The sequence below is a fragment of the Streptomyces sp. FIT100 genome, from assembly GCF_024584805.1.
Lineage (GTDB): Bacteria > Actinomycetota > Actinomycetes > Streptomycetales > Streptomycetaceae > Streptomyces.
On the sequence record NZ_CP075715.1, the window covers coordinates 1 to 461,373 of the forward strand.

Annotated in this window: 358 protein-coding genes, 19 pseudogenes and 1 riboswitch (1 of these 378 only partly in view); of the genes and pseudogenes, 192 read left to right on the forward strand and 185 right to left on the reverse strand. The window is 72.0% G+C overall.

Translation table 11 applies throughout. The features are described from left to right. Positions 1–225 precede the first annotated feature (225 nt). From KK483_RS00005 to KK483_RS00015, 3 genes are all read left to right on the forward strand, one after another. Positions 226–810 (forward strand): DinB family protein, encoded by a 585-nt coding sequence (locus KK483_RS00005; protein ID WP_262002630.1) that lies wholly within the window; start codon positions 226–228, stop codon positions 808–810. Between the two features lie 47 nt (positions 811–857). Next, a protein-coding gene (locus KK483_RS00010) for an IS5 family transposase (protein ID WP_399015905.1) occupies positions 858–1,678 on the forward strand; the annotation gives its coding sequence in 2 pieces (ribosomal slippage) (positions 858–1,205 and positions 1,208–1,678; 819 coding nt in all). Between the two features lie 2,082 nt (positions 1,679–3,760). Beyond that, positions 3,761–5,011, forward strand: coding sequence for an alpha-L-fucosidase (locus KK483_RS00015; RefSeq protein ID WP_262002632.1), 1,251 nt, complete (start codon positions 3,761–3,763; stop codon positions 5,009–5,011). Between the two features lie 95 nt (positions 5,012–5,106). Here the strand turns inward: KK483_RS00015 and KK483_RS00020 are convergent, their stop codons facing one another. The 9 genes from KK483_RS00020 to KK483_RS00060 form a co-directional block, all read right to left on the reverse strand. Beyond that, complete coding sequence (locus KK483_RS00020) at positions 5,107–5,817, reverse strand: GntR family transcriptional regulator (protein WP_262002634.1); 711 nt, start codon at positions 5,815–5,817, stop codon at positions 5,107–5,109. A gap of 126 nt (positions 5,818–5,943) precedes the next feature. Next, a complete protein-coding gene (locus tag KK483_RS00025) occupies positions 5,944–6,945 on the reverse strand; it encodes a proline racemase family protein (protein ID WP_262002636.1) in 1,002 nt (333 codons plus the stop codon). Positions 6,946–7,002: 57 nt separating this feature from the next. Next, positions 7,003–7,905 (reverse strand): dihydrodipicolinate synthase family protein, encoded by a 903-nt coding sequence (locus KK483_RS00030; protein ID WP_262002638.1) that lies wholly within the window; start codon positions 7,903–7,905, stop codon positions 7,003–7,005. Between the two features lie 191 nt (positions 7,906–8,096). After that, the gene (locus KK483_RS00035; RefSeq protein WP_262002640.1) at positions 8,097–9,674 is read right to left on the reverse strand and encodes an NAD(P)/FAD-dependent oxidoreductase; all 1,578 of its coding nucleotides are present in this window, start codon (positions 9,672–9,674) and stop codon (positions 8,097–8,099) included. Then, positions 9,655–9,969 carry a (2Fe-2S)-binding protein gene (locus KK483_RS00040; RefSeq protein ID WP_262002642.1) on the reverse strand — a complete coding sequence of 105 codons (315 nt, stop codon included), beginning with the start codon at positions 9,967–9,969 and terminating at the stop codon, positions 9,655–9,657. Before KK483_RS00040 ends, KK483_RS00035 begins: the two co-directional genes overlap by 20 nt. Then, positions 9,966–11,141, reverse strand: coding sequence for an FAD-binding oxidoreductase (locus KK483_RS00045; protein ID WP_262002644.1), 1,176 nt, complete (start codon positions 11,139–11,141; stop codon positions 9,966–9,968). Before KK483_RS00045 ends, KK483_RS00040 begins: the two co-directional genes overlap by 4 nt. An 83-nt stretch (positions 11,142–11,224) precedes the next feature. After that, a complete protein-coding gene (locus KK483_RS00050; protein ID WP_399012894.1) occupies positions 11,225–13,741 on the reverse strand; it encodes a collagenase in 2,517 nt (838 codons plus the stop codon). 272 nt (positions 13,742–14,013) lie between these two features. Further along, positions 14,014–14,391 (reverse strand): GntR family transcriptional regulator, encoded by a 378-nt coding sequence (locus KK483_RS00055; RefSeq protein WP_262002648.1) that lies wholly within the window; start codon positions 14,389–14,391, stop codon positions 14,014–14,016. 4 nt (positions 14,392–14,395) lie between these two features. Beyond that, positions 14,396–15,229, reverse strand: a complete 834-nt coding sequence (locus KK483_RS00060; RefSeq protein ID WP_262002650.1) for a hypothetical protein — start codon at positions 15,227–15,229, stop codon at positions 14,396–14,398. Positions 15,230–15,769: 540 nt separating this feature from the next. On the opposite strand from KK483_RS00060, the gene KK483_RS00065 reads away from it, so the two are divergent. From KK483_RS00065 to KK483_RS00075, 3 genes are all read left to right on the forward strand, one after another. Continuing rightward, the gene (locus tag KK483_RS00065; protein WP_262002651.1) at positions 15,770–16,243 is read left to right on the forward strand and encodes a carboxymuconolactone decarboxylase family protein; all 474 of its coding nucleotides are present in this window, start codon (positions 15,770–15,772) and stop codon (positions 16,241–16,243) included. A gap of 280 nt (positions 16,244–16,523) precedes the next feature. Continuing rightward, complete coding sequence (locus tag KK483_RS00070) at positions 16,524–17,447, forward strand: RNA polymerase sigma-70 factor (protein WP_262002653.1); 924 nt, start codon at positions 16,524–16,526, stop codon at positions 17,445–17,447. 525 nt (positions 17,448–17,972) lie between these two features. After that, positions 17,973–18,608, forward strand: coding sequence for a hypothetical protein (locus tag KK483_RS00075; RefSeq protein WP_262002655.1), 636 nt, complete (start codon positions 17,973–17,975; stop codon positions 18,606–18,608). Positions 18,609–18,632: 24 nt separating this feature from the next. Here the strand turns inward: KK483_RS00075 and KK483_RS00080 are convergent, their stop codons facing one another. Further along, a complete protein-coding gene (locus KK483_RS00080; protein ID WP_262002657.1) occupies positions 18,633–19,121 on the reverse strand; it encodes a hypothetical protein in 489 nt (162 codons plus the stop codon). A gap of 448 nt (positions 19,122–19,569) precedes the next feature. Here KK483_RS00080 and KK483_RS00085 point away from each other — a divergent pair, with 448 nt between their 5' ends. The 6 genes from KK483_RS00085 (at position 19,570) to KK483_RS00110 (ending at position 27,194) form a co-directional block, all read left to right on the forward strand. Beyond that, positions 19,570–21,990 (forward strand): SpoIIE family protein phosphatase, encoded by a 2,421-nt coding sequence (locus KK483_RS00085; RefSeq protein WP_262002659.1) that lies wholly within the window; start codon positions 19,570–19,572, stop codon positions 21,988–21,990. 372 nt (positions 21,991–22,362) lie between these two features. After that, positions 22,363–22,821, forward strand: a complete 459-nt coding sequence (locus KK483_RS00090) for a transglycosylase SLT domain-containing protein (protein WP_262002661.1) — start codon at positions 22,363–22,365, stop codon at positions 22,819–22,821. A gap of 217 nt (positions 22,822–23,038) precedes the next feature. Continuing rightward, entirely contained in the window at positions 23,039–24,517 is a 1,479-nt protein-coding gene (locus tag KK483_RS00095; protein WP_262002663.1) for a glutamate-cysteine ligase family protein, read from the forward strand. 205 nt (positions 24,518–24,722) lie between these two features. Continuing rightward, positions 24,723–25,565, forward strand: a complete 843-nt coding sequence (locus KK483_RS00100; protein WP_262002665.1) for an ABC transporter substrate-binding protein — start codon at positions 24,723–24,725, stop codon at positions 25,563–25,565. Beyond that, a complete protein-coding gene (locus KK483_RS00105; protein WP_399012900.1) occupies positions 25,532–26,362 on the forward strand; it encodes an amino acid ABC transporter permease in 831 nt (276 codons plus the stop codon). The genes KK483_RS00100 and KK483_RS00105 overlap by 34 nt, the downstream gene beginning before the upstream one ends. A gap of 7 nt (positions 26,363–26,369) precedes the next feature. Next, a complete protein-coding gene (locus KK483_RS00110; protein ID WP_262002669.1) occupies positions 26,370–27,194 on the forward strand; it encodes an amino acid ABC transporter ATP-binding protein in 825 nt (274 codons plus the stop codon). Between the two features lie 71 nt (positions 27,195–27,265). Here KK483_RS00110 and KK483_RS00115 read toward each other — a convergent pair whose 3' ends face one another. Beyond that, entirely contained in the window at positions 27,266–27,997 is a 732-nt protein-coding gene (locus KK483_RS00115; protein ID WP_262002671.1) for an SRPBCC domain-containing protein, read from the reverse strand. Positions 27,998–28,011: 14 nt separating this feature from the next. Further along, complete coding sequence (locus tag KK483_RS00120) at positions 28,012–28,689, reverse strand: helix-turn-helix domain-containing protein (protein ID WP_262002672.1); 678 nt, start codon at positions 28,687–28,689, stop codon at positions 28,012–28,014. 233 nt (positions 28,690–28,922) lie between these two features. On the opposite strand from KK483_RS00120, the gene KK483_RS00125 reads away from it, so the two are divergent. From KK483_RS00125 to KK483_RS00135, 3 genes are all read left to right on the forward strand, one after another. After that, positions 28,923–30,332, forward strand: coding sequence for a cytochrome P450 (locus tag KK483_RS00125; RefSeq protein ID WP_262002673.1), 1,410 nt, complete (start codon positions 28,923–28,925; stop codon positions 30,330–30,332). Further along, positions 30,329–30,802 carry a nitroreductase family deazaflavin-dependent oxidoreductase gene (locus KK483_RS00130; protein WP_262002675.1) on the forward strand — a complete coding sequence of 158 codons (474 nt, stop codon included), beginning with the start codon at positions 30,329–30,331 and terminating at the stop codon, positions 30,800–30,802. The genes KK483_RS00125 and KK483_RS00130 overlap by 4 nt, the downstream gene beginning before the upstream one ends. A 226-nt stretch (positions 30,803–31,028) precedes the next feature. Further along, entirely contained in the window at positions 31,029–32,507 is a 1,479-nt protein-coding gene (locus tag KK483_RS00135) for a PP2C family protein-serine/threonine phosphatase (protein ID WP_262002677.1), read from the forward strand. Between the two features lie 290 nt (positions 32,508–32,797). Here KK483_RS00135 and KK483_RS00140 read toward each other — a convergent pair whose 3' ends face one another. Beyond that, on the reverse strand, positions 32,798–34,291 hold the full coding sequence (locus KK483_RS00140) for a hypothetical protein (protein WP_262002678.1): 1,494 nt from the start codon (positions 34,289–34,291) through the stop codon (positions 32,798–32,800). A 236-nt stretch (positions 34,292–34,527) separates the two neighbouring features. Here KK483_RS00140 and KK483_RS00145 point away from each other — a divergent pair, with 236 nt between their 5' ends. The 4 genes from KK483_RS00145 to KK483_RS00160 all read left to right on the forward strand — a co-directional run bounded on the left by KK483_RS00145 (position 34,528) and on the right by KK483_RS00160 (position 40,495). Beyond that, positions 34,528–35,649 (forward strand): aminoglycoside phosphotransferase family protein, encoded by a 1,122-nt coding sequence (locus KK483_RS00145; protein ID WP_262002679.1) that lies wholly within the window; start codon positions 34,528–34,530, stop codon positions 35,647–35,649. 63 nt (positions 35,650–35,712) lie between these two features. Then, a complete protein-coding gene (locus KK483_RS00150; RefSeq protein WP_399015908.1) occupies positions 35,713–35,991 on the forward strand; it encodes an AMP-binding enzyme in 279 nt (92 codons plus the stop codon). Positions 35,992–36,262: 271 nt separating this feature from the next. Next, positions 36,263–38,170 carry an N-acetylmuramoyl-L-alanine amidase gene (locus tag KK483_RS00155; RefSeq protein ID WP_262002682.1) on the forward strand — a complete coding sequence of 636 codons (1,908 nt, stop codon included), beginning with the start codon at positions 36,263–36,265 and terminating at the stop codon, positions 38,168–38,170. A gap of 138 nt (positions 38,171–38,308) precedes the next feature. Then, complete coding sequence (locus KK483_RS00160; RefSeq protein ID WP_262002683.1) at positions 38,309–40,495, forward strand: terpene synthase family protein; 2,187 nt, start codon at positions 38,309–38,311, stop codon at positions 40,493–40,495. A gap of 95 nt (positions 40,496–40,590) precedes the next feature. On the opposite strand, the gene KK483_RS00165 is transcribed toward KK483_RS00160, so the two are convergent. Continuing rightward, entirely contained in the window at positions 40,591–41,091 is a 501-nt protein-coding gene (locus KK483_RS00165) for a hypothetical protein (protein ID WP_262002684.1), read from the reverse strand. A gap of 271 nt (positions 41,092–41,362) precedes the next feature. On the opposite strand from KK483_RS00165, the gene KK483_RS00170 reads away from it, so the two are divergent. Next, positions 41,363–41,956, forward strand: a complete 594-nt coding sequence (locus KK483_RS00170; protein WP_262002685.1) for a DinB family protein — start codon at positions 41,363–41,365, stop codon at positions 41,954–41,956. 131 nt (positions 41,957–42,087) lie between these two features. Here KK483_RS00170 and KK483_RS00175 read toward each other — a convergent pair whose 3' ends face one another. From KK483_RS00175 to KK483_RS00195, 5 genes are all read right to left on the reverse strand, one after another. Then, entirely contained in the window at positions 42,088–42,330 is a 243-nt protein-coding gene (locus KK483_RS00175; protein ID WP_262002686.1) for a DUF397 domain-containing protein, read from the reverse strand. Between the two features lie 91 nt (positions 42,331–42,421). Further along, a complete protein-coding gene (locus KK483_RS00180) occupies positions 42,422–43,591 on the reverse strand; it encodes a thiolase domain-containing protein (protein WP_262002687.1) in 1,170 nt (389 codons plus the stop codon). Next, the gene (locus KK483_RS00185) at positions 43,581–44,633 is read right to left on the reverse strand and encodes a thiolase domain-containing protein (protein ID WP_262002688.1); all 1,053 of its coding nucleotides are present in this window, start codon (positions 44,631–44,633) and stop codon (positions 43,581–43,583) included. Before KK483_RS00185 ends, KK483_RS00180 begins: the two co-directional genes overlap by 11 nt. A 2-nt stretch (positions 44,634–44,635) precedes the next feature. Continuing rightward, complete coding sequence (locus tag KK483_RS00190; RefSeq protein WP_262002689.1) at positions 44,636–45,604, reverse strand: Zn-ribbon domain-containing OB-fold protein; 969 nt, start codon at positions 45,602–45,604, stop codon at positions 44,636–44,638. 36 nt (positions 45,605–45,640) lie between these two features. Beyond that, positions 45,641–46,441, reverse strand: coding sequence for a crotonase/enoyl-CoA hydratase family protein (locus KK483_RS00195; protein ID WP_262002691.1), 801 nt, complete (start codon positions 46,439–46,441; stop codon positions 45,641–45,643). Positions 46,442–46,628: 187 nt separating this feature from the next. Between KK483_RS00195 and KK483_RS00200 the strand changes: the two genes are divergently transcribed. The 3 genes from KK483_RS00200 to KK483_RS00210 all read left to right on the forward strand — a co-directional run bounded on the left by KK483_RS00200 (position 46,629) and on the right by KK483_RS00210 (position 53,792). Continuing rightward, on the forward strand, positions 46,629–48,254 hold the full coding sequence (locus tag KK483_RS00200) for an acyl-CoA synthetase (RefSeq protein WP_262009278.1): 1,626 nt from the start codon (positions 46,629–46,631) through the stop codon (positions 48,252–48,254). Between the two features lie 145 nt (positions 48,255–48,399). Continuing rightward, the gene (locus KK483_RS00205; RefSeq protein WP_262002692.1) at positions 48,400–49,635 is read left to right on the forward strand and encodes a histidinol-phosphate transaminase; all 1,236 of its coding nucleotides are present in this window, start codon (positions 48,400–48,402) and stop codon (positions 49,633–49,635) included. A 434-nt stretch (positions 49,636–50,069) separates the two neighbouring features. Further along, positions 50,070–53,792, forward strand: a complete 3,723-nt coding sequence (locus KK483_RS00210) for a S8 family peptidase (RefSeq protein WP_262002694.1) — start codon at positions 50,070–50,072, stop codon at positions 53,790–53,792. 94 nt (positions 53,793–53,886) lie between these two features. Here the strand turns inward: KK483_RS00210 and KK483_RS00215 are convergent. From KK483_RS00215 to KK483_RS00240, 6 genes and pseudogenes are all read right to left on the reverse strand, one after another. Further along, a pseudogene (locus tag KK483_RS00215) lies at positions 53,887–54,375 on the reverse strand (aldehyde dehydrogenase family protein); the annotation flags it as partial. A 27-nt stretch (positions 54,376–54,402) separates the two neighbouring features. Beyond that, positions 54,403–55,152 (reverse strand): cupin domain-containing protein, encoded by a 750-nt coding sequence (locus KK483_RS00220; protein WP_262002695.1) that lies wholly within the window; start codon positions 55,150–55,152, stop codon positions 54,403–54,405. Between the two features lie 193 nt (positions 55,153–55,345). Next, complete coding sequence (locus KK483_RS00225; RefSeq protein WP_262002696.1) at positions 55,346–56,260, reverse strand: LysR family transcriptional regulator; 915 nt, start codon at positions 56,258–56,260, stop codon at positions 55,346–55,348. Next, complete coding sequence (locus KK483_RS00230; RefSeq protein ID WP_262002697.1) at positions 56,257–57,450, reverse strand: glycine C-acetyltransferase; 1,194 nt, start codon at positions 57,448–57,450, stop codon at positions 56,257–56,259. The genes KK483_RS00225 and KK483_RS00230 overlap by 4 nt, the downstream gene beginning before the upstream one ends. Positions 57,451–57,646: 196 nt before the next feature. Continuing rightward, positions 57,647–58,675, reverse strand: a complete 1,029-nt coding sequence (tdh, locus tag KK483_RS00235; RefSeq protein ID WP_262002699.1) for an L-threonine 3-dehydrogenase — start codon at positions 58,673–58,675, stop codon at positions 57,647–57,649. Positions 58,676–58,862: 187 nt separating this feature from the next. After that, positions 58,863–59,720, reverse strand: coding sequence for an alpha/beta fold hydrolase (locus KK483_RS00240; protein WP_262002701.1), 858 nt, complete (start codon positions 59,718–59,720; stop codon positions 58,863–58,865). Between the two features lie 204 nt (positions 59,721–59,924). Here KK483_RS00240 and paaK point away from each other — a divergent pair, with 204 nt between their 5' ends. Both paaK and KK483_RS00250 read left to right on the forward strand, forming a co-directional pair. Then, positions 59,925–61,238 carry a phenylacetate--CoA ligase PaaK gene (gene paaK, locus KK483_RS00245; protein WP_262002703.1) on the forward strand — a complete coding sequence of 438 codons (1,314 nt, stop codon included), beginning with the start codon at positions 59,925–59,927 and terminating at the stop codon, positions 61,236–61,238. Between the two features lie 301 nt (positions 61,239–61,539). Beyond that, complete coding sequence (locus KK483_RS00250) at positions 61,540–63,342, forward strand: VanW family protein (protein WP_262002704.1); 1,803 nt, start codon at positions 61,540–61,542, stop codon at positions 63,340–63,342. Between the two features lie 64 nt (positions 63,343–63,406). On the opposite strand, the gene KK483_RS00255 is transcribed toward KK483_RS00250, so the two are convergent. After that, positions 63,407–64,903, reverse strand: coding sequence for a fatty acyl-CoA synthetase (locus KK483_RS00255; RefSeq protein ID WP_262002706.1), 1,497 nt, complete (start codon positions 64,901–64,903; stop codon positions 63,407–63,409). Positions 64,904–65,007: 104 nt separating this feature from the next. Here KK483_RS00255 and KK483_RS00260 point away from each other — a divergent pair. Continuing rightward, positions 65,008–65,190 (forward strand): annotated as a pseudogene (locus KK483_RS00260) (hypothetical protein); the annotation flags it as partial. On the opposite strand, the gene KK483_RS00265 reads toward KK483_RS00260, so the two are convergent. The 3 genes from KK483_RS00265 to KK483_RS00275 all read right to left on the reverse strand — a co-directional run bounded on the left by KK483_RS00265 (position 65,180) and on the right by KK483_RS00275 (position 69,059). After that, positions 65,180–66,280 carry a calcium:proton antiporter gene (locus KK483_RS00265; protein WP_262002707.1) on the reverse strand — a complete coding sequence of 367 codons (1,101 nt, stop codon included), beginning with the start codon at positions 66,278–66,280 and terminating at the stop codon, positions 65,180–65,182. The pseudogene KK483_RS00260 and the gene KK483_RS00265 sit on opposite strands and share 11 nt — an antisense overlap. A gap of 107 nt (positions 66,281–66,387) precedes the next feature. Beyond that, positions 66,388–67,938 carry an acyl-CoA synthetase gene (locus KK483_RS00270; RefSeq protein WP_262002709.1) on the reverse strand — a complete coding sequence of 517 codons (1,551 nt, stop codon included), beginning with the start codon at positions 67,936–67,938 and terminating at the stop codon, positions 66,388–66,390. Beyond that, complete coding sequence (locus KK483_RS00275) at positions 67,935–69,059, reverse strand: nitronate monooxygenase family protein (protein WP_262002711.1); 1,125 nt, start codon at positions 69,057–69,059, stop codon at positions 67,935–67,937. The genes KK483_RS00270 and KK483_RS00275 overlap by 4 nt, the downstream gene beginning before the upstream one ends. Before the next feature lie 149 nt (positions 69,060–69,208). On the opposite strand from KK483_RS00275, the gene KK483_RS00280 reads away from it, so the two are divergent. Then, a complete protein-coding gene (locus tag KK483_RS00280) occupies positions 69,209–70,999 on the forward strand; it encodes a serine hydrolase (RefSeq protein WP_262002713.1) in 1,791 nt (596 codons plus the stop codon). A gap of 185 nt (positions 71,000–71,184) precedes the next feature. Here KK483_RS00280 and KK483_RS00285 read toward each other — a convergent pair whose 3' ends face one another. From KK483_RS00285 to KK483_RS00335, 11 genes are all read right to left on the reverse strand, one after another. Beyond that, positions 71,185–72,750 carry an NAD(P)/FAD-dependent oxidoreductase gene (locus tag KK483_RS00285; protein WP_262002715.1) on the reverse strand — a complete coding sequence of 522 codons (1,566 nt, stop codon included), beginning with the start codon at positions 72,748–72,750 and terminating at the stop codon, positions 71,185–71,187. A gap of 54 nt (positions 72,751–72,804) precedes the next feature. Continuing rightward, positions 72,805–74,148: a DUF2252 domain-containing protein gene (locus KK483_RS00290; protein WP_262002717.1), complete on the reverse strand. Its 1,344-nt coding sequence runs from the start codon at positions 74,146–74,148 to the stop codon at positions 72,805–72,807. A 326-nt stretch (positions 74,149–74,474) separates the two neighbouring features. Further along, the gene (locus tag KK483_RS00295) at positions 74,475–76,811 is read right to left on the reverse strand and encodes a serine/threonine-protein kinase (RefSeq protein ID WP_262002719.1); all 2,337 of its coding nucleotides are present in this window, start codon (positions 76,809–76,811) and stop codon (positions 74,475–74,477) included. After that, positions 76,793–77,692 carry an oxygenase MpaB family protein gene (locus KK483_RS00300; protein ID WP_262002721.1) on the reverse strand — a complete coding sequence of 300 codons (900 nt, stop codon included), beginning with the start codon at positions 77,690–77,692 and terminating at the stop codon, positions 76,793–76,795. Before KK483_RS00300 ends, KK483_RS00295 begins: the two co-directional genes overlap by 19 nt. A 9-nt stretch (positions 77,693–77,701) precedes the next feature. Next, positions 77,702–78,892, reverse strand: a complete 1,191-nt coding sequence (locus KK483_RS00305; protein ID WP_262002723.1) for an acyl-CoA dehydrogenase family protein — start codon at positions 78,890–78,892, stop codon at positions 77,702–77,704. A gap of 165 nt (positions 78,893–79,057) precedes the next feature. Continuing rightward, positions 79,058–81,664 carry a hypothetical protein gene (locus KK483_RS00310; RefSeq protein WP_262002725.1) on the reverse strand — a complete coding sequence of 869 codons (2,607 nt, stop codon included), beginning with the start codon at positions 81,662–81,664 and terminating at the stop codon, positions 79,058–79,060. Between the two features lie 52 nt (positions 81,665–81,716). Beyond that, positions 81,717–83,837, reverse strand: coding sequence for a hypothetical protein (locus KK483_RS00315; RefSeq protein WP_262002726.1), 2,121 nt, complete (start codon positions 83,835–83,837; stop codon positions 81,717–81,719). Positions 83,838–84,440: 603 nt separating this feature from the next. After that, a complete protein-coding gene (locus KK483_RS00320; protein WP_262002728.1) occupies positions 84,441–84,890 on the reverse strand; it encodes a universal stress protein in 450 nt (149 codons plus the stop codon). Between the two features lie 110 nt (positions 84,891–85,000). Then, positions 85,001–86,860 carry a GMC family oxidoreductase gene (locus tag KK483_RS00325; RefSeq protein ID WP_262002730.1) on the reverse strand — a complete coding sequence of 620 codons (1,860 nt, stop codon included), beginning with the start codon at positions 86,858–86,860 and terminating at the stop codon, positions 85,001–85,003. Next, on the reverse strand, positions 86,857–88,305 hold the full coding sequence (locus KK483_RS00330; RefSeq protein WP_262002732.1) for a hypothetical protein: 1,449 nt from the start codon (positions 88,303–88,305) through the stop codon (positions 86,857–86,859). Before KK483_RS00330 ends, KK483_RS00325 begins: the two co-directional genes overlap by 4 nt. Beyond that, on the reverse strand, positions 88,286–88,999 hold the full coding sequence (locus tag KK483_RS00335; protein ID WP_262002734.1) for a FadR/GntR family transcriptional regulator: 714 nt from the start codon (positions 88,997–88,999) through the stop codon (positions 88,286–88,288). The genes KK483_RS00330 and KK483_RS00335 overlap by 20 nt, the downstream gene beginning before the upstream one ends. 92 nt (positions 89,000–89,091) lie before the next feature. Here KK483_RS00335 and KK483_RS00340 point away from each other — a divergent pair. The 8 genes and pseudogenes from KK483_RS00340 to KK483_RS00375 all read left to right on the forward strand — a co-directional run. Further along, positions 89,092–89,328, forward strand: a pseudogene (locus KK483_RS00340) (hypothetical protein); the annotation flags it as partial. Between the two features lie 264 nt (positions 89,329–89,592). Further along, entirely contained in the window at positions 89,593–89,727 is a 135-nt protein-coding gene (locus tag KK483_RS00345; protein WP_262002735.1) for a hypothetical protein, read from the forward strand. Positions 89,728–89,785: 58 nt separating this feature from the next. Continuing rightward, the gene (locus tag KK483_RS00350) at positions 89,786–90,883 is read left to right on the forward strand and encodes a chemotaxis protein (RefSeq protein ID WP_262002737.1); all 1,098 of its coding nucleotides are present in this window, start codon (positions 89,786–89,788) and stop codon (positions 90,881–90,883) included. 243 nt (positions 90,884–91,126) lie between these two features. Continuing rightward, positions 91,127–92,119: a dihydroxyacetone kinase subunit DhaK gene (gene dhaK, locus KK483_RS00355; RefSeq protein WP_262002739.1), complete on the forward strand. Its 993-nt coding sequence runs from the start codon at positions 91,127–91,129 to the stop codon at positions 92,117–92,119. A 28-nt stretch (positions 92,120–92,147) separates the two neighbouring features. Next, positions 92,148–92,744, forward strand: coding sequence for a dihydroxyacetone kinase subunit DhaL (gene dhaL / locus KK483_RS00360; RefSeq protein ID WP_262002740.1), 597 nt, complete (start codon positions 92,148–92,150; stop codon positions 92,742–92,744). Next, a complete protein-coding gene (gene dhaM / locus KK483_RS00365) occupies positions 92,741–93,151 on the forward strand; it encodes a dihydroxyacetone kinase phosphoryl donor subunit DhaM (RefSeq protein WP_262002741.1) in 411 nt (136 codons plus the stop codon). Before dhaL ends, dhaM begins: the two co-directional genes overlap by 4 nt. A 146-nt stretch (positions 93,152–93,297) precedes the next feature. Further along, positions 93,298–95,319 (forward strand): FAD-dependent oxidoreductase, encoded by a 2,022-nt coding sequence (locus tag KK483_RS00370; RefSeq protein ID WP_262002743.1) that lies wholly within the window; start codon positions 93,298–93,300, stop codon positions 95,317–95,319. 119 nt (positions 95,320–95,438) lie between these two features. Continuing rightward, the gene (locus tag KK483_RS00375; RefSeq protein WP_262002745.1) at positions 95,439–95,984 is read left to right on the forward strand and encodes a PadR family transcriptional regulator; all 546 of its coding nucleotides are present in this window, start codon (positions 95,439–95,441) and stop codon (positions 95,982–95,984) included. A gap of 205 nt (positions 95,985–96,189) precedes the next feature. On the opposite strand, the gene KK483_RS00380 is transcribed toward KK483_RS00375, so the two are convergent. Further along, a complete protein-coding gene (locus KK483_RS00380; RefSeq protein WP_262002746.1) occupies positions 96,190–96,693 on the reverse strand; it encodes a GNAT family N-acetyltransferase in 504 nt (167 codons plus the stop codon). Between the two features lie 90 nt (positions 96,694–96,783). Here KK483_RS00380 and KK483_RS00385 point away from each other — a divergent pair, with 90 nt between their 5' ends. After that, complete coding sequence (locus KK483_RS00385; protein WP_262002748.1) at positions 96,784–98,244, forward strand: NAD(P)/FAD-dependent oxidoreductase; 1,461 nt, start codon at positions 96,784–96,786, stop codon at positions 98,242–98,244. Between the two features lie 34 nt (positions 98,245–98,278). Here the strand turns inward: KK483_RS00385 and KK483_RS00390 are convergent, their stop codons facing one another. Then, a complete protein-coding gene (locus KK483_RS00390) occupies positions 98,279–99,175 on the reverse strand; it encodes an ABC transporter substrate-binding protein (RefSeq protein ID WP_262002750.1) in 897 nt (298 codons plus the stop codon). 107 nt (positions 99,176–99,282) lie between these two features. Then, positions 99,283–100,701 (reverse strand): annotated as a pseudogene (locus KK483_RS00395) (NADP-dependent succinic semialdehyde dehydrogenase); the annotation flags it as partial. A 263-nt stretch (positions 100,702–100,964) separates the two neighbouring features. On the opposite strand from KK483_RS00395, the gene KK483_RS00400 reads away from it, so the two are divergent. The 7 genes from KK483_RS00400 to KK483_RS00430 all read left to right on the forward strand — a co-directional run bounded on the left by KK483_RS00400 (position 100,965) and on the right by KK483_RS00430 (position 105,908). Next, a complete protein-coding gene (locus tag KK483_RS00400) occupies positions 100,965–101,729 on the forward strand; it encodes a hypothetical protein (protein WP_262002752.1) in 765 nt (254 codons plus the stop codon). Positions 101,730–101,797: 68 nt separating this feature from the next. Beyond that, entirely contained in the window at positions 101,798–102,277 is a 480-nt protein-coding gene (locus KK483_RS00405) for an NUDIX domain-containing protein (RefSeq protein ID WP_262002754.1), read from the forward strand. Positions 102,278–102,309: 32 nt separating this feature from the next. After that, positions 102,310–103,005, forward strand: coding sequence for a glycoside hydrolase family 75 protein (locus tag KK483_RS00410; RefSeq protein ID WP_262002756.1), 696 nt, complete (start codon positions 102,310–102,312; stop codon positions 103,003–103,005). A 15-nt stretch (positions 103,006–103,020) separates the two neighbouring features. After that, positions 103,021–104,070, forward strand: a complete 1,050-nt coding sequence (locus KK483_RS00415; protein ID WP_262002758.1) for a PHP domain-containing protein — start codon at positions 103,021–103,023, stop codon at positions 104,068–104,070. A gap of 131 nt (positions 104,071–104,201) precedes the next feature. Next, positions 104,202–104,582: a hypothetical protein gene (locus KK483_RS00420; RefSeq protein ID WP_262002760.1), complete on the forward strand. Its 381-nt coding sequence runs from the start codon at positions 104,202–104,204 to the stop codon at positions 104,580–104,582. 334 nt (positions 104,583–104,916) lie between these two features. Continuing rightward, on the forward strand, positions 104,917–105,384 hold the full coding sequence (locus KK483_RS35250; protein ID WP_313877749.1) for a helix-turn-helix transcriptional regulator: 468 nt from the start codon (positions 104,917–104,919) through the stop codon (positions 105,382–105,384). Continuing rightward, positions 105,381–105,908 carry an SRPBCC family protein gene (locus KK483_RS00430; protein ID WP_262002762.1) on the forward strand — a complete coding sequence of 176 codons (528 nt, stop codon included), beginning with the start codon at positions 105,381–105,383 and terminating at the stop codon, positions 105,906–105,908. The genes KK483_RS35250 and KK483_RS00430 overlap by 4 nt, the downstream gene beginning before the upstream one ends. 70 nt (positions 105,909–105,978) lie before the next feature. Here KK483_RS00430 and KK483_RS00435 read toward each other — a convergent pair whose 3' ends face one another. From KK483_RS00435 to KK483_RS00445, 3 genes are all read right to left on the reverse strand, one after another. Next, entirely contained in the window at positions 105,979–107,184 is a 1,206-nt protein-coding gene (locus tag KK483_RS00435; protein ID WP_262009279.1) for a cytochrome P450, read from the reverse strand. Between the two features lie 69 nt (positions 107,185–107,253). Beyond that, a complete protein-coding gene (locus KK483_RS00440; RefSeq protein WP_262002763.1) occupies positions 107,254–107,823 on the reverse strand; it encodes a GNAT family N-acetyltransferase in 570 nt (189 codons plus the stop codon). A gap of 65 nt (positions 107,824–107,888) precedes the next feature. Next, positions 107,889–108,581: an O-methyltransferase gene (locus tag KK483_RS00445; RefSeq protein ID WP_262002764.1), complete on the reverse strand. Its 693-nt coding sequence runs from the start codon at positions 108,579–108,581 to the stop codon at positions 107,889–107,891. 231 nt (positions 108,582–108,812) lie between these two features. Between KK483_RS00445 and KK483_RS00450 the strand changes: the two genes are divergently transcribed. Continuing rightward, complete coding sequence (locus KK483_RS00450) at positions 108,813–109,016, forward strand: hypothetical protein (RefSeq protein WP_262002766.1); 204 nt, start codon at positions 108,813–108,815, stop codon at positions 109,014–109,016. A 121-nt stretch (positions 109,017–109,137) separates the two neighbouring features. Further along, the gene (locus tag KK483_RS00455) at positions 109,138–110,706 is read left to right on the forward strand and encodes a hypothetical protein (RefSeq protein ID WP_262002768.1); all 1,569 of its coding nucleotides are present in this window, start codon (positions 109,138–109,140) and stop codon (positions 110,704–110,706) included. Positions 110,707–110,745: 39 nt separating this feature from the next. Here the strand turns inward: KK483_RS00455 and KK483_RS00460 are convergent. The 4 genes from KK483_RS00460 to KK483_RS00475 all read right to left on the reverse strand — a co-directional run bounded on the left by KK483_RS00460 (position 110,746) and on the right by KK483_RS00475 (position 115,906). Further along, positions 110,746–111,619, reverse strand: a protein-coding gene (locus KK483_RS00460) for an IS5 family transposase (RefSeq protein ID WP_262002770.1) whose coding sequence is annotated in 2 segments (ribosomal slippage) — positions 110,746–111,229 and positions 111,228–111,619 — 876 coding nt in all. Because the reading frame shifts where the segments join, the coding sequence is not laid out codon by codon here. A gap of 375 nt (positions 111,620–111,994) precedes the next feature. Then, positions 111,995–113,995 carry a translation factor GTPase family protein gene (locus tag KK483_RS00465; protein ID WP_262002772.1) on the reverse strand — a complete coding sequence of 667 codons (2,001 nt, stop codon included), beginning with the start codon at positions 113,993–113,995 and terminating at the stop codon, positions 111,995–111,997. A 138-nt stretch (positions 113,996–114,133) separates the two neighbouring features. After that, positions 114,134–115,018 (reverse strand): class II fructose-bisphosphate aldolase, encoded by an 885-nt coding sequence (locus KK483_RS00470; RefSeq protein WP_262002774.1) that lies wholly within the window; start codon positions 115,016–115,018, stop codon positions 114,134–114,136. 3 nt (positions 115,019–115,021) lie between these two features. Then, positions 115,022–115,906 (reverse strand): SIS domain-containing protein, encoded by an 885-nt coding sequence (locus KK483_RS00475; RefSeq protein ID WP_262002776.1) that lies wholly within the window; start codon positions 115,904–115,906, stop codon positions 115,022–115,024. A 162-nt stretch (positions 115,907–116,068) separates the two neighbouring features. Here KK483_RS00475 and KK483_RS00480 point away from each other — a divergent pair, with 162 nt between their 5' ends. Together KK483_RS00480 and KK483_RS00485 are read left to right on the forward strand one after the other, a co-directional pair. Further along, a complete protein-coding gene (locus tag KK483_RS00480) occupies positions 116,069–116,848 on the forward strand; it encodes a DeoR/GlpR family DNA-binding transcription regulator (RefSeq protein WP_262002778.1) in 780 nt (259 codons plus the stop codon). 48 nt (positions 116,849–116,896) lie between these two features. Further along, positions 116,897–117,259 carry a DUF952 domain-containing protein gene (locus KK483_RS00485; RefSeq protein WP_262002780.1) on the forward strand — a complete coding sequence of 121 codons (363 nt, stop codon included), beginning with the start codon at positions 116,897–116,899 and terminating at the stop codon, positions 117,257–117,259. Here KK483_RS00485 and KK483_RS00490 read toward each other — a convergent pair. The 3 genes from KK483_RS00490 to KK483_RS00500 form a co-directional block, all read right to left on the reverse strand. Continuing rightward, positions 117,243–117,371 (reverse strand): hypothetical protein, encoded by a 129-nt coding sequence (locus KK483_RS00490; protein WP_262002781.1) that lies wholly within the window; start codon positions 117,369–117,371, stop codon positions 117,243–117,245. The two genes, KK483_RS00485 and KK483_RS00490, sit on opposite strands and share 17 nt — an antisense overlap. Before the next feature lie 17 nt (positions 117,372–117,388). Further along, positions 117,389–118,372 (reverse strand): MASE1 domain-containing protein, encoded by a 984-nt coding sequence (locus KK483_RS00495; protein ID WP_262009280.1) that lies wholly within the window; start codon positions 118,370–118,372, stop codon positions 117,389–117,391. A gap of 87 nt (positions 118,373–118,459) precedes the next feature. After that, positions 118,460–119,302, reverse strand: coding sequence for a PP2C family protein-serine/threonine phosphatase (locus KK483_RS00500; protein ID WP_262002782.1), 843 nt, complete (start codon positions 119,300–119,302; stop codon positions 118,460–118,462). 292 nt (positions 119,303–119,594) lie between these two features. Here KK483_RS00500 and KK483_RS00505 point away from each other — a divergent pair, with 292 nt between their 5' ends. Further along, positions 119,595–120,458 (forward strand): NAD(P)-dependent oxidoreductase, encoded by an 864-nt coding sequence (locus tag KK483_RS00505; RefSeq protein WP_262009281.1) that lies wholly within the window; start codon positions 119,595–119,597, stop codon positions 120,456–120,458. Between the two features lie 55 nt (positions 120,459–120,513). Here KK483_RS00505 and KK483_RS00510 read toward each other — a convergent pair whose 3' ends face one another. Next, positions 120,514–121,389, reverse strand: a complete 876-nt coding sequence (locus KK483_RS00510) for a YihY/virulence factor BrkB family protein (RefSeq protein WP_262002783.1) — start codon at positions 121,387–121,389, stop codon at positions 120,514–120,516. Positions 121,390–121,561: 172 nt separating this feature from the next. On the opposite strand from KK483_RS00510, the gene KK483_RS00515 reads away from it, so the two are divergent. Beyond that, positions 121,562–124,345, forward strand: coding sequence for a SpoIIE family protein phosphatase/ATP-binding protein (locus KK483_RS00515; protein WP_399012926.1), 2,784 nt, complete (start codon positions 121,562–121,564; stop codon positions 124,343–124,345). Between the two features lie 24 nt (positions 124,346–124,369). Here KK483_RS00515 and KK483_RS00520 read toward each other — a convergent pair whose 3' ends face one another. The 17 genes from KK483_RS00520 to KK483_RS00595 form a co-directional block, all read right to left on the reverse strand. Then, positions 124,370–124,633, reverse strand: coding sequence for a DUF6296 family protein (locus KK483_RS00520; protein ID WP_262002786.1), 264 nt, complete (start codon positions 124,631–124,633; stop codon positions 124,370–124,372). A gap of 730 nt (positions 124,634–125,363) precedes the next feature. Further along, positions 125,364–126,434, reverse strand: coding sequence for a hydrogenase expression/formation protein HypE (gene hypE, locus KK483_RS00525; RefSeq protein WP_313877763.1), 1,071 nt, complete (start codon positions 126,432–126,434; stop codon positions 125,364–125,366). Continuing rightward, entirely contained in the window at positions 126,427–127,551 is a 1,125-nt protein-coding gene (hypD, locus tag KK483_RS00530) for a hydrogenase formation protein HypD (protein WP_262002787.1), read from the reverse strand. The genes hypE and hypD overlap by 8 nt, the downstream gene beginning before the upstream one ends. Continuing rightward, the gene (locus tag KK483_RS00535; protein WP_262002788.1) at positions 127,548–127,841 is read right to left on the reverse strand and encodes a HypC/HybG/HupF family hydrogenase formation chaperone; all 294 of its coding nucleotides are present in this window, start codon (positions 127,839–127,841) and stop codon (positions 127,548–127,550) included. The genes hypD and KK483_RS00535 overlap by 4 nt, the downstream gene beginning before the upstream one ends. After that, the gene (gene hypF, locus KK483_RS00540) at positions 127,804–130,257 is read right to left on the reverse strand and encodes a carbamoyltransferase HypF (RefSeq protein WP_399015913.1); all 2,454 of its coding nucleotides are present in this window, start codon (positions 130,255–130,257) and stop codon (positions 127,804–127,806) included. The genes KK483_RS00535 and hypF overlap by 38 nt, the downstream gene beginning before the upstream one ends. Before the next feature lie 107 nt (positions 130,258–130,364). Beyond that, positions 130,365–131,060, reverse strand: coding sequence for a hydrogenase nickel incorporation protein HypB (gene hypB, locus KK483_RS00545; protein ID WP_262002790.1), 696 nt, complete (start codon positions 131,058–131,060; stop codon positions 130,365–130,367). Between the two features lie 2 nt (positions 131,061–131,062). Beyond that, on the reverse strand, positions 131,063–131,455 hold the full coding sequence (locus KK483_RS00550; RefSeq protein ID WP_262002791.1) for a hydrogenase maturation nickel metallochaperone HypA: 393 nt from the start codon (positions 131,453–131,455) through the stop codon (positions 131,063–131,065). A 152-nt stretch (positions 131,456–131,607) separates the two neighbouring features. Further along, complete coding sequence (locus KK483_RS35410; protein WP_399012932.1) at positions 131,608–131,721, reverse strand: DUF6893 family small protein; 114 nt, start codon at positions 131,719–131,721, stop codon at positions 131,608–131,610. A 53-nt stretch (positions 131,722–131,774) separates the two neighbouring features. Beyond that, the gene (locus tag KK483_RS00555; protein ID WP_262002793.1) at positions 131,775–132,290 is read right to left on the reverse strand and encodes a hydrogenase maturation protease; all 516 of its coding nucleotides are present in this window, start codon (positions 132,288–132,290) and stop codon (positions 131,775–131,777) included. Further along, positions 132,287–133,699 carry a hypothetical protein gene (locus tag KK483_RS00560; protein WP_262002794.1) on the reverse strand — a complete coding sequence of 471 codons (1,413 nt, stop codon included), beginning with the start codon at positions 133,697–133,699 and terminating at the stop codon, positions 132,287–132,289. Before KK483_RS00560 ends, KK483_RS00555 begins: the two co-directional genes overlap by 4 nt. Continuing rightward, complete coding sequence (locus KK483_RS00565) at positions 133,696–134,337, reverse strand: DUF6084 family protein (RefSeq protein ID WP_262002795.1); 642 nt, start codon at positions 134,335–134,337, stop codon at positions 133,696–133,698. The genes KK483_RS00560 and KK483_RS00565 overlap by 4 nt, the downstream gene beginning before the upstream one ends. Then, on the reverse strand, positions 134,334–135,086 hold the full coding sequence (locus KK483_RS00570) for a DUF5947 family protein (RefSeq protein ID WP_262002796.1): 753 nt from the start codon (positions 135,084–135,086) through the stop codon (positions 134,334–134,336). The genes KK483_RS00565 and KK483_RS00570 overlap by 4 nt, the downstream gene beginning before the upstream one ends. Next, positions 135,083–135,739 carry a hypothetical protein gene (locus KK483_RS00575; protein ID WP_262002797.1) on the reverse strand — a complete coding sequence of 219 codons (657 nt, stop codon included), beginning with the start codon at positions 135,737–135,739 and terminating at the stop codon, positions 135,083–135,085. Before KK483_RS00575 ends, KK483_RS00570 begins: the two co-directional genes overlap by 4 nt. Beyond that, positions 135,736–137,520, reverse strand: coding sequence for a nickel-dependent hydrogenase large subunit (locus tag KK483_RS00580; RefSeq protein WP_262002798.1), 1,785 nt, complete (start codon positions 137,518–137,520; stop codon positions 135,736–135,738). The genes KK483_RS00575 and KK483_RS00580 overlap by 4 nt, the downstream gene beginning before the upstream one ends. A gap of 98 nt (positions 137,521–137,618) precedes the next feature. Next, a complete protein-coding gene (locus KK483_RS00585; protein WP_262002799.1) occupies positions 137,619–138,692 on the reverse strand; it encodes a hydrogenase expression protein HypE in 1,074 nt (357 codons plus the stop codon). A 60-nt stretch (positions 138,693–138,752) separates the two neighbouring features. Then, positions 138,753–140,696: a hydrogenase maturation protein gene (locus KK483_RS00590; RefSeq protein ID WP_262002800.1), complete on the reverse strand. Its 1,944-nt coding sequence runs from the start codon at positions 140,694–140,696 to the stop codon at positions 138,753–138,755. A gap of 213 nt (positions 140,697–140,909) precedes the next feature. Then, the gene (locus KK483_RS00595) at positions 140,910–141,200 is read right to left on the reverse strand and encodes a hypothetical protein (protein ID WP_242332118.1); all 291 of its coding nucleotides are present in this window, start codon (positions 141,198–141,200) and stop codon (positions 140,910–140,912) included. A 250-nt stretch (positions 141,201–141,450) separates the two neighbouring features. Here KK483_RS00595 and KK483_RS00600 point away from each other — a divergent pair, with 250 nt between their 5' ends. The 4 genes from KK483_RS00600 to KK483_RS00615 all read left to right on the forward strand — a co-directional run bounded on the left by KK483_RS00600 (position 141,451) and on the right by KK483_RS00615 (position 146,462). Then, a complete protein-coding gene (locus KK483_RS00600; protein ID WP_262002803.1) occupies positions 141,451–143,100 on the forward strand; it encodes a serine/threonine-protein kinase in 1,650 nt (549 codons plus the stop codon). Further along, positions 143,097–143,759 carry a hypothetical protein gene (locus tag KK483_RS00605; RefSeq protein WP_262002804.1) on the forward strand — a complete coding sequence of 221 codons (663 nt, stop codon included), beginning with the start codon at positions 143,097–143,099 and terminating at the stop codon, positions 143,757–143,759. Before KK483_RS00600 ends, KK483_RS00605 begins: the two co-directional genes overlap by 4 nt. A gap of 104 nt (positions 143,760–143,863) precedes the next feature. After that, a complete protein-coding gene (locus KK483_RS00610) occupies positions 143,864–145,360 on the forward strand; it encodes a pyridoxal-dependent decarboxylase (protein ID WP_262002805.1) in 1,497 nt (498 codons plus the stop codon). A 145-nt stretch (positions 145,361–145,505) separates the two neighbouring features. Further along, complete coding sequence (locus KK483_RS00615; RefSeq protein ID WP_262002806.1) at positions 145,506–146,462, forward strand: aldo/keto reductase family oxidoreductase; 957 nt, start codon at positions 145,506–145,508, stop codon at positions 146,460–146,462. Between the two features lie 78 nt (positions 146,463–146,540). Here KK483_RS00615 and KK483_RS00620 read toward each other — a convergent pair whose 3' ends face one another. From KK483_RS00620 to KK483_RS00630, 3 genes are all read right to left on the reverse strand, one after another. Beyond that, positions 146,541–148,610, reverse strand: a complete 2,070-nt coding sequence (locus KK483_RS00620) for an ABC transporter permease (protein WP_262002807.1) — start codon at positions 148,608–148,610, stop codon at positions 146,541–146,543. Positions 148,611–148,638: 28 nt separating this feature from the next. Next, positions 148,639–149,478 (reverse strand): molybdate ABC transporter substrate-binding protein, encoded by an 840-nt coding sequence (gene modA, locus KK483_RS00625; RefSeq protein ID WP_262002808.1) that lies wholly within the window; start codon positions 149,476–149,478, stop codon positions 148,639–148,641. A gap of 90 nt (positions 149,479–149,568) precedes the next feature. Beyond that, a complete protein-coding gene (locus KK483_RS00630) occupies positions 149,569–149,964 on the reverse strand; it encodes a molybdopterin-binding protein (RefSeq protein ID WP_262002809.1) in 396 nt (131 codons plus the stop codon). Between the two features lie 206 nt (positions 149,965–150,170). Between KK483_RS00630 and KK483_RS00635 the strand changes: the two genes are divergently transcribed. The 6 genes and pseudogenes from KK483_RS00635 (at position 150,171) to KK483_RS00660 (ending at position 157,811) form a co-directional block, all read left to right on the forward strand. Next, positions 150,171–150,590, forward strand: a complete 420-nt coding sequence (locus tag KK483_RS00635) for a molybdopterin-binding protein (RefSeq protein ID WP_262002811.1) — start codon at positions 150,171–150,173, stop codon at positions 150,588–150,590. 111 nt (positions 150,591–150,701) lie between these two features. Then, positions 150,702–151,053: pseudogene (locus KK483_RS00640) on the forward strand (protein phosphatase). A gap of 796 nt (positions 151,054–151,849) precedes the next feature. Next, positions 151,850–153,121, forward strand: a complete 1,272-nt coding sequence (locus tag KK483_RS00645; protein WP_262002813.1) for a Tm-1-like ATP-binding domain-containing protein — start codon at positions 151,850–151,852, stop codon at positions 153,119–153,121. 247 nt (positions 153,122–153,368) lie between these two features. Then, positions 153,369–156,071, forward strand: a complete 2,703-nt coding sequence (locus tag KK483_RS00650) for a SpoIIE family protein phosphatase/ATP-binding protein (RefSeq protein WP_262002815.1) — start codon at positions 153,369–153,371, stop codon at positions 156,069–156,071. Between the two features lie 304 nt (positions 156,072–156,375). After that, the gene (locus KK483_RS00655) at positions 156,376–157,365 is read left to right on the forward strand and encodes a glycosyltransferase family 2 protein (protein ID WP_262002817.1); all 990 of its coding nucleotides are present in this window, start codon (positions 156,376–156,378) and stop codon (positions 157,363–157,365) included. Beyond that, a complete protein-coding gene (locus KK483_RS00660) occupies positions 157,362–157,811 on the forward strand; it encodes a GtrA family protein (protein ID WP_262002819.1) in 450 nt (149 codons plus the stop codon). Before KK483_RS00655 ends, KK483_RS00660 begins: the two co-directional genes overlap by 4 nt. Here the strand turns inward: KK483_RS00660 and KK483_RS00665 are convergent. Further along, complete coding sequence (locus tag KK483_RS00665) at positions 157,786–159,288, reverse strand: DUF6056 family protein (protein ID WP_262002821.1); 1,503 nt, start codon at positions 159,286–159,288, stop codon at positions 157,786–157,788. The two genes, KK483_RS00660 and KK483_RS00665, sit on opposite strands and share 26 nt — an antisense overlap. 168 nt (positions 159,289–159,456) lie before the next feature. After that, positions 159,457–161,499 carry a SpoIIE family protein phosphatase gene (locus KK483_RS00670; RefSeq protein WP_262002823.1) on the reverse strand — a complete coding sequence of 681 codons (2,043 nt, stop codon included), beginning with the start codon at positions 161,497–161,499 and terminating at the stop codon, positions 159,457–159,459. A 339-nt stretch (positions 161,500–161,838) separates the two neighbouring features. Here KK483_RS00670 and KK483_RS00675 point away from each other — a divergent pair. The 8 genes and pseudogenes from KK483_RS00675 to KK483_RS00710 all read left to right on the forward strand — a co-directional run bounded on the left by KK483_RS00675 (position 161,839) and on the right by KK483_RS00710 (position 171,451). Then, positions 161,839–164,027: pseudogene (locus tag KK483_RS00675) on the forward strand (hypothetical protein). A gap of 64 nt (positions 164,028–164,091) precedes the next feature. Then, on the forward strand, positions 164,092–165,660 hold the full coding sequence (gene pelF / locus KK483_RS00680) for a GT4 family glycosyltransferase PelF (protein WP_262009284.1): 1,569 nt from the start codon (positions 164,092–164,094) through the stop codon (positions 165,658–165,660). Continuing rightward, complete coding sequence (locus KK483_RS00685) at positions 165,657–167,036, forward strand: hypothetical protein (protein WP_262002826.1); 1,380 nt, start codon at positions 165,657–165,659, stop codon at positions 167,034–167,036. Before pelF ends, KK483_RS00685 begins: the two co-directional genes overlap by 4 nt. Positions 167,037–167,146: 110 nt before the next feature. Next, complete coding sequence (locus KK483_RS00690; protein ID WP_262002828.1) at positions 167,147–168,148, forward strand: SDR family NAD(P)-dependent oxidoreductase; 1,002 nt, start codon at positions 167,147–167,149, stop codon at positions 168,146–168,148. Positions 168,149–168,312: 164 nt separating this feature from the next. Then, positions 168,313–169,026 carry a sugar phosphate nucleotidyltransferase gene (locus KK483_RS00695; protein ID WP_262002830.1) on the forward strand — a complete coding sequence of 238 codons (714 nt, stop codon included), beginning with the start codon at positions 168,313–168,315 and terminating at the stop codon, positions 169,024–169,026. A 7-nt stretch (positions 169,027–169,033) separates the two neighbouring features. Next, on the forward strand, positions 169,034–169,957 hold the full coding sequence (locus KK483_RS00700; protein ID WP_262002831.1) for an NAD(P)-dependent oxidoreductase: 924 nt from the start codon (positions 169,034–169,036) through the stop codon (positions 169,955–169,957). Further along, the gene (locus KK483_RS00705) at positions 169,954–170,622 is read left to right on the forward strand and encodes a spherulation-specific family 4 protein (protein ID WP_262002832.1); all 669 of its coding nucleotides are present in this window, start codon (positions 169,954–169,956) and stop codon (positions 170,620–170,622) included. The genes KK483_RS00700 and KK483_RS00705 overlap by 4 nt, the downstream gene beginning before the upstream one ends. 31 nt (positions 170,623–170,653) lie before the next feature. Next, positions 170,654–171,451 carry an endo alpha-1,4 polygalactosaminidase gene (locus KK483_RS00710; protein WP_399012946.1) on the forward strand — a complete coding sequence of 266 codons (798 nt, stop codon included), beginning with the start codon at positions 170,654–170,656 and terminating at the stop codon, positions 171,449–171,451. Between the two features lie 9 nt (positions 171,452–171,460). On the opposite strand, the gene polX is transcribed toward KK483_RS00710, so the two are convergent. Next, complete coding sequence (polX, locus tag KK483_RS00715) at positions 171,461–173,182, reverse strand: DNA polymerase/3'-5' exonuclease PolX (RefSeq protein WP_262002834.1); 1,722 nt, start codon at positions 173,180–173,182, stop codon at positions 171,461–171,463. A 124-nt stretch (positions 173,183–173,306) separates the two neighbouring features. Between polX and KK483_RS00720 the strand changes: the two genes are divergently transcribed. Both KK483_RS00720 and KK483_RS00725 read left to right on the forward strand, forming a co-directional pair. Then, on the forward strand, positions 173,307–174,035 hold the full coding sequence (locus KK483_RS00720) for a class E sortase (protein ID WP_262002835.1): 729 nt from the start codon (positions 173,307–173,309) through the stop codon (positions 174,033–174,035). 176 nt (positions 174,036–174,211) lie between these two features. Then, positions 174,212–174,775 carry a hypothetical protein gene (locus KK483_RS00725; protein WP_262002837.1) on the forward strand — a complete coding sequence of 188 codons (564 nt, stop codon included), beginning with the start codon at positions 174,212–174,214 and terminating at the stop codon, positions 174,773–174,775. 84 nt (positions 174,776–174,859) lie between these two features. Here KK483_RS00725 and KK483_RS00730 read toward each other — a convergent pair whose 3' ends face one another. Continuing rightward, positions 174,860–177,139 carry a cation-translocating P-type ATPase gene (locus tag KK483_RS00730; protein ID WP_262002838.1) on the reverse strand — a complete coding sequence of 760 codons (2,280 nt, stop codon included), beginning with the start codon at positions 177,137–177,139 and terminating at the stop codon, positions 174,860–174,862. A gap of 155 nt (positions 177,140–177,294) precedes the next feature. Beyond that, a complete protein-coding gene (locus tag KK483_RS00735; RefSeq protein WP_262002839.1) occupies positions 177,295–178,935 on the reverse strand; it encodes an FAD-dependent monooxygenase in 1,641 nt (546 codons plus the stop codon). Between the two features lie 262 nt (positions 178,936–179,197). Here KK483_RS00735 and KK483_RS00740 point away from each other — a divergent pair, with 262 nt between their 5' ends. From KK483_RS00740 to KK483_RS00770, 7 genes are all read left to right on the forward strand, one after another. Beyond that, positions 179,198–180,319 (forward strand): SchA/CurD-like domain-containing protein, encoded by a 1,122-nt coding sequence (locus tag KK483_RS00740; protein WP_262002842.1) that lies wholly within the window; start codon positions 179,198–179,200, stop codon positions 180,317–180,319. Positions 180,320–180,469: 150 nt separating this feature from the next. Continuing rightward, the gene (locus KK483_RS00745) at positions 180,470–180,910 is read left to right on the forward strand and encodes a cupin domain-containing protein (protein WP_262002844.1); all 441 of its coding nucleotides are present in this window, start codon (positions 180,470–180,472) and stop codon (positions 180,908–180,910) included. Beyond that, a complete protein-coding gene (locus KK483_RS00750) occupies positions 180,907–182,175 on the forward strand; it encodes a beta-ketoacyl synthase (protein ID WP_262002846.1) in 1,269 nt (422 codons plus the stop codon). Before KK483_RS00745 ends, KK483_RS00750 begins: the two co-directional genes overlap by 4 nt. Beyond that, complete coding sequence (locus tag KK483_RS00755) at positions 182,172–183,422, forward strand: ketosynthase chain-length factor (protein ID WP_262002847.1); 1,251 nt, start codon at positions 182,172–182,174, stop codon at positions 183,420–183,422. Before KK483_RS00750 ends, KK483_RS00755 begins: the two co-directional genes overlap by 4 nt. A 27-nt stretch (positions 183,423–183,449) precedes the next feature. Next, the gene (locus KK483_RS00760; RefSeq protein WP_262002849.1) at positions 183,450–183,716 is read left to right on the forward strand and encodes an acyl carrier protein; all 267 of its coding nucleotides are present in this window, start codon (positions 183,450–183,452) and stop codon (positions 183,714–183,716) included. Between the two features lies 1 nt (position 183,717). Then, complete coding sequence (locus tag KK483_RS00765; protein ID WP_262002851.1) at positions 183,718–184,197, forward strand: SRPBCC family protein; 480 nt, start codon at positions 183,718–183,720, stop codon at positions 184,195–184,197. 28 nt (positions 184,198–184,225) lie between these two features. Then, positions 184,226–184,555: a TcmI family type II polyketide cyclase gene (locus tag KK483_RS00770; RefSeq protein ID WP_242332187.1), complete on the forward strand. Its 330-nt coding sequence runs from the start codon at positions 184,226–184,228 to the stop codon at positions 184,553–184,555. Positions 184,556–184,665: 110 nt separating this feature from the next. Here KK483_RS00770 and KK483_RS00775 read toward each other — a convergent pair whose 3' ends face one another. The 3 genes from KK483_RS00775 to KK483_RS00785 form a co-directional block, all read right to left on the reverse strand. Further along, positions 184,666–185,712 (reverse strand): methyltransferase, encoded by a 1,047-nt coding sequence (locus KK483_RS00775; protein ID WP_262002852.1) that lies wholly within the window; start codon positions 185,710–185,712, stop codon positions 184,666–184,668. Between the two features lie 44 nt (positions 185,713–185,756). Next, on the reverse strand, positions 185,757–186,845 hold the full coding sequence (locus tag KK483_RS00780; protein ID WP_262002854.1) for a nitrous oxide reductase family maturation protein NosD: 1,089 nt from the start codon (positions 186,843–186,845) through the stop codon (positions 185,757–185,759). A gap of 143 nt (positions 186,846–186,988) precedes the next feature. Beyond that, on the reverse strand, positions 186,989–187,393 hold the full coding sequence (locus KK483_RS00785) for a hypothetical protein (RefSeq protein ID WP_262002856.1): 405 nt from the start codon (positions 187,391–187,393) through the stop codon (positions 186,989–186,991). 194 nt (positions 187,394–187,587) lie between these two features. On the opposite strand from KK483_RS00785, the gene KK483_RS00790 reads away from it, so the two are divergent. From KK483_RS00790 to KK483_RS00800, 3 genes are all read left to right on the forward strand, one after another. After that, complete coding sequence (locus tag KK483_RS00790) at positions 187,588–189,717, forward strand: SpoIIE family protein phosphatase (protein ID WP_262002858.1); 2,130 nt, start codon at positions 187,588–187,590, stop codon at positions 189,715–189,717. A gap of 30 nt (positions 189,718–189,747) precedes the next feature. Then, complete coding sequence (locus tag KK483_RS00795; protein WP_262002860.1) at positions 189,748–192,174, forward strand: SpoIIE family protein phosphatase; 2,427 nt, start codon at positions 189,748–189,750, stop codon at positions 192,172–192,174. A 214-nt stretch (positions 192,175–192,388) separates the two neighbouring features. Continuing rightward, positions 192,389–194,845 carry a SpoIIE family protein phosphatase gene (locus KK483_RS00800; RefSeq protein WP_262009286.1) on the forward strand — a complete coding sequence of 819 codons (2,457 nt, stop codon included), beginning with the start codon at positions 192,389–192,391 and terminating at the stop codon, positions 194,843–194,845. Between the two features lie 467 nt (positions 194,846–195,312). Here KK483_RS00800 and KK483_RS00805 read toward each other — a convergent pair whose 3' ends face one another. Continuing rightward, a complete protein-coding gene (locus KK483_RS00805; protein ID WP_262002862.1) occupies positions 195,313–196,287 on the reverse strand; it encodes a LysR family transcriptional regulator in 975 nt (324 codons plus the stop codon). Positions 196,288–196,359: 72 nt separating this feature from the next. On the opposite strand from KK483_RS00805, the gene KK483_RS00810 reads away from it, so the two are divergent. The 4 genes from KK483_RS00810 (at position 196,360) to KK483_RS00825 (ending at position 200,677) form a co-directional block, all read left to right on the forward strand. Continuing rightward, on the forward strand, positions 196,360–197,862 hold the full coding sequence (locus KK483_RS00810) for an aminotransferase class I/II-fold pyridoxal phosphate-dependent enzyme (RefSeq protein WP_262002863.1): 1,503 nt from the start codon (positions 196,360–196,362) through the stop codon (positions 197,860–197,862). Between the two features lie 127 nt (positions 197,863–197,989). Then, on the forward strand, positions 197,990–198,940 hold the full coding sequence (locus tag KK483_RS00815) for an ABC transporter substrate-binding protein (RefSeq protein ID WP_262002865.1): 951 nt from the start codon (positions 197,990–197,992) through the stop codon (positions 198,938–198,940). A 49-nt stretch (positions 198,941–198,989) separates the two neighbouring features. Next, on the forward strand, positions 198,990–199,913 hold the full coding sequence (locus KK483_RS00820) for an amino acid ABC transporter permease (protein ID WP_262002866.1): 924 nt from the start codon (positions 198,990–198,992) through the stop codon (positions 199,911–199,913). Beyond that, the gene (locus KK483_RS00825) at positions 199,910–200,677 is read left to right on the forward strand and encodes an amino acid ABC transporter ATP-binding protein (RefSeq protein ID WP_313877800.1); all 768 of its coding nucleotides are present in this window, start codon (positions 199,910–199,912) and stop codon (positions 200,675–200,677) included. The genes KK483_RS00820 and KK483_RS00825 overlap by 4 nt, the downstream gene beginning before the upstream one ends. A 106-nt stretch (positions 200,678–200,783) precedes the next feature. Here KK483_RS00825 and KK483_RS00830 read toward each other — a convergent pair whose 3' ends face one another. After that, positions 200,784–201,641 (reverse strand): (2Fe-2S)-binding protein, encoded by an 858-nt coding sequence (locus tag KK483_RS00830; protein ID WP_262002868.1) that lies wholly within the window; start codon positions 201,639–201,641, stop codon positions 200,784–200,786. Between the two features lie 196 nt (positions 201,642–201,837). On the opposite strand from KK483_RS00830, the gene KK483_RS00835 reads away from it, so the two are divergent. The 4 genes from KK483_RS00835 to KK483_RS00850 are packed head-to-tail and all read left to right on the forward strand — an operon-like array spanning position 201,838 to position 207,937. Further along, positions 201,838–203,037 carry an acetyl-CoA carboxylase biotin carboxylase subunit family protein gene (locus tag KK483_RS00835; protein WP_262002870.1) on the forward strand — a complete coding sequence of 400 codons (1,200 nt, stop codon included), beginning with the start codon at positions 201,838–201,840 and terminating at the stop codon, positions 203,035–203,037. Beyond that, positions 203,034–204,794 carry an IucA/IucC family protein gene (locus KK483_RS00840; protein WP_262002872.1) on the forward strand — a complete coding sequence of 587 codons (1,761 nt, stop codon included), beginning with the start codon at positions 203,034–203,036 and terminating at the stop codon, positions 204,792–204,794. Before KK483_RS00835 ends, KK483_RS00840 begins: the two co-directional genes overlap by 4 nt. A gap of 6 nt (positions 204,795–204,800) precedes the next feature. Further along, on the forward strand, positions 204,801–206,654 hold the full coding sequence (locus KK483_RS00845) for an IucA/IucC family siderophore biosynthesis protein (RefSeq protein WP_262002874.1): 1,854 nt from the start codon (positions 204,801–204,803) through the stop codon (positions 206,652–206,654). Next, a complete protein-coding gene (locus KK483_RS00850) occupies positions 206,651–207,937 on the forward strand; it encodes a type III PLP-dependent enzyme (RefSeq protein WP_399012960.1) in 1,287 nt (428 codons plus the stop codon). The genes KK483_RS00845 and KK483_RS00850 overlap by 4 nt, the downstream gene beginning before the upstream one ends. A 94-nt stretch (positions 207,938–208,031) precedes the next feature. Here KK483_RS00850 and KK483_RS00855 read toward each other — a convergent pair whose 3' ends face one another. Then, positions 208,032–208,331 carry a hypothetical protein gene (locus KK483_RS00855; RefSeq protein WP_262002876.1) on the reverse strand — a complete coding sequence of 100 codons (300 nt, stop codon included), beginning with the start codon at positions 208,329–208,331 and terminating at the stop codon, positions 208,032–208,034. Between the two features lie 221 nt (positions 208,332–208,552). Here KK483_RS00855 and KK483_RS00860 point away from each other — a divergent pair, with 221 nt between their 5' ends. The 23 genes from KK483_RS00860 (at position 208,553) to KK483_RS00970 (ending at position 241,882) form a co-directional block, all read left to right on the forward strand. Then, entirely contained in the window at positions 208,553–209,344 is a 792-nt protein-coding gene (locus tag KK483_RS00860) for a VOC family protein (protein WP_262002877.1), read from the forward strand. A 174-nt stretch (positions 209,345–209,518) separates the two neighbouring features. Beyond that, the gene (locus tag KK483_RS00865) at positions 209,519–210,493 is read left to right on the forward strand and encodes a cyclopropane-fatty-acyl-phospholipid synthase family protein (RefSeq protein ID WP_262002879.1); all 975 of its coding nucleotides are present in this window, start codon (positions 209,519–209,521) and stop codon (positions 210,491–210,493) included. An 856-nt stretch (positions 210,494–211,349) separates the two neighbouring features. Then, positions 211,350–213,200 carry a phage tail sheath C-terminal domain-containing protein gene (locus tag KK483_RS00870; protein WP_262002881.1) on the forward strand — a complete coding sequence of 617 codons (1,851 nt, stop codon included), beginning with the start codon at positions 211,350–211,352 and terminating at the stop codon, positions 213,198–213,200. A gap of 30 nt (positions 213,201–213,230) precedes the next feature. After that, positions 213,231–213,755 (forward strand): phage tail protein, encoded by a 525-nt coding sequence (locus KK483_RS00875; protein ID WP_030352235.1) that lies wholly within the window; start codon positions 213,231–213,233, stop codon positions 213,753–213,755. A gap of 50 nt (positions 213,756–213,805) precedes the next feature. Then, a complete protein-coding gene (locus tag KK483_RS00880; protein ID WP_262009289.1) occupies positions 213,806–214,555 on the forward strand; it encodes a hypothetical protein in 750 nt (249 codons plus the stop codon). Then, the gene (locus KK483_RS00885; RefSeq protein ID WP_262002883.1) at positions 214,548–215,273 is read left to right on the forward strand and encodes a hypothetical protein; all 726 of its coding nucleotides are present in this window, start codon (positions 214,548–214,550) and stop codon (positions 215,271–215,273) included. The genes KK483_RS00880 and KK483_RS00885 overlap by 8 nt, the downstream gene beginning before the upstream one ends. Before the next feature lie 12 nt (positions 215,274–215,285). Next, positions 215,286–216,131: a DUF4255 domain-containing protein gene (locus KK483_RS00890; protein WP_262002885.1), complete on the forward strand. Its 846-nt coding sequence runs from the start codon at positions 215,286–215,288 to the stop codon at positions 216,129–216,131. Between the two features lie 35 nt (positions 216,132–216,166). Continuing rightward, positions 216,167–218,293 (forward strand): ATP-binding protein, encoded by a 2,127-nt coding sequence (locus tag KK483_RS00895; protein ID WP_262002886.1) that lies wholly within the window; start codon positions 216,167–216,169, stop codon positions 218,291–218,293. Beyond that, complete coding sequence (locus tag KK483_RS00900; RefSeq protein WP_262002888.1) at positions 218,284–218,589, forward strand: hypothetical protein; 306 nt, start codon at positions 218,284–218,286, stop codon at positions 218,587–218,589. The genes KK483_RS00895 and KK483_RS00900 overlap by 10 nt, the downstream gene beginning before the upstream one ends. Further along, positions 218,586–224,894 (forward strand): DUF4157 domain-containing protein, encoded by a 6,309-nt coding sequence (locus KK483_RS00905; protein ID WP_262002890.1) that lies wholly within the window; start codon positions 218,586–218,588, stop codon positions 224,892–224,894. Before KK483_RS00900 ends, KK483_RS00905 begins: the two co-directional genes overlap by 4 nt. Before the next feature lie 51 nt (positions 224,895–224,945). Then, positions 224,946–225,338, forward strand: coding sequence for a hypothetical protein (locus KK483_RS00910; RefSeq protein ID WP_262002892.1), 393 nt, complete (start codon positions 224,946–224,948; stop codon positions 225,336–225,338). A gap of 60 nt (positions 225,339–225,398) precedes the next feature. Further along, complete coding sequence (locus KK483_RS00915; RefSeq protein WP_262002894.1) at positions 225,399–226,064, forward strand: hypothetical protein; 666 nt, start codon at positions 225,399–225,401, stop codon at positions 226,062–226,064. Positions 226,065–226,069: 5 nt separating this feature from the next. Then, on the forward strand, positions 226,070–226,420 hold the full coding sequence (locus KK483_RS00920) for a hypothetical protein (protein WP_262009290.1): 351 nt from the start codon (positions 226,070–226,072) through the stop codon (positions 226,418–226,420). Next, positions 226,413–227,552 carry a hypothetical protein gene (locus tag KK483_RS00925; RefSeq protein WP_262002896.1) on the forward strand — a complete coding sequence of 380 codons (1,140 nt, stop codon included), beginning with the start codon at positions 226,413–226,415 and terminating at the stop codon, positions 227,550–227,552. Before KK483_RS00920 ends, KK483_RS00925 begins: the two co-directional genes overlap by 8 nt. A 34-nt stretch (positions 227,553–227,586) precedes the next feature. Next, on the forward strand, positions 227,587–228,111 hold the full coding sequence (locus KK483_RS00930; protein ID WP_262002897.1) for a phage baseplate assembly protein V: 525 nt from the start codon (positions 227,587–227,589) through the stop codon (positions 228,109–228,111). A gap of 18 nt (positions 228,112–228,129) precedes the next feature. Continuing rightward, entirely contained in the window at positions 228,130–228,468 is a 339-nt protein-coding gene (locus KK483_RS00935; RefSeq protein WP_313877821.1) for a hypothetical protein, read from the forward strand. Further along, the gene (locus tag KK483_RS00940) at positions 228,465–228,848 is read left to right on the forward strand and encodes a GPW/gp25 family protein (protein WP_262002901.1); all 384 of its coding nucleotides are present in this window, start codon (positions 228,465–228,467) and stop codon (positions 228,846–228,848) included. Before KK483_RS00935 ends, KK483_RS00940 begins: the two co-directional genes overlap by 4 nt. Further along, positions 228,845–232,012 carry a putative baseplate assembly protein gene (locus KK483_RS00945; protein ID WP_262002903.1) on the forward strand — a complete coding sequence of 1,056 codons (3,168 nt, stop codon included), beginning with the start codon at positions 228,845–228,847 and terminating at the stop codon, positions 232,010–232,012. Before KK483_RS00940 ends, KK483_RS00945 begins: the two co-directional genes overlap by 4 nt. After that, on the forward strand, positions 232,009–235,749 hold the full coding sequence (locus KK483_RS00950) for a putative baseplate assembly protein (protein ID WP_262002905.1): 3,741 nt from the start codon (positions 232,009–232,011) through the stop codon (positions 235,747–235,749). The genes KK483_RS00945 and KK483_RS00950 overlap by 4 nt, the downstream gene beginning before the upstream one ends. Positions 235,750–235,840: 91 nt before the next feature. Next, positions 235,841–238,021, forward strand: a complete 2,181-nt coding sequence (locus tag KK483_RS00955) for a hypothetical protein (RefSeq protein WP_262002906.1) — start codon at positions 235,841–235,843, stop codon at positions 238,019–238,021. Between the two features lie 101 nt (positions 238,022–238,122). Beyond that, positions 238,123–239,712, forward strand: a complete 1,590-nt coding sequence (locus tag KK483_RS00960) for a DUF6519 domain-containing protein (protein ID WP_262002908.1) — start codon at positions 238,123–238,125, stop codon at positions 239,710–239,712. Positions 239,713–239,739: 27 nt separating this feature from the next. Beyond that, positions 239,740–240,630 (forward strand): peptidoglycan-binding protein, encoded by an 891-nt coding sequence (locus KK483_RS00965; protein WP_262002910.1) that lies wholly within the window; start codon positions 239,740–239,742, stop codon positions 240,628–240,630. A 214-nt stretch (positions 240,631–240,844) separates the two neighbouring features. Beyond that, positions 240,845–241,882, forward strand: a complete 1,038-nt coding sequence (locus tag KK483_RS00970) for a zinc-dependent alcohol dehydrogenase family protein (RefSeq protein WP_262002912.1) — start codon at positions 240,845–240,847, stop codon at positions 241,880–241,882. On the opposite strand, the gene KK483_RS00975 is transcribed toward KK483_RS00970, so the two are convergent. Beyond that, positions 241,851–242,528: an alpha/beta hydrolase gene (locus KK483_RS00975; RefSeq protein ID WP_262002914.1), complete on the reverse strand. Its 678-nt coding sequence runs from the start codon at positions 242,526–242,528 to the stop codon at positions 241,851–241,853. The two genes, KK483_RS00970 and KK483_RS00975, sit on opposite strands and share 32 nt — an antisense overlap. 109 nt (positions 242,529–242,637) lie before the next feature. After that, positions 242,638–244,386, reverse strand: a complete 1,749-nt coding sequence (locus tag KK483_RS00980; protein WP_262002915.1) for an ABC transporter ATP-binding protein — start codon at positions 244,384–244,386, stop codon at positions 242,638–242,640. A gap of 128 nt (positions 244,387–244,514) precedes the next feature. Here KK483_RS00980 and KK483_RS00985 point away from each other — a divergent pair, with 128 nt between their 5' ends. Beyond that, positions 244,515–245,048: a MarR family winged helix-turn-helix transcriptional regulator gene (locus KK483_RS00985; protein ID WP_262002917.1), complete on the forward strand. Its 534-nt coding sequence runs from the start codon at positions 244,515–244,517 to the stop codon at positions 245,046–245,048. A 36-nt stretch (positions 245,049–245,084) separates the two neighbouring features. On the opposite strand, the gene KK483_RS00990 is transcribed toward KK483_RS00985, so the two are convergent. From KK483_RS00990 to KK483_RS01040, 11 genes are read right to left on the reverse strand one after another with little or no spacing between them, the layout of a single operon-like run. Next, complete coding sequence (locus KK483_RS00990; protein ID WP_262002919.1) at positions 245,085–246,098, reverse strand: aromatic ring-hydroxylating dioxygenase subunit alpha; 1,014 nt, start codon at positions 246,096–246,098, stop codon at positions 245,085–245,087. A 1-nt stretch (position 246,099) separates the two neighbouring features. Beyond that, entirely contained in the window at positions 246,100–246,327 is a 228-nt protein-coding gene (locus KK483_RS00995) for a recombinase-like helix-turn-helix domain-containing protein (protein ID WP_262009291.1), read from the reverse strand. A 29-nt stretch (positions 246,328–246,356) separates the two neighbouring features. Then, the gene (locus KK483_RS01000; RefSeq protein WP_262002921.1) at positions 246,357–247,295 is read right to left on the reverse strand and encodes a PDR/VanB family oxidoreductase; all 939 of its coding nucleotides are present in this window, start codon (positions 247,293–247,295) and stop codon (positions 246,357–246,359) included. Positions 247,296–247,308: 13 nt separating this feature from the next. After that, positions 247,309–249,045 (reverse strand): thiamine pyrophosphate-binding protein, encoded by a 1,737-nt coding sequence (locus KK483_RS01005; protein WP_262002923.1) that lies wholly within the window; start codon positions 249,043–249,045, stop codon positions 247,309–247,311. 12 nt (positions 249,046–249,057) lie between these two features. After that, positions 249,058–249,840, reverse strand: a complete 783-nt coding sequence (locus KK483_RS01010; RefSeq protein WP_262002924.1) for an SDR family oxidoreductase — start codon at positions 249,838–249,840, stop codon at positions 249,058–249,060. Between the two features lie 13 nt (positions 249,841–249,853). Then, positions 249,854–250,594, reverse strand: coding sequence for an SDR family oxidoreductase (locus tag KK483_RS01015; protein WP_262002926.1), 741 nt, complete (start codon positions 250,592–250,594; stop codon positions 249,854–249,856). Continuing rightward, entirely contained in the window at positions 250,587–251,108 is a 522-nt protein-coding gene (locus tag KK483_RS01020; RefSeq protein WP_262002927.1) for a cupin domain-containing protein, read from the reverse strand. The genes KK483_RS01015 and KK483_RS01020 overlap by 8 nt, the downstream gene beginning before the upstream one ends. Beyond that, positions 251,099–251,902 (reverse strand): alpha/beta fold hydrolase, encoded by an 804-nt coding sequence (locus tag KK483_RS01025; protein WP_262002928.1) that lies wholly within the window; start codon positions 251,900–251,902, stop codon positions 251,099–251,101. Before KK483_RS01025 ends, KK483_RS01020 begins: the two co-directional genes overlap by 10 nt. After that, positions 251,899–252,696 (reverse strand): aspartate dehydrogenase domain-containing protein, encoded by a 798-nt coding sequence (locus KK483_RS01030; protein WP_262002930.1) that lies wholly within the window; start codon positions 252,694–252,696, stop codon positions 251,899–251,901. The genes KK483_RS01025 and KK483_RS01030 overlap by 4 nt, the downstream gene beginning before the upstream one ends. Continuing rightward, positions 252,693–253,631: a VOC family protein gene (locus KK483_RS01035; RefSeq protein ID WP_262002931.1), complete on the reverse strand. Its 939-nt coding sequence runs from the start codon at positions 253,629–253,631 to the stop codon at positions 252,693–252,695. The genes KK483_RS01030 and KK483_RS01035 overlap by 4 nt, the downstream gene beginning before the upstream one ends. Before the next feature lie 32 nt (positions 253,632–253,663). Beyond that, positions 253,664–255,148: an aldehyde dehydrogenase family protein gene (locus tag KK483_RS01040; RefSeq protein ID WP_262002933.1), complete on the reverse strand. Its 1,485-nt coding sequence runs from the start codon at positions 255,146–255,148 to the stop codon at positions 253,664–253,666. 275 nt (positions 255,149–255,423) lie between these two features. Here KK483_RS01040 and KK483_RS01045 point away from each other — a divergent pair, with 275 nt between their 5' ends. Then, positions 255,424–256,830 (forward strand): MFS transporter, encoded by a 1,407-nt coding sequence (locus KK483_RS01045; protein WP_262002934.1) that lies wholly within the window; start codon positions 255,424–255,426, stop codon positions 256,828–256,830. A 113-nt stretch (positions 256,831–256,943) separates the two neighbouring features. Here KK483_RS01045 and KK483_RS01050 read toward each other — a convergent pair whose 3' ends face one another. Beyond that, positions 256,944–257,726: an SDR family oxidoreductase gene (locus tag KK483_RS01050; RefSeq protein ID WP_262002935.1), complete on the reverse strand. Its 783-nt coding sequence runs from the start codon at positions 257,724–257,726 to the stop codon at positions 256,944–256,946. A gap of 111 nt (positions 257,727–257,837) precedes the next feature. Between KK483_RS01050 and KK483_RS01055 the strand changes: the two genes are divergently transcribed. After that, positions 257,838–258,881 carry a LacI family DNA-binding transcriptional regulator gene (locus tag KK483_RS01055; protein ID WP_262002936.1) on the forward strand — a complete coding sequence of 348 codons (1,044 nt, stop codon included), beginning with the start codon at positions 257,838–257,840 and terminating at the stop codon, positions 258,879–258,881. Between the two features lie 140 nt (positions 258,882–259,021). Here the strand turns inward: KK483_RS01055 and cutA are convergent, their stop codons facing one another. From cutA to KK483_RS01080, 5 genes are all read right to left on the reverse strand, one after another. Beyond that, complete coding sequence (cutA, locus tag KK483_RS01060) at positions 259,022–259,348, reverse strand: divalent-cation tolerance protein CutA (RefSeq protein ID WP_262002937.1); 327 nt, start codon at positions 259,346–259,348, stop codon at positions 259,022–259,024. A 119-nt stretch (positions 259,349–259,467) separates the two neighbouring features. Continuing rightward, positions 259,468–261,678, reverse strand: coding sequence for a glycosyl hydrolase family 65 protein (locus tag KK483_RS01065; RefSeq protein WP_262002938.1), 2,211 nt, complete (start codon positions 261,676–261,678; stop codon positions 259,468–259,470). Then, the gene (locus KK483_RS01070) at positions 261,679–262,539 is read right to left on the reverse strand and encodes a carbohydrate ABC transporter permease (RefSeq protein WP_262002939.1); all 861 of its coding nucleotides are present in this window, start codon (positions 262,537–262,539) and stop codon (positions 261,679–261,681) included. Continuing rightward, entirely contained in the window at positions 262,536–263,489 is a 954-nt protein-coding gene (locus tag KK483_RS01075; protein WP_262002940.1) for a carbohydrate ABC transporter permease, read from the reverse strand. Before KK483_RS01075 ends, KK483_RS01070 begins: the two co-directional genes overlap by 4 nt. Before the next feature lie 20 nt (positions 263,490–263,509). Beyond that, positions 263,510–264,925 carry an ABC transporter substrate-binding protein gene (locus KK483_RS01080; RefSeq protein WP_262002941.1) on the reverse strand — a complete coding sequence of 472 codons (1,416 nt, stop codon included), beginning with the start codon at positions 264,923–264,925 and terminating at the stop codon, positions 263,510–263,512. Positions 264,926–265,329: 404 nt separating this feature from the next. Between KK483_RS01080 and KK483_RS01085 the strand changes: the two genes are divergently transcribed. The 6 genes from KK483_RS01085 (at position 265,330) to KK483_RS01110 (ending at position 272,440) form a co-directional block, all read left to right on the forward strand. Then, the gene (locus KK483_RS01085; RefSeq protein ID WP_262002943.1) at positions 265,330–266,454 is read left to right on the forward strand and encodes a ricin-type beta-trefoil lectin domain protein; all 1,125 of its coding nucleotides are present in this window, start codon (positions 265,330–265,332) and stop codon (positions 266,452–266,454) included. Between the two features lie 383 nt (positions 266,455–266,837). After that, positions 266,838–268,745 (forward strand): molecular chaperone DnaK, encoded by a 1,908-nt coding sequence (dnaK, locus tag KK483_RS01090; protein WP_262002944.1) that lies wholly within the window; start codon positions 266,838–266,840, stop codon positions 268,743–268,745. Further along, entirely contained in the window at positions 268,742–269,359 is a 618-nt protein-coding gene (grpE, locus tag KK483_RS01095) for a nucleotide exchange factor GrpE (protein WP_262002946.1), read from the forward strand. Before dnaK ends, grpE begins: the two co-directional genes overlap by 4 nt. Positions 269,360–269,529: 170 nt before the next feature. Beyond that, entirely contained in the window at positions 269,530–269,877 is a 348-nt protein-coding gene (locus KK483_RS01100) for a DUF190 domain-containing protein (RefSeq protein ID WP_262002947.1), read from the forward strand. Beyond that, positions 269,874–270,269, forward strand: coding sequence for a fluoride efflux transporter CrcB (gene crcB / locus KK483_RS01105; RefSeq protein WP_262002948.1), 396 nt, complete (start codon positions 269,874–269,876; stop codon positions 270,267–270,269). Before KK483_RS01100 ends, crcB begins: the two co-directional genes overlap by 4 nt. Before the next feature lie 374 nt (positions 270,270–270,643). Further along, positions 270,644–272,440: a glycoside hydrolase family 18 chitinase gene (locus KK483_RS01110; RefSeq protein ID WP_262002949.1), complete on the forward strand. Its 1,797-nt coding sequence runs from the start codon at positions 270,644–270,646 to the stop codon at positions 272,438–272,440. 84 nt (positions 272,441–272,524) lie between these two features. Here the strand turns inward: KK483_RS01110 and KK483_RS01115 are convergent, their stop codons facing one another. After that, positions 272,525–274,087 carry an amidohydrolase gene (locus KK483_RS01115; RefSeq protein ID WP_262002950.1) on the reverse strand — a complete coding sequence of 521 codons (1,563 nt, stop codon included), beginning with the start codon at positions 274,085–274,087 and terminating at the stop codon, positions 272,525–272,527. Between the two features lie 79 nt (positions 274,088–274,166). Here KK483_RS01115 and KK483_RS01120 point away from each other — a divergent pair, with 79 nt between their 5' ends. From KK483_RS01120 to KK483_RS01135, 4 genes are all read left to right on the forward strand, one after another. Continuing rightward, the gene (locus KK483_RS01120; protein ID WP_262002952.1) at positions 274,167–274,745 is read left to right on the forward strand and encodes a hypothetical protein; all 579 of its coding nucleotides are present in this window, start codon (positions 274,167–274,169) and stop codon (positions 274,743–274,745) included. 304 nt (positions 274,746–275,049) lie between these two features. Beyond that, entirely contained in the window at positions 275,050–276,816 is a 1,767-nt protein-coding gene (locus tag KK483_RS01125; RefSeq protein WP_262002953.1) for an ABC transporter ATP-binding protein, read from the forward strand. Next, positions 276,813–278,852 carry an ABC transporter ATP-binding protein gene (locus tag KK483_RS01130; RefSeq protein WP_262002954.1) on the forward strand — a complete coding sequence of 680 codons (2,040 nt, stop codon included), beginning with the start codon at positions 276,813–276,815 and terminating at the stop codon, positions 278,850–278,852. The genes KK483_RS01125 and KK483_RS01130 overlap by 4 nt, the downstream gene beginning before the upstream one ends. Before the next feature lie 176 nt (positions 278,853–279,028). Continuing rightward, positions 279,029–280,105, forward strand: a complete 1,077-nt coding sequence (locus KK483_RS01135) for an iron-siderophore ABC transporter substrate-binding protein (RefSeq protein ID WP_262002956.1) — start codon at positions 279,029–279,031, stop codon at positions 280,103–280,105. 111 nt (positions 280,106–280,216) lie between these two features. On the opposite strand, the gene KK483_RS01140 is transcribed toward KK483_RS01135, so the two are convergent. Next, entirely contained in the window at positions 280,217–280,426 is a 210-nt protein-coding gene (locus KK483_RS01140) for an MbtH family protein (protein WP_262002957.1), read from the reverse strand. Positions 280,427–280,465: 39 nt separating this feature from the next. After that, positions 280,466–300,166, reverse strand: coding sequence for a non-ribosomal peptide synthetase (locus KK483_RS01145; RefSeq protein ID WP_262002958.1), 19,701 nt, complete (start codon positions 300,164–300,166; stop codon positions 280,466–280,468). Between the two features lie 174 nt (positions 300,167–300,340). Between KK483_RS01145 and KK483_RS01150 the strand changes: the two genes are divergently transcribed. The 3 genes from KK483_RS01150 (at position 300,341) to KK483_RS01160 (ending at position 303,509) form a co-directional block, all read left to right on the forward strand. Next, positions 300,341–301,390 carry an iron ABC transporter permease gene (locus tag KK483_RS01150; protein ID WP_262002960.1) on the forward strand — a complete coding sequence of 350 codons (1,050 nt, stop codon included), beginning with the start codon at positions 300,341–300,343 and terminating at the stop codon, positions 301,388–301,390. A 45-nt stretch (positions 301,391–301,435) separates the two neighbouring features. Continuing rightward, entirely contained in the window at positions 301,436–302,581 is a 1,146-nt protein-coding gene (locus KK483_RS01155; RefSeq protein WP_262002962.1) for an iron chelate uptake ABC transporter family permease subunit, read from the forward strand. A gap of 64 nt (positions 302,582–302,645) precedes the next feature. Next, positions 302,646–303,509: an ABC transporter ATP-binding protein gene (locus KK483_RS01160; protein ID WP_262009292.1), complete on the forward strand. Its 864-nt coding sequence runs from the start codon at positions 302,646–302,648 to the stop codon at positions 303,507–303,509. Positions 303,510–303,567: 58 nt separating this feature from the next. On the opposite strand, the gene KK483_RS01165 is transcribed toward KK483_RS01160, so the two are convergent. Beyond that, complete coding sequence (locus KK483_RS01165) at positions 303,568–304,515, reverse strand: methionyl-tRNA formyltransferase (RefSeq protein WP_262002963.1); 948 nt, start codon at positions 304,513–304,515, stop codon at positions 303,568–303,570. 46 nt (positions 304,516–304,561) lie between these two features. On the opposite strand from KK483_RS01165, the gene KK483_RS01170 reads away from it, so the two are divergent. Continuing rightward, positions 304,562–305,911 carry a lysine N(6)-hydroxylase/L-ornithine N(5)-oxygenase family protein gene (locus KK483_RS01170; RefSeq protein WP_262002965.1) on the forward strand — a complete coding sequence of 450 codons (1,350 nt, stop codon included), beginning with the start codon at positions 304,562–304,564 and terminating at the stop codon, positions 305,909–305,911. A gap of 31 nt (positions 305,912–305,942) precedes the next feature. Here KK483_RS01170 and KK483_RS01175 read toward each other — a convergent pair whose 3' ends face one another. The 3 genes from KK483_RS01175 to KK483_RS01185 form a co-directional block, all read right to left on the reverse strand. Further along, positions 305,943–306,620: a class I SAM-dependent methyltransferase gene (locus KK483_RS01175; RefSeq protein WP_262002966.1), complete on the reverse strand. Its 678-nt coding sequence runs from the start codon at positions 306,618–306,620 to the stop codon at positions 305,943–305,945. A 167-nt stretch (positions 306,621–306,787) separates the two neighbouring features. Then, complete coding sequence (locus KK483_RS01180) at positions 306,788–308,443, reverse strand: glycoside hydrolase family 13 protein (RefSeq protein WP_262002967.1); 1,656 nt, start codon at positions 308,441–308,443, stop codon at positions 306,788–306,790. A gap of 62 nt (positions 308,444–308,505) precedes the next feature. Continuing rightward, complete coding sequence (locus KK483_RS01185) at positions 308,506–309,708, reverse strand: ROK family transcriptional regulator (RefSeq protein WP_262002968.1); 1,203 nt, start codon at positions 309,706–309,708, stop codon at positions 308,506–308,508. A gap of 344 nt (positions 309,709–310,052) precedes the next feature. Between KK483_RS01185 and KK483_RS01190 the strand changes: the two genes are divergently transcribed. Further along, complete coding sequence (locus tag KK483_RS01190) at positions 310,053–311,627, forward strand: alkaline phosphatase (RefSeq protein WP_262002969.1); 1,575 nt, start codon at positions 310,053–310,055, stop codon at positions 311,625–311,627. A 53-nt stretch (positions 311,628–311,680) separates the two neighbouring features. Here the strand turns inward: KK483_RS01190 and KK483_RS01195 are convergent, their stop codons facing one another. Further along, entirely contained in the window at positions 311,681–311,923 is a 243-nt protein-coding gene (locus tag KK483_RS01195; RefSeq protein ID WP_262002971.1) for a hypothetical protein, read from the reverse strand. A gap of 214 nt (positions 311,924–312,137) precedes the next feature. Then, positions 312,138–314,333: an endo-beta-N-acetylglucosaminidase gene (locus KK483_RS01200; protein WP_262002972.1), complete on the reverse strand. Its 2,196-nt coding sequence runs from the start codon at positions 314,331–314,333 to the stop codon at positions 312,138–312,140. A 159-nt stretch (positions 314,334–314,492) separates the two neighbouring features. Between KK483_RS01200 and KK483_RS01205 the strand changes: the two genes are divergently transcribed. The 9 genes from KK483_RS01205 (at position 314,493) to helR (ending at position 329,652) form a co-directional block, all read left to right on the forward strand. Further along, a complete protein-coding gene (locus KK483_RS01205; RefSeq protein WP_262002974.1) occupies positions 314,493–315,548 on the forward strand; it encodes a LacI family DNA-binding transcriptional regulator in 1,056 nt (351 codons plus the stop codon). A gap of 168 nt (positions 315,549–315,716) precedes the next feature. After that, entirely contained in the window at positions 315,717–318,866 is a 3,150-nt protein-coding gene (locus KK483_RS01210; RefSeq protein WP_262002975.1) for an alpha-mannosidase, read from the forward strand. Between the two features lie 38 nt (positions 318,867–318,904). After that, positions 318,905–320,206: a sugar ABC transporter substrate-binding protein gene (locus KK483_RS01215; RefSeq protein ID WP_262002976.1), complete on the forward strand. Its 1,302-nt coding sequence runs from the start codon at positions 318,905–318,907 to the stop codon at positions 320,204–320,206. Beyond that, the gene (locus KK483_RS01220) at positions 320,203–321,222 is read left to right on the forward strand and encodes a carbohydrate ABC transporter permease (protein WP_262002977.1); all 1,020 of its coding nucleotides are present in this window, start codon (positions 320,203–320,205) and stop codon (positions 321,220–321,222) included. The genes KK483_RS01215 and KK483_RS01220 overlap by 4 nt, the downstream gene beginning before the upstream one ends. Next, a complete protein-coding gene (locus KK483_RS01225) occupies positions 321,219–322,070 on the forward strand; it encodes a carbohydrate ABC transporter permease (protein ID WP_262002978.1) in 852 nt (283 codons plus the stop codon). The genes KK483_RS01220 and KK483_RS01225 overlap by 4 nt, the downstream gene beginning before the upstream one ends. Before the next feature lie 32 nt (positions 322,071–322,102). Continuing rightward, the gene (locus tag KK483_RS01230; RefSeq protein ID WP_399012994.1) at positions 322,103–324,319 is read left to right on the forward strand and encodes a glycoside hydrolase family 3 N-terminal domain-containing protein; all 2,217 of its coding nucleotides are present in this window, start codon (positions 322,103–322,105) and stop codon (positions 324,317–324,319) included. A 72-nt stretch (positions 324,320–324,391) separates the two neighbouring features. Beyond that, positions 324,392–325,837, forward strand: a complete 1,446-nt coding sequence (locus tag KK483_RS01235; RefSeq protein ID WP_262002980.1) for a glyceraldehyde-3-phosphate dehydrogenase — start codon at positions 324,392–324,394, stop codon at positions 325,835–325,837. Positions 325,838–326,146: 309 nt separating this feature from the next. Beyond that, on the forward strand, positions 326,147–327,376 hold the full coding sequence (locus tag KK483_RS01240) for a glycosyltransferase (RefSeq protein WP_262009293.1): 1,230 nt from the start codon (positions 326,147–326,149) through the stop codon (positions 327,374–327,376). Positions 327,377–327,483: 107 nt separating this feature from the next. After that, the gene (helR, locus tag KK483_RS01245; RefSeq protein WP_262002981.1) at positions 327,484–329,652 is read left to right on the forward strand and encodes an RNA polymerase recycling motor ATPase HelR; all 2,169 of its coding nucleotides are present in this window, start codon (positions 327,484–327,486) and stop codon (positions 329,650–329,652) included. Positions 329,653–329,713: 61 nt separating this feature from the next. On the opposite strand, the gene KK483_RS01250 is transcribed toward helR, so the two are convergent. Further along, complete coding sequence (locus KK483_RS01250; RefSeq protein ID WP_399015920.1) at positions 329,714–330,202, reverse strand: SMI1/KNR4 family protein; 489 nt, start codon at positions 330,200–330,202, stop codon at positions 329,714–329,716. A gap of 214 nt (positions 330,203–330,416) precedes the next feature. Between KK483_RS01250 and KK483_RS01255 the strand changes: the two genes are divergently transcribed. Beyond that, positions 330,417–332,978 carry an alkaline phosphatase D family protein gene (locus KK483_RS01255; RefSeq protein ID WP_262002983.1) on the forward strand — a complete coding sequence of 854 codons (2,562 nt, stop codon included), beginning with the start codon at positions 330,417–330,419 and terminating at the stop codon, positions 332,976–332,978. A 131-nt stretch (positions 332,979–333,109) separates the two neighbouring features. Here the strand turns inward: KK483_RS01255 and KK483_RS01260 are convergent, their stop codons facing one another. The 3 genes from KK483_RS01260 to KK483_RS01270 all read right to left on the reverse strand — a co-directional run bounded on the left by KK483_RS01260 (position 333,110) and on the right by KK483_RS01270 (position 335,396). Beyond that, positions 333,110–333,616: a hypothetical protein gene (locus tag KK483_RS01260; RefSeq protein ID WP_262002985.1), complete on the reverse strand. Its 507-nt coding sequence runs from the start codon at positions 333,614–333,616 to the stop codon at positions 333,110–333,112. Positions 333,617–333,658: 42 nt separating this feature from the next. Next, on the reverse strand, positions 333,659–334,780 hold the full coding sequence (locus KK483_RS01265) for a glutamate--cysteine ligase (RefSeq protein WP_262002986.1): 1,122 nt from the start codon (positions 334,778–334,780) through the stop codon (positions 333,659–333,661). A gap of 136 nt (positions 334,781–334,916) precedes the next feature. Continuing rightward, positions 334,917–335,396 (reverse strand): DUF6328 family protein, encoded by a 480-nt coding sequence (locus KK483_RS01270; protein ID WP_262009295.1) that lies wholly within the window; start codon positions 335,394–335,396, stop codon positions 334,917–334,919. 266 nt (positions 335,397–335,662) lie between these two features. On the opposite strand from KK483_RS01270, the gene KK483_RS01275 reads away from it, so the two are divergent. Next, positions 335,663–336,031, forward strand: a complete 369-nt coding sequence (locus tag KK483_RS01275; protein WP_262002987.1) for a low affinity iron permease family protein — start codon at positions 335,663–335,665, stop codon at positions 336,029–336,031. Positions 336,032–336,077: 46 nt separating this feature from the next. Here KK483_RS01275 and KK483_RS01280 read toward each other — a convergent pair whose 3' ends face one another. From KK483_RS01280 to KK483_RS01290, 3 genes are all read right to left on the reverse strand, one after another. Further along, the gene (locus KK483_RS01280) at positions 336,078–336,401 is read right to left on the reverse strand and encodes a WhiB family transcriptional regulator (RefSeq protein WP_262002988.1); all 324 of its coding nucleotides are present in this window, start codon (positions 336,399–336,401) and stop codon (positions 336,078–336,080) included. Positions 336,402–336,644: 243 nt separating this feature from the next. Continuing rightward, positions 336,645–337,157, reverse strand: coding sequence for a hypothetical protein (locus KK483_RS01285; protein ID WP_262002989.1), 513 nt, complete (start codon positions 337,155–337,157; stop codon positions 336,645–336,647). Positions 337,158–337,183: 26 nt separating this feature from the next. Then, positions 337,184–337,762, reverse strand: a complete 579-nt coding sequence (locus tag KK483_RS01290) for a hypothetical protein (protein ID WP_262002990.1) — start codon at positions 337,760–337,762, stop codon at positions 337,184–337,186. 295 nt (positions 337,763–338,057) lie between these two features. On the opposite strand from KK483_RS01290, the gene KK483_RS01295 reads away from it, so the two are divergent. After that, a complete protein-coding gene (locus KK483_RS01295; RefSeq protein ID WP_262002992.1) occupies positions 338,058–339,386 on the forward strand; it encodes a PP2C family protein-serine/threonine phosphatase in 1,329 nt (442 codons plus the stop codon). A gap of 66 nt (positions 339,387–339,452) precedes the next feature. Here KK483_RS01295 and KK483_RS01300 read toward each other — a convergent pair whose 3' ends face one another. Then, complete coding sequence (locus KK483_RS01300; RefSeq protein ID WP_262002993.1) at positions 339,453–339,794, reverse strand: helix-turn-helix domain-containing protein; 342 nt, start codon at positions 339,792–339,794, stop codon at positions 339,453–339,455. A gap of 127 nt (positions 339,795–339,921) precedes the next feature. Between KK483_RS01300 and KK483_RS01305 the strand changes: the two genes are divergently transcribed. After that, on the forward strand, positions 339,922–340,866 hold the full coding sequence (locus KK483_RS01305) for an ANTAR domain-containing protein (RefSeq protein ID WP_262002995.1): 945 nt from the start codon (positions 339,922–339,924) through the stop codon (positions 340,864–340,866). 58 nt (positions 340,867–340,924) lie between these two features. Here the strand turns inward: KK483_RS01305 and KK483_RS01310 are convergent, their stop codons facing one another. Both KK483_RS01310 and KK483_RS35255 read right to left on the reverse strand, forming a co-directional pair. Further along, positions 340,925–341,308, reverse strand: a complete 384-nt coding sequence (locus tag KK483_RS01310) for a hypothetical protein (protein ID WP_262002997.1) — start codon at positions 341,306–341,308, stop codon at positions 340,925–340,927. 96 nt (positions 341,309–341,404) lie between these two features. Next, positions 341,405–341,452: pseudogene (locus KK483_RS35255) on the reverse strand (hypothetical protein); the annotation flags it as partial. Between the two features lie 210 nt (positions 341,453–341,662). On the opposite strand from KK483_RS35255, the pseudogene KK483_RS01315 reads away from it, so the two are divergent. From KK483_RS01315 to KK483_RS01330, 4 genes and pseudogenes are all read left to right on the forward strand, one after another. Next, positions 341,663–341,908 (forward strand): annotated as a pseudogene (locus tag KK483_RS01315) (glycosyl hydrolase family 95 catalytic domain-containing protein); the annotation flags it as partial. A gap of 233 nt (positions 341,909–342,141) precedes the next feature. Continuing rightward, entirely contained in the window at positions 342,142–343,308 is a 1,167-nt protein-coding gene (locus KK483_RS01320) for an SGNH/GDSL hydrolase family protein (RefSeq protein WP_262009296.1), read from the forward strand. A gap of 226 nt (positions 343,309–343,534) precedes the next feature. Beyond that, complete coding sequence (locus tag KK483_RS01325) at positions 343,535–344,758, forward strand: alginate lyase family protein (protein WP_262002998.1); 1,224 nt, start codon at positions 343,535–343,537, stop codon at positions 344,756–344,758. A 90-nt stretch (positions 344,759–344,848) separates the two neighbouring features. Further along, positions 344,849–345,034, forward strand: coding sequence for an RICIN domain-containing protein (locus tag KK483_RS01330; RefSeq protein ID WP_262003000.1), 186 nt, complete (start codon positions 344,849–344,851; stop codon positions 345,032–345,034). Between the two features lie 138 nt (positions 345,035–345,172). Here KK483_RS01330 and KK483_RS01335 read toward each other — a convergent pair whose 3' ends face one another. Then, the gene (locus KK483_RS01335; RefSeq protein ID WP_262009297.1) at positions 345,173–347,752 is read right to left on the reverse strand and encodes a polysaccharide lyase family 8 super-sandwich domain-containing protein; all 2,580 of its coding nucleotides are present in this window, start codon (positions 347,750–347,752) and stop codon (positions 345,173–345,175) included. A gap of 284 nt (positions 347,753–348,036) precedes the next feature. Here KK483_RS01335 and KK483_RS01340 point away from each other — a divergent pair, with 284 nt between their 5' ends. After that, positions 348,037–349,575 (forward strand): amino acid permease, encoded by a 1,539-nt coding sequence (locus tag KK483_RS01340; protein ID WP_262003001.1) that lies wholly within the window; start codon positions 348,037–348,039, stop codon positions 349,573–349,575. 177 nt (positions 349,576–349,752) lie between these two features. Here KK483_RS01340 and KK483_RS01345 read toward each other — a convergent pair. After that, a pseudogene (locus KK483_RS01345) lies at positions 349,753–350,112 on the reverse strand (CinA family protein); the annotation flags it as partial. A 219-nt stretch (positions 350,113–350,331) separates the two neighbouring features. Here KK483_RS01345 and KK483_RS01350 point away from each other — a divergent pair. After that, on the forward strand, positions 350,332–350,487 hold the full coding sequence (locus tag KK483_RS01350) for a DUF6131 family protein (RefSeq protein ID WP_262003003.1): 156 nt from the start codon (positions 350,332–350,334) through the stop codon (positions 350,485–350,487). A 318-nt stretch (positions 350,488–350,805) separates the two neighbouring features. After that, complete coding sequence (locus KK483_RS01355) at positions 350,806–351,795, forward strand: Gfo/Idh/MocA family protein (protein WP_262003005.1); 990 nt, start codon at positions 350,806–350,808, stop codon at positions 351,793–351,795. 115 nt (positions 351,796–351,910) lie between these two features. Here the strand turns inward: KK483_RS01355 and KK483_RS01360 are convergent, their stop codons facing one another. The 4 genes from KK483_RS01360 to KK483_RS01375 form a co-directional block, all read right to left on the reverse strand. Beyond that, complete coding sequence (locus KK483_RS01360; protein WP_399013003.1) at positions 351,911–353,365, reverse strand: GH1 family beta-glucosidase; 1,455 nt, start codon at positions 353,363–353,365, stop codon at positions 351,911–351,913. Between the two features lie 64 nt (positions 353,366–353,429). Beyond that, entirely contained in the window at positions 353,430–354,344 is a 915-nt protein-coding gene (locus KK483_RS01365) for a carbohydrate ABC transporter permease (RefSeq protein WP_262003006.1), read from the reverse strand. Between the two features lie 16 nt (positions 354,345–354,360). Continuing rightward, positions 354,361–355,386: a carbohydrate ABC transporter permease gene (locus KK483_RS01370; RefSeq protein WP_399013007.1), complete on the reverse strand. Its 1,026-nt coding sequence runs from the start codon at positions 355,384–355,386 to the stop codon at positions 354,361–354,363. A 142-nt stretch (positions 355,387–355,528) separates the two neighbouring features. Continuing rightward, the gene (locus KK483_RS01375) at positions 355,529–356,842 is read right to left on the reverse strand and encodes an ABC transporter substrate-binding protein (protein ID WP_262003009.1); all 1,314 of its coding nucleotides are present in this window, start codon (positions 356,840–356,842) and stop codon (positions 355,529–355,531) included. A 280-nt stretch (positions 356,843–357,122) separates the two neighbouring features. On the opposite strand from KK483_RS01375, the gene KK483_RS01380 reads away from it, so the two are divergent. Further along, positions 357,123–358,139, forward strand: coding sequence for a LacI family DNA-binding transcriptional regulator (locus tag KK483_RS01380; RefSeq protein ID WP_262003010.1), 1,017 nt, complete (start codon positions 357,123–357,125; stop codon positions 358,137–358,139). Positions 358,140–358,416: 277 nt separating this feature from the next. Here the strand turns inward: KK483_RS01380 and KK483_RS01385 are convergent, their stop codons facing one another. Then, a complete protein-coding gene (locus tag KK483_RS01385) occupies positions 358,417–359,448 on the reverse strand; it encodes a transcriptional regulator TrmB (RefSeq protein WP_399013010.1) in 1,032 nt (343 codons plus the stop codon). Positions 359,449–359,532: 84 nt separating this feature from the next. Beyond that, the gene (locus tag KK483_RS01390; protein ID WP_262003011.1) at positions 359,533–360,348 is read right to left on the reverse strand and encodes a siderophore-interacting protein; all 816 of its coding nucleotides are present in this window, start codon (positions 360,346–360,348) and stop codon (positions 359,533–359,535) included. Between the two features lie 116 nt (positions 360,349–360,464). Between KK483_RS01390 and KK483_RS01395 the strand changes: the two genes are divergently transcribed. Continuing rightward, positions 360,465–361,253: an AraC family transcriptional regulator gene (locus KK483_RS01395; protein WP_262003012.1), complete on the forward strand. Its 789-nt coding sequence runs from the start codon at positions 360,465–360,467 to the stop codon at positions 361,251–361,253. Between the two features lie 419 nt (positions 361,254–361,672). Then, positions 361,673–362,137 (forward strand): DUF5959 family protein, encoded by a 465-nt coding sequence (locus KK483_RS01400; protein WP_262003014.1) that lies wholly within the window; start codon positions 361,673–361,675, stop codon positions 362,135–362,137. Positions 362,138–362,242: 105 nt separating this feature from the next. Here the strand turns inward: KK483_RS01400 and KK483_RS01405 are convergent, their stop codons facing one another. Further along, on the reverse strand, positions 362,243–366,187 hold the full coding sequence (locus KK483_RS01405; RefSeq protein ID WP_262003015.1) for a S8 family serine peptidase: 3,945 nt from the start codon (positions 366,185–366,187) through the stop codon (positions 362,243–362,245). Between the two features lie 254 nt (positions 366,188–366,441). Between KK483_RS01405 and KK483_RS01410 the strand changes: the two genes are divergently transcribed. From KK483_RS01410 to KK483_RS01420, 3 genes are all read left to right on the forward strand, one after another. Further along, positions 366,442–367,449 carry an FkbM family methyltransferase gene (locus KK483_RS01410; RefSeq protein WP_262003017.1) on the forward strand — a complete coding sequence of 336 codons (1,008 nt, stop codon included), beginning with the start codon at positions 366,442–366,444 and terminating at the stop codon, positions 367,447–367,449. Between the two features lie 448 nt (positions 367,450–367,897). Beyond that, positions 367,898–368,515 carry a TOPRIM nucleotidyl transferase/hydrolase domain-containing protein gene (locus KK483_RS01415; protein WP_262003019.1) on the forward strand — a complete coding sequence of 206 codons (618 nt, stop codon included), beginning with the start codon at positions 367,898–367,900 and terminating at the stop codon, positions 368,513–368,515. 186 nt (positions 368,516–368,701) lie between these two features. Next, on the forward strand, positions 368,702–369,136 hold the full coding sequence (locus KK483_RS01420) for a VOC family protein (protein ID WP_262003020.1): 435 nt from the start codon (positions 368,702–368,704) through the stop codon (positions 369,134–369,136). A gap of 293 nt (positions 369,137–369,429) precedes the next feature. Here KK483_RS01420 and KK483_RS01425 read toward each other — a convergent pair. Next, positions 369,430–369,666, reverse strand: a pseudogene (locus KK483_RS01425) (MMPL family transporter); the annotation flags it as partial. A gap of 157 nt (positions 369,667–369,823) precedes the next feature. Here KK483_RS01425 and KK483_RS01430 point away from each other — a divergent pair. After that, complete coding sequence (locus KK483_RS01430; protein ID WP_262003022.1) at positions 369,824–370,606, forward strand: DUF899 domain-containing protein; 783 nt, start codon at positions 369,824–369,826, stop codon at positions 370,604–370,606. A 60-nt stretch (positions 370,607–370,666) separates the two neighbouring features. Here the strand turns inward: KK483_RS01430 and KK483_RS01435 are convergent, their stop codons facing one another. From KK483_RS01435 to KK483_RS01455, 5 genes and pseudogenes are all read right to left on the reverse strand, one after another. Beyond that, complete coding sequence (locus tag KK483_RS01435; protein ID WP_262003023.1) at positions 370,667–371,650, reverse strand: ABC transporter ATP-binding protein; 984 nt, start codon at positions 371,648–371,650, stop codon at positions 370,667–370,669. Further along, a complete protein-coding gene (locus KK483_RS01440; protein ID WP_399013016.1) occupies positions 371,647–372,711 on the reverse strand; it encodes an iron ABC transporter permease in 1,065 nt (354 codons plus the stop codon). Before KK483_RS01440 ends, KK483_RS01435 begins: the two co-directional genes overlap by 4 nt. 140 nt (positions 372,712–372,851) lie before the next feature. Next, positions 372,852–373,847, reverse strand: coding sequence for an ABC transporter substrate-binding protein (locus KK483_RS01445; protein WP_262003026.1), 996 nt, complete (start codon positions 373,845–373,847; stop codon positions 372,852–372,854). 131 nt (positions 373,848–373,978) lie between these two features. Continuing rightward, positions 373,979–374,368 (reverse strand): (2Fe-2S) ferredoxin domain-containing protein, encoded by a 390-nt coding sequence (locus KK483_RS01450; protein WP_262003027.1) that lies wholly within the window; start codon positions 374,366–374,368, stop codon positions 373,979–373,981. Between the two features lie 39 nt (positions 374,369–374,407). Further along, a riboswitch (cobalamin riboswitch) is annotated at positions 374,408–374,598 on the reverse strand. 138 nt (positions 374,599–374,736) lie between these two features. Continuing rightward, positions 374,737–375,067 (reverse strand): annotated as a pseudogene (locus KK483_RS01455) (short-chain fatty acyl-CoA regulator family protein); the annotation flags it as partial. On the opposite strand from KK483_RS01455, the pseudogene KK483_RS01460 reads away from it, so the two are divergent. Next, positions 375,065–375,308, forward strand: a pseudogene (locus KK483_RS01460) (3-hydroxyacyl-CoA dehydrogenase family protein); the annotation flags it as partial. The pseudogenes KK483_RS01455 and KK483_RS01460 sit on opposite strands and share 3 nt — an antisense overlap. Before the next feature lie 99 nt (positions 375,309–375,407). Here KK483_RS01460 and KK483_RS01465 read toward each other — a convergent pair. From KK483_RS01465 to KK483_RS01475, 3 genes are read right to left on the reverse strand one after another with little or no spacing between them, the layout of a single operon-like run. After that, positions 375,408–377,474 carry an iron ABC transporter permease gene (locus KK483_RS01465; RefSeq protein ID WP_262003029.1) on the reverse strand — a complete coding sequence of 689 codons (2,067 nt, stop codon included), beginning with the start codon at positions 377,472–377,474 and terminating at the stop codon, positions 375,408–375,410. A 5-nt stretch (positions 377,475–377,479) separates the two neighbouring features. Beyond that, a complete protein-coding gene (locus tag KK483_RS01470; protein WP_262003030.1) occupies positions 377,480–378,457 on the reverse strand; it encodes an iron-siderophore ABC transporter substrate-binding protein in 978 nt (325 codons plus the stop codon). Further along, positions 378,454–379,314: an ABC transporter ATP-binding protein gene (locus KK483_RS01475; protein ID WP_262003032.1), complete on the reverse strand. Its 861-nt coding sequence runs from the start codon at positions 379,312–379,314 to the stop codon at positions 378,454–378,456. Before KK483_RS01475 ends, KK483_RS01470 begins: the two co-directional genes overlap by 4 nt. A 280-nt stretch (positions 379,315–379,594) precedes the next feature. Between KK483_RS01475 and KK483_RS01480 the strand changes: the two genes are divergently transcribed. The 3 genes from KK483_RS01480 to KK483_RS01490 all read left to right on the forward strand — a co-directional run bounded on the left by KK483_RS01480 (position 379,595) and on the right by KK483_RS01490 (position 382,032). Continuing rightward, on the forward strand, positions 379,595–380,068 hold the full coding sequence (locus KK483_RS01480) for a carboxymuconolactone decarboxylase family protein (RefSeq protein ID WP_262003033.1): 474 nt from the start codon (positions 379,595–379,597) through the stop codon (positions 380,066–380,068). Positions 380,069–380,442: 374 nt separating this feature from the next. Beyond that, positions 380,443–380,943: a cupin domain-containing protein gene (locus KK483_RS01485; RefSeq protein ID WP_262003034.1), complete on the forward strand. Its 501-nt coding sequence runs from the start codon at positions 380,443–380,445 to the stop codon at positions 380,941–380,943. A gap of 192 nt (positions 380,944–381,135) precedes the next feature. Next, positions 381,136–382,032 (forward strand): RNA polymerase sigma-70 factor, encoded by an 897-nt coding sequence (locus tag KK483_RS01490; protein ID WP_262009300.1) that lies wholly within the window; start codon positions 381,136–381,138, stop codon positions 382,030–382,032. Between the two features lie 106 nt (positions 382,033–382,138). Here KK483_RS01490 and KK483_RS01495 read toward each other — a convergent pair whose 3' ends face one another. Then, on the reverse strand, positions 382,139–383,251 hold the full coding sequence (locus tag KK483_RS01495; RefSeq protein WP_262003036.1) for an ABC transporter substrate-binding protein: 1,113 nt from the start codon (positions 383,249–383,251) through the stop codon (positions 382,139–382,141). Positions 383,252–383,573: 322 nt separating this feature from the next. Between KK483_RS01495 and KK483_RS01500 the strand changes: the two are divergent. After that, a pseudogene (locus KK483_RS01500) lies at positions 383,574–384,433 on the forward strand (phosphotransferase). Positions 384,434–384,469: 36 nt separating this feature from the next. On the opposite strand, the gene KK483_RS01505 reads toward KK483_RS01500, so the two are convergent. Both KK483_RS01505 and KK483_RS01510 read right to left on the reverse strand, forming a co-directional pair. Further along, positions 384,470–385,366, reverse strand: coding sequence for an RNA polymerase sigma-70 factor (locus tag KK483_RS01505; RefSeq protein WP_262003037.1), 897 nt, complete (start codon positions 385,364–385,366; stop codon positions 384,470–384,472). A 205-nt stretch (positions 385,367–385,571) separates the two neighbouring features. After that, positions 385,572–386,789, reverse strand: a complete 1,218-nt coding sequence (locus tag KK483_RS01510) for an NAD(P)/FAD-dependent oxidoreductase (protein WP_262009301.1) — start codon at positions 386,787–386,789, stop codon at positions 385,572–385,574. Positions 386,790–387,175: 386 nt separating this feature from the next. Here KK483_RS01510 and KK483_RS01515 point away from each other — a divergent pair, with 386 nt between their 5' ends. From KK483_RS01515 to KK483_RS01545, 7 genes and pseudogenes are all read left to right on the forward strand, one after another. After that, entirely contained in the window at positions 387,176–387,622 is a 447-nt protein-coding gene (locus tag KK483_RS01515) for an OsmC family protein (protein WP_262003039.1), read from the forward strand. Positions 387,623–387,704: 82 nt separating this feature from the next. Next, positions 387,705–388,949 carry an NAD(P)/FAD-dependent oxidoreductase gene (locus KK483_RS01520; protein WP_262003041.1) on the forward strand — a complete coding sequence of 415 codons (1,245 nt, stop codon included), beginning with the start codon at positions 387,705–387,707 and terminating at the stop codon, positions 388,947–388,949. A 161-nt stretch (positions 388,950–389,110) separates the two neighbouring features. Further along, positions 389,111–390,811 carry an L-aspartate oxidase gene (locus KK483_RS01525; protein ID WP_262009302.1) on the forward strand — a complete coding sequence of 567 codons (1,701 nt, stop codon included), beginning with the start codon at positions 389,111–389,113 and terminating at the stop codon, positions 390,809–390,811. A 154-nt stretch (positions 390,812–390,965) separates the two neighbouring features. Further along, a complete protein-coding gene (locus KK483_RS01530) occupies positions 390,966–391,712 on the forward strand; it encodes an SDR family oxidoreductase (RefSeq protein WP_262003042.1) in 747 nt (248 codons plus the stop codon). A gap of 149 nt (positions 391,713–391,861) precedes the next feature. Continuing rightward, positions 391,862–392,461 carry a YceI family protein gene (locus tag KK483_RS01535; protein ID WP_262003044.1) on the forward strand — a complete coding sequence of 200 codons (600 nt, stop codon included), beginning with the start codon at positions 391,862–391,864 and terminating at the stop codon, positions 392,459–392,461. 96 nt (positions 392,462–392,557) lie between these two features. Beyond that, complete coding sequence (locus KK483_RS01540) at positions 392,558–392,797, forward strand: hypothetical protein (protein ID WP_262003045.1); 240 nt, start codon at positions 392,558–392,560, stop codon at positions 392,795–392,797. A 223-nt stretch (positions 392,798–393,020) separates the two neighbouring features. Then, a pseudogene (locus KK483_RS01545) lies at positions 393,021–393,161 on the forward strand (TetR family transcriptional regulator); the annotation flags it as partial. Positions 393,162–393,226: 65 nt separating this feature from the next. On the opposite strand, the gene KK483_RS01550 reads toward KK483_RS01545, so the two are convergent. Further along, the gene (locus KK483_RS01550; protein ID WP_399013025.1) at positions 393,227–394,813 is read right to left on the reverse strand and encodes an IS1182 family transposase; all 1,587 of its coding nucleotides are present in this window, start codon (positions 394,811–394,813) and stop codon (positions 393,227–393,229) included. 73 nt (positions 394,814–394,886) lie between these two features. Between KK483_RS01550 and KK483_RS01555 the strand changes: the two genes are divergently transcribed. From KK483_RS01555 to KK483_RS01570, 4 genes are all read left to right on the forward strand, one after another. After that, positions 394,887–395,153, forward strand: a complete 267-nt coding sequence (locus KK483_RS01555) for a hypothetical protein (RefSeq protein ID WP_262003046.1) — start codon at positions 394,887–394,889, stop codon at positions 395,151–395,153. Positions 395,154–395,377: 224 nt separating this feature from the next. Then, entirely contained in the window at positions 395,378–396,196 is an 819-nt protein-coding gene (locus tag KK483_RS01560; RefSeq protein ID WP_262003048.1) for a sigma factor, read from the forward strand. A 387-nt stretch (positions 396,197–396,583) separates the two neighbouring features. After that, positions 396,584–396,769 carry a hypothetical protein gene (locus tag KK483_RS01565; RefSeq protein ID WP_262003049.1) on the forward strand — a complete coding sequence of 62 codons (186 nt, stop codon included), beginning with the start codon at positions 396,584–396,586 and terminating at the stop codon, positions 396,767–396,769. A 269-nt stretch (positions 396,770–397,038) separates the two neighbouring features. After that, positions 397,039–397,647 (forward strand): hypothetical protein, encoded by a 609-nt coding sequence (locus tag KK483_RS01570; RefSeq protein WP_262003051.1) that lies wholly within the window; start codon positions 397,039–397,041, stop codon positions 397,645–397,647. A gap of 539 nt (positions 397,648–398,186) precedes the next feature. Here the strand turns inward: KK483_RS01570 and KK483_RS01575 are convergent. Both KK483_RS01575 and KK483_RS01580 read right to left on the reverse strand, forming a co-directional pair. Then, positions 398,187–398,549, reverse strand: coding sequence for an SsgA family sporulation/cell division regulator (locus tag KK483_RS01575; RefSeq protein WP_262003052.1), 363 nt, complete (start codon positions 398,547–398,549; stop codon positions 398,187–398,189). Between the two features lie 332 nt (positions 398,550–398,881). Further along, a complete protein-coding gene (locus tag KK483_RS01580) occupies positions 398,882–399,751 on the reverse strand; it encodes an EamA family transporter (protein ID WP_262003054.1) in 870 nt (289 codons plus the stop codon). A gap of 145 nt (positions 399,752–399,896) precedes the next feature. On the opposite strand from KK483_RS01580, the gene KK483_RS01585 reads away from it, so the two are divergent. Then, on the forward strand, positions 399,897–400,127 hold the full coding sequence (locus KK483_RS01585; protein ID WP_262003056.1) for a DUF6480 family protein: 231 nt from the start codon (positions 399,897–399,899) through the stop codon (positions 400,125–400,127). Here the strand turns inward: KK483_RS01585 and KK483_RS01590 are convergent, their stop codons facing one another. The 3 genes from KK483_RS01590 to KK483_RS01600 all read right to left on the reverse strand — a co-directional run bounded on the left by KK483_RS01590 (position 400,128) and on the right by KK483_RS01600 (position 403,330). Continuing rightward, positions 400,128–401,057 carry a carbohydrate ABC transporter permease gene (locus tag KK483_RS01590; RefSeq protein ID WP_262003058.1) on the reverse strand — a complete coding sequence of 310 codons (930 nt, stop codon included), beginning with the start codon at positions 401,055–401,057 and terminating at the stop codon, positions 400,128–400,130. It abuts the gene before it with no gap. Between the two features lie 6 nt (positions 401,058–401,063). Further along, positions 401,064–401,933: a carbohydrate ABC transporter permease gene (locus KK483_RS01595; RefSeq protein WP_262003061.1), complete on the reverse strand. Its 870-nt coding sequence runs from the start codon at positions 401,931–401,933 to the stop codon at positions 401,064–401,066. Between the two features lie 68 nt (positions 401,934–402,001). Next, a complete protein-coding gene (locus KK483_RS01600) occupies positions 402,002–403,330 on the reverse strand; it encodes an ABC transporter substrate-binding protein (RefSeq protein WP_262003063.1) in 1,329 nt (442 codons plus the stop codon). Between the two features lie 201 nt (positions 403,331–403,531). On the opposite strand from KK483_RS01600, the gene KK483_RS01605 reads away from it, so the two are divergent. Next, positions 403,532–404,293, forward strand: a complete 762-nt coding sequence (locus KK483_RS01605; RefSeq protein ID WP_262003065.1) for a FadR/GntR family transcriptional regulator — start codon at positions 403,532–403,534, stop codon at positions 404,291–404,293. A 17-nt stretch (positions 404,294–404,310) separates the two neighbouring features. Here the strand turns inward: KK483_RS01605 and KK483_RS01610 are convergent, their stop codons facing one another. The 4 genes from KK483_RS01610 to KK483_RS01625 all read right to left on the reverse strand — a co-directional run bounded on the left by KK483_RS01610 (position 404,311) and on the right by KK483_RS01625 (position 407,518). Continuing rightward, positions 404,311–404,766: an IPT/TIG domain-containing protein gene (locus KK483_RS01610; RefSeq protein ID WP_262003067.1), complete on the reverse strand. Its 456-nt coding sequence runs from the start codon at positions 404,764–404,766 to the stop codon at positions 404,311–404,313. A gap of 128 nt (positions 404,767–404,894) precedes the next feature. Next, positions 404,895–405,035 (reverse strand): IPT/TIG domain-containing protein, encoded by a 141-nt coding sequence (locus tag KK483_RS01615; RefSeq protein WP_262003069.1) that lies wholly within the window; start codon positions 405,033–405,035, stop codon positions 404,895–404,897. Between the two features lie 191 nt (positions 405,036–405,226). Then, complete coding sequence (locus tag KK483_RS01620) at positions 405,227–406,423, reverse strand: mandelate racemase/muconate lactonizing enzyme family protein (RefSeq protein WP_262003070.1); 1,197 nt, start codon at positions 406,421–406,423, stop codon at positions 405,227–405,229. A gap of 186 nt (positions 406,424–406,609) precedes the next feature. Next, positions 406,610–407,518 carry a fumarylacetoacetate hydrolase family protein gene (locus KK483_RS01625; RefSeq protein WP_262003072.1) on the reverse strand — a complete coding sequence of 303 codons (909 nt, stop codon included), beginning with the start codon at positions 407,516–407,518 and terminating at the stop codon, positions 406,610–406,612. Between the two features lie 325 nt (positions 407,519–407,843). Between KK483_RS01625 and KK483_RS01630 the strand changes: the two genes are divergently transcribed. Next, on the forward strand, positions 407,844–409,904 hold the full coding sequence (locus KK483_RS01630; RefSeq protein ID WP_262003074.1) for a right-handed parallel beta-helix repeat-containing protein: 2,061 nt from the start codon (positions 407,844–407,846) through the stop codon (positions 409,902–409,904). Between the two features lie 127 nt (positions 409,905–410,031). Then, positions 410,032–411,129 carry a chitinase gene (locus tag KK483_RS01635; protein ID WP_262003076.1) on the forward strand — a complete coding sequence of 366 codons (1,098 nt, stop codon included), beginning with the start codon at positions 410,032–410,034 and terminating at the stop codon, positions 411,127–411,129. An 85-nt stretch (positions 411,130–411,214) separates the two neighbouring features. Here KK483_RS01635 and KK483_RS01640 read toward each other — a convergent pair whose 3' ends face one another. Continuing rightward, positions 411,215–411,799 carry a hypothetical protein gene (locus KK483_RS01640; protein ID WP_262003078.1) on the reverse strand — a complete coding sequence of 195 codons (585 nt, stop codon included), beginning with the start codon at positions 411,797–411,799 and terminating at the stop codon, positions 411,215–411,217. 669 nt (positions 411,800–412,468) lie between these two features. Here KK483_RS01640 and KK483_RS01645 point away from each other — a divergent pair. Genes KK483_RS01645 through KK483_RS01655 form a run of 3 tightly spaced genes read left to right on the forward strand, consistent with a single transcriptional unit; the run spans position 412,469 to position 416,256 of the window. Then, positions 412,469–413,038 carry a 2Fe-2S iron-sulfur cluster-binding protein gene (locus KK483_RS01645; RefSeq protein WP_262003080.1) on the forward strand — a complete coding sequence of 190 codons (570 nt, stop codon included), beginning with the start codon at positions 412,469–412,471 and terminating at the stop codon, positions 413,036–413,038. Then, positions 413,035–414,018, forward strand: coding sequence for a xanthine dehydrogenase family protein subunit M (locus tag KK483_RS01650; protein WP_262003082.1), 984 nt, complete (start codon positions 413,035–413,037; stop codon positions 414,016–414,018). Before KK483_RS01645 ends, KK483_RS01650 begins: the two co-directional genes overlap by 4 nt. 9 nt (positions 414,019–414,027) lie before the next feature. Next, positions 414,028–416,256, forward strand: coding sequence for a xanthine dehydrogenase family protein molybdopterin-binding subunit (locus KK483_RS01655; protein ID WP_262003084.1), 2,229 nt, complete (start codon positions 414,028–414,030; stop codon positions 416,254–416,256). Here the strand turns inward: KK483_RS01655 and KK483_RS01660 are convergent. From KK483_RS01660 to KK483_RS01680, 6 genes and pseudogenes are all read right to left on the reverse strand, one after another. Next, complete coding sequence (locus KK483_RS01660; protein WP_313877891.1) at positions 416,253–416,645, reverse strand: alpha/beta fold hydrolase; 393 nt, start codon at positions 416,643–416,645, stop codon at positions 416,253–416,255. The two genes, KK483_RS01655 and KK483_RS01660, sit on opposite strands and share 4 nt — an antisense overlap. Continuing rightward, positions 416,642–417,148: a 3-oxoacyl-ACP synthase gene (locus KK483_RS01665; protein WP_262009304.1), complete on the reverse strand. Its 507-nt coding sequence runs from the start codon at positions 417,146–417,148 to the stop codon at positions 416,642–416,644. The genes KK483_RS01660 and KK483_RS01665 overlap by 4 nt, the downstream gene beginning before the upstream one ends. After that, a pseudogene (locus KK483_RS01670) lies at positions 417,134–417,742 on the reverse strand (beta-ketoacyl synthase N-terminal-like domain-containing protein); the annotation flags it as partial. The pseudogene KK483_RS01670 and the gene KK483_RS01665, both read right to left, overlap by 15 nt. 3 nt (positions 417,743–417,745) lie before the next feature. Next, complete coding sequence (locus KK483_RS35415) at positions 417,746–417,853, reverse strand: beta-ketoacyl synthase N-terminal-like domain-containing protein (protein WP_399013035.1); 108 nt, start codon at positions 417,851–417,853, stop codon at positions 417,746–417,748. Then, the gene (locus KK483_RS01675) at positions 417,850–418,089 is read right to left on the reverse strand and encodes an acyl carrier protein (protein ID WP_262003086.1); all 240 of its coding nucleotides are present in this window, start codon (positions 418,087–418,089) and stop codon (positions 417,850–417,852) included. The genes KK483_RS35415 and KK483_RS01675 overlap by 4 nt, the downstream gene beginning before the upstream one ends. 132 nt (positions 418,090–418,221) lie before the next feature. Beyond that, positions 418,222–419,472: a cytochrome P450 gene (locus tag KK483_RS01680; RefSeq protein ID WP_262003087.1), complete on the reverse strand. Its 1,251-nt coding sequence runs from the start codon at positions 419,470–419,472 to the stop codon at positions 418,222–418,224. Between the two features lie 279 nt (positions 419,473–419,751). On the opposite strand from KK483_RS01680, the gene KK483_RS01685 reads away from it, so the two are divergent. The 6 genes and pseudogenes from KK483_RS01685 to KK483_RS01715 all read left to right on the forward strand — a co-directional run. After that, positions 419,752–420,687: an aldo/keto reductase gene (locus KK483_RS01685; protein WP_262003089.1), complete on the forward strand. Its 936-nt coding sequence runs from the start codon at positions 419,752–419,754 to the stop codon at positions 420,685–420,687. Further along, entirely contained in the window at positions 420,684–421,223 is a 540-nt protein-coding gene (locus KK483_RS01690; protein ID WP_262003091.1) for a nuclear transport factor 2 family protein, read from the forward strand. Before KK483_RS01685 ends, KK483_RS01690 begins: the two co-directional genes overlap by 4 nt. A 47-nt stretch (positions 421,224–421,270) precedes the next feature. Next, on the forward strand, positions 421,271–422,407 hold the full coding sequence (locus tag KK483_RS01695; RefSeq protein WP_262003093.1) for a type III polyketide synthase: 1,137 nt from the start codon (positions 421,271–421,273) through the stop codon (positions 422,405–422,407). A gap of 81 nt (positions 422,408–422,488) precedes the next feature. Next, a complete protein-coding gene (locus KK483_RS01700) occupies positions 422,489–423,181 on the forward strand; it encodes a hypothetical protein (protein ID WP_262003095.1) in 693 nt (230 codons plus the stop codon). Between the two features lie 201 nt (positions 423,182–423,382). Further along, positions 423,383–423,898, forward strand: a complete 516-nt coding sequence (locus KK483_RS01705; RefSeq protein ID WP_262003096.1) for a cupin domain-containing protein — start codon at positions 423,383–423,385, stop codon at positions 423,896–423,898. A 1,590-nt stretch (positions 423,899–425,488) separates the two neighbouring features. After that, a pseudogene (locus KK483_RS01715) lies at positions 425,489–425,764 on the forward strand (transposase); the annotation flags it as partial. 129 nt (positions 425,765–425,893) lie between these two features. On the opposite strand, the gene KK483_RS01720 reads toward KK483_RS01715, so the two are convergent. The 6 genes and pseudogenes from KK483_RS01720 to kdpF all read right to left on the reverse strand — a co-directional run bounded on the left by KK483_RS01720 (position 425,894) and on the right by kdpF (position 433,968). Further along, positions 425,894–428,044: a SpoIIE family protein phosphatase gene (locus tag KK483_RS01720; RefSeq protein ID WP_262003100.1), complete on the reverse strand. Its 2,151-nt coding sequence runs from the start codon at positions 428,042–428,044 to the stop codon at positions 425,894–425,896. A gap of 245 nt (positions 428,045–428,289) precedes the next feature. Then, entirely contained in the window at positions 428,290–430,260 is a 1,971-nt protein-coding gene (locus KK483_RS01725) for a SpoIIE family protein phosphatase (RefSeq protein WP_262003101.1), read from the reverse strand. A 535-nt stretch (positions 430,261–430,795) separates the two neighbouring features. Then, the gene (locus tag KK483_RS01730; protein WP_262003103.1) at positions 430,796–431,647 is read right to left on the reverse strand and encodes an endonuclease/exonuclease/phosphatase family protein; all 852 of its coding nucleotides are present in this window, start codon (positions 431,645–431,647) and stop codon (positions 430,796–430,798) included. 429 nt (positions 431,648–432,076) lie between these two features. Continuing rightward, positions 432,077–433,096, reverse strand: a complete 1,020-nt coding sequence (locus KK483_RS01735) for a nitronate monooxygenase family protein (protein WP_262003104.1) — start codon at positions 433,094–433,096, stop codon at positions 432,077–432,079. 540 nt (positions 433,097–433,636) lie between these two features. Beyond that, a pseudogene (locus KK483_RS01740) lies at positions 433,637–433,882 on the reverse strand (hypothetical protein); the annotation flags it as partial. Next, positions 433,879–433,968 (reverse strand): K(+)-transporting ATPase subunit F, encoded by a 90-nt coding sequence (kdpF, locus tag KK483_RS01745; RefSeq protein WP_242332431.1) that lies wholly within the window; start codon positions 433,966–433,968, stop codon positions 433,879–433,881. The pseudogene KK483_RS01740 and the gene kdpF, both read right to left, overlap by 4 nt. Before the next feature lie 130 nt (positions 433,969–434,098). On the opposite strand from kdpF, the pseudogene KK483_RS01750 reads away from it, so the two are divergent. After that, positions 434,099–434,260 (forward strand): annotated as a pseudogene (locus tag KK483_RS01750) (GNAT family N-acetyltransferase); the annotation flags it as partial. Between the two features lie 159 nt (positions 434,261–434,419). Here KK483_RS01750 and KK483_RS01755 read toward each other — a convergent pair. Beyond that, the gene (locus tag KK483_RS01755) at positions 434,420–436,261 is read right to left on the reverse strand and encodes an APC family permease (RefSeq protein WP_262003105.1); all 1,842 of its coding nucleotides are present in this window, start codon (positions 436,259–436,261) and stop codon (positions 434,420–434,422) included. Positions 436,262–436,427: 166 nt separating this feature from the next. On the opposite strand from KK483_RS01755, the gene KK483_RS01760 reads away from it, so the two are divergent. Together KK483_RS01760 and KK483_RS01765 are read left to right on the forward strand one after the other, a co-directional pair. Then, positions 436,428–437,027 carry a hypothetical protein gene (locus KK483_RS01760; protein WP_313877909.1) on the forward strand — a complete coding sequence of 200 codons (600 nt, stop codon included), beginning with the start codon at positions 436,428–436,430 and terminating at the stop codon, positions 437,025–437,027. A 124-nt stretch (positions 437,028–437,151) separates the two neighbouring features. After that, positions 437,152–438,144: an IS481 family transposase gene (locus KK483_RS01765; RefSeq protein WP_262003106.1), complete on the forward strand. Its 993-nt coding sequence runs from the start codon at positions 437,152–437,154 to the stop codon at positions 438,142–438,144. Between the two features lie 133 nt (positions 438,145–438,277). Here the strand turns inward: KK483_RS01765 and KK483_RS01770 are convergent, their stop codons facing one another. Then, the gene (locus KK483_RS01770; protein ID WP_262003108.1) at positions 438,278–438,919 is read right to left on the reverse strand and encodes a TetR/AcrR family transcriptional regulator; all 642 of its coding nucleotides are present in this window, start codon (positions 438,917–438,919) and stop codon (positions 438,278–438,280) included. A gap of 106 nt (positions 438,920–439,025) precedes the next feature. On the opposite strand from KK483_RS01770, the gene KK483_RS01775 reads away from it, so the two are divergent. Together KK483_RS01775 and KK483_RS01780 are read left to right on the forward strand one after the other, a co-directional pair. After that, the gene (locus KK483_RS01775) at positions 439,026–439,514 is read left to right on the forward strand and encodes a VOC family protein (protein WP_262003110.1); all 489 of its coding nucleotides are present in this window, start codon (positions 439,026–439,028) and stop codon (positions 439,512–439,514) included. A gap of 498 nt (positions 439,515–440,012) precedes the next feature. Beyond that, on the forward strand, positions 440,013–441,962 hold the full coding sequence (locus KK483_RS01780; RefSeq protein WP_262003112.1) for an amino acid transporter: 1,950 nt from the start codon (positions 440,013–440,015) through the stop codon (positions 441,960–441,962). 61 nt (positions 441,963–442,023) lie between these two features. Here the strand turns inward: KK483_RS01780 and lysA are convergent, their stop codons facing one another. The 5 genes from lysA to KK483_RS01805 all read right to left on the reverse strand — a co-directional run bounded on the left by lysA (position 442,024) and on the right by KK483_RS01805 (position 449,535). After that, complete coding sequence (gene lysA, locus KK483_RS01785) at positions 442,024–443,412, reverse strand: diaminopimelate decarboxylase (RefSeq protein WP_262003114.1); 1,389 nt, start codon at positions 443,410–443,412, stop codon at positions 442,024–442,026. Between the two features lie 9 nt (positions 443,413–443,421). Beyond that, positions 443,422–443,874, reverse strand: coding sequence for an SAV_915 family protein (locus KK483_RS01790; protein WP_262003116.1), 453 nt, complete (start codon positions 443,872–443,874; stop codon positions 443,422–443,424). A gap of 419 nt (positions 443,875–444,293) precedes the next feature. Then, positions 444,294–445,994, reverse strand: coding sequence for a ThuA domain-containing protein (locus KK483_RS01795; protein ID WP_262003118.1), 1,701 nt, complete (start codon positions 445,992–445,994; stop codon positions 444,294–444,296). Continuing rightward, positions 445,991–448,840: a PQQ-dependent sugar dehydrogenase gene (locus KK483_RS01800; RefSeq protein WP_399013044.1), complete on the reverse strand. Its 2,850-nt coding sequence runs from the start codon at positions 448,838–448,840 to the stop codon at positions 445,991–445,993. Before KK483_RS01800 ends, KK483_RS01795 begins: the two co-directional genes overlap by 4 nt. A 422-nt stretch (positions 448,841–449,262) precedes the next feature. Then, the gene (locus KK483_RS01805; RefSeq protein ID WP_262003121.1) at positions 449,263–449,535 is read right to left on the reverse strand and encodes a DUF5133 domain-containing protein; all 273 of its coding nucleotides are present in this window, start codon (positions 449,533–449,535) and stop codon (positions 449,263–449,265) included. A gap of 289 nt (positions 449,536–449,824) precedes the next feature. Between KK483_RS01805 and KK483_RS01810 the strand changes: the two genes are divergently transcribed. Then, complete coding sequence (locus KK483_RS01810) at positions 449,825–450,481, forward strand: pyridoxamine 5'-phosphate oxidase family protein (RefSeq protein ID WP_262003122.1); 657 nt, start codon at positions 449,825–449,827, stop codon at positions 450,479–450,481. Here the strand turns inward: KK483_RS01810 and KK483_RS01815 are convergent. From KK483_RS01815 to KK483_RS01860, 9 genes and pseudogenes are all read right to left on the reverse strand, one after another. Continuing rightward, on the reverse strand, positions 450,391–451,395 hold the full coding sequence (locus tag KK483_RS01815; protein WP_262003123.1) for a YihY/virulence factor BrkB family protein: 1,005 nt from the start codon (positions 451,393–451,395) through the stop codon (positions 450,391–450,393). The genes KK483_RS01810 and KK483_RS01815 overlap by 91 nt on opposite strands. A gap of 192 nt (positions 451,396–451,587) precedes the next feature. Next, a complete protein-coding gene (locus tag KK483_RS01820; RefSeq protein WP_242332444.1) occupies positions 451,588–451,758 on the reverse strand; it encodes a hydrophobic protein in 171 nt (56 codons plus the stop codon). 184 nt (positions 451,759–451,942) lie between these two features. Then, entirely contained in the window at positions 451,943–452,113 is a 171-nt protein-coding gene (locus KK483_RS01825; protein ID WP_262003125.1) for a CsbD family protein, read from the reverse strand. A 122-nt stretch (positions 452,114–452,235) separates the two neighbouring features. Next, positions 452,236–452,574, reverse strand: a complete 339-nt coding sequence (locus tag KK483_RS01830; protein ID WP_399015930.1) for a glyoxalase superfamily protein — start codon at positions 452,572–452,574, stop codon at positions 452,236–452,238. A 36-nt stretch (positions 452,575–452,610) separates the two neighbouring features. Continuing rightward, positions 452,611–453,396 (reverse strand): annotated as a pseudogene (cobF, locus tag KK483_RS01835) (precorrin-6A synthase (deacetylating)); the annotation flags it as partial. Positions 453,397–453,537: 141 nt separating this feature from the next. Continuing rightward, a complete protein-coding gene (locus KK483_RS01845; protein WP_262003127.1) occupies positions 453,538–454,374 on the reverse strand; it encodes a carbohydrate ABC transporter permease in 837 nt (278 codons plus the stop codon). Beyond that, positions 454,371–455,360 carry a carbohydrate ABC transporter permease gene (locus KK483_RS01850; protein WP_262003129.1) on the reverse strand — a complete coding sequence of 330 codons (990 nt, stop codon included), beginning with the start codon at positions 455,358–455,360 and terminating at the stop codon, positions 454,371–454,373. The genes KK483_RS01845 and KK483_RS01850 overlap by 4 nt, the downstream gene beginning before the upstream one ends. A gap of 1 nt (position 455,361) precedes the next feature. After that, complete coding sequence (locus KK483_RS01855) at positions 455,362–456,669, reverse strand: sugar ABC transporter substrate-binding protein (protein WP_262003131.1); 1,308 nt, start codon at positions 456,667–456,669, stop codon at positions 455,362–455,364. Beyond that, positions 456,666–457,904 (reverse strand): aminotransferase class V-fold PLP-dependent enzyme, encoded by a 1,239-nt coding sequence (locus KK483_RS01860; RefSeq protein ID WP_262003133.1) that lies wholly within the window; start codon positions 457,902–457,904, stop codon positions 456,666–456,668. Before KK483_RS01860 ends, KK483_RS01855 begins: the two co-directional genes overlap by 4 nt. Before the next feature lie 204 nt (positions 457,905–458,108). On the opposite strand from KK483_RS01860, the gene KK483_RS01865 reads away from it, so the two are divergent. Next, positions 458,109–458,843, forward strand: a complete 735-nt coding sequence (locus tag KK483_RS01865; RefSeq protein ID WP_262003135.1) for a FadR/GntR family transcriptional regulator — start codon at positions 458,109–458,111, stop codon at positions 458,841–458,843. 514 nt (positions 458,844–459,357) lie between these two features. On the opposite strand, the gene KK483_RS01870 is transcribed toward KK483_RS01865, so the two are convergent. Beyond that, on the reverse strand, positions 459,358–459,681 hold the full coding sequence (locus KK483_RS01870; RefSeq protein ID WP_262003137.1) for a multidrug efflux SMR transporter: 324 nt from the start codon (positions 459,679–459,681) through the stop codon (positions 459,358–459,360). Continuing rightward, positions 459,678–460,028 (reverse strand): multidrug efflux SMR transporter, encoded by a 351-nt coding sequence (locus KK483_RS01875; protein ID WP_262003139.1) that lies wholly within the window; start codon positions 460,026–460,028, stop codon positions 459,678–459,680. Before KK483_RS01875 ends, KK483_RS01870 begins: the two co-directional genes overlap by 4 nt. 561 nt (positions 460,029–460,589) lie before the next feature. Here KK483_RS01875 and KK483_RS01880 point away from each other — a divergent pair. Beyond that, positions 460,590–461,373 carry the 5' portion of a polyprenyl synthetase family protein gene (locus tag KK483_RS01880; protein ID WP_262003141.1) on the forward strand. The gene runs 302 nt beyond the window's last position, so only the first 784 of its 1,086 coding nucleotides appear in the window; it begins with the start codon at positions 460,590–460,592; the stop codon falls past the right edge of the window.

A 461,373-nucleotide genomic window follows, 5' to 3' on the forward strand; every position in this document is an offset into this window, starting at 1 on the left:
GGTGACCGTCACCGCCTCGTCGTCAACCCCGGCACGCCACCTCCCGCCCGGCATCACACCCAAGATCCGCCCGTGGCTTAGAGGTTGTCTCATGTGGCAAGCTTCGTCGGCTTCTTGTAGTAGCTCAGGGCAGCCGTGGCCGTGGCCAGGCTTCGGCTTGCCGGTCGCTGCGGTCTACGTACGGGATCTTGAGGCCACGAGCAGCCCGTGGCAGGCTCATGCCGCATGATCGATGAATTCGCGAAGGACAACCTGCACGAGAGACTGCGGCGAGACCGCAAGGCGCTGCTCTGGAAACTCGACGGCTTGTCGGAGTACGACGCCCGCCGACCTTTGACAGCGACCGGGACCACCCTCCTCGGCCTGGTCAAACACGTGGCCAGCGTCGAGGCCAGGTACTTCGGTGAAGTCTTCGACCGGCCGTCCCCGGAACCGCTGCCCCGGTGGCAGGACCACGACGGCAGCGATCTGTGGGCGACTGAGGACGAGACTCGCGATCAGATCATCGAGTCCTACCGACGCACGTGGGAACACTCAGACGCGACGATCGACGAGCTTGCCCTCGACGCCCCCGGCCACGTGCCGTGGTGGCCGGAGCCACATCGCAACACGAACCTCTTCGCCATCCTGGTCCACGTCCTCGGCGAGACAAACCGGCATGCCGGGCACGCCGACATCCTGCGCGAAGGCGTCGACGGCCGAACCGGGATGCGCCCCGAACACGAGATGCAGATCGATGAAGAAGCCCGCACCGCCTACTGCGCGAAGATCGAGCAGGTCGCCAGGTCGGCCGCATCAGGCAAGGCATAGAAGAGCCGTACCACGTGGCTTGATGTTCGAGCGGCATGATGCCAGCCGTGAGTGCTGTTCTGTCGAAGCGTCTGGTTCCTGATGAACTCTGGGAGCTGGCCGCCCCGTTGCTGCCGTCGTTCGCTGCTCGTCCGCAAGGTGGTGGGACCGCTCCGTGTGACGAGCGGGCCGTGTTCACGGCAGTGGTGTACGTGCTGACCAGCGGCTGTGCCTGGCGGCATCTGCCGCCGACGTTCGGCACGTCGCCTGCCACCGCGCATCGCCGCTTCACGGTATGGACCGAGGCCGGCCTGTGGCGTCGGCTGCACCGGGCGGTGCTGGACGAACTCGGGGCCCTGGGCGAGGTGGACTGGACCTTGGCGATCGTCGACGCGGCCTCCGTTCGCGTGAAAAGGAGGGCTCGCTGACCGGGCCGAATCCGGTCGATCGCGGCAAGCAGGGCAGCAAGCTGCACGTGCTGTCCGATGCCCAGGGCATCCCGCTCGCCGTCGCCGTGTCCGGCGCGAACATGCACGACAGCCTCGCCCTCAAGCCGCTCATCCGCGGCATACCCTCCGTCCGGTCCCGCCGGGGGCCGCGGCGGCGCCGACCGGTCAAACTCCGCGCGGACAAGGCGTACTTCTCCGCCGAACACCTGGCCTGGCTGCGTGAGCGCGGGCTTGTCGCGCGCATCGCGCCGCGGCCCGGCATCGAGTCCGGCGAACGCCTCGGTCGGCACCGCTGGAAGATCGAACGGTCGATCGCTTGGCCCTTCGGCTACCGCCGCCTCACCGTCCGATACGAACGAAAGGGCTCGCACTTCCTCGCCTTCCCCGGCCTGGCTGCCGCCCTGACCTGCTACAAGAAGCTGGCGAAACTTACCACGTGAGACACCCTCTTAGTCCCCGGCATCGGATACGAGGCAACCGACCGATCGCCCCCTCAACAACATCGATCCACACGAAACGGCCGGGAATACCCCGCCCGGGAACGACCCGACCACAGAGGCCAGTCCGCAATCCTTCTCACCACCGGACCGGAACGAACTACCGGCCCACGCACACCCGTCCCACATCGTCCGTCATGCATCTTCGTCCCACACAGCGAAAACACCGAACGCCAATGCACACCCGCAAGAACGTCCGACCGATCACCGTCGAACGAAACAAAGACGCCACCACACCCGACCACGGAGACGAAAAATCGCCCCTTCAATTCAAGTCCCCACGAAGCCAGGCCAGTAGAATCGAGCCCCAACAGACGGAACAGCCGACAGCGAGGAGGCCACGTCATGTCAGATTCCGAACTCGCCGCACAAGTCGCCGAAAAACTCGAACACACCACCAAGCAAATCGACGAACTCCGCAAACTCAAAACGACACTCGAAGAACTCCAACACCAACTCGGAACCCGCTCCCGCCAGACGGCTGCCGCGCCCCGACCCGCGGGTGCCGCCCCACCAGGCAAACCGGTGACCGTACCAGCGGCGCGGCGCGCGGAGTCCGCCGCTCCTCCAGCCGGTGCGGTGTACATGCCCCCGGCCACGACGGCGGGCGGTGGGCGGACGAGGCCGACGGCCACACCCGGCCAAGGCACATCAGGGCAGAAGCGCTCCACCCGCGCCAGCCGCGTACTCGCCCTACTCAACAAACAACCCCACACCGTCAAACAAATCACACAACTCCTAGCCCAAACACACCCACACGACACAACCACCGAAACCGTCATCCGCAACACACTGGAAAACTCCCTCGTCACCAAAGGCCTCGCACACCGAACCAAACAAGGAAGAAGCGTCTACTACACACGCCCCACACCCGACTAACATCACCGCAAACAAGGAAAAACCAAACACCGGTAGCCTGGCCGCTGTTGGCCAGTTGGTGAGTTGATCCTGAGTAGCCGTCCGCAGAGCGCGACTTCACAGCTCCGGCAGGGCGTACCCACGTGGGACGGACTTCCCTGGCACGAGCCTGAGGACCCGCGCGGGGCCTGTGAGCTCCGTAGCGGGGTGTCCGGGCCAGGCCGGAGGACGCCAGGCAGATGCCATAAGACCAGCCACCTTCAGAAACGGATCGTTTCCGGTCAGTCTGCGGTCACGGGTCGCGGGAGAGACCTGAGCCAGTGGCATGTCAGTGAGCCCACAGACTTCTGGAGCCGACGAGCCCCGGGCGCTCGGCGAGCCGACGGTCGATCCGCTGCGCGGCCCGTTCTCCGTCGGCCTGACGTGCCGACCGCTCGCCCAGCGCGATGAGCCGAGGCGGCCGGCCAGGCCCATCGAGCCATGCGGTCTGCGGACGCGGCCGGTTCCGCGAGCATCCTCACGCCACGTCACGGCATCTGGCTCGCCCGGTCACAGGAGGCACAAGCCTTCCTAGGGAATACTGACCGAATTCTGACCGTATGCCTCAACGGTATTGACCGTGGGTGTGGCCGATTCCTACTGTCCGGACAACAGCCATAAGACCGACTGGCGAACTCCCGGTGGGCTCAACCGCATTGCCTCACCGTGCCGAGACAGATGGAAAGCAAGGCGCACATGACCAGGATTCACCGTTTGCCGCTGCTACGTGAGGCCCGTGGCCCGATTGCCACCGGGGCCGGCCCATCGGCACGTCCCAAGTCCCCGGTCCCGGTCCCGGTCCCGGACAGAGACAAACCCACAGACTGGTAAGCGCACGAGGGCCGGGCCATGGGGAGCCCGAGGCCCGCCGTCGGTACTGAACGGCACCCCGTCTATCCGGCGTGCGTGCGCACACGAACGCACACCCCGGTAACCCGTCAGCGGCCATCCGTCCCGCCGCGTCTGCGCGCGTAGCGCCATCACGGCCGGTGGCATCGCACCACGCCGCTTCTCACACGTCATCGGCTGGGGCTTCCGGCTGCGCCACCGGACCCCGTCCTTCCCCGGAACCACGTGAGTACTTCCCCCGTGCCCTCTTTGCGGCCCGGAACCAAGGAGCGCATACGCATGACCACGCAGTCATGGTTCGCCGAGGCCAAACTCGGCATCTTCGTACACTGGGGGATCTCCTCGGTCCGGGGAATGGCCCTGCCCCGGTCCTCCCTGCCCGGCCAGATCTCGTACGAGGAGTACATGGAACAGCTCCACGGGTTCACCGCCGCGCGCTACAGCCCCGACGCCTGGGCGGAGCTTTTCGCCCGCGCCGGAGCGAAGTACGCGGTGATGACCGCGAAGGACCACGACGGGATGGCCCTGTGGGACACCGCGTCCACGGATCTGTCGGTCGTCAGGGTCACCCCGGCCCGCAAGGATCTGGTCCGCCCGTTCGCCCGGGCACTGCGCCGGCGCGGGCTACGCGTCGGGCTGTACTTCTCGCACCACGGCTGGAGTCACGGCCCGTACACGGCGACCCGCCGCTCGCAGCCGCACAGGGAGGCGGCTGAGAGCGAGTCGGGCGCGGCGCGGGACCACGACGAGGACCGTCGGACGCGGGAGCGGCTCGTGCGCGCGGCCAATCGTGCGCAGGTCCGCGAGTTGGTCGAGAACTACCGGCCGGACCTGCTGTGGTTCGACGGTGCGCGGGAGCACGGCCGGGATCAGTGGCGGGCGGATGACTGGGCGGGCATCATCCCCGCCCTCGGTCCGGAGACGGTCGTCATCGGGCGTACATGCGGCCACGGGGACCACGACACACCGGAACTGGGTACGGCGATCGTCCCGTCCGACGGGTCCTGGGAACTGTGCTACCCGCTTGGCGGCGGCAACAGCCACCAGCCCGCCGGCGCTCACCACCCGTCCGTCCGCGAGCTCATAAGCGTCTTCGCGGACACCATCGCCGGCGGCGGCAACCTCCTGCTCAAGACCAGCCCGCAAGAGGACGGTACGATTCCCCCCGCGGACACGGTCCGCCTCACGGGCCTGGGGCAGTGGATCCGCCGGAACCGCGAGGCCGTCTACACCACCACCGGTCTGCCCTACGGGTATTTCGACGGCCCGTCAACCCTGGCAAAGGACCGCCGTACGCTGTTCCTCATCTGCGCCCGTACGCCCCACGGCCTCATCGAACTGCGAGGGCTGCACAACACACTCCGGCGCGTCTCCGTTCTGAGCACCGGACTGGAACTCCCCTATCACGTGACCGAGGGTCTGCCCGACTGGAACATCCCGCGTGTCATCCGCATCAAGCCCCCCATCGCTCCCAGTGTCCTGGCCCTCGAACTCCACGGCGAACTCGAGCTCCACCGGAACCATCGATAGTCACCCTCGTTCCACCAGGCGTTTCACCCGGCGCCCTCGACCGCAGCCCCCGACCATCGCCGGGACCACCTACCCAGGGCCGCCGCTCTGCCGCGTCAGCGGCTGCCGAGTGTGCGCTTCGGGCGCGGCTCCACCGGTTCGTCCCTGGCTTGTGCCCACAGGGACCGGACATGGCCGAGGTGGCGGGCCATGCATGCTTCGGCGGCCGGCGCGTCCCCCGCCAGCATCAGGTCGAGCAGTTCGTGGTGCTCCTGTGCGGAGGCGACGAGCATGCCGAGTTCGTCGAGCCTGGTGAGGCCGTACAGCCGGGAGCGCTTGCGCAGCTCTCCGACGGTCTCGACCAGACGGTCGTTGCCGGCCAGGGCCAGCAGGCCGAGGTGGAAGCGGCGGTCCGCGTCCAGGTAGCCGATCAGATGGTGGTTGGTGGCATGCTCCACGATCTCATCGGCTACCGGTCGCAGCGCCTCCAACTGGGTCTCCGTGGCGATCCGGGTGACCTGTCCGATCGTCGGCACCTCGATCAGCGCCCGGAGTTCGGTGTACTGGTCGAGGTCGCGCTCGCTGACCTCGGTGACCCGGAAGCCCTTGTTGCGGACGGGTTCGACCAGGCCCTCGCGGGCGAGGTCGAGCATCGCTTCACGGACGGGTGTGGCCGAGATTCCGAAGTCGGCCGCGAGGCCGGGTGCAGAGTAGACGCGGCCGGGGCGGAGTTCGCCGGCGACGAGCGCGGCGCGCAGGGCGTGGGCGACCTGGTCGCGCAGTCGCTCCTGAGCGGTGATCAGGGTGATCTGCTTCAGGTCCCCCATGGCGCTGCCTCCGTGAATCCAGTGGAGGCCAAGCGTACAATGTCACGTCGCGCTGCCCTGAGTTCGGCCAGGTACGTCGACGAAACCTTCGAAGGCTCGGGCCCGGCGGCGAGGTCGGCGGGGGTGTCACAGGAGGAAGCCCCCGGGGAACGGGTCGGCCGGGTCCAGGAAGTACTGTGCGGTTCCGGTGATCCAGGCGCGGCCGGTGACGGTGGGGACGACGGCGGGGAGTGTGCCGACAGTGGTCTCCCCGACGATGCGGCCGGTGAACTGCGTACCGATGAAGGACTCGTTGACGAAGTCGCGGCCGACGGGGAGTTCACCGCGGGCGTGGAGCTGGGCCATCCGGGCGCTGGTGCCGGTGCCGCACGGGGAGCGGTCGAACCAGCCGGGGTGGATGGCCATGGCGTGCCGGGACCGCGTGGCGTCCGAGCCTGGGGCGGTCAGATAGACGTGCTTGACGCCGCCGATGGCGGGGTTCTCTGGGTGAACGGGCCGGGCGGTGGCGTTGATCGCGTCCATGAGGGCCAGTCCGGCGGCGAGCAGGTCGTCCTTGCGGTCACGGTCGAAGGGGAGGCCGAGGGTGTCCAGGGGGACGAACGCGTAGAAGTTGCCGCCGTACGCCAGGTCGTAGGTGACCGTGCCGTGTCCCGGTACGTCGGCCTTGCGGTCGAGGCCGACGCAGAAGGACGGCACGTTGGTGAGGGTGACGGACGTGGCCGCGCCGTCCTCGACCCGCACGTCCACGGCGACGAGTCCGGCGGGGGTGTCGAGGCGGATGGTGGTGACGGGTTCGGTGACGGGCACCATGCCGGTCTCGACGAGGACGGTGGCGACGCCGATGGTGCCGTGGCCGCACATGGGCAGCAGTCCGGACACCTCGATGTAGAGCACCCCGTAGTCGGCGTCGGGGCGGGTGGGCGGCTGCAGGATCGCGCCGCTCATGGCGGAGTGGCCGCGCGGCTCGTACGTCAGCAGGGTGCGGAGGTGGTCCAGGTGCTCGATGAAGTGGAGTCGGCGTTCGGCCATGGTGGCGCCCGGGACGACGCCGACGCCGCCGGTGATGACGCGGGTCGGCATGCCCTCGGTGTGCGAGTCGACGGCGTGGTAGACGTGGCGGGTGCGCATGAGGTCTCCTTCTCGGTGTTCCTCGGTCGCTTCCGGCTGGTGGAGGCCCTCGGCGAATCAGTGGAGGCCCTCGGCGAATGCCTTCTCGGTGGCGGCGCGTACGGCCGACTTCTGTTCGCCGGTCAGCGGTGAGCGCGGCGGTCGGGTGGGGCCGCCGGGACGGCCCGCGAGGTCCATGGAGACCTTGATGGCCTGGACGAACTCGGTCTTCGAGTCCCAGCGCAGCAATGGGTGCAGGGATTTGTAGAGCGGCAGCGCGGTGTCCAGGTCGCCGGCGACGGCTGCGTGGTAGAGCGTGGCGCAGGAGGCGGGCAGTGCGTTGGGGTATCCGGCGATCCAGCCGACCGCGCCGGCGAGGGCGAGTTCGAGCAGGACGTCGTCGGCGCCGACCAGCAGGTCGAGACCCGGGGCGAGTTCGGCGATCTCGTAGGCCCGGCGGACGTCGCCGCTGAACTCCTTGACGGCGACGATGCTCCCCTCGCCGTGCAGGCGGGCGAGCAGGGCCGGGGTGAGGTCGGTCCTGGTGTCGTGCGGGTTGTTGTACGCGACGACGGGCAGGCCGCTGCGTGCGACCTCGGCGTAGTGGGCGGCGACCGCTTCCTCACCTGCGCGGTAGGCGTTGGGCGGCAGGAGGAGCACGGATCCGGCTCCGGCCTCGGCGGCCTGGTCGGCCCAGCGGCGGGCTTCGGCGCTGCCGTAGGCGGCGACTCCGGGCATCACGCGCATCCCGTCGCCCGCCGCCTCGACCGCGGTGTGGACGACGCGGGCGCGTTCGTCGTCGGTGAGCGTCTGGTACTCGCCCAGGGAGCCGTTCGGGACGACACCGTCGCAGCCGTTCGCGATCAGCCAGGCGACGTGCTCGGCGTAGGCGTCGTAGTCGATGGAGAGGTCGTCGTGCAGCGGCAGGGCGGTGGCGACCATGATGCCGTGCCAGGGGCGCGTACGGGGTGCCGGTGCCATAGCAACTCCTTATGTGAGATACGAGATGTGAGATGCAAGATGTAAAACGTGCGACTTCGCCGGTCCCGCGGTACCGGCGCCAGGACTCGGTCCCTCACGTGCGGAGGGACTCTGACGCAGCGTCGGACGAGTGGTGGACGAGTGGATGTGCTGGGCGGGGGTGACGGGTGGGGCGGCCCCGCCCGCCGTGGTCAGGAGCGGTCCGAGTCGTTCGTCGTCGGTACGGTCTCGCCGGGCAGACGGGCGAGGTGGTTCAGCGGTACGGGGCAGGACAGCGGGCGGCGGTCCGGTGCCGGCTCCTCGCCGGCCAGGGCGGCCACGGCGGGCCCGCACATCCGTCCCTGGCACCAGCCCATTCCCGCGCGGGTGAGCAGTTTGACGGTGCGGGCGTCGTGCGCGCCGAGTTCGCCGACGGCCTCCCTGACGGCTCTTGCCGGCACCTCCTCGCAGCGGCACACGTGGGTGGCGTCGTCGAGCCAGTCGGCCCAGCCGGGACCGGGGCGGTGCACGGCCGCCATCACCTCGGCGAAGGCCCGCAGCCGGTCGCGCCGCGCTCTGAGTGCCGTCACACGCCGCGCCCGCCGCGACGTTCGCGGGACGCCGGACCCGGACCCGGACCCGCTCTCGGTCTCGGTCTCGGGCCCGGCGCCGCGCAGGGCGCGTGCGATGGACAGGGCGGCCAGTTCCCCTTCGGCCAGGGCCAGTTCCGCCCCGCCGATGCCTCCGGTCTCCCCCGCCGACCAGACGCCGGGGACGGAGGTGCGCTGTTCGTCGTCGAGGTCCAGTACGGCGGTGCCGTCGGCCGTGCGGCGGGTGGCGCAGCCGATGCCGGTGGCGAGTTCCAGTTGCGGGAGCAGTCCGTGGCCGACGGCGAGCGCGTCGCACGGGATGCGGCGCCCGCTGCCGGGTACGGGCCGCCAGTTCCGGTCGAGCCGCGCCACCGTCACGGCCTCGATCCGGTCCGTGCCGTGCGCGGCGGTGACGGCGTGCCGGGTCAGCAGCCGTACCCCGTGCCGGAGCAGCGCGCCGGCGTGCAGAGCAGCCTCGACGGCCTTCCCGGGATTGCGCAGGAGGACGGGGAGCCGTCGGGCGTAGGCCGGGTACGCGGCGGCCTCCACGACCGCGGGCACCGTGGCCCCGGCGGCTGCCAGGGAGCCCGCGACGGCGAGCAGCAGCGGGCCGCTGCCCGCGACGACGGTGCGGCGGCCGGGCAGGACGAGGCCGGACTTGAGCATCGCCTGCGCTCCTCCCGCGCCGACGACTCCGGGCAGGGTCCAGCCGGGGAAGGGGAGTTGGCGCTCGTGGGCTCCGGTGGCGAGCAGCACCGTACGGGCCAGGACGGTGGCGGCGTACTCGTCGTCGCTGTGGCCCGCGACCGCGTGGAGCCGCCAGACCGGCGCCCGGCCGCAGCGCTCCGCCCCCGGCTCCGCAGCGGACTCCCCTTCCTCCGGGGCCTGTTCGGGAAGGACGGTCCAGACGTGGTGCGCGGGCAGGTGGTGGATCCGCCCCGCCGCCGCGTGGGCACGCAGGGCGTGTTCCAGCCGGGCGAACGCCCGCCAGTGGTGGTGCAGGGCTTCGGGCCGGCTCGCGCGGAGGCCGGGTGCGGGATGGCGGTAGAACTGTCCGCCGGGCCGCTGCCCCGCGTCGAGGAGCGTCACCCGCAGTCCGAGTCCGGCGGCGGTGACGGCGGCCGCGAGTCCGGCGGGCCCGGCTCCGACGACGGCCAGTTCGCAGGGCGGCGTGGTGGGTTCAGACGGCGAGTTCGTCATGACCGCTGCCCTTCTGTGTGGTGACGGCGTCGCCCGGGCGGGCCGGGACGATGCAGGCGCGCCGGTTGGGGCGGCCGTTGACCGTGGCGAGGCAGTCGTAGCAGGTGCCGACGGCGCAGAAGGCACCACGGGGCGCGCCGCCGTCGCGGGTCGTGCGCCAGGAGAGGATCCCCGCCGCCCAGAGCGCCGCGGCGATGCTCTGCCCGGGCAGCGCGGTGAGGGGGCGTCCGTCGAAGGTGATCTCGTACGGGGGGCCCGGCTCGGCCCTCACCAGGGAGGCCGGTGTTCTGGTCACTGCGCTGCTCCTGCCTGGTCGAAACGGTGGGGCCGAAACGGCCGCGGGTCCAGGGGTGGTTGCCCGCCGCTGAGTGCGGCGGCGATCAGCAGTCCGGTGGCCGGGGCGAGGCCGATGCCCGCGCCTTCGTGGCCGCATGCGTGGAACAGTCCGGGCACGCGCGGGTCGGCGCCGATCGCGGGGAGGTGGTCGGGGAGATAGGGGCGAAAGCCGTGGTAGGTGCGGATGGCGCGTACGCCCGCGAGTACCGGGAAGAGCCTGGTGGCCTGGGCGGCGAGGCGGCGCAGGGCCTCGGCGGACAGGGTCCGGTCGTAGCCGACGCGTTCGCGGGTCGCGCCGATCAGCACGGGCCCCGCGGGGGTGCCTTCGACGACGGCGGAGGACTGGAGGGCGGCGGAGTCGCTGGCGACGTCGGAGATGTAGTCGGCGGCGTAGACCTTGTGGCGGACGACTCGCGGCAGGGGCTCGGTGACGAGGACGAAGCCGCGGCGCGGGAGGACGGGCAGCCGGGTGCCTGCCAGTCGGGCGACGTCGCCGCCCCAGGTGCCGGCGGCGTTGACGACGGCGGGTGCGTGGAGTTCGCCGTGCGGTGTGCGTACGCCGCGGACGGTGCCGTCGGACCGGGTGAGGACGGCGGTGACCTCTTCCCCGAGGCGGACGCGGGCGCCGGATTCGCGTGCCGTTCGCAGGAGTTGGGCGGCGGCGCGGGCGGGCTGGACCTGGGCGTCCTGGGGGTAGTGGAAGCCGCCGGCGAGTCCGTGCGCGAGGTGGGGTTCCAGGTCGTGGAGCCGGTCGGCGGGGACGGCGTGGGCCTCGACACCGGCCTTGCGCTGGCCCTCGGCGAAGTCGCGCAGTGCGGTGAGGGCGGTCTCGTCGGGCGCGACGACGAGACCGCCCTTGGGCTCGTACTCGGTCTGCGCCGGCAGGACGTCGGCGAGCTCGCGCCAGAGCCGGGTCGACAGCAGCGCGAGGTCGAGCTCGGGCCCCGCCTCCTTGTCGGAGACGAGGAGATTGCCTTCCCCGGTGCCGGTGGTGCCGCCCGCGACGGAGCCGCGGTCGAGGACCGTCACGGCGAGTCCGGCGCGGCTCGCGTAGTACGCGCAGGCCGCTCCGACGACGCCGGCGCCGATGATGACGGCGTCCTGGGGACCACGAGGGTTTCCGGCGGGCACGGCAGTAATATGTCACATTGCCATGGCGCCGGGGAAGGGAATCGCGCACCCGGGCGGTGACGCGTACGCGGGACGCGTACGGATCAGCTGCGCAGCGGCCCTTCGCAGCGGTAAGTCGACGTTCCCGCACGGCCGTTGGTCCAGATCTCCACCGGGCCGAAGGAGCAGTTCATGTCGGCGAGGTTGGTGGAGGCCGCTCCCGCCCGGTCGAGGATGAAGTAGTCGACCGTCTCGGACATGTCCTTGAAGACGAGGTCCGGGTCGGCGGAGTCGGCGAGATCGGCGGTGATCCTGCCGGTGCAGGTGAAGCGCCGCTTGCCGGGGTCGCCGTTGTCCGTGCAGAGCGGGTCGGCCTGAGTGGCGCCGGCGAAGGAGGCGCGGACGGCCTCCGGCGTCGCGTCCGTGAGCCGGTCGTCGGGTGTGTACGTGGTGTTGGGTACGAACAGGTCGTCGACGTCCGCGATCTGTGCGTCCAGGAAGCTGTCGTAGACCCGCTGGAGCGCCTGGTCGGCGCCGAGCCGGGCGCGCCAGGCGTCGAAGGCCGCGGGGTCGTCGGCCCGCAGATGGCCGTACATCTCCCGCAGCAGGGAGGGCCGTTCGGTCCACAGGAACTCGAAGAACGTGCCCGCGTAGTCGTAGAAGCGGAAGCCGTCGCCTTCGTACGTGGCGTGCAGCAGCTGGTCGACGGTCATCCGCGGGCCGCCGCCGGCGGTGTCGTCGATGACGCCCTGGACCAGGGACTTGCGGACGGCGATTCCGTTGTCGCGGGTGGCGCCGTCGAAGAACTCCGCCGTGCCCTCGTCCATCGCGGTGGTGCGGTCGCCGCTGTACCAGGGGCCCTCGCCGAAGTATCCGGGCACGGCCCAGCGGCCGTTGAGGTAGTGGACGTACTCGTGCCGGAAGAGTTCTTCGAGGGTGAGGGAGGAGTCCTGCGGGACGCGGCGCTGGTAGGTGTAGAACGTCGCGCCGCGCTCGATGTAGATGCCGCCGTTCTCGGTGCCCATGCCGGTGAGGACGGGATGGTAGACCTCGTAATCGGAGCGCGAGCCGTACAGCACGATGTTCAGCGAGGTGTTGGTGTCGCCGGCGAGCGGCTGCTCGGTGCCGAGGACCCGGTGGAACTGCGCCTTGACCTGCTTGCTCGCGTAGTAGAGCTGGTCGACGGTGGCACGGTCGAGGCCGGTGCGGACCTTGATGGCCCCGCTGTCGTAGGTGTACGTGTGCGGGAAGATCTCCCGCTCGATGTCGTCCTTGCAGACGGCATACGGTTTGCAGGCCTCGTAGAAGTTCAGCCAGCCGACGAGCGAGGCCCAGGGCCGGCTGCCGTGGCCGAAGTTGGTGCGGGCGACCGGTAGCAGGGCGCCGAGAGCGGAGACGACCTGTGCCCTCAGGGCGTCGATCTGGCCGAAGCGGCCGTACTCGCCGAGGGCGTCGCGAACGACCCATTCGTTCGGTGTGCCCTTGAGGTGGGTGTGAGCGGCGAAGGCCTTGAAGGCGTCACGGTAGGACGCGTTCTGGGTGACGACGTTGTGGAACGCGGTGTCCCGGTTGCCCGGATAGACGCCGAGGTAGTTGACGGAGAGCGCGGCCAGGGCCGCTCCGCCCCAGGACGGGTCGTCGTACTGGCCCGTGTGGTACCTGTCCATCGTGGCCAGGACCTTCCTGATCAGCCCGAGCTGGCTGTGCCGCAGGCCGGGGGCGCTGCCGGTGTAGAGGGCCTCGCGGAGGGTCTCGGCGTTGGTCCGCGTCACCTGGAAGGTGCGGGCCGCGGTGCCGAAGTCGTGGACGGCCCGCCGGAGCACCTCGGTGGTCGGGACGTCGGTGATGTCGATCTCGGGGCGGGAGAAGTCGTGGTACGCGACGGCGTGGAGGTACGTGAACATCTCCAGCAGGTGCGTGCCGTTGCGGCCGTCGTGCGCGGCGGCCAGTGAGGATATTCGCCGGCCCACGGCCTGGACGTGCGCGTCCGACATGACCGGCACGAGGCGGGTGTCCCAGGTCCAGACGAGGTCGCCGAGGCAGCCCTCGGCGGTGACCGCCGGGTCGGCGAGGAAGTCGGCGAGCTCCTCGGGGCCGAGGCGGGTGATGCCGTCGAGGGTGCAGGGGACACCGACGGCGTCGGCGGTGGTGTGCGGCGCGGTGGCACGGGTGGCGCCGCCGGTTCCGGGGGTGTCCTGGCGGCCGGGGGTTCGGCCTTCGGCCAGCTCCCCCGGCGCGAGGGCGGGTCCGGAGGCCGACTTGGGCGCCCTGGCGAGTCGGTCGACCTCGTCGAAGGGGTTGCGGGCGTGGGCGACACCGGCCGTGGCCGGGGCGTACCGGCCCGCGAAGGCGGCGGGGGTGGCGGGGGTGGCAGTGGCGCGTTCCGTGGCTGCCGCGGGCGCGATGTGGCCGAGCGGAGCGAGGAGGGTGGTGGCGAGCGCCACGGCGAGCAGGGGGGTGCGCGCGGATCTGAGCAGCACGGATCGAGGCTGGGACACCGATGACTCCTGTGTGGGAGGTGACTGTGGGGGTGTGACAGCGGTGCGGTGTTCGCGAAGCCCTTTGGTGTGCAAGGGGATTGGCCGTGCGGTGCGAAGGGTGCGCGATGTGACCCGTAACATAGTAATGTGAAATTGCACTGACAAGCCCTCAGTAACCCTCTGCCTCTGAGGAGTTGAGATGTCCGGCACCCCGTTCAGCGCCCCGCCCGCTCCGTCCCGGAGCTGGTGGGCTCCATGCGGAAGCACCGGGCGATCCCACATCCGCAAGGGGACGGACCGGCCGCCGAACGCCTTCAGTTCCGTGCGAAGTTACGGCCTGGGCGGCCGAGCGGTACGCCCAGCCGGAGGCCGGATCACGGCAGGACACCTACCGGTAGGCGCGGGGCGGCCGGTCATGACGAGGGTGATGTTGCGGTGCTATTGGTCAGCGCCGCCTGGACGATGCGGATGGCCTCGTCGGTGTCGATGCCGACGCCGGCGATGACGGCGGCGTACTCGGCGGCGGCGCGGCGTGCCCGTTCGCGTCCCTCCTCGCCCGCTGCGGACACGAACGAGCCGGCCGCTCCGCGGGCCTCGACCAGCCCCGCCACCTCCAGCTCCCGGTAGGCCCGGCCGACGGTGTTGACGGCCAGGCCGAGGTCCGCGGCCAGGCGGCGGATGGTCGGCAGCCGGGTGCCCGCGGCCAGTGTGTGGTCCTGGATCTGCCGGGCGAGCTGCGCGCGGAGCTGCTCGAACGGCGGGACGGGCGAGGTCGAGTCGATGACGATCACCGGCTCACCGGACGCTCGTCGCGTGCCTCGCCGCGGCGCTGCTCCGCGCGGTCGACATGGTGATCAGGGCGAGGGTGATGACGCTCAGGACGATGAAGACGAGCCAGGCAACGTTCCACCAGCCGAGCGCGGTATCGAACACCGACACGATCGGCAGCGACCACACCACGGTGGGCGTGGCGACTTCGCGGGCGTCCTCGACCCGCATGATGATGTCGGCCGTCAGCGAGTCCTCGTCGTCGGCCACGACCGGGTGCGTCAGGATATGGCGCAGCTGGACGACCACGCCGGCCGCGACCCCGCACAGTGCGATGAGCAGAATGACCGCCGCGTACCGTGCAGTGGAGTCCCGCGTGGCCAGGGCGCCGATCGCCAGCGCCAGCGCGCCCGCGAACGTGGCAGCCGCGAACGCGGCTCGCGGCCAGCCGAGCACGGTGCGCCAGCCGAGCCGGACCAGGTGCGCCGCCCGGCGCGGCAACGCCGCGCCGGCCCGCCGGTCGACCCGCCGCACCCACCGGTCCAGCAGCGCCTGGGCCAGCACCAACCCCACCACCACCGCCGTCAGGAGCAGCAGCGACCAGTTCCGGTACGCCCCGGACCCGTCACCCGCGGCGCCCGCCGACCGTTCGCCGACGTAGATGAGCGCGATCGCGATGATGAACGCGGCGAGCAGGATCTGAGAGGCCAGACGGGCGCGCCACCGCACCGCGAGACGCCTGGCCAGCAGCGGGGTCGGAGGGACGTCGGTCAGTCCGTGCCCGGCCAGCCACACGCGGGCCCCCTCAAGGTTTACCGGACGCGCCGACTGGTCGGCGTCCGGAGTCGTTTCGTTCGGCACGACGCCCCCTTGTCTCAATGCTTGTCTCACCATAGTGAGACAAGCATTGAGACAAGTCAATCCGCGCGCAGAGCGGTGGCATCGGCGGTGTTCCCCATCCTGTCGGCCGGGTTCACCTCAATACCGGTGCACTGGGCACCGGCATGCTGCCGCGGGCCCAGGACACGGCCGCGCCGCGCACGGCGGCGGCGTTCGTACGGTCGGAGCCCAGGTATGTGGGCACCGCGTGCACCACGTCGACCGGTGCCGGTCCGCGGCATGGGCGGCCCGGCCGTGGCTGCCTCGAAGCGCAGCACGTCAGGCGCGTGCCCGAGGCGGTCTCTCTCCCCCCCGGTGCCCGGATCGGAACGTCATGCTGTGTCAGCAGGGTCGCTATCGGTCAAGGCGACGGGCTGACACGGGCTCTGACCAGGCAGGGCTAGCAGGTCGGATGCCCTGTGCCGACGGCTGGGCGACGCAGGTCACATTGGTCCATGTCACAGGGGGCCGGGCTACCTCGTCCCAGGGGTGTAGCCACCGACCACCGCAGAGGAGCACACGATGGACGCGCGACTGAACTACTTCGCCAGCCCGACGGCCGGCAAGGCCTTCAAGCACTTCATCTCAGCGGGCAGGACGCTCAAGGACTCGGCTCTGCCGGCCGCGACGCAGGAGCTGGTGGCGCTTCGCGTGAGTCAGATCAACGGCTGCGCCGTCTGCATCGACATGCACACCAAGGACGCCGCCGCGGCCGGCGAGACCTCGGTGCGGCTCAACCTGGTCGCCGCCTGGCGCGAGGCCACGGTCTTCACCGAGGCCGAGCGCGCCGCGCTGGAACTGGCGGAGCAGGGGACCCGTGTCGCGGACGCGGCCGGTGGGGTCAGCGACGCCGTGTGGGCGGACGCCGCCAAGCACCACGACGAGGAACAGCTCACCGCCCTGGTGATGCTGGTCTCCTTCATGAACACGGTGAACCGGCTGAACGTCATCACCCAGCAGCCGGCCGGCGCCTACGAGCCCGGGCAGTTCCACTGAACGGCATCGGGACAGGGGCCAGGGCCAGGGCCCGGGGCCAGGGCAAGCGCCCGGCTCCGGCTCCGGCTCCGGCTCCGGCTCCGGCTCCGGCTCCGGGCTCCGGGCTCCGGGCTCCGGGCTCCGGGCTCCGGGCTCCGGGCTCCGGGCTCCGGGCTCCGGGCTCCGGGCCACCGTGCCGGGGGACATTGCTCCGGCCTGCCGGTGATCCGGATGATCACCGGCACTTGTCTGCGCCGGCGCGTACGGCCCGGTGGGACGACGACACGGAGAGGGAATCGGCGTGAGCAAGGTCGAGGAGTTCGAGGAGCTGCGGCCGCTGCTGTTCTCGATCGCCTACCGGATTCTGGGCAGTGTGACCGAGGCCGAGGACGCGGTGCAGGAGACGTGGCTGCGTTTCGACGGCTCGTCGGTACGGCCTGCGTCGACCAAGGCCTACCTGTCGGCCGCGGTGACGCGGATCGCGATCGACGTGCTGCGCTCCGCGCGAGTGCGGCGTGAGGAGTACGTGGGCCCCTGGTTCCCCGAGCCGCTGCTCAGCGATCCGTACCAGGATCCGGCACGGTCGGTGGAGCTGGCCGACTCGGTGTCGATGGCGGCGCTGCTGCTGCTGGAGCGGCTCAGCCCGCTGGAGCGGGCGGTGTTCGTCCTGCGGGAGGTGTTCGGCTTCGGGTTCGACGAGGTCGCCGCGGCGGTGGGGCGTTCGGAACCGGCCTGTCGGCAACTGCTGGTACGGGCACGGCAACACATGGAGGCCGGGCGTCCGCGGTTCGCTGCGGACCGGCAGGTACGGCAGGAGCTGGCGACGCGGTTCTTCGACGCGCTCAAGGACGGCGATGTGGGCGCACTGCAGGAGCTGCTGGCCGCCGATGTGCAGCTGGTCGGGGACGGCGGCGGGAAGGCCCCGCAGCTGGCCCAGGTGCTCGTGGGCGCGCAGAACGTGGCCCGGCTGCTGGGCACGGTCTTTCCGTGGCTGATCCGGATCGACGTGACGTTCGAGGCGCACGAGATCAACGGCCAGCCCGGCGCGGTCTTCCGGGACCGGGACGGCAAGGTGCTCCACATCCTGGCTCTCGATGTGCTCGACGGGCAGATTCAGACCATCCGTTCGGTGATCAACCCCGACAAGCTCGGCCATCTCGGACCGGTCGCCGACGCCTGGGCCGTCGACCGCGAGGTGAAGCGGGCGCGCCGGCAGAGGAACTGACCGGGGTCCACGGGCGGCCGCTCTCTGCGAGGCCGGCCGGACGGCGGCACGGCGGCACGGCGGCACGGCCGGTCATGGCATCCACCGCTGACACCCGACCGCTGCGCACGAAGCCGCGAACGGGCAAGACCCGCTGCCGTCGACCGCACGCGCCAAGCCCCCGGCCGCGCACGGCCGGACAACCGGGGGCGGCTGGTACTGCGCTGTTCCTCCCCACTCGGCCGAGAGATCATCCGGCGCATGGAAGAGCCCGCCGAAAGCCTCCGTTCCGACACCGGGTCGAACTCCACCGGCGGCGCACGAGGGAGCGCGGCCGTGCCGAGCGACCTCCACACCACCCTGGACCAGGCGATGCACGAGTCCCCGGACCGCCCGCCGCCATGGACGCCACGCCCAGGGCGGCCGAGCAAGCGGACTGAACGCGGGGAATCCGGATGGGGGCTCCGGGGCAGGGCCGTTGCCCCGGGTGCCGACGCTTCGCCCCGCTGTCACGCCCACGTCGCCCGGCGCTGAGACGCTGCCCGCATGGACGCCACCGAACACACCCGGCACCTGCTGTACCCCGTCCCCGCGCATCGAACCGCCCGCATCGAAGTCGTGAGCGCCGTGGACGGTGCGGCCCAAGTGGCCCTGGAAACACCGCCGGAGCTGACGAACGTCATCGGCTCACTGCACTCCAGTGGTCTGATCACGCTCGTCGACGCGGCAGGGCTAGGGCGTGTTTCGAAAGTGGCGCCGTCCGCCCGCAGGGCGGGGCCCACGGCGTCTGGTGCGTGCGATCGCAAGGCGAAGGGTCGTTCTCGTACTGGACGTACTTGGACGACTCCGACAACGCAGCGAGCGTGCGTGCCAGGCGTCGTGGGCCAGGCGGGACTTTCGAAACACGCCCTAGCCGCGATCATCGCGGCCGCGGAACACCCGGAGCAGTGCGACGGGTTGGTGCCACTCGGGGCGGCTGCCTCGCTCCGGTTCACCGCACCGGCACGGGGGCGGCTCCTCGCCTCGTGCCGGCTGAGTCGGACCGCCCGCGCGGCGCTGCGCCCCGTGCTGACGGGTGAGGTGCACCGCGCCAACTTTTCCACCCGCACCGAGACCACGGACGCCGACGACACCCTCGTGTGTTGGGGCGACTTCGACTGGAGCGTGCGCCGGTCGACGTAGCCGGGATCGGGTTCTCAGCGGTTCTCAGCCCGCCTGGTCCCCGTCCGACGGGCGCAGATTCTGCTGAAGGTCAGCCGCACCTGTGATGATCGTGGTGTAGAGCCCGGAACAGGTCGCGAACAACTGGGAAGTGGCCGCATCGAGAGTGGTCTCGGGCACGGTGGCGCACAGCTTGCCGAAGTACTCGTCGTAGTCCTTGTCGATGGCGGTGGCACCGTCCGACGCCGCCTGGAACCGCTCCTTGTCCGCGCGGGCCGCCACCTCCTCGCGCAACTGCTCCGTGACGGCATGCACGGCCGCCGCATGCGTCTCACAGGCACTGCCCACGCCGGCCCGGCAGCCCTCGGGCTTCGCGGCGACGGCGTCGCTGATCCGGTCGTGCCACTTCTCTTCCAACTCCAGCGAGTCACCGGCCTGCCCGTCGTCGGCACCACCACAGCCGGCCGCCGCCACGGCCCCCGCGCACACCAGCAGCAGCGTCACGAACGGCCGCCGCCGCGCACGAGCCCTCATCCGCTCCCCCTGACATATCCGTCCCCGCCCCCGCCCGGACCGGGCAGAGCGCCGAGAGCATAGCCCAACCACACGACCCCCGACGGAACTTGAACCCTCACACAGGTTGCCGCACCCGACGGACGCTCGGCCTCCCCCCTTGCGACATCGTGAGACACAGAGGTGGCATCCATCTCGTGGGCCCGGCCCACGACGGCATGACGCTCTCGTCACCGAGGCCGGGCGAACCGCCGAACCGCTGCCGTAGCGGCTCGGCGCGCCCTTCGGAGGCGACCGACCGTGACGGGTGTGCGGGACTCTGCCGCCTGCGATTCACCCAGCTCAGGGACCCCGCAAGCACTCCACTGGTGCTCCCCTCCCCACGGGATCATCCTGGTCAGTAGAGCCTGGCCGTGCAGGAATCCGCGAGGAACGCAGACACGAACCGGCGAGGGCGAGATGAGCGGCGATGGAGCGACTTCCCACCCCTCCTGGTGAGCGGCCGGAGGAGGCGGACGCCGTGGTCGAGGCGGCGTACACGGCCACGGCAACCGTCAGTGCGCAGGGGGTGGTGACGGGGTGGAGCGAGGGGGCACGGCGGCTGCTCGGGTACGAGTCGTCGCAGGTCGTCGGGGGGCCCGCCGGTCGGCTGCTCGCCGATGAGGGCGGCGCGGGCGAGTGGGAAGAGGCGGCGGGGCGGGGGCGCTGGAGCGGGTGGGTGGGTCTGAGGCATCAGGACGGTCGGCGGGTTCGGCTGGGGGTGCTCGCGCATCGGGTGGCGGCGGGCGGTCAGGGCGTGGAGTGGCTTGTGGTGAGTGCCGCGGGGGGCGGGCCCGGGGTGCCTGGTGGTGAGGGCTGGGGGGATCAGGCGTTCGCCCAGGCTCCGTGCCCCTTCGCGGTCTTCGACGGCGGTCTGCGGCTGGTGCGGGCCAACGCCGGGATGGAGCGGGCGCTGTCGTTCGCGGAGGGCGAGATGCGGGGGCTGCGGCTGCCGGAGATCGCGCCGGCCGCCGCGAGCGAGGAGGCCGAGGGCAAGATGCGGCTGGTGTTCGAGACCGGGGAGCCGCAGCCGGTGGAGGGCTCCTTTCCGGTCGCGGGCAGCGAGCCGCAGGGCGGCGGTTGGTCGGCCTCGTTGGCGCCGTTGACGGGTCCGGGCGGGCGGGTGCGCGCCGTGTGTCTGGCCGTGCATCACCGGGCTGACGAGCACCTTGTGCGGCAGCGGATGCTGCTGTTGAACGACGCGGGTGCCCGTATCGGCACCTCGCTGGACATCGTGCACACGGCGCAGGAGCTGGCCGATATCGCCGTGCCCCGGCTTGCCGACCATGTCGTGGTCGATCTGTGCGACCTTCCCCAGCACGCCGAGGAGCCGGCCGCAGGTCCGTCGGGGCGGCCGCTCGCCATGCACCGGACCGCGGTGCGCTCGGTTCTGGACGAGGGCTCCGGGGCGCTGCTGACGGTGGGGGAAACGGTGGCCTATCCGGAGCCTTCGCCGGTGGCCGAGTGTCTGGAGCAGGAGCGCGGCGCCCGGTACGCGGCGGCGGACTCCGCGTTCGCCCGGTGGGTGGCGGGGGATCCGGGTGCCGCCTGGATCCGCGAGACGGGTACGCACGCGGTGATGGTGGTGCCGATGCGTACCCGCGGGATCACGCTGGGCGTGGCGCTGTTCGGGCGCAGTCGGCGTGCGGAGCCCTTCGAGGTGGACGACCTGTGGCTGGCCGAGGAGCTGACGGCCAGGGCGGCTGCCGGGATCCACAACGCGCGCCGGTACACCCGCGAGCGTACGACCACGATGACGCTGCAGCGCAGTCTGCTTCCGCACTCGCTGCCGGACCAGGCGGCCCTGGAGGTCGCCTCGCGTTATCTGCCGGCGGGGAGCAGGGCGGGGGTGGGGGGCGACTGGTTCGATGTGATCCCGTTGTCCGGTGCGCGGGTGGCTCTCGTCGTGGGTGACGTCGTGGGGCACGGGATCCGCGCGTCCGCCACGATGGGGCAGCTGCGGACCGCGGTACGCACCCTCGCCGACGTCGATCTGCCGCCCGACGAGCTCCTCACGCACCTCGACGACCTGGTCATCCGGCTTTCGGCGGACGAGACAGGGGCGGAGAGCGCCGGGATCGGCACCACGTGTCTGTACGCGGTCTACGATCCGGTCTCGCGGCGCTGCACCCTTGCCCGGGCGGGTCATCCGCCGCCCGCCGTGGTCACGCCGGATGCCGCCGTCTATCTCCTCGACGTGCCGCCGGGTCCGCCGCTGGGTCTGGGCGGTCTGCCGTTCGAGACGATCGAGACGGAGCTGCCCGAGGACAGCCTGATCGTGCTCTACACGGACGGTCTGCTGGAGGCCCGGGAGGGTGACATCGACGAGGCCCTGGACAGGATGTTCACGGCGCTCGCACATCCCGCCTCGGCGCTGGACACGATCTGCGACCGGGTCCTGGCGGCTCTGCTGACCCATCGGCCCGATGACGACATCGCCCTGCTCATCGCCCGTACCCGGGTGCTGGACACCGACCGGGTCGCCGCGTGGGATCTGGCATCGGATCCCGCGATCGTCTCCGAGGCCCGCCGGCACGCGACCGGGCAGCTGGCGGCGTGGGGGCTGACCGACGCGGCCTTCATCACCGAGCTCATCGTCAGTGAGCTGGTCACCAACGCGATCCGCTACGGACGGCCGCCCATCCAGATGCGGATGATCCACGAGAACACCACGCTGATCTGCGAGGTCTCCGACTCCAGCAGCACCACGCCGCACATGCGGCGGGCCCGGACCTTCGACGAGGGTGGGCGTGGTCTGCTCCTCGTCGCCCAGCTCGCCGAGCGGTGGGGCACTCGGCACGCTCCGACGGGGAAGACGATCTGGGCCGAGCAGTCCCTGACCGGGGCCTGAGGTCCGGCTCTGCCGCGTCGGGTCCTGCGACCCGTGACGTTGCCGCCGTACGGTGAACTCCCGTTGCCGCGAGGCCGGTTGAGGTCCCTCGGAGGTGGGCTGCGCCGCCATGAGGCGGCGGGTACCAAGTCCCGCTATCTCCGTACACAGCTAAGCATTTCGGACATTTAAAACAAACTTTGCCACATCGCTTAATTCATGGAAAAACGATTCGGGCCAATTCGCCACACCTGTGTCAGCAATCACAGAAACCACATCTTGTCGCCGCCCGTCTTCATACGGATGCTGAAATCCCAGGCGGAATCACCCATTCCTCGATGAACCGCCTCGCACACGATCACGCACCGTAAAATCATGTGAAAGGGCGGCATCATGCGGCTTTCCGTACTCCCCAGACGAGCGGCGTCCAAGGCCGTCCGCTACCTCGCCGGCTCGACGGCCGCGGCCGCCGTCGTGCTCGCCACCAGCGCCGTCGTCGCCCCGACCCCGGCCGCCGCGTCCCCCGTGAGCTCCCAGCGTCTCGACGTCTGGATCAATCACGCGCTGCTCATCATGAAGGCCGAGGGCATTCCGGGATCGCACGAGGGAATCCGCCGTAATCTGATGCGGGAATCCAGCGGCGACCCCTTTGCCATCAATCTCTGGGATTCCAATGCAAAGGCGGGAATACCCTCCAAAGGTCTCATGCAGGTGATTGATCCTACATTTCGGACATACCACGTTGATGGCACGTCCTGGGACATCTACGATCCGATCGCCAACATCGCCGCCGCCTGCAACTACGCGGCCCAGCGCTACGGCTCCATCGACAACGTCAACGGCCCCTACTGATCGCGGCCCCGCCCATCGCGGCCCTTCCTGACCGCGCCGCCTGCCGACGCCGTCGCCTGACGCCGTTGCCTGACCGCGCCGCCTCCTGATCCCGGCCCCGGGCCCGCCCCGGGGCCCGGTCATGCGGACCACCGGCCCCTTCACTGGTAGGGCCGGGCATCCAGTGGGACGCTGGAGAGGTGGGTGGGGGCCGGGCCGAGGAGTCTCGGGAGGGCCGATGGGGCGTGACGTCCCGGCGCTGGTGTTCACCCGTGAGGACCGCCGCCGATACCGGAACAAGATGCAGCAGTGCCTCGACGCGTTCGCGCAGATGCTGCGCGACGAGCGGTTCGAGTCGGGGCGGCCCCAGGTGGGGCTGGAGATCGAGCTGAACCTGGTCGACGGCGCCGCGGAACCGACCATGCGGAACACCGACGTCCTTGAGGCGATCGCGGATCCCGCCTGGTCGAGCGAGCTCGGCAGGTTCAACCTGGAGATCAACGTCCCGCCGCGGCAGCTCACGGCCGGCGGCCCCGACTCCTGGGAGAAGGAGATCAGGGACGCGCTCAACCACGCGGAGATGCGGGCCGCCGCGGTGGGGGCGCACCTGGTCATGGTCGGGATCCTGCCGACCCTGCGGCAGCGGGATGTGGGCGAGGCGGCCCTTTCGGAGAACCCGCGGTACCACCTCCTCAACGAGCAGGTGTTCGCCGCCAGGGGCGAGGACGTGCGGATCTCGGTGGACGGCGTCGACCGGCTGCGTACGTACGCGGACACGATCACGCCCGAGGCGGCGTGCACGAGTACGCAGTTCCATCTGCAGGTCTCGCCGGACGAGTTCGCTCCGTACTGGAACGCGGCGCAGGCGATCGCCGGGGTGCAGGTGGCGCTGGCGGCGAACTCGCCGTTCCTGTTCGGAAAGGAGCTGTGGTGCGAGACCCGTATCCCCCTGTTCGAGCAGGCCACCGACACACGCCCGCAGGAGATCAAGGTGCAGGGGGTGCGGCCGCGGGTGTGGTTCGGGGAGCGGTGGATCACCAGTGTGTTCGACCTCTTCGAGGAGAACGTGCGCTACTTCCCCGCGCTGCTGCCGCTGTGCGACGAGGAGGAGCCGATGGAGACGCTGGACGGCGGCGACATCCCCGAACTGGGTGAACTGACGCTGCACAACGGCACGATCTACCGGTGGAACCGGCCCGTCTACGCCGTCTCCCACGACCGGCCGCATCTGCGCGTGGAGAACCGGGTGCTGCCCGCCGGCCCGACGGTGGCGGACGTGCTGGCGAACGGCGCGTTCTACTACGGGCTGACGCGGGCCCTGGTCGAGGAGGAGCGGCCGGTGTGGTCGCGGATGTCGTTCTCGGCCGCCGAGGAGAATCTGCACACGGCGGCGCGGCATGGGATCGACGCGCGCCTGTACTGGCCGGGGATGGGCGAGGTGCCGGTGGCGGAGCTGGTGCTGCGGCGGCTACTGCCGCTGGCGCACCGTGGTCTGGAGCTCTCCGGCATGGACGCGGCCTGGCGTGAGCCGCTGCTGGGGATCATCGAGCAGCGGTGCGTCACCGGCCGCAACGGAGCGGTGTGGCAGTCGGAGATGTTCCACCGCATCGCCGACACCAGCCATGTCGGCCACCATGAGGCGCTGCGGCTGATGACGCGGCAGTACATCGACTTCATGCATCTCAACGCCCCCGCGCACACCTGGCCCGTGGACTGACCGGGCCGGGCGTTCGCGGCGTGGGCGAGCCCGTCGGCCGGGGAACGTCCCCGGGGCGTGCCCCTCCACATCTCGGTCCTGCGGGTGCCGGGAACGCCCGAACCGGACAACCTGGAAGTGCCCCGCCCTCCCCCGTGCGGTGGCATACGATCATGGCCCGGCGGTCGCCCCACGCCCCGCCGTCCCGTGCCCATGGAGGTCGACCATGTCCAGGACTGCCGCCGGCCGTCGCGCCCGTCGCACGCGAACGTTCGTCACGGCCGGTGCCACCGTGGCCGGGCTGCTGCTCGCCGCCGGGTGTTCGTCGGGCGGGGACGGGCCGGGAGAGGCCGCGGGCGGGGTGCCCGTGGTGGAGAAGGGGAAGCTCACCACCTGCACGCATCTGCCGTATCCGCCGTTCCAGTTCGAGCAGGGCGGCGAGGTCGTCGGGTTCGACGTGGCGCTGGTCGATCTGGTGGCGAAGAACCTCAAGGTCGAGCAGAAGATCCTCGACACGCCTTTCGAGAACTTCAAGACCGGTGCGTTCCTGAACTCCGGTGAGTGCGACCTGGCCGCCGCCGGCATGACGATCACCGACGAGCGCAAGAAGAACGTCGACTTCTCCGTCCCCTACTTCGACGCCACGCAGGCGCTGCTCGCGACGGAGAAGAGCGGCGTGACCACGCTCGCCGATGTGAAGGCGAAGAACGCGAAGCTCGGCGCGCAGGCGGAGACGACCGGCGAGAGCTACGCCACGTCGCAGGGGTTCGACCCGGTGGCGTTCGAGAGCTCGGACGCCGTGCTGAACGGGCTGCGCACCGGGCAGGTCGACGCCGTGGTGATCGACTATCCGGTGGTCCAGGGCTGGCTGAAGGACAAGGCCAACGCGGACGCGTTCGCCCTCGGCGAGAACATCGAGACGGGTGAGCAGTACGGGTTCTCGGTGAAGAAGGGGAACACGAAGCTGCTGGCCGCGATCGACAAGGCGATCAAGGACGCGAAGGCCGACGGCACGTACGACAAGCTGTACGAGCAGTGGATCGGACCGCTGCCCCAGGGACAGTCGTGACCTCTCGGCTGACCAGGCGGCAGCGCCGCCGCGTCTCGCAGGGTGTGCAGTACGCCGTTTTCGTCGCGGCGGTGGTCGCGGTCGCCGTGCTCGCGGACTGGGGCCGGTTGCAGAACCAGTTCGCCCAGAAGGACCTCGCCAGTCAGCTCTTCCCCGACATCATCACGATCGCCCTGCGCAACACGGTGATCTACACCCTCTCCGGGTTCCTCTTCGGTCTGGTCCTCGGGATGGTCGTCGCCCTGATGCGGCTGTCGTCGGTCGCGCCGTACCGGTGGGTCGCGAGCGTCTACATCGAGCTCTTCCGTGGTCTGCCCGCCCTGCTGATCTTCATTTTCGTGGGTGTGGCGGTGCCGCTGGCGTTCCCGGGGGTGGAGATTCCCGGCGGGGTGTACGGGAAGGTCGCCCTCGGTCTCGGGCTGGTCGCCGCCGCGTACATGGCGGAGACGATCAGGGCCGGTATCCAGGCCGTGCCGAAGGGGCAGATGGAGGCGGCGCGCTCGCTGGGGTTCTCCCATGCACGCGCGATGGTGTCGGTGATCATTCCGCAGGCCTTCCGGATCGTGATCCCGCCGCTGACGAACGAGCTGGTGCTGCTGTTCAAGGACTCGTCGCTGGTGCTGTTCCTCGGGGTGACGCTGGACGAGCGGGAGCTGACCAAGTTCGGCCGGGACCTGGCGAGTCAGACCGCGAACTCGACGCCGATCCTGGTCGCCGGGTTGTGCTACCTGCTGGTGACGATTCCGCTGAGTTTCCTCGTACGCAGGCTGGAAGCCCGTACCGCGAAGGCCAAGTGAGGACCGGATGGCGCAGAACGAGATCGAACTCCGCGGGCTGCACAAGTCGTTCGGCGACAACGAGGTGCTGCGGGGCATCGACCTGGACGTCGCGCGCGGCGAGGTGGTGTGTGTCATCGGGCCCTCGGGTTCCGGCAAGTCGACGCTGCTGCGCTGTGTGAACCTGCTGGAGGAGCCCACGGCCGGTCGGGTGTTCGTCGGGGGTACGGAGGTCACCGATCCCGATGTCGACATCGACGCGGTGCGGCGCCGGATCGGCATGGTCTTCCAGCAGTTCAACCTGTTCCCGCATGTGACGGTGGCCGAGAACCTCGTGCTGCCGCAGCGGCGGGTCCTGAAGCGGGACAAGGCGCGGGCGGCCGCGGTGGCGCGGGAGAACCTGGCGCGGGTCGGGCTCGTGGACAAGGCCGAGGCGTATCCCGTGCAGTTGTCGGGCGGGCAGCAGCAGCGGGTGGCGATCGCGCGGGCGCTGGCGATGGGCCCGGAGGTGATGCTGTTCGACGAGCCGACGTCGGCGCTCGACCCGGAGCTCGTCGGGGAGGTCCTGGCGGTCATGCGGGTGCTCGCGGCGGAGGGCATGACGATGATGGTCGTCACGCATGAGATGAGCTTCGCCCGTGAGGTCGCCGACCGCGTGGTGTTCATGGACGGCGGGGTGGTCGTCGAACAGGGGCCTGCCGAGCAGGTGGTGGGCGATCCGCAGCACGAGCGGACGCGGAACTTCCTGACGCGGATCCTCGACCCGGCGGCCGCGGAGGAGCCGGGTGCCGGCGAGGGCGGGAGCGCGGGCGACGGGGGCGCGGGCGGCGGGGGCGGTCCGGTCAAGGAGTGAGCGGGGCGGGGCCGCGGTGGTTCGGCGTCGGCCGAGTGCCGCGGCCCCGCCCGGGACCCTCGCCGCGCCGGTCACTCGGTGAAGAAGGACTCCAGCCGGGTGCGCCAGGCCCGCTCGGTGCTCTCCGCGTCGGCGCCGGGGGCGAAGTCGTGGACGCTGACGCCGACCGGGGCGCCGAAGTGGTTGCGGCCGAAGATGCGGTGCATCGCGCTCTCGGTCCGCAGGCCGATGAAGTACGGGGTGCGGTAGTCGACGACCGCTTCGACGAGTCCGGTGCCGGGCAGGTCGATCCGTACGGTCGTGCCCTCCGCGGCGCCGTCGGGCAGGCCGAGCCCGCGGCTCACGGTCTCCAGCGCGTCGGGGGCGGTGGAGGCGGCGGGGGCGTCCAGGGAGGCGTACACGACGGGGCGGCCGGCGAAGTGGGTGAGGTACTGCCGCAGGGTGTGCAGGTAGAAGTCGGTGTGCTTGTTGGCACCGTCGTACTGGTTGTCCCAGTCCTCGACGAGGATGCCGCTGTGCACGTAGCGGACCCGGCAGCCACCGCCCTGGCGGGGCTCGATGACGTGGTCGAGCTGGTTGAACGTCTGCTGGGCGATGTCCTCGACGTCCTCGGTGCGGGCGGTGAGGCGGTGCGGCGGGTCCCAGGCGGTGACGGTGCCGCCGTAGGGGGCCGCGCCGCCCTCCTTGGGCTCGTACTCCATCGGCCAGAGCCACCCGCCGGTGCCGGTGGTGATCGCGGCCCAGACCTGCTCGGGGTCGGCGTCGACGTCGAACTCGCGGACGATCTCGAATTCCTTGGACATGGTGGGGTGGCTCCTTATGCGTGCTCAGGCGCGGGGGCGGGGGCTGGCGTGGGGGTGGGGGCCGGCGTGGAGGTCGATGCGGGTGTTGTGTCGGGCGCTGCCGGGATCCGGGGTCTGACGGTGGGGTGGAGCGCGACGACGACGCGGTGCTCGCGGCCGCCTTCGGCGTGCTCGTCGTGGTACTTGGCGATGAGGGCGCTGACGCCGCGCGTCAGTTCCTCGACGAAGGCGGCCCGGTCGGCGGCGGAGGCGAAGCGCACTTCCCCGTCGAGCGCGTAGGTCGCCAGCCGCTTGCGGGCCCTGGCCGCGCCGGTGATGAGAGTGCCGACGTCCCGCACGAGGCGGGCGGCGACGGCGAGCAGCCAGCGGGCGGAGAGCTGGTCGCGGAAGCGGTCGGGGTCGGGCTGCACGGCGGCGAGGGCGAGGGGTGAGATCACGTACGAGGCGGCGGTGGCCCGCATGAGCCGCTCGGTGACGTTTCCCTTGCGGCGCTCACCGGCCAGCTCGACCAGGCCGTGCCGCTCCAGTGCCTTGAGGTGGTAGTTCACCTTCTGGCGGGGCAGCCCGACACGGCCGGCGAGCATGGCCGCCGACGCGGGCCCTGCCGCCAGCTCGGCGAGCAGTCTGGCCCGCATCGGGTCCAGTGACACCGCTGCGGCCGACGGGTCCTCGATCACGGTCACGTCCAGCATGGCCCCACCTTCTCACCGAAAACGTTTCTTGTCCAGAATCATCTTCCTGTCGGTGCGTGATCTCGCGGGCGCGAGTGCTGTGAGTGAGCGCCAGCACCAGGGCCAGGGCGAAGGGCGGCGCCGGGTACCGGGGCGGGTGTCGCGTCGGGCAGAGTGGGCGTGGACATGCCGTGCGCACGGTGTGCGACGAACGCCGGCCGCACGGGCGGCGGTTCACTTCGGGAGGCATCGGGATGACCGCAGGAGCCACTGTTCCCGGACGGGACGCCACCGGGTCGGCGCGGGCGGCGGTGCCGGGCGTCGTGGCCGGGCCGCGGCGGTTGCCGGGGCTGGGGCATCTGCCCGCGTTCGCGCGCGACCCGCTCGCCTTCTTCGAGCGGTTGCGGGACCGCGGCGATGTCGTGGAGTGGCGGCTCGGGCCGCAGCGCGCGCTGTTCGTGTCGCGTCCCGAGCACATCGGCGAGCTGCTGACCGGTATCGAGACCACCTTCCGCCATCCCGAGCTCGGGTGGGCGTTCGAGCTCGTCCTCGGGGACGGTGTGGTGACGTCGGAGGGCCCTGCGTGGCGGCGCAAGCGGGCGCTGGTGCAGCCCGCGGTGCGGCCGCGCCAGGTGCGGTCGTACGCGCGCACGATGGCGGAGTGCGCCGCCGCGCTGGCGCAGGCGTGGCGGCCCGGGCAGGAGATCGACGTGCGCCGCGAGATGCTGGCGCTCACCCAACGGATCGCGGTGCGGACGCTGTTCGGATCCGACACGGCCGGGCGTGAGGACGTCATCGGTTCCGCCATGGATGTGGCGCAGCAGGCGATCGGGGACGAGTTCCGGGGCCTCACGCTGTTCCTTCCGCCCTGGGTGCCCACGCCCGGCCGCCGCAGGCTGCGCAGGGCCGTCGAGGTGATCGACGCGGAGGTGGGGCGGGTGACCGGGGAGCGGCGGCGAGCGGGCGGGGAGCGGGACGATCTGCTCAGCCGGCTGCTGGCGGCGCGGGACGAGGAGGGGCTGCCACTGTCGGACCGGGAGGTCCGCGACGAGGCGGTGACGCTCTACATCGGGGGCCATGAGACGACGGGGACGACGCTCACCTGGGCCTGGTACCTGCTGTCGCGCAGTCCCGGGGCCCGTGCGCGGCTCGGTGAGGAGCTGGCGGAGGTGCTCGGGGGCCGTACGCCGGACTTCGACGATCTGCGCCGCCTTCCCTACACCGAGCAGGTGGTGAAGGAGACGCTGCGGCTGTTCCCTCCGGTGTGGCTGATGACGGGCATCGCGAAGGAGGGCTCCACGGTGGGCGGCCTGCCGGTCCCTGAGGGGACGGTGGTGTGGTCCAGCCAGTGGAGCGCGCACCGGGATCCGCGCTGGTTCCCGGAGCCGTTGGCGTTCCGGCCGGAGCGGTGGGAGGCGGGCGCGGAGCCGGTCGCGCCGGACCACGCCTGGTTCCCGTTCGGCGGCGGGGCGCGGGCCTGTCTGGGGGCGCGGTTCGCGATGGTGGAGGCGGTGCTGGTGCTGGCGACACTGGCGCAGCGCTTCCATGTCGACGCGGGAGCGGGCGAGGTGCCGCCGAGGACGGGGCTGACGCTCCAGCCGGGCGCTCCGGTGCGGGCGACTCTGCGGCCCGCCGGTGCCGGTGGAGTTACCGTGGCTCCATGAGCGAACGTGATGCGGGACAGACGGCAGGGCAGGGTCCGGATTCCGTGGAGATCAGCCCTTCGGGCTGGGTGGCCCAGCAGGCCCGGCTGTACGAGGAGTCGGGCGGTACGAAGGGGGCGACGATGCACGGCGCCCCGTGTCTGCTGCTGGACTACCAGGGCCGGCGATCGGGCACCTGGCGCCGTACCGTCCTCATCTACGGCCGGGACGGCGACGACTACCTGATCGTGGGGTCGAACGGCGGCGCCGCCCGGCATCCGCTGTGGTACCTCAATCTGCAGGACGAGCCGGACGTCTGGCTGCGCGTCGGCGAGGAGCGATTCCCCGCGCGTGCCGAGACGTTGTCGCCGCAGGAGAAGGCGCGGGTGTGGCCGCATCTGGTCGGGGTGTTCGGTCCGTACGCCGACTACCAGGCGCGCACGGAGCGGGATATTCCGGTGGTGCGGCTGACCCGGACCGCGAAGGACTGACGGCCGTCCCCGTCACGGAAGTTGACCGTGGGACCGGTGACGCACGGGATGCGGAATCGTTGGGGTTCTGCGGGACCGGTTCACCCGTAAAGCCTTTGACATATGCCAGAAGCACCACCGTATCGAGTGTTGCCAAATCCCTTACGCGTCCTCCCTCGCTGTGCAACAGTCGTAACCGGTCCTTATCCCAGACTTGGCCGTGACGCGCCTGCCATCGGAGTACGACATGCCGTCCCATCTCTTCGCGGACCGTCCCGCCCCTCAGCCGCCCCGGCGCGGCACGGTGGACGAGCTCATCTCGCAGACCCGCCGCCTGCGCGGCGACGTGGACGCGGTGCGGCGGGACGCGGTCGTGGGCGAGGACGACCCGCACACACGTTGGCAGCGCGCGCTGTGCGATCTGGCGGTGCATCACCTCGACGACCTGGGTGCGCACTTGGGCCAGTTGAAGGAGGGCCTGCCCGCCCTGCCGGACGCCCCCGAGGGCGCGGAGCACCTGGCCGAGGACCAGGAGCAGGAGCAGGACCATGACGAGGGTCCGTACGGGTACGAGGACGCGGCGCCGCAGGCCGGTTCGCTGCTCAGCCGGGTCGGCAGCGCGGAGTGGAATCTGCTGACCGACGCGGTCAGTTGGTCGGACGAGCTCTTCCAGATCTTCGGCCGGCAGCCGGGGAGCGGCCCCATGTCGCTCGACGAGCTGCCGTCCATGGTGTTCGCCGAGGACCAGGGCCTGCTCCAGGAGCTGGTGACGGACTGTCTGATCGACGGGAAGCCGATCGACAGCGAGTTCCGTATCGTCCGTACGGACGGCCGGGTCCGTACGCTCCATATGATGGGTGAGCCGGTGCTCGACTCCGAGGGCTGCACCGCCTCGATGTGGGCGGTTTTACGGGACGTCAGCGAGCTGCGCCGGACGCAGCGCGCGGTCCGCGAGTCCCGTGACACGCTCGCCCGCCGGCAGCACATCGACCGCACGGAGCGCCGGATCGCGGTGGAGCTCCAGGAGTCGGTGCTGCCGCCGTGGCGCGGTTCGCTCTCGCTCCCGCAGGACGGGCCCACGGCGCTCGATCTGGCGGGCCACTATCTTCCCTCGTCGAGCAGCGCGCTGATCGGCGGCGACTGGTTCGATGCGCTGGAACTGCCCGACGGGGGCTCGCTGTTGAGCGTCGGTGACCTCACCGGGCATGGGGTGACCGCCACTTCGACGATGGCGATGCTGCTCGGCGCGCTGCGTGGGATGGCCGTGGCCGGGATCCGGCCGGGCGAGCTCATGGGCCATCTCAACCAGCTGCTGGACTCCTCGGCGCAGCCCGCCCTCGGCAGTGCGGTGTGCTGCCGCTACGACGCCGCGACGCGCACGCTCGCCTGGGCGCAGGCGGGACACCCCGCCCCGCTGCTGTTCCGCGACGGGACGGGGCGCGCGCTGACTCCGCCGGAGGGTGTGCTGCTCGGGGCGACACCCGGAGCGGTGTACGAGCAGGCCGAGGTGCGGCTGCTTCCCGGCGATCTGCTGGTGCTGCACACGGACGGGCTGACCCGGGGCGCCGATGTGCGCGACGGGTCGGGAGTGGACCGTCTGCTCGCCCTCGCCCCCCGCTTCGCCGTCTCCCGCTGTGCACAGGAGTGCGTGCGGACGATCGTCGAGGAGTTCGGCGAGAGCGAGCGCGAGGACGACGCCTGCGTGATGGTCGCCAGGATCGGCTAGGGCGTGTTGCGAAAGTAGCGTCGTCCGCCCGTAGGGCGGGTGCGGCGGCGTCTGGTGCGTGCGATCGCAAGGCGGAGGAAGGAGAGCGCAGCGGGCTGCGCCGACGACCGACAACGCCGCGAGCGTGCGTGCCAGACGCCGCCGCGCAGACGGGACTTTCGCAACACGCCCTAGCGATCGGACTGCCGTACGCGCGACGAGGCACGGCGGTCACGGTCGTGCGCCGGTGCGCAGCGTGGCGTACAGTCGCCGCTGGGCAGGGGGTAGTCGGCCCGGGGTAGGGGCGGCCCTCAGATCTCCATGCCTCTGGCCCGCTTGGACGGGCTGTTGGGCAGGGCAAGCTGGATCTCCTCGCGCAGGTCCTGGATCTTCGCGTACCCGCCGTACTCTCCGGTGAGCCGGTACATCTGCCGCAGCCGGTCCCAGGTGCGATGGGACGAGGTCTCCCCCATCGACACCAGAGCCAGCCGGGCGTACCGGTCGGCCTGCTCCGGGTCGTCGGCGATGAAGCAGGCCGATGCGAGCGAGATGTAGTCGAAGATCTTGGACCGCTGGCGGCCTCCCTCGCGCAGCTCCAGGGCCTGCTTGGCGTGGCGCTGGGCGGTGGTCGCGGCGTCGGGCTCGTGCTCGGCCAGGGTGCGGAAGGCGAGGGCCTGCATCCCGTGCAGATCGGCCTCGTCGAACATCTGCATCCAACTCGGCGGCGGCACATCGCCCTTGTCGGAGACGAAGAGCTCCTCGGCCTCGCCGAGCGTGCGGCGCATGGCCTGGCCCTTGCCCATGGACGCCTGTGCCCATGCCTCGATGGTGCGCAGCATCGCGTGCGTACGCGGCAGGGTCTGCTCGCCCGAGCCGGACTTGGCGAGCTTCATCAGATCGAGGGCGTCGTCCGGGCGGCCCAGGTGAACCATCTGGCGGGCGGCCCGGGAGAGCGCTTCGCCGGCGCGGGGGCGGTCGCCGCCCTCACGGGCCGCGTGCGCGGCGATGACGAAGTACTTCTGGGCGGTGGGTTCGAGGCCGACGTCGTGGGACATCCAGCCGGCGAGCACGGCGAGGTTGGCGGCGACGCCCCACAGGCGCCGCTGGAGGTGGTCGGGGTGGCGGTAGGCGAGCATGCCGCCCACTTCGTTGAGCTGGCCCACGACGGCCTTGCGCTGGAGGCCGCCGCCGCGGGCGGCGTCCCAGGCGCGGAACACTTCGACGGAGCGCTCCAGCGCCTCGATCTCCTGCGACCCGATGGGGGCGGCCTCGTAGCGGTCGTACCCAGCGGGGTCGGCGTGCAGGGGATCGTCGAAGCGGGGGGCGTCGTCGTGGAGTGCGGGGTCGGTGTGGAGCCAGTCGTGCATGGCGCTGCTGAGTGCGGAGCCGGCGGCGAGCGCGGCGCCCGCGCCCACCAGGCCGCGTCGGTTGAGCATGAGGTCCATTCCCGTGAATTCGGTGAGGACCGCCGCCGTACGTTCGGGCGCCCATGGCAGGCCGTCAGGGTTCTGCGTGGTGCTGACGTCCTGCCGTTTCCCGGTGCGTTTCTGCCGTACGAAACCCAGGTCCTCGATGGTCACGACACGGCCGAGGCGCTCGGTGAACAGAGCTGCCAGCACCTTGGGCACCGGTTCGCGCGGGGTCTCCCCCATGTCGATCCAGCGCCGCACCCGCGAGGTGTCGGTCGCCAGCTGCGGGTGGCCCATGGCCGCCGCCTGCCGGTTCACGAGCCTCGCGAGTTCGCCCTTGGACCAGCCGGCGAGGCCGAACAGGTCGGAAAGGCGGGTGTTGGGTTCTCCGGTCACGTCAAGCCCCCAGGTTCCTCGGCTGAGTTGACAGTAACCCCCTGTCAGATGCTGAGCGACTATTCGCCAGGGTTCGCCAGGGTCCGCCAGATGGTGTGCCACCCGCGGGCCGGTGTCAGGTAGGAACGCGCCACCCCGCCCCGGCGGCCCGGTCGCACTCCCCAGGGTGCCGAAGGCTTCCGGGGCGGGGGGCGGCGCACGCGACTTGTCGGCACACGAAGGGATCTGTCTCGCCCATGTACACAGCATCGTCCTCCGTGTCCGCCCCGCCCCGGCCGCAGCGTTCCGTACCGGTCGGCGGCAGGCCGTTCCTCGACCCCTCCCCGGTCGGAAGGACGGCACGGCGCTGGCCGCCGGCCGCCGGCCAACCGCTCAGCGGGAGAATCGACCTGTCCGGCCCCCAGGGCGCGCAGCTGCGCATGGCGATCGCGTCGGTGCACAGGATCTGCCCAGAGTTCAATCCGGTGCAGGTGCTGCGCAGGAGCGGACGCTCGGTCCTGCTCGTCGGCAGCACCGGGCGCGCGACGGCGGTCGCCAAGTGTTTACTGGACCAGTCACCGGTGTGGGCCGAGCGGTTCCGGCACGAGATAAGTGCTTACCGTGCGTTCGTCCGGCACCGCCCGCCGGTGCGGGCGCCGCGGCTCATCGCCGCGGATCCGGAGAACTGCACGCTGGTGATCGAGCGGATGGCGGGCCGTCCGGCCGCCCTGGCGAGGCACCCCTCGGAGGCCCCGCCGCGTGCGGACGTACGGGCGGCGCTGGGGGCGATCGCCCGGCTGAACTCGTGGCGGCCGCCTGCCGGGATGTTCGACGCCCCGCTGGACTACGCCTCGCGGATCGCGCGCTATCACGAGCTCGGGCTCTTCACCGACCGTGATCTGGGCGATCTCCAGAAGCTGCTCCACGGCCTCGCGCAGGCGAGCGGTCGGCAGGGTGTGGGCCAGTTCTGCCACGGGGACGCCCTGCTGTCGAACATCCTGCTGGCGCCGACGGGTCCGGTGCTCGTCGACTGGGAGCACGCGGGCTGGTATCTGCCCGGGTACGACCTGGCGACGCTCTGGGCCGTCCTGGGCGACGCCCCGCTGGCCCGCAGGCACATCAGCCAGCTGGCCCAGCAGTCGGGCCCGGCTGCCCGGGACGCGTTCCTGGTCAACCTGATGCTGGTGCTGACCCGGGAGATCCGGACGTACGAGACGGCGGTGCAGCGGACGATGCGGGAGGCGGCTCCGGCCGGAACCGTAGCGCCGGGGCCCGGTGCCGTCTCCTCCGGGGAGGAGCAGCGGCTGCTGTTGCGGCGGCTGCACGACGACTGCGCGCTGGCACGGCGGGCCGTGCGCGCTGCGGTCGGCACTCGCTGACCGTCAACGGCGGCGAACAGCCGCTATGAGGGGGAAGAGCGCTGCGCGTCCAGTGCCGACACACTGGGCGCGCAGCGCTCTGTCGCGTTCCCCGCGGTGGGCATGGCCGCCGTCATCGGCGTTCCCCACGACAGCCACGGCGAGGAGGTCGTGGCGTACGTGGTGCGGGCGCCGGGTGCGCAGCTGTCCGCGGCCGAGCTCGTCGCGTGGTGCAGGGAGTCGATGGCGAGCTACACGTACCCGCGCCTGGTCGAGTTCGTCGATGTGCTGCCCACCAACGCCACGGGCAAGATCCTCAAGCGGGAGCTCCGGGATGCGCATCTGGCGCGGGCCGGGTCCTGACGCGGGTTTCCTGACGGCGGGTTTCGTGACGCGGGGTTCCTGACGCGGGGTTCCTACGGGGAGCAGTCCCGGTCATTGGTCGACGCCACTGACGCGCCGCAGGCCGCGGCCCTTCACCGGTGACGGGAAATCGCCCGTCGTTGCGCCTCATTGACGGATCGTCCGGGAGCCGCTACCCCTGGACGGGTCCCTCGCGCACCATCCGTCACTGGAGGCTGCATTGCAGGCATCCGCCCTCGTCCGACCGAGAAGAGCGCGCAGCCGGGGGGCGGTGGTCGCGGCGCTGCTCCTGACGCTGGGCTCGGCCGCTCCGTCCGCCACCGCGGAGCGGCCCGGGCCCGATGCGCTGCAGCGGGACTTCGCCGCCGCGGCCGCCGAGTACTCCGTGCCGGAGAGCGTGCTGCTGGCCGTCTCGTACCTCCAGTCCCGCTGGGACGGGCACGGTGGCGCGCCGAGCGTCACCGGCGGGTACGGGCCGATGCATCTGACCGACGCCCGGGCGGCCCTCGCGGACGCGCCGCATCACTCGCACGAGGGTGAGGATCCGCGCGGGGACACCGCCCGGCCGGTGCCGGCTCCGCGCGTGGCCGCGGACCTGCCGGACCTGTCGGCGCTCCCGGCCCGGCTGCGGACGCTGGAGCGGGCCGCGGCGCTCACCGGGCTCCCGGCGGAGCGGCTGCGCACCAGCCCCGGGGCGAACATCCGGGGCGGCGCCGCGCTGCTCGCCGACGCGCAGCGCGAGCTGGGGCAGCAGCCGAGCGCGGATCCGGCGGACTGGTACGGGGCGGTGGCGCGCTTCTCCGGCGCCGACGACACGGCCACGGCGAGGACATACGCCGACGACGTGTACGACGTCATCCGGTCCGGTCCCAGCCGGGTCACCGACAGCGGCCAGCGGGTCGCGCTGGCCGCCGACGCCGGCGTCCGGCCGGACACGGCTACCGCCGCCGGGCTCGGGCTGCGCACGGTGGACGCCGGTCTGACGGAGTGTCCGCGGTCGGTGGCGTGCGAGTGGATCCCCGCGCCGTACGAGGAGTTCGGCGAGGGGGACTACGGCAACCACGACAAGGCGCAGCGGCCCGGGTCGCAGTCGGTCGACTACATCGTCATCCACGACACCGAGGCGAGCTGGGACACCACCCTCCAGCTGGTCCAGAACCCGGAGTACGTGTCCTGGCAGTACTCGCTGCGCTCCTCCGACGGGCATGTGGCCCAGCATCTGCGGCTCGCGGACGTCGGCTGGCACGCCGGCAACTGGTTCGTCAACGCCAAGTCGATCGGCCTGGAGCACGAGGGCTTCCTCGTCAACCCGGACGCCTGGTACACGGAGGCGATGTACCGGACGTCGGCGCGCCTCGTGCGCTACCTCGCCCAGCGGTACGACATCCCGCTCGACCGCCAGCACATCATCGGCCACGACAACGTGCCGGGCACGGTGCCGTCGACGATCCCCGGGATGCACACCGATCCGGGCCCGTACTGGGACTGGGCGCACTACTTCACGCTGCTCGGCAGGCCGTTCGTGCCGACCGCGGGCCCGGGCGCGGCCGTGGTGACGGTCCGTCCGGACTACGAGAGCCATCGGCCGACGTACACGAGCTGCGCGAAGCCCGGGGACGCGTGCGCCCCGCACGGTTCGGGCGCGGTGCGGCTGCACACGGCGCCGGACGCGTCGGCCCCGCTCGTGAAGGACGCCGGCCTGCGGCCGGACGGCGCGGGCTCCACGGACGGCGTGAACGACACGGGGGCGCGCGCTTCGACGGGCCAGCAGTACGCGGTCGCGGAGCGGCGCGGTGACTGGACGGCGATCTGGTACCTGGGGCAGAAGGCGTGGTTCCACAACCCGCGTTCGGAGCCGACGGCGGTGGGTGCGCGGGCCGCGGTCCTCACGCCGCGGGAGGGCCTCGCCGAGGTGCCGGTGTACGGGCGGGCGTACCCGGAGCCGTCGGCGTATCCGGCGGGCGTCCCGGTGCAGGCCGTGACTCCGCTGCCGTACAGGCTGCTCGCCGGGCAGCGGTACGTAGCCGGTGAGCGGACGCCGGGCGAGTACTACTACGCGACGACGTTCGACACGAGCGGGCACACGGTGGTGCGCGGCCAGGAGGTGTACTACGAGATCCAGTTCGGGCACCGGGTCGCGTTCGTGAAGGCGGCGGATGTGCGCGTGCTGCATCCCTAGCGAGGCGTGTGCGCTGCGGGTTCATCCGCACGGGTGATCACGGCGGTCGCGTGGGCCGGACGGGCGACGGGTAGGGCTGGCCCGTACGCGACCGGTCCGCGCGGCTCGCGCGGACGCACACCGAAAGGCCGGGCACGCATGGCACAGCCCTTCGAACTGCCGGATTTCTACGTACCGTATCCGGCACGGCTCAACCCGCATGTCGATGTGGCGCGGGAGCACACCAGCGAGTGGGCGCGCCGCATGGGCATGCTGGAGGGGTCGGGGATCTGGGAGCAGGAGGACCTCGACGCGCACGACTACGCCCTGCTGTGTGCGTACACCCATCCCGACTGCTCGGCCGAGGCGCTCTCGCTCGTCACGGACTGGTACGTGTGGGTGTTCTTCTTCGACGACCACTTCCTGGAGGTCTTCAAGCGCAGCGGGGACCGGGAGGGCGGCAAGGCGTATCTCGACCGGCTGCCCGCGTTCATGCCGCCGGATGGCGCGCGGGGCACGCCGGAGCCGGTGAACCAGGTCGAGGCGGGGCTGGCGGATCTGTGGGCGCGGACCGTGCCGAGCATGTCGGCGGCGTGGCGGGCCAGGTTCGCGGAGGCGACGGAGCATCTGCTGAACGAGTCGCTGTGGGAGCTCGACAACATCAACGAGGGCCGGATCGCCAACCCGGTCGAGTACATCGAGATGCGCCGCAAGGTGGGCGGGGCGCCGTGGTCGGCGGGTCTTGTCGAGTACGCGGCGGGCGCGGAGGTGCCGGCGCAGGTGGCGGGGGCGCGTCCGCTGCGGGTGCTGCGGGACGCGTTCGCGGACGCGGTCCATCTGCGCAACGACCTGTTCTCGTACGAGCGTGAGGTCCGTGACGAGGGTGAGAACAGCAACGGCGTGCTCGTCCTTGAGACCTTCCTGGGGTGCACGACGCAGGAGGCGGCCGAAGCCGTCAACGATCTGCTGACGTCGCGGCTCCAGCAGTTCGAGAACACGGCGCTGACGGAAGTGCCGGCGCTGTGCGCGTCGCAGGGGCTGGACCCGGCGGAGGGCGCGGCGATCGCCGCGTATGCGAAGGGGCTCCAGGACTGGCAGTCCGGCGGTCATGAATGGCACTTGCGGTCGAGCCGCTATATGAACAAGGGGGTGCGGACCGGGCCGTCGCTCGTCGGCGGGGTGCTCGGCACGTCGGCGCTCGATGTGAGGACGCTGTTCGGGCGTCCGGCGGCGGCGCGGCGACGGAGCCTCACCCACGTGCCGCACCGGCGGACCGGCCCGTCGCTGCTGCCGGACTTCGACTGCCCGTTCCCGCTGACGGTCGGTCCCCACGCGGACGAGGCCCGGCGGCGGTCGGTGGAGTGGGCGGGCCGGATGGGTCTGCTGGAGGACATCTGGGACGAGGAGATGCTCGTCGGTTTCGACTTCGCGCTGTGCTCGGCGGGGCTCGATCCGGACGCCTCGCCGGAGGAGCTGGAGCTCAGCGCCGAGTGGCTGACCTGGGGGACGTACGGGGACGACTACTACCCACTGGTGTTCGGGCGGCCGCGTGATCTCGGCGCGGCGAAGGTGTGCACGGAGCGGTTGAAGGACCGGATGCCCGTCGACGACCCGGCCGCGGGGGCCGCGGGTGCGGTGAGCCCGATGGAGTGGGCGCTCGCGGACCTGTGGGCGCGGACGGCCGGGCCGATGGGCGGCAAAGCGCGGGCCGAGCTGCGCGGCGCGCTCGACGCGATGCTCGACAGCTGGCTGTGGGAGCTGCACAACCAGGCACAGCACCGGGTGCCCGATCCGGTCGACTACATCGAGATGCGGCGTGACACGTTCGGCTCGGGTCTGACGATGATGTTGTGCCGGCTGCGGCACGAGGCGGAGCTGCCGCCGGAGATCCACCGGAGCGGGACGGTGCGGAGCCTGGAGAACTCCCTGGCGGACTACGCGGCCTTCCTGAACGACCTGTTCTCGTACCAGAAGGAGATCGAGGTCGAGGGCGAGGTGCACAACGTCGTCCTGGTGGTGCAGTCGTTCTTCGGCTGCGACTACCCGGCCGCCGTGGCGATCACGGATGATCTGATGCGCTCGCGGCTGCGTCAGTACGAGCATGTGAAGCGGCACGAACTGCCGGTGCTGTGCGAGGACTTCGGGCTGGACGCGAAGGGCAGGGCCGCGCTCGACGCGTATGTGCGGGAGCTGGAGGACTGGGTCGCGGGGATCCTGCACTGGCACCGCAGTGTGCGCCGCTACGGGGAGGGGGACGTGCGGCGCGGCGCCGGTTCGCCGCTGCGGACCGGGGGGCCGACGGCGATCGGCAGGGCGGCGGCGGGGGTGGTGGCGTTGCTGCGGTAGCCCGCGGGTCCGGGTATCCGTGCGGCCTGCCGTTTCGGGTACGGCAGGCCGGCCGGTCGTCCGGTGGATCGGGCGGGCCAGGCGGGCGGGGCGGGTCAGCCCTGCTGGAAGAGCTCCGCGGGCAGCGGCTTGAGCAGCGCGTACAGATCGTCGGTGATGGGGCGGTCCCAGCTGGCGATCGTGACGAGGACGTTGTCGCTGCGGTCGAACTGGACGCAGGAGATCCGGCTCTCGGAGAGCTTGATCCGGCGCACGATCAGCAGGTTGTCGCCCTGCATCACCGGCACGTCCTCGGTGCCGGTGACGGTGACCTCCTCGTCGTTCTCCAGCGCGGCGAGCAGCTGGGCGACCTCGAAGGGGATCTGCCCCTCGGTGAGCTCCCGGGCGGGTGAGCCCTCGGGCAGATTGCCGATGATCATCGCGGGGCCGCGGCCGCCGAACAGGTCGTAGCGGAGGAAGACGCCCTGGCAGCTCCCGTCGGGTGCGGGCAGCAGCCCGGCGCCGAGGTTTCCGGGCCAATCCCCCGGGTCCATGGCCAGGACGTCGAAGTCCGGGCCGGCGGGGGTGGCGGCGCTGCGGCGGCGGAGGAAGGACATGCGGCAATGGTACGTGCACGGGGGCTCGGGACGGGGACCTGGGTGGCCGGGGCCGGCGCCGCGGCCGCCCGCGCGGAGGACGGGGAAGGACCTGCTCCGTGGTGGGGCCCGTCGCGCTCATGGGCCGGTGTGCCGTCCCGGCCGCACGGGACGAGGACCGTCGCAATGCGACGGCTCTCGTACCACCGGCGATGTCCGCCGCCCGTGCTTCCCCGACGGCGGGTATCGCTGCCGGCACGGGCTGTCAGTGGCGAGTGGGAGACTGCCCGGCATGATCGAGTCGAGTGCGAAGGCGGACCTGCTCCGCTATCTGCAAGTCGCCCGTGAGGCCCTGTTGTGGAAGCTCGACGGGCTGCCCGAGTACGACGTCCGCCGTCCGCTGACGCCGACCGGCACGAACCTGCTGGGGCTGGTCAAACACCTCGCCGGTGTGGAGGCGGGGTACTTCGGCGACACGTTCGGCAGGCCGTTCTTCGACGCGCCTCCGCCCTGGTACCTGGAGGACGCCGAGCCCAACGCGGACATGTGGGCCGCTGCCGACGAGTCGCGCGAGGCGATCGTCGGGCTGTACCGACGGGTGTGGGCGCACTCGGACGCCGCGGTCGCCGCGCTGGCGCTCGACGCGGTCGGGCACGTCCCGTGGTGGCCGGAGGAGCGACGCGAGGTGACCTTGCATCACGTCCTGGTGCGTGTGCTCGCCGACACCCACCGGCACGCCGGCCATGCCGACATCGTCCGCGAGCTCATCGACGGGGCCGTGGGAATGTGGGAGGGGAACGCGAGCATGCCGCCGGGCGATCGGACGTCGTGGGGGAGCCACCGGCGCCGGCTGGAGCGCGTGGCGCGGGAAGCGGATCACCGCTGATGCCGTCCGCCGGGCCCGCGGCCGGGCCCGCGACCGCGCGCAGCTCGGCCCGTGGGCCCGCCCACGGGCCGGTTGGTGTCGCGGTCCCGGCCGCGTTCGCAGACCGTCGCCGTCCGGGGGGTCGCGGCGGGTCAGGTGAGGTCGAACTCTCCCTCGCGTGCGTTGAGGACGAAGGCGCGCCACTCGCCCGGTGTGAAGATCAGTGAGGGGCTCTCGGGGCGCCCGGCGTTGCGCATCGCGATGAAGCCCTCGACGAAGGCGATCTGGACGTCGCCCGCGCCCTGGGTGCCCGACCGCCAGTCCGCCTGGCTGAGGTCGAGGTCCGGCTTGCTCCAGCCCGAAAGCGGCTGCTGCCTGGTGATGCTCTCGGCCACGTCCGTACTCCTCCCGGTTCGTCGTCCGCGCTCAGACTAGCGATCGTCGCCGGTCACGGACAGGCCGCGGGGCGTGGCGGAACGTGGTGGCTCAGTTCGCCGGGGGCTCGGCGCCGACGAGCCACATGGAGAAGAACTGCGAGCCGCCTCCGTAGGCGTGGCCGAGCGCCCTGCGGGCGCCGTCCACCTGGTGTTCGCCCGCCTGGCCGCGCACCTGGAGCGCGGCCTCGGCGAACCGGATCATGCCGGAGGCGCCGATGGGGTTGGTGGAGAGCACGCCTCCGGACGGGTTGACGGGCAGGTCGCCGTCGAGTTCGGTGGCGCCGGACTCGGTGAGCTTCCAGCCCTCGCCCTCCGCGGCGAACCCGAGGTTCTCCAGCCACATCGGCTCGTACCAGGAGAACGGGACGTACATCTCGACGGCGTCGATCTCGCGGCGCGGGTCGGCGATGCCCGCCTGGTGGTAGACGTCGGCCGCGCAGTCCTTGCCGGCCTGTGGGGAGACGAAGTCCTTGCCGGCGAAGAGGGTGGGTTCGCTGCGCATCGCGCCTCCGTGCATCCAGGCGGGCGGTCGCGGTGAACGGGCGGCGCCCGCCCGGTCGGTGAGGACCATCGCGCAGGCGCCGTCGGAGGACGGGCAGGTCTCCGAGTAGCGGATCGGGTCCCACAGCATCGGCGATGCCTGGACCTTCTCCAGGGTGATGCCGTGCTCGTGCAGATGGGCGTACGGGTTCTTGAGGGCGTTGCGGCGGTCCTTGTAGGCGACGAGGGAGCCGACGGTGTCGGGCGCACCGCTGCGGCGCATGTACGCGCGCACGTGCGGGGCGAAGAAGCCGCCCGCGCCGGCGAGCAGCGGCTGCTGGAACGGGATGGGCAGCGACAGGCCCCACATGGCGTTCGACTCGGACTGCTTCTCGAAGGCGAGGGTGAGGACGGTGCCGTGGACGCGGGCGGCGACGAGACCCGCGGCGACGAGTGCGGTGGAGCCGCCGACGGAGCCCGCGGTGTGGACGCGCAGCATCGGTTTGCCGACGGCGCCGAGGGCGTCGGCGAGGTACAGCTCCGGCATCATCACGCCCTCGAAGAAGTCGGGGGCCTTGCCGATGACGACGGCGTCGATGTCCGCCCAGGTCAGCTCGGCGTCGTCGAGGGCGCTGCGGGCGGCCTCGCGGACGAGTCCGGCGATGGAGACGTCGTGGCGGGCGGCCACGTGCTTGGTCTGGCCGATGCCGACGACGGCCACGGGCTCCTTAGCGGACATGCGGCTCTCCTTCGAGGACGGCGACCAGGTTCTGCTGGAGGCAGGGGCCCGAGGTGGCGTGCGCGAGGGCGCGGTCGGACGCGCCGCGGTGGATGCGGGCGGCGGCCTCGCCGAGCCGGATGAGGCCGGCGGCCATGACGGGGTTGGCGGCGAGCGCGCCGCCGGACGGGTTGACGGTGACGGTGTCGTCGAGCTTCAGGGCCCTGCGGAGCACGACCTCCTGTGAGGTGAAGGGGGCGTGCAGTTCGGCGGTGTCGACGGGCCGTTCGAAGGCTCCGGCGCGTTCGGCGGCGAGACGGGTGGAGGGCGAGTCGGTGAGGTCGCGCACGCCGAGGCTGTGCGGTTCGATGCGGTGGTCCATGCCGCGGATCCAGGCGGGGCGTTCGCACAGTTCGCGGGCGGTGTCGCCGGCGGCGAGGATCACCGCGGCGGCGCCGTCGGAGACGGGCGGGCAGTCTCCGGTGCGCAGCGGCCGTACGACGTAGTCGCCCTGCGGGCGCGGGCCGCGCAGCTGGGCGTGCGGGTTGGCGGACGCGGCGGTGCGGCTGCGGGTGGCGATCCCGGCGAGTGCGCGTTCGCTGGTGTGCTCGGCGTCGATGAGCGCCTGGGCCTGGAGCGCGGCGACGGCGACGGCGTCGGGCCAGAGCGGGGCGACGTAGTAGGGGTCGAGCTGGCGGGTGAGCACATCGCGCACGGAGCCGGGCGAGGACTTGCCGTACGAGTAGACCAGCGCGGTGTCCGCGTCGCCGGTGAGGAGCTTCACCCACGCCTCGTACAGGGCCCAGGCGCCGTCCATCTCGACGTGCGACTCGGAGATCGGCGGCCAGGCGCCGACGCCGTCGAGGGCCATCGTGAAGGAGAAGGCGCGGCCTGCGAGGTAGTCGGAGGAGCCGGAGCAGGTGAAGCCGATGTCCCCGGTGCGCAGCCCGGTCTGTCCGAGGACGTCGTGCAGGACGGGCATGAGCATCTCGACCTCGGAGAGCTCTTCGCTGCTGCGCCGGTGGCCGGTCTGGGAGAAGGCGACGATCGCGACGTCTCGCATGGCTACAGCAGCTCCTTGTAGGTGTCGTAGTCGGCGTCGGGTTCGCCGGTGGGCCGGTAGTGGTCGGGGTGGCGGCCCCCTTCGGCCCAGACGGGTTCGACGCGCAGCCCCATGCGCACCTGGTCGTACGGGATGCCGGCGATACGGCCGTGCAGGGCGAGGCCGGCGCCGTCGAGGGCGATGTGCGCGTAGACGTAGGGCACTTCGATATCGAGGGTCGCCGGATGACGAGACTTGATGTTGACGATGCAGTACGTGGTGACGGTGCCGCGGGGGCCGACCTCGACCTGCTCGGCGGTGGCGACGCCGCAGGTGGGGCAGGCGCCGCGGGGCGGGACGTACACCTTGCGGCAGGACGGGCAGCGTTCGCCGGTGGTGCGCTGCTCGGCGAGGGCGGCGAGATGGCGGGCCTGGGCGCGGCCGGGGGTGTAGGTGTAGTCGAGGCGTGCGGGGGCGACGATGCCGGTGACGGGGTCCTCGAACGTGCCGCTGTGCTCGCGGGCCCGGCCGGACTCGTCGCCTTCGTACGCCTCGAAGCAGGCGATGTCGGTGATGGCTCCGGTGCGCTCGGCCGCCCAGCGGACACGGACCCGCATTCCGGTGCGTACGGCGTCGGGGCCGGGGGCGTCGAGGGCGTGGAGGAGGGCGCTGTCGGCGCCGTCGAGCCTCACCATGGCCCAGGCGAAGGGGGTCGCGAGCGGCTGGCCGGGGCGGGGCTCGTGGTTCCACGCCCAGGTGGTGACGGTGCCGGTGGCGGCGACCTCCACGAGGTCGCGCAGTTCGTCGGCGGTGTCGGGGTCGTACTCGACGGGCGGGACGAGGACGCGGCCGGCGGCGGTCCTGACGCCGAGGACGGTGCGCTCGCGCAGGCCGGTGAGGAAGGCGGACTGGACGGGGCCGAGCGACCGGGTGAAGGGGAACTCGAGGACGAGGGGTGCGCGGAGCACCTCCGGTGCAGGGGTGGGGGACATGGGGGCTCCTTGGGGTGGGGTGCGGGGCGGGGAGGATCACGCCCGGCGGTAGACGGGGGCGCGCTTCTCCGCGAACGCGCGGGCGCCCTCCTTCGCGTCGGCGGTGTCGAAGACGGGCCAGCCGCGCTTGAGTTCGGCCGCCAGTCCCTCGGTCTCCGTCATCTCCGCGGTCTCGTAGACGGACGCCTTGACCGCCTCCACCGCCAGCGGGCCGCAGGCGTTGATCTGCTCGGCGATGGCGAGCGCCTTCTCCAGGGCGGTGCCGTCGGGGACGACATGGCCGACGAGGCCGATGCGTTCGGCTTCGGCGGCGGTGTAGGGGCGGCCGGTGAGCAGCATTTCGAGGGCGTGGGTGCGCGGGATCTGGCGCTGGAGGCGCACGGTCGAGCCGCCGATGGGGAAGAGTCCGCGCTTGACCTCGAAGAGCCCGAAGGTGGCGCCCGCGCCCGCGACCCGGATGTCGGTGCCCTGGAGGATCTCGGTGCCGCCTGCCACGCAGTGGCCTTCGACGGCGGCGAGCACGGGTTTGCGCGGGCGGTGGTGGCGCAGCATCGCCTTCCAGTGCAGATCGGGGTCGGCCTTGAGCCGGTCGCGGTACTGCTCGCCCTCCATTCCCCTGCCCGCCAGGGCCTTGAGGTCCATCCCGGCGCAGAACGAGCCGCCCGCTCCGGTGAGGACGACGGAGCGGATGCCGTCGTCCGCGTCGGCCTCCAGCCAGCCGTCGTGGAGTCCGACGAGCATCGGCAGCGACAGCGCGTTCTTCGCCTCCGGCCTGTTGAGGGTGAGCACCAGCGTGGCGCCTTCGCGCTGCACGGTGAGGTGTTCCGTACCAGCCATGACCGTCCTCCCGCCTCCCGTCCGCGTACCTGGAACAGGTTGCAGTAGGCCCGGGCCCAGTTCAATAGTTTTCTGACACACAGTCAGATTTCTTGTGCGGGACCCCTTCCCAGTTGTACGCGGCGGCGCTCTAATGACCGCTCCGAGGCGTTGTGCCGTGCGTGCCGGACCGGGGTCAGGAGGAATGGTGGAGTACAACCTTGCCGACCTGTTCGAGTCGGTCGTGGACGTGGTCCCGGACCGCGAGGCACTGGCGTACGCGGACCATCCCGGTACGGGGGCGGAGCGCCGGCTCACGTACGCGGAGCTGGACGCCGCCGCGAACCGGATCGCGCACCATCTCGTCGCCGCCGGGCTGGAACCGGGCGAGCACCTCGGGCTGCACCTGTACAACGGTGTCGAGTACCTGCAGACGGTCCTCGCCTGTGTGAAGGCGCGGCTCGTGCCCGTCAACGTCAACTACCGCTATGTGGCGGACGAGCTGGTCTACCTCTACCGCGACGCGGACCTCGCCGCCCTCGTCTTCGACGCCGAGTTCACGGAGCGGGTCGCGGCCGCGCTGCCGCGGACGGAGAAGCTGCGGCATCTCGTCCGGGTGGGGACGCCGCCCGAGGGGGCGCCGGCGCTCGACGGCTGCACGGCGTTCGCGGACGCGGAGGCGGCCGGCTCGCCGGAGCGCGGTTTCGCGCCGCGCTCCGCGGACGACCAGTTCATCATCTACACGGGCGGCACGACCGGTATGCCCAAGGGTGTGATGTGGCGGCAGGAGGACCTCTTCTTCGCGGCGCTCGGCGGGGGCGCGCCGACCGGGGAGGCGGTGAAGCGGCCCGAGGAGCTCGCCGAGCGGGTGGCGGCGGGCGGTGACGGCATCACGTTCTTCCCCACTCCCCCGCTGATGCACGGCACGTCGACGCTGACGGCGTTCATCGGCTTCAACTTCGGCCAGCGGGTGGTGCTGCACCGCAAGTACGTGCCGGAGGAGGTGCTGCGGACCATCGAACGGGAGCGGGTGACGTCGGTCTCGCTGGTCGGCGATGCGATGCTGCGGCCGCTGATCGACGCGCTGAACGGGCCGCTGAAGGGCACGGACCTGTCGTCGCTGTTCAGTGTGTCCTCGTCCGGCGCGATCATGTCCGAGACCGTGCGCAACCAGTTCAGGGCGCTCGCGCCGAACGTGATGCTGCTCGACAACTTCGGTTCGTCGGAGTCCGGTTTCAACGGTACGGCGACGGACGACTCGGGCCAGGACAGGGGCTTCAGGCTGCGCGTCAACGCCCGTACGCAGGTGGTCGACCCGGTCAGCTGCGAGCCGGTCGGCGTCGGCGAGCCGGGGCGCATCGCCCAGCATGGCCATGTGCCGCTCGGCTACTACAACGATCCGCGCAAGACGGCCGAGACCTTCTTCACGAAGGGCGAGGAGCGGTGGGTGCTGCTCGGCGACATGGCGACGGTCGACGAGGAGGGCATCGTCACCGTGCTCGGGCGCGGCTCGCAGTGCATCAACACGGGCGGCGAGAAAGTCTACCCGGAGGAGGTCGAGCAGGCGCTCAAGGCCCATCCGGACGTGTATGACGCGCTGGTGGCGGGCGTGCCCGACGAGACATGGGGCAACCATGTGGCCGCGGTCGTACAGCTGCGGGAGGGGGCGGCGCCGCTGGACCTGGAGCGTGTGCAGGCGCACTGCCGCACCCGGCTCGCCGGCTACAAGATCCCGCGCCAGCTCGTGATCGCACCGGCGATCCAGCGCTCGCCGAGCGGCAAGGCGGACTACCGGTGGGCGCGGGCGGTGGCGACGGAGGCGGACGCTCGGTAGAGCGTTCCCCCGAGGGCGACGGGGTCGGGCGCCGGCGGCTGGGTCCTGCGTCACAACGGCCTCATATGTCACATGGGTTGAGCAGGACGGTGCGGACCTACGTATTCCCCGGCGGGCAGCAGCCAGCCACCTCCGGAGGATCCCCATGGCCGAAGCCGGCAGCAATGTCACCGAGCTCTTCCGCGCGTCCACGGCGCACAGTCCCTCGTACGCCTCGCTGAGCCGGGTGGCAGGGGACGCACGGTCCATCGTCGACTTCTGCATCCCGTGCAATCCGTACTTCCCGACGCCCGAGATGTTCGAGGCGCTGGGCGAACGGTTGCGGGAGATCCTCACCTACTACCCGAGCAGCGCGGACACGATCACGGCCGAGCTGTGCGCGGTCCTCGGGCTCAATCCGGGGACCGTCGCGATGGGCAACGGCTCGACCGAGCTCATCACCTGGATCGACCACCTGCTGGTGCGGGGATCGCTGGCCGTTCCAGTACCGACGTTCGGGCGGTGGACCGACCAACCGATGGAGACGGGCAAGCGGGTCGACATGTTCCCGCTGCCGGAGTCCCACGGCTTCGCTCTCGACCCCGCCTCCTTCGTGGAGTTCGTCCGCGCACGGGGGTCGCGGACGGCGGTCATCTGCAACCCGAACAACCCGGACGGCGGCCTGCTGCCGCGCCACGGGGTGCTCGCGCTCCTGGACCAGCTGCAGGACCTGGACCTGGTCGTCGTGGACGAGTCCTTCCTGGAGTTCGCCGACGCGGAGGCCGACTCCAGCGTCGTCGCGGACGCCGTCCTGCGCCCGAACACGATCGTGCTGCGCAGCCTCGGCAAGAACTTCGGGCTGCACGGCGTGCGCTTCGGCTATCTCGTGGCCAATCCGGGGCTCGCGGGGAAGGTGCGGGCGGCGCTGCCGAAGTGGAACCTCAACTCCTTCGCGGAGACGGTGGTGTTCATGCTCAAGGAGCACCGGCTGGAGTACGCGCACAGCCTGCGCCTTGTGCAGCGCGACCGGCAGGAGATGCTCTGGCACCTGGGCCGGCTGCCGGGGCTGACGGTCTACCCCTCGCAGGGGAACTTCGTGTACGTGCGGCTGCCGGAGGGGGTCGACGGGGCGGCGCTGCGCGACCGGCTCCTGGAGGAGCACGGGGTGCTGGTCCGCGAGTGCGGGAACAAGATCGGCAGCTCCAGCCGGTATCTGCGGCTGGTGGTGCGGCCGCAGGTGGATGTGCAGCGGCTGGTGGCGGGGCTGGAGCGGACGCTGTACGCGGCGGCGCCGGGCATCGCCCCCGTCCCGGTGCCGCAGGGGCCCGGCCCCATGCCGGCCCATGTGCTGCCGTACGCCTCGGGGACGGCGGCGGTGGACCGGCTGGTGCGGAGAGCGTAGGGACGGCCCGCCGTCTCGTGGCGAGTTGCGTCGGCGCCACCCGCCCCCAGGTGCGCGTGGTTCGCGCGCGGTGCGCCGGTGGGAACGGGCGCCCGGCCCGCGCCTGGAAGCGCGCTCGGCCCGGGTGGGGAACCGCCCGCGCGGGCGGCACCCCCGCGCCGATCACCCGAGCGAACTCGCGGCGCGGACTCCGAGGGGCCGGGACCGTACCGCCGCTCGGCGGCCGCCCGCGCAACCGCACAGACGCGCCCGGCACGGGCGCCCGCGCGGGCAGCCGGCCGGGCCTCCGGGTGTTCGCGTGGCGGTCTTGTGCCACGGCGGGTATCCGCCTGCCTGATCCCTGGTGCGGCGTCAACTCCTGGCTGTGAATGGGGCATCGGCAGCGCCGGCGGCGGCGCCCCGTTCACCGCGCACTGGAGGAGTTGGTACAGCGGATGAGATCCAGATCGAGAACCGCGGCCGTCGTGGCAGCCACCACGGTGGCGCTGCTGGCCACCGGGCTGCCCGCGGCGGCCGCGCCGGACCCCGGGCCCGCGGCCGCGCGTCCTGCGGCGCCGACGGGCGCCGTGCCCGCGCAGCACACCGTCACGCTGGTCAGCGGCGACCGGGTCGCCTTGACCGGCAGCGGGGACGACCTCCAGGTGAGCGGGGTCACCCCGGGCAGGGGCCGCGAGCACATCGCGTTCACCCGGGCCCGGGCGGGCGGCCACGAGTACGTCATCCCGGTCGACGCCACCCAGGCCCTGGCCGACGGCCGGGTGGACCGGCAGCTGTTCGACGTCACGGTGCTCGCCTCGCAGGGGTACGACGACGCCGCGCGCGCCGACATCCCGCTGATCACCACGGCGCAGGCCGGATCCGCGCTGCGCGGCTCGGCGCAGCGGGAGACGTACCCGGCGCTCGGCCTGACGGCCCGTTCGGTGCGCAAGTCCGAGGCGGCGGCTGCCTGGCAGGGCTTCCTCGCCCGCAAGGCGACCCGCGGTGCCGAGCCCGGCAGGCTGTGGCTGGACGCCAGGGTCGAGGCGAGCCTGGACCGCTCCGTCGCCCTGACCGGCGCACCGGCGGCCTGGCGCGACGGCCTCGACGGCAAGGGGGTGAAGGTCGCGGTGCTCGACACCGGCTACGACCCGGCCCACCCCGATCTGAAGGGCAAGGTCACCGCCGAGAAGAACTTCACCTGGGACGAGAGCACCACCGACCTCAACGGCCACGGCACGCACGTCGCCTCCACCGTCGCCGGCAGCGGCGCCGCGTCCAAGGGCCGGTACAAGGGTGTGGCACCCGGTGCGGAGCTGCTGATCGGCAAGGTACTCGACGCGGGCGGCTCCGGCACGTTCAGCGGGATCCTGGAAGGCATGGAGTGGGCGTCGGCCCAGGGCGCCGACATCGTCTCCATGAGCCTCGGCTCCAGCCTGCCGAGCGACGGCAGCGATCCGCTCTCGCAGGCGGTGGAGACCCTGTCCGCCGACGGCGGCCCGCTGTTCGTCGTCGCCGCCGGCAACGACGGCGCGCCGCGCACCATCGGCTCACCCGCCGCCGCGCCGAGCGCGCTGACGGTCGGCTCTGTCACCAAGGACGGCGCGATGTCGTCGTTCTCCTCGCGCGGCCCGGCGCTGGCCGACGGCGGGGTCAAGCCCGAGATCACCGCGCCCGGCAGTGCCATCACCGCCGCCCGTGCCGCGGGCACCCTCGACTCCGCCGCGGACAGCGCGTTCTACGCGACCATCAGCGGCACCTCCATGGCGACCCCGCACGTGTCGGGTGCGGCGGCGATCCTCAAGCAGCGGCACCCCGACTGGGACGCGCGGCAGCTCAAGGCGGCGCTGGTCGCCTCCGCCGACCCGGTCGACGGCGCCGGCGTGTACGACCAGGGCGCGGGCAGCGTGGACGTGCCCGGTGCGCTGGCCGCCCGTGTCACCGCCTCGCCCGCCGCGGTCTCCGCGAAGCTGGCATGGCCGTACACCGGTACGCCGACCCGTACCGTCACCTACCGCAACGGCGGCGCCGAGGACGTGCGGCTGAGCCTCTCGCTCGACGGCAGGGCCCCGGTCTCGCTCGCCGCGCGGCAGCTGACCGTCCCCGCGGGCGGCACCGCAGAGGCGACCGTGCGGATCGACACGGACCGGGCGTCCGCCGGTGCGCACAGCGCCTGGATCACCGCGCGCGGCAGCGACGGCCGCACGGTGCGCACCCCCGTCGGCGTCGACGCGGAGGGTCCGAGCGCCACGCTCACCCTCGAACCGGCCGCCCGGCGGCCCGGTGTCGAGGCGGCGTACACCAACCTGGTGGTGCAGAACGAGAAGACCGGTGAGGCGCAGCTCGTCGGCCTCACCACCGGCCCCGCGGAACTGCGGCTTCCGCTCGGCGACTACCGGGTCTTCGGCGGCGTGTGGGAGTACGTCGCCCACGGCGAGGCGAGCGTGCCCGAGACGTCCGTCGCCCTCGCCCGGCGGGTCTCCCTCACCGGCGACCGCACCCTGACGACCGACCTGTCGGGCGCGAAGCCGGTCACGATGGGCGTGGACGACCCGGACATGCGGCTCAACGAGCGCGGTTCGGCGACCGGCATCGTCTCCTCGACCGGTGCGGGTGAGCCGACCGGGCTTGCCGCGCCGCTCTACAACGGCGCGTACCGGTCGTACGCGGTCGGCAGCGGCCGGATCCCCGGGCTGACGTACTTCTCCGCGGGCTCCTGGGAGCAGCCCTACGTGCTCGCCACGACCGTCGGCGGCGAGGGCGGCCCGGTGGACGTGCCGGTGCGGCTGGTGTCCTGGCAGCGGCTGGAGTGGGACCTGGAGAAGCAGGTCGTCGACGCGGGCAGCGGCGAGGACCTGTCCGGTCTGGAGCTGAAGGACCGGATCGTGCTCTTCCAGACGGGCTGGCCCGTTCCCTGGGACGAGCAGGACCGGCGCTACGCGGCGATCAAGGCGCAGCAGCCGGCGGCGATCCTGATGTCGGGGTACGCGTCGTTCGACGTGGCCGACCCGCCGCTGGGCATCGACGCCCACGGGGTGGCACTGCTGCGCGAGCGGCTCGCCAAGGGCGGGGTGACGCTGCGCATCAAGGGCCAACGCAACGGCGAGCGCACGTACTTCACCTTCCACACGCACGAGGACGGGCTGCCGGCCGGTGCGCACTGGCAGGACCGGCGGCGCGAGCTGGCGCGGGTGGAGCACAGCTTCCGCACGACCGGCTACCCGAACGACCCGAAGGGCGTCTACGGCTGGGTGACGCACCGGGGCCTGCGACTGGCCCAGCAGTCGACGCTGTTCAAGGCGCCGCACCGGATGACGGCGTACTACACGCCGGACGTGCCGTGGACGACGGCCACGTTCGAGTACCTCATCGACGCCGACGGGCCGCTCGGGGTGCAGTACTCGAACCCGACGGTCCACCGCAAGGGCCGCACGGTGAGCGACAACTGGCTCACGGGCCCGTTCAATCCGTCCCTCTCGGTGACCGGTCCCGACGGGCGGGCGCAGGCGACCCGCGACGGGGACAAGCTGCGCCTCGCGCTGCCGATGTTCTCGGACGCGGCGGGGCACCGGTCCGATCCGGCCCGTGACCTGGAGTCGGGGGAGACGGTGCTGCGGGACGGCTCGGGCACGGTGCTGGACCGCAACGACCAGCCCGGCCAGGGCGTCTTCGATGTGCCGGGGCGCGGTCAGTGGTACGAGCTGACGTCGTCGGCGCACCGGGACAACGCGGAGTGGTCGCTGGGCACGAAGGTCACGGACGTCTGGCGGTTCCGCTCGGAGCACACGTCGAGGGAGCGACCGCTGGCGCTGCTGGACACGCGGTACGACATGGCCGGTCTGGACGGTGACAACTCGGTGCCGGAGGACCGGGCGTTCACCTTCGGACTCGGTTTCGGCCGGCAGAGCGGCGCCGGGGGCCGCGCGGACGTGGACCGGGTCTCGGTCCAGTACTCCACGGACGACGGCGCCAGCTGGCTGCCGGCGGATGTCCGCGGGCGGCACGGAGCCCGGCAGGTGACGGTGCCGGCGCTGAAGTCCGGCTGGGTCTCGCTCCGCGTGACGGGCGAGGAGCACGGCGGTGCTTCGCTGACCGAGACGGTCACCCGGGCCTACCGGGTCGGCTGCCCCGAGTACTGGTGCGCGTTCGCACCGGGCTGGCCGCACTGGCCGGCCGGCTGACCGCGCTCCTGATGGGTGACGCTGCGGGTCTGGTGCACGGGCCCGCAGCGTCCGGCGGTCACGGCGTGCCCGCCCCCGGGTGGGGCGCGGACGGTCAGGTCCAGGGGTTACCGGGCGGCCGGGCCGTGATGGTCTTGGGTCGCTGGTACTCGTGCAGGGCCAGGGTGCTCAGATCGGTGCCGGTGCCGGACGCTCCCCTGCCCCCGTGCGGGAGCTCCGCGCTCTGTACGAGATGGCAGTTGAGCCACACCTCCCCCGCGTCGATGCCGTCCGCCAGGCCGAGCCCGGCGCCCAGGTCACGGGTCCAGACGCTGGCCGCCAGGGCTTGCCGCACGCTGTTGGCGAGGGCGAGCGCCGCGTGCGAGTCGTCCGCCTGCTGGACGGTGAGCAGCGGGCCGAAGACCTCCTCGACCACGGCGGGATCGTCCTCGAGGAGGTCGGCGAGCAGCCGGGCCGGGCGCCAGTGGCCCTCGTTCTCGCCGGGACTGGGGGCGATGCCGGCGGTGAAGCTCCGCTTGGCGGCGGACGCGGCGAGGAGCCGGTCGTAACGGGCCAGCTGGGCGACGTTGTTGAGCGGGCCGCAGCAGGTTCTGCGCGCAGTGCGGGCAGGTCACCGTGGGGCCTCCAGAGTGCTCGCGGCCTTGCGCAGCCGGGCCGCCAGCCGCTCCCGCAGGCTCGTGGTGCCCGTGCCGCGCAGGCGCTGTGCAGTTTCGACGGAGTGCAGCGCCGTGGCGAGGGCGCGGTAGTCGGGGGCGTGCCGGGTGAGGGTGCCGAGGCGTGCGTCCCCGGCGGCCGCGGGCCCGCCGGCCGCGCGGCGCTCGGCCTCCCGGGCGGTGATCGCGTAGTCGTCGTGGTCGATGCCGTAGCCGGTGTTGGCGGCCAGGATCGTCAGCGGAGCCGTACCGCGGTTGGCGAAGGAGTGCGGCATCATCTCCGGGATGCGGATCATCGTCCCGGGGGTGAGGGGGATGTCGGCGACCTCGCCGCGGGCGGCGTCGTACAGTCCGCAGGCGGCGTGGCCGAGGCTGAGGACGAAGTGCTCGCCGCCGTGGGCGTGCGGGGTGAAGGCGCTGCGCGGGGCGACGAGGCCGAACTTGACGGTCGCGTTGGAGGGCCGCTCGGGCGAGGTGGCGGCGTCGCCGACGAGGTAGTGCGCGAACTGGCCGTCGTCGATGAAGCGGAGGAGGTCCCGGTCCGGGCCGAGCTCCCGGGCGCCGCCGCGGTCGGCGAGGAGGATGCCGCCGTCAGGGAGCGTACGGTACAGCTCGACGCCGTCCGGCAGGGTGGCCGCCAGCCGGCGCAGCCGCCGGAGCTCCCCCGCGGCCGCTGCGGGTATGCCGTCGCGCGGATTGCCGGACATCGAGCCCCTCCCCCAGTGCCCCACGTGCCCCCGGCGCACACAGTGCCCCTTGTGCACGTCTCGTCCATGGGAGGGCGCTGATCGGCAACACGGTGAGGATGCTGCGCGAACTACCGGCCAACACACGTCGGTTGGCCGGAGGCCGTCCCCGGCAGACCCCGGGCCGGAACCGGCAGCCCGGGGCCCGGGGAGGTCAGTTGGTCGACAGGCCCGCGGCCGCCTGGGCCAGCGCCTCCAGCACCGGACGGAGCAGGGGGTGCGCCTCGGCACCGCGGCGGACCGCCGCGAAGACGCGGCGGGTCGCGGCCGGTCCGGCGACGGGGAGGACGACGGCGTCCTTGAGCTCCATGCCGCGCAGGGCCGAGCGGGGCACGAGGGCGACGCCCGCGCCCGCCCCGGCGAGGGCGACGACGGCGCGGAAGTCGTCGGACGAGTGTGCGAGACGCGGTTCGAAGCCCGCCAGTTCGCAGGCCAGGAGCATGACGTCGTGGCAGGGGTTGCCCGGGTACTGGCCGATCCAGTCGTCGTCGGCGAGCTGGGCGAGCTCCACTCGGGCGGCGCCCGCCAGCGGGTGCCCGCTGTGGAGGACCGCGTCGAAGGGCTCGGCGTAGAGGGGGACGCGCGCGAGTCGGCGGTCGTCCTCGCGCGGGGCGCCCCGGTACTCGACCGCGAGGGCCAGATCGGCATCGCCGTCGAGGACCATCGGCAGGCTCTCGTCGCCCTCGGCGTCCCGCACGCGTACCCGGATGCCGGGGTGCTCGCCGGCGAGCCGGCCGATCGCGGGGGCGAGGACCTCGGCGATGCCGGTCGCGAAGGCGGTGACCGTGACCTCACCGGCCGCGCCGCCCGCGTACGCGGCGAGTTCGGCCTCGGCGCGCTCCAGCTGGGAGAGGACCGCGTTGGCGTGGGCCAGCAGGATCTCGCCTGCGGCGGTGAGGCGTACGCCGCGGCCGCTGCGGATCAGCAGGGTGTGGCCGGTCTCCTGCTCCAGCGCGGCGAGCTGCTGGGAGACGGCCGACGGGGTCAGATACAGCGCTGCGGCCGCGGCGGTCACCGTACGGTGGTCCGCCGCGGCGCGCAGTATGCGGAGCCTGCGGGGGTCGATCACCCGGCCATTGTCGCCCGCGCGTCGACGAAGGCGGCGACCGCCCGCTCCACGTCCTCGGTGGAGTGTGCGGCGGAGAGCTGGACGCGGATCCGGGCCTGGCCCATGGGGACGACGGGGTACGAGAAGCCGATCACGTACACCCCGCGCTCCAGGAGCAGCTCGGCCATGCGGCCGGCCTCCGCGGCGTCCCCGATCATGACGGGGGCGATCGCGTGGTCGCCGGGCAGGATCTCGAAGCCGGCCTCGGTCATCTTCGTGCGGAAGAGCGCCGTGTTGGCGGCGAGCTTCTCGCGCAGGTCGCCGGCGGACTCCAGCAGGTCGAGGACCTTGAGCGAGGCGGCGGCGATGACGGGGGCCAGGGAGTTCGAGAAGAGGTACGGGCGGGAGCGCTGGCGCAGCAGCTCGACGATCTCGGAGCGGGCGGCGACGTAACCGCCGGAGGCGCCGCCGAGGGCCTTGCCGAGGGTGCCGGTGATGATGTCGACACGGTCCATGACGCCGTGCAGCTCGGGGGTGCCGCGGCCGCCGGGGCCGACGAAGCCGACGGCGTGCGAGTCGTCGACCATGACCATGGCGTCGTAGCGGTCGGCGAGGTCGCAGATCTCCTGGAGCGGGGCGACGTAGCCGTCCATCGAGAACACGCCGTCGGTGACGATCAGGCGGCGGCGGGCGCCGGACGCCTCCTTGAGCTTCGCCTCCAGGTCGGCCATGTCGCGGTTGGCGTAGCGGAAGCGGGCGGCCTTGGAGAGGCGGATGCCGTCGATGATGGAGGCGTGGTTGAGGGCGTCGGAGATGACCGCGTCCTCGGCGCCGAGCAGGGTCTCGAAGACACCGCCGTTGGCGTCGAAGCAGGAGGAGTAGAGGATCGTGTCCTCCTGGCCGAGGAAGGCCGACAGGCGCCGCTCCAGCTCCTTGTGGACCTCCTGGGTGCCGCAGATGAAGCGGACGGACGCCATGCCGTAGCCCCAGCGGTCGAGGGCCTCCTTGCCGGCGGCGATGACCTCGGGGTGGTCGGCGAGGCCGAGGTAGTTGTTGGCGCAGAAGTTCAGGACCCCGCCGGGGGCACCGCCCGCGGTGACGGCGACGGAGGCGGACTGGGGGGTGCCGATCACGCGCTCGGGCTTGTGGAGCCCGGCGGCGCGGATCTCGTCGAGGGTGGCGCGGAGGTCGTCGCGTACGGACGCGTACATGAAGGGTGCTCCTAGGGGGCTGGCTGCGGGCGAGTGGTGGGCGTTGCGCCGGGCGCCTCGGCGAGTGAGCCGAAGGGGCGCGTCGCTGTCGAAAGAGAGAACGCGCGGAGGTCCCGAGGAACGAGGGACCGAGCACGATCGACCGTCGACAGGGACTGAAGCGCCGCGGAGGCGAACCGAGCCGCAGAATGCAGCATCACTCATCCCAGCGGAGGATGATCTTGCCGCTGCGGGCGGTGGCGGCCTCGTCGAAGGCGGCGTCGAAGTCCTGGTAGCCGTAGCTGCCGGTGATGACGGGGCTGAGGTCGAGCCCGCCCTCCAGGAGGACGGTCATCGCGTACCAGGTCTCGAACATCTCGCGGCCGTAGATGCCCTTGATGGTGATCATCGAGGTGACGATCTTCGACCAGTCGACGGCGAACTCCTGCGCGGGCAGTCCGAGCATCGCGATCCGGCCGCCGTGCGTCATGTTGCCGATCATGTCGCGGACGGCCTCGGGGCGGCCGGACATCTCCAGGCCGATGTCGAAGCCCTCCTTGAGGCCGAGGGTGCGCTGTGCCGCGGCGATGTCGGTCTCGGCGACGTTGACGGCGAGGGTGGCGCCGGCCTTGCGGGCCAGTTCCAGGCGCGGCTCGCTCACGTCGGTGATGACGACGTTGCGGGCGCCGGCGTGGCGGGCGACGGCCGCCGCCATGATGCCGATCGGGCCGGCGCCGGTGATGAGGACGTCCTCGCCGACGAGCGGGAAGGAGAGCGCGGTGTGCACGGCGTTGCCGAACGGGTCGAAGATCGCGGCAACGTCGAGGTCGACGGGGGTGCGGTGCACCCACACGTTGGACGCGGGCAGGACGACGTACTCGGCGAACGCGCCGTCTCGGCCGACGCCGAGGCCGACCGTGCTGCGGCACAGGTGGCGCCGGCCGGCCAGGCAGTTGCGGCACCTGCCGCAGACGAGGTGCCCCTCGCCGCTGACGAGGTCGCCGACGGCGATGTCCTGGACGTCACTACCGACGGCGGCGACCTCGCCGACGAACTCGTGGCCGATGACGAGCGGCGTCTCGATCGACTGCTGGGCCCAGCCGTCCCAGGAGCGGATGTGAAGGTCGGTGCCGCAGATGCCGGTGCGGAGGACCTTGATCAGCACCTCACCGGGGCCGTGGTCCGGCTCGGGGACGTCCATGAGCCACAGCCCGGGCTCGGCGTGCTGCTTGACAAGTGCCTTCATGACTACGGCTCCAGGCGTGGCGGGAAAGGGCGGGACGGGCGGCTGACCAGGCACGACGACTTCCGGCGCGCCTGTCGGACGACGACGCCCACCAATCTGCCGACCCGTGGGCGTTCAGTCCATCGAGGATTTCTTAAGCGGGCCGACAGCGCAGCTTCACACGCGGGACGCGGCCGGGTCCGCACCGTCATGACGCGGCGGACGTCCGGTCGAGGAAGGCGGCGACGGTGCGGCGGAAGTCCTCCGGGTCGTCGAGCCACGGATAGTGCGCGGCACCGGCCTGGACGGCGACCCTGCCGTGCGTGAACCGCGCGGCGATCTCGGCGGCGCGGCCGGGGGTGGGGCCGCCGTCGTACTCGCCGGCGAGCACGAGCACCGGCACATCCACGGCCGCCAGGGACGTGGCCGTGGCAGCCGGGTCGAAGGCGCCGTCGGCGTAGTAGGCGCTCCTGGCCCGGGGGTTGGTCTGGTGGGCGTCGTCCGCCGCGTGGTCCATGGCGGCGGCGTCCCAGCGGCCGTACAGGAACGGCACGATGTCCGGCCAGAGGTCGTCGAGCGCGGCGCCGGCGAAGTAGGCGTCCCAGGCGGCGCGGCCCGCCTCGTACCAGGGCTCGCCCTCGCGCAGGGCGATGGCGTCGCGCCAGTCCTGTTCGCCGGCCTCGACGCCGAGGGCGCGGGCGCCGGGGGTGATCAGAGCCAGGGAGCGCACCCGGCCGGGGTGGGCGGCGGCGTGGAGCAGGGCGAGGTTGCCGGCGGCCGAGTGGGCGAGGATGTCGGCGCGGTCGAGTCCGAGGTGCTCGCGGAGCGCCTCGACATCGTCGACGAGCCGGTCGCAGCGGTACGTCGCCGTGTCCTCGGGGGCCGCGGAGTCGCCGGTGCCGCGCAGGTCGAGCCGTACGAGGGTCCGGTGGGCGGTGAGCCCGCCGAGGTCGCCCAGGTAGGCCGAGGCCCGCATAGGGCCGCCCGGGAGGCAGATCAGCGGCTCGCCCTCCCCCTCGACGTGGCAGGCGAGCGTAGTGCCGTCGTACGCGCTGAAGGTCGGCATACCGCGATCCTCGCCGGGCCTGCGCGATCACGCCAATGGGTGACGCGGATCCGCGGCCGGATGGGGCCACTGGGGCGCCCCGGCCGGGTGCGGCGGGGTCTGCCGGAGGTCTTGACGCCCGGGGCGGGCGGCTGGATTACTGATCCGGACAGCTCGACCGAATGATCGGTCGCCCGATTTGCGAGTGACACGGGAGTCATCCGAATGACGGACCGGACGGAAGTGACGGCTCTGCTGGACGCGGGCGAGCGGCTGAGCCGCGAGGAGCTCAGGACCCTGCAGCTGGAGCGGCTGCGGGCGAGCCTGCGCCACGCGTACGAGAACGTCGGCTTCTACCGCGAGTCGTTCGACAAGGCGGGGGTGCACCCCGAGGACTGCCGCTCCCTCGGCGATCTCGCGCGTTTCCCGTTCACGGCCAAGAGCGATCTGCGGGACCGCTACCCCTTCGGGATGTTCGCCGTGGAGCAGTCGCGGGTGCGGCGCATCCACGCCTCCAGCGGGACGACCGGCCGGCCCACGGTGGTCGGCTACACGGACGGGGACCTCGACACCTGGGCGGACGTGGTGGCCCGCTCGATCCGCGCGGCCGGCGGCCGGCCCGGGCACAAGGTGCACGTGGCGTACGGGTACGGGCTGTTCACCGGCGGTCTCGGGGCGCACTACGGGGCCGAGCGGCTCGGCTGCACCGTCATCCCGGCGTCGGGCGGGATGACCGCCCGGCAGGTGCAGCTGATCACGGACTTCCGGCCCGAGATCATCATGGTGACGCCGTCGTACATGCTGACGCTCCTCGACGAGTTCGAGCGGCAGGGCGTGGATCCGCGCTCGACCTCGCTGGAGGTGGGGATATTCGGCGCGGAGCCGTGGACCGAGGAGATGCGGCGGGAGATCGAGGAGCGGTTCGCGATCGACGCGGTCGACATCTACGGACTGTCCGAGGTGATGGGCCCGGGCGTGGCGCAGGAGTGTGTGGAGACCAAGGACGGGCTGCACATCTGGGAGGACCACTTCTATCCGGAGGTCGTGGATCCGTTCACCGGCGAGGTGCTGCCGGACGGCGAGGAGGGGGAGCTGGTCTTCACCTCGCTGACCAAGGAGGCCATGCCGGTGATCCGCTACCGGACGAGGGACCTGACCCGGCTGCTGCCGGGGACGGCGCGGGTCTTCCGGCGGATGGAGAAGGTCACCGGGCGCAGCGACGACATGATCATCCTGCGCGGGGTGAACCTCTTCCCGACGCAGATCGAGGAGATCGTGCTCCGCACACCGGGGGTCGCCCCGCACTTCCAGCTGCGGCTGACCCGCGAAGGGCGGATGGACGCGCTGACGGTGCGGGCCGAGGCGCGTGAAGGGGCGACGCCGGAGCGGCGTGAGGCCGCGGCACGGGAGATCGCAGCGGCGGTGAAGGACGGCATCGGGGTCTCGGTGGCGGTGGAGGTGGTCGCCCCCGAGACGCTGGAGCGGTCGGTCGGCAAGATCAAGCGGATCGTGGACCTGCGGCGGACCGCCGCCGGGTGACGCGACGAGGAGCGCACGGCACGGCATGGCCCGCGCCCTGCACCGGCACCGGCACCGGCACCGGCACCGGCACCGGCACGACGCAGCGGGGCGCAGAGGGGCAGGGGACACCACCACCGGGGAGCTGTTCGAGGGCCGGGCGGGCAACCGTCCGGTCCTCGTTCGTCCGCCGTGAAGGCCGTCACATTTTGACCTCCTTTTGCCCGTTTTGATGGATTCTGGTGAGCGGTTTGTGTTCACCGGGCTGTTCCGGCGGCCCGCTGTGGGCGTCGTTACGGGCCACCGACGCCTAGGGAGACTCATGGCACGCGCACTCAGTGCAGCCGTCAACTGGCGGATCGCTCTGCCCGTCGCCGGGGGCGCGGTCGTGTTGGGCCTGGGCGGTCTCTACGCGGCCGGGCTCGCGGCCGCGGACGTCCCCGGGGGCACGCATGTCCGCGGGGTCGACATCGGCGGGATGAGCCGGGCGGAGGCACAGCGCGTCCTGGACCGCAAGCTCGGGCCGGATTTCACGGCGCCGCTCACCGTCAGGATCGGTGACCGCACGGAGAAGGCCGATCCCGCCGCGCTCGGACTCTCGCTCGACACGGCCGCGACCGCCGACCGCGCCGCGGACCCGGCGTCCGATCCGATCGCCGTGATCGGCAAGCTCTTCACCTCGGAGCGCCGGGACGTCGAGCCGGCGATACGCGTGGACGAGCAGAAGAGCCGGGCCGCGATCGAGCGCATCGGTACGGCCGCCGACCGGAAGGTCCGCGACGGGGCGATAGCGTTCGAGAACGGCACCGCGACGGCCGTCGCCCCGGTCACCGGCATGTCCCTGGTCGAGGACCGGGCGCTGGACAGCCTGCGCACCGCGTATCTGCGCGCGAGCGCCACGGAGGCACGGGCCGTGGTCATGCCCGTGAAGCAGACGCCGCCGCGCATAGGCACCGCCGAGACCGACCGGGCCATGAAGAACTTCGCCCAGCCCGCGATGTCGGGCCCGGTCACGCTCACCCTCGCCGGTGAGCGGATATTCATCGGCCCCGCCACCATAGGCCGCCACCTCACCATGAAGGCCGGCAGCGGCGACCGGCTCGAGCCGGCCCTGGACGCCAAGGGCCTGCTCGCCGAGCCGGAGGTCGCCGCCCAGGTGAACGCGGCCGCCCAGGGCCCCCGGGACGCGAAGCTCGGCCTCGGCGCCGACAACCGGGTGACCGTGGTGCAGGAGAGCCGCGAGGGACACGAGGTCACCGACAAGGCGCTCGGCGACGCCGTCATGCCCCTGCTGACCCGCACCGGCGCCGCCCGTACCGGCGAACTGGCGGCCAGGACGATCGAGCCGAAGCTCAGCGCCGCGTCGGCACGGGAGCTCGGCATCAAGGAGAAGATCTCGTCGTTCACCGTCGAGTTCCCAGCCGCGCCCTACCGGACGACCAACATAGGCCGCGCCGTCCAGCTGATCGACGGCTCGCTCGTCCTGCCCGGCAAGGAGTGGAGCTTCAACCGGACGGTCGGCGAGCGGACCGAGGAGAACGGCTTCGTCGACGGCATCATGATCAACGACGGCCAGTACGTGAAGTCGCCGGGCGGCGGCGTCTCGGCCGTCGCCACCACGATGTACAACGCCCTCTTCTTCGCCGGGGTCAAGCCGCTGGAACACGGCGCGCACTCGTTCTACATCGAGCGCTACCCCGAGGGCCGCGAGGCCACGGTCGCCTGGGGCACCCTCGACCTGCGGTGGCTCAACGACTCCGGGCACGCCATCTACGTCAAGGCCCAGTCCACCGACACCTCGCTGACCATCACCTTCCTCGGCACGAAGAAGTACGACGAGATACGCGCGACCAAGGGGCCGCGCACCGGTATCACGCAGCCCGGCAAGCGCACGGGCAGCGGCCCCACCTGCGAGGTCCAGACCCCGCTCGAGGGCTTCGACGTCGCCGTCGGCCGCGTCTTCCTCCAGGACGGGCGGGAGGTCAAGCGGGAGAACTACAAGACCCACTACACCCCGCGCGACGAGGTCACGTGCACCCCGGAGGAGCCGGCCGGCAAGCAGGCGGCGGACGGAGCGCGGACTCCGCCCGCGGCGGACGCGACGGACGGCGCCCCGGCCGCCTGATCGGCCCCGGCCGCCTGATCCGCACCGGCAGCACCGGCAGCACCGACCAGTGCCCGACGGTCCGTCAGAATCCGGCGCGCAGTTCCCTCTTGAGGATCTTGCCGCTCGCGTTGCGCGGCAGCTGGTCCACGAGGACGATCCGCTTCGGCACCTTGAACCCGGGGAGGTGCTCGCGTGCGTGGGCGAGGAGTTCGTCCTCCGTCACGCCGTCGCGGGGAACGACGACGGCGGTCACGGCCTCGATCCAGCGCTCGTCCGGGAGGCCGATCACGGCGGCCTCGGCGACCGACGGATGGGTGTAGAGGACGTCCTCGACCTGGCGTGAAGCGACCAGCACTCCCCCGGAGTTGATGACGTCCTTCACCCGGTCGACGATCGTGTAGTAGCCCTCGCCGTCGCGTACGGCGAGGTCACCGGAGCGGAACCAGCCGCCGCGGAACGCCGCCCGGGTCTCCTCCGGCTTGTTCCAGTACCCCTTGCAGAGCTGCGGCGAGCGGTAGACGATCTCGCCCGGCGTACCGTCGGGCACGTCCTCGCCGTCCTCGTCGACGACCTTCGCCTCGACGAAGCGCACGGGCCTCCCGCAGGAGTCCATCCGGCCCTCGTGCTCCTTGGGCCCGAGCACGGTGGCGAGCGGTCCGATCTCGCTCTGGCCGAAGCAGTTGTAGAACGCGAGTCCGGGCAGGCGTTCCCGCAGCCGTTCCAGCACGGGCACGGGCATGATCGAGGCTCCGTAGTACGCCTTGCGCAGTCCGCCGAGGTCGCGCGTGGCGAACCCGGGGTGCTCGGAGAGGGCGATCCAGACGGTCGGCGGCGCGAACAGGCTGTCGGCGCGGCCCGCCTCCACCAGGTCGAAGATCTGCGCGGCGTCCGGCGCGTCGAGAAGGGTGCTCTCCGCGCCGACGGCGAGGTACGGCAGCAGGAACACGTGCATCTGCGCGGAGTGGTAGAGGGGCAGCGAGTGGACGGGCTTGTCGTGCTCGTCCAGGTCGAGCGCGGTGATGGCGCTGATGTACTCGTGCACCAGCGCCCGGTGCGTCATCATCGCGCCCTTCGGCAGGGCCGTCGTCCCCGAGGTGTAGAGGAGCTGGGCGAGGTTGTGGGCGTCCCGGTCGGGGTCGAAGTCCTGCGGTTCGGCCAGCGCCGCGAGCAGCGAGTCACCGGTGTCGCGCAGGGCCCGGACGACGTGCCCCTCCGGGACGCGGTCCGCGAGAGCGGGGTCGGCGAGGACGAGTGAACTGCCGGACTGGTCCAGGATGTACGTGAGATCGTCGCCGGTCAGGTTGTGGTTCACGGGCACGTGGACGAACCCGGCGCGGGCGCAGGCCAGGAAGGCGATGAGGTAGGCGTCGGAGTTGCGGCCGTAGACGGCGACGCGGTCGCACTCGCCCAGGCCGTGGTCGCTCAGCACGGCGGCCGCGGTGGTGACGGCGGCGTCCAGCTCTGCGTAGGTCCAGGACCGGTCGCCGTAGCGGACGGCGGTGCGGTCGGGCACGCGCTGGGCGCTGCGTCGCAGGACGCCGTCGACGGTGCTGCTGCGGAGTCGTTCCAAGGCTGCCATGGCTGGATCCTGTGCGGCGCGGGAGCGGCGGTCAAGCGTGTCGCCGACGCGGATACCGAGCGGATACCGAACGGAACGTTGACACACGCCGCCCGCGCTGCGTGCAGCGCATCCCGGTGCACGGCGGCACCGGGTCGCTCGGCGTCCGGAACAAGACCGTGCCGGTGTGGAACGCGGAGAGCAGCGGGTACGGCGGGCGCTGCCCGGTGGCCCGCACCCTGCTGACGTACTCCCAGTCGTCGAACCCGCGGTCGCCGCAGTTGCGCGTGGTCCGCGTCAGGGGCTGAACGACAGGAACACGAAGGCGGCGAAGATCAGCAGATGGACGCCGCCCTGGAGGAGGGTGGCCCGGCCGGGTACGACGGTGAGGGCGCTGACCACGGCGGTGAGTGCGAGCAGCACCATGTGGGTGGCGTCCTCGCCGAGGATCAGGCTCCCGGGCAGCCAGACCGAGGCGAGGGCGATCGCCGGGATCGTCAGGCCGATGCTGGCGATGGCGGAGCCGTAGGCGAGGTTGAGGCTGGTCTGCATGCGGTCCCGGCGCGCGGCCCGGACGGCGGCGAGGGTCTCGGGCATCAGGACCATGAGGGCGATGACGACGCCGACGACGGAGTTCGGCAGTCCGGCCGACTCGACGCCGCCCTCGATGGCGGGCGAGACGAGTTTGGCGTCGCCGACGACGGCGACGAGTGCCACGAAGAGCAGCGCGACGCTCCACCAGGTCTGCCGGACCCCGGGCGGCGGGGCGTGGCTGTCGGGGCCGGAGTCCTGGCCGTCCCGGACGACGGGCAGGAAGTAGTCGCGGTGCCGCACGGTCTGCACGGCGACGAAGAGCCCGTACAGGCAGAGCGAGGCGGCGGCGGCGAAGGCGAGCTGGGCGCCGGTGAACTGCGGCCCCGGGCGGCCCGTGGTGAAGGTGGGCAGCACCAGCGTCATGGTGGCGAGGGTGCACACGGTCGCGAGCGCGCCGCCCGAGCCCTCGGCGTTGAAGACGGCGATCCGGTTGCGCAGGGCGGCAACCAGCAGGGAGAGCCCGACGATGCCGTTGCATGTGATCATGACGGCGGCGAAGACGGTGTCCCTGGCATAGGTGGACGCCTTGTCGCCGCCGCCCGCCATCAGGGTGACGATGAGGCCGACCTCGATGACGGTGACGGCCACGGCGAGCACGAGGGAGCCGAAGGGCTCGCCGACCCGGTGGGCGACGACCTCGGCGTGGTGCACGGCGGCCAGCACGGCGCCGACGAGGCACAGCCCGACGACGGTCACGGCGGAGACCGGCAGCACGCGCCCCCAGCCGAGGACGAGCGCGACGGCGGCGACGACCGGCACCCAGGTGGTCCACTGCGCTGCCTGCGATGCCGTGCCGCTCCTCATGCGGGCCAGGCTGCCAGTACCCCGCGCGTGCCGCGCGGGGTACTGGTCCGATGGGGTCGGGTGTACGCCGGGCCCCGCCGGGCGTCACAGGGGCGCTCCGCCGGGCGTCACAGGGGGCGGGCGTGGCCCTGCCAGTACGGGTCGCGGAGCCGGCGTTTGTAGAGCTTGCCGTTGGGGTCGCGGGGCATGGCGTCGATGAAGTCGACGCTCTTGGGGCGCTTGTACCCTGCGAGGCGCCGCTCGCAGTGGGCGAGGATCGCGGCGGCGAGGTCCGGGCCGGGGACATGGCCGTCGGCGGGCTCGACGACGGCCTTGACCTCCTCGCCCCAGTCGTCGTGCGGGATGCCGAAGGCGGCGGCGTCGGCGACGGCGGGGTGGGCGAGGAGAGCGGCCTCGATCTCGGCGGGGTAGATGTTGACACCGCCGGAGATGATCATGTCGATCTTGCGGTCGCGGAGGAAGAGGTAGCCGTCCTCGTCGAGGACGCCGAGATCACCGACGGTGAAGAAGTCGCCGATGCGGTTCTTGCGCGTCTTGGCCTCGTCCTTGTGGTAGCTGAAGCCGCCGGTCGACATCTTCATGTAGACGGTGCCGAGTTCGCCGGGCGGCAGCCGGTTGCCGTCGTCGTCGAAGACGGCGAGCTCGCTGATGGGCCAGGCCCGCCCCACGGTGCCGGGCTTCTTCAGCCAGTCCTCGGCGGTGGCGAAGGCGCCGCCGCCCTCGCTCGCCGCGTAGTACTCCTCGACGCTGTTCCCCCACCACTCGATCATCGCCCGTTTGACGTGGTCGGGGCAGGGTGCGGCGCCGTGGATGGCGTGCCGCATCGACGAGACGTCGTACCGCGCCCGTACGTCCTGCGGGAGGGCGAGGAGCCGGTGGAACTGCGTCGGGACCATGTGGGTGTGCGTGCAGGCGTAGGCGTCGATGAGGCGCAGCATCTCCTCGGGCGCCCATTTGTCCATCAGCACCAGCCGGTGGCCGATGTGCAGGGACGCGCCCGCGAACTGGAGGACGGCGGTGTGGTAGAGCGGCGAGCAGACGAGGTGGACGTTGTCGTCGAAGGGCCTGATGCCGAAGATGGCGAGGAAGCCGCCGAGATACGTCTCCTCGGGGAGCTTTCCGGGCAGCGGGCGCCGGATGCCGCGCGGCCTGCCGGTCGTGCCGGAGGTGTAGTTCATGACCCAGCCGAGGGTGCGGTCGGCCGGCGCCGACTCCGGCTGCCCGTCGAGGAGTTCGGCGTACGGGCGGAAGCCGTCGACCGCGCCGACGGCGTAGCGGTGGCTCGCGGGCAGGTGCGCCTCGTCGGCCGCGGCGCTCGCCGCGGCGGCGAAGCGCTGGTGGGCGATGAGGGCCTTGGCGCCGGAGTCGGCGACGATCCAGGCGATCTCGGGGCCGACGAGGTGGTGGTTGACGGGCACGAGGTAGAAGCCGGCCTGGGAGGCGGCGAGGTACGCGGTGAAGAACTCGACGCCGTTGGGGAGGACGACGGCGAAGGCGTCGCCGCGCTCCAGTCCCGCGGCGCGCAGCCCGTGCACCAGCCGGTTGGCCTCGGCGTGCAGCCGGCCGGCCGTCCACTCCTCGCCGTCGGGTGCGATCAGGACCGTACGCTCGGGGTCGGCGGTCGCCTGCGCCCAGAAGCCTCCCGGCTGCTCGCTCATGAGGCGCTCCTCCCGGCGATGCGGTTGATGCGGTCGACGGTGCGCTCGAATCCGCGGGTCAGGTCGTCGAAGACCTGCTGGACGCTGTGCTCGGAGTTCATACGGCCGACGATCTGGCCGACGGGGGTGCCGAGCAGCGGTTCGACCTCGTACTTCTGGATACGGGAGACGGCCTCGGCGACGAGGAGGCCCTGGAGCGGCATGGGCAGGGCTCCGGGGCCGTTCGGGTCGTCCCAGGCGTCGGTCCACTCGGTGCGCAGCTGGCGGGCGGGTTTGCCCGAGAGGGCGCGGGAGCGGACGGTGTCACCGGAGCCGGCGGCGAGGAGCTTGTCCGTGAGGGCGCGGGAGTGGAGGTCGGCCTCGGTGGTGGTGAGCCAGATCGAGCCGAGCCAGACGCCCTGGGCGCCGAGGGCGAGTCCGGCGGCGATCTGCTCCCCGCTGCCGATGCCTCCGGCTGCCAGGACGGGCAGCGGCGAGACGGCGTCGACGGCGTCCGGGGTGAGGACCATGGAGGCGATCTCGCCGGTGTGGCCGCCCGCCTCGTAGCCCTGGGCGACGACGATGTCGATGCCGGCCTCGGCGTGGCGGCGGGCGTGCTTGGCACTTCCGGCGAGGGCGGCGACCAGGACGCCGTGGTCGTGGGCGCGGGCGACGACGTCCGGGGGTGGGGAGCCGAGCGCGTTGGCGAGCAGCTTGATCGGGTAGTCGAAGGCGACGTCGAGCTGGCTGCGGGCGACCTGCTCCATCCAGCCGGTGATCCGCCAGCCGGACGCCTCGCCCTCCGGGAGCGCCGGCACGCCGTGCTTGGCGAGGGTCTCCTCGACGAAGCGGCGGTGCCCTTCGGGGATCATCGCCTCGACCTGGGCCTCCGTCAGCGTCTGGCCTCCCGGGGCCTCGGCCTTCTTGGCGGGCATCACGACGTCGAGGCCGTACGGCTTTCCGCCGGTGTGCTCCTGCATCCAGTCGAGGTCGCGGGCGAGGTCGCCGGGCGCGGTGTAGCGGACCGCGCCGAGGACGCCGAAGCCGCCGGCCCGGGTGATGGCGGCGGCGACCGCGGGGAACGGCGTGAAGCCGAAGATGGCGTGCTCGATCCCCAGTTTCCTGCTCAGTTCCGTCTCCATGGGCGGCAGGATGCCGCAGCACGGCGGCCGAGGGAAGAGATTTTCTGATGCAGTGTCAGATTCTTGCCGGTCTTGACGCCCCCTCACCTTGGTAAGAAAGTTTCACGTGTTGCGTGATTCCCGAAGGATTCTTTCAGGGAGGGTGAGGTATGACGGAGGTCTCGGCGGGCAGAGCGATCAGCCGTCGCCGACTGGGCGGCGGGGTGCTGGCACTGGGAGGTGCACTGGTGGTCGGAGCGTTCCCGGGCGGGGCCGCCGCGGCGGCCGTACCGGCGGCCCGGCACGGCCGCACGACGCTGCGGCGCGGCTCCCCGGAGCGGGCCGGACTGATCGCGGCGCACCTGGACACGCTCGTCACCGACGCCGAGAAGTACCTCGCCCCCTCTCCCAAGCACCCCTGGTACGCCGGCGCGGTGCTCCTCGCGGGCCGGGGCGGGACGGTCGCGCTGCACCGGCCGATCGGGATGGCCGTGCGGTACGCGGCCTACGACGCGACGACCGACACGGGAGTGGAGTTCCCGCCCGAGGAGCAGATCCCGATGGCCGAGGACACGGTCTTCGACCTCGCCTCCGTCTCCAAGCTGTTCACCTCGATCCTGGCCGTGCAGCAGATCGAGCGGGGCGCGCTGGAGCTGGAGGAGCGGGTCGCCGCGTACCTTCCGGAGTTCGGCGCCGCGGGCAAGCAGGACGTCACCGTACGGCAGTTGCTCACGCACACCTCCGGTTTCCGGGCGTGGATCCCGCTGTTCAAGGAGCCCACACGGGAGGGGCAGCTGCGGCTGCTGTGGAACGAGGCGCCGGCGAATCCGCCCGGCACCCGGTACCTCTACTCCGACCTCAACCTGATCTCCCTCCAGCTGGTCCTGGAGAAGATCACCGGCCACCCCCTGGACGCGCTGCTCCACGACGAGATCACGGCTCCGCTGGGTATGGACCGCACCCGGTTCAACCCGCCGGCCGCCTGGAAGCCGAAGATCGCCGCCACCGAGGACGCACGGCTGCCGTGGTCGGGGCTGGAGCGCGGGCTGGTCTGGGGCGAGGTGCACGACGAGAACGCGTACGGCTTCGGCGGCGTCGCGGGGCACGCCGGGGTGTTCTCGTGCGCGTGGGACCTGGCGGTGCTCGCGCGGACCCTGCTCAACGGCGGGGCGTACGGGCGCGCGAGGATCCTGTCCGAGGAGTCGGTCGAGCTGATGTTCACGGACTTCAACACCGCGTTCCCCGGCGACGAGCACGGGCTCGGCTTCGAGCTGTACCAGCACTGGTACATGGGTGCGATGGCCACGCCGCGGACGGCCGGGCACACCGGGTTCACGGGCACGAGCCTCGTACTCGACCCGACGACGGACTCGTTCCTCGTGGTACTCGGCAACTCCGTCCACCCGGTGCGCAGTTGGCGCTCGGGGAGCGCACCGCGGGTCGCCGCGGCGAACAACATGGCGCGCGCCACCGCGGTACGGCCCGCGCAGGGGCGCACGGCCTGGTTCTCCGGGATGGCGGGCGCGACGACGGCGACGCTGGCGCTGCCGGAGGTGAGGCCGGTGACGGCGGACGCCCGGCTGCTCTGCGGTCTGTGGTGGGACACGGAGCCGGGGGCCGACAAGGTCTTCCTGGAGGCGTCGTCCGACGACGGCACCAGCTGGCAGCCGGTGCCGTTCACGACGGTGCGGGCCGGCCGGAGCCCCGAGCCCCACCCGGAGGGGTACGCCACCGGCTGGTCCGGTCGCAGCTGGCACCGTCTGGAGGCGCCACTGGCCGCGTGGCGCAGCGGTCCGGTGCGGCTGCGGTGGCGGTACGCGACGGACCAGCTGTACGTGGGGCGGGGGGTGTACGTGGACGGGCTGCGGGTGGAGGACGGCGAGCGGGTGCTCTTCGACGAGCGGCGGGCGCCGGACGCGGACCTGATCGAGGCGCTGGGGTGGACGGTGTCGTCCGACTGAGCCGGGGCGGCCGGTCGTCCGCCGACTGAGCCCCACTGCCCGCCGTCGGGCGGTGGGGCGTGCCCCGTGGCCCGACGGCGGGAGCCGACCGGCCGCGGGCTGGGGCGCGCCCTGCCGGGGGGCGCCCGGCCGTGGGGGGCGCCCGGCCGCGGGGGGCGCCCGGCCGCGGGGAAGGGCTCCCGGCCCTACCGCCCCAGTGCCGCCATCGCCGCGTTGTGGCCCGGGATGCCGCTCACCCCGCCGCCGCGGACGGCGCCCGCGCCGCACAGGAGGACGTTGGGGTGGGCGGTTTCGACGCCCCACCGGCCCGTGGCGGCGTCCGCCGCGTACGGGAAGGCCAGGTCCCGGTGGAAGATGTGGCCGCCGGGGAGCCTGAGGTCCCGCTCCAGGTCCAGCGGCGTCTTCGCCTCGATGCAGGGCTGTCCGGCCTCGTCGACGGCGAGGCAGTCGGCGATCGGCTCGTCGAGGTGGGCGTCGAGCTCGGCGAGTGTGGCCTTGAGCAGGGCGTCGCGGGTGGCGTCGGGCGCGTCGGCGAACAGTCGCGCGGGGGTGTGGAGGCCGAAGAGGGTCAGGGTCTGGTAGCCCTGCGCGGCGAGTTCGGGCCCGAGGATCGAGGGATCGGTCAGGGAGTGGCAGTAGATCTCCGACGGGGGCGCCTCGGGGAGGCGGCCGGACGCGGCCTGCGCGTAGGCCGCGGCCAACTGCCCGTAGCCCTCGGCGATGTGGAAGGTGCCGGAGAAAGCCTGGCGGGGGTCGACCGCCCGGTCGCGCAGCCGCGGCAGCCGGCGCAGCAGCATGTTGACCTTGAGCTGGGCGCCCTCCGCGGGGACCGGGGGCGGCGCGTCGCCGAGGAGGGCGGCGAGCGCCTGCGGGGAGGCGTTGACGAGGACCTTGCGGGCGGCGACGGTGCCTTCGCCGTCGTCCGTGCGGAAGCGGACCTCGGCCGTGTCGCCGTCCGTCTCGATCCGGATCGCCTCGTGGCCGGTGGCGATCTCCGCGCCGGCGCCGCGTGCGGCCCCGGCGAGCGCGTCGGTCAGCGCGCCCATGCCGCCGACCGGCACGTCCCAGTCGCCGGTGCCGTTGCCGATGACGTGGTAGAGGAAGCAGCGGTTCTGCACCAGTGAGGGGTCGTGGGCGTCGGCGAAGGTGCCGATGAGCGCGTCGGTCAGGACGACCCCGCGGACCAGGTCGTGCGCGAAGGTCTCCTCGATGGCGGCCCCGATCGGCTCCTCGAAGAGCATCCGCCACGCGTCCTCGTCCCCGATGCGCTCGCGCAGTTCGTCCCGTGCGGGCAGCGGCTCGGTCAGCGTCGGGAAGACCCGCTCGGCGACCCGTCCGGTCATGGCGTAGAACGCCTGCCACGCCTCGTACTCGCGGTCGGATCCGGTCAGCGCCCGGAAGGAGTCCCGTGTGCCGTCGCCGCCGACCAGCAGCCCGGTGGGGCGGCCCTCGTGCACCACCGGGGTGTACGAGGACACGGTCCGCTTGCGCACGGAGAAGTCGAGCCCGAGATCGCGCACGATCTGCCGGGGCAGCAGGGACACCAGGTACGAGTAGCGGGAGAGGCGGGCGTCGACACCGGCGAACGGGCGGGTGGAGACGGCCGCTCCCCCGGTGTGCCCGAGGCACTCCAGGACGAGGACGGATCGCCCGGCGCGGGCGAGATAGGCGGCGGCGACCAGTCCGTTGTGGCCACCGCCCACTATGACGGCGTCGTACACGGCTCGGGAGAACGCTTCGGCTGCGGGCATGCCTCTTCGTAACACGTGATCCCCGCCCGGGCCAGAGGCAGGCTGGGCCGCAGGTCAGACTCCCGTTGTGGCCTTGATCGCACCGGAGTCGACCGCCGCGCGCAGGGCGGCGTGGTCCGCGGCCGTCCGGTCGGCGTAGGCGAGGGCGAAGTCGGCCATGGCCCGGTCGAACCGGTCGGAGCCGCCGAGGTAGGCGGCGATCGCGACCCGCTCCCCCGTCCGGGCGTGGGCGCGCGCGAGCGCCCGGCCGCACAGTCCGGCGTAGTCGCGCAGCACGGCCGGGGACATGTCGGAGATCTCCGCCGTCCCCTTCATGTCGCGCAGCTGCCGCCAGTAGAAATGGCGGCCCTGGGGCCCGGTGACCCAGCCGAGGAAGATGTCGCTGGCGGCCTGGAGCAGCCGCTGGCCCGCCACGACGCGCTGGCCCTGGTGGCGGTAGGCCGACCGCGGCAGATGGGGTTCGAGCACGGAGTGCTGGGCCTCCTTGATCTGGAGGAAGAGCGGGTCGTCGGTGTCCCTGCCGGTCAGCAGCGCCACGTAGCAGCGGGTGCCGACGCTTCCCACGCCGACGACCTTGCGGGCCGCCTCGGTGAACCGGAACCGGTCGAGCAGGACCCGCCGGTCCTCGGGCAGCGTGCTGCGGTAGGCGCCGAGGATCTTGTGCACCTCCGCGGCTTCCGGGAGGTCGAGCGCTTCCAGCAGCGGCGGGTCATGGACGATGCGGCGCTCCCCCTCGCCGGTCAGCTCGGTGAGTTTGGCCACGGCCTGCAGATTGGTGCGGCGGCGGGCCCTGGCCACCTGGGCCTCGAAGCGCTCGCGGCGCATTCTCCGCACTAGCGGGGCGATGTCGTCGGTGGTGATGCGCTCGTACCAGACGTCGAGTTCGCCGAGTCCGGCGAGGCGGGCCATCGTCGTCCGGTACGACTCGGCCGCCGCCTGGGCGGCGCGGCGGGCCTTCTCGTCCGGCTGCCCGTTGTCCCGGGCGGCCACGGCGACGCTGGCGGCGAGCCGTTGCACATCCCATTCGAACGGTCCCGGCAGGGTCTCGTCGAAGTCGTTGAGGTCGAACAGGAGCGTGCGCTCCGGGGAGGCGAAGACGCCGAAGTTCAGCAGATGGGCGTCGCCGCAGAGCTGGACGGTGAGGCCGGTGGCGGGCCGCGGGGCCAGGTCGGCGGCCATGACGGCGGGTGCGCCGCGCAGATACGCGAACGGCGACGCGGCCATGCGGCCGTAGCGGATGGGCACCAGCTCCGGCACCCGGGTCCTGGCCTGCTCCTCGAGGATGTCGAGCGGATCCGGCCGGTCCGCGCCGGGGATCCAGCTCCCGAGCGAGGAGCGGGGCACCTGTTTGCGTACGGAGCGGCCGCGCCGCACCTGTTCGGACAGGTCCGGTGTCATGGTGACAGTGTGCGGGCAGGCCGCGGCGCGCGACAGTCGAGCCGGGGCGGGGGTGCGGCGCCCGGGTGCGGCGCCGGTGCCGGGGTGCGGCGCCGGGGTGCGGCGCCGGGGTGCGGTGCCGGGGTGCGGCGCCGGGGTGCGGCGCCGGACCGTGGAGCGCCCGGGCGTGCGGCGCCAGGGGCCGGGACTCCGAGGGCATGCGGCGCCAGAGGCCAGGACTCCCGGGCGTGCGGCGCCAGAGGCCGGGACTCCGAGGGCATGCGGCGCCAGAGGCCAGGACTCCCGGGCGTGCGGCGCCAGAGGCCGGGACTCCCGGGAGTGCGGGATCAGCCGCCGTGGCCGCCGCGCTGCCGGCGCAGGGCCGCTACACGCCGGTAGAGCTCCACCGCCTCGCCTCCCCTGCCGAGCTGCTCCAGGCAGTGCGCCTCGTCGTTGCGGCTGGCGAGGGCGTCGGGGTGGTCGGCACCGAGCACCCGCTCGCGGGCCTCGGCCACCTGCCGGTAGACGGTGAGGGCGTCGCCCCAGCGGCCGAGCCAGCCGAGGCCGACGGCGACCTCGCGGCGGCTGACGAGGGTGTCGGGGTGGTCGGGCCCCAGCACCCGCTCCCGGACCGCGCAGACGTCCCGGGCCTCGGCAAGCGCCTCGTCCCAGCGGGCGAGCCGCCCGAGGTTGACGCCGAGGCCGTGGCGGGCGCGCAGCGTCTCGGGGTCGGCCGGACCGTGTGCGCGGGTGCGGTCGCCGACGAGCGCGCGGTAGAGCTCCAGGGCCTCGGCGCTGCGGCCGAGGCGACCGAGGCTGATGCCCACCTCGTAGCGGGCGGAGAGCGTGTCGGGGTGGTCGGGTCCGAGGACCTGGGCGCGGGCCGCCGCGATGTCGCGGTACAGCTGCAGCGCCTCCTGCCAGCGGCCCAGCCGGCCGAGGGCGTAGGCCACTTCGTAGCGGGTGACGAGGGTGTCCGGGTGCTCCGGCCCGAGCACCCGGGCGCGGGCGGCGGCGACCTCGGACGCCATCCGGTAGGAGTCCTCCAGGCGGCCGAGGCGGCTCAGGTTGAAGGCGAGGTTGTGCCGGCACCGCAGGGTGTCCGGGTGGTCGGGCCCCATGGTCCGCTCACGAGAGGCGAGGACCTCCGCGTACACCTGGTGGGCCTCGAAGTGGCGGCCCAGACCGCCCAGTACGTACGCCGTCTCCTGGCGCGCGGCCAGGGTCTCGGGGTGGTCGGGGCCCAGGGTGCGCTCGCGGCCCTCGGCGACGCGGCCGAACTCGCGCAGGGCGTCCGCAGTGCGTCCGGTCCTGCTGAGGGTGAAGCCGACCTCGTAGCGGCTGGCGAGGGTGTCGGGGTGGTCGGGCCCGAGCGCGTGATCGCGCTCGGCGGCGACCGCGCGGTGCACCTCGCCCGCCTCCTCCCAGCGGCCGAGCCGGCCGAGGCTGAGGCCCGCGTTGTGGCGGCTGGTGAGGACGGCGAGCAGCTCGGGCGGCGGGGCGGGGCGTTCGGGGCGGGGCAGCTGCACGGGGACCGGTGCACGCAGACCGACGCCGGTGGTCCACTCGCCGGTGAGGCCCGCCGTGTGGTCCGGCGGGGTGGGGCGGAGCAGGCCGGCGCCGGCGGCCTTGTGGCCGGTGGTCATGCCCCGCGTCCACGACGGCAGGCGGCGCTCGGACGGGTCATCGGGCCAGGACGCGCGCTCGGACCCCGACACGTGCCCGGACCCCGACACGTGTCCGGACTCCGGCCGGGGCTCCCGCTGGGGCTCCCGCTGGGCCGGGACGACCGCCGGGCGCTCGGTTCCGTCCGGGGACAGCCCGACGGACGTGGACCGCCCGGCGGCGGTGAACCGGCGGCGCAGGTCCCTGGCGTCGGCGGGCCGGCCTTCCGGCATCTTGGCGAGCAGGTCGAGAACGATCCGGTCGATGAAGCCGGGCAGTTCGGCGCGGTGCTTGCGCAGCGGCTCGGGCGGCGTGTCGCGGTGTCCGACGAGGACGGCCCAGGTGTCGTCCAGGTCGAACGGCGGGGCTCCGGTGGCGATCTCGTACAGCACGCAGCCCAGTGAGTAGAGGTCGCTGCGGTGGTCGACGCTGCCGCCGCTGATCTGCTCGGGCGACATGTAGTGCGGGGTGCCCATGGCGATGCCGGTGCCGGTGAGCCGTGAGGTGAAGCCGATGTCGTGGCCGAGGCGGGCGATGCCGAAGTCGCATATCTTCACCGTGCCGTCGGTGAGCCGCATGATGTTGGCCGGCTTCAGGTCCCGGTGGACGATGCCCTGTTCATGGGTGTAGGCGAGGGCGTCGGTGACCTGCTCGGCGATGTCGACGATGTCGGGCACGGCGAGCGGGTGCTGCTTGTTGTCCTCCAGGAGCTGGCTGAGATTGCGGCCCTCCAGCAGCTCCATGACCAGATAGAGCACGCCCTCGTGCTCGCCGAAGTCATGGACGACGGTGACCCCGCGGTGCTGGAGCGCGGCGGCGACCCGGGCCTCCCGGCGGAAGCGCTCGCGCAGGACCCCGGCGAAGGGCCGGTCGTGCTGCGGGCCCAGGGGTTTGAGGCACTTGACCGCGACACGCCGTCCCAGCGACTCGTCGCGGGCCCGCCACACCTCGCCCATTCCGCCGCGCCCGATCACATCGAGCAGCCGGTACCGGCCCTGGATCAGCCTGGTGTCCGCCATCTCGTGCTGTCGCCCCCGTCGGTCTGCTGCGCCCTCCCCGGCCCGCCGTCCAGTATGGCCGCCTGACTGCGGAGTTTGTACGGTGCGGGTCGGCTGCCCGGTCCGAGTCGCGCCATCGCCTTCAGAATGTGACCCGGCGGGAGCTGCCAGCGCAGCCGGGCGGGGATGCAGCGCAACGCCCTGCCGGTGACGCCGAGTTGGCGGGTGACCCGGTCGGGTGGGGGCGCGGGGCGGCCGTACAGCTCGTGGGCGTACGCGGGCAGCGCGTTGTACGCGAGCGCCGCCACGCGCCGCCAGAGCAGTTCGCGCGCCGGTACGAGCAGGGGGTGGATCGGCGGCCGGCGCAGGAAGTCGTCGACGGTGCGCGCGTCGTCCCCGGCGGCGAGCGCGGGCCGTACGGCGCTGAAGTAGGCGGCCAGTTCGGCGGTGGTGGCGGGCACGCGGGCCGGGTCGAGGCCGACGAGCCGCGCGCTCTCGCGGTGTTCGGCGACGTACCGGTCGGCCTGGGCGTCGCTGAGGGGGAAGCCGGAGCGGCGTGCGACGCTCAGGTACGAGTCGGTCTCGGCGCAGTGCACCCACAGGAGCAGCTCGGGGTCGTCGACGCCGAGCATCCGGTGGATCCTGCGGACGCGGGCGCCGGCGTGCTCGGCGGCGGCGCTGGTGCCGTAGGTGATGGTGCCGACGAAGTCCGCGGTGCGCATGAGGCGGCCCCAGGCGTCCTTGCGGAAGTCCGAGTTGATCATGACACCGCGGACGGCCCGCGGGTGCAGCGCCTGGAGATAGAGCGCGCGGACGCCGGCGACCCACATCACGGGGTCGCCGTGCATCTGCCAGGTGACCGATTCGGGACCGAAGAGCCCGGGGTCGCGGTCGGCGCTCATGGCTCGACGTTAACGCCGTACGCGCGGCATGCCGAGTCCGATCCAGGAGATGATCTCGCGCTGGATCTCGTTGTTGCCGCCCCCGAAGGTGAAGATCACGGCGGAGCGGTAGCCGCGCTCCAGTTCACCGTGGAGGACGGCGCCCGCCGAGCCCTCCTTGAGCGCGCCCGCGGCACCGACGATCTCCATCAGCCAGGCGTAGGCGTCGCGGCGCGCCTCGGAGCCGTACACCTTGACGGCGGAGGCGTCCTGCGGGGTGAGGGTGCCGGCCTCGACGGCGCCCACCATCTGCCAGTTGAGCAGCTTCATCGCGTCGAGCCTGGCGTGCGTGCGGGCGAGCCGGCCGCGGACCCAGCCGAGGTCGATGACGCGGCGCCCGTCGGCGAGCTTGGTGCCGGCAGCCCAGCGCTGGACGTCGTGGAGGGCGCGGATGGCCATGGTGCCGTGGGCGGCCAGGGTCACGCGCTCGTGGTTGAGCTGGTTGGTGATCAGCCGCCAGCCCTTGTTCTCCTCGCCGACGCGGCGGGCGGCGGGGACGCGGATGTTCTCGTAGTAGCTGGCGGTGGTGTCGTGGGAGGCGAGGGTGTTGATGACGGTGCACGAGTAGCCCGGGTCGGAGGTCGGGACGAGCAGCATGGTGATGCCCTTGTGCGGCGGGGCGTCCGGGTCGGTGCGGACGGCGAGCCACACCCAGTCGGCGGTGTCGCCGTTGGTGGTCCAGATCTTCTGCCCGTTGACCGTGTAGTGGCCGGTGGCCTCGTCGCCTTCGCGCACGGCGCGGGTCTTCAGCGCGGCGAGGTCGGTCCCGGCGTCGGGCTCGCTGTAGCCGATGGCGAAGTCGATCTCGCCGGAGAGGATCCGCGGCAGGAAGTGCGCCTTCTGCTCGTCGGTGCCGTACTGCATGATCGTCGGGCCCACGGTGTTCAGCGCCATCAGCGGCAGCGGTACGCCCGCCTGGGCCGCCTCGTCGAAGAAGATGAACTGCTCCATCGGGGTCAGCCCCCGGCCGCCGTACTCCTCGGGCCAGCCGACACCGAGCCAGCCGTCGGCCCCGAGACGGCGGATGGTCTCGCGGTAGAACCGCTTCTGGGCGGCGGGGTCTGCGTAGCGGGCGTACGCGTTGTCGGGGACGAGCCCGTCGAAGTACGCACGCAGCTCGGCGCGCAACTGCTGCTGCTCAGGCGTGTATTCGAGGTGCACGGCCCCTCCAGGCGTGGTCGTCGCTGCGGCGGCACAGACTAGAACGCGTTGCAGTAATCCGGAAGAGCCGTGCGCCGGGGATGCCGGTTCACCGTGCCGGTCGGTGCTCCCGCGTGGGACGAGGTCGCGGCCCGCCATCCGCCATGCCGAAGCGAAACGGGGAGGCTAACGCTTCTGCGGTAGTAGGTGTGACACCTCTATGCAGGTGAACTCGTCGCCGTCGTAGGTCGTCGTTTCCGTCTTGGGTTCTGAAGTGCGCGTCAGCGTTACGCCACCGAATATGATCACCTCCGCCTCTGAGGGCACCCGGCTGAGTCCGTAGATTTCAGCGTACAACCCGGTGGCCTCACCGTTACCGGGGAACGTGATCGTATCCAGGACAGGGGTTTTGAAAAGATACCCGGAATGCTCATAGGCGAACCTCTGAGCTATGTCGTACTTTCGAGAAGTGCTTGTAATCTTTGGTGTGGCATATTTCTTGCTGACGACCGTTGGAGAGAACGACACCTTCGGTTTATACGTTCCTCGATAGACTTGCGTACCGGCTGCGATGGCGGGAAATTTGATGCCCCCGAGCGCGGTGGCAGCGTCCGAGCACATTTTGAGCTGCTCGTCCAAGGGCCTCCAGTCGTATGCTTTGATTGCGGCGACCAGCTGTTTTCTGGACTGCTTCGCCTGCTTCTTCGCCGCCTCTGTCGCCCCGTCCTTGTTGGCCTCTCTGGCATCGTCCAGCGCCTTCTCCCAGGTTGCGCCGAGTTGCTTGGGATCGGTGATGACGACCGGCAGATCGTTATGCTTGCTGGTTGGGGTCGCTCTGTTCAGATCTTTCTCTGCCGTCGCGATCGCGGTGTCTCGGATCGCTTTGGCTCTGCCCTTGGGTGCCACTTTGTCGGCTGCGTTCAACAACGTGAAACTACCCGATGAGTACACATAGACTCCGCATACAGTGGCCAGTGTCTCCCAGGGTTCGGTGGAAACGATGTCTTTGCCGGCCACACCAAGGGAATTCAGCCACTCCTTCATCCAATAGTATCGAGTAAGCCCGTTGGAGCCTTTGAAGCTGCCATTGAAAAATGCGCCTGCTTCTTTGATGGGAAGTTTACTTCTCACAGTCCCGTCGTCCGGGTGGCTTCCTGGAGTTGTCACGAGAGGCAGGTATTTCGCCATGGCGAGCACCAGTGACGCCTCATCGACGGTGAGCGCACTGAGAGGCGGTGACGGCAGGGGCTTCCTGTCCGCTGCGGCCTTGTCCCGACTTTCGGCCCACGTTGTCAACAGATCGGCCAGATCCTGTTTGGGGTGCGGAGTCGGGGATTTCGTGCCGAGCTTTTCGCTGAGCCCCTGGTAGGCTTCCTTGGCTCCCTTTTTCAGCAGCACGGTCAACTCGTCCAGTTGACTGTTGTCCCTACCGCTCGAAAGGAGCCTCTCCTTGCGTTTGCGGAGAACCAAGCTCTCGCAGCTCCAGGTGCCGGCATCCTTCGGATCGAGCATGGCGATATGGACAGCCTTGAGGATCTCGTACACGGAGTGGTCGCGAACCGGGAGCATCCAGGCCAGCAGCGCTTTGACGAAGTCTATGGCTGGGGTGTCGGGGACGTTGATCCAAGCGAAGGTGCAGAACATCCGTGCGGCCGTCCCGGAGAGGCCGGCAACAAGTGGATATCCCCTGCGGAGGCAATTGTTGACGTACCAGGGGCCTTTCGCCAGGCCCACACTCTTGAAGCCCTCGACCCAGGGAAGTGGATATTCAGGGCCGTACGCCGCCGCGTTGTCGAGATCCCAGGCCCGCACATTGTGAGGGGTGATCTTGGCGGGTTTGATGATCGTGTAATACTTGAGGAAGGTCTTCCCGTTTGGACCGTAGGAGTAGGCGTTCTGCACCTGGATCGCCTGCTCTCTTTGCAGCACATCACGCATCTCCAGATCGGTCAACTCGATGCCACGCTGGACTTCTTTGTAGCTAAGGCCATCGATCTCGGGTATCACAAGAACACTGTTCTGGAATTCCCTTTCCCCCTCGCTGAGCCCAATACCCGGTCCCAGCCTCAGGTAGTCGGACGGAAAGGTGTCGCTCCGGGCTCCATGGCCACCAAGCTGGCGACAGATCTGTGAACTCGCATATTCCAAATAATGAGATCCGTATTTTGCAAGGCTCCCCACCGCATATATGTCCTTTTCGAACCCGACCGAGAACACGTTACGCAGCTTGCCGAGCTTGGCGTTATTTTCCAGATAATTCGTGTAGGGCGCCAGATGCCGGTGGTTGAGTTTCAGTGTTCCCGCAAGTCGCCCGCATTCGGCCCTATCCCCCGTGAAGTAGATGCGCTGGATGGTACTCTTCAGGGAAATTTCCTCACCCCCAACGCTCGGGCGGAAATAGGCAGCGTTGAAGAGCGCGGTCATCATTTCCCTGAGAGTGGCCCTACTGTCCTTGCCTATGAGGTACGCGATTCCCTTCGAAGCATTTATCTGGCCCGCACTGTTGGCATTCTTCGGATCGGACAGGAAGAAGGCCTGGGCAGCTTTCTCCTCTCGCTCGGTACTCGACAGGTTTTTCTGTGTGTTCTCCAGGTCCCAAGTAAGAACCTCGTGCAGGCGCCGGATGGTTCGCCTCGCCGCTTCCTTCACGCTTTCCTGTTCGGCGAGTTCGGCTCCGAGGTTCATTTCCCAGGTCTTCGCCCGGATTTGCCACGGAGAGTCCGCGTTCTTCTTCTGCCAGGCCGAGTAGTAGGCCTCGTAATCAAAGGGAGGTTCGGGTGTGGGCGTGCTCATTGGAAACTCCAGACCATGCGACGGCGATTGGTGAGAGCAGAGCCTCGCGGGTTCAGGTCCGCGTAGACGGGTTCAGCGCCGCGTACGCGACGGTAGTTGTGGTGTCGCCGAGTTTGGCAATGAGATTGAGGGCGTGCCCTTGGTCGGTGTCGTACGTGAAGCCCGCTTGGGTGATGGCGAGTTCGGGGAGCAAGGGCAGTGCCGATGGCAGGGAAGGGATCAGGTCGGCGACGGTGAGGCCGCCGGCGTCGGTGCACCGGGCAGATATGCGGGTGTGTCGGGGGTCGGCGCCGGAGTCGAGCGTGAAGTAGAGGGGGGAACGCGATGGGTCCGCACGCGAGATGATGAGGTCCCCGTCCAGCGACCATCCATGGGCCTCTTTCATGAAGCGCATGGCGTAGGAGCTTTTCTGGTCGAGGATCGTGAGGTTTCCGGTGCAGTCGAGTTCCAGGGTGGTGCCGTCTGCGCTTCGTCCGGCGGTGAACTGGATGTGGTCGGGAAGGGCATCGAGGAGGTGCGTCAGGAAATGTGGCGGGCCCTGTGGCCTGAGCCACTCGCGAGCGGGATCAGCCTCAAGGACGCCCCGTATGGTCCAGTTCCCGTCCTCGTAGGCGGCAGCCACGGTGATGGTGTCCTTGCCGACCCTGGCGTCGGCTTCCAGGGCGACGGCCGTGCTCTGCGTCGAGTCGGCCTTGGACAGGGACAGGCTGATGCCGGTGAGGGTGAAGGCGGGGTCGGTGCGTATGGTGAGGTTCGCGGCCAGGTCCACATCAAGGCTGTAGGTCTTCCGACTCAGTGAGTAGGTGGCCTTCAGGTCGGCCAGGCAAACGGCGGAGTCCGAGGTGTGTGCCGCGAAGTCCTTGATGTCTTTCAACTCAGTGGCGTCGAAGTCCTTGAGGACCTCGGGGTCGAGAATCTCCAGGGTGAGGTCGCCCGGGGGAAACTGGGCGGTGGCGGCGAAGCAGGGTGGGGTCCGGTCGTCCGTCGGGGCTTTGCCGAGATGGCCGAGAGCCTCGGCTCCCGCGGAGTACTGCCATGTGCCGTCTGAGGCACGGCCCGCGAGGAACCACAGATCGAGGGTGTCCAGGGTCAGGCCGGGGATGAAAGAGACACTTGCATCCGGTACGCAGGAAATGCCCGCAGCCAACGCGGTGACCTTGCCGGCGGTGAGGTCGTAAACCACGGACATGCCCGTCAGGGACACCTTGGCGGGCAGGAGCTTCTCGGGGAGGGCGATACCCGACGCGAGGTTGAGACTTGTGTCCAGCTTCATGAAGGGCTGGTCGTGGATGTCCTTCACACCGTCGAGTTGAGGGGCCTCGCCGGTGCCGGGGTCAGTGGTGTCTGCGGTCAGAGCGATGACCTTTCGCTTGCCGTCGTCGGTGTAGTCGAAGGCGAAGTCCACGTCCGTGCCGTGGGGAGTGATGGTGCCGCCGAGCTCCCACGACGGTGTGCCGCCCTCGCCGCCGGCGCTCCGCTGGAAGAAGCAGGAGACCTCGCACTCGCGCTGGAAGAGGTTCAGGGTTCCGTCCACCCCGAGGTGGGTGGTGGCGAATCCGTCGCTCCAGGACACCGTCACCGCCCTGGGCTGCAGCCCATTGACCACATCCGGTATCGACGGCGGGGATACGCCCGTTGATACCGACCAGGCGGCCGCATCGGCCATACCGACGTTCGACGGAAGAGGCCCGAACGTGACAGCGGCGCGGGTGGGCTGCCCGGCGGAAGGGGGTAGGGGGAACCGCGTCTCCACGGTCCCTGTGGCGACGGCCGGTAGCGACCCGACGGCCGCGGCAGTGAACTCGTACCGTGCGATGTTGGCCTTGTCCACCAGGTCACAGTCCACGACCAGCCGCCGGACCTGGAACTCCGGACGCGCTGCGAGACTCCCCGCGACCGTCTCCGCGTACGGCACCGCCACACCGGGCATGCCCGGCTGGCCCTGCGCCGGGGTGAACACCAGCGAAATCCCACGAACACCTGCCTGCTCCACGGTGAACGTCACCGTCAGAGGACAGGCTTGTAACGCACCGGGAAGCGTGACAACGCCCGTGATCGTGTAGGGGGATGTGTCAAGATGCGCCACCGGCGTTTCGAGTTTGATGGTGGAACCATTGAGGATGTCCGCCACGTTGTCCTCTCCCTGCGCGACACCCAGCTGCTGAAGCGGCACGCAACCCGGATTCGACCGCACGAAGGACACAAGTTCACTGAACGGCATGAGCGAAGCAGAAGGCATCTGAACCTCACTGACAGAGACGAAGATGGTCCGGAACTGAAAAGGACGTCAGCCGTGCCAAGCCATGCCGAATCCCGGGGCGCTTGCCCGGAGCCTGCGCCGGCAGCAATGGATGACCGGTTCATCGATGAGCTTGCAGGCCCCAGCCCGGCCCGAAGGGCTACAGGCCCATGCCTGCGCCGGGGGCTCTCACCCAGGTAGGGCAGCGTGTCTCGCGATCTGGTTCGCGTGGTTGGACCGATGGGCTGCGCAATTGACGGGCCGTGGCCTACAAAGATCCCTGCGGGTGGCAATGCGGAGGCGGGTGCGGACTTCATGTGAAGTGGCGCGGCACCTCAGATGCTTCACCGATCGCGGCGCGTGCAGCCGATCACCCGGGGCGACGGGATATCGATGCACTCATCCCAGAAGGCATCGAAATCGAAGATTAGGCAAGAAGAGTGACAGAACTCACAAAACGTGTCAACTCACACCATCGTGGTCGAGGGCATGGGCCTGCGACGGCGTACGAACGGACCTGTAGGGCGGACGGCCCTGCTACGAGACCTCGACCTCAGGCCTGACGATCACCACCGCGCAGGTGGCGTGGAGCGCGCACTGCTGGCTCACCGAGCCGAGCAGCGTCCGGGCGAAGCCGCCGCGGCCGCGGCTGCCCACGACCAGGAGCTCCGCTCCCTCGGACGCGTCGAGGAGCACCTCGACGGGGTTGCCGCGGAGGAGATGCGTGCGGACCTGGGACGAGCCCGACTCGCCCAGCACCTTGCGGATCTCGTCGGTGAGGCCCTCCCTGGCGACCTCCGCGTCGAAGGTGGGGTCCACGACGGGTGCCGACCACCCGTGGGCCCCGGGCAGCTCGTACGCGCCGACGGCGTCCACCGTCGCGCCGATCAGTTGTGCGTGGTCGACCGCCCAGCGCAGCGCCGCGTGCGACGAGGGTGAACCGTCGACGCCCACCACGACGCGCGGAGCCGCATCCTGCTTGTCCATCCTGCTCGCCTTTCTCGCGCTTCCCCTTCCACCTTCCCGCCATCCGGGCCGGTCGGCGCGCGCGGAGTCCGCCATGCGGGGCAGCCCCACCGCCCCGCGCCGGGCGGGCGTCAGCGCTCCAGGTGGGCCTCGGCCACCGCCAGGGCCGTGGCCATGATGCTCAGCTGCGGGTTGACCTCGGGGCAGCCGGGCAGCACCGAGGCGTCCGCGATCAGCACGCCCTGCACGCCGCGGAGCCGGCCGGTGGCGTCGGCGGGGAAGCGTCCCGGGTCGGCGCCGGCCGCGACCGTGCCGGTGGGGTGGTAGGCGGAGAGGTGCAGCTGCCGCGGGCCCACGCGGGCGAGGACGGCGTCGAGCTCCGCGAGGGTGCGGGCGCGCGGGGCGGTGGGGATGCCGGTGAGCACCTCGTGCGCACCGGCGGCGAACAGCAGTTCGCCCATGGCGCGCACGGCACGCATCAGCCTGCCCGTGTCGCGGCGGTCCAGGTCGTAGCGGATCAGGGTGCGGTCGCGGCCGAGGACGCGGCCCGAGGGGCGGTCGGCGATCATCGCGCCGAGGGTGGCGAGCCGGTCGGCGCCCTCCAGTTCCCGCCGCAGTTCGCTGCCCAGGCCGGGCAGGACGAAGGAGCCCATGCCGGGTGGGGTCGCGGTGGCCTCGATGAGGACGCCGCCGTCGTGGTGCTCCTCGACTCCCACGCTCTGCAGCACGCCTTCCCAGGCGGTGACCGGCTCGGCGAAGCGTCCCGCGACGCTCGTGGCCGGGTGGACGCTCAGGTTCCGGCCGAGTCGCGGGTGTCCGCCGAGACCGGAGCGGCGCAGCAGGGGCGGTGACTGGAGGGCGCCCGCGGCGACGACGACGAGCGGTGCGAGGATTTCGAACTCGCCGCCGCCGTCCTCACGGCGTACGCGCACTCCGGCCGCGCGGGGGCCGCCGGGGCGGTCCGGGTCCACGAGGACGCGCCGCACCTGCGCCCCGGTGACGATCCGGGTTCCGGCGGCGCAGGCGTCGGGCAGCACGGACAGCTGCACGCTCTGCTTCGCGCCGGTCGGGCAGCCGACGACGCACTGGCAGGAGCCCTTGCAGCCGGGGGCGTTGCGGCGCAGTGGCGCTGCGCGCCAGCCGAGGCGTTCGGCTCCCGCGAGGGCGATGCGGCCGTTGCTGCCGATGACGTCCAGCGGCTGGGTGGCGACGCGCAGCGTGCGTTCCACCTCGTCGAGGTACGGTCCGAGGCGCTCGGCGAGTGCGAAGCCGAAGTCCTTCGCCCAGCCTTCCCTGACATGGTCCGGAGTGCGGTAGCAGGTGCCGGAGTTGACGACGGTCGTGCCGCCGACGGCACGGCCCGCCGGGAGCAGCAGGGGCGGGTTGCCGAGGGCGACGGTGGCCCCGCCGTCCCGGTACAGCTCCGCGAACCGGTCGAGCGGAGTGCGCCGGCCGAAGGACCGGGTGGAGTGGTGCTGTCCTTCCTCCAGGACGACGACGTCGAGTCCGGCGCGGGCCAGGGTCCGCGCGGCCATGGCGCCGCCCGCGCCGGAGCCTATGACCACGGCGTCCGCGGTGGACCGGGCGGGCCAGGCGCCGGCGGGCGTGCAGTCCAGCGGAGGGTCCTCGCGTGCCGGTGCGGCGGTGCGTACGCCCTGGTGGAGCATGCGTTCCGTACCGGCGGCCAGGAGGACGGGCACCTTGACCACGTCGAGCAGCGGGAGGAGTGCGGGGCGCGCCGCGAGGCCGGCGACCAGCGTCTCCCGTTCGGCCGCGCTCAGGGCGGCGAGTCCCCGGCCGGTCCTGGCCAGGGCGTAGGCGTCCAGGCCGCGCGCGGCGGCGCGTACGCCGGCGCGGGCGGGCAGCGGCATCGAGTCGAGGACCGTCTCCAGCCGCCCCGGTACGCGAGCGGGCCAGTCGGCTGCGGAACCGCCGCTGGAGTCGTCGTTGATGAGGGCGGCCACGAAGCCGGTGAGGCTGCGGGAACTCATCGGGTGCCCACCTCCGCGTGCGCCGTGCCGTCGAGGGTCCATGCGGACTCGGTGCGCCAGCCGCCGAACCACCACCGCTCGACCAGCACGTGCGCGTCGGCTCGTTCGCTGTTGCGGCACACGGCGCGGGCTCCGTCCGGGTCGGTGTAGTCGAGGGCGAGCGTGCGGTCGTCGGGCTGGGTGACCTCGACGCGGATCCGGCGCAGGCCGGCGCGCCCGGTCACGGTCCAGGTGGGCAGCCCGATGGCGGCGCGGAAACGCCCGATCCCGGCCCAGCCCACAGCGGTGCGCTCCGGCCGGCGCGGCCAGGTGCGGCCGGCCCGGCGCAGCCGCAGGAAGACCAGCGGCGGCAGCCGGCGCAGGCCCGGGCGCATGGAGACCGCGGCGACGATCTCCAGGACGTCTCCGCCGCCCAGGTCCGCGTGCAGCCAGGCCCAGCGGCGCGCGTTGCCGTGACCGTGGATCCGGGCGGAGGCACCGGGGGCGTCCCCGAGCGTCAGATGTGCGGCGTCGTACGAGAAGGTCCCGTCGTACGCGGCGGTCGCGGCGGGGAGGATCTGGGCGGCGGGCAGCAGCGGCCTGCGCCAGGACCAGCGGGGGAAGGTGAACAGCGGGGCGCCCGTGGCCCGTTCGGTGAGGTCCCAGCGCAGGGTGCCGGCGGCTCCGGTGAGCCGGCCGGGCCCGGCCGAGATCCCGTCCGCGGCGAATCCCCCCTCTCCGCCTGCCCACGTGGCGGGGCCGAAGCGGGCGTGGCGTACGGGTGCGTCCTTCGGGAAGACCGCGGCCCAGCCGTGCGCGTAGGGCTCGGATCCGTCGGCGGGCGCGGTGAGTTCGTGGTGGAGCCACAGCCCGGTGCCGGTCGCCGGGTCGGTGAGGGTGGTGTACCAGACCTCGATACGGCCCGGCTCGCCCTTCCAACGGGCCGCCGCCAGCGGCTCCGGGGCCTCGCGGCGCGGGAAGCGGAAGCTCGCCAGGAAGGGCAGCAGGCCGGTGGCCAGGGGGAAGCGGAGGGTTCCCGTCCCGACGCGGGCGCCGTCCTCGTGGAGGGTGTACGGCAGCACGGTCATCGACGCGACGGGCCTGCGCGGGGTGACGGACTTCCAGCCGTCGAGGGTGAGACGACGCCCGTCGGCGGTGAACGTGACGCGGTAGCGGATGCGCCGTCTGGCGAGCGGGGAGATCTCCAACTCGCCCTCGGCGTGCGGGTCGTCGGCCCAGCCGGCGATCCGGATCCGTCCGGTGGCGCGCGCCTCGGTCGTCCCGAGCGGGCGCAGGGCGCGGTCGGCCGAGACGCGCAGGTCGAGACGGACCCGGCGGGTGCGCTCCTCGCCGTCGAGCCGGACCGAACCGAGCATCGTCTCGCCGAAGGCCGTGCCCCTCGTGAACCGCGCTTCCCTCCCGCCCTTCGTGCCGCGCGCGCTCCTTTCACCGTGATCCGTACTCATGCGAGCCCTTCCCCAGTCCGTCCAGCATGATCCGCTCCGTGGCCGTCAGATACTCCTCGGCGGCCTGCCGCGCGCCGGACCCGTCGCCGGCCGCCACCGCGGCGACGACCGGCGCCAGCCGTGCGTACGCCGCCTCCGCGTCGGTGAACGGCCCGACGAGCGCCGCCCGCACCGGCAGATAGGCGTTGAAGAGGGTGTTGGTCAGCAGGACGTAGACGCGGTTGCCGGTCGCTCGGGCGAGCGCCCGGTGCACCTCGATGTCGGCGAGCTGCACGGCGTCCCCGCCCTCGGCGTCCCGCACGGCTTCCAGCAGGGCGCGCAGCTCCGCCCGTTGCGGCCCGCCGGCGCGGGCGGCGGCGCGCTCGGCGATCAATGCGCCGACGCTGCGCCGCACTTCGAAGATCTCACCGACCCAGTCCGGGCTGTGGCGCACGAGCATGGGCAGCAGGTCCGCCCCGCCGAGCCGGGCGTAGTCGCGCACCCGGGTGCCGACGCCGTGCCGGGTCTCCAGCAGCCCGGCCTGCACGAGGCGGCCGAAGGCGTGCTTGAGCGTGGTGCGGGTGACGCCGTAGCCGTCGGCGAGCAGACGCTCCGGCGGCAGAAGGCTGCCCGAGGGGTGCCGCCCGGTGAGGATGTCCTCCCGCAGCCGGTTCTCCAGGACGTCGACGATGGTTTCGCGCGGCAGTGCTTCCACGCCATCCCTCCCCAGTGGCTCAGTGGATGAGCCACTCAACCAACGCATGCCGGTGAAGTCAATGGCCCGCACGCGATGCCGGCGCGACGGTGGTGCCGCGTCCGCTGCTGGGCCGGGTCAAGGCGCTGAGCACCTCGCTGGCCTGGGCCGGTATCCCGCTGGGCGGGCTGATCGCCGGAGTGGCGGTGGCCTCCTTCGGGCTCACGCCGGTCCTGCTGGCGGGCGCGGCGGCGTACTTCCTCGCCACGAACCTCGGCGGGCTGCGGCCGGAGTGGCGGCAGATGGACCGCCGGCGGCGCCTAGAGCGCCTGACCTCGGCCACCCGATAGGTGCGCGATACATCCGGACGCGTGTGCCGGGAATCCGGCATATGGTTCAAAGGTGCCGGTCTCGTGACCTGCAGGCCTTAGGGAGTGTCTTCAAAGTGGCGTCGTCCGCCCGGAGGGCGGGCCCGGCGGCGTCTGGTGCGTGCGATCGCAAGGCGGAGGAGGGAGTCCATGCGGAGCATAGGCGACCGACGACAACGCAGCGAGCGTGGGTGCCAGACGCCGCCGGGCAGACGGGACTTTGAAGACACGACCTAGGAGCCGCTGATGCCCGACCTCATCGTCATCGGCCACGACGACAGCCTCTTGGCCGCGCATCACGCCTTCGACGCCGTTCAGGCCCCCGGCCGACCCGGCGGTCGCCGTCCGCGCGTCCCCCTCCCCGGCACCGGCGCCCGATAGGGCCTGCTCCACCCGGCACTCGGCACTCAGCATCCCCGCACGGTCGGAAAGGGTTCCGATGTACCCCTCTCTCACCTCCGATGTCCTTGCCCAGTTGCGCCGGCAGCGCCGCTATCCGGCGGTGTCGGTGCTGATGCCCACGCACCGACGCGATCCGGACAAGGCGCAGGATCCCGTCCGGCTGCGCAATCTGATGACCGAGGCGAAGGAGCGGCTCGAAGCCGATCCGGCCGTCACGCGGGACACCCGGATCGACGTCACCCAGCAGCTCGATCTGGCGCTGGGCGAGATCGACCTGGTGCACGCCGAGGACGGGCTGGTCATCTTCGCCGCGCCGGGAGAGCACGAGGTGTGGATGGTGGGCCGGAGCGTGCCCGAGCGCGTCGTGCTCTCGGACACGTACCTGACCCGGAACCTCGTGTCGGCGCAGGCCGTCGAGCGGCCCGTCTGGGTGCTGGCCGTGTCGGCCGACCGCGTCAGCCTGTGGAGCGGCGCGGCGGACCGCGCCACCGAGTCGGAGACCGGAGGCTTCCCGCTGACCCGGACCAACGAGAACTTCGACGCCGAGCGCCGGGAGCAGATCGGCGATGTGCCCAGCACCTTCACCGACGAGGCGACCCGCCAGTTCCTGAAGGGGGCGGACGCGGCGATGGGCGCCGTGCTGAAGTCCGACCCCCGGCCGCTGTACGTCGCCGGGGAGGCGGCCGCCCTGTCGCTCCTCGACGACGTCGGGACCGTGTCCAGGGGCGCCACCGGGCGGCTGACGCACGGCGGGCTGGCGTCGGGACCCGGCGACGCCGTGTGGCAGGCGGTCAGGCCGGTCCTCCAGGAGCGTGCGAAGCAGGAGGTCTCCGGGGTGCTCGACGACCTGGACCGGGCCCGCGGCCGGCGGGCGTTCGCCGCCGGTCTCGACGAGATCCACCAGAACGTGGAGTCGGGCCGGGTGGCGCTGCTCGCCGTGGAGGAGAACTACCGGGAGACGGTGCGCGAGTCCGGCGGACACCTCGTGCCGGCGGAGCCCGGGGACCTGGACGCCGTGACCGACATCGTCGACGAGATCGTCGAGCGGTCGCTGGACACGGGTGCCCAGGTGCGGTTCGTGCCCGACGGCACGCTCGCCGAGGTGGGCGGTATCGCGAGCGCCCTGCGCTACTGAGCTCTCTGCGCCACCGCGCGCCCCGGGCCACCGCGTTCCCCTGGCCGACGAGTTCGGCTCGGCCACCGGGCGCGCCGCGGGGCCGAGCCGGAGCAACGGAGCAACCGTCCCGGCCGAGCGGCCCCTTGGCCGCCCAGGGCCGCCGGCGTCCGGCTCCCGAAGTGGTCCGGAGTGATCCGTAGTGACCCCTTCTTGGCGAATGCCGTGCAGAGTGTGGGTAGCTAGTCTCGTCAGGAGGTAGTCATGAGGATGCTCATCAATGTCCCCGAGACGGTCGTCGCGGACGGCCTGCGGGGGCTGGCCGCCGCCCACCCCGAGCTGAGGGTCGACGTCGAGAACCGGGTCGTCGTACGGGGCGACGCGCCCGTGGCCGGCAAGGTGGCGCTGGTGTCCGGCGGCGGGTCCGGGCACGAGCCGCTGCACGGGGGGTTCGTGGGGCCGGGAATGCTCTCGGCCGCCTGCCCCGGGGAGGTCTTCACCTCCCCCGTTCCCGACCAGATGGCGCGGGCCGCGGCCGCCGTGGACAGCGGCGCCGGGGTGCTCTTCGTCGTCAAGAACTACACCGGTGACGTCCTCAACTTCGACATGGCCGCCGAGCTGGCCGAGGACGAGGGCGTCCAGGTCGGCAAGGTGCTGGTGAACGACGACGTGGCGGTCGTGGACAGCCTGTACACGGCGGGTCGGCGCGGCACCGGGGCGACGCTGTTCGTCGAGAAGATCGCGGGTGCGGCGGCCGAGGAGGGCGCGCCGCTGGAGCGGGTCGAGGCCATCGGGCGTGAGGTGAACGCACGGTCGCGGAGCTTCGGCGTCGCCCTCAGCGCGGTGACGACGCCCGCCAAGGGCAGCCCGACCTTCGATCTGCCCTCCGGGGAGCTGGAGCTGGGCATCGGCATCCACGGTGAGCCGGGCCGGGAGCGGCGGGCCATGATGACGTCGCGGGAGATCGCGGACTTCGCCGTGGACGCGGTGCTGGAGGACCTCAAGCCGTCGACCCCCGTCCTGGTGCTCGTCAACGGGATGGGCGCGACGCCGCTGCTGGAGCTGTACGGCTTCAACGCGGAGGTGCACCGGGTGCTCGGCGAGCGGGGCGTTCCGGTGGCCCGCACACTCGTCGGCAACTACGTCACCTCGCTCGACATGGCCGGCTGTTCGGTGTCGGTGTGCGCGATGGACGAGGAGCTGCTGCGGCTGTGGGACGCGCCGGTGCAGACGCCCGCGCTGCGCTGGGGGCGCTGATTCCATGGGGCAGGGTGAAGGAGGTCCTGTGCTGGACACCGGGTTCTTCCGCAGGTGGATGTCGGCCACCGCCGCGGCCGTGGACCGCGAGGCGGGCCGGCTGACCGAGCTCGACTCGGCGATCGGCGACGCGGATCACGGCACCAACATGCAGCGCGGCTTCGCCGCGGTGACGGCCGTGCTGGAGAAGGAGGCGCCGGAAACGCCGGGGGCCGTACTGGCCCTGTCCGGGCGGCACTTGATCTCGACGGTCGGAGGGGCTTCCGGGCCGCTGTACGGGACGCTGCTGCGGCGCACGGGCAAGGCGCTGGGCGACGCGCCGGAGGTGTCGCGGGAGCAGCTCGCGGACGCGCTGCGGGCGGGGGTCGCGGCGGTGGCGCAGCTGGGCGGGGCTCGGCCCGGGGACAAGACGATGCTCGATGCCCTGGAGCCGGCCGCGGCGGCGCTGGGCGAGTCGTTCGCGGCCGCCCGGGAGGCCGCCGATGAGGGCGCGGCCGCGACCGTGCCGATGCTGGCGCGCAAGGGCCGGGCGAGCTATCTGGGCGAGCGCAGCATCGGGCACCAGGACCCGGGGGCGACGTCGTCGGCGCTGCTGATCGCGGCCCTTGAGGAGGCGGGACGATGAGTACGGGCGAGCCGGTCGGCATCGTCCTGGTCTCGCACAGCGCGCAGGTCGCGGCGTCCGTCGTGGAGCTCGCCCGGGGGCTGGCGGGCGGTGCCGAGGGCGTCCCCGTGGCGCCCGCGGGCGGCACCGATGACGGCCGGCTGGGCACCAGCCCGGAGCTGGTCGCGCGGGCGGCGTACGACGTCGACCGGGGCGCCGGTGTGGCCGTACTGGCCGATCTCGGCAGTGCGGTGCTGACGGTGAAGGCGCTGCTGGCCGAGGGCGACGAGCTGCCGGACGGGACCCGGCTCGTGGACGCGCCGTTCGTCGAGGGCGCGGTCGCCGCGGTGGTCACGGCGGCGGCGGGCGCCGATCTGGACGCGGTGGAGGCGGCGGCCAAGGAGGCGTACACGTATCACAAGGTGTGACCTGTCTGTCCGTGGCCCGGGAGCGGGGTCGCGGGCCTCGGCGGCGTAGCGCATCTCACGTCGGAGTCGTTGTGCAACTTGTTGCACAACGGTTCCGCGGGGGTCTACAAAAGGGGTCGACACACAGTGCGCGAGGAGGCGCCCCGATGACCCCGACCCCGTATCCGCATCTGCTGAGCCCGCTCGACCTCGGGTTCACCACACTCCCCAACCGGGTGCTGATGGGCTCCATGCACATCGGCCTGGAGGAGGCGGAGAACGGCTTCGAGCGGATGGCCGCCTTCTACGCGGCCCGTGCGCGCGGCGGCGTCGGCCTGATCGTGACCGGCGGCATCGCCCCGAACGAGGCCGGACGTCCCTACGACGGCGGCGCCAAGCTCACCACCGAGGCGGAGGCGGCGCAGCACCGGGCGGTGACCGACGCGGTGCACGCCGAGGGCGGCCGGATCGCCCTGCAGATCCTGCACTTCGGCCGTTACGCGTACCATCCGCAGCTCGTCGCGCCCAGCGCGCTCCAGGCCCCGATCAGTCCGTTCCAGCCCCACGCCCTGACCGACTCCGAGGTCGAGCAGACGGTCGACGACTATGTGCGCACGGCGGAGCTGGCGAAGTCCGCCGGGTACGACGGCGTCGAGATCATGGGCTCCGAGGGCTATCTCATCAACGAGTTCATCGCGAGGGCCACCAACCGGCGGGGTGACCGCTGGGGCGGCTCGTACGCGAACCGGACCCGCTTCCCTCGTGAGATCGTGCGCCGCACCCGTGAGCGCGTCGGCGAGGACTTCATCATCATCTACCGGCTCTCGATGCTGGACCTGGTGCCGGGCGGCTCGTCGCTCGACGAGGTCGTGGCGCTCGCCAAGGAGATCGAGACGGCCGGTGCGACGATCATCAACACCGGCATCGGCTGGCACGAGGCCCGTATCCCGACCATCGCGACCTCCGTGCCGCGAGGCGCCTACACCTGGGTCACGCAGAAGCTGATGGGTTCGGTGTCGGTGCCGCTCGTCACCAGCAACCGCATCAACACGCCCGAGGTGGCCGAGCGGCTGCTCGCAGAGGGGCGCGCCGACATGGTGTCGATGGCACGGCCGTTCCTGGCCGACCCCGATTTCGTGGCCAAGGCGCGCGAGGGGCGCGCCGAGACCATCAACCCCTGCATCGGCTGCAACCAGGCGTGCCTCGACCACACCTTCAGCGGGAAGATCACCTCCTGCCTGGTCAATCCGCGCGCCTGCCACGAGACCGAGCTGGTCCTGTCCCCCACCCGGCTGCGCAAGCGCCTCGCCGTCGTCGGGGCCGGTCCCGCGGGTCTCGCCTTCGCGGTGTCCGCGGCCGAACGCGGGCACGAGGTGACCCTCTTCGACGCCGCGGACGAGATCGGCGGACAGCTCAACGTCGCCAAGCGGGTGCCGGGCAAGGAGGAGTTCGAGGAGACGCTGCGGTACTTCCGTACGCAGCTGGAGTTGCGCGGCGTGGACGTGAAGCTCGGCACCTGGGTCACCCCGGCACAGCTCGGCGGATACGACGAGATCGTCGTCGCCACCGGAGTCATCCCCCGCACCCCGGGCATCGAGGGTGTCGGCCACCCGAGCGTCGTCAGCTACCTCGACGTGCTGCGCGACGGCGCCGAGGTCGGCGAGCGCGTCGCCGTCGTCGGCGCGGGCGGGATCGGCTTCGACGTGGCGGAGTTCCTCACCGACGGCGGCGAGCGGGCGAGCCTGGACCCGGAGACCTACTTCCGGCAGTGGGGCGTGGACACCGGCTACGCGGAGCCCGGCGGGCTGCGCACCCCGCAGCGCCCGAGGCCGCCGCGCACGGTGCACCTGCTCCAGCGCAAGACGACGAAGGTCGGCGCGGGCCTCGGCAGGACGACGGGCTGGATCCACCGCACGGAGCTCAAGCACCGGGGCGTCACGATGGTCGCGGGCGCCACGTACGACCGGATCGACGACGACGGTCTGCACATCACCGTCGACGGCGAGCGCTCGACGCTCGCCGTGGACACGGTCGTGCTGTGCACGGGGCAGGAGCCGCGGCGGGAGCTGTACGAGGAGCTGAAGGCGGCGGGTCACACCGTCCATCTCATCGGCGGCGCGGACGTGGCGGCCGAGCTGGACGCCAAGCGCGCCATCGACCAGGGCACCCGGCTGGCGGCGGCGGTCTAGGGAGTGTCCGGCGCATCCCGACCGGCGCGCGACGCCCGGTGCGACGCCCGGCACGCGGGCCCGGCAGGATCCGAACCGCCGCGGCCCCGGGGCCGCGGCGGCGTCCCTAGGATGCGGACATGTCCCTGCCGCACGCGATCCTGACCGCCCTGCTCGAGAAGCCGTCGTCCGGTCTGGAGCTGACCCGCCGCTTCGACCGGTCGATCGGCTACTTCTGGTCCGCCACGCACCAGCAGATCTACCGCGAGCTGGGCAGGCTGGAGGAGGCGGGGTTCATCCGCGCGCTGCCGTCGCCGGGGCCCACGCGCGGACAGAAGAAGGAGTACGAGGTGCTGCCGGCCGGGCGGACGGAGCTGACCGCGTGGGTGGGCAGTGCCGAGGAACCGAAGCCGATCAGGGACGCGCTGCTGCTGCGGCTGCGGGCGGCCGCGGTGGTGGGGACGGAGGGCCTTGAGGCGGAGCTGCGGCGCCATCTCGCCCTGCACGAGGGGCAGCTGGCCGAGTACGAGGCGATCGAGAAGCGGCACTTCCCGCCGGAGCGGGACACGGCGGAGGACCGCCTGCGCCATGTCGTCCTGCGCGGCGGGATCGATCTGGAGCGGTTCTGGATCGAGTGGCTCACCCATGCGCTGGCGGAGCTGGCCCGCCCGCCGGCCGGCCCCTAGGGAGTGTCTTCACAGTGGCGTCGTCCGCCCGGAGGGCGGGGCCTGGCGGTGTCTGGTGCGTGCGATCGCGAGGCGGAGGAGGGAGTCCATGCGGTGGGGGCACCTCCCGTGCCCGATGGGCTACGGGGGACATAGACGACCGACGACAACGCAGCGAGGGTGCGTGCCAGGCGTCGCCGGGCAGACGGGACTTTGAAGACACGACCTAGCGGGCGTCGACGGACGGTCGGGGAAGGGTCCGTACGAACCGCAGGCCCGGGCGGCCGTCCACCAGGAGCTCGCCGTCGCGGGTGAACCCCGAACGGGCCAGGACCGAGCGTGAACCGGCGTTGTCGAGCGTCGTGACGGCCCGCAGCGCGGTCAGGCCGTATTCCTCCGCGGCCAGTGCGCACACCTGGCCGACGGCTGCCGTGGCCAGGCCCCGGCCTGCGGCGTGCTCGGCTATGCGGTACCCGAGCTCGGCGGCGCCGTCCGCCACGTCGACCAGGTTGACGCGTCCGAGCACCTCACCGTCGCCGCCGACCAGCAGGTGGAAGTGGCAGAGCCCGGTGGCCTGTTCGGCGAGGAGCGCACCGTGCCGTTCGTCGAAACGGGCGAAGTAGTCGTCACCGCGGTCGGGCACGGACGCGGCGAAGTAGGCCCGGTTCTCCCGCTCGAAGGCGAGCAGTGCGGGTGCGTGATCGGCGCGCAGGCGCTGGAGTACGGGCATGAGGGGAACCTTACGCAGCCCCGGGGGTGGGGATACTGATCGTTCCTGGATCTCATTCCCGGATCGACTCGCTGACCACGAGGGGCGGACATGGTGAACCATGAGCAGGACACGGGCAGTTGGCGACGGAGCCACGGGACGAACGGGGCGAACGGGCGCCATGCCGTCGTCATCGGGGGAAGTCTCGCGGGGCTGTTGGCGGCGCACGTGCTGGCCGGGCACGCGGACAGGGTGACCGTCGTGGAGCGCGACCGCCTCCCCGATGGCCCGCAGCCACGTGCGGGCGTCCCGCAGGGCCGGCACGCGCATGTGCTCCTTGAGGGCGGCCAGCTGGCCCTGGACTCCCTGTTGCCGGGGTTCATGGCGGAGCTGCGGGCGGCTGGCGCGCCCCGGGTGGGCATGCCGGCGGACATGGTGTCGTGGAGCGACGGCACCTGGTTCCGGCGCACCGCGCCGACCACGCACATCTACACCGGCTCCCGCGCCCAGATCGAGCATCTGGTGCGCGAGCGGGTGCTGGCCAACCCCGTGATCACGGTGGTGGGACCGGCGGAGGCCGTCGGGCTGGTGGGTGACGCCTCCCGGGTCCGGGGCGTACTGCTGCGCGAGCGCGGCGGGGACGCGGGGAACGGCGGAGCGGGCCGTGAACCGCGTACGCTCCTCGCCGATGTGGTCGTGGACGCGTCGGGGCGCGGCTCGCGTGCCCCGCAGTGGCTCGGCGCGATCGGCGCGGAGGCCCCGGAGGAGGAGACCATCGACACCGGTCTCGCCTACGCCTCGCGCATCTACCGCAACAGGAGCGCGAACCTGGGCACGGAATCCCTCGCGTACTGGGTCTATCCCAACGCCTCGCAGGTGCACGGCGGCGGGGTGCTGCCCCTGGAGGACGGCACCCATCTGGCCATCTTCTCCGGTCTGCGGGGCTGCGAACCGCCCACGGACGAGGAAGGGTTCACCGCCTTCGCCGCCCGCTTCCCGCACCCCTTCGTGCACGAGTGGCTGCTGGAGGCGGAGCCGCAGACGCCGCCGTTCGGCTTTCGCTCCACGGCGAACGTCCGCCGCCGCTACGACCGTTCGGGCCGCCGCCCGGCCGGATTCCTCGCCACCGGCGACGCGCTGTGCACGTTCAACCCGGTCTACGGCCAGGGCATGGCGGTGGCGGCGCAGTGCGCGGTGGCGCTGCGCGACACGCTGGACGATCCGCGCCGTACACCGACGACACGCCGGGTCCAGCAGGCGCTCTTCGCGGCGTCGCGGCAGGCGTGGGACATCTCGGCGGGCGCGGACCGGAGCATGCCGGGGGCGGTGGGCAGCGGGCTCGCCACGCGGGCCGTGGAGCGCCCCGTCGGCTGGTATCTGAAGCGGGTACAGCAGCGGTACCCCGGTGACCCGGACGTCGTGGGTCCCGCCTTCCGCTCCGTGCTGACGCTCAGCGCGCCCGTCACCACGCTGTTCTCGCCGAGGGTGGCCCGCGCGGTGCTGTTCGGACCGGTCGGCGCCACGCCCGCCGGGCCCCCGATGAGGCGGGACGCGGCGGGCGGCGGCGTATAGCCGCGCGGGGCGCGGGCGGGCAGGGCGGCGCGGGTCAGGCAGGGTCCTGCCGCGCCGCCTCCAGCGCGTCGGCCACCTGGTGGAAGAACCGGGCGTGGGCACCCGCGCTGCACGGCGCCTCCGGGTTCCACGGCACGATGCGGGCGCCCCAAGCGGCGGACCGCCAGGCCGCGTTGGAGCGCAGGGCGTCGAGGGGGTGCGCGTTGGCGCGTACGTCCACGAGCAGCACCTGCGGGGCGATGTCGCCGATGTCGGACCAGTCCGCAGCGAACCAGTTGGTGCTGGGCCCGCCCTGCGGGTCGACGAGGTCGAGGCCGAAGCCGGCGAGCTCCCGCAGATCCGGCCAGGAGTACGGCTTCGCGAGGTAGGCGCCGTCCGCCGACGCCGGCGACAGCGCGAGCACCGTGGGCCGCGACTCGGGAGAGCCCACGGCCGCCTGGTCGCGCAGCCGGGCCTCGGCGCGGGCGAGCGGGCCCTCCATGGCGACCTCCCCCGCCGCCCCGAGAGCGCGGGCGAGGTCCGCGAACCGGGCGCGTACGGCGGCGAGTGACTGCCCCTGCCCGACGTCGAGCACCACCAGCGGGACCCGCTCCTCGACGTGCTTGGCCGCCTCGGGATCGAGGCCGTAGACCTGTCCTCCGCCGTAGGTGACGGCGACGACGAGATCGGGGGCGCCGCGGAGCAGCGCCTCGGCGTCGAGCGCGGTGCCGGAGCCGAGGTACACGATGCCGTCGAGCGGCAGTCCGCCGGCCTTGACGGGGTCCGGTCCCGCGCCGTCGTGGTTCGAGCCGAAGACCGCCGTCGGGCGTATGCCGTGGTCCCAGAGGGTCGCGCCGGCCTGTATGTAGGTGACGGCCCTGGCGGGCCGCCGCTGCGCGGTCGCCAGGTGCCCGCGGTCGTCGAGGAACTCCCAGTCCGTCTGCCGCTCCATGATCAGTGCGCTCCTGCCCGTCGCCTGCCGGTGCATGCGAGGGGTTTCCTGCCCACGGACGGGTCGGCTCGAACGGCAGGCCGGGGGGCGGGTGCAGCCGGCGGGTGTCAGCCGGCGGGCGCCGACTCGGGCTCCGTGCCCCGCCAGACGGTGGTGGTGTTGCAGAACTCCTTGATGCCGTGGCCGGACAGCTCGCGTCCGTACCCGGAGCGCTTCACGCCGCCGAACGGCATCGCCGGGTGGGACGCCGTCATCCCGTTGACGAACACCCCGCCCGCCTCCAGATCGCGGACGAAGCGGGCCACTTCGCTCTCGTCGCGGGTCCAGACGTTCGAACTCAGCCCGAAGGGCGAGTCGTTGGCGACCTGCACCGCCTCGTCGAGGTCCGCCACCCGGTAGACGGTCGCCACCGGCCCGAAGGTCTCCTCGCGGTGGATCCGCATCTCGGGCGTGATCCCGGTGAGGACGGTCGGGAGGTAGAACCAGCCCTGCGGGTGGTCCCCCGGCCGGCCCCCTCCGCACAGCGCATGCGCACCGAGGCGTACGGCGTCGTCGACGAGCTCCTCCAGATCCTCGCGACCCCGCTCGCTGGCGAGGGGGCCGACCTCGGTGGACTCGTCGAGCGGGTCGCCCACGGTGAGCGCCTCCATCCGCGCGGAGAACCGCTCGGTGAAGCTGTCGTAGACGTCCTCGTGGACGATGAAGCGCTTGGCCGCGATGCAGGACTGGCCGTTGTTCTGGACGCGCGCGGTGACCGCGGTCCGCGCGGCCTTGTCGACGTCGGCCGAGGGCATCACCACGTAGGGGTCGCTGCCGCCGAGCTCCAGAACGGTCTTCTTCACCTCGTCGCCGGCGACGGACGCCACGGACCGTCCGGCGGGCTCGCTGCCGGTGAGGGTCGCGGCGGCGACACGCGGATCGCGCAGGACGCCCTCGACCGCGCCGGCACCGATGAGCAGGGTCTGGAAGCAGCCTTCGGGATAGCCCGCGCGGTGGAAGAGGTCGCCCAGGTAGAGGGCGGTCTGCGGGACGTTCGACGCGTGCTTGAGCAGCCCGGTGTTGCCCGCCATGAGCGCGGGCGCGGCGAACCGGACGACCTGCCAGAGGGGGAAGTTCCACGGCATGACGGCCAGGACGACGCCGAGCGGCCGGTAGTGGACGTGCGCCCGGGCGGCGCCCGAGTCCTTGGCCTCGGCGTCCGCGACGGGCTCGTCGGCGAGGAGTTCCTCGGCGCGGTCGGCGTACCAGCGCATCGCCTTGACGCACTTCGCGGCCTCGGCCCGCGCGGCCGTGACCGGCTTGCCCATCTCGGTGGTCATCGTCCGCGCGATGTCCTCCTGGTCCTTCTCCAGGAGCAGGGCGGCCTTCTTGAGCAGCAGCGCTCGCTCGCCGAAACCGGTGGTGCGGTACTGCCGGAACGCCTCGTGGGCGGCGGCCAGGCGGCTCTCGATCGCCTCGGGCCCGAGTGGTTCGAAGGTCTTGAGCGTCTCGCCGGTAGCGGGGTTCACCGTGGCGATGGGCATGGCTGTGTCCTCCTTGGACTCCCACCTACGACCCTGCCGCGCCGCCCGCGCCGATGCAACGCGGCGACACCGCGGCCACCGCTCCCGGCCACCGCTCCCTGCCGCAGCCCGCGGATCCCGGCCGCGGCCCCGGCCCCGGCCCTGCCCGGCCTGCGGCCCTTGGTCCGAACGGGCGCGGGCCCGGACGCCGACGTACGCTCGTCAGGTACCGACCGCACGCCACGGAACGCCGGGGACCGCCGGGCAGCACCAGGGAGGCGAGCGGCGTGAGCGGACATCGCTTCACCGCACACACGCCGGTGTCCGCGTGTGCGGCGGCCCTGGTCGTCGCGGTGCTGGTCATGGCGGGCGGCTCGCCGGCGTACGCGGGCGACGACATCGACTCCCTCAGCGCCCAGCAGATCTCCGAGCGGGCCAAGGAGGCCCTGCGCGGCGCCACCTCGGTGCACTTCGTCACCGAGGGCAGTCTGAACCCCGCGGGCACGACCAGCGAACTCGATCTCCGGCTGGACCGCGACGGCAACTGCGCCGGCACGGTCAGCACCGGCGCGAAGGGCTCCGTCGAGATCGTCAAGCGCGGTACGACGGTGTGGATGAAGCCGGACGAGACCTTCTGGAAGAGCCAGGTGCCGGGCACCGGGGAGCGCGCCGCGGAGCTCTTCAAGGACCGCTATCTGCGCGGGTCCACGGACGACCCCGTGCTCAGCAGCATGGCCGAGGTGTGTGATCTGGAGCGGCTGGTGAAGTCGGTCACCGGCTCCCCCGACCTGCGGCTCCCGCTCACCAAGGGCGAGAAGACCGAGGTCGACGGCGTCGAGGTGATCCCGGTGATCGCGAAGCAGGCGGGCAAGACGGTGACGATGTACGTGGCCGCCGAGGGCACGCCCTATCCGGTGCGCCTGGACGCGGTCCAGGCCGGTGAGGGCGAGGCGAGCATCGCCCTGTCGGACTACGGCGAGCCCGTTCCCTCCGCCACTCCCCCGGCGGACAGGTCGATCGACATTTCCACGCTGATGGAGCGGGGGAACTGAAGCAAACCCCCTCCAACCGCCGTGCGCCCCGATGGCGGTGGCCCGCACCGGACAGCAGACTCGGCCGCATGTCGGGCAAGCGAAGCGCCGGTCTTCTGCTGTTCCGGTCCGCGGGGCCGGGCGTCGAGGTGCTGATCGGGCACATGGGCGGCCCCTTCTGGGCTGCCCGCGACGTGGGCGCGTGGTCGATCCCCAAGGGTGAGCACGACCCCGACGAGGAGCCGGAGGCCGCCGCACACCGGGAGTTCGAGGAGGAGCTCGGACTGCCCGCGCCCGCGGGGGACCGCGTACCGCTGGGCGAGAGCCGCCAGCCGGGCGGGAAGCTCGTGACCGTCTGGGCGGTCGAGGGCGACCTCGATCCGGACCGGGTGGCGCCGGGCACCTTCCGCATGGAGTGGCCCCCGCGCTCAGGTGTGCTGCGCGACTTCCCCGAGATCGACCGCGTGGGCTGGTTCTCCCTGGAGCGCGCGGCCGAGCTGCTCGTCCCCGGCCAGCGGATCTTTCTGGACCGCCTCGCCCATCACATACAGATACGCGGCGGCCGCTGACAGCGGCCGTCCAGACCGAAGGAAGAACGCCCGTGCCCTCTCGTACCAAGGCCGTCGCCGCCGCAGGCGCGACGCTGCTCACCGCCGCCGTACTGCCCGCGGCCCTGCTCCCCGCCCCCGCCGCCACCGCCGGTTCCGCCTCCGAGGGCTCGGTGAGCGCGCGAGCGCTGCTGGACGCGCTGGGCAGCTGCGATCGAATATCGGACGGCCGGTACCGAATAGACGAGGACGAGGACGAGGACGTCCCGGTGTGCGGTATGCGCGATGTCGTGTACTGGAAGGCGGACATGGACATCGACTGCGACGGCTGGCCCACGGACGAGTGCAACAGCGACACGGACCCCTACTTCCAGGACGAGACCGCCTACGTGGACGCCGACGGGGACCCGCTCAGCTCCGAGTACGTGCCGTTCATCGTCGTCCCGGGGGCCGGCGGCCGCTGGGACTACAACGACTCCGGCATCCGCGGCGGCAGCGTCGCGGCCGTCGTCTACGGCGACAGGGTGGTGTACGCGGTCGTCGGGGACGTCGGGCCGAGCAACATCATCGGCGAGGCGTCGTGGGCCACGGCCGACGCGCTCGGCATAGACCCCGACCCGCAGATCGGCGGCGTCAACTCCGGTGTGACGTACATCGTGTTCCGTGACTCCCAGGTCTCCCCGATCCACTCCCACCGGGCCGCCGTCACGCTGGGCAACCGGCTGGCGCGGGAGTTCGTCGGCGACTGACCGGGGCACCCCGCCATGGATCCCGTGGAGGCACTGGACCGGATCGCCTTTCTGCTGGAGCGGTCCGGGGCGCCGACGTACCGCGTACGGGCCTTCCGTACGGCGTCGGCGGCCGTCGACGCGCTCGGTGCGCGCGAGACCGCCGAGCGGGCCGCGGCGGCCGGATCACTGGAGGCCGTTCGGGGACTGGGGCCCAAGACGGCGCAGGTGGTGCGGGAGGCCCTGGCCGGTGAGGTGCCCGCGTATCTGCGCCGGCTGGAGGAGGAGGCCGGCGCAGGCCCCGGCGAGGGGGACGCCGGGGCGCGGCTGCGGGCGGCGCTGCGCGGCGACTGCCATCTGCATTCGGACTGGTCGGACGGGGGCAGCCCGATCGAGGCGATGGGCAGGGCGGCCGCGGCGCTCGGCCATGAGTGGGCCGTGCTGACCGACCATTCGCCGCGGCTGCGGGTGGCGCGCGGGCTGTCGGCCGAGCGGCTGCGGGAGCAGCTCGACGTGGTGGCCGGACTCAACCGGACGTGGGCGCCGTTCCGGCTGCTGACCGGGATCGAGTGCGACATCCTGCCGGACGGCTCGCTCGACCAGGAGGACGGGTTGCTGGACCGGCTCGACCTGGTGGTCGCGTCGGCCCACTCCCAACTGCGCATGGCGGCGCGGCCGATGACGCGACGGCTGATCGCCGCGGCCGCGAACCCGCTCGTCGATGTACTGGGGCACTGCACCGGACGGCTGCTGACGGGGCGTGACGGGGGCCGGGGCAGGCCGGAGTCCGAGTTCGACGCCGAGAAGGTCTTCACGGCGTGTGCGGAGCACGGGACGGCCGTGGAGATCAACAGCCGTCCGGACCGGCTCGATCCGCCCCGGCGGCTGCTGCGGCTGGCGGTGCGGGTGGGGACACTGTTCGCCATCGACTCGGACGCGCACGCCCCCGGGCAGCTGGACTGGCAGCTCGCCGGCTGTGCGCGGGCCGAGGAGTGCGGGGTGCCCGAGGCACGGATCGTCAACACCTGGGGCGCGCAGGAGCTGCTGCGCTGGACGCGGACCCGGGCACTGCCGGGGGCGCCCTGACGGCGTTCCGGTGGCGGCCGCCACCCGAAGGACGCGCTGTCCGTGCCGCGGGGTGCGCGAGGTGGGACCGTGGAGGTGGAGGCACCGGTGAGGCCGGGGGCGGCCTCGCACACGAGAGGACAGGGATCACCGTGACCGCGACGGACAAGCACGGCGAGGAAGTATCGGTGCAGCTCAGCGGCGCACCTCAGGACGCGGACGCCGTCTTCGGCGCACTGCTCGCGGCGTACCCCTGCGACCGGGACGCCGAGGAGCACCCGCACGAGCTGGGCGCGGGCGGGCACCCGACGATCTGGATGGCCACCTACGACGTGTCGCCCGCCGACACGGCCGGGCCGGTGGCGCGGACGGCGCTCGGCGCGCCTGTGGCGGCGGAGCTGTCCGGCTCCTACCCGGCGGTGGACCGGCTGGCCAAGGCGCTCACCTCGGGCTTCTCGGTCGAGGTGGAGCACGAGGTGTCGGGCGACGGCGAGAAGCAGCTGCGGGTGAGGCTGGAGTCGCCGGCGGGCTAGGCCGTGTCTGACAAATCCCGCCTGGCGCGCGACGCCCGGCACGCTCCCCCAGAGCTCGCGCCTGGGAGGTGCCCCCACCCCCGTAGCCCTTCGGGCACGGGAGGTGCCCCCACGCTGCGTTGTCGGAGTCATCCGAGTACGCCCAGTACGAGGATGATCCTCCGCCTTGCGATTGCACGCACCGGACGCCGCGCACCCCGCCCTGCGGGCGGACGGCGCCATTTGTCAGACACGACCTAGCCGACGCGTCGGCGGTCGGCGGTCGGCGCCCCGGTAGGCCGCGCCGGATTACATGCCTTGACAGGCATATAACCAGTGGCGCATATTCTCTTTCATGACAGACGCCATCTGGTCGGCCCTGGTGGACCCCCACCGGCGGGCGGTGCTCGACCTGCTGCGCGACCGCGACCGAGCGGTCAGCGAGCTGGTCGAGGTGCTCGGGCAGTCCCAGCCGAATGTCTCGAAGCATCTGCGGGTGCTGCGGGAGGCCGGGCTCGTGCGGGTCACGAAACAGGGGCAGCAGCGCATCTACGCGATCGAGCCCGGCCCGATCGCGGAGCTGGATGCCTGGCTGGCCCCGTACCGGCGTCTGTGGAACGAGCGCCTCGACCTGCTCGGCCGCTACCTCGACTCGGCCGCCGCCGACGACACCGGAGCCGGTGCCACGTCGTCGGGCCGTACATCAGGCCGTACGTCCGGCAGTACGTCAGGCAGCACGTCGGGCCGTACCAGCGAACCCAGAGAGCACTCGGACCGCACAGAGCACACAGAGCGGACAGAGCGCGCAGAGGAGCCATCATGAACCGCGGTACCTTCATCACCTTCCAGGGCCGCCCGGCCGTCCAGTTCCAGCGCACGTACCCGCATCCGGTCGAGCGGGTCTGGGCCGCCGTCTCCGAGCCGGAGGGTCTCGCCCACTGGTTCCCGTCGACGGTCCGGCTGGAGCCGCGTGAGGGCGGGAAGATCGAGTTCTCCGACGACCCCCACCTGTACACCTCGACGGGAAAGGTGCTCGCCTTCGAGCCGCCGCACCGGTTCGCCTTCTCCTGGGAGGGCGACGAGATCCACCTGGAGCTGACGGCGGAGGGGGACGCCGGCTGCCGGCTGACGCTCACCAACGTCCTGGCGGCGGAGAACACCGCGGCCCGCAACGCCGCGGGCTGGAGCGTCTGCCTCGCCGAGCTCGACAAGCATCTGGCCGGCGCCCCGGCCGAGGGTCCGCACAGCGGGTCGGCCGAGCCGTGGCAGCCGCACTACGAGGCGTACGTCGCCGAGGGAATGCCCTCGGGGGCCGAGATCCCGGGCGCGCCGCAGCAGGACGCCTGAGCACGTCGCGGCAGGCCGTGCGGCCGGACGGCACGAGCGCACGGCGGGCGCCGGGCGCCGACGGGTGCCGTTACGTCACGGGCCGTACCGGCAACTCCTGCACGCTGTTGCCCACGAAGCCCGCGTGACGCGGCAGTTCCGTGTCCGGCACGGCCAGGTCCAGCTCGGGGAAGCGGGTGAACAGCCGCTCCAGCGCGACGGTCGCCTCCAGCCGCGCCAGCGGGGCGCCCAGGCAGTAGTGGGGGCCGTGGCCGAGCGAGAGATGGCGGGCCCCGGAGGCGCGGGTGAGGTCGAAGCGGTCGGCGTCCGGCCCGTGCGCCGCCCTGTCCCGCCCGGCGGCCGAGTAGCCGGCGAGGACGGGAGTGCCCTTCGGGACGAGCGTGCCGTCGAGGGTGAGGTCCTTCGTCGGGTAGCGGAACGGGAAGTAGCTGACCGGGCTGTCCCAGCGCAGGGTCTCCTCGACGACGTCCGCCCAGCTCGCCCTGGCCTGCCGCACCAGGGCGAGCTGGTCGCGGTGGGTGCACAGGGCGCGTACGGCGTTGGTGATGAGGTTCAGCGTCGTCTCGTGCCCGGCGATGACCATCAGCAGCAGCGTGCCGATCAGTTCGGGCCCGCTGAGCCGGTCGCCGTCCTCCTCGCGCGCGGCGACGAGGGCGCTGGTGAGGTCGGGGCCGGGGTCCGCCGTCCGCGTGGCGACGACCACGGCGAGGACGTCGACGAGCTCCTTGTTGGCGGCCATCGCCTCCTCGGGTCCGATGTCGGTGGCGACGACCTGGTTCGACAGATGGTGCAGCCGGTCCTGGTAGCGGGGGTCCACGCCGAGCAGTTCGCAGATGACGCCCATCGGCAGCGGCATGGCGAAGTGCCGGCGCAGATCGACGGTCCCGTCGCCCGCGGCGGCAGCCGCGCCCAGACCGTCGAGGAGCTGCTCGGTCACCGCCTCGACGCGGGGGCGCAGTTCCGCCACCCGGCGCGCCGTGAACGCCCTGCTCACCAGCGCCCGCAGCCGCCGGTGGTCGGCGCCGTCGGCCGTGGTCATGCCCCGCACGGTCGCGAAGGTCTTCAGCGGCCAGCCGTCGGGTATCCGGCCCTCGCGGAGCGCGGTGAAGTGCTCGGCACCCTTGGCGACGTCCGGGTGGGCGAGGAACTCCTTGAGGGCGTCGTGCCCGAGCACGGCCATCCCCGCCACCTCGCCGGGGAGGACGACCGGGGCCACGGCGCCCCGCGTGAGCAGCCGTGCGTTGTCCGCGTGGGGGCAGCCGCCGGCCGGGTCCATCCGGTGCGGCACGGCGGGCGAGTCGTCGTCCAACGAAGGCTCCTGTCGGCGGGTCAGGGGGCACAGATCCTACGGTCGGAGGTCCAGCATGCAGAAGACCTTGTCGTAGCGGTGTTCGCCCACGGCGACGAAGCCGGGGAGACGGCCGTATTCGGTGAAGCCCAGCGACCGGTAGAGGCACAGCGCATGGGTGTTGTCGCCGCGGGCGTCCAGGGTGAGGACCTCGACACCCGCCTCCCGGGCGTCAGCGATCAGGGCCGCGGTCAGGGCCCGACCGATGCCGCGACCATGGGCATCCGCGGCTACCGCGAGCTTCTCCAGATCGGCGTGCGGCCGATGGGTCGGCCGGGCGTAGCGGAGCCAGTACCCCAGCCCGACAAGCCGACGGTCGAGGTAGGCAGCGCGCAGGGCCGCATCCCCGTCCCGCGCCGCAGCGACGACGTGGCCGAGCAGTTCCGCCACCTCATCCCGCGACGGTGGTTCGACCCAGCCCAGCGCAGCGCCACCACGGACCAGGTCCGCCAGGATCCGGTGGGCCGACTCCGCGAACCGGACCTCCAGCTCCGGCTCGCAAGTCAGCTCCACAGCGTCGAGGATGGCGGGCTCAGTGGTCACACCGCTGGTCGTGGCCGGATTCATGACCCGCAGCCTAGGGCGTGTTTCAGAAGTGGATCTTGATGTGTCAAGATCCACCGAAACGCACCCTAGTCGGGCAGGCGCGAAGCGAGGATCATCCCGGTGGCGTACTGGAGCAGAGCGCAGGCGACTCGGGAGTCCTCAAGCAGTTGCTCGGGGTTGCGCCCGTCCAAGGGTGGGCGGGTCGCGCCCTTGCCCCAGTACGGGTTCATGTCATCGATCAGGAGCTGCCCGCCGGGCTTCAGTGCGGTGATGGCACCATCGAGCAGGGAGGCTTTCAGCTGACCGGGGACGTCCAGGAAGATCAGGTCGTAGCTCCCCAGGGTCGGGAGGGCCTCCTTGGCGTCGCTGACCATCAGAGTCACCCAGTCAGGCCAGCTCGCGCCTGACGCGAGGGCAGACTTCTTCGGGTCGACCTCGACGCTGACGACTTCGGCGTCGGTGCGGCTGTGCAGGCCGTGCACGATCCATGCGAGGCCAACGCCAACTCCAGTGCCGAGTTCGAGAATGCGTCCGCCGATGGGGGTCGCCGCCGCTAGGACGGACATGAGCGCGCCCACCTCGGGGCAGCATGATTTCGCAAATCCGATTCGCTGGGCCCGGGCGTAGGCGGCGTCGACCGTGGGCGGCACCTGCAGGGCGGTTCGCGCACCCAGGCGCCGTTTCATGCTCTCGACCTCAGCCGTCGACATCTCGCGGCCGAACGTTAGGGTGACCAGGCACCGTGTGCCTGATTCCTCCGCGGTGCCCGTTCGCTCCATGACATGGCTCCTCGGTCTGGATGCCCGCCGCGCGGAATGCACCGTCCGTCAGGCTGCGCACCTCTGCTACACGAACGCCCGTTCAGGTGACTTTCCGGCACGCCGCGAGGAACTCGCGCAGCCGTTCGGGCATGAATGATGTTCGCACGGCTGACGTTGTCTCGCGATTCGAACCGTATCCAGAAACTGGGGTTGGCTTTTCAGTCCGACTCCGGAGAAGGGCGCCAAGCCATGGCAGCTTCCAGTAATCCCGGGAACCGCGAACCCGAATCCCGCGTGATCCTCGAATTCGACCGCGAGGTGACCGATGAGGAGGTCAAGGAGATGCAGGCCAAGCACAACGCGACCTCTGCCTTCGTGGAGGCTGGCGGCCATCACCACCACCACGACGACGACGAGCCCGACGTCGTGGACATGGGAGAGGTCGACCAGTAGCACCCTATGCTCGCACCGCACCGTTCCTCGGTGCGGTCGAGCGGCGTTGGGCGAGCTACCGCGGGGCGACACACGAACGACGCTCAGGTGCGCCGGGGCGGTAGAGGCAGAAAGGCGAGAGATGGACTTGAATGCATTCGACACCGCGCTGTCGCGCAAGCCGTTCGGCGACAGCGCCTATGTGCGTGAACAGATGCACCTCACGTTCAAACGTCGGCTCGAGAGCCTCGGTATCTCGGTTCAGGCTGCTCGCCATCTGCTGACGGCACTTCAGCAGGCAACGCCACAGACCGAATACCGCACTCTTGGGGATCCGCTTCTGCGCAGGGCTGTCCAACATCTACTGACTCCCGAGGTCGTCGGGCCACGGCGGAACTTGCTGTCCCCGCAGCTGTCAGCCCAGGTGATCGAAGCCGTCGCGCAGCACGTGGAGACCGGCGCTGCCAACGGACCGCTGCAGGGCGATTCCGCCGACGCGCAATGGCTCGGCGATCCGTCCAGCACTCCCTGGATCTGGTCCCCTGGGCAGGACCGTGGCTTTGTCGGGGAGACGTTCACGCGCTTCATCGAGCAACAGTTCGGGGGCGGGCTGGCGCAACCGAGCGAGAGTGATCTCGCGGTGCTACGCCAGGGCTTCCAACTCCTGGACGAACTCCTGCCGCTGACCTCTCGCGGAGCCCTGAGCCACACTCACCTGATCGGGCTCACCCCCGGTACAGACACGTGGGCGGGCAAGGCGTCGTCGTCTCAGTTCACCGTAGTCGGCATCGTCTTCCTGAACCGCAAGCTCCTCCAGAACCCCTGGTGGGTGGCCGAGCACCTGCTCCACGAGGCACTCCATCAGAAGCTGTACGACTTCCGCCACGCCCATTCATTGCTGGCCCGCGATCTCGACGACTCCCCTAACGCTCCCGTCGATGTCAGTCGCGTCGTGTCGCTGTGGAACGTCCCGGGCCTCGACGGGAACAACCGGTGGGACGTCCACCGCGCCATGGCGGCTTTCCACGTCTACGTCCACCTGGCTCTGTTGTGCTCCCTCGCGGAACAATACGCTTCACGGCTGCGGGACATCTACGGTCCGCTGGACGCCCCAAAGCCCATGACCGAGAGCCGCAAGGCCTTCGAACGGGCCCACTACCTGGCCGAGAGTCTGCGGGCCGAGTGCTGGGACGAACTCGGCCTCGCGGGCCGACGCATGGTCGACTGGCTCAACGCTGTCCTGGATGCCATGGACCAGGCACCTCCCCCGGCGGGCTCGTTCCTCCACCTCATCCTCGACCGCTACCTCAAGGAAGCACGCCGACTTCGTGGGGCAACGGTCACCGACGATCTGGCGACCACACTGGCAGCTCTCGGGCGGTCCGAAGCCGAGACCTTCCGCGAGGTCCTGTCCGCCATCGGTGCCAAGGACCACCTCGACACCTTCACGACCGAACCGGCGCCACGGCCCGCCCATGACCACCAGACGGCCTTCGCGCAACAGCGCCACCACATCGCCGACACTCTCCTGCGGCTCGCGCCGAACGGCTACAGCCTGGCCTCCCTGTGCCGGCCCCCCGGACCGTCCGCAGACGAGATGGTGCGCGCCATGGTGGAGGCCTCCAGCCGAGAGCTGGCAACAACCTCGGCGGCAATCCCCACAGACCGTGACCGCCCCCATCACATCCCGAGCCCTTGGCATGGCCACTGAACCCCCGGCATCACCTAGGGTGCGTTTCGACCGTGCTGGTCACAGCCACTCGTTGATGGCTGCGACCAGCACGGTCGCTTCGTAGCGGACGGCGAGCTTGTCGTATCTCGTGGCGACCGCGCGGTGGCGCTTGAGGCGATTGATTCCGCACTCCACCGCGTGGCGCTGCTTGTAGTCGTCCTTGTCGAACTTCGGTGGCCGGCCGCCCTGGGAACCGCGTTTCTTGCGGTTGGCGATCTGGTCGCGCTTCTCCGGGATTGCGCAGCGGATACCGCGTCTGTGCAGGTAGGCGCGGTTCGCGCGGGAGCCGTACGCCTTGTCGGCACGGACCTTGTCCGGGCGGGTGCGAGGGCGACCCGGTTCAAGCCGGGGCACCCGGATCCGGCCCAGGACCACCTGGAACTGCGGGGAGTCGCCGCGCTGTCCGGCCGTGATGACCAGCGACATCAGCTTCTGGGCCTGCTCGACCGCCAGGTGGAGCTTGGTGGTCAGCCCGCCCCGGGAACGTCCGAGCCCGTGATCGTCGGGCTCGGTGAACACACCACCTGGCGACTCGATCTGCAGATCCCCTTTTGCGGGCACCGGCCGCATGCTGGTGGGCGCGGGCGATGGTCGAGTCCACCGAGACGTCCCAGGTGATCAGCCCCTCGGCGTCGGCCCGGGCCTGCAACTGCTCGAAGATACGGTGCCAGGTGCCGTCCCGCTGCCAACGCCGGAACAGGCCGTACACAGTCGCCCATGGGCCGTATCGCTCGGGTACGTCCCGCCAGGGAGCGCCAGCGCGGATACGCCCGCGTATGCCGTCTATCAACTGCCGCTTTGTGTGCACCGGTGGCCGTCCAGGCTTCTTGCCCACCGGGAGCAAGGGCTCCAGCTTCGCCCACTGTGCATTGGTCAGATCGTGCCGCCCCACGAAGTGGATCTTGACACATCAAGATCCACTTCTGAAACACGCCCTAGAGGGTGTCCGGCCCGGGGCCCGGCCGAGAGTCCGAGCCCCGACCTCGGCGGCGGCCGCACCGTGCAGCCGGCCGTTGCCGACCCGCGCTCCTCGGTCGTGTCTTCACAGTGGCGTCGTCTGCCCGGGGACGCCTGGCACGCTCCCCCAGAGCTCGCGCCTGGGAGGTGCCCCCACGCCGCGTTGTCGTCGGTCGCCGATGTCCCCCGTAGCCCTTCGGGCACGGGAGGTGCCCCCACCCCATGAACTCCCTCCCCGCCTCGCGATCGCACGCACCAGACGCCGCCGGGCCCGCCCTCCGGGCGGACGACGCTGCTGTGAAGACACTCCCTAGCCGCGGACCCGTCGTACGACGTGCAGGAGGTACTCCTTGCGGTCGAGCGGGTTGTGGTCGGTGCGCGGCCGGGACGGCACGGTGCCGTCGGCGACCGGTGCGTACCGCTCGAAGGCGCACTCCAGGACGCCCTCGCCGCGCGTCAGGCCGGGCAGTTGCTGTTCGAGCCCGTGGATCCGCACGGCCGGGATCTCGCCCTCCAGCGCGTACGCCGTGCCGCGGGCCTCGGTGGTCAGCGGGACGGCCCGGTGGCGCGCCAGGGCGGAGAGGACCGCCGCCAGCGTGTCGGCCGGTGCCTCCAGCCGGAAGCGGTGCAGGGGCTCGTGCACGCGGGTGCCGGCCTCGCGCAGTGCGTCTGTCAGGACCAGCGGTGCCAGGCCGCGGAAGTCGCCGCCGGTGCTGGACATGCTCTTGTCGAAGACGGCGTGGGCGTGGCTCTGCCGGGGGCAGTACCCGCAGTGCGTCAGGGTGACGGTGCAGTCGGGGATCTGCCAGCCGTGGAGGCCCTGCCGGAGTGTCTCGCGCACCGATTCCTCGGTCGCCTTGAAGAAGGCGTACGGCATCGAGCCCAGCTCGACCCCGAGCCGGAACGTCGCCCCGGCGCCGGGCGGCGCGGGTTCGACGCGCAGTCCGATCGTCGCGAGGAAGGGGTTGGTCGCCTTGTGCTCCTTGAACTCGACGGCCTCGCCGGTGCCTGCCGGGCGTTCGATGCAGACGGTGGTCGTCTCCCGGAAGGTGACGTCGACGGCGAAGTCGTTCGCGAGCGTCGCCTGGATGACCTCCTTCTGCACCTCGCCGTAGAGCGAGACGGATACTTCCCTGCGGATGTCGTCCTGTCGCAGGCCGATCAGCGGATCCTGCTCGGCGAGCTGGGTGAGGGCGGTGTGCAGGGCCGCCCTGTCGCCGGGGCGGCGGGGCACGACGACCGTCTCCAGCGTGGGCGGGGCGAAGTGGTGCCGCTGCGGGTCCGTCGTGCGCTCCGCGCCGACCGGATCGCCGATGCGGATGCCGCCGAGGCCCCAGACCCTGGCGATCTGCCCCGCGGCGACGGCGTCGTGCCGGGCGTGCGGGCCGCGGTCGAAGACGCTGATCGCGGTCACCTTGGCCTCGTCGTCGTCGGGGAGGCGCAGCCGGTCCCGGGTCCGTACGGTGCCCGAGTACATCCGTACATACGCGATCTTCTCCCCCGCGGGGCCGCGCTCCACCTTGAACACCGTGCCGGAGACGGGCCCGCCGGGGTCGCCGCCGGCCGCGGGCAGCAGCTCCCTGATCCCGGCCGTCAGCGCGTCGGCGCCGGCGCCGGTCGTCGCGGAGCCGAAGAAGACGGGGTGCACCAGCGCCCGACGGGTCTGCGCGGCGAGTTCGCCGCGCAGTCTCCGGTACGAGAGGGCCTCGTGGTCGTCCAGGCACGTGGCGAGGAAGGCATCGTCCTGCGCGGAGAGCACATCGGCGAGCCGGGTGGTGAACGCGCTGTCGGCGGCGGTGAAGGAGGTGAACCGGGCCCCGGGGGTGCCGAGTCCGGCGGCCGAGCCCATCGCGACGGCCGAGGAGGCCAGCCGCTCGGCGATGCCGCGCAGCACGTGTGCGTGGCCGGCCCCGGCCCGGTCGATCTTGTTGACGAAGAGCAGCGTCGGAATGCCCAGCCGCCGCAGGGTCCGCATCAGGACCCGGGTCTGCGCCTGCACCCCCTCGACGGCCGACACGACCAGGACCGCCCCGTCGAGGACGTTCAGCACCCGCTCCACCTCGGCGATGAAGTCCGGATGACCGGGTGTGTCGATCAGATTGACCGTCAGGTCGCCGATGGCGAACGACACGACGGCGGATCTGATGGTGATGCCGCGCTGCCGCTCCAGCGCCAGCGAATCGGTCTGTGTGTTCCCGTCGTCGACGCTGCCGATCTCGTCGATGGCACCGGCGGCGTACAGCAGCCGCTCGGTCAGGCTCGTCTTACCGGCGTCTACATGCGCCAGGATTCCCAGGTTGAGTGTGCGCACTGCGTGTCATGTCCTTTGAACAGTCGGAGATTCCCTTCGCGTTGGACATGAACGCAGTGCGCATTACCCGCTCCTCGGTCTATGGGCTGTCGGCGGCAGTGCAGCAGAGTGCCGGCCGGAGCGGCAAACGGTTTTCCGTCACTCCGCCACCGGCTGGAGCTCGCGGGCGCTCCTCCCCCGCAGCAGGGCGATGAGTCCGGTCGCGGTCTCCGCCATCGCCCACCTGCCGACCGAGAGGTACTTGCGGGAGTCGACCGCCTCGGCGTCGGCGGCCAGGAACTCCCTGATCGCGGCGGTCATCGCGACGTTCAGCGCCGTCCCGATGTTGATCTTTGCCATGCCGCCGGCGACGGCCGCCGAGAGCTCGTCGTCGGGGACGCCGGACGAGCCGTGCAGCACCAGCGGCACGTCGAGGGCGTCCACCAGCCGGGCGAGCAGCTCGTGGTCGAGTGCGGCCGTGCGGGTGGTCATCGCGTGGCTGCTGCCGATCGCGACGGCGAGGGCGTCCACACCGGCCGCCTCGACGAAGGCCCGTGCCTCGTCGGGGTCGGTGCGGGCGCCCGGCGCGTGGGCGTCGAGCGGCGCGGCGCCGTGCTTGCCGCCGACCTCGCCCAGTTCGGCCTCGATCCAGAGGCCGTTGGCGTGCGCCCAGTCCGCTGCGGCCCGGGTGGCGGTGAGGTTCTCCGCGTACGGCAGGTGCGAGGCGTCGTACATCACGGAGCTGAAGCCCGCGTCGGCCGCCTGCCGCAGCAGATCCCCGCTCGTGACGTGGTCGAGGTGGAGCGCGACGGGTACGGCGGCGGCCCGGGCCGCCTCGATGGCGGCCCGGGCGAGCGGGCGGACCCGCCCGTAGCGGTACTTCACCGCGTTCTCGCTGATCTGCAGGATGACCGGGGAGCCCGCGGTCTCCGCCCCGGCGACGACGGCTTCGGCGTGCTCCAGCGTGATGATGTTGAACGCTGCGACGGCGCGGTGCTCCGCGGCGGCCGCGGCGACCAGCGTTCCGGTCTCGGCGAGCGGCATCGGTCAGGCTCCGGTGAGGATGACGGAACGGGTGAGGTGGCGCGGGCGGTCCGGGTCGAGGCCGCGCGCCTCGGCGACGGCGACCGCGAGGCGCTGGGCGCGTACCAGCTCGGCGAGCGGGTCGAGCCCGCCCGCCACCCACATCCCGCCGGTGGAGTGCACCTCGTCGGCGAGACCGGCCGGGGCGTCGCCGAGCATCCAGGTGGCGGTGCCACGGCTGGTCACGCTGATGGGACCGTGCCGGTACTCCATCGCCGGGTACGACTCCGCCCAGGACGACGACGTCTCCCGCACCTTGAGCGCGGCCTCGGAGGCGAGGCCGACGGTCCAGCCGCGGCCGAGGAAGGTGAACTGCTTGCACTCGGTGAGCCATTCGGGCAGCGGCTCGGACAGCGCGTCGTGCGCGTCGTCCACGACGGCGTCGCTGTGCAGCCCGGTGTGGGCGCGCAGCAGGGTGAGGGCCGAGGTGGCGAACCGGGTCTGGACGACGGAGCGCTCGTCGGCGAAGTCGAGCACGAGGACGTCGTCGGCGGCGGTCATGACGGGGGTGGCCGGGTCGGCCGTGACGGCGGTGGTACGGGTCTTCCCGCGGAGCCTGCCGAGGAGTTCGAGCACCTCGGTGGTGGTGCCGGAGCGGGTGAGCGCGACGACCCGGTCGTAGGCGCGGCCGTCGGGGAACTCGGAGGCGGCGAACGCGTCCGACTCGCCGTGGCCCGCGCCCTCGCGGAGCGCGGCCGCGGCCTGGCTCATGTAGAGGGAGGTCCCGCAGCCGACGAAGGCCACCCGCTCGCCCTTGGCCGGGAGCAGCTCCGCCCGGCTCGCGGCCAGGTCCGCGGCCCGGTTCCAGCAGTCCGGCTGGCTCGCCAGCTCCTCAGCGACATGGCTCATGTCCGTGGTCCACCCTTCGCGTGCGATGCCTGTCGCCCTGCGCGACAGTCATGCGTGTTTATGCAAAGTAGCGCGAGTTTTCAAACATCTTCAAGCAAGCACAGGGGAATGACGTGCGCTAGGGTCACGACGGAAAGTCCGAGGAAAGGAAAGGAACCGCCGATGTCTCGCGACGCCCGCTGGAAGGCACTCCTGGAGCTGCTGGTCGAGCAGGGCCGGCTGGACGTCGAGGAGGCGGCGACGGCGCTGGAGGTGTCGGCGGCGACGATCCGGCGCGACTTCGACCAGCTCGCCGAGCAGCAGATGCTCGTACGCACCCGCGGGGGCGCGGTGGTGCACGGAGTGTCCTACGAACTCCCGCTGCGCTACAAGACCTCGCGGCGCGCGGCGGAGAAGCAGCGCATCAGCGCGGCCGTCGCCGGGCTGATCTCGCCGGGCGAGGCGGTCGGCTTCACCGGCGGCACCACGACGACGGAGGTCGCCAGGGCACTGGCGGCCCGCGCCGATCTGGCCAGCGGCTCACCGGCGCTCACAATCGTCACCAACGCGCTCAACATCGCCAACGAGCTGGCGATCCGGCCCCAGTTCAAGATCGTCGTGACGGGCGGGGTGGCGCGACCGCAGTCGTACGAGCTGATCGGCCCGCTCGCGGACGGCGTGCTCAGCCAGATCACGATGGATGTCGCGGTACTCGGCGTGGACGCCTTCGACGTGGTCCACGGCGCCGCGGCGCACGACGAGGACGAGGCCGCGATCAACCGGCTGCTGTGCGAGCGGGCCCAACGGGTCGTGGTGGCGGCGGACTCGACGAAGCTGGCCGCCCGTGCCTTCGCCCGTATCTGCGGCACGGAGCAGGTGGACACGCTGGTGACGGACGCGGCCGTGCCCGACGAGACGGCCGCCGCGTTCGAGGAGGCGGGAGTGGCCGTCATCCGGGCCTGAGCGCCTTCGGCCACGGCGCGCACCGGGTGCAGCGGCTATAACTGGACGGTGATCATCCATGTGGCGCCGCTCGACGACTGGCTCGCCGTCCCCGAACGCCCGTACGCACCCCGTTCCTTGTCCGCCGAGGGCTTCGTCCACTGCTCCCCCGACGAGGAGACGGCGCTCGCCGTCGCCAGCGCCTACTACCGTGACACGCCCGGCCCGTTGATGGCCCTGCTGATCGACGAGAGCAGGCTCCGGGCGACGGTCCGGTCCGAGCCCGCGGACTCCTCGCCGCCGCCGGGCGTCGCCCCGGGCACGCTCTTCCCGCATGTGTACGGGCCGATCGACCGGGCAGCGGTCGCGGGGCTGCTGGAAATCCAGCGGGACGCGCAGGGGCGCGCCGTGGGCTTCACGCCCTGGGCCTGAAGTCCACGTGCCTGAAGTCCACGTGCCGGATGGACTCGTACTGGATGCACTCGTGCTGGATGGACTCGTGCTGGACGGACACATGCTCGTAGGCCATGGGCTCGTACGCCACGGCCCCCGAGCCCCGCGCTACCGCTTGCCTTCCCGCGGGGGCCACCGGGCGCCTGCGCCCGGGGAGAGCTGATCGACCACGTCCGCCAGCTCGACGCATGCCTGTTCGAGCTTTCGGCGGATCGTGGTCTGCTCGGTCACGATCGCCGACAGCAGCAGGCCGGTCAGCGCGGCGGAGGCGTTGAGCGCCTGGAGGGTGCCCATCACCGCGAGGAGGCTGTGCCCGGCGAACGGCCCCACCCCGTCGGTGGCCGCCCAGATCGCCATGACGGACTCGATCAGCACGCACGGCGCGGCGCCGGCCAGCTGGAAGCGCAGCGCCGCCCAGATCAGCAGCGGGAAGACGAGGAAGAACATGGGGACATCGGCCCTGGTGGTGAGGAGCGCGACGACGAACGTGCCGCCGAGGAGCAGCACCGCCTCGATCCAGCGGCCGGGGCGGACTCTCGTGGGCCGGCGGGCGTTGCGGGCGACCAGCAGCAGGGGCGTGATGACGAGGACACCCATGGCATCACCCACCCACCACGCCGACCAGACCGGCCAGAAGTCGCTCCGGGAGATCTGACCCGCGAGGGTCAGCACCCCGGTGCCGACGGTCGCGCTGACCATCATCCCGGCGATCGCACCGAGAAAGACGAGCGCCAGCCCGTCCTTCAGCCGGTCGAGCTCGTTGCGGAACCCCACCCTGCGCAGCATCAGATACGCGAGGACCGGGGCGAGGCAGTTCCCGGCGAGAACGCCGAAGGCGGAGGGTCCGAGCGGGCCGACGGCCAGGATGGTGAGCACGATGCCGAGGGCGATTCCCGGCCAGATCCGCAGGCCGAACCAGAGCAGCGCGGCCAGGGCGATCCCCGTGGGCGGCCACAGCGGTGTGACCACAGCACCCTCGACGGGCACTTGGAGCGTCAGTCCCGCACGTCCCGCCACGAAGTAGAGGAGGGCGACGGTGACCATGAGGACGACGACTGCCCCGATGCGCCGGATCTCCCTGGTGCGGACCACAACACTCATCACACAACGCCGCCCGGCCCGGCGCCTCCCGAGACGACCGCGGCGGCAGGCCCGGCCACAGCGACCGGGGCGCCCGGTTCAGGCGGCCCTCTCCGGGGCGGCCACGTCGTGGCGGAGCACGAGAACGGCCGCGTCGTCCGTGTGGTCCGTGTACGCGGCCGCCGTCATCACCTGGGCGGCCAGCTCATCGGCGCAGGCCCCGCTCCGGGCGCCCGAGCGCACCAGCCGGGTCACCCGGTCGAGCCCCGCGTCGATCGGCACCGTGGGCCCTTCGACCACCCCGTCGGTGACCAGGACGAACGCCCCCTCCTGGGTCAGCCGGCGCCTGATCACCGGGTACCCCTCGCCCGGCTGGATGCCCAGCGGCAGTCCCCCGGGGTCCTGGGCGGCGCCGCAGCGGCCGTCGGCCGTGGCCCAGATGGCGGGTACGTGCCCGGCCCGTGCGCTCTCCAGTACCCAGGTGATCGGGTCGAAGCGGACGAAGGTGCAGGTGGCGAAGAGCTCCCGGCCAACGGAGACGAGCAGGTCGTTGGCCCTGCTGAGCACTTCGCCCGGATCGGTGGAGGCCGTGGCGACGGCGCGCAGCCCGATCCGGATCTGCCCCATGAAGGCGGCGGCCTCGACATCGTGCCCCTGCACGTCCCCGATGGAGAAGCCGAGCGAGCCGTCGGGCATGACGAAGCCGTCGTACCAGTCGCCGCCGATGTCGAGGCCGTTGCGGGCGGGTGCGTAGCGGGCGGCCGTGCGCAGTCCGGGAAGGGCGGGAAGGGCGGTGGGCAGCGTGTCGCGCTGGAGCGCCTCGGCCAACTCCACCCGGGCCCGCTGCAGCTCGGCGCTCTCCCGCGCCTGCGCGGTGAGCCGCCCTAGCGTGGTCAGGAGGTCGTCGGCGGTCACCGACCTCGGGGGACGACGCCGCGCCATGGACCGCTCCGATGAACCGTTCGATCTACGTCCGATCGCGCCTCTGCGCACCCTGCGGAACTCGTCGCTCATCCTACTTCCGGGCACTCGGGGCCGCCTGACGAAGCGGTGCGGGCCCCTTCGCCTACGATCACCACACCGTGGTCACACATCGTGATCCCGGGACAGCGGACGCCAGGAGGCGGCTCAGGTGACCACGCCCACGGCCGGCAGCGCCGACAGCACGGACCTTGCGGACAGCGATGCCGCGGACGGCACGGACAGCACGGACAGCACGCGGGAGCGCCCCACGGTGGCGCTGCTCGGCACCGGGATCATGGGCGCGGGAATGGCCCGCAGCATGCTCCGCGCAGGGCTGCCCGTCCGGGCCTGGAACCGGACCCGTGCGAAGGCGGAGGCCCTCGCCGCCGACGGGGCGTACGTGGCCGCCACGTCCGCGGACGCGGTCACCGGCGCCGGCGTCGTGGTGACCATGCTCAACGACGGACCGCGGGTGCTGGCGGCGATGCGCGACGCGGCCGGCGGCCTCGCCCCGGGGACGGTGTGGGCCCAGGCGGCCACCGTGGGCGACGCCGCCACGGCCGAACTGGCGGCGTTCGCCGGGGAGCACGGCCTCACCTTCGTCGACGCGCCGGTCCTCGGCTCCCGGCAGCCCGCCGAGAGCGGTGAACTGCTCGTCCTCGCCGCGGGTCCGGCCGCCGTCCGCGACGTACTCGGCCCCGTCTTCGACGCGATCGGCCGCCGTACCACGTGGGTCGGCGAGGACGGTTCGACGGCGGCGGCCAGCCGGCTGAAGCTGGTCCTCAACAGCTGGGTCACCGCCCTGACCCACGCCACCGCCGAGTCGCTCGCCCTCGCCCGCGGCCTCGGCGTCGACCCCCGCCGCTTCCTGGACGCGATCGCGGGCGGCGTCCTGGACAACGGCTATCTGCGTGCCAAGGCCGCGCTCATCCTCGGCGACGACTACTCCCCCGACTTCTCCGTCGCCAACGCCCTGAAGGACTCGCGGCTCATCACCGAGGCCGCCGAGCGCGCCGGGGTCCGGCTGGACGTCGCCCGGGCCGGCGTCGCCCGCTTCGAGCGCGCGGAGCGGGCCGGGCACGGCGGCAAGGACATGGCCGCCACGTATCTGGCCTCGTTCGACGCGCCGTCCTGACCCGCACGGCGGGGAACTCCGGCCCGTGGGCCCCTCGTTCCCGTGGGCCCCTCGTTCACCCACCAGGCCGGCGCAGGGGGTCCTCCGCCACGAGCCTGCGCCCCACGCGCCGCTCGTGCAGCAGCCGCCCCACGAGCGCGCCGCCGTAGACGACGAAGCCCACCCCCACCAGCCAGGACTGGAGCACCAGCACCGTCCCGAAGGGGCCGTACGTCACCGCGTTCGCCGCGATCAGCGGTGAGAAGACGAACTGGGAGAAGATCCGCAGCCCGAGCAGCCCCAGCGCGGTCGCCACCGCCCCGGGTGCCAGTGCTCGCCAGCGGATCCGGCCGCAGAGCAGCAGCCACTGCGACCACCAGAAGAAGAGGAAGGTGCCGAGCAGGTCCCCTGCGGCGACGAGCACCGTGCCCAGAACAGTGGGCTCCGCCTGGGTGGGGATGGTGACGAAGGCCAGGAGCGCCGTGATCAGCACGGCGAGCCAGACGACGTGCCGCCACATGGTGTGCCAGCGGGCCGTGGGCAGGTCCCACACCCTTTCGTAGCCGGTCTGCACGGCCGAGCCGAAGGTCACCCCGAACGCCGCCAGCGCGGCGAGACCGAACGCGGTGGTCTTCTGGAGCGCCTGCCCTGGCCGGCCGAAGAGCTCCTCGATCTCCTCCTGCGACACCTGCGACACACCGAGGCCCTGGACGAGCCACTTGGCGAAGCCCTGGCCGCTCGGCAGGTCCGCGGCCGCGACGACGACGAGGAGGGGCACCAGGGTGAGGAAGCCCAGCGCGGCGAAGCCCATGGCACGGTGCATCAGCTCCATCTCGCGGCCGCGGTTCCAGGCCAGCCCGACGACCGACGTCAGCACCAGCCGGTGGAGCCGCGCCAACCAGCGGCCGCGGTGCGCCGAGGCGCCGGCAGGCTCACCGAATCTGAAGGGCATGTGCCGTGGCTACCCGTATGCGTCCCGGGAGCAGTCCCGAGTGCCGCCGAACGGGTGTCCACCGCCGCCCTCGACGACGGCGGCCCGGTCCGCCCGGGGGCCGCCGCCGGCCCCCCGATCCGGGTGGCGTGCGCGGTCGCCCGAGGGGGCGGCGCAGTGTTAGAACTGGGACATGATCGGACGTTCCCGCCGGTCCCGGCTGACGGCGGTCAGACCGCCCGGCCGTCGGCGGTCACGCGATCAGCGCGAGCGGCCGGCGAACCAGCGGCGGGGTCACCGTTCCTTCCTCGGGATGCACACGCTCGCCACCCAGGTCTTCCTGCTCCAGGCGATCGTGGTGATCCTCCTGGTGATCGCCGCCTCGGTGGCCCTGGTCCTGCAGGCGCGCTCCGACAGCGTGGAGGACGCGGAGAGCCGTTCGCTCTCCACCGCGGAAACGTTCGCGCACGCCCCCGGCACAGCGGCCGCGCTCAGGACCCCGGATCCGGCCGCGCTCCTGCAGCCCGCCGCGGACGAGGCGCAGAAGGGCGCGGGCGTCGACTTCATCTCCGTACTGAGCCTCGACGGGATCCGCTACACGGACCCGGAGCGCCATCTCGTCGGCAAGCGCGTCGACGGCGACATCTCGCGGGCGGTCGCGGGCGAGGCGTACACGGAGATGTTCTCGGGCCGGCCCCGGGACGCGGTCCGCGCCGTGGCGCCGGTCACCGACGCCGGCGGGAAGGTGGTCGGGCTGGTCAGCGCCGGGATACAGGTCACGAACGTGGGAGAGCTGCTGGACCAGCAGCTGCCGGTCCTGCTGTGGTCCGCGGCCGGTGCGCTGGCGCTCGCCACCGGTGGCGCGGCGCTGATCAGCCGGCGGCTCCAGCGGCAGACCCACGGTCTGGCGCCGGCGGAGATGACCCGGATGTACGAGCACCACGACGCGGTGCTGCACGCGGTCCGCGAGGGCGTGCTGATCGTCAGCGGTGACGGGCGCCTGGTGCTCGCCAACGACGAGGCGCGCCGCCTCCTCGACCTGCCGCCCGACGCGGACCGCAAGCCCGTGTCACAGCTGAACCTCGGCCCGGGCATGACCCAGCTGCTGGTCTCCGGCGAGGAGGTCACCGACCGGGTGTTCCTCTCGGGCGACCGGCTGCTGGCGGTCAACACCCGGCCCACGGCGCCGTACGGAGGCGTCCCCGGTGTGGTCGCCAGCCTGCGTGACACCACCGAGCTGCGGGCGCTGACCGGCCGTGCGGAGATCGCCCGTGAGCGGCTGACGCTGCTGTACGAGGCGGGGATGCGGATCGGTACGACGCTGGACGTGCGGCGTACGGCGGAGGAGCTGGCGGAGGTCGCCGTCCCTCGCTTCGCCGAGTTCACGACGGTGGAACTGCTCGACCATGTGCTGCACGGGGAGGAGCCGACCGGCTCGGCGACCGAGATGCGGCGCAGCGCACTGCGCGGCGTGCGCCCCGACCCGCCGCTCCAGCCGGTCGGTGACATGATCCGGTTCGTCATCCCCGCGACCCCGATGGCCATGGCGCTCGACAGCGGCCAGGCGGTGCTCGCCCGGGACCTGACCGAGCTGGAGGGCTGGCGGAGCCAGGACCCGGAGGGGGCGCGCAGGGCGCTCGTGTACGGCATCCGTTCGCTGATCACGGTGCCGCTGCAGGCCCGGGGCGTCGTGCTCGGCATGGCCAATTTCTGGCGGACCTCGGACCAGCCGCCGTTCGACGAGGACGACGCGTCGTTCGCCGAGGAGCTGGCGGCCCGGTCGGCGGTGGCGATCGACAACGCGCGCCGGTTCACGCGGGAGCACGCGATGGCCGTGACCCTCCAGCGCAGCCTGCTCCCCCGCGATCTGCCCCAGCAGGACGCGCTGGACGTGGCCTGGCGCTATCTCCCGGCGCAGGCGGGGGTCGGCGGCGACTGGTTCGACGTCATTCCGCTGCCGGGGCTCCGGGTCGCGCTCGTCGTCGGCGACGTGGTCGGACACGGCATGCATGCGGCGGCGACGATGGGCCGGCTGCGCACCGCCGTGCTCAACTTCTCCTCCCTCGACCTGCCGCCGGCCGATCTGCTCGCCCACCTCGACGACCTGGTGATCCGCATCGACGCGGACCAGAGGGCCGAGGACGTCGGCCGCGCCCCGGTGACCGGTGCCACGTGCCTGTACGCGGTGTACGACTCGGTCAGCGGACGCTGTACGTTCGCGCACGCCGGGCACGTCCCGCCGGCCGTGATCGATCCGGAGAGCGGAGTGAGGTTTCCGGAGCTGCCGGTGTCCCCGCCGCTGGGTGTCGGCGGGCATCCGTTCGAGGAGACCGAGCTGGACCTCGCGGAGGGCAGCCGGCTGGTGCTGTTCACCGACGGACTGGTGGAGGACCGGCGCCGGGACATCGACGAGGGGCTCGAACGGCTGCGCTCGGCGATCTCGCCACCCGGACTGACGCCCGAGCAGACCTGCGTAGCCGTGACGGACGCCCTGCTGCCCGCCACGTCCACCGACGACATCGCGCTGCTGGTGGCCCGCACCCGGCTGCTGCCGCAGGAGCAGGTGGCCGTCTGGGACGTGCCGCTCGATCCGACGCAGGTCTCCCGGGTACGCGCCGACGCCGCCCGCAAGGTGTCGGACTGGGGCCTCGACGGCTGCTCGTTCACCACCGAGCTGGTGCTGAGCGAGCTGCTGACCAACGCGCTCCGGTACGGGACCGAGCCCGTCCAGGCCCGTCTGCTGTACGGGCGCACGCTCGTCTGCGAGGTGTCCGACGGCAGCAACACCTCCCCGCATCTGCGCCGGGCCGCCACGACCGACGAGGGCGGCCGCGGGCTGTTCCTGGTCGCCCAGTTCGCCCAGCGCTGGGGGACGCGCTATGTCAGCGGCGGGAAGATCATCTGGGCGGAGCTGACGCCGGTCCGTGAGCTCCCCGACGAGCCGGTGATGGCGTTCGACGACGAGGTGGCCTGGTGAGCCGTGGCGGGTCGGCCCGGGGCGTCACGCCACGGGCCGCGCCTCGACCCCGGCGGCGGGCTGCTGGTGGCCGCCGCTGGCGAGCATCCGCACCTCGCCGCGGTCGCTGATCTCCGCCTGCACGATGCCGGTGTCGTCGGCGTACACCGGATGGCCGCCGGGGCCCTTCCGCTCGGTGCGCCGTACGACGACGACGTCCTCGCCCGAGTCGTCCGCCGCGGCTCCGTTGGTGTCGCCGGCGCGCCCGAAGATCAGTTCGTATGCCGCGTCCGTGTCGCCCTGGCCCATCACACCGTCCTCCTATGTAGGAATATGACCCGAATGCTCATTATCAGGGAGTTCTCCGTGAGTGCGAGCGTGGTGTGACGATCGCGGGACCCAGCGCGACCGCGTATGTGGGCTCGGGAGTGCTCGTCGCCGACCAGGGTCCGGCCCGGCAGACCGGCACCGCGACAACCCTGCGGGGGCAACGGGCCGGTCGAAGTAAGCCCCCCTCGCGCTCGCCCGCGCGCCGCACCAGATCCGCGTGGGCGGCGCAAAGCCCGCCCATGAGGCCCCCGCCCGGCACCGCGGCCGTCGCGCTCCAGGACGCGTTCGTCCTGGCGGTCGGTCGCGACCTGGCCGCGGGAACGGGTGGCTGCCATCCGGTGCCGGAGCTGTACACCCGCGTGGCGCTCACGCTCAAGACGGTCGCAGGGCTGAGCACGGAGGAGATGGCCGCGCCTTCGTCGTCGCGGAGACCACGAAGGCCCAGCCCCTCGCGGACGCCGAGCAGAAGATCGCCGAGGCCGGGATCCCGTACCGGGTGCCCGGTGCCGACGCGCTCCCGGAGCGGCCCGGCCGCCGTTCGCCGCCATGCGTGCCCACGCACACCGGACGGCGACGCGGACGGCGGACGGGCCGCGGACGGGTGCGCGATCGAGCTGAGCGCGGACGAGGTCGAGCGGGTCGGACCGGAGCGGCGCCGGGCGGAGCCCGGCCCGCAGGGCCGTGCCGTCGCCGGCCGGTCCGCACGGTTTCAGCAGATGCGGGGCAGCTGCTCCCCCAGCGGCATGTCGACGACGCGCGTCCCGCCGAGTCCGGTGCGGGCCACCACCATGCCGGGATGGGCGTCGACCGTCTCGCCGATCACCGCCGCCTCGCGGCCGAGGGGGTGCGCGCGCATGGCGGCGAGGACCGCGTCGGCGTGCTCGCGCGGGACGAAGGCCACCAGCTTGCCCTCGTTGGCCACGTACATGGGGTCGAGGCCCAGCACGGCGCAGGCGTTGGCGACGGCCGGCGGGACCGGGACGGCGCGCTCCTGGAGGACGACACCCGTGCCGGAGGCCGCGGCGATCTCGTTCAGGGACGCGGCCAGCCCCCCGCGGGTCGGATCGCGCAGCACGTGCAGGTCGCGGGTGACGGCGAGCATCGCTTCCACGAGGCCACCGAGGGCGGCGCAGTCGCTCTCGATCTCGACGCCGAACTCCAGCCCCTCGCGCACGCTCATGATCGCCACGCCGTGGACGCCGACCGGCCCGCTGACGATGACGACGTCGCCGGGGACGACGCGCTGCGGGCGCAGGTCGACGCCGGGCGGGATCAGGCCGATGCCCGAGGTGTTGACGTAGATCCCGTCGCCGTGGCCTGCCTCCACGACCTTGGTGTCCCCGGTGGCGACCTCGACGCCCGCGGCACGGGCGGCCGCGCCGAGCGCTTCGGCGACCCGGCGGACGACGGCGGTCTCGACGCCCTCTTCGAGGATGAACGCGCAGGAGAGGTACGCGGGCCTGGCGCCACTCATCGCGAGGTCGTTGACGGTGCCGTTGACGGCGAGGTCGCCGATGCTGCCGCCGGGGAAGAACAAGGGCCGCACGACGAACGAGTCGGTCGAGAACGCCAGGTGCGCACCGCCCAGTTCGAGCGCGGCCGAGTCGCCGAGCCCTGCCAGCAGGGGGCCGCCGAAGGCGGGTGCGAAGATCTGCTCCACCAGCTCGGCGGACATGGCGCCGCCCCCGCCGTGGCCCATCACCACCCGCGGCTGGTCGCGCAGGGGTGCCGGGCAGGTCCACGCCGTGAGGTCCGGTCGTACGTCGGTGGTCTCAGCCAACGGGGGTGCCCTCCCGGGTCGCGGTGGTCAGGTCGAGCCGCCGGTAGAGGTAGTAGGCGGCGCACGCGCCCTCGCTGGAGACCATCGTGGCTCCGAGCGGGGTGCGCGGGGTGCAGACGGTGCCGAACGCCTCGCACTGATGGGGCTTCAGCAGCCCTTGCAGGACCTCGCCGCTGCGGCAGGCGGCCGGTTCGCGGGTGTCGATGCCCGTCACCGAGAAGCGGTGCTCCGCGTCGTAGTCGCGGTACCGGGCGGAGAGCCGCCAGCCGCTGGCGGGGATCACACCGATGCCGCGCCAGGCCCGGTCGGTGGTCTCGAAGACGTCGTCGAGCATGGCCCGTGCGGCGGGGTTCCCCTCGGGTGTCACGGCACGCGGGTAGGCGTTCTCCACGGTGTGCTCGCCGCGCTCCAGTTGGGCCACCGTGCGGCGTACGCCTTCGAGGATGTCGAGCGGCTCGAAGCCGGTGACCACGAGGGGGACCCGGTACCGCTCGGCGAGCTGCGGGTACTCCCCCGTGCCCATCACGCTGCACACATGGCCGGCGGCGAGGAACGCCTGCATGCGGCAGCTCGGCGACTGCATGATCGCCTCGATCGCCGGGGGCACCCGGACGTGGGAGACCAGCAGGCTGAAGTTGCGGATGCCGAGCTTGCGGGCCTGGTACACGGTCATGGCGTTGGGCGGCGCGGTGGTCTCGAAGCCGATGCCGAAGAAGACGACCTCTCGGTCCGGGTTCTGCCGAGCGATCCGCAGCGCGTCGAGCGGCGAGTACACGACCCGCACGTCGCCGCCCTCGCCGCGCACCTGGAAGAGGTCCCGGCCGGTGCCGGGCACACGGAGCATGTCGCCGAAGGAGCAGAAGATCACCTCGGGGCGGGAGGCGATCGCCAGCGCCTTGTCGATGACCTCCAGCGGGGTCACACAGACCGGGCAGCCGGGTCCGTGGATCAACTCGATCTCGTCCGGGAGGAGTTGGTCGATGCCGTGCCGGATGATGGTGTGGGTCTGGCCGCCGCAGACCTCCATCAGCGCCCAGGGCCGGGTCACGGTGGCGCGGATCTCGGCCAGGAGCCGCCCCGCGAGAGCGGGGTCCTGGAACTCGTCGATGTACTTCACGGCCGCGCCTCCAGCTCCTGGGCCTGCCACTCCTGCGCTTCGAGGGGGTCGGCGAACTCCTCCTGGAGCAGGCCGAGGTTCTCGAACAGCTCCAGCGTCCGCCGCGCGGACTCCTCGTCGAGCCGCTGGAGGGCGAAGCCGACGTGGACGATGGCGTACTCGCCGACCTGGAGGTCCGGCAGGTACTCCAGGCACACCTCCTTCACCACCCCGCCGAAGTCGACGGTGGCCATCCGGGTGCCGTCCCGCTCCTCAACCGCCAGCACTTTGCCGGGTACCGCCAGGCACATGCGTCTCTCCTCGCTGTTGTGCTGCCACGACGAGCTGGCCGAGCGCCAGCCCCCCGTCGTTCGGAGGGATCCGGTGGTGGCGCAGCACGGTGAAGCCGTCCTCCCGCAGGCCCAGCGCACAGGCCGACGAGAGCAGGGTGTTGGCGAACACGCCGCCGGTCAGGAGCACCACGTCCAGGCCGTGGCGCTCGCGGGCCGTCCCGCAGACCGTACGGACGAGCCGGGCGACGGCGCTGTGGAAGCGCGCCGCGATCAGGGCGGCCGGGGTGCCGGCGCGTACGTCGTCGGCGGCCGCGGCGAGGAGGGGTGCGGGATCGGCGCTCAGCGGTGCATCGCCGTCCTGCCCGTGCGGGCGCAGGGCGAAGGTGTAGCGGTCGTCGTCCGCACCGGCGGCGTGGAGGGCGGCGCCTTCGAGTTCGATCGCGGCCTGTGCCTCGTATCCGGCGCGGTGGCAGACGCCCGCGAGGGAGGAGATCGCATCGAACAGCCGGCCCATGCTGGAGGTGGGAAGGCAGTTGAGGTTCCGCTCCAACTGGCGTTCCAGCAGGTCGAGTTCGCCGGGCAGGCAGGCTTCCGTGCAGGGCAGTCCGGGGGTTCGGGCGATGCCCGCCGCCCGCAGATGCGCGATGGCCATCCGGTACGGGCGCTCCACGGCCGCGTCACCGCCCGGCAGCGGCACGTACGCGAGGTGCGCGTGGCGGGTGTAGCCGGCGTAGTCGGCGAGCAGGAACTCCCCGCCCCAGACCGCCCCGTCGTCGCCGTAGCCGGTGCCGTCGAAGGCGACGCCGATCACCGGACGGCCGCCGTCCAGGCCGTGTTCGGCCATCGCGGCGGCGATGTGCGCGTGATGGTGCTGGACGCGGACGAGCGGCCGGCCCCCGGCATGGCGCTCGGCCCAGCGGCCGGAGCGGTAGCCGGGGTGGCGGTCGGCGGCGACCAGCCCGGGGTGTACGCCGGTGACGGCCTCCAGCTGCTCCTCGGCGCAGGCGAAGGCGTGCTGTGTGGCGAGGTCGTCCATGTCGCCGATGTGGGCCGACAGCCACGCCTTGCGGCCGTCGCCGAGGCAGAAGGTGTTCTTGAGGTCGCCGCCGACGGCGAGCGCGGGGGCCACGGGCACCGGCAGGGCGACGGGAAGCGGGGCGTGGCCGCGCGAGCGGCGCAGCGTCAGCGGTTCCCCGTCGCACACGCGGACGACCGAGTCGTCACACGGCACATGGATGGGCCGGTCGTGGGTCAGCCAGGCGTCGGCGAGATGGGCCAGCCGGTCCAGGGCCTCCGTGTCGTCGGTGACGATCGGCTCCCCGGCGTGGTTGCCGCTCGTCATGACGAGCAGCCGGGGCGCGGTGCCGTTCTCGCTGTCGAGGCCGAGCAGCAGGTGGTGGAGCGGGGTGTACGGCAGCATGACGCCGAGGTCGGGGCTGCCGGGGGCGACCGTGTCGGCGAGCGGGGCGGCGCCGGGCGCGGGCAGGGGCTCGATCCGGCGGCGCATCAGGACGATGGGCCGGACCGGACCGGTGAGCAACTCCCTTTCCACGGGGCCGATATGGACGAGGTGCTCGATGTCGGCGATGTCCCGGGCCATCAGCGCGAACGGCTTGTGGCCGCGGTTCTTGCGCCGCCGCAGCAGCGCCACCGCGGCGGGGTCGGTGGCGTCGCAGGCGAGGTGGTAGCCGCCGAGCCCCTTGACCGCGAGGATCGCGCCGCCGGCCAGCAGTTCGCGCGCCTCGGCGATCGGGTCCGCGGCGACCGGCCCGCCGAGGCTCCGGTCGTTCGGGTCGGGCGCGAGGGTCACCCGCGGCCGCAGCCCGGGGGCGGCCGGGGCCACGATCAGCTGCGGCCGGGGCCCGCAGGCGGGACAGGCGACCGGCTGCGCGTGGAAGCGGCGGTCGGCCGGATCGGCGTACTCCCGGGCGCAGTCGGCGCACATCGGGAAGTCGGCCATCGTCGTGTGGTCGCGGTCGTAGGGCAGGCCGGTGACGATGGTGAAGCGCGGCCCGCAGTGCGTACAGGTGATGAAGGGGTGGCGGTGGCGCCGGTCCGCGGGGTCGGCGAGCTCCGCCAGGCAGTCGGCGCAGGTGGCCGTGTCGGGTGCGACGAGCGTGCGCACCGGCCCGCCGGTGAGCGAGGCGAGGATGGTGAATCCGCTGCCGCCGCGCGCGGGGAGCCCCTCGTCGTGGACCGACTCGACGACCGCCAGCGGCGGGGCGTCGTCGCCGATCCGCGCGCAGAAGCGGGCGACGGCGAGCGGCGCGCCCTCGACCTCGGCGATCACGCCGTCACCGGTGTTGGTCACATAGCCGGTCAGTCCGAGTCCGGTGGCGAGGGCGTGGACGAACGGCCGGAAGCCGACGCCCTGGACGACTCCGCGGACGGTGACCCGGCGGCGCTGCACGGACGGCTCGACGGGCGGTGTCACGGCGGGCACGGCGCCAGGCGCGGCGGAGGCCGGGCCCGACGCTGCGGCGGAGGCCGGGCCCGACGGTGCGGCGCCCGGGGTGAGCGCCACGTCGTGCTGCCGGGAAGTCACGACCGGGCCCGTGCCATGACGGGCGCGTGGACCGGCGTACCGCCGGCCGCCGCCAGCGCCCGGTCCAGCAGCGCACCCGCCCCCTGCCCGGTGCGTACGGAGGTGAGCACCACGTCCACGCCGGGGTTGACCTGCTGGACATGGGCGCGGAAGGCCGTCTCGTCGAAGCCGACGGCCCCGGCGATGTCGGTCTTGGTGACGACGACCAGATGCGCGAGTCCGAAGGCCGTGGGGTACTTGAGCGGCTTGTCCTCGCCTTCGGTCACCGAGGCCAGCACGACCCGCAGCGACTCGCCGAGGTCGTAGGAGGCGGGGCAGACCAGATTGCCCACGTTCTCCACGAACAGCAGCCGGGTGTCCGCGGGCAGCCAGCCGTCCAGGTGCCCGGCGAGCATCCCGGCCTCCAGATGGCACAGCCCGTCGGTGAGGATCTGCTTGACGGGGAGGCCGGAGCGGGCGAGGCGGCGGGCGTCGTTCTCGGTCGCCAGGTCGGCGGTGAGCGCCGCCGCGGCAACGCCCCGCTCCCGTGCGCGCAGCAGCTCGGCTTCGAGCAGCGCGGTCTTGCCGCTGCCGGGGCTGGACAGCAGATTGACCACGGTGGTGCCGCGGGCGGCCAGTTCGGCGCGGAGCGTGTCCGCGGCTGCATCGTTCCTGGCGAGCACCGCCTGCTGGAGGTCGACGACTCGGCACATGGTCAGCTCCCCTCGGAGATGGGTTCACGGGCGGGGGTGTGCGCGGGTCCTGTGTCCCACTCGACGGCGGCGATCCGCAGCTCGCGGCCCGTGAGCAGTTCGGCGGCGGGACCGCCGCACCGGGGGCAGGACAGCTGCGGGGGCATGCCGACCGCCCAGTCGTCCGCGCAGGCCGCGCAGCGGGCGGTGCCCGGGACGGACTCGGTGATCAGTTCCGCGCCTTCGAGCAGCGTGCCGGCGCAGGCCAGTCGGAAGCCGAAGGCGAGGGCGTCGGGGACCACTCCGGCGAGTTCGCCGATCCGGAGCCGCACGGTCCTGACCGCGGTGGCTCCGCCGGAGCGCGCCGCTTCCCCGACCTGGTCGACGACGGCCAGCGCGATGGACATCTCGTGCATCGGTCTCCGTACTGCGCGGCGGGCGGCCCCTCCGGCCCATGGACGGTCCCCCGGCGCCCATTACAGGGCCCGGCGGGCGGGCCCTGCCGACCGGCGCGCCGACACCGGACGGTGCTGTGCACCATTCGGTGCAGCGGTCGCCGCCAGGTGTGTCACATCGTGCGGATGCGCAGGTACCGCATGATGTCCGGCAGGAGGTTCTTGAGGACGGCCGCGACGGCGACGGCCGCGGCGGCTCCGCCGATGATGCCGCTGGTCTTCTTCATGGTCTGCTCCTCGACTCGGAGTGGGGGTTCGGGACCGGGTTCGGGCCCCGGTGTCATCGCGCCGCTTCGTACTGGACCAGGTCCGCCACCATGCGTACGGCGGCGGGCACGGCGGCGGCCACCTGCGGGCTGAGCCCGATGCCCTCGTCGACGCAGGCGGGTTCGCAGCCCACGACGAACGTGCGGCGGGGCGGGGCGGTGCCGGTGCCCGCGCAGAGCGTGCCCAGCAGGGCGAGCACGGCGTCGGGGGACATCCGGTGGCCGTCGAGCGGGACGCCCGCGGCGGCGTCGCCGCCCGGTGCGTCGGGCTCGATCAGGTACAGCGTTCCCGGCTCGCCGCCGCGCGCGCTCGCGTCGACGAGGACGAGCGTGTCGTATCCGTCGAGCAGTCGGTAGGCGAGGTGGACGCCGCGGATGCCGATGTCCGCGACCTCGACGTGGCCCGGCAGCGGCCGCTCCGTGAGCCGCCGTACGGTCTCGACGCCGAAGCCGTCGTCGCCGAGGAAGATGTTGCCGACGCCTGCGACGAGGGTGCGGGGGGCGGGGCCGTCCTGCGCGGGGGCGTTCACGCGTCCTCCAGGGGTGCGACCTCGTCGGGCCGGAAGTACAGGTAGCGGCCCTGCTCGCGGCGGATGTCGGCGCCGGGGTCGCCCTCGACGGTGACCGCGATGTGCACACCGCCGTCCACGTCGTGCAGGACGGCCTCGACGTGGGCGCTGCTGCCGTGCAGGAAGAGGTCCTGGGCGTCGCTGTGGCGCCGGCCGGGGCGCAGTACGACGCGGCTGCCCGCGCGCACCTCCCGGCCGTCGACCAGGACGTGGTCGCGGGCGGGGTCGACGCTCGTGTCGGCGCCGGGGTCCCACCAGGGGGTCTCGGGCCTGAGGGCGGCGGCCGGTCCGGCCGGGGCCGCGGGTGCGGGTGCGGTGGCCTCGCGCAGACCGCGTACCGCTCCGTGCAGCCGCTCCAGGACCTCGGGGGGCATCGAGTCGGCCAGGTCGATCACGGCGGCGGCCCTGGCGTCGGTGCCCCGTGCCTCGCGCTTCTCCTCGTCGGTGAGGGCCGCGGTGCGCAGGGCGAGGATCTCGTCGATCTCGGTCGCGTCGTACAGGGCGCCGGGGCTCTCGGGCGCGATGGCCGGGTGGTCCTCCAGGATGATCGGGGAGGACAGGACGAGGTCCGCCGTGCCGGGTTCGCCCGCGAGGACGGGCCAGGTGTGCAGGTTGCGGCAGGCGGCGACCGTGCCTCTGGCCCACTCCGGCGGGTCGGTCATCGAAAGGAACCCGCCGGAGTCCAGGCACAGCAGCAGATGGGTGGCGACCAGGGAGTGCGGCAGGGCCGCGTCACGGTCGCCGGCGGGCTCGGGCAGCCAGGTGCTGGTGTTCTCCACGACGGCGGTGAGCCGCATCGCCCGGTAGGGGCCGTCGAGTTCGGCGGTGGAGAGCCGTACGACGCCGCCGATCTCCTCGCGGCGGCGCACGAGCCGTCCGACGGTCCGCCCCGCCCCGTCGAGGACGGGTTCAATCTCCTCGTGGGCGGGCCGGGTGAACGGGACGGCCGTGCCGTCGCCGGCCACCGCGGCCACGGGGACGGCCAGGGCGACGCGTTCCTCCACGCCCTCGTCCCAGGGGACGAGGACGCGGTCGTCGAGGTGCAGTTCGCGTACGGTCTCGAACGTGCCGTCCGCACCGGTCTGCTGGACGGTGCGCCGCTGGGCGTGCAGGAAGCGCACCTCGACCGCGAGGGTGGCGCCGGGCTTCGGTTCCATCAGGCATTCGGTGTGCTGGAACTCGTGCTCGTCGCAGGCGGCGCTCCAGGCGGGCGGCACGAGGACGCCGAACTGCCAGCGCAGCCGGTTCTTGGCCGCCGACGCCCGGTACGGGTAGAGCACGTAGCCCTCGAAGAGGACGGCGTCGGCCACGTGGCGCGCCGTGGCGAGCCGGGCCTCCGTCGCCGCGGTGAACGTGGCGGTGGTGGTCATGGCGCAGTCCTTTCGCCCGCCGTGTCGAGGAGTTCCTCCACGGTCGCCTCCCAGGACGGCAGCGCCCGCCGCGACCGGTAGGCGAGCAGGGTGTCCAGGGTGGCGGCGGGCAGCCGGATCCAGCCGCAGCCGGGGAAGTGCTGGTCGACCATCTCCTGCCAGACCTTCACCGGCATCCGGAACGCCGCTTCGCGGTCCCAGGGCACCGGTTCGACACGGAACCCGGCGGCGCCGGTGAACGCGGTGCCGGAGAAGAGCAGGAGCAGCGGCACCTCGCCGGCGAAGAGGGCGTGGAAGTAGCGGGTCGCGGCGACGTCCATGTCGTAGGTGCAGGGCACGACCAGGTCGGTCTCGGTCTCTCCGGTGAACCCGGGGACCATGAGCGGGACTTGGGCGAACTGCACGGGGTGGAGGGTGCTGCCCCAGCGGGAGCGCTCGCCGAAGAGGTCGGTGAGGCCGTCGGCCTCCGCCGGGTCGTAGCCGCGCCGGGCGGGCTCGATACGGATCTGGCACCGCAGGGCGAGCGCGTGGACGGGCGTCTCGTCGGAAGCGGTGATGCGCAGCCGGAAGACGAGTGTCGGTCCCGCGGCGTAGGCGTCGGCGCGCACGCCGGTGCAGCGGAAGGTGAATTCGGTCATGGCCGGCTCCCCTGCGGCGGCCCGGCCTGCAGGCGTACGTCGTCGAAGAAGGCGTCCAGGGCGGCGCGGGCCTCGGCGCCGCCGTCGAAGCCCTGCCAGGTCTGCCGCATCCGCCCGACCAGGGCGTAGCAGATGTCGACGGGCACCAGATGGCACTCGGTGCCGCGGTCGCCTTCGGTGTCGGTGCGCCGGCCGTCTGCACGTCGGCCGTCTGCACGTCGGCCGTCTGCACGTCGGCCGTCTGCACGTCGGCCGTCGCCGCGGCGCAGCAACAGGGCCTCCACGTCGGGTTCGAGCTCTTCGGCGAGCCGCGTCGCGGCGAGGACGTTCTCCCAGTCGGACGGCTCCAGTTCGCTCTCGGTGGCCCCTGCCGGGCTCGGGTAGAGGGCGACGGGCCGGCCGAGTGCGGTGTTGCGGAAGAGGAAGGCGACGCCGACGGGGATCCGCAGGAGTTCCCAGGTGTGGTGGTCGATGCGGTGGTCGGGGTCGGACAGGTAACGGCCCGGGACGGCCCGGAAGCGGCCCCCGGACGCGCCCGGGCGGTCGAGGAGCGCCGCGCAGGGAGGGCATGCGCAGGCCAGGGCCCGCTTCTCGATGTCGACGAGGTGCCGGTGGCGTTCGTCGGGGAGGCGTACGCCGCACAGTTCGCAATGTTCCTCGGCGGCCGGGCGAGGGGTGGTGAAGCGGCGCAGTCCGCGCGGGCCCGGGGCGGGCCGCAGGTGCCCCGGGCCGGTCAGGGCGGCGCTCACGGCGCCGCCGTGGCGGGCAACCGGCCGCCGGCGGCGGAGGCGGCGGGCGGGCCGGTGCCGATCTGGAGCAGCGCGGGTTCGCGCGAGGCGGCGGCCTCCAGCTCGACGGCGGTCACTTCGGGTGCGAAGCAGGCCAGCGCCTCGACCGCGGCCTGACGGGCGACCTCCTGGGTGCTGGGGCAGCCGCAGCCCGTCGCGCCCGTGACCCTGAGCCGCAGCACCCCGGTGGTCTCGTCGAAGCCGGCCGACTCGACGGAGTGCCGCACGCCGTGCAGGGCGCGGGCGATGCGGGTGGGCACGTCCTCGGGGTGCAGATCGTGCAGGACGAGCAGTCCCGCGACGAGTTCGTCACCGAGCAGGCCCGACAGCGGCTCCTGCGGCGCGGAGGCGCCGGGCTGCCGGCCGAGCAGTTCGACGGTTCTGGCCAGTCCCGCGCCGTAGAAGTCCATGAGGACCCGCACCAGTTCCTCGGCCGTCGTGCACGCCTGCTCGTCGCCGCTCGCGGCCAGCCGGTCGAGGATCTCCTCGACCCGCCGGCCCGCCTGCTCCGCGGTGACGGTCCCGGAACCGGAACCGGAACCGGAACCGGCACCGGTCCGGGTAGTGGTGGTGGTGGTGCCGGTCCCGGTCCCGGTGCCGCCGTGGCCGCTCATCCGGCGAGTCCGCTCAGTCCGGTCGGCACGTGCAGCGACTTCACTGTCCTGCCGCCGCCGACGTACATGTGGACGCCGCACGGCAGACAGGGGTCGAAGCTGCGCACGGCGCGCATGATGTCGATGCCCTTGAAGTTCTCCGGCGGGTTCTCCTCGAAGATCGGTGTGTTCTGCACGGCGTCCTCGTAGGGGCCGGGGGTGCCGTAGCTGTCCCGGACGCTGGCATTCCACGGAGTCGGCGGGTACGGGTGGTAGTTGGCGATCTTGCCGTCCCTGATGACCATGTGGTGGGAGAGCACTCCTCGCACTGCCTCGGTGAAGCCGACGCCGATGGACTCGTCGGGCACGTCGAACTTCTCCCACGTCTGGGTGCGTCCGGCGCGCACCTCCTCCAGGCCCTTCTCGGCGCAGTGCAGCGCGACGGCCGCCGCGTACGCCTGGAAGTAGGTGCGGGCGCGGTTGCGCTCCAGCGCGTTGCTCCACTGCGGGATCTTCCACTCGAAGGTGGTCTCCGGCTTGGTCAGCGTGCGCGGGAGGTTGATGACGACGCTGTGGCCCGTGGCCTTCACGTAGCCGATGTCGACGAGCCCGGACAGGGCCGTGGACCAGAGCCGGGCGATGGGGCCGCCGCCGGTGTCGAGCGCCAGGTGCTCCTTGCCGTCGAACCAGCGCGGGGACATCACCCAGCTGTACTTGTCGTCGAAGTCCCGCTTCTGGGGGGCGGGGATGGTGTGCTGGTTCCACGGGTGGCGCGGGTCGACGGGGTTGCCGAGCGGGTCGTGGGTGACGAACTGCTCCTGGCCCTCCCAGTCCTCGTAGTACGAGCTGCCGAGCAGGATGCGGATACCGAGATTGATCTTGGTGAGGTCGTTGGTGACCAGTTTGCCGTCGACGACGATGCCGGGGGTGACGAACATCCGCCGGCCCCAGTCGGTCATGTTGGCGTAGGTGAAGTCGCAGTGGTCGGGGTCGTTCAGCGCTCCCCAGCAGCCGAGCATCACCCGTCGGCGGCCGACCTCCTCGTACCCCGGCAGGGCCTCGTAGAAGAAGTCGAAGAGGTCGTCGTGGAGCGGGACGACGCGCTTCATGAACTCGACGTAGCGCATGAGGCGGGTCAGGTAGTCCGTGAACAGCTGGACGGACGCGACCGTGCCGACGCCGCCCGGGTAGAGCGTGGAGGGGTGCACATGGCGGCCCTCCATCAGGCAGAACATCTCCCGGGTGTAGCGGCTGACCTGGAGGGCCTCGCGGTAGAACTCGCCTTCGAGCGGGTTGAGGGAGCTCATGATGTCGGCGATCGTGCGGTAGCCGTGCTCGGCGGCGTGCGGCGCCTCGGTGCGCTGAGCCTGCTCCCAGACGCCCGGGTTGGTCTCGCGGACCATCTTCTCGCAGTAGTCGACCCCGACCAGGTTCTCCTGGAAGATGTTGTGGTCGAACATGTACTCGGCGGACTCGCCGAGGTTGATGATCCACTCGCCGAGGTGCGGCGGTTTCACGCCGTACGCCATGTTCTGCGTGTAGACCGAGCAGGTGGCGTGGTTGTCCCCGCAGATGCCGCAGATGCGGCTGGTGATGAAGTGGGCGTCGCGCGGGTCCTTGCCGCGCATGAAGACGCTGTAGCCGCGGAAGACCGACGAGGTGCTGTAGCACTCCGCGACCCGCTTCTGCTTGAAGTCGATCTTCGTGTGGATGCCGAGGCTGCCCACGATCCGGGTGATCGGATCCCAGGACATCTCGACCAGGCCGGTACCGTCGCCGGCCGTCTTCGTCTTCGGTGCCATCGTGTGTGCGGTGCCCTTCTTCTCTTCACGTCGTCAAGCTGCGGGCGGGGCGAGGCCCCGGTGTCGGTGCGGGTGGTGTCGTGGTCGATGGGGGTGCGTCACCACGGGGGGCGGTAGCCGGTGGTGATCTTCTTGCCGGTGTGCCGCCACTTCGGCTCCTTGTCCACGGTCCTGGCCGTGATCGAGCGGAGCCTGCGGACGACGGCCCCGTACGCGCCGCTGGACGTGGTGGAGATCCGGGCGCCGGGCGGTTCGTCCATGAACGGCATGAACTTGTCGGGGAACCCCGGCATGGTGCAGGCGATGCAGATGCCGCCGACGTTCGGGCAGCCGCCGATGCCGTTCATCCAGCCGCGCTTGGGCACGTTGCACTTGACGACCGGTCCCCAGCAGCCGATCTTCACCAGGCACTTGGGCGAGTCGTAGGTCTCGGCGAACTGGCCCTGCTCGTAGTAGCCGGCCCGGTCGCAGCCCTCGTGCACGGTCGCGCCGAACAGCCAGGTCGGGCGCAGCTTGTCGTCGAGCGGGATCATCGGGGCCGACCCGGCCGCCTGGTACAGCAGATAGGTCAGGGTCTCGGCGAAGTTGTCGGGCTGGATCGGGCAGCCGGGCACGCAGACGATCGGGATCCCGGCCTTCGACTTCCAGTCCCAGCCCAGATAGTCGGGCACGCCCATGGCGCCGGTCGGGTTGCCCGCCATCGCGTGGATGCCGCCGTACGTGGCGCAGGTGCCGATCGCGACGACGGCGAGGGCCTTGGGCGCGAGCCGGTCGATCCACTCGCTGGTGGTGATGGGCTGGCCGGTCTCCGGGTCGTCGCCGAAGCCGCACCAGTAACCCTCGCGCTTGATCGACTCGTTGGGGACGGAGCCCTCGACGACGAGCACGAACGGGTCGATCTCGCCGCGCTCCCCCTTGAAGAACCACTCGATGAAGGTGTCGGCACCGCCGACCGGGCCGCACTCGAAGTCGATCAGCGGCCAGTGGACCTGGATCTTCGGCAGGCCGGGGAGCCCGGCGAGCGCGATCTCCTCGATGCTGGGCTGCATGGCGGCGGTCAGCGCGACCGAGTCGCCGTCGCAGCTGAGCCCCGCGTTGATCCAGAGGATATGGATCGGCCGCTGGTCCGTACCGGCCGCGGCGTCGGCCGCGGCCGGCGATGCTGCATCCATGGGGACGCCTCCAAGGGGGAGGTAACACGACAAAGACCCTTTTCCGGGCCTTCTCTCTTGCTAACAGGCGGTCGGCCCCGCTGCCACCGCGCGAGCCGCGGACGGAGCATCGGACGCGGTATGCGAAGGCGCGGCGGACGACGTACCGGGCGGCGCGCCGGGCGGAGGACCCGGCAGAGGACCGGGCGGTGCGCCCGGCGGCGGTTCCTTGCGGACGAAGGCGCGGCGCAGGGCGTGGTAGGGGGCGGTCGGGTCCGAGAAGGTGCGCCGCATCCGGGCGAGTTCCCGCTCCCGGTGGGCGGCGAGCGGTTCGACCGCCTCGCGGCGGTCGCTCTCCGCCTTCTTCGCGGCGATGCGCGAGCGGGTCGCCGCCGCGGTCGCGAGCCGTGCCGCCAGTGCGGTGACCTCCGCGGTGAACCGACCGGGGGCGCAGTCGATGACCCGGTCCGCCAGTCCGGTCCGCAGCGCGGCGGTCGCGGTCATCGGCAGCGCCTCGCGGGTGAGGCGTTCGGCCGTCGGCAGGCCCACGCGGCGGGGCAGGGAGTACGTCCAGTACTCCGAGCCGTACAGGCCCATGCGCCGGTAGTGCGGGTTGAGCACGACGCCCGACCGGCACCAGACCTCGTCGGCGGCGAGGGCGAGCATCACCCCGCCGGCCGCCGCGTTGCCACCGAGCGCGGCGACGGTGAGCCGGTCGGTGGTGGTGAGGACGGCCTCCACCAGGTCGTTCATGGCGTCGAGGTTGGCCGAGGACTCCGCTCCGGGGTCGGCCGCCGCCTCGATCACCTTGAGGTGGATGCCGTTGGAGAAGAGATCCCTGTCCCCGCCGACGACCAGGACCGAGGTGGGCCGGGTGCAGGCCGCCCGGTAGGCGTCCAGCAGCCGCCGGCAGTGGTCCGTGCTCATGGCACCGCCGGGGAACGAGAACGACAGGAATCCGGCGTCCCCTTTCTCCCGGTAGCGGATGTCGCTCCAGGTGACGTACTGCGCGGTGGGGTGCTGCGCGGTCCCGTGCTCCTCTTCCGCGAGGAGCTGCGCGGGGAGCGGCGCGGGGAGCTCGGGCAGGGCGGGCAGCCGGCCGGCCAGGGCGAGGGTGGCGGGGAGGGCGAAGGCGGCGGGCGCGCCCGGGCGCCGCCGCGGCCGCAGTTCGGGGATCCACACCGCGCCGTCGGCCGTCGCGCGGCAGACCGCGCCCGCCCTGGTGGCCAGCAGGTCTCCGGGGCGCCCACGCAGCCCGTACTCCGGGTGGCCGCCGTGCAGGTACCACTCGCCGCCGAGCAGCTCGTCGAGCACGCCCGGCTGCGAGTCGGCGGCGCGCAGGATGCGCACGACCCGCTCGGTGGAGTCGTCCTCCCAGGAGATGCGCCGGAACTCCTGGCGGAAGTACGGCCGGATGCGGATCGCGCCGGACCCGCCGGACGCGCCGGGCGTGCCGGACGCGCCGGGCGTGCCGGTCTGCGGCTGCGGCTGCGGCTGCGGCTGCGGCTGCGGCTGCGGCTGCGGCTGCGGCTGCGGCTGCGGCTGCGGGGCGTACGTACCGGACGCGAAGCGCTCGACGGCCAGCAGGACCGCGGTCGTCGCGGCGTCGGAGACCTCGTTGCGATAGAGGTCGCTCTTGCCGACGGGTGGCACGACGTCAGGTACGGGAAAGGTCACCGCGGCCCACACGTCCCCGGCGTCCATCTCCTCGTCGGCCTGGAGGACCGTGACGCCCCAGGTGGCGGCGTTCTCGTGGACCGCCCAGTCGAGCGAGGACGGTCCGCGGTCGCCGGGCGGCCCGGGGTGGACGATGAGACAGGTGTGCGCGGACCACACATCCCGTGGGATCGCGGTCTTCAGCATGGGCGCGAGCACCAGGTCCGGCCGGTGGCGGCGGACGGCGTCGCGGACGGCGTCACCGTCCGGGGTCTGCTCCACGGCGACGCGGTGTCCGCGGTCCCGCAGTTCGGCGTGGACGCGCTGGGTGAGGCTGTTGTAGGCGCTGGCGACGAGCAGGAGGTGCATGGCGGCCTTCCACCGGATCCGGCGGCTCACGGCCGGTGACGGGTCCGGCCGCCTGTGATCGTTGGCCGCGGCGGGCCCCGCCGGCCCCGCACACGGCCGTGGTGTCACCCGAAAGCGACCGCGGCGGCGACCGATCGGCGGCAGCCCCGCCGGCCTGCGGCGCTGTGCCGCGGATGGCGCTCAGCAGGCCCTCGGGAAGGGCTGAGCCGGCCCTCAGAAGGCGGTGTACCGCTCGGGCATGGGCTGTTCCACGCCGTCCAGTTCCAGCGTGCAGCCGGGTTTCATCCGTACCAGGTGGGGCTGGTGCACCCGCACCAGGAAGCTGCGCACGGGGTCGTCCGGCAGTTCACCGCTGAGCACGGTCGTGCCCTTGCCGTGCTCACGCCGGTACGCGACCACTTTGCCGTCGACCAGGAGTTCGATGCCGCCGGTCCTGCCGGGGCCGACGTTCACGGTGATCGAGTGCGGCCCGTGGTCGATGTGGAAGTGGTGGTTACGCGACATGGCACACACACCTCCGCAGTGCAGCCGCTCCGCTTGCAGCCGGCCCTCCGGTCGGCACTTCAGACTAAGTCCGCCCCGCGCCCGCGCGCAGGTCGCGAGGGCCGTCCGGGGAGGGTGGAGGAGCATGCCCACGACGTGGACCTGAGGGTGCCGGGCCGGGAACCGGATGCGGCGGAGATGTGTCTGTCCTGGGGACAGCATCCCGGGCCCGCGCCGGACGGCCGGGCCCGGCTGCCGACGGGGGGGCGGGATGAACGCGTGGTCGGTTCCGGGATACACGGAGACCAGGGAACTCGGTTCGGGCGGCAGCGGACGTGTCGTCCTCGCCGTCCATGACGCGACGGGCACTGCGGTGGCCGTCAAGTATCTGGCCGAGCGGCTGCGCGGGGACGGGGCCTTCGTGCGGGAGTTCAGGTCCGAGGCGCGGCTGCTCGGCGGGCTGGACACGCCCCACGTGGTGCGGCTGTACGAGTACGTCGAGGCGCCGGATGGCGCCGCGATCGTGATGGAGCTGGTCGACGGCGTCGCCCTGCGCGCGCTGCTCGTGAGGGAGGGGCGGACGGGGCCCGAGAGCGCGCTCGTGGTCCTGAAGGGTTCGCTGCTGGGGCTGGCGGCAGCGCACCGGGCCGGAGTGGTGCACCGGGACTACAAGCCGGAGAACGTGCTGGTGGCGGCTGACGGTTCGTCCAAGCTGGCCGATTTCGGCATCGCGGCGCGCAGCGGCACGATGCCCGGCGTCGCGGGCACACCCGCGTACATGGCGCCGGAGCAGTGGAGCGGGGAGCCGGCGTCGCCCGCGGCCGACGTGTACGCCGCGACGGCGACGTTCTTCGAATGCCTGACGGGCCGGAAGCCGTTCTCCGGACAGAACATCGCCGAACTGGCGCTCCAGCACACCACCGTGCCCGTATCGGTGGAGGACGTTCCGGAGGGGGTGCGTCCGCTGGTCCTGGGCGGCCTCGCCAAGTCCCCCGGGGAACGGCCCGCGAACGCCGAGGCGTTCGTGGCGGAGCTGGAGCGGGTCGCCCTGGCGGCGTACGGCCCGGACTGGGAGGAGCGCGGGCAGCGCAGGCTGGCCGCACTGGCGGCGCTGCTGCCGCTGCTGTTCCCCTCGGCGGGTGGTGCGCCACCGGCGGGGATCGCGGCACGGGCGAGCACCTCACTGGGGCGCGGCCACCGGCTCGGCGGTCTGCGGCCGGACGGGCAGGGGCTGTTCGCGGGGGCCCTCGCACTCGTCCTGGGGCTCGTCCTGGTGCTGGCGGCGCGCTCGGGCGACGAGGCTACGGGCCGGGCGGCGGCCGAGGCGGTGGCGACGACCAGCGCCGTACCGGGTGCGGACGCGGCGGCACCACCGGGCGCGGAGAGCGCCTCGCCCACAGCCTCGGCATCCCCCTCCCCCTCGGCGTCCACGAGTCCGCCGGAGCCGACAGCCACAACGACGCCCACGCCGACGCCGACGCCCGCGACAACCGGTCCCTCCGCGCCGGGCACGCCGTCGCCTCCGCCGTCCGCGACCCTCTCCGCTTCCCCGTCGAGCGTCTCCGAACCGTCCGTGACACCGGAGCCGCCCGCCCCGGTCTCCGTCGTGTCCGTCTCCGTCGGCTCGCTGCGGCAGACGGGCACGTCGACCGCCGCCGCGACCGTCGACGTCGTCACCGACGGGACCGGCCCGGTGACGATCGTCCTCGACTGGGCCACGGGTGACGCCAAGGGCGGCCCCAGGACGGCGGACGGCACCGACGCCTTCGAGCGCCGCGGCGCCACGCGGTACACGCTCGCGGTCGACCACACGTTCCAGGGCCGTGGCTGCTACTGGAGCGTGCGGGCCGACACCTCACCGGCCGCCGCCAACGGCAGTTCCCGGCAGGAGATCCTCACCAGGCGGTGCACAGTCTCATGAGCGGACGGATCGAGGACGACGACGCCTACAGCGCAACAGCGCTGGCCAGCCACTGGGTCGAACGGCCGGCCCCGCCCGAGGGCCACCCTGCCGCCCCCGACCGCGTGGAGGGCGCGGTCCTCCGCTTCGGCCCGGGCGTCACGGCCGCCGTCCGCACCCGCCAGGGACACGGGCACGGCGCCGCGGCCGCCGTCCCGCACCGCACGCTCCCCGGCCCTACTCCCGCGCCGCCGCGGGCCCCCGCGCGCCGGGCCGCCTCGCGCCTCGGGGGCCCCCGCCGCTACACCCTCGCCGCCGTCGTCCTGCTGGCCGTGCTCGGCATTCTCGCCTGGGACCGGTACGGGCCGGGCGTCGGCGTCCGGAGCGTGTCCGTACGCACCGACCCCGCGGGGCCGGGCTGCGACGGCACCGCGGAGATCACCGCGCTCGTGGCCACGGACGGGCGGCCGGGCACGCTGACGTACCACTGGGTGCGCAACGACGGCACCGCGTCGGAGGAGTTCACCGAGCGGCTGGCGCGCGGGCAGCGGCAGGCGCGGCTGAGGCTGCTGTGGACGTTCCGCGGCGAGGGCGCGTACGAGGCGAGGGCCGAGCTCCGGATCACCGCACCGACCCGCCACCGCGCGGCGGCCGGGTTCACGTACACCTGCCCCCGCTGATGTCCCGGGCCCGGGCCCGCCTCCGCGCTCCGTGGCCCGAACACAGCGGATCGTGGCCCTTCCAGGACTGGCCGGAGGATCACGGCTCGCCGAAGCTGGCCACCATGAGCGAGAGCACAGCACGCATACGCGACGCACTGCGGGGACCGGGACCGCTCGACGTGGGCACGGAGGAGGGCGCCCGGCTGCTCGCCGAGGCCGCCGGGCTCGTGGTGCGGCACGCCGAGGAGGTGTCCGGCGGACCGGTGGCTCCCGACGAGCCGGGGACCGCGCGGATCCGCAAGTGGCTGGACGGCTACGACTTCCACGGGCCGCGCCCGGCCGGTGAGGTGCTGCCCGATGTGGTGGCGGCGCTGCGCCGGTGGGGGGTGCACACGACGCATCCGCGTTACATGGGCCTCTTCAACCCCACGCCCACCTGGTGGGGGGTGGCGGGCGAGTTGATCGCCGCCGGGGTCAACCCGCAGCTCGCCGCCCAGAGTCACGCTCCGGCGGCCGTGGAGATGGAACGGCACGTGCTGCGCTACCTCGCGGCCCGGCTGGGGCTTCCGGAACGGTCGGCGGGCAGTTTCACGATCGGCGGCTCGGAGGCCAATCTGACGGCTGTCGTCGTCGCCCTGACACGCCGTCACCCCGGCTACGCCGACGCGGGGCTCGCCGGGCTGCCGCGGCAGCCGGTGCTGTACGCGTCGGAGGAGAGCCATCACGCCTGGTTGAAGATCGCCCATCTCACCGGACTCGGGCGGGACGCGGTGCGGCTCGTACCGGCCGATGCGGCCTACCGGTTCGACGTGGTCCGGCTGCGCGGGCTGCTCGACGCCGACCTCGCCGCGGGCCGCGAGCCGTTCCTGCTGATCGGTACGGCGGGCACGACGGGCGGCGGCGTGCTCGATCCGCTCCCCGAACTCGCCGATGTCGCGGACGAGTTCGGAATGCACTTCCATGTCGACGCGGCATGGGCGGGTGCCGTGGCCCTGTCCGACCGGCTGCGGCCGCTGCTCGCCGGGGTCGAACGGGCCGACAGCGTCACGGTGGACGCGCACAAGTGGCTCTCGGCGCCGATGGGTGCCGGGATGTTCCTCACCGCGCATCCCGAGGCCCTCGCGGAGAGCTTCCGGGTGAGCACCTCGTACATGCCGCCGGACAGCGAGACGACAGCGGACCCCTATGTGGCGAGTGTGCAGTGGTCGCGCCGCTTCGCCGGTCTGAAGGTGTTCCTCGCGCTGGCGGCCGTCGGACGTCAGGGCTACGCGGAACAGCTGGAGCGGGACACCGCGCTCGGTGAGCTGCTCGCCGGCCGGCTGGCCGAGGAGGGCTGGCTCCGGATCAACGACACCCCGCTGCCGGTGGTGTGCGTGGTCGATCCGGACACCGACGCGGCGGGCCCGGAGCGCAGTTGGGCATGGCACTCGGCGGTCGCGGACCGCGTCGTACGACGCGGCGAGGCGTGGCTCAGTCCGGTACGCCTCGCCGGGCGCCCCGCCATCCGGATCTGTCTCACCAGCCACCGGACTCGCGCCGAGGACGTCGAGGCCGTGGTGTCGGCGCTCGGAGCGGCGCGGGTGGCGACCGGGAGCGCCCGGGCCGCGTCCGACGCATAGCCCGGTCGCCCAGGGGGACACCGCACGCCGGGCGGCACATGTCGGGCGGAACGTGTCGGGCGGGACGTGTCGGACACGGCCCGGGGCCCGGAGGGGCCGGGACCCTGGGCGCGGGCGGCACGTTCGCTGCTCGTAGGGTGGCGCCGTGACGACGAACACGAATGCGAGCATCGGGCGCCTGATCTACGGGTGCATGGGACTGGGCGGGTCCTGGGCACCCGAACCCTACGGGGCGGCGGACATCGCCGCGGCCGAGGCGGCGGTCGTCGCGGCGCTGGAGATCGGCGTCACCACCTTCGACCACGCAGACATCTACCGCCACGGGAAGGCCGAGGCGGTGTTCGGCGAGATCCTCGCCCGCACGCCGGGGCTCCGCGAGCGCGTCGTCCTGCAGACCAAGTGCGGTATCCGCCTTGCCGAGGGCGACCGCCCCGGCATCTACGACCTGCGCGGAAGCAGCATTCTGCGCCGCGTGGAGGAGAGCCTGACCCGGCTGCGCACCGATGTCATCGACGTGCTCCTGCTGCACCGGCCGGATCCCCTGGCCGACCCCGACGACGTGGCGGAGGCGCTGACGTCCCTGCACCGGCAGGGCCTGGTGCGGCGGTTCGGCGTGTCGAACATGGCGGGCGAGCAGATAGCACCACTGCTGGCCCGTCTCGACGTGCCGCTGGTGGCCAACCAGCTGGAGATGAGTCTCGACCGCCGCGACTGGCTCGAAGCGGGTGTCCTCGTGAACACTCCCGCCGCGGCCGGAGTCGGCCACCCGATGGGGACCGTCGAGTACTGCCGCGCGAACGGCATCGAGCTCCAGGCGTGGGGCGCGCTGGCGCAGGGCCGCTTCACGGGGCGCGAGGAGACCCCGCAGGAGCGGGCCACCGCAGAGCTGCTCGCCACACTGGCCGAGAAGAAGGGCACCACCCCGGAATCGGTCCTGCTGTGGTGGCTGCGGCGCCACCCCGCCGGCATCGTCCCGGTCATCGGCAGCTCCGGCCCGGAGCGCATCCGTGCCTGCGGCGACGCGGCCATGCGGGAGCCGGAGCTGAGCCACGAGGAGTGGTACGACCTCTGGCTGGCCGCGCGCGGAGCGCCGCTGCCGTAGCCGGCGCGACCGGCGTGACCGGCGTGACCGGAAGCGGAGGCGGAGGCGGAGCCATGGCCGTGGTCGCCGCTGCCGGTGTCAGACGGCCACGAGGGTGGTCTCCGTCGCCTTGACGCTGGTCCATACGGGAGTCCCGTCCGCGAGGCCGAGTTCGGCGGCGGCCTGCGGGGTGATCTCGGCGACCAGATCCGGGGCGTCGTCCGAGGTGATCAGGATCCGCAGTCTGCTGCCGCTCGCGGTGATCTCGCGCACCGTGCCGGACCAGACGTTGCGCGGGCTGCCGCTCGGCCGGTCCCGGTGGACGGAGACCGCCTCGGGAGCGATGATCGCGAGCCCTTCGGTGCCCGTGGGAAGCGGGTCCGCGACGACGAGCGTGCCGCCGCCCGGGAGCCGGAGGCCGTCGGCGGTGGCGGTCCCGGGCCAGGCGTTGCGGCCGAGCATGCGCGCGACCCACGGGGAGCGGGGGTGCCGGGTGACCTCGGCGGGCGGCGCGTCCTGGAGGGCGCGGCCGTCGTCCAGTACGAGGACCCGGTCGGCGAGCGAAACGGCCTCCACCGGGTCGTGGGTGACGATCAGACAGACCCCGCCGAACCCCGCGAGATGGCTCCGCAGGGTGTGCCGGACATGGGCACGGGTGGTCTGGTCGAGGGCGGCGAGCGGCTCGTCGAGCAGCAGCAGCCGGGGGCGAGCGGCGAGGGCACGGGCGAGGGCGACGCGGCCCGCCTGCCCGCCCGACAGCTGCGCCGGCCTGCGGTGGGCGAGATGGCCGACCCCCAGCCGGTCCAGCCACTCCTGGGCGGCGCGGCGCGCCTCGGCACGGGGGGTGCCGTGGGCCCGGAGTCCGTACGCGGTGTTGGCGAGGGCCGTGAGGTGCGGGAAGAGCGCGCCGTCCTGGGGGACCCATGCCACACCCCTGCGGTGCGGCGGGAGCCCGGTGACGTCCGCGTCTCCGAGCCTGAGGACGGCCCGGGAACGCGGTGTGAGCCCCAGGAGGGCGCGCAGCAGGGTCGTCTTGCCCGCGCCGTTGGGACCGACGACGGCGATGGTGGTGCCCGGTCCGGCGGTGAGCGTGAGCCGGTTGAAGCCGGTGACCTCGGCGTGCAGCGGCCAGGACTCGCGCGGGCGAACGCCCGCGGAGGCGGACGGGGGGACAAGGCCCCCGGCGGCCGGAGCGGGCTCCTCCGCCACCGGCGCCGGTGCCCGGGGCCGCTCGCCGGGCGCGCCGGTGAAGCGGCCGCGCAGGGCGATCAGCACGCCCATGGCGATCGCCAGCAGCAGGAGCGAGACGGATGTCGCGGCCTCCGGCTGCTCCTGGAGCAGGAGATAGACCTGGAGCGGCAGCGTCTGGGTGGTACCGGGGAGGTTGCCCGCGAAGGTGATGGTGGCGCCGAACTCGCCCAGTGCGCGGGCCCAGGTGAGCGCCGCCCCGGCGATCAGGCCGGGCGCCACCATCGGCAGGGTGACGGTACGGAACACGCGCAGCGGCGAGGCGCCCAGGGACGCGGCGGTCTCCTCGTACCGCGGACGCAGCCCGGCGAGCGCGCCTTCGAGGCTGATGACGAGGAACGGCATCGCGACGAAGGTCGCCGCGAGGACGGCGCCCGAGGTGTGGAACGGCAGGGTGAGCCCGAACCAGCTCTCCAGCCACGGCCCGAGCAGTCCCCGCCGGCCGAAGGCGAGCAGCAGGGCGACTCCCCCGACCGTGGGCGGCAGCACCATCGGCAGCAGCACGAGGGAGCGGACGAGCGCCTTGCCGGGGAAGTCCACCCGGGCCAGCAGCCAGGCCAGAGGGACGCCGAGGAGGAGGGAGAGGCCGAGCGACCAGAAGGACACGAGGAGCGAGAGCCGCAGCGCCTCGACGGCGGCGGGGCCGGTGAGGTGGGCGCCGAGCTCGCCCCAGTCGGTGCGGGCGATGATCCCGACGAGCGGCAGCAGCAGGAACGCGACGGCGAGCAGCGCGGGGACGGCCAGGGCCGGCGGGGTGCGGGGACCCGGGGAGCCGGGACCCCGGTTCGCGCCCGGGCCCGGCGTGGTGCCGGGACCGGGGGTGGCATCGGCCCCGGGGGTGGCTGCGGGACCCGGGGTGGCGCCGGGACCAGGAGGGCGCGTGCCCGCCGCCTCGTGGATGCGATTGCCTGCTCGCTTCATCGGACGTCCCGTCCCCGGGTCGGTCTCGTCACGGCTTCTGGAAGCCCGCGTCCTGGAGGATCCTCTGCGCCTCGGGACCGCTCAGCCAGGCCACGAACGCCGCGGCCGCCTCCGCGTTCCCCGACTGCTTCAGCGTGGCCGCCGGGTACTGGGCGACGGCGTTCTGCGCGTCGGGGATCTCGACCGCGTCGACCTTGTCCGCGGCGCTCGCGGCGTCCGTCCGGTAGACGAGGCCGGCATCGGCCTCGCCGAGCTCGACCTTGCTGAGCACCGCGCGGACGCTGGGCTCCTGGGAGACCGGCCGCACGGTGAGGTGCTGCGCGTCGAGGATCTGCTTGCTGTAGCGGCCGACGGGCACTTCGGGCGCCGCGAGGACGACCTTGAGGCCGCTGTCCGCGAGGTCCTTCAGCTCGTCGACGTGCTTCGGGTTTCCCTCACCCGTGGCGATGACGAGCCGGTTCCTTGCGATGACCGCCGGCGTGCCGGTGTCGTCCTTCAGCCCGTCCATCGTCCTGGTGTCGGCGGTGACCAGCGCGTCGGCGGGGGCGCCCTGCCTGACCTGGGCGGCCAGTTCCTGCGACCCGGCGAAGGAGAAGGTGATCCTGGTGCCGGGGTGGGACTTCTCGTACGCCGCACCCGCTGTCCTGAAGACATCGGTCAGGGACGCGGCGGCGAGCACCGTGAGGCGGGCGGCAGGGGCTCCGGAGCCCTTCACCGCCTCGTCACCGGTGGCGTCGCCGCTGCCGCAGGCGGCGGCGAGCGGGACGAGCAGTGCGGCCGTGAGGACGGCGGCGGCTCGGCGGCGGGTGGCGCGGAGGCGGGTGACGCGGAGGGCTGTGGCACTGCGGGCTGTGGCGCTGCGGGACATCGGAGGTGAGCTCCTTGTGACTGCGGCCGGCGGATGCCGACCGAGCGGATGGTGAGAGCTGCGCCGGTGACGGACGACGCCGCGCGAGGGTCAGCTGCGGTCGATGTGCACGTTGGTCGACTTCACACGGGCGGTCGCCCGCATGCCGACCTCCAGCCCGAGCTCCTCCACGGCCTCCCGGGTCAGCAACGACACGAGCCGGTGCGGACCGGCCTGGATCTCGACCTGGGCGGCGACGTCGCCGAGCTTGACCGCCGTGACGATGCCGGGGAAGGCGTTGCGGGCCGATGTGTACGAGGTCTCCTCCTCGCCGGTGCCGGTCTGGGCCACCTCGATGGAGAAGGCGGCCAGATCGCGGCCGTCGACCAGACGGCGGCCGGTCTCGTCGCGATGGGTGGCGACCCGGCCGGCGTCCGCCCAGCGGCGGGCGGTGTCCGGGCTGACGCCCAGCAGGCGTGCCGCCTGTCCGATGGTGTAGGACTGCATACGCCACACGCTAGAGCGATCAGGTCCGCATATGCAATGCCTCAGGATGTTTCTCCATGGCAGCTGCGAGGTGGCGGGAGGAAGGTACGAAGCGGACGCCGCACGTACGCGGTGCGTACCGGCACGGATACGGAGGGTGTGCCTACAGTGCTGGGGCAACCACCGGCAAGGAACCGGCGTTCCGTTCGACGATCAAGGCGCAGCCCATGAGTCTCAGCATCCGCAACCAGCTCCGCGGCACGGTCACCTCCGTCACCTCCGGCGAGGCCATGGCCACGGTGCGGGTCCGTCTCGAAGGGGGCGAGGACATCACCGCGGCCGTCACCGCGGACTCCGTCAGGGAGCTGGGCATCGCCGAGGGCTCCGCCGTCCGTGCCCTGGTCAAGTCGACCGAGGTGGCGGTGGCGACCGGGCCGGTCGAGGGCGTGAGCATCCGCAACCAGATCCCCGGCAAGATCATGGCCATCGCCATGGGCGTGGCCATGGCGAGCCTCAGACTCGAGGTGGAGGGCGGCGAACTGACGGCCGCGATCACCAAGGAGGCCGTCGACGAGCTGGGGCTCTTCGTCGGCTCGTCCGTGATCGCCCTGATCAAGTCCACGGAGGTCGCGCTCGCGACCGACTGACCGGCGGCCTGTCCCGAGCCCGGCCCGGGTGTCCGGGACCGCTGGGCGTCCGGGGCCGTCCGGAGCCCGGCCCGGGAAGCCGGGGCGCGGAACCCGGCGCCCGGCTTCGCCGTGTACCTGCTGGGGCACGAGCCGCCCGCCGTCGCCTGGGACTCCCTCCCCCGTAGCCTCCGGCACGGGAGGTGCCCCCCATGCTGCGCCGACCCTACTTCCGGCTCCCGTCCGGCCGCGCGGCGGCGCGGCCGCGGACACGGTGCTGCGCGAGGCGTGGGAGAGGGCCGCGACGGAGCGCGTCGAGATCGCCTGCGGCGGGGGGTACGGGCGCACGGGCACCGCCCTGGCGTGTCCGGCGGTGCTGGACGGGCTGCGGGGCGCCGAGGCGGTCGCGTACGTCCGCGAGTACTATGCGCGGCGCGCGGTCGAGACACCGTGGCAGCGGAGGTACGCGGCGCACTTCGGGTGACCGGCCCGGGGTCCGCGCCCCGGCTTTCCGGGCGCCGGGCCCGCCGGGAGCGGCCGACGCAGACCTCGGCCGCGCACCAGCCGCCCCGAGGGCAGCCGTACGACTCCGGGGCCCTGTTCCTGCCTTGTGGCGGTCACCGCGCCGGCCTGACCCGTTTCCGGAACCCGGCAGATCCCGCCCGGCGTCGCGACGCCCGCAGACCCTCCCCCGCAGCCCTTCGGCACCCGAGGCGCCCCCATGCCGCATTGGCGCAATCGTCCGAGTACGTCCGCCCGAGGGGCAGCCGCACGACTCCGGGGCCCTGTTCCTGCCATGTGGCGGTCACCGCGCCGGCCCAGGCCGCTCCCGGAACCCCCGGCAGATCCCGCCCGGCGCCACGACGCCCGCAGACCCTCCCCCGCAGCCCTTCGGCACCCGAGGCGCCCCCATGCCGCATTGGCGCAGTCGTCCGAGTACGTCGGCCCCGAGGGCGGCCTAGGCTGGCGCGGTAACCGCCACATGGCAGGAATCGGCACCGCCCGGCGTCGCGACGCCCGCAGACCCTCCCCCGCAGCCCTGCGGCACCCGAGGCGCCCCCATGCCGCATTGGCGCAGTCGTCCGAGTACGTCCGCCACGAGGGCGATCCTCCGCCTTGCGACGGCACGCACCCGAGCCGCGCACCCGACGCCGCGCACCCGACGCCGCGCACCCGGCGCCGGGCGCCCGGCCCTGTCGGCGGACGGCGCCAGGCACCGGACACGGCCCGGCCCTGGGCGCTCTTGTCCCCGGGGGCGGACTGCCCCGACAGTGGCGTGCATGGCGATCGTTGTGCTGCTGGGAACACTGGACACCAAGGGCGAGGAGTACGGCTGGCTGCGGGAGCGGCTGCTGCGGCGCGGAGTCGACGTCCTCGTGGTCGACACCGGAGTGATCGGCGAGCCTCGCATCTCCGCGGATGTCCCGCGCGCCGACGTGGCCCGCGCTGCGGGCGTCGAGCTCGCGCGGTTACGTGCCGAGGGCGACCGCGGCGCCGCCGTGACCGCGATGGCGCACGGCGCCGCCGAGACCCTGCTGCGGCTCCTCGGGGAGGGGCGGCTGCACGGGGTGCTGGCCATCGGCGGCAGCGGCGGGACGTCCATCGCGACCCGGGCGATGCGGGCCCTGCCGCTCGGCGTGCCCAAGCTGATGGTGTCGTCCATGGCTTCGGGCGACGTCGCGCCGTACGTCGGGTCCGCCGACATCACGATGATGTACAGCGTCGTCGACATCGCGGGGATCAACTCCGTCTCGGCTCCGATCCTGGCCAACGCCGCCGACGCCGCGGCCGGCATGGCGCAGGGCTACGCCGCAGCGGCCCGTGCGCTGCGCCCGGCCGACCTCGGGGCGGGCGGCAGACCGCTGGTCGCGGCGAGCATGGCGGGGGTGACGACGCCGGGGGTCGACGCCGCCCGGGAGCGGCTGACCGAGCTCGGCTACGAGGTGCTGGTGTTCCACACCAGTGGCGCCGGCGGCCGCACGCTCGAATCGCTGGCCGGGCAGGGGCTCTTCGCGGGCGTGCTCGACCTGACCCTGAGCGAGCTCGCCGACGACCTGGTCGGCGGCATCCTCTCCGCGGGCCCGGACCGGCTCACGGCCGCCGCGCGCCACGGGGTGCCGCAGGTGGTGAGCCTGGGCGCGCTGGACATGGTGAAGTTCGGACCCCTGGCCACCGTGCCGCCGCAGCATCTGCGGGACCGCCATGTGCGAGTCCACAATCCGTCGATCACCGTCATCCGCACGACGGAGCCGGAGTGCGCCGAGCTCGGCCGGCGCGTGGCCGCCAAGCTCCGCGAGGCCACCGGCCCGGCGGCGGTGTGCATCCCGCTGCGCGGTCTGTCGACGCTCGGCGCCCCGGACGGCCCCTACCACGATCCGGCCGCCGACGAGGCGTTGTTCGCCGCGCTGCGGGACGGGCTGCGGGGCAGTGGTGTCGAGGTGCGGGAGGTCGGGACGCACATCAACGACCCCTCGTTCGGCCGCGCTGCCGCGGATCTCCTCCACGGACTGATCGGCGCGGCCGGGGGCGCACCCGCGGCCGCCTGCGCATGACCCCGTGGATCCCGGCGTCGGCAGGGGCGCGGGCCGTGCCCCACCGGCGTCCTACGGCCTCGTCCGGTGTCCGGCGCGGAGCGGGAGGGAGGGTCGGCGCCCCGCCCGGTCCCGGTGCCGTACGGCCCGCTCCGACCCCCTTCCGTCGCGTACCTCCTCACCGGGGACTTTCGTCCCGTATGGCCCCACCGGGCACAGCGGTGCTAGAAAGAACACCGTGATCAGGCGCTTCGACCGATTGCGGGGCGTGTCCTTTCGGCGACTGATCGGCAAGCGCCCCAGGAGCGTCGCCGGGCAGGTTTTCGTCCTCCAGGCGGCGGTTGTGGTCCTGCTCGTGCTCGGGGCGATCTTCGCCCTGGTACTGCAGACCCGGCACGACACCGACCGTGCGGCCCGCAACCGCTCGATCGCCGTCGCGGAAACGTTCGCGCACTCCCCTGGGCTGCTGGCCACGCTGCGGCTGCCCGATCCCAGCCGGGTGCTCCAGCCCATCACGGAAGAGACCCGCAAGAGCGCGGGCGTGGACTTCATCGTGGTGATGGACACCAAGGGGATCCGCTACACGCATCCGCAGCCGGACCGGATCGGGAAACGCTTCGTCGGGACGATAGAGCCCTCCCTCGCGGGCAAGGTGCACGTGGAGAGCGTCCAGGGCCCGCTCGGCCACGAGGTCCAGGCGGTGGTCCCCGTGACCGCGCGGGACGGCAAGGTGGTCGCTCTCGTCTCCGCGGGCCTCACCGTGCAGAATGTGACCGGCACCGTGAACCGGCAGCTGCCGGTGATCCTCGGCGCCGGCGCGGCGGGACTGGCGCTCGCCACGGCCGGCACCGCGCTGGTCACCAGACGGCTGAAACGGCAGACGCACGGTCTCGGCCCGGCCGAGATGACCCGTATGTACGAACACCACGACGCCGTTCTGCACGCCGTGCGGGAAGGGGTCGTCATCGTCAGCGGCGACGGCCGGCTGATGCTGGCGAACGACGAGGCCAGACGCCTGCTGATGCTGGGGCCCAACGGGGAGGGGCGGCCCGTTTCGGAGCTGCCGGGCCTGTCGCCCACCACCGCCGCGCTGCTGTCGTCGGGCCGCGAGGCGACCGACGAGATCCACATCGCCGGAGAGCGGCTGCTTGTGGTGAACCAGCGGCCCACCGACGGCCCCGGCGGCACCATGGGCACGGTCGCGACCGTGCGCGACTCCACGGAGCTCCAGGCGCTGACCGGACGGGCGGAGGTGGCCCGCACCCGGCTCCAGCTGCTCTACGACGCCGGGGTCGGCATCGGCACCACGCTCGACGTCGCGCGCACGGCCCAGGAGCTCGCCGACGTCGCCGTCCCGCGCTTCGCGGACTTCGCGACCGTGGATCTCGCCGACCCGGTCCTGAACGGCGACGAGCCGAACGGCTCCGGCTCCGACATGCGCCGCACGGCCGTCAGCGGCATCCGTGACGACCACCCGCTGTACGAGCGCGGCAGGCTGATCGACTTCCTGCCGTCGACCCCGCAGGCCCGCGGGCTGGGCACCGGGCGGGCGGAGCTGGTCAGGGACCTCTCCGCCGCGCCGGGGTGGCAGGCGCAGGACCCGCGGCGGACGCGGGCGATCGTCGAGTACGGAATCCACTCGCTGATCACCGTCCCGTTGCAGGCCAGGGGCGTCGTCCTGGGCCTGGCGAACTTCTGGCGCTCGGAGAAGCCCGGGCCCTTCGAGGAGGAGGACGTCTCCCTCGCCGAGGAGCTGGTCGCGCGCGCCGCCGTATCCGTCGACAACGCCCGCCGCTACACCCGTGAGCACGCCCTTGCCGTGACGCTCCAGCGGAGCCTGCTGCCGCGCGCCCTGCCCGAGCAGAGCGCGGTCGAGGTGGCGCACCGCTATCTGCCCGCGCAGTCGGGGGTGGGCGGCGACTGGTTCGACGTGATCCCGCTGCCCGGCAGCAGGGTGGCGCTGGTGGTCGGCGATGTCGTCGGGCACGGGCTGCACGCGGCCGCGACGATGGGCCGGCTGCGCACCGCGGTGCACAACTTCTCCACCCTCGACCTGCCGCCCGACGAGCTGCTCGGCCATCTCGACGACCTGGTGGGGCGCATCGACCAGGACGAGCCGGGCGGTGACGGCGGCCCCTCGATGACGGGCGCCACCTGTCTGTACGCGGTCTACGACCCCGTCTCGCGCAGATGTGCGATGGCCAGGGCGGGGCATCCACTGCCCGCGCTGGTCCATCCGGACGGCACGGTCGAGTTCCCGGAGCTGCCGGCCGGGCCGCCGCTGGGGCTCGGCGGCATGCCGTTCGAGACGGCGGAGCTCGAGCTCGCCGAGGGCAGCCGGCTGGTCTTCTACACGGACGGCCTGATCGAGGACCGCCACCGGGACATCGACGTGGGGATCGAGCTGCTGCGCGAGACGCTCGCCCACGCCGACCGGACTCCTGAGGAGACCTGCGAGGACGTGATGAGCGCCCTCCTGCCCGCCCGTCCGAAGGACGACGTGGCCCTGCTCATCGCCCGCAGCCGGGCTCTCGGCGCCGACCGGGTGGCGGACTGGGACGTGCCGCCCGATCCCAGCGCGGTCGCCGGCATGCGCGCGAAGGCGGTCGAGACGCTGGAGGGCTGGGGCCTGTCCGAACAGTCCTTCGCCATCGAACTGATCCTCAGCGAACTCCTCACCAACGCCATCCGCTACGGAACGGCGCCGATCCGGGTGCGGCTGCTCCACGACCAGACGGTGACCTGCGAGGTGGCCGACGGCAGCAGCACCTCACCGCATCTGCGGTACGCGGCGACGACGGACGAGGGCGGCCGCGGGCTGTTCCTGGTGGCGCAGATGGCCGAGCGCTGGGGCACGCGGTACACGCCGGACGGGAAGATCATCTGGGCCGAACTGCCGCCGCAGGGCGCGGAGCCGCACCCGGACGCCGCGGCGGCGATGTTCGGTTTCACGGACGAAGACCTGCTCTGACGCCGCCCGCCGGCGCGGGTGGACACCAGGTCCGGGGCCGGACCCGTCGGCCCCAGGTCACCGCTGCGGCTCGGGCGGTACGCGGCACACCTCGTCGGCGCCCGGGCGCCCGCGGCGACCACGTCGTCCGCCGCTCCCGACGCGCCGCACGCCACCGCACGCCCGCGGACCTCGTCACCGGCCTCGAAGGCCGCGGCCCCGCACGGGCCGAAGGCGAGGCCGACGAGGCCGACGAGGGCGTGCGACACACTCGTGCGGAGTAGGTTTCACGGCCGATCACGGCTTCGCGCGGTCCACTGGAGACATGCCAGAGGTCGGGATCTCCGTCGTCGTACCGTGCTTCAACGAGAGCGAGGTGCTCGGCTCCTTCCACACCGCGCTGACGGCGGCGCTGGAGCCGACCGGCGAGCACTTCGAGATCTGCTACGTCGACGACGGCAGCGGTGACGGGACCGTCGAGCGGCTGCGGGAGCTGGCCGCGTGCGCTCCCGAGGTGCGCTACACCTCCTTCAGCCGGAACTTCGGCAAGGAGGCGGCCATGCTCGCCGGGATGCGGATGTCCCGGGGCGCCGCGGTCGTCCTCATGGACGCCGACCTCCAGCATCCGCCCGAACTCCTGCCCCGGATGCTGGAGCTGCACCGGCACGGCTACGACCAGGTCGTGGCCCGGCGCGACCGCACCGGCGAAGGCACCCTGCGCACCGCCGCCAGCAGGGCGTACTACCGGCTGGTGCGCCACTTCATGGACGTCGAGATCGCCGACGGGGCGGGTGACTTCCGGCTGCTGTCGCGCAGGGCGGTGAACGCCGTGCTGTCCCTCCCGGAGAACAACCGCTTCTCCAAGGGGCTGTTCTCCTGGGTCGGCTTCGACACGGTCGGCTTCACCTACCGCGGCGTCCCGCGCGCCGCCGGGCGCTCCAAATGGGGCGGCCGGCGGCTGATCGAGTACGGCATCGACGGGCTGCTCTCCTTCAACAGCCGTCCGCTGCGGCTCGCCGTCCACGCCGGGCTCTGGCTCTTCCTGTCCGCCCTGGGCTATGCGCTGTGGATCGTCGCCAACGTCGCGCTCAACGGTGTCGAGACGCCCGGCTACGCGACCCTCATCACGGCCGTCGTCGCGCTCAGCGGGATCCAGCTCGCCACGCTCGGCGTCATCGGGGAGTACGTGGGACGGATCTACCACGAGGCGAAGCGGCGACCGCACTACGTGGTGCGCGAGACGGACGAGCGGGGCCCGCACCTCGCCCCCGGCCGCCCGCCGGCGGCCGCGGCGCGCGCCCGCCCCGAGCGATGAGGCCGCCGCGGCCCTTCAGGCCGCGCCCGGCCGGGCCGAGCGTCTCGGGCCTGCGGCAGTTCGCCCTCTTCGCCGCGATCGGGGTCGTCAACACGGGCGTGTACTACGCCGTGTACACCGTGCTGAACATCTGGCTGCCCTATCTCGCCGCCCACGCGGGCGGGTACGCGGTCGGCGTCACCGGTTCGTTCCTGCTCAACTCGGCCATCACGCTCCGGACGAGGCCGACCTGGCGCGGCTTCGTCCGCTATCCCCTGTCGGGCGTGGTCAGCCTCGTGTGCAGCGGGGTGCTGCTCCATCTCGCCGTCACCCGGCTGCGGATGGACGAGCACCTCGCCGCGATCGCGGCCGGAGCGCTCGTCACACCGCTGTCGTTCCTGCTCGCCCGATGGGCCATCATCTCCGGGGTGCGGGACCCCGTCACGGAAGGCGCGTCGAGTAGGTGACCCGCTCCAGCCGGTAGTAGGTGGCGACGCACTGGGCGGGCCACGCGTCGCGGCCCTCGCGGCGGAAGGGCTCCACCATGCCGCCCACCGACAGGGGCGTGTACGGCAGGACGCCGGCGCCCTCCGCCGCACGGGCGCGCAGCCACGCGTCCTGCCGGTCCCACCGCTCGGCGCGTACGCGCATGTCCTGGCCCAACTGGTGGAGCGGGCCCGCGAGTCCGACGGCGGTGCCCGCGTACACCGCCACGGCGGCGGCCGCCGCCCATCCCGTCCACGGCCGGGGCGCACGGGTGCGCAGCGCCCGGCCCAGCAGGACACCGGCGGCCACCAGCACCAGGACGTACAGCAGGAGGTAGTCGTTCCATGTGCGGGCGGCGGACACCACGCGCGGGCCGAAGACCGGGTAGGTGACCACGGTGCAGAGATAGCCGGAGACGAGGAAGGTGAGCGCGCCGAGCGAGGTCCCCAGCGCCGGGCCGCCGGGCCGCAGGACCGGGGGCGCCTCCGGCCTGCGGCGCACGAGCACCCCAAGGAGCACTCCGGCGGCGACGGCACCCGCGTACTGCCAGGTCGTGAACACGGTCTCCAGGATCGTCAGATACCCGCGAGCCGCCGCGGTCAGCGTGTCGGGGGAGGTCATCGATGCCGCCTCCGCCCCGAACCGTTCGCGGCGGCGGCGGGAGCCCGGGGACGTCACCAGCAGGACCGTGCCGATGGCGACGCCCGCCATGGCGACCAGGGTCCAGCGGCGGACGTGGACGCGCACCCGCTCGGCGAACAGCCGGTGGCCGAGCAGGAGGAGGCCGGCGAGCACCACCAGGGCGACCACCGAGGTCTCCTCGGAGAGCGTGCCCAGGAACACCCCGGCGACCAGGACGACGGCCAGGGCGGCGATGCGCCCCCGGCGGCCGCGGGCGCACAGGGCGGGGAGTACGGCCGCGCAGGCGAGCACGGGAGCGAGGGTGTGCGAGACGGAGGCCGCGGGCCAGTAGAAGGTCTTGTAGGTGTTGGGGGTGGCGAGGAGGAAGACCGCGGTGACCATGGCGGCCACGAGCAGCGGCACCCCGGGCGGCACGGCGCGGCCCGACCCCCGCACGAGGAGCGCGGCGAGGGCCCACAGCACGCCGAGCGTGAGCACCACGCTGACCAGCCCGAACCATTGGTGCCCGGCGACGGGGAACTGGGCGTAGAGCCCGACGAGCAGGCCGTTGCCGATCCGGCCGTTGTCGGTGACGTAGAACTTCCCGACCAGCCCCGCGATGCCGTGGTCGCGCACCACGGGCAGGAAGCACCACTCGTCCGCACTGGGCCGGACGTGGCGGCCGAACCACGCGGCGGCCGCCAGGAGGCCGAGGGGCAGCAGGGACAGCAAGGTCAGCAGGCACAGCGCCAGGGTCCGGGCCCGCCGGTGCCTGCCCGGCCGGTCCGGACCCGTCGGGTCTCGCTGGACGGTGACACCCGACGCGCGGACGGCCATGTGCGCAACTGCCTTTCGTGGACTCCCTTGTCGCCGGCTGCCCGGCGGGCTCTCCCCACTCGAGGACAGCCCGGCCCAGCGCGCAACCGGCGGTGATCGATTGGAGCAACGCGGGCGGAGCGCGCGGGACACGGTGGCCTCGGGGGCGTGAATCCGCGGGCGGGGGCTTCAGGGCAGCGCCTGCTCCGTCCAGATCGTCTTGCCGCCCGATGTGCGGCGGGTGCCCCAGCGGCGCGTGTAGTGGGCGACCAGGTCCAGTCCGCGGCCGCCCTCGTCGTCGTAGTCGGCGTGCCGCAGATGCGGGGCGGCGCCGCTGGTGTCGGAGACCTCGCAGGTGAGCACCGTGTCGCGGATCAGCCGTAGCCCGATCGGCCCGTCCGAGTAGCGCACCGCGTTGGTCACCAGCTCGCTGGCGATGAGCCGGGTGCTGAAACCGAGCGCGCCGAGGTCCCACTCCGTGAGCCTGCCGCCGACGAGGCGGCGGGCCGCGGCGGCGCTCTCCGGCTCGTTCGGCAGGGTCCAGGAGCCGAGTTGCTCGGGGCCGAGCACGCGGGTGCGGGCGAGCAGGAGCAGTGCGTCGTCGGCGGGTGCCTCGGGCAGCAGCGCGGAGACGAGGGCGTCGCACTTGTCCTGGAGCGGGCCCGCAGGCCCGCCCAGCGCCTCCCGGTAGAGCGGCAGCCGGCTGTCCGCGGTGCCCCGGAGAAGTCCCGCGTTCTGCAGGGCGAGGATGCTGCCTTCCGGGAGATCGAGCTCGCTCGCGGTGTACGCGGAGATGCCGCGGCCGAGGCTCGGGCCGTCCGGGCAGTCGGCGGCCTCGACACGGCCGTCGGGCAGGACGACCACGGGCGGCGGGTGGCCCGCCCGGGCGAGGACGCAGCGGCGGGTGGCGGGGTCGTAGACGACGTACAGGCAGGCCGCCGTCATGGGCGGCTCGTCGGGGTCCTCCCCCGGCGGGTACTCCTGGGCGAGCCGGCCGGTCACGTCGTGGAGGCGTTCGAGGAGTTCGTCGGGCCGGAGCTCCATGGCGGCGAAGGCGCTGACGGCCGTGCGCAGCCGGCCCATCGTGGTCACCGCCTGCATGCCGCGCCCGGACACGTCGCCCGCCACGAGGGCGATCCGCGCGCCGGACAGCGGGAGGACGTCGTACCAGACGCCGCTGGAGGCCACCGGCAGGTACGAGTACGCCGTCTCCACCGCGGCGTGCGCGGGCAGCCGGGCGGGTACCAGGGTGCGCTGGGTGAGCCGGGCCAGGGTGTGCTCGCGGGTGTAGCGGCGGGCGTTGTCGACGCAGACCGCGGCGCGGGCCGCCAGGTCGCGGGCGAGTTCGAGGTCCTCGTCCTCGAAGGGTCTGGAGCCCTTCGTGCGGTAGAAGGCCGCCATGCCGAGCACCACGCCGCGGGCGGCGAGGGGGACGGCGATGAGCGAGTGCGCGCCGGCCTCCCGCAGCACCTCGGCCCAGGCCGGGTCCCGGGCGGTCCACGCCTCCTCCTGGCCCAGGCTGCGCACGAGCCGGGGCCGCAGGTCGGCCACGGCCCGCGCGTACGGGGTGCCGAACCGCATGACGCGCACGTCCCCGCTCACGTAGGCGTCGCGCACCGCGCGCTCGGCGCTCGCACGGAAGCCCGCCCTGCGCACCGTGACCTGGTCGAGCAGCGGACCGGGGGCGGGTGCCTCGCCGTGCAGGACGGAGTCCAGGACGTCGACGGCCGCGATGCCGGCCAGCTCGGGCGTGGCGGCGTCGGCGAGTTCCTGCGCCGTGCGGAAGACGTCCAGGGTGGTGCCGATGGTCTCGCCGGCCCGGTAGAGCAGTTCCAGGCGCCGCTCGGCGCAGTCCCGTTCGGTGACGTCGACCGCCGTGACGCCGAGGCCCAGGGGGCTGCCTTCGGCGTCCTGGATGCGGAAGGCGGAGAGCGACAGGACCCGCTCCTCGTCCCCCGTCCGGGCGACCCGTCCCCGGTGCCGGTGGTCGACGACCGGCACCCCGGTCTCCAGCACGCCGCGGAGCATGCGCTCCGCCTCCTCGTCGAGGAGGCCCAGCTCCCGCGCCGTCCGCCCCACGCGGCCGGCCGCCTCGCCCGCGTCGATCCCGCGTACGCCCGGCCCTTCGGCGTTGAACTCCACGATCCGCAGATCGCTGTCGAGCACGTGCAGGCCGATCGGCGGCTCGCTGAAGAGGGCCTTGAGCAGTGCCACGGAGAAGTCGGGATCCATGCCGTACGCGCCTCCTTAGTCGTACGGCGCCATGTGCTGCCCCTCGGCCTCCATTGACCCGCAGTCCGCTGAGTGCCGCATCCCGGCCGGGGGTGCCCGGCCCTGGCCGAAAAGCGCTCACCGACGCGTAAGCGTTTACCCTCCGCGCCCGCTTGATCCCGCACTGTAAGGGCGGCCTCCGCCTCACCCCGACACCTGCACTTTTCCGTCAATTTTCACCACAGGCGCACAGAACGCACACGCAGCCTCCACCATGTGACACGTCAGGGCACGACGGCCCCGCTCCCCGAACGCGCGGGCGCCGTCGTGCCGGGGGGACACGGGGAGGGACCTCACCGCATGGAGCGGAGCCGCACGAAGCGGACATTACGCATGGCCGCGCTCGCCGCAGGCGCGCTCGCGCTCTCGGTCGGCGGGCTGCCGGCGGCACCGGTGGCGGCGGACGAGCTGCCCCCGCGGATCGATCTGCGGGTGCTCGTCGTGTCGGACGGCGGACCGGCGGCGGAGGCCGTCGCCGCCGAGCTCGACAGCGCGGGCACGCCGTACACGGTCGTCGAACTCGCCCGTGCGGACCGCCCGTTGATCGACGCGGACTTCCTCGCCGACACGGTCGACGGCCGCCCGCGCGCCAGGTTCCAGGCCGTGGTGCTGCCGGACGACGACCCGTTCCCGGCCGGCTCCGCGGAGATGGCCGCGCTCGTGTCGTACGAGCGGACGTACGCGATCCCGCAGGTCGACGCGTACACGTACGCCAGGCCCGAGACAGGGCTGGAGTACCCCGTCGACGGGGGCTACGCGGGGCCGGTCGACGGCATGCGCGCCGCGGTGACCGCCGCGGGCGCGGCAGGACCGTTCGGCTATCTCGACGGCCCGTTCTCCTTCGAGGACAACGACCCGTCCGTCGCGGAGAGCTGGGGCTTCCTCTCCCGGCCGCGCGCGGGGGCCCCGTTCACGACCTATGTGGACGCGCCGATACCCGGCACGGCGGAGCGGGGCGCGCTCGTCGGCGAGTACCGGCACGACGGACGCAGGGAGCTCGTGGTCACCTTCGTGGCCAACCGGCACCAGCGGCAGTTCAGGGTGCTCGCCCGCGGCATCGTCGACTGGATGACCCAGGGCGTGCGGCTCGGCTCCGCGCGCAACTACTTCAGCGTGCACGTCGACGATGTCCTCGCCGCCGACGACCGCTGGGACACGGAGCTCGACTGCACGCCCGGCGACGTGGACTGCCGGCCGGGCCAGGGCACGCCGGATCCGATCCGGATGACGCCCGACGACGTCGACCGCGCCGTCCGGTGGTCACGCACGCGCGGTTTCACGCTCGATCTGGCGTTCAACGGCGGCGGCAGCGTGGAGCACCGCGAGGAGCACGGCGGCGCCGACCCGCTGGCGGACCGGCTGACCGCGGAGCGGGACACGTTCCGGTGGATCAACCACACCTACGACCACCCGTATCTGGGCTGCGAGCAGGACGTCGCCACCGTCCCGTGGAAGTGCGCGACGAACCCCGACGGCAGCACGCGCTATGTGGGCCGGGCCGAGATATCCCGGCAGATCGCGGACAACCAGGAGTGGGCGCTGCGCGCGGGGCTGCCGCTGGAGAGCGGTGAGCTGGTGACCGGGGAGCACTCCGGGCTCAAGCTCCTGCCCCAGCAGCCCGAGGACAACCCCCACCTCGCGCCGGCGCTCGCGGACAACGGCGTCGCCTGGCTGGGTTCCGACAACTCCCGGGAGCCGGTGCAGCGGCGGGTCGGCCCCGCGCTCACCGTCTCCCGCCACCCGATGAACGTGTTCTACAACGCGGGCCGGGCCGCCGAGCAGGTCGACGAGTACAACTGGATCTACACCAGCAGGGCGCAGGGCGGCAGCGGCATCTGCGAGGGCTCGGCGACCACCAGCTGCCTCGACGCGCCGCTCCCCACCGCGACGGGCTTCGCGGACCATATCGTGCCGCTGGAGGCGCGGATCGCGCTGGGCCACGTCCTCGCGAACGACCCGCGTCCGCACTTCATCCACCAGTCGAACCTGGCCGAGGACCGGATCGCCTATCCGGTACTGGACAGGATCCTCGACGAGTACGCGGCGCTGTACGCCGACAGCGCCCCGCTGGTGAACCTGCGGATGCGCGACATCGGCGCCGAACTGCGCGAACGCGCCGCCTGGGACGGCGCGGTGAAGTCCGGCCAGGTCACCGGCCACCGGATCGGGGACACGGTCACCGTCACGGCCCCGGACGGAGTCGCGGTGAGCGCGACCATGCCCACGGGCACCGCGCAGAGGCTGCCCGACGGGTCCACGGCCGCCTTCGGGCAGCCGTACGCGGGCACGGTCTCCGGCCGGGTGGCCCCGGCGGCGGGCCAGGACGGCGTGGTGCTCGCGCTGCCGCGGGCACCCGGCGCCGACCGCTGACCGCCGCCCCTCCGACTGCGGACCGCGGACCGACCCGCGGACCGCGAACCTACCCTCCGACTGCGGACCGCCGACCGACCCGCGGACCGCGGAGCGCCGACCGACCCGCTGAGCGCTGACCCGAGACGCGAGCACGCCCTCGCACCACTTCACCTCCTGCCGTGGAGTCCGTGAATGCACGCCATGCACACCATGCACGCCCGTCCCCCTGCGCCCCCCGCGTCCCGCCGGGGCGCCGCGCGGGTCACCCTCCTCACCGAAGGCACCTATCCGCACAGTCACGGCGGTGTGAGCGTCTGGTGCGACCAGCTCGTACGCGGCATGCCCGACGTCGACTTCGACGTCATCGCCGTTACGGGCACCGGCCGCGAGCCCGTGGTCTGGGAGCTGCCGCCGCATGTGAGCGAGCCCGTCACGGTCCCTATGTGGGGCCCGGCTCCCGCCGGTTCGCGCCCGCGCGGCCGCCGGGAGCGGCAGCTGACGGCCGCGTACGAACGCTTCCTCACCGCGCTGCTCGACCCGTCCGCCGAGGACGGCTTCGGTCCGGCGCTGTACGAGCTGGCGCGCGCCGCCCGCGACGGGCTGCTCGGCCCAGTCCTGCGCGGCGACCGCGCGCTGCGGGTGCTGACGGGGGTGTGGAACCGGCCGGGCCTGACCGTACGGGAGGCCCGGCCGACGCTGCACGACGCCGTCACCGCCACCGGGCTGCTGGAGCACGCGCTGCGGCCGCTGGGCGCACGCCCGCCCGAGCAGGGGGTGGCGCACGCCGTCAGCGGGGGCATCGCCGTGCTCCCCGGGCTCGCCGCGCTCGAACTCCACGGCGTGCCGCTGCTCCTGACCGAGCACGGGGTCTATCTGCGCGAGCGCTGTCTGGGGTACCGGACGGCGCCGTACCGCTGGCCGGTCAAGGCCGTGCTGCTCGGCTTCTTCCGGCTGCTCGCGCAGGAGTCCTACCGGCGGGCGGCGCTGATCACGCCCGGCAACCGCTACAACCGGCTGTGGGAGGAGCAGGGCGGAGCCGACCCCCGGCTGATACGCACCGTCTACAACGGCGTCGATCCGGCGGCGTTCCCGCCCGCCGGCCCGGAGCCCGGCAGCCCGACGCTGAGCTGGGCGGGACGGGTCGACCCGATCAAGGACCTGGAGACCCTGATCCGCGCCTTCGACGGGGTCAGGGGCGCGCTCCCGCAGGCGACGCTGCGGCTGTTCGGCGGTACGCCGCGCGGCGGGGAGGCGTACCGCGAGCGCTGCGAGGCGCTCGCCGCCTCGCTCGGGCACAGGGACGCGGTCTCCTTCGAGGGCCGGGTCGAGGACATCAGGGACGCGTACGCGGCGGGGAACGTGGTGATGCTGTCCAGCATCAGCGAGGGCTTCCCCTTCACGCTGATCGAGGCGATGTCGTGCGGCCGGGCGACGGTCTCCACCGATGTGGGCGGGGTGCGGGAGGCGGTCGGCGGGACCGGGCTCGTCGTGCCGCCGCGCGATCCGGCCGCGATGGCGGCGGCCGCGCTGGAGCTGCTCGCCGATCCGGTGCGCCGGGCGGCGATGGGCGAGGCGGCCCGGTTGCGGGTGATCGAGCAGTTCACGCTCCGGCAGACCGTGGAGACCTTCCGGTCCATCTACCTCGAACTGTCCGTGCGGGGCGCCTGCCGGCTCGCCGACCCCTGGGGCCCGTCCGCCGAGTCCGGACCGACCTGCGACGGCAGCCCGTTCCCCGGCGCCGGTGCGGCGCTGCGGAGCGTGGCGGGATGAGCGGCCCCATGGCGCTCGAACCGGACGGCGGCGGGGGCGACACGCTCTCGCTGCGGCTGGCCCGCGCCGACACCACGCTCGCCCTGCGGTCGCCGGTGGCCGGCGACGACCCGGTGGACCTGCTGGCGGCCGAACTGTCCGACCGGATAGGGCCCGCCGTCCATCCGTACGAGGTCGCCGCCCTGCTCGAGTCGGAGGGGCTGACCGGCGAGCGGATCACGGAGCGCTACGGCCACCCCGACCTCTTCTCGCTTGCCGCCGATCTCCACGGCCGGGTGCCCCGCAGCTTCCCCGAGCCCCCGCCCGCGGCCGACCCCTGGGCGCCCGACCATGTCCGCTGCGCGCTGCGCGGGGCGCTCTTCGCGCTGCCCGGTCTCGCGTATCTGCTGACCGGGCGGCTGTGGCACACCGAGCGGGGGGTGTACGCACTGGTCGCGGCGGGGCTGCTGTCCTGGGCCTGGGGGCAGGCGCTCAGCCATCGCGCCGCGCTGCGGCTGACCGCTGGGCGCAGGGAGGCGGGCGGCACGCTGCTCGTCGGCGCGCCGTTGGGGGCGCTCGCCGCGTCCCTCGCGGGCTTCGCCGTCGCGGGACCGGGCCCCGCGGCGCTCTTCGCCGCCGGGCAGTCGCTGTATCTCGCGGCGGCCGGGGTGCTGCTGGTGTGCGGCAGGGAGCGCCTGCTGCTCGCGGCGCTCGCCCCGCTGACGGCGGGTGCGGCTGCACTGCCGTGGTGGGATCCGGGTCCGCTGTCGCGCATCGCACTTCCGGCGCTGACGGTCGTGCTGTCCGTCGCCGCCGCGGGGCACGTGATCCGGGAGCTGCTCGGTGCGGACGCCGCGTCCGGTGCCGGGCGCCCGGGGCTCGCCACCTCGCTCCCGTACGGGCTGTTCGGGCTCTCCGCCGCTGTGCTGGTCGCGCTCGTGGGGCAGCGGCAGCCGCTCGCCGTGGTCGCGCTGACGCTGAGCATGGGGCCGGCGGAATGGCTGCTCTACCGCTACCGGGGGCTGTCGGTGGCGGCGCTTCGGGCGACCGTGGACGAGAGGGCCTTCCGGCTGCGGTCCGCGGCGGTGCTGGCGGTCTGCCTGGGCGGCTATCTCCTCCCGCTGGTCCCCGCGGCCCTGCTGACGCGGGCGGCCCCCGGCCCGCTGCTCGCCGTGGCGGCGCTGCTGTGGTGCGCGCTGCTGCTCCAGGCGTTCGGGATCGCCTGGCTGCCTGCCGCGGTCACGCTCGCGACCGCGGCCGCGGCGGGCACGGCGGCCGTCGCGCTCGGCGGCGGCCCGCCGGGCTCCACATCGCTGCTGCTGTGCTGCGGCATCGCGGCCGTGGTGCTCATGGCCGGCGTCCTGTTGCTGCTCGGCAGGCCGGCCGCGCACGCCTGACCTCGCGGTTCCCCGTGGACAGGCTCCCCATGGACCGGCTTCCCGCGGACCGACTCCCCGTGGACCGACTCCTCCGTATGCCAACTCCTGCGACCTGAAAGGAACACGCGTTGACATCCGCACCGCTCGCCGCCGTGACCGGAGCCGAGGGCTTCATCGGCTCGCACCTCACCGAGGCGCTGGTCGCCTCGGGCCACCGGGTCCGCGCCATGGCCCAGTACAACTCCTTCTCCTCCTACGGCTGGCTGGAGACCCTGCCGGCCGAGGTGCTCGACCACGTCGAGATCGTGCTGGGCGACGTCCGCGACCCGGGCTCGGTGCGCGCCCTGGCCGAGGGCGCCGACACGGTCTACCACCTGGCCGCGCTGATCGCGATCCCGTACTCGTACCAGGCGCCGCACAGTTACGTGGAGACGAACGTCACCGGCACCCTCAATGTGCTGGAGGCGGTCCGGGCACTGGACGTCCCGCGGCTCGTGCACACCTCCACGAGTGAGACGTACGGGACCGCGCGGACGGTGCCCATCACCGAGGACCACCCCATCCACACCCAGTCCCCGTACGCGGCCTCGAAGGCCGGCGCGGACCGGCTGGCCGACAGCTACCACGCGAGCTTCGAGACACCGGTGGTGACGCTGCGTCCGTTCAACACCTACGGCCCCCGGCAGTCGATGCGGGCGGTGATCCCGACCGTCATCGGCCAGGTCGCCTCCGGGGCCGGCACCATCACCCTCGGCGATCTGCGGCCCACCCGCGACTTCACCTTCGTCGAGGACACCGCGAGGGCCTTCCTCGCGGTCGGCACCGCTCCGGCCGACGCCGTCGTGGGCCGGACCTTCAACGCCGGTACGGGAGGCGAGATCTCGGTGGGCGAGCTCGTCCGGCTCATCGCCAAGGTCATGGACGCCGACCTCGACGTCCGGGAGGACGCTCAGCGCGTCCGGCCGGCCGGCTCGGAGGTGATGCGGCTGGTCGCGGACGCGAGCCGGCTGCGCGCGGCGACCGGCTGGGCACCCCGGACGGATCTGGAGCAGGGCCTCGCCAGGACCGCGGAGTTCTTCCGCGACCCCGCCCATCTCGCCCGCTACAAGACCGGCATCTACAACGTCTGACCGGCTCCGTCCCAACCGCCGCCCGACGACCACCGACCGAACCATCGACCACCGCACCACCGCACGCTGCATCACCGACCGCCGCACCACCGACCACCGCACCACCGCACGCTGAATCACCGACCGCCGCACCATCGACCGCCGCACCCACAGGGGGGATCCTCATGCACGCAGTGATACTCGCCGGAGGCAAGGGCATCCGGCTGCGTCCGTACACCACCGCGCTGCCGAAGCCGCTCGTCCCGATCGGCGACCGGCACGCCATCCTGGAGATCGTCCTGCGCCAGCTCGCCGCCTGCGGCTTCACCGGCTGCACGATCGCCGTCGGGCATCTCGGCCAGATCATCCGCGCCTACGTCGGCAGCGGTTCACGCTGGGGGCTGAGCATCGACTACGCGACCGAGGAGAACCCGCTCGGCACCATGGGCCCGCTGCTGACCATGCGGGACCGGCTGCCGGAGACCTTCCTGGTGATGAACGGCGACATCCTCACCGACCTCGACTACGCCGATGTGCTGCGGCGCCACCGCACCACCGGCGCCGGGCTGACGATCGCCACCTACGCCCGCAAGGTGCACATCGACTTCGGGGTGCTGACCACGGACGCCGGAAAGGTCGTGGACTTCACGGAGAAGCCCAGCATGGACTACCGGGTGTCGATGGGCGTGTACGGGCTCTCCCGCACCACCCTGGACGGCTACACTCCCGGGCTGCCGCTCGGCTTCGACGAGCTCGTCCTCGATCTGCTGAAGGCCGGGGACGCACCGCACGCCTACGAGTTCGACGGTTACTGGCTGGACATCGGCCGCCCCGACGACTACGACCGGGCCAACGCCGAGTTCACCACCCAGAAGTCACTGCTGCTCAAGGGAGCCTGACCACGACATGCGCATCCTCGTCCTGGGCTTCAACGGATACCTGGGCGGCCACATCGCCGGACAGCTGCGCGCCCTCGGGGGCGTGCGGCTGTTCGGCGCGGGCCGCGCCCCGACCGCCGATCTGCACATCGACCTCGCCACGGCCACGACGGAGCAGCTGGCCGACGCGCTCGCCGACTTCTCACCCGACGCGGTCGTCAACTGCGCGGGGGCACTGGGCAGCGATCCGGTGTCGGACGCCGAGGTCAACGCGCGCGGGCCCGCCGTGCTGTGCGGGGCGCTGCGGCTGGCCGCGCCGGCCGCCCGGCTGGTGCACCTGGGTTCGGCCGCCGAGTACGGAGCGGCCGGCCACGGCGTGCGGGTCACCGAGTCGTCCTCCACCCGGCCGGCCGGCACGTACGGCGCGACCAAGCTCGCGGGCACGGTCGCGGTCGCCTCGTCGGGGCTCGACGCGGTCGTGCTGCGGGTCGGCAACCCGGTCGGGCCGGGCGCACCGCCCATGAGCCTGCCGGGCCGCACCGCGCTGCGGCTCCTCCGGGCCGGCACGGACCCGGACGCGGTCCTCCGCCTCGGCGAGCTGTCCGCGTACCGGGACTTCGTCGACGTACGGGACGTGGCCCGGGCGGCCGTGCTGGCCACGACCGTGCCCGGGCCGCTGCCCCGCATCCTCAACATCGGCGGCGGTCACGCCGTCCCGATCAGGGAGCTGGTGCGGACGCTGGCGGACGTGGCGGGGTTCCGGGGGCGGATCGACGAGACCGCCGACGCCGAGGCCGGATCGGTCCGCTCCGCCGGGGTCGGCTGGCAGTGCTCCGACATCACCGCGGCCCGCGAGGCGCTCGGCTGGGAGCCCCGGTTCACCCTGGCGGACTCGCTCGCCGCGCTGTGGGCGTCGGAGACGTCCCGGCCGCGTCTGGAAGCGATGCCATGACGCTGCTCGTTCCGCTCTATGTCCATCCCGCCCAGGACCCGGGAGCCTGGCGGCTGCTCACGCGGGCCGCGGCAGCGCACCGGCTCTACGGAGTGGTGCTGAACGCGGCGGACGGCCCCGGCGCCGCGCCCGACCCGGCGTTCGCCGCCGCCTCCCGCGCCCTGCGGGCGGCGGGCACCCGCGTCCTCGGCTACGTCGACCTGGACTACGGCGTGCGCCCGGACTCCGCCGTCCTCGACGACGTCGACCGCCACCGCGACTGGTACGGCGCCGACGGCTGCTTCTTCGACCAGGTGCCGGCCGACGCGTCGGCGCTGCCCGTGTGCCGCCGGCTGGTGCGTGCGGCGCGGCAGCGGGGCGCGGCGACGGTCGTCCTCAACCCCGGGGTGCATCCGGCGCCCGGCTACGCCCGGATCGCGGATCTGCTCGTGACGTTCGAGGGACCGTGGACGGCGTACCTGTCGTCCTTCACCCTCCCGCGCTGGACCGCCCGCCATCCACCGCAGCGGTTCTGCCATCTCGTGTACGGGGTGCCGGCCGCGCTGGCCCAGGTCGCCGAGCGGGCGGCCGAGGAGCGCGGCGCGGCGGTGTCGTGCGCGGTCGCGGACACGCTGCCCAATCCCTGGGCGGCCCCGCCGCCCGCCCTGCTCGGGGAGGCGCCGTGAGCCACCCCACCGCCCTGCTCGGGGAGGCGCCGTGACCCGCCGGATCCGGGGGCCGCTGGCCGTGGCCCTTGTTGTCCTACTGGTGCTGTCCGCGGGCTGTAGCTCCGGCGGCCCCGCCCCTGAGGAGGCGCGCTGGCAGCCCCGCCCCGGCACGCCCTGGCAGTGGCAGCTCGACGGCCGCGCCGACCCGGCGGCCGCCGACGTGCCCGTCTACGACATCGACGGCTTCGAGAACTCCGCGGCCGATGTCGCCCGGCTGCACCGGGACGGCCGCAGGGTCATCTGCTACATCAACGCCGGTGCCTGGGAGGACTTCCGCCCCGATCAGGCGCGCTTCCCGGCCTCCGTGCGCGGCGGACCGAACGGCTGGGACGGCGAGCGCTGGCTGGACATCCGGCGGACGGAGGTCCTGCGGCCGCTGCTGGAGCGGCGTTTCGACATGTGCCGGGACAAGGGCTTCGACGCGGTCGAGCCGGACCTCATGGACGGCTACCTGCACGACACGGGCTTCCCGCTGACCGCAGCCCACCAGCTCGCCTACAACCGCATGATCGCCCGTATCGCCCATGAACGCGGCCTGTCCGTGGGCCTCAAGAACGATCTGCCGCAGATCCCGGAGCTCGCGGGGGACTTCGACTTCGCGGTCAACGAGGAGTGCGCCCAGTACGGCGAATGCGCCCGGCTCACGCCCTTCGTCGAGGCGGGGAAGGCCGTCTTCCATGTCGAGTACGCCCTGACCGTACGGGAGTTCTGCGCCGAGGCCCGCCGTCTCGGGCTGTCCTCGATGCGCAAGAAGCCGGCGCTGGACCGCTGGCGCCAGCCCTGCTGATGGATGCGGTCAGGTCCTCGGGCGCAGGAAGGCACGCAGCTTCGTCAGCGTCCAGGTGTTGATGATGTCGTCCTTCGTCAGCCAGCCGCGCTGCGCCGTGGCCACTCCGTAGCGCATGTACGGCAGATGGGTGGTCGAGTGGGAGTCGGAGTTCACCGCGAACTTCACCCCGTAGCGCTTCGCCCGCAGGATGTCCTCGTCGCACAGGTCCAGCCGCTCGGGGTGGGCGTTGATCTCCAGGGCGGTGCCGGTGCGGGCGCAGGCTTCGAAGACGGCGTCGAAGTCGGCGTCGATGCCGGGGCGTTTGCCGATTCGGCGGGTGGTGGGATGGCCGATGACGGCGACGTGCGGGTTCTCGCAGGCGCGGATGAGGCGGCGGGTGAGCGCCCGGCGGCTCTGGTTGAAGTGGGAGTGGACCGAGGCGACGCAGATGTCGAACCCGGCGAGGAAGTCGGCGGGCCAGTCGACGTCGCCCTCCGGCCCGATGTTGAGCTCGGTGCCGTGCAGCAGCCGCATTCCGCGGTGCTTTCGGTCGAGTGCGCGGACCCGCTCGCGCTGGGCGAGCATCTTCTCCTTGGTCATGCGCTGCATGGCGAGGTCCGGGGCGTGGTCGGTGATCGCGTAGTAGGCGTATCCGAGGGCGGCGGCCGCGGCGATCATGTCCTCCAGCGGGGCGAGGCCGTCGGTGAGGTCGGTGTGGGTGTGCAGGTCTCCGCGGATGTCCTTCTCGGTGACCAGGTCGGGGAGTTCGCCGCGCAGCCCGGCCGCGATCTCGCCGCGGTCCTCGCGCAGGGTCGGCGGGATCCAGGGCAGTCCGAGCCGCTCGTAGATCTCCTCCTCGGTCGCCGAGGTGATCTTCTTGCCGCTCTCGACGTCGAAGAGGCCGTACTCGGACAGCTTGAGCTTGTGGCGCACGGCGATCTCGCGGGTGCGGATGTTGTGCGCCTTGGAGCCGGTGAAGTACTGGAGCCCCGCGCCCCAGGAGTCGGGCGGCAGGACCCGCAGATCGACCTGGAGGCCCCGGGTGGTGCGGATCGAGGTCTTCTTGTCGCCGTGGGCGATCGTCTCGGCGGTGTACGGGAGTCCGGCGAGCGCCTCCATGAAGGGCGCCGACTTCTCGGCGGCGACCAGGATGTCGACGTCCCCGATGGTCTCGCGCATCCGCCGCAGCGACCCGGCGTAGGTGCATCCCTCGCAGCCCTTGATCCGGGACAGTTCGGCGACGATCTGCTCGGCGGAGTCCATGGCGGCGTTGAGGAGGATGCGGTTGCCGGCCTTCTCCATGAGGGAGATGCCGTGGAGGAGGTTCTCCTCCGTCTTCTCGCCGAAGCCCTTCAGGTCGCGCAGCCGCTCGTGGTGGATGGCGTCGAGGAGCTGGTCGACGGAGACGATGCCCAGCTCCTCGTGGAGCAGCATGGCCTTCTTCGGTCCGAGCATCGGGATCGTCATCAGCTCGCGGACTCCGGCCGGGACGGAGCGTCGGCGCTCCTCCACGACGGAGATCTGCCCGGTCGTCAGATACTCGGTGATCTTGTCGGCGATGGACTTGCCGACGTTGGGGATCTCCTGGAGGCCCTTGGCGTCGAGCTTGGCCACATCGGCGTGGTAGCCGCCGATGGCGCGGGCCGCCTTCTCGTAGGACCGGGCGCGGAAGGCGTCGCCGCCGGTGATCGCGATGAGGTCGGCGTACTCCTGGAGGAGCGCCTCGATCTCTTCGTTGGCCCTGGCCATGTGTCCAGCGTCACACGGTGCCGGGCCGGATGCTCACCTGCCGTGGCATGCTGGTGGCCGGGGCGGCGGCCGCCGTTGCACGGCGCCCGGCACGCCCCCGGCACACCCCCCCTCCCGGAGATCCATGGCCCGTTCCCGAGCTGTTCCCGCCGCGCTGGCCTGCGCCGTCGCCATGGTGCTCGCCGGCTGCTCGGCGGCGGTCGGCCCCGGAACGCAGGACAAGCCTCCGGGCTCCCCGGCCGCCGCGTCCGTCCCCGCGTCCGCCGGGTCCGTCCCCGTGTCCGTGCGGGCACCGTCGGGGACGCCGACCCCCGCCCCGAGCACACCGGACGCACGGACCGAGGCCGCCTCGCTGTCCATCCCGGCCATCGGCCTCGACGGGCTGCGCGTCGTCCCGTACGAGGGCACGACCGACGACTGGCCGGGCACCCGGATCCAGAACCGCGGCGACGGAGCCAGTCCGTACGGCGACCGGGGCGGTGCCGGCCCGGGCGAAATCGGCAACTACCTCGTCACGGCGCACCGGCTCACCGCCGGCGGGCCGCTGCGCGAGCTCCCGTCGCTCGACGCCGGCGACAAGGTGCTGGTCGCGCTGGGCGGCACGGTGTACGAGTACACGATCACCGAGAGCAGGAAGACCTCCTTCCGCTCCGAGCGCTCGCTCGCCGAGCAGCGGGCGGCGGTCCCCGGCTTCCCCGGCAAGCGGCCCACGCAGGCGATGATCACGCTCTCCACGTGTGCGACCCCGGAGGACAACGCGGCGGGCAACTTCTGGCGCGACGACCGCCACAATCCGGAGCACCGCATCGACAAGGTCGGCGCCCTGACGGCGGTCCGCCCCGGCGGCGGCTAGGGCCTGTTGTTCGGATCAGGCCGGATCAGCAGTGGACACGGGGTTCATCGAGGCTGCGGCCGGCTTCCCCGAATGGCGTAGCCGTCGACCACGGGTGACGCTGGGAGCAGAGTCGTCCACTTCGAGGAAGACGTATCCCGGAGATTGCCCCCGAAGCAACTTCCCTGGAGGAGACCGTGCTCGTACCGATACGGCACCTCGCCCTGGCAGTCACCCTCTGCTGCGCCCTCGTCGTCGGCCCAACGGCCTACGCCGACAGCCGCAGCGCTCCCCAGGACACCCGTACCGCCTCCCAGCCGAGTCCCAGCCCCAGTCCCACCGAAGAGGAACGACGCCTGGCCAAGACCCGCTTCGTGGTGGACGCGGGGCTTGCCGCGGGTGCCACGCATGAGTGGATCGTGAAACCCTTCAAGGCGGGCAAGTTCGCGAAAGGCCATCACGGTCGCACGATGGCCCTCGTGAAGGCCGGTCTCGCGGGCGCGTTCGCGTACAACCGGCTCAAGGCGGCGGTCGCCGACGCCGAGGCCGACCCCGCCCTCTCCAAGGCGCTCGCGCCGCTCACCGCGAGTATCGAGGACCTGAAGGACCTGCCCCACGAATTCCACAAGAGTGACTCCCCCGACGCGACGGTGAACAGGTACCAGGACGTCGTCGACAAGGTGAAGGCCGCGGGAGCGAGCGCGGGTGCCCAGGTACAGGATCAGGTGCCCTCGCCCCAGCAGCTGTTGAGCTCCCCGTAGACCCGCGTATCCCGACCCCGACCCGGACCCGGACCCGACCGGCCCGATCCGGGTCGGCTCGGGCCGGATCGGATCCGGGTCGGGTCAGGCCGCGGCCCGGAAGCCGCGCAGCCGCAGGCTGTTGGCCACCACGAAGACCGAACTGAAGGCCATCGCCGCGCCCGCGATCATGGGGTTGAGCAGACCGGCGGCGGCCAGCGGCAGTGCGGCGACGTTGTAGGCGAAGGCCCAGAACAGATTGGACCTGATCGTGCCGAGGGTCCTGCGGGAGAGCCGGATCGCGTCGGCCGCGACCCGCAGGTCGCCGCGGACCAGGGTCACGTCGCCCGCCTCGATCGCCGCGTCGGTGCCGGTGCCCATGGCCAGCCCCAGGTCGGCCTGGGCGAGGGCCGCGGCGTCGTTCACGCCGTCCCCGACCATCGCGACCCGGCGGCCCTGTGCCTGAAGGCGCTTGACGACGGCGACCTTGTCCTCGGGCATGACCTCGGCGATCACCTCGTCGATACCGGCCTCCGCGGCGACCGCCCGGGCGACCGTCTCGTTGTCGCCCGTCAGCAGGATCGGGGAGAGTCCGAGGGCACGCAGCCTCCGGATCGCCTCGGGGCTGGTGTCCTTGACCGCGTCGGCCACGACGAGGACCGCCCGCGCCGCGCCGTCCCAGGCGACGGTGATCGCGGTCCGCCCGGCCTCCTCGGCCGCGGCCCTGGCCCGCTCCAGCTCCTCTGGCAGCTCCGCCCCCGACTCGTCCACCAGCCTGACGCGGCCGACGACGACCTCGTGTCCGTCGACGACGCCCCTGACCCCGAGCCCGGCCAGGCCGGTGAACTCCTCCGGGACGGGCAGCGGCCCGACGCGCTCTGCGGCACCGGCGGCGACGGCCCGCGCGACGGGGTGCTCGGACATGTGCTCCAGGGCTCCGGCCAGCCGCAGGACCTCGCGCTCATCGGCCGACGCCGCGGTGTGCACCTCCAGCAGGGTCATCCTCCCGGTGGTCACGGTGCCGGTCTTGTCGAGCACCACGGTGTCGACCGTCCGGGTGGTCTCCAGCGCTTCAGGGCCCTTGATGAGGATGCCGAGCCGGGCACCGCGGCCGGTACCGACCATGAGCGCCATGGGGGTGGCAAGACCGAGGGCGCAGGGGCAGGCGATGATCAGTACGGCGACGGCGGCCGTGAACGCGGCCGGGAGGGGTGATCCGCCCGCGAGCCAGACGCCGAGCGTGCCGAGCGCGAGCGCGATGACGGCGGGGACGAAGACCGCGGAGATCCGGTCGGCCAGCCGCTGGGCGGCGGCCTTTCCGTTCTGGGCGTCCTCGACCAGCTTCGCCATCCTGGCCAGCTGGGTGCCGGCGCCGACGCGGGTGGCCTCGACGACGAGTCGGCCGCCCGCGTTGAGCGTCGCACCGGTGACCGTGTCGCCTACCGCGACCTCGACGGGCACGGACTCGCCGGTCAGCATGGACGCGTCCACCGCCGATGCGCCCTCGACGACGACGCCGTCGGTGGCGATCTTCTCCCCCGGACGGACCAGGAAGAGGTCGCCCGCCTTGAGCTCGGCCACGGGCACCGGGTGCTCCCTGCCGTCGCGCAGCAGGGTCACGTCCTTCGCGCCGAGTTCGAGCAGGGCCCGCAGCGCGGCGCCCGCCCTGCGCTTGGACCGGGCCTCGAAGTACCGGCCGGCGAGGATGAAGGCGGTGACTCCGGCGGCGGTCTCCAGGTAGATGTTCTCGCCGCCGTCGCCGCGGGCGACGGTCAGCTCGAAGGCATGGGTCATGCCCGGCATCCCGGCGTGGCCGAAGAACAGCGCCCACAGCGACCACAGGAACGCGGCCGAGACCCCGAGGGAGATCAGCGTGTCCATCGTGGCGGCGCCGTGTCTGGCGTTGACCAGCGCGGCCCGGTGGAAGGGCCAGGCCGCGTAGGTGGCGACGGGGGCGGCCAGGGTGAGCGAGAGCCACTGCCAGTACGTGAACTGGAGGGCCGGGGCCATGGCCATCGCGACGACCGGCACGGCGAGGGCCACGGCGGTGATCAGGCGGTGGCGCAGGTCGCGCAGCCCGTCCCCGTCCCCCTCCCCGCCGCCGTCGGACACCGGGGCGCCGCCGGCCTGCGGAACGGAGGCGGGGGCGGGGACAGGGGCGGGCTCGGTGGCGGTGTACCCCGTCGCCTCGACGGTGGCGATCAGCTCCCGGACGGCTATGCCCTCCCGGTAGCTGACCCGGGCCTTCTCCGTCGCGTAGTTGACGGTGGCCTCGACCCCGTCGATGCGGTTGAGCTTCCGCTCGATCCGGGCTGCGCAGGAGGCGCAGGTCATGCCGCCGATGGCGAGCTCGACCTCGCGCGCTTCGGGGACCGTGGTGGTCATCGCCGCTCCTCGGGCTGGGGGCTCGGTGCCTTCACACCACCCATGTATACCCCTAGGGGGTATCACGAAGCAAACATCGGCCACCGCCGCGCAGCACACCGCCCCGCCGGTTCCTCCTCTGCGGGGAGCACCGGCGGGGCGGGCGGGCCGGGAGGTCAGTAGCGCTGGAGCAGCGCCTCCATGGCCGCGGTGAGCGTCGCCTCGGGGTCGCCTGCCCGCCCGGGCGAGCGCCAGGCCACGAACCCGTCCGGACGGACCACCACCGCGCCCTCGTCCGTCGTGCCGTGCAGCTCGGCCCAGTCGGCACCCGCTTCGGGGACCAGGTCGGTGTCGCCCCCGTCGCCGATCCGGTAGGCGGCGAGCCTGATCGAGAGCCGCTCGGCGACGACCGGCGCCGCCGTGTGCCATGCCTTGCCGCCGGCCCCGGTCAGCAGCACGAACGACCGCTCGTACAGGTCCAGGGTGGACAGCCGGCGCGCCTCGTCGGGCCGGTGCAGCCACATGTGCGGGGCCCGGCTGCCGGGCTCGCCGCGCAGGTCCATCCGATCGGGTACGACGGGCATGTCCGGGTCCGCGTCCAGCACGGCACCGCGCGGGTAGCGGTAGCCCATGGCGACGGTGAGCATTCCGCCCTGGCGCCCGCCGAGGACGCCGGGGGCCGGGGCGTAGCCGGGGTGGCTGTGCTCCGCCGAGCGGGCCGAGGCGCGTGCGCTGGTGGCCGCCGCCACGGGGAGCCGTTCCAGTTCGTACGTCTTGAGCAGCCCGGGACCGGCGGAGCCGTCCAGGACCAGGGCCAGCTTCCAGGCGAGGTTGTGCGCGTCCTGGATCCCGGTGTTGGATCCGAACGCCCCGGTCGGGGACATCTCATGGGCGGAGTCGCCCGCGAGGAAGACCCGGCCTGCGCCGTACCGCTCCGCGACCCGTTCGGCGGCGTGCCAGGGCGCCTTGCCGGTGATCTCGACGTCGATGTCGGGGGCGCCGGTGGCCCTGCGGATGTGGGCGATGCAGCGCTCGTCGGTGAAGTCCTCCAGCGTCTCCCCGCGGTCGGGGTGCCAGGGGGCGTGGAAGACCCAGCTCTCGACGTTGTCCACGGGCAGCAGGGCGCCGTCCGCCTCGGGGTCGGTCAGATAGCAGACGATGAAGCGCCGGCCGCCGACGACGTCCGCGAGGCGGCGCGAGCGGAAGGTGATGCTGACGTTGTGGAAGAGCTCGCCGGGGCCCGTCTGGCCGATGCCGAGCTTCTCGCGCACCGGGCTGCGGGGCCCGTCGGCGGCGACCAGGTAGTCCGCGCGGACCGTGCTGAGCCGGCCGGTCGCCCGGTCCTCGATCACGGCGGTGACGCCCTCCGGGTCCTGCTCGAAGGACTTGAGCTCGGTGGAGTAGCGCAGATCGCCGCCGAGACTCCTGGCGCAGTCCAGCAGCACCGGCTCCAGGTCGTTCTGGCTGCACACGCACCAGGCGGTCGGGCTGAAGCGGGAGAGCCCGCCCCCCGGGTCGATCTCCTTGAACAGCCACTCGCCCTGGTCGCCGACGAGCGTGGGCGTCTGCAGGATGCCGTGGTTGCCTGCGAGCACGGACGAGGCGTCGTGGATGAGCTGTTCGGCGCCGGCGCCCCGGAACAGCTCCATGGTCCGCACGTTGTTGCCGCGTCCGCGCGGATGTCTCGAGGTGCTCGCGTGACGCTCGACGAGCATGTGCCCGACACCGAGCCGGCCCAGGAACAGCGACGTGGAAAGACCCACCAGGGATCCGCCCACGATGAGGACCGGTACGCGGTCGTCTGCGTGTTCTTCCATCAGTAGCTCCAGATCCAGCCGCCGGTAGGGGGAATGGAGTTTCCATGCCCTGGCGGGAGGGCCTCGATCGCCCCCTTCACCCGCTTGGTTCACACATCTCGCGCCACCCGTGGTACCGGCACAGGATCGAAGCCGGACCCCGCCATCGCGGCAGCGGTGAACGGCAGTCCGCACCTGTCGGATCTCTCATCCGGAATACCGGAGACCGGCTCCGTGCCACAGGAGTGGCACGGCTTCACTGTCTCGAAGGAGATGCGTGGAAATGACTACGCTGTCCGAACGTATATCTCAGTCGGCCTTCGACGGCTCCAGGCTGCGGGTCGTACTCCTGCTGGACCTTCACGACGGCGCCCAGCAGCGCTTTCTCCAGGCGTACGAGCACATGCGCAACCAGGTGGCGTCGGTTCCCGGCCACATCAGCGACCAGCTGTGCCAGTCGATCGAGAACCCCTCGCAGTGGCTGATCACCAGCGAGTGGGAGAGCGCTCCGCCGTTCCTCGACTGGGTGAACAGCGAGGAGCACGTGGAGACGGTCCGGCCGCTGCACAACTGCGTACGGGACACCCGCTCGCTGCGTTTCAGTGTTCTGCGCGAGACGGGCAAGCTGCACACCTCTGCCGAGGCGGCACAGATCGGCGGCGGCCTTCAGCCCTTCCCCCGGGTGGGCGACGGCGTGGTGCGCCATGCCCTCACCTTCACCGTCAAGCCGGGCAGCGAGGCCGTCGTCGCGGAGATCCTCGCCGGCTACGACTCGCCCGAATCCAAGGTCGACGAGCACACCCGGCTGCGCCGCACCTCCCTCTTCATGCACGGCAACCGGGTCGTGCGGGCCGTGGAGGTGCAGGGCGACCTGCTCGCGGCGCTGCGCCATGTCGCCCGGCAGCCCGAGGTCCGGGCCGTCGAGGAGGCCATCAACCCTTATCTGGAGCAGGACCGGGACCTCAACGACCCGGACTCCGCACGGGTGTTCTTCACCCGGGCGGCGCTCCCGGCGGTGCACCACCTGGCCACCGCCGGCGAGGGGCATCCGGACGTCAAGCGGCACGCGCTGCTCTACCCGGCCAAGCCGGGCTGCGGCATGGCGCTCGCCCGGCTGCTCGCCCAGCAGGACGAGTCGGCGGCCGACGACCCGTCGGCCTGCGTCGACAGCAGCACGATCTTCCAGCGGGACGACATCGTCGTGCGCCTGGTCGATGTGCGCGGATCGATCGACTGCGACCCGCTGCTCGCGCTCGGCGCGCACGGCCCCCGCAAGGCGGCCATGCTCGCGCGGCTGCTCGACGACGACGCGGTCGGCGGCGGTTCGTCGGCGTCTGAGGAGGACATGGCGCTCTTCCTCAAGAAGGCCGACATGCGCCTGATCACCGACCGCCGGGCCCGCTGAACCGCGACCTCCGGGCTCTTCAACCGTCCGTCAGGTCCCGAGCGGTGCGGTGTGCACCACCGCCGCACCGCCGGGCCCGCACCGCACCCGCACAGCCGGCCCGCACCGCCCGCCGGCACCACGCCACAAGGCCATGTGGAGGAACCAGTCATGACCACACCTCATCGCATCGTCGACCTCAGCGAGACCCAGCCCAACCGCAGGCGCGGAGGCGATCTGCGCGCCATGCTCACGCCCACCTCCGTGGGCGCCACGAGCGGCTTCATGGGCCTGGCGATCGTGGAGCCCGGCGACCGCATCGGTGAGCACTACCACCCGTACTCCGAGGAGTTCGTGTACGTCGTCAGCGGCGCGCTCGAAGTGGACCTGGACGACGAGACGTTCGCGATCCGGCCGGACCAGGGCCTGCTGATCCCGCCGTACGTACGGCACCGGTTCCGCAACGTGGGCAGCACGGAGGCCCGGATGGTCTTCCACCTCGGCCCGCTGGCACCGCGCCCGGAGCTCGGCCACGTCGACACCGAGGAGACCCCCGCCGAGGAGGCCGCCGGCGAACGCCGGCCGCCCGAACGGACAGGGACGCGTTCATGACCCGGCGGGTAGCGGTCACCGGAGTCGGCATAGTGGCGCCGGGGGGTGTGGGCATACCGGCGTTCTGGGACCTCCTGTCCAGCGGCCGCACGGCCACACGCGGCATCACCCTCTTCGATCCGACGGGGTTCCGCTCGCGCATCGCCGCCGAGTGCGACTTCGATCCGGCCGCCCACGGCCTCGGCTCCGAGGAGATCCAGCGCGCCGACCGGTACGTGCAGTTCGCCATGGTCGCCGCACGGGAGGCGCTGCGGGACGCGGGGCTCGACCCGGAGCAGGAGGACCCCTGGCGGATCGGGGTGTCCCTGGGCACCGCGGTCGGCGGCACCACCCGGCTGGAGCACGACTACGTCAAGGTCAGCAGTTCGGGCCGGCGCTGGGACGTGGATCCCAGCGAGGCGGAGCCGCATCTGCACCGGGCCTTCTCGCCCAGCGCCCTCGCCTCCGAGGTCGCCGAGCAGACCGGTGCCCACGGCCCGGTGCAGACCGTCTCGACGGGCTGCACCTCGGGTCTTGACGCCATCGGGTACGCCTTCCACGCGATAGAGGAGGGCCGGGTCGACGTCTGCATCGCCGGTGCGTCGGACTCCCCGATATCACCGATCACGGTGGCCTGCTTCGACGCGATCAAGGCGACGTCGCCGAACAACGACGACCCCGCCCACGCCTCCCGCCCCTTCGACGCGAACCGGGACGGGTTCGTGATGGGCGAGGGCGGAGCCGTCCTCGTGCTGGAGGAGCTGGAACACGCCCGCGCCCGCGGGGCCACCGTGTACTGCGAGATCGGCGGCTACGCGACCTTCGGGAACGCGTACCACATGACCGGTCTCACCCGTGAGGGCCTGGAGATGGCCCGCGCGATCAACAGCGCGCTCGACCATGCCGGCGTCGACGGGTCGGACATCGACTACGTCAACGCGCACGGCTCGGGCACCCAGCAGAACGACCGCCACGAGACCGCGGCGGTGAAGGAGTCGCTCGGTTCGCACGCGTACGAGGTGCCGATGAGTTCCATCAAGTCCATGGTGGGTCACTCGCTCGGCGCCATCGGGGCGATCGAGGTCGTCGCCTGTGTGCTGGCACTCGCCCACCAGGTGGTGCCGCCCACGGCGAACTACGAGACCCCCGACCCCGAGTGCGACCTCGACTACGTGCCACGCACGGCGCGCGCCCTCAAGCTGCGCAACGTGCTCTCGGTCGGCAGCGGATTCGGCGGATTCCAGTCCGCCGTGGTCCTGACCCGGCCAGGAGGGAGGACACCATGAGTCCTCGGCAGGACCGGCGTCCGGTCGTCACCGGAATCGGCGTCGTCGCCCCCAACGGGATCGGCACCGATGCCTTCTGGAAGTCCACGCGCGAGGGCGCGAGCGTCCTCGGCCACATCACCCGAGAAGGCTGCGACCACATGCCGGTCCGTGTCGCCGGCGAGGTCCGGGGCTTCGACCCCCAGGCCCTGGTCGAGGAGCGTTACCTCGTCCAGACCGACCGGTTCACGCACTTCGCGATGGCCGCGGCCGACATGGCGCTGGTCGACGCGGGGATAGCACCCGGCGAATTCGGCGATTCACCGTTCGCGGTGGGAGTGGTCACGGCGGCGGGTTCGGGCGGTGGCGAGTTCGGCCAGCGCGAGCTGCAGCGGCTGTGGGGGCAGGGCTCGCGCTATGTGGGCCCGTATCAGTCCATCGCCTGGTTCTACGCGGCGAGCACCGGCCAGATCTCGATCCGCGGCGGGTTCAAGGGCCCGTGCGGTGTCGTGGCCAGTGACGAGGCGGGCGGTCTGGACGCGCTGGCGCACGCCGGCCGGGTCATCGGCCGGGGCACCGACGCCGTCGTCATCGGCGCAGCCGAGGCGCCGCTCGCGCCGTACTCGCTCGTCTGCCAGCTCGGCTACCGGGAACTCAGCACCATCGACGAACCGGAGCGCGCCTACCGGCCGTTCACCTCGGACGCCTGCGGATTCGTCCCCGCGGAGGGCGGCGCGATGCTGGTCGTCGAGGACGAGGCCGCGGCCCTGCGCCGCGGTGTCCCGGTGCGGGCCTACGTGGCCGGGCACGCCGCGACGTTCACCGGGGCCTCCCGGTGGGAGCAGTCCCGCGAGGGGCTGGCCCATGCGATCCGCGGTGCTCTGGCCGAGGCCGGCTGCGCCCCCGAGGAGGTCGACGTCGTCTTCGCGGACGCGCTCGGCATCCCGGAGGCGGACCGGGCCGAGGCGCTGGCCATCGCCGACGCCCTGGGTCCGCACTGCAAGCGGGTGCCGGTGACGGCCCCCAAGACCGGCACCGGCCGGGCGTACTGCGGAGCGCCGCTCCTCGACACGGCCGCCGCGGTGCTCGCCCTGCAGGACGGTCTCGTGCCGCCCACGCCCCATGTGTCCGACGTCTGCCACGACCTTGAGGTCGTGACCGGCCGGGCCCGCCCCGCCGAGCTGCGTACGGCCCTGGTGCTGAGCCGGGGACTGATGGGCTCGAACGCGGCGCTCGTGCTGCGGCACGGCGCCGACGCCCCCTGTTGAGAACGTGCGAGAAGGAGGAACTCCCTCATGACCACGCAAATCACCAAACTGACCGTCGAAGAGCTGGCAGCCCTGATGAAGAAGGGCGCCGGTATCACCGTCGACCCGCAGGAGATGGGCAGCCGGCCCGAGGCCCGGTTCGACGAGTACGGCCTCGACTCGCTCGGCCTGCTGGGCATCGTGGGCGAACTGGAGAACCGGTACGGCCGGGCGCTGCCCGCCGACGCCGACCGCTGCAAGACCCCGCGCGAATTCCTCGACCTCGTCAACAACTCCCTCATGGCAGGAGCCTGAAGTGTCCGGGCACACCGAAAACAAGATCACCATCGACGCCCCTCTCGACCTCGTCTGGGACATGACCAACGACATCGAGAACTGGCCGCAGCTGTTCAGCGAGTACGCCTCCGTGGAGATCCTGGAGCGCGAGAACAGCAGGACGACGTTCCGCCTCACCATGCACCCCGACGAGAACGGCACGGTGTGGAGCTGGGTGTCGGAGCGCACCACCGACCGCAAGGCGCTCACCGTGCGCGCCCGCCGCGTCGAGACCGGTCCCTTCCAGCACATGGACATCCGCTGGGAGTACAAGCAGACCCCGCAGGGTGTCCTCATGCACTGGACGCAGGACTTCGCGATGAAGCCGGACGCCCCGGTCGACGACGACTGGATGACCGACAACATCAACAGGAACTCCAAGGTCCAGATGCAGCTGATCAGGGACAAGATCGAGCAGCGCGCCCGCGAGCGCGCGTCCGTCTCGGTCGCCACCGACTGACCCGCACCGAGCGAAGGGATTCCCCCCGATGCACCACCAGGCTCTGATCGTCGCCCGCATGGCACCGGGCTCGGCCCCGGACATCGCGAAGGTGTTCGAGGACTCGGACCGGGGTGAACTGCCGGGTCTCGTCGGGGTGACCCGGCGCACCCTGTTCCAGTTCGGCGATGTGTACATGCATCTGATCGAGGCGGACCGGCCGCCGGGACCCGCCGTCGCCAAGGTGGCGGACCACCCGGCGTTCCGGGACGTCAGCGACAAGCTCTCCGCGTACGTGAGCGCGTACGACCCGGCGACGTGGCGGAGCCCGAAGGACGCCATGGCCCTCGAGTTCTACCGCTGGGAGAGCGGCGCTTAGGGTCCCCGCAACGAGTCGCCGGCCCCGCGCGGGAAACGCGGAGCCGGCGAGGGGAAGAACGCCCCCGCCGCAAGGCGGGGGTTCAGGGGGTTTCGGGGGTTTCAGGGGTTTCAGGCGGGGGTGATGCTCTCGAACGCGTGGAGGTACGCGTTCACGGGACGGACGTCGCCGACGATGAGACCGGCGTCCGCCATCCTGCTGATCATGCTCTCCTTGGTGTGCTTGGCGCCTCCGACGTTGAGGAGCAGCAGCAGGTCCATGGCGGTGGTGAACTTCATCGAAGGGGTGTCGTCGACGAGGTTCTCGATGACCACCACCCTGGCCCCCGGACGGGCCGCGCCGATGACGTTCCGCAGGGTCCTGCGGGTGCTCTCGTCGTCCCACTCCAGGATGTTCTTGATGATGTAGAGGTCGACGTCGACGGGGATGGCCTCCCGGCAGTCGCCGGGGAGGACGGTGGTGCGCTCGGCGAGCGGGCCGCCGCCGCGCAGCCTGGGGTCGGCGTTCGCCACCACGCGCGGCAGGTCCAGCAGGGTTCCGCGCAGATGGGGGTGCTTCTCCAGCAGGCTTGCCAGGACGTGCCCCTGGCCGCCGCCGATGTCCGCGACCGTCGATACGCCGGTGAGGTCGAGGAGTTCCGCGACGTCCCGGGCCGACTGCATGCTGGAGGTGGTCATGGCCTGGTTGAAGACGTGCGCCGACTCGTGGGCGTCCTCGTGCAGGTGGTCGAAGAACCCCTTTCCGTACAGCCGGTCGAAGACGCTGCTGCCGGAGCGCACCGCCTCGTCGAGGAGCGGCCAGGCGTCCCAGGTCCAGGGCTCGGTGCACCACAGGGAGATGTACTTCAGGCTGTGCGGGTCGTTCTCGCGCAGCATGCGGGACATGTCGGTGTGGGCGAACCGCCCGTCGGCGGTCTCTTCGAAGATCTCGTAGCAGGACAGGGCGCGCAGCAGCCGCCGCAGCGCCCGCGGGTCGGTCCGCACCGAGGCCGCCAGTTCCTCCGCGGTGGCGGGGGAGTCCCCCAGCGCGTCGGCGACCCCGAGTCTTGCGGCGGCGCGCACGGCGGCGGCGCAGGCCGCGCCGAAGACGAGCTCGCGCAGCCGCATGGAGGACGGGGTGCCGGCCTCCTGCGCAGTGGTGGTGTTCACGGTCGTCATACCGTCTCGTTTCTCATGAAGGGGCGACGGGCGCGAACGGCCTGTCAGCAGATGCCCGCAGGCTCGGACTTGCGGCAGAAGTTGCCGCCGAACGAGTTGCCCTGGCCGGTGTCCCGGTTGGCGATGTCGGGCGTGGAGTTGCCCACCAGCACGTTGTCCCGGATGGTGTTGTCGCTGCTCGGGGAGCCCACGATGCTCTTGAAGAGCACGACCCCGCCGGAGAACGGGGACGCGGGCTTCGACGCCCTGTGCCCCCAGATCACGTTGCGGTCGACGGTCGTCTTCTCGACGCCGGTGAGGACGACGCCCGCACCCTGGATCGCCGGCAGCCGCTTCGTCTTCGGGCAGAACTTGTTGTTCTGACCGACCTCGTTGAACCGTACGAGCAGAGCGCCGGCGCGCGGACGGCCCTCGTCGCCGACGAGGAAGACGCCGGCGCAGTTGCCGCTGATCCGGTTGCCCTCCACGACGACGTCGCGCAACCGCCGGATGGTGAGGCCGATCCGGTTCCCCGCCAGGTGGTTGCCGGAGACAAGGGTGCGCCTGGCGTCCAGGGCACCGGCCTCCGTGTCGGTGGTGTTCGACAGGAAGATGCCGGACTCCGCGTTGGCCCGGGCGACATTGCCCTGGAACACGCCCCGCACGGAGCGCTCCACGGCGATGCCCCAGTTGCCGTTCATCTCGACCGTCACGCCCGAGACGCGCAGCAGGTCGGTGCGTGAGGCCCAGATGCCGTTCTTCTTGAACGACGTCACCTTCAGCGAACGGATCCGTACGTCCCGCAGGGGCCGCGCGTCCTTGCCGAGCACGCAGATGCCGTTGCCGGCCCTGGCGCATGCGTCCTTGCTGACGCCGGCGGCCGGGGTGATGACGGTCCTGTCACCCGCCCCGCGCAGGGTCAGACCGGAGGTCGTGATCGTCACGCTCTCGCGGTACGTGCCCCGTGCGATGTCGATGACGTCACCGGGTCTCGCGGCGTTGATCGCGGCCTGGATCGACTGTCCGGGGAGTACGCGGTGCACGGCCGCGGCATGGGAAGGGGCGGCGGCCACGGAAGAAGGGGCGACCGCTCCGATACCGGAGGCCACCAGGAGACCGACGCAACCGAGGTAGTTGATCTGTCGTTTCGTCATGAACTGAAGGTATGACCGATGCTGACGAATCGCCACAAACCAGGCGCAAAGGGGAACCGCGTGTCGTGGACGACCCGCGGCTCCCCTCCCCCGACGGCTCCCCGAGCCCGGTCACGGCGCGGTCCGGTCACAGCGGGGTCCGGTCACGGCGTGCCGGTGATCCAGCGCTGGACGGTCGCGTTCGTCGTGTCGTCGAGCAGGCAGAGCGCGTCGATGGCGGCGAGATCACCCGGCAGCGGCGCGATGCCGGCGGTGGTCAGGGCGGCGTGCAGTTCCAGGCGCCGCCGGTCCGACGCGCTCAGCGCGACCGACAGGCGCGCGTCCGGGTCCGGGGCGGGCAGCAGGAAGTCACCCGAGGGGAAGTCGTCCGTACGGAGGTCCCCGGCGCCGAAGTCGTCACCGCGGAGATCTTCCGCACGGAAGCCGTCCGCGTGGAAGCCTTCCGTGCAGAAGCCGTCCGCGTGGAAGTCGTCCGCCTGGATGACGCCCGTGTCACCGACCCGGCCGAAGGTGTCGGCTCCGGGAAAACGGTAGGGATCAACAGCCATGAGGTCCTCCTCGGTGGTGTCTGTGACAGCCAGGAGTCCTGCGTGGAGGCGTCCGGTTGCGGGCAGCGCCCACCGCCACCCGGACGGCCCCAATGGCTTCTCCTCGGATAGGGTTATTTCATAGGAAACGCTCTCAATATCTACGGTGGAGAACAGGCGCAGCGCCCCATGCCCCCGGGGTTAGGTCGTTTGCATTGGACATACACGAGTCGACGAGCGGTGTGCCCGCTCCGCCCGTGTCGGCGGTCGGGTACGCGGGTGTGCTCAGTGAGCTGCTCCCCATCGCACTGTGGCGGGCCGACGCCGAGGGGCGCATCGTCGAGTGGTCGCTCGCCGCCCAGGACCTGCTCGGCTATCTGCCGGAGCAGGTCGTCGGGCGCTGCGCGACCCCGCTGCTCGTCCCCGAGGCCAACTGGGAGCTCGCCGACGATCTGGAGCGGCGGGTCCAGGCGGGCGAGGCGGTGATGGGGACCCTGCCGGCCCGCCACCGCGACGGGCACCTCGTGCCGATGGAGATGTGGATCTGCCCCACCGCCGACCCGCACGGCGAGACGGGGATCCTGGTCATCGCCGTGGAGACCTCCGCCGTGCTGCGCATGAGGGACTCCCTGGCGGCGCTGGAGGGACTGTTCCGGCAGTCCCCCATCGGCCTCGCGATCCTCGGCCGCGATCTGCGCTATGCGCGGGTCAACGACGCCCTGGCGCGGATGAACGGTGTCTCCGCCGCCCGGCATCTGGGCAGGCGCCCCACCGAGCTCGTGCCGGGTGTCAACGCCGTCGCCCTGGAGCGGGTGATGCAGAAGGTGCTGGACGACGGCCGCGCGGTGGTCGACGTGCGCGGCACCGGCCGTACCCCGGCGGATCCGGACCGTGACCGGGTCTGGTCCTGCTCCTACGCCCCGCTGCTCGACGGGGGCGGCGGCAGCCTGGGGTTGATCGCCTCGCTGATCGACATCACCGACGGCCAGCAGGCGCAGCTCCAGGCCGAGCGGGCGCGGCAGCGGTTCGCCCTGCTGGCCGAGGCCGGTACCCGTATCGGGACGACACTGGACCTGCGGCAGACCGCCGAAGAGGTGGTGGAGGTGCTGGTTCCCCGGCTGGCCGACATGGCCGACGTCCTGATGCTGGAGGACGTGCTCGGCCCCGACGGGGCCGCGGTCTCCGCCCATGGGGTGGTGCGGCGCATGGCTGCGCGGTTTCCCGATCCGTCCGCCCCCACGGCCGGTCTGGCGGTGGGCATGACCGCGCAGATCCCGGTCGGCTCGGTGTACGAGCACGTCGTCGTCGAGGGCAGGCCCATGAACCTCACCCTGGCCGACGTCCCGGCGCTCATCACCGCCCCGGGCGCCGAGCGGCTGCGTACGTACCTCAGCACCGAGGTGGGCTCGGCACGGCTGGTGCCGCTGGTAGCCCGCGGCAGGGCGCTCGGCGCCGTCGTCGTCTCGCGCATCCGCGGCCGGGAGCCCTTCGACGAGCAGGACTGCGTCCTCATCGACGAGCTGGTGGGCCGGGCGGCGCTGAACATCGACAACGCGCGGATGTACACCGGCCAGCGCGAGGCGGCGCTCGCCCTCCAGCGCAGCCTCACCCTCAAACCGCTGCCCGACGTGGCCGGGCTTGAGCTCATGGGGCGCTACCTGCCGGCCAGCGCCCATGAGGTCGGCGGCGACTGGTTCGACGTCATCCCCCTCCCCGGCGGCAGGACCGGGCTGGTCATCGGCGACGTCATGGGCCACGGCATCCGTGCCGCGGCCACCATGGGGCAACTGCGCACGGCGGTGCGCACGCTCGCCGGGCAGGACCTTCCGCCGGACCGGATGCTGAGCGCCCTGGACGCCGCCGTCGCGGACCTGGGCGAGAACGAGATGGCCACCTGCGTCTACGCCGTGCACGATCCGGCCGCCGGCCGCTGTCTGATCGCCAGGGCCGGCCATCCGCCCCCGGCGCTCGTCGGCGCCGACGGGACGGTCACGTTCGTCGACGGCCCCGCGGGCACGCCCCTCGGCGCGGGCGGCCGGCACTTCCGCGTGGAGCAGACCCCGCTGCCCCCGGAGAGTCTGCTGGTGCTGTACACGGACGGACTCATCGAGACCCGCGAGCGGGACATCGACCAGGGAATGGGCCTGCTCGCCCGGGCGCTGCGCCACCCCGGCAGGTCCCTGGAGGAGGTCTGCGACCGCGTCATCGGCCGGCTGCTGCCCTCGTCGGCCGAGGACGACGTGGCCGTGCTCATCGCCAGGGCGCTGCCCCGCCGCCGGCCGGCGGGCCGGGGCTCCGGCCGGCGCCCCCCGCACAGTCCCACCCGGAACGCGCGGCCACTGTGACAGCGAACGGCGGAGGAGAGGGAGACACCGGTGAGTACGTTCGGTGAGGCCCCGCACGACCCGTTCGCGGCGGAGCGGGCGGCCGCGGCGGTGCTGGACGACCGCGGGCGGATCGTCGGCTGGAGTCGGCGGGCCGAGGCGCTGCTCGGCCACCGGCCGGACGAGGTGCTCGGCACCCCCGCCGCCGGGCTGCTGGCCGGCCCTCTCGAACGGGACGCCGTCGCACATGCGCTGGCGGTCTGCGCACGCGCCGGCGGCTGGTTCGGGAACCTGACCGCGCGCCACCGCGACGGGCACCGGGTCGACCTGGGGTGCCGGGCGCGGCCCCTGGTGCGCGGCGCGGCACGGCGCGAGTGGTTTCTCGTCGCCGCGCCCGCCGACGAGATCGCCCAGTGGGAGACGGACCGCTCGCTCCTGGACGGGCTGTTCCGGCGCTCCCCGGTCGGGCTTTCCGTCTTCGCGCCCGACCTGACGATCCTGCGCGTGAACCGGGCGATAGCCCGGTTCAGCCAGATCCCCGCCGAGGAGCACCGCGGGCTGCGCATCGGGGACTTCGTCGTGAGCAAGGACGCCGACGCGGCGGACCAGCAGCTGCGGGAGGTGCTGGAGTCGGGCCGCTCCTCGACCCTCGCCGAGCAGCCCTGCGGTCTGCGCCGGGACCCCGCCCATGAGCTGGTCGTGTCGGTGTCGTCGTTCCGGATCCAGGACGCGGCGGGGCGGGTGCTCGGGGTGGCGCAGACGACCGAGGACGTGACCGACCGCTACCGGGCCCGCCGCCGGCTCGCCCTGCTCAACGAAGCCAGCACGCGTATCGGGACGACCCTCGACGTGTCGACGACGGCACGCGAGTTGAGCGAGGTGGCGGTCCCCGGCCTGGCCGACGCCGTCTCCGTCGACCTGCTGGAGCCGGTGGCGCGCGGCGAGGAGCCCACCAGGGAGACGCTCGGCATCGTGCGGCGGGCAGCTGTCCTGAGCACCGTGCCGGACACACTCGAGCTGATGTATCCGGTGGGCCTGACGATCGAGGTGCCGCCGGAGAGTCTGCACGCCCGGTGCCTGGCCGAGCGGCGCCCGGTCCTCGACGTACGCAAGGACGGGCTGAGCGGCTGGCTCGCCCGGGACCCGGAGCGGGCCGAGCGCATCTTCGCCCTGGGCGTGCCCTCGCTGATGGTGGTGCCGCTGATAGCCCGCGGGCTCGTCCTGGGCCTGCTCAGTCTCTACCGGTGGCGGCGGCGCGAGCCGTTCGAGGAGGACGACCTCACGCTCGCCGAGGAGTTCGCGTCCCGTGCCGCGATCTGCATCGACAACGCGCGCCGCTACACGCAGCAGCAGGAAGCGGCGCTCACGCTCCAGCACAGCCTGCTGCCGCGCGAGATGCCCAGGCATCCCGCGGTCGAGGTGGCGCACCGCTACCTGCCGGCGGACGTGACGACCGGTGTCGGCGGCGACTGGTTCGACGTGATCCCGCTCTCCGGGCTGCGGGTCGCCCTCGTCGTCGGCGACGTGGTCGGCCACGGCATCCACGCGGCGGCCACGATGGGCCGGCTGCGGACCGCCGTGCATACGCTGGCCAATCTCGATCTCACCCCCGACGAGGTCCTCTCGCATCTCGACGATCTCGTGGACCGGCTCACGGCCGAGCAGGAGCCGGCCGGCGGGGACCACGCCCAGGTGACCGGCGCGACCTGTCTGTACGCCGTCTACGACCCGGTCTCGCAGCACTGCGCGCTGGCCCGCGCAGGGCATCCGCCGCCCGCGGTGGTCTCCCCGGACGGACAGGTGCAGCTCCTCGACGTACCGCCGGGTCCCCCGCTGGGTCTGGGCGGGCTCCCGTTCGAGGCCGCCGAGACGAAGCTGGCCGAGGGCAGCCTGCTGGCCCTGTACACCGACGGCCTGCTCCAGGCCGGGTACGAGGACGTCGACGAGAGCCTCGCCCACCTGTGCCAGGCGCTGACGGGCCCCGCCCGTTCGGCCGAGGAGACCTGCGCGGCGGTGGAGGGCGCGCTGCTGCACGGCCGGCCGGCCGACGACGTGGCGCTGCTCGTCGCCCGTACCCGTGTCCTCGCCGCCGACAAGGTGGCGGCCTGGGAGCTGCCCGCGGACGCCACCGCGGCGGGCCGGGCCCGGGCGCTGACGGCGGCCCAGCTGGCGCGGTGGGGGCTGGAGGAGATCGCGTTCACCACCGAGCTGGTCGTGAGCGAGCTGGTCACCAACGCCTACCGGTACGGCGGAGGGCCGATCGCCCTGCGGCTCATCCGCGACAGCCACCTCATCTGCGAGGTCTCCGACAGCGGCAGCACCGCGCCGCATCTGCGCCGGGCGCTCACCACCGACGAGGGCGGCCGCGGCCTGTTCCTGGTGGCCCAGCTCACCGAGCGCTGGGGCACCCGGTACACCCGCGGCGGCAAGACCATATGGACCGAACAAGCGCTGTCCCCCACACCGCCGGGACCGTGACGGCCCGTGCCGGGCACCGGTCCGGGCCGTACGGAACCCTGTGCGCGGCCATGGCCGGAGCCGGCGGCCCCGCAGTAGGGTCTGCACGCGTTCTGCACATTCCCCGCAGGGGTCGTCACCGCCCCTTCCCGACTCGCCCCCACCGCACGGGGCGCGACAGCATGGAGGCAGGGAAGTGGACGACGACAGTCCGCGCAGGGAGGCGATACGCACGGTGACCAGGGACAGCTTTGCGTTCTGCGGGGCTGAGCTGGCCGCTGTCTACGTACTCGCCAGGGACGGCGAGGAACTGCATCTGACCGAGATCACCGGCGACCGCAGCGTGCTGTACGGGCTGCCCGCGATCCTCGCGGTGGCAAGCCACTCCCCCGCCGCCGAGGCATTCCGCTCCGGCACCCCCCTATGGCTCAACCCCGAGGAGCTCGCGGCGTACGTCGAGAGCGATCCCCACCACTTCACCGGGCAGATAAAGCGGGGCGCCGGCCGTTCCCCGGCCAAGATCTCGGTGGGCGCACTGCCCTTGCAGCACGGCGCCAAGGAGCGGGGCTGCCTGATCGTCGCCGGCGAGGTCCCGGACGGCTTCAACGCCGACCGGCGGGCCCTGCTGGAGCTGTACGCGGACCAGGTGGCCGCGGGCCTGGAGTCGGTCGCCGCACGCGTCGCGGGGCGGACGACGACCACGACGGCCCGGCCGCCGCTCGGGCGGACGCTGATGCCGCACCAGGGCGGCGCGTTCATCCTCGAACTGGGCACCGGCAGCATGGAGGCGCACGCCCATGTGCTGGGGCTGCTCGGCATCCCGCCCGAGCAGTTCGACGGGCGGGTGGAGACGCTGCTGGCCTGTGCCGCACCCGACGACATCCCCGCCCTGATGGCCGTCGTGGAGCCCAACCGGGAGTCCGCCACCACGCAGCAGATGGCGTTCCGGATCCGCCGGCCCAACGGCGAGCTGCGCTGGCTGGGCCTGCGGTGCCGGGTCGAGACGGACTCCGGCGGCACCCCCGCGCGGGTCCTCGGCGTGGTCGCGGACGCCGCGTATCTGCGCCCCAGCGCCGACGAAGTCTCCGCGGTGCAGCGGCTGTCGGCGAAGCTGGCGGGTGCGAGCACCATCCGGGACGTCAGCCAGGTGGTGGCCGCTTCGCTGCGCGAGCCGCTCAAGGCGAGCCGGGTCGCGGTCGCCGAGCTGGAGTCCGACCGGCTCGTGGTCACCATCCTGGACCCGCCGGAGCCGGACGCCTGGCCGGGCGTGTGGCGGTCCGAATGGCGCTCGGAATGGCCGGACGCGTCGACCCACGACCTGCCGACGCTCCAGGGCGCGCTGCGGGAGGGCCATGTGAGCCTGTGGCCCCCGGGCGCGGAGCTCGAACCCGGCCTCGCGGGCATCGGGCCCGGCGGTCTCGCGGTGCTGCCGCTGCCGGCCGAGGGCCGGATGGTCGGCGTGTGCCTGGTCGGATGGGACGAGGAGCACCGGTTCGGGCCCGAGGAGCGCTCGCTGCTGACCGCGACCGCGGGTCTGGTGGGGCAGGCGCTGACGCGTGCCCACGCGCTGAACGCCGGCCACGAGCTGGCGCGGATGCTCCAGCGCAGCCTGCTGCCCCGCAAGCTCCCGGAGCTGCCCGGAGGGGAGGCCGTGGCCCGCTATCTGCCGGCGACGGTGGGGCTCGCCGTGGGCGGCGACTGGTACGACGTGATCCCGCTCGGCGACGGCCATGTGGCCCTCATCATCGGGGACGTGCAGGGGCACAGCGCGGCCGCCGCCAGCATCATGGGCCAGATACGCACGGCCGTCAGGGCCTACGCCGTGGAGGGCCACCCGCCCGACGTGGTGGTCGCCCGCGCCAATCTGCTGCTGGTCGGCATGGAGACCGATCTCTTCGCCACCTGCCTGTACGTGGACCTGGACATGGAGGAGGGCATCGCCAGGTTCGTCCGGGCCGGTCACCTGCCGCCCGTCGTGCGCCATCCCGACGGCAGCACCGAGGAACTGGCCGTGGAGGGCGGGCCGCCGCTGGGTGTGCTCGCCGACACCGAGTTCCCCATGACCGAGGCCGGGCTGATCCCCGGCACCCTGCTCGCCATGATGACGGACGGCCTGGTCGAGTCCGCCCAGCTGCACGTGGACGAGGGCATGGGCCGGGTGCGCGACGTGCTCCGCTCGGCCGATCCCGCCGAGACCGGGCGGGTCGCCGACGAACTGCTCAGCGGGGCGAGCCATCGCGACGACGACGTGGCGCTGCTCCTGCTGCGCTACGACGGCACGCGCATCCGGCCGATGCGGACTCACTGGACGGTGTGGCGGCTCCCCAACGCCGTGCTGCACGCCCGCCGCTTCACGGCGCGCACGCTGCGGTCGTGGGGCGTGGTGGCGGAGCTCGATGTGGCCCTGCTGGTCGTCTCGGAGCTGGTCACCAACGCGATCGCGCACACGCAGGGAGAGGTGCGGCTGGATCTGACGCTGTCCGCGGACCGGCTACGGATCGCGGTAAACGACGGCTCGCCCCGCACCCCCGTCAAGCCGGCCACGGTGAACTGGGAGGCGACGGGCGGCCGAGGGCTCCTCATCGTCGAGGCGACGACGGCGTCCTGGGGGTCGGTGCCGCTGAGCGGCGGCAAGCAGGTGTGGGCCGAGCTTCCGCTGGCGCCGCGCGAACGGCTGGCGAAGGGTCCGTGAGCGCGAATCAGGCCGGAGCGGCTGATGTCACGGGGGGCACCTCCCGTGCCCGAAGGGCGCGGGAGGGGGCGACCGACGACAACGCGGCAGCTGCGCGTGCCAGGACATCCGAGCCCGGCAAGATCCGAACGACAGGGCCTACGGAGTGTCTTCACAGTCCCGTCCGCCCGAAGGGCGGGCCCGGCGGCGTCTGGTGCGTGCGATCGCAAGGCGGAGGACGGAGTCCATGCGATGGGGGCACTTCCCGTGCCCGAAGAACCATGGGGGAGTCGGCGACCGACGACAACGCGGCGCGGGGCACGTCCCGTGCCCGAAGGCCACGGGGGACATAGGCGATCGACGACAACGCGGCGTGGGGGCACCTCCCGTGCCCAAAGAGCGACGGGGGGGCAGGGGCACCTCCCAGGCGCGAGCTCTGGGGCAGCGTGCCAGACGCCGCCGGGCAGACGGGACTGTGAAGACACTCCCTAGGCCCGGCCGCTGCCGGCGGCCGCTGCGCCGCCCGCGTCCGGATCCGTTGCGGCCTCGGGGAGTCCCCAGCGCCGACGGATCTGCGCGGCCTGCCGGGTGAGCGCCTCCAGCAGCTCCCGGGTGCTGCGGGCGGCGGTGGTGCGGAGCACCGCCACGCTGATCTCGCGGGCGAGCGGAGGCCCCGTCAGCTGCCGTACGGCGACGTCGTCGCGCGGGGTGCCGAGCGCGAGGCGCGGGACGAGCGCCACGCCCGTACCGGCGGCGACGAAGCCCTGCACGACGGCGTAGTCGTCGGTCCGCAGCGCGGTCACCGGCTCGAAGGAGTGCTGCGCGCAGGCCCAGGACAGCACGCGGTCGCACGGGTCGCGCGGGTCGGCGGCGCCGATCCAGTCGTCGTTCCGGAGCTCTTCGAGCGGTACGCGGTCCAGTCCTGCGCACCGGTGGTCCTCGGGCATGACGAGCAGCAGCGGATCGTGCAGCAGCGGATGGAGCTCGAAGTCGTCGTCGAGATCGAGGCGGTCCCCGGGCTGCGAGAAGACGAGAGCGGCGTGGAGTTCGCGTGCGCGCAGGCCCTTGAGCAGGGCCGGCAGCTCGCCTTCGGTGAGCGAGACGTGCACCCCGCCCTGGCGTACGGCCTTCACCGCCGGCGGCAGCAGCAGCGCACCCGCCGTGGGGAAGGTACCCAGATGCAGGGTGTACGTGCCGCGCTCGGCCAGGTCGCGGACCTCCCGCTCGGCCAGCCGGAGCCGCTCGATCACGGCCTCCGCGTGCGGGAGCAGCGCCGCTCCGAGCTCGGTCAGCGCGGCGCCGCGGGGCCCGCGCTGCACGAGGTGGGCGTCGAAGTGCGACTCCAGGACCCCGAGGTGGTGGGTGATCGTGGGCTGGGTGTAGTGCAGTGCGCGGGCCGCCGCGGCGAGCGAGCCCTCCTGAGCGATGGCCTTCAGCACCTGCAGCTGACGAAGGTCGAGCATATAGACAGTGTATGGAGGGTTGCAGGGAACTCATGTATTCCTCGATAGGCCGAGGGCTGCGAACCTCACCGGGTGAACACCAGAACCATCGCCGCACCCCCCGGACCGACGCCCGTCCTCGACCAGGACCGCGCCCCGTACGCCGAAGCACTCCAGGCGCACGCGAGCCGCAGCTGGGTACGGCTGAACGTCCCCGGACACTCGGCGGACACCGCCGGCTTCGCACCGCTCACCTCCCTGCTGGGGCCCGAGGCGCTGCGCCTCGACTTCCCGCCCCTGCTCGAGGGCATCGACCTCGGCACCTCCGCCCCGCTGCACGAGGCGCTCGCCCTCGCCGCGGAGGCGTGGGGGGCCCGGCGCACCTGGTTCCTCACCAACGGCGCCTCGCAGGGCAACCAGATCGCCTCGCTCGTGGCACCGGCGCTCGGGCGCACCCTGGTGGTCCAGCGCAGTGTCCATTCGAGCGTCATCGACGGACTCGTGCTGTCGGGGCTCGACGCCGCGTTCGTCCAGCCGTCGGTCGACGCGGACCAGGGCATCGCCCACGGGGTCACCGCCGAGGACCTGGCCGCGGCCCTTGCCGCACACCCGGACGCGGCGGCCGCGTACGTCGTCACGCCCAGCTACTTCGGCGCGGTCGCCGACGTGCGGGCGCTGGCCGACGTGGCGCACGCCGCCGGCGTACCGCTGATCGTCGACGAGGCGTGGGGCTCGCACTTCGGCTTCCACCCCGACCTGCCGGCGGGGGCGCTCCAGCAGGGCGCCGACCTGGTCACCTCCAGCACCCACAAGCTGGCGGGCAGCCTCACCCAGTCGGCGATGCTCCACCTCGGCCACGGCCCGTTCGCCGACCGGCTGGAGCCGCTCGTGGAGCGTGCGTTCCGGCTCGTCCAGTCGACGAGCGCGAGCGCGCTGCTGATGGCGTCGCTCGATGTGGCGCGCTCGCATCTGGTGCGGCGGCGGGAGGCCGTCGGCGCGTCGGTCGAGGCGGCGGACCGGGTGCGCCAGGTGATCAGGAGGCTCGGCCGGTACCGGATCGTCAGCGACGGCTTCGGACGGTTCCCCGACATCGTGGCGGCCGATCCGCTGCGGATCGCCATCGACACCCGTAGCGGCGGCATACCCGGTCACGAGGCCCGCCGGCTGCTGTCGCGCGACCACCAGATCATGGTGGAGGTCGCGACCGACTCCGCGATCGTCGCCGTGGTGGGCGCGGGCGCCGCTCCCGACACGGACCGCTTCATCGAGGCCCTGCACCGCCTGCCCGCCCCGCTGACCGGCCCCGGCCCGGACGTCGCGGCGCCGCTGCGGCTGCCGGCTCCCGGCCAGGCGCGGCTCACGGCCCGCGAGGCGTTCCTGCGTCCCGCACTCGTCGTGCCCGCGGCGGAGGCCGTCGGCATGGTCTCGGCGGACACCCTGGCCGCCTATCCGCCCGGCATCCCGAACGTGCTCCCGGGCGAGGTGGTCACGGCCGAGGTGGTCGACTTCCTCCAGCGCACGGCCGCCGCTCCCAGCGGCCATGTGCGGGGTGCGGTCGACGCCGAAGTCTCACGATTTCGTGTGGTAGCCCCCTGACGGGCGGTTCACCCACTACCCTCGCCTCACCCGCGTCAACTCCTCGCAGTTTCCGCCATTTTCCCTCCGTTTCCCGTCAGCTCCTGGCACCTCCCGTCACCTCCCGTCGACCCATGGAGAATCCACCATGACCGGACGCTTCGCCACCCGCCGAGCCGTGGCCGCCATCGCCGCCACGGGCCTCATATCCCTCCTCGCCGCCTGTGGCGACCAGACGACGAACGAGGGCTCCGGCAAGGGCTCGGCAAGCCCCGCCGCCCAGGCCGCGCCGCTCGCCGACAAGCTGCCCCAGGCGATCCGCGACAAGGGCGTCATCAAGGTCGGTTCGGACATCGCCTACCCGCCGGTCGAGTTCAAGGACGCCTCCGGCAAGGTCGTCGGTGTGGACCCGGATCTCGCGGACGCGCTCGGCAAGCAGCTCGGCGTGACGTTCAAGTTCGAGAACGGCACCTTCGACACCCTGCTCACGGGTCTGCGCTCGAAGCGCTACGACATCGCCATGTCGGCCATGACCGACACCAAGGACCGCCAGAACGGTATCGACTCCGCGACCGGCAAGAAGGTCGGCGAGGGCGTCGACTTCGTCGACTACTTCACCGCCGGCGTCTCGATCTACACCAAGAAGGGCGACGACAAGGGCATCAAGACCTGGGCCGACCTGTGCGGCAAGAAGCTCGTCGTGCAGCGCGGCACGGTCTCCGAGGACATCGCCAAGGCCGAGAACACCAAGTGCGAGAAGGCCAAGAAGGGCAAGGTCACGATCGAGGCCTTCGACAACGACCAGCAGGCCCAGACCCGGCTGCGCGCCGGCGGTGCCGACGCGGGCCTCTCCGACTTCCCGGTCGCGGCCTATGCCGCCAAGACGTCGGGCGGCGGCAAGGACTTCCAGATCGTCGGCGAGCAGGTCGAGGCGGCCCCGTACGGCATCGCCGTCGCCAAGAGCAACACCCAGCTGCGCGACGCCCTGCTGGCCGCCCTTGACGCGATCATCAAGAACGGCGAGTACGAGAAGGTCATCTCGGAGTGGGGCGTGCAGGCCGGCGCGGTGACCGAGGCCAAGATCAACGGCGGTCCGTGACAGTCCGCACCACGTCATCGAGCCGTTGAAAGGCAACACTCCCGTGTCAATGAACAGCGCCACCAAGACCACGGCTCCCGATGCCGGGCCGGAGGCCATCAAGGCCGTTCCGGTCCGGCACTACGGCCGCTACGTCGCCGCCGTCGTGGCGATCGCCCTGTTCGGGCTGATCATCTACGCCTTCTCCCAAGGCAAGATCAACTGGAACGCGATCCCCGAGTACTTCTTCGACAACCGCATCATCGAAGGCGTCCTCAAAACACTCCTGCTCACCGTCGCCTCCATGGCGATCGGCATCCTCGGCGGCATCCTCCTCGCCGTCATGCGCCTGTCGAAAAACCCGGTGACCTCCTCCATCGCCTGGTTCTACATCTGGTTCTTCCGCGGCACCCCCGTCCTGGTCCAACTCGTCGTCTGGTTCAACCTCGGCCTGGTCTTCGAATACATCAACCTCGGCCCCGTCTACCGCGACGAGTGGTCCGACTTCATGACCCCCCTGCTCACCGCACTCCTCGGCCTGGGCCTCAACGAAGCCGCCTACATGGCCGAAATCTGCCGAGCCGGCCTCCTCTCCGTCGACGAAGGACAAACCGAGGCCTCCCACGCCCTGGGCATGAGCCACAGCAAAACCCTGCGCCGCATCGTCATCCCCCAAGCCATGCGCGTCATCGTGCCGCCCACCGGCAACGAAGTCATCAACATGCTCAAGACCACCTCCCTCGTCTCCGTGGTCCAATTCTCCGAACTCTTCCGCCAGGCCCAGGACATCGGCCAAACCTCCGGCGCCCCCGTCGAGATGTACTTCCTCGCCGCCGCCTGGTACCTCGTCCTCACCTCCATCCTCAGCGTCGGCCAGTACTACCTCGAACGCCACTACGCCCGCGGCTCCAGCCGCACCCTCCCCCCCACCCCCTGGCAGAAGATCAAAACCAGCGTCTTCACCATGCGCCGCCCGAAGGGAGCCGCCGCATGACCACCACACCCATGGTCAAAGCCGAAGGCGTCCACAAGTCCTTCGGACACATCGAAGTCCTCAAAGGCATCGACCTCGAAGTCGCCCCCCGCGAAGTCTTCTGCCTCATCGGCCCCTCCGGCTCCGGCAAATCCACCTTCCTGCGCTGCATCAACCACCTCGAAAAAGTCAACGCAGGCCGCCTCTACGTCGACGGCGAACTCGTCGGCTACCGGCAAAAAGGCGACAAACTCCACGAACTCAAGGACAGCGAAGTCGCCCTCAAACGCCGCGACATCGGCATGGTCTTCCAGCGCTTCAACCTCTTCCCCCACATGACCGCCATCGAGAACGTCATGGAAGCCCCCGTCCAGGTCAAGGGCGAAACCAAATCCGTCGCCAGAGAACGCGCCGCCCGCCTCCTGGACCGCGTCGGCCTCGCCGACAAAGCCGGCAACTACCCCTCCCAACTCTCCGGCGGCCAGCAACAACGCGTCGCCATCGCCCGCGCCCTGGCGATGGAACCCAAACTCATGCTCTTCGACGAGCCCACCTCCGCCCTCGACCCCGAACTCGTCGGCGACGTCCTCGACGTCATGCGCGGCCTCGCCGAAGACGGCATGACCATGATCGTCGTCACCCACGAAATGGGCTTCGCCCGCGAAGTCGGAGACTCCCTCGTCTTCATGGACGGCGGCGTCGTCGTCGAATCCGGCAACCCCCGCGACGTCCTCACCAACCCCCAACACGACCGCACCAAAGCCTTCCTCTCCAAGGTCCTCTGACACACCCGCAGAACCACACACACGCCAAAGGGCGGGGTACGAGCGCACACAGCGCCCGCACCCCGCCCACCCGTTCGTCCGGGCGAGACCTCCGGGGACGGGGACCTCAGCCCTCGCCCTCAAGGCGGCGCAGCCGCTCGGCGTCGCAGACACGGGGGCAGGTGCCGCACGCCTCGGCCGGGCGGATCGTGTAGTAGAGGCAGCAGCCGCGACGCGTACGCGTCGGGTACGAGCGGCCGTCGCGGCCCGTCAGACGGCGGAAGTCCGCGCCGCCCGGGAACGGGGGTACGGGGCCCGGCAGCAGTTCCGAGGCCGCCCGTACGCCGTCCTCCTCGCGGCCCAGCATCCGGCCGAGGTACCAGAGGCCGGAGACCAGGTCGTCGCCGACCATGCCCCACAGGGCGTGCGGCCCCCGGCGCAGTCGGAGGGCCGTCGCCGCCAGCAGGGGGCGTACGAGGTCGGCGACCGCGCGGCGCAGTTCGTCGCGCAGCGCTTCCTCGTCCGGCAGCACGCGGGCGCCGGGCAGTTGGGCGGCCGGGTCGTCGGGGAGGCAGGCGAAGGCGCCGGGCACGATGAGGTACTCGCCCGCGGTGAGGCTGACCCGGACGTCCGCCGGGCGGACGCGCGGGACCCGGCGCTCCAGGTACCAGGGGCCGCTCATCAGCAGGCAGACGGACCAGAGGTAGTCGTGCAGCGCACGGGAGGCGACGACGTCGGGGCGGGCCTCGTGCCCGTACCGGTGACGGATGCGCCGGGACTCGGCGTCGAGGAAGGTGTCGAGAAGGTCCTGACGGGCCGCCAGTTCCGTGCCGTCGGCCCAGCCCTGGCCGGCCGGGGAGCAGGGTTCCGCCGTGTCCGCCCGCAAGGACGGGCAGAGGGCGGTGAGCCGCCGGTAGACCGATGCGAGCAGGGAGGCGCAGCTCACGGCGGTTCCGGCCGATGGACATGCCGGGGCCAGGGTCACGGACGCTCCTCAGCACATGAGCAAACAGGGGGGAGGGGTGAGGCAAGGCTCACCTTACCCATACGAAGATCCTTCCGCGTCAACCGGGGCCGTGTCGCGGCGAATTGACAGGTTTAGGCGTGCCTAACCTAAGCTCTCGCCACGTGTCCCGGATCTTCGCCGGGCCATGCACCCGGCTGCGCGGAAGTGATCCCTCATGCAGATGTACCTGCTTGCCCTCAACCCGACCGACTCGGTCACCGAGGGATTCCTCCCCGCCGCCCGCCGGATCGGCCTCGGCCTCACCGTGCTCACCGACCGGCCCGAGGCGCACCGGGCGGCCGCCGGCGCGGACGTCGAGGTCCTTGAGTGCGACGTCCGGGACTTCCACGCCGTGATCACCCGGATCTCGGCCCGTCGCCACGCGCCGGACGCCGTCTTCACCAACAGCGATCACCTCCAGACCCAGGCCGCCCTCGCCGCCGCCTACTTCGGCCTCCCGGCCAAGAGCTGGCGGGCGGCGCTGCGCACCAAGGACAAGGCGCAGATGCGCCGGCATCTGGCCGCCGCCGGTGCGGACACCGTACGGTCGGCCGAGCTCCACCCCGGCACGGACCCGGTCGCGGAGGCCGCCGCCACGGGCCTGCCCTACCCGTGTGTGGTCAAGCCGCGGGAGGGCGTGGCGAGCGAGGACGTCGTGCGCGTCGAGGGGCCGGGCGGGCTCGCGCGGCGCTGCGAGGAGATCCGGTCGCGCCGGCCGGGGGCGGTGCTGGTGGCCGAGGAGTACCTCCCCGGGGAGCTGTACACGCTGGAGACGCTCGGCGACGGCCGGGTACGCCATGTGCTGGGCGGGTTCCGCACCGAGCTGTCGCCACCGCCGTACTTCGTGGAGGAGCGGCTGAGCTACGTCCCGGAGCACCCCCGGGCCATAACGGACCAGGTGCTGGCCCAGCTGGACGCCCTCGGCGCCGGGTTCGGCGCGTGCCACACGGAGTTCGTGGTGCACGAGGGGCGGGCGCGCCTCATCGAGGTCAACTACCGCGCCATCGGCGACCAGTGCGATCTGCTCCTCGCCCAGTTGCTCGACATACCTCTCTTCGAGCACATTCTCCGTGTGCATCTGGGTGAAGAGCTGCCGGCGAAACTGGGGGCACGCACCGGCGTGGCGGCCCGGCTGGACTATCCGTGCGCAGACCGGGCCGGGACGCTGACCGCCGCCCCCGCCGCCGCGGACCTGGAGTACGGCGATGTGAAGCTGGCGTACCGGCCGCTGCGCGGGGTGGGCGAACGGCATGAACTCCACCGCACCAACCGCGACTTCCTGGGCGTCGTCCGGGCCACGGGCACCGACCAGGGCCGGGTGGACCGGGTGGTCGCCGAGTTCCTGGCCGCGCAGCGCTGGGAGATCACCCCGTGACGGCAGCGGCCGGCTCGGTGGACGCGGACCTGCTCCTACGCGTCCTGAGTTCCCTGCTGCGTGAGGACGTCGCCGGGCTGCGCACCCGCAGCACCGCGGTCGAGCGGCCCGACGGTACGTGGCTGCGGCTGGCCCCCGATGCGCCCGGTGACGCGCTGCTGCTGCCCGTACGGGAGGACGGCTTCCAGTGCGAGTGGGCCGCCCGGCTGCCCCTGCTGCTGGTCGAGTCCGCCGGTCCGCGGCCGGCCGTCGAACTGGCCGGCTGCGACGAGGTCCTGACCGCGCTGAAGGCGCTCGCCGCGCCCGAGGACCGACCGGGCTTCGACGCGTTCGCCGAGGAGTGCCGGCAGACGCTCGCCACGATGCGGCTGCATGCCGCGTCCGACGACGCGGTCCTGGAGCTGCTGGCCGCGCGCCATGGCGCCGACCCCGCGCACTGGACGGGACTCTCCGGCGGCCTGGCCCATGACACCGTCGCCGCCCGGCTCGACCACCCCGTCTATCCGACCGCGCGCGGCCGCTCCGGCCTGACCGGCGCGCACCTGCGGGCGTACGCCCCGGAGTTCCACCCCCGCTTCCCGCTGCGCTGGATCGCGCTGCCCCGGGAGGCGGTCACCGTCCGGGGTTCGGTCCCCGGCCCGCGTCCGTCGGCCCTCGGTCTGCCCGGGCGGCTCGACGGCAGCCATCTCGCGCTGCCCGTCCATCCGCTGACCGCTGCGGGCCCGCTGCGGGACGCGCTGCGCGCTGCGGGGCTCGACACCCGTGCCGTGCTCGCCGGGGAGCCGCACGGAGAGGTCGTACCGACCCTGTCCATGCGGACCGTGGCACCGGTGGACGAGCCCGGGGTCCATCTCAAGCTCCCCCTCGCCACCTCCACGCTCGGCAGACTCAACCGGCGCACCGTCAAACCCGGCACGCTCGTCGACGGAGCGGCGGCGCAGCGCCTGCTCCGCACGGTGATCACACGGGAGCCCCGCTTCCGCGGGAGTGTGCTGCTCGCCGACGAGAGCTCCTATGCCCACGCCGGCCATGAGCTCCTCGCCGTGCTCGTGCGCCGCTGGCCCCCGGGCCTGGAGGACGCGGTCGTCGTGCCGATGGCCGGGCTGCTCGCCCGGGCACCCGGCGGCCGGCTGGTCGTCGACCGGCTCGCCGACCGCTTCTACGGCGGCGATCCGGAGGCTCTCCTCGACACCCTGCTCGCTCTCCTCTTCGACTGGCAGACCACGCTCTTCGGGTACGGGATCGCCCTGGAGTCCCACCAGCAGAACGTGTCGCTGGTGCTCGACGAGCACGCGGGCCGGCCGCGGCTGCGCCTGCTGCTCAAGGACAACGACGGTCCGCGCGTCAACCGCGTGCGGCTGCGCGCCGCCCTCGGCGGAGAGTTGCCGGAGGAGTCCGCCTTCGACGACCCCCGGATATGCGGCGACGGCGATCGCCCGGTGGCCGATCTGTTCACCACCGTCACCGTCCATCTGTGCGCGGGTGCGTACGCGTTCGGGCTCGCCCGGCACGGCCGCGCCCCGCTGGACCGGCTGCTGCGGCTCGTGCGCGACCGCCTCGCCGAGGCCGTGGAGCGGCTCGGCACCCGGCCGGGCGAGCCAGGCGCCGTGCTGCGCGCACATGTGCTCGACGCACCGCGGTTGCCCGTCAAGGCCATGGTCACCGCGGGAACTCTGCTCACCAAGGAACGCTCGGGAGCGTCCGACATCAACAAGCACTACACGACCGGTCCCAACTACCTCCTGCGGGACGTGTGACCGGCGATGACCTCGACCCACTCCACCGTCCACCGATCCACCGACCGCCGCACCGCCGACCGCGGCACCGCCGACCGCCCCGGCGCACCGGCAGGACTGCCCACCGCCGACGAGGCGGTGGCCCACACGCTGCTCAACTGCCTGCTCCGCGAGGTGTCGGGGCCCGAGCGCCGGACCGCCGTCGTCGACGGCCATCTGCTGGTGCGGCTGCCGCGCCGCGGCGTCCTGCTCCGTGTCGCCCTGCGCCGTACGTCCCTGATCGGGGCCCACCGCTTCTCCGGCGCGGTCACCGAGCAGACCGACGACGGCTGGTCCGCGATCGGCTGGTCGCGACTGGCCGAGCATCTGCACGCGGAGCTCTCGCTCCTGACGGGTGCGGGCAACGACGAGTTCCTCGACCAGGTCGCCTCCAGCCACCGGGGCGTCGCCGCGGCGCTCGCCCTCCCCCGCCCCCGCCCGGCCACGGGCGCCGACGGGGATCCGATGACCGCGTATCTGGCCTCCGAGCAGTCCCTCGTCCTCGGCCACCGCTTCCACCCGACGCCCAAGGCCCGCGGCGGCGATCCCGCCGCCTGGTCGGCGTACGCGCCCGAGGCCGCCGCCTCCTTCCCGCTGCGGCTGCTCGCCGTACGCGACCACCTGGCCGTCGAGGGGTGCGCCGAGCCCGGCGCGCTCGCACCGCTGGACCGGCTGGGGCCGGTGCCCGAGGGGTACCGGCTGCTGCCCGCCCACCCCTGGCAGTACGCGCTGCTGCACGACCACCCGGCGCTTCGGGCGGCCCTCGGCAGCGGCGACGTCCTCGATCTCGGTGCGGGCCGGACGCCCTTCTCGGCCACCGCGTCGGTGCGCACGCTCTACGACGGCGACACCTTCCTGAAGTTCAGCCTCAATGTGCGCATCACCAACTGCCTCCGCAAGAACGCGCGTTACGAGCTAGAAGGCGCCGTCGCCCTGACCCGGCTGCTCGAACCGGTCTTCGCGGACCTGTCCCGCCGCTTCCCCGGCTGCGGACTGCTGCGCGAGCCGGCCTACCGCAGCCTCGCCCTGCCCGGCCCCGACGGGGGACCCGTGCCCGGGCTGCTCGAAGGCTTCGGCGTGATCGTGCGCGAGGGGCTCGGGCGCCATCTGCGCCGCGGGGTCACTCCGCTGCTCGCGGCCGCCGTCGCCGACGAGTACCCCACGGGGCCCGCCCAGGTCTCGCGGCTCCTCGCGGGCGCGGGCGCGGAGGCGGACGCCGGAGCGGTGCTGTCGTGGTGGCGCGCCTATCTGGAGTTGCTCGTTCCGCCCGTCCTGGCCGCGTACTTCGACCACGGGGTGGTCCTCGAACCCCACCTCCAGAACGTGCTGGTCGGAATGGACGCCGACGGCCGCCCGTCCCAGGTCCTCTTCCGCGATCTGGAGGGCACCAAGCTGCTGCCCGGCCGCCATGCCGCCGCGCTGTCGGCGCTCCCGGCCGAGGTGGCGGGCCCGTTGACGTACGACGCCGGGCGCGGCTGGGACCGGGTGGTGTACTGCCTGCTGGTGAACCATGTCGCGGAGCTGCTCGCCGCCCTCGCCGATCTGCATCCGGGCACCGAGCGGGCCCTGTGGTCCGAGGTCCACCGGGCACTGCGCACCTACGCCGACGCGTACGGCTGCCCGGCTCGGCTCGGCGCCCTGCTCTCGGGCGGAGCGCTGCCCGCCAAGGCCAATCTGCTCACCCGCTGGGCGCGCACGGCCGACCGCCAGGCCGGCTACGTCCGGCTGCCCTCCCCGCTGGCCCCCGACGCGCCGGCCAAAGCGGCCCGCCGGGAGACCCTGCGCCCCGACGGCATCCGCACCGACGCCCTCCGCACCCAAGGCATCCGGAGCGCCCGATGACCGGACCGACCACCGGGCCGACCACCGCACCGGCCTCCGGGCCGGCGCTCGTGGCGCCGTCGGACCCGCTCCTCACTCCCCCGGTCCGCGAACGCGCCATGTCCCTCGCCGCCGATGAGCTGCCCGCCTATCTGTACGACCTCGGCGCGCTGCGCGACCACGCGGCGGCCGTCCGCGCGGCGCTGCCCGAGCGCGTGGAGCTGTACTACGCCGCGAAGGCCAATCCCGAACGGGAGATCCTCACGGCGCTCGCCCCGTACGTGGACGGCTTCGAGGTCTCGTCGGGCGGTGAACTCGCCCATGTGTCCAAGGCCGTCCCGGACCGCCCGACGGCGTTCGGCGGCCCCGGCAAGACGCCGGCGGAGACGGCGGCCGCGCTGGCGGCGGGGGTGGAGCGGTTCCATGTGGAGAGCGCGTACGAGCTCCGCATGCTGGCGGAGCTCGCCGCCCGGGTGGTGCCCCGGGCACGCGTCGCGGTGCTGCTGCGGGTCAATCTGCCGCTCGCCGACGCGTCGCTCGCGGCGAGCGCGCTGTCGATGGGCGGCCGGCCGACGCCGTTCGGGATCGATCCCGACGACGCCGACGTCCTGGTGCGGCAGCTCACCGACGGCAGCTGTCCGCAGCTGGAGCTGCACGGCGTCCACGCCCATCTCGCCAGCGGCCTCGACGCCACGGCGCAGCTCGCGGTCGCCGAGTCCGTCGTCACCTGGGCCATGGGCCTCGCCGCCCGCCACCGCGTCACCCTGCGTGAGGTGAACATCGGCGGCGGCATGACCGTGGACTACGAGGACCCCCTGGCCCGGTTCGACTGGGCGTCCTACGGCGCCGGGCTCGCCCGCCTGGTCGGGGACCGGCCCGGGCTGCTGCTGCGCGTCGAACCGGGCCGCGCGCTGACCGCGTACTGCGGCTGGTACGCGACCGAGGTGCTGGACGTGAAGGGCAGCCGCGGCGAGGAGTTCGCGGTGGTGCGCGGCGGCACCCACCATCTGCGCACGCCGGCGACGAAGGGCCACGACCAGCCCTGTGCCGTGCTGTCCGTGGCCGACTGGCCCCATGCGTGGCCGCGGGCCGTGTCCCGGGGCGACCTGGTCACGCTGGCCGGTCAGTTGTGCACGCCGAAGGACGTCCTCGCCCGCCGGGTGCGGATCCCGGCGGGCGGGGTGCGGGCCGGTGACCGTGTGGTGTTCGCGCTCGCGGGTGCGTACGCCTGGAACATCTCGCACCACGACTTCCTGATGCATCCGCGGCCCGGCTTCCACTTCCTGGGAACGACCGGCGGTTGACGGCCGGGGCGGGCACCGGGTGGAGACAGGCGCCGGATGGGGGGCAGGCGCCGGATGCAGGCGAGCGCCGGGTGGCCGGGGCCAGGAGCCCGGCTCAGCGGTTGAAGTGGCTGAACCCCACCTCGTAGCGCTCGACGGAAACGATCCGCTGGCCCTCCCTGTGTGCGGTCTCCTCCCGGATCCGGCCGGCCCGCTCCTCACTGTCGAGCATGGCCTGCTCGTCCTCCCACAGGGTCAGCGACACCGCCTTCCCCGAGGCCCGGTCCACGAGGTAGTACACGCCCACGAAGCCGGGTACGTCCTGGACCTGCTTGACAACCGCTTCCGAACTCGCCGACAGGTCGCCCTCCGCGGGGACGGGTGACCCCTGATAGGTGCTCAGTCTCACGAACATGGCAGCACCCCTTTCTCGACGACCATCGGCCGGGCAGCCGGTGGTCCCCTGACCAGCGTGCCCCCGCGGGCTGCGGCCCGCATGCCGAGGGCCCACGGGCCGGGTGCCGCCCGGCTGCCCCGGGTTCCACCGGGCGTCGGCGGCAGGCGGTCGTGCCCGGCCCGGCGGCCAAGTCGGCGATATGGTGGCACGGTTCCACTTTGCGACTGCGATCGATGGGGATGGCTGCGGTGTCGACGTCGGATCCGGTGGTGTACGGCGCCCCGTGCTGGGTCAGCCTGGTGGCGCGGGACATCGCGGCGGCGCGGCGTTTCTACGCCGCCGTCCTCGGCTGGGAGTTCCACGGCGGCTTGCCGGGCGAGGAGTTCTCCGTCGCCCGTCTCCACGGCGTCCCGGTGGCGAGCATCGGCACTCTGGCACCGCGCGGGATCCCGGTCGCCTGGACGCCCTACTTCGCCGTCCCCGACGCCGGCGCCGCCGCCGACCGGATCCTGGAACGCTGTGCCACGGTCGCGGTCGGGCCGCTCTCCGTCGGCGCCGGCCGCGCGGTCATCGCCGCCGACCGGGACGGCGCGGTCTTCGGGGTCTGGGAGGGCGAGGTCGCCCCCGGCTGGAGGGTGGGGCCCGACGCGGCGCTGGCCCGGCTGGAGTTGCGCACCAGGGACGCCTTCGACGCGGCCATCTTCTATGCCGAGGTCCTGGACTGGGCCAAGGACGAGACCGGCTGCTGCCAGGTCGCGTACGAGAACGACCACGTCGTCCTGCGACAGGGCGGCACCGAGGTCGCGCGGCTGCGCGGCGGCGCGCTGGAAGAGGCCCCCGACCCCCATGTGCGGCCGCGCTGGGACGTGCACTTCCGGGTGGCCGATCTCCAGGCGGCCGTGGCGAGGGCCACCCGGCTCGGCGGCGTGGCCGTCACCACCGTGGACACCGGGCCGACAGGCCCGTCGGTCACGCTGCGTGACCCGGACGGCGGGCTCTTCACCGTGACAGCGGGTAGCGATCCGGTGTGACCCGTGTGATGGCCGCCGGTTGCGGGGGGTGCGCCCCCGGCTAGCATGGACCGTGGCCAGAATGGGGCATTTCCTCCCGAAGTAAGCCGTTTTCCTCCCGGGCTGTAGCGCATCCCCTTCACGACCCGGCCGACACACAGCCCCCAGAATTCCGCACGAGCCGACAGGTGGGTGATGGTGTTGTTCGGATCGAACAGATCCTCCGCTTCCGTCTACAAGGGCACGTCCTCCCAGGCGATCCGTCATCACTACGACTATCTGGGCGAGTTCTACCGGCTGACGCTGGGGCCGGAGCTCGTCTACTCGTACGGAATGTGGCAGCGGGGCGACACGCTCGAAACAGCCCAGCTCCGCAAGCTCGACTACCACGCCAGGGCGGCGAACGCCGTCGACGTGGAACGCGTGCTGGACGTCGGCTGCGGCTGGGGCAGCCTCATGCAGCGGCTGGTGGAGAAGCACAACGTGGGCCACGCCGTGGGGCTCACGATGAGCCCGGGCCAGGCCGCGTGGATCCGCGACCGGCAGTGGCCGCACTGCGAGATCAGGGTCGAGAACTGGTTCGACCACCGGCCCGAGGGGCCCTATGACGCCATCATCGCCATCGAGGCGATCGAGCACTTCTCCGGGAACACCGTGCGGCGGTCACGGCGCGTCGCCAGTTACCGCGAGTTCTTCGAGCGCTCGCACTCCTGGCTGCGCCCCGGTGGCCGGCTGTCACTCCAGGCGAACGCCTGGAACGGCCGCGGCTGGCTGCCGTCCCTGATGCTGCCGGCGGAGCGGCTGGACCCGCGTAGCGCGTCCGGCGGCGGCCGACTGGGCCCCAAAGACCTCTACGACGGCATCAAGAACATCAGGGAAGGCATGCACGCATCGCGCAAGGTCTTCCCCGAGGTGTTCCTGCCGACCCGGTCCGAGCTGATCGAGGCGAGCCAGGGGCTGTTCCACGTCCGCGAGGAGCGGAGCGACCCGGAGGACGGCGAGCTGACCGTGGCCAGTTGGATGGAGCGGGCCAAGGCCAACCGGGCCCGGGGCGCCGAACTCATCGGCAAGGACGCGGTGTCGGACATCATCAGGGAACAGGGCGTCGCGCTCAAGTTCCTCAGCGAGCGGCGCTACACCGTGCTGCGCATCGTCTTCGAGAAGGTCTGAGCGCGCGGAGCGGGTCCGAGCACGAATCCACTGCGCGGCAGTGGGGATGCGCCCGAGCGGGATCGCCAGATCCCGCTCGGGCGCATCCTGGTCGAGCCCGGCCGGCGCGGTGGAGAAAGCCGCCAGGACAGCCACGGTGATGTCCTCATCGGGGCGCTGGTGACCGTCACGGGCCTCACCCCCGCGCTGCGGGTCGAAGCGGTACGGCTCGACCACAGGTCCGGGTCGTGTGGCTGCCGCCGATGAACGGACCGAACGGGCAGCAGCGGCGCACCTCGTGCGCGAACGCGGAGCGCCTGCGCACATGGTCAGGGGCACGGTGCTGTCGCAAAGAATCGCCGCCCGCACCTTGCGAGTACCCGACGGAGCACGGGGCGCACAGCGTTGGCCGGAGGTCTCCCGATTCATTCACTCTCCGTGACGTCACTATCAGGGCACACCTCGTACAGCCGTACGACATCGGCACCAAGGCGGCGCGCCGGGGCCGGTACCACTCGGCTGGAAAGCCACGAAAGATCCAACCTTCCTGTGAAGCGTTCGTGAACCGCCCTCCATATCTCGTCGCGGGTATCTCGCTGACCACCGAGAACACCCTCCACCATTTCTATCGCACGAAGATCATCGATTGACCGAAAGGGGTCCTTGACCGTGCAAGGTGATGCGAACGAGACTCGCCAGTGGCACTCATGCATCAGGAGCCACAAGCACACGCGCATGCTGATGGCCCTGCGAGACCGATATCGCACGGGGTGTGTGACGGGGGAACAACGAGGGGTGCGCAGGCGTCACCGACGCATGCCCGCATTCCTTCATCTCCCCTCCTCATCTCTTGGTGCGCGAAGGGAATGGAGGGGGAATGCCGACGCACATGGGCTATCCCGGCGTATACATCGAGGAAGTTCCCAGCAGCATTCGCACGATCGCCTCGGTCACCACGTCGGTGACCGCTTTCGTGGGACACACCCGCCGGGGTCCGCTCAACCAACCCGTGCGGATCACCAGTTTCGCGGAGTTCGAGCGCCGCTTCGGCGGGCTGACCTCCCGCAGCGCCGTCGGCTACGCGGTGCACCAGTTCTTCGGCAACGGCGGCACGGTCGCCGTGATCGTCCGCGTGGCGAAGGCGGGCAGCGGCGAGGAAGCCTGCACCACGCTCAACTCCACCGAGGGCCACAGCGAGTGCCCGGTGCTCGAGGTGCACGCCAAGGAGCCCGGCGTCTGGGGCTCCGGGCTGCGGGTGGCCGTCGACCACGACACGCCCAGCCCGGACAGGACGTTCAACCTCCATGTCCTGGACGCGCGCGGCGGGGCCCGGGAGACCTTCACCGGTCTGTCCATGGACACCGGGCACGGCCGCTTCGTCGAGACGGTCGTCAACGCAGGCTCCTCGCTCGTCCGGGTGAAGGCGCTGGACGAGGACCGCCCCGACCCCTCCGGCACGGTCTCGAAGCCGTTCGCCGCCGAACTGCCCGCTCTGGACGTCGAGCTGAAGGTCAAGATCGGCGATGTGGAGCGGGAGTTCACCCTCCACGAGCCCGACACCGACGGCGAGCCTCCTGCCGATGTCACCGAGCTCGCCCTGCTGCTGGAGCGCAAGCTGCGCGCCCTGCCCGACGCCCCGGGCAAACACGCCTTCGCCGGGGCCGAGGTGACCGCCTTCGGCCGCCGCCTCCAGGTCGTCGCCGGCTCCGTCGACCCCGACGACGTCGTGCGCTTCGTCGGCGAGTGCGCCAACGACCTCGGCCTTGAGGCATCGGTCAACCCGCCCGTCTTCGCGCTCGACGGCGGCAAGGACGGTGACCCGCCGGGGCCACGCGACCTGATCGGCAGCGAGGCCCGCAAGACCGGTGTCCAGGCGCTGCGCGACGTCGACGACGTCAATCTGCTGTCGCTGCCCGAGCTTTCGGCGTACGAGTCGGCGCAGGACATGGTCACCGTGCTCTCCGCGGCCGAGCAGCTCTGCCGGGAGCGGCGGATCTTCCTGCTCGTGGACGCGCCGTCGGCCTGGGGCAGCGTGGACGCCGCGCGCGCCGGGATCGGCGCCTTCGACGCCGTACGCAGCGACCACGCGGCGCTCTACTTCCCGGAGCTCCAGCTCACCGACCCGCTCACCGGCCGGCTGCGGGCGTTCCCGCCCTCGGGCGCGATCGCGGGCGTCATCGCCCGTACGGACGGGGAGCGCGGCGTGTGGAAGGCGCCGGCCGGGACCGAGGCACGGCTCGCGGGCGTGCGGTCCCTCTCGGTGAAACTGACCGACCGGGAGAACGGGCTGCTCAACCCGCTGGGCGTGAACTGCCTGCGCACCTTCCCGGTGGTCGGCCCGCTGGTGTGGGGCGCGCGCACGCTCGCCGGCGCGGAGGCGCTGGAGAGCGAGTGGCGGTACGTGCCGGTGCGCCGGCTCGCGCTCCATGTGGAGGAGAGCCTGCACCGCGGCCTCCAGTGGGTGGTGTTCGAGCCCAATGACGAACAGCTGTGGCAGCAGATCCGGCTCAAGGCGTCGGCGTATCTGAACGACCTTTTCCGGCAGGGGGCCTTCAAGGGCGCCACGCCGCGCGAGGCGTACTTCGTCAAATGCGACAAGGACACCACGACGGACGCCGACATCGAGCGCGGCGTGGTCAATGTCGTGATCGGCATCGCACCGGTCAGGCCGGCGGAGTTCGTGATCGTGCGGATTCAGCAGATCGCCGGGCAGTTCGACCTCTCGTAACCCTAGGAAAAAGGAACACGAAGGAAACCGATGGCTGAGTTCCAGATTAACGCCCATCGCTTCGACCCCTACAAGAATTTCAAGTTCCTGGTTCTGTGGGACGGTCGAACGGTCGCGGGCATCAGCAAGATCAGTCCTCTGAAGCGCACCACCGAGGTGGTCAAGCACCGGCACGGCGGCGACCCGAGTTCGCCGCGCAAGTCGCCGGGCCGCTCCGAATTCGAGGGCGTCACGCTCGAACGCGGCGTGACGCACGACCCGGAGTTCGACCGCTGGGCCAACAAGGTCTGGCAGGTGGGCGCCGGGCTCGGCTCGGAGGTCTCGCTGCGTGACTTCCGCAAGGACATCATCATCCAGGTCCTCAACGAGGCCGGGCAGGTGGCCGTCTCGCACAAGCTGTACCGGGCCTGGGTGAGCGAGTACCAGGTGCTCGGTGAACTCGACGCGAACGCGAACGCCGTCGCCATCCAGAGCGTGAAGCTCGAATGCGAGGGCTGGGAGCGGGACTACGAGGTGGAGGAGCCGGTCGAGCCCTCGTTCACCCATCCGGCCTGAACAGGCACCGCAGTTCCGTTCCACAGGAGGGTTGAGCGATGGCGCGTGGCGTGCCGGTGACGGGGCCTGCGGAGCTGCTCGCCACCTGGGAGGCCGGGCTGGCGCAGCACGACGCGGGACGGTCCCTGCTGCTGCACCGGGCGGCCCGCCCGGGGGCCGGCACCGACGAGCTGCTGGCGGTGCCGGTCGGCGAGCGGGAGGCCGACCTGTTCGCGCTGCGCCGGGCGCTGTTCGGCGAGCGGATGCAGGTGCGCATCGAGTGCGCGGCGTGCGGCGAGTCGATGGAGTTCGACCTCGACGCGACGCTGCTGGGCGAACGGGACGGCCGGGAAGCCCGCGGGCCGCTGCGCGTGACGGAGGGCGAGTGGGTGGTCGAGTTCCGGCTGCCGGCCGTCGCCGATCTCGCGGCGGCCGCGGCCTCGGCCGATCCGGCCGGTGCGCGCGAGGTGCTGCTGGCACGCTGCACGGTCTCCGCCGTACGGGCCGGGGCGGCCGTGCCTCCGGAACACCTGGCCGCGCTGCTTCCCGAGCCGGTGCAGCGGCGGCTCGCGGAGGCGGTCGAGGAGGCCGATCCGGCGGCGGACGTGACGCTGAACGTGTCCTGTCCCGAGTGCGGCGAGGCCACCCCGGCCGAGCTGGACATCACCTCCTACCTGTGGACCGAACTCGACAGCTGGGCGCGGGACCTGATGCTCGACGTCCATCTGCTCGCCACCGCCTACGGGTGGAGCGAGCCGGAGATCCTGGCGCTCAGCCCGCTGCGGCGTCGCTACTACCTGGAGCTGTGCGCGGATGCCTGACCACTTCGACCGGCTGCTCGCCCGGCACACGGGCCCCGCCGCCGCGGCTCGCGGGGCGACGCGGGTACGGCCTCGGCTTCCGGGCCCCTTCGAGCGGGTCGAGGTGCTGCGCACCGCACCGCCGGAACCCGGCGAGCCGGCCCCGCTGGTCCCGCTCGCGGCGGAGCGGTCGGCGGGCCCCACGGCCCCGGTCCGGCACGAGCGCGAGGTGCGGACGGAGCGGGAGGCCGTCGTGCGGACCGAGGCGGTCCCGCCCGGGGAGCCGGAGCGGGCCCCTGCCGCCCCCGCCGTGCAGAGCCCGCTGCTGCGGCCCGTGGCGAACGCCGCTCCGCGGCCACGTCCGGAGGCCGCCGAAAACTCACGTGCACCGCGGCGTACTGCGGCGCGTGCCCTGCCGGACGCGTCGGCGCCGCGGCCCGCGGCGGCCGGGCGTGGCGCGGAGGCCGCGCCTGTGGCCGCGCTCGCGGCGCCCGTACGGCCACGCGGCGCCGACGGCGCGGCCGTCGCCGCCCGCGGGGTGGCCCCGAACGGCATCGGCAGGCGCGCCCCCCGGCCCGCGGAGCGGGTCGTGCACGTACAGATCGGCCGCCTCGAAGTGACTGCTGCCCCACCACCGGGCGCGGGCAGCCCGGCCGCAGGCCGCCCCGGCGCCGGCGGACGGCCCGGCCCCGCGCTGACCCTCGACGACTATCTGGCCCGCGGCGAGACAAGGGACTGAGGAACTGACCCCATGAGCAACGCACTTGCCGTCGCGACGGTCACCCAGGCGCTGGCCCTGCTCATCGAGAGCAACCTGGGCCCCGAGATGGACATCGCGGTGAAGGTGGAGACCCGCAGGCCCCCGGCCGAGGCACCGTCCGAGCCGACCGTCAACGTCTTCCTCTACCAGGTCACGCCCAACCCCTCGATGCGCCACCACGACCTTCCGACGCGCGCGTCGGACGGCACGCTGCTCAAGCGGCCCGCGGCGGCGCTCGACCTGCACTATCTGATCAGCGCGTACGGGGAGGAGGCGGAGCTGGTCGGCCAGCGGCTGATCGGCTGCGTGGTGCGGACGCTGCACGAAATCTCCGTGCTGCCGCGGGAGTTGATCGAGCTTGCGGCGGAGCGGCCGTATCTGGCGGGCAGCGATCTGGCGCAGTCGCCGCAGAAGGTGCGGTTCACGCCGACGGTGATGGACGTCGACGAGACGTCCAAGCTCTGGGGGATGCTGCACCAGACGCCGTACGCCCTCTCGGTGGCGTACCAGGCCTCGCTGCTCCTCATCGAGGGCCGGGAACAGCCCGCACCGGCGAAGCCGGTCAGGTCGCGCACGGTCCGGGTGGTGCCGTTCGGCGCACAGGCCGCGCCGGTGCCGCCGGGTGATCCTGGGCCGCCGGACACGGCGCCCCCGGCCGACGAGGCCGCGCCCGCCGGGCCGGAGCCGCGGACGGCCCGGCCCCCGAAGGCCCCGGCCCCGGCCCCGGCCCCGGCCCCGGCGAAGAAGCGGACCGCCGCCAAGCGCGCCGCTCCCACCCGCGCCCGCAGAACCACGGACGCCAAGGACGCCAAGGACGCCAAGGACAACGACAACTGAGCAGCACGGTGCGCGACACGGGGGTGGGTGAGGACATGACCATGCAGGACGGGCAGGGCCACGGCACGGACACCGACGGCCGCGCTTTGGCCGCGGCCGTACGCGCGGTCCTCGCCCGCGTCGACGCGCACGCCTCACGTGCCCGGCGCGCGGGCACGGCGGCGGACGCCACGGCGGGCGAGGGCCGGGCCGACGCCCCGCGCACCGCAGACCACACGGTCGGCGCCGGCTCCGGCTCCGGCTCGCCAGAAGCCGTACCGGCTGTCCAGGACGAGAGCGGCGCCCCCGTCCAGGTCCGCACCGCCGCGACGGACACGGCCGGGGGCACGGGGGCGTCCGAGGTCGCCGTCCCCCGCGGGCCCGCGGCGCTCGACGCGCTCGTCGCCTGCTTCGGGCTCACCGCGTTCGAGCGGGACATCGTCCTCCTGACCGCCGCCGCGGAGCTGGATCCCACCACGGGGACCCGGTGCTCCGCCGCGAGCGGGGACCCGGACCGTACGCATCCGACGTTCTCTCTCGCGCTCGCCGCGCTGGACGGGCCGCACTGGAGTGCGGTGACGCCGGTCGGCCCGCTGCGCCGGTGGCGGTTGGTGGAGCTGGACGACGAGACCCGGCTGACGGCGTCGCGGGTCCGGCTCGACGAGCGGATCCTGCACTTCCTCGTCGGCTCGCCCTATCTGGACGCGCGGCTGCACGGGCTGCTCCGCCGCACGGCCGTGCCGGACGCGCTCCCCGCTTCCTACGACGAGGCGGCGAGCCGTATCGCCAGGGGCTGGACAGGGCCGGGCGCCGCCCGGCACGCGCCGTTGCGGGTCGAACTGGTCGGCGGCGACCTGCGCTCGCGCGCCGACATCGCCGCCGCTGCCGCCCGTCGCTCCGGGCTCGGGCTGTACGCGATGGCCGCCGACGACATCCCCACCGACCCGGTCGAGCGCGACCGGCTGGCGCGGCTGTGGCAGCGCGAGGCGATCCTGCTGCCCGCCGCGCTGCTCGTCGAGGTCGGCGACCTCGACCGCGAACAGGCCGCCGCCACCGACGCGTTCATCGAGGGCGCCGCCGTACCGCTGGTCGTGTCCGGCGACGATCCGCGCAGGACCGGGCGCCCGCGCGGCGAGCGGGTGACCGTTCCGGAACTGGACGCGGACGAGCAGCTGGACGTGTGGACGGATGCCTTCGCGGGCGTACCCGACGTCTCCGATGACGATCTGCGCAAGCTGGTGGAGCAGTTCTCGCTGCCCCCGCATCTGGTGCGCTCCGCGGGCGCGGCGGTCGCACGGGACCTGCCCGGCGAGGACGAGCTGGACGCCACGGGGCTGGCCTGGCGGGCCGGGCTCACCGAGGCCCGTATGGGCATGGACGAGCTGGGCCGGCGGATCGGGCCACGGGCGTCCTGGCACGATCTGGTGCTGGCGGAGCGGCAGGTGAAGATCCTGCGCGAGATCGTCGCGCATGTGCGTCAGCGCCCGACCGTCCACCGGGAATGGGGCTTCGCCTCGACGCTGCGCCGCGGCCTCGGCGTCACCGCCCTCTTCGCCGGCGGCTCCGGCACCGGGAAGACCCTCGCGGCCGAGGTGATGGCGAGGGAGCTGGGGCTGGATCTGTTCGTCATCGATCTGTCCCAGGTGGTCAGCAAGTACATCGGCGAGACGGAGAAGAACCTCCGCAGGGTCTTCGACGCCGCCGAACGCGGCGGCGCACTGCTGCTGTTCGACGAGGCCGACGCGCTCTTCGGCAAGCGCAGCGAGGTCAAGGACAGCCACGACCGGTACGCGAACCTGGAGGTCAGCTATCTGCTGATGCGGATGGAGGCGTACCGGGGCCTCGCGATCCTGACGACCAACATGAAGCAGGCGCTGGACACGGCGTTCATGCGGCGCATCCGCTTCGTCGTCGACTTCCCGTTCCCCGCCGAGAGCGAGCGGGCCGAGATCTGGCGCCGGGTGCTGCCCGCGCGGGCCCCGATGAAGGACATCGATCCGGAGCTGCTGGCCCGGCTGACGGTCGCGGGCGGTTCGATCCGCAACATCGCGCTGTCGGGCGCGTTCCTCGCCGCCGAGGAGGGCGACCGGCTCCAGATGCGGCACATGCTGGAGGCGGCCCGTACCGAATACCTCAAGCTGGACCGCTCCTTGACCCCGTCGGAGGTGCAGGGATGGGTCTGACCGAGGGACGCCCGCGTCGGCCGGCGGACACCGTACGCGTGGACATCGGCGAGCTCGTGCTCGACGGCTTCGCCCGGGGCGTCGACCCGGAACGGGTGTCGGCGGCCTTCCGGGCCGAGCTGGCCCGGCTCGTACGGGAGCGGGGGGTGCCGCTCGCCGCGGACGGCGGGCGCGCGATGGACGGCCTCGCCGGCCTGCCGCCGCTGCCCGCGACCACGTCCGCGCGCCGCCTCGGCCAGGAGCTGGCGCGCGCCGTCCACGCGGGGCTCTCGGGACGGGGGGAGGTCGCACGATGAGCACCTCGCACGCCCAGGAGGGCCGCTCCGACCAGCAGTCGGCCGGACGCCGCCGGCGCAAGGACCGCGCGGCCTCCCGCGCACCCGAGCCGAAGAACATCGTCAGCGGCGCGGGACAGCCGCTCGATCTGAGCGTGCGGCGCGAGCTGGAGGAGCAGCTCGGTCACGACTTCGGCCGGGTACGGCTGCACACCGGCCGGGACGCGAGCGCCCTCACCGAGATGCTGGGCGCGGACGCCGTCGCGGTCGGCCAGGACATCTTCTTCCGCGAGGGCGCCTACCGGCCGGGCACGGCGGACGGGCAGCGCCTCCTCGCCCACGAACTGCTGCACACGGTCCAGAACCCGGACGGCCTCGGCGCGTTGCGCGCGGGCCGGGACCTCGGTGCGGTGAGCCTGCCGCAGCAGGCGATCGAGCGCGAGGCGGAGTCGGCGGCCCGGTCCCTCGTACGGGAACGGGAGCCGGCGGCGCCCGAGGTGGAGCGGGACGAGGCGACCCCCGGCTGGCTGCGCTACGCCACGGTCGACGCGGACCGCCACCGTATGGAGCAGCTGGACCCGGCGACCCTGGTGGACCGGCTGGCGAACGGGCTGCTGCGCTCGCTGCGCGGCGACCCCGCGGACCTCTCGGGGCGGGTGCGGCTCGAACTGGCCCGGCTCTCCCCGCAGTTGCAGGACTCGGTGCTGGACCGGCTGGAGACCCGGCTGCTCGCGCCCGAGTACGACCGCCTCCTCGACCTGGCCGAGCGGTCGGACGCCGGGCCTCCGGAGCTGCAGCCGGCCGGGGTCCCCGAGCCCGAGCCCGATCTCTTCGCGGAGCTGGGTGTCGAGCGCACCCGGTGGGAGCGCGAGGAGGAGGCCGACCGGGGCGCGGAGAACCAGCGGGCCGAGGACGCACGCGAGGAGCGGCAGGACGCCAGGGCCCGCGACGAGGAGCAGGGCGGCGACCGGACCAGGGCGCGCGCGGACGCGGCGGCCGAGGACCAGGAGGCCGCGCAGCGCACGGAGCAGGAGGACGAGCGCGCCCGCTCCCGCGAGCAGGCCGAGCAGGAGCGGGCGCAGGAGGAGGAGAAGCAGGACCAGGACCGGCAGCGGGTCGACGAGACCGCCGACGAGCGGGCGCAGGACCGGCAGGAGGGCACCGAGCAGGCCAAGGAGGAGCGCAAGGCCCAGCGCGACCGCGAGGAGAAGGACCCCGCGCAGGCCGACGCCCCCGGTGCGGACAAGCGCAAGCGCAAGGACGACGCGACGAAGCCGGCGGACGGGTCGAAGCGGGAGGACGTCGACCCGAAGGCGAAGGAACGGCCCGGTCCCGTACGCCCGGAGAAGGTGGACGAACGCGCCGAGCGGGCGGACAGCGCGCTGTCCGAGCACGGTCTGCACGAGAAGGACGAGGACGAGGGCGAACCCCGCGAGGAGGAGAAGCCGCTCGGTCTGGAGGCGGGCGCGGAGCGGGAGATCGGCGGCGGGGAGGACACCGGCGGGGGTGGGCACGGGAGCAGCCCCGGACGTCCACGGCCTCGCGCTGCCGCTCCGGCAGGCCCCGCGGTGGATGAGATCGAGCTCTCGGAGGACAGCTCTCCCAACGCCGTCGCCAACGCGCTGGCGTTCCCTGAACCGATCCCGGACGACGAGGCGGAGCAGGACGGCGGTCGGTCGGCCGCGCGCGGGGAGACCTCGCCCGGTGAGCGTTCCGAGCCGGAGGAATCCGACGCTGCCGACACGGGCCAGGACCAGGAGATCGGGCCGGACCCGCAGGCCGCCGGCAAGGAGGACCCCGCCCCGGAGACCGAGGAGCCCGGCTCCGTCCAACAGCCTGACGGAGCCGGCGCCAAGGCGGGTGAGGACCCTGCGGCCCCGGAGAGCGAGGCCCCCGGGACGGAGGAGGGAACGCCGGACGCCCAGGAGGCCCCGCAGGAGGTGCAGAAGGACAAGGACCAGCGGGACGAGGCGGAGGAGCGGGACCGGGAGGGCGGCACCCGGGGCACGGCCGCGGAGAAGCCGAGGACTCGGTCGAGTGCGCCCGCTGCCCGGGAGGAGCGCGACGGACCCGCCGGCCCTGCCCCGGCGTCGGGCCTCACACCCGCCGGGCCTCGAACGGAGCGGACTCCCGTCGAGGACCGCAGGCCCTCCCCCGCAGTACAACGAACAACCGAACCGTTGAAGGGCGACCACGACGCACCGGCGCCGAAGAGCGTCATCCCGAAGGAAAGCGGTGCGGGGGCCGCACCGAGCGGCACGGTCGGCGGCAGTGCATCGGCTGGGCCCTCTGCTGCCGCCGGCCCAGGCAGCGCACCCTCGACAGCGCAGGCCGCGATGAGCCCGGCGGCCGAACAGGCCGAAAGCCCCGGCCGGTTGGGCGCACCCGCGCCCGAGGGCGCCAAGGCGCAGCCCGAGGCGTCGCTGGAGAAGGACGGCGGCGGCTGCGCCCCGCCCGAGCCCGCGGCGGAGAAGGAGGAGGGCGCGGGCGGCTGCGGCGGTGGAGGAGGCGAGGCGGCTCCCGAGGAGAAGCAGCCCGAGCCGCCGGACGTCTCCGGCCAGGACCCCAAGGCCGCCGTCGCCACGGTCGGCAAACTCGCCCCGGACCAGGCCGCTGCCGCGATGCCCGGTGTGGACCGCGCGGCGGACAGGAAGGTCGGCGAGGAGCAGCGGCGCCTCGACGCCGCCCCGCCCGAGCGGGAGCGTCCCTCGGGCGCGCCGCGTACGCAGTCGGGGCCGCCCGAGTCGGCCGCTCCCGCCGCCCCGGTGACGGGCAAGGTCGAGAAGCTCGGTCCTGAGGACCAGGGCGACAAGCAGCGGGCGAAGGGCAGCGAGAAGGCCCAGGGCGCGAAGCCCACCGACAGCACTCCCCCGCCGCAGGTCCCTGCGGCGGGCAAGGAGTTGAGCGCCGAGGACGCGCAGAGCGTCGACGCGGCCGCCGACGCGGTGCCGACGGTCGACCCCGAGCTGCGCAACAAGACGGTCGGCCCCGCGCCCAAGATCAGGCTCGAGGGCGCGAGCGACCCCACGCGCACGGACGACCAGGCCAAGGCCCTCAAGGAGAAGCAGGGCGACATCCATCGCACCGGCCGCGAGGACGCGGCCAAGCCGATGGGCGAGGACCGGATCTTCCCCGACGCGCCGCGGGAGCGGCTGGTCGGCAAGGCGGGGGGGCGCGCTGGGGGCAAGGGCGGCGCGGCCGGGCTGTCGGCGGGCAGCGCGCCCAAGCCGGGTGTGGGGGCGGTCGCCAAGCAGGAGCGCGGCGCGGAGATCCAGGGCGCCACCGGGCAGGCGCAGGGCGATCTGGCCGCGAAGGAGAAGGAACAGCAGCAGGGCGAGCAGCGGGCCAAGCAGGAGAAGCAGACCGAGATCGACCGTGAGGTCACCCGGAACGCGGAGAAGCAGACGGCCGAGCGCGGCCGGGCGGCCGAGGAGGCCGGGCGCGAGCGGGAGAGCTGGCGCGAGGAGCAGGACCGGAGGATCGAGGAGGCCGACAAGGACTCCGAGAAGGAACACACCGCCAAGAACAAGGAGATCGTCAAGGCGCGCGACGACAAGGACAAGGAGGTCGGCGAGCGCAAGGACAAGGACAACGCGCAGATCGACACCGAGCGCGAGAAGGCGGAGAAGGAGGCCGAGAAGAAGAAGGAGGAGAACAAGCCGTCGGGGGGCTTCTTCGGCTGGGTCGCCGACAAGGTGAAGAGCGCCTTCAACGCCATCCTCGACGCGGTCACCAAGGTCTTCGACGCCGCGCGCGCCGCCGTCAACTCCATCATCGACACGTTCAAGGAGTGGGCCGACAAGGCCATCGACTTCGTGCGCGACCTTGCCGTCAAGGCGATCAGCGCGCTGGCGGACGTGCTGATCGCGATCGGCGACGTCCTGCTCGCGGCCTTCCCGGAGCTGCGGGACAGGTTCCGCAAGGCGATCGAGGGCATGCGCGACCGGGCCATCGCGGCGGTGAACGCCCTGGCGGACGGTCTCAAGCAGGCGGTGAACGCGTTGCTCGACGCCTTGGCGGCGGGCCTGAACGCACTCCTGGACGTCCTCGAAGCGGGCCTCAAGGCCGTCATCAAGATCTACCAGGCCGTCATCCTGGGAGCGATCAAGTTCGCGCAGGCGGCGATCGAGGCGCTCGGCAAGTTCGCGGCGCTGGTCGCCGACATCGCACCGGACCCGGGCGGCTGGATCGGCAAGGCAGGCAGCTCGGCGAAGGCGGGCATCACCGACCATCTGTGGGGCGCCATCAAGACCGGCGTGAAGCGGTGGTTCGACACCAAGGTCGAGGGCATCCTCGGGCTCGGCAAGGCCGTGATCAACGTCCTGGTGAAGGGCTGTGTCTCGGTCAAGCAGATCGGGAAGATGACGTGGGACGCGATCATCGGGTCGCTGCCGATGATGATCGCGTCGATCGTGATCGAGAAACTCGTCTCGATGATCATCCCCGCGGCGGGGGCGATCCTGACGATCGTTCAGGGGCTGATGGCGGCCTGGCAGAGCATCAGCTCCATCCTGTCCGCCTTCGGCAAGTTCTGGGCCTATCTCAAGGCGGTCAAGGCGGGCCCGGCGGCCTGCCTCTTCGCGGAGGCGGTCGCCGCCGGGATCGTCGCGCTGCTGGACTTCATCGCCAACTTCCTGATGATCCGCCTCGCCGGCGCGACCAAGGGCGTGGGCAAGCGTCTCAAGGCGATGGCAGAGAAGATCATGCAAGGTCTCAAGAAGACGGGCAAGGGAGCACGGAAGGCCGCCGGCGGAGCCGTGAACCGCGCCCGCGGTGCGGTCCGCAGGGCAACTCAGGTGCTACGCAGGCCCGTACGGCCCGGGAAGGCTGCCGACAGTGCTGTCCCGGGACGCCGCCCGGTCCCGGCGGGCCCCGCTGCGGACGGGCCCAGGAAGGACACGACACCTGCCAGGGCTCCGGAGGACAAGAGGAACTCCCGGCCCGACAGGACCCCGGAAGCCGACACCGAGAAGGACACCGCACAGGACACGGCACCCGCGTCCGGCGAGGCCCGGCCCGACAGGACCCCGGAACCCGGCAGCACGAAGGACACGGCACAGGACAGGACGCCCGAGAGCAAGAAGGACACCGAACCCGACAGGACCCCCGAGCCCGACAGGAAGAGCACCGAACCACGGAAATCCGCGGAGCCCGTCAAGAGGAACTCCCCGCTGGGCAACGCACTGAAGAAGATCAAGAAAACCGTGGGAACAGCCCTCAAGAAGGTGCGCAACGCCGGGCGCACACTGGGCAGGAAGCTCCGCAAGAGCAGGGTCGGGCAGGCTCTGCGGAAGAGCGCCAAGCAGCTCCATTCCAAGACCCTCGGGAGAATGCGGCGCCTCAAGGATATCCGTCGCTCCCGTCGGCTCGATGAAGACCGGGCGGCGCAGCGGAACAGGCAGCGCGAGGAACAGGAAAAGCGCGACAAGGAATCGACCGAGAACGTCGGACGACCGACGGTGAAGGCATCGTTCACCATGGACGGTGAACGTCACCGGATGGTCCTCAAGCCCTCGGGCCCCGACGTGTCGGTGAATATGGAATCCAGGCTCCTACCGCTGGAGGACAGATACAGGGCCGCCTACAACGAAATCGAGTTCTTCAAGGCATACGTAAGCCGCATCGAGGATGCGGAAACCCGCAGGCGCTTCGAGGTGGAGTTGCTGGACGAAGTCAGCGACTTCCAGGTCGACAGTGTGAAGCAGTACAAGGCCGCCTTCAAGGAGGCATTCCCGCATCGCGCGAACGAGCCACTCGGCCTGACGCGCCAGCAGCAAGCCGCGTCGCGGGCAAGAGTGCAGCAACTGGTGTGGCAGCTTCGCGGTATGAACCGAAAGATCACCCGGTGGGCCAATCTGAACGGGATCACCAATCTCGATCAGAACGAAATAGGAAAGGGCATCGCGAAGAAGGGTGAGCGCATCTGGGATGAGCGGTACCGGAACATCAAGAAGACCATCGACGGCGTGGTACTGCGGTTCCAGTACAAGGGCCGCAATCTCCAGTACGTCGGCAGCCTGAAGAACGAAGGGCAGCGAGGACCGCACAAGGGGCGGACCGCCTTCAACATCAACGATTTCGACGTGGATCTCTTTGTCGTACATCCGGCCGAATGGCGGAAGTGGCTTCCCATCATCACCGAAGAGGCCCCGCAAATGGTCAGCAACGGAAAGATATTTCCGATCTGGCCCCAGATGCGAGAGCTGTACAACCTCGGTCGCAGTGTGGGCAAAGCACTGACCCGGGTGCTCCGAGGAAGGGTCAAGGACTCCCGGAAGTTCACGGACGAAACAGACATTGTCCTCCGTGAGAAGGATTCGTACTGAACAGCCGAGCCCGGGAACTGATTGCACCCGTGCCACGGAAAGGTGCCACAAATGCCGGAATGCACATACCTGGAATTCTCGATCCGCACAGATGCCACGATGACGACGGAGGAAATGGCCAGGAGAGCGGCCCGGGCTTTGGACTGCGTGTTCGAGAAGGGCTACCACCTGGAAACCCCGGCCTGGACCACGAAGTTCCTCGGTATGGAGGTCCACCTCTATGAATGGCGCGGTGTCGGCAACACCAGGATCTTCAGGCTGCACGGCAGGATCAATCGGAGGAAGTACTCCGGCACGCGAGAGGGAGAGGAGGTCACCTTCCTGAAGACGAACATCGACAGACAAGTGATCGACCTCCTCGGCATGCAGGGGGCAGGGCAATGGCGTACCCCTTCCAAGGCCGATATCGCAGCGGAGATCGCCTTCGGTTCCGCAGGCGATTGACCTTTCACCGGCTCCACGGAGAACGGAAACAGCAGCAGACCTCGTGAAGGTACAGGTGCAATGACCCGCTACGCCGACATACCCAAGCCCATCCGCTCCGGCATCGTCATCGTCGACCCCGAGCGCGGTACCCCCCAGCGCATCATCGTGCTCCAGTTCAACCCCGACACCCTGGAGCGCTCCGTCGCGCCCCAGTCCGCCGGCGGAGGCGGGGACGCCGGCGGTGGGGGAAGCGGAGGGGACAGGAACGAGGCGCTCAGGCTCAAGGGGCCCGCGCAGGAGACGTGGAAGTTCACCGCGGAGATCGACGCGACCGACCAGTTCGAGGTGGCGGCGCCGGACGGGATCCATCCGCAGCTCGCCGTCCTTGAGATGCTCGTGCAGCCGACGACCGCGCAGTTGCGCGAGGCGACCCGGCTGACGCAGAAGGGGACGATCGAGATCAGTCCGATCGAGACGCCGCTGACGCTCTTCACCTGGGGCAGCAAGCGCGTCATTCCCGTGCGTCTCACCGAACTCTCCGTCAACGAATCGGCGTTCGACGTGCAGCTCAATCCGATACGGGCGAGCCTCGGCATCGGGATGAAGGTGCTGACGGTCAGCGATCTGCCGGCCGGGCACCGGGGGGCGGATCTGTACATGGCGCATCTGGCGCAGAAGGAGCGGCTCGCCGGGGCCGCGCGGGGCGGGCGGCTGAGTGAGCTCGGGCTGGGAAGGGGGCTGTAGACGTGATGGAGCCGTACGAGAGCGCGCTGGACTCGATCCCGGGATCGCACCCGTATCCGCGGACCAGTCGGTACCACGACGCCGAGATCGGGGTGCACACCCGGCCGGACGGGACCGAAGTGCGCTACACCAGGCGGCGGTTGCTGCCGCCGCTGCCCGAGGCGGCGGGCGACGACACCGCGCCGCACACCGTGAGCACCGGCGAGCGGCCCGACCATCTCGGGCAGCGCCACTTCGGCGATCCCGGGCAGTGGTGGCAGATCGCGGACGCCAATCCCGTGCTCGACCCCGGCGAGCTCACCGCCGAGCCGGGGCGGGAGATCCGGATACCGCTGCCGGGCGGTTTCCATGGCTGACGAGCCGATCGGCACCGGGCCGGTCCATCTCACCCTGCACATGGGGCCGAAGCTCACCCGTCCCGTGCCGGCGGAGGTGACCGAGGCGCTGCTGTCCGCACAGGTCACCAGCACCGCCGGGGAGCGCAGCGGGTTCCAGCTGGCCTTCGACCTCACCAAGAAGGGGCTGATCACGCGGCGGCTGCTGCCGGAGGGGTACTTCGACCCGAAGACCCGGGTCATCGTCACGACCACCGTCAAGGGCACCCCGACCGTCATCCTCGACGGGCTGATCGTCCGTCAGGAGGTCGGGGCGAGCAACCAGCCCGGCCAGACGACGCTCACCGTGACCGGCGAGGACCTGACGCTGCTGATGGACCTGGAGGAGCGGACCGACCGCTACCCCAACCTCGCGCCGTCGCAGCGGGTCGAGCGGATCCTCGCCACGTACGCGGACTACGGCATCGACGCCCGCATCATCCGCGAGCAGGTGCAGCAGCCGCCCCGCGAGCAGCTGCGCGTCGAGTACCAGACCGGCACCGACCTGCAGTACGTCCACGACCTCGCGCGGGCCAACGGCTACACCTTCTATCTGGACCCGGGACCGGTCCCCGGCAGGTCCACCGCCTTCTGGGGCCCCGAGCAGCGGCTCGGCCTGCGCCAGCACGCGCTCAACGTCAACATGGACAGCAACTCCACCGTAGACCAGCTGACCTTCGCCTATGACGGGACCGCCAGGGAGGAGCCGCAGGCCCGGGTCCAGGACCCGCGGACCCGTGACGTACGGCTGCTGGCCCAGCCCGACATCAGCCCGCTGCGGCCCCCGCTCGGCCTCCGTGCCTCGCCGGCGCTGAAGCGCAGGACGCTGTCCGGCACGGCGAAGAAGGAGCTCGGGCAGGCCGAGGCCGAGGCGCTGGCTCGGGCGGCGCTGTCGGCGGACGCGATCTCCGGGTCGGGGTCGCTGGACGTCAACCGGCACGGCTACGTCCTGCGGCCGCGGGAGCTGGTCGGGGTCCGCGGCTCCGGCGTCACCTACGACGGCGACTACTACGTCAAGTCCGTCACCCACAACCTGCGGCCCGGCTCGTACCAGCAGAACTTCACGCTGTCCCGCGAGGGCCTGATCGCCCGCAGCAGGACCGTGCGTCCGTGACAGACCAGACCAGGAAGACCCAGGAGACGTACGTATGGCGGCATCGAACAACCGCATCCTCGGCAAGTTCCGGGGCCGGGTGATCGACAACAGGGACCCGCTGCGGCTCGGGCGCATCACGGCGCAGGTGCCGGACGTGCTCGGCGACGAGGCGTCCACGTGGGCGCTGCCGTGTCTGCCCTTCACCGGGCGCCGGTCGGGCCAGTACGTCGTGCCCGAGATCGGGGCCGGTGTGTGGATGGAGTTCGAGCAGGGCGATCCCAGCTTCCCGATCTGGACGGGGAGCTGGTACGGGGACGCCTCCGAGCTGCCGCCGCGGGCGAGCGCCGAGCTGCCCGCCTCGCAGCCCGTCGTCATCCAGACCCCGGGCGATCACAAGCTGGTGATGTCGGACGTGCCCGGCGGTACGGGGATTCTGCTGGAGGCCAGGGGCGGCGCGTACATCCAGATCGACGAGAAGGGCGTGACCGTCGGCAACGGCAAGGGCGCGTCGATCGTGCTGATCGGCGACGAGGTCAACATCAACGAGGGCCGGCTGATCGTGCCCAAGAAGCGCTAGGGAAGAACGGGGAGTTACGTGTTGTCCGGGAATCTCGTGAACGGCGGTACCACCATCAGCTGTCCGCACGGCGGCAGGGTGGCGGCCGCCGCCGCCCCGTCGTCCGCGGTCCGTGTCGACGGCCAACCCGTGCCCGCCGCAGACGGTGTCTTCACCGTCAGCGGCTGCCCGCACACGGTCGACGGCGTGCCACAGCCCTGTACGACGGTGCGCTGGACGCCGGCGGCCGGCGGTGTGCTGATCGACGGCGCGCCGGTGCTGCTCCACACGACGTCGGCCGTCTGCTTCAGCGCCGCACTGGTGCCGCAGGGCCCGCCCACCGTCAGGACCGCGGAGCGGGAGGTGGCTTCCCGGTGAGGGCGAGGACCGTGCGCACCGACATCGCGTTTCCGTTCCGGACCGATCGCCGCGGGCGCACCGCGCACGCCGCGTACGACGAACATGTCCGCGATCTGATCGAGCAGTTGCTGTTCACCAGCCCCGGTGAGCGTGTGATGCGCCCCGACTTCGGCTGCGGGCTGCTCGATCTGGTCTTCACGCCCAACAGCCCGGAACTGGCCTCCGCGCTGGAGCTTTCGGTGCAGGCCGCGCTCCAGCGCTGGCTGGGCGAGCTGATCGAGGTGGAGGCCCTGGACGTGGTGAGCGAGGAGAACGTGGTCCGGGTGTATCTGCGCTATGCGGTGCGCTCCACCGGGAGCCGGCGCGACGAGGTCTTCGAGGGGAGCGGGCCGGCATGAACAAGCCGACCACGGAGTTGATCTGCCGTAGGGACGGCAGGCGTGCGCTGGTGCGCGCGGCGCGGCTCGGCGGGGTGGACGCCGTCGAGGCCGGGGACGACGGGCTGACGCTGACGGTCACCTTCCTCGGCAAGGCCCCGGAGGGGCTCTGCGCGGAGAACGTCCGCATCGACGGCGGCCGCCGGATCACCGGTATCGAGGCCGTCGAGGTGTCCGTCGAACGCGAGGAGGACCCCGAGCTCGACGACCGGCTCCTCGTCACCCTCGACCGCACCGGCGACACCTCGGTCTACCGGCTCTCGCTCGTGGACACCGATCCGTACGGCCGGCCGGGCACGGAGCCCTATCCGGGCTTCGACCAGCGGTACTTCTCGGCCGAGTTCGCCTTCCTGCCCGACTGCCCGGATCCCTTCGACTGCGCGGACGGGCTCCCCGACGAGCCGCCGGCGCACTCCCCGACGCCGGTCGTCGACTACACGGCGCGCGACTACGACACGATCCGCAGGCTGATCCTGGACCGGCTGGCGCTGACCGCGCCGGGCTGGACCGAGCGCAACGCCGCCGATCTCGGCACGACGCTGGTGGAGCTGCTCGCCCACACCGCCGACCGGATCAGCTACCAGCAGGACGCGGTGGCGACGGAGGCGTATCTCGACACGGCCCGCAGACGCGTCTCCGTACGGCGCCATGTCCGGCTCATCGACTACCCGATGCACGACGGCGTCAACGCCCGTGCGTTCGTCGCGGTCGAGACCGGGCGCGAACTGACCCTGGCGCCGGGCACGTTCCGCTTCGCCGCCGTCGATGTGCGCACGCTCGGCCCGCGGGACCGGCCGGAGCTCGGCTCCGTCATCGACGACGGCGACCTGGCGGTGCTGGACGAGCGCGGCGCGGTGGAGGTCTTCGAGCCGGTGGTCGCCGGTGAGCCGCTGGTGCTGCGGCCCGCGCACAACACGGTCCGCTTCTGGACCTGGGGCGGCGAGATGTGCGCGCTGCCCCGGGGCGCCACGTCGGCGACGCTGCGGGACGAGTGGACGGACGAGGAGTGCACAGCGCGGGCCCTGGAGTTCGCGCCGGGTGATCTGCTGCTGATCGAGGAGGTTCGGGGGCCGCGCTCCGGGACGCCCGGTGACGCCGATCCGGCGCACCGGCAGACCGTCCGCCTCACCTCGGTCACCCCGGCCGTGGACCGGCCGGCGGACCAGCCGGTGCTGGAGGTCACCTGGGCGCCCGAGGACGCGCTCGCCCACCCTGTCTGCCTGTCGACGCGGGGCGGCCCGGGCTGCGAGCCCGTCGAGGACGTGAGCGTCGCGCGCGGCAATGTCGTCCTCGTCGACCACGGCCGCTCGCTGTCCTTCGGCGGCGCGACGCCCGAGACGGTGACCGTGCCGCCCGCGCCGGCCGTCCTCGGCTCCTGCGAGCCGTCCGGCTTCGGCTGCTGGGACGGCGACCGGGGCAACGCGACCGCCGGGCTGATCACGGCCCGGCTCGACCAGGCCCGCGGCGGGCGGCTGCTGACCGCAGGTCGGATACGGGAGCTGTTCGCCGTCGTCGGCGAGGACGCGACCGTACGCGCCGGGCTCGGTCTGGAACGTGCCGGACGGCGCGGCGAGAAGGTCGTGCCGGGCACGGCCTACGCGCAGGCGGAGGCGCTGGAGACGCTGCTGGCGCAGGTCGTCTACCCGGGCATCGCGCCGCGCTTCCGGCCGGTGCTGCACCACTCCCCCGTCGTCCAGTGCGTGCCGTTCCCCGAGCCGCGCCATGTCTCGGCCGGGCAGGCGGAGCGGCTGGCGGCGATCCCGGGCCGGGTGCGGGCGCGGCTGGTGGAGCTGTGGCGCAGCGCCCGCGACGGCGACGGGCTCACGGAGCCGGAGATCGCCGAGCTGGCCGTGGTCTTCGGGCTGCGGGTGCTGGAACGGCTGGAGCTGCGCCGCAATCCGGTGCGTGCGCTGCGGGAGTTGCTGCACCGCAGCGAGCGGCTGCTGGCCGCGAAGGTGCGCCGGCTCGACGTGCTGACGGCCCGGGCGCGCGCAGGTGCGGTCCTTGATGCCGCCATCGCCTGGGAGATCGCCCGGAGCTGGGGTCCCGCATACGCGGCCGGGCTGCGCCCGGACGAGCCGGCGCTGCGCGGTCCCGCCGCCGCGTTCGTCGCGGATCCGCGCTCCGCGCTGCCCGCCGTGACGGTCGTGGACGGCGACGTGACCTGGGTCCCGAGGCGGGATCTGCTGGGCAGCGGCCCGCGGGACCGGCACCTCGTCGGTGAGCTGGAGGACGACGGCCGGCTCGCCCTGCGCTTCGGGGACGGACGCCACGGCGCCCGGCCGCGGCCGGGGGCACGGCTGGAGCTGCGCTACCGGCTGGGCGGGGGCACGGCGGGCAACGTGGGCGCCGAGGCCATCAACCATCTGGTGCTCCGCCGCGACCCCGAGGAGTCCGACGCCGGGGAGCCGATGCCGGTGGCGGGGGTACGCAATCCGCTGCCCGCCGCCGGCGGCACGGAGCCCGAACCGCTGGAGCAGGTGCGCCGGCTGGCGCCGCTCGATCTGCGGCGGTCGCGGCTGCGGGCCGTCACGGCCGAGGACTACGCGGAGCTGGCGTCCGGGCTCCCCGGCGTGCAGCGGGCCGCCGCCGAGCTGCGCTGGACCGGCAGTGTGCAGGAGGCGCACATCGCGATCGACGCGCTCGGCACGGGTGACGCGTCGCCCGAGCTGCTCGACTCGGTCGCGTACGCCCTGGAGGGCTACCGGCGGATCGGCCACGACCTGGTGGTGGGCCCTGCCGGGCACGTCCCGCTGGACATCGGGCTCACGGTCTGTGCGACGCCGGGCCATCAGCAGGGGCAGATCCTCGCCGAGCTGTACCGGGTCCTCGGCAGCCGCCGGCTGCCCGGCGGCCGGCTCGGCTTCTTCCACCCCGACGCGCTCACCTTCGGCGAACCGGTGCGGCTGAGCCGGCTGGTGGCCGTCGCGGCGGCCGTGCAGGGCGTCGAGAGCGTGCGGGTGACCCGGCTGACCCGGCTCTTCCACGAAGATCCACACGACGACACGGCACTGGAGGCAGGCGTGCTGCGGCCCGGCCCGCTGGAGATCGCGCGTTGCGACAACGACCCCGACCGGCCCGAGCTCGGCCGGCTGTCGATCGAGCTCGGCGGAGGCACCCGATGAGCGGCACCCGTGACTGCGGCTGCGGCTGCGGCGGGCACGACGAGCGCCGTGCGCCGCGCGCCCCGTACAACCCGCCGGGACGCACCGCCCTGGAGTACCGGGTCGGCGACCACGGCTCGTTCCTCGCGGCCATGGTCGACCGGCTCGCCTCGCCCGCGTACCCGGCGCTGCGCGGCCTCACCGTGCGCACCCCCGACGATCCGGCGATCGGGCTGCTGGACGCCTGGGCGGTCGTCGGTGACCTGCTGACGTTCCACTCCGAGCGGATCGCCGACGAGGCGTATCTGCGGACCGCGAACGAGCACCGTTCGCTGGCGCTGCTGGGCCGGCTGGTGGGGCACCGGCCTCGGCCGGGCATCGCCGCCGACACGCACCTCGCGTACACGGTGGACCGGGATCCGCGTGCCGAGGACACAGCGGTGCTGATCCCGCGCGGGGCGCGCAGCAACAGCGTCCCCGCCTCCGGCGGCGAGCAGTCCCAGACCTTCGAGACCGGCGAGGACCTGACGGCCCGCTGGGCGTGGAACGAGCTGGCGGTGCGCCGCCGCCGACCCGGCCTGCTCACGGCGGACGCGCTGCGCCGGCGCTCGGAGATCCATGTATCGGGCACGGCCACGTCCCTGCGGACCGGTGACAAGCTGCTGTTCGTCTTCGCCGACGGCGAAGAGGCCGCCGGGCAGCGGCTGTTGCTGCCGGTCGCCCGTGTCCGTATCGACCGCGAGGACGAGGTCACGGCCATCGGGCTGCCGCAGTCCGTGCCGCCCTCGCTGACGGAGCTGGTGGCCGAGGTCCGCCGGTGGATCACCGAGGACGCGCCGGGGACGGAGGACGGCGAGCCCACCCCTGACAACCCCAATCCACGCCCCGTCAGCATGCTCGTCGAGGTCTTCGACGAGCAGGTGCTGGCACCGCTGCGGGCCGATCTGGCCGGGATCAGGACCCCCGCGCAGTTCGCGCGGCGGCTCGCCGACCCGCACGAACGGCTCGCCGAGGCGCAGGCGATCGCCGCTCCGTACGAGGAGGTCGCCGCCTGGTTCGAGCAGTTGGAGGCGGTGGTCGGCGAACTGCGCGAGCGCGCCGAGGACCTGGCGCCCTCGCAACCGGAGCCACCGGACCAGGACGCGGCGGGCTCCGCGGCGCTGCGGGCCCTGGGCGCCGTCCTGCCCGCGCTGCGCACCCGCGTGGTGAAGCCGCCGTCCCGCGCCCTCGCCCACACCCCGGAGCGGCTGTTCGCGCCGGGTTCGGACCTCGGCGCGCAGCTTCTTGCGGCGCTCGATCCGCGGGTCGCCGACGGGATGTACGCGGCGTGGCGCACGGCCGCTCCCACCGCGCCCCCGCTGCTGCGCGAGCTCCAGGCGCTGCGCGTGACGGCCGCCCCTTTCGGGGCGACGGCCCCGCTCAAGCCCGTGCAGGACGAGCGCGGCCGGGTGATCCGGCAGACGGACTGGCCGCTCGGCGGCTCCGCGCTGACCACGATGCGGGTGGTGTACGACACGGCGGGCAGGGTGCCGGTGCGCGCCGAGTTCCAGCACACGGAGACCGGCTCCTCGGTGCAGACGGCGGAGAACCTGCCCGCCGAGACGGCCTTCGACCTGGGGCCGGGCCGGGTGTCGCTGCAGACCCGGGTCGCGCAGGACCACGATCTGAGCTGGCTGACCCGGCGCCCCAGCGACTCCCAGGAGCCGGGGGTGACCGCCCGGTTCCTCTCCGGGCTGCCGGAGCGGACCGTGTTCGTCTCCCGGCCCGCCGAGGACGGCAGGGTCCATGTGGTCGTGCACAACGGTGAGCCGCTCAACTGGCTGCTCGCCCCCGGCGAGCACCACCAGGTCACCCACGGCGGGATCGAAGTGACCGTGCGGTACTCGGCCGCAGGCGAACCGCCGAACGTCGAGGTCGGCATGGCGACCGCGCCCGAGCAGGCCGACCGCCATGTGCTGGCGCTCGACTCGGTGCACGACGGGATCACGGTCGGCAGCTGGGTCGCGATCGAGCGCCCCCGCAAGGGCGCCGACGGCGGCGTCCCCGGCGACCGCAAGCTCGCCTTCGTCACCACCCGGGTGACGGCGGTGCGCACGGCCGCGTACACCGGCTTCGGCATCACCGGCCGCGGTACCGAGCTCACCCTCGCCGACCCGTGGCTGGACGAGCACGACGTCCTGCTCTCCACGATCCGGGACGCCACCGTGCACACGGGCGGCGAGGCGCTGCGCCTGGCCGACGAGCCGCTGGGCGAGGACGTGCACGGCAACGAGCTCGAACTGGCCGAGCTCCACGACGGACTGCGGCCGGGCCGCCATCTGATCGTGTCGGGCGAGCGTACGGACATCCCCGACGCCGCGGGCGTGCGCGGCACCGAGCTGGCCGTGATCGCCGCGGTGGAGCAGTGGCTGGACCCGCAACTGCCCGGCGACCACGTCCACACGAGGCTGACGCTCACGGCGGACCTGGCCTACCGCTACCGGCGTGACACCGTCCGCGTCCAGGGCAACGTCGTCCCGGCGACGCACGGCGAGAGCCGGGACGAGGCGATCGGCAGCGGCGACTCCGGCCGGAGCGGCCAGACGTTCACGCTCTGGCAGTCCCCGCTGACCTGGCTGCCCGCGGACAACCCCCTGGGCGCCACGCCCACGCTGGAGATACGGGTCGACGGCCTGCTGTGGCACGAGGCCGACAGCCTGGCCGGACGGGGGCCGACCGAGCGGGTGTACGTGACCGGCACGGCCGGGGACGGACGCACGACGGTGACCTTCGGCGACGGAGTGCACGGCGCGCGGCTGCCCACCGGCCACGAGAACGTGCGCGCCCGCTACCGCTTCGGCACCGGCAGCGCCGCCAATGTCCCGGCGGACCGCATCACCCAGGCGGTCACCCGGCCGCTGGGCGTCACCGCCGTGACCAACCCGCAGCCCGCCACGGGCGGCGCGGACGCCGACGGCCCCGGGCTGACGCGGCGCACGATCCCGCTCGCCGTCTCCGCGCTCGACCGGCTCGTCTCCCTCAAGGACTACGAGGACTTCGCCCGCTCGCGCGCGGGCATCGGCCGGGCCGTCGCGCGTGAACTCTTCGACGGGCGGCGGCGGGTGCTGCATGTGACGGTCGCCGGCGTGGACGACAGCCCGATCGGACCCGACTCCGAGGTGCTGCGGTCGCTGCGGGCCTCGCTCGCCGAGTACGGCGACACGCGGCTGCCGGTGCGGGTGGACGTGCGCGAACTGGTGCTGCTGGTGCTCGCGGCGCGGGTGAAGGTGGCGCCCGACCACGCGTGGGCGGTGGTCGAGCCACGGCTCCGCCAGGCCCTGCTGCGTGAATTCGGTGCGGGCGTACGGGAGTTGGGTGAGCCGGCCCGTCTCTCCCGGGTGCTGGCGACCGCCCATTCGGTGCCCGGTGTGGACTACGTGGACGTGGACCTGTTCACGGGGGTAGCGGCGTCCGCGGCACCCGAGGAGCTGATCGGGTCGCCGGCCGGACCGCGGACGACGGTCCCGGCGAGGCGCGCGGAGTACGACGAGACCGTGCACCGGGTCCGCGCCGACGCCGGCGAGACGCTGACGCGGATCGCCGCCCGGTACGGCGTCCCGCTCGCCGAACTGCTGCGGCTGAACCCCGACATCACCGACACCCGGCGGCTGGAGAGGGCCCGGGCGGTGTGCGTCTTCCGGGGAATCCGGCCGGCGCAGCTCGCCCTGCTGTCGCCCGAGCTCGCGGACACGCTGATTCTCACGGAGGTCGCCCAGTGAACGACGCACGGACGGCCGCCCGGCCGCAGCCGACGACGATGCCCGCGCCGCTGTACCGCGCGGGCGGAGAAGCCAACGAAATGGATGCAGCATGACGGGCAGGGAACCGGACGGACTCGCGGAGCTGCTCCCGCAGTGGCACCGGCTGCGGGACGCCGAGGCCGGTGAGCCGCTGCGCGCGCTGCTCGCCGTGATCGCCGAGCAGGCGGACCGGATACGGGACGGTGTCGAGCAGAGCTATGAGGACCTGTTCGTGGAGACCGCGGCGCCCTGGGTGCTGCCGTACCTCGGCGACCTGGTCGGCCACACGCCGCTGCCCGGCTACGAGCGGGTCCAGGCGAGGGGCCTGAAGGACGGGGGCGGCGGGGACGGCGGGGACGGTGTCGGCTCCCGTGCCCGGCTCGCCGAGGCCCTCGCACCGCGCCGCGACGTCGCCGCCACGGTCGCCAACCGGCGGCGCAAGGGCACCCTGGCGCTGCTGGAGGAGCTGGCCGGCTCGGTCGCCGGATGGCCTGCGCGGGCCGTGGAGTTCTCCCGGCTCGTCTCGGCGACCCAGCCGGTCCGGCTGTACGGATCGGGCACCGCGGCCGCCAACGCGCGGCGGCTGGAGCGGGGCCGGCTCGTGGACGTACGGGAGGGCGCGGCGCTGGATCTCGCCGGCGGCCCGTTCGGCACGGTCGCCCAGTCAGTGAACGTACGGCGGGCGGGCTCGGAGCGGACGCAGGGGGGCCGTACGCCCGCCGGCGCCGGGCTGTTCGTGTGGCGGCTGAAGCCGCACAGCGTCACGCGCGCACCCGCCTACTGCATCGACCGGGCCCGCAGTCTCTACACCTTCTCGATCCTCGGCAACGACACCCCCCTGGTGACCAGGCCGGTGCCTGAGCCGTCGACGACGCACATCGCGACGATCGACAACGTCCCGGCGTACATCCGCCGCCGGCAGCTCGCCGACCGGCTCGCGGACCACTACGGCCCCGGCAAGTCGTTCACCATCTGGCGCGACGGCCAGGACGAGCCGGTGCCGCCTGCGGACCTCGTGGTCGCGGACCTGTCGGAGTGGCGCTACCGGCCCAAGCGCGGGCAGGTCGCGGTGGATCCTGTGCTCGGCCGCATCGCCTTCGGTTCGCGCTCGGCGCCGCGGCAGGGCGTGTGGGTCACCTACCACCACGCCTTCGCGGACGACACGGGCGGCGGCGAGTACCCGCGCGACCGGGAGACGCCGCCGGCCGCGAAGGTCTACCGGGTCGGGCCCGGTCAGACGTACCAGCGCATCATGGACGCGTACGGGGACTGGCGCGGCGACCGGAGGTCCGGGCGCTGCGGCCGGGACGGCATCATCGAGATCACGCACAGCGGCGCCTACCAGGAGCAGCTCGACTTCGACCTCGATCCGGGCGACCGGCTCGAAGTACGGGCCACCGAGGGCACGAGGCCGGTGATCCGGCTGCTCGACTGGTACAGCAACCGGCCCGACGCGCTCAACATCCGCGCCACGGAGGAGACTTCGGGAGACGCGCCGCGGATCGTCCTCGACGGGCTGCTGATCGCCGGGCGGGGGCTCAACGTCACCGGTCCGGTGGGCGCGGTCGTGCTGCGGCACTGCACGCTCGTGCCGGGCTGGTCGCTGGAGCCGCAGTGCGCTCCGCACTCCCCGGAGGAGCCCAGCCTGGTGCTGGAGCGGACCACCGCGTGCGTCGCCGTCGAGCGCAGCATCCTCGGCACGATCGAGGTGATCGGCGACGAAGTGGGCCACGATCCGCTGGAGATCCACCTCCGCGACAGCATCCTGGACGCCACCGGGCACGACCGGGCCGCGCTCTCCGCCCCCGACTGCCGCCACGCCCACGCGGTCCTGCACGCCCACCGCACCACCGTCATCGGCGAGGTCCACACGCATGCCGTGGAGATCGCCGAGAACAGCATCTTCACCGGGCAGTTGCGGGTGGCCCGGCGCGGGACCGGCTGTCTGCGCTTCTCCTACGTGCCGCCGGGCTCGCGCACCCCGCGCCGGCACCGCTGCCAGCCGGACCTTGCGGGCCGCGACAACGACCGGCTGGTGCGGCCGCTGTTCACGAGCGAGCGGTACGGGACACCCGCGTACGGGCAGCTCGCGCACGGCTGCCACGACGGCATCCGGCGGGGCGCCGAGGACGCCTCCGAGATGGGTGCCTTCCACGATCTGTACCAGCCGCAGCGCCTGGACAGCCTGCGGGCCCGGCTCGCCGAGTACTCCCCGGCCGGTACGGACGCAGGGATCTTCCTCGTGACCTGACCCCCCGCCACCCACCCGGGTCGCCCGACCCGTCACCCGCCCGGGTCCGCCCGACCCGACTTCTCATCGAACGCCCGAACTTCCGAGGGGGAGCCCTTCCCATGCACGCAGACATCTCCCGCATCACCTTCCGGCCCGACCGGCGCTACTCGGCGGTGATCGCCCAGCAGGGCCGCGTCCAGCTCGACGCGGACGCCAACGAGCAGACCGCGATCCAGCTGGCGCAGGCCCGCGGCATCGCCGCCGATCTGATCGGGCAGCACGGCGGCCCGGCCGGCGCGACGGGCTTCGCGGTGGGCTTCGAGGGCCGCGGTGTCGAGCTGGACGAACTGACCATCGGCGGCGGCCGCTACTACGTGGACGGCATCCCGCTCGACGCGACCCGTCCCGCGCCCGGCACCCCGGTCGACGACGAACGGCCCGCCGACGCGGGCGACTCGGGCGACAAGGACGCGGCGGTGCCCGCGGCCCCGCCCGCGACGTGGACGTACTGGGACCAGCCCGACGGCCACCGGGACCCGGAGCGCCCCGGCGACCGGCTGCCGACCCAGTTCCCTTACCTGGCCTATCTGAAGGTGTGGGAGCGCTCGGTCACCGCGGCCGAGGACCCGGCGCTGCGCGAGGTGGCGCTGGGGTCCGCGATGCCCGACACGGCGGCCCGGCTCAAGACCGTGTGGCAGGTGCTGCCGCTCGCGGGCTCGCAGCTGGAGCTGGAGGACGGGGCGGAGCAGGACAAGGGCACCATCCGCACCGCGTTCGCGAAGTGGGCGGCGGAGCAGGTCTCCACCGCCCGCCTGGCGGCCCGCAGCGAGCGCCCCGACCACGCGGACGAGGACCCGTGCCTGGTCAGGCCGGACGCGCGCTACCGGGGCCCGGAGAACCAGCTGTACCGGGTGGAGATCCACGAGGGCGGCGCGGCCGGGCAGGCGACGTTCAAGTGGTCGCGGGAGAACGGCTCGGTCACCTTCGCGGTCGACGAGCTCGACGGCACCTGGGTGGAGCTCGCCTCGCTCGGCAGCGACGAGAAGCTCGATCTGAACGTCGGCGACTGGGTGGAGTTCGCCGACACCGCCTACGTCAGCCGCGGTGAGCCGCTGCCGCTGCTGCGGGTGGAGGAGGTCGACCTGCCGGGCCGGCGCGTGCGGCTGTCCGCCGAGCCGGACCCGTCGGTGGGCAGGCGCCCCGGGCTCCACCCCTTCCTGCGGCGCTGGGACCACCGGCCGGGCTCCCGGACGGGCACCGGCTCGGCCCGTGCGAAGAAGGGCGCGCCGAAGCCGCGGGGCGGTGCGCTCCCCGTGAAGGAGAGCGGCTGGCTGCCGCTGGAGGACGGCGTGCAGGTGTACTTCGAGCCGGGCAGGACGTACCGGCCGGGTGACTTCTGGCTGGTGGCCGCGCGGACGGCGACGGGCGACGTCGAGTGGCCGACGGATGCGGCCCGCCGTCCGCTGCTCCGCTCCCCCGGCGGGATCCAGGTCCATTACGCCCCGCTCGCCTGGGTGTTCGGCGAAGGGTCGGTCGCCGATCTGCGTCTCGCGTTCGGCCCGCTCGCGGCTCCCGTCCCGGCGGCGAACGAGGACGAGCTCGCGGCCGAAGCGGCGGCCGAGGCCGAAGCGGTCGCCGCCGAGCGCGCCGCGGCCGGCCCGCCGGCGCTGCCGCCTGCCCAGGGCGACCAGGAGCAGCCCGAGAACTGAGGCACCGCCAGAGAGAGGAGCACCACCATGGCCACGCCGCTCACGGCAGCCAAGCTGCTCAGCGCCCTCCGCGGGGAGGGTCTGCACGTCGTCGAGCATCGCAGCTGGCGTACGCACAACCGCAATCACAAGGGCCCCTGGGGCCCGGTGCACGGGGTGATGATCCATCACACCGTCACCTCGGGCACCCAGAGCTCCGTGGACATCTGCTACAACGGCCACTCCAGCCTGCCGGGTCCGCTGTGCCACGGCGTGATCGCCAAGGACGGGTCGGTCCACCTGGTCGGGCACGGGCGGGCCAATCACGCCGGGCTCGGCGACGACGACGTCCTGCGCGCGGTGGTCGACGAGACGGCGCTGCCCGCGGACAACGAGGCCAACACGGACGGCAACCGCTCCTTCTACGGCTTCGAGTGCGTCAACCTCGGCGACGGCAAGGACCCCTGGCCCGCGGCCCAGCTGGAGGCGATCGAGAAGGCCGCGGCCGCGATCTGCCGGGCGCACGGCTGGACGCACCGCTCGGTGATCGGGCACAAGGAGTGGCAGCCGGGGAAGATCGACCCCCGCGGTTTCACGATGGACTCGATGCGCGGCAGGATCCGGGAGCGGCTCGGCGGCAAGCCGGACGGCCCGGTCAAGCCGCCACCGTCGAAGCCGTCGCCTTCGCCGTCGTACGAGCCGTTCCCCGGCGCCGCGTTCTTCGCCTCGGGCCGGCGCAGCGCGATCATCACCGCTATGGGCAAGCGCCTGGTGGCGGAGGGGTGCGGGCGGTACGAGGTCGGGCCGGGGCCGGAGTGGACCGAGGCCGACCGCGCGTCGTACGCCGCCTGGCAGCGCAAGCTCGGCTACTCGGGGAGCGACGCGGACGGCATCCCGGGGAAGACGAGCTGGGACAGGCTGAAGGTGCCCAACGTGTGAGCGGGGCGAGCGGGTGAGCGTACGGATCGGCGGCGTCCCGGGGCATCCACGGGGCGCCGCCGATCCGTTGCCCCTTTGATCCGTTGCCCCTTTGATCCTTGGATCCGTTGATCCCTTGCGCCGCCGACGACCGTCACGAGTGCGGCCGCACGTCCGTTTTCTGTAGATTGCAGGGGAGATCCGCCCGCAAGCGACCGAAGCCGGCAGGTGAGCGATGACGGCCCCGCCCAGTACGCCCCCTCCCGGCCCCGTGACGACCTCCGCCTGGGTGGTAGAGCGCCCGGGGCCCATCGGCTCGGGACCGCTGCGGCTCGTCGAGCGCGCGATGCCCGAGCCCGGCCCGTCCGAGCTGCTGCTGCGGGTCCGCGCGTGCGGGGTGTGCCGCACGGACCTGCATCTGGCCGAGGGTGACCTGGCGCCCCGCAGACCGCACTGCACACCCGGCCACGAGGTGGTCGGCGAGGTGGTCGCGGCCGGCGCGGACGTCCGGGACCACCGTCTCGGCGACCGGGTGGGCGCTGCCTGGCTCGCGGGCACCTGCGGCCGGTGCCGCTACTGCCGTACGGGACGGGAGAACCTCTGCCCCGAGTCCCGCTACACCGGCTGGGACATCCACGGCGGCTTCGCCGGCCACGTCGTCGCCGACGCCCGCTACACCTACCGCCTCCCGGAGGGCTGGTCCGACGAGGACGCCGCTCCCCTGCTGTGCGCCGGGATCATCGGCTACCGGGCGCTCCAGCGGGCCGAGCTGCCGCAGGGCGGCCGGCTCGGCATCTACGGGTTCGGCGCCTCCGCCCATCTCACCGCCCAGCTCGCCATCGCCCGGGGTGCCGACGTCCACGTCGTCACCCGCTCGCCGCAGGCGCAGCGGCTGGCGCTGGAACTCGGCGCGGCGTCGGCCGGGTTCGACGCGCCCCCGCAGCCGCTGGACTCCGCGATCCTGTTCGCACCGGCGGGCGCACTGGTGCCGACCGCGCTCGCGGCGCTGGACCGCGGCGGCACCCTGGCGATCGCCGGGATCCATCTCACCGCCATGCCCCCGCTCGACTACGACCGGCATCTGTTCCAGGAGCGCACGGTGCGCAGCGTCACCGCCAACACCCGCGAGGACGGCCGCGCCTTCCTCGCCGAGGCGGCACGGCTGCGCCCCACGGTACGGGTCACGCGCTATCCGATGGCCCGGGCCGACGAGGCCCTGGCCGATCTGGCGGCGGGACGCATCACCGGTGTGGGCGTCCTCGTCGCGCAGTGACGGGCGCCGTGTCCGTGCCGAGGCACCAGTCAAGCAGCGCGGGCCAGTCCCCGTAGCCCGCGTCCAGGTCGAGGTGGGCCTGCCCGGGCAGGATGTCGGAGGGCAGGCCGAGCGGTTCGCCGTACCGGGCGGCGGCACCCTCCGGGCAGTAGGGGTCGTTGTCACTGCCGATGACACGCGTGTACGCGGCGGCGGCCGACACCTCCGCCGGGGTCACCGCCGGTGCGGCGAACTCCCTGACCTCGGTGTGCTGTCGCAGCACCTCCGAGGAGGGCGGGGCGACGAGGAGGACCCGGTCGACGGGTACGGCGACGGCGCCGCGGGCGACGGCGTGCAGCCACAGCAGGCAGGCCAGACTGTGGCAGACGACCGTGCGCCGCTGTCCCCGCAGGGCGTCCAGGTGGCTGCGCAGCTCATCCAGCCACCGTTCCAGGCAGGGATCGTCGGGATCGGGCAGCTGGGGGTAGCCGACCTCGTGTCCGAGCTCGCCGAGCCGGCCGGCGAGCCAGTGCTGCCAGTGGCCGGGCGGCCGGTGGTTCTGCCAGCCGTGGAGCAGCAGGAAGCCGTGTGTCGCCGGGGTGGTCGCGGCCGGCTCCTCGCCGGGCGTCCGGACCGCCGCCGTCCCGTCCTCGTCCTCGTCGTGCATCTGCGCTCCTGTGTGCCATCGGCCCCCGCGCCGGGTCGGGGGTACGGGGGTACGAGGGTACGGAGGTCAGCGTCGGCGCCCCGGGGAGGGCGGTGTCCGGCCGGCCGCCTCAGTCGGTTGCGGTGAGGAACTGGGTGGCGGCGAGTTCGGCGTACAGGGGGCTGGCCGCGACCAGTTCGGCGTGGCTGCCGACGGCCTGGATCGTCCCGGCGTCCATGACCACGATCCGGTCGGCCAGCGTCACCGTGGACAGCCGGTGGGCGACGACCAGCACGGTCTTGGTGCGCGCGACCTCGGCGACGGTGTCCCGCAGCGCGGCTTCGTTGACGGCGTCGAGCTGGGAGGTCGCCTCGTCCAGGAGCAGCAGCCGGGGGCGGCGCAGCAGGGCGCGGGCGATGGCCACGCGCTGGCGTTCGCCGCCGGAGAGTCTGGTGCCGCGATGGCCGACGAGGGTGTCAAGGCCGTCAGGCAGCCGGGAGACGAGCCCGTCGAGGCGGGTGGTGCCGAGGACGTGGCGCACGGAGGCTTCGTCGGCGTCGGGGTTGCCCAGCAGGAGGTTGTCGCGCAGGGAGCCGGACAGCACGGGGGCGTCCTGCTCGACGTACCCGATGGCGGCCCGCAGTTGCGGGAGGTCCCACGAGCTCAGGTCCCGGTCGTCGAGGAGGATGGTGCCCGATGTCGGCTCGTAGAACCGCTCGATGAGCGAGAAGACGGTGGTCTTCCCCGCGCCGGAGGGTCCGACGAAGGCGGTCATGCCGCGCGGCGGTACGGAGAAGCTCACTCCGTGGTGCACCGCCGGAAGGCCGGGGCCGTAGCCGAAGTGCACATTGCGGAAGGCGACCCGGGCGGGTGGCGCGTCGGCGGCGGGGAGGGCCGCGGGTGGGGCCTGCGGTTCGGTGGGCAGCCGTTCGGCCTCCTGTACGCGGCCGACCGCGGCCGCGCCGACCTGGTACTCGGTCACGGCGCCGACGAGCTGGCTGATCGGCGGCATCAGATAGAAGACGTACATCAGGAACGCGATCAGCGTGCCGATCTCGATCGCCCCCGCCGCCACCCTCGCCCCGCCGACGCCGAGGACCGTGAGGAAGGCGATCTGGTTGGCGAGGCCCGCCGTGTTCCCGGCGATCGCCTCCCACTTGGCGGCACGGATGCTCGCCCGCCAGGAGTCGGCCGCCGCCTCGTGGATGGTCCGCTCCTCCCGGTGCTCCGCACCGGACGCCTTCACCGTGCGCAGCGCGCCGAGCATCCGCTCCAGGGACGCGCCCATCTGCCCGACCGACTCCTGGGCGCGCTTGCTCGCGCGGTTGATGCGGGGGACGAGCACGCCGATGACGGTGCCCGCGAAGGCCAGCACGCAGAGGGTGACGACGAGCAGGACGAGGTCGAGCACGCCCATCATCACCACGGTGGCGACGAGCGTGAGGCTGCCGGTGACGACGTCGACGAGGGAGCCGGTGGTGACCTGCCGCAGCAGGGTCGTGTCGGAGGTGACCCGGGCCATCAGATCGCCCGGCTCGCTCTGGTCGACGGCGGATATGCGCAGGCGCAGCAGGTGCGACACGAGTCGCCGGCGCGCGGTGAGCACGACCGACTCGGCGGTGCGGCGCAGCACATAGCCACCCACCGCCCCGATCGCGGCGTTGGCGACGACCAGCACGGTCATCAGGAGCAGCGCCCCGGTGACCGGCCGGTCCGCACCGAGGTTGTCGACGAGCCGTTTGGCGGCGAGCGGCAGGACCAGTCCGGTCGCCCCCGTGACCAGGCTCAGCAGTCCTCCCAGTACCAGCCAGTGCCGGTAGGGGCGTACGTAACCCAGCAGCACCCGCCATACGGCGGTGTCCCCCGTCGTCTTGTCCACCGTGCGAGGATCTCACCTCGCGCGGCGCCGCAGGAGGCCCTTCCCCGCTTCGGACCACGGACGGTGATCCTTCAGGGATAGAATTCTCAGGGGCGTGAGATGCAGCGGTGAGGGGACGAGGGGACGTCATGGCGGAGCGCAGGGCGACGGCCGATCGGGACGCCGTGGCGGCGTTCATCGAGGACTGGGCGCGGGAGCGGCCCGAGCTGGACACCAGTCCGCTGGAGGTGCTCGCCCGGCTGCACCGGTCGTTCCTGCGGTACAGCACCCGGCTCACGGCCTCGATCGAGCGGCACGGACTCTCGGTCGCGGGCTTCGACGTGCTGACCGCGCTGCGGCGGTCGGGGAAGCCGTACCGGCTGACGGCGGGTCAGCTCGCCGACTCGGGGCTGGTGTCGTCGGCAGGCGTGACGCTGCGGATCGACCGGCTGGAGAAGGACGGGCTGATCGTGCGCGAGCGCGACACCGACGACCGGCGGGTGGTCCACTCGCGGCTCACCGACGAAGGGCTCGCCAAGGTGGACGAGGTGTTCGCCGAGCATCTCGACAACGAGCGCCGGATGCTCGCCGAGCTGTCCCCCGCCGAGTGCCGCCAGCTCGCGCGGCTGCTGCGCAAGCTGGAGCACTCGATCCTCGCCTCGGACGACGAGCTTCCCGGCTGAGACGCCGGGAAGGACCCGCGAGAGCCCCCGCGGGGGTCACGCACCGGCTGCCTGCGCCTCGGCCTGGGCACGGTACAGGCGGCGCAGCCGCACCACGCCGAGGTCGTGCTGGTACAGGTTCTCGCGCTGGTCCGCGTCGGGCGGCATGGCCTCCAGCATGACGCGGTCCTGTTCGAGCACCTCCCAGTGGCGCTCCTCGATGAGCGTCTTGTACAGGAACCGCCAGGTGTCGCGCTGCCAGTCCTGGACGCGGCGGTAGCGCCAGAAGAAGACGCCGGTGCGGCCGGCGTCGACCGGGCAGGCCGTGCCGACGATGCCGAACGCACCGCCGGGGCCGGCGGAGGGCGGGTAGGGGATGGAGAGGTCCACCCAGTCGATGCCGGTGCGGCACAGTTCCACCCAGTCGAAGTTGACGCCCCGCTGGTCGGTCTTCTCGAAGTAGTAGCCCCGGTCGGTCTCGCGGATGCGGAACCTGGCCGTCGTGTCCCCGTCGTACATGGTGTGCGACTCGTGGTGCAGGAAAGCGCCGTGCATCGGGTCGAGGAGGTTCTCCATGGCGTACCGCCACGGCACGTTCCACTCGGCGTAGCAGAGGATGGGCTCCACCTCGGGATCGGTGAGCGGGTCGGGGAGGACGAGTTCGCCCGGCTCCGGGTGCTGTTCGTCGCCGAACCAGGCGAGGATCGCTCCGGCGGCCTCCCGGACCGGCAGCGAGGTGACGAGCCGCTTGCCCTCCAGGCTGCAGCCGGGCAGGCCCGGCACGGAGGTGACGGTGCCGTCGGTCGCGACCTCGACGCCGTGGTACCAGCAGGCGACCCGGTCGCCGAGGTGTCTGCCCAGGGACAGGGGGGCGCCGCGGTGGGGGCAGCGGTCGGCCAGCATCGCCAGGGTCCCGTCGGAGCGGCGGAAGAGCAGCCACTGCTCGCCGAGCGCCGTGACCCTGCGCATCGCGCCGGGCGCGACGAAGCGGGACGGGACGACGGCGTACCACTGGTTGCGCAGTCCGTTGGCGTGGACGTGGTCGGCGGTGGCCGTGGTGGAGAGGGTCATGTCAGGCTCCCAGGCGGTGCATCTCGGCGCGGAAGGACTCCTCGGTCCATGGGGCGCCGTCGGGGGCGTGGACCTGGCGGGTGTTCAGACCCCTGACGACGTCGCCGAGTTCGTGGCCGTCCTTGGTGAAGACCTCTTCGAGGGTGGCGGCGAGTCTGTGCTCGTAGGGGGTCGGTTCGTGCGTACGGGACTGGTGGGCGTCCAGGTACGGCCAGGTGGCGGGGGTCATCGGTGCCATCGGTGCCTCCAACGGGCGGTTCACAGATCGAGGACGAGGCGGCCGGAGGCGCAGCGCGAGACGCAGATCATCATGGTGGCGCTCGCGCTGTGCTCGGCCTCGCTGAGCAGGAAGTCGCGGTGGTCGGGCGTGCCGGCCAGCACCTGGGTCTCGCAGGAGCCGCAGATGCCGTCGCGGCAGGAGCTGTCGACGCTCAGGCCGGCGTCCTCGGCCGCCTCCAGGATCGAGGTGCCGGGGCCGACGGTGAGGGTGAGCCCGGAGGTGCGGCACTCGACCTCGAAGGCCGCGTCGGCGTCCCCGCCGCGCTCGACGACGGGTGCCGCGAACCGCTCCAGACGCAGCTGCCCGGTGGGGCACCTGGCTTCGACGGCGGCCAGCAGCGGTTCGGGCCCGCAGCAGTAGACGAGCGTGTCGCCGGCGAGCTCCGCGAGTGCGGCGTCGAGGTCGAGGTGGCCGTGCTCGTCCTGCGGGACGAGGCCCACCTCGCCGTCCAGGCCGGCGAGTTCGCCGGTGAAGGCCATGGAGGCCCGGCTGCGCCCGCCGTACACCATGCGCCAGCCCGCGCCTCGGCGGGCGGCTTCGCGGGCCATGGCGAGCAGCGGGGTGATGCCGATGCCGCCCGCCACGAAGAGGTAGCCGGCGGCGTCCTCCAGGGCGAAGTGGTTGCGGGGTTCGGAGACGGTGAGGCTCCGGCCGGGGCGCAGCTGTGTGTGGACGTACCGCGAACCGCCGCGTGAGGCGGGCTCGTCGAGGACGCCGATCCGGTACGTCCCGGCGTCCCGGGGGTCGCCGCACAGGCTGTACTGGCGGATCACGCCGCCCACGTGGACGTCGATATGGGCGCCGGGTGTCCAGGCGGGGAGGGGTTTGCCGTCGGGGTGGACCAGCTCGACGGAGAGGACGCCGTCGGCCTCCCACGTCATGCGGTGCACGGTCAGGTGCAGAGGGGTCTCGCTCATGCCGGCTGCCTCCTCACTGGCCTGGGCCGCGGCCGTGGATCTTCACGGGCGGGGTGAACGGGGTCTTCATCGGGCCGAGCGCCGCCAGGTCCACCTCGACGAGCGTCGGCCCGCCGGACGCCACGGCCCGGTCGAGCACCGGCCGGGCGTGCTCGGCGGCGGCTATCCGCAGGTACGGGAGCCCGCAGGCCCCGGCGAGCCGCTCGAAGTCGGGCGTGACGAGGTCGACCCCGGAACGCCGCTCGCCGTACCGGTCCTGCATGTTGCGCAGCACGCCGTACCCGCCGTCGTTGAAGACGAGCAGCGTGAGGCGGGGCCGCTCCTGGGCGAGGGTGAGCAGCTCGCCGAGGTGCACGGCGAGGCCGCCGTCGCCCGCGATGACGACGGTGGGGTCCTGGGGCCGGGCGAGGGCGGCGCCGATGCCCATGCCCAGGCCCTGGCCGATGCCGCCGCCGCGCGGGAAGACGTTGTCCCGGGGGTCGTGGACGGCGAGGAGCCGGTTGCCCCAGCTGCTCGACGGGATGGTCACGTCGCGGGCGACGACGGCGCGGCGGGGCAGTGCGGCGCGGATCGCGTCGCAGATCGCCGCCTGGGGGCCGATGGTGTCGTGGAGCGTGGCGCGCACCTCCCCGCGGATCGCGGTGACGCGGTCCGTCCAGCCCGGCTCGGCCGCCCCGGCGTACGGCAGCAGCGCGGCGACGACGGCGGCGGCGTCTCCGTGGAGAGCGTGGTCGACCGGGTACACGCGGCCGAGCGCGGCGGCGTCGAGGTCTGTCTGGATGTGCGACGGGGGGAGTTCCAGGCCGTAGTCGGCGGTCTCGTTGGAGCGGAAGTGGGTGCCGACGGTGAGCAGGACGTCGGCGTCGGCGAGGAGGGCGCGCCCGGCCGGGGTGGTGGCGAAGTTGCCGATGACCTGCGGGTGGTCCTCGGGCACCGTGCCACGTCCCGAGTTGGAGGTGAGCAGTCCGGCACCGGTGGCGGCGAGCAGGTCCGCGAGCTCGGTACGGGCCCGCGCGGCGCCGCCGCCGGCCCAGATCAGGGGCCGTCGTGCCGATGCGAGCAGTGCGCCGGCAGCCGCCAGTTCGCCTTCGCTGGGGGCGGGCACGGCGGGAGCGGTGATCGGCGCCGGGGCATCGGTCCCGGCCGCGTACTGGAGGTCGATGGGCCATTCCACGCTCGCGGGTCCGCCGGGTGCGGTGAGCGCCGCGTGCGCCGCCTCGCGCAGGACGCGGCCGGCCGCGTCGGCGGACGGCACGGTGGCGGCGTACTTCGACACCGCCCGCAGCATGCCCAGTTGGTCCTTGGTCTCGTGGATGAAGCCGCGGCCACTGCCCAGGAACGCGCTCTCGACCTGCCCCGTGATGTGCAGGACGGAGGTGCCCGAGGCGAGCGCCTCGATGAGCGAGCCGGCCGCGTTGCCCGCGCCCGTTCCGGTGGAGGTCAGGGCGCAGCCGATGGTGCCGCGGGCGCGCCCGTAGGCGTCGGCGGCGTTCACGGCGGTGGCCTCGTGGCGCACGGGCACGAACCGCAGCTCCCGGTCGACTGCTTCGACGAGCGGCAGGTTGTGCACGCTGACGATGCCGAAGACGGTGTCGATGCCGAGTTCCCGCAGGACGGTGACGAGGAGTTCGCCTCCGTCGCCGTACCGGGCGGGTCCGCCGGATCCGCCGGGCCCACCCCGTCCGTGGTGACTGTCCGGTCCGTGGTGGCCGTCCGGTCCGTGGTGGCCGTCGTGTCGGTCCTGTCGCATGGTCGGGTCTCCTCAGAGGATGGAGCGGCCGACGCCGCCGCAGACGTCGATGGCGGTGCCGGTGATGTACGAGGCGCGCGGCGAGAGCAGCGAGACGATCGCGTACGCGACCTCCTCGGCCCGCCCGAGCCTGCCGAGCGCGATCCCCCGGTCGGCGGCGAGCGCCGCCTGCCACTCCTCGTACGTCCGGGCGGTCCCGGCGGCCGCGTGGCGGCGGGTCCACTGGCCGGTGTCGATCAGGCCCAGGCACACGGAGTTGACCCGGATGCCGTCGGGGGCGAGGGCGGCCGACAGGGACTTGGAGAGGTTGAGGATGCCGGCGCGGGCGGCGCTCGTGGTGATCAGCCGGGTCTCGGGCTGTTTGGCGAGGACGGCGTTGACGTTGACGACGCTCGCCGCGTCCGAGGCCCTCAGGTGGGGGCGGGCGGCGTGCAGCGGGTTGAGCACACCGCTGAACTTGAGTTCCAGTTCGTCGCGCCAGTCCTCGGCCGTGGACTCGTCGAGGCCCTTCATCCGGGACTGTCCGGCGTTGTTGACGAGCCCGTCGATGCCGCCGGACTCGGCGGCGGTGCGCCCGATGAAGGTCCGTACGGCTTCCGCGTCCCGTACGTCGCAGACCTGCGTCAGCAGCCGGTCGGTGCCGAGGGCCGCCGCGGCCTCGGCGAGCCGGCCGGCGTCGCGTCCGCAGGTGGCGACGCGGGCGCCCTCGTCGAGCAGGGCGCGGACCGTGGCCAGGCCGACGCCCGAGCTGCCGCCGGTGACCACGATGGTGCGGTCGGCGAGGCCCAGATCCATGGGGTTCTCCAGGTCAGTTCATGGTGAAGCCGCCGTTGACGGCGACCACCTGTCCGGTCAGGTAGCGGGACTCCTCGCTCAGCAGGAAGGCGACGAGCCCGGTGAGGTCGTCGGGCTGCTGGGGGCGGGAGACGGCCCGGTTGAGGCGGTAGAGGTCGTGGCGCTCGGCGGGCACGGCCTCGGTGGCCTCGCCTTCGGTGAGGCCGGGGGCGACGGCGTTGACGGTGATGCCCCGGTCGCCGAGTTCGCGGGCCATGGCCCGGGTGAGCGCGATCACCGCGCCCTTGGAGGCGATGTAGTGGGCGAGCCGCGGGGAGCCGTACAGGGCGGCGTCGGAGGCGATGTTGACGATGCGCCCGTGTTCCCCGAAGTGGGGATGGAGGGCCTTCGCCACGAGCCAGGGGCCGCGGGCGTTGACCGCCATCAGCCGGTCCCACGCCGCGACGTCGATGTCCTGGAACTCCTTGCCGCCGACGCCGTTGGCGAGAGCCGCGTTGTTGACCAGGCCGTACAGCGGCCCCGACTCCCCCACCGCTTGCGCCAGTTCCGCCACGGAGGCGGGGTCGGCGACGTCGCAGCGTACGAAGTGGGCGTCGGCGCCCTCCGCGCGCAGCCGCGTTTCGGCGTCCCGGCCACGCACCCGGTCGGTTTCGGCGAGGACGACCCGGAAGCCGTCCTCGCCGGCCCGGCGGGCCATGGCCAGTCCCAGGCCACGGCCGGCGCCGGTGACGACGACCGTACGGGTGTCAGTCACGCGTGACCCCGTACAGCGGGGAGTACTCGGGGTATGTCGGGACCTGCGGCTTCCGGGTGCCGATGATGACGCAGAACAGCGCGTCGGTGTCGCCCTCGTTCTTCAGCGAGCGGGTCACTCCGGCCGGGACGACGATCATGTCGCGGTAGCCGAGGGTGCGGTACTCGACCTCGTCCGGGCCCCGGTGGACACCGACGCGGACCTGCCCCTCCAGGACGAAGAACGCCTCCTCGACGTCGTGGTGGGTGTGGGCGGGGCCCTCGGCGCCCGGGGGCAGCAGCATGTTGGAGAAGGTGAACCCGCCGGACGGGATGATCCGGTTGTCGTTCTCGTGGTTGCCGGTGGCGCCCGAGCCGACGTAGCGGATCTGGGCGCGCCTGTACTGCGGGCCGGCCTTCTCCTGGAAGGAGAGGGTGCCCCAGTCCGGCTCGCGCGAGTCCTGCGTCGCGATGAGCCCGTCGGTGTACTTCGCGAGGTCGCCGCCGTTGTCGTAGTCGGTCGTGGTCAGAGGCATGCGGGGGTCTCCTGTTCGGGGATGCGGGCGGTGATGCGGAGGTGGGCGAGCACCCATGCGTCGAAGCGCGCGGGCTGCTCCTGGTTGGCCAGGTGACCGGCGTCCTTGACGATCACGTAGGCGGTCCTGTGGACGGCACCGGCGATGGCCTGGGAGGCCCCGGTGCCGGTGATCCGGTCCTGGTCGCCGCAGAGGACGAGCGTGGGGGCGGTGATCCGCGGGAGTTCGCCGCGCAGATCGGCGGCGGCCATCGACTCGGCGGCGTAGGCGTATCCGGGCAGGCGTACGGAAGCGGCCATCGTGTCGACGACCCGCCGCACCAGCGTCGCGGGGGCGCCGGGCGAGACGAGCCGGGGACCGCGCCGCTCGGCGAAGGCCCTCGGTCCGGCCTCGGCGAGCTCGGCGGCCCGCTCCCGCATGGCCGCCGCCTTCGCCGGGTCCGTGCCGGACCCGGGGCTGGAGTCGGCGATGATCAGCGAGTCGACGAGACCGGGGTGGCGGACGGCGAGCCGCAGTGCGATCACTCCGCCCCACGACACCCCCAGCACATGGGCGCTGCCGCCGCGTTCACGGATCAGCGCGGCCGCGGCGTCGACGAAGTCGTCGAGCGTCAGGGGGGCTGCGGGATCGGCCGACCGGCCGTATCCGGGGGCGTCCCAGGCCACGACGCGTGCGTACCGGCCCAGTTCGGCGAGCTGCGGTGCGAACGCGGCCGACGAGGAGCCGATCCCGTGCAGACACAGCAGCAGGGGGCCCTCGGTGCCGGACTCCTCGACGTGCACACCGGCCGTCACAGGATCTGCCCCGTCCGCCCGGCGAGCGCCGCGAGGCTGCGCAGCACCGCGTACGGAACGACCTGGCTGGTCGCCGGGTTGCCCGGGTCGGGCAGGTGCGCGACGTCGAAGCGGTACGTGCCGTGGGCGCCGGATGCCTCGACGACGTGCCGGGTGCGGTGGGCGCCGGGGTCGGCGACGACGCGGACGCGGACGGCGTCCAGGTCGCCGACGGCGAGGGCCACGGAGGCGGCGACATTGGTCGACCTGGGGAACTTCACCGGGATGTCGCGCGCGGTGCCGGACATGACCTCGACCGGTCCGGTCGCGGCCCGCATCCGGCCCAGCAACTCCGCGTCCATCCACGGCTGTTCCAGGGTGGCGGGCAGCTTGGTGGTGGTCAGCCGTACGTCGTGGAGCGGGCCGAGGGAGCGTACGGCCTGGAGGAGGTCGAGCCCGCCGACGGCGCCCGCCGTGAAGTACACCCGTCCCGGCCCCGCCGCGAGCAGGCGCTCGGCCAGGTCCTCGTCGGTCAGCGCGCCGGTCGAGGCGACGAGCAGATCGGTGCCGGCGGTGAGCACGCGCTCGCCCCATGCGCGTACGACGCCCTGACCCGCCGCCTCCACGATCAGGTCGCAGCGCCGCACCGCCTCCTCGAAGGCGACCTGGGGCGCGGGGGCGCTGTCCCCGATGGGCCGGTTGTCGACGATGCACGTCAGCGCGGCGCCGGGGACGGCCCCTTCGGCGAGCGCCGTGCCGACGACCCGGCCGATGGCGCCCCAGCCGACGAGGCCGACCGTGCGGATGCGGGTCATGCCGGGACCTCCTGGGTGCGGTCCGGCGCGGCGAGCGGGCCGGGGTCGGGGGAACCTGCCATGCGGCGGCGGATCTCCTCGGACGGCGGTCCCGCCGTGCCCCAGAGGTCGGAGAGTTCGGGGGTGCGCCGCCACACCTTGGCGATCCAGCGGTCCTCGACCACCTGCGCGACCTCGGAGGTGTACTCGCAGACGAGTCCGGCCGGGTCGGTGAAGTAGGAGAAGGTGTTGTCGCCGGGGCCGTGCCGGCCGGGGCCCCAGCGGGGGGTGATGCCGTGGTGGCGCAGCCGGCCGAGGCCGCGCATGAAGTGGTCGAGCGAGTTCATCTCGTAGGCCACGTGGTTGAGGGAGGCCCACTCCGCCTGGTTGAAGGCGATGCAGTGGTGGTCGGCGTTGCAGCGCAGGAACGCCATCTGGTGCTCGGACCAGTCGGAGACGCGCAGGCCGAGGACGTCGCGGTAGAAGGCGACGGACGCGTCGATGTCGGTGGTGTTGAGCACGGCGTGGGTGACGCCGACGGGGAGGGCCTCTCCCCGGCCGCGCGGGGTGACGGCCCAGGTCTCGGCGGACAGTTCGACCAGCCGGCCCTCGTGGTCGGTGAAGCGCAGGCCGTAGCCGCCGCCGACCTGGTCGAGCGGACCGGGCCCGGCCACCGGGGTGATGCCCCGGGCGAGCAGCCGGCGGGCGGCTTCGTCCACCTCGGCGGGGGTGGCGACGGCGAAGCTGATGCGGCCGAGGCCGACGCGGTGCGAGCGGGTCAGCTGGAGCGCGTGGTGCTCCTCGCCGGTGCCGCGCAGCCAGACGGCGTCGCGTTCGGCCTCCACGACCGTGAGGCCCCATGCCTCGGCGTAGAAGGCGGCGGCCTCGCCGAAGGCGGGTGTGAGCAGTTCGACCGAGCGCAGTGCGCGCAGCCGGGCGACAGGGGGGTGGGACATGTCCGTCTCCAGACGTACGGGGGATGGGGGTGTCAGCCGGCCCAGGGCAGGGGCGCGTCGGACGCGGCCCAGTACAGGGACTTCTGCCGCTGGTAGGCGCGGATCGCGTCGCGGCCCTTCTCGGTGCCGAGCCCGCTGTCCTTCATCCCGCTGAAGGGGGTGGAGATGCTGAACTGCTTGTACGTGTTGATCCAGACGGTGCCCGCGTCGATGCGGCGTGCGAGGCGCCAGGCGGCCCGGTGGTCGCGGGTCCAGATTCCGCAGGCCAGCCCGTACACGGTGGAGTTGGCCTGGCGGACCAGGTCGTCCTCGTCGTCGTAGGGCAGCGCGATCAGGACCGGGCCGAAGATCTCCTCCTGGCACACCCGGGCGGTGTGGGGCAAGCCGTCGATGACGGTCGGCAGGTAGTACGCGCCGTCCCGGTACGCCTCGCCCTCGGGTGCGGCGCCGCCGCACAGCACCCGGCCGCCCTCCTCGCGGGCGAGGTCGACGTAGGCGGCGACGGTGTCCCGGTGCCGGTGGTGGACGAGGGGGCCGACCTGGGTGCCGGGGGCGGTGCCGGGGCCGACGCGCAGCTTGCGGACCCGTTCGACGAGCGCGCCGACGAACTCCTCCTGGATCTCACGCGCGACGAACAGCCGCGATCCGGCGATGCAGGACTGGCCGCTGGAGGAGAAGATCCCGTACATCACTCCCGCCAGCGCCTGCGGGATGTCGGCGTCCGCGCGGACGATGGTCGGGGACTTGCCGCCGAGTTCGAGTGAGGCCGGGACCAGTCTGCGGGCGGCGACGGCGGCGATGGCGCGCCCTGTCGCGGTGCCGCCGGTGAAGCCGATGCGGCCGACCAGGGGGTGGTTGACAACGGCGTCGCCGACGACGCTGCCCTTGCCGGGCAGGACCGACAGGAGCGCGCGGGGCAGGCCGTGTTCGTCCAGTGCCCGGGTGATCAGCCGGCCCAGGGCGAGGGAGACGAGCGGGGTCCAGGCGGCCGGCTTGAGGAGGACGGCGTTGCCCGCGGCGAGCGCGGGGGCGAGCTTCTGCGCGTCGCTGGCGACCGGCGAGTTCCACGGGTTGACGGCGGCGACCACGCCGATGGGCTCGTGGACGCTCATCGTCAGGTAGTCGCCGCGCGACGGTGTGATCGCGTCCTCCGCCGTCTCCAGCGCTGCCGCCGTGTAGCGGAAGGTGGCGGCGGCGCTCAGCGCGAGGGCCCTGGTCTCGGCGAGGGCCTTTCCGGTGTCGGCGGTCTGGGTGCGCGCGAGGTCGTCGGCGGCGTCCTCGACCAGTTCGGCGATGCGGTGGAGCAACCGGGCGCGCCGGTGGGGCAGGAGTGCGCGCCATGCGGGGTCGGCTGCGGCGCGGGCGGCGGCCCGGGCGGCTTCGTCGACGTCCTCGACGGAGGCTCCGCGGACGGTGGCGAGGATCTGTCCGGAGGCGGGGTCCACGGTCTCGGCGGGGTCGCCCGCGCCGGGCCGCCACTGGCCGCCGATCAGGATGTCGGTCGTGGGACGAGGCATGGCAGGACCTCCTGGCGGGACGGTGCGGGGTGGGGCTCGACACCCGAAGTGCCTGAGCGCTGGAAATCTAAGCGCTAAAGCATCTCGACACAAGCCCCCCGCATGAGAGGATTCACCGCCACTCCGCGCCCCACCCCGGCGAGATGACCTCAGGGAGGGGGCAGCGGAGTCTCCGAGGCCCATCCACCCAAGACGTCTTTGCCATTAACCATTGACCGCTTAGATATCCACTCCTACTGTCTCCGCAACTTCTCTGTTCGCGGAAGGAAGTACTCATGACGACTGTGGCCGGCCGGCCCGCCGGGAGATCCGTAGCGGCACGGCTCGAACGACTGCCGCACTCCCGGTGGCACGTCAAGGTCCGTTTCCTGATCGGCGCCGTCACCTTCTTCGAGGCGTTCGACCAGTTGCTGGCCGCCTCCGCACTCCCCGTGCTGATGAAGGAATGGCAGCTGACGACCGGGCAGGCCACCTTCGCCGTGACCGCCGGCTCGGTCGGCATGCTCCTGGGCGCCCTGGCCGCCGGATGGATGGGAGACCTGATCGGCCGGGTGCGGACCGTCGCGATCGGGGTCGCCGTCACGGCGCTCGCCAGCCTCGCCGTCGCCCTCTCCACCGGCATCGAACTCTTCGCGCTCTTCCGCTTCGTCCAGGGCCTGGGCATCGGCGGCGTCGTCCCGGTGGCCGCCACCTACATCAACGAGATCGCCCGCTCCGACCGCCGGGGCCGCTTCGTCCTCCTCTACGAGATGGTCTTCCCGGCCGGGCTCGCCGCGGCGACCCTGGTCGCCGTGTGGGTGGTCCCCAACCTGGGCTGGCGGGCCATGTTCGTGATCGGCGCGCTGCCGGTCCTCATCGCGGCGATGCTGCCCCGGCACGTCGCCGAGTCCCCGCGCTGGCTGCTGGCGCGCGGACGGACGGAGGAGGCCGAGCGGGTCATCGCGCGGATCGAGGCGGAGGTGGCGTCATCCACGCCGGATCCGCTTCCCGAACCCGCCGCAGAGGCACCCGCCACGGAGACACCCGCCGCGGGGGCGGACGACGAGACCTCGCAGGGGACCGGACAGGGCCGTCTGCGCGAGCTGTTCTCCGGGCGGTATCTGCGCCGCACGGCGGTCGTGTCGGGTCTGTGGTTCGTCGCGTACTACGTCAACCACGGCATCTCCACCTGGCTGCCGTCGCTCTACACCAGGAACTTCGGCCTGGACCTCACCACGGCACTCGTCTACACCCTGCTCAGCAATGTCACCGGGCTGCTCGGCACCCTGCTCGTCGCCCTGCTGATCGACCGGATCGGCCGGCGGCCGGCGCTGGTGGCCGCGCTCGGCGGCACCACCCTCGCGCTCGCGACGCTCGCCCTGACCGGAGCGGTGTCCGGGGGCCGGGTCGCCCTCTTCGCCTCCTGCACGACGTTCTTCGTGTACGCGGTCAACGCCGGGCTCTACCTCTACTCGCCCGAGCTCTACCCGACGCGCAACCGCGCCAAGGGTGCGGCCTTCGGCGGGCTGTGGAACCGGCTGGGCGTCATCCTCGGCCCCATCACCGTCGGCGCGATCCTCGGCGCGGGCGGCGGTCTGACGCTCGTCTTCGCCCAGCTGGCGTGCGTGGCGGCGGTGGGCGCGGCGATCGCGTGCTTCGCGGTCGAGACCAAGGGGAAGACGCTGGAGGAGCTCAACTCCTGAACCCTGGTCCGGTCCGGTCCGGCCCGGTCCGGCGCGGCCGGATCGGACGCGGCCCGGTCCGGCCCCGTCCGGTCCCATCCGGCGCGGCCCGGTCGCCGGGGCCGCCGGCCGGCTCAGCCGAGTATCCGGGAGGCGGCGGCGGCACGCACCCGCGTGCCGCCGTCGACGACCAGGTCCGTGCCGGTCACCCACTCCGCGGCGTCGGAGACCAGCCACAGCACGGCCCGCGCCACGTCCTCCGGCTCGCCGATCCGTGCCAGCGGCAGTGCGCGGGCGATGCGCTCCTCGCCCGACTCCCAGACGAAGCGGGCCATTTCGGTGCGTACCAGCCCCGGGGAGACGGCGTTCACCCGTACCGCGGGCGCCAGTTCACCCGCGAGCTGACGGGTCAGGTGCACGAGGGCCGCCTTGCTCGTGCCGTACGCGCCGACGTTCGGGCCGACACCGTGGGTGCCCTCGGTGCAGACGTTCACCACCGCGCCGCCGTGCTCGCCCATCCACGCCCGCCAGGCGAGCTGGGTCAGCCGCAGCGGCGCCTCCACGTTCACGGCGAAGGCGTCGCGCCAGACGTCGGGGTCCGCGTCCATCAGCCGGCCGAACGGAGCGTTGGTCGCCGCGTTGTTGACGAGGATGTCGAGCCGGCCGAACTCCCCCATCACCCGCTCCGTGCACGCCGCCAGGTGTGCCGGGTCGGCCACCGAGCCGGCACAGCCTGCCGCCCGGATCCCGGCGGCGGTGAGCCGGTCCACGGCGGCCGCCACACCCGCCGGGTCACGGGCGGTGACACAGACCGCCGCCCCCGCCTCGCCGAGGGCGCGCGCGGTGGCGAGGCCGATACCCCGGGAGGCTCCCGTGACCAGGGCCGCTCTGCCGTCGAGTGCCGGGGATGACGTCATCCCCGTACGCTCTCATGACGGGCCGTCAAGAAGAACCGGCAGGGATCGACAGCGCTCGATTGAACGATAAAATCGGGCGCACTGTCGGCGGGACAATGGGGGACACGGGACGTGGCAGTCAACTCCGGGCGCGGGCGCCCTGCTACGGGAGTCACCGCGACGATCTCGGACGTCGCCGAGGCGGCAGGCGTGTCGCGCCAGACCGTGTCCAATGTGCTCAACGCGCCGCACCGGGTGCGCCCCACGACCCGCGAGCGGGTGGAGCACGTCATCGCGGAGCTCGGCTACCACCCCAACCGGGTGGCCCGCTCGCTGCGCGCCAGTTCCCCCGGGATGATCGGCTGCCGGATCCAGCCGGTGTCCACCGGTTCGGTGGCCGCGATCCAGGACCGCTTCCTGCACGCGCTCGCCGAGGCCGGGCAGGCGGGCGACCACCACGTGCTGCTGTTCACCGCGCACGACACCGACGGGGAGAGCAACCACTGCACGGCCCTGTGGCGGGCCGGCGCGGTGAGCGGTGTGGTGCTCTACGACATCGCCCCGGACGACCCGCGGCCCGGACGGCTGACCGCCGCCGGGGTGCCGTTCGCCGCCTTCGGCCGTACGGCCACGGGGACCGACCGCTACAGCTGGGTCGACGTCGACAACGCCGCCGGCACGTCGGCCGCCGTCGACCACCTCGTGGCCGCCGGGCACCGGCGGATCGGATTCCTGGGCTGGCCGGAAGGCACGAGCGTCGGCGACGCCAGGGCGCGCGGCTGGCTCACCGCGATGGACCGGCACGGACTGCTCGCCGGAAGCCACCGCCTCGACGTCCGCGGCCGGGACACGATGGCGAACGGCACCCGCCTCATGGCGGAGCTTCTGGACCGCCCCGAGCCGCCGACCGCCGTCGTCGCGGCGACCGACACCCTCGGGGTGGGCGCGCTCCAGACCCTCCGGGACCGCGGCCTCTCCCCCGGTGCGGACGTGGCCGTGGTGGGCTTCGACGACACGCCCGCCGCCTCGGCGATCGGCCTCACCAGCCTGCGCCAGCCCATCGAGGAGGTGGGCCGCCTGATCATGACGGAGCTGCTGCGGCCCCCCGCCGGGGGCGGCGACCAGCCGGCGCACCGCCTGCTGGAACCGGAGCTGGTGGTCCGCGCCAGCGCCTGAGCGCGGCCCCTCAACGCCACGGCTTCGGCTGGGTGTTGCCCAACCCGCACCTATGGCCCGACTCCAGGACCGTTGCCGCCCACATCACGCTCAACCCTGCATCTCCTGCGCGCGAACACCGCCGTACCGCCCATCGCTCGTCAGTCCCGTGTCGTCTCCTGGACAACCCAGGACAGGTACGCCTCCGACCCGCCGGTCACCGGCAGCGTGATCCACTGTGGGACGTCGTACGGGTGGTGCTCGTGCAGCCACGCCTCCAGCTCCGGGAGACGGTCTGTCGTCGTCATATACGAGATACGCCACTCCTGCGCCGTCTCGACCTCGCTCTTCCACCAGTAGAAGGCTGTGATCGGCGCATCGATGTGCGCGCCCGCTGCCAGCTTCCTCTCGACCGCACCCCGTGCCGGCGCCCTCGCCTGATCCTCGTCGTCGCTGGTCGTCTGCGCGATCACAATCCCGTTGGCCATGCAACTACCTCCCAGCTCGGTGTACCGCGACCCTACCCAGCCGTTCACCTCAACTGGTACGTCGGCGCCTGGCAGCTCCTCGTCGACGAGGAGCTGCCAGGCTGGATCGTCGACGTTGATCAGCTGTCGCCGCTGCCGGATACGGACCGCCGTGTGGCGACGGTGATCTCGCCGCCGGGCGGCACACGATGGCGGGCCCCGCCCGCCTCGACGGGCAGCGCGGTGCCGTCGTGCAGCCGCACCGTCGTGCGGGCGCGGCCGATGTCGACGTCGAAGGTCCGCCCGCGCCACCGCAGTCCGCGCAGGGTGATGCCCTCCAGTTCGTCCGGCAGGATCGGCGCCAGCGCGACGTGGTCCGCGCGCCAGCGCAGCCCCGAGTATCCGTACAGGAACTCCTGGAGGAAGCCGCCGTGGCCGGTGAGGAAGGTGAAGGCGCCCCCCGTGCGGGCCTCGGCGAACTGGGCGAAGGGCGGGCGGACGAACGGCTCGACGCTGCGCCGGGTGTGCTCGAAGGCCGCCTTCGCGTCGCCGAGCGCCGCGTACACGACGGAGTGGACCGAATCCGTCATGGACGGCCCGTCCTCGTGGGTGCGTGACCGGTAGTACTCCAGGTCCTCCCTGGTGACGTCCTGCGGCTGCTCGTGTTCCCACGGGTAGGTCAGCATGACGACGTCGGCCTGTTTGATCTGGCGGCCCGTGTATCCGGCGAACTCCGGGTGGATGCCGAGCCGTTCGTCGAAGAGGACGACGAGGCCGTCGGCGACCTCCGTCCACCGGGGGTCGGGCTGCTCCTCCAGTGCGGCGGCCGCCTCGGCGGCGAAGCGCAGGCAGGCGCGCGCGGCCACGTTGGTGTAGACGGAGTCGTCGTGCGGCTCGTCGGCGTACTCGTCCGGCGGGATGACACCGCGGATGTGGTACGAGCCGTCGGCGTCGGCGGACGCCCTGCTCACCCAGAAGTCCGCGACCCCGGCCAGGACCGGCCTGCCCTTGTCTCGCAGCCAGCGCTCGTCGCCCGTGGCCAGCCAGAACTGCCGGAAGGCCAGCGCCACATCGGAGCTGACGTGCAGCTCGTAGCGGCCGAAGGGGGCCCAGGAGGGAGTGTCCTCGCCGCCGTGCAGCGCGCTCTCCCAGGGGAAGCGCACGCCCCGGTGGCCACCGTCGGCGGCGTAGGCGCGGGCGGCACCGAGCCGGTCGACGCGGTAGTCGAGCACGCTGCCCGCGATGCCGGGGTGCTGCGCGAGAAGGCTGGGCCAGATCCAGGTCTCGGTGTCCCAGAAGACATGGCCGTTGTAGCCGTCGCTGGAGAGCCCGGCCGGGGACGGCGACCAGGGGGACCCCTCGCGGACACTGGTCAGGAGGTAGAACTTGGCCGCGCGCACCTGCCGTTGGAGCCGGGCGTCGCCGCGTACGACGATGTCGCCCTCCCATTCGCGCAGCCATACGCGGGCGTTGTCCCGCGCGAGCCGGGCGTATCCGGCCCGTGCGGCGTCCTCCGCCGCGCGACGGGCCAGGGCGGGCGGGTCGTCCGTGTCGTGACCGGTGGCGACGCCCACGTACTTGGTGAAGGTGTACGTGACACCCGCGACGGCCGCGACGGCGAGGCGCTGGGCGGCGTCACCGGGTGCGGGGGAGGGAGCACCGCCCGGGCCGCGCAGCACGGAGACGACCGCGGCGGGGATGCCGCTGCCCTCGGCCACGGCCGTGAACCGGAGCCGCCCCTCCTCCGCGTCGGCGCGTACGTCCCGCAGTCTGCTCGCGGCCCGGCCGTCCAGGCTGTCGGTCACCTCCAGCCGTCCGCTCCAGTGCGGGGTCACGCTCACGGTGACGGCCGCGACGTGGGGGCGGGAGCGGTCGGTCAGCAGCTCGTAGCGCACGTCGGTGACCCGGCCGGCCGGCGAGGTCCAGCGGGCGGTGGTGGTGATGACGCCGGTGCGCAGGTCGAGGCTCTGACGGTAGGCGTCGATGCCGCGGGGGGCCACCGGGAGCGGGCGGCCCACGGCGGCCCAGTCCCCGCCGACGAGCTCCGCCTGGCCGGGTCCCGAAGTGCCGCAGGGGAACGCCTCGTTGAACGTGCCGCTGCCGTCGCCGACGTCGAGCCCCGACCAGGCGGGCAGAGCCGCCTTGCGCGACCACTCCCCCGCGTGTCCGGTGTAGAGGCCGACGACATGGAACTGGGTGCGGACCGGGCCGTCGGCGAATCCGTTGCCGGCGGCCGGTACCCGCGCCGCCAGGTATCCGTTGCCGGTGAAGGCGGGGTGGTGGTCGGCGACGGGGTCGTCCGCGGTCAGCACCCACTCGTCCGCGGCCGTGACGCTGCTCGGATCCGTCACTTACTTCAGCCCTCCCGCGGTGAGTCCGTCGACGATCCTGCGCTGGAAGAACAGCACGGCCACGACCAGCGGCAGCGTCACCACGACTCCGGCCGCCATCTGGGTCCCGAACGGCTGGTCGTAGCGGTACTGGCCGGTGAAGAGCGACACGATGACGTTCGCCGTCATCATCTGCCGGTCGTTCACCACGCTGACAGCGATGAGGAATTCGTTCCAGGCGCAGATGAAGACCAGGATCGCCGTGGTGAAGACGGCGGGCGCGGCGAGCGGGAGCACGACCTTGCGGAATGCCTGCGCGGGTGTGCAGCCGTCGACCTGGGCGGCCTTCTCCAGCTCCGCCGGCATCTGCCGGAAGAACGCGGTGAGGTTCCACACCGCCAGCGGCAGCGCGAAGCTCATGCTCGGCACGATCATGGCCTGGTAGGTGTTGATCCAGCCCGCGTCCGTGAAGAGCCGCAGCAGCGGCACCACGAGCGTGATGGGCGGGAACATCGACGCCGCGATGACGAGCGTGAGGATCAGCGTCTTGCCGCGGAACTCCAGCCGCGCCAGGGCGTAGCCCGCGAAGATCGCGACGAGCAGGGTGAGCGCCGTGGTGGTCCCGGCGACCACGAGGCTGTTGAGCAGGGCGCGGCCGAATCCGTTCGCCGGGTCGAAGGCCGCGGCGTAGTTGTCGAAGGACACCGGTGCCGGCAGCGGTGCGTTGGAGAACTGGTCGGCCGGTCTGCGCAGGCTGGAGACCACCATCCAGTAGAACGGCACGAGGCAGTAGGCGACGATGACGGCGATGCCCGCGCGGCGGGCCAGGGTGCCGGCGCGCGGCCGGCCGGCGGTACGTGGCCGGCTGACGGTCGTGCTCATTGCGGACTCCCGGTGCCGCGGCCGATCAGGTCGGCTCCGAACAGCTTGACGAAGGAGAAGGCGACCACCGCGATGTAGAGGAAGAGCACGGTGGCGTAGGCGGCAGCGGTGCCGAAGCGCAGGTTGCTCATCTCCTCGAACGCGATCATCGACAGCGTCTCGACCGAGTGCTTGCGCGGGCCGACGAGCACATACGGCAGGTCGAACATGCGCAGCACGTCGAGCAGCCGGAACAGCACGGCGACGACCAGGGCGGGTCGGACCAGCGGCAGGGTGATGCGCCAGAAGGCGCGCCAGGGCGAGGCGCCGTCGACCCTGGCCGCCTCGTACAGCTCGCCCGGGATGATCTGGAGCCCGGCGAGGACGAGCAGGGCGACGAACGGGGCGGTCTTCCAGGTGTCGGCGATCACGACGGAGAACCATGCCTGGAAGCCCTCGCTGCTCCAGAGCACCTTGGCGCCCAGCAGTTCGTTGGCGATGCCCTGGCTGTTGAAGATCCACTTCCAGAGGAGTCCGGAGACGGCCGTGGGGATCGCCCAGGGCACGAGGAACGCGGCGCGGACCAGCCCGCGTCCACGGAAGGCCCGGTGCATCACCAGCGCCATCGCCACCCCGATCAGCACCTCGGCGGCGACCGAGACGAGGGCGAAGGAGGTGGTGTTCCACCAGGGCCGCAGAAAGCGTTCCCCGGTGAACACGGCGGCGTAGTTGTCCAGACCGTACGAGGACGTGGTCACCCGGAATCCGGTCTCCGGGTCGATGGACTCGCTGGAGACCATGAACGACAGCCGGAACGCCGCCACCACCGGGTAGGCGACGACCAGGCCGAGGACGAGCAGGGTGGGTGAGAGCAGGGCGGCGGCGAGCCGGCCGGTCCCGGCCCGCCGCGCCGTGCGCGGGGGCCGGGGAACGGCGGTGCGGCGGGGCGTCGCCCGGGACACGACGGACACCGGTGAACCTCTTCCGCCGCTCACTTCTCGTCGATCGCGGCGGAAAGGTTCCGCTGCATGTCGGCGAGCGCGGCGTCGACGGACGTCGATCCGCTCAGCGCGGCGGCCGCGCTCTCCTGGATGGCCGCGGTCGCGTCGCCGTACCGTACGACGGCGGGCCGCGGGGTCGCGCCGATCAGCGACTCCTTGAGCGTGGCCAGGTACGGGAACTGCTTGCGCAGCGCGGGGTCGTCGTAGAGGGCCGTGTAGGGCGGCGCGGCCGAGGTGGCCTCCAGGTTGGCGCGGGCGTTGGCCTCGTTGGAGAAGAACTTGATGAAGTCGAGCGCGGTGGCCTTGTTCTTGGCGAACTTGCTGATCGCCAGGTCGAGTCCGCCGAGGGAGGACTTGCCGGGGCCTGCCAGACCGGGCAGCGGCGCCACGGCGAACTTGCCGGCGACCTTGCTGGAGCCGTCGGTGGTGTTGGCCAGGGTCCACTGGTAGGGCCACTGGCGGTGGAAGAGCAGCTTGCCCGACTGGAAGGCGCGGCGGCCGTCCTCCTCCTGATAGGTGGAGGACTCCTTGGGGAAGGTGCCGTCCTTGAAGCCCTGGGCGAGGAACTCCAGTCCCTTTCTGGCCTCTTCCGTGTCGACCGTGGCCTTGCCGTCGGCGCCGACGACGGTGCCGCCCGCGGAGGCCACGGCCTCGGAGAAGTTGACGGTCAGGCCCTCGTACTTGTCGAACTGGCCCGCGTAGCAGCCGACCCCCTTGCCTTCGGGGAGCTTGGCGACGGCGGCGCAGGCCGCCTTCATCTCGGCCCAGGTGGCGGGCGGCCGGGCGCCGGCCTTGTCCAGCAGGTCCTTGCGGTAGAAGAGCAGCCCGGCGTTGGTGTTGAACGGGATTCCGTACTGCTTGCCGAAGTACTCGCCGGTCCTGACCACGGCGGGCAGCATCCGGTCGAGCGGGAACTCCTCGGCGGGGAGCGCGTCGACCCACTGGTTGGCGGCGAACTCGGCGACCCAGATGGGGTCGAGGTTGAGCACGGTGTAGGCGTCCGACTCGGTCTGCGCGTTCTGGATGAACTGCTGGCGCTGCTGGTCGGCGCTCTCGGGCAGTTCGACCATGGTGACCTTCTCGTCCGGGTGGTCCTTGTTCCACCGTTCGAGCTGGCCCTGGAGGGTACGGGTGGTGTCCTTGCCGGTGGCCAGGGTGATCGGGCCACGGCCGGTGAACTCTCCGGGGCCGCCGGCGGCCGGCTCGGAGGAGTCGGCACCACCGCACCCGGCGAGTGCCGTGGCGAGTAGTGCGGCCGAGGCCGCCACCGCCCAGGTCCGTGCCGCCGGCCGGGTCCGCACCGCCGGCCGCGTGCGCGGTGCGACCGGGAGGCCGGACTCCCGGCCGGCCCCCTCGTGGCCGAACTCCCTGTGGCACCCTCTGCGGCTCATCTGCGACGAACTCACCGTGCTCCTCCTACCGTTCAAGCCCAGCCCTGCCTGCCCTGACCTGCCTGTCCTGACCTGTCGCTCGGGGTCACGGCGTGCGTCCCGCGCCATGACCCCGCCGGCAGGGATTTGATCGTTCAAGATGGAACCTGCGATGCGCCACGTCAACCCTCGGGGCCTGCTGACGCCAAAACGAGACCGTCTCTACTGCCAACTGCGACTTCTTCCTGATGGGTTGACAGGACCGCACTGCTCCTGCCCACTGCCGATACATATTTGATCGTTCATATCGAGCAGTTCGCTTGCCGGGCGCGACGAAGAGTCCATCTGCCCGGGTGGAAAGTCCATCCCGTCCCGGTGCCCCAGACCCCACCCTTCCGCTGAGGACATGTCATGCACATCCCATCGAGGAGGAGGCACACATGCTCCGTGCCAGAACGCTCTGCGTGAGCGCCGTCCTTGCCGTCGCCGCCTGCCTGGGACTCGCCGCCCCCGCCTCGGCGAGCGGAGCGACCCCCGGCAGCTACACCAACTACGCCTTCCCGGCAGGGACCAGCACCCTGACCGACGTCACGTTCGCCACCACGGTCGAGGCCGACCCCGGCCGGGGCAATGTCTTCTGGGCACACCAGTTCGGCTTCAGCAGCGGTGTCGGCGGCTACATCGGCCAGCAGCGCTGGCGTACCGGCAGCGGTATGTTCCTGTTCTCGCTGTGGGACGCGACCGCGGCGAAGCCGGGCTCGGCAGGCACCTACTGCCAGACCTTCGACGAGACCGGCACCGGCTACACCTGCCGCTACAACCAGGCGTTCGCAGCCGGCCACCGCTACACGTTCCGCATCTCCCCCGGCACCCCGGACGGCTGGTACCAGGCCACCATCACCGACACCACGGCCGGCACGTCCTTCGTCCTCGGCAGCCTCCAGGTCGGCGCCGGCGCGCGGATCGACACCGGCGGAATGGTCGACTGGGTCGAGTACTTCGACTGGAACAACAACGCGGCGACCTGCCAGGACGAGCCGTACTCCAGGGTCCGCTACGAGCTGCCCACCGGAACGGGCACCGGCGGCGGCACCGTCACGGCGAGCGTCAGCGGCACGTCGACGAGCAGCACCTGCACCGCGTACGCCAAGGTCACCCAGGTCTCCGGCGGCAGCGTCCAGGAGGACGGCATCGGCAACTCCTCGTCGGGCTCGATCACCAACCCGGGCGGCAAGTGCGTCGACATCACCGGCGGCGGCAGTGCGGACGGCACGCCGCTGGAACTGTGGACGTGCGGCGACGTCAACCACCAGAACTGGGTGCTCGCGGGCGACGGCACCGTGCGCGCGCTCTTCAAGTGCGTGGCGGTGAGCGGCGGCGACGTCCAGCTCAGGAGCTGCGACGGCTCGGCGGCGCAGCAGTGGCAGCGCAGCAGCGGCACGCTGGTCAATCCGCAGACGGGCAGGTGCCTGGACGCGGCGGACGGTGGTACCGCAGACGGCACGAGACTGATCGTGTGGGACTGCCACGGCGGGGCCAACCAGCGCTGGACCACGCCGGCCTGACCCCTGCCCTTGACGTCGGCGGCGGCGCAGGTGCGGCGTCGGCGTGCACGTGTCGGCGTCGGCGTCGGCGTCGGCGTCGGCGTCGGCGTCAGGAGCCGTGGACCGGCTCGGCCACCTCGTCCGGTGGCTGAGCCGGTGGTCGATCGGGCGGCTCCAACGGGTTCGCCCCGCCACGTCCGCACTTGAGACGGTGACACCCGCAGCACGCGACGACGAACCGCATGGCCGCGCCGGCCCGACGCGGGGCGTAACCGCTCGTGCGTGCTCGCGCACAGCCCGTGCCCGACAGGGCGAAACCGGGCATCCCGGCTGCCGCAGACGTACGTTTTAAGGAGATGGTCGAGGAGGTTCGCTCCACGTCAGCGCAGGCCGAGGAGGAGACCATGGCGCGTGCAGTGGGTATCGACCTCGGTACGACGAACTCCGTGGTCAGCGTGCTGGAAGCCGGTGAGCCCACCGTCATCACCAACACCGAGGGCGCCAGGACCACCCCGTCGGTGGTCGGCTTCGCCAAGAACGGTGACGTGCTGGTCGGTGAGATCGCCAAGCGGCAGGCCGTGACCAACGTCGACCGCACCGCGCGGTCGGTGAAGCGGCACATGGGCGAGGCGGACTGGCGCTTCCCGGAGAGCGGCGACATCGACGGCAAGCGCTACACGGCGCAGGAGATCTCCGCCCGGGTACTGCAGAAACTGAAGCGGGACGCCGAGGCGTATCTCGGCGAGGACGTGACCGACGCGGTCATCACCGTCCCGGCGTACTTCAACGACTCGCAGCGCACCGCGACCAAGGAGGCCGGGAGGATCGCGGGGCTGAACGTCCTGCGCATCGTCAACGAGCCGACGGCCGCCGCGCTCGCCTACGGCCTCGACAAGGAGAACGACCAGACGATCCTCGTCTTCGACCTCGGTGGCGGCACCTTCGACGTGTCCCTCCTGGAGATCGGTGACGGCGTCGTCGAGGTGAAGGCCACCAACGGCGACACCCATCTGGGCGGCGACGACTGGGACCAGCGCGTCGTCGACCACCTGGTGAAGCAGTTCAAGAACGCGCACGGTGTCGACCTGTCCAAGGACAAGATGGCCACGCAGCGGCTCCGCGAGGCCGCCGAGAAGGCCAAGATCGAGCTGTCCTCGTCCACCGAGACGACGATCAACCTGCCCTACATCACGGCGTCCGCCGAGGGCCCGCTGCACCTGGACGAGAAGCTCACGCGCGCCCAGTTCCAGCAGCTCACCGCCGATCTGCTGGAGCGCTGCAAGACGCCGTTCCACAACGCGATCGAGGATGCCGGGATCAAGCTCTCCGACATCCATCACGTGATCATGGTCGGCGGTTCGACGCGCATGCCCGCGGTGACCGAGCTGGTCAAGAGCATGACGGGCAAGGATCCGCACAAGGGTGTGAACCCGGACGAGGTCGTCGCCATCGGTGCCGCGCTCCAGGCCGGTGTCCTCAAGGGTGAGGTCAAGGACGTCCTGCTCCTCGACGTGACCCCGCTGTCCCTCGGTATCGAGACCAAGGGCGGCATCATGACCAAGCTCATCGAGCGCAACACCACGATCCCGACGAAGCGCTCCGAGATCTTCACGACGGCCGAGGACAACCAGCCGTCCGTGCAGATCCAGGTCTACCAGGGCGAGCGCGAGATCGCGGCGTACAACAAGAAGCTCGGCATGTTCGAGCTGACCGGCCTCCCGCCGGCCCCCCGTAGCGTGCCGCAGATCGAGGTCTCCTTCGACATCGACGCCAACGGCATCATGCACGTGACCGCGAAGGACCTCGGCACCGGCAAGGAGCAGAAGATGACCGTCACCGGCGGCTCCTCGCTGCCGAAGGACGACATCGACCGCATGATGCGCGAGGCGGAGGCGCATGCGGAGGAGGACCGCCGCAGGCGTGAGGCGGCCGAGACCCGCAACCAGGCCGAGCAGCTCGTCTACCAGACCGAGAAGTTCCTCAAGGACAACGAGGACAAGGTCCCGGGCGAGATCAGGACCGAGGTCGAGACAGCGGTGACCGAGCTCAAGGACAAGCTGAAGAACGAGTCCGCCGAGGGCGACAACACGGCGGAGATCCGCACCGCCACTGAGAAGGTCGCGGCCGTCTCCCAGAAGCTCGGCCAGGCCATGTACGCCGACGCGCAGGCCCACCAGGCCGCGGGCGGCGCCGGTGACGCCGGTGCCCGAGCGGGCGGCGGGGACGGCGGAGACGGGGCGGACAGGGACGAGGACGACGTCGTGGACGCGGAGATCGTCGACGACGAGCGGCGGGAGGGAGGCGCGGGATGAACCGCCTCACCGACGTCCGCGGCACGCGCGTCGACCCGCCGTTGATGCTCGGTCCGGCCGGGCGGACCGCGGCGGGTGCCGGTGCGGACACCGGTGGCGGTGGCGGTACGTCGGCGTCCGCGCAGCCGTCGCCCCAAGAGCAGGGGCACGGGCACGGGCACGGACATGAGCACGAACAAGGGCACGGGCTCCGGGCGGAACTGCGCGAGCGCACGGCCGATCTTCAGCGGCTGAAGGCCGAGTACGACAACTACCGCAAGCGGGTACGCCGTGACCGCCTCGCGATCCGCGAGATCGCCGTGGCCAATGTGCTCGGCCGCCTCCTGCCCGTGCTCGACGCACTCGCCGAGGCCAGGGAACAGGGCGAGGTGACGGGCGGCTTCGAGCACGTCGCCCGGGCGCTCGAAACGGAGCTGGCGGGTGTCGGCCTGCGCCCCTTCGGCACGGCGGGCGACGCCTTCGACCCGGCGGTCCACGAGGCCGTCTCGTACCGCAGCTCCGACCGCTTCGACCGCCTGATCTGCACGGCGGTGCTCCGCTCCGGCTACCGGGTCGGCGAGCAACTGCTGCGCCCCGCCCGTGTGACCGTCGCCGGCCCGCCGGGCGGTCCGTGACGGTGCCTGCATCGCCGTGTGCCGTGTGCCGTGTGCCGTGTGCCGAGAGCCCGCCTGTCTCGCGCAACACCACCGCGCAGGCGGCGCAGGTCCGGTGATGATGCGGAGTCGGCCCGGAGCGCGAAAATGGCGTCGTGGACGACATGCCACGTCCCTGAGCGGAGGACACGATGACCAGGCTGACGGGTACGGCGCTGCGAATGACGATCTTCGTCGGTGAGTGCGACCAGTGGCACCACAGACCGGCCTACGTGGAGATCGTGCACCGCGCGCACAAGGCTGGCCTGGCCGGCGCCTCGGTGTTCCGCGGCGTCGAGGGCTTCGGGACGTCCTCGCTCGTCCACACCTCCCGGCTGCTGTCCCTCAGCGAGGACATGCCGGTGGCGATCGTGATCGTGGACACCGAGGACCGCGTCCGCGCGTTCCTGCCGGAGTTGGACGAACTCGTGGGCCAGGGCATGGTGGTCCTCGAGGAGTGCGAGGTCATCCGCTACGCGGACGGGGAGTCGAGCGAGTGAAGTGGCTGCTTGTGATCATGGGCGCGGCGGTGGGCGCACCCCTGCGCTTCCTGACCGACCGGGCGGTGCAGATGAGGCACGACACCGTCTTCCCCTGGGGCACGTTGACCGTGAACGTCGTGGGCAGCCTCGTGCTGGGTCTGCTCGCCGGAGCACTCACCGCGGGAGCGGGAGCAGAGGCCGGAGCCGGGGCCTCCGACGATGTGCAGCTGCTGGTCGGGACGGGGCTGTGCGGCGCGCTCACGACGTACTCGACGTTCTCCTACGAGACCCTGCGGCTGGCCGAGAACGGGGCGCGTCTCTACGCGTTGGCCAATGTGATCGCCAGTGTGGTGGCGGCGCTCGGCGCGGTGTTCCTCGGGATGACGGTGGCGCGGTCGCTGTGGGCGTAGGCCGCAGGCCGTAGGGTCCGTCCCGATATTCATTAGGAAACTTTCCTAACACACACCGAAGGCCCGCGCCCGACGCACTCCCCCATCTCCGGTTCCCGGGCCTGGTGTTTATCGGCCAGGGTGACCCATGAGGGCTCAACCTGCGCTGCTTGCACAGCCGTTGCCGACCGGATCGCAGTCGCGAAGCGGCGCCCGGGGCCCCTTGACCGATGGTCCAGACCTATTTAGCCTCGCCGCACTGCGGTGAGCACGCCATGACAAAGCGTGCTCATGAGCGGCGCTGGACCCCCTCCACGTCCGGACCTACCTCTTTCGAGGAGCGCGCCTTGACCACTGCACCCCCTTGTCGCAGCACCCGTCTCAGACACCGAGCGATGGCCGGCCTCACCGCGCTGCTGCTCCCCCTCGCCGCTCTTGTCGGCCTGGCCACCCCCGCCGAGGCCGCCGGGCCCACCGCGACGTACAGCAAGGTGTCCGACTGGGGCACCGGCTTCGAGGGCAAGTGGACGGTCACCAACGGCGGGACGACCAGCATCTCCGCCTGGACCGTCGAATGGGACTTCCCCGCCGGCACGACGGTGACCTCCGGGTGGGACGCCGACGTCACCGGCTCAGGCAACCACTGGACCGCCAAGAACAAGAGCTGGAACGGCACGCTCGCTCCTGGTGCCAGTGTCAGCTTCGGCTTCAACGGGAGCGGCACCGGTGCCCCCACCGGCTGCAAGCTCAACGGGGCCTCCTGCGACGGCGGTCCGGTCGTCCCCGGTGACAACCCGCCGTCCGCTCCCGGCACCCCGACCGCGAGCGGCATCACCAACACCTCGCTGACCCTCAGCTGGACCGCGGCCACCGACGACAAGGGCATCAAGAACTACGACGTCTACCGCGGCTCCACCAGGATCGCGACGGTCACCGGCACCAGCTACGCCGACTCGGGCCTCACGGCCGGTACGACATACACGTACAGCGTCATCGCCCGTGACACCGCCGACCAGGTCGGCGCCTCCAGCGGCTCGCGGACCGTCACGACCACCGGTGGCGGAGGCGGCGGAGGCGGCAAGGTGAAGCTCGGCTACTTCACCAACTGGGGCACCTACGACCGTCAGTACTTCGTCAAGAACCTCGTCACCTCCGGCAGCGCCGCGAAGATCACCCACATCAACTACGCCTTCGGCAACGTCCAGAACGGCCAGTGCACCATCGGTGACGCCGAGGCCGACTACAACCGCGCCTACACCGCCGCCCAGAGCGTCGACGGCGTCGCGGACACCTGGGACGCCGGCGCCCTGCGCGGCAACTTCAACCAGCTGCGCAAGCTGAAGCAGCAGTTCCCGCACATCAAGATCCTGTGGTCCTTCGGCGGCTGGACCTGGTCCGGCGGCTTCCCCCAGGCCGTCCAGAACCCGACCGCCTTCGCCAACTCCTGCTACAACCTGGTCGAGGACCCGCGCTGGGCCGATGTCTTCGACGGCATCGACCTGGACTGGGAGTACCCGAACGCCTGCGGCCTGTCCTGCGACACCAGCGGCCCGGCCGCATTCAAGAACATGATGCAGGCCATGCGCACCAAGTTCGGTGCCAACAACCTGGTCACCGCCGCCATCACGGCCGACGCCAGCAGCGGCGGCAAGATCGACGCCACGGACTACGCGGGCGCCGCGCAGTACTCCGACTGGTACAACGTGATGACGTACGACTTCTTCGGCGCCTTCGACGCGGACGGCCCCACCGCCCCGCACTCCGCGCTCACCACCTACGCGGGCATCCCGCAGCAGGGCTTCACCTCCGACGAGGCGATCCAGAAGCTGCGTGCCCAGGGCGTGCCGGCCGCCAAGCTCAACCTCGGCATCGGCTTCTACGGCCGCGGCTGGACCGGCGTGACCCAGGCGACGCCCGGCGGCTCCGCCACCGGACCGGCCCCCGGCACCTACGAGCAGGGCATCGAGGACTACAAGGTCCTCAAGACCTCCTGCCCCACCACCGGCACCATCGCCGGCACCGCCTACGCCAAGTGCGGCAGCAACTGGTGGAGCTACGACACCCCGTCCACCATCGCCGGGAAGATGACATACGTGAAGAACCAGAGCCTGGGAGGCGCCTTCTTCTGGGAGTTCAGCGGCGACACCACCAACGGTGAGCTGGCGACCGCGATCAACAACGGACTGCAGTAGCCGGCAGTCCACGGCACCACCCCGGAATCCGGCCGGGGAGACGGGTCCGCCCGTCTCCCCGGGCGCCGTGTGCCGGCCCGGTGCTCAGAGGGTGTCGTCGCCCTCGAGGAACGTGCCCAGCACCTCGATCTCCCCGATCCTCGACGGGTCGACGCGGTGCGGGTCGTCCCCCAGTACGACGAGGTCCGCCCGCTTCCCGGGCGTGAGGCTGCCTGCATCCGCCTCCCAGTGGCAGGCGCGGGCCGCCTCCGTGGTGTAGGAGCGCAGCGCCTCCGCGACGGTGACGGCCTCGTCGCGGCCGATGACGCGGCCGGAGCGGGAGGCCCGCTCGACCATGAACTGGACGGCCCGCAGCGGTGCTCCGTCGGCGACCGGGCGGTCGGAGCTGGCGACGAGGCGGACGCCGTGGTCGAGGAAGCCTCGGCCGCGGTAGAGCCAGTCGGCCCTGGTCTCCCCCATCACGGTGGCGTAGTCGTCGCCGTAGTGGCGCAGGAAGCTCGGCTGGACGACGACGGTGGCCCCGAGGGCGGCCAGGCGGGGCAGTTGGTCGGGGCGGACCAGGCCCGCGTGCTCGATGCGGTGGCGTGCCTCCGGGCGCGGGCACCGCTTCTCCGCCTCCTCCAGGGCGTCCAGGGCGACGTCGAGGGCGCGGTCACCGATGGCGTGCACCGCGAGCTGCCAGCCGGCGAGGTGCCCCTCCACGATGGTGTGCTCCAACGCCTCGGGCGTGTCCAGAAGTTGTCCGGAGGCGTCGCTTCCCTCGTAGGGACGGCTGAGCGCCGCCGTACGCGCCATCATCCCGCCGTCGGCGAAGACCTTGAGGGCTCCGAGGGACAGCGCGCCGTCGCCGAATCCGGTGCGCAGGCCGAGTCCGAGGGCGCGGCTCGTGGTGTCCTCTGGGGCCGTGCGCACGGGGTGAAGCGCGTCGGCCGCCACCATGAGCCGGACCCGCAGCGGGAGCCGGCCGCTCTCGTGGGCGAGCTGGTAGGCCGCGGCCTCGATGGGGCTGCGGCCGAAGAGCCGGCCGCCGACCCCGGCTTCGGCGCAGGCGGTCACGCCCTCGGTGCGGCAGGTGCGAGCGGCCCGCTCGATCGCGGTGACGAGTTCGGAGAGCGAGCGCGGCGGGCGGGACTGGAGCGCGGCGCCCATGGCGCCCTCCACGAGGTAGCCGTCGGCACGGACCGCTTCCGCGGGGAGCCCGTCCAGGACGGCCGTGTTGACCAGGCAGGCATGGCCGGAGATATGACCCAGGAACACCCGGCGGCCGTCGCTGACGGCGTCGAGGTCGGCGGCGGTCAGCGGTCGGTCCAGGGTGCGCTGGTCGTATCCGCCGAGGTCCACCCAGGCGCCGGCAGGAGCCTCGGACACGGCGGCGGCGACGGCCGCGAGCACCTCGTCGGCGCGTCTGCTCGGGGCGACGCTTGGGGTCTCCGCCTTCAACCCGGCCCAGGTCAGGTGCACATGGCTGTCGATGAACCCCGGGAGCACGACGGCCCCGCCCAGGTCCCGGGTCCGCCGCGCCGGAAGGCCCGCGACGTCCTCGTCAAGACCGACGATGCGTCCCTGCCAGATGCCGAGTTCGCGGGCGTGGGGGCGGGCCGGATCCATCGTGATGACACGGGCGTTGGTGATCCTGGTACTGAGCACGGACAGAACCTCTCGCTCGCTGCGTTGAGACAACTCCACCCCCGTATGATTAGGTAAGGCTAACCTAAGGGGATCTGGGATGGATGAAGTCGCGGACTCAGCCGGCCGGTTGGAGGCATGGGCCGATGGTGTGCTGGCGCACATCGATGCGCAAGAGGAGCTCGACCGCACGCTCCTCGCCGCCCTGGGCCGGAGTCCGAGCCTGCGCGAGGAAACGTTGTCACGCATGGCCGAGGCCGTGAGGGCGGCGACTGTGGGGCTCGGTCCGGCCGGGTGCGCGACGGCCGCGGGCGTGTCCGAGCGCCTGCTGCTGAACTGGCAGGCGCAGGACCCCTCGTTCGCCGCGGCCATGGCGGCCGCCGGCACGCTGGCCCGCGCCCATGCGTCCTGTACCGGCGACAGGCCGCCCCCGCTGACCCCAACGGCGCTGCGCGTGCTGCTCAAGGCGGTGCGCACGGGCACTGCGCACACGCCCGCAGCAGCACTCGTCGGCCTGTCCGTGCGGACCCTGTACCGACTGCGCAGACAGCGGCCCGAGTTGGAGGCGCTCATCCTCGCGGCACGCCGGGCCCGACCGAGGAAGGCCGACCGGCGCGCGAGGGCGCCCTACGAACACCGCTACCGGCTCGTCCGTGTCGACGACGCCCCCAAGGGCTAGGGAGTGTCTTCACAGTGGCGTCGTCCGCCCGGAGGGCGGGCCCGGCGGCGTCTGGTGCGTGCGCTCGCAAGGCGGAGGAGGGAGTCCATGCGGTGGGGACACCTCCCGTGCCCGAAGGGCCACGGGGGTGGGGGCACCTCCCAGGCGCGAGCTCTGGGAGAGCGCGCCAGACGCCGCCGGGCGGACGGGACTTCGAAGACACGACCTAGGGCCAGGGGGTGGCCGACGAGGCCGAATTTAGTTAGCCTTACCTAAGTTGGCGTGCACGGTTCCTGGGCACTGCGAATCCGGTCCGGAGGGTTGCGTGAGGAAAGCGGACCTGCCGGGACGGAGCGTGCTGTGGCGTGCGGTCGGCGGACAGCGCCGCGATGTCGCGCTCGGCGCGGTCCTGGGCATGGGTCATCAGACGGGCGAGGCCCTGGTGCCGGTGCTCATCGGACTGGCCGTCGAGCGGGGCGTGGTGGAGCGCGACGCCACCGGCCTGCTGCTGTGGCTCGGCGTCCTCGCCGCCGTCTACGTCGGACTCTCCTTCAGCTTCCGCTACGGCGCCCGGGCCGGCGAACGCGCCTCCGTGACCGCCGCGCACCAGCTGCGTACGGAGCTGATCGGCCGCGTCCTCGCCCCCGAAGGCGGCGCGGAGGACGGGCGGCTGCCCGGCGAGCTGGCCACCGTCGCCACCGAGGACGCCAAGCGGGTCGGCGCCGTCACCATGGCGCTCATCGTCGGGATCGCGGCGGCCACCGGGCTGGCCGTGAGTGCGGTCGCGCTGCTGCGCGTATCGCTCCCGCTGGGGCTCCTCGTCCTGCTCGGCACCCCGCTGCTGCTGTGGCTCGGGCATCTGCTGAGCAAGCCGCTGGAGCGGCGCAGCGAGACCGAACAGGAGCGTGCGGCGCGGGCGTCGGGCATCGCGGCGGACCTCGTGGCCGGGCTGCGCGTCCTGAAGGGCATCGGTGCCGAGCGGGCGGCCGTCGCGCGCTACCGGCGCATCAGCCAGGACTCGCTCTCGGCCACCCTGCGCGCGGCTCGCGCCGAGGCATGGCAGAGCGGGGTCGTGACGATGCTGACCGGCGCGTTCCTGGCCCTGGTCGCGCTGGTCGGCGGGCGGCTCGCCGCGCGCGGCGACATCAGCCTCGGGGAACTGGTCTCGTCCGTCGCGCTGGCCCTCTTCCTCATCGGCCCGCTCTCCGAGTTCTCCTGGGTCAACGCGGAGCTGGCACAGGGCCGTGCGTCCGCCGCCCGTATCGCCGGGGTGCTCGGCGCCGGCCATGCGGTGTCCCCGGGGATCCCGCCCGACGGACCCGCCCCGGGCCGTGACGCCGGCCCGCTCCCCGGCTCCGGCTCCGGCTCCGGCTCCAGCCCCGGCCCCGTGCTGCGGCAAGTCGAGGGACGGCTGCGGCTGCGCGAGCTCTCGTACGGAACGCTGCACGCGGTGGACCTCGACATCGCCCCCGGCGAGACCGTCGGCGTCGTCGCCACCGACCCCGCCGACGCGTCGGCACTGCTGCGCTGCCTCGGCCGGCGCGCCGACCCGGACGGCGGCGCCGTGCAGCTGGACGGCACGGAACTGACCGCGCTCGACCTGGCGGAGGTGCGCGCCGCGATCCTTGTCGCCGAGCACGACGCCGACCTCTTCGAGGGCACGCTCCTGGAGAACGTCACCGCCGCGGCGCCCACCGCGAGCGTCACGGCCGCGATGACGGCGTCGGGCACCGACGAGGTCGTCAGCGCCCTCCCCGACGGCGCCGGCACGGCCGTCTCCGCGCGCGGCCGCTCGCTCTCCGGCGGACAGCGCCAGCGGGTCGCCCTCGCACGGGCGCTGGCCGCCGACGCCCCGGTCCTCGTCCTCCACGAACCCGCGACGGCGGTCGACGCCGTCACCGAACTCCGTATCGCCCTCGGCGTCCAGGACATCCGCAGGGGCCGCACCACCGTCCTCGTGACCAACAGCCCCGCCCTCCTGGCCGTGACCGACCGGGTCGTCCTCCTCGACGGCGGCAGGGTCGCCGCGACAGGCCACCACGAGCGGCTGGTCCGCGACAGCATCGCCTACCGTACGGCGGTCCTCACATGAGCGAATCCCGGTCCCCGGACACTCCCCACGGCACTCCCCCGCCCGCCTCCCCGGTCGGCGGGCCCGTGCTGCTGCCCGTCGCCACGCCCGCGCGGACCCGCGCCGCGGTCGCGGAGCTCGTGCGCCCGCAACGGCGCCTGGCCCTCGCCGCGTTCACCGTCATGGTCGGGTCCACCGCCGTCGGACTGCTCGTGCAGCCGCTGCTGGGGCGGATCGTCGACCTGGCAGCCGGTCGGGGGTCCGTGGACGCCATCACGGCCGCCGGCGCGCTGCTCGTGGCCGTCGCGGTGGCCCAGGGTGCCACGTCGGGTCTCGGCCTGTCGCTCGTCTCCCGCCTGGGCGAGACGTCCCTGGCCCGGCTGCGCGAACGGTTCGTCGAGCGGGCCCTCGGCCTGCCGCTGGAGCGCGTGGAGAAGGCCGGTGCCGGTGATCTGACGGCCCGGGTCACGGCCGATGTGTCGCTGATCGCCGAGGCCGTCCGCAACGCCCTGCCCGAACTGGCCCGTTCGCTCCTCACGATCGTCCTCACACTGGGCGCCCTCGCCCTGCTCGACTGGCGGTTCCTCCTGGCCGCCCTGCTCGCGGTGCCCGTGCAGGCGTACACCGCGCGCTGGTACGTGGCCCGCGCCGTGCCGCTCTACGCCGAGCAGCGCGTGGCCGCCGGCGCCCAGCAGCAGCAGCTGCTCGACACCATCGGCGGCAGCTCGACGGTGCGGGCGTTCCGGCTGGAGCGGGAGCACACCGAGCGGGTCACCGAGCGGTCCTGGTCGGTGGTGACGCTGACGATGCGCGGTGTCCGGCTGGTCCTGGGCTTCTACAGCCGGCTGCACATCGCCGAGTACATCGGACTCGCCGCCGTCCTCGTCACCGGCTACTGGCTGGTGCGCCAGGGCACGGCGTCCATCGGCACGGCGACCGCCGCCGCCCTCTACTTCCACAGCCTCTTCACCCCCGTCAACGCCGCCCTCGTCCTCCTCGACGACGCACAGTCGGCCGCCGCCGGCCTGGCGCGGCTCGTGGGCGTCACCGACGAGCCGCCGACGTCGGCGCCCACCCCGGCGCCCACGCCTGGGCCCACGCCTGCGCCCACACCCGCGCCCACTCCGGTGCCGAGGCCGGCCCGGGCGGCGGAGCGAGTGAGCCGACGGGGCGCGACGCTGTCGAAAGGGAGAACGCGCACAGACTCCGAGGAACGAGGAGTCGAGCACGATCGACCGTCGACAGTGGCTTCGGCGCTCCGGAGGCGAACGAGTGACCAAAAGGAACCGGCGGCACGTCCCGTCGGTTCGGGGAACGTCGAGGTCACCGTGTGCGGGCTCAGCCACGCCTATCGGCCCGGACACCCCGTGCTGCACGACATCGACCTGACGGTCCGCCAGGGCGAACGGGTGGCGCTCGTCGGCGCCAGCGGCGCGGGCAAGACCACCCTGGCCCGGCTCGTCGCGGGCATCCAGCCGCCCAACGCCGGCACCGTCCTGGTCGGCGGCGTCCCGCCGACCGAGCTCGGCGTGGCCGACCACCGCCGCACGATCGCCCTGGTCACCCAGGAGACCCATGTCTTCGCGGGGTCCCTCGCCGACGATCTCCGGCTGGCCAAGTCCGACGCCACCGAGGACGAACTGCGCGCGGCGCTCGACCGGGTCTCCGCCCTCGGCTGGGCCGACGCGCTGCCCGACGGACTCGCCACGGTCGTCGGCGACGGCGGCCACCGGCTCAGCGGCGCGCAGACGCAGGCACTGGCGCTCGCCCGGCTGATCCTCGCCGACCCGCCGCTCGTGATCCTCGACGAGGCGACCGCCGAAGCGGGCAGCGCGGGGGCGCGCGCCCTGGAGAAGGCGGTCGCCCGGGCCGTGGACGGCCGTACGGCGCTGATCGTCGCCCATCGCCTCAGTCAGGCGGCCACGGCCGACCGCATCGTCGTCATGGATTCCGGACGCATCGTCGAGACCGGCACCCACGACGAACTGCGGGCAGCCGCGGGACGCTACGCCGCCCTGTGGGAGGCATGGTCGGACACCCGCGACCCCGGCCCGTAGAAACAGTTCCCGCACCGGCCGGCGCCCGGCATCCGACACCCGGCAACCGGCGCCGGACCCCGGACACCGGTCCCGACCGCACCTGTTCGCCCGTCACCGGCTCGCAGACCGCCACCCCCCGCACCACCCCGCACCACCCCGTTCCACAGGACCCCGAACGAAGGACCACACCGCCGATGCCCCGCTTCCGCTTCCGCAGAGCCCCACGGCTCGCCGCCGCCCTCGCCTCCGCCGCCCTGCTCCTCGCCACCGCCACGGCCTGCGGCGGCGACGACGCCGCAACCGACACCGCGGGTGCCGGCGCGGAGGCGAGCGCCTCCGGCAAGTCGGCGTTCCCGGTCACCATCGCCCACAAGTACGGCAGTACGACGATCAAGGCCGAGCCGAAGCGGATCGTCACGGTCGGCCTCACCGACCAGGACGCCGTGCTGGCGCTCGGCAAGGTCCCCGTCGGCACGACGGAGTGGCTGGGCGGCTACAAGGGAGCCATCGGCCCCTGGGCTCAGGACAGGCTCGGCGGGGCCGCGGCGCCGACGGTGCTGGAGGACACGGGCACCGGCCCGCAGGTGGAGAAGATCGCCGCGCTCAAGCCGGACCTGATCCTCGCCCTCTACGGCGGCCTGACGAAGGAGCAGTACACGTCGCTGTCCGCCTTCGCCCCCGTGGTCGCCCAGCCGAAGGAGTACAACGACTACGGCATCCCGTGGCAGGAGCTCACCAAGCGGGTCGGACAGGCCCTCGGCAAGCCGGACGAGGCGGCCGCGGCGGTCAAGGACACCGAGGACAGGATCAGGGCCGCGGCCGAGGAGCACCCCGAGTTCAAGGGCGCCACCGCCGTGATGGCCACGCCGTACGAGGGCATGTTCGTCTTCGGCAGCCAGGACCCGCGCTCGCGGCTTCTCGACGATCTCGGCTTCGCCCTGCCCGAGGGCCTGGACAAGGCGATCGGGGACCAGTTCGGTGCGAACATCAGCAAGGAGCGCACGGACCTGCTCGACCAGGACGCCATCGTCTGGATCGTCGGCGACGTCGCCAAGGACGCCGACAAGCTGCACAAGGACGCCTCCTACAAGGACCTGAAGGTCGTCGCGGAGGGCCGGGAGGTCTTCGTCAACGAGACCGGCGACTACGGGAACGCGACCTCCTTCGTCTCCGTCCTCAGCCTGCCGTACGTGGTCGAGCGGCTGGCGCCGCAGCTCGCGGCAGCCGTCGACGGCAAGCCCGCCACGAAGGTGGAGCAGCCCGCGTCCTGACGCCGCGCCCGCACACGGGGAGGGGCCGGCCGCACGCACCGCCCGCGGCCGGCCCCTCCCTTTTTCCCTTTTCCGTGGCCCTGATCGCCCGTACTCGGCGATCGCCTCCACTCAGCCGTCCATGGCCTCGGCCAGGCTCCTCGGACGCATGTCGGTCCAGTGGGCCTCGATGTGGTCCAGGCAGGACTGCCGCGAGGCGGGCCCGTGGACCACCCGCCAGCCGGCCGGCACGTCCACGAAGTCCGGCCACAGGCTGTGCTGGTCCTCGTCGTTGACCAGCACCGAGTAGACGCCCTCGGGGTTCTCGAACGGGTTGCTCATGCTGTTCCTCTCCTCATGACGACTGCTCGTGGCACATGCTCAGGACGATGGATCCGTGTGCTGCTCCGCCCAGGCGATCAGGCCCTCCAGCGCCCTGAACCAGGTCTCCGCGAGGTCCTGCACCGCCTCGCGCGGCAGCACCCCTTCCAGATAGGACCAGTGGGCGGAGAGCACCGGTCCGTCCGCCCGGTCCTCGGTCACCACGTTGATGCTCAGGGCGTGGCCCTCGCGCATCGCGGGCTCGGGGCCGATGTCGGCGGCGTCCTCCTCGGGCGCGTAGGACCAGTCCGTCGCCTCCGGGATGCCGAACCGGCCCAGGTAGTTGAACTCGACGCGGGCCGGTTCGCGGGCCGCCAGGACCTCGCGCGTCCGCGGGTTGAGGTGCCGCAGCATGCCGTAGCCGACGCCGTTCGCCGGCAGCGACGCCAGGTGCTCGCGTACGCGCCGCACGGCCTCGGCCGCCGCCGGGCCGCCCGCGAAGGCATCGGCGGGGTCGGCCGGACCGGGATCCAGCCGGACCGGGTGGACGCTGGTGAACCAGCCCACCGTGCGGGACAGATCGGCGCTGTCCCCGGCCAGCTCCTCCTCACGGCCGTGGCCTTCGAGGTCGACGAGGACCGCGGAGCCCGAGCCGCCGTTGCGCCGCCGCCAGTCGGCGAAGGCCAGCCCGAGCCCGGCGAGCAGCACATCGTCGACCGCGGCGCCGTACGCGGCGGGCACGGCTGACAGCAGCGGGCCGGTGCGCTCGGCCGGCAGGCGCAGGCTCAGCTCCCGCAGGGCCGCGGTCGTGTCGCGCTCCGGGTCCCGTTCGCCTGCGAGCGGGAACGGTTCCGTGGCGCCGTCCAGCACGGCGGTCCAGACGGGCAGTTCAGCCTCGCGCGCCGGGTCCTGGGCCAGCTCGGTCAGGAGCCGCGACCAGCGGGCGAAGGACGTCTCGACGGGGTCGAGCCGCACCGGACGCCCGGCGGAGACGTCCTGCCAGGCCGCCGCCAGGTCGGGCAGCAGCACGCGCCAGGACACCCCGTCGACGACCAGGTGGTGGGCCATCAGCAGCAGCCGGCCGGGGGCGTCCCCCGCGTCGAACCACACGGCCCGCACCATCGCGCCCGCGTCCGGGTCCAGCAGCGCCCGTGCCGTGTGCGCGTGCTGCCGTACGGTCTCCCTCAGCGCCTCCGCGCCGAGGCCGGCCACGTCGACCCGTTCGATCCAGCGGGCGGCGTCGACGGCGCCGGCGGGCGGGACGTGCAGCGACCAGGCGTCGGTGTCGTCGCGCGAAGGCCGCACGAGCGTCGCCCGCAGCAGGTCGTGCCGCTCGGCGAGCGCCTGGAGCACGGCGGCCAGGCCGGGCAGGTCCAGCTGTGCGGGGGTGCGTACGAGCGCGGCCTGGTGGTAGGTGGCGATGGGGCCGCCGAGTTCGCGCAGCCAGTGCATGACCGGGGTGAGCGGGACGGTTCCGGTGCCATCGTCCTCCGGGCGCGGTGCGGACGCGTCGACGGCCTCGGCGACCGTGCTCAGGCCGGCGACGGTGCGGTGGCGGAAGACCAGCCGCGGAGTGATCCGTACGCCCGCGGTCCGGGCCCGGCCGACGAGCTGCATCGCGACGATGCTGTCGCCGCCGAGGGCGAAGAAGTCGGCGTCCACACTGACCTGTTCGAGGCCCAGCACATCGGCGAAGACCGCGCACAGCAGCTTCTCCACGGGGGTGGAGGGCGGCCGTCCCGTCGACAGGGCGGAGAAGTCGGGCGCGGGCAGCGCGGCCCGGTCCAGCTTGCCGTTGGGCAGTTGGGGGAAGCGGTCGAGGGCGACGACTGCGGCGGGGACCATGTGGTCGGGCAGCCGGGAGCCGACGTGGGCGCGCAGCTCGGCCGGGTCGGTGGACACGCCGGGGGGCGGGACGACGTAGGCCACGAGCTGCTTTCGTAGCCCGTCCTGATGCACCGTCACCAGGGCCTGGGCGACGCCGGGATGTCCGGCGAGCGCCGACTCGATCTCGGCGGGCTCGATGCGGAATCCGCGGATCTTGACCTGGTCGTCGGCCCTGCCGAGGTAGTCGATGCGCCCGTCTGCGGTCCAGCGTGCGAGGTCGCCGGTGCGGTAGAGCCGCGTGCCCGGCTCGCCGAACGGGTCGGCGACGAACCGCTCGGCCGTCGCTCCCGGGCTGCCGAGGTAGCCACGGGCCAGACCGCCGCCCGCCAGGTACAGCTCGCCGGTGACTCCGGGCGGCACCGGCTGGAGCAGCCGGTCAAGGACGTAGGCCCGGGTCCCGGCCACGGGGCGGCCCACCAGCGGGCGTTCGCTGTCGCCGACCCGCGCCACCAGGGCGTCCACGGTCGACTCGGTCGGCCCGTACAGGTTGAACGCCTCGGTGCCGCGCAGTGCGGCCAGCCGCCGCCACAGCGCGACGGGCACGGCCTCGCCGCCGACGCCGACGACGGAGAGGGGGCAGTCGTCGCCGCGCAGCAGCCCGCTGTCGGCCATCTGCGCGAACAGCGACGGGGTGACCTCCAGGAAGTCGAAGCGGTGCGCGGCCACGGCCGCGGCGAGGAGTTCGGGGTCGCGCCGGACCTCCTCGGACACGATGTGGACGCAGTGGCCGTCCAGCAGCCACAGCTGGGGCTGCCAGGAGGCGTCGAAGAAGAAGGACCAGGCGTGGCCGGCGCGCAGATGGCGCCGGCCGGTGGCCTCGATCGCCGGTGCGTAGAGGGTCTCGCGGTGGCTGTGGAAGAGGTGGCCGAGGGTCTCGTGGGTGACCACGACGCCCTTGGGGCGCCCGGTGGAGCCGGAGGTGTAGATGACGTAGGCCGGGTGGCGGGGGCCGAGGGGTCCGGTCCGCTCGGCGTCGGTGAGGTCGGCCGCGTCCCGGGCGGCGATCCGCTCCGCGGTGGCGGGTTCGTCGACCACCAGTACCTCGGCGCCGGTGGGCAGCGTCGCCGCGAACTCCTCCGTGGTGAGGGTCAGGACGGGCCGGGCGTCGGCGAGGACGTCGGCCGTGCGCTCCGCCGGAGCGTCGGGGTCGAGGGGCAGATACGCGGCGCCCGCCTTGTGCACGGCGAGCACGGCCACCAGGAAGCGTGCGGTCCGCGGCAGCGACAGGGCGACGAACCGCTCGGGGCCCGCGCCGTGTTCGACCAGGCAGCGCGCCAGGCGGTTGGCCTCCGCGTTGAGCTCGGCGTAGCTGAGTGCGATGCCGTCGGAGGCCGCGGCGGGCTGCTGCGGCCACTGGCGCACGCACTCCTCGAACAGCTCCGGCACCGTGGTCGGCGCGGCGATCGGCGGCCGGGCGTGCCAGCCGCCGATGAGCCGGCTCCGCTCCTCGTCGCCGAGGATGCCGATGCGTCCGATCGGCAGGTCCGGGTCGGCGGCCACGGCCCGCAGGACGCGCCGCAGCCGGTCCGCGAAGGACTGGGCGGTGGTGTGGTCGAACAGGTCGGCGCTGTACTCCAGCACGCCGTCGATGCCGCCGCCGTCGCTCCGCTCGACGAAGTCGAAGGAGAGGTCGAACTTGGCGGTGGTCTGCGCCACGTCGTCGCGGCGGGCGGCGAGCCCGGGCAGTCCCGTCTCCTCCGGGCCTGCCGCCAGGTACACCACCATCACCTGGAACAGGGGGTGGCGGGCGAGCGAGCGGGCGGGGTTGAGCACCTCCACCAGCCGCTCGAACGGCACGTCCTGGTGGTCGAAGGCGGCGAGGTCGCTCTCCCGCACCCGGGCGAGGAGTTCGCGGAAGGCCGGATCGCCGGAGGTGTCGGTGCGCAGCACCAGTGTGTTGAGGAAGAAGCCGACCAGGTCCTCGAGGGCCGCGTCGGTCCGGCCGGAGATCGGGCTGCCGATCGGGATGTCGTGGCCCGCGCCCAGCCGGGTGAGCAGGGTCGCGACCGCCGCCTGGAGCACCATGAACACGCTGACGCCGTTGTCGCGCGCCAAGCGGTGCAGCTGCGCGGTCAGTTCCGCGTCGAGCGAGAGGTCGGCGGAGCCGCCGCGGTAGCTCGACTCCAGCGGCCGCGGCCGGTCGGTGGGGAGTGCGAGCTCCTCGGGCAGCCCGGCCAGCGCCTGCCGCCAGTAGGCGATCTGGCGCGCCGCGAGGCTCCTCGGGTCCTTCTCGTCGCCGAGGACGTCGCGCTGCCACAGGGTGTAGTCGGCGTACTGGACGGGCAGCGGCTCCCAGTCGGGTGACCGGCCTTGTGTACGGGCCGCGTAGGCGAGGGCCAGGTCCCGGTCGAGCGGGGCCTCCGACCACTCGTCCCCGGCGATGTGGTGCAGCAGGAGCAGCAGCGTCCATTCCGCGTCGCCGGTGCGGAACACATGTACCCGCAGCGGGAGTTCCCGCTCCAGCGCGAAGCCGTACGCCCCGGCCCCCGCCAGCAGTTCGGGGAGCCGTTCGGCGTCCGTGTCCTCGACCTGGAACGGGATGCGGGCCTCGTGCGGCTCCAGCACCCGCTGGTAGGCGCGGCCCTCCTCGTCGGGGAAGACCGTGCGCAGCGTCTCGTGCCGGGCGACGAGATCGTGGACGGCGGTCTCCAGCGCCGCGGTGTCGAGCGCTCCGGTCAGCCGCCACGCCGAGGGGATGTTGTACGTCGCGCTGGGGCCCTCCACCTGGTACAGCACCCACAGGCGCTGCTGGGCGGAGGACAGCGGCAGCCGCTCGGGGCGCGGCCCGGCCGTCAGCGCCGGGCGGACGCCGGCCTCGCCCGTGCTGTCCTGGGCCAGGCGTTCCGCGAGCCGGGCCACGGTCGGCGCGTCGAACACGGTGCGCAGGGACACGTCGGCCCCGAGCACCGCGCGGATCCGCGCGACGAGCCGCATGGCCAGCAGCGAGTGGCCGCCCAGGGCGAAGAAGTCGTCGTCGATGCCGGCCTCGGGCACACCGAGGACCGCCGCGAACGCCTCGCACAGCAGGTCCTCGCGCGGGGTGCGGGGCCTGCGCCCGGACGCGAGCGCGGCGAGATCGGGTGCGGGCAGCGCCCTGGCGTCGAGCTTGCCCGCGACCGTGCGCGGCAGCGCGGGCACGGTGACGAAGGCCGCGGGCACCATGTGCGCGGGCAGCGCGGAGGCGGTGCGGTCGCGCAGCTCCGCCGGGTCCGGCTCGCGGCCCGTGGCGGGCAGGACGTACGCGACCAGCCTGCGCACGCCCGGGGTGTCCTCGCGTACGACGACGGCGGCAGCCGCCACGTCCGGGTGCCCGGCGAGCAGCGCCTCGATCTCTCCGGGCTCGATACGGAACCCGCGCAGCTTGACCTGGCCGTCGGCGCGTCCGAGGAACTCCAGCGAGCCGTCGCCGCGGCGCCTGGCGAGGTCGCCCGTGCGGTACATGCGGCTGCCGGGCGCCCCGAACGGGTCGGCGGTGAACCGCTCGGCGGTCGGCCCCGGGCGGTTGAGGTAGCCGCGTGCCAGGCCCTCGCCCGCCAGGTACAGCTCGCCCGCCACACCGGCCGGGACGGGCCGCAGCGCCGGGTCGAGGACGTGGGCGCGGATGTTGTCGAGCGGGGCGGCCCACCGGCCGGAGGCGTCGTCGTGCCAGCCGTAGGCGTCGACCGCGCACTCCGTGGGGCCGTACAGGTCGTGGACCTGGACGTCCGGCAGGGCGCACAGCCGCTCCCAGAGCGGCGCGGGGGTGGCCTCGCCGCCGACGGCGATCACACCCGGGACGTGGCCGCCGGGCGCGAGGAAGCCGTGGTGGATCAGCTCGCGCAGATAGGTCGGTGTGACGTCGAGGAAGTCGATCCGCTCCCGGCCCAGATACGCGAGGAGCGCGGCCGGGTCGGTCATGGTGGCCTCGTCGGTCACATGGAGCTCGTGCCCGGCCAGCAGCCACAGCAGCGACTCCCAGGATCCGTCGAAGCTGAACGAGGCTGCGTGCACGGCCCGCAGGCCCGTGCGGCCGGCCGCCTGTTCGGCGGGGGTGATGAGGTCGTCGCGGTGGGCCGCGAAGAGGTTGCTCAGGCCGCGGTGGGTTCCGGTGACGCCCTTCGGGGTGCCGGTGGAGCCGGAGGTGAAGATGACGTACGCGGCGCCGGCCGCGGCCGGGGCGGGCACGGGCCGGGGGCTCCCGCCGCCCGCCGCGCCGCCCCCGACATCCGCCGCAGGGGGGTCTGCCGGCACGGACGGAGCGACCAGGGCGGTGGTGCCGTCCGCGGCGGGCGCGTGCTCGCCCGGTGCGGCCGCCGGGTCGTGCAGCGGCGTACCCGCGTCGTCCAGCAGCACCCGTACGGGGCCGTCCGGCAGCATCGGCGCGAGCGCCGGCGTCGTGAGGACGCACAGCGGTGCCGCGTCCCGCAGCATGAACTCCAGCCGCTCGGCCGGGTATTCGGGGTCCAGGGGCAGATAGGCCGCCCCCGACCTCAGGACGCCGAGGATGGCGGGGACCATCAGCCGGCGGGGCAGGGCCAGCCCGATCACCGTCTCGGCGCCCGCGCCGCGCCGCCGGAGCAGCCGGGCCACCGCGTCGACCTGCTCGGACAGTTCGCGGAAGGTCAGCCGGGTGTCCCCGGCGGCCAGGGCGGGGGCGTCGGGCCGTGCCCGTACGACGTCGTCGAGGAGTTCGGGGACGGACCGGGTCTCCACCGGCCGGGCCGTGTCGTTCCACAGGGTCGCGCAGGCCGTCTCCTCCTCGGCGGTGAGGACCCGCAGGGAGCTCACGGGCCGCTCGGGGTCGCGGGCGGCCTGGTCGAGGAGGTCCACCAGCCGCCCGGCGAGGGCGGCCGCGGTCCCTGCGTCGGTGAGGTCGGTGGCGTACTCAAGGAGCAGCGCCATGCCGCGCCCGGCTCCGTGGTCGACGAAGGTGAAGTCGAGGTCGAACTTGGCCATGCCGGTGTCCATGTCGAACCACTCGGTCGCCAGGCCGAACAGGTCGGGGTCCCCGTCGGGGCGGTGGTGGTAGCCGAGCATCACCTGGAAGAGGGGGTTGCGGTCGGCGACCCGGGCCGGGTTGACCGCCTCGACGACCCGGTCGAAGGGCACGTCCTGGTGCTCGAAGGCGGCGAGCGCCTCCTCCCGGACCCGGCCGAGCAGTTCGGCGAAGGTCGGGGCGCCGGACAGGTCCGTGCGCAGCACGAGGGTGTTGACGAAGAAGCCGACCAGGTCGTCCACGGCGCTGTCGGTGCGGCCCGCGATGGGCGCGCCGAGCGGGATGTCGTCGCCCGCGCCGAGCCGGTGCAGCAGCGCGGCCGTCGCCGCCTGGAACAGCATGAACAGGCTGACCTGGTGGGCCGCGGCCAGCTCCCGCAGCGCGGCCGCGGTCGCGTCGGGCAGCGCGAGGCGGACGGTGGCGCCCCGGCCGGTGGTCCGGGCCGCTCCCGGGCGGTCCAGCGGCAGCGGGATCTCCTCGGGCAGTCCGCGGAGCTTCGCCGTCCAGTACTCCAGCTGGCGGTCGCCGACCTCGGCGAGGAGGCGCTCCTGCCACAGTGTGTAGTCGGCGTACTGGACCGGCAGCGGCTCCGGGCCGGGCGCGAGGCCCGCCGCGCGGGCGCTGTACGTGCGGTGCAGATCGGCGAGGAACGGCCGGTCCGACCACTCGTCGGTGGTGATGTGGTGCAGCACCAGTGCCACGACCAGGTCGTCCGGGCCGAGCCGCAGCACTTCGGCCCGCAGGGGGAGTTCAGTGCGCAGGTCGAACGGACGGCGCTGGGCCGCCGCGATCCGTGCGGCGAGCTCGTCCTCGGCACAGTCGACCACGAGGAACTCGGGCTCGGCCCCTCCGGCGGGCACGATCCACTGGTACGGCTCGCCGTCCTCCTCCACGAAGCGGGTGCGCAGCGCCTCGTGGCGTGCCGTCACATCGCCGAGCGCGGCGCGCAGCGCGTCGAGGTCCAGGGCGCCGCGGAGCCGGAAGACCAGCGGGAAGTTGTACGCGACGCCGCCGCCGGTGATCCGCTCGACCAGCCAGAGCCGCCGCTGGGCCGCGGACAGCGGGATCCGCGCGGGACGCTGGGAAACCGGTACGGGCTCCAGGACCGGGCGGGCGGGCCGTCCTGCGTCCGCCCGCAGCGCCAGTGCGGCGGGGGTCGGGGCCTCGAACAGGTCGCGGATGGCGAGCTCCGCGCCCAGTTCGGTGCGGGCGCGGCTGATCAGCCGGGTCGCGAGCAGTGAGTGCCCGCCGAGGTCGAAGAAGTCGTCCTCGGCCCCGGTGCGGGGCAGGCCGAGCACGTCGGCGAAGAGCCGGCAGAGCACCTCTTCGACGGGGGTGCGCGGTCCACGGCCCGCGGTGAGCGCCACGGCGGGCTCGGCGTCGGGCAGTGCCCGCACGTCGAGCTTGCCGTTGTCGTTCATCGGCAGCCGCGGCAGGACGACGAAGGCGGCGGGGACCATGTAGCCGGGCAGCCGCTGCCCCAGGTCCTCGCGCAGCCTGCGCACGAGGGCGCCGTTGCCGCGGCCCGCGGTGGGGGTGTTGGCGTAGGGGGCGGCGCCGCGGTCGGTACGGGGCAGGTGCAGGCCCGTCGTGCGGCGCGGGCCGGCGTCGGTGCCAGTGCTGGTGCCGGTGTCGGTGTCGGTGCCGGTGTCAGTGCTGGTGCCGGTGTCGGTGCCGGTGCCGGTGCCGGTGTCGGTGCCGGTGTCGGTGCCGGTGTCGGTGCCGGTGTCGGTGCCGGTGTCGGTGCCGGTGTCGGTGCGTACGAACACGGCGTCGAAGCAGCCGGGTTCACCGGACCAGGTGGTCAGGGTCCGGTGGCCGTGGGCGGCGCCGAGGGCGATCAGGTCCTCCGGCTCCTCCCCCGCGGCGGCAGGGCCGGGCAGCCTGCCGGTGTCGATCGCGCGCATCGCCGCGAGGTCGGCGGCCGTCCGTGCGTCCGGAATGCCCCGGACGCGGAGCAGCGGAGCACCGTCCAGGCGTGCGGCGAGCTCGGCGGGCCCGGACCAGTCGACCACGGGGGCGGCGTCGAGGGGCTGCGCGTCCGCGGAGTCGTGGAGGACGACGTCGTACCGGTACCGGGTCAGCTCGTTGTGGTGCCGGCCCGCCTTGGTGCGCAGTTCGACGCCGACGCCGAGGGTGGTGAACCAGTCGGGGTCGACGAGCAGTTCCTTCTCCAGGGCGAGGCCCCGGTCCACGGCGCGCCGCAGGGCCTGCGGGTCGGTGTCCTCGCCCGCGCGCGCGGCCTGGATGCCCGCCTGGAACACCCGCGCCTGGCGCAGATCGCGTACGTCGCCGAGGAACAGGGCGCCGCCGGGCGCGAGCAGTCCCATGGCGCCGCGGATCACGGTGTGCAGATGGTCCAGGCTCGGGAAGTACTGCACGACGGAGTTGATGACGACGGTGTCGAAGGAGCCGGCCGGCAGGCCGTCGGTCACCTCGGCGGCCTGGCAGCGCAGTTCCACCTTCGCGGCCAGTTCCGGATCGGTCCTCAGGTCCTCGCCGAGCTTGCGGATGACGGGCGCGGCGAAGTCCGTCGCCCAGTAGGTCTCGGCGTCCGGCGCGAGCCGTGAAAGCAGCAGGCCGGATCCGACGCCGATCTCCAGGATCCGCCGCGGCCGCAGCTCACGGATCCGCTCGACGGTGGCCTCGCGCCACTCGCGCATGTGCTCCAGCGGGATCGGCGCGCCGTCGTAGGAGCTGTCCCAGCCGGCGAAGTCCTCGGTGAAGACGGCCGTGCCGATCTCGGCGTACTCGGCGGAGTAGATCTCCTGCCATTCGCCGATCTGCTCCCGCTCGGCCGACTCCCGTGCCTCCGCTCCGGGTTCGGCCGGGACGACATAGCCCACCAGCCGCTGCGTTCCCGGTGCGTGGGTGTCGTCGCGGGCGACCACGGCGGCCTGCGACACCTCGGGGTGCTGGGCGAGGACCGTCTCGATCTCGCCGAGCTCCACCCGGTGGCCGCGGATCTTGACCTGGTCGTCGGTGCGGCCGAGGAAGTCCAGGTTGCCGTCGGGCCGCCGTCGCACCAGGTCGCCGGTGCGGTACATGCGCTCGCCCGGCCGCCCGTACGGATCGGCCACGAACCGCTCCGCCGTCAGGCCCGGCCGGTCGAGGTAGCCGCGGGCCAGGCCGACTCCGGCGATGTACAGCTCGCCCGCGACACCGTCGGGCGCAGGCCGGAGCCAGGTGTCGAGGATCCGGCCGCGGGTGGCGCGGATGGGGCGGCCGACGGTCGGCGTGGCGCTGTCGTGGGTGCCGCCGCCGAGGGTGTTGATCGTGTACTCGGTGGGGCCGTACAGGTTGTAGCCGTAGGTGCCCTCGGTGTCCCGCAGGGTGTTCCACACGGTCTCGGTGACGGCCTCGCCGCCGAGCAGCACGAGCGGCGGCCTGTGCCCCTCCAGCAGTCCCTCCTCGATGAGGAGATGGGCGTACGTGGGCGTCACGTTCACCACGTCGACGCGGTGCTCCTCGCAGTACGCCACCAGGGCGGTGGCGTCACGGCGCAGCTCCTCGTCGCAGATGTGCACCTCGTGGCCCTCGACGAGCCAGAGCAGTTCCTCCCAGGACATGTCGAAGGCGAACGACACGGTGTGCGCGATCCTCAGCCGCCGTCCGCCGGCCGACGCGACGGCCGGGGCGAAGATCTCCTTCTGGTGGTTGAGCTGCATGTTCGTCAGGCCGACGTACGGGGTGACGACACCCTTGGGGCGGCCCGTGGAGCCGGAGGTGTAGATCACGTACGCCGGGTGGTCGAGGCTGAAGGACAGCTCCACGGGGTCGGCGGGCAGGTCCGCGAGCTCGGCGGCCACGTCCGGGTCGTCGAGCAGCACGCGCGGGGTCTCGCCGGTGAGGGTCGCCGAGACCGCCCGGGTGGACAGCAGGAGCAGCGGGCGGGCGTCGGCCAGCGTCAGCGAGAGCCGCTCGGCCGGGTGGTCCAGCTCCAGCGGCAGGTAGGCGGCGCCGGTGCGCAGGACGGCGAAGAGGGCCACGACCATGTCGATCGAGCGGGGCAGGCCGAGCGCGACGACCCGCTCGGGGCCTGCGCCGCGCGCGAGCAGCAGCCGGGCCATGCGGTTGCAGCGCGCGTCGAGTTCGGCGTATGTCAGCGTGCGGGAGCCGAAGACGAGCGCGGTGGTGTCCGGGGTGCGGGCCGCCTGGGCGGCGAGCATGTCCGCGACGGTCTCGCGCGGGACGGGCTGGCGCTGCCCGGCCTCCTCGCGGGCGAGTGCGGCGGCCTCGGCGGGCAGCAGCGGGTCGAGCGAGCCGACGGCGGCGGACGGGTCGGCGACGAGCCGGTCCACCAGGAGTACGAACCGGTCCAGCAGGCCGCGTGCGTAGGCGCCGTCGAGCAGGTCGGGGCGGTAGGCGAGGGTGACGCGGACCTGGTCGCCGGGGGTGACGATCACGTTGGCCGGGTAGTGGGTGGCGTCCACGTTGGCGACCGCCGTGGCTCCGTGCCGCTCGCGCAGCGCGCCGAGCCGCTGGTCGGTGTCGGCGTTGCGCAGCACGAAGAGTGTGTCGAAGAGCCGCCGGTGGCCCGTCTCGGCCTGGAGGACGCCGAGGCTCAGGTACTCGTACGGCATCAGCGCGAGCCGTTCGCCCTGGATGCGGCGCAGCAGGTCGAGCACGGACTCGCGCGGGTCGTAGGCGATGCGGGCGGGCACGGTGTTGAGGAACATGCCGACGACGTTCTCGACGTCGGGGACCTCGCTCGGCCGGCCGGCGACGGTGGTGCCGAAGACGACGTCGGTGCGGCCGGTCGCACTGGCGAGGGCGAGCCCCCAGGCGGCGTTGAGCACCGTGTTGGGCGTCAGGCCGTGGCGGCGGGCGGTGGTGCGCAGCCGCTCGGCGGCCTCCGCGTCGAGTACGGCGTCGAGGTGCTCGGGGACGACGGGTTCGAGGCCCCGGTCGGCGGCGGCGGGCACCAGCAGTGTGGGCTCGTCGAAGCCGGCCAGGGCGGTGCGCCAGGCGCGGGTCGCCTCGGCGTCGTCCTGGCGCTCCAGCCAGGTCAGATAGGAGCGGTACGAGCCGGGGCGGCCGAGGCCCGCCGTGTCGCCGCCCTGCTCGTAGAGTGCGAACAGCTCGTCCAGGAACAGCCAGGCGGACCAGCCGTCCCAGAGGATGAGGTGGCGGCCGATGACGAGCCGGTCGCCGCGCCCGTCGCCGAGCCGCACGAGCAGCATCCGGAAGAGCAGCGGGCGGGACAGGTCGAAGCGGCGGAGGCGCTCCTCGTCCATCAGCGCGCGCATCCGCCGGTCCTGCTCGGCGGGCGGCAGGCCGGACAGGTCCACCTCCGTCAGCGGGATCTCCGCGTCGCGCACGAGGAACTGCACGGGCCTGGGCAGCCCTTCGCTGGTGAACCCGGCGCGCAGGCCGGGGTGGCGGGCCAGCAGGGCCCGCGTCGCCGCCCGGAGCCGTTCCGCGTCCACGGTCTCGGCGAGGTCGAAGGACTCATGGACCGTGTACACGTCCAGGGAGCTGTCGTCGTACGTGGAGTGGAAGAACAGGCCCTCCTGGAGGGGGGCGAGCGGCCACACGTCCTCGATGCGGCCCGGGGCGAGCCGCTCGACCTGTGCGCGCTCCTCGTCGGTGAGCGTGAACGCCGCCGCGGCCGGGGGCTGTTCGGGCGTCGCGGGGCCGGCGACGGCAGCCGCTGCGGCGAGCGCCGCCGGGGTGCGGTGCTCGAAGACGTCGCGCGGGCCGATCGCCAGGCCCGCGCGGCGGGCGCGGCTGCACACGGCGATGGAGCTGATGCTGTCGCCGCCGAGGAGGAAGAAGTCGTCGTCGATGCCGACGTCCGCGAGAGCGAGGACGGCGGCGAAGATCTCGGTGAGGAGCTGCTCGCGGGCGTTCCGCGGGGCGCGGGCGGCGGCGCGTACGGTCCCCGGGGCCGGCAGTGCGGCCCGGTCGAGCTTGCCGCTGGGAGTGAGGGGCAGAGCGTCGAGGACGACCCAGGCGGTCGGGACCATGGGGGCGGGGAGCTCATCGGCCAGGGCCGCGCTCAGCGCGGCCGGGTCGGGGTATTCGGGCGCCGACGGTACGACGTGGGCCACCAGGGCGTTGTCCCGTACGGTCACGGCGGCCTGGGCGACCTCGGGCAGGCGCACCAGCGCGGCCTCGATCTCGCCGGGCTCGATGCGGTTGCCGCGCAGCTTCACCTGCCGGTCGGTGCGGCCGAGGTACTCGACCACGCCGTCCGCGCGGCGCCGTACGAGGTCGCCGGTGCGGTACATGCGGCTGCCGGGCGGCCCGTACGGGTCGGCGGTGAACCGCTCGGCGGTCAGCGCCGGGCGGGCGTGGTAGCCCCGGGCCAGTTGCACGCCGGTGAGGTAGAGCTCGCCGGGAACGCCGTCGGGGACCGGCCGCAGGCAGGAGTCCAGCACCCGCAGCCCGGTGTTCCACACCGGCCGGCCGATGGGCACGGCGGGACCCGATTCGCTGTCCTGGCGCGGGTCGTACGGGTGGTACGTGACGTCGACTGCGGCCTCGGTGGGGCCGTACAGATTGTGCAGCGGCACACCGGTCAGCGTGTGCCAGCGGTGTGCGGCGGCGGCCGGCAGCGCCTCGCCGCTGCTCAGCACGCGCCGCAGCGACGCCGCCCAGGCGGGATCGGCGGTGACGTCGTCCGACTGGAGGAACGCCTCCAGCATGGACGGGACGAAGTGCATGGTGGTGACGGCCCGTTCGCGTACGAGCGCGGCCAGATAGGCGGGGTCGCGGTGGCCGTCCGGCCGGGCGAGGACCACGGCCGCGCCTTCGACGAGCGGCCAGAAGAACTCCCACACGGACACGTCGAAGCTGGACGGGGTCTTCTGGAGCACCCGGTCGTCGGGGCGGAGACCGTAGGCGCCCTGCATCCACGCGAGCCGGTTGACGATGGCGCGGTGGGTGACGACGACGCCCTTGGGCCGTCCGGTCGAGCCGGAGGTGTAGATGAGGTAGGCGGGGTCGTCGGGGCGGGCGGGGCGCGGGGCGCCCGCCCCGGCCGGATCACCGGGGTGCGCGGGACGCGCGGTGCCCGTGCCGACCGGGGCGGAGCCGCCACGCCCGTCCGCCGACGCCGCGACCCCGGAGGCTATCGCGCCCCGGGTGCCTGGACCGCCACGCCCGTCCGCCGACGCAGCGGTGCCGGCGTCGGCGACGACGCGGACACCCGGCCCCGCACCCGACCCGACCGCGGACCCGACGCGCGAGTCCACAGGAGATCCGGACCCGGCACGCGAGTCCACAGGAGATCCGGACCCGGCACGCGAGTCCACAGGAGATCCGGACCCGGCACGCGAGTCCACAGGAGATCCGGACCCGGCACGCGAGTCCACAGGGGATCCGGACCCGGTGTCCGTGATCGCCGTCGGACTCGCACCGGCCTCCGCCGACTCCGCATCGGCGGGACCAGCGGGGCACGCCGGGCGCCCAGCGCCCGGGCCCGGCTGCGGGGTGTCGAGCAGCAGGACCGCCGGGCCGTACCGCTCCGGCAGCCGGCCTACGGTGGCGGAGACGGCGAGCACGGTCGTGGCGCCCGAGTCGGCGAGCATGTGGGCCACCCGGTCCGCCGGGTAGTCAGGGTCGACCGGCAGATAGGCCGCGCCCGACTTGAGGACGCCGAGCAGTGCCACCATCAGCTCGGTCGACCGCGGGACGGCGACGGCGACGAACGCACCGGGACCGGCGCCGCGGCCGCGCAGACGGGCCGCGAGTGCCTCGGCGCGCGCGTCGAGTCCGGCGTAGGAGAGCCGCTCGTCCTCGAAGACGACGGCCGTGGCGTCGGGGGTGCGTGCGACCTGTGCGGCGAAGGCCCCCGCCAGGGTCGTCTCGGGAACGGTGTGTTGCTCACCGGCGGGGTGGGCGCGCAGCGCCTCGTCGGGCGAGAGCAGGTCGGCGGAGGCGGCGGGTCTGTCCGGGTCCTCGGCGATCGCCTCCAGGATGCGCGTCAGGCGGTCGCCGAGCGCGCGGACGGTGTCGCCGTCCAGCCGCTCCGCGTGGTGCTTGAGCCGCAGATCCAGCCGCCGGCCGGGCTTGACGACGAGGGCGAGGGGATAGTGGACGGCGTCGTGGATGGCGTGGCCGGTGATCCGCACCCGGCCCGAGGCGTCCCGCAGCCCGGTGTCGGCGGGGTAGTTCTCGAACACCACGAGGGTGTCGAAGAGTTCGCCCTCGCCCGCGTGGCCGGTCAGGCGCTGGATCTCCGCGAGACCGAGGTGCTGGTGGTCGAAGAGGTGCGCCTGCTCTGCCTGGAGGCGGGCCAGGAGCGTCCCGAAGCTCTCGTCCGGTGCCCATCTGAAGCGTGTCGGCAGGGTGTTGATGAACAGGCCCACCATCGAGGCGATGCCGTCGACCTCGCTGTCACGGCCCGAGACGGTGGTGCCGAAGACCACGTCGTCCCGGCCGGTGAGCCTGCCGAGCAGCAGCCCCCAGGCGGCCTGGACCACGGTGCCGAGGGTGACGCCGTGCTCGCGCGCCCGCTCGCCGAGGCGGGCCGTGGTGCGCTCGGACAGCTCCACCCGGACGTGCGCGGGGCGGGTGGGCGCGCCCGCGGCCGGGGTGCCGACGAGCCGGGTCCCCCCGTCGAGGCGGGTGGGTCCTTCGAGCCCGGCGAGTGCGGTGCGCCAGGCGGTGCGGGCCGCGTCCCCGTCCTGTGCGCCGAGGCGGCGCAGGAAGGCGCGGTACGGGGCGACTTCGGGAAGCGGTGGCGTGTCGGTGCCGTAGCACGACATGAGTTCGCGGTGCAGGACCGGCAGGGACCAGCCGTCGGCGACGATGTGGTGGAACGTCAGGACGAGGCGGCTGCGGGCGTCGCCGAGGCGGAGCAGGGCGCAGCGCACCAGCGGCGGTGCGGAGAGGTCGAAGCCCGCGGCCCGTTCCTCCGCCGCGACCTCCTCGCCGAGGGTCTCCCGGACCGTCCCGTCCTGGGCCGAGAGGTCGACCTCCCGCCACGGCAGTTCGACGCCGCGGCTGACGATCTGGACCGGGGTGCCGTCGGTGCGCCGGCGGAAGGCGGCCCGCAGCGGGGCGTGGCGGTCAAGGAGCCGCTGTGCGGCGCGGCGAAGGGCGGCGCCGTCGACCGGTCCCGCGAGGTCGACGACCTGCTGCACCACATAGGTGTCGCTTTCCGCGCCGCCGGTCAGGGAGTGGAAGTAGAAGCCCTGCTGGAGCGGGGTGAGGGGCAGCAGTTCCTCGATCGCGAGCGGGTGTTCGCCCTGGATCTCGGCGGTTTCGGCCGCGTCCGGCGCGATCAGCACCTCGTTCTCGGCGGACTCGGCGGACTCCTCGGTCCGTTCGACGGCCGCCTTCGCGAGCGCCTCGGCCGTGCGGTGCCGGAACACGTCGCGGGGCGTGAGCCGCAGGCCCGCCTCGCGCGCCTTGATCAGCAGCCGGATGGCGCTGATGCTGTCGCCGCCGAGGGCGAGGAAGTCGTCCTCGGCCGTGACCGAGGCGAGGCCGAGGACGTCTGCGTACAGTCCGCAGAGCAGTTTCTCGCGGGCGGTGCGCGGGGGCCGACCGGAGCTCATGGCCGTGAGGTCGGGGACGGGCAGCGCCTGTGCGTCGATCTTGCCGCTCGGGGTGACCGGCAGGGCGTGCAGGGGGACGAACGCGGAGGGGACCATGTATTCGGGCAGCCATTCGGCGGCGTGCGTGCGGACCGTCCTCATCAGCGCAGCGACGTCACGGAAGGGTGCGGGCCGGTTGGCGCGGGGGTATGCGCCGGTGCTCCGGTACACCCCGGTGAGGGGTGCGTCTCCCGGGTCGCCGGGGACGAGGACGGCGTCGAACGCACCGTCGTCGGCGCTGCCGTTCCAGGTGAGGGCGGCCCGGTAGCCGTGCTCGGCGGCGAGGGTGCGGATGTCCTCCGGGTCGGCTCCGGGAGCCGCGCCGCCGCTGCCGGCGTCCTCCAGGCTCCGCAGGTCCGCCAGGTCGTCGGCGAGGCGTGCGTTGGGCACACCGGTGAGCCGCAGCCGGCTCGGCCGTTCGGCGAGCAGTCCTGCGAGACCGGCCGGGCCTCCGGCGGCCGGCCAGGGGACCTCCCGCTCGTCCGGTGCGGGAGCAGCGGGAGCAGCGGGAGCAGCGGGCTCCGCGGGGCGCAGGACGACGTCGTAGCGGTAGCGGCTCAGCTCGTTGTGGTGGACGGCCCGCTTGATCCGCAGGTCGGCGTCGAAGCCGTCGAGAGCGGCGAAGTAGTCCGGGTCGAGGAGGAGTTCGCCCTCCCAGCGCACCGACCGTTCGACGGCGGCGCGCAGGGCGCTCTTGTCCTCGGCATCACCGCCGGTGGCGGCGCGGCGGGTCTCGACGGCGGCGCGCAGGGTGCGCAGGAGGCGCAGGTTGCGTACGTCGCCCACGAAGATCCGGCCGCCGGGGGCGAGCAGCCCGGAGAGGCGGTGGAGCACGTCGAGGAGGTAGTCGGCGCTGGGGAAGTACTGGGCGACGGAGTTGAGGACGACGGTGTCGAAGTAGCCGGTGGGCAGCCCTTCGGTGTCGTGTGCGGGCCGGGCGCTCAGTTCGACCTTGGCGGCCAGGTCGGGGTCGGCCGCCACCTGGGTGCGCAGTGCGGCGATCGCCTCGTGCGAGAGGTCGGTGCCCCAGTAGGTCTCGCAGCCGGGGGCGATCCGGGACAGGATCAGTCCGCTGCCGACGCCGATCTCCAGCACCCTGCGCAGCGGGCCGAGTCCGCGGATGCGCTCGACGGTCGCGTCCCGCCATTCGCGCATCTCCTCGACGGGGATCGGCGTGCCGTCGTACATGCTGTTCCAGCCGGCGAAGTTCTCGCGCAGGCCCTCCGATCCGGCGGCACGGTAGAGGAGTTCGTGCAGGTCCTTCCACTCCTCGACCTGGGCGTCCGGGTCCTCGGCGCGTGGCGCTTCGAGGGCGGGGACGACGTACGCGGCGAGCCGCCGGTCGCCCGGGCGGTCCTCGCGGACGATCACGGTAACCTGGTCGACGGCCGGGTGGCCGCGCAGTACGGACTCGATCTCGCCCGGCTCGATGCGGAAGCCGCGGATCTTGACCTGGGCGTCGGCGCGGCCGAGGAACTCCAGCCGCCCGTCCGTCTTCCGGCGGACCAGGTCCCCGGTGCGGTAGAGGCGCTCACCGGGCGCGCCGAAGGGGTCGGCGACGAACCGCTCGGCGCTCAGGGCGGGGCGGCCGAGATAGCCCCGGGCGAGGCCCGCGCCACCGAGGTACAGCTCGCCGGTCACGCCCGCGGGGACGGGCTGGAGCCAGGCGTCGAGGACGTAGGCGCGGGTGCCAGGGTCGGGTACGCCGATCGGCACGATGGCGCCGGCCGGGGTGTCCGGATCGCACAGTCCCAGCGTGGAGTTGGTGGTGGCCTCGGTGGGGCCGTAGGCGTTGAACATCATCCGGCCGCGCGCGTACCGTCCCACCAGCTCGGGCGAGACCCGCTCGGTGCCGGCCAGCAGGGTGGCGGTGGGCGGCAGTCGGACGTCGTCGGGCATGGCGGCGAGCAGGGCGGGCGGCAGGATCATGAACGTGATGCCATGCGCGTAGGCGTAGTCGGCGAGCGGCGCTCCGGGGACGCGTCGCTCGGCGGGGACGACGACGAGGCGGCCGCCGGAGAGCAGCCCGAGGCACAGGTCCCAGAAGGCGACGTCGAAGCTGGGCGAGGCGAACTGGAGGACCCGGCTGTGCGGGCCGATGCCGAACCGCTCGCTCTGCGTGGCGACGAGTTTGGCGACTCCGCTGTGGGCGAGGACGACGCCCTTGGGCCGGCCGGTCGAGCCCGAGGTGTAGATCACGTAGGCGGCGCCGAGGACGGTGAGGGGCGCGCCCCGGTCCTCGTCCGTGGGGTCGTGGGCCGGCCGCCGTTGCAGCTCGGCGGCCGTGCCGGGAGCGTCGAGTTCCAGCAGTGCCATGCCGTCCCGCTCAGGGAGTTCCCGCGCGGTGCCGGAGGTCGTCACCATGCAGACGGGTCCGGCGTCGCCGAGCATGTACGCGATGCGGTCCGCCGGGTAGTCGTGGTCGATCGGCAGGTACGCGGCGCCGGACTTGAGGACGGCCACCTCGGCGACGATCAGCTCGGCGGAGCGCGGGAGCGCCAGGGCGACGATCCGCTCGGGGCCGGCGCCGCGCGCGAGCAGGGCGTGCGCGAGCCGGTTGGCCCTCTCGTCGAGTTCGGCGTACGTCAGCTCCTCGTCCTCGAAGACCAGGGCGACGGCGTCGGGGCGCAGCCGGACCTGCTCGGCGAACATGGCGGGCCAGGTGGCCGGAGGGACGGTGTGGCCGGTGGCGTTCCAGTCGACGACGGTCTGCCGGTACTCGTCCTCGTCCATGAGGGCGAGCCGGGCGACGGGGGTGCCGGGCCGTGCCAGGGCGTCGGCGAGGAGGGTCCGGTAGTGGCCGAGCAACCGCTCGGCGGTGGCGCCGTCGAAGACACCGGGATCGTATGTCACGCGGAGGCTGCCCTGTCCGGCCTGCAGCAGCAGGTCGACCGGGGCGGGGAGCTCCGTCGCGGGCCGGGCGGCCGTGCCGAAGGCGGTGTTGAAGAACAGCCCGCCGCCGCGCGCCGGCTGCGGGCGCAGCTCGTCGACGAGGAGTTCCAGGGGCGCCCGGTGCGTCTCTGCCTCCTCCCACGCCTGGGTCACGCGCCGTACCAGCTCCTGGAAGGTGGGCTCGTGGTCGAGGGAGACCCGCAGCGGGAGCCCGCCGTGTCCGACGGTGAGGTCCGTGGCACCGCTGTAGCGGTGCAGCAGCGCGGCGAAGGCCGCGAGCAGCACGGGGTCGGGGGCGTCGGGCACGTCGGCGGCGCCCCGGCCGCCCGGCAGTTCCCGGGTGTGCCGCTCGTGCGCCGGCTCCGGCGGGTGGGGCCGGTCGACGGGGAGTGAGATCTCCGGCGGGAGTGGTGCCAGCAACCGCCGCCAGTACGCCAGGACTTCCTCGGAACCGCACACAGCAGCGTGCCTCCCCAGCCGGTCGGTCCCGGCCCTTGGGCCGGGGGTCGGCGACATACTAAGGTAAGGGTTACCTAATCCAACAGTGTTCTCCTGTGGCTATGGTGGGACGGCGACGGGCCGCGTCCCGTCGTGACGCCGGTGTGAAGACCGCTCCGACCGAAGGAAGTTGACGTGGGGACCTCGACGGCCTCGGTGGTCCGGGCGGCGCCTGTGCCCCGCGCGGTGCTCCTGCTCGCGCTGTCCGGCGCGGTGCTCCTCGCGCTGTGCGCCCTGTCCATGGCGTTCGGGGCGCTCGGCGTCCCGCTCGGCGAGGTCTGGGACACACTGCTCGGCAACGCGCCCAGCAGCCGCGTCGAGAACGTGATCTGGTCCGTACGCCTCCCGCGCACCGCGCTCGGCCTCGCGACCGGAGCCGCCCTGGGCCTCTCGGGGGCGCTGATGCAGGCGCTGACCCGCAACCCGCTGGCCGACCCCGGCATCCTGGGCGTCAGCGCGGGCGCGGCCTTCGCCGTCGTGCTCTCCGTCGGCGTGCTCGGCATCGGCTCCGTGTACGGCTACATCTGGTTCGCCTTCGCCGGTGCGCTGGGCGCCAGCGTCCTGGTCCATCTCCTGGGCGGGCTCGGCCGGTCCGGATACACGCCGGTCAAACTCGCCCTGGCCGGGGTCGCCGTGACCTCGCTGCTCTTCTCGCTGACCAGCGCCGTCGCGCTCACCGACCCCGATGCGCTCAACCGCTACCGCTTCTGGTCGGCGGGCTCGCTCGCCAGTCAGAACGAGGAAGTCCTGCTGCGCGTCCTGCCGTTCCTCGTGGTCGGCGCCATGCTCGCCCTCGCCTGCGCGCCCGGCCTCAACAGCCTCGCGCTCGGCGACGACGTCGCGAAGTCCCTGGGGCTCAGGCTCGGGCTGGTCCGCGTCCAGGGGGTGCTGGCCGTCACGCTGCTCACCGGCGGGGCGGTCGCCGTGATCGGACCCGTCGTCTTCGTCGGCCTGGTCGTCCCGCACATCGCCCGGGTCCTCGCGCACTACGCCGGCATCGGCCCGGACCACCGCTGGCTGCTGCCCCTGTCGGCGGTGCTCGCCCCCGGTCTGCTGCTGGCCGCGGACATCGCCGGGCGGCTGATCGCCCGGCCCGTCGAGATCCAGGCCGGCATCCTGGTCGCCTTCGTCGGCGGCCCGTTCTTCATCGCGATGGTCCGCCGCCGGCGGCTCGCGGAGCAGTGAGCCCATGACGACCCGTACGCGCGCCGGAAGCGGAGCTGTGAGCCGATGACGACCGAACTCGCGCCAGGACCGGACCGGGAGCACCCGGGCCACCGACAACACGGGGCGGATGCGGACCGCTCCGCGGGGCGGATCCCCGTGCGCCGCGCCGCCGGCCGGATCGCGTTCCGGCTGTCCGTCCCGCCCGTCTCGGGTGTGCTGCGGCCCCGGCTCGGGGGCGTGTGCCTGGGGCTCGCGGCCACCGCCTTCCTGCTGTTCTGCGTGGAGGCCGCGGTCGGGGACATCCCCCTGCCGCTCGGCGACGTGATGCGGGCCGTCGTGGGCGCGGGCGATCCCGGCACCCGGCTCATCGTCCATGAACTGCGCCTGCCGAGGGCCCTGGCGGGACTGCTCGTCGGCATCGCCTTCGGTATCTCGGGGGCCCTGCTCCAGACCATCACGCTCAACCCGCTCGCCAGCCCGGACATGATGGGCATCACCCAGGGCGCCGGCACGGCGGTGGTCGCGGGCATCGTCCTCGGCTGGGACGCGGGCCTGAGCACCCAGGCCCTCGGCCTGGTGGGCGCGCTGGTGGCGGCCCTGCTGGTGTACGTGCTCGCCTGGCAGCGGGGCACCACCGGCTACCGGATCGTGCTGGTCGGCGTCGGCGTGGCCTGGATCTGCACCAGCGCCACCGACTACCTGATGGCCCGTGGCGCGCGCTTCCAGGCCCAGGCGGCGCTCGGCTGGCTCGTCGGCAACCTCAACGGGCGTACCTGGCAGCAGATCACGCCGCTCGCCGCGACCATGGCCGTGCTGGTGCCGGCGGCGCTGCTGCTCGGACGGCTGATGCGCACCCTGCAGCTCGGCGACGACGTCGCCCGGGGCCTGGGGACGCGTGTGCAGGCCGTCCGGATGGCGGTGCTCCTCGCGGCGGTCGGTCTGGTGGCCTTCGGGACGGCGACCGCAGGCCCGGTCGCGTTCGTGGCGCTCGCCGCGCCCCAGGTCGCCCAGCGGCTGGCCGGCACCGCCGCCCCGCCGCCCGTGACGGCGGGGCTGACCGGGGCCGTGATGGTGCTCGTGTCCGATCTGATCGCCCGGAAGGCCCTGCCGGCCACGGAACTTCCGGTCGGGGTCGTCACCGGGGTGCTCGGCGCTCCGGTACTGCTGTGGCTGCTCGTCCGCGCCAACCGTGCCGGCTCAGGAGGCTGAAACCGTGTCATCGACGTACGACGCTCCCCTCGATGCTCCCCCGGCCGCCGGTCTCGACGGTGGGATCGACGGTGAACCCGACGGGACGGTCGAAGGGCCCGATCTGCGGGCCGAGGGGCTGTGCCTGGCATACGGCGACCGGATCGTGGTCGAGGATCTCGACGTGGTGATCCCCTCCGGCCGGATCACGGCGGTCGTCGGCGCGAACGCCTGCGGCAAGTCCACGCTGCTGCGCGCCCTCGCCCGGCTGCTGGCACCCAGGTCGGGTGCCGTGCACCTCGACGGGCGCTCGGTCCACACGATCCCCACCCGCCGGCTCGCGCAGCGCCTCGGGATCCTGCCGCAGTCCCCCGTCGCGCCGGAGGGGCTGACCGTCATCGACCTGGTGGGGCGCGGCCGTTCACCGCACCAGACCTGGTGGCGGCAGTGGTCGTCCGCCGACGAGCGGGCCGTCCACGAGGCGCTGCGGGCCACGGCGATGAGCGACCTCGCGCACCGGCCCGTCGACGAGCTGTCCGGCGGCCAGCGCCAGCGTGCCTGGATCGCCATGGCGGTCGCCCAGGGCACGCCGGTGATGCTGCTTGACGAGCCGACGACCTATCTCGACCTGGCGCACCAGATCGACGTCCTGGACCTGATCGCCGACCTCAACCGGCAGCAGGGCCGCACGATCGTGATGGTGCTGCACGATCTCAACCAGGCCTGCCGGTACGCCGATCACCTCATCGCCATGAAGGGCGGCCGCATCGCCGGCGAGGGCGCCCCCGCCGACGTGATCACCGCCGCGATGGTGGAGGACGTCTTCGGGCTGCGCTGCATGGTCGGCGAGGACCCGGTCAGCGGGACGCCGATGGTCGTGCCGATGGGCCGTCACCACGGAGCCCCGGACCCGTCAGCCGCCGTGCCCCTCGCGGGCGCCGGCGGCTGACGAGCACGGACACGGATCACGGTTCACGGATCACGGTTCACGCATCACGGATCACGGTTCATGGGCGGGCGGTCAGATACCCGCCCATGGTGCGGAAGTAGTCGGTGGCGGCGTGCTCGCTGCCGTCCTCGGTCCGCACCCGCCTGACCACCAGTCCGGGAAGCCGCCCCGAGCGCGCCTCGGCGCCCGCGACGATGACGACGCCGTCGCCCTCGCGGATGAAGATCCGGCCCGGTGTGCCCCCGTAGCGGCCCTCGGAGACGGTGGCCGAGACGATCCGTATGCGCGCGCCGCGGTGGTGTGTGAAGGCGTTCGGATACGGGTCCGACTGGGCGCGCACGAAGCGCTCCAGGTCCTGCGCGGGCCACGCCCAGTCGATCCTGCTGTCCTCGACGGAGCGCTTGTGGAAGAAGCTCGACCGCGAGCGGTCCTGGGGGGTCCACACGGCCCTGCCGGACGCGATGAGCTCCAGGGCGTCCGTCACGATCGGTCCGATGAGACCGACCGTGCGGTGGAACAGGTCCGTCGCGGTGTCCTCCGGCCCGACGGGCACCGCGCGCTGGAGCAGGATGTCGCCCATGTCGAGCTCGCCGTCCATGCGGTGGGCCGTGACGCCTACCTCCTTCTCGCCGTTGATGAGCGCCCAGATCAGCGGCGAGAAGCCGGCGTAGGCCGGCAGCAGCGAGTCGTGGACGTTGAGCGTGCCGTGGGACGGCAGGTCGAAGATCTCGGGCGGCAGCCATGTCCGCCAGTTGTTCGCCACGATGAGGTCCGGCCCGGCGTCCCGGAGTGCGCCGAGCAGTTCCTCGTCGCCCGGCCGGTTGCGCAACAGCACGGGCACACCGTGCTTTTCCGCGAGGTCGGCGACCGAGTCGCTCCAGATCCGCTCGTACGCATGGTCACTCCTGGGGTGGGTGACGACCAGCGCGACCTCGTGCCCGGAGTCCAGCAACGCCTGCAGCGTCCGGTGTCCCCAGGTCTGGTAGCCGAACATGACGACCCGCATATGAGCCCTCCTCCGCCATTGCAAGGTAAGGCTTACCTTATCTAACATGAGCCTGCTTAGGGGAGGCGATGACGCGGTGACGACACTGCAGAGCGGGCCGGACTCCATCTACGACGTTGTGGGCATCGGCTTCGGCCCATCGAACCTGGCACTCGCGATCGCGCTGCACGAGCGCACCGCGCGGTCGCTCGGCCGGGACGAGGTCCGCGCCGGATTCCTCGAGAGACAACCGCGGTTCGGCTGGCACCGCGGCATGCTCATCGACGACGCCACCATGCAGGTGTCCTTCCTCAAGGACCTGGTGACCATGCGCGACCCGACCAGCGACTTCAGCTTCCTGTGCTATCTGCGCGAGCGCGGGCGGCTGGTGGACTTCCTCAACCAGAAGACGCTCTTCCCGCTGCGCGTCGAGTTCCACGACTACTTCGAGTGGGCGGCCGCACGCGTCGCGCACCTCGTGGAGTACTCCGCCGAGGTCGTCTCCGTACGGCCCGTCACCGAGGAGGGCGAGGTCCGCTGGTTCGACGTCACGAGCCGCGACCCCGCCGCCCCCGACCGGCTGACCGTCCGCCGCACCCGCAGCATCTGCGTGGCCACCGGTCTTGAGCCGCACCTGCCGCCCGACGCCGTCCGCTCGGAACGCGTCCTGCACAACAGCGAGTTGCTGCCCCGGGTCGGTGAACTGCTGCGCTCCGGCACACCGATACGCCGCGCCGTCGTGCTCGGCGCCGGCCAGAGCGCCGCGGAGGCGGTCGACTACCTCCACCGCAGCTTCCCCGACGCCGAGGTCTGCTCCGTCTTCGCCAAGTACGGCTACACACCGGCCGACGACAGCCCGTTCGCCAACCGGATCTTCGACCCGGAGGCCGTCGACCTCTACTACGGTGCGCCGCGCGAGGTGAAGCAGTCGCTGTTCGACTACCACCGCTCCACCAACTACTCGGTCGTCGACATGGACCTGATCGAGGCCCTGTCCCGGACGATGTACCAGGAGAAGGTCCAGGGCCGGCAGCGGCTGAGGATGATGAACGTCTCCCGCCTGCGCGAGGTCGAGGTCCGCGCGGACGAGGTCCGGGTGACGGTGGAGTTCCTGCCGACGGGCGAGCGCCAGGAGCTCGCCGCCGATCTCCTCGTCTACGCGACCGGGTACCAGCCCCAGGGCATCGGCGACAACCTCGGCGAGGTCGTCAAACTCTGCCTCCGCGACGAGGAGGACGCCCTTCGCGTCGGCCGCGACCACCGCGTGGCGACGAGCCCGAACGTCACCGCGGACATCTACCTCCAGGGCGGTACGGAACACACCCACGGCCTCACGTCGACCCTGCTGTCGACGACCGCGGTGCGGGCCGGCGAGATCAGCTCCTCCCTCCTGGCCGGCCGCCTCGCCGACAGGTGACGGGCCCCGCCCGGGGCGCGTACGGCCCGTGTCATCGGGCCTTGCGCGCCCGGGCGGCCATCACGATCGGGGTGGGCGCGCCCTGCTCGGCGAACCGTTCGGGCACGAGTCCGGCGTCGAGGACGGCGTTCAGCAGCGCGGCCAGCGGCAGGTGCGTGGCCCCGACCTTCGCGCGTACTCCCCTGTCCGACCACGACTTCCTCGTCCAGGTGCCGTCGAGATAGCCGCGGCCGACGACGACGGCGTCGGGGTCGCCGCGGTCGGCGAAGCCTCCGCAGAAGCAGGGATGGACGCCGGCGTGCACGAACACTCCGCCGGGTCGGAGCACCCGGGCGGCCTCGCGGAGCACCGCCGGGTAGTCGGGCATGTCGGTGTGCACCATCATCATGATCACCGCCGGAACGGAGTCGTCGCGGACGGGCAGCCGCGCGGCGTCGGCCCGCGCCACGGGCAGGCGTCCGCGCGCGTGGCGCAGCATTCCGTCGGACAGGTCCACTCCGACCGGTGTCCAGCCGAGGTCACGGACACGGGCGGCGTGGACGCCGGTGCCGCAGCCGATCTCCAGGCAGGGTCCCGCGCCTTCGCCGAGCAGTTCGTCGAGCAGCGGGCCGAGGCGGCGGGGATTCCCGTCCGTCGCCTCGGCGCCGGGCCCGAGGAAGTCCCGCTCGTACCAGTCCGCGATCGCGTCGTACGCCGCCGTGGATGCCATCCGCCGGTCCCTGGTCCCCTCGTCGCCGGTGGGCGGGCGACGGCCGCTGCGGGGGCCGACGGTGTCGTGCCGTCCGCGGTCCGGTGGGCGGCCGTCGCCCCGTCACCCTGCCCGGCGGGCGTGCCCGCACCCGGGATTTCGCGTGCGGCTGAACCGGGCGGCGCCGCTCACTCGGTGCGGAGCCAGGCTGCGGTGTCCGGGGGCAGGAGGCCCCGGTCGAGAGGGGAGCTGGTGAGGAGCGGTGTGGTGTGGCCGGGGAGCTCGACAGGGGTGTCGGAGAGGTTGACGACGCAGACGAAGCCGGATCCGCGGGAGAAGGCGAGCACACCGTCGGCGGCGGGGAGCCAGGCCATCGGCCCGTCGCCGAGGGCCGGTTCGGTGCGGCGGACGCGGAGCGCCGTGCGGTAGAGCTCCAGCATGGAGTCCGGGTCGCCGGTCTCGGCGGCCACGGTGTGGTCCTTCCAGGCCGGCGGCTGCGGCAGCCATGGCTCGGTGCCGATGTCGGTGCTGGTGCCGGTGCCCTCCGGGCTGAAGCCGAACGGTGTCCCGTCGCCCTCCCAGGGCAGGGGTACACGGCAGCCGTCGCGGCCGGGGTCGGTCCCGCCGGACTGCTGCACGGCGGGGTCCTGGCGCAGGTGGAGGGGGATGTCCTCGACCTCCCACAGGCCGAGCTCCTCGCCCTGGTACACGTAGACGCTGCCCGGCAGGGCGAAGCTGAGCAGGGCTGCGGCGCGGGCGCGGCGGGTGCCGAGTTCGAGGTCGACGGGGACGGGCTGCTGCCGATCGGTGAACGAGGTGTCGGCGCGACCGTAGCGGGTGACGACGCGGGTGGCGTCGTGGCTGCCGAGCACCCAGGTGGCCGGGGCGCCGACGGGGGCGTGCTGGGCGAGCGTCTCGTCGATGACACCGCGCAGTGCGGCCGCGTCCCACGGGGACTGCATGTAGGGGAAGTTGAAGCCGGTGTGCAGCTCGTCCGCCCGCAGGTAGCGGGGCAGGGACTCCGGCGGGACCCACAGTTCGCCTACGAAGGCCCGCTCGCCCTCGTAGGAGTCGGCGATCCGCCGCCAGGAGCGGTAGATCTCGTGGACCTCGGGCCGGTCCGCGTCCGGTGCGGGCGCCCCCTCGGGCAGGGTCGCCTTGTCGGGCAGCCCTTCCTGCTTGATCAGCAGCGAGGCGACGTCGATACGGAAGCCGTCGACCCCGCGGTCGAGCCAGAACCGCAGGACGGACTCGAACTCCTCGCGCACCTCCGGGCGGTCCCAGTTCCAGTCGGGCTGCTCGGGGGCGAACATGTGCAGATACCACTCTCCCTCAGAGGCTTCGCCCTGGGAGGTGCCCCCATCGTCGGCCCTCGTCCACGCCGGGCCGCCGAAGCACGACTGCCAGTCGTTGGGGGGCAGTTCGCCGGCCTCGCCCTTGCCGGGGCGGAAGTGGAAGAGCTCGCGCACCGGCGAGCCGGGACCCGCGAGCAGCGCAGCCCGGAACCACGGATGCCGGTCCGAGCAGTGGTTCGGCACCATGTCGACGATGATCCGCAGGCCCAGCTCATGGGCCTCGGCGATCAGCGCCTCGGCCTCTTCGAGGGTGCCGAAGAGCGGGTCGATGTCGCGGTAGTCGGCGACGTCGTACCCGGCGTCGGCCATCGGCGAGACGTACCACGGCGAGATCCACACGGCGTCCACGCCCAGGTCCCGCAGGTGCGGAAGCCGGGCGCGGATTCCGGCGATGTCGCCGATGCCGTCACCGTTCCCGTCGGCGTAACTGCGCGGGTAGATCTGGTAGATGGCGGCGCTGCGCCACCACTCACGGTGGTTGTCGGACATGTGTGACCCTCGGTTCTGTCGGGGGCGGGGAGCCCGGTGCGGTGTCGTTCAGGGGGTGCTCATCAGGTCGTGGGTGCGGCACCGGCCGGCCGAAGGGCGCCGACGAAGATGCCCTGCAAGGCGACGGTGGCGGCGCCGCGGGCCCATGCTTCGTCGGACAGCGGGCGCGTGACGAGTTCGTAGTCGTCGGCCGGCAGCAGGGTGCGGGCGGTGAACGTCTCGCGCAGGCTGTTCATGAACAGGTCGGAGGCGACGAGCCCTTCACCCGAGATGACGATCCGCTCGGGGTTGACGAGGTTGGCCAGCGCCGCGATGCCGGAGCCCAGGGCGGCGCCGGCCCGCATGAACGCCAGGAACGCGGCCGCGTCCCCCGCGCGGGCCAGCTCCACCGCGGCGGCGATGTCGAGCCCGGCCGGCCCGCCCGTCTCCGCGATCGCGGCGAGGATCGCCGGGTCGGACGCGATGGTCTCCACACAGCCGCGGTTGCCGCACCGGCAGAGCCGTCCGCCGGGTTCGACCATGACGTGGCCCACTTCCCCGGCCGCGCCGCGGGCGCCGCGCATGAGCTTTCCGTCGAGGACGAGCGCGCCGCCCACGCCGGCCCCGAGCGTCACGACGGCGAACCAGGGCACGTCCACGCCGACGCCGAACCACTGCTCCGTGACGGCGAGCGCGTTGACGTCGTTCTCGATGACGGTGTGCAGGCCCGTACTCTCCTCCAGCAGCCAGGCCAGGGGGACGTCGCTCCAGCCGAGCATGGCCGAGGTGCGCAGCACCTGCCGGTCGGGGTCGACCTGCCCGCCGAGGGCGACGCCCAGGTCGAAGGTGCGCTCGGCGAACGAGGCGTCCTCTTCCAGGAGCCGGCCGACGAGTTCGGCGATGCGGGCCACCACGTCGGGGACGGCCCCCGAGCCCAGGGTCACCCGGTGCTCCGCCCGCACCTTGCCTGCGAGGTCGACGACCACGCCGACGGCCTCCCGTTCGGTGACCTTGGCGCCGACGGCGAAACGGCGGTCCGGGCAGATGTGCAGCGGCACCCGCGGCCGCCCCGGGCCGCCCGGGCTGCCCTCCTGCTCGGCGACGTATCCGGCCTCGATCATCGGTGCCACGGCCTTGGTGACCGTCGCCTGCGAGAGGCCCGTCAACCGGGCTATCTCGCTGCGGGCGATGGGGCCCTTGGTGACGATCGCACCGAAGACGGCGGCCCTGTTCCGATCGCGTACGACGTATCGGTCCTCGCGGACCGCGCCGTGCGGCGCCGCCATCCCCCACCACCCCACCCTTGGCTGCTGACTGCCGGCCGGCGGCCCCCGGCTCGCGGGCGGGCCGGGGCCACACGGGAGCATTCCCTAGTTTCTTTCCTGCGTCAAGAAACAGTTCGCGGCGCTTCGGCGCACCGCCGCCACTGAGTCCCCATCAGGTCCCGTTCCCCGTGGGGCCACCGCCCGTTCCGCCGGACTCAACGCGGCAGCGGCCGTCGACACATATCGATGGTGCGTTCACGCATTTCTCCACCGCGAGCCATGTTCCGGGAGTTCGGGCGCCACCCACGGAGCCAATGGTGCTGACGGTTTCCACCGTCGGCACGAGAGGACTCCCCGTGGACCCCATGGCCGTACACACCCTGTCCCGACGCCAGGTCTTCGGCTACGGCACCGCCGGTGCCGCGGCCCTGATGCTCGGCACCGGCGCGTGGAGCACCGACTCCGCGCTCGCCGCGCCCGTCCTGACCGGCAATCCCTTCTCGCTCGGCGTGGCCTCCGGCGACCCGCTGCCCGACGGCGTGGTGCTGTGGACGCGCCTGGCCCCCGACCCCTTCGCCGAGGACGGCAAGGGCGGCATGCCCGCCGCGCCCGTGCGGGTCCAGTACGAGATGGCCGAGGACGAGCGGTTCCGCCGCGTGGTGCGCCGCGGCAGCGTCGTCGCCACGCCCGAACTCGCCCACTCCGTGCACCCCGAGATCCACGGACTGCGCCCCGACCGCGTCTACTTCTACCGCTTCCGCGCCGCCGGCCACCTCTCCCCCACCGGGCGCACCAGGACGACCCCCGCGGCCGGATCCGACCCGCGCGAGCTCACCTTCGCCTTCGCCTCCTGCCAGGCATGGCAGGACGGCTACTACACCGCCTACGAGCACATGGCGGCCGAGGACCTCGACCTGGTGGTGCATCTGGGCGACTACCTCTACGAGTACGGGGTCAAGACCAACAAGCGCGGTGTGACCACGGACCCCAGGTTCCACACCGAGACCGTCGACCTCGCCCGCTACCGCCTCCAGTACGGGCTGTACAAGACCGAGGCGCCGCTCCAGCAGGCCCACGCCAACTTCCCGTGGATCATGACCTTCGACGACCACGAGGTGGAGAACAACTGGGCCGACGAGATCTCCGAGAACAACGAGAACCCGGAGACGTTCATGCTGCGCCGGGCCACCGGCTTCCAGGCCCTGTACGAGCACGCCCCTCTGCGCCACACCCAGCTGCCCAAGGGCCCCGACGTCCAGATGTACCGCAGGCTGTCCTACGGCCGCCTCGCCGACTTCACGATGCTCGACACCCGCCAGTACCGCGACGACCAGCCCTGCGGCGACGGCGCGTCCGCGAACTGCACCGACCGCCTCGACCCGCAGCGCAGCCTGCTGGGGGCGCGCCAGCGCGACTGGGTGCTCAAGGGCTTCAGCCGCTCCCCCGCCCGCTGGCAGATCCTGGGCAACCAGGCCCCGATGGGCCAGACCGACCAGGACCCGGGGGCGGCCACCCTGGTCTGGCTGGACCCCTGGGACGGTTACGTCGCCGAGCGCAACCGCCTGCTCGCCGAGGCCGGCAGCCGCGGGGTGCGCAACCTCGTCGTCGTCACCGGCGACCGGCACCAGAACTACGCCTGGGACCTGAAGCGGGACTACGCCGACCCCGGATCACCCACCGTGGGCAGCGAGTTCGTCGGCACGTCTGTCACCAGCGGCGGCGACGGCGCCGACATGACGCCGCAGGGCGAGCAGTTCCTGGCGGCCAACCCGCACATGAAGTTCTTCAACTCCCAGCGCGGCTACGTACGTGTCCACGTCGACCGGGACCGCTGGACCAGCGACTTCCGTGTGCTGCCGTACGTCACCCGGCCCGGTGCACCGGTCAGCACCCGGGCCAGTGTCGTGGTCGAGGACGGCGTGCCGGGCGTGCAGGTCTGACACCGGGGCCGCGTCTTCGGCGAGTGACGCGGGGCGCCCGGCCGCGCCCCGCGTCACTCGCCGATGTCCAGCTCGGTCTTGTGCGACAGCCGCCGGTCGGTGAAGCACCGCCGGTACACGGGCGACCGCCCGTCCGCGGGGGTGCGGTAGCAGCGGCAGGCGCCGGTGCGGGGCGGCTCGGCGGGAACGCCGGCCGACTGGACCTCCTGCGCGGGCAGGCGGTCCTCCACCGACGACTGCCGCTCGCCGATGCGCAGTTGCTCGTACACCTTCTCGTATACCTTCTCGTCCGGCATGGAGCTCCGGCGGGAGCGTAGAGGTCGTTGGCGATCACCAGGAGCAGGAGGACGGCGGCGACCGCCGCGAGCTGCCGGCCGGTGCGGACCGGCTCGACGCGCCGGCGCACGTACTGGTCTGCCCGTATCCCAGGGCGAACGCCGCCCGGCCGCCACCGGGTACCACGGAAACGGGTCGCGGAAGGGCCGCCGGTCGCCCGGCGGCCCTCGGGGTTCACCAGGTCAGCCGCGTGTGCGCCGGCTCGCTGCGGCGGCCGGTCGGGGAGACCGCCTCCAGCTCCAGGCGCGCGGTGCCCGACTCGGCGCCGAGCGCCAGGGAGGGGACGCAGTACGCGCCGTCGAAGGTGCGTCCCAGCCACTCCCTGCCGCCGTCGGGGGTCCTGCGGAAGAGGTCGTAGTGGGCCACGCCCCGCGGGGCGAACTCCCAGCCGAGGTAGACGCTCGCGACATCGGCAGCGCGCACCACGCGGTCGACCGTGAACCCGGCGGGGGTGCGGGGAGCGCGCTCCCGCTCGTCGGCGGTCAGCCGCAGCTCGCCCAGGTTGACCGCGAGGTCCTGCGCCCCGTGCGCACCTGCCGTGAGCCCGACGCCGATGGCGGCGACCGTGCGGCCGGCCCAGCGGCCGAGTCCCCGCGTCCACCGGGTCCAGCCGGGGCCCGCCGCGTCCTCGACCGTCAGCCAGGTGGTCCCGGTGGGGTCGTCCGCGAAGACCAGCCCCACCGTGAGCTCCGCCGCCCCTCCGGAGCGCCGGTGCACGAGGCCGAGTGATGTGGTGGGCGTGAGGGTCAGGGCGGTCTTGTAGAGCCTGACGCCCGCGGACTCGCCCGGCTTCAGCGAGCCGGTGAGGCGCAGCGACGAGCCGCCGTCGTACGCGTCGGTGTGGTCGTAGTCCACCCGGACGGCGTCGGACGGCGCCCCGTCCCCGTCCCGGACCCACCACTGCCAGGTGGGCAGCAGGTCCTGGACGCCGATGTCGAACCAGGGCCGGTCGCCGGCCTGTTCGCCGTCGATGAAGAAGCGCTCGCCGGTGCCGGTGCAGAAGCGGGTCACGAACGGCAGCCGGCCGATCGGGGACTTCTCGACGATGTGGTGGGCCGTGCCGTCCCAGCCCCCCGGGTCGAGGGGCTTGCCGGTGTCGGGCTCGTGCGTGCGGCCGCTGCGCGAGGGGTCCTGCGCCGGTCCCGACCACAGCTGGCGTTCCCGGGTGTAGGCCGGTGCCTGCGCCGCGATGGTGCTCTTGTCGCCGGTGACGGTGGCCCACACCATCTCGGAGCCGAGGAAGGCCCAGCTGGTGCGGGGTTCACCGCCCTCGGGGAAGATCGCGGCGGGGTCGTACGGCTGCCCGAACTGGTACTTGCCGATCTCCTGGCCCGTGTAGACGGCCTCGAAGGGGTCGAGTCCGTGGGAGAGCGCGTGCTCCCGCGACGCCTTCACCTTGGCGTCGTTCCACCAGTAGTTGAGGAAGATGCTGGTGCTGATGCGCTGTCCGTCGGAGCCGACGACCCAGGGCGAGTTCACCGCGTTGAACTCGTTCTGGTAGTCGATCCCGCCGTCGACCGTGAGGGAGTCGTACCACTGCACGTGGAAGCCCTCGGGTGCCGTGCGCGCCAGATACGTCAGCATCTCCATCAGCGCCTCGGCCTGTTCGACCGGGATGACGGCTTCCTGGTTGATGAAGTAGCCGTCGAAGCCGAAGTACCCGGCCATCTCGATCAGTTTGTCGGCGACCGGGAAGGTGCCCTGCGGGGTCTTCTCGACGATCTCCGCGAAGTCCTCGGGGCGCGGCCAGAACCAGCAGCCGAGGCTGCGTACGCCGTTGCGGTGCGCGGCGTCGGTGTAGCCGGGGTTGGGCACGTTGATGAAGCCGTACGGGGGTTCCTCGACGTCGTGTCTGCCGTCGAGCGGCAGCCCGTGCCAGGACGCGTACAGGTCGGCGTACTGCCAGAAGCGCAGGGCGTACGCCTCGGCCACCGGGCCGTACGGGTAGCCCTCGGTCTCCCAGCCCGGCTGGACGTAGTCGTTGGCCAGGACCATGAGCCGCGGGCGGGGGTCGAGGCCGGGGTGGGCCTGGGTGGGCGCGAAGGGGGCGATCCGCGGGGCGAGGGGCACCCGGGAGCGCAGATAGCGCGCGTGGCGGTCGGTCTCGGGGCTCCATGCCTTCACCTGGGGGCCCGAGTAGCCGTGCATGAGGGGCGGCTCGGGGCCGAAGGCGGCCGGTGCCGCGAGGGCCCGGCCCGTGCCGGGGGCCGCCGCGAAGGCACTGCCCGCGGCCGTGAGCGGCAGGGCGGCGGCGACGGCTCCGGCCGTGCCGAGGTGCAGGAACCGGCGGCGGGGCAGCGGCACGGCGGCCCGCTCCCGGCCGTCCTGACGTGCTTGTGGCCGCGCGGAGTTGTGCTCGTGAGGAGACATGGCGCCCGAGACTAAAGCGCTAAAGTTGAGTTCTACAAGGGGTCGTGCCGGATCGTCGCCGCCGGTGCCGGAGACGCCCGGGCAACTGCCCGGGGCCACCGGATAGGCTGAACGGCCCCATACCGGACCGGCCCGGAACACGACCACATCGAGGCTTCCATGACGACCGAGGGGACCGCCGAGGGCCGCCGCCCCAGGCTCCGTGACATCGCCGAGCGGGTCGGCATCTCCGAAGCGGCGGCCTCGTTCGCGCTGAACGGGAAGCCGGGCGTCTCCGAGGCCACCAGGCGCCGGGTCCGCGAGGTGGCGGAGGAGCTCAAGTGGTCGCCGCACCAGGCGGCCCGCGCCCTCTCCGGCGCGGGCGCGTCGACCGTGGGCCTGGTCATCGCGCGCAGCATGCAGGACGTCGGCTCGGAGTTGTTCTTCCACCGCCTGATGTCGGGCATGCAGGCCGTGCTGAGCCGCCGGCACTACGGTCTGCTGCTCCAGGCGGTCGACTCGGTCCAGGAGGAGCTGGAGACGTACCGCCGCTGGAAGTCCGAACAGCGGGTCGACGGCGTGGTCCTGGTGGACCTGCGGCGCGACGACCCGCGCCCGGCCGCCCTCGTGGAGCTCGGACTGCCCGCGCTCATCGCGGGCGGCCCCGATCCCCTGGGCCTGGTGCCCTCGGTCTCGATCGACGACGCGGCGGCGATGACGGCGATCGTGCGGCACCTGAGGGACATGGGCCACGAGCGGATCGCCTATCTCTCCGGGCCGCCGTCCATGCTCCATGTCCACCGGCGGATCGAGGCGTTCGAGCGCGCGGGCGGCGAGCTGTCCCTCGGGCACTGCCGCGTCGAGTCGACCGACTTCTCCGCCGCGGCGGGCAGCTCGGTCACCGAGGCCGTGCTGCGCGCGCGTCCGCGTCCCACCGCGGTGATCTACGACAACGAGGTGCTGGCCGTCGCCGGGGTGGGGGCCGTGCGCAGGCTGTCGCTGCGCATCCCCGCCGATGTGGCGGTCGTCGTGTGGGAGGACACTCCCGTGTGCACGGCGTTGCAGCCCGAGTTGACCGCGCTCCAAAGGGACGCGGCGGGCTTCGGCGCGGATGTCGCGGAGCGGCTGCTGCGGCTGCTCGCCGGGGCCCCGGTGGCGGATTACGCGGAGCGGGTGCCGTCGCTGCTGGCCCGTGCGAGCACGCTCGGCGTGCGGGCGCACACGGAGCCCCGGTAGTCCGGCCGCCCCTCACCGTCCCCTCCCTGACCGGCAGTTGTGCGCGGGTCTTCCGCGGCTCCGCGGGGGTACGGATCCGGGAAAGCGGTTTCACCGAACCGTTGACGTGGCCAACTTAAGCGCCTTAGTGTCGCCAGCGCGCCGGCCCGGTCTACCGAGGGGAACACGATGCACACGGCACCGCGGAACACTCTGGACCGCCTGGAGCGCGTGCTGCGGCAGCGCCTCATCCCCCGGATCCACACCCGGCTGAGCGACGTCTCCGTCTGCGCGTGGGAGGTCGACGGCGACGGCGAACCGGTGCCGGCCGCCCACGCCCTGGGCCTCGGGCTCCTCCCGGGACGCCCGGCGCCCGCGTACAAGCCGTTCGCCGTCGGCGAGGACTGGGGGCCCACCTGGGGCACGACCTGGTTCCGTATCGACGGCACGATCCCTGACAACGCTGTCACAGCCGAACTGGCCCCGAGCCCCGTCGAGCTCGTCGTCGACCTCGGCTGGGCCGACCACTCGGTGGGCGGCCAGGCCGAGGGTCTGGTCCACCGCCCGGACGGCTCGGTCCTCAAGGCCGTGCACCCGCGCTGCGGCTGGGTGCGGCTCACCGGTCCCGGCGCCCCCGAGTCGCTGGTGCGCCCCGACGGCACCTTCACCGTCTACGTCGAAGCGGCGTCCAACCCGCTGCTGCTCGATGTCGTCCCGTTCATCGCCACCCGCCTCGGCGAGAAGGAGACCGCGGGCTCCGACCCCGGATACCGCCTGGTCCGCGCCGAGGTGTGCGCCTTCGACGCCGAACTGTGGGAGCTCGTACGGGACTTGGAGGTGGCCGGTGGACTGGCCGCCCAGGTGCCGCCGGAGGATCCCCGGCACTGGACACTGCTGCGCGCCATCGACACGGCCCTCGACGCCGCCGATCCGCAGGACCTGGCGGGCACGGTACCGGCCGCACGGGCGGCGCTCGCCGGAGAGCTCGCGAAGCCGGCGAGCGCCAGCGCGCACCGGCTGACCGCCGTCGGCCATGCCCACATCGACTCCGCCTGGCTGTGGCCGGTGCGCGAGACGGTCCGCAAGGTCGCCCGCACCGTGTCCAACGTACTGGACCTGATGGACACGGACCCCGGATTCGTCTACGCGATGTCGTCCGCCCAGCAGTTCAGCTGGCTGGAGGAGCACCGCCCCGAGCTCTTCGAGCGGGTACGCGCACGGGTGGCCGAGGGCCGGTTCATCCCGGTCGGCGGCATGTGGGTCGAGTCGGACACGACGATGCCGTCGGGCGAGTCGATGGTCCGTCAGTTCACTTATGGCAAGCGCTACTTCCAGGAGCGCTTCGGGATCGAGCCCGAGGAGGTCTGGCTGCCGGACTGCTTCGGCTACTCCGGAGCACTCCCCCAGCTGGCCCGGCTGGCCGGCTTCCGCTGGTTCCTCACCCAGAAGATCTCCTGGAACGACACGAACACCTTCCCCCACCACACCTTCCAGTGGGAGGGGATCGACGGCAGCCGGATCTTCACCCACTTTCCCCCCGTGGACACCTACGCCGCCGAGGTCACCGCGAAGGAACTCGGCCACGCGGTACGGAACTTCAAGGACAAGGGCGTCTCGTCGCACTCCCTCGTCCCCTTCGGCCACGGCGACGGCGGCGGCGGTCCGACCCGGGAGATGCTGGCGCGCGCCGCGCGCTTCGCGGACCTGGAGGGCGCCCCGACGGTGGACGTGCGCAGCCCGCGCGCCTTCTTCACCGAGGCGGAGGCCGAACTCGCCGGGAACGGCGGGGCGGCGGTGTGGGTGGGCGAGCTGTACCTGGAGCTGCACCGGGGCACGTTCACCTCGCAGCTCGCCATGAAGCAGGGCAACCGCCGCGCGGAGGCACTGCTGCGAACGGCCGAGTACCTGGCCACGGCCGCGGCCCTGCGCACCGGCGCCTACGCCTATCCCGAGGCCGAGCTGGCGGACATCTGGCGCACGGTGCTGCTCCACCAGTTCCACGACATCCTGCCCGGCTCCTCCATCTCCTGGGTGCACCGCGAGGCGCGGGCCACCTACCGGGCGCTGACCGAGCGCCTGGAGCGGCTGATCGGGCAGGCGTGCGCCGCGCTCGGTACGTCCGGTACGGCCGACTCGGGACGTCTCGTACCGCTGCCGTGGTCGGGGCGGGCCGCCTGGGCGCCGGTCCGCGCGGGCGAGGCCGCCGAAGCGGTGCGCCGGGAGCGGCCGGAGGACGGCTCCCATGTCCTCGACAACGGGCTGCTGCGTGTGGTCATCGACCCCCGAGGCCATGTGTCCTCGCTGGTGGACCGGGACAGCGGGCGCGAGCTGGTACCCGCGGGGCAGGTGCTCGGCGTGCTGCAGCTGCACCGCGACGAACCGGTGCGCTGGGACGCGTGGGACATCGACCGGGACGCCCGGCGCATGCGGACCGATCTGACCGAGCCGGATGCGATCGACGTGCCCGCCCTGGAGGGCGGCGCGGCCGGGGTGCGCGTGGTGCGCTCCACCGGGGCGTCGCGCATCGCGATGACCATCAGTCTCGCCCCCGGCTCACGGCAGCTCGATATGGAGCTGGACGTCGACTGGCACGAGTGCGAGCGGCTGCTGAAGGTCGCGCTGCCGCTGGCGGTGCACGCGACGAGCGCCCGCTACGAGACCCAGTTCGGCAGCGTCGAGCGGACCATCCACGAGAACACGTCGTGGGACGCCGCCCACTACGAGGTCTGCGCGCACCGCTATGTGCACCTCGCCGAGCCCGGCTTCGGGGCCGGTGTCGTCAACGACTCGTCGTACGGCTGCGACGTGACCCGCATCGGCGGCCCCGGCGGCGGCAGTGTCGTGCGCCTGTCGCTGCTGCGCGCGCCGACCTTCCCCGACCCGGAGACCGATCAGGGCGCGCACCGGATGCGCTGGGCGGTCGTGCCGTCGCCGGACATCGCCGCCACGGTCGCCGCCGGGTACGCGCTCAACTCCCCCGTGGTCGAGGGGCTTCCGGCGCTCGCTCCGCTCGTGGAGCTGACCGCGACCACGGGACTGCCCGTCATCGACACCGTCAAGCTCGCGGACGACGGCTCCGGCGATGTCGTCGTCCGTCTCCACGAGGCCGCGGGCGGGCGGGCCACCGCCGTGCTCCACTGCTCGGCCGACCTCGGCGACGCCCCGTCCGTGCGCGAGACCGACCTGCTGGAACGCGACCTCGACGCGACCAGCGGCATCCGGCGGGTGCTCCTGGCCCCGGGGCCGGCCGGCGCGGACGGCGGCGTTTCGGCCCGGGGGGCGCGTCTCGCCCTCGAACCGTTCCAGGTGGTCACGCTGCGGCTGCGCCGCTCGGTCTGACGACGCCCGGGAACCCGTCACACACAAGGGAGTTCACCATGAGTAGGACCGGACGCCGAGCCGTCCTGGGCGTGGGCCTGGCCCTCGCCCTGGCGCTGACCGGCTGCGGTGTGGGTGGCGGAGGCGCCGCCCAGGACGCCGCGGGCTCCGCGCGGGACGGGAAGATCGCCGGCGAGATCACCTTCCAGACCTGGAACCTCAAGGGCGGCTACGAGAAGTACTTCACCGGACTCGTCGACGCCTTCGAGCAGCAGCACCCCGGCACGAAGGTGAAGTGGGTCGACCAGCCCGCCGACGGCTACTCGGACAAGCTGTCGGCGGACGCGGCCGCGGGCACCCTCCCCGATGTCATGGACCTCGGCCCCGAGGCGGGCTACACGCTCGCCGGCGCGGGCCGGCTCCTGGACATCGCCAAGGAGGACCCCGAGGCGAGGAAGGACTTCCTTCCCGCCGCGTGGGAGGCCATGACCTGGCCGGGCGTGGGCGGCGGCACCTACGGCTACCCCTTCTACCTCAACACCGGTCCGTCCTTCTTCAACAAGGACCTCCTCGCCAAGGCCGGGCTCGACCCGGCGCAGATCCCCGCGACCTACGACGAGCTGTTCGCCCAGGCGACGAGGATGGCCGGCGCCGCCAAGGGCTCGTACTCGATGATCGGCCGGACGCCGGTGATCGAGACCTTCGGTACCTACGGCGTCCCGCTGATGAACCGGCAGGGCACGGAGTTCACCTTCAACGGCCCCGAGGGCGTCGAACTGCTCACCCGCTTCAAGGAGATGTACGAGGCCGGGGCGCTGACCGAGGACGTCCTGAACGAGCAGCAGACCGGCGAGGTCGACAAGTTCAAGGCGGGCCGGCTCGGCTGGCTGCCGGGCAGCGCGTACAACCTGGCGGACTTCAAGAAGACCGCCCCGAAGGTCTACAAGAGCGTCGCGATCGGCCCGATGATCGCCAACGCCGCGCCGAACATGTACATCGAGTCGCTGGCCGTGAGCGCGCACACCAGGAACGCGGCGACGGCGATCGCCTTCGCCAAGTTCGCGACGAACGCGAAGAACCAGCTGGCGTTCGCCCACGAGGCGGCGATCTTCCCGGCGACCGCGGGCACGCTCGACGACCCGTACTTCACCGCGGACGACGGTACGGACGAGGGCCGGGTCCGTGTCGAGGCGGCCGCGCAGACCAAGAGGGCGGTCGTGTACTGGCCGCCGGCGTTCTCGCAGGCGATGGTCGACGAGTTGCGCGAGCAGGTCGCCCTCGCCATCAAGGGCAGGAAGTCGCCGCAGCAGGCGCTGGACGAGACGGTGGCCTTCTGCAACGAGAGGCTCGGCCGCGCATGACCTCCGCGCCTTCGGCGGACAGCCCGCCGTCGGACTCCCCGCCCTCGGGCTCCGCGGCGACGGGCCGCCGGGTGCTGCTGCCGCCCCGGCGGCCCGGGGGCGGCGGGTCCGCGCAGACCCCGCACCGGGCGGGTCGTACGCACAGGTGGTGGGGCACGCCCTGGCTCTTCCTGGTCCTCGGGCTCACCGTCACGCTGCTCTTCGTCCTGTTCCCGTTCCTCAACACGGTGGTGCTGGCCTTCACCGACGCCACGATGGTGCGCGGCGGCCGGTTCATCGGTCTCGGCAACTTCGCCCGGCTGGCCGAGGACCACCGCTTCTGGACCGCGCTGCTCAACTCCTCGCTGTACGTGGTGTGCGTGGTGCCGGTGATGGTGGTGCTGCCGCTGCTGCTGGCGTGTCTGGTGAGCAGGCCCGGCCGGTTCGTCGGGATGTTCCGGACGGCGTACTACATGCCCGTGGTGATGTCGGCGGTCGTGGTCGGTCTGATCTGGACGAATCTCCTCGACAGCCGCGGGCTCGTCAACGAGCTGCTGTCATGGCTGCATCTGGTCTCCTCGCCCGTCCCGTTCGTCACGGACCGCTGGCTGCTCCTCTTCAGCGCGATGTTCGTCACCGTGTGGACCGGTCTCGGCTACTACATGGTGATCTACGTCGCCGCCCTGGCCAATGTCAGCCCCGTCCTGTACGACGCGGCGGCGGTCGACGGTGCGGGCCCCGTCCGTACGTTCCTCTCGGTGACCGTCCCCGGTGTCCGCGGCACGATGGCGCTGGTGGGCGTGTTGTCGTCCGTCGCCGCCTTCCGCGTGTTCAGCGAGATCTACGTGCTGTCCGGCAACACCGGAGGACCGGGCGGCGAGGACCTCACGATGACCATGCTCATCCAGCGCGAGGGCACCGGCCTCACGGCGCGCACCGGATACGCGGCGGCGGTCAGCGTCGTGATGTTCCTGATCACCCTCGGCATGCTGCTCGTGCAGCTGAGGCTCCAGCGGCGGGAGGGCGATGCGGAATGAGTCGTACGACGCCCCGGCGGACGTGGGTGCGGCACCGAGGGGCCGCGCTTCGCTACACCGCCCTGGTCTTGATGTTCGTCGTCCTCGTCGGCCCGTTCGTCTGGCAGTTGTCCCTGTCGTTCAAGGGCGTTGGCGACGATCTGTACACCCGGCCGCCCCAGTTGGTCCCGAGCGATCCGACCCTGGGGAACTACGCCGAGGTCACCCGGCTCGTACCCGTCCTGCGGTATCTGCTCAACTCCACGACCGTGGCCCTGATCTCGGTCGCGGCGAACGTCATCGGCGCCACCTGCGCCGGGTTCGCCCTGGCCCGGCTGAGGTTCCGGGGGCGGGGCGCGGCGCTCTCGGTGTTCGTGGTCGCGCTGCTGGTGCCCGCGGAGATCATCATCGTGGCGCAGTTCCTGCTGATGCGTTCCATGGGGCTCAACGACACCCTGCTCGGCGTCGCGCTGCCGACAGCCGTCGCGGCGCTCAACGTCCTGCTGATGCGGAACGCCTTCCTGGCCGTCCCCGCCGCCTTGGAGGAGGCGAGCCTGATCGACGGGGCCAACGTCCGCCAGCGCTTCCTGCGGATCTGCCTGCCGCAGGTCAAGGGGGCGATCACGGTCGTCGCGATCTTCGCGTTCGTCGGCTCCTGGAACGACTTCCTCTGGCCGCTGATCGTCCTGTCCGACCAGGACAAGTACACGCTCACGGTCGGCCTGAACGCCCTGCGCGGGACGTTCTTCGACGACCCCCGGATCGTGGCGGCCGGGACGGTGATCGCGGTGGTGCCGATTCTGGTCTTCTTCTTCGTGCTCCAGCGCTTCTTCTTCAAGGGCGTCGAGGAAGGCGGGGTCAAGGGGTGAACGGGAGGAACGCAGGGAACGGGGCGAACGGGATGAACCCGGTGACCGGTGTGAACGAGGACGTCGATGAGCTGCTGTCCCGGATGACGCTCCGCGAGAAGGTGGGCCAGCTCAACCAGCGGCTGTTCGGCTGGGAGTGCGTGGCCCGCCGGCGCGGCGGCTTCGAGCTGACCGACACCTTCCACACGGAGGTCGAGCGCTGGGGCGGGCTCGGCGCGCTGTACGGCCTCTTCCGGGCCGACGCCTGGTCGGGGCGGTCCTGGAAGGACGGCGTCCGCCCGGAGGAGCGGGCGGAGGTCGCCGCACTGGTCACCGACGCGGTACGCAGCGGATCGCGGCACGGCGTGCCCCCGCTCATCGTGGAGGAGGCCCCGCACGGCCACCAGGCCCTCGGGTCCACCCTCTTCCCGGTGAACCTCAACGCGGGCGCCTCCTGGGACCCCGGACTGCTCGCCGAGTGCGCACGGGCCGTCGCCGCCGAACTGCGGGCCGGCGGAGTGCACCTCGCGCTGGTCTCGGCGCTCGACCTGCTCCGCGATCCGCGCTGGGGCCGCGCCGAGGAGTGCTTCGGCGAGGACCCGCTGCTGGCCGCGGAGCTCACGCGCGCGCTCGTGGAGGGCATGCAGGGAGCCGGCAGATCGGCGCTGGCCGGCGGCGGGGTGGGGGTCGTGCTCAAGCACTTCGCCGCACAGGGCGAGGGCGTCGGGGGCCGCAACGGGCAGTCCGCGGTGCTCGGCCAGCGGGATCTGCACGAGCTCCACCTGCCCGCCGCCGAGGCAGGGATCCGTGCGGGGGCGGTCGGCCTGATGGCGGCGTACAACGACATCGACGGTGTGCCGTGCTGCGCGAACCCCGAGCTGCTGACCGCACTGCTGCGGGACGCCTGGGGCTTCGACGGCCTGGTCATGGCGGACGGCAAGGCCGTCGACCGGCTGGCCGCGATGACCGGCTCGCTCCGGGAGGCCGCGCGGGCGGCGCTCCTCGCGGGTGTCGACCTCTCGCTGTGGGACGAGGCGTACACGCTCCTGGAGGAGGCGGCCGGGGACGACCCGGGCACCGCGGAGGCGATCGACCGCGCCTGCGGGGCGGTGCTGCGGGTGAAGAGCCTGCTGGGTCTCCTGGACGCGGCCCCGGTCCGCCCTGCGGTGGCGCCGGTACCCGTACGCCCCGCCGCCGAGCTGTCCGGGCGGCTGGCCCGGCGCTCGCTCGTCCTGCTGGAGAACCGGGGGCGCGCGCTGCCGCTGGCGCCGGACGCGGTCCATGAGATCGCCGTGATCGGCCCCAACGCGGCTTCGGCGACCGCTCTGCTGGGCGACTACGTGCCGCCGCTGCTCCCGGAGGCCGAGCGCAGCGTCCTCGACGCGGTGCGGGACAGGCTGGGCGACCGGGTCCGGGTCCGCCATGTCCAGGGCGACGGGCGGGAGTTGGAGGCCGCTGCGGCATCGGCCGACCTGGTGCTCGCGGTGCTCGGCGGCACCAGCCACCGGCACTACGGCGACGGCTTCGCGGACAACGGCGCCGCCCTGCACACCCGCGCCACCTGCGGCGAGGGCGTCGACCTCGCCGATCTGCGGCTCCCCGGCGGCCAGGACGCCCTGCTGCGGCGCGCCCGCGCGGCCACCGGTGCCCCGCTCGTCGCGGTCGTCGTCGCCGGACGCCCCCATGTGCTCACGGAGGTCCTCGCTCTCGCCGACGCGACCCTGTGGGCCGGATACCCCGGCCCGTACGGCGCCGACGCGGTCCTCGACGTCCTCCTCGGCGAGGCGGAACCGGAGGGACGCCTGCCGATGACCCTGCCGGCCGATGCCGGGGCGGTGCCCGTCCGGTACAACGACCGGCGGCCCGCCGACGGCGTCTACGTGGACGCCCCCCGCGCCGTGCTGCGCCCCTTCGGCTACGGCCAGGGCTACCGCACGAGCCGGGTCACGGGGCTCCTCGCCGGCGCCGGGGAGGGATCCGCGGCGGCGGACCGGATCGTCGTCACGGTCGAGCTGGAGAACGAGTCACCCCGCCCGCTGTCCGAGGTCGTCCAGCTCTACGCGCACCGGACCGGCGGCCCCGCCTGGCCGCGCGTGCGCGAGCTGGTCGCGTTCCGCAGGATCGCCCTGCCGCCCGGCACGGTGACCCCCGTCACGTTCCACCTCGAAGCGGAGCGCCTCTTCACCGGTGCCCGCGAGGGCCGCCAGGGCTGTACGACGCTGCTGGCCGGGGAGCTCGGCGTCCGCATCACCCGCCCCGAGGGCGTCTGAGCGGCACCGTTTGAAGGATCAAAATGGCGGCGGGTTAGCATGTGAGCGCCGCCTAGCTCGAAAGATAAACCTGTGACTGTCAATGACGACTCGTTCACCAACTGGAAGAACCGCGAGGAGATCGCGGAGTCGATGATCCCGATCATCGGGAAGCTGCACCGGGAGCAGGACGTCACGGTCCTGCTGCACAGCCGCTCCTTGGTGAACAAGTCGGTGGTCAGCATTCTCAAGACCCACCGATTCGCCCGGCAGATCGCCGGTGAGGAGCTCTCGGTCACCGAGACGCTTCCGTTCCTGCAGGCTCTCACGACGCTCGATCTCGGCCCTTCCCAGATCGACATCGGCATGCTCGCCGCGACGTACAAGGCCGACGACCGCGGACTCACGGTGGCGGAGTTCACCGCCAAGGCCGTCTCGGGTGCCACCGGCGCCAACAAGATCGAGCGCCGCGAGCCGCGTGACGTCGTCCTCTACGGCTTCGGCCGCATCGGCCGCCTCGTCGCCCGCCTGCTCATCGAGAAGGCCGGCTCGGGCAACGGCCTGCGGCTGCGCGCCATCGTCGTCCGCCAGGGCGGCGAGAACGACATCGTCAAGCGCGCCTCGCTGCTGCGCCGCGACTCGATCCACGGCCAGTTCCAGGGCACGATCACCGTCGACGAGGCCAACAGCACGATCGTCGCCAACGGCAACGAGATCAGGGTGATCTACGCCGGCGACCCCTCGGAGGTCGACTACACGGCGTACGGCATCAAGGACGCCATCCTCATCGACAACACCGGCAAGTGGCGCGACCGCGAGGGCCTGTCGAAGCACCTGCGTCCCGGCATCGACAAGGTCGTCCTGACCGCCCCCGGCAAGGGCGACGTCCCGAACATCGTCCACGGCGTCAACCACGACATGATCAAGCCGGACGAGCAGATCCTGTCCTGCGCGTCCTGCACGACCAACGCGATCGTGCCGCCGCTGAAGGCGATGGAGGACGAGTACGGCGTCCTGCGCGGCCACGTGGAGACCGTCCACTCGTTCACCAACGACCAGAACCTGCTGGACAACTACCACAAGGCCGAGCGCCGCGGCCGTTCGGCACCGCTCAACATGGTCATCACCGAGACCGGTGCCGCCTCCGCCGTCGCCAAGGCGCTGCCGGAGCTCAAGGCACCGATCACCGGCAGCTCGATCCGCGTCCCGGTGCCGGACGTCTCGATCGCGATCCTCAGCCTGCGGCTCGGGCGCGAGACCACCCGCGAGGAGGTCCTCGACTACCTCCGCAACGTGTCGCTGACCTCGCCCCTCAAGCGCCAGATCGACTTCACCACCGCCCCCGACGCGGTCTCGAGCGACTTCATCGGCTCGCGCCACGCCTCGATCGTCGACGCGGGCGCCACCAAGGTCGACGGCGACAACGCGATCCTCTACCTCTGGTACGACAACGAGTTCGGCTACTCCTGCCAGGTCATCCGCGTCGTCCAGCACGTCTCCGGGGTGGAGTACCCGACCTACCCGGTACCGACGGTCTGATCCCGGCGGTCTGACCCCGGCGGGACGACCCCGGCGGGGCCGGCGGCGGACGCCGGCCATCCGAACGCGTGATGCCGTCAACCAGTGACTCTGGTTGACGGCATCACGCGTTTTTGAAGGCCAGTCGCTTCGCGAAGGGGGCGTCCGGCGAGAGCGGACGGGAGAAGACGAGAGGGGAAAGGGGGAGCACCCACTCCTTTCCACTCTCAACTTATAGCGCACAGGGGGGCTTGCGGCAAGGCCCCCTTCGTGCCGCAGAATCACCGGCCGAAGCCGGAATCTGCGGAAAGCGGGAGTCGCGAAGTGCGAGTGTTGTTGTCGACATATGGGTCGCGCGGGGACGTCGAACCGCTGGTGGGACTCGCGGTGCGGTTGCGGGCACTGGGCGCGGAGGTGCGGGTGTGCGCCCCGCCGGACGAGGACTTCGCGCAGCGGCTGGCCGGCGTCGGCGTACCGCTGGTGCCGGTCGGCAGGTCGGCGCGGGCCCTGACGACGGCGGCGCCGCAGCCGTCGTCCCTGCCCCAGCGCGCGGCCGAGTTGATCGCCGACCAGTTCGCCGCGGTCACCGCGGCGGCCGAGGGATGCGACGCCCTGGTGGCGACCGGCGCGATGCCAGCCGCGGCCGGCGCGCGCTCGGTGGCCGAGAAGCTGGGCATCCGCTCCGTGTCCCTGACCTTCCAGCAGCTGACCCTGCCGTCGCCGCACCGCCCGCCGCTGGCGTACGCGGGCCGGCCGTTCCCGCCGGAGGTGACCGACAACCGGGAGCTGTGGGACCTCGACGCCCGGAACATCAACGCGCTGTTCGGCCCGGCGCTCAACACGAACCGGGCCGCGATCGGCCTGCCGCCGGTGGACAACGTCCGCGACCACGTCGTCGGCGACCGGCCGTGGCTGGCGACGGACCCGGTCCTGGACCCGTGGCGGGAGACCCCGGGCCTCGACGTCGTCCAGACCGGAGCGTGGATCCTGCCCGATGTCCACCCCCTCCCGCCCGAGTTGGCGGCGTTCCTGGACGCCGGCACACCACCGGTGTACGTGGGCTTCGGCAGCATGCCCATGCACGCGTCGACGGACGTCGCCCACGTGGCCATCGGGGCGATCCGCGCGCAGGGCCGCCGTGCGGTCGTGGCCCGCGGCTGGGCCGGCCTGGCCCCGATCGACGACCGGGACGACTGCTTCGTCGTCGGCGAGGTCAACCAGCAGGCACTGTTCACCCGGGTCGCCGCCGTCGTGCACCACGGCGGCGCGGGCACCACGACGACGGCCACCCGGGCCGGCGCGCCTCAGGTGGTGGTGCCCCAGCTCGCGGACCAGCCGTACTGGGCGGGCCGGGTGGCCGACCTGGGCATCGGTGCGGCACACGACGGTCCGACTCCGACCTTCGAGTCCCTGTCCGCCGCGCTGAGCACGGCCCTGGCCCCCGAGACCCGCGCACGGGCGAGGGCCGTGGCCGGCACGGTCCGCGCCGACGGAGCATCGGTGGCCGCGACGCTGCTGCTCGAAACGATCAGCCGAGCAGAGCCGCCGCTGCCCGCGTGAACCATGCGAGGCCGCCGGGCCTGCCCCCGGCACACGAGAACGCACACCGGTCCAGACGCCTGGCCGCACCCCGTGGTCGCAAGCGACCTCAGATCGGAACCGACGACATGAACCCCCTGACCACCAGCGCGTTCGACCTTCCCGACCACCTCTCCCCCAAGGCCGACCCGGCACTGGTCGACGGCGACGAACAGCACTTCGCGGCCATCGCGGAGTGCCTCGAGCAGACCATCGCCGAGCTGTCAGGCCGCCTCGACACCGAGCGCAAGGCGCCCGGCGGCGTCGGCAGGGAGGCGATGGACCGGGACGCGGAGATCCACCGGCTGACCGCTCGCCTGCGGACCCTGCGCCGCTTCGGCCTGGACCTCTGCCTCGGACGCATCGTCGGCGCGGACGGCGCCGGGCCCGTGTACATCGGTCGCCTCGGCCTCACGGACAGCACGGGGCGTCGGCTGCTGCTCGACTGGCGCTCCCCCGCCGCCGAGCCGTTCTTCGCGGCGACCCACGCCGATCCGATGGGTCTGGCGAGCCGCCGCAGGTACCGCTGGACCCGCGGGCGGATCAGCGACTACTGGGACGAGGTCTTCACCGCGGACGGGCTCGAAGGGCACGCCGCGCTCGACGACCAGTCCGCCTTCATCGCCAGCCTGGGCAGCAACCGGTCGTCCCGGATGCGGGATGTCCTCGGCACCATCCAGGCCGACCAGGACGCCATCATCCGGGCGGGATCCCGCGGCGCTCTCGTCGTCGACGGCGGTCCCGGCACGGGCAAGACCGTCGTCGCCCTGCACCGCACCGCCCACCTCCTCTACTCCGACCCGCGTCTCGGTCACCGTCGGGGCGGCGTGCTGTTCGTCGGTCCGCACCAGCCCTACCTGGCCTACGTCTCCGACGTCCTCCCCAGTCTGGGCGAGGAGGGCGTGCAGACCTGCACCGTCCGCGACCTCGTCGCCGAGGGGGCCGCAGCCGCGTTCGAGAGCGACCCGGACGTGGCCCTCCTGAAGTCGTCCGCGCACATGGTGAAGGCGATCGAACCGGCGGTCGGCATCTACGAAGAGCCGCCCGTCCAGGGGATGACGGTCTCGACCCACTGGGACGACGTCCGGCTGAGCGCCGACGACTGGGCCGAGGCGTTCGCAGCGCCGGAACCGGGCACTCCGCACAACGAGGCGCGCGACCAGATCTGGGAGGAGCTGGTGACGATCCTGGCGGACAAGCACGACGGCGATGTGCCGCCCGACCTCTTCCGCAGGTCGCTGCTGCAGAACACCGAGCTGGTCAGGACCCTCAACCGCGCATGGCCGATGCTCGAAGCGACCGACCTCGTCGGCGACCTGTGGTCGGTACCCGCCTACCTGCGCAAGTGCGCCCCCTGGCTCAGCCCCGACGAGGTCCGCAAGCTCCAGCGCGCGGACGCCCATGCCTGGACGGTGTCCGACCTGCCGCTCCTGGACGCGGCACGGCAGCGGCTCGGCGACCCGGAGGCGGCCCGGCAGAAGCGTCGGCACGCGGCCGTCCTCGCCGCCCAGCGCGAGCGTATGGCGCAGGTCGTGGACAACCTGATCGACGCCGCGTCCGCCTCAGGCGCCGACGGCGACGACGGCATCGGCCTGGTGACGATGCTTCGCGGCCAGGACGCCCAGGTCAGCCTGGTCGACGAGTCCGAACTGCAAACCGCCGACCCGGACCTGCTCGCAGGCCCGTTCGCGCACATCGTCGTGGACGAGGCCCAGGAACTGACCGACGCGGAATGGCAGATGCTGCTGCTCCGCTGCCCGTCCCGGAGCTTCACCATCGTCGGTGACCGCGCCCAGGCCAGGCAAGGCTTCCCGGAGTCCTGGCAGGAACGGCTGGAGCGGATCGGGCTCGACCGGATCAACGTGGCGTCCCTGAGCATCAACTACCGGACCCCTGAAGAGGTCATGGCGGAAGCCGAGCCGGTCGTCCGGGCCGTGCTCCCGGACGCCAACGTGCCGACCTCCATCCGCAGCAGCGGCGTCCCCGTCGTCCACGGATCCGCCTCGGACCTCAGCCCGATCCTCGACACCTGGCTCGCCGCCCATGCCGACGGGATCGCCTGCGTCATCGGCGATCCCACCTTCCGTACGACGTCCCGCGTCCGGTCGCTGACCCCGGCGCTGTCGAAGGGGCTCGAGTTCGACCTGGTCGTCCTCGTCGACCCGGAGGCGTTCGGCGAGGGCGTCGAAGGAGCCGTCGACCGCTATGTCGCGATGACCCGGGCGACCCGGCAACTCGTGATCCTCACAAGCTCCTGACACCGTCCGCACGAGCGCCCCGGCCCTCCCGCCGGGGCGCCGGCGGCCCGCCCCCACGGTCTCAGCGGCAGAGTTCCGTGACGGTGCTGTCGAAGTCGGGGAACTCGCGTGCGGCCGACTCGATCACGTCGGCGGCCGAGCGCCGGCAGTCCGGCGCGTAGCGTTCTGCGACGGCGGTCAGCTCCCGCCCGGGCCGCGCCGCCCAGCCCGGCTCGTACGTGGTGAACGCGGAGGTCGCCTCGAAGGGACCGTAGCCGCCGGCCAGCAGCCAGAGGAAGTCGCTCAGGTCCCTCGCGACGACGGCGGTGTCTCCCTCGGAGCCGAGGAAGACCACGGGCTGGTCCGCGAGGGCGCTGTCCTTGCGGACCAGCCAGAACGCCGCGTAGCCGCCGGTGCCGTCCTGGCCGAAGACGCGGAAGTCGTCACCGGTCAGTTGCTCGTTGCCGGTCCATGCGCGAAGCCAGTCGGTGGTCTCCTCGGCGGACAGGAAGGCCGTGAAGGGCTCGAAGTCCACCCCGTCACCGCCGTCGTAGTGGAACGGGACGGCCATGGCAGCGGCCAACGCGGCGGGGAACTCACGGTCATCCACGATCGTCACACGCGTACTTTACCGACCGGCCGAGGCTCGATGGTGTCGCGATCGGCCGTGCGGTTGCCCTGCCGGGCGGGCGAAGCGGTCGGGCAGGCGAAGCGGTCGGCGTCCGTAAAGGCGGTGTTCACTCGGCGGTGGCCACCAGGCCGGGCGTCGCCGGGAGAGTCCCCGCGTGACAGACGTACTTCCCGAACCCCGTGTCCCCCGGCTCGGCCGGCGCCGTTTTCTCACCGCCGTCGGCGGTACCGCGCTCGGCGCGATGGCCGCAGGGCAGCTCGCGTGGCCCGAGTCGGCCGAGGCGCTCGACCTGGACACCGCGCCCTTCACGCTCGGCGTGGCCTCCGGTGAGCCCGACCACCACAGTGTGGTGCTGTGGACCCGGCTCGCGCCCGACCCGCTGAACGCCGAGACCGGCGGTATGCCGGCCGAACCGGTCGAGGTCAGCTGGGAGGTCGCCCGCGACGAGCACTTCCGGCACGTCGTCCGCCGCGGCACGGCGACCGCGCGCCCCGAGTCGGCGCACAGCGTGCACATCGTCGCCGAGGACCTGGCCCCCGACCGGTGGTACTGGTACCGCTTCGCCACGGCGGGCGAGGGCGGTACGGTCCACAGCCGCACCGGCCGTACGCGTACGCTCCCCGCGCCCGGCGACCGGCCCGACCGGCTCCGCTTCGCGTTCGTCTCCTGCCAGTCGTGGGCCGGGGGCGCGTACGCCGCCTACCGCGACCTGGCCGAGCAGGACATCGACTTCGTACTGCACCTCGGCGACTACATCTACGAGACCGCGGGCGGCGGCCTCGCCGAGTTCCGGCGTCTGCACCAGCTCTACAAGACCTCGCCCGACCTGCGCGCCGCGCACGCCAGGTTCCCGTTCTTCACCACCTGGGACGACCACGAGGTGCAGAACAACTACGCGGCGGACATCGCGGGCGCCGCCGGCGACGGCCGCCCGTTCCTGGAGCGGCGCGCCAACGGCTACCAGGCCTACTACGAGCACCTCCCGCTGCGGCCCGAGCAGCGCCCCGAGGGTGCGGACGCCCTGCTCTACCGCCGGTTCGACTTCGGCAGACTGGCCGGGTTCTCGGTCCTGGACACCCGTCAGTACCGCAGCGACCAGCCGTGCGGCGACGGTCGCAAGGAGCCGTGCGCCGAAGCGTACGACCCGGCGCGCACCATGACCGGAATCGAGCAGGAGCGCTGGCTGCTCGACGGCCTCGACCGCTCCCGGACCCGCTGGAACGTGATAGCCCAGCAGACCATCATGGCGGCCTTCGACTACGACCTGGGCCCGGGCAGGATCGTCAACCTCGACCAGTGGGACGGCTATCCGGCGGCCCGCTCCCGCATCCTGGACTTCTTCGAGCGCAAGCGGCCCGCCAACCCGGTGGTGCTCAGCGGTGACTGGCACTCGGCGTGGGTCAACGACCTCAAGAAGGACTTCGGCGACCCGCGTTCGCGTACCGTCGCCACCGAGTTCGTCGGCACCTCGGTCTCGTCGGGCGCGGGCGGCTGGGACGCCGACGTGCGCACGGGCCTGCCCGCCAACCCGCATGTGAAGTTCTACAACGGCACGTACCGCGGCTACACCCTGTGCGACATCACGCCCGAGCGCTGGCGCACCGATCTGCGCATCGTGCTGAGCGCCGGTGACGCCGTCTCACCCGCGTTCACCCTCGCCACTTACGAGGTGCGCGACGGCTGTCCCGGCGCGCGCCGCATCGGCGCGGGCGACGGCCTCACGGGCAGGATCGCCGACGCGGCGACCGGCGCGCCGCTGGTGAACGTCCAGGTGACGGTGGTCGACGCGGAGGGCCGGCGGATCGGCGCGAGCACCACGGACACGGCCGGTGAGTTCCTGGCGTTCGCCCCGCCCGGCACGTACACCCTGGCCGCGAACGGTGTCGGATACGACCCGGTCCAGCGGGAGGTCACCCTGCGCGAGGGCTCCGGGCTCACGGTCGACCTGGGCCTGACGCGCTCCGGCGCCCGCGCCGGGACGGGCCGTACGGTGCCGGGCCCGCAGTCCCAGGCGGGTTCCGCGGACCTGGTGCTCTCCAACGACCTGCTGGCGCTGGCCGTTTCGGCCGGTTCGGAGGACCCGCAGCTGTCGGGGGTGACCCTGGGCAAGCCGCTCGACCTGGCTGCCGTCGGCCGGCTGGACCAGATCGACTGGATCAACCTGCCCTACGCCTCCCTGGCGCAGCCGCGCGGCGGCAGCGCCTGGCAGCAGCGCACGGTGAAGTCCGACAGCGTCGCGGTGGTGTCCTCCACGGACGCCGAGGCGTCGGTGCGCGCGGTGGGCCGCAGCACAGAGCTGCCGGAGCTGGCCGTCACCACCACGTACACCATCCGCAAGGGTGAGCCGTGGGTGCGGGCCGACAGCGTCTTCACCAACACCGGCGCCGGCGCGGTCACGTTCTGGACCGGCGACGTCCTCGACCACGACGGCGCGGGCCAGCGCAGCGGCGTCGCGGGTCACGGCACCATCACCGCGGGCTCGCCCGCCGACTTCACGCCCGCCGAGCCGTGGATCGGTATGACGGGCTCCGACGGGCAGACGTACGGGCTGCTCTACGAGGACGCGCAGTTCACCGCGTACGCCTGCGGGATCTGGGCGATGAGCCAGCGCCAGGTGACCCTGGAGCCGGGAGCGGCCTTCGCCCTGCGGCGCAGGATCGCCGCGGTCGACAACGGCGGCGCGGCCGATCCCTTCGCGGTACTCGGCGGTCTGTGACGCACCTGGTCCCGCGCATCCCCGTGAACCGGCGGGTGCGCGGGATCCGGCGGGTGCGCGGGATCCGGTGCCGACCACGCAGGCGCCCACCCACGCCGGCGGGCGGCGCGACGCGTGCGCATGACGCGTGATCAGTCCCGGTGCCCGCGCAGGGTGTGCCCGCTCAGGGTGGCTCTGGCCGCCGCGTCGTGCAGCGCGTCGACGGCCGCCATCTGGCTCCGTGCCCGGTCGATGAGCCGGTCGAGCGCGGGCGCGTCCCCACGGCCCGTTTCCGCGACGACAGGCACCAGGGCCTGCCACATCTCGTGCTTGCCCTGGATTCCCAGCCGCAGGGTCTCGAACTCGACGAGGTCGCTGAGCCCCGCCCGCCGGTGGAGGCGGCCGTTGGGTTTGAACCTGGCGGCCTTCTCGGCCACCCAGCCCCCGTAGACCTTGTAGCGGCGCGGCTTCACGTCGAGCGAGTCCATCACCGCGCGAAGGCTCCGGCGGTCCTGGGCGATCTCGTCGGCCAGTCCCTGCGTCTCCGTGGCGCATGCCGACGCACGGTGCTCCCGTGCGATGCGCCGGGACAGTTCGACACCTGCCGTGGCTCCGGCCAAGTGGTCGTTCAGGTAGATGGTGAGGGCCTTGTCGCCCATGGCGACCTCCTGCGTCGCTGTGCTGGGTCGTGTCGCCCGCCGTCACACGCCACGGTTCGCCGCGGTGAGCGCCGCCATGTGGTCGACGACCTGCTGGAGGCTCCCCGTCCGTCGGTGGTGGGCGCGCTGGCGGTCGGCACCGGTGCCGAGGACCAGGTGCCGGGTCAACAGGCGTTCGACCGCCGCCAGATCACCGGCGGCCGCGAGACCGGGCGCCGCGCGCCCGAGCAGTCGTTCGATGAGCAGGCGCGTCGGGACCAGATGGCCGGTGAGGGGGTCGAGGCCGTGGCCGGTGGCGCCGAAGCGGGCCGCGTGCCAGTGCGCGGCGCGGAGGCGGCCGATCGGCACCTGCGGTGGCGGGCGCCCCTCGCCGATGTCGGCGAGCAGCGCGGTGCACAGCCCGCGGACGAGAGCGGCGATCAGTACCGTGCCGTCCAGGTCCGCGTTGACGTCGGCGATCCGGACCTCCAGTGTCGGTACGTGCTCCGACGGCCGGGCGTACCAGTAGATCATCCGTCGGTCCAGGAGCACTCCCGAGGAGACGAGGGCATCCGCGGTGGTCTCGTATCCGGCCCTGTCCAGCAGGGGCGGCGGGCCGGCGGTGGGCCAGCGGTCGGCCTCGACCGACCGGCGGCTGGCGAAACCGCTGTCGCGTCCGGCGTGGAAGGGTGAGTTGGCGGCGAGGGCCTGGAGCGTGGGCAGCCAGGGGCGCAGATGGTTGGAGAGCTCCAGGGCACAGCTGCGGTCGAGGGTGCCGATGTGCACATGGCAGCCGCAGGTCGTGCCGCCGACACCGTCCACGATCGCGCAGCAGCGGGCCGCCATCCGGCGGTACCTGGGGGTGTCGGTGACGGGGATCGGCCGAGCCGGGGGCACGACGGGGGTGCCCGAGGCGAGGAGCAGGCAGCCGGCGTCCCGGGCGGCCGCGGCCACCGTCGCGCGCATCGCGGCGAGTTGCGCCCGGAGGCCGGCGGCCGAAGCCGTGGGGCGGGTGCGGATCTCCACCATCGAGCGGTAGAGCTCGACCTGCACCAGGTCGCCCAGCACGGGGGTGAGCTGCCGGATCACCTGCGGTGCCCGCGGCACCGGGGCGCGGGTCCGGCGGTCGACGAGGAGGAACTCCTCCTCGACGCCCATCGTCCGCACGGGGGGCTTCTCGCGCACAGCCGCGGTCCGCGCCGCCCCGGGCCGACGCTCCGGCTGCCGCTCTTCCCCCGGTCTCGACTGCTCCACGAGGGTCACGCACCGCGCCTACCCGATCGGCCACCGGCGAATCAGCGCCGCCCGTGCCGGTGCCGCGTCAGGACTGTGGTTCCGGCTGCCGCCCCTGTCGGTCGCCGTCCTCCGTGATGCGCCGGTTCATGATCCATGGCAGCAGGCCCCACAGACAGGCGCAGACGAAGAGGGTCACGGCGGCGGCCGCGATCCCTTCGGGTGTGCCGTGGACGACGTCCACGACCAGCAGGACGGCGGAGGTCAGGGCCAGGGCGAGCACCACCATGCCCGCACCGGCGAGCCGGGAGGAGACGGTGACGATCTCCTTCTTGGCGCCCTTGCGGAACAGGCCGCGGTGCACGGCCGCCGGCGCGGTGAAGAGCGCGGCGGCGATGACGGCGAGCATCAGCGTCGTCACGTACGTACCGCGCTGGAAGGAGTCCAGGCCGGCGAAGCGGGCCTGGAAGACGAGGGTCAGCAGGAAGGCGAACAGGATCTGCACGCCGGTCTGGATGACGCGCAGCTCTTGGAGCAGCTCGGCGAAATTGCGGTCCGCGCGCTCCATTTCGGTCTCGTCGCGCGAAGCACGGGCATCGTCTGCGGGCACGGAAGACCAGTAACCCGTACGTGCCCGTGTCCAACGCGGTCTGGGCCGTTCGGCCGAGTGCTGCGGGGCCTGTCGCCCACGATGTGGGCGGCGCAGGGCTGCTCCATGGACACGCGGGCGGCGTGCGCCGGTTTGCGGGCCCCCCGAGGGCGGGCACACGGTGGTGTTGGCGCCGGGCGCAATCGGCCGACTGCGCTCCGCGCACGGGAAGGCGACGTGAACCGGTGACGATCCAGCATCCCGCCGACCGCGGCGGCGACAAGCGAGGCCCGTTCGAGCGACTGGCAGAAGCGGCGTCGACCTTCACGAGCTCCCCGCTCTTCTTCGTTCTGTGCCTGGCCCTGGTCGCCGGAGTGGTGGTCGTCCACGTCGCCGGGTTCGCCCTCAAGTGGCAGGTCTTCGCCGGGGAGTGCATGACCGCCGTCACCCTGCTCCTGCTGGCCCTGCTCAAGAACTCGGAGCTCAGGGCCGAGCGTGCCGTCCAGCGCAAGCTGGACGCCATCGCCGCGGCTCTGCTCGAAGCGCAGGAAGGCGGGCCGAGCAAGGCCCACGACGATCTCAAGGCCGCCATCCGGATGGAGGAGGAGATCTGAGGTCCTGCGGGGCGCGGCGGACGCGGCACCTCAGGCCGGCGGCACCTCAGGCCGCGGTTCCGCCTCGGGCCGTTCGCCACCGGCGCCCGCTGCGCTGCTGCGAGGCGAGCAGCGCACGGCGTTCCTGCTCGCCGAGACCGCCCCACACCCCGAACTTCTCGCGCGCCCGCAGGGAATGGCGGAGGCACGCGTTGCGGACCGGGCAGGTGCGGCACACCCGTTTGGCCTGCTTCTCGCGCTCCTGCCGGGCGTCTCCCCGCTCGTCCGGCGGAGGAAAGAACAGGCCGCTGCCGATGTCACGGCACGCGGCATGCAGCTGCCAGTCCCAGCGGTGCTGAACGGCGCCGGGCAGGCGTGAAACGTCGGTCATCGGAACCCTCCCCGCTCGGATCTGCTCGTCTGGTTCGTCGCCGGGTACCCGCCTCTGCCGGCGGTACGCCCGGCCACGCCTCACCCCAGGGCGTCGTACCTCTCTGCGACGCGTCCGGCGAAGCAGCGAAGCGGCGAGGAACCGACGAGCACCCTCGGTGTCCGCGTCGGTACACCGAGGGTGCCGCAGGGAACGACTCGCTGGTCGGGTACGGATCAGGTGGTGCGGATCAGGTGGTGCGGGTCAGGTGTGCAGCAGTTGGTTGAAGAAGCTCCGGTACCGCTGGAGCGCGACCCGGAGGTCCTCCGTCTCGACCTCCTCGCCCCGGCTCCACTGGGACTCCAGGTCCTTCTTGTGGTCGGCGAACGTCGCTGCCAGGGACTGGATCACTTCCGCGACCAGGGCGTCCGCGGCGTGCACGGAGTCCTTGGGGTCGTCGACGAAGGTGCCCTGGATCTCCTGCCAGCGGTCGCGGTACGCCTCCGCCTCGGCGGGGTCGATCAGCGGCTGCCCCGTCTCAGCGCCCGGCGCCGCGGTGGCGGAGTCCGCCTCGGCATCGGCCTCGGCGTCGGCAGGACGCTCGTCCCCGGCCGGTTCCTCCGTGGCGCCTCGTACCGGCGTCGCCTCGCCGGGGTAGAGGGGTGCGGACTCGTCCGGGGCGGTGGCCTGGCCCGGGCGGGCCAGATCCTCGGTGGTGAGACCGCCGTCCGGTGCGCCGCGGTCGGTGTCGGGGTAGGGGCTGTCGGGGAATGGCATGTCAACTCACCTCGTCCGGCGCGGCGTCAGGCCGCGTCGCGCCGTGTGTGCCGGTGTCGATGGGGCGGGTTGCCGTTGTCGCTGAGCAACTCCTGGAAGAGCGCGCGGTAGTGCACCATGGCGCCGCGCAGTTCCTCGGTGGTCGCACGGCCGCCCTGGTTGCGGACGCCGACCTCGTGGGCCGCACGGTAGTGCTCCAGGGTGCGTCCGTGCTCGACGGAGAGGTCGCGGAGCTGCTGCTCGTACCCCTCCGTGGGGTAGCCGCGGTCGCGCATGAGACGGGTGACCAGGCGGTCGGCGTCGTCCACGCTCTCACTCGGCTGGTCGACGAACCGTTCCTCCGCACTCTTCCAGTCCGCGGAGTACCGGTCGCGGGCCTCGGCAGGCAGTTCCCGGATGTCCAGGTCACGGTGGCGCTGCTCCCGGGAACGCAGCTCGCGCTCGGCGGACAGCCGGCTCTCCCCGTCCTGGACGGTCCGGTCGTACTCGGGGCCGAACCGCTCCTGGAGACGACGGCGGCGCATGGCGATCCACAGCCCCGCCGCGACGAGAATCAGGATCACCGCGATAGGGACGATGATGGCGATGAGCGTGTCTGTGGACATGCGGGACCTCCGCGTTCATCCGTAGTCGTCGGGGCCCGGTACGAGCCTCCTGTAGTCGCGGGTCCCCAGGAAGAGGCGGGGCAAACTCCAACAAAAGGGACTAATGGTACGCCTTAACCCTCCTCGCCGAACGCCGCGCCCGGCGAGGGGACTTGGCCGCAGCCGCCCCCAGGCGTTCCCCGCGGCAGCCACCCCCGAGTGGCGCGAGCACTCTAGTGCATATGCCATAGAAAGGAATGGTTTCTCCAGGCAGGGAGAGCGGCCACTCCGAGGGCAGCGCGGAAGGGGACCACCGATGACACACCCCCCGGACGATGCACCCCGGGACGACCGCACACACCTGCCGCCGCCCCCGAAACTGACCGATGAGCACCTGGACCGGCTGGAGAGAGGGCTGCGTCAGGTGGCGAGGGTCCCCGGCCGGGCGGAGGAGCTCCTGAACGCGGTCCTGGAGGTCAGCAAGGAACTCCAACTGGATGTCGTGCTGCACAGAATCGCCGACACCGCCCGCGACCTGATCCGGGCCCGGTACGGAGGGCTCGGCGTGCTGAGCGACACGGGCCGGTTCTGCAAGGTGATCACTTCGGGCTTCACGGCCGCCGACGAGCCGGGCGCCGGGCAGGGCGGGCCGTTGAGCGGCCTCTGCCACGAGGGGCTCCCGCTGAGCGTGGGGAACCGGACCGGGCAGCCGCCCAGCACCGACCTCCCCCCGGGCCACCTGCGGACATCCAGCCTGCTCGCGGCACCGATCCGGGTCCGCGACAAGCTCTACGGGCATCTCTACCTGGGGTCGAAGACCTCGGGCGAGGCGTTCACGACCGAGGACGAGAACCTGCTGACCGCACTGGCCGGAGCGGCAGGCGTGGCGATCGAGAACGCGCGCCTCTACCAGCAGGTTCGCCAGGCGACGGAGGAGTTCCAGCGGGGCATCCTGCCGGAGCTGCCGCGCCTGGAGGGCCTGGAGCTCCAGGCGCGGTACCAGCCGTCGACCGAAGCGCCGCGCATCGGCGGCGACTGGTACGACCTGATCCGGCTGCCCGACCGTGTGCCCTGCCTGATGGTCGGCGACGTCATGGGACACGGCATCGCGGCCGCGACCGTGATGAGCCAGATCAGCAACATGCTGCGCGTCATCGCCTTCGACGAGCAGGAGCCGCCGAGCCGCATCCTCAACCGTCTCGACACGGTGCTCCACGAACTGCACGGCGGGCCCATGGCCACCGTCATCATCGCCCGCCTGGAGCCCCATGGGGACGGGCGCCGGCTGCAATGGGCGAGCGCCGGCCATCTTCCGCCGCTGATCGCGACGCCCGACGGACGGGCCCGCTACCTCGCGGCGGACATCGGCCTCCCGCTGGGCGTCGACCCGGATCTGCCCCGCGACAACCACGAGGAGGAACTGCGCGCGGGAAGCACCGTAGTACTCCACACCGACGGGCTGGTCGAGCACCGGGCGCGGCCCATCGACGAGGGGATGGACCAGGCCGCCGGTGTCGCAGCGACGCTCGCCACCGCGTCTCTCGCGGAGCTGTGCGACGGCCTGCTGGTCCACAGCGAGGCCACCGAGGGCGCTTTCCACGACGACGTCGCCCTCCTCGCCGCGCGGGTGACCTCTGCCCCGTGACCGGTCGGGCGCGGTGACCGGTCGGGCAGGGTCACCCGTCGGGCGCGCTGACCGGTCGGGCAGGCGTCACCGCTCCTGACCGGCGGGACCGCCGTCCTCTCCGCCCCCTTCGGGATGACCTGCGAGCAGGTGGAGCAGAGGTGCGATCTCCTTGCCGCCCTCGGCCGGATGGCGGAACTTGCCGCCCCAGATGACCTGGTACTTGTTCCGCCTGCCCTCGCGGGTGTGCGTGAGGTAGCCCGTCTCCTCCAGATCGGCGACGAGCGCCTGCACGGTCCGCTCGGTCAGCTGGAGCTCCGCCGCGAGATCCCGGATCCGGACCCAAGGATCGCGGGCGATCGCCGAGAGGACACGGGCATGGTTCGTCAGGAATGTCCATGTACTTCGTTGTGGCGTAGGACCGTCCATATCTCAATCATAGGAGCCGATATACAGGCATTTCAAAGGATGCGTTTATTTTCATGTAAGTATTGACTGGTATCAGGCATGTGTACGACCATGAGGGGGCCAACGCCGGTCGGACAGGGAACACCGAATGTCCTCTCGATCCGAAGCCCCGAGCGGGTCCGAGTTCGCCGTCACCGTGACCAGTGGCGATACCCGCGGCCGGGTCCGCGCAGCCGTACACGGCGAGATCGACGCCGATGGGGCCAGGTCACTGCACGAGGCCCTCACCGCGGCCCTCAGGTCGGGCAACGGGCTCGACCTCGACCTCGGTGACGCCGTCCTGCGCCACCCCTCCGGTCCTCTGGTCCTGGAAGAGATCCGGAGCCAGGCCGTGGCGTCCCACCGGACGATGACCATTCGCAACGCCGATGCGCCGGCCCGCGCACTGCTGGTCGCACACGGCTGCCACGATCTGCTCGCCGACGGCGGGCCGCCCGACGGGACCGACCCCCAGCGGGCGGAGTCGCTGCTCACCAGAGTCCGCGAGACCCTCGCCGACGTCGGTTATCAGACGTCTCCCGCGGACACCGACGGCGCGCCCGGGCTCAGCATCGAGGAGAACGCGCGCGGGATAGCCGTCGCATGGGCTGCCACGGTCGGCCTCACCCCGCCCCTGCCCGGCCGCCAGGATCCGCACGCACCCGTGTATCACGGGATCGACAGCGCTCTGCACGCCGCGGTCGTCGTGGCCCTCACGAACGCCGGCTTCGTCATCGACGACGTGCCCGACGAACGGGAGGTCATGGTGACCGGCGAGCAGCCGGCGCCTCGGGAGGCGGCCCTCGTCGATCGCGCCACGGTCCTGGAGGCGGTGGGAGTCGTCGCCGCGGTGGGACGTCTGACCCCGGGTCAGAGCCGGCGCGTACTCGGCGAGGTGTCGCGGAACACCGGCATTCCCCTGTTCCGGCTCGCCGAGCAGATCGTCGAGTGGGCCGACGGGGGCGCAATCCCCACCGCTCTCCAGGAGCAGTTCGAGAGCAGTCTCGCCCGCCGCGAGCCCCGCACTCCCCCGGCCTCTCACTCCGCTGCCTGAGCGGTGGCTACGCCCACTCCTCCCGCACCGCACCGGGTGGACCGCTGTGCTCGACCAGTCACCCGCCGGCAGATTCCGCGTGAGGCCGTATCCCGCCAGAACCGCGCCGTGGTGCACCGTCCCGGTGCGGGTGTCGCGGCAGCGCGCGGCCGGGTCCAGTCCGCCCGGACGCACCCGGACGCACCGGGAAGCGAGGGCTTCCATGGCGGTCTGCCGAGCGCCAGGCCGGCAGCAGCGTCTCCCCCGCGTCCGGGGCGGTGTACTGCACCACGGCGGGCTCTTCGCCGCCCGGTTCGCCGTTCGGTTCGCCGAGCCGGTGGAGCGCGCCGTACTGCACGAGTTGACGTACCGACTTGTACGCGGCGTCCAGGCCGGTGGCCTTGGCCAGTTCCTCGGACGACCAGGCGTTCAGGTCGCCGCCGATCGCCGGCAGGCCCGCCATCGCGGCATGGAAGCGGAACCGCAGGGGGACGCTGCGCCGCGTGAGCTGGTTCGGCGCGTCGGTGTTGTCGGAGGTCCACGCGTGGTCGGTGCGCGCGAGGATGCCGAGGTCGATCCGGCCGCCGCCACCGCTGCACGCTTCGATGCGCGGTCAGCCGGTCGCAGGCGAAGCCGCCGACGTCCGGGCGTGCGAGGTTGAGGACCGGCGTCGACATCGAAGCCGGTGGCCTCCCACGAGTTGCAGAGCACCGGCGCCGGCTCGTAGGCGTACGGCAGTACGTGGGCCAGGGCGCACGCGTGCCAGGCGCGGCAGGCCGCGCCGAAGCCGTCCTCGCCGTACAAGGCCGGCGAAGACGGCGGCGTGGGCCGGCGGTGGCACCCGGCCGGCGACGCCTGGCTGTGCAACTCCCCCTTCGAACACCATGAATTCACCCAGAGCCGCTCCCATCTCGCCCGCATCCAGCCGATACTCAAGGGTGCCTGCGAGTTCTGGGAGGCACGGCCGTTGACCACCACCGTCACCCACCCCGCCACCGGGGCCCCGAAGGACGTCCTCAGCGCCGACAGCGACTGGTCGCCGGAGCACGGCCCGCTCGACGCCGGGGCGTCACATGCGGTGCGCGGTGTGGGCGGCCGCACGACCACCGTCGCGTACGGGGACGCCTCCCGGAGGATCACCCTGGCGCAGGGGCGGTCCGTCATACTCCACGACCTGGGCCGGTGAGCGACGTGCACACGCTCGGAACAGTCCCGGCCCACCCGGGTCACCCGGGTCACCCGGGTCACCGGCACGGGCCCGCCGCGCTGACGGCTCTGGTCACCACCGCGATCTGCGTGTTCGCGTCGGCCGCCGTTTCCCCGGTGCCCGTCGTCTCCCCGGCCGGGCTGCACGAGGTCGTCACCTGGGGCGCGAGCGCCCACCGTGTGGGCGACGCCATATCCGACCGCAGCTACCGGCTGATCGTCCGCACCAGCGCCGCCGGCACCGGAGTGCGCATCCGGCTGTCGAACGCCTTCGGCGACCGCCCCCTCACCTTCGGCAGCGCCTACGCGGGCATCCGCAAGGAGGGTGCCGCCCTCGTGCCCGGCAGCAACCGGCGCCTGACCTTCGGAGGCGACCGGTCCGTCACCGTGGCCGCCGGGGAGACGGTCCACAGCGACCTGCTGCCGGGACGGCTCGCCGCGGCGGCCGCCCTCGTCATCAGCCTCCATGTGGCGCAGGCCGGCGGACCCGCGACCGGCCACGCCATGGCGATGCAGACCTCGTACACGACCTCCGGCGACCACGCGGCCGAGGAGGGCGCCGCCGGCTGGTCCGAGCCGACCGGCTCCTGGTACTACCTGGACGCCGTCACCGTGCGGGCGACTCCGGGGACGGGTGCCGTCGTCGCGCTCGGCGACTCCATCACCGACGGCTGGCAGTCCTCGACCGGTCTCGACCGCCGCTGGCCCGACTACCTCGCCCGTCGCCTCCGGGCCAACGACAGCACCGCGATCAAGGGGGTGGCGAACGAAGGCATCTCCGGCAACAAGGTCCTGGCCGACGGCGCCGGGCAGAGCGCCCTCAACCGACTCGGGCGCGACGTGCTCTCCCACCCCGGCGTGCGCACCGTCTTCCTCTTCGAAGGCGTCAACGACATCAAGGCGCACAGCAACGTCACCGCCCAGGACATGATCGCCGGCTACCGGGAGATCATCGGCCGCACGCACGCGGCCGGAAAGTGCGTCGTCGGCGCGACCATCCTGCCGTTCAAGGGCTGGCGCCAGTGGGACGCGGAGGCCGAGGCCGTACGCCGGGAGATCAACCAATTCATCAGAACGAGCGGTGAGTTCGACGCGGTCGCCGACTTCGACCGCGCTCTGCGCAGCCCTTACGACCCCGAGCGCATGCTCGCGTACTTCGACGGAGGCGACCATCTGCACCCCAACGACAAGGGCATGCAGGCCATGGCCGACTCCGTCGCCATCGACTCCCTCACCTGTCACCGACGTGCCGCCTGAGTCTCATCGAAAGCCGGGCGGCGCATTCAGGATCTGAAGGGCAAGGCCGGGGCGCCGCCGCCCACAAGGGTTGGGGTGTCACTCCGCCGCTGCCCTGACCCCTTTTCAAAGGGGCGCATGTCTTCAGGAGTTACACGCACACCATCTTGACGGCCCTGGTCCAGACCTTTAGTTTCACCGGTCGACAGCCGTCGACCGTTCATGTATCTGATCGGAGGTCAATCTCATGACCCCACACCATGAGCGCCCCGGTGCGGCACGCATCAGGAAGAATCCGTTACTCGCCGTTCCCGTGCTGGTCGCCACCCTCCTCGCCGCGCTGCTCGCCGGCCCCGCGGGCGGCCGCGCCGAGGCGGCCCCCGCCACGTTCGTCCACCCCGGTGTCCTCGTCTCCCGCGGCCAGCTCGACTTCACCCACGAGAAGGTCAATGCCGGGGCGCAGCCCTGGAAGGGCGCCTACGACCAGATGATGGCGAGCAAGTACGCCTCGCTGTCCCTCGTCCCCAAGCCGCGGGCGGTCGTGGAGTGCGGGTCGTACTCGAACCCCAACTACGGCTGCACGGACGAGCGCGAGGACGCCATCGCCGCGTACACGCTCTCCCTGGCCTGGTATGTCACCCGTGACAGCCGGTACGCCCAGAAGGCCATCGAGATCATGGACGCCTGGTCCGGTGTGATCAAGGACCACACCAATTCCAACGCGCCCCTCCAGACGGGCTGGGCCGGATCCTCCTGGCCGCGGGCAGCCGAGATCATCCGCTACACCTACACGGGATGGCCGCAGGACCGCATCGACCGCTTCAGGACCATGCTGCGCACCGTCTATCTGCCCGAGGTGGCCGGGGGCTCCCACTCGAACGGCAACTGGGAGCTGAGCATGACCGAGGCGGCGATCGGCATCGCGGTCTTCCTCGAGGACCGTGCCGCGTACGACAACGCTGTCGCCACGTTCCGCGGTCGCGTCCCTGCCTACCTCTACCTCACCACCGACGGCAGCCTGCCGAGGACCGCGCCGGGCAGCGGGCTCGACACCCGGGACGAGATCGTCCGGTACTGGCAGGGCCAGACCACCTTCGTCAACGGCCTCAGCCAGGAGACCTGCCGCGACCTTACGCACACGGGTTACGGTCTGTCCGCCATCTCGCACATCGCCGAGACCAGCCGCATCCAGGGCCAGGACCTCTACCCGGAGATCGCGGAGAGGCTGCGCCACGGCCTCGGTCTCCACGCCAAGTACGAGCTCGGTGAGACTCCTCCCGACTGGCTGTGCGGCGGCACCCTCCACGACCACCTCGGCCCGGTGACCGAGGTCGGCTTCAACGCGCTGAACGGCCGCATGGGCATCGCCATGACCAACACCCAGGCCCTCACCGAGCGGAACCGGCCGGCCGGCACCAACAACCTGTTCGTCTCCTGGGAAACCCTCACGCACGCCGGCAACCCGCGCTGACGGGATCGCGCCACCCCTCGTTCCAGCCCCGACCCGCCGACGCCTCGGTCACACCGTCCGCGGCGCCGGTGGCCGCCGCCGTAAGCCCCCGTGTACCTGTGGGCCTGCGACGGCGGCAACAGCCAGCAGTGCCCGGCCATGGACGAAGGCGGCGGCGCGTACCGCTTCGTCAACCGGCACAGCGGCAAGTGCCCCGGCGCGGCGCAGGGCGCACCGGCCGGAACGCCGTTGGTGCAGCGCGTCTGCGACGGATCGGGGCGCAGAGCTTCCAGCTGACACCGCGTGAGTGAGTGCCTCCCTGCTTCGGAGGGGAGCGCGCGAGGCTCCCGCTCGGCCCGGGCCGAGCGGGAGCCTCGGCGCGAGATCAGCCAGGGGGCCTTGTCCGCGGCGATCGCACCGGGACGCGGCGAAGTCCTAGCCGCGCAGTGTGACCGTGAGGCTTCGGCCGTAGGTGTGCCGCGTGGCGAACTCCAGGCGGGTGCCGCCGTGGACCGGGCTCACGCGTACACCGCCGTCCGATGTGGCCTCGCGGAGGGCGCGGCCGCGGAGGAGCACGGTGACCGTGTCCCGGTCCATGGTCGGGTCGGACACGGCGACGGTGGTCAGGCCCGGGCGCTCGCGCCGGACGATCACCGAGGCGGGCCCCTCGATGCGCAGGCCGGCGGTTTCGTGGCGGCCGGACGTGAAGGTGTTGGCGGCCGTCAGGGCGAGGCCGGTGTGGCTGACGGCCTGCAGGCGCGGGGTGTTCGCCAGGATCCGCAACGGCCCGTCCGCGTAGGCACGCAGGCGGGCCTCACTCGCGTTCGGCACCAACGCCCACGCCAGACGGCCGGGTTCGGCTCCGGGCGCCCGGTCGACGGTCACCCCGAGGACGCTGCGGGTCACGGCAGTGTCCGGGTTCGAGGTGCGGACGAGCCGGCGGCTGCGCGTGACCGTGTCGAGGGCGACCCTGACCTGCGGGGTGTCGAGGAAGGCATAGCCGACGGCGGTCCCCTGCGTGGCGTTGGCGTAGCGCAGCCAGCGCAGGTCGCCGGTGCCCGCACCCGTCCAGACGCGGCCGTCGCGGAGCATCCCGGTGAGGCCGACGTGGTCGTCGGGGGCGGCGGTGCGGGCGTCGATCGTGGTGCTCACGGCCCGCCCGGCGCTGTCGCCGACCCCTGCCGCGAGCACCACGATCTCCTCGTCGAGGAGGAACCACGACTTCGTCGCCGTGGCGTTGCGGTAGGTGACGAAGTCGTCCGGCAGCAGGCCCGCGGCCTTGTCGCGGTGGGCGACGTCGTCGGACTGCACCATCCCGGCGACGCCGTAGGCCCCGAGGACGGCGCCGCCCGAGTACCGGCCGGTGCCGCGCGGGAAGTAGACGTACGTGTTCTGCGACTCGGACGACGAGGTGAAGTGCAGCGGGTGACCCGGGTTGTCGTAGTACGGCTTCCCGTACAGCTCGGGGACGGTGCGCCGCTGCTCGACGGGCGCGGTGACGCCGGCGAGGCCGTAGGGCGGGACGGTGGTGAAGTAGTCGACGCCGTACGCCTGGGTCTGGTCCTGTCCGGAGAGGTAGAGGTAGTACGCGCCGTCGCCCTGGAACCACGGCATGAGGTTCTCGCCGTTCATGTACTCGTACTTGCTGATCCGGTCGGAGCTGCGGGCGAGCGCGAAGGCGTATCCCGGCCTTCGGTGCACGGTCCTGTCCATGGCGTTGAAGGCGATGCTGCGCGCAGCGGGGTTGAGGTCCGCGGCCGGGACGGTGGCGTCGCCGACGATGTCGGCGTAGCGCACGATGCTCACCGGGGAGACGAAGCCCGCCGGGTCGAGGGTGGCGCGCGAGGTCGACCGGATGTGCTTGACGTAGCTCTTCAGGGCGGTGGCGTCGGCGCCGCTCGCGAGCGAGGAGAGGTCGACGACGGCCTCGACGACCACCGCGACGTCGGTGTAGCCGGTGTCCGTCCGCGAGACCGCCCGCCCCTTGACGATCTCCATCATCCAGCCCTCGAAGATCAGCGGGGCGAAGCCGTTCTTCACCCAGCCCTGGACGGTCGGCACCAGTTCCTCGCCGTGCGCGAACCCCGTACCGTCGAGGATCTTGAGGGTCTGGACGACACGGGTCAGCAGACCCTTGCCGTAGGAGCCGGTGTAGGCGACGGAGGCGTGCTGGATGAAGGAGCCGTCGGCGTAGTGGCCGTCCGTGACACCGTGGTCGAGGTCGTACGGGTCGATGGTGGCGAAGACGGTCAGCTGGTCGGTCAGGGCCTTGCGGACGCGTGCGTCGTCGCCGAGGAGCGCGCCTTGCAGGATCCGGTTGGTGGTGATGTCGGCGAGGTTGGCGCCGGTGTGGAAGCGCGAGTCGAGGTTCACGTCGCCCGCGGTGCCGTTGCGGAGGTAGGCGTCCATCGAAGCGACGTAGGTGGGCAGGACGTCCGGCCGGTACGCCCGCACCTCGTCGGAGAGGAGCGCGAGCGCCCTGCTGACGTGCTGGGAGATCCCGATCTCCCAGTTGAACCAGTTGCCGTAGTAGCCCTGGGACTGGTCGCCGTAGTACTCCTCGTGCAGCCGCACGAGAGCGTCGATCACCCGGCGCTGCACGGCCGTGTTCCCGTACAGGTCCGAGGCGGCGCCGCCCGGTGTGCGGGTGGCGAGCGCGATCTCGTACAGCCGCCGGAAGGTGGTGTGGAGATGGGCGTCGCTGGTGCCGAGGGGCAGACCGGCGAACAGCTCGTCCGCGCCCGCGGCGTCCATCGAGAGCAGGTTCGTCCGCGCGGCCTTCTCGATCGCGGCCACCTTGGCCGCTGTCTCCGGCCGGGCATTGGTCTCGGCGGTCCCGGCGAAGACGGCCACGGTGTTGGCCAGCAGACGTGCGCTGCCGGCGGCCACCTCGGCGGCGCTCGCCGACCGCGAGGGAACCACTGAGGGAATCACTGAGGGCACGACCGAGGGCACCACCGACAAGAGGCCGGCGGCCGGCAGTGCGGACAACAGGCGTCTACGGCTGATCTCCATGGCGTCCTCCGCCTGCGCGTGGGCGTTCCGGCGGGCGGAGTCAAGCAGATGCACCGGCCAACGACAAGGTGTCCCGCCGTTGTCACGGGACGGTCGGGGGCCCATCCCTCGGGGGCCCATCCCTCGGGGGCCCATCCCTCGGGGGCCCGGGATCAGAAGGCCGCTGCCCGCGACGGCAGGTGCCTGTGTCCGACTGCGTGCCGCCGCCGACGTCCGCCCCAAAAGTGATGCTATGGGGCGACAGATGCCGCGAACGCCGCGGCGATGATCAGCGGAGGTGCACGATGGCCGCCCGACCACCGGTCAAGGCTGGGGAGAGAAGCCGGCCCACCGGTCTGTTCCGCACCAAGTCCGTGGAGCAGTCCATCAGGGACACCCAGGAGCCCGAGCACGCGCTCCGCAAGGAGCTGACCGCCATGGACCTGGTGGTCTACGGGGTCGGTGTCATCGTCGGCACCGGCATCTTCGTGATCACGGGTACGGTCGCCAGGAGCTACGCGGGGCCCGCGGTCGCACTCTCCTTCGTCATCGCGGCCGTCGTGTGCGCCCTCGCGGCGCTGTGCTACGCGGAGTTCGCCTCGACCGTGCCCGTCGCCGGGTCGGCCTACACGTTCTCCTACGCCTCCCTCGGCGAGATCGTCGCCTGGATCATCGGCTGGGACCTGATCCTCGAGTTCATGCTGGCCACCGCCCTGGTGGCGGGTGGCTGGTCGCAGTACGTCGTGAGCCTGCTGGACAACGCCGGCGTCCACCTGCCCGACGCGGTCTCGGGTGCGGGTCCCGGCTTCTCCTTCGACCTGCCGGGCGCGCTGCTCGTTCTCGTGCTGACGGGCGTGGTGGTGACGGGGGCGAAGCTCTCGGCCAGGGTCACCGGCGTCATCGTGGCGATCAAGGTGGCAGTGGTGCTGCTGGTCATCTTCGCCGGCCTGTTCTTCGTCAAGGCGGCCAACTACTCACCCTTCGTGCCCGAGGCGGTGCCCAGCCCACCCGGCGAGTCCGCCATCCACGCACCGCTGGTGCAACTCCTGTTCGGTTACGAGCCCGCCAAGTTCGGGGTGATGGGCATCTTCTCCGCGGCCGCCATCGTCTTCGTCGCCTTCATCGGCTTCGACATCGTGGCCACCGCTGCCGAGGAGACGAGGCGGCCGCAGCGCGACATGCCGCGTGGCATCCTCGGCTCGCTGCTGGTCGTCACGGTGCTCTACGTGGCGGTGGCGCTGGTGGTCACCGGTATGCAGAAGTACTCCCAGCTGGTCGAAGCGGCACCGCTGGCTGAGGCGTTCAAGTCGGTCGGGCATCCGTTCTTCGCCGGGGTGATCAGCTTCGGCGCGGTGGTGGGCATGGTCTCGGTGGTGCTGGTGCTGCTCGTCGGGCAGAGCCGGGTGCTCTTCGCGATGAGCAGGGACGGACTCGTGCCACGAGGCTTCTCCCAGGTGCACCCGAAGTGGGGCACCCCGGCCCGCACCACCGTGCTGACGGGTGTCCTCGTCGCCGCCATCACCGGCTTCACCACCGTCAACGAGATCGCCGAGATGGTGAACATCGGCACGCTGTTCGCGTTCGTCGTGGTGGCGATCGGCGTGATCGTGCTGCGCAGGACGCGGCCCGACATCCACCGTGCCTTCCGCACCCCCTGGGTCCCCGCCCTCCCGGTCCTGTCCGCCCTCGTCTCGTTCTGGCTCATGCTCAACCTGAGCCTGGAGACCTGGATCCGCTTCGTGATCTGGATGGCGGTCGGCTTCCTGATCTACTTCGCCTACGGCCGCCGACACAGCCGCCTCGGCCTCGGACTCCGGACACCTCCGGCCTCACTCAAGCCCTGACCCCGGCAGACCGCTCGCGGCCCGGCCCCCGGCAGGCCGGCCACGTGCCCGAGGTCGGTCGATCCCGGCCATCGAGCGGCGCGGCGAGGAGAATCGAGGCGCCCGCAGCACAGCGGCGACGGTGCGCCATCGACCGGGCAGCACCGGCCGCTGACCGGGACGGTGCCGTCTTCGGCATCATGGCAGGGGCGCGCCATCCCCGACGGGAGTGTCGGCCGGGGTCATCCCTCTGCCGTCCTGGGTGTCCGGGCCGGCGACCCCCGTCGTCGCGACCCCGTAGGAGGCGTCCATCAGCCGCCGCACGCCCTCGGCCATCTGCCCGGCGACCTCCCCCGTGGACGGCCCCTCCTCCGCCGGCAGCCGCTCGTCGACACCCAGCACGCTCGCCTTGACCTCAGTGGCGTACGCGATCACCCCGCCGCGGAAGGTCCGGGACGCCCCGGGCGCCTCGGCCAGTACCGCACCGAGCCGGCCTGCGGTGAGCGACTCGGCGACGGCCACCGTGTGCTCGGCGGCGGCCAGGGCGCCATGCAGCCGGCGGGCGAGGTCATCGGCCCGGTCGAGCCCGTTCCGCTGTGGTGAATCACCGGCCGTGTCCCACGGGTTTCCTGTTCACATGCACATGGTGCGTGCAGTGCGCCGGGCCCCGCCTGCCGAGCTGCGGTGCTTCCTCCCGGCGCAGTGCCGGAGACCGTTTGGAGCAGGGCAGAACGGAAAGACGCGTCAGTGGGAATCTCCTCGTCACAGGAGGTCGACGTGATTATCCTCGGAGTCATTCTGCTCATCATCGGCGTGGTGGCCAACATAGGAATCCTGTGGACCATCGGGATCATCCTGATCGCGGTCGGCGCGCTCATGTGGGTCCTCGGAATGCTGGGCCACGCGGTCGGTGGCCGGCGTCACTACTATTGAGCGGCTCGGCCGCAGCGTTTACCCCTCGCGGCGCCGATGCGGCTGCACCACGCAGGCATCAGGCATCCGCTTCGCACGCCCCGGCGAGTCGGTCGAGGTCGTCGTCTCCATGCAGGGCTCTCCATGCGGGGCTCTCCATGGTTCTCCGGTTCTCCATGTCTCCATGTGGGACACGGTCAACCGGCAATGACTGCGACCGATCGCCGAGCGCTTCCGGCGTTCCTTCCTCCCTTGACAACGGGCGGCACTCCGCGTGAGCCTTGCACGGCCTGATGGGAACGTTCCCAGTCCCTCGGCGCCGGCTCAGGAGGAACGCACGTGCCCGACCGCTCCATCAGATGGGGAATACTCGCGACCGGCCCGATGGCCGCGGCCTTCACCGAGGATCTCCTCACGATTCCGGGCGCGGACGTCGTCGCCGTCGGCTCCCGTTCCCAGGAGGCCGCGCGGAACTTCGCCGACCGGTTCGCGATCCCCCGCGCATACGGCAGCTGGCGGCAGCTCGCGAACGATCCGGACGTCGACGTCGTGTACGTCGCGACGCCGCACGCCCACCATCTCGCCGCCACCACCGCCTGTCTCGAGGGCGGCAGGGCCGTCCTGTGCGAGAAGCCGTTCGCGCTCAACCGCGCCGAGGCGCTGTCGATGCTGGCCGCCGCCGAGCGTCACTCGCTCTTCCTGATGGAGGGCATGTGGACGTATCTCAACCCACTGGTCCGCCGCGCCCAGGACATGATCGGCAACGGTCTGATCGGTGACGTCACGTCCGTGCACGCGGACTTCTCCTCGCAGGCCCCGGCCATCGCGGGAAGCAGGCTGCGCGACCCGGCCGCCGGCGGTGGCGCGCTGCTCGATCTCGGCACCTATCCCGTCTCGTTCGCCCATCTGTTCCTGGGCCCTCCCGACCATGTCTCGGCCTGGGCCCATCTGAACGACGCAGGCGTGGACGAGAGCACCGGAATGGTGCTGGGGTACGACAACGGATCCGTGGCCGTGCTCTCCTGCTCTCTCGCGTTCAGCAGCACCACTCGGGCCGTGGTGCACGGCACCGAGGGTCGCATCGAGTTTCCGGCCGACTTCTACAACCCTCGGGGGCTCGTGCTCCACCGCGACGGGCGCGAGCCGCAGGTCGTCGAGGCGGAGCCGCAGGTGGGCAACGGCTACGGCCACCAGGCCCGGGAAGTCATGAGGTGTCTGCGCGAGAAGCGGACCGAGTCCGCGCTCGTTCCGCTGAAGGGCAGCCTGGATGTGATGGGCACGCTCGACCGGGTCCGCGAGCTCGTCGGGGTCCGCTACCCCGGCGAGTGAGCACGTGGTGGTACGGCCGGCAGGCTACGGCCGACGGGCTACGGGCTACGGCCGGCGGGCCGGCGAGCGGGATGACGTCCCGCTCGCTCGCCGGCCCGCCGGACACCGACGCCGCTCAGCCCTCCGGCGACATGGGCACCACGCCCGTGCGCGCGACGTCTCCGTACCAGTGAGCGCTGGCCTTGGGGATGCGCTTGCCGGTCGGGTAGTCGACGTAGACCGCGCCGAAGCGCTTGCTGTACCCGTAACCCCACTCGAAGTTGTCGAGCAGGGACCACAGGAAGTAGCCGCGGACGTCGACGCCCGCCTCGATCGCCCGGTGCACGGCCGCGAGGTGTCCCTGGAGATAGGCGATCCGGTCGGGGTCGTTCACCTCGCCCTGCGGGTCGACGTAGTCGTCGAAGGCGGCACCGTTCTCCGTGATCATGAGGGGCAGCTCCGGGAAGTCGCCCTTCAGCCGCAGCAGCAGGTCGTGCAGACCGCTGGGGTCGACGGCCCAGCCCATCGCGGTGGTGGAGCCGGGGGGCAGGTGGAACGCCACGTCGTCGGCGCCCGGCCAGGGGCTGTGCGCGCTGTTGCCATGGCCGTCGGAGCCATGGCTGGTCTCGGAGGCACCGCCCGAAACCAGGGTCGGGGTGTAGTAGTTGACTCCCAGGAAGTCGAGCGGCTGCCGGATCTCGGCGGTGTCACCGTCCCTGACGAAGGACCAGTCCGTCAGCGAGGCGGTGTCCCGCAGCAGGTCCTCCGGGTACTCGCCCCGGAGCATCGGGCCGGTGAAGACGCGATTGGCGATGGCGTCGATCCGGCGCGCGGCGTCGATGTCCCGCTCCTCGCCGGAAAGCGGCCTCACATGATGGATGTTGAGGGTGACGGAGACCTGCGCATCGGCCGGCAGATGCGCACGGAGGGCCTGCACGCCCTTGCCGTGGGCGAGGTTGAGATGGTGCGCCGCGCGCAGTGCGGCCACAGGGTCGGTGCGCCCGGGCGCGTGGACCCCGGAGGCGTAGCCGAGGAAGGCGCTGCACCAGGGCTCGTTCAGCGTGATCCAGGTCCGCACCCGGTCGCCGAGCGCCTCGGCGGCGAGGGCCGCGTACTCGGCGAAGCGCTCCGCGGTGGCGCGCTCGGGCCAGCCGCCCGCGTCCTCCAGCTCCTGCGGCAGGTCCCAGTGGTAGAGGGTCGCGACGGGCTGGATGTTCTTCTCCAGCAGTTCGTCCGTGAGCCGGCGGTAGAAGTCCAGCCCCTTCTGCACGCTCGGACCGCGGCCGGTCGGCTGGATGCGGGGCCAGGCGAGGGAGAAGCGGTACGCCCCGACGCCGAGGTCGGCCATGATGGCCACGTCCTCGCGCCACCGGTGGTAGTGGTCGGTGGCGATGTCGCCGGTGTCGCCGTTGCGGACCTTGCCCGGGGTGCGGGCGTAGGTGTCCCAGATGGAGGGGGTGCGCCCGTCGACGTTCGCAGCGCCTTCGATCTGATAGGCGGCGGTGGCGGTGCCCCAGGTGAACGACCGGGGAAAGGCGAGTGCGGTGGGCGTCTCGGCGACGGGCACGACGTGTCCAGCTGCGGTTACCACGAGGGTCCTTCCAGAGGTGCTGTGAGCAAGGACAGGGAGATCGGGCGAAGGGGGCCGGGGAGGCTCAGCCCTTGACCGCGCCCTGCATGATTCCGCCGACGATCTGACGTCCGAAGACGACGAACATCGCCAGCAGGGGGAGAGTTCCGAGCAGCGCGCCGGCCATGATCAGGGACTGGTCGCGGACATAGCCCGCGCTGAGTTGGGTGAGCGCGACGGGAACCGTCGGGTTCGTCATGTCCAGCACGATGAACGGCCAGAAGAAGTCGTTCCAGGCGTGGACGAATGTGATCATGAAGAGCACGGCCATCGCCGGACGGGCGACCGGCAGGACGATGCTCCAGAAGATACGGAGCGAATGCGCGCCGTCCACCCGGCCCGCCTCGATCAGTTCGTCGGGCAGCGCCTCGGCCAGGTACTGGCGCATGAAGAACACACCGACGGCGCTGACGAGCGTCGGGAAGATGACGGCGGGCAGCTTCTGGCCCCACCCCAGTTCCGTCATCATCATGAAGAGGGGGACGACACCGAGCTGCGGCGGGACCATCATCGTGCCGATGACCAGCATCAGCAGGATGTTGCGTCCCTTGAAGCGCAGTTTGGCGAAGGCGAAGCCCGCCAGGGTGGCGAAGAGGACCGTCGACAGGGCGATGACTCCGGCCACGATGAGACTGTTGACCATCGCCCTGCCCAGTGCGGCGTCCTGCCACGCCTTGCCCAGGTTCTCGAACAGGTGCGGACCCGGCAGGAACGGAGGCGGGGTCTGGGTCACGCGCGTGTTGTCGCTCGATGCCGCCACCATCGTCCAGTACAGCGGGAAGAGCGAGAGCAGCGCGGCGATCCCGAGCAGGACATAGGTGACGGGGCCGGCGTGGTGCTGGCGCCCGGCGCGTCCGCGCAGGAACCGGGCGGGGCGGCGCCCGCCGGGCGCCGCGTCCTGCTGTACGTCCTGGGGTGCCGGGAGGGTGTGAGTGGTCATGGCTGCCATCTCCTGGTCAGGAAGTACGGGACTTGGCACGCCACTTGACGAGGCGCTGGATGACGAAGACGAGGACCAGGAGCAGGAACATCGCCCAGGCCACGGTGGCCGCACGGCCCATCTGGTAGTTCTTCCAGCCCTCCTCGTACAGCAGCAGTCCGAGGGTCTGGTACTGGTTGTCCGCTCCGCCGGTGATGCCGTTCGGGCCCTGGCCGAAGATCAGGGGTTCGCCGAAGAGCTGGCTGGCGCCGATCGTGGAGAGCACGATCGTGAAGAGGATCGTGGGGCGGATGCCCGGGATGGTGACCTTGAGGAACTGCTGCCAGCGCGAGGCTCCGTCGATGGCCGCCGCCTCGTACCGGTCCCGCGGGATGGCCTGCATGGCCGCCAGGTACAGCAGGGCGTTGTAGCCGGTCCAGCGCCAGATGACGATCGTGGAGATCGCGATCTGCGCCGCCCACTTGTTGTTCTCCCAGTCGACGTTGTCGACACCGACCAGGCCGAGCACCCAGTTGATCATGCCGAAGTCGCGCTCGAAGAGCATGGTGAAGACGAGGGCCGCCGCTCCCACCGACGTGGCGTACGGCGTCAGCGCGGCGACCCGGAAGAACGCCGACGCGCGCAGGCGGTAGTTGAGCAGGTGGGCCAGACCCAGCGCCATGAACAGCTGCGGGACCGTGGAGATCACACCGATGGTGATGGTGTTGAACAGTGCGTTCCAGAAGCGCTCGTCCCCCCACAGCGCCGTGTAGTTGTCGAACGCCACCCATTCCATGAGGTCCATGGAGGCGAGCTCGACGCGGTGGAGGGATATCCAGGCGGTGTAGATGAGCGGGTAGAGGCTGAAGGCCGCGAAGACGGCGAAGAACGGAACGATGAAGGCGTAGGGCGCGCCGTGCAGATCCAGACGGTGGAGCAGTGTGCTCCGCCGGCGCGGCTGCCGCTTCTCCCCGCTCGTTCGGGAGGGTTCGGTCCGGCCTGCGGACTCTTCGGTGGCGTCACCGGCCGCTGCTGTCGAGGTGGGATTGGCCACCGGAGGCATCCTTACGTGGGACGTGGCGGGGGCTGTGCCCCGGCGACCGCGCGGAGCACGTCGTCGCCGGGGCCGGGCCCTGTCGTCGAAGTGGCGTCGTCCGCGCGGAGGGCGGACGGGACTCCGACGACAGGGCCCAGGGCGCATGGCGTCAGCCGACGGCCTTCTCGATGCGCTCGTCGGTGGTCTTCCATGCCTTGTCCGGGCTCTGGTTCTGGGACTCGATCAGGCTCAGCCCCTGGGAGAAGATGTCCTTGATCGTTCCGTCCTTGCGGCCCAGCACCTGCTCGTCGGGGATCTCCTGCGCCGCGGCACCGAAGATCTGGCCGATGGGGGCGCCGCTGAAGTACTCGGACTTCGCGTTCGCCACCTGGGGTGCCTCCAGCGCCTTCTGCGAGGAGGGGAAGTTGCCGATCTTCTCGAAGAGGCGGGCCTGCTGCTCAGGGGCGGTGAGCCAGGCAACGAGCTTCTTCGCCTCTTCCTTGACGGGGCTCTGCTCCATGACTCCGAGGAAGGAACCGCCCCAGTTGGCGCCCTGGGGCGCCTTGGCGACGTCCCACTTGCCCTTGTTCTGCGGGCCCGCCTTCTCGCTGATGTGGGCGAGCATCCACGCCGGGCACACCGTGGTGGCGAAGGTGCTGTTCGCGAGGCCGGGGTCCCAGCCCGGCTGGAACTGGCGGAGCTTCGCGGTCAGTCCCGAGGTCGCGGCCTGGGAGGCCAGGTCCCAGGCTCCGGTGACGACGGGGCTGTCCTTGTAGATCAGCTTGCCGTCCTTGTCGTAGAACTGCTGGGAGTTGCCGTAGATCATCGCGTTGAACAGTCCGCTGGAGCTGTCCATGAAGGCGACCTTGTCGCCCTTGAAGCCGGCCTTGAACTCCTTGCCCGCCGCGACGTACTTCGCCCAGTCGCCGTCCCACAGCTTGGCGACCTGCTCGCGGTCGGTGGGGAGCCCCGCCTGCTCGAAGAGGTCCTTGCGGTAGCAGACCGCCATGGGGCCGATGTCCGTACCGAGCCCGATGACCTTGCCGTCCTTGCCCGTGACCTGGCTCAGCTTCCACGGCAGGAAGTGGTCGGCGCCGGAGACCTCGGACAGGTCGACGAACTTGCCGGACTGGGTGTCGACGAGCTCCTTGGCGCGTCCGATCTCGATGCCCTGGATGTCCTTCAGGCCGCTGCCGGCCGCCAGGTGGGTCTGCAGAGCCGTGTAGTAGGTCTGCTCGTCGCCCGCGACGTCGGCCTCGATCCGTACGTTCGGGTTCTGCTTCATGTACTCATCGAGGAGCCCGGTCTCCTTGAATCCCATGACACCGAACAGCCCCATCGTGATGGTGGTCTTGCCGTCCTTGACGCCTCCACCGGTCCCACCGGCGTCGCCGCCACCGCATGCGGAGAGAAGACCGAGAGCTGCCACCGCCGATATGACGGCGGTGCCTCTCGTACGCAACAGCTTCCGGGTGCTCTTCATGTGTGTGTCCTCCCAGGCGGCGCCGACGCACCGGAGTGCGGGCCAGCCGTCCTGCCGATTGGCCCGAGCAGAGAGTGGGAACGTTCCCAATCAAGATGGGAACGTTCCCACTGGATGCCGGAAGATTGACCTTTGAACGAGGCTTGTGTCAAGAACTTGAATCCAATTCGTTTCCGGAAGATGACGCGGGGGCCATCCGCGCACCGACCGGTCGATGCGGGTGTCTGGCACAATGCGCTGGCAAACGGCGCGCAGCCACCGGTCGGACGAGGAGAGACTCATGGGGGCACAGCAGCGGCCGACCATCAAAACCGTGGCCGCGCGCGCCGGAGTCGGGCGCACCACCGTTTCAAGGGTCATCAACGGCTCGACCCTCGTCAGCGACGAGGCGAAGGCCGCGGTGCTCGCGGCGATAGCCGAGCTCAACTACGTACCGAACTCCGTCGCCCGCGGCCTGGTCACGCGGCGTACGAACTCCGTCGCGCTGGTGATCCCCGAGTCCGAGAGCAGGCTCGGCGCCGAGCCCTACTTCTCGGCCGTGATCCGGGGCGTGAGCACCGTGCTGACGGCGACCAGGACACAGCTCCAGCTCGTGCTCGTCCGCGACAGGGGCGAGCGCGACCAGCTCACGGACTGCGTGGCGGAGCGGAGGGTGGACGGCGTACTCCTGGTGTCCGTGCACGAGCACGACCCGCTGCCCGGCATTCTGGAGAACCTGGGCCTGCCGACGGTACTGGCCGGCCGCCGCTCCCCCGCGGAGTCCCTGAGCCATGCGTGCTCCGACAACCTGGGGGGCGGGAAGGAAGCGGGCCGGCATCTCGTCTCCCGCGGCCGGACGGCGATCGCCACCATCTCCGGGCCGCTCGACATGGACGTCTCCCGCAGCCGGCTCCAGGGCTGGAAGGACGCCCTCGAGGAGGCGGGCATCGCTCCCGACGAGCGCCTCGTCGCGACGGCCGACTTCACGGAGGAGGGCGGGATGCTCGCGATGCGTTCGCTTCTCGAACGCGCCCCCGACCTGGACGCCGTGTTCGCGGCGTCGGACGTCATGGCGGCCGGAGCCATGCTGGAGCTGCGGCGGCAGGGACGACGAGTGCCCGAAGATGTCGCCATTGTCGGATTCGATAACTCCTACATCGCCCGCTACGCCCACCCTTCGCTCACGAGCGTGAGCCAGCCGGTGGAGGAGATCGGGTCCACCATCGCCCGTCTCCTCCTCGACGAGATCGCCGACCCCGGCGCACCCCGGCAGCAGGTCATGCTGCCCACCGAGCTGGTGGTGCGCGGCTCGTCCTGACGGGCACCGGCGGCTCCGCTCCTGCTCCCCTCGCGGAGAGGGTTCGCGAGCGGTGTGCGAACGGTGCGCGGGCGGTTTCGCCTGCTAACGGTGAACGGGCGGTTCGCGAGCGGTGTGCGGGCGGTCGGCGACGGGCGATGCCGGCGCCCTCGACACGGCTCCACGCCTTCTCCTGCGCCGCGGTCATGGCGGGCCAGTCGCCGCCGCCCCGGCGGGCGCGACGCGTGAGGCGCGGGGGGCCGGGCACGGCGCGCGGCCGTGCTCGGCGGCAGTCGCGTCAGGCCCAGCCGCGGCGGGCGGCCTGCCAGCCGAGCTGGACGCGTGTCTCCACCCCCGCCCTGGCCATGAGGTCGCCGATGCGGCGCTGGTAGGTACGGCGCGAGATGCCCAGTTGGCCGGCCGCCGTATGGTCGGTCAGCCCGCTGAGCATCAAGGTCAGGATGCGGAGGTCCAGCTCGTCGAGGTCGCCGGTCGGGGTCTCGGCGACATCGTCGCCCGCCGCGTTCGCCGACAGCGGGTAGGCCCGTTGCCACGCGGCCTCGAAGTACCCGATCAGCACGTCCAGGAGACCGCTGGGGTGCACCACGATCGAGGCGGCAGCGGTGTTCCGGCTGGAGGAGAGCGGAACCATGGCGAGGTCGTCGTCGGCGATCACCAACTTGACCGGAACGGACTCCGTCACCCGTATCTCCTCGCCCTCCGTGAGGGAGGCGAGCACCTCGCCGACCATGCCGGGCTGCGCCAGCAGTTCGCGCGGTGCGATCGCCCGGTAGTGGATCCCCCGGCGCAGCCCCGCGGCACCGGCCTCGTTCTGCCGGTGCGGTACGACGGCCAGGTGCGGGACCATCATGGACCGCACCTCGCGCCGGGCGGCGTGCTGCAGTTGGGCGAAACGATGGCGAACGGTGTCGACGTCCGTGATCACCTCCACCACGTCGGAGGCCCGGTCACGGGCCGCCAGCCGGTGCTGCTCGGTGAGGTTCAGCAGATCGAGCTCGGCGGCGCGCAACGCGTCCCGGCGCTCCCGCAGGACCGGCCCGAGCGCGACCGCCGGCGGCGCGGCGCTGAAGACGGTCCCGGGACCGGACGGTGGCGCGTGGTCTTCCGGGCCGGTACGGCCCTGGGGATCCGCGGGGTGTGCCGTCACGAGGCCGAGCCCGGCCAAGGCGGTGAGCAACCGGTGCACCTCGCCCGGCGACCGGCCGGTGTCGTCCGCGAGTTCACCGGCGTTCCCGCTCGCCCGCACGATCAGGTGCCGGTAGACCTCTTCCTCGGCGGCGCCGAGCCCGAGCGCGGCAAGCATGGCCACTCCCCCACATGATGCTGAGGGCCGTGACGATACGAGAGGCGGCCCCGGGCCCGGAACCCGGGGCCGCCGCCTCGCGCGACGCGGTCAGAGGCCGGCTCTGCCGTGTTTCCAGTAGCCGCGGAAGGCGATGTCGGAGGCGGGGACGCCGCGTTCGCCGACGAGATGCCTGCGGACGCCGGTGGGCAGCGAGGACTCGCCCGCGGTCCAGGTGTAGAAGGGGCTCGGACGCAGCTCTGCGTCCTTCACGGCCCTCAGGGCCAGCGTGCCTGGCCGCAGGGAGGGTTCGTCGCGGGGCAACCAGTGGATCCTTGTGGCCGCGGGCGCGGTGACCTCGCGACGGATGTCCTCGCCGGAAGGTACTTCGAGGAAGACCTCGGCAGGCAGGGCGTCGGTGGAGCGCTCCAGGATCGCGAGGATCGCCGGCAACGCGCTCTCGTCGCCGACGAGAAGCTGCCAGGCGGCGCCAGGCGTGGGCATGTAGCAGTACCCCTCGTCGAGGAAACCGACCCTGTCGCCTGGCACCGCCCCCAGCGCCCAGGCCGTCCCGGGAGCAGCGGGCCCGGCCGAGGCGTGCTCCTCGTGGAGGGAGACTTCGATGTCGAACGCGGACGACTCCGGCCTGAAGCGCCGGATCGAATACGACCTGACTCGTGGACGCCGTCCGGCCGACTGCAGCGTGTGCTGGAGCATCCACTTCTCCCTGCTCGGCAGGACCACCTCGTCCTGACCGGGGCCGGCGAAGAAGAGGCGGCCCGCCTGGTCGTACCCGGACTGCTCCAGATGCCGGAAGTCCTCTCCGCCCAGCGTGAGGGACATGAAGTGAGGGCTGACCCGCTCGCGGCCCTGGACGGTCAGCGTCAACATCCGCCGCTGGCGGGGGCGTCGGCGTCTGGCTGCCATCGCCATCGATCCGAAGCTGCTCAACGGTTCCTCCGGTTGCATGCCCGTACGTCACTGCTCATAGGCCGATCCTCGGGCCCGCCGCAGGTGCCGTACCACCGGTAAACTGACGGCTGATGCCGGAAACCCGCCAGACTTCCCCGCCGCCCGCGACGCTGCGCGTGACGACGCCTCGCAGTGGAGGCTGGCTCCCGCACGGCTACCACCTCGACACCCATTCGCACGCCCATGGCCAGCTGGTGTACGCGGCCGCCGGAGCCCTGGCCACCACGACCGAACGCGGGACCTGGGTCGCCCCGGCCAACCGGGTCACGTGGACGCCGCCCGGATTCGACCACTCCCATCGCTTCTACGGCAGGACCGACGTCCGCCTCGTCGCCATCCCGGCGGGCCTGTGCGACGCGCTCGTGGCACACCCCAGCGTGTTCGCGGTGAATCCCCTGCTGCGAGAGGCCCTCCTGGCTCTGACGGACCGTCGGGAGGTCCGGCCCGGCGCCTACGAACGGCTGCGCGCGGTGGTGATCGACGAGCTCGCCGAGACCCCCGAGCAGTCCCTGCACCTGCCTCAACCGCGGGACGACCGGCTGCGTGCCGCGACCGATCTCCTGCACGCGGATCCCGGCCGGACCGCGACCCTGGCCCAGCTGGGCCGGACCGTGGGAGCGAGTGAGCGCACCCTGAGCCGCCTGTTCCACACCGAGCTGGGCATGGGTTTCCAGCGCTGGCGCACCGTCCTGCGCATCCACCACGCCGTGGTCCACCTCACCAACGGCCGGTCCGTCACCGAGACCGCGACGGAGTGCGGGTGGTCCAACCCCTCCAGCTTCATCGCGGCGTTCACCGAGGTTGTCGGGCAGACCCCGGGCCGCTACCAGGCGGAGCTGCGCGACGACGACATCAAGTAGCCGCACCGGCCTCGGACGTTCGCCCCACGGCTGCGACCGTCAGGACGGCCGCACGAGGTGAGACCGTCGGCCGGCCCCGGCACGATCTGCCGGCATTCCTGCCGGGGGGGGGTGCGACGTACTGGAATCGGCGGCCTTCGGGCCGTCTGGAACGGTGTCGTACGCGGCCTCGGCGGGCGCCTCGATCGACCGTCCTGCGGCCGCCGTTGGGACCTGGGGCCGCCCGCCGCCTGGTCGCCGAGGGACGCACGTACGGGTGGACGCCGCACCACAGCCACCCTGTGCCGGACAGCGGCCGGTCCGCGGGCTGCCGCGCCAAGCGATGCCGGCCACCGAGTGAGATCGCGGTGCTCGTCGGCAGATGCCGCACGCACACCCGTCGGGGTCGCGCCCGAGCACCTGCCGTAGGTTCCCGAACCATGGACACGAGCACACAGCCCGATGCGTATGAGCTGATCCGCCTGGCCGACCTCACCCGGAGCATCAGCGTTCGTCTGCGTTCGACCGAACCCACCCTCATCACCGCGACAGTCCGGCACTACGACGCGGAGGCCGTCGTCAGCAGCGGCTTCGTCAACGGGACGGTCCGCCTCGGATTCCACTCCGAGGACCTCGCAGACTTGGGCCGGCTTCTGGACGCCATCGAGGAAGCCGAGCAGGAGGCCGACCTCGACGAGCCGTTCACGGCGGACTGGCCCCAATCAGGCCACACCGCCTACCTCCGCTTCATCGCCGAAGACCCCTATGTGGTCGAAGTCCACGACGGGGCCAGCACCCAGATCGTCGTCTCTGTGCCTCTCGATCTGGGGGAAGGGTGGATAGCCGAGTCCCGAGAACGTCTCGCTGCGGCGCTGGCCGCTCTCGGCGCGGGCGCAGAGCGGTGACCATGAGGCTGGGCGCGGATCGGCCGGCGACGGCGGCTCGGTCCGCGCCCACGTCCCATCAGTGATCACCAACGGGACAGACGGTCCGGCCGTGCGATCAACCCCTCATGAAGCGGCCCTCTCATCGCGGCCGTGCCCGGTGCTCTTCAGGCCGTAAGCGCGGGTCACCTCCTGCGAGATGCTGTTGCCGGCCGTGTCCCAGGCCGTCGCCTTCAGCGAGACGTAGCCGCGGGACGGTGCGGTGAACTCGGCGGTCCAGGCGCCGGGGCCCGCCTTGTCCAAGATGACCCGGTGCCAGGTGGCACCGTCGTCGTACGACACCGACAGAGACCCTCCGGCGACCTTCCCGGCGCCGGCGGCATCGGGCAGATGAGAGGCCGTCAGCCCGATCCGCTGACGACCGCCCTGCGCGTCGCCCGCGAGGTCCGTCCGCACGTCGTAGTCGAGCTGCATGAGCGCCACGCGGTCGATGCGCTGCGGATCGGTGACCGGCTCCGACCTGACCTTCCACACGGAGCGGGTGCGCGGCGACAGCCGAAAGGCCCCCGGGTCGCGACCGGCATCGAGGTCGAGGGTGTACGTCGACGGGACCGTCGGGAGGGGCCAGAGCGTCGCGGAGGCCCATTGCGAGGTCTTGATCAGTTCGCCGTCCTGATAGACCTTGAACTTCAGGGTGTTGGTCCCGTCCTGCATGTAGCCGCCGTGGTCGAGGCCGTTGTCGGTCCAGGGCTGGATGTTGACCGAGAGGAAGCCCTGCTGCCGCTCGGACCACCAGAAGCCGCTGCCGTTGCGCGGGTGCGCGACGGGGGCGAACCAGTCGCGGGTGACCTTCGTGCCCGCCTTGTAGGTCTCGATGCCCGAGCGTGACTCCAGTGCCATGGACGGTCCGGTGAGCGAGTCCTCGGCCCAGGTCGTGCCCGGCTGGGCCGACACGTAGTCGGTGCGGGTGCCCGGCATGCCGACGGCCTGCAGAAAGCCGAGGGCGTAGGAGCGGTAGGGGCGGTAGTCCCAGCGGAACTCACCGCTCGCCCAGGTCCGGTCCCCGTGGAAACGCATCTGCACGGTGGCGAGGTCCTTGGACCTGGGCCGGTACGAGAGGTCCGACGGGACCCGGTCGGGGTGCGGGTCGGTCAGGTCGTACACATACGGCGAGTCGGGTACGCCCTCGGCGGCCAGCCGCAGCCGTCCGCGCTTCGCGTCGGCGATCAGTGCAGCGCCGGTCCGTGCGGTGACGGAGACAACCGGAATACCGGCGCGCGCCCCCTCGTCACTGCCCACCCACTCATGGAGCCTGCCCTCGCCGTCGTTGACCACGACGAGGAGCGCCGCACCGGCGTCCTTGGCCGCCCGGGCCCGCTCGCTGCCGGTGACCGCGTCCGAGCGGGTCACGAGTACCGCTCTGCCCTTGGCGTTCAGGCCCTGGTAGTCGGCGGGGGCGCCGGCCCCGGCGTGAACGGCTTCGAGGGTGCGTCTGCCGTCGTAGAAGCCGGTTCCGGCCTGCGCCAGGAAGGAGAGCGCTCTGCCGGAGGCGCTGAGCGTCAGCATCGGGTACGCCTTGCGCCACCGGGACTCGTACTCGAAGCTGCCGGTGGCCACCTTCTCGGTGGGCAGCACGAACATGCTGTCGTGCGTCGGGGACAGCACGTACTGGATCGCGACCGTGCTGTCCGCGCCGTCGGACCGGTACCAGTTCAGGTACATCAACCGGTCCTCGGTCCGGTGCGGAACGGTCGCGGTCGCCTCGCGCGCCTTGCGGGCGTCGAGCACGAGGTCCTGGTCGCGGTCGAGCCTGATCTCGGGGTCACCGAGCAGGGCGAGCCCCGTCGAGTCGGGGCCGTGACTGCCGGCGACGTCGACGAAGGTCAGTGCGCTGTACGTGCCGGCCCGCAGCCGCAGGTCCGCCCGGCCGGACGCGTCCACCGGGAAGATGTACGGGTCGGCCTCGCCGAACTTCTGGAGCTGGAGGTAGCCCGCGACGGGCTCACCGGCACGGCCCCTGAGCGTGACGCGCAGGTCGTGCCGCTCCTCCTCCTTGTAGAGCCCGAAGCGGGTCCGGGCCCGCGCGGTGCCGTCGGCGTCGCTCGCGGTGATCCGGCCGAGGTAGCGGCGGCCGTCGGCGCCGAGATCCGGCCTCGCCGTCGCGGTGACGGTCGCCGTGCCGTGCGCCGGGACGGTGACCGCGTCGGCGGAGAGCGTGAACATCCCGGCCGGGGCGGGGGTGCCCGCGTCGGCGCCCGGGTCCACGTCGTAGGGGCCGCCGGCGACTTCCGCGTTCAGGGCGAGGTCCAGGGTGACCGGAGTGCTGCCGGAGTTGCGGTAGGTGACCGTGCGGTCGACCGGCTCGGTGCCGCTGTGCGGGTAGGCGTCGAAGCCGAAGTAGGCCGAGCCCGTCGCGGTGACGGTGGCACCGAGCGAGGACGGGAGGTCGGTCCGGCCCGCACCGACCTGGTACGCGGTGTACCGGTCCAGCGGCTTGGACGTGCTCATCAGCGCGTCCTTGAGCTGCTGCGCGGTCCAGTCCGGGTGTGCCTGGGCGAGGATCGCGGCCGCGCCGGCGACATGCGGCGTCGCCATCGAAGTGCCGCTCATCGCCTGGTAGTAGCCGCTGTCGGCGGTGCCCCCGGTCTTCGCGGCGGTGATGTCGACGCCGGGGGCGGCGATGTCCGGCTTGAGCGCGTAGTCGCCGAAGCGGGGGCCCGTGGTGGAGAAGGAGGCCAGTTCGTCGGCGGCGTCGACCGCGGCGACGGTCAGGGCGGCGTCCGCGGTGCCCGGCGCGCCCATGACCCCCTCCATGCCCGCGTTGCCCGCGGCCACGACGAACAGCGCGTCGCTCTCGGCGCTGAGCCTGTTCACCGCCTGGCTCATCGGGTCCGTACCGTCGCTGGGCATCGAACTGCCCAGGCTCATGCTGACGACCTTGGCGCCCTGTGCGACGGCCCATTCCATTCCAGCGATGACCCAGGAGTCGTCCCCGTAGCCCTCGTCGGAGAGGACCTTGCCCACGAGCAGTTCGGCGCCGGGCGCGACGCCCTTCTCCACCCCGTCCGAGGCATCGCCGCTGCCGCCCACCGTGGAGGCGGTGTGGGTGCCGTGACCATGGGCGTCCGCGACGGTCTCGCCCGGTACGAAGCTGACGGACTCGGTGACCCGGTCGTCCATGTCCGGATGGTTCAGGTCGACACCGGTGTCGAGGACCGCGACCTTGACGCCCTTGCCGTCGAGGCCGGCGGCCCAGGCGGCAGGGGCGCCGATCTGCGCGGTGCTCTGCGCCAGTTCGGCGTGGACCCTGCCGTCGAGCCAGACCTTCGAGATTCCGCCGAGCAGCGCGGGGGCGCCGGCCGACGCGGGGGTCGACGCCGGGATCGATACCGGGGTCGATGCCGGGGGCCGCGCGGGGGTCGGCGCCGCGGCACCGGTGCGGTCCCCGGCCGGGACGACCGCCTTCCAGGTCTGCCGTGCCTGCTTCTTGACGGCCTTGACCGCGGTGGCGTTGATGCTCGGCAGCGAGCGGACCTTGGTGGTGCCCTTCGGTACGACGGGCGTGGACCGCGTGGACTTCGCGGCGGCACCGTACGACAGGATCAGCGGCAGGCCGGCGCTGTGCTTGTCGTCGTAGCCCTGCTCGATCAGCGACGTCACGTCGAACAGCCGGCGGTCGAGCTTCCCGGCAGCCAGATACGGCACGGCTTCGTCGGGATAGACGTACAGGTGCTTGCCGACGGTCTCCGTCCGCACTCCGCCGGGGGCGCCGTGCGGGCGTTCGACGTCGACGGCCTGCTTGCCGTTGCCCGTGCTCATGACGCGGACGACGTCGCCGGTGATGAGCGTGATCGTGTGCGTGACGGCGCCGGCGACGGCGGCGTTCCGTGCCGTCGTCGCCGGGGCCTGGGCCTGGGCCGCGGCCGGTGACGGTGCCTGCGTCGAGTGGGTCGCGGTGCGGGCCGCCGCGGGGCCGGCCGGTCCGGCCAGCAGGGAGACGGTTGCTGCGCACGCCGCCGTAGCGGCCAGGGTCTTCCGGCCGCGTGGGGTGCGAGGGGCATGGGGAATCATGCGACGGTCCTACAGGCCGCGGTATGGACCGTGGAACGCTTTCCCCCTGGCACAAACGCGTCACTGCGCACATGGGACACGCCGGGTTCCGCGGGCGGCAGAGCGGCAGTGCGTGCACGGCATTCGGCGAACGGCACTCGGCGAACGGTGAGCGGTGAGCGGTGAGCAGCGTGTTGCGTGCAGCGCCAATCAGGGCGCCATCCAAAGGCGTTCATATACGAGCCACTCGACCATATCTCTGCAAGGGTGGGCAGATGCAGACCCTCTACCGACAACTGCTCAAGCTGATGCCCCGACTGGGCGTGCAGGTGACCGACCTCGGCCCGGGCACCGCGGTGGTCTCCCGACGCGGGCGGCGGCTGCGGATCCCGCTCGGCACCGACGCGGATCTGCTGGCCAGGGACAACGCCCGCTACTCCGTCGCGGACGCCGGCCAGGACACCTGGCTCGTGCTGCGCGACAAGGCCCGCGCGAGCACCACCGCGGCTCCCGAGTGGACCGGCGTCCCTCTCGGCGACACCGGCGCGCGGCTCCTGCTCGACCGGCGCGCCGGCACGGACGAGCGCACGTTCCAGCTGGCGGCGGCCGAGTACCTGTGCCACCAGCACGTGGCCGCCATGCTCGACTTCTACGGCGTGAACTGCGTCTTCGACGTGGGCGCCAACACCGGCCAGTACGCGAAACGTCTGCGCCGCCTCGGCTACAGCGGCCGCATCGTCTCCTTCGAGCCCACCGGGGAGACCTTCGCGCGGCTGGAGAAGGCCGCCGAGCAGGATCCGGACTGGTGGGTGTACCGGTTGGGCCTCGGCAGCGAGGACACGACCGGCTCCATCCACGTGGGCTGGAAGACGATGAACTCGCTCCTGCCGCCCAGCGCGTACGGCCGCGACCGCTACCAGCGCTTCGCGACCACCCGCACCGAGGAGATCCGGATCCGGCGCCTGGACGGCCTGTTGGAGGAGGCACTGGACGGCATCGCCGACCCGCGCCCGTTCCTCAAGATGGACACGCAGGGCTACGACCTGGAGGTGTTCGCGGGCGCCGGGAAGCGGATCGGGGACTTCGTGGGGATGCAGTCGGAAGTCGCCGTGCTGCGGCTGTACGAGGGCAGTCCGGCGATGAGCGAGGCGATCGCCGCGTACGAGCAGAGCGGCTTCGAGATCACCGGCATGTATCCGGTGACCCGCGAGGCGGCCACGGGCCGGGTGGTCGAGTTCGACTGCGTCCTGATGCGCGCCGAGGCCGCCCCCGGGCGGGGCTGAGGACGCCCGGCTCCAGCCGTGGATCGTGATGCCCCGGATCGGGATCGTCGCCGCGTGCCTGAACTGATCGCGCCCACCAGCCGCTTGCACTCCGCCAGGGCGGAGGCGCGCGACGACAGAGGCCCGGCCCGCACGGGGGAAGCCGATCGAGCGCAACGGTGGCGTTCCTCGGGGGCGTTCGGGATATCGAGCACGGTGCGGTGCGGTGCCGTGCCGTGCCGTGCAGGCGACGTTACTGGATCAAGCTCTGCTTGGTGATCCGAGTGGGACCGGTGCGGGCATGCACGTGGCCGCCGTCGGCCATGACCGGGCGCGTGGCCAACGCATCCGGCCGGTCCTGGCGGCAGGTTCCTCCTTCGTTCCGTCGTCGGGGCCGACCGCTCACTGCCGATCGCCGCGCTGACGAAAATCCCTACCGCGCCGGCCGGAAAGGGCGGAGACTCCCCTCATGGCTGACATGGACGCGTTCCGGGAAGCGGTCACCGCGTGGGCGGCCGGCGGCCCCGGCGACCCCGCGCGCGAGCTCGCCGGGCTGCTGCCCGTGCGGACAGCGGTCCTGCTCGAAGGCCCGAGTGACGTCGCAGCGGTCGGCGCGCTCGCCGCGAGCCGCGGCCGGAACCTGGAGGCCGAAGGGGTCTGCGTCCTGGCGATGGGCGGAGCGATGAGCGTCGGGCGCTTCGCCCACCTCCTCGGCCCACCCGGCCTGGGCCTCCGCCTCACGGGCCTGTGCGACGAGGCGGAACGTCCCTACTACGCGCGCGGCTTGGAGCGGGCCGGTGCGGCACAGCAGGGGTTCTTCGTCTGCGCGGCGGATCTGGAGGACGAGTTGATCCGCGCGCTCGGCGTGACACGGGTGGAGGAGCTCGTACGTGCAGAGGGCGACCTGCGCGCCCTCCAGACGTTCCTGCACCAGCCGGCGCAGCAGGGCCGCACTGCACAGCAGCAGTTGCGGCGCTTCTTCGGCACGAAGAAAGGGCGCAAGATCCAGTACGGCCGTGTCCTCGTCGAGGCCCTCGCCCCGGATCGCGTACCCGCCCCGCTCGACGGCCTGCTCGCCGCCCTGTGACCGCCGGGCGGGGTCGGGCGAGCGCCCCATGGTTCGACGGTGGCAGGCGAAGGCTTCGTGGGGGCGGTCGGTGACGGACACCCGGGTCGGCGAGCGGATTGTCCGTGGGCGGTGCGAGGATGGCGGTGTGTTCCGGGAGGCGACCGGAGCAAGGACGCAGGCAGGTTTCGAGCGGTCGGAGGCGGCATGGCCAAGGAATTCCAGGTGACTTACGACTGCGCCGATCCGGGCGCGCAGGCGGCGTTCTGGGCTCAGGCACTGGGCTATCGCGTCCAGCCGCCGCCCGAGGGCTTCCCCGACTGGACGGCTGCGCTGACGGCGTGGGGCGTTCCGCCTGAGCAGCACAACGACCGGTCGGCCATCACGGATCCGGACGGCAAAGGGCCGCGGGTGTTCTTCCAGAAGGTCCCGGAGGGCAAAACGGCGAAGAACCGCTTGCACCTCGATGTGCGCGCGGCACCCGGCCAGACCGGCGACGAGCGGATGGCCACGCTGGAGGTGGAGGCCACCAGGCTGGAGGCGCTGGGAGCGAAGCGGCTGTACCGGCTCGAGCCCGATGGCATCGACGAGGGCATCATCGTGATGACCGACCCTGAGGGAAACGAGTTCTGCCTGGATTGAGGGCGGGGTGCCGGCTCTGGCTCTCGGTGGCTCGGAGCTGCGAAGCTCAAGAGCACCGAGGAGGCCCCGCGTTGACGCCTCCTGCGCCCCGCCCGTGAGTTGAGACGTCGAGCGTCTCTCGCGACGGCACGGATGCGCTTTGCGCTTCCTACGGCTGCGGACACCGCTGGCCTCGTCCGCTCTGATGCGGCGTGCGCTCAGCGCCGGGCATCGAAGCGTCAGGCCGAAGCGCCCGGCTGGGCATCCCAGCCGGGCGCGGGCACAGGCGCGGGCTCCCCGCCGCCTGGGGGTCGTCAGCTGTCCGCGGGGCGCTCGAGCGCCACCTTGGGCAGCCGCCGGGCGAGAGGAGCGGGTAGCCACCAGGCCCACGAGCCCAGCAGCTGCATGGCGGCCGGGACGATCAGGCAGCGGATGACCACCGCGTCCATGAGGATGGCCACGGCGAGGCCCAGCCCGAACTGCTGGAGCATCCGGTCGGGGCTCAGCATGAAGGCGGCGAACACCACGATCATGATGGCCCCGGCCGACGTGGTCCGCGCGGGCTCGGCCGAAGACGCCCCTGCCGCGATGAGTTCCAGCCCGGTCGCGAGTCTGTTCTCGTGACCGCCGAAGCACGTCGTACAACGTCATAGGACGTCACCGAACGTCGTACGACGCTGCCCGGAACGAGCCACCACGGAGGACACGATGACGACCACGCCGGACGATCCGACCACCGCGCTGCCCGGCCGCCCGCCCGTGGTCGATCCGGCCACCTGGCAGACCGCGCGTGACGAGCTTCTGGTCCGCGAGAAGGCCCACACCCGCGAGGGCGACGCCCTCGCCGCGGCCCGCCGCCGGCTGCCGATGGTGGAGCTCGACGGGACGGTCGAGGTCTTCGGACCCGACGGCCCGGTCCCGTTCCTGGACCTGTTCCAGGGCCGCGACGAGCTCGTGGTCTACAAGCACATGTGGCACGACGGCGCGCCGCACCAGGGGCAGTGCGAGGGCTGCACCACCACGGCCTGGCACCTCAAGGACGCGGTCTACCTCAACGCCCGCGGCGTCTCGTTCGCCATCCTGACCACGGGCCGCCCGGACGAGGTGGCCGCCTATGTCGAGTTCATGGGCTACACCCAGCCCTGGTACTCGGTGCGCGACGTGGCAGCACCGGTCGGCGGCGACATGGGTCACCTCACCTGCTACCTGCGCGACGGCGACCGTGCGTTCCTCACCTACTCCACGACGGGCCGTGGCAACGAGCGCGTCAACGGGTCCCTCGGGCTGCTCGACATGACGCCGTACGGCCGCGGCGAGGCGTGGGAGAGCAACCCCGCGGGCTGGCCCGAGGGGCGCAGTGCGTGCTGGTTCTGGCGCTCGGACGCGGACGGCAACGCCACCTGGGGTCCGACCAGCCGCCCGGTGCCCCAGTGGACCCGCCCCGGCGCGACCCCCGTGGAGACCCTCGGCCGGCACGGCCACCACCACTGACGCACCTTCGTCGACCGCCTCGTGTCGTGTCGTACGGTCGGTCGGCGCCGGCGGCGCGGCTCAGGGTCTCTGTCCGAATGGGTCGGCACCGGACAGCAGGGTGATGTGCGGTACGCCGGTGCGGGGATGCTCCGCCACCTCGGCGTCGACGCGGTAGACGTCGGCGAGCAGCTTGCGGGTGAGGACCTCCGCGGGGGTCCCGGTGGCCACCGCGCGACCGCCGTTCAGCACGCAGATCCGGTCGCAGAACGCCGCGGCCAGGTTGAGGTCGTGGAGTGCGACGACGGCGGTCACGCCGAGCCCGCGGACGAGGCGCAGCGTGTCGAGCTGGTGGCGCAGGTCCAGATGGTTGGTCGGTTCGTCCAGCACCATGGTGCCCGCGCGCTGGGCGAGCGCGCGGGCGATGAGTACCCGCTGCTTCTCGCCTCCCGACAGCCGGCTGAAAGGGGCGTGCGCCAGCCCGGCGGCGTCCAGTTCGGCGAGTGCGCCCATGATGATGGCGCGGTCGTCGGCGCCGTCGCCTTCGAAGGCCCGCTTGTGCGGGGTGCGGCCCATGGCCACCACGTCGTGGACCGAGAGCTCGAACTCCCCTGCCGACTCCTGCAGGACGGCCGCCAGCCGGCGTGCCAGGCTCTTGCCGGACATCCGCCGGACGTCCTCGCCGTCGAGCAGCACCCGCCCCGAGGTGGGACGCAGCGCTCTGTAGACAGTGCGCAACAGGGTGGACTTTCCCGCCCCGTTGGGGCCGACGAGCCCCACCACCTCGCCGGGAGCCACGTCCAGCGACACCCGTTCCACCAGGGTGCGCCCGTCGACGACGACCGAGACGTCCTCCACGGCCAGGGTGCCGGGCGCGGCCGTGACCTCGCCCGTGGCCGTGCCCGTGGCCGTGCCCGTGGCCGTTGCCGTTGCCGTTGCCGTGACCTTGGCCGTGGCCGTGGCCGTGGCCGTGGCCGTGACCTTGGCCGTGGCCGTGGCCGTGGCCGTGGCCGTGGCCGTGGCCGTGGCCGTGGCCGTGGCCGTGGCCGTACCTGTCTCCGTCATGCCGGCCTCCGTCGCATCAGCCACAGGAAGAAGGGGCCGCCGACCAGGGCGGTGAGGATGCCCACGGGGATCTCCTCCGGGCTCATGGCGGTGCGGGCCGCCAGATCGGCGGCGATGAGGAAGGCCGCTCCGAGCAGCGCCGCGGCGGGCAGCGCGCGGCGGTGGTCGGCGCCGACGAACAGCCGCACCACGTGCGGCATGATCAGCCCGACGAAGCCGATCTGGCCGCTGACGGCGACGATCGTCCCGATCATGACGGCTACGAGGATGAAGAGGGCGGCTCTGAAGCGGTGTACGTCCAGGCCGAGCGCAACGGCCGCCTCCTCCCCGGCGAGCAGCAGGTTGAGGGAGCGGCAGACGCCGAGCAGGACGGCCGTACCGAGGAGGACGGCACCGACGGGGATCCACACCACCGTCCAGGTGGTGCCGGCCAGTCCGCCGAGCATCCAGCGCAGCGCCGACTGGGTCTTGTGCGGGTCGTCGGAGGTGACGACGAGGAAGCCGGCGAGCGCCGACAGCACCTCGGCCGTGGCCACGCCCGCCAGCACCAGCCTCACCGTGGTCATCCGCCCGCCGGACCTGGCCAGGAAGTAGACGGCGACGAGGGCGGCGAGAGCGCCGAGGAACGCGACCACCGGCAGGGAGAACACGCCGAACAGGGTCAGGTTGAAGACGACGACCAGCACCGCGCCGACCGACGCGCCCGACGACACCCCGAGCAGCATCGGGTCCGCGAGCGGGTTGCGTACCAGCGCCTGGAGCGCCATCCCGCAGACCGCCAGGCCCGCGCCCACGACACCGGCGAGCAGTACGCGGGGCAGCCGTACGTCGATGACGATCGTCTCGCGGACCGGGGTCCAGGTCGCATCGGCCAGCGCCGGATGCACCCGGTGCAGCAGGATGCCCCAGACCTCGTCGGCCGGGACGGCGATGGAACCGGCCGCGATCCCGAAGGTCGCCGCGACGGCGAGCAGTGCGCCCAGCAGCACGAGCACGAGCGGGTAGGGGATCCCGGGGCGCCGGGCGGCGGCCACTTCCGTTGTTCCGCTCGGACCCGTCACCCCGGCCGCGCCTGCCGCACCTCCCGCACCTCCCGCACCTCCCGCACCTGCCGCGTCCGTCGCATTCGCGGCATTCACGAGGTCCGCTGCATCCACCGTATCCACCGCACGGGTCCCGCCCACGGCGTCGGTCGCGCCGCTCACTTGAAGCGGTCCGGGTGGAGCTGGCGGGCCAGGGACTCCACGCCGGACGGCACCCGGACGCCCAGCACGGTGGACGACAGCGGCAGCACCGCGAACCGCTTGTTCTTGATGGCGGGTACGTCCTTCAGCGCCGGATTCGCCAGCAGGAACTTCTTCTTGTCCTCGACCGGCTGATCGCCGTAGTCGTAGATGACGACGACCTCGGGCGCACGCTCGGCCACCTGCTCGAACGACACGTCGCCGAACGCCTTGTCCAGGTCGGCGAAGAGGTTCACCCCGCCCGCCTGCTTGATCATCTCGTTGCCGATGCCCGCCCCGCCGGCCGTGAAGGCGGTCTTGTCGCCGCTGTCGTACACGAAGATCTTGACCGGCCTGACTCCGGCAAGCTTGTCGTTGACGGCGTCCAGCGTGCCGTGCACCTTCTTCACCTGCTGCTCGGCGCGGTCCGGTACGCCGAAGATCTTGGCCACGTTCCGGATCTCCTGGTCCACCATGGCCATCGTCACGGGACCGGACGGGCACTCCTCGATGTTCAGATAGGAGTGGACGCCCGCCTGGGAGAGGGCGTCGCGACTGCGGCCTTCCTTCTCGTCGAAGGTGCTGGCGAAGCCGCCGTAGGCGAAGTCGGGTTCGGCGGCCAGCAGGGTCTCGAAGGAGGGGTACTCCTTGGCGAGAGCCTTGATCCCGTCGTACGCGTCCTGGTACTCCGGGAGGATCCTGTCGTCGAGGTAGGCCGTGCCGACCATCGACTTCTCCAGCCCGAGGGCCAGCATGACCTCGGTCGCGTGCTGGTTGAGCGAGACCGCGCGCTGCGGAGGGCGCTGATAGGTGGTCTTCACACCGCAGTTGGACACCGTGACCGGGAACCCCTTGGGGGCGGGGGCCGCCGGCGCGGCGTTGTCGCGGGCTGCCGTGCCGCCGCAGCCGGACAGCAGCAGGGCCGCCGCGACCATGGCGGCGGACAGCAGGGAGATCGGGCGCTTGCCCATCATGTGGTGGGTCCTCTCACCGCAGGGTGGTCCGGGAAGTGGGCCGGAGACGGCCGGATTTCGGGAGTCCGGCCCGTGGTGACCGCGGCCTGTCGCGGCGGGCCGGGTCGAGGAAGGTCGGGTTCGGGGCCGGGTCAGCCGACGTCACGGAGCGGCCCGGACCGGGCGCGCCGCGGCGGCGTGAAGGCATAGAGGTCGAGGATGTCCGGCGGCGCGGCGACGCCGGGGCCGCCCGCCCGTACCCAGGTGACGATGTCCTCGGTCGCGGCAGGGTCGTTGACGAGGCCGAACCAGGCCGGCCGGCCACCGGCGGCGCGTCCTTCTGACGACGGCTGGACGACGACCACGTTCGCCTGGTCGCACACGTCGAGACAGTCGCTGATCCGGACCGGGGCGGCCTCGGCGAGGCGCGCGGTCTGCTCGGCGTGGTCGACGCCGGTCACCTTGGTGCTGCCGCAGCAGCAGTCCCGGCACACCACGACCCTGCACGGAACCCAACCGGCAGACGATGGCCCCACGGGCATCACGACAAGCCCTCCTCCCTGGGGAGATCCGCCCCAGTCACGTCGAGGAGGCGACCGCGTGAGTCTCCTGGCTCTCGGGTCAGTGCTCGTCCCGGCCTTCCCACCCGCATCCGGGCAGTGGTCTGTTCGGGATCCGCTCGCCGATCACAGTGGCGGGACCGCGCCGGATTCACACCGGCTTCCTCGTTCCGCCGTCGCCTTTTCGCGCAACATCATCGCAGAAAGACACGTCGTGTCATACGCCGGGGCCTGAACCGGCCGCGGAGAACCGCCGCACACGCCCCGCGGGCGCGCGCGACGCACGCTGCCGCTCACTCCCGCGCGCCCCGCGGGGACCCTCGCGGCGGCGGACAGGTCGGGGACGGGGGTCACGCCGAGCGGTCCGCCACCGGATACGGGACGAACGTGCTGCCGTTCTCGTCGATCCGCACCGGGCGGCCGAGCGGCGGCGCCGCCCCACTGCGGGCAGTCGAGGCGCTCGCAGACCCGGCACTCCATGCCGATGGGGGTGGCGGCGGACGCGTTGCCGAGGTCGAGGCCGTCGGACCAGACCAGGCGCGAGGCGTGGCGGAGCTCGCATCCCAGGCCGACGGCGAAGGTCTTGCCGGGTTCACCCCAGCCGCCACGGTGCCGGGTGAGCGTAGGGGCGGTCCACAAGTAGCACTGCCCGTACGGCATTTCCGCGACCTGGACGTGGAGTCCGGATTCGCCTCCGCGGCCGACGTGGACAGCGGCATGGGCTGGGCTGCGCCCGCCCCATGGGTCCGCTGAAGCTCGCGGACCTGATCGGTCCGGACACTGTGGCCTCGATGGCCGAGTCCCTGTACGACGAGTTCAAGGAACCTGTACGCACCGCCGCCGCTGCTCCAGCGGATGGTGGAGGCAGGGGCTGCTCGGCCGCAAGTGCGGCCGGGGCTTCCCCACGTACGACCGCGGCTGAGGAGCCGGCACGACCCCGGGACGGGTCCCGGGCCCCCGGTCGCGGGTCCTCGGGTCCACGGACCCACGGACCCACGGACCCGCGCTGGCCGCACGCGTCCTAGCGACGGCTGCGTACGAGCAGATGCAGGAAGTACGGCGTGCCGATCACGGCGGTCATCAGGCCGGCGCCGAGCTGGGCGGGCGCGATCACGATCCGGCCCAGCAGGTCCGCGACACAGACGAGCACGGCACCGAGGAGGACCGAGACCGGAACCACCCGGGCGTGCTGCCGGCCCACGAGGGCCCTGGCCGCGTGCGGTGCCACAAGCCCCACGAAGCCGATGGTGCCCGCGGCGGCCACGGCGGTGGCGCTGAGCAGGACGCTCAGTACGAGGAAGCCGAGGCGCCCCCGTGCCAGATCGAGGCCCAGGAGCCTCGGGGTGTCCTCGTCCAGCGACACGAGGTCGAGTTCGGTGTGCCGCGCGGCCGCGATGAGCAGGCCCAGGGCGAGCACGGCCGCGAGGGGTGCCACGTCGGGCAGGGTCCGCCCGTAGGTGGAGCCCGACAGCCAGGTGAGGGCTTTCGTCGCGTTGAACGGGTCCGTGAGGACGATCAGCAGGCTGATCAGCGCGGCGCTGCCGGTGGCGACGCCGAACCCGACGAGTACGAGCCGGTTCTGCTGGAACCCGCCGCGCGCGGCCAGTCCGAAGACGAGGACGGAACTGGCCGCGGCGCCCGCGAACGCGGCGGCGGCGACGCTCCACGATCCGGCCACGGGCACCGTCGTCACGAGGAGCACGGCGCCGAACGCCGCCCCTCCGGAGACGCCGAGGACTCCGGGCTCCGCGAGCGGGTTGCGGGTCACGGCCTGGACGAGCGTTCCGGCCAGGGCCAGTGCCGCGCCCGCGAGGAGAGCCGCGAGGACCCGGGGCACCCGGGTGTCCAGCACGAAGGAGACGGCCCGACCGGCGCGGCCCTGGGCCCAGTTCACGACATCGCCCAGCAGCAGTTTGCTGTCGCCCAGCAGCACGGCGGCGATCGTCACGCCGACGAGCACGGCCACCAGCACGGCCGTGGTGGTCAGGAAGACCGTCCGGCTCCTGATGCGCAGCCGGTCGGGCGCGGCGGCTCCGGCGGTGTCCCGGACCCGGGTGGCCATCGTGATGAGGAACGCGGCTCCGACGAGGCTGGTGGCGACGCCTGTCGGCACGGCGACCGCCGCGTCCGTCGGCACGAAGGCGCGCAGGAGGACGTCGGAGCCGAGTACCAGCACCGCCCCGGCGAGGCCCGCGACCGGAATGGCCGTACGCGCACGGGAGTACGCGCGGAACCTGCGGGCGAGCGGGCGGACGAGGGCGGGGGCGCACAGTCCGACGAAGCCGATCGGTCCGGCGAGCGTGACGGCCGCCGCGGAGAGCAGCGCCGCGAGCACGACCGCCGTGACACGGGTGGCGCGCACGGGCACACCGAGGCCGCGGGCCGCGTCGTCGCCCAGAGCCAGGGCGTCGATCCGGCGGGCGAGGAGCATCAGGCCGACGAGACCGACGAGGCCGATCGGCGCCAGCTGCGCGACGGCGTCGAACCCGTTCTGGGAGATGCTGCCCTGGTTCCACTGGTACAGGCCCTCGGTCTGCTGGGGGAACAGCAGGAGCAGCCCCTCGGTGACGGCGATGAGGCCGAGGGTGAGGGCGCTGCCGGCGAGCACGAGCCGTACGGTGCCCGTGCCCAGGCCCGACAGTCCGAGCACGACGGCCGCAGCCGCGAGGCCGCCGGCGAAGGCGACGCCGGAGGTGGCGAACAGTGGCAGCGAGATCCCGGTGACGGCGGTGAGCCCGAGGGCCAGGTACGAACCCGCGTTCACCGCGAGCGTGTCGGGTGAGGCGAGCACGTTGCGGCTCACCGCCTGGAGGGCGGCGCCCGCCATACCGAGCACGGCCCCGACGAGCAGCCCAGCGGTCATCCTCGGCAGCCGGGAGGCGATGATGACGGAGGCGTCGTCCGGGTCGGCGCGTCCGGTGAGCGCCTTCCAGATCTCGGGGGCGCCGACGGCGGCCGTGCCCTGTGTGATGTCGACGACCGCGAGGACGGCGACGAGAAGGACCAGTGCGGCCGTCACCGCGGCCGCGCCCGTCCGGGACGGGGCCGCCGGCGGACGGGTGGCGGCGGTGGAAGCGGTGACGGCCATGGGTGTTACTTCGTCAGTGCCTGGACGACGGCGTCGACGTACTTGCCCATCGACTCGGGGCCGCCGAACATCCAGATGCCGTCGGGGAGCCGGTGGACGTTGCCCTTCTTCACGAACGGCAGGGAGGTCCACACCTTGTGCTTGGCGAGGACACCGTTGAACGGGGTGCTGGCCTTGTCACCGTCGCTGCCGATGTAGGCGAACTGCACGTCGCCGAGGTTGGTGAGGCCCTCGACGTCGGTGGCGGCGAGTCCGTAGCTCTCGTCGCCCTTGACGGTCCAGGCGTTCTTCAGACCGAGCTGCTCGTTGACGCCGCCGATGAGCGAGCCGCTGGTGTACGGCCTGATCGAGACCTGGTTGGAGACGACGTAGCCGTCGGCGAAGGCGTACTTCGTGCCGGCGAGTCCGGCGTCGGCGAGGGACTTCTTGCCCTCGGCGAGCTTCGCCTCGAAGCCCTTCTTGAGCTTCTCGGCCCGCTCCGTGGTGCCGGTGGCCTTCGCGATGAGGTCGAGGTTCTCGGTCATCTGCCCGATCGGGTCGGAGGCGTCGGCGGCGCGCACCTCCAGGACGGGGGCGACCTTGCGGAGCTGCTTCACGGCGGCCGGCGGCAGGTCGCTGGTGGCCACGATGAGGTCCGGCGCCAGGGAGGCGATGGTGTCCATGCTCGGCTCGCCGCGCGTGCCGATGTCCTTGGGCTCGTTCCTCAGCGGGACCGCGGTGTCCCAGGTCTTGTAGCCCTTGACATCGGCGACACCGGCGGGGTCGACGCCCAGCGATATCAGGTTCTCGACGACGTTCCATTCGGTTCCGACGACCTTCTTGGCGGGTCCGTCGAGTTCCACCTTCGCGCCGGTCGCGTCGGTGAGGGTGATCGGCTCGGCGCTCTTCTTCGCGCCGTCGGCGGCGGGCTCGGTCGTCCCGCAGGCGGTCAGGGTGAGGGCCGCCGCGGAAGCGACCGCGGCGGTGAGGAGGAGGCGTCTCATGAGGTGGTGCTGAGCCTTTCGCTTCGCGAGTGGTGGCGGCCGATCGCGCGGGTGCGCAGCCGGCCGGTGAGGGGATCGGTGTCGACCTCGATGCGGATGCCGTAGGTGTCGGTCAGTCGCCGCGCGGTCAGTACGTCCTCGGGGAGGCCGTCGGCGATGATCCGCCCCTGATGGAGCAGAGCGATCCGGTTGGCGACGGCCGCGGCCTGGTCGAGGTCGTGGAGGACGGCGCCCACGGCGATCCCGTGGTCGTCCGCCAGGTCGCGGACGAGGTCGAGGAGTTCGACCTGGTACCGCAGGTCGAGGTAGGTCGTCGGTTCGTCGAGGAGCAGTACGCCGGTCTCCTGCGCGAGGCAGCAGGCGAGCCACACGCGCTGGAGCTGTCCTCCGGAGAGATGCTCGGCGCCTCGGTCGGCGAGTTCCGCGACGCCCGTCATGGCGAGCGCACGGTCCACCGCCGTCCGGCCGCCGGGATCCGCGGCGCTCCAGCGCCCCCGGTACGGGTAGCGGCCGAACTCGACGACGTCCCGTACGGTCAGCCCGCTGGGGGTGGGGCGCCCCTGTGTCAGCAGGGCGACCCGCCGCGAGAACTCACGGGAGGTCAGGGCGAGACCGTCGGTGTCGGCGTCGATGACGAGCGTGGCGGTCCTGGGCCGCTGCAGCCGTGCGAGCGTGCGCAGCAGCGTCGACTTGCCGCTGCCGTTCGGGCCGACGAGGACGGTCACTTCGCCGGGCCGCAGCGTCAACGACGCGTCGTGCACGACGCCGACACCGTCGTAGGCCACGGTGACGCTCGTGGCCGACAGTTCATGGCCACGGGGACCCGTGGCCGCGAGGATCTCTTCACCGACTTTCACGAGGCCAGGTTAGCCTAACCTTAGTAGCTGCCTACAGGGGGGTGGGCGGCCTGGCGCACATCGCCTCCTCGCGCGATCGGTTCATACCGACAGAACGTGGACACAATGTTTACACGTCAACATTGTCAACCGCGTGAGAGGGGATCTCCGTGATCGCGACGTTCGCCCGGAACCGGAGGGGCTCGGCCCGGGAGACGCAGATCACACCTCGGCCCGTGTCACATCTCGGCGGGCTGTCCAGTCAGTGGTGTGTATCTGCAATCTCGGCAAGGAGATCGCCATGGAATCGCGTCTCAACTACTTCGGCAACCCCCTCGCGGGCAAGGTGCTGAAGCACATCAACTCGGCGAGCAAGGTCGTGTCGGACTCGGGGCTGCCGGTCGCCACCCAGGAACTGGTGAAGATCCGCGCCAGCCAGATCAACGGCTGCGGCTTCTGCACCGACATGCACACCAAGGACGCCGCCGCGGCCGGCGAGACCCCGCTGCGGCTCAACCTGGTCGCCGCCTGGCGCGAGGCCACGGTCTTCACCGAGGCCGAGCGCGCCGCCCTGGAACTGGCGGAGCAGGGCACCCGCATCGCGGACGCCGCCGGTGGCGTCACCGACACGGCCTGGGCGAACGCCGCCAAGCACTACGACGAGGACCAACTCGTCGCGCTCATCTCGCTCATCGCCGTCATCAACACCTACAACCGCATCAACGTGATCAACCAGCAGCCGGCCGGCAGCTACCAGCCCGGCCAGTTCGGCTGAGCCGAGGGATCCGGCCCGCCGGACACGTGCAGCCCGTCCCCTCGTCACCCCGGCCCACGGCGGGGGGACGGGCTTCCGGCACGCGCCGGCCGGTCACATCGTTCCGGTCTGGGACGCCATCGTCACCGGCGCAGGGTCCGGCATCGGCCGTGCGACAGCTCGGGAGCCGCGAGACAGACACCGCGGCAACGGTCGTCACCACTGCCGTGGCGCCCCTGGCAGAGACGGACCGCTCAACGATCACCGGGCTCTTCGACCTCAATGCGACGGCGGCGATGAGCGCGCGCCGTGACCTGCTCGCCGCGAATCCTCACCCGCACCTGGGGCACAATGGTCGGTGAATGTCCCGCAGCGCTTCGTAGCGCATCCAGCGCATGCAGGGGATGGTGGACATGTCGTACCCACCGCAGGTGTACTCGGGAGACAGCGGCGAGATCAGCGCGCACTTCCGGTCGGCGGACGCTGCGCCGGATTTCGGCACACACGACGAAGGCGGCATTCACTACTTGGCGACCACGGTCACCACGCGCGGTGAATTCGGCCTCTACCGGGTCGAGATGAGAGAGAACGCGGGCGGCCCCAAGACTCATTTCCACCGATGCATATCGGAGTCCTTTTTCATCCTTGACGGAACGGTTCGTCTTTTCAACGGTGCCGAGTGGATCGACGCACACAGCGGCGACTTCCTGTACGTACCGCAGGGCGGACTGCACGCCTTTCGCAACGACTCCGACGCACCGGCTCAGATGCTGCTGCTCTTCACGCCGGGCGCACCGCGCGAGGAATACTTCGAGAACCTGTCTCAGCTGGCCGGCTACACGGACGAGGAACGCGCCAGGTTCCTCGTGAAGCACGACTCGTACTTTGTGGAGTGACCCCGGGCCACCCGGTGCGGTTCCCCTCAGCGGTTCCGTCTCCGTCCTGCGTCGGTCAAACCGCCGAGCCCACAATGAGTGACACGGTTTGCCTAGGTTGGGTTCGACGATGCATGGCCGACCACACCCCGCGAGCGCACGCTGCTGTGACGGCTTGTAGCATTGGTGATCTCGGGGTCGGAAAGGACAGGCATGCACGCTGGGGAAGACACCGACTCCCTTGACCAGGCGACCAGGGAGTTCCTCGCGGTGCGCCCGCAGCTCTTCGGCATCGCCTATCGCGTGCTCGGCAGCGCGGTGGAGGCCGAGGACATCCTTCAGGAAGTATGGATGCGGTGGCAGAACACCGACCGCACCGCCGTCATCGAGCCGGCGGCTTTCCTGGCCACCATCACCACACGCCTGGCGATCAACCTCGCCCAGTCCGCCAGAGTGCGGCGGGAAGCGTACGTCGGGCCGTGGCTGCCCGAGCCGGTCGACACCAGCCAGGACCCTCAGGTGGGTGCGGAACGGGCCGAGGCCCTCGAAATGGCGGTTCTCCTGCTCCTCGAGAAGCTGAATCCGGTGGAACGGGCCGCCTACGTCCTGCGAGAGGCGTTCGACTACCCGTACAAGCAGGTCGCGGACATGCTCGAAACGAGTGAGGCCAACACCCGCCAGCTGGTGAGCCGTGCGCGCAAACACCTGGCCGCCGAGCGCCGGGAGCGCGTCAGCCCGGCCGATCACCGGCGCCTGCTGGAAGTGTTCCTCACCGCGGCGCAGACGGGCGATCTCGCGGCACTGGAGGGCGTGCTCGCTGCGGACGTCGTCAGCTACGCCGACGGCGGAGGCATGCGTGGCGCATCGAAGATTCCCGTTGTCGGACGTCCGCACGTCTCCAAGTACCTCGCTGCCTTCGCCCCGCGCTTCTGGCCCGGGTCGGACGTCCGCTGGGTCGAGGCGAACGGCGAGCCGGCCGTTCTCGTCTCGTCCGGCGGGAAACCCACGGCTCTGCTCTCCGTCGATATCTCGACGGAAGGGATCGAAAAGATCATGTGGGTGATGAATCCGGCCAAGTTGGCGCCCTATGTGGCGTCGCTGGGCGGCTGAGAGACCCACACTCGTCCGTGGCACACGCGGCGGCTGCTGCTACGAGCACAGCACGCCGTTCGCCGCACCGCGGCACTCACCGCCCTCGGGTTCCGGATCACTCTGCTCAGCCGGCGTGAAGGATCCGAAAGCGATCGGGTTGCGCCGGATCTCGATCAACGACTTGGGCCGGCGCCCACGCCCATTGCCAAACGCTGATGTCCGGCGTGCGGGAGAACCGGATCGGCCCGCGGGTGCCTTCGACTGCCACGCGCGGCCAGGGTTCGGCCGTGCGCACCCCGTCCGCGCCATGGGAACGCAGCACATCGGCGAGGACGGCGACCGTGTCGTACCCCTCGAAGGCGACGAAGGAGGGCGCTTCGGCCAGCCGCTCGCGCAGGGCCGTCCCGACCCGTGCACCGAGTGGACCGAGACGCTCGGGCAGATAGCGCAAGAACGGGATCGCGGCGCCGTCGTCACCCAGCAGCGTCGCCCATTCGGAGAACTCCGGTTGCCCGGCCGGAGCCCCGATCATGACGTGGGCGAGGCGCTGGTCACGGCGGACGGACTTGACGATCGACACTGCGGGCTCGGGGTGGCCGACCAGAAGGAGGAGGGCTGTCGCGCCGTTGTCGACGAGTTCGTCGCACACGGCCGTGGGGTCGAGCGCGCGCATGTCGAGTTCGATGACGGAGCCGCCGCGTGGAGTGAGGTAGTCCCGCAGAATGCGGGCGCCGGATGCCCAGTAGACACTCGGCTCGGCTGCTACGGCGATTCGACTGTGGCCCGCGCCGAGGAGGAAGTCGGCGTAGATCTGCCAGCCGTGGGACTGCGCCGGGGCGAGGCGCGCGACCCACTGCGTCGGCCGCTCGGTCAGCGCGTCGAGGACCGCTGACGAGCAGAGGAACGGCAGTCCGAGGGCGTCGGCCCTGGCGGCAGCGGCGCGAGCGACCACGCTGTGATACTCCCCCGCCAAGGCAGCGACGCCCAGGCCGGCCAATTCATCCACGGCGGCCTCGGCCTTCCGTGGATCGGCCGCGGTGTCCCGGACCACCAGCTCGAGTGGTCTTCCGACGATCCCCCCGGCGTCATTGACTTCACGAACGGCCAACTCGAGTCCAGCGAGCAGGTGCCGGCCCGCCTCGACCCAGCCAGGCCGAGTGAGCGGAACGAGTGCGCCGATCCGGACCGATGATCCGTCAGTCCGCTCCGCTCCAGATGGCGATGATGGCGTACTCATGCGTTTGCGTCTCCCGTGTGCCGATTCGGTTGCAGGGTGCCCGGATCGCAGAGCTTGCCGAACTGCCGCGGGCTCAGCAGGTGAACGGGGCCGGCCAGGACGGCCCCGACGCCGTGATCACACCGGACACGGCGAGATCCTCTCACCTTGATCATGTTCCAGGACCCGCCGGCGTCCGGCGGGACATATCTCGGTCGCCCGGACCGCTTCGGCGTGAGAGCCTCACCCCCGTGGCTGGCGAAGCCGATAGGGAAGAACTGTGGCACCAGCACGGCTGGCGGACGAGTTGTGGCAGCACTCATGGAAGAGGGACTGAGCGACGATGCAAGCGTCAGAGGTCCGGCGTGCGGTGGCCGCGGCCATGTCGGTCGCCTCATCACTCGACTTGGCAGTCGACGACGCGACTGTCCTTCATGACTCCAACAAACTCACTCTGCGTCTGCTGCCTTGTGACGTCCTGGCCCGGGTGGCCCCGGTAGCGCATCAGGTCGCCCAGTTCGAAGTCGACCTTGCTCAGCGGCTCGCCGCATCCGGGTGCCCTGTGGCTGCTCTCGAACCTCGAGTGGAGCCACGCGTCTATGCGCGTGACGGCTTCGAGGTCACGCTATGGACCTACTACGCACCCGTGACACTTGGAGAGGTCTCGCCGGCCGACTACGCCGATGCGCTCGACCGGCTGCATGCCGGCATGCGCAAGCTCGATGTCCCGACTCCGCACTTCACGGACCGGGTCGAGCAGGCTCGACAACTCGTCGCGAACCGCGACCGCACTCCGGCGCTCGCCGACGCGGACCGGGAGCTGCTGGGCGACAACTGCGCAGCCTGAGACGAGTGATCGGCGAACACGGCGGCGCCCAACAGCTTCTCCACGGAGAGCCGCACCCCGGCAACCTGCTCACCACGAAGAACGGGCTGCTGTTCATAGACCTTGAGACGTGCTGCCGTGGGCCCGTGGAATTCGACCTCGCCCATGCGCCCGAAGAAGTCGGCGCGCACTATCCGGGCGTCGACCAAGACTTGCTGCGCGCGTGCCGGATCCTCGTACTGGCGATGATCACCACGTGGCGCTGGGATCGAGGCGACCAATACCCGAACGGGCGCCGGCTGGGCGCAGAGTGGCTCGGTCAGATCCGCGCGGCACTCGATCGCGACGGCGGCCTCGGCCTGGACACCCATGGCTGATCGCGGACTTGCGAGGTCGTAGCCGGTGGGCCACGGTCAGCGGGAGGTGAGGGGCGTTTCGGACTCGACGCGGGTGAGCTTCTCGGGATTGCGGACGTAGTAGAGGCCGGTGACGCGGGCGTTCTCCACGCGGAAGGCCAGTACGCCGTCGATCACACCGTCCAGGCGCAGGATGAGTCCGGGGTTGCCGTTGACCGTCGTGGGCTCGCCGGCGAGGGTGCCGCCGGCCTTGTCGACACTGCCGGCCATGTAGCGGAGCACCTTCTCGGCGCCGACGACCGGCCGCAGGGCCGCCAGCTTGAGACCGCCGCCGTCGCTGACGAAGACGACGTCCGGGGCCAGTACGTTGAGCAGCCCTTGCAGGTCCCCGGTCTCGAGCGCGCGCTGGAACGAACGCAGCGCTTCCCGGGCTTCCTCCGGGGAAGCCGGTGTGCGCGGCCGGCGGGCGTCGACGTGGCGGCGGGCGCGGTGGGCGATCTGGCGTGCGGCGGCGGGGCTCTTGCCGGTCGCGGCCGCGATGTCGTCGTAGCCGATGTCGAAGACCTCGCGCAGGACGAAGACGGCGCGTTCGGTGGGTGAGAGTGTCTCGAGGATGAACATGAGTGCCAGCGACAGGTTCTCGGACAGTTCGACGTCCTCGGCCACGTCCGGCGCGGTGAGCAGGGGCTCGGGCAGCCAGGGGCCGACGTACGCCTCCTTGCGCCGTTTGAGGGTGCGCAGCCGGTTGAGCGCCTGCCGGGTCGTGATCCGTACGAGGTAGGCGCGCTGGTCCCGCACCTGCGCCAGGTCGACCCTGACCCACCGCAGCCACGCCTCCTGGAGGACGTCCTCCGCGTCCGCCGCCGATCCGAGCATCTCGTAGGCGACGGTGAACAGCAGGTCGCGGTGGGCGACGAATGCCTCGGTCGCGGGGCCGGTGACGTGGTCGTTCATGTCGTGCTCTTCGCTCTCTCGCGGTCGGCCCGGCACAGGGAAGCAGGCCGTGGAATGTACCCGGTCCGAAGACTGGGTTGTCGTCGGCAGCCTCCGTCACGGATCGCGTTGTGTGGTGGTGACTCCGGCTCGGTCCTCCGTGGGCGGAACCGGCCCCGGACCGGACCGCACCGGGCCGGGCCGGGCCCACGGAGGGTCTCGGCGGCTAGGCCGAGTGTCGCGTGCCGGACGGCGCCGTGCGGTTCTCCGATCGCGGCCGTTCCGTGCGGTCGCCGTGGGACCCACGGGACCCACGGGACCCACGGGACCCACGGGAACGGGCCTTGCGTGCCCCGGACACCAACTTGCCGAGGGTGAACCGGCAGGCGATCTCCTTGATGCCGGCACCGAGCCCTCCGCTGATGCTGAGCGCGTTCACCTTGTCGTTCGGGTAGGAGAACTGGGTGACGCCCTCGTCCCGGCCGAGGCTGAGGCACTGCCCGGCGAAGTACATCCGGACGGGAGCGGCCTTCTTCCCCGCGATCCGGCGCAGGATCGTGTCGGCCGCCGCCGGGCCCAGTTGCACGGCGGCCTGACAGCTCATCCGGAACGGATGGTCCGGCATCACCCCCGCGTCCCCAGCGGCGACGATGCGCTCGTCATCCACACTGGTCAGCGTCGTGTCGGTGAGCAGACGACCTTCGGTGTCGGTACGCAGCCCGCTGCGGGCGGCCAGGTCCGGGACACGGAATCCCGCGGTCCAGATCGTCACCGCGCTGGACAGCTCGCGGCCGTCGTCGAGCCGTACGCCGTCGCGTGTCACCTCGGTCACCCGCGCACGGGGACCTTCGAGGACGGTCACACCCACCTTCGCGAGTCGGCGGGCGACCGGCCGGCGGACCCGGGCGTGCAGGGAGGGGCCGAGCACGCTGCCGCAGACCAGAGTGACCCTGCGGCCCGCTTCGGCCAGCTCGGCGGCGGTCTCCAGGCCGGTCGGGCCGGCCCCGACCACGGTGACCGGAGCCGAGGCGGGCGTCGCGGCCAGCGTCGACCGCAGTCGCTGCGCCCCTTCGAGGTCCGACACCGAGTGAGCGAACTCCGCCGCTCCGGGCACGCCGGGACCGGAGGCGCCGCTGCCGACCGCGTAGACGAGGTAGTCGTAAGAGACCTCGCCACCGCGGGCCAGCGACACCCGCCGCTCGGCAGCGTCGATCCGGGTCGCGGTGTCGACCACCAGCCGGACGTTCCCGCCCATGACCTTCCCGAAGTCCTCGACCGCGTCATCGGAGCCGGTCACGAGCTGGTGCAGGCGGATCCGCTCGACGAAGTCGGGACGCGGATTGACCAGAGTCACCGACACACCGTCGCGGCGCGCCAGGCTGTTGGCCGCTGTCACGCCCCCGTACCCGCCGCCGACGACGACCACCTCGACGTTCCCGTTCATCATGTCTCCTCGTGTTGTGGACTCGGCATGGAGACACCAGCCGGGCATCCGGTGTGACAGCCCGCCGATGAGACGTGGCGCACATCGGACGTGGCGGATGGGCCACGCATTCCGCCGTGAGTGGCGCAACGGCCCTGCCGGCCCGGAGGCCCCGAGACGGTGGTCAACCGAGGGCCCATGCGGGTGGGACGGTCCGGAGACCAAGCCCAGGTCCGTCATTCGCATCAAGGGAAGGGCTGTCACACGGGCACGTCCGCCTCGGTCTTCATGGTGACGAGCAAGGAGGCGCTGCATCCGGGCGGGGCCCCGCCGTCCCGTCAGGTGATCACCGGCCAGGAGCGGTGCATCGCCTCCCAGAGAGAGGCAGACCGATGTCCGTTCGCACCGTGTCAGTTCGTGAGGGCCGGCGTCTCGCCCGCTCCGTCGCGGTCGGGCCGCACGTCCTGTTGGCGGACGAGCCCGAGCCCATCAGCGCGGATACGGGACCCACACCTGGGGAACTGCTCCTGGCCGCGCTCGGGTCGTGCACCTCCATGGCGGTCCGCGCCTACGCGGGTCGGCACGGGTGGCAGCTCCACCAGGTCGACGTGGACCTGGACTTCGATCCGCGGGGGCAGATCGTCAAGAACGTCAGGCTCGTCGGCGACCTGGAGCCCGCCCACATAGAGAGGCTGCTGACGGTGGCCGGGCGCTGTCCGGTGCAGCGTCTTCTCACGGGAGACGTTTCGGTGGTGACCGTACCCACGGTTGTGACACCGTACCGCCGACCGCCGGGTGGTACGCCGCAGTCCGAGCGCGGCACCCCGCGCTGCGGCAAGCACCCCAACGGCTGAACGGCGGGTCGTCGCAGGCTGCGCATTCACGCGCACTGGCCGGTGACTCTCATAACCTGACCCACAGCATGCGACATCCGAGATGAGGAACATCGTGTCCCCTGTGAATACGTTCGTGATCGTCGGAGGCGGACTGGCCGCGGGCAAGGCGGCGGAGGCGCTGAGGGAGCACGGCCACAGCGGGCCGGTCCTGATCATCGCCGACGAGCGGGAGCGGCCCTACGTCCGGCCGCCGCTGTCCAAGGGCTACCTGCTGGGCAAGGAGGAGCGCGACTCGATCTACGTGCACCCCGAGGACTGGTACACGGAGAACGGAGTCGAACTTCTCCTGGGCACGAGCGTGAAGGCCCTCGACGCACGGGCCAAGGAGGTGGAGCTGGACGACGGGCGTCGTGTCCCCTACGCCAGGCTCCTCCTCGCGACCGGTTCGTCCCCGCGCCGTCTGTCGGTCCCCGGGGCCGAGCTCGAGAATGTTCTGTACCTGCGGCGCGTGGGGGACAGTGAACGGCTCAAGGGCGCGTTCACCAAGGGGGCCAGGATCGTCGTGATCGGCGGCGGCTGGATCGGGCTCGAGACCGCCGCGGCCGCCCGGATCGCCGGGGCGGAAGTGACCGTGCTCGAGCACGGTGAGTTGCCGCTGCTGAAGGTGCTCGGGCGGGAAGCGGCCGAGGTGTTCGCCGGCCTCCACAAGGACCATGGCGTGGACCTGCGTCCTCGGGTGCAGGTCGCACGCATCACCGGAACCGGCGGCCGCGTGGACGGGGTGCAGCTCGCCGACGGCAGCCGCCTGGACGCGGACGCCGTGGTCGTGGGCGTCGGCATCACGCCCAATGACCAGCTCGCGCAGGAAGCGGGCCTGGACGTGCGGAACGGCATCGTCACCGACGAGCACCTGCGGGCGTCAGCGGCCGACGTGTACGCCGCCGGCGACGTCGCCAACGCCTACCATCCGCTGCTCGGCGAACACATCCGTGTGGAGCACTGGGCCAACGCGCTGCACCAGCCACGGACCGCCGCGCTGAGCATGCTCGGCGAGGACGCCGTCTACGACAGGCTGCCGTACTTCTACACGGATCAGTACGACCTCGGCATGGAGTACACGGGTTACGCACAGCCGGGCGGCTACGACCGTGTCGTCTTCCGCGGGGATGTCGCCGGACGGGAGTTCATCGCCTTCTGGATGTCGGGAAACCGCGTGGTCGCGGGGATGAACGTCAATGTCTGGGACGTCGTCGACTCGATCCGATCCTTGATCCTTTCCGGTTCGGACATCGACGACGCCCGCCTCTCCGATCCCGGTGTCCCCCTGGACGGACTCCTCCCCTGAGACGGGAGGCCTGCGGTATCAGTGTCACACCGTCGCAGTGGCCCAGGACGCCGATGTCACAGTGTCGTGGTGTCACAAACACCCCGAGCGCCTGGTCGTACTCCATGACGACCACGTCGATCGGAGTAATCGTGGCAATCACCGAACAACGTCTTTCCACCATGGTGCTGGTGATCGGCACCGGCGGCGCCGGCCTGCGGGCGGCGATCGAGCTGGCCGAGGCCGGCGTCGATGTCCTCGCCGTCGGCAAGCGCCCCAGGGAGGACGCCCACACGGCACTCGCCGCCGGGGGAATCAATGCGGCCCTGGCCACGATGGATCCCGAGGACAGCTGGCAGCAGCACGCCGCCGACACGCTCAAGGAGAGCTACCTGCTCGCCGACCCCCGCACCGCCGAGATCGTCACGCGGGGCGCTGCTCTGGGCATCGACGATCTGGAGCGCTACGGCATGGCCTTCGCCAGGGAGGAGGACGGCCGTATCTCCCAGCGGTTCTTCGGCGCGCACAAGTTCCGGCGCACCGCCTTCGCCGGCGACTACACCGGACTGGAGATCCAGCGCGCGCTCATAGGGCGCGCGGACCAGCTCGGCATTCCCGTGCTCGACGGCATCTACATCACCCGGCTTCTGGTCCACGACGGTGCCGTGTTCGGGGCGTACGGCTTCGACGTCACGAACGGGAAGCGCTACCTCATCCACGCCGACGCCGTCATCCTGGCGGCCGGCGGCCACACCCGCATCTGGCGGCGTACCTCGTCACGACGCGACGAGAACACCGGTGACTCGTTCCGGCTGGCCGTCGAGGCGGGGGCCCGTCTGCGCGACCCGGAGCTGGTCCAGTTCCACCCCTCCGGAATCATCGAGCCGGAGAACGCGGCCGGCACCCTCGTCAGCGAAGCCGCACGTGGGGAGGGCGGCATCCTGCGCAACGGGCTCGGTGAACGTTTCATGGACCGCTACGACCCCGAGCGCATGGAACTCTCCACCCGCGACCGTGTGGCCCTGGCCTCCTACACGGAGATCAAGGAGGGGCGAGGCACGCCCAACGGCGCCGTGTGGCTCGATGTCTCGCACCTCCCCCGGCAGACGATCATGTCCCGGCTCCCCCGGGTCTACCAGACGCTCCTGGACCTGCAGATGCTGGACATCACCCGCGAGCCGATCGAGGTCGCCCCCACTGCGCACTACTCGATGGGCGGGGTCTGGGTCCGGCCCGAGGACCACAGCACCGACGTCCGCGGCCTCTACGCCATCGGGGAGGCGTCGAGCGGGCTGCACGGGGCCAACCGCCTCGGCGGCAACAGCCTCATCGAGCTGCTGGTCTACGGCCGTGTCACGGGACAGGCGGCGGCCGCCTACTCGGAGTCGCTGACCGCACAGCCGCGGTCGGCATCGGCGGTGGCCGAGGCCCGTGCGGAGGTCGACGGTCTGCTCGCCGCGGACGGGCCGGAGAACGTACGCGCACTGCAGCGAGCCATTCGCAACACGATGACCGAGCACGCGGGCGTGGTGCGCGACGAGGAAGGGCTGCGCGCCGGGCTGGCCGAACTCGACGCGATCGAGAAGCGGATGGACGACGTCGGCGTCCATCCCGACATCGCCGGCTACCAGGACCTCGCCCATGCCTTCGACCTCAAGTCCGCGGCTCTGGCCGCCCGGGCGACGCTCGAAGCGGCACTCGAGCGCCGTGAGAGCCGCGGCTGCCACAACCGCAGCGACTACCCGGACATGGACCCCGCACTGCAGGTCAACCTCGTGTGGTCCCCCGGCACGGGAGTCAGCCGAGAGAGCATTCCTCCCGTCCCGGACGAGATCTCGTCGCTGATGGAAGAGGTCTCGACCGAAGGAAAGCTCGCCGAGTAGTCGGCCGGCTTCGCCTTCCGGCACAGCCGGCCTGGCCTGCCGAGGAGGATCTCGCATCCACCCCGCCCGGGCGCCCTGTCACAAACACGGTCACGGCCCGGTCTTTCGTAAGAGGAAGACAACTCAAGGAAGAACCTCCGAAAGGATCCTGATCATGAAGGTTGTAGTGATCGGCGGAACCGGCCTCATCGGCTCGAAGCTGGTCGGCAAGCTCAAGGAGCACGGCCACGAGGCGGTGCCGGCCGCACCCAGCAACGGCGTCGACACACTGACGGGTGAGGGACTGGCGGAGGTCCTGACGGACGCTTCGGTCGTGGTCGATGTGTCGAACTCCCCCTCGTTCGAGGCCGAAGCCGTCATGGAGTTCTTCCGCACCTCGACCACCAACCTCCTCAAGGCGGAGGCGGAGGCCGGTGTGGCCCACCATGTCGCGCTCTCCATCGTGGGCACCGAACGGCTTCCGGAGAACGCCTACTTCCGTGCCAAGCTGGCGCAGGAGGAGCTCATCAAGGCGTCCGGGATTCCGTACTCCATCGTCCACGCCACGCAGTTCTTCGAGTTCGTGAAGGGCATCGCGGACTCGGCGACCGAGGGCGACACGGTGCGCGTCCCCGTCGCGGGGATCCAGCCCATCCACTCCGACGACGTGGCCGCTGCCGTGTGCCGTGCGGCCGTCGGCATGCCTCTCAACGGGATGGCGGAGGTTGCCGGTCCCGACACGTTCCGGTTCGACGACTTCGTACGTACGGGCCTCGCCGCCGAGGACGACCCTCGTACCGTCGTTGCGGACCCCCGCGCCCGGTACTTCGGCTCCGAGCTCGAGGAGACCAGCCTCCTTCCCGGCCCCGACGCGCACCTCGCCGAGACCCGCTTCACCGACTGGCTCGCACGGCAGCGGTGAGTCCTTGCGGGGGTGGCCCCGTGCCGTGAGCGACAGCCACCCCCGCGCTCCGGCCCACAATTCCGGCCCGCAAGCCGGCCCGCGACCCGATCCGGGTCCCGACCCCGATCCCGATCCCGATGTCCATTGCACGAAGGAGGCGGCTCACGATGTTCAGGAACCGCCGGCACCACACTGTTGCCGGTACCCGCCCACACAAAGCGCTGTCGGGTCTTTACACCATCGACCCGGTCCACAGCAAGATCGGATTCTCCGTCCGGCACGCCATGATCTCCAACGTGCGGGGGAAGTTCGACGCTTTCGAAGGGCTGCTGAAACTGGACGGGGCCCGGACCAACCTGTCCGAGGCCTATGTGAGTGTCCAGACCGGCAGTCTGGTCACGGGCATCCAGGATCGGGACGCACACCTCACGGGACCCGACTTCTTCGATTCCTCGACGTATCCCCTGATGACCTTCCGCTCCATCGAGTCGACCTTTGTCGGTGACGAGGAATTCCGACTGTCCGGGAATCTCAGGATCAAGGATGTCGAACTGCCCATCAGCATCGACCTCGCGTTCGGCGGGGCCGGCCGGGACTCCCTGGGGAAGAACCGGGTCGGTTTCGAGGGCACAGCCGCCCTGCGGCGCTCCGACTGGGGGCTCAACCGGAACGCGGGCCTGGAAGCAGGGGGCGTTCTCGTCAGCGACAAGGTGCAGCTGATCCTCGACATCTCGGCAGTGCAGCTGACCCAGCCCGCCGCCGCCTGACGACGGGACGCCCGTCGGCACGTCAGACCTCCCGTAAGGGGGCTGGGGCGGCGCCGACCCGGAACTCTTCCGGTCTCTGCCGGAGTAGGACGCGTGATGACCGCAGCATCCGAGAACCGACTCGCTTTCACGGCCACCGTAGTGGCGCTGACCGCCGAGGCCACCGAGCTCGAGACCCGTGTCATCGAGCTGCGCCAAGCGCTCGCAGAGCTCGACGAGCGGATACGCGCGGTGTCCAACGCGCTGCGCCAGGCGGCCCGTTCAGCAGGCCCGTCCGGTGTCCCCCTCGACGAGGAACACGCAGACGCAGGCAGAGGCATAGGTGGAACAAACTGACGCGGTCCGCGTCTGGGGCGCGGTCATGCGCGAGCCCTTCGACTGCTGAACACGAGCCGGATAGTCACAACCATACGGACGACCTGATCGGTCGCGGCACTCACCGCGACCCCACACCACCAGGACGAAGCCGCGCCACCAGCCCCAGGAGGACGCCCGGAAGGGCGCTACAGTCTCCACACCGGAGCGGGAGGAACGCCCGGCTCCGCCGGACGCAGCGTGGGTGGCGCCGAGGTGCACAGATGCGGGTCGCCCACGCCGGCGCGTGCGTGCCGACGCGCAGCGCAGCATCGACACCCTGCTCACCGCCGCCGCGGAAGTGTTCACCGCCTCCGGCGTGGACGCGCCCGTACGCGAGATCACCGTCTAGAAGGCTGCTGAAAATCTTGGTTGAGGGGCTGCTCGGCTGTGGGCCGGGCGGCTCTTTCGTTATGCGGTGGCCGGGGTGAGGTGCCAGTTGCCGTTGGCTCGGGTGAGTCCGAGGTTGATCAGTCGGCGGAGGTTGAGGGCGGCAGCGCGGTGATGGAGCCAGATGTTGTTGGCGATGACGCCCCGGTGCGGGACGCGGCGGTTGCCTTTGGCGACCAGCCAGGCGATGGCGCGTTCAACTGGTGGCCGCCATCTGCGGTATTCGTCCTGCCAGGCCACATCGGTGGCAGCCTGTGTCCGGGCGGTGGCCAGCAGTTCGTGCTTGGGGTGGACGTTGAGGGTGCGTCCGGTCTTGGATGTGGTGCAGCGTCCGCGCAGCGGGCAGTCGGTGCAGAGGCGTTTGAATTGGGCGGTGCGGGCACCGTCTGCTTTGACCTGTCCGAGGTTGGCGGTGTGGCCGGCCGGGCAGGTCGCGGTGCCGGCCGCTGTGTCGATGTGGAAGTCGTCGATGGTGAAGCCGCCGGGGACGGCCTGCCGCAGCGGTGGCGGCTTGATCACCAGGGTGTGGCCGTCGGCCTGCAACTGTGCGCGCAGATGGCCGGTGCCGTAGGCGGAATCGCCGAGCACGGTTAACTCCTGGCCCTCGTCCTCGTCGGCCAGCAGATCGCAGGCGACAGCGGCCTCGTGGTTGTCGGGGCCGTTGCCGCTGGTGAGGGCAACCGCGGTGAACAGTCCAGTCTCCGGCTCGACGGACGCATGTCCTTTGAAGCCGTCCTGGTGGCGGGTTCGGTTCTTGTGGATGTGCCGTGCGTCGGGATCGACGGTGGACACCGTCCGGTCCGCCACCGTGCGCTTCGCGATGCGCCAGCGGCCGTCACGCCCGTCGGAGTCATCGGCCGGCTCCACGTCCTGGCCCGCGACCAGGGCCAGCAAACCGACCGCGTTCGCCGCCCTCTCGCCGAGTTCCTGTTCAGGCAGGCGTCCGAGCAGGTTGAGGGCGTCGGCGACCAGCGCGTCGACCAACGCGGCACGCGCTTGCTCGTCGTCCCAGGCGATCCTCGGCTTGCCCGGGTCGGTGTAATCGTGCGCCGTGCACCACTGCTCCACGGTCTCCCCGCCTCCGGGGACCTCGCGGATTACCCGGCGGACCGCGGAGATGATCTGGGTAACGGTGTCCTGGGTGGCCACCGCGTCATCGAGCACGGTGGAGTCCAGAGCCCGCCGCTGCTTGCCCTTGAGCACGCCGGTCGCGGCCACGACCTCTTTGACCTTGGTGAAGATCCGCGTCGGATCGGCCGAGTGACGCAGTCGGCGCCGGAAGTACGTCAGCAGCGACGGGTCGAACGCCGTGTCATACAGGCCGAGCCCGCAGGCCGCCTTCCATCGCAGGTCACACCGCAGTTCCTGGACCGTCTCGAAGTCCGACAACCCGTACAGACTCTGCAGCACCACGGTCGCGGCCAGCACCTGCGGTGGCAGGCTCGGACGGCCGTTGGGCGAGGGATACATGTCGGCGAACATCCCTGGCTCGAACAGCACCTCACGATGCTCGGCCAGGAACGCGAACACAGTCCCCACCGGGATCAACTCCCGGCAGGTCTCCCACACATCCGGCCCGACCATCTCCCCGGCCCATTCCCCCTGCATGCCTACAAGACTGGCCCCGACTCCACCGAGCCGGGGCCAGAACACGAGATTTTCAGCAGCCTTCTAGGCGGGCGTGGGGGCCGGCACCCTCTACCGGCACTTCCCCGCCTACGACAGCCTGCCCGCCTACTTCCAGCAGCGCTACGTGCCCGTCATCGGCACGCTTCTGGATACCGCGGCGAAGGCCGGCCAGATCCGCTCCGACGTCCAGCCCGACGACCTGCTGCGCGCCGTGGCCAACCTGACGCTGCCGGCACAGGAAAACGACGGCCATACGCAGCGCATGATCATCCTGCTCGTCGACGGACTCCGATACGGCGCCCGGACCGGTGCTGCCTGAGCTACGGCTCGGGCCTCCGCGTGACCGGCGCCGAGCAGCCGGCGTGCGTGTGACACGCGGGGCGGCGGCGGACTGATGTCACAGGGCCTTCGTCAGCCCGGTCTCATTAGTAGAACGCGCGAAGAAGAAGAAGAAGAAGAAGAAGAAGCGGAAGGAACGTCCTGCGGGCCATGCGTCTGCCCAAGTCCTGCCGAAACTTCCATGTAGCGGAGGGAGGGTGCGGTATGGGTCGGGTTGGTGATGTGGTGTCGATTGCGGAATTGGTGGATGAGCGTCGGGATTTGGTGGGGGTGGCGTATGGAATGTTGGGGAGTTGTTGTGAGGCGGAGGGTGTTGTTGATGAGGCGTATCGGCGGTGGTACGGGCTGTCGGATCGGGCGCGGGCACGGATCGTAGTGCCGCGTTCCTGGCTGGCGGGGGTTGTCGGGGGGATGTGTCTGGACCGGTTGGCGTTGCCGGGGCGGGGACACCAGGGGTTGACTCCGGCGGCGCGGGCGGCGTTGGCCGTCAATGAGGTGCTCCGGGTGGTGTGGGGTGGGGTCACTGCCGGTGTCGTGGACCAGCCGGGGTTGGGGTTGGGGCGTGAGGAGTCGGTTGATGGTGCGCGGCGCAGTGTGCGGGCCGGGCACTCGCGGGTCACGACGGCGCGGGAACATGATGTGGTGGCCGGTGCGGTCCGTCAGGCGTGCGTGACGCAGGATGCCGTGTTTCTGGCGTCTTTGCTGGCGCCGGACGCGACGGCGTTCTTCGACGGTGGTGGCAAGGTCCGGGCCCTGGCCGAGCCGGTACACGGCAACGAGCAGGTCACTCGCGCCCTGCTGGCCCTGCTGGCCCGCGGTCCGCGTACCTTTCTGGACACCCGGTCCGTCAACGGACGGACCGGTCTTGTCGTGCGCTACGACCGGACCGTGGCCGCGGTCATCAGCCTGGACACCGCCGGTCACCATGTCGTCCAGGTCTGGGCCACTCTCAACCCGGACAAACTCCGCCCCTGGAACCGACCCGGCGCCGCCCCCGGCCCACCACGGCCAAAGACGACATGACCCCAACCACGGCTACGACACGTCCCGCGGATGCGCGCGGCGCCTCGCAGGCCGTTGCCGTCGGACAGACTGACGGCAGCCGGCGTGAGAAGAGCCTTCAACGAGCCCACATTCCCGCGCGGAGGCATCTGTCGCAACGCTCCACTGGGTACGGCCCTTCCGCATGCACCTCGACCGAACAGGTGCAGATGTTGTGACGTCGCCTGAGGGCCTCCTCCGGGCGGCCAAGGCCAGACCCGTCGGCAGGCGGGACGGCAGTGCGCGGGGCGCCCGACGGGGGGCGCGGTGGGCCGCACGCGTCTGTCACAGCTCCCGTGGGTGTTCGGTCAATGCGGTTGTGGCTTGTGTGGTGTTCGTCCAGGCCCGGCCCGAGCCGAAGGAAGGCGCATGACGACCCGAGACGCCGAGAAGCACTTCGATCCTGCCGCAGCCAGCGTGTCCCTGGTCGCCGAGGCCGCCCGGCTCGAGGCTCGTGTGCGCACGCTTCTCGCGGCACTCGACACTGTCGACGCGCGCATCGCGGCGGTCTCAGACGCACTGCGCCTGCTGCGCCGCTCGACCGTCGACGGGTAGTTCCGTCCTTCCGATGTCAGCAGAAGTCTTCGCTGTCCAGCAGGGTCGGGCCCTGTCCCGTTTCCCCTGCGACGGCACTGTGTTCCGCGTTCCCTCACTGCACCCGGCCGCTTCGGGCACACGTGTGGTCCGCCCGATTCATCTGTGTTCCAGAGCGCACTCCTGCATAAGATGTCCCAGGGGGTACCCAATCCCGGCGTCCGGGCGGAGCGGCACCGCAGGTGACTCGGCAGGGGCGTAACACGAAGGGTTGAGGATGAGAGGAACACATGGTCTCTGCAAGCCGCGCGGCGCATAACATCGAGATCACCGCCGAGAGTCTCCAGGAGGACCTGGCCCGCCTGGAGGTCCAGAAGCAGGCGCTGGAGAGGGAGCTGGCCGCGGTCGTGGCGCATCTCGGCTCCGTGCAGCGGGCTCTGAGTGCCCTCGAGGTACTGATGGCCGGCACCGCCGCCGTGGCCCCGGCGGACGTCGCGCGTGCCGCGGCAGCAGCACCGGACCAGACGGTCGTGTCCCCCTCCGCGTCGGCGGACGTCGCCCCGAAGACCGAACCCAAGGCTCGGCAACCCAAAGGCCGGCAGGCCGCAAAGGCGCCTGCTGCCCACAGCACCCCCAGCTCCTCCGGAGCTTCCAGTGCCTCCCCCGACTCCACCGAGGCCGACAGCCAGCGGACGTACGGCAAACTCACCGAGCACATCCTGGAGTACTTCGCCACGGTCGGCACTGCGGATGTGCGTGCCCGCGATGTGGCCGCCGCTCTCGGCCGCGACGCCGACAGCGGGAGCATCAACGCGGTCCGCAGCACGCTCGACCGGCTCGTCGGCACTTCCCGTATCCGCCGAACCGGCCGGGGCCTCTACCGCGCCAAGCGGTCCTAGGCTCCCGCGCCGAACACGCATGCATGCGCGAGGCGCGGCCTGCCCCGGGGGCATGCGTCAACGCGTTTCGGACGCCATATTTCACGGGGGATTGTGTCGAACGGCGTCCGAAACGCTGTGATCACGGTATCAAAACTTCCCCCCATCACACACCGACCGTTGTGAACATGTTGTTCAGTGACAGTGTCACCCACCACCGGGCACTCATGCGGACAGCGGCGACAGCGTGGATGCAGCCGCCGCCCGCCTTGCTGCCACGCCCATCCGTCAGCCGGCTGGACCGAGGATCAGCGCGATGCGCAGGCCGACCACCAGCGTGGTGGTGAGGGCCGTTGCGGTGAACGCCCCGGGGAACGACCCATCGATGCGCACCGCGCTGCACGGCAGGCCACTCGGGCCAGTACGAAGTCAGCACATCTCGCCCGCGAGAGGCAGCAGAGTGTGGGAATGGGAATCACACTGTTTGCCGACGGCCCGCACTGGCCGCCCGGTCACATCCGCGGCACCGAGACCGGGCAGGCGTACGACCGTCCGGGCACTCAGGAGTCGGTCAGCAAGCGGCGTGCCAGCGCACCCCAGTCGATGCGGTCGGCTTCCGAGCCGCGCGGGACACGAAGGTACGTCCGGCGCAGCCATGCGCGAAGCCCGGTGCGGTCGATCTCGAACAGCGCAGTGGCCCCGGGAGGTCCGATACGGAGGAAGAGGCTGTCGTCGCAGTCGTTCGCGAGGAGCGGCCAGACGCGCACCTCCCCTGACCCCGCGGTGTCCTTGGTTCCCGAGTCGAGGAGATCGCGGCCCAGATCCCAGGTGACCGACGAGTCGTGCATCGGCCGGAACTCGGTCCGCACGACGAACGGATCGTCCACGTCGTAGCAGAAGGTCGCTTCGACCGGTGTGCTCACCCCCGAACTCCTCAGGTGACGTGCCGAAGTCTCCCAGTACAGCTTCCCTTCCGCGGACTCTCCGGAAGCAGCACGGTGCTCCCTCTTCCCTGGCATGGAGAACAGCTCCTCGGATGACGGGTGGCTCGCACTGGTCTGGCTCGCACTGGTCTGGCTCGCACTGGTCTGGCTCGCACTGGTCGTGGTCGGGTGACCGCTCTCCGGCTCCTCACACGCTGCCGGGCGGTGAAGGATCTGTATCCGTCAGGTGCGTTCGACGTGCATCCGTCGACCCGAACGCGTCTGGCCGCGATCACCACCACCGCCGGAGGCACACCGCAGCCCCGACGCCGTCAGCCGAGGGCGATGAGGGCGACCGCGACGGCGGCGCAGGCCAGGCCGGTCGTCTGTACGCGTGTGGGTCGTTCGTGGAGGTGGACGACGGCGAGCATGACGGTGATCGCCGGGTACAGCGCGGCGAGGACGGTGGCGAGCGACACGAGCTGACCGAGGGTGGCGGCCAGGTACAGGAGGAGCGCCACGGCGCCGATCGAGCCCAGGCACAGGGCAGGGAGGGCCGGGTTCCGGGGGATCAGCAGCGTCGCCCCGGCGGCACGGGCCATCGGGACGATCGTGAGGGTCGCGGTGAGGCGGGCGACGATGATCGGCCACAGGCCCGCCGCGGGGTCGATCCGGGAGATCGCCAGGAACTGCACCGCGAAGCCGATCCCGGCGAGCAGTCCGAACCGTGCACCGCCGTGGGGCATGCCGGAGACTGTGGGCCGGCCGCCGTACGAGATCATCCACAGGGCCGGCAGGGCCAGCGCGATGCCCAGCCATGCCGACGCGGCCGGACGGTCCCCGAACACGGTCACGCTCACCAGCACCGGGAGGGCGACCGCGGCGAGGTCGCTGAGGGGCGCGACCACGCTCATCTGCCCCGCGGCGAAGCCCCGGTAGAGGTAGGCGACGCCCATTCCGGTCCCCACGCCCGACAGTGCGCCCCAGGCCATGGCCCCGGCAGTGACGTGCGAGGCCGCGAGGATCGGCGTGTCGAGGTGCAGGACGGAGGCCACCAGTGCCACGGGCAGCAGCAGGACCATGCCGCCGAGCTGGCCGGACACCGCGACACCGTGGCTGTCGGCCCGCCGGGAGAGCAGTCCGCTGAAGAAGTGCACCAGCCCGAAGAGGACCGCCGCGCTGAGCGCCAGCACCTCCGGCATCGGTCTCCTTCCGCGCCCGGCTCCTTTTCCCGTTCTTTCCCGTCTTTCCCGCCTTTTCCCGGGCTCCTGCGCCCGGCGGGGCGTCCGATGCGCTAGTACCACTCAGTGTCGTTACATATCAGGATGAGCCGGGCATCTGCCACATATGACCACGAACAATTCTGAACCCGATCCGCGTGTGAGCCCCGGACCGCCGCCTGACAGTCTGGTGCCGCCGGGCGAGACCCCGCCCGCCGAGGCGAGCGCCGCCTCGGGGACCGGCCCGTACCAGGCCCCCACCCGCGGCTGGTCGAAGGCGCCGATGGCCGCCATCATCGTGCTCGCCGTGCTGATCGCCGCGTTCTTCCTGGCGTACGCCGTCGTGCTGATGGTCTGATCAGTCCTTCGTGCCTCCCGCGGTCAGCCCGGCCACCAGGAAGCGCTGGGCCACCAGGAACACCACGAGCACCGGCGCGACCGCCAGCAGTGTCGCGAGGACGAGCTCGGGAGGGGACACCGCGGCGTCGGCGCCGACCACCGGGTTGAACGCCGGGGTCGAGGCGAGCATCTGGGTCAGCCCGACCTGCATCGGGTACTGGTCGCTGCCCGGCAGCATCACATACGGGAGGAAGAAGTTGTTCCAGTTCTGCACGAAGCTGAAGAAGCCGACCAGGGCCACCACGGGTGCGGCGAGCGGGAGCCCCACCGAGAAGAACGCACGGAACTCCCCGCAGCCGTCGATGCGTGCGGCGGCGAGCAGATCGGCGGGCACGGCGGTGGAGAAGTAGATGTACGTGAGGTACACACCGAACGGGAAGAACGAGTAGGGCAGCACCACCGAGAGCGGGGTGTTGACCAGATGCGCCTCATTGATCTCCAGGAACGTGGGCAGCACGAGCGCCGTCTGCGGCATGAGCATGACGACCAGCGTCGTGATCAGCAGGGCGCGGCGGCCCCTGAAGCGCATCTTCGCCAGTGCGTAGCCCGCCGGGACGCTGACCACCAGGGTGAGCGCGAGGGCGAGCACGGCGTAGACCACCGAGTTGATCAGCCAGGTCGTGACCGCCCCGTCCTGGAAGGCCATCAGGGCGTGCCAGTTCCGGGCCAGTTGGCCCCATGAGCCGAACGTGAGCGGGTGGGCGTCCTTCAGTTGGGCCGGCGACTTCGTGGCCGACAGCAGCAGCCAGATGATCGGTCCCAGGAAGAAGAGCGCGAACGCACCGAGGCAGAGGGCGACCAGGCCGCGCGCGGCCGGACGTCCTGCCGGCAGCGGCCGGGCGCCCGCGCGGCGGGAGGCGGCGCCGCGAGAGGCGGCAAGGGAGCTCATGGGACCTCACTCCGTCTCGAACAGTCGGCCGCGCCAGACGAACAACCCGGCGCAGAGCAGCGTCACGATCAGCAGGTCGATGGAGATGGCGGCGGAACCGTTGAAGTCGTTCTGGCTGAAGGCGTACTGGTAGGCCAGCTGGTTGAGCGAGTAGTCGTTGGGGACGACGCCGAAGCTCGCCTGGGAGATCAGCTCGGGTTCCACGAACAGTTGCGTGCCGGCAGCGAGCGAGAGGATCGCCATGTACGCCACCCACTTGCGGATCATGGGCAGTTGTACGCTCCAGGCCCGGCGGACGGGACCCGCGCCGTCGACGCGGGCCGCCTCCATCAGTTCGGCAGGGATGGAGTTCAACGCCCCGTACAGCACGAGGATCCAGCCGCCTGCCCCGGTCCAGAACGCGATGACGGCGAACAGGACGGGCAGGTGGTCCGGGGAGATGACGTCGGAGAAGTGCTCGTTCCCGGTCCAGTGGAGCAGCAGGGACACCGGGCTGACGGTCGGGTCCAGCATGAACAGCCAGAGCAGCACGCTCGACGCCCCCGCCAGGGCTCCGGGTACGTAGTAGGCGAAGCGGACGAACGTCCTGGTGGCGTTGAAGGTGACCCGGTGCACGAGAAGCGCGAGGACCACGACGAGCACGGTCAGCGACACCAGCCAGATGACCAGGTACAGCGCGACATGCCCGCACGCCGCGAGGAAGCGGTAGTCCCTCGCCGTTCTGGTGAAGTTGCTCACTCCCGCGAACCCGCCCGCGGGGTCGGTGAGGGCCAGAACGAAGGAGTACGCCACCGGGACCACGCCGAACAGGGCCAGCAGGACCACATAGCCGGAGACGAACAGATGCCCGGGCCGGAGCCACCGGAAGCGGGCCACCGGTCGGCTGCCCGGTGACGCCCCCGGGGCCGGCGTCGTCGCCGGCGCCTCTCGAACGGCAGCCGAGGTCATGGGGTCCTCACCCGGTAGCCGAGCACCTGGGCTTCCTGCTCGATCGCCTTCTGCCAGGCAGGCAGCAGCGACTCGACGCTCTCCCCGCGCACCATCCCGGCCTGGACCGACTTGGCCCACAGCGCCTCCTGGCTGAATTCGGCCGAACCCCAGCCCGGCCAGACCTGGCCCGCCGCCGCGACCAGGGGCGGGGCGATGTCCTGCGCGTAATAGCCGCCGGCCTGCTGCGCCGAGAGCCACTGGGTGGCTGCCGCGGAGTGGGCCGGATAGGTCGGCGCCGGTTTGCCGTCGAACGACGCGTGCGTGGTGACCCAGGTGGCGAACCGCACCGCCGCGGTGAGGTTCTTGCTGTGCGAGGAGATCCACCACGCGCCGCCGCCGACGCTTCCGGTGACCGGCGGATTCTGGTCGCGCCAGTGCAGTGGAGCTCCTACCGTGATCTGGCCTCCCGGGGTCCTGAGGGCGCCCTGGAACACCGAGCCGCCGTACCAGCTGGGGCCGGGCAGCATCAGCACCTTGCCGCCCTGCTCCTTCGCGAACTCCGGCCCGAACAGCGGCAGGGTCGACATCGTCCTGTTCGCGATCAGGCGGTCGATCAACTTCGCTGCACGCAGGCATGTGGGGTCCGAGGTGTTCACCGTGACCGATTTGGCGGCCGTGACCTGGTTCGCCGGACACTGCGAGCCCCACATGTAGATCTCCGGCGTCCAGGCGTCGCCGGCGGTCCCCACGATGTAGCCCGGGTGCTCGGCGGCGACCCTGTCGGCCAGCTGCTCGTACTGCTCCCAGGTGGTGGGTACCTCGTAACCCCACTTGTCCATGAGCGACTTGTTGTACCAGAGCACGTTCTGCGCCAGGTCGTTGCGCAGGCAGTAGGCGGTGCCGTCGACCGTGCACGGCGCGAGCGCCCCTGTGGCGAAGCCGTCGAGCGTGGACGACGGCACCAGGCCCTTGTTCAGCGGTGCCAGAGCACCCGTGCCGGACAGGGAGCCCCACGAGGCGGCGTTGTTGTCCGTGGTGAAGGCGACGTCCGGCCAGCCTGAGCCCGCGCGGTCGTACAGATGCGACTTGGTCTTGAAGGTGTTCGAGCCGTTCGCACCGCCGTCGTACGACACGATCTTGACCTTGACGTCGGGGTGGGCCTTCTCGAAGGCCTTGGCGGCGGGGAGCCGCGACGAGTCGACCCACACGGTGATCGCGCCGCCCGCGTCCTGCGGTGCGGTCCTGAACCCGTACTTGCTGTTCGCGTCCGCCAGCGACGGACTGCCGCCGCCGACCGACATCCCGCCGCTGCACGCCGCGAGGAGCGCGGAAACGACCGTCACGGCCACGCCCAGAGCCCCACCGCGCCGCATTCGCACGCGCTCACGCCTGCCCCTCATGCACGCCTCATCTCTGTCCGGATCGCTCCTTCGTGATGAAGGTGTGATATCATACAAGTGATATCACTTCAATGGGTTACGCTTCGGTACGTCGCCGCCGACAACGGCAGGACTCGAGGGCCCACCTCGCACACTGGAGGCCGGATGGATTCGCTACCGACTGCCGCGCCCGCCGTCTCGGCTCTGCACGGCGCGGGCCGGCGACTCGGCCCGGCGGTGGTCCAGCAGCTCGTCGACGACATCGTGAGCCGGGTGTACTCCTCCGACAGGCCGATGCCGACCGAGGCCGAGCTGTGCACCCGCTTCGGTGTCAGCCGCACGGTCGTCCGGGAGTCCCTGAAGCTCCTTCAGGACAAAGGGCTGGTCCGGATCGTGCAGGGAAAGGGCACCCGGATCACCCCCTCCGAGGAATGGGACCTGATCGACGACGTGGTCCTGTCGTCCCTGGTGCGCCACGACTCCTCGCTGGCCATCCTCGACCAGCTGATCCGTGTACGCGCGGCGCTGGAGCGGGAGATGGCCGGAGCGGCAGCGCTGGGCGGCCGGACGGGCGCGGGCGGGATCCGCGCGGCGTACGAGGAGATGAGCCGGACGGTCGCCTCCCCCGCGGAGTTCGCGGTGGCCGACGTGCGCTTCCACGACGCCGTGATGCAGGCTTCCGGCAACCGGCTCGGACACGCGATCGTGACCAGCATCCACGACAAGGCCCGCACGACCGGCCGCTACCACGGCTCCGCCACCCAGGCCACCCTCGACCGCACGCTCGACGAGCACCAGGCGATCCTCGAAGCGATCGAGAGCGGCGACACCGATGCCGCCCAACGGGCCATGTACGCCCACATCGTGGACGCCTGGCGGCGGCGCCGCCCGGCTCCGGAGGAGACCACGCACCCGTCGGCGGGGTGATGGACGCCTGGGCGAGGTCAGAGTACGTAGAGGAAGAGGCCAAGGGGAGTATCGCTGCCGCCCGTGGTGGTGACTTCGATGGCGACTGTGCCCGGCCCGTGTTGGGGGGCCAGGGCGACGATCTGCGTGTCGGACAGGACGCCGAAGGTGGCCGGGGCGCCGTCGAACGTCACACCCGTGGTCGTCGAGAGATTCACGCCCGTGATGGAGACGACGGTGCCGCCGGCAGGCAAGCCCGTCGGCGGGTCGAATCCTGTGGCGGTCGGCGGGTCCACGAAGCTGAACGACGCGTCGGCGATTCCGCCAGGGGTGGTGACGACCAGGGATACGGTGCCGGCCGCCGCGGCGGGCGTGAGGACCGTGAGACTACTGTCGTCCACCACCACAGGCATGGCGGCGGTTCCACCGAAGTCCACGGTCTCGGCGGTGCCGAGATTGCGCCCGGTGATGGTGATCGTGCTTGCCCCTGCCACCGGACCCGACGCGGGCGAGACGGCGACGACGACAGGCGGTGGGGTGTAGTGGAACGGCCAGTACCGCTCGTACCTCCCGGCGTGATGACGGTGGTCTCGACCACGCCCGCACCGGACGGGGAAACGACCTACACCGACGTCGCTGAATTGCCCGTGATGGTGGCCTGCTTGTCCCCGAAGAGAACCGCGGTGGCGCCACCGAGGTTGGTGCCCGTGACGGTCACCGCCGTGCCACCGCCGGTGGAACCCTGGTCCGGATCGATCGGCATGTCCGCTCCCAGCCTCGGCCGGTCGAGTACATCACTGCTGGGGCTTCAGGCGCGTTGTGCGAGACCCTCGGGACCGGCGGATCGCCTCAAGAGGCAGTGGTCACCACACCTGCATTGCAGGACGGGTTGAAGGGGAGATTCCCGGATTCCGGCCGGATCATGCAAAGGGCGGGAAGGCGCCGGCGCGCGGCTCAGCGGCTCACGTCCCGTCCCCCCGCGACCCGGTTCGAGGCGCGCGGGTGACCCTCCTGCACGAGCAGGCGCTTGCCCGCGCGGTCGGGGCGGACGTGCGGTCCTGCGGTCGTCGCTCCGTCCGGGGACAGCGCCAGCGCGGCGACGGCGTCCTCGTCGACCGCCAGGCCCAGGCCGGGGCTCTCGCCGAGGATGATGTTGCCGTCCTCGAAGTCCTGGTCGGCGTGCACCCCCACGGGAAAGGAAAGGTCCTGCACCTCCGTGGCGAGGTGGTTGGGGACGCTCGCGGCCGCGTGCGCAAGGGGGTTGGCGTTGTACGCGACCGGGCTCACCGGCAGGTCGAAGGCGTGCGCCAGGGTCGCCACGCGGAGGAAGTGCGTGATGCCCCAGACGCTGCCGGTCTGCACGACGTCGACGGCACCGGCCTGCACGAGCGGACGGACCTGTTCGAGTCCGGTGAGGTTCTCGCCGGTGGCGACGGCGGCCCGGACGGCGCGGGTGACCATGGCGTGCCCTTCCACGTCCCAGCGCCGCACCGGCTCCTCGACCCAGGCGAGGTCCAGCGACTCCTCGATCCCGGCCACGTACGCGATCGCCTCCTTGCGCGACCAGCACTCGTTGGCGTCGAGCATGAGCCGGGGGGCACGGCCGCCGTCGGCCTCCGCGTAGAGCCGGCGCAGCAGTTGGAGGCGGTGCAGGTCCCTCCCCCGGTCAAGGCCGCCCTTCAGCTTGACGGCCCGGAAACCCCGGTCGCGGAATCCGCCGTGCAGCGCGGTCAGGCCGTCGTCGTCCAGGGGGCCGTCGAGGCCGGAGGCGTATCCCGGCACCACGCGGTCGCGGGCGCCGAGCAGGCGCCACAGAGGCGACTCGGCCGCCTTCGCCTTGAGGTCCCACAGAGCCATGTCGAAAGCGCCGATCGCACCGAAGGTGCTGCCGGCGTGGCCGGCCTTGAACACCCGCGCGAGCATGCGGTCGTACAGCGCGCCGACCCCGCGGGGATCCTCGCCGTCGATGGCCGGGTACACGTCGTCCAGTCCACGGTGCGAGCCGAGGCCGATGCCCGTGAGGCCCGCGTCGGTTTCGAGCAGGACGAGCGGCACGGCGGTCACGCCCGACGGCGTGGATCCGTTGGCGTCACCGATCGGCCGGCCCCACCGGTGCACGGTGGTCAGCGTGCGATACCCCGTGATGCGCATGTCCCGCCCTTCGTCTCCGCGCCTACCGGAGATCCGTCCGCCGGTCCGCCCGCCCGTCCATCCACCCATTGCCCTTCGGGCACCGCCGTGCGCCAGGTGACGGCTGCTGGCTGCTGGCTGCTGGCTGCTGGCTGCTGGCTGCTGGCTGCTGGCTGCTGTCCGGTTGCCGGGGCCACGCCCTTCCCGTCAGCGGGAGCCGGGGGGGGTCGCCTGGCCCAGCAGCCAGGACATCGCCTTCTTCCCGACGACCACCGGTGTGGTCAGCGCTCCGAGACCGGCGATCGCGATGTGGACGACATCGCCTTCGGCGAGGGTGAAGGGCAGGTCGGGAACCAGGCTGGTACCGGTCGCGAGGACGACCCCCTGGGGGAACTCGTCCGCCCGGAAGAGGTATCCGAGCAGGTCCGTCGGCTCACGGCGCAGCTGCGCGGTACTGGCCCGGCCCTGCCAGGCGGCGCTGCCGTCCCGCTCGATGGTGAGCTCCATGTCCAGCGCACGCGGGTCGGCCACTTCCCAGGCCGGGGTGATGCCGGGGCCGAGCGCGCAGGCGCCCAGGTAGGTCTTGGCCTGCGGGAGGTACAGGGGGTTCTCGCCCTCGATGGTCCGGGAGCTGACGTCGTTGCAGATCGAGTAGCCGACGATCTCGCCGAACCGGTTGGCCACGACCGCGAGTTCGGGCTCCGGCACGTTGACGGCGGAGTCCTCGCGCACGCTGACCGGGGCTCCATGGCCCACCACTCGCCAGGACGCGGCCTTGAAGAACAGCTCCGGGCGTTCGGCGTCGTAGACCCGGGCGTAGATGTCGGCGTCGTGCTCGCTCTCGTCCGTGCGCGCCGCCCGCGACCGCTCGTAGGTCACACCGGCGGCCCAGACCTCGGTCAGGCCGCTGATCGGAGCCAGCAGGCGGCGGTCGTGCTCGGCGAACCCGGCCACCGGGTGCTCAGCCGCCGCCTCCTCGACGAGGCGGCGGAACTCGGCGAGCGGGCGCTCCAGCAACTCCCCCGATTCGACGGGGAGCGGATGGAACCCCCGCTCGGTGAGCACCCCACTGCGGGTGACGTTTCCGTCCTCGAATCGGGCTCGCACGATCTGCACCAGCTGCCTCCTTCTCCGCCACGAGGGCAGCAACATATGATGTCATATGATTGCACGTCAAGGGGCTTGTGCGGCTCACCCATGCTCGGCGGGGACCCACTCGCGAGCGCAGTCCGCACTCGGCGCCGGACCCGCGACGGACATCACCGCCTCGACGGCCCGACTGGACTCCCCCGAGGTCAGGTTGGATTCGATCGGCGCCGGTGACCCGCCCCGGTCCGCCGACCCCGTCTCATAGGACAAGACGACGATTGCCCGGCGTTGTGACGCACGCTACAGTCCGCAGTCATCATACGTCATATCACACAAGGAGCCGTGTGTGAGAATGCGACGATCCCTCCCCTATCGGGCACGTGCCGCGGCACTCGGACTGGCGAGCGCCCTCTCTCTGCTCGGAAGCCTGATCTCGTCGTCGGCCGCGGAGGCCGCCGACGAGCGCGGCGCCGACGACGCCAGAGCGCCCGTCACCATCGTGGTGTCCCCCGATGGCACCCCGCCCCATGGCGCCGACGTCGCACCCGCGCCGAAGGGCGACCACCGCGTGGGCACCCTGTCCGCCGCCCAGGACCTCGCCCGCCGCCTGGCCGGCCGGCACGACGTCGTGGTGATGCTCGGGGGCGGCACCTACGACCTGCGCTCGCCCCTCCGTTTCACCTCCGCCGACGGCGGCCGCAACGGCCACACCGTGACCTGGACCAGCGCTCCCGGGCAGCGTGCGGTCCTCTCCGGCGGATCAGCCGTGAGCGGCTGGTCGCGCCACGACGCCGCGAAGAACATCTGGGTCGCCCGCGTCCCCCGGGGCACCCAGTCGCGCCAGCTGTACGTCAACGGCAAGCTCGCCCCGCGCACCGGCCTGCGTCTCGCGGCCGACAAACACGACCGCGGCGACCTCGTCTTCACCGAACGCGGGATCACCCTCAAGGATCCGGCGCTGGGTTACCTCAGCGGTCTGCCCAACCAGTCCGACCTGGAGATCGAGAGCGTCGGCTCGTTCACCGACCGCTACTCCCCGGTCGAGGCGATCCGGGGCAACGAGATCCTCATGCAGCAACCGGCGTGGGACAACAACACGTTCGGCTACGACACGCTCACGGCGCCCTACGCCAGGGGCGCCTTGTACCTCAACAACTCCTACGCCTTCCTGAACTCCACCGGGCAGTGGTACCTGGACTCCTCACGCGGCCTGCTGTACTACCGCACGGCCGCCGGTGCCACGATGCTCGGCCTCGACGTCCGTCTCCCGCGCCTGGAGTCGCTCGTCCAGGTGGCCGGGACGTACGACCGTCCCGTCACGAACCTGTCCTTCCGGAACCTGCAGTTCTCGGACACCACTTGGCTCGACCCGAGCAGCCCGCAGGGATACGTCGACCAGCAGAGCGGCGCCCATGCCGTAGGGACGTACGCGCGTCCCGCGGACGCCCTGAGCTCCTGCCAGGACGGCTGCCCGCAGTTCGAGGCGACCCGCAACGAGTGGCACCAGATACCGGCGGCCGTCCAGGTCTCCGCGGCCCGCGACGTCTCCTTCACCGGCAACACCTTCACACGCCTTGGCGACGTCGGTCTCGGCCTCGGCATGGACCCCAACGCCCATGCCTCCGGCGTCGGTTACGGTGCCGCGGAGATCACGGTGCACCGCAACGGCTTCACCGAGAGCGCGGCGTCCGCGATCGTGGTCGGCGGCGTGCAGCCCGACGCGCACCACCCTCGCGACGGCCGCATGGTGAACCACGACATCAGCATCGTCGACAACACGGTCACCGGCGTCTCCCAGGACTACAAGGACAACGCCGCGATCCTGTCGACGTACACGACGCGGGCCACCATCGCGCACAACTCGATCTCCGACGTCCCCTACGACGGCATCGACATCGGCTGGGGCTGGGGCATCAACGACCCGGGCGGCAACGCCTACTACCGCGAGGCGGGGCTCTACGAGTACCAGCCGATCCACACCACGCCCACGACCTTCCGCGACAACGTCGTGAGTCACAACCTCATCCACGACACCAAGCAGGTGATGAACGACGGCGGCAGTGTGTACACGCTCTCGGCCAGCCCCGGCACCGTGATCGAGCGCAACTACATCCACGACAACAAGGCCACCCTGGGTGTGCTGATCGACCAGGGCACCCGGTACGTCGTGATGCGGGACAACGTCGTCGTCGGTGCCTCGCGCTGGGTCTACGTCAATTCGGACGCCGAGAACCCCGACACCTTCAACACGAAGGACAACCTGATCACGGGCAACTGGTGGGACGTCGGCCCGGCCCGCAATCCGGAAGGACCCGGGTACAACAACCGGCTCCTCGACAACGTGCAGGTGACCGACGGTGTCTGGCCGGCTGGGGCCAGGAGGGTGATGCAGGAGGCCGGCGCGCGCCGCTGAGCTCGCTCCCCCGAGAGCAACTCACTGATGGTCCAGACCTGTTGACCAATAGGTCTGGACCATTTAGCTTGGCGGGTACGCGTCACCCCCTCCTGGCATCTCCCCCACCGCCCGAAGGTGTGTGCCCATGAACTCTGCGATCCGCCGTACCGTGCGCCTGCTCGGCGCCGCACTCGCGCTGGCCCTCGCCGCCCCGCTGCCGGCCGCCACCGCCTCACCCGCGGCCGCGCCTGCGCCTGCGTCCGCCGCCTCAACGGCAGCCGCTGCTGCCACCTGTCCCACGAAGCCGAGACCCAGCGGCAAGGTCCTTCAGGGCTACTGGGAGAACTGGGACGGTTCCTCCAACGGCGTCCATCCGCCGTTCGGCTGGACCCCGATCACCGACTCCCGTATCGCCGCCCACGGTTACAACGTCATCAACGCCGCCTTCCCCGTCATCCTCCCCGACGGCACCGTGAAGTGGGAGGACGGCATGGACAACACGGTGAAGGTGGCGACTCCCGAGGAGATGTGCCAGGCCAAGGCGGCGGGCGCCACCATCCTGCTCTCCCTCGGCGGCGCCACCGCGGGCATCGACCTGAGCTCCACCGCGGTCGCCGACCGGGTCGTGGCCACGCTGGTGCCCATCCTCAAGCAGTACAACTTCGACGGCATCGACGTCGACATCGAGACCGGCCTGGTCGGCAGCGGCAGCATCACCCAGCCGTCGGTCTCCCAGGCGAACCTGATCCGCATCATCGACGGCGTCCTGGCCCAGATGCCCGCCGGCTTCGGTCTGACCATGGCCCCGGAGACGGCGTACGTCACCGGCGGCAGCATCACCTACGGCTCGATCTGGGGCGCGTACCTGCCGATCATCAAGAAGTACGCGGACAACGGCCGGCTGTGGTGGCTGAACATGCAGTACTACAACGGCAGCATGTACGGCTGCTCCGGCGACTCCTACCAGGCCGGCACCGTCCAGGGCTTCGTCGCCCAGACGGACTGCCTCAACCAGGGCCTGGTGGTCCAGGGCACCACGATCCGGGTCCCCTACGACAAGCAGGCCCCCGGCCTGCCGGCACAACCGGGCGCCGGCGGAGGCCATATGACGCCCGACCTCGTGTCCCAGGCGTGGCGGCACTACAACGGCGCCCTGAAAGGACTCATGACCTGGTCGATCAACTGGGACGGCTCCAAGAACTGGACGTTCGGCGACAACGTCAGGGCCCTCCAGGGCCGCTAGGTCGTATCCGAACCTCTGCAGCGACACCTGCGGTGACCGATCCGGCTGTGGCTCGACACGGAGCCGCAGCCGGATCGCGCGGCGGTCAGCCGGTCCGTACCGCCGTGATCGTGAAGCGTTCGACCTCGGCGACGTGCCCGCCGGTGGATGCGACGACCGTGAGCACCGGGTCGCGGGCGCCGGAGAAGGACACCGACACGTTCCAGGGCTGGTCGTTGCCGCCCGCCGGAGTGCAGCACGCGGATGTGCCCAGGGGCGCTTCGGACGACGGCTGGCGCACCTGAACGCGGATGCTCTCGTCCACTCCGGAGATCCGCCCGCCGGCCATCAGCGGGGAGCGCACGGGCGACCCGTACGCGGGCGTGGTCAGCGAGAGCGTCGTGTCGTCGGTGCCCACGACCTCCCAGGGGGCGTCCGGGCCGGTGCCGAACCGTACGAGGTGGATCACCGCCGCGGTGCCGCTCTCGGGCCCCGTCGGTGCGACGCCGATACGGGCGTGCCGACCGCTGACCGTGCGGGAGGAGACCCGGTCGATCTCCGTGAAGCCCAGGTAGCCGCGTGTGAAGGACAGCGCGGTCTGGCCCGCGTCACGGTGCCAGGGCTGGTGGCCGCTCGACCGGTAGGCGCGCTCCCACGCCTGGGCCTGGGCGAGGGTGGTGAAAGGCCACACCGGCTGGAGGCTCCAGGAGCCCAGCGGTGGCGTGCCCTGAGGGGCGGGCGACGTCGGGGCGCTCGTGGCCGGCGGGGCGCTCGTCGGCGGCTCCGGGGATCGGGTGGGCGTCTTCGACTGCGACTCCGACGGCGGCGGCGCGGGCGCTTCCTGTCCGGTTGACCGCGATCCGGATGCGCTCGGGGACCCGCCGGAACCGCTGCAGGCGGTGAGCATCAGACAGGCCGCAGTCGCTGCGGCGAAGAGCCGGAATGGATGCCATTTGTTCATCTGTGCCCCAGGAGAGGTCGAACCGACCGCCGATCGGCCTGTTTGGCCATCGTGCCACCAGCCCCGCCCACTCCATAGGGGCCGGACCGTGCTGTGCTGCGCAGCATAGGCGGTGAGATACCGCAACAGGCGGTGTGGGCGCAGGCTGCGGCGCGGGGCCCTGGCCGTCGGACAAGGCCCCGCAGCGCCCTTGGGGCGTGCCCGCAGCCCAGGACGAACGGCATGAATCGCGGCTCGGCGGCTTTTGCGAGACCCTGAGGAATGGAGCGCGCGGCGCGGGCGTGCCGCACGCATCCGGGGCGGCCCCGGCAATGGTGGCGGGCCGCGGGGGTAGCGCGCCCGACAGCGGCGACGCATGTCCAGCGTGACATTCACGCCTAGCGAGTAAGGCGGGCTGTGATGAGCGATTCAGATACGGGCGCCGCCGGGCGGAGCCGGGGCGAGACGGTCCAGGTCTCGGCGATCGAGTTGAGCGTCAACGGCCAGGTGCGGCGGCTTGAGGTGGATCCGCGGACCACGCTGCTCGACGCGCTGCGCGAGCATCTGCGCCTGAGCGGGACCAAGAAGGGCTGCGACCACGGGCAGTGCGGCGCCTGCACCGTGCTGATCAACGGCCGGCGCGTCAACTCCTGTTTGACGCTGGCCGTCATGCACGAGGGCGACGAGATCGTGACGATCGAAGGTCTGGGCGAGCCCGAGGCCATGCACCCCATGCAACGCGCCTTCGTCGAGAGCGACGGCTTCCAGTGCGGCTACTGCACGCCCGGCCAGATCTGTTCGGCCGTCGGCATGCTCGCCGAGGTGGAGGCGGGCTGGCCCAGCCACGCCACCGCCGACGTGTCCGCTCCGCACATCGCGTTGACCGACGAGGAGATCCGGGAGCGGATGAGCGGCAACATCTGCCGGTGCGCCGCGTATCCGAACATCGTCGCGGCCATCCGCGGCACCGCCGAGGGAGGCTCGGGATGAGGTCCTTCACCTACGAGCGGGCGACGGACGCACGGGCCGCCGTCGCCGCGGTGTCCCGAAGCGGCGCGAAGTTCATCAGCGGCGGCACCAATCTGCTCGATCTGATGAAGCTCGACATCGAGCAGCCCAGCCATCTGGTCGACATCAGCCGGCTTCCGTTGCGGGACATCGAGGAGCTCCCCGACGGCGGGCTGCGCATCGGCGCCCAGGCGGCGAACTCCGACGTGGCGGCCGACGCCCGCGTACGCTCCCGCTATCCCGTGCTGTCGGAGGCGCTGGTGGCCGGCGCCTCGGGCCAGTTGCGCAACAAGGCGTCCACGGGCGGAAACCTGTTGCAGCGCACGCGCTGCCCCTTCTTCTACGACACCGCCGCGGGCTGCAACAAGCGTGATCCCGGATCGGGTTGCTCGGCGATCGGCGGGTTCAACCGGATCCACGCGATCCTGGGCGCCAGCGACTCCTGCATCGCCACCCACCCTTCGGACATGGCCGTCGCGCTGGCCGCGCTGGGGGCGGAGATCGAGCTGCTCGACGCCGACCAGGGAGTACGCCGCGTCGCCGTCACGGACTTCTACCGGCTGCCGGGCGACACGCCGCACATCGAGACCGTGCTGGGACCCGGCGAGATGATCACGAGCGTCGTCCTGCCGCCGCCCCCGCCGGGCCGGCAGAAGTACCGCAAGGTGCGCGACCGGGCGTCGTACGAGTTCGCGCTGGTCTCCGTGGCGGCTGTCGTCGCGACCGATCAGGGAACGATCAGTGGGGCTCGGGTGGCGTTCGGAGGCGTGGCGCACAAGCCGTGGCGCTCCGTCGAGGCTGAGGCCGCGTTGACCGGCCGGCCGGCCACGATGGACACCTATCGTGCCGCCGCCGAGGCGGCGATGCGCGACGCGGTCGGACAGGGTGACAACGACTTCAAGATCGAACTGGCCAGGCGCACGCTGTGCCGCACGCTGGCGCAACTGGCCGGGGCGAGCTGAGGAGGCGGCATGATCGGGCAGGCTCTGAACCGCGTCGACGGCCCGCAGAAGGTCACCGGCCGTGCCACCTACGCCTACGAGCACTGGGAGGCCGGTCAACCGCTCTACGGCTTCATCGTCGGCGCGACGATCGGCAAGGGCCGCATCACCCGGATCGACACCGGGAACGCCGAACGCGCCCCCGGCGTGCACCTGGTGATGACCCATCTCAATGCCCCGGAGCAAGGCCCACGCGACGAGTCCCTGCCGTTCGAGTACTGGCGCGCCCAGCCGGTGCTGACCGGTCCCGACATCCACTATCACGGCGAGCCGGTGGCACTCGTCGTCGCCACGACCCTGGAGCAGGCCCGGGCGGCGGGCGATCTCGTCGAGGTCGAATACACCGTCGGGCGGGGACGTTTTGACTTCGCCGAGCAGGAAGACGAGGTGTACATCCCGAAGGTGGTCAACGCCGGCCTCCCGACCGACACCGCGGTGGGCGACTTCGATGCCGGGTTCGACAGCGCGGAGGTCAGGGTCGACGAGTACTACACCACGCCGTACGAGTTCTCGATGCCCATGGAACCGCACGCGTGTCTGGTGGAACCTCGTGGTGAGGACCTGGTCGTCTACGTCAGCTGCCAGATCGTCGATGCGGCGCAGGCGTCGATCGCCGGCACGCTGCGGATCGACCCGGAACGGGTCCACATCGTCGCCCCCTTCGTCGGCGGCGGATTCGGTTCCAAGCTGGGCATCCACTCCGAGACGATCCTGGCGGCGCTCGCCGCCCGCGCGTTGCGCCAACCGGTCAAGGTGGCGCTGACCCGGCAGCAGATCTTCCAGCTCATCGGCATGCGGCCCATATCCAACCAGCGGGTCCGGCTGGGCGCGGAGCGCGACGGACGGCTGACGGCGATCGCCCACGACGTCACCATGCACACCAACCCCGACGTGGAGTACGCCGAGCAGACCGCCGCCACGACCCGCAGCCTCTACGCCGCGCCCCACCGGCTGACCAGCCACCGGCTGGCGCCGCTCGACCTGCCGCGCGGTACGGACGTCCGCGCACCGGGCGAGGCGCCGGGCATGCTGGCGGTCGAGTCGGCGATGGACGAGCTGGCCCATGCACTCGTGCTGGACCCGGTCGAGCTGCGGATCCGCAACGAGCCCACCGTCGATCCCGAGCGGAACGTGCCGTACAGCGACCGGCACCTGGTCGAGTGCCTGCGCGAGGGGGCGCGCCGGTTCGGCTGGGAGCAGCGCCCCGCCACCCCGGCGAGCGCCCGCGACGGGCGATGGTTGGTCGGCTACGGCATGTCGGCCGCCATCCGCGGGCATTTCCAGGGGCCGACAGCGGTGCGGGTGCGCTTGGAGGCGGACGGCACCGCCGTCGTCCAGACGGACATGACCGACATCGGCACGGGCACCTACACCATCCTGACCCAGGTCGCGGCCGACGGTCTCGGGCTGCCGCCGGATCGGGTGCGGATCGATCTCGGGCGTTCGGACTTCCCCACCAGCTGGGGGTCGGGCGGCTCGTGGGGCGCGACCAACTCCAGCACCGCGGTGCATCGGGCGTGCCTGGCCCTGCGCGAGGAGCTGCTGGCTTCGGTGCGCGGCGACACCGGCTCTGCGCTGCACGGCCTGGACCCGGCGGACGCGGTGTTCGCCGACGGCAACGTCAGTATCGGTGGCGCGTCCGAGGCGCTGGGAGAGATCGTCGCGCGTCACCATCCCGACGGTCTGGAGGCGGAGGGCGGGACCCGCTTCATGGGCGACGATCCCCACTACACGGACTACTCGATCAACACCTACGGGGCCCATTTCGCCGAGGTGGGGGTCGACGCGGACACCGCCGAGATCCGTCTGCGGCGGATGCTCGGCGTGTTCTCGGTGGGCACCGTGCTCAACCCGAAGACGACCCGCTCACAGCTGATCGGCGGCATGATCTGGGGGGTCGGCGCGGCCCTGGAGGAGGAAGCCGTCGTCGACCCGCGATCGGGCGCCTTCGTCAACCGGGACTTCGCGCAGTACCTGGTGCCGGTGCACGCCGACATCCCCACCGTCGAGGCCGTCGTCCTCGACAGTTACGACGACAAGGCCAACCCCCTTGGCGCGAAGGGCGTCGGCGAGCTGGGCATCTGCGGGGCCGGTGCGTCGGTCGCGAACGCGGTGTTCAACGCCACCGGCGTGCGCGTCCGCGACTTCCCCATCACCATCGAGAAGGTGCTGCCCGGTCTGCCGCCGCTGGAGACCTAGAGATCGTTCAGGAAGTCCAGCAGGGCCTTGCTCACCTCGGCGGGGCGCTCCTGCTGCGTCCAGTGGCCGCAGCCGGGCAGGAAGACGGTGCCGCGAAGGTCGGGGGCGATCGCAGGCAGGCCGGCCTTCAGCTCGTCGATGCCGATGAGGGCGGGGACCATGTCGCGGTCACCGGCGACGTAGAGCGCGGGGGGCCGGACCACCGCGTCGACCCAGGCGGCCGTGAGCTCCCAGTTGCGGTCGAGGTTGCGGTACCAGTTGAGCGGGCCGGTGAAGCCCTTCTCGGCGAACTCTCGGACGTAGGTGGCGATGTCCTCCTCCGTCAGCCAGCCCGGCAGCCCATCGGGCACGTCGGCGAAGCCCCTGGCGCCCTTGCCTTCGGGGATCATCCACGGGCTGGGCGAGGTGTTCGCCGCGTTGTCGCCCGAAGCCCCGTAGAGGAGTGCCTGGGGGCGCCGTGCACGATGTCGATGCGGCTGCTGGGATCGGGCCTGCGGAAGTGGGCGGTGGGCGGGATCCTTCCGTCGGCCAGTGTCAGGGCTGCGAAGACCGCTTCCACGGCGCCGGCGGCGCCGGCGGCGCCCAGCAGGTGTCCGGTGACTCCCTTCGTCGAAGTGATCGGCACCGCGTGGTCACCGAACAGGGCCGCCAGAGCGGTGGCCTCGACCTCGTCGTTCAAGCGGGTGCCGGTGCCATGAGCGTTGACGTGTGCCACCGAGGAGGGGTGTAGGCCGGCTTCGCCCAGGGCTGCTTGCATCGCCCGCACCGGACCGGTTCCGCTCTCCTCGGGGGAGGTGATGTGGAAGGCATCGGACGTACAGCCGTATCCGGCGATCTCGCACAGGATCCGGGCCTCTCTGGCGAGGGCTTGTTCGCGTTCCTCGAGGATCAGGAAGGCGGCTCCCTCGCCCATGACGAATCCCTGGCGGCGTTCGTCGAAGGGACATGGTGTCGAGTCGATGCCTTGGGAGGAGGGGTGCAGGCTCCCGGATCGGAGGTATGCGTGGAGGGTGACGGGAGTGATCGCTGCCTCGTTGCCTCAGGTGATGGCGGTGTCGGCCTGCCCGTATTTGATCAGCCGGAAGGCCTCGCCGACGGCCTGCGTTCCTGATGCGCATGCTGTGGTGACGCACAGGCTCGGGCCCTTTGCGTCGAAGCTCATGCTGATCCAGGCAGCACTCGCGTTGAACATGATCAGCGGAATGTGCAGTGCCCGCGGGGAGCCCGGCGTTCCGGGTTCTGTCGAGGTGAGGCAGTGCTCTTGGGTCTGTGTGCCGCCGTGGGCGGTGCCCGCGACGACGGCCCGGCGTTCAGCGGTGCCGGCCAGACCGCCCGCGTCCTGGACAGCGTCCGCTGCCGCGGCGAGCCCCAAGACGCTGCACCGGTCAAGCCGCACAGCCTCGCGCGGGGTCAGGTACGCGCCGACCTCGAACTCGGGCACCACGCATCCGACATCGGCGTCCGAGGCCCAAGTTCCATGGGGCATCCGTCAGGCGGTGCCGATCCCGTCCAGTACGTTCTTCCAGATGGTCTGGACGTCGGTGCCCGCAGCTGTCTTCGCACCGACTCCGGTGACGACCACGCGGCGTCCGCTCATGCTCGTACGCCCTGCATTGCCTCTGCCTGGGCTGCCAGTACCAGCTCCGTCAGCTCGGCGAAGTCCCGGGCCGCGGCGATCGCTTCGTCGGACAGGCGTACGCCCAGCATGTCGTTGATCGCTACCTGGATCTCGGCGCGGTCCAGGCTGTCCATCTGCAGCTCCTGGAAGGGGGTGTTCTCCTCCATCGGTACGCCAACGACTGCGTGCACGGCGGCGATCACACGATCTGTCATTCGATCCACGGGTCCGGCCTTTCGACGGGGTCTGCCCGGAGCGTACGAACCACATCTCGCGCCGCTCGTATCCGCGGCTGGGGAGAGCCAGGCCACCTGTACAGCCCTCCATGGCCCTTTCAGGCCGGGTGATCACCAGGTGAGCGGAAGAGTGAGGGGTGAGCGCAGGACAGAGGTGGCGTTCCACGGGATGTCGTCCGGGGCCGCCGCCAGGCGCAGGGTGGGGAGGGTGCGGGGGAGGTGGGTGAAGACGGTCTCCAGGACGACCATGACGAGGGCGGTGGCGGGGCAGCGGTGGGGGCCCCAGCCGAAGGTCAGGTGGTCGACGGGGGACCGGCCGGGGACGAGGGCTTCGGGGTCTTCGAAGTGGTGGGGGTCGTGGTTCGCGGCGACGTAGGAGACGTAGACCACCTCCCCAGCGGCGATCCGGTGGCCGGAGAGGTCCACGTCTTCCATGGCGATCCTCGGGGTGCCGACCCCGCGGTGGTACGGGATGTGGCGCAGGACCTCGTCGAGGACGGAGTTCAGCCGCCCGGGTTCGTCGACGAGGAGGCGGTACACGTGGGGGTGTTCCATCAAGGTGTAGGTGATGTTCGCTACTTGGTTGGTCATGTTGTCGTGACCGCCCAGAATCAGCGACACCGCCAGCGCGGCGACCTCGTCATCGGTGAGAGCCGTGGCGCCGCCTCGCGGGTGGAGGAGCGCGGAGAGCAGGTCGTCGGCCGGAATGCTGCGGCGCCGGGCGGCGAGTTCGCGCAGGTAGTCGTGGACGCTCTGGTGGGCGTGCGTGTCCTCGCGGTCGTCCGTGTCCTTGATGGGGTCGATGCGTGCCCGCAGTGAGCGGTGGTCCTCCTGGGGAATGCCCAGTACGTCCCAGATGGTGTACATGGGCAGCGGGGCGGCGACCTCACGGACGAAGTCGGCACCCGGCCCAGCCTCGGTGAAGCGGTCCAGGAGCCGGACGACGGACTCGTCGGCGAGCCGGCGCAGGCGCCTGGTGCCGTACGTCGAGAAGGCCCGGGCGAGGGCGGCTCTGATCCGGAAGCTGTGCGGGGGGTCGAGCATCATGAGGGCGTCGGCGGGAGCGATGGGGATGGGGGTCATCCTGCTGTAGTCGCGTCCGACGGCCGCAGCACGGCTGAAGCGGGGGTCACTGGTGACCTGGCGTACCTCGGCGTGCCGGGTGACGATCCACGCGGTGCCCTGGCCGTGGTTCATCCGGACCCGCGTCAGCGGGGCTTCACGGAGCATCTCGCCCATCACTGGATCGAACGCCAGGGCGTCGGAGAAGTCGAACGGGCAGTGCCGCGCGCCACTGCTGCCTTCGGCCTCGTCGGTGGTGGTGGTGTTCGAACTGAGGCTGGTCGTGCTGCTCGGATTCATGAGGTGGGAGTTCCCGGCCGCGCGGTGACCTTCGCCGCGGCCGCCTGGATTCGCCCGTATGCCGGGCTACTTCAGACTGCGGTCCGGACCGGTGGGGCGGGAATGGGCCGCACAGGGGAAAACACCTCCCGCACCGGAGGGACGCGGCGAATCGTTCCCTCGACTGGTGCATCGTCGTGGCAGCAAACCATCTGGGCGCTCTGCCCGGGTCGGCGTCACGACAGCGTGCGTGCGGAACCCCGGTGCGATGGGTGCCCTTTTGCCTGCGGGAGGCAGCCGATGAGCATTCTCACCACATCCCCCGAACGGGTCCGGCTGGGTACGGACCTGACGGTCGGACGCATCGGCTACGGCGCGATGCACTTGACGGGACCGGGGATGTGGGGGCCCTACCCGGATCCCGCGCACGCGAAAGCCGTACTGCGGCGCGCGGTCGAACTGGGCGTGGAGTTCATCGACACCGCGGACTGCTACGGCCCGGGCGACAACGAGCGCATCATCCGAGAGGCCCTGCACCCCTATCCGGAACACCTCGTCGTCTGCACCAAGGGCGGCCTGCTCCGGCGCGGTCCCTCGGACTGGACAGTGCCGGGGCGGGAGTACATCACTCCGCTCGGCCGGCCCGCCTACCTGCGCCAGCAGGTAGAAATGTCCCTGCGCAACCTCGGCGTCGAACGCATCGACCTATACCAGCTCCACAGCATCGACCCGCTGGTCCCCCTCGCGGAACAGGTCGGCGTGCTGACCGAGATGCGGGCCGAAGGCAAGATCCGCCACATCGGCCTGTCCGGCCAGCCCGAAGTCACCTGCGAAGAGCTGGCGCAGGCCGCCGAGTACGCGGACATCGTCGTCGTGGAGAACCTGTACAACGTCGCGGACCGCACCGGTGACGCCGCCCTGGAGTACGCCGAGCACCACGGCATCGCGTTCATCCCGTGGTTCCCCCTCGGCCACGGCCAGCTCGTCGGCCCCACCAGCCCGCTGACCGCCGTGGCAGCGCAGTGCGGAGCCACCGCCTCCCAACTCGCCCTGGCCTGGCTGCTGCAGCGCTCGCCCGCCACACTCCTGATCCCCGGAACGACCTCGATCGGCCACCTCGAGGAGAACATGAGGGCCGCGCAGGTCACCCTCGGCGAGGACGAACTGAGGCTCATCGACTCCGCGCTGGAGGGCAACGGCCTGGCGGGGCGCCGCCCGGTCAAGGAGCGGGCATGACCGGGGGCGCCGCCGACTCCGCGCCCGCTGGCAGCGTTGTTACCGGCGCTACCGCCGGCCCGAGCGCACCGCACCTGCACGAGGCCCTTCTGCGGACCCTCTACACGGACCTCCTGCGCATCGGCGACCACGCCGCGGACGACGTCGTCTACCACCTGGCCCATCGCGACCTGGGCCTCGACCTGCCGGCTCGGATCCAGGGAAGAGCGGCCGTCACTGAGTGCGAGAGGGCTCTGCACCATGCGACCGGCGGCACCCTGACCGCTGCCATCGACGCGATCGCCGCGAACGACTTCTTCGCCGCGGTGACCGGGATCTTCAGCGCCACCATCGGCGGCGGCGCCGTTACGTTCCCGTTCTGCGGGCTCTGGCGCTTCCGCGACGGCCTGATCGTCGAACACTGGCAGAACGCCTACGAACCCGCCGCACTGCACGCCCGGCTGAGCTCCGCCTCGTCACGCATCTCCGGCCCCGCGCTTGTCCCCGCACCCGTCGACGGGCCGTCACACCCGCGCCGGGGCGCGGTCGCCCCCTGAGCCGGGAAAACCGGGCTCCCGTCCCTCCGCTGAGAATGAGAGCGCTCATGACGACCGACGACGACCATGCCCTGACACCCCGCGGCACCAGACCTCGAACGTCTCCCCGCTCCGACGCCGCACGCGCCCCCGTCGGCCCGGTGCTGTGCACGCCCGCGGTCGAGGTGCCCGAGCACGTCATCACCCTGGACGAGACCCTGGAGCTGGCCGCCCGGATCCACCCCGGCCACGAGGCCCTCCCCCTCGCCCTGCGCCTCATCAAGAACACCGGTGTCCGCACCCGGCATCTGGTCCAGCCCATCGAGGTCACCCTCGACCACCCCGGCCTCGAGGAACGCAACAAGACCTACGTACGGGAGGCCAAGCGCAGGATCCCCGCGGCCGTGGACACCGCGCTGGCGAACGCACGGCTGATCGCCCGGGAGATCGACGCGATCGTCCTCGTCTCCTGCACCGGGTTCACCATGCCCTCGCTGACCGCGTGGATGATCAACGAGCTCGGGTTCCGGACCGACACCCGGCAGATCCCCATCGCCCAGATGGGCTGCGCCGGGGGCGGCTCCGCGATCAACCGGGCCCACGACTTCTTCCTGGCCCACCCCGGGGCCAACGTACTGATCGTCGCCTGTGAGTTCTGCTCCCTGTGCTACCAGCCCACCGACCTCACCATTGGCAACCTCCTGTCGAACGGGCTCTTCGGCGACGCGGTGGCATCCGCCGTAGTACGCGGGCGCGGCGGGCGAGGCATGCGCCTGGAAGCCAACGGCAGCCACCTGGTCCCAGGCACCGAGGAGTGGATCTCGTACGCGGTCAAGCCGACCGGCTTCCACTTTCTCCTCGACCGGCGCGTACCGCACACCATGCAGGACCTGGCGCCGGCACTCGTGGAGATCGGCGGCGCGCACGGGTGGGATGTGACGGACCTCGACTTCTACGTCATCCACGCCGGAGGCCCCCGCATTCTGGACGACCTCTCCCGCCACCTCGGGGTCAAGCCGGCCATGTTCGAACGCAGCCGTGACACGCTGACGCAATACGGCAACATCGCCTCCGCCGTCGTCCTGGATGCCCTGCGGCGCACCGCCGAGAGCGGCCTCGTCCCCGAGGGGGCACGAGGGCTGCTGGCCGGGTTCGGCCCCGGAATCACAGCGGAGATCACCCTCGGAACCTGGACCAACGGCTGACCCTCGCACGCGTGAGGGCTATACGAGGGAATGAGCGAATGATCCCGGCGGGCACGCACCGTAAGAAGAAACGTTCATGTTGTGATCGTCTCCGTCCCCGAGCCGACGCAGAACGTGGGCCCACAGCAACTGAAAGGTCTGTCCATGCCTCTTCGGAGCATCCGCCGTGTCGCCGTCCTAACCACCGCGCTCCTTCCTCTCGGCGCCGCCCTCATCGCAGCCGCACCTACCTCCCAGGCGGACACCGTGCACCCCTTGGTCACGTGTATCGGCCACCACACAGTCGACTTCACCGAAGGCCTCAAGGACGCGACCGAGGTCCACCACGTCACGGGCGTGAGCCACTACGGCGTCGACGACACCGAGGGCACTCTGAACAGAACCACTGGCTGCAAGCCCGGCATGAACGGCGCCATCCAGGTCCCTGGCGCCATCACCTACCCCGGTGCGACCGTCACCGTCAACGTGACCGAGACCGCTTCCTGCACTCAACCCTCGTCCTCGAGTACCTCCTGGACCGGCACGATCAAGTGGCGCAACGCACTCGGCGCCATCGTCGCCACCAGCACGCTCTCCAACGGCACCTTCCCCATCAACGACAAGGAACACGGCGACGGCATCGTCAAGGCCATGGCCGACGTGACTGCCGGACCTGGCGTAAACGGCACGTACGTCTTCCACGGCGACGTCAACGCCACCACACCCAACGCGTGCTCCGGCGGCACCACCGGAATCAAGCATGAGACGGGCACCGACTCCTTCAGCATTTACTAGCCCACTGGACGCAGTCGGCCTCACCCCGTGAATCAACAGGCCCAGGTTCCGGACGGCTCCATGCGGACCGTCGTCCGGTACCTGGCACCCTGAACCGTGCCTGGACAGGTGCCCGGCTCCACAAGCCTGCGTGCCAGTTGCCCCGCCGGATGGAACCAGCCTGCGGCAGAGCCTTGTCCACGTGTAGAGAGCGAGCCAGCAATGTCCCTGATCGTGACTGCCTTCGACGAGTCCGTGATCGTGCGTTCGATCGAGGCAGAGACCATCGGCCGCGCACCCGTTACGCTCCAGCTCCTCGCCGACGGCAGTTCCACGGGCGGCGCCCTCTCCACCAAGCGCGTGACACTGCTGGACGGTGCGAACGGGCCGGCGCCCCACCGCCATGCCCGCTCCGTGGAAATGTTCTACCTCCTCGACGGCATTGCACAATTCCTGTCCGGCGACCGAGTGGTGACCGCGCAACGCGGCGACCTGGTCGTCGTGCCATCCGGCATGGACCACGCCTTCGCCGCTGCCCCCGGCGAGGACGCCGACATCCTCATCGTCGCTACACCGGGCATCGATCGCTTCGAATACTTCCGCCACATGGAGCGTATCGCCAAAGGCGAATTGCCACGCGAGTCCCTGATGGACGTACAAGAGCTGTACGACACCTACTTCACCCACAGCGACCTGTGGAACCGCGCGCGCCTGAGCGGGTGGATGCGTCCGGGCTGATCGCCTGGGAGAGCAAGGGCGACTTTCCGGTCTCGGGCCGAGTGTGGGCCCGGTCGCCGCAGCAGAGCGTCACGCGGCCGGCTGTCACGGCCCGCGGTGACTCCCGTTCTCGGCGTTACGGCCCTCGCCGAGTGCCGCCATCCACGTCATCGCGAAGCCCTCATGACAGATGGAAAGCAGTCTGGAGGGGCTTGCGCTCCGTCAAGGGCGGCCGCTATCCAATGGCTCGACGGCCCCACTTGGCCGCCACCCGGTCAAGCCTCGAAGCCCTGACCCGCTTCCGGAAACGACGCTACGAACCCGCCCGCGTAACCCGCGTCCCGGCAGAGAGGACACCTCCGCGATAGCTCCCAGGTAGCACCCGGGCCAGCCACGTGCGGAATGCGGCCGCGACCAGCGACCAGTACCTGCCCTCCTCGTCGGCATTGGGGTCGCGGCAGGGCCACAGGCCCTGCGACGGGCCGGACAGGCGGTTCAAGTGGCTGGGACCCCCCCCCGAACGGCTGTCGCTCCCGGTCCTGGCCGCCCTCGGCGACATCTTCGACTGCACCCCGGCCGACCTGATCGCCACCAGGGCAGAGAACCCACCGTCCGCAGAGTCGCCACCGGCGATGCGGTCGTCGACCTGTCGGCGGTCCGTCCCAAGCGCGCCCGCATCCGGCCCGAAGGATGACCCGCACCCGCGTCCGCGCCGAGGACCTGTTCTGCACCCGCTGCGACCGCGCACTGCGGCTGGGGGCGAACCACTGACCCGAGGGCTACATCTGCCAGAGCTGCATGACCAGAGCTCTGGAGACCTACGGGACCTGCACCGGATGCGGAGTCGAGCGGCTCACTCCCGGCCTCGCGCCGGACGGCGGGAAGCTCTGCACCGACTGCGCCGGCGGGATCGGTGACTTCTTCTGCGAGCAATGCGGCCAGGAGGCCAGACGATACCGGCGCGGGGTCTGCGGCCGATGCGTCCTGACCGAGCGGCTCCGCGAACTCCTCGACGACGGCACCGGCTCCATCCACGCTGAACTCCTCCCGCTGTTCGACGCCCTGCGGCAGATCCGCCGCCCGTGGGGCACCCTGACCTGGACCAATAAGCCCCACACCCAGCACAACTTGCGCGCTCTCGCCTCGAAAGAGGTTCCGCTCACGCACGACGGCCTGAGCCAGCTCACCCCCTGGCGATCGGTCGCCTACCTGCGCGACCTGCTCATGCAGAGCGGCGTCCTGCCCCCGGCTGACCGGCAGCTGCTGCTGTTCCAGCGGTGGCTCGCCGAGAAACTGCCTGCCGTCGGCGACGCCGGGCACCGGCGGCTTCTGGAGCTCTTCGCGACCTGGCACGTTCAGCGCCGCCTGAACTCCCCGGCCGACCGCGGCCCGCTCACCAGTAAGCAGGTTCAGCAGGCCCGCAACGAGATTCGTCTCGCGATCGCCTTTCTCGATCACCTCGCCGAGCGAGGGCGGTCCCTCGCCGAGTGCACGCAGGCCGATGTTGATACTTGGTACGCAGGTGGTTACACCGCACGGCGCCTGACCCACGCCTTTCTGCGATGGGCGATGCGGTCCAAATACATGCTCAAGGTCGCCGTCCCGCATCGCGAGGAGTTCACCCCGTTCCTGCGGTTCGACACCGAGATCCGCCGCATCGTCTGCACCACCAACGCGATCGAGTCGGTCAACGCCAGGATCCGCCGAGCGGTCAAGGCCCGCGGACACTTCCCGAACGAGCAAGCCGCCCTGAAGTCTGTCTACATGGCCATCATGTCGCTCGACCCCACAGGCAAGGGCCAGGCCCGCTGGACCACGCGCTGGAAGACCGCACTGAACGCCTTCGACATCACCTTCGACGGCCGCCTCTCCGCGGCCCGTCAGTAGCCATCGACCCCAGTGACACCGCTCGTTTGACAGACCCAATGCGAACCTACAGGCCCCTTTCCCGGTGACACCTTCCCGTGGCCATCAGAGTCTGACGGCCTGAGGCCGCGCCTCGTTCTTGCGGACGGGTCAGCGATGACCGGCGTCGTCGACGCCGCTCCGATGTTCTGGAGTCGCCCGGATGAGGAGCAGGGCGATGTCGTCGTGGCACGGCTCCGGACGGCCTCTGTAATGGACGAGTGTGTCGGCAAGATCGTCCATGGTCGGATCTGCCGCGTGCGCGAGCAGCTGTGCGAGGGCCTCGGTGGTGGCCTCGATGTCGGCGCCGGGGGCTTCGACCAGGCCATCGGTGTAGAGGGCGAGGACCGTGCCCGGGCGCAGGGGGATGTCGGTCGCGGGATAGGCCGCCTTCGGGTCGATGCCGAGCAGCAGGCCGGGCGGCAGGCGGAGGATCTCGGTGCGGCCGTCGGGATGGCGCAGCAGTGGAGGGGGATGCCCCGCGGTGGCCAGCCGTGCGTGTCGGCGGGACGGGTCGAGGTGGGCGATCAGGCAGCTGGTGAACAGTCCCGGGTCGAGGTCGGTCAGGAGCCGGTTGGTGCGGGCCAGGACGTCGCCCGGGGGTGTGCCGAGGGTGGCGTAGGCGTGGACGGCGGTGCGGACCTGGCCCATGAGAGCGGCTGCCGTCACGTTGTGGCCTTGGACGTCGCCGATGACTGCGGTGGCGTCGGCTCCATCGCAGGGGATCAGGTCGTAGAAGTCGCCACCGATGTCCAGGCCCTGGCCCGCGGGGAGATAGCGCGCGGCCACGTCGAGTCCGGGGATGCCGGGCAGGGCTTTGGGCAGCAGGGCGGTCTGGAGGGTGTGGGCGAGTTGGTGTTTGGCGTCGTAGAGACGTGCCCGGTCCAGTGCCTGGGCGATGAGGCCGGCCAGGGAGATGAGGACGGCCCGTTCGGCCGGCGGGAAGGGGCGCGGCTGGTCGTAGGAGAGCACGAGCGCTCCGACGGAGCGCCCGGAGGCGATCAGCGGCAGGAAGGCCCAGGCGTCCCTGGAGCCGTAGCGCACGGCGCCGGGGTAGGCGCGCTTGAAGTCCCGGAAACTGGCGAAGAAGGTGGGCACGCCGGTGGACAGGACGTGGGTGGGCGGGGTGTCGGCGGTCAGGGGAGCGCCGTCGTACCGGTCCAGGAACTCGGAGCTGTAGCCGCTGTGGCCGAGGATCCGCAGGCGGCCTTCGTCATTCGCCATCAGGGCGAGCCCTTGGGGGCCGAAGGCGGGCACGAGCTGGTGGGCGACCAGGGCGGCCACATCGTTGACCCCCACGGCCTCGGTGAGGGTGGCCGCCAGGTGCATCAGCGAGTGGTGTCGGGCGGACTCGCCGGGCTCCGCCGGGGACCCCCCGTCGGCGGCGGGCGTCTCCTGCCCGGCGGGGCGGGCGATGATGTGGACGCTGATGCCGGAAGCGCCTGGATAGAGGTGGAAGGTCAGCCATTGGTCGGGCGGATGCAGCGCCGTGAGGGACGTCGGCCGATGGCTGAGCACAGCGGCGCGGTAGCGCTCCTCGAAGTCCGGACCCTGTAGCCACGGCAGGGATTCCCACGGCCTGGTGCCCATCACCTCGGCGGCGCCTGCGCCGACCAGCTCGGCCGCGGCAGCGTTCGAGTAGGTGATCCGGCCGTCCAGGTCGAGAGCCCAGCAGCCCATGGGCAGTCGTTCGATGAACTCGACCGCCTCCAGGGTCTCGCCCCGGTCCGTCGTGCGGGAGGGGGATGGGGGCAGGATCTGGGGCTCGGAGGCGGGCAACAGCGGAGTGCCCTGGTCGGACGCCTGCTGCAGGAGGAGACCCGCGCCTCGGCAGAAGGCGTCGATCGTGTCGCGCTCGCGCGGGCGCAACTGCGGAGGATGCCACACGGGCCACAGGAACACGGCCCCGCCCCAGAGGTTCGTACCACTGGTGAACGGAGCCGCGGCCAGCAAGAATTCGTACGGAAGCGCGAGTCCCATCTTGGGATAGCGACTCGCCATCTCTTCCTGGCCGCCCACCCACACCAGTCGGCGCTCGCGCATCGCGTCGGTCAGCGGCGTGGAATCGTCCGTCGTGACCCGGGCCCAGGGCGCGGCGATACGCCAGGAGGCCCCGGAGACCAGGGCCAGGCGTACCACGCGCTCGCCCGGGGGGAGCAGGTAGACAAAGCCCGACGAGGCACCGGCCTCCCGCATGGCACGCCGGAAAGGGCCCGCGAGCTGCTCGAGCCCGCCGGCGACGGCGGGAGTGGGGCGTTCCATGACGGCTCCCCTCTCCTGCTCTCCTGCGCTCTCTGGCCGCTCGCAGCACGGGTGCCGACCGCGCTGCCCGCAGCACCGGACAAGCTCCGCGCAGTTCCAAATTATCGATAAACGGGAGAAGGCGCCCATCGCGAACCCGACGGATGCTCCGCGGGCGCGGACGGGGCGAGGGCAGGGATCCGGAGCTGACCCGGAGCTGATCCTGAGCTGATCCGGAGCTGATCCGGCGCCGCGGATCCCGTGCGTCACGGGTCCTGCCGCGACGGCAGCGCCAGCTCGGTCCAGACGAGCTTGCCGTTCCGTACGTAGCGGGTGCCCCAGTTCTCGGCAATCTGCGAGACGAGGAACAGCCCGCGTCCCCCCTCGTCGAGGGTCTTGGCGTGCCGCAGCCGCGGCGCTGCGGCGCTCCCGTCGTGCACCTCGCAGGTCAGGGTGGTGCGGCCCATGATGAGGCGCAGCCGCAGCAGGCCGGTGCCGTAGCGCAGTGCATTCGTGACCAGCTCGCTGACGATCAGGTTGGCGGCGAACGTGGCTTCCTCGTCCACTCCCCAGCGGCCGAGCTGACGCTCGGTGGCATCCCGTGCGGCGTGGGCCGCCGAAGGGTCGCGTTCAAGGTTCCACTCGGCGACCCGGTCGACGGGGAACGCGTGGCTGCGGGCGAGCAGCAGAACGGCGTCTCCTGCGGGAGGGACCTCATGCAGCCGGTAGAGGACCTGGTCGCACAGGTCCTGAAGGGGACGATCGCTCTCGCCCAGCGCGTCCCGGATCTCGGCTTCGTCGTCCCCGGGCGCGCCCGGCCGTGTGGCGGGCAGCAGGGCTTTGGTGAACAGGGCCATCACACTGCCTTCGGTGACGTCCACCGTGGTGGCGGCGAAGGGCGACCCTTCGGGACTGCCCAGCGGGGGCCCTGTCGGCACATCGGGGACGTCCACGACCTTGCCCGACTGGACGATGACCGGCGTGGGGTGATCGGCACACGCGAACGTGCAGGTCAGCGCCAGAGGGTCGTAGACGGCAAACACGCAGCTCGCTTCGAGCGCCTGCTGGTGCAGAGGGTCACCGGGGGGCAGCGCCGCGCGCTCGTCGGCAAGCCGCGCCGCCGTGTCGCTGAGACGGGCGAGGAGCTCGTCGGGCTCCAGGTCCAACGCGGCCAGGGTGTGCACCACGGTGCGGAGCTGCCCCATGGTGGTCGCCGCGTAGATGCCCCGGCCGGCCACTTCACCGACCACCAGCGCGGTGCGCGCCCCCGAGAGGGAGAAGGTGTCGAACCAGGCCCCGCCGCCCTGATTGCCCGGTGTGTACAGGTGCGCCGTCTCCATCGCGGTCTGCTCGGAGAGGTGCGGCGGCAGCAGCCGGCGCTGCAGGGCGGCGGCGATGGTGTGCTCGCGGACGTAGCAGCGGGCGTTCTCCACGCACCAGGCGGTGTGCGAGGCCAGCTCCAGCGCCAGTTTCACTTCCTCGGCGTCGAAGGCGGAGGTCTTCCCGCCGCGATAGAGGCTGAGCAACCCCAGCACCGTGCCGCGCACCGTCAGCGGGGCGGCGATCAAGGTGTGGGCACCGGCTTCACCGATGGACTTCGCGCGCACGGGGTCGGCCCGCAGCCATGGAACGTCCGGGCCGAGGGAGACGACGCGCGGTTTGAGGTCCGCCAGCGCCTGCCCGTACGGTGACGGAAAGGGCAGCGGCCGGATGTCCCCCAGGGGGTGGGACTGCCATTGCTCGTACCCCTTGGGCCAGAAGGCCGCGCGCCGCAACGGGACGTCCCTTCGCAGCGGGCCCAGCGGCGGCTCCTCGCCTCGGACGACCGCATCGACCACGTCCACCACGGCGACGTCGGCGAAGTCCGGCACCAGCGTCTCGACCAGTTCCCGGCAGGTCGCCACCACATCGAGGCTGCTGCCCACGTGTTCACGCACCGCGTCCAGGACCCGGAACCGAGCCGTTGCCTTCGCGCGCTCGTCGGCGTCGGAAGGTTTCGGTGCCTGGTAGACGGCCCACACCATGGAGTCATCCACTCGTGACAGCGAGCGCACCGTGAAGTCCCCGGCCATGCGCAGTGTGGACCCCGCGTTGTCGGCAGCGCGGATCATGAGGCGTACCGCCGATTGCCCGATGGCCTCTTCCGGCCGCAGGTCCAGCAACCGTTCGGCCTCGATGCTCCACTGAACGACGGTGCCCGCGTCGTCGACGACCATCAGCGGGGCATCGCCCACCACGACAACCACCTCCACACCGTTCCGCCGGGAACTGGGGAGCCGGACCCGAGCGCCGGGCCTGCCGCGCAGCGGCGGGACGCCCCGCCACGCGGCGAACGCCAGAGACACCCTTCAGTGTCATCGTCCGCCCCATTCACCCGTGCCGCTCCTTGGCTGACCGGCAGGCGGCGCCTTCGCGGCGCACGGTGCGGCGGCACCGGCCCTGCCGGTCGTCCGTTACGGGAAAGAGGCCTCCGGTTGCAGGCCGCAATCACCCGTGGTGGCCGGCGCGCCGAAGTCGGTTGCGGGTCTGGTCAGCCCCGGAAGCTGCGGCTCCTGGTCGCCCACCACGTGGGCGGGTCGGACCCGGCGGCCGTCCCGGGCCGGGGCGGGACACCCGTCGAGCGCGGTGCGGGCGCCCAGCCGCTTCTGCTTGCCCCGGCAAGGGCTCAGGCAGCAGCGGCCGGACGAACTCCCGCTCCGCGTCGGACGGTCCATCAATCAAGGGCGTCCGGCCGTTCGGCCGTTCGGTCGCTCGGTCGCTCGAAGAGACCGTCTAGTGATGGCGGCGCAGCGCCAACTCCGCCAGGACCGGGCGGTGGTCCGAGGCCAGGGCCTGCGGGACCACGGTGTTGCGGACGGTGAAGGCGTCGGACACCGTCACGAAGTCGATGCGCTTCTCAGGCGTCACCGCCGGGTACGTGAAGCCCGGGTCCGACGCCGTCCAGGTATCCGTCAGGCCGGACCACAGGGGCGACAGCTCCGCCGCGTCAGGGCCCGCGTTGAAGTCGCCCGTCAGGACCTGGGCCGGGCACTTGCCCTTCGGCGAGCAGTCGTCCGCCATGATGTCCACGGTCTCGCGGACCTGGGCCGCACGCACCGCGGGGTCGCTGCGGAAGTCGAGGTGCGTCGTGTAGACGTGCACCGGCGTGCCCTTCACCTTGACCACGACCTCGAGGAAGCCCGGCATCGGCTTCGGCACGGGGTTCGGCTCCTGCGTGGACAGCCGCGTCAGGTCGTGGTTCTCGGCGCTGCGGACCGGGTGGCGCGACAGGATCGCGACGCCGAAGCCGCCGTCCTCTCCCGTCGTGTAGATGGGAGCGAAGGAGACGTACATATCCAGCATGTTCGCCAACTCCGTTGCCACATCACGGAATTCGGAGCGGTCGCTCCAACGGACGTCGACCTCCTGCAGCCCCACGATGTCGGCGTCCATGGCCCGGATGGCCTCGGCGGTGCGCGCGGGGTCGAAGACGTTGCCGCTGTCGGCGCCGTAGTGGATGTTGTACGAGGCGACGCGCAGGCCGACCGTCTTGTGGGCCTCGGCCGAGGCGGCCGGCGCGGTGATGGCGGTCGCGGTGACCGATGCCGCCAGCGCGAGGACGGCGGTGAGCGGGGCGGGACGCATGTGAGCGGCTCCTGAAGACGGGTGGGATGCGGATGGGATGCGGGTGACGATCGGGCACATTAACCGCTCACGGTGACGCACACTCGGAGGGCAGGCGTCCTCAGATGGCCACGTGGTGAAGTCCCGCCCCGTCTTCCCCTCTCCTCCGCGCCCGGGTCGCGGCTCCGCGCCGGCGCAGGCGGGCGCGACGGGGCCGCGCGCCGAGGCCGTCGCCGAGCTGTCCCGTGATGTGCTGGTCGACACCCCGGAGACACACCTGGATCATGTCCCCTTCCCGGGCAGGGCAGTTGATCGGCTGCGTCCGTGCGGGCAGTGATCACTGCTGTGCATGCTCGCCTGGGCCGCTCTCCGCCGTGACCTCGACCGCCGCGTAGACCTGCACGCACTGGCCCGCTGTGCGCTCACAACCACCCCTGGAAGGAGCCGCGGTCAGGCGAGCAGTTCGCAGGCTTCCCGCCACATATCGGCAACCACCTGGCCGGCAGGTCGCTCGGCGGCCAGGGCGGCGCTCTGCCCGGCCCAGTGGGCGGCTCGGTCCACGCCGCTCGCTTGACCCTGCCGCCACTCGTTCACGAGGCTCAGTTGGTCCGGGAAAGGTGCGGGATTCGCCGCGCCGGGCTCTGTCCACGCCTTGAGGTAGGGGGTGGGCGCCGCTCTGGCCAGGCGACCGGTGTAGGCGCGGGTGGTCATCGTCGCGTCGGGCGCCAGACCGTTCAGCGCGGCACTCCACTCCGGGCTGGTGCCGGCTTCGGGGCAGCGCAGCAGGGCGGTTCCCACCTGGACCGCGCTCGCCCCCAGGCTCAGCGCGGCGGCCACTCCGCGCCCGTCGGCGATGCCTCCGGCGGCGACGATCGGCACACGCAGATGATCGGCGAACCAGGGGAGCAGAGCGAACAGTCCGACGTCGATGCGCTCGGCGTCCTCCTGGTCGAAGCTTCCCCGGTGCCCCCCTGCCTCCATCCCCTGTGCCACGACCGCGTCCGCACCGGCCTCTTGGGCGGCGAGTGCCTCATCGAGGGTGGTGGCGCAGGCGAACCAGGCGATGCCCTGCTCGTGGAGGCGACTCACGTACGCCGGCTCGAAGAGACCCATGATGGAGGAGACCACTGACGGGCCCGCGGCGAGCATGGCCTCGCACTGCTCCTGGAACACCGGCGGCTCGGTTCCGGCGGGCCGGCCAGGAGTGCCGAATCGGCCGAGGAACGTCCGGGCGTCTTCCGCGAGACGCTGTCGCCACGCCGGGTCCGGGCCGGCCCGTTCCGGAATCCAGACGTTCAGCTGAAAGGCGCCGGAGGAACGCGCCCTGAACCGATCCGCCCATTCCGCGATTCGATCCGGGGTCTCCAGCAGTACGCCGGCGGCGCCCATGCCCCCGGCCTGCGCCACGGCAACCGCGAGTTCCGGAGGAGAGGCTCCTGCCATCGGCGCCTGGATGACCGGCAGTCGCATGCCGAACCTGTCACAGAACGTACGTGCTCGTTGCCGCCCCGTCATGACCGGCCTCCTCACCGTGACATCTGGCGCTGCACCAGGAGGCAGTGCGCGCCCGACGGTTGACATTGTGTGACGACCGACTGCATCGCGTCCCTTTTATTACCTTTTACTCCAAATGTTTGACTGTCGGACCATGCGGGCCTAGCGTTGCAGGCGAGATGGCTCGTAGAGGCTTCAACCAATTGGGTCGCTCGGCATCTCGAAAACCGACCGGAACCGTGACCTGAACGCCGCGGTCCGGACGGAGGGGTGGTGTCGCGGAGCCACGGCCTACCGTATTGCGACGGCAAGGTGCTGCAATGCCGGGCGCTGAATCCCGTCCGTACCTCACGACTTGGTGAGGCGGCGTCAGTTCCTGCCGCACACGGGTGGGTGCCGGCGCCGGACAGGGCCGCGAACGCCCCCCTCGTCAGCGCACGTGCGGGTGGCCCCGCCGACCCCCTGGTTCCTCCACGTCCTGCCGGCGTTCGGCGTTGCGGCAGCCCGGTACGTTCGGCCGCGGTACTCGATCCGGGCCCGCTCCACGGCCTCCAGGCCGTCGAGCTTCGCCTCGGTCAGCGGACGGCCGTGACACTCCACGTATCCCGCCACCACGTCGGTGCCCCGCGCGGCCCTGCGCCTGCCCTCGTCGAGCATCCGGTAGGTCTTGCCGACGCCGGGGGCGGCACCGAGGAAGACCTTGAGCCGTCCCGGGCGGGTCGGCGGCCGCGATGCGCCGCCCGGCGGTTCGTCGAGCTTCAGAACTTCTCCGGGTTGATGAGGGCGGCCACGAGATAGCCGAGCAGACAGACGGCGACGATGAGTCCGACCACGTTCTCCACACTCATCAGCGATCAACTCCCTTTTCCGAACGCACCCTTGGCTGACCTTCGTGGCACCACGAAAACCCCTGGCGGGCCGTGCGCACAGCCACCTTGACGGCACCCTGGCGCCGATTCCCCGGATGCTGACGCTGCCTTGACGAGATCCGCGTTCCACAAGGGAGCGATCCTGGCCGTCGCCTGCACGTACTTCCTCGGCCGTGCCTACGAGGACGTCGCCGTCGTCACCACCCCCGACCACCGCCGACGGCACCTCGCGCTGGCCTGTGTCACCCGCCTGTGCGCGGACATCGCCGCCCGGGGCCGCACCGCGAGTTGGGCGTGCTCTCGCGACAACCGCCCCAGCAGGCTGCTCGCCTGGACGGCGGGTTCCGGCTGGAGCACGTACGCATACGTGCATCATGCGGCGGACCGCCCGCCGCACCACGGGAGCGGCGGGCGGCCTGACGGCCCGCGGTCAGTCCAGTCGGAAGCGCAGCCGGCAGATCACGGCGTCCGTGTCGCGTCGCACGGCGTGCGCGACCACGGCGCCGCGCTGGTTCTGCAGTATCCGCTGCCACAGATGCGCCGGTTCGACCTCGGGGATCAGCACCGTGACCTGGACACCGGGGTCGGTGACCGCCAGCTCGCGTACGTAGTCGGCGACGGGCCGGCCCAGGGTTCGGCACTCCGATGGCACCCGGACGAGCTCCACGCCCGGGTTCCACAGTGCCCAGTCGCGGGCAAGGGCCTCGGTGGCGGCGCGGTCCTCCGCGTCCGGGTGGCAGACGGTGACCGCGCGGACCTCGTCGCCGAGCGACACCGCGGCGGTGAGCGCCTCGCTCGTGAGCCGCGTCAGCGAGGAGACGGGAACAACGACCAGGGAGCGCTCCCGGTGCGGCGGCTCGGGGATCCGGCCGACGCCGAGGCGCTCGCCGATCCTCCCGTACGCCCGGTGCACCAGCTCGAACGCGACGACGAGCAGCGGCAGCGCGACGACGATCAGCCAGGCGCCGTCGTGGAACTTGGTCGCCGTCACCACGACCGCCGCGACGCCGGTGAGCAGCGCGCCGAGGCCGTTGAGCAGGGCCTTGCCCGTCCAGCGCGGGCCACGCGCCTTCCGCCAGTGCAGGACCATGCCGGTCTGGGCGATGGTGAAGCCGACGAAGACGCCGATCGCGAAGAGCGGCACGAGGGTGTTGGTGTCACCACCGGAGAAGACGAGCAGGGCGGCGGAGACCCCGGCGAGGGCGAGCACACCGTGGCGGTGGACCTGCCGGTCGGCCTTGAGTCCGAAGACGTGCGGCAGGTAGTTGTCGCGGGCCAGCAGCTTCAGCAGTACCGGCAGTCCGCCGAAAGAGGTGTTGGCGGAGAGCGCCAGCAGGACCATGGTGGCGAACTGGATGACGTAGAAGCCGATGTTGTGGCCGATGGAGGCGTCCGCGAGCTGGGCGAGGACGGTGACGCCCTCGACCGGCTGGAGCCCGAATCGGGAGATCAGCACGGACAGCCCGATCAGCATCACACCGAGCAGCGCGCCGAGTGCGATCTCGGCGTGCTGGGCGCGGCGGACGGCCGGGGCGCGGAAGGACGGTACGGCGTTGGCGATCGCCTCGACGCCGGTGAGGGCCGAACAGCCGGAGGCGAAGGCTTTCAGCAGGAGCAGTGCGCCGACCGTGGTGGCGTTGTCCGCGAGGACGGAGGCGTGGCCGGCGGCCGCCTCGGTGGAGGCGGGGGCGTCGCGGAACAGACCGACGACGATCAGGACCAGGATCGAGCCGATGAAGACGACCGTCGGCACGATGAACGCCTTCGCCGAGTCGACGATGCCCCGGAGGTTCACACCCGTGATCAGCACGAGGACCGTGAGGCACAGCCACAAGCGGTCGCCGTAGAGGCCGGGGAAGGCGGAGGTGAGCGCGGCGACGCCGGCGGTGACCGCGACGGCGACGTTCAGGACGTAGTCCAGGACCAGCGAGGCGGCGGCGACGAGACTGGTGCGCCTGCCGAGGTGCGACTTGGCGACGGCGTAGGAGCCGCCGCCGTCCGGGAAGGCGGCGATGACCTGGCGGTACGAGGCGACCAGCACCGCGAGCAGGCCGGCGATGGCGAGCGTGACCGGCAGGGTGAACCCGAGTCCGTAACCGCCGGCCGCGGCGAGGACCAGGACGATCGCCTCGGGCCCGTACGCCACCGAGGCCATCGCGTCGAGCGACAGCGCGGCGAGACCGGTGACGGCGGTCAGCTTGTGGCGCGCGCCGGTATCGGGGGGCTCCTCGACGCTCGTGGCGGGGAGCGCCTCGGTGGTCGGTGCGGACATGCACGTACTCCTTCGGTTCAGGTCCGCTCAGGGTGTCCCCGGTACGGGCCGGTCCCGCGTGGCACTGGCGCATTCTTGGCACGGGACGGCGAGGTCTTCACGCGTTCTTGACGGAGGCCGTCAGGGGGGCGTCAAGACGAGTCGACACCGCGTCAGCTCTGCGTCAATGGACCTGCCGGAAGCGCTCGCCGCCCCTAGCGTCGACTTCATGGACCGGGTCACACGAGGCGTTCCGGGGCGCGAGGCCGACAAGGCGGAACCCCCCGGACAGCATGCTTCCAACACGGACTGGGCCCGTGAACGACGGGCAGCGATCGGCTGCGCCTGCCTGCTCCTCACGCTGCTCCTGTTGATCGACGGCGGCTCCGGCCGCCTGAGCGCCCCGCGTGCCGTCCTGTGGGCAGGGCTCGCGACCCTGCTGCTCGCCGTGCTGATGCCCGCACGAGTGACGGCCGGCGAAGGCTGGCTGGCCTCGCGCAGACTCCTGCGACAGCGGCACGTCAGAACCGACCGGCTGGTATCCGTCCGCTGGTCCGACGGCATCTCCCAGCGCCTGGTCCTGCGCGACCTGGAAGGCGGCCGCGTCGAGCTGGACCCGGCACTCCTCGTCACCCATCCACAGCTGTGGCGCCATCTGGACGCAGGAGCCCGGGCATCCCTGGGCCGCGGAACGCTGCTGTGCGGGGCGACCGCCCTGAATCAGTTGTCACGGAGGATCGACGGTGAGACCGCCCGCACGGTCTTCACCGTCTCAGGGCTGCGCTAGGTGTACTGCCCAGCCAGGTTGGTCGAGTTTGTGTGACGACACGGTCTGAATCTGTGAGATGGGGAAGGCCTCCGGTTGTGGAGTGGAGCTGTCGAGGAACCGCTCCGCCAACCAGGAGGCCTTCGTGTCTCACGCTAACGCTGCTTTGACTCCCCGTGCCCGTCTTCGGCTGGCGCGTCTGATTGTCGATGACGGCTGGCCGGTCGCCCGTGCGGCCGAACGCTACGACGTGTCCTGGCCGACCGCCAAGCGGTGGGCCGACCGTTACGCCGAGTCCGGGCCGGCGGCGATGGCTGACCGGTCCTCCCGGCCGCACCGCAGTCCTGCCCGAACACCGCAGCCGCTGGTCCGCAAGATCGTGCACCTGCGCTGGAAGCAACGTCTGGGCCCGGTCCAGATCGCCGGACGGCTGGGCATGCCCGCCTCCACCGTCCACGCAGTCCTGACCCGCTGCCGGATCAACCGCCTGTCCCACATCGACCGCGCCACCGGCGAGCCGGTCCGCCGCTACGAGCACGATCATCCCGGCGCAATGCTCCACATCGACGTCAAGAAGCTCGGGAACGTGCCCGACGGCGGCGGCTGGCGCTACGTCGGACGCGTCCAGGGCCGCAAGAACCGTGCCGCAACACCCGACAAGCCCCGCAACAAGTACCGAGGACCACTACTGGGAACCGCGTTCGTCCACACCGTCATCGACGACCATTCCCGCGTCGCCTACGCCGAGATCCGCGACGACGAGATGGCCGCCACCGCGGTCGACGTCCTGCGGCGCGCGGTAGCCTGGTTCGCCGCCCGAGGGGTGACCATCGAGCGGGTCCTCACCGACAACGGCTCGGCCTACCGCTCCCGGCACTGGACACAAGCCTGCACCGAGCTCGGCATCACACCGAAGAAGACCCGCCCCTACCGGCCACAGACCAACGGCAAGGTCGAACGCTTCCACCGCACCCTCGCCGACGGCTGGGCCCTCGGCCGCTTCTACCCCAGCGAATCAGCCCGCCGTAAAGCCCTGCCAGCCTGGCTCCATCACTACAATCACCACCGCCCCCACACCGCGACCGGCGGCAAACCACCCATCACCAGGTTGACCAACGTCCCCAGGCAATACAGCTAGGGAACGTCTGCAAAGTGGTGTCGTCAGCCCGAAGGGGCGGGCCCGGCGGCGTCTGGTGCGTGCCGTGCGTGCCGGACCCCGCCGGGCAGACGGGACGGTGAAGACACGACCTGGGGTGCGTATCGGGTCGTGATCACGAGGTACTGCCGGTGCGCACTTGGGCGGGCTTCGCTCGTTGCGTGCGGAGCCCGGCCAGGAGTCGGTCCAGCGCTTCGACGGCCGAGTCCAGCGCTTCGGGGCTCCCGCTCCGGGCCACCCACAGCGCCGCCTCGTTCATCGCGCCGGACAGAATCTGCGTCAGCGGCTCGACCGGCTGCGCCGTGATGACACCGGTCTCGACCAGGGTCGACAGGGCATCTCTCAGGTGTCGGGCCGAGGACTCCTCGTCCAGGGCACGCCATTCCTCCCACCCCAAGACGGTCGGCGCGTCGACCAGGACGATGCGCCGCATGGACGGGTCTGAGCCGGCGGCGAGGAAGGCCCGGCAGCCGGCCCGCAGTTGCTCCCAAGGGTCGGACACCTCCTCGGCCGCCGCGGCGACCCGCTCGCCCAGCTCCTGCAAAACGTCGGCGACCACCGCGTGGAACAGCCCGGCCTTGCTCTCGAAGTGGTGGTAGGCGGCCCCTTTGGTGACGCCGACCGCCTGGGCGACCTCGGTGAGAACCACCCCCTGGTAGCCGTCGGCGGCGAAGCGCCGCCGCCCTTCACTCAGCAGCGCCCGCCGGGTCGCCGCCCGCTGCGCCGCGCGCTTTCCCGTCGCCCGTCCGTCCGGCACAGCTGCGCACCACCCTTCCCTTTTCACATACCCCAGGTATGCTACCTGGAAGTTCACATACCTGAGGTATGTGAGATCGCGCCACGCGCCTTCGAGGAGTCATGCGATGGAAACCAGGCTCGACAGCTTCTACCCCGTCATCTGCACCCAGGACGTGGCGGCAGCACGCGAGTTCTACACCCGCCACCTCGGCTTCACGGTGACCTTCGATGCGGACTGGTACGTCAGCCTGCGGCGCCCGGACGCCCCGCACTACGAACTCGCCCTGCTCGACCACAACCACCCGACCCTCCCCGAGGGCCACAGAACCCCCACCCGAGGCGGCCTGCTGCTGAACTTCGAGGTGGCGGACGTGGACGCAGAACACCGCCGCCTGGTCCGCGCGGCCGGCCTGCCCGAACTGCTCTCGCTGCGAACGGAGGACTTCGGCCAGCGCCACTTCATCATCGCCGCACCGGACGGAGTCCTCATCGACGTGATCACGACCACCCCGCCCACCGAGGAGTACGCCAACCAGTACACGGAGGAAACGGCTGTGCGCAGTGAGGACGCGCACTCGGTTGTGACGAGCGAACGGTCCGGGCGAAGGTCTTGATCCAGATCATCGAGGCACGAAGCAGGTCGGCGGTCGCACCCGCGACCGCAGCCTCAGCCCCAGCCCCAGCCCCAGCCCCAGCCCCAGCCCCAACCACAGCCCCAACCGCAGCCGCGCGTCGAGTCAGCAGGAACTCGGCACGCGCGGCAGAGCGCTGCCACCGTCGCAATTGCGCCATATGTGCGACGCCTTGGGAATTCCTAACGCTTTCTTGACACCTCCCGGATCACGGGGGTTTCGTTGCCCGAACAGCCCCCACGCGGCAGCCGCAGGCACGCACCAAGACGTGTTTCGCCTGGGTTTGTTGCGGTTCAGCCGCCCCGCAGCCCTCCCTCGTACCTCTCTGCGCCGTCTCACAGGACCGCTCGGGTGCCCGTGTGGGCCCTTCGGCGCGCGTGCGCTCGCACGGTCGGTGGCGCCGCTCCTGCCTACGCTGATCAGGCCGTCTCCCGCGATGGCCGGAATCGATCGTCGTACGTCAGCCAGTCAGGAGCACGGATGACCACGCCCTCCCCCGCTCGCACGAGCCGCTTTCGCGCGTGGATGCTGGAAGGTCTGTCCGACATGGCCAGGCACCAGAAGGGGGCGCCCGCCGGTCCGCCGGCCGCGCACAAGGGGCAGCGGTGGTGGCGGGTCATGTGCCTGACCGGCGTCGACTACTTCTCCACGCTCGGCTACCAGCCGGGCATCGCCGCGCTCGCGGCCGGGCTGCTGTCACCCATCGCCACCATCGTCCTGGTGGTCGTCACCCTGGCGGGCGCATTGCCGGTCTACCGGCGGGTGGCCGAGGAGAGCCCACACGGCCAGGGTTCCATCGCCATGCTGGAGCGGCTGCTGTCGTTCTGGAAGGGCAAACTGTTCGTCCTGACCCTGCTCGGCTTCGCCGCCACCGACTTCCTCATCACCATCACCCTGTCGGCGGCGGACTCCTCCATCCACCTGATCGAGAACCCGCACATCCCCGCCTGGCTGCACGGCCGGCAGATGCTCGTCACCCTGCTGCTGATCGCGCTGCTGGGGGCGGTGTTCCTCAAGGGCTTCCTGGAGGCGATCGGCGTCGCCGTCGCCCTGGTCGGGGTCTATCTGGCGCTGAACGCGGTCATCGTGGTGGTGGGGCTGTGGCACATCGCCACCGAGTCCCATGTCGTCACCGACTGGTCCACCGCCCTGACCACCCAGCACGGCAGCGTTGTGGCCATGATCGGAGTGGCCTTGATCGTGTTCCCCAAGCTGGCGCTGGGCCTGTCCGGTTTCGAGACCGGCGTCGCGGTGATGCCGCACGTCGAGGGCGAGCCCGGCGACACGCAGGAGAAGCCCGCGGGGCGCATCCGGGGCACGAAGAAACTGCTGACCACCGCCGCGCTGATCATGAGCGTGTTCCTGATCTCCACCAGCTTCATCACCACCCTGCTCATCCCGGCCAAGGAGTTCGAGCAGGGCGGCCAGGCCAACGGACGCGCCCTCGCCTACCTGGCACACGAGCACCTGGGCAGCGCCTTCGGCACGGTCTACGACGTCGCCACCATCGCCATCCTCTGGTTCGCCGGCGCGTCCGCCATGGCCGGGCTGCTGAACCTGATGCCCCAGTACCTCCCCCGCTACGGCATGGCCCCGCACTGGGCGCGCGCCGTACGCCCCATGGTGATCGTCTTCATCCTCGTGGCGTTCCTCGTCACCTGGATCTTCGATGCCGACGTCGACGCCCAGGGCGGCGCGTACGCCACCGGTGTCCTCGTGCTGATCTGCTCCGCGTCGATCGCGGTGACCATCGCTGCCCGCCGCGCCGGGCAGCGCAACTGGACGATCGCCTTCGCCGTCATCTCGGCGGTCTTCCTCTACACCACCGCCCTCAACATCGTCGAACGCCCCGACGGCGTGAAGATCGGCGCCTGCTTCATCGCCGGCATCATCCTGCTGTCCCTGGCGTCCCGGCTCGCCCGCGCCTTCGAACTGCGGGTCACGGGCGTGACGCTGGACGACATGGCCGACCGCTTCGTCCGCGACATCTCCCATCGCACCGCCCGCTTCATCGCCAACGAGCCCGGTTCACGCGACATCGCCGAGTACCGCGACAAGATCCGCCAGATCCGCGCCGACAACGACATCCCGGCCGATGACGACCTCGTCTTCGTCGAGGTCACCGTCGGCGACCCCTCGGAGTTCGAGGCGCACCTGGCCGTACGCGGCGAAGTGCTGCACGGCCGCTACCGCGTCCTGACCCTGGAGAGCTCCTCCATCCCCAACGCCCTGGCCGCCTTCCTGCTGCACGTACGCGACGTCACCGGCCGGCGCCCGCACATCTACTTCGAATGGTCCGAGGGCAACCCGTTCGCCAACTTCCTCCGCTTCTTCCTCTTCGGCCAGGGCGAGGTCGCCCCCGTCACCCGCGAGGTGCTCCGCGAGGCCGAACCGGACCGGGCGCACCGCCCACGCGTCCACGTCGGCTGAACGACGCGCTCCCGGGTGCCCAGCCCGCCGTACGAGAGGAGCGGCCCTCCGCCGACAACGCCTAGAGGCCGATGTCCCGGCGGCTCATGTCGTCCAGCGATTCGCGGCGTACGAGCAGGCGGGCTCGGCCGTCCGACACGGCGATCACGGGCGGGCGGCCGACCAGGTTGTAGCCGGAGGCCATGGACAGGTGGTACGCCCCGGCCGCCGGCACCGCGAGCAGATCGCCGGGCCGTACGTCGCCCGGCAGCGGCACCTCGTCCGCCAGGACGTCGCCCGCCTCGCAGTGCCGGCCGACCACGGTGACGAGGCGGGGCGGCGCCGAGGTCGGACGGCCGATGAGGCGGGGGGCGTACCTGACCCCGTACAGCGCGGGCCTCGGGTTGTCGCTCATGCCGCCGTCGACGGCGACGAAGATGTGCTCGCCGGTGCGCTTGACCGCGAGGACCCGGTACACGGCCACGCCGGCGGGGCCGACGATCGCCCGGCCCGGTTCCAGGGTGAGCCGGGGCACGGGCAGCCCGGCCCGTGCACAGCCTTCTTCGAGTTCGGCGCGGATCCGGCCGGCCAGGACGCCGGCGTCCAGGCTCTCCTCGCCGGGGCGGTAAGCGATGGCGTGGCCGCCGCCGATGTCCAGTTGCGGCAGGGTGATGCCGTGCTGCCTGCGGATCCTGGCCATCAGGCCGACCATGCGCCGCACCGCTGCGACGTACGGCTTGGCCGTGGCGATCTGCGAGCCGATGTGGCAGTGCAGTCCGACGAGTTCGAGCCTCCGCTGCCCGAGGACCCGGGCGACGGCGTGCTGCGCGGAGCCGTCCGTGACCGACAGGCCGAACTTCTGGTCGTCCGTGCCGGTGCGCACCTTGGCGTGGCCGCCGGCTGCGATGCCCGGCACCACGCGCACCATGACCTGCTGGCGGGTGCCCGCGGGCACGATCGCGGCCAGTGGCGCGATCTCCGACGTGCTGTCGATGACGATGCGCCCGACACCGAGCCGTACGGCGGCGTGCAGGTCCTGCGGGCTCTTGGCGTTGCCGTGCATCACGATCTTCTCCGGCGGGAAGCCGGTGGTGACGGCGAGCGCCAGCTCTCCCCCGGAGCAGACGTCGAGGCCCAGGCCCTCCTCCATGACCCAGTGCACGAGGGCGCGGCACAGGAAAGCCTTGGCCGCGTAGACGACATCGGCCTCGGGAAACGCCGTGCGGTAGGTGCGGCAGCGCTCCCGGACCTCTTCCTCGTCGAGCACGTAGGCGGGCGTGCCGAAGCGGTCGGCCGCCTCGGCGAGGGACACCCCGCCGACGGTGACATCGCCGTCGGCCTCGGGGCGTGCGGATCCGGGCCAGACGGACAGTCCGTCGGTGTCGCCTGTACGCCGGGCGGGCCTCTGCGGATCCGTCGGCAGCGCGGCCTGGGCAGGAAGAGCAGCCTCTGAAGGCAGCGAAATGGACATGACGTCTCCTCAGCCGAGCAGCAGGTTCGGACACGAGACGACCGCGGCGGCGCCGGTCACCGGCAGGACACCGGCGTGCTGCGGATCCCCGTCACGCCGGGCGCTCTCGCGGTCGGGGCCCGTGGTGAACACGGGGGCGGGGGCCGGGGCGGCCGCGAGGGCCGGACCGGCCGCGGGCGCCGGGGCGGAGAGCTGCGGGTCGATGGTGAGGGCGGTGACGCCCAGGGGCGCGGCGAGTGCGCGCAGCGCGGGCTCGGAGAGCCTGATACGGGGCTGGTCCTCGCCCAGCGTGGCGGCGAGCCTCTCCGCCGAGGTGAAGCCGACGGCCGTGCGGCGGCCCAGGGGGGTACGGAAGAACCGGGCTGTGCAGCCGGTGCGTCCCGGCCGGACGGGCACGAAGAGAGGTCCGGCCGGGACGCGTTCAGAAGGCTCCGGGTCCTCGGAATGATCGACTGACGACATGGTTGCGCTCCTCAGGAGGCGAATGCGCCACCCGGCCGGGTCGGCCGGACGTTCTCCCGTGACGCTATGCCCGCCTGCCAGGTGTCCGGCCGTCTCACTGACGGATGCTTGACGGAAAGACCCCCACCCGTAACGCGCCGCTGACGGGCCCGGTGGTGCCCGGGCAGCCCCGCACCGCCTCGGGGCGTCTCCCGCGAGCGGTCCGTGGGCATGCGGTCCGTGGGCATGTGGGCCGTGGGCATGCGGTCCGTGGGCATGCGGGGCCGAGGGCATGTGGGCCGAGGGCATGTGGGCCGAGGGCATGTGGGCCGAGGGGCCGCGCGTGCCGAGCGTGGGCCACGCGTCCGAGCGTGGGGCCGCGCGCGCCGCGCCGTGAGGTGTCACGGCGCGGCGTGCGTCTGCTGCCGCCCCGGCGTGCTTCAGAAGGGCAGTTTCCACTGTTCGTTGGGGGATGTGGGGACGCAGTCGTAGATGGCCAGTTGGGTACCGTCGGCGGAATTGCCGCCCGGCACGTCCAGACACCGGCCGGACTGCGGATTACGCAGGGTGCCGTTGGTGGAGACCTCCCACCTCTGCGCACCCGTACCGTTGCACGTGTACAGCTGCACCAGCGAACGGTTGGCAGTGGCACCACCCGCGATGTCCAGACACTTGCCGAATGCCCGGAAGGTCTGACCGACCCGGCTCCACTTCTGGGCGGCGGTCCCGTTGCAGGTATACAGCTGGACCGGAGTCCCGTCCGCCGTGGCCGCGTCACGGACATCGACGCACTTGCCCGCCAGACCGGTGATCGGACCCGTCAGGGCCTTGATCCGGACGTTGCGGAAGCGCACGTCGTCGCCGCTGCCGTGGTTCTGCAGTCCGATGTGACCCTGTTGCAGGGAGCGCGCGGGGTCGGTGTTGGTGAAGTCGTTGATCTTCACCCCGTTCAGGAACACCTGCAGATGTTCGCCCTCCACGAGCAGTTCGTAGGTGTTCCACTCGCCGGGCGGATTCAGCGCACCGTCCCGGGCGGCGAGGTCCGCCGACGCGAATCCGTAGACCGCGCCGGTGGTCCGGTCGGGCGTGTCGGTCGCGTCGATCTGGATCTCGTAGCCGTTGTCCACGGCCGACCAGGGATCGGAACTGGCCGGGAAGCCGATGAAGACGCCCGAGTTGTCGTCTCCGGGCATCATCCAGTCCAGCTTCAGGGAGTAGGAGGTGAACTCCTGGGCGCTGTACCAGAGGAGGCCGAGTCCACCGGCCGTGGTCAGTGTGGCGTCGGTGTTGGTGAAGGATCCGGGGCCGGTCTGCGACCAGCCGGTCGTGGAGCCGTTGTAGAGCGTGGTGTAGCCGTTCTCGGGCCGGCAGTCGGCGGCGGCCTGACCGGCGGTGTACCGGATGCCGCCGAGCAGTTGGGCGCGGAAGGCGCTGTCGGCGTAGGACTCCTGGGTGTGGCCGCTGCCGGTGTAGAAGGACCGGCCGCGCTCGTAAGTCTTGCACCAGGTGTGCGGGTGGTCCGCCCCCATGGTGCCGCCGCTGTACGAGGACTCGTCGAGTGTGCTGAGCACATGGGCCGTGGAGCGCGGATTGGTGCGGTAGTTGTACCACTCGTCGGTGCGCGGCCAGTTCTGGCCGAGGTGCGAGGTGGCCGGGTGCGCGCGGTCCTGGACCTTGACGGTGGCCTGCTGGATCGCCGGGTGGGAGTCGAACCAGGCTCCGACGAGCTGGCCGTAGAACGGCCAGGAGTACTCGGTGTCGGCGGCCGCGTGCACGCCCACGAAACCGCCGCCGCCGCGGATGTACGACTCGAAGGCGCCCTGCTGGGTGTCGTTCAGCACATCGCCGGTGGTGTTGAGGAACACCACCGCCTCGTAGCCCGCGAGGTTGGACGGGGTGAAGGCGGCCGGGTCCTCGGTGGCCGTGACGGTGAAGTTGTGGGCCGAGCCCAGGTCCCTCACCGCCTGGATTCCGGCGGGGATGGAATCGTGCCGGAAGCCGGCCGTCCGGCTGAAGACCAGCACCTCGTACGCGGTGTCGGCGGCATCCGCGTCGGCGACCGCCGACGGGCCGAGGGCGGTCAGCGCCGCCGCGGCCACCGCAAGGCCCGTGCCCGCCGCTCGTCGTCCCGGGAGTCTCATGAGATCACCCACTGCTCGTTGGGGGATGTGGGCACGCAGTCGTAGATGGCCAGTTGGGTACCGTCGGCGGAGTTGCCGCCCGGCACGTCCAGACACCGGCCGGACTGCGGATTACGCAGAGTGCCGTTGGTGGAGACCTCCCACCTCTGCGCACCCGTACCGTTGCACGTGTACAGCTGCACCAGCGAACGGTTGGCAGTGGCACCACCCGCGATGTCCAGACACTTGCCGAACGCCTGGAAGCTCGGCCCGACCCGGCTCCACTTCTGGGCGGCAGTCCCATTGCAGGTGTACAGCTGGACCGCAGTCCCGTCCGCCGTGGCCGCGTCACGGACATCGACGCACTTGCCCGCCAGACCCGTGATCGGACCCGGCTGCCCGAGGTCGAAGCTGTCGACGTCGTACAGCGCCGCCGAGCCGCTGCCCTTGAAGACCAGGTACAGCGTGGTCGTGCCGGCGGGTGCGCCGCTCAGCGTGGCCGTGACCGTGGCGAACGTCTCCCAGGATCCGGTCACCGGAACGGTGGCCGCACCGAGCAGCGTGCCGGTGGCGGACCCGGCCCGCACCTCCAGTGTGCCGCCGGTCCCTCCCGAGGAGACCCGGGCGGTGAACCGCTTCGCATCGCCCAGTGCGTACGGGGTGAAGGCGATCCAGTCGCCGTTGTGGATGTTGCCGACGGTCTTTCCGCCCTGGCCCGCGGCCTTGCTGATGACGTCGATGCCGGAGGACGAGGAGAAGTGCTCGGCCTGGCGGTGGCGGGGCTGTGTGACGCTCTGTGCGTGCGTGGTGAGCGCAGGCTGACCGCCTGCGCCCTTGTCGGTGTACTCGGCGTCCCAGACTCCGAAGATGTTCGCCGCGTCGTCGTGCTCACCGTCGACCGGCACGGTGATGGCGCCCGTGCAGCCGTTCTTCGAGGTGATCGCATGGCCGTGGCTGTCGTGTCCCAGCACGTAGGTCATCTTGACCTTCGCGCAGTCGATCGTGCCGTCCTCGGGGTCGGAGACGGTGATCTCGTACGGCACGCTGTCGCCGTAGGAGAAGAGCGTGCCGTTGACCGGCAGCTTCACCGTGACCGTGGGGGCGGTGTTGCCGACCGTGACCGGCAGGCTCGCCGTGCCGGTGTTGCCGTCGGGGTCGCGGACGGTGAGGACCACGGTGTACTGGCCGTTGCCGCTGTAGGTGTGGCCGGGGTTGGCCGAGGTCGAGGTGGTGCCGTCGCCGAAGTCCCAGGAGTAGCTGAGGGCTGCGCCCTCGGGGTCGGAGGAGCCGGCCGAGGAGAAGGACACCGCGAGGGGGGCCGGGCCGGAGGTCCTGTCGGCCGAGACCTTCGCGAGGGGCGAGCGGTTGCCGCCGCCGACGTACTCGATGCGGTAGAGCGCCGAGTTGGCGTCGCCGTTGAAGTAGCCCGTGCCGTAGTCGAGGACGTAGAGCGCGCCGTTGGGACCGAAGGCCATGTCCATCACCTGGGTGCCCGTCCAGGGGAAGGCGCCGATGCTGCCGGGGCTGCCGTCGGCGTTGACGTCGATCGTCTTGATCCAGCGGCGGCCGAACTCACCGGCGAAGAAATGGCCGTCGAGCTCCTGCGGGAACTTGACGTCCGAGGCGCTGCCCGCGTCGTACCGGTAGACCGGGCCGCCCATCGGCGACTCCGAACCCGATCCGAACTCCGGAGGGCTGCCCGCCTCACCGCCGTAGCGGATCCACGAGGTCTTGGCGGCGGGCAGCGTGGCCAGGCCGGTGTTGCGGACGGAGTTGTTGGCCGGTCCACCGGTGCAGTTGTACTTGGCACCGGCGGGGCCGGACGGGAAGGTGTACTCGGTGTAGGTCTCGGCCGTCGTGTTCGTACCGGTGCAGTAGGGCCAGCCGTAGTTGCCCGGCGCCGTGATCCGGTTGAACTCGACCTGGCCGCCCGGGCCGCGGCTTGCCGAGGCGGAGCCGGCGTCGGGGCCGTAGTCGCCGACGTAGACGGTGCCGTTCCCCTTGTCCACGCTCATCCGGAACGGGTTGCGGAAGCCCATGGCGTAGATCTCGGGCCTGGTGCGGGCGGTGCCGGGCGCGAAGAGATTGCCCGAGGGTATGGAGTACTTACCGTCCGCGTTCACCTTGATCCGCAGGATCTTGCCGCGCAGGTCGTTGGTGTTGGCCGAGGTGCGCTGCGCGTCGAAGGCCGGGTTGCGGCCCGTGCGTTCGTCGAGCGGGGCGAATCCGTCGGACTGGAACGGGTTGGAGTCGTCGCCGGTGGAGAGGTAGAGGTTGCCCGCGGAGTCGAAGTCGATGTCACCGCCCACGTGGCAGCAGATGCCGCGGTCGGCCGGGACCCTGAGGACGACCTTCTCGCTGGCGGTGTTGAGCGTCCAGTCGGTGTTGAGGGTGAACCGGGAGAGCCGGCTCTCGCCCTGCCACGCCGACCAGTCGGTCCCGTCGAAGGGGGCGTCGCCCGCCGGGGTGGAGAGCGGCGGCGCGTAGTAGAGATAGACCGCCCGGTTGGTGGAGAAGGCGGGGTCGACGCCTACGCCCTGCAGTCCCTCCTCGTCATGGGCGTACACGGGCAGGGTGCCGATCACCGCGGTGGTGCCCGAGGTGTCGGTGCGCCGCAGTCTGCCGTCGCGCGAGGTGTGCAGCACCGAGTTGTCGGGCAGCACCGCGAGCGACATGGGTTCGCCCATGGACGCCTCGCCGCGCGCCATCTGGACCTGCTGGAAGTCTGCGGGGTCGACGGGCTCGTGGGCCTGCGCGGCGGTCTGCGGAACGACCGACATCACGGCCGCGGCGGCCAAGAACACCAGGGCCGACCCGACAGCCTTCAGGCGGCGCCTTCGTATACGGGATCTGCTGGGAGCGGACATGGGAATGTCCCCCTTCTCCTGACTGTGGGGAAGCCAGGCAGGGCGCGCGCCGTCGCGCCGTGCCGTGCCGTGGGTGAACGGGACGAACGGGCGTGCCGATGGGGGCTGTTCTGCGGCAAACGTAGAGGCTTGACACGGTCACGCCAAGACCTTTGACGGCGGGAATGCAGACTTCTTCCCGAACGGGACGAAAGTCGGCCACTCGCCCGACGACCACTTGCCCGACGGCCACTCGCTCAACGACCACTTGCCCGACGGCCACTCGCTCAACGGCCACTCGCTCGACGTCACCGCCGACGGCACACCGGACAGGCCCGAACGGCCGTCCGTCCAGGGACCTTTCGACCGCGGACGCCGTACACGAACGCCCCCGGGCCGGACAGCATTCGCTGTCCGGCCCGGGGGCGCTCCCACCGGTGCCGTCAGGCGACCAGGGTGACCTCGTCGTCGTCCGGGCGCGGCACGGGTGCGGTGGAGTCCGTCGAGGGCGGGGGCACCGACGTCGCGGTCGCCGCGCTGTGGAGGAGCTCGTCGGCCTTCTCGAGCGCTTCCTCGATGGTGCCGGTGGCTGTCATCCCACACAACGTGCAGGTCACGTCATGGAGAGCGATACGGCTCTCCTCGTTCTTCGGTGCGGCAATGCGCAGGTCCGCGTAGCGCGCCAGGAGACTCCGCAGCGCCTTGAGGTCCGGCATCAACACAGCGTCCACTCCTTCTTCTGATGTGTTCACCATGTGCCCCGCATTCACCAGGCCATGCCGTTCCATCAAACGCCCCTCACGGGGCCGACGGGCGGCTGCCGCGCCGGTGGCCCCGCCCCCGGGCGTGACCGGGGTCCGTCGTGGCGCCGTACATCCGCACGACCGGCGACAGCACGTTTGACACGGCGTTAGAGTGCCGGAGCTCCCTCTCCCCCGACCTCTCCCCCGACCTCTCACCCGACCTCTCACCCGACCGACGGCCCACAGGGAAACAGAGCGTTCCGTGAACTCCACCCAGTCCTCCGGCTCCGCAGGCGAACGCCGGCTGCAGGAGCTGCTCAGCACGACCGACCAGGCCGGCACCTTCTACGAGCGTCAGGTGCAGCCCCGCCTCACCCCGCAGATGGCCGATTTCATCGGACGGCAGACCATGGCGTTCCTGTCCACGGCGGACGCCGCCGGGGCCTGCGACGTCACCTTCCGCGCCGGCCCCCCGGGCTTCGTCACCGTCCTGGACGACCGCACGCTCACCTACCCCGAGTACCGCGGCAACGGCGTGCTCGCCAGCGCGGGGAACATCGCCGAGAACCCGCACATCGGCCTGCTCTTCGTCGACTTCACCCATGACCACATCGGCCTGCACGTCAACGGCACGGCGCGGCTGCACCGGGACGAGGAGCAGCGACGGGCCCACCCCCACCTGCCCGTGGACTCCGCTCCGGGCAGACGGCCCGAACTGTGGGTGCACATCACGGTGGAGGAGGCGTACGTGCACTGCTCCAAGCACATACCGCACCTGGAGCCCGCGCCGCGCCCGCGCCCGCAGGCCGACCGGCCGAAGGACGCCGACTACTTCGCCCCACGCTCCCCGCTCCCGCCCGCGCAGTGCGAGGGGGCGTGGACACCGACGCCCGCCGACCCGCTGCCGGACCGGACCTGACCGGGCCACCGGGCCCGCGCCCGCGCCCTCGCCCTCGCGAGCTCGGCGTTGAACTGCGCACCGGTCAGCAGCGCGAGGTTCGACACCCACAGCCAGACCAGGAACACGATGAAGCCGGCGAGCGGCCCGTACAGCCGGTCGTAGGTGCCGACATGCGCCGTGTACGCCGCGAAGGCGACGGAGGCGGTGAGCCACAGGACGACGGCCAGACCGCCTCCGAGCACCCGCTGCAGACCCCCGCGTGCCGGAGCGGGTCCCGATCGGAACAGCACCAGCACCATCGTGGCCGCGAGGCAGAGGAGCAGCGGCCACTTCAGCACGTCCCAGGTGGCTGCCGCGGCGCCGCCGAGGCCCAGGGCCCCGAGGAGGGCGGCGGCGAAGTCCCCGCTGAGCGTGAGCACGAGGGCGCTGGAGACCAGGGCGACGAGCAGCGCGCAGGCCATGGCGACGACACGTGGCACCGTCCGCCAGGCGGAGCGCCGGTCCTTCACCCCGTGCATCGCGTGCAGAGCGCGGCGGAAGACCGCCAGATAGCTGGAGGCGGACCACAGCGAGCCCAGGGAGCCGACCAAGGCGACCGCCCACGCCTCCGAGTGGCGCCCGGCCGTGCCTCGCAGCGCTCCTTCCAGCACGGGACGCGCCTGGGGCGGTACGAGCCCGGCCGCCCGCTCGATCAGGGACCCGGTCTGCGAGGCGTCCGCGATCCCGGTGAGCGACACGGTGACCAGCAGCAGGGGGATCAGCGCCAGGACCGCGTAGTACGTGAGCGCCGCGGCCCAGTCGGTGACGTCCTCGTTCCACACGGACAAGGGCGTCCGGCGCAGGGACATGAGCAGCTCGTCCCGTGAGGGAACCGCCCCGAGGGCGGCGCCGGTGCGCCGCGATGGTCCGGTGCGCGTGGGGTCACCTTGCATGTCGTCTCCTGAGGGGTCCCGTTCGGCGGTCCTCTTCGGGAATGCGGAGCGGAGCGAAAGGAAAGGATGGGCCCCGACGGACTGTCGGGGCCCATCCTCTGCCTGGGAATTTCGCGGACACTTCCCAGGATTTTCCTGGGAATTTCCCGGGAAACACCCCGAGTTGCACCGATGCCTTCTCGTGCGCGTTCTCTACCAGCGGTACCAGCGGCTGCGGCGGCCTCCGGTCGCCGGCGGCCGGACCACGAATCCGAGCAGCCACACGACCAGCACGATGACCGCGATCCACCAGAGTGCCTTGAGTGCGAAACCCGCGCCGAAAAGAAGCAGGGCGAGCAGCAGAACAAGCAGCAACGGAACCATGCTTATCATCCTCCCGGAATCCGCGTACCCGGGAATTCGCACAACACACGGACTCCCTCGGCGAATTCCCGTGGGATTCCGTTTCTGTCGGGGCATACGACAGGGGCGGTGGTCGTCAGGACCACCGCCCCTTGTGTTCTCGTCGAGATGGGCCACTGTCTCACTGGGCACGCGGCCGGTGCGGTCATCGCCGGAAGGCGTCCCGGATCTTGTGGGCGGCTTCCCGCAGTTCGCCCCGCGCCCGCGCGGAACGGCCGTCGGCCGTCATCCGCTCGTTGCCCATGAGCCTCCCGACAGCTTCCTTCACCGCGCCCTTCGCCTGCTGCGCACGGGCTGACCTCTTCGCGTCGCTCACTGTGCCGGCCTCCCTCGTCCTGTGGGTCACTGGTTCGAGGACAGCCGGGTACCCGGGGCCACAGGGGGCAAACCGGCCGACGTGGCCGGTGTCCGGTGGCCGGTGTCCGGTGGCCGGCGGATTCACTCCACCGGCGTGCCCACTCGCAGGCGGTTGCCGTCCGGGTCGCGGAGTTCGACCTCACGCGCCCACGGAGCGGAGGTCACCGCCACCCCGAACTCGGCGGCGATCGCGTCGACGTCGCGCACACTCAGGTAGACCAGCGTGTCCGGGCGGGCATCGCCCGTGTGCTCGGACAGGAACAGCTTCACCTCACCGCGCGCGATCTCGACGAAGGCCGGGAACCCCGGCTCGAACCGGTGCTCCCACTGCTTCGCGAACCCGAGGCGCTCGTACCAGGCGACGGCCGTGGCGGCGTCGGCGACCCGGAGGACGGGGATCGCCTCCTCGTCACTCTCCACCGGGTCCCGGTGCGGAACGGCGGTGCCGTCGTCCGCCGGTGCGTCGGCGATGCGCAGCAGATACGTGTCCATGATCCAGCCGTGGCGGGCGCGTGCTTCGGCGCGGATGCGGCGGATGCGTTCCGCGACGTCCGACAAGCGGCCGGAGACGAGGAGTTCGTCGGGTGTGCCGAGGTAGGCACCCCAGTAGATCCACACATCGTCGCCGTCGACCTTGGTGAACGACTCATGGGCGTCGAGCATCACGACGATGTCGCCGTCGTCGTTGAGGCACGCCTCCGGCAGCCGGCGGGCGGGGGTGATGTGGACGGGGCGGCCGACCTGGTTCAGCGTGATCCGGTGCCGTGCCGCCAGCGCGGAGACGCTGCTGATTCCCGGAACGACCTCGACGTCGAAGGCCACCGTTCCCCGTCCCTCGATCCCGGCCAGGATGCCGAGGGTGCTGTCGTACAGGGCGGGATCGCCCCACACCAGGAACGCGCCCGTGTCTCCCGGCGCCAGCTCCTCCCGGATGAGGCGTTCGCAGACGTCGGCTCGCCGGCTCCGCCAGTCATGGACCGCGGCGGTGTACTCGCCACGGTCTTCGTGGGTGCGCTCGCGCCAGGGATCCTCGGCCTCGACGAGGCGGTACTGCGTGCGGGCGTGCTCGTCCAGCATGTGCCGGCGCAGGTCGGTCAGCGAGGACTTGCCCTCCCCCTTGCCGAGGATGAAGAAGACGTCGGCGCGGCGCATCGCCTTCACCGCCGCGAGCGTCAGATGGTCCGGGTCGCCGGCTCCGATACCGATGACGAGGATGTGGCGCTGGTCTCTCTCCGTGGTCATGGTGATGGCCTTCTGGGCGGGCGATCGGGTCTCGTGCCTGCCTCAGGCCGGCGGTCGCGAACACGGCGTGGGGCAGGTGGCCTTCGAAGCGTACGCCGTCGGTGAGGGTGGTCCCGAAGGCGCGGTTCACGGCCTCACCGCTCAGCCCTTGACGGCGCCGGCCGTGAGCCCTTGGACGATGTGCCTGCTGGCGATGGCGAAGAGCACCATGGTGGGCAGGATGGTCAGGACGGCCGCGGCGGACATGGAACCCCAGTCGATGTTGAAGCTGGAGATGAAGCCGTTCAGCGCCGTGGGAACGGTCTTGTTGTCGTCGCTGTTCATCAGCGTGACGGAGAGGAAGAGCTCGTTCCAGCAGTTCACGAAGTTGAAGATGAAGGCGGCGATGATCCCCGGCCGCATCACCGGCAGCAGCACCCGGAACAGCGCGCCGAAGCGTGAACAGCCGTCGATCATGGCGGCTTCTTCGAGGGTGTCGGGGATGTTCTCGAAGAAGCCCCGGAGCATCACCGTGCAGAACGGTATGCAGACCGCGATGTAGACGAGGATCAGCCCGAACCGGTTGTCGACCAGCTGCAGATCGGTCATCAGCAGATACAGCGGTCCCAGCGCGATGAAGGCGGGGATCATCTGGGTGACGAGGGCGGCCATGAGCAGGGCGGTCTTGCTGCGGAACTCGAAGCGTGCCAGCACGTAGGCCGACAGCATCGAGACGAAGGTGGCGACCGTGCCGGCGACCGTGGCCACGATCAGGCTGTTGGTGAGGTAGACGCCGAACTGGGACTTGTCGAAGAGACCGGCGTAGTTCTCCAGGGAGAAGTCCTCGGGCCAGTACGCGAGGGGGAAGGTGAAGATGGCGCCGGCGGGTTTGAACGAGGTGATGGCGATCCAGTACAGCGGGAAGACGGTGAAGATCAGCCAGAGCGTGAGGAAGGCGATCCTGGCGGTCTTTCCGGCCCGGGACTCCTTGGTGTTCACGATTTCGCTCCCCTCTCTCGGGTGGCCGTGAGGTAGAAGACCGAGAACAGCAGGAGCCCGGCGACCACCAGCAGGCCCAGGGCGGACGCCTTTCCGTAGTCGCCCTGCTGGGTGATGTTGATCATCCAGGTCGTCACGATGTGCGTCTCGTTGTTCGGGCCGCCGCCCGTGGTCCCGAAGATGATGTCCGGGAAGTTGAAGATCCAGATGACGCGCAGCAGCACCGTCAGGGCCAGCGTCGCCCGGATGTACGGGATCGTGATCCGGAACAGCGTGCGGGCCTTGCCCGCACCGTCCAGCGCCGCCGCCTCGTAGATCTCGTCGGGGATCGACTGCAGGGCGGCGAGGATCATGATCGCGAAGAAGGTCACGCCGTACCAGATGTTGGCGACGATGATGGCGACCATGGCCGTCTTCGGGTCGGCGAGCCAGGCCACCGGCTCGTCGATCAGATGCGCCTTCATCAGCAGGTCGTTGACGACCCCGAACTCGCTGTTGAACATCCAGCGGAACAGGATGCCGATCAGGAAGCCGGAGATGGCCCACGGGAAGAAGATCAGCGCCTGGTAGAGCCCGCGGAAGCGGAAACGGCGCCGCAGCCACAGGGCCAGCGCGAACCCGATGACGAGCTGGGGCGCGATCGAGGCGACCACCCACAGGGCGGTGTTGCTCAGCACGGTGCCCCAGAGCGGATCGCCGAAGACCGCCTGGAAGTTGCCGAGACCGACGAACGACTTGTCCGTGAGGTCCGCCAGGTTCCAGTGCCGGAAGGCCATCTGGCTGCCGGCCACCATCGGGTAGTACGTGAACACTGCCACGAAGATGACGGCCGGCGCCGTGAAGGCGCAGATCACCAGGCCGCGGTGGGTGGTGAACTCCCGCTTGCGCCGGCCGCCGCCGGCCGTCCTGACGGGACGGGCACCCCCCGCCCCGCGGGAGGGGTGGTGCGTCTGTTCGTGCCGTGGGGAAGCCGTGCCCGCCTTCATGTCAGCCCTTCTCGTTCTTCCACTTGGCGGTCCAGTACGCGTCCCAGTCGGCGAGCAGCTGCTCCTGTGTCATCTTGCCGAGCAGCACCTTCTGGACGTCCGCGTCGGCCTTCTGCGTCCATTCGGTGAACCAGGCCACATCACGGGGCTGGGTGACGGTGAGGTACGTGTCCGGGTTCTGGTTCATCGTCACGTAGCTGGCCCACGGCCCGGTTTTGTAGAAGCTGTCCTCGCCGGCCTGCTTCAGGATCGGTACGAGGCTGTTCTTCTTGGCGAACGTCGTCGATGCCTCGCCCTCCGACAGGAACTCGACGAGCTTGACGGCCTCGGCCTTGTGCTTGCTTCCCTTGGCCACGCCCCAGCCGGCGGTCGCCAGCGGCTGGACGGCCTTCCCTCCCGGACCGGCGAGCAGGGGCGCGGTGGTCCACTGGTCCTCCTTGATCGCCTTGGACTCCCGCAGGGTCGCGATCACTTCCGGGTCCTGGAGCAGGAACGCCGTGGAACCGTTGGAGAACCCTTCGACCATCTCCGGGTAGCCCCAGGCGACGGAGGAGGGCGGCGAGCCCTTCTCGAACAGGTCGAAGTACGTCTTCAATGCCTCGCGCGCCTCCGGTGCGGCGAAGATCGTGCTGCCGTCGGCCAGCCGGTACCCGTTGGCCGGGTCGATCCTGTCGGCGACGTACGCCTCGATGACGGCCGTGACGTTGCTGTTCGCGTTGGGGCCGCCCCGGAAGGCGTAGCCGTAGCGGCGCTTGCCCGTGTCCTGGATCGCGCTCGCCTGTTCGAGCAGCTCCTCCCAGGTGCCGGGCGGCTCGGCGTACCCGGCCTGGCTGGTGAGGTCGGTCCGGTAGAACAGACTCAGTCCGTAGAAGCCGTAGGGCACGAAATACGTCCTGCCCTCGGGGTCCTTGGCGGCCTTGACAGCGTTGTCCGTCAGCGCTTGCCAGCCCGGCCAGGACGTGAGGTCCGTGCTCATGTCGTGGAGCCAGCCGTTGTTCGACCACGAGCCCACGGTGATGTCCCGGACCTCCAGCGTGTCGACACCGCTGCCGGACTGCAGCATCTGCTGGATCTTCTGGTCCGCCTGGCCGGTCGGCGGCGAGACCAGATTGACCTTGATCTTCGGGTTCTGCTGCTCGAAGTCCGCGATGAGCTGCTTCAGGACCTCCGTACGGGCGGGGTTGGTCAGGCTCTCGACCATCTGCAGTGTGACGGTCCCGTCGCTGGAGCCGCCGCCCATGGCGGAGCAACCGGTCACGGTCATGGTGAGGGCGAGGCCGAGAGCGGCGACTGCGTTCCTGCGTTTCATCGCTGTCCTCCGTGGGACTGGTTGCGGGACCATGCGCCGAGCACGGGGACGCAGCGCTCGGCGAAGTACTCGTAATCGGCCGCCGTGTTGTACACGTGCGTCGACAGGCGCAGATAGCCGACGCCGCCGAAGCTGGTGAACGCCGTCGCGACCCCCAGCTCCCGCGCCACCCGGTCGCGCAGCGCGTCGGCCTCGGCGTGGGTGGCGGCCAGCGGGGCGGGGACCTTCACCAGCCGCAGGGCGTTGACCGGCATGCCCACGTCCACGCGGCAGTCCTCGCCGGTCAGTTCGGAGAAGGCCGCCGCGATGATCCGTTCCGCGTAGTCGGCCAGTTCGCGCATATAGGTGCGGGCGGTCGCCCATCCCCAGGTGTCCTCGACGAAGCCGAGGGCGGTGGGCGTGGCGAGATAGCTCGTGGCGTCCACGGTCCCCTGGGTGTCGAAGCGGGCGGGGAAGGGTTCGGGAGCGCCCCAGGAGTCGATCAGCGGGTGGAGGCTGTCGCGCAGTTCCGTGCGCGCCACCAGCGCTGCCGTGCCTCGCGGGGCGCAGCCGAACTTGTGGAGGTTGCCGACCCAGATGTCGCAGTCGAGCCCGGAGAGGGGGTCGTCGGCAAGTCCGGGCACATGGGCGCCGTCCACGAGGATCGGGACGCCGCGTCTGCGGGCTTCTTCGGCGATCCGCTCCACCGGCATCCAGCGGGCGGTCGCCGAGGTGATGTGGTCAAGGACGATCAGGCCGGTCGCTTCGTCCAGTTCCGCCACCACCGACTCGTAGGCGGTGTGGGCGTCGGCGTCGAGCGGCACATGGGCCGTGCGGAGCGTGCCGCCCCAGCGGCGGGCGAGGCGTTCGGCGCCCATGGTCACGGCGCCGTAGCCGTGATCGGTGACCAGGACCTCGCCGCCGGGCCGTGCCGGCACATTGGCATAGGCCACGCTCGCGCCGGCGCTGGCGTTGGGGACGAGGGCGAGGTCGTCGGCCGCGACCCGGAGGAAGCCGGCGATCGAGCTTCGTGCGGCGGCGACCTTCTCCGGCAGTGCGGGGAACCACTGCACGGGCGAGGCGTCCATCTGCCGGCGCAGCCGGTTCTGCTCCTCCTGGGCCGGCAGCGGGACCGCCCCGAACGACCCGTGGTTGAGGTGTTTCACCGCGGGATCGAGCGACCATGCGGCGGCGGCGGGGCGGCCGTCGGCGAGTGTGAGAGGGCGCGGTGCAGTGGTGAGGTCTGTCGTGCTCACAAGGCTCCAAGCAGGCTGGACATCAGACAACCACCAGAAGAGGTGTGATGACTGGGGCGAAATACTGCCCATCACCGGGCTCAAGAGCAAGAGTTCGGCCACAGTTATCTGATGACTTTGGTCATCACCCGGAGCAATGTATGACGACTTGCTTAGACTGGTCCGTGCCCGGCCGTGTCGCACGGGCCACCACGGGAGGAAGCGATGTCCGCAGTCGACAAGGCGTTCCACGGCCTGCGCCGCATGATCTCCAGCGGCCGTCTCGGCGCCGGCCAGCGGTTTCCGCCGGAGGGCGATCTGTGCGAGGAGCTCGGGGTCTCCCGGAGTTCGCTGCGGGAGGCGGTGCGCATGCTCGCCGCCCTCGGCGCGGTCGAGGCCCGGCACGGCTCGGGCACCTTCGTCTCACAGCTGCGGCCGGAGGACCTGCTCGGCAGGCTGTCCCTGACGATCGAACTGCTCCCGCTCGACGGTCTGCTGGAGCTCTTCGAGATCCGGCGGGTCCTGGAGTCGCACGTGATGGCGCAGGCCGCCGCCCGGATCACACCCGAGGAGCTGGAGACCCTCTACGGCCTTCTCGACACGATCGAAGCCAGCGTGGACCCGGCGGAGTTCGCCGACCACGACCACCGCTTCCATGCGGAGATCGCCCGTATCGGGGGCAGTCCCTCCATGGAGGCGCTGCTCGCGGTCTTCCGGTCCCGCTCCCGCCATTACCGTGTCTTCGCGCTGCCCGAGGGGCCGGATTTCAAACGGGCGGGTGACGAGGACCACCGGGTGATCGTCACCGCCCTGGCGAACCGCGACCCGGCGTCGGCGGCGAGTGCGGCGGCCGCGCACATCGCCCGCAGCGAACGCTGGCTCAGCGCCACCCGTCCGCCCGTGACGGAGGAGGCCGTGACCGAGGAGGCCATGGACGAGCCGGCGAACGAGCCCGGCTGACGGCGGCGAGTCGGCTCGGCGCCGGGCCCGGCGCCGGGCCGGGAGCGCGGGACGTCCGGCCGGGGCGTCCGGCACGGGCGTCCGGCACGGGCGTCCGGCACGGGCGTCCGGCACGGCCTGGCCTGGTCTCGGCGTCCGGTGCGTGCAGTCGCACGGCGGAGGATCATCTTCGTACCGGACGCGCTCGGACGCTCCGACAACGCCGCATGGGGGCAACTCCCGTGCCTGGAGTGCTACGGGGGAAGGCGTGCCGGGCGTCGCGCACCGGCCGGACTGTGTCGGACACGGCGCAGTTGCATTGCCCTAGGGAGTGTCTTCACAGTGGCGTCGTCCGCCCGGAGGGCGGGCCCGGCGGCGTCTGGTGCGTGCGATCGCAAGGCGGAGGAGGGAGTCGACGCGGTGGGGGCACCTCCCGTGCCCGAAGGGCCACGGGGGTGGGGGCACCTCCCAGGCGCGAGCCCCGGGGAAGAGCGTGCCAGGCGTCACCGGGCAGACGGGACTTCGAAGACACGACCTAGTGCGTCTCGCCCAGGTCGATCAGTACGACGCCTGCCGCGATGAGAGCGATGCCCACGCCCATCAGGCGCGTCAGCGGCTCGTGGAAGAGGAAGCGCGACGCGATCGCCGTCAGGGCGACGCCCACCGCGGTCCAGATGCCGTACGCGACGCCGATGGCCACGCCCCGGTGGAGGGACAGGCTCAGGAACGCGAAGGACGCGACGTAGCCGAGGACCACCGGGGCCAGCCACACCTTGTGGCGACCGCCCTCCGAAGCGCGGAGGCAGAGCGTCGCGATGACCTCCGTGAGGATGGCGAGCCCGAGGAAGAGCCAGCTCACGCGCCCGCCTCCGGCCCTCTGCGGTGCGCCGCCTGGGAGCCGAGCTCCACCACCAGCACACCGCCGATGACCAGGGCGATGCCGAGCCCCATCGGTGCCGTCAGCGGTTCGCCGAAGAAGACGGTCGCCAGGACCGCCGTGAGAGCGACCCCGCAGGCCCCCCAGATGCCGTAGGCCACTCCTACGCCCATGCCCAGGCGCAGTACGCAGGCCAGCGCGACGAAGGCCCCGATGTAGCCGACGGCCACCAGGGCGTACCAGGCAGGGTGGTCGACGGCCGCCCTCAGGGCCAGGGTGCCGGCGACCTCCAGGACGATCGCCGTCACCAGCAGGAGCCATCTGTTCATGAGCGGTTCTCAGCCTCCGGGGATCGGCAGCGCATACGCCGGGAGTCCACGGTAGGCACCGAGTGCCGCGGGGACGTGCAGCCACGGCGACGGCGTGCGCCGCGAGTCCGGCGTTCACCTGCTCGATCGCCCTGAGTGCTGCCCGATCGCCGCGGCCGGCAGGGCTCGACCGGCTGGCGCCGGACGGTGTGGTGCTCGTCGGCCACGACTGGGGCGGTGCGCTCGCCTTCGACTGGGCGGCCGTCCACTCCACGGGCCGGAACTGCGCCCGCGCGTCCCAGTACCGACCGGCTCACCGAGTGTGCTGACGTCCCCCTGCCTTACTGCGCCGTGCTCCAAGCGCCCGCAGGCGCGCCCTTGTCCCACCCCCACACACAGCCCAGATTGAACGTGCCCGAGGCGCGGGTGCGCACAAGGCGCGGGTGTACACGAGTCATGGGTGTGCACGAGTCCCTGGAGCCACCCGGTCGTGCACGTCACGAGGCCGTACACGGCGCCGCGCCGACACAGGGCCGGCAATCGGCGGCCCGTCCCCAGCGGATCAAGTGATGGAGAGGTGCCGTGTCCGAGACCGTCGAGGAGGCATCTCCGTCGCGGCCCGTCCGCGGCAGTGAGTCGCCCCCCGTGCTGGCGAGGGCGCACACGCTCACCGAGGCGGCGCTCCGTACCGAGATCGACCGGCTGCCTCCAGCCCTCTCGAAGATGAGCCGGTACCACCTCGGCTGGTGTGACTCCCAGGGAAACCGGACGGACCCGGGCGGCGGAGGGAAAGGCGTCTGCCTGGCGCTGCCGATCCTGTCCGCGGAAGCGGCCGGAGCGGAGGCGACCACCGGGGTCCCGGGCGCGGTCGCGCTCGAACTCGTGCACATCTTCACGCACATGCACGACGACATCATGGACGGGGATGCCTGGCGGCGGCACCGGCAGAGTGTGTGGAAGGTCTTCGGTACCGGGCCGGCGATCCTCACCGGTGACGCGCTGCTCGTCCTGGCCGTACGCGCCCTCGCGGCGGCACCGGGTGCCGGACCCCGGACGATCGAGGGCTTCGCCGACGCCTGCCTCGACCTGGCGTCCGGCCAGGCGCTGGACCTCGCCTACGAGGAACTCCCGCTCGACGACATCGATCTGGACGCCTATCTGGCCATGGCCGGGGGCAAGACCGGCGCGCTGTACGGGTGCGCTCTGTCCATCGGTGCCGAGCTCGCGGGTGCACCCGCGTCCACGGTCTCCGCGCTGCGGTACGCCGGCCGGGAGCTGGGGCTGGTCGCGCAGATGGTCGACGACATCAACGGGATGTGGGGAGACCCCGCAGTCACGGGCAAGCCGGTGCTCAACGACCTGATAC

What these genes read in the sequence shown, in the direction of transcription:
- KK483_RS01185 (WP_262002968.1), bottom strand. Translation starts at nt 309,708, where the DNA reads ATGGCGGCGCCGCACGGCGCGGTCCGCGAGGACCGATACGTCGTACGC.
- KK483_RS00230 (WP_262002697.1), bottom strand. Translation starts at nt 57,450, where the DNA reads ATGTACGCGTCCGTACGCGACGACCTCCGCGCCACCCTCGACGAGATC.
- KK483_RS00320 (WP_262002728.1), bottom strand. Translation starts at nt 84,890, where the DNA reads ATGGACAAGCAGGATGCGGCTCCGCGCGTCGTGGTGGGCGTCGACGGT.
- KK483_RS00445 (WP_262002764.1), bottom strand. Translation starts at nt 108,581, where the DNA reads ATGGAGCGAACGGGCACCGCGGAGGAATCAGGCACACGGTGCCTGGTC.
- KK483_RS00905 (WP_262002890.1), top strand. Translation starts at nt 218,586, where the DNA reads ATGAGCACCTCGCACGCCCAGGAGGGCCGCTCCGACCAGCAGTCGGCC.
- KK483_RS00930 (WP_262002897.1), top strand. Translation starts at nt 227,587, where the DNA reads ATGGCGGCATCGAACAACCGCATCCTCGGCAAGTTCCGGGGCCGGGTG.
- KK483_RS01340 (WP_262003001.1), top strand. Translation starts at nt 348,037, where the DNA reads ATGGCCGCCCGACCACCGGTCAAGGCTGGGGAGAGAAGCCGGCCCACC.
- KK483_RS01305 (WP_262002995.1), top strand. Translation starts at nt 339,922, where the DNA reads ATGTCCTCTCGATCCGAAGCCCCGAGCGGGTCCGAGTTCGCCGTCACC.
- KK483_RS01800 (WP_399013044.1), bottom strand. Translation starts at nt 448,840, where the DNA reads ATGTCCGCTCCCAGCAGATCCCGTATACGAAGGCGCCGCCTGAAGGCT.
- KK483_RS01225 (WP_262002978.1), top strand. Translation starts at nt 321,219, where the DNA reads ATGAGTCGTACGACGCCCCGGCGGACGTGGGTGCGGCACCGAGGGGCC.
- KK483_RS00110 (WP_262002669.1), top strand. Translation starts at nt 26,370, where the DNA reads ATGGCGCAGAACGAGATCGAACTCCGCGGGCTGCACAAGTCGTTCGGC.
- KK483_RS01690 (WP_262003091.1), top strand. Translation starts at nt 420,684, where the DNA reads ATGACCGGGGGCGCCGCCGACTCCGCGCCCGCTGGCAGCGTTGTTACC.
- KK483_RS00760 (WP_262002849.1), top strand. Translation starts at nt 183,450, where the DNA reads ATGACCACGCAAATCACCAAACTGACCGTCGAAGAGCTGGCAGCCCTG.
- KK483_RS00575 (WP_262002797.1), bottom strand. Translation starts at nt 135,739, where the DNA reads ATGAGCGGCCACGGCGGCACCGGGACCGGGACCGGCACCACCACCACC.
- KK483_RS01450 (WP_262003027.1), bottom strand. Translation starts at nt 374,368, where the DNA reads ATGCCCGTGGGGCCATCGTCTGCCGGTTGGGTTCCGTGCAGGGTCGTG.
- KK483_RS01675 (WP_262003086.1), bottom strand. Translation starts at nt 418,089, where the DNA reads ATGACAGATCGTGTGATCGCCGCCGTGCACGCAGTCGTTGGCGTACCG.
- KK483_RS00185 (WP_262002688.1), bottom strand. Translation starts at nt 44,633, where the DNA reads ATGCGAGACGTCGCGATCGTCGCCTTCTCCCAGACCGGCCACCGGCGC.
- polX (WP_262002834.1), bottom strand. Translation starts at nt 173,182, where the DNA reads ATGGCCAGGGCCAACGAAGAGATCGAGGCGCTCCTCCAGGAGTACGCC.
- KK483_RS00280 (WP_262002713.1), top strand. Translation starts at nt 69,209, where the DNA reads ATGACGGAGGTCTCGGCGGGCAGAGCGATCAGCCGTCGCCGACTGGGC.
- KK483_RS01655 (WP_262003084.1), top strand. Translation starts at nt 414,028, where the DNA reads ATGATCGGGCAGGCTCTGAACCGCGTCGACGGCCCGCAGAAGGTCACC.
- KK483_RS01045 (WP_262002934.1), top strand. Translation starts at nt 255,424, where the DNA reads ATGACGACTGTGGCCGGCCGGCCCGCCGGGAGATCCGTAGCGGCACGG.
- KK483_RS00255 (WP_262002706.1), bottom strand. Translation starts at nt 64,903, where the DNA reads ATGGCAGCCTTGGAACGACTCCGCAGCAGCACCGTCGACGGCGTCCTG.
- KK483_RS00430 (WP_262002762.1), top strand. Translation starts at nt 105,381, where the DNA reads ATGAACCGCGGTACCTTCATCACCTTCCAGGGCCGCCCGGCCGTCCAG.
- KK483_RS00705 (WP_262002832.1), top strand. Translation starts at nt 169,954, where the DNA reads ATGACGCTGCTCGTTCCGCTCTATGTCCATCCCGCCCAGGACCCGGGA.
- KK483_RS01380 (WP_262003010.1), top strand. Translation starts at nt 357,123, where the DNA reads ATGGGGGCACAGCAGCGGCCGACCATCAAAACCGTGGCCGCGCGCGCC.
- KK483_RS00005 (WP_262002630.1), top strand. Translation starts at nt 226, where the DNA reads ATGATCGATGAATTCGCGAAGGACAACCTGCACGAGAGACTGCGGCGA.
- KK483_RS00820 (WP_262002866.1), top strand. Translation starts at nt 198,990, where the DNA reads ATGAACAGCGCCACCAAGACCACGGCTCCCGATGCCGGGCCGGAGGCC.
- KK483_RS01390 (WP_262003011.1), bottom strand. Translation starts at nt 360,348, where the DNA reads ATGGCAGCCAGACGCCGACGCCCCCGCCAGCGGCGGATGTTGACGCTG.
- KK483_RS01865 (WP_262003135.1), top strand. Translation starts at nt 458,109, where the DNA reads ATGTCCGCAGTCGACAAGGCGTTCCACGGCCTGCGCCGCATGATCTCC.
- KK483_RS01790 (WP_262003116.1), bottom strand. Translation starts at nt 443,874, where the DNA reads ATGTCGTCAGTCGATCATTCCGAGGACCCGGAGCCTTCTGAACGCGTC.
- KK483_RS00350 (WP_262002737.1), top strand. Translation starts at nt 89,786, where the DNA reads ATGTACCCCTCTCTCACCTCCGATGTCCTTGCCCAGTTGCGCCGGCAG.
- hypB (WP_262002790.1), bottom strand. Translation starts at nt 131,060, where the DNA reads ATGTGCCGAGTCGTCGACCTCCAGCAGGCGGTGCTCGCCAGGAACGAT.
- KK483_RS00605 (WP_262002804.1), top strand. Translation starts at nt 143,097, where the DNA reads ATGAGCGGACGGATCGAGGACGACGACGCCTACAGCGCAACAGCGCTG.
- KK483_RS01325 (WP_262002998.1), top strand. Translation starts at nt 343,535, where the DNA reads ATGACCCCACACCATGAGCGCCCCGGTGCGGCACGCATCAGGAAGAAT.
- KK483_RS01470 (WP_262003030.1), bottom strand. Translation starts at nt 378,457, where the DNA reads ATGAGACGCCTCCTCCTCACCGCCGCGGTCGCTTCCGCGGCGGCCCTC.
- KK483_RS01100 (WP_262002947.1), top strand. Translation starts at nt 269,530, where the DNA reads ATGACCAGGCTGACGGGTACGGCGCTGCGAATGACGATCTTCGTCGGT.
- KK483_RS01020 (WP_262002927.1), bottom strand. Translation starts at nt 251,108, where the DNA reads ATGCCTCTGACCACGACCGACTACGACAACGGCGGCGACCTCGCGAAG.
- KK483_RS00270 (WP_262002709.1), bottom strand. Translation starts at nt 67,938, where the DNA reads ATGAGCGAGCAGCCGGGAGGCTTCTGGGCGCAGGCGACCGCCGACCCC.
- KK483_RS00160 (WP_262002683.1), top strand. Translation starts at nt 38,309, where the DNA reads ATGGCACAGCCCTTCGAACTGCCGGATTTCTACGTACCGTATCCGGCA.
- KK483_RS00210 (WP_262002694.1), top strand. Translation starts at nt 50,070, where the DNA reads ATGAGATCCAGATCGAGAACCGCGGCCGTCGTGGCAGCCACCACGGTG.
- KK483_RS01850 (WP_262003129.1), bottom strand. Translation starts at nt 455,360, where the DNA reads ATGAAGGCGGGCACGGCTTCCCCACGGCACGAACAGACGCACCACCCC.
- KK483_RS00920 (WP_262009290.1), top strand. Translation starts at nt 226,070, where the DNA reads ATGGAGCCGTACGAGAGCGCGCTGGACTCGATCCCGGGATCGCACCCG.
- KK483_RS00370 (WP_262002743.1), top strand. Translation starts at nt 93,298, where the DNA reads ATGACCCCGACCCCGTATCCGCATCTGCTGAGCCCGCTCGACCTCGGG.
- dhaK (WP_262002739.1), top strand. Translation starts at nt 91,127, where the DNA reads ATGAGGATGCTCATCAATGTCCCCGAGACGGTCGTCGCGGACGGCCTG.
- KK483_RS01250 (WP_399015920.1), bottom strand. Translation starts at nt 330,202, where the DNA reads ATGGCCGTCCCGTTCCACTACGACGGCGGTGACGGGGTGGACTTCGAG.
- KK483_RS01580 (WP_262003054.1), bottom strand. Translation starts at nt 399,751, where the DNA reads ATGCCGGAGGTGCTGGCGCTCAGCGCGGCGGTCCTCTTCGGGCTGGTG.
- KK483_RS00065 (WP_262002651.1), top strand. Translation starts at nt 15,770, where the DNA reads ATGGACGCGCGACTGAACTACTTCGCCAGCCCGACGGCCGGCAAGGCC.
- KK483_RS00130 (WP_262002675.1), top strand. Translation starts at nt 30,329, where the DNA reads ATGAGCGAACGTGATGCGGGACAGACGGCAGGGCAGGGTCCGGATTCC.
- KK483_RS01485 (WP_262003034.1), top strand. Translation starts at nt 380,443, where the DNA reads ATGCAGGGGATGGTGGACATGTCGTACCCACCGCAGGTGTACTCGGGA.
- KK483_RS01525 (WP_262009302.1), top strand. Translation starts at nt 389,111, where the DNA reads ATGGTGCTGGTGATCGGCACCGGCGGCGCCGGCCTGCGGGCGGCGATC.
- KK483_RS00805 (WP_262002862.1), bottom strand. Translation starts at nt 196,287, where the DNA reads ATGCTCGACCTTCGTCAGCTGCAGGTGCTGAAGGCCATCGCTCAGGAG.
- KK483_RS00660 (WP_262002819.1), top strand. Translation starts at nt 157,362, where the DNA reads ATGAGGCCGCCGCGGCCCTTCAGGCCGCGCCCGGCCGGGCCGAGCGTC.
- KK483_RS00845 (WP_262002874.1), top strand. Translation starts at nt 204,801, where the DNA reads ATGACCTCGACCCACTCCACCGTCCACCGATCCACCGACCGCCGCACC.
- KK483_RS00390 (WP_262002750.1), bottom strand. Translation starts at nt 99,175, where the DNA reads ATGGAGCGGCAGACGGACTGGGAGTTCCTCGACGACCGCGGGCACCTG.
- KK483_RS01070 (WP_262002939.1), bottom strand. Translation starts at nt 262,539, where the DNA reads ATGAGCACGACCGTCAGCCGGCCACGTACCGCCGGCCGGCCGCGCGCC.
- KK483_RS00665 (WP_262002821.1), bottom strand. Translation starts at nt 159,288, where the DNA reads ATGGCCGTCCGCGCGTCGGGTGTCACCGTCCAGCGAGACCCGACGGGT.
- KK483_RS00560 (WP_262002794.1), bottom strand. Translation starts at nt 133,699, where the DNA reads ATGACCACCACCGCCACGTTCACCGCGGCGACGGAGGCCCGGCTCGCC.
- KK483_RS01570 (WP_262003051.1), top strand. Translation starts at nt 397,039, where the DNA reads ATGGTCTCTGCAAGCCGCGCGGCGCATAACATCGAGATCACCGCCGAG.
- KK483_RS00655 (WP_262002817.1), top strand. Translation starts at nt 156,376, where the DNA reads ATGCCAGAGGTCGGGATCTCCGTCGTCGTACCGTGCTTCAACGAGAGC.
- KK483_RS01370 (WP_399013007.1), bottom strand. Translation starts at nt 355,386, where the DNA reads ATGCCTCCGGTGGCCAATCCCACCTCGACAGCAGCGGCCGGTGACGCC.
- KK483_RS00945 (WP_262002903.1), top strand. Translation starts at nt 228,845, where the DNA reads ATGAACAAGCCGACCACGGAGTTGATCTGCCGTAGGGACGGCAGGCGT.
- KK483_RS35415 (WP_399013035.1), bottom strand. Translation starts at nt 417,853, where the DNA reads ATGAGCGGACGCCGCGTGGTCGTCACCGGAGTCGGTGCGAAGACAGCT.
- KK483_RS01430 (WP_262003022.1), top strand. Translation starts at nt 369,824, where the DNA reads ATGACGACCACGCCGGACGATCCGACCACCGCGCTGCCCGGCCGCCCG.
- KK483_RS00330 (WP_262002732.1), bottom strand. Translation starts at nt 88,305, where the DNA reads ATGAGTACGGATCACGGTGAAAGGAGCGCGCGCGGCACGAAGGGCGGG.
- KK483_RS01300 (WP_262002993.1), bottom strand. Translation starts at nt 339,794, where the DNA reads ATGGACGGTCCTACGCCACAACGAAGTACATGGACATTCCTGACGAAC.
- KK483_RS00480 (WP_262002778.1), top strand. Translation starts at nt 116,069, where the DNA reads ATGTCTCGCGACGCCCGCTGGAAGGCACTCCTGGAGCTGCTGGTCGAG.
- KK483_RS00875 (WP_030352235.1), top strand. Translation starts at nt 213,231, where the DNA reads ATGGCTGAGTTCCAGATTAACGCCCATCGCTTCGACCCCTACAAGAAT.
- KK483_RS00590 (WP_262002800.1), bottom strand. Translation starts at nt 140,696, where the DNA reads ATGCACCTCCTGCTCGTCGCCAGCGCCTACAACAGCCTCACCCAGCGC.
- KK483_RS01780 (WP_262003112.1), top strand. Translation starts at nt 440,013, where the DNA reads ATGACCACGCCCTCCCCCGCTCGCACGAGCCGCTTTCGCGCGTGGATG.
- KK483_RS00205 (WP_262002692.1), top strand. Translation starts at nt 48,400, where the DNA reads ATGGCCGAAGCCGGCAGCAATGTCACCGAGCTCTTCCGCGCGTCCACG.
- KK483_RS01755 (WP_262003105.1), bottom strand. Translation starts at nt 436,261, where the DNA reads ATGTCCGCACCGACCACCGAGGCGCTCCCCGCCACGAGCGTCGAGGAG.
- kdpF (WP_242332431.1), bottom strand. Translation starts at nt 433,968, where the DNA reads ATGAGTGTGGAGAACGTGGTCGGACTCATCGTCGCCGTCTGTCTGCTC.
- KK483_RS00450 (WP_262002766.1), top strand. Translation starts at nt 108,813, where the DNA reads ATGGCAGCTTCCAGTAATCCCGGGAACCGCGAACCCGAATCCCGCGTG.
- KK483_RS00585 (WP_262002799.1), bottom strand. Translation starts at nt 138,692, where the DNA reads ATGGATGCAGCATCGCCGGCCGCGGCCGACGCCGCGGCCGGTACGGAC.
- KK483_RS01630 (WP_262003074.1), top strand. Translation starts at nt 407,844, where the DNA reads ATGCGACGATCCCTCCCCTATCGGGCACGTGCCGCGGCACTCGGACTG.
- KK483_RS01495 (WP_262003036.1), bottom strand. Translation starts at nt 383,251, where the DNA reads ATGAGTACGCCATCATCGCCATCTGGAGCGGAGCGGACTGACGGATCA.
- KK483_RS00020 (WP_262002634.1), bottom strand. Translation starts at nt 5,817, where the DNA reads ATGGGGGACCTGAAGCAGATCACCCTGATCACCGCTCAGGAGCGACTG.
- cutA (WP_262002937.1), bottom strand. Translation starts at nt 259,348, where the DNA reads ATGGCCAACGGGATTGTGATCGCGCAGACGACCAGCGACGACGAGGAT.
- KK483_RS00735 (WP_262002839.1), bottom strand. Translation starts at nt 178,935, where the DNA reads ATGGAAGAACACGCAGACGACCGCGTACCGGTCCTCATCGTGGGCGGA.
- KK483_RS01720 (WP_262003100.1), bottom strand. Translation starts at nt 428,044, where the DNA reads ATGGAACGCCCCACTCCCGCCGTCGCCGGCGGGCTCGAGCAGCTCGCG.
- KK483_RS01505 (WP_262003037.1), bottom strand. Translation starts at nt 385,366, where the DNA reads ATGAACGACCACGTCACCGGCCCCGCGACCGAGGCATTCGTCGCCCAC.
- KK483_RS00050 (WP_399012894.1), bottom strand. Translation starts at nt 13,741, where the DNA reads ATGTTACGGGTCACATCGCGCACCCTTCGCACCGCACGGCCAATCCCC.
- KK483_RS00195 (WP_262002691.1), bottom strand. Translation starts at nt 46,441, where the DNA reads ATGGCTGGTACGGAACACCTCACCGTGCAGCGCGAAGGCGCCACGCTG.
- KK483_RS01760 (WP_313877909.1), top strand. Translation starts at nt 436,428, where the DNA reads ATGGACCTGCCGGAAGCGCTCGCCGCCCCTAGCGTCGACTTCATGGAC.
- KK483_RS01155 (WP_262002962.1), top strand. Translation starts at nt 301,436, where the DNA reads ATGACGACCGAACTCGCGCCAGGACCGGACCGGGAGCACCCGGGCCAC.
- KK483_RS00775 (WP_262002852.1), bottom strand. Translation starts at nt 185,712, where the DNA reads ATGACGACCGTGAACACCACCACTGCGCAGGAGGCCGGCACCCCGTCC.
- KK483_RS01875 (WP_262003139.1), bottom strand. Translation starts at nt 460,028, where the DNA reads ATGAACAGATGGCTCCTGCTGGTGACGGCGATCGTCCTGGAGGTCGCC.
- KK483_RS00515 (WP_399012926.1), top strand. Translation starts at nt 121,562, where the DNA reads ATGATCGGACGTTCCCGCCGGTCCCGGCTGACGGCGGTCAGACCGCCC.
- KK483_RS00595 (WP_242332118.1), bottom strand. Translation starts at nt 141,200, where the DNA reads ATGTCGCGTAACCACCACTTCCACATCGACCACGGGCCGCACTCGATC.
- KK483_RS00165 (WP_262002684.1), bottom strand. Translation starts at nt 41,091, where the DNA reads ATGTCCTTCCTCCGCCGCCGCAGCGCCGCCACCCCCGCCGGCCCGGAC.
- KK483_RS01615 (WP_262003069.1), bottom strand. Translation starts at nt 405,035, where the DNA reads ATGCCGATCGATCCGGACCAGGGTTCCACCGGCGGTGGCACGGCGGTG.
- KK483_RS01410 (WP_262003017.1), top strand. Translation starts at nt 366,442, where the DNA reads ATGCAGACCCTCTACCGACAACTGCTCAAGCTGATGCCCCGACTGGGC.
- KK483_RS01775 (WP_262003110.1), top strand. Translation starts at nt 439,026, where the DNA reads ATGGAAACCAGGCTCGACAGCTTCTACCCCGTCATCTGCACCCAGGAC.
- KK483_RS01050 (WP_262002935.1), bottom strand. Translation starts at nt 257,726, where the DNA reads ATGACGTCATCCCCGGCACTCGACGGCAGAGCGGCCCTGGTCACGGGA.
- KK483_RS01735 (WP_262003104.1), bottom strand. Translation starts at nt 433,096, where the DNA reads ATGCGACTGCCGGTCATCCAGGCGCCGATGGCAGGAGCCTCTCCTCCG.
- KK483_RS01085 (WP_262002943.1), top strand. Translation starts at nt 265,330, where the DNA reads ATGCTCCGTGCCAGAACGCTCTGCGTGAGCGCCGTCCTTGCCGTCGCC.
- KK483_RS01645 (WP_262003080.1), top strand. Translation starts at nt 412,469, where the DNA reads ATGAGCGATTCAGATACGGGCGCCGCCGGGCGGAGCCGGGGCGAGACG.
- KK483_RS00925 (WP_262002896.1), top strand. Translation starts at nt 226,413, where the DNA reads ATGGCTGACGAGCCGATCGGCACCGGGCCGGTCCATCTCACCCTGCAC.
- KK483_RS00550 (WP_262002791.1), bottom strand. Translation starts at nt 131,455, where the DNA reads ATGCACGAGATGTCCATCGCGCTGGCCGTCGTCGACCAGGTCGGGGAA.
- KK483_RS00500 (WP_262002782.1), bottom strand. Translation starts at nt 119,302, where the DNA reads ATGGCGCGGCGTCGTCCCCCGAGGTCGGTGACCGCCGACGACCTCCTG.
- KK483_RS00685 (WP_262002826.1), top strand. Translation starts at nt 165,657, where the DNA reads ATGAGCGGCCCCATGGCGCTCGAACCGGACGGCGGCGGGGGCGACACG.
- KK483_RS01395 (WP_262003012.1), top strand. Translation starts at nt 360,465, where the DNA reads ATGCCGGAAACCCGCCAGACTTCCCCGCCGCCCGCGACGCTGCGCGTG.
- KK483_RS01175 (WP_262002966.1), bottom strand. Translation starts at nt 306,620, where the DNA reads ATGGCATCCACGGCGGCGTACGACGCGATCGCGGACTGGTACGAGCGG.
- KK483_RS01480 (WP_262003033.1), top strand. Translation starts at nt 379,595, where the DNA reads ATGGAATCGCGTCTCAACTACTTCGGCAACCCCCTCGCGGGCAAGGTG.
- KK483_RS00965 (WP_262002910.1), top strand. Translation starts at nt 239,740, where the DNA reads ATGGCCACGCCGCTCACGGCAGCCAAGCTGCTCAGCGCCCTCCGCGGG.
- KK483_RS01530 (WP_262003042.1), top strand. Translation starts at nt 390,966, where the DNA reads ATGAAGGTTGTAGTGATCGGCGGAACCGGCCTCATCGGCTCGAAGCTG.
- KK483_RS00440 (WP_262002763.1), bottom strand. Translation starts at nt 107,823, where the DNA reads ATGAATCCGGCCACGACCAGCGGTGTGACCACTGAGCCCGCCATCCTC.
- KK483_RS00745 (WP_262002844.1), top strand. Translation starts at nt 180,470, where the DNA reads ATGACCACACCTCATCGCATCGTCGACCTCAGCGAGACCCAGCCCAAC.
- KK483_RS00240 (WP_262002701.1), bottom strand. Translation starts at nt 59,720, where the DNA reads ATGCCGACCTTCAGCGCGTACGACGGCACTACGCTCGCCTGCCACGTC.
- KK483_RS01210 (WP_262002975.1), top strand. Translation starts at nt 315,717, where the DNA reads ATGCACACGGCACCGCGGAACACTCTGGACCGCCTGGAGCGCGTGCTG.
- KK483_RS01120 (WP_262002952.1), top strand. Translation starts at nt 274,167, where the DNA reads ATGGATGAAGTCGCGGACTCAGCCGGCCGGTTGGAGGCATGGGCCGAT.
- KK483_RS00870 (WP_262002881.1), top strand. Translation starts at nt 211,350, where the DNA reads ATGCCGACGCACATGGGCTATCCCGGCGTATACATCGAGGAAGTTCCC.
- KK483_RS00700 (WP_262002831.1), top strand. Translation starts at nt 169,034, where the DNA reads ATGCGCATCCTCGTCCTGGGCTTCAACGGATACCTGGGCGGCCACATC.
- KK483_RS01000 (WP_262002921.1), bottom strand. Translation starts at nt 247,295, where the DNA reads ATGAGCGAGACCCCTCTGCACCTGACCGTGCACCGCATGACGTGGGAG.
- KK483_RS01295 (WP_262002992.1), top strand. Translation starts at nt 338,058, where the DNA reads ATGACACACCCCCCGGACGATGCACCCCGGGACGACCGCACACACCTG.
- KK483_RS01820 (WP_242332444.1), bottom strand. Translation starts at nt 451,758, where the DNA reads ATGGTTCCGTTGCTGCTTGTTCTGCTGCTCGCCCTGCTTCTTTTCGGC.
- KK483_RS00970 (WP_262002912.1), top strand. Translation starts at nt 240,845, where the DNA reads ATGACGGCCCCGCCCAGTACGCCCCCTCCCGGCCCCGTGACGACCTCC.
- KK483_RS01180 (WP_262002967.1), bottom strand. Translation starts at nt 308,443, where the DNA reads ATGTCCGACAACCACCGTGAGTGGTGGCGCAGCGCCGCCATCTACCAG.
- KK483_RS00025 (WP_262002636.1), bottom strand. Translation starts at nt 6,945, where the DNA reads ATGCGCACCCGCCACGTCTACCACGCCGTCGACTCGCACACCGAGGGC.
- KK483_RS01550 (WP_399013025.1), bottom strand. Translation starts at nt 394,813, where the DNA reads ATGCAGGGGGAATGGGCCGGGGAGATGGTCGGGCCGGATGTGTGGGAG.
- KK483_RS01705 (WP_262003096.1), top strand. Translation starts at nt 423,383, where the DNA reads ATGTCCCTGATCGTGACTGCCTTCGACGAGTCCGTGATCGTGCGTTCG.
- KK483_RS00955 (WP_262002906.1), top strand. Translation starts at nt 235,841, where the DNA reads ATGACGGGCAGGGAACCGGACGGACTCGCGGAGCTGCTCCCGCAGTGG.
- KK483_RS01040 (WP_262002933.1), bottom strand. Translation starts at nt 255,148, where the DNA reads ATGCCTCGTCCCACGACCGACATCCTGATCGGCGGCCAGTGGCGGCCC.
- KK483_RS00645 (WP_262002813.1), top strand. Translation starts at nt 151,850, where the DNA reads ATGGCGATCGTTGTGCTGCTGGGAACACTGGACACCAAGGGCGAGGAG.
- KK483_RS00250 (WP_262002704.1), top strand. Translation starts at nt 61,540, where the DNA reads ATGGCACGCGCACTCAGTGCAGCCGTCAACTGGCGGATCGCTCTGCCC.
- KK483_RS01635 (WP_262003076.1), top strand. Translation starts at nt 410,032, where the DNA reads ATGAACTCTGCGATCCGCCGTACCGTGCGCCTGCTCGGCGCCGCACTC.
- KK483_RS01540 (WP_262003045.1), top strand. Translation starts at nt 392,558, where the DNA reads ATGACCGCAGCATCCGAGAACCGACTCGCTTTCACGGCCACCGTAGTG.
- KK483_RS01650 (WP_262003082.1), top strand. Translation starts at nt 413,035, where the DNA reads ATGAGGTCCTTCACCTACGAGCGGGCGACGGACGCACGGGCCGCCGTC.
- KK483_RS01290 (WP_262002990.1), bottom strand. Translation starts at nt 337,762, where the DNA reads ATGTCCACAGACACGCTCATCGCCATCATCGTCCCTATCGCGGTGATC.
- KK483_RS01405 (WP_262003015.1), bottom strand. Translation starts at nt 366,187, where the DNA reads ATGATTCCCCATGCCCCTCGCACCCCACGCGGCCGGAAGACCCTGGCC.
- KK483_RS01110 (WP_262002949.1), top strand. Translation starts at nt 270,644, where the DNA reads ATGGCCGGCCTCACCGCGCTGCTGCTCCCCCTCGCCGCTCTTGTCGGC.
- KK483_RS00435 (WP_262009279.1), bottom strand. Translation starts at nt 107,184, where the DNA reads ATGGACCCGGCCGGCGGCTGCCCCCACGCGGACAACGCACGGCTGCTC.
- KK483_RS35410 (WP_399012932.1), bottom strand. Translation starts at nt 131,721, where the DNA reads ATGAAGAAGACCAGCGGCATCATCGGCGGAGCCGCCGCGGCCGTCGCC.
- KK483_RS00910 (WP_262002892.1), top strand. Translation starts at nt 224,946, where the DNA reads ATGCCGGAATGCACATACCTGGAATTCTCGATCCGCACAGATGCCACG.
- KK483_RS01685 (WP_262003089.1), top strand. Translation starts at nt 419,752, where the DNA reads ATGAGCATTCTCACCACATCCCCCGAACGGGTCCGGCTGGGTACGGAC.
- KK483_RS00850 (WP_399012960.1), top strand. Translation starts at nt 206,651, where the DNA reads ATGACCGGACCGACCACCGGGCCGACCACCGCACCGGCCTCCGGGCCG.
- KK483_RS00620 (WP_262002807.1), bottom strand. Translation starts at nt 148,610, where the DNA reads ATGAAGCGAGCAGGCAATCGCATCCACGAGGCGGCGGGCACGCGCCCT.
- KK483_RS01190 (WP_262002969.1), top strand. Translation starts at nt 310,053, where the DNA reads ATGGCCGTACACACCCTGTCCCGACGCCAGGTCTTCGGCTACGGCACC.
- KK483_RS00730 (WP_262002838.1), bottom strand. Translation starts at nt 177,139, where the DNA reads ATGACCACCACGGTCCCCGAAGCGCGCGAGGTCGAGCTCGCCATCGGC.
- KK483_RS00855 (WP_262002876.1), bottom strand. Translation starts at nt 208,331, where the DNA reads ATGTTCGTGAGACTGAGCACCTATCAGGGGTCACCCGTCCCCGCGGAG.
- KK483_RS00170 (WP_262002685.1), top strand. Translation starts at nt 41,363, where the DNA reads ATGATCGAGTCGAGTGCGAAGGCGGACCTGCTCCGCTATCTGCAAGTC.
- KK483_RS00415 (WP_262002758.1), top strand. Translation starts at nt 103,021, where the DNA reads ATGGATCCCGTGGAGGCACTGGACCGGATCGCCTTTCTGCTGGAGCGG.
- KK483_RS35250 (WP_313877749.1), top strand. Translation starts at nt 104,917, where the DNA reads ATGACAGACGCCATCTGGTCGGCCCTGGTGGACCCCCACCGGCGGGCG.
- KK483_RS00535 (WP_262002788.1), bottom strand. Translation starts at nt 127,841, where the DNA reads ATGTGCCTGGCGGTACCCGGCAAAGTGCTGGCGGTTGAGGAGCGGGAC.
- KK483_RS00720 (WP_262002835.1), top strand. Translation starts at nt 173,307, where the DNA reads ATGGCCCGTTCCCGAGCTGTTCCCGCCGCGCTGGCCTGCGCCGTCGCC.
- KK483_RS01605 (WP_262003065.1), top strand. Translation starts at nt 403,532, where the DNA reads ATGGATTCGCTACCGACTGCCGCGCCCGCCGTCTCGGCTCTGCACGGC.
- grpE (WP_262002946.1), top strand. Translation starts at nt 268,742, where the DNA reads ATGAACCGCCTCACCGACGTCCGCGGCACGCGCGTCGACCCGCCGTTG.
- KK483_RS01590 (WP_262003058.1), bottom strand. Translation starts at nt 401,057, where the DNA reads ATGAGCTCCCTTGCCGCCTCTCGCGGCGCCGCCTCCCGCCGCGCGGGC.
- KK483_RS00115 (WP_262002671.1), bottom strand. Translation starts at nt 27,997, where the DNA reads ATGTCCAAGGAATTCGAGATCGTCCGCGAGTTCGACGTCGACGCCGAC.
- KK483_RS00030 (WP_262002638.1), bottom strand. Translation starts at nt 7,905, where the DNA reads ATGGCACCGGCACCCCGTACGCGCCCCTGGCACGGCATCATGGTCGCC.
- KK483_RS01695 (WP_262003093.1), top strand. Translation starts at nt 421,271, where the DNA reads ATGACGACCGACGACGACCATGCCCTGACACCCCGCGGCACCAGACCT.
- KK483_RS00015 (WP_262002632.1), top strand. Translation starts at nt 3,761, where the DNA reads ATGACCACGCAGTCATGGTTCGCCGAGGCCAAACTCGGCATCTTCGTA.
- dhaM (WP_262002741.1), top strand. Translation starts at nt 92,741, where the DNA reads ATGAGTACGGGCGAGCCGGTCGGCATCGTCCTGGTCTCGCACAGCGCG.
- KK483_RS01435 (WP_262003023.1), bottom strand. Translation starts at nt 371,650, where the DNA reads ATGACGGAGACAGGTACGGCCACGGCCACGGCCACGGCCACGGCCACG.
- KK483_RS01490 (WP_262009300.1), top strand. Translation starts at nt 381,136, where the DNA reads ATGCACGCTGGGGAAGACACCGACTCCCTTGACCAGGCGACCAGGGAG.
- KK483_RS01660 (WP_313877891.1), bottom strand. Translation starts at nt 416,645, where the DNA reads ATGATCCCCGAAGGCAAGGGCGCCAGGGGCTTCGCCGACGTGCCCGAT.
- KK483_RS00520 (WP_262002786.1), bottom strand. Translation starts at nt 124,633, where the DNA reads ATGGGCCAGGGCGACACGGACGCGGCATACGAACTGATCTTCGGGCGC.
- KK483_RS00565 (WP_262002795.1), bottom strand. Translation starts at nt 134,337, where the DNA reads ATGACCGAATTCACCTTCCGCTGCACCGGCGTGCGCGCCGACGCCTAC.
- KK483_RS00755 (WP_262002847.1), top strand. Translation starts at nt 182,172, where the DNA reads ATGAGTCCTCGGCAGGACCGGCGTCCGGTCGTCACCGGAATCGGCGTC.
- KK483_RS00780 (WP_262002854.1), bottom strand. Translation starts at nt 186,845, where the DNA reads ATGACGAAACGACAGATCAACTACCTCGGTTGCGTCGGTCTCCTGGTG.
- KK483_RS01140 (WP_262002957.1), bottom strand. Translation starts at nt 280,426, where the DNA reads ATGAGCAACCCGTTCGAGAACCCCGAGGGCGTCTACTCGGTGCTGGTC.
- KK483_RS00180 (WP_262002687.1), bottom strand. Translation starts at nt 43,591, where the DNA reads ATGTCCGCTAAGGAGCCCGTGGCCGTCGTCGGCATCGGCCAGACCAAG.
- KK483_RS00275 (WP_262002711.1), bottom strand. Translation starts at nt 69,059, where the DNA reads ATGGAGACGGAACTGAGCAGGAAACTGGGGATCGAGCACGCCATCTTC.
- KK483_RS01005 (WP_262002923.1), bottom strand. Translation starts at nt 249,045, where the DNA reads ATGCGACAGGACCGACACGACGGCCACCACGGACCGGACGGCCACCAC.
- KK483_RS00100 (WP_262002665.1), top strand. Translation starts at nt 24,723, where the DNA reads ATGTCCAGGACTGCCGCCGGCCGTCGCGCCCGTCGCACGCGAACGTTC.
- KK483_RS01285 (WP_262002989.1), bottom strand. Translation starts at nt 337,157, where the DNA reads ATGCCATTCCCCGACAGCCCCTACCCCGACACCGACCGCGGCGCACCG.
- KK483_RS01620 (WP_262003070.1), bottom strand. Translation starts at nt 406,423, where the DNA reads ATGCGCATCACGGGGTATCGCACGCTGACCACCGTGCACCGGTGGGGC.
- KK483_RS01270 (WP_262009295.1), bottom strand. Translation starts at nt 335,396, where the DNA reads ATGGAGCGCGCGGACCGCAATTTCGCCGAGCTGCTCCAAGAGCTGCGC.
- KK483_RS00080 (WP_262002657.1), bottom strand. Translation starts at nt 19,121, where the DNA reads ATGAGGGCTCGTGCGCGGCGGCGGCCGTTCGTGACGCTGCTGCTGGTG.
- KK483_RS00345 (WP_262002735.1), top strand. Translation starts at nt 89,593, where the DNA reads ATGCCCGACCTCATCGTCATCGGCCACGACGACAGCCTCTTGGCCGCG.
- KK483_RS01030 (WP_262002930.1), bottom strand. Translation starts at nt 252,696, where the DNA reads ATGACCCGCATCCGCACGGTCGGCCTCGTCGGCTGGGGCGCCATCGGC.
- KK483_RS00475 (WP_262002776.1), bottom strand. Translation starts at nt 115,906, where the DNA reads ATGAGCCATGTCGCTGAGGAGCTGGCGAGCCAGCCGGACTGCTGGAAC.
- KK483_RS01375 (WP_262003009.1), bottom strand. Translation starts at nt 356,842, where the DNA reads ATGAAGAGCACCCGGAAGCTGTTGCGTACGAGAGGCACCGCCGTCATA.
- KK483_RS00285 (WP_262002715.1), bottom strand. Translation starts at nt 72,750, where the DNA reads ATGCCCGCAGCCGAAGCGTTCTCCCGAGCCGTGTACGACGCCGTCATA.
- paaK (WP_262002703.1), top strand. Translation starts at nt 59,925, where the DNA reads ATGACGGACCGGACGGAAGTGACGGCTCTGCTGGACGCGGGCGAGCGG.
- KK483_RS01200 (WP_262002972.1), bottom strand. Translation starts at nt 314,333, where the DNA reads ATGTCTCCTCACGAGCACAACTCCGCGCGGCCACAAGCACGTCAGGAC.
- KK483_RS00950 (WP_262002905.1), top strand. Translation starts at nt 232,009, where the DNA reads ATGAGCGGCACCCGTGACTGCGGCTGCGGCTGCGGCGGGCACGACGAG.
- pelF (WP_262009284.1), top strand. Translation starts at nt 164,092, where the DNA reads ATGCACACCATGCACGCCCGTCCCCCTGCGCCCCCCGCGTCCCGCCGG.
- KK483_RS01415 (WP_262003019.1), top strand. Translation starts at nt 367,898, where the DNA reads ATGGCTGACATGGACGCGTTCCGGGAAGCGGTCACCGCGTGGGCGGCC.
- KK483_RS00035 (WP_262002640.1), bottom strand. Translation starts at nt 9,674, where the DNA reads ATGACGAACTCGCCGTCTGAACCCACCACGCCGCCCTGCGAACTGGCC.
- KK483_RS01815 (WP_262003123.1), bottom strand. Translation starts at nt 451,395, where the DNA reads ATGCAAGGTGACCCCACGCGCACCGGACCATCGCGGCGCACCGGCGCC.
- KK483_RS01135 (WP_262002956.1), top strand. Translation starts at nt 279,029, where the DNA reads ATGCCCCGCTTCCGCTTCCGCAGAGCCCCACGGCTCGCCGCCGCCCTC.
- KK483_RS00740 (WP_262002842.1), top strand. Translation starts at nt 179,198, where the DNA reads ATGACTACGCTGTCCGAACGTATATCTCAGTCGGCCTTCGACGGCTCC.
- KK483_RS01215 (WP_262002976.1), top strand. Translation starts at nt 318,905, where the DNA reads ATGAGTAGGACCGGACGCCGAGCCGTCCTGGGCGTGGGCCTGGCCCTC.
- KK483_RS00455 (WP_262002768.1), top strand. Translation starts at nt 109,138, where the DNA reads ATGGACTTGAATGCATTCGACACCGCGCTGTCGCGCAAGCCGTTCGGC.
- KK483_RS00695 (WP_262002830.1), top strand. Translation starts at nt 168,313, where the DNA reads ATGCACGCAGTGATACTCGCCGGAGGCAAGGGCATCCGGCTGCGTCCG.
- KK483_RS00815 (WP_262002865.1), top strand. Translation starts at nt 197,990, where the DNA reads ATGACCGGACGCTTCGCCACCCGCCGAGCCGTGGCCGCCATCGCCGCC.
- KK483_RS00125 (WP_262002673.1), top strand. Translation starts at nt 28,923, where the DNA reads ATGACCGCAGGAGCCACTGTTCCCGGACGGGACGCCACCGGGTCGGCG.
- KK483_RS01565 (WP_262003049.1), top strand. Translation starts at nt 396,584, where the DNA reads ATGACGACCCGAGACGCCGAGAAGCACTTCGATCCTGCCGCAGCCAGC.
- KK483_RS00960 (WP_262002908.1), top strand. Translation starts at nt 238,123, where the DNA reads ATGCACGCAGACATCTCCCGCATCACCTTCCGGCCCGACCGGCGCTAC.
- KK483_RS00900 (WP_262002888.1), top strand. Translation starts at nt 218,284, where the DNA reads ATGGGTCTGACCGAGGGACGCCCGCGTCGGCCGGCGGACACCGTACGC.
- KK483_RS00145 (WP_262002679.1), top strand. Translation starts at nt 34,528, where the DNA reads ATGTACACAGCATCGTCCTCCGTGTCCGCCCCGCCCCGGCCGCAGCGT.
- KK483_RS01130 (WP_262002954.1), top strand. Translation starts at nt 276,813, where the DNA reads ATGAGCGAATCCCGGTCCCCGGACACTCCCCACGGCACTCCCCCGCCC.
- KK483_RS00860 (WP_262002877.1), top strand. Translation starts at nt 208,553, where the DNA reads ATGGCTGCGGTGTCGACGTCGGATCCGGTGGTGTACGGCGCCCCGTGC.
- KK483_RS00825 (WP_313877800.1), top strand. Translation starts at nt 199,910, where the DNA reads ATGACCACCACACCCATGGTCAAAGCCGAAGGCGTCCACAAGTCCTTC.
- KK483_RS01335 (WP_262009297.1), bottom strand. Translation starts at nt 347,752, where the DNA reads ATGGAGATCAGCCGTAGACGCCTGTTGTCCGCACTGCCGGCCGCCGGC.
- KK483_RS00975 (WP_262002914.1), bottom strand. Translation starts at nt 242,528, where the DNA reads ATGCACGACGAGGACGAGGACGGGACGGCGGCGGTCCGGACGCCCGGC.
- KK483_RS01585 (WP_262003056.1), top strand. Translation starts at nt 399,897, where the DNA reads ATGACCACGAACAATTCTGAACCCGATCCGCGTGTGAGCCCCGGACCG.
- KK483_RS00220 (WP_262002695.1), bottom strand. Translation starts at nt 55,152, where the DNA reads ATGTCCGGCAATCCGCGCGACGGCATACCCGCAGCGGCCGCGGGGGAG.
- KK483_RS00610 (WP_262002805.1), top strand. Translation starts at nt 143,864, where the DNA reads ATGAGCGAGAGCACAGCACGCATACGCGACGCACTGCGGGGACCGGGA.
- KK483_RS01035 (WP_262002931.1), bottom strand. Translation starts at nt 253,631, where the DNA reads ATGTCCCACCCCCCTGTCGCCCGGCTGCGCGCACTGCGCTCGGTCGAA.
- KK483_RS00470 (WP_262002774.1), bottom strand. Translation starts at nt 115,018, where the DNA reads ATGCCGCTCGCCGAGACCGGAACGCTGGTCGCCGCGGCCGCCGCGGAG.
- KK483_RS01535 (WP_262003044.1), top strand. Translation starts at nt 391,862, where the DNA reads ATGTTCAGGAACCGCCGGCACCACACTGTTGCCGGTACCCGCCCACAC.
- KK483_RS01205 (WP_262002974.1), top strand. Translation starts at nt 314,493, where the DNA reads ATGACGACCGAGGGGACCGCCGAGGGCCGCCGCCCCAGGCTCCGTGAC.
- KK483_RS01445 (WP_262003026.1), bottom strand. Translation starts at nt 373,847, where the DNA reads ATGATGGGCAAGCGCCCGATCTCCCTGCTGTCCGCCGCCATGGTCGCG.
- KK483_RS00190 (WP_262002689.1), bottom strand. Translation starts at nt 45,604, where the DNA reads ATGTCCCCCACCCCTGCACCGGAGGTGCTCCGCGCACCCCTCGTCCTC.
- KK483_RS01420 (WP_262003020.1), top strand. Translation starts at nt 368,702, where the DNA reads ATGGCCAAGGAATTCCAGGTGACTTACGACTGCGCCGATCCGGGCGCG.
- KK483_RS00265 (WP_262002707.1), bottom strand. Translation starts at nt 66,280, where the DNA reads ATGAGGAGCGGCACGGCATCGCAGGCAGCGCAGTGGACCACCTGGGTG.
- KK483_RS00310 (WP_262002725.1), bottom strand. Translation starts at nt 81,664, where the DNA reads ATGAGCACGCCCACACCCGAACCTCCCTTTGATTACGAGGCCTACTAC.
- KK483_RS01855 (WP_262003131.1), bottom strand. Translation starts at nt 456,669, where the DNA reads ATGAAACGCAGGAACGCAGTCGCCGCTCTCGGCCTCGCCCTCACCATG.
- KK483_RS00885 (WP_262002883.1), top strand. Translation starts at nt 214,548, where the DNA reads ATGCCTGACCACTTCGACCGGCTGCTCGCCCGGCACACGGGCCCCGCC.
- KK483_RS00915 (WP_262002894.1), top strand. Translation starts at nt 225,399, where the DNA reads ATGACCCGCTACGCCGACATACCCAAGCCCATCCGCTCCGGCATCGTC.
- KK483_RS00405 (WP_262002754.1), top strand. Translation starts at nt 101,798, where the DNA reads ATGTCGGGCAAGCGAAGCGCCGGTCTTCTGCTGTTCCGGTCCGCGGGG.
- KK483_RS01280 (WP_262002988.1), bottom strand. Translation starts at nt 336,401, where the DNA reads ATGACCGACGTTTCACGCCTGCCCGGCGCCGTTCAGCACCGCTGGGAC.
- KK483_RS00510 (WP_262002783.1), bottom strand. Translation starts at nt 121,389, where the DNA reads ATGCCCTTCAGATTCGGTGAGCCTGCCGGCGCCTCGGCGCACCGCGGC.
- KK483_RS00670 (WP_262002823.1), bottom strand. Translation starts at nt 161,499, where the DNA reads ATGGATCCCGACTTCTCCGTGGCACTGCTCAAGGCCCTCTTCAGCGAG.
- KK483_RS01165 (WP_262002963.1), bottom strand. Translation starts at nt 304,515, where the DNA reads ATGCGGGTCGTCATGTTCGGCTACCAGACCTGGGGACACCGGACGCTG.
- KK483_RS00985 (WP_262002917.1), top strand. Translation starts at nt 244,515, where the DNA reads ATGGCGGAGCGCAGGGCGACGGCCGATCGGGACGCCGTGGCGGCGTTC.
- KK483_RS01260 (WP_262002985.1), bottom strand. Translation starts at nt 333,616, where the DNA reads ATGGGCGACAAGGCCCTCACCATCTACCTGAACGACCACTTGGCCGGA.
- KK483_RS00835 (WP_262002870.1), top strand. Translation starts at nt 201,838, where the DNA reads ATGCAGATGTACCTGCTTGCCCTCAACCCGACCGACTCGGTCACCGAG.
- KK483_RS01560 (WP_262003048.1), top strand. Translation starts at nt 395,378, where the DNA reads ATGGGTCGGGTTGGTGATGTGGTGTCGATTGCGGAATTGGTGGATGAG.
- KK483_RS01170 (WP_262002965.1), top strand. Translation starts at nt 304,562, where the DNA reads ATGAGCCTGCTTAGGGGAGGCGATGACGCGGTGACGACACTGCAGAGC.
- KK483_RS00075 (WP_262002655.1), top strand. Translation starts at nt 17,973, where the DNA reads ATGGACGCCACCGAACACACCCGGCACCTGCTGTACCCCGTCCCCGCG.
- KK483_RS01520 (WP_262003041.1), top strand. Translation starts at nt 387,705, where the DNA reads ATGAGGAACATCGTGTCCCCTGTGAATACGTTCGTGATCGTCGGAGGC.
- KK483_RS00865 (WP_262002879.1), top strand. Translation starts at nt 209,519, where the DNA reads ATGGTGTTGTTCGGATCGAACAGATCCTCCGCTTCCGTCTACAAGGGC.
- KK483_RS00375 (WP_262002745.1), top strand. Translation starts at nt 95,439, where the DNA reads ATGTCCCTGCCGCACGCGATCCTGACCGCCCTGCTCGAGAAGCCGTCG.
- KK483_RS00770 (WP_242332187.1), top strand. Translation starts at nt 184,226, where the DNA reads ATGCACCACCAGGCTCTGATCGTCGCCCGCATGGCACCGGGCTCGGCC.
- KK483_RS01795 (WP_262003118.1), bottom strand. Translation starts at nt 445,994, where the DNA reads ATGAGACTCCCGGGACGACGAGCGGCGGGCACGGGCCTTGCGGTGGCC.
- KK483_RS01310 (WP_262002997.1), bottom strand. Translation starts at nt 341,308, where the DNA reads ATGGCGGGCCTGCCGGCGATCGGCGGCGACCTGAACGCCTGGTCGTCC.
- KK483_RS01805 (WP_262003121.1), bottom strand. Translation starts at nt 449,535, where the DNA reads ATGCCGGACCTCAAGGCGCTGCGGAGTCTCCTGGCGCGCTACGCGGAC.
- KK483_RS00600 (WP_262002803.1), top strand. Translation starts at nt 141,451, where the DNA reads ATGAACGCGTGGTCGGTTCCGGGATACACGGAGACCAGGGAACTCGGT.
- KK483_RS00630 (WP_262002809.1), bottom strand. Translation starts at nt 149,964, where the DNA reads ATGCAGTCCTACACCATCGGACAGGCGGCACGCCTGCTGGGCGTCAGC.
- lysA (WP_262003114.1), bottom strand. Translation starts at nt 443,412, where the DNA reads ATGTCCATTTCGCTGCCTTCAGAGGCTGCTCTTCCTGCCCAGGCCGCG.
- KK483_RS00325 (WP_262002730.1), bottom strand. Translation starts at nt 86,860, where the DNA reads ATGAGTTCCCGCAGCCTCACCGGCTTCGTGGCCGCCCTCATCAACGAC.
- KK483_RS00785 (WP_262002856.1), bottom strand. Translation starts at nt 187,393, where the DNA reads ATGGCTGTTGATCCCTACCGTTTTCCCGGAGCCGACACCTTCGGCCGG.
- KK483_RS01195 (WP_262002971.1), bottom strand. Translation starts at nt 311,923, where the DNA reads ATGCCGGACGAGAAGGTATACGAGAAGGTGTACGAGCAACTGCGCATC.
- dnaK (WP_262002944.1), top strand. Translation starts at nt 266,838, where the DNA reads ATGGCGCGTGCAGTGGGTATCGACCTCGGTACGACGAACTCCGTGGTC.
- KK483_RS01400 (WP_262003014.1), top strand. Translation starts at nt 361,673, where the DNA reads ATGGACACGAGCACACAGCCCGATGCGTATGAGCTGATCCGCCTGGCC.
- KK483_RS01510 (WP_262009301.1), bottom strand. Translation starts at nt 386,789, where the DNA reads ATGAACGGGAACGTCGAGGTGGTCGTCGTCGGCGGCGGGTACGGGGGC.
- KK483_RS00750 (WP_262002846.1), top strand. Translation starts at nt 180,907, where the DNA reads ATGACCCGGCGGGTAGCGGTCACCGGAGTCGGCATAGTGGCGCCGGGG.
- KK483_RS01730 (WP_262003103.1), bottom strand. Translation starts at nt 431,647, where the DNA reads ATGCGTCCCGCCCCGCTCACCGCCGTCCTCGCGCTGGCGGCATCGGTC.
- KK483_RS00580 (WP_262002798.1), bottom strand. Translation starts at nt 137,520, where the DNA reads ATGGCACCGAAGACGAAGACGGCCGGCGACGGTACCGGCCTGGTCGAG.
- KK483_RS00095 (WP_262002663.1), top strand. Translation starts at nt 23,039, where the DNA reads ATGGGGCGTGACGTCCCGGCGCTGGTGTTCACCCGTGAGGACCGCCGC.
- KK483_RS00890 (WP_262002885.1), top strand. Translation starts at nt 215,286, where the DNA reads ATGAGCAACGCACTTGCCGTCGCGACGGTCACCCAGGCGCTGGCCCTG.
- KK483_RS01680 (WP_262003087.1), bottom strand. Translation starts at nt 419,472, where the DNA reads ATGAATCCGAGCAGCACGACCAGCCTCAGTTCGAACACCACCACCACC.
- KK483_RS00635 (WP_262002811.1), top strand. Translation starts at nt 150,171, where the DNA reads ATGAGTCTCAGCATCCGCAACCAGCTCCGCGGCACGGTCACCTCCGTC.
- KK483_RS00290 (WP_262002717.1), bottom strand. Translation starts at nt 74,148, where the DNA reads ATGACACCGGACCTGTCCGAACAGGTGCGGCGCGGCCGCTCCGTACGC.
- helR (WP_262002981.1), top strand. Translation starts at nt 327,484, where the DNA reads ATGAACCCCCTGACCACCAGCGCGTTCGACCTTCCCGACCACCTCTCC.
- tdh (WP_262002699.1), bottom strand. Translation starts at nt 58,675, where the DNA reads ATGAAGGCACTTGTCAAGCAGCACGCCGAGCCCGGGCTGTGGCTCATG.
- KK483_RS00120 (WP_262002672.1), bottom strand. Translation starts at nt 28,689, where the DNA reads ATGCTGGACGTGACCGTGATCGAGGACCCGTCGGCCGCAGCGGTGTCA.
- KK483_RS00385 (WP_262002748.1), top strand. Translation starts at nt 96,784, where the DNA reads ATGGTGAACCATGAGCAGGACACGGGCAGTTGGCGACGGAGCCACGGG.
- modA (WP_262002808.1), bottom strand. Translation starts at nt 149,478, where the DNA reads ATGTCCCGCAGCGCCACAGCCCGCAGTGCCACAGCCCTCCGCGTCACC.
- KK483_RS01230 (WP_399012994.1), top strand. Translation starts at nt 322,103, where the DNA reads ATGAACCCGGTGACCGGTGTGAACGAGGACGTCGATGAGCTGCTGTCC.
- KK483_RS01465 (WP_262003029.1), bottom strand. Translation starts at nt 377,474, where the DNA reads ATGGCCGTCACCGCTTCCACCGCCGCCACCCGTCCGCCGGCGGCCCCG.
- KK483_RS01365 (WP_262003006.1), bottom strand. Translation starts at nt 354,344, where the DNA reads ATGACCACTCACACCCTCCCGGCACCCCAGGACGTACAGCAGGACGCG.
- KK483_RS00380 (WP_262002746.1), bottom strand. Translation starts at nt 96,693, where the DNA reads ATGCCCGTACTCCAGCGCCTGCGCGCCGATCACGCACCCGCACTGCTC.
- KK483_RS00085 (WP_262002659.1), top strand. Translation starts at nt 19,570, where the DNA reads ATGGAGCGACTTCCCACCCCTCCTGGTGAGCGGCCGGAGGAGGCGGAC.
- KK483_RS00895 (WP_262002886.1), top strand. Translation starts at nt 216,167, where the DNA reads ATGACCATGCAGGACGGGCAGGGCCACGGCACGGACACCGACGGCCGC.
- KK483_RS01220 (WP_262002977.1), top strand. Translation starts at nt 320,203, where the DNA reads ATGACCTCCGCGCCTTCGGCGGACAGCCCGCCGTCGGACTCCCCGCCC.
- KK483_RS00295 (WP_262002719.1), bottom strand. Translation starts at nt 76,811, where the DNA reads ATGGCGGACACCAGGCTGATCCAGGGCCGGTACCGGCTGCTCGATGTG.
- KK483_RS00300 (WP_262002721.1), bottom strand. Translation starts at nt 77,692, where the DNA reads ATGAGCGCCGACCGCGACCCCGGGCTCTTCGGTCCCGAATCGGTCACC.
- KK483_RS00090 (WP_262002661.1), top strand. Translation starts at nt 22,363, where the DNA reads ATGCGGCTTTCCGTACTCCCCAGACGAGCGGCGTCCAAGGCCGTCCGC.
- KK483_RS00135 (WP_262002677.1), top strand. Translation starts at nt 31,029, where the DNA reads ATGCCGTCCCATCTCTTCGCGGACCGTCCCGCCCCTCAGCCGCCCCGG.
- KK483_RS01010 (WP_262002924.1), bottom strand. Translation starts at nt 249,840, where the DNA reads ATGGATCTGGGCCTCGCCGACCGCACCATCGTGGTCACCGGCGGCAGC.
- KK483_RS00995 (WP_262009291.1), bottom strand. Translation starts at nt 246,327, where the DNA reads ATGACCCCCGCCACCTGGCCGTACCTGGACGCCCACCAGTCCCGTACG.
- KK483_RS00990 (WP_262002919.1), bottom strand. Translation starts at nt 246,098, where the DNA reads ATGACCCTCTCCACCACGGCCACCGCCGACCACGTCCACGCCAACGGA.